Source organism: Hymenobacter terrigena, from assembly GCF_054776515.1.
Genome location: NZ_BAAHBU010000001.1, coordinates 918,835 through 1,378,114, shown reverse-complemented (window position 1 = coordinate 1,378,114; position 459,280 = coordinate 918,835). Strand labels below are relative to the sequence as shown.

The following is a 459,280-nucleotide window of genomic DNA, read 5'->3' as shown; positions in this document are numbered from 1 at the left end:
AACTGTGGTACCGGCCGGGCCGGGGCGTCACGGCGCAGGAACTGGAAGAAGATATCATGGCCATTCTACTGAACGGCTTGGCAAAGGATTAGTAATGAGTCGTTTTCATAAAGTTAAAATCAAGCGCATTCAACGGGAAACCCCGGACAGTGTCGTGGTGTCGCTGGACGTGCCAGCGGAATTGCGCGAGACATTCCAGTTCACCCAGGGCCAGTACCTGACGTTTCGGCGCGAGCACAACGGCGAGGAGTTGCGGCGGTCCTATTCCATTTGCAGCAGCCCGCTGGAAGGCGAATGGCAGGTGGCCATTAAGAAGGTGCCACAGGGTCGGTTTTCGTCGCTGGCCGTGGATGCTTTGCGGGTGGGCGAGGAACTGGACGTGATGCCGCCGGCGGGGCACTTTCATACGCCACTGCATTCGGCGCAGGCCAAAAACTACTTGTTTTTTGCGGCCGGCAGCGGCATCACACCGGTGTTCAGCATCATCAAAACGGTGCTGCTGACCGAGCCCGGCAGCCAGGTTACGCTGGTGTATGGCAATCGGGGGCGCAATTCCATCATTTTTAAGGAAGGCATCGAGGCGCTGAAAAACCGGTACCTGAATCGCATCAGCGTGTACCATGTGTTGAGCCGCGAGCAGGGCGAATCGGACCTGCTGTTTGGTCGCATCGACCAGGCAAAGGCCGCCCAGTTTCTGGAAAAGATTGTGCCAGCCAGCCAGGTGGATGAATGCTTCATCTGCGGGCCCGAGGACATGATAAATGGCGTACGCACGGCGCTGGCTGATGCCGGCGTAGCGGCGGATAAGATTCATTTCGAGATGTTTGGCTCGGCTAATGCCGGTGCAGGCGGCGCGGCCAAGCTGAAGCTGCCACCCGTAGGCGAGGACGACAAGCACAGCCGCGTAACGGTGCACCTCGACGGCAATACCCGCGTGCTGGAGATGTCGTACTACGGCAACACCATTCTGGATGCACTGCTGGAAACGGGCGTGGATGCGCCGTATTCCTGCAAAAATGGCATGTGCAGCACCTGCCGCGCGCGCGTGACGGCCGGCCAGGTGGAAATGGACGTAAACTATTCGTTGTCCGACAAGGAAGTGGCAAAGGGCTACGTGCTGACCTGCCAGGCCCGGCCTATCACCGAAACGGTGGCAGTTGATTTCGACCAATAGCAGCCGATAATATTTCTTACTTTTAACTAACGATTGTTAGTTGAGCTTTGTTGAAAGCGTATGGAAACGTTGGAAATGACCCAGGAAGAGCAGTTTCAGGCCCGTATTGATGCCGATGTGCGCATTGAACCGAAGGACTGGATGCCCGATGCCTACCGCAAGACGCTGATTCGGCAGATTTCGCAACATGCTCATTCGGAGTTGGTTGGAATGCTGCCGGAGGGCAACTGGATTACGCGCGCGCCTTCGCTCAAGCGGAAGTCCATTCTGCTGTCCAAGGTGCAGGACGAGGCGGGCCACGGCCTCTACCTCTACAGCGCCGCCGAAACGCTGGGCACCACCCGCGACCAGATGCTGGCCGACCTACACTCGGGCAAAGCCAAGTATTCAAGCATTTTCAACTACCCAACGTTGAGTTGGGCCGACATGGGCTGCGTGGGCTGGCTGGTGGATGGCGCGGCCATTCTGAACCAGGTGCCGTTGTGCCGCACGTCTTATGGCCCGTATGCGCGCGCCATGGTGCGGGTGTGCAAGGAGGAGAGCTTCCACCAGCGCCAGGGATTCGAGATTATGCAGACGTTGTGCGAAGGTGCGCCTGAGCAAAAAGCCATGGCCCAGGAAGCCCTGAACCGCTGGTGGTGGCCCACACTGATGATGTTCGGCCCCAAAGACGAGGACTCGCCAAACACCGCGCAGAGCATGAACTGGCGTATCAAGCGCTTCACCAACGACGAGCTACGGCAGAAATTCGTGGATATGATGGTGCCCCAGGCCGAATTCCTGGGCCTGACCGTACCGGATGAAAAAGTGAAATGGAACGAAGCCCGCCAGGCCTACGACTTTGGCGAGGTGAACTGGGACGAGTTCTGGGCCGTGGTGAAAGGCAATGGCCTGTGCAACCGCGACCGCCTCGGGGCGCGCGTGAAGGCGCACGAGGAAGGCGCCTGGGTACGCGAGGCCGCGATGGCGCACGCGGCCAAGCGCGCTGAGCGTGAGGCGGTAGTGGCGTGAGCGAAGATATTACCGTCTGTCATCCACCAACTCAGGATGACAAGTACTTTTGAATTCAACTAAGATGAATCAATCCGAATGGCCTCTGTGGGAGGTCTTTATTCGTAGCAAGCAGGGGCTCGACCACAAGCATGTGGGCAGCCTGCACGCGGCTGATGCTGCAATGGCTATCCAGAATGCCCGCGACGTGTACACGCGCCGGCAGGAGGGCATCAGCATTTGGGTGGTGGAGTCGAAGCACGTGCACGCTTCCAACCCCGATGATGCGGAGGCTTTCTTCGACCCGGCCAACGACAAAGTGTACCGGCATCCCACCTTTTATCAGGTGCCGGATTCTATTAAACACATGTAATGCAGGGTACTATGCAGTTTGCTTCTTCGGAAAACCCAGCTCTGGCCACATATGCGCCGGCGGTGCGGCAGCAGTTGTTTCAGTTCGTGCTGCAGTTGGCCGATACCAGCCTGATTCTGGGCCACCGGCTCAGCGAGTGGTGCGGGCACGGGCCGATTCTGGAGCAGGATTTGGCCATGGCCAACATCGCGTTGGACTTGCTGGGCGAAACCCGCAGCCTCTACCAATACGCTGCTGAGCTGGAAGGGCAGGGGCGCACCGAAGATGACTTGGCCTACCTGCGCAGTGCCACCGAATACCGCAACCCGCTGCTGGTGGAGCAGCCCAACGGCGACTTCGCCGATACCGTGGTGCGGCAGTTTCTGTTTGATAACTTCCACTACCACTTCCTCAAGCAGTTGCTGACCAATGCCGATGAGCGGCTGGCGGCCATTGCGGAGAAATCTCTAAAGGAAGCCACTTACCATTTGAAGTGGAGTTCGGAGTGGATTATACGGCTGGGCGACGGCACGGAGGAAAGCCGCCGCCGAGTGGAAAAAGCTATTGCAGAGCTGTGGCGCTTCTCGGGCGAGCTGACCACGCCCACGGCACTGGAAAAGGAGCTGCAAACGGCTGGCCTCATTCCGGATTATGCTGATATTCAGGTAAAGATGGCTGACCACGCCGAGCGCGTGCTGACAGAAGCTACGCTTTCTATTCCCCAACAGGTATTTATGCTGACGGGCGGCAAAGAAGGCCGCCACACCGAGCACCTAGGTTACATCCTGACCGAGCTGCAGTACATGCAGCGCACCTTTCCCGGCCTGACATGGTAGCGCCCGCGCCTCCCACCGAAGCCCACATCTGGCAGCTGCTGGAAGAAGTGACCGACCCCGAAGTGCCGGTGCTCAGCATCCTGGACTTGGGCATTGTGCGGGCTGTGCGCGTGGAGGGCGACCATATTACCGTGACCATTACGCCCACGTATTCGGGCTGCCCGGCCATGAATGCCATTGCTACCGATATCCGGTTGCGACTATTGGCCGCAGGCTATACCAAGCTGACCATCAATAATCAACTTAGTCCGGCCTGGACTACTGATTGGATGACGAAAGCCGGCCGCGAGAAGCTGGAAGCCTACGGCATTGCCCCGCCGATTGACGGCACGGCCAGCGGCCATGTTCTGAATCTGTTCGGGAAAGAAACCGCTGTGCGCTGCCCGCTCTGCAAGTCGGAGCACACGCACCTGGTCAGCCAATTTGGGTCGACGGCGTGCAAGGCGCTGTATCAATGCGACGACTGTCGTGAGCCGTTCGATTATTTCAAATGCCACAGTTGATTGAATGCACGCTGCCAACCGGAGCATTCTCCAATTCTTTTCATCCTATGCCCGAAAACAACCCCCTAATTTTCTCGCTGGAAGACGGCGTCGCCACCATCCGCCTCAACCGGCCCGAGGTGTTTAATAGCGTGAACAAGCCGCTGGCGCTGACGTTTCAGCAGCATTTGCGTGATTGCCAGGCCAATGCCGAGGTGCGAGCGGTACTCATCACTGGGACCGGCCGGGCGTTTTGCGCGGGGCAGGATTTGGCTGAAATCACCGGGCCTGATAGTCCGGAGGTGGCGGAAATTGTGGAGAAGCATTACAACCCCATTATTCTGCTCATTCGGGAGCTGGATAAGCCGGTGGTGGCGGCCGTGAACGGCGTGGCGGCCGGTGCAGGCGCTAATATTGCCCTGGCCTGCGACATTGTAGTGGCCAAAGAATCAGCGTCTTTTATTCAGGCATTCAGCAAGATTGGGCTGATTCCGGACAGCGGGGGGACGTATTTCCTGCCTCGCCTCATCGGAATGCAGCGGGCCAGTGCACTGATGATGACCGGCGACAAAGTAAGTGCCGCCGAAGCCGTGCAGATGGGCATGATTTATAAAGCCTTCGCCGACGAGACGTTTGACCAGGACGTGGCCGCGCTGGTGCGCAAGCTGGCCGCCATGCCCACCAAAGGCCTGGCTTATACCAAGCAATTGCTGAACAGCACGTTTGCCAACGATGTGGCCCAGCAGCTGCGCGCCGAGGGCGACTACCAGCTCCGCGCCGGCAACACGACCGATTACCGCGAAGGCGTCGCCGCTTTCCTCGAAAAACGTCAACCCAGCTTCACTGGCCAATGAAAACCATCGGCATCATCGGTTGCGGGGCCATGGGCGCCGGTATTGCGCAGGTGGTGGCCACGGCCGGCCACCCGGTGCGCCTGCTCGACCAGCACGCCGGCGCGCTGGAGCGCGCCGTTTCCGGCATTCAGGATAGTCTGAATAAGCTGGCCGCGAAGGGCAAGCTGACCAGCGAAGCGGCCGAGGCCGCCGGCAGTCGCCTGCACGCCACTTCCGACGTGCAGGATTTCGCAGATTGTGACCTTGTTATCGAGGCCATTGTGGAGGATTTGGGGGTGAAGCAGCAACTTTTCCGCAAGCTCGAAGGCGTGGTTTCAGCCGGTTGTGTGCTGGCCAGCAACACCTCGTCGCTGTCGCTGACATCGATTGCGGCGGCCTGCCAGCGGCCGGAGCGGTTTGTGGGCATTCACTTTTTCAACCCGGCTCCCATTATGCAGCTGGTGGAGGTGATTCCCGCTGTCCAAACGCGGGAGGGATTGGCAGAAGAAATCAAAGCCCTGGTTGCCAGCTGGAACAAGCTGCCCGTGCTGACTCAGGACACGCCGGGCTTCATTGTGAACCGCGTGGCGCGGCCGTTCTATGGCGAGGCCATCCGAATAATGGAAGAAGGCATTGCTGACATGGCGACCATCGACTGGGCCATGACGGAGCTGGGCGGCTTCCGCATGGGCCCGTTCGCGCTGATGGACTTTATCGGCCACGACGTGAACTACCGCGTGACGGAATCTGTCTTCACCGCCTTTTTCTACGACCCGCGCTTTAAGCCGTCGTTCTCCCAAAAGCGGCTTTTTGAGGCTGGCTATTACGGTCGCAAGTCGGGGCGCGGTTTCTATAACTACGCCGCTGATGCCGCGCAGCCTGAGCCCATCCGCGACAAAACCCTCGGGCGCCTGATAGTAAACCGCATCGTGGCCATGCTTATCAACGAAGCCGTGGATGCATTGGCCTTGAACGTAGCCACGGCTACCGACCTGGAACTGGCCATGACCAAGGGCGTGAACTACCCCAAAGGCCTGCTGGCCTGGGCCGACGAGCTGGGCCCCACTACCGTGCTGGGCACCCTCGACAGCCTCTACGCCGAATACCACGAAGACCGGTACCGCGCCAGCCCGCTGCTGCGCCGCAAAGCCCGCACCCATCAGCTATTCCTAGCTCCGGAGCACGCACTCTAGCGCAAGGTGTAGCTTGCTCATAACGAAATGATTATCCTGCGCGAGCTAAAGCTTGTGCTACACTGATTTCTCATGACTCCCATCCTCGAAAACTACACCCTCGGCCGCTGGACGACCGGCGGGAATTCGCCCCAGGAACTACTCGATGCCAGCACCGGCGAAGTCATTGCCCTGGCCAATACGGAAGGCTTCGACTTCGAGAAAATTCTTGATTATGGCCGCCGCGTGGGCAACCCCAAGCTGCGCAAAATGACCTTCCACGAGCGGGGACGGATGTTGAAGGCTTTGGCCTTTCACTTGCAGGAAAAGAAGGAGATTTTTTATGAGCTGAGCTACCGCTCCGGTGCCACCCGGGCCGATTCCTGGATTGACATCGAGGGCGGCATCGGCAACCTGTTTGCCAATGCTTCGCTACGGCGCAAGTTTCCCGACAAGCCGTTTTACGTAGAGGGCGAGCCGGTGGGCCTGAGCAAGGGCGGTACTTTCATGGCCCACCACCTGCTGGTGCCGCGCGAGGGCGTGGCCGTGCACATCAACGCCTACAACTTTCCCATTTGGGGGATGCTGGAAAAAATCGCGGTGAACCTGCTGGCCGGCATGCCCGCCGTGGTGAAGCCGGCCGTGCCCTCGGCCTACCTCACCGAGGCGGTGGTACGCGAAATCATCGCCTCCGGCATTTTGCCCGAAGGCGCGTTGCAGCTGGTGGTAGGCTCGGGTCACGGCCTGCTCGACCACGTTACGTACCAGGACGTGGTCACCTTTACCGGCTCGGCCGCGACAGGGCGCAAGCTGCGCGCTCATCCGCGCATCATTGAGGAGGCCGTGCCGTTTACCATGGAGGCCGACTCCCTCAACGCCGCTGTGCTGGGGCCCGACGCGAAACCCGGTACGCCGGAATTCGACTTGTTCGTGAAGGAAATCCGCAAGGAGATGACGGCTAAGTGCGGGCAAAAGTGCACCGCCATTCGCCGCGCCATTGTGCCCGAAAATCTGCTGGAGGATGTGCAAATTGCTCTAGGCAAGCTGCTGGCGCAGACGACGGTGGGCCACCCCCAGGCCGAGGGCGTGCGCATGGGCGCACTGGCCGGCCGGGCGCAGGCCGAGATTTTCCGCGAGCGGGTGCGGCACCTGGCCCAGAACACGCCCATTGTGTACGGCGACCTGGAAAACGTGGAGCTGCTGGGCAAGGAACGCGGCGCTGACTATGCCAAGGGTGCCTTCACTTCGCCCATCGTACTGCTAAACAAAGAGCCTTTCAAGCACCTCGACAGCCACGAAATCGAAGCCTTTGGCCCGGTGGTGACCCTGATGCCTTACCACGATATCGACGAAGCCGTGACGCTGGCCAACATGGGCAAGGGCTCACTGGTGTGCTCGCTGGCCACCAACGACCCGCGCACGGCGCAGGAGTTCGTGCTGGGCGCGGCTACGCACCACGGCCGCATCCTGGTGCTGAACAACGAGATGGCGAAGGAAAGCACCGGGCACGGCTCGCCGCTGCCACAGCTTATTCACGGCGGCCCCGGCCGGGCCGGCGGCGGGCAGGAGATGGGCGGCATCCGGGGCGTGGAGCACTTTATGCAGCGCGTGGCTTTGCAAGGCTCGCCGAGCATGATTACGGCCATCACCGAGGTGTACCAGACCGGCGCGAAGCAGGTGGAATATGACAAGCACCCCTTCCAGAAATACTTCGAGGAACTGGAAATCGGCGAAACCTACACCACCCACAAGCACACCGTGACCGAGGCCGATATTGCCAACTTTGCGGGAATTTCGGGCGATAATTTCTACGCCCACGTCGATGCTACTTCCCTGGAAGGCACGCTCTTTACCGGCCGCGTAGCCCACGGCTACTACGTGTTGAGCAAGGCAGCCGGCATGTTCGTGGACCCGCGCAAAGGCCCGGTGCTGCTCAACTACGGCCTCGACGAATGCCGCTTCACAAAGCCCGTGTACCCGGGTACCACCATCGGCGTGAAGCTGACGGTGAAGGAAAAGGTGGGCCAGGAAAAGCGTGATGAAAACGACATCGCCAAAGGCATTGTGCGTTGGCTGGTGACGATAACCGACGAAACCAGCGAAACCGTGGCGGTGGCGACGATTTTGACGATGGTAAAAAAGAAGAATCAGGAATAATATGAGCACCCTCACTGCCGGCCATGTCCTGGCCGAAACCGATGCCGCGGGCATCACCACCATCACCTTTTTTCACCCTTCGCACAACTCACTGCCCAGCCGCGTGCTGAACGATTTGGCCCGGGCCATCACCCGAGCCGGGCAGGACGAGGCCACGAAAGTCATTGTGCTGAAAAGCGAAGGCGACCACACATTCTGCGCCGGAGCCAGCTTCGATGAGCTGCTGACCATTGAAACCAAAGAGCAGGGGCTGGAATTCTTCTCCGGCTTTGCGCGGGTGATTAATGCTTGCCGCACGGCCCCGAAAATCATCATCGGGCGGGTGCAGGGCAAGGCCGTGGGTGGCGGCGTGGGCGTGGCCGCCGCTACGGATTACTGCTTCGCCACCCAGCACGCGGCCGTGAAGCTGAGCGAGCTGGCCGTAGGAATTGGACCGTTCGTGGTAGGACCAGCCGTGGAGCGCAAGATTGGCACATCGGCCTTCCAGCAGCTGGCGCTGGATGCGGGCGAATTCCGTTCGGCTGCCTGGGCGAAGCAGAAGGGCTTGTATGCCGAAGTAGTGGAAGATGTGGCCGCTCTGGATGCCGCAGTTGCCACTTTTGCCGCTAAAATGGCGACTTACGCGCCGGATGCTGCTCGGGCAATGAAGCAGGTGTTCTGGCAGGGCACCGAGCATTGGGATACGCTGCTGACCGAGCGCGCCGGCATAAGCGGCACGCTGGTGCTGTCGGATTTCACCCGGCGCGTGCTGCGGAAGTAGCGCGGTAGAAGGGAAGCCGAACAAAACGGAGAACGGTCATGCTGAGCGCCGCCGAAGCATGACCGTTCTCCGTTTTGCTTTTTAGGAGGCCTTACAGCTCCATAATATCCTCGTTCCAGAGCGTGGGTTCGGCTTCGATGAACTCATTCATCATGTCCACGCACTCCTGGAGGTCCAAATCCACCACTTCTACGCCGTGGCTTTCGAGGAAAGCGCGGGACTCGCCGAAGGTGCGCGACTCGCCCACCATCACCTTGGGGATTTTGAACTGCACGATGGTGCCGGCGCACATGTAGCAGGGCATCAGCGTGGTGTAGATGACAGTGTCGCGGTAGCTGCGTTGGCGGCCGGCGTTCGTCAAACAATCCATTTCGCCGTGTTTGATGGCGGAGTCTTCCTGCACGCGCTTGTTGTGGCCCTGGCCGATGATTTTGCCGTCGCGCACGAGCACGGAGCCGATGGGAATACCGCCCTGCGAGCGGCCCAGGCGGGCTTCGTCGATGGCGGCTTGCATGAATTCGTCTTTGGTGTTTTGGTCTTGCATGGGTGGGAAATTAGCGTGCGCAGATGCCCTTGTAGGGGCAATACTCGCACTTGGTGAAGTCGTCGGTTTTGCGGATGGGCTCGGTGGGGTCGAGGATGCGCAGGGCAATTTTACGCACTAAGTCTTCGGAAACGGTTACGAAGTCTCCGCCGCCGTCGGTGAGGAAGCTGAGGTCGGCGGAGAGCAGGCCTTCGTCGATGTTGCGGAGGGAGAGGATGGATGTATCGGCCGTTTCGCGCTGCACCGTGTGGGCCAGCATGAGACGGTAGAGCCAGAGCTGGCGCACCTTGTCGGCGCTGCTGCTGGGCTCGTGGAGGAGGCGGTCCACGGCTTCGGCGGGGCTGAGCTTGTCGCGGTAGCCGCGCAGTTGGAGGTCGCTCTTTTTCACGAGGCCGGATTTGTAGTCGACCACGCGCAGGCGGCCGTCGGGCAGTTCGTCTACGCGGTCGGCAAAGCCGAACAGGCGCACGGCCAGCGGCTCGGGCTGGCCCGGCACATCCACGAAAACAGTGGCGGCCAACTCCTTTTCCAAGCCAAAGAGGCGGATGGGCAGCAGGCCGGGCTGCTCGGTCAGGCTTTCCAGTAAGCGCACCACGAGGCGCGTGGCGACTTGGCCGTACACGTGGTTCAGGCCTTCGTCGGCGCGGGCATGCTTTTCGGTGGCTTCCTGGCGCAGGGCGCGCTGCACCTCGGCCGGGGCCTGGCGGATGAGCTCGGGGATGTCCTCGGCCGTAATCTGACGGGCATCCTGATGGAAGGGCAACATCAGGTTTTCCAGCGCCTCGTGCACCATCGTGCCGAAGCTGCTGGCCTCCAGGGTTTCTTCCACGGCGTCGTTTTCGTGGAAGCGGGCCACTTTCGAGAAGTAAAACCGCAGCGAACAGGCCAGGAAATCGTTGAGGCGCGAGGGCGAGATGTTGCGCTCCAGCACGCCGCGCAGGGCGGCCAGCATTTCGGGGTCTTTTTCGAGAATGAGGTCGCCCTCGTAAGGATTCACGCCGACCTCCACTTCCGGGCCCGCAACCGAAACGGTCAAATCTTCGAGCGTGAGCTGCGGGTTCTGGGGCAATAAATCGTTTTGCAATTGCAGCAGAAAGCGGCTGCGCTCGCCGCTCTTCATGCCCTCGGCGCCGGGCAGCACGTGCACCAAATCAACCCGCTGCGCTCGTTGCAATAAGCGCCAGAAGTTGTAGGCCGTGATGGCCTCGGCATCGGCATAAGTGGGGAGGTTGGCCGCCGTTAGGACGTCGTAGGGGAACAGCGACTGCTGGCGCTTAGGGGCCGGCAGCACGCCCTCGTTGCAGCTGAGGATGATGAGGTGGTCGAAATCCAGGGCCCGGGTTTCGAGCAAACCCATTACCTGCACGTCGGCCAGGGGCTCGCCGGAGAAGGGCAGGCGGGTGCGGCCCATTTGCTCATACAGGAAGCGGCGGAAGGAGCGCACCGACAGGCGCTGCTCGCGGCAGTCGAAGGCCGAATCGAGCTGCTTGACGAGGGTGTAAAACAGGTACAGATACTCGGAGCCGAGGCTGGCTTCGCGGTCGGTGTCGGCTACTTCGGCGGCGTACACCTGGCGCAGCAGGTCGATGACGGTGTAGCAGGCGGCGATGATATCGTCGCAGTTGTCCCAGGTTTTGAACAGGGCCTCGATGAGCGGGTGGTGCGCGCCGAGCTTCAGCAGCTCTTCGGCAGGCAGCAGCACGGCGTTGAGGCGCACGATTTCGCGGCAAACCTGGTCGAGGATGCCGTGGTACTGGGGCTGGTCGACCTGCTGGTCCTGCCAGTGCTGGTAGCGGCGCAGGAAGGGGTGCGAGAGCAGCTTGGTTACGGCCAGGTGGTGGTAGCGCGGCACGCCGTAGCCGGTTTCCTGGCTGCCCTCGCGGATACCGGTGAGGTGCACTTCGAACAGCAAATCGACCAGGTTGAACAGGGGCGTGGCCTGGAAGCTCAGGCCCATAGTCACGTTGTAGTCGGGCACTTCGTCGGGCGGCAGGCCGTGGAGCACGGGCAGGAGCAGGGTTTCGTCGGGCAATACCACGGCCACAGTGGCATCGGGGTAGCGCTGACGGGCTTCGGCCAGGAGCTGGCCGGCCAGCTTGCCTTGCATGCTGGGGTTGGCCACGCCCAGGTAGCGGATGTGGTGGGGCTGGCCGCGCAGCCATTCCACGCCCGCACCGAAGTTATCCAGCGGCAGTTTCCACTGCTCGAAATAGCGGCGCAGGTGCTGGCCGGCGCGGTTGGGCGAGCCAGCTTCGAGGTAAAACGGGTCGGCATCGAAGCGGATTTCGGCCCGGCCGGCGTTCATCAGCAGGCGAACCAGCTTTTCCTCCGACTTCGACAAATTGCCCAGGCCCACGAAAACGTGGCGGGCGGGTTCGGGCTTGGCCGGGTCTTTCAGGTCCTTCTCCAGCTTCTGTACGGCCAGGCGGTAGGCCAGGCCGGGGTAGGCGAGGTGGTTGGCCTTCATGCGGCGCTGTAGCTCGTGGTACACCCGCTCCAGCTGGTTCCAGAAGCTGAAGGAGTGCGCGGCGGCCTGGCTTTTGGGCGGCAGCTCGGCCAGGTCCCAGCGCTCCAGGGCCTTGGCTTCGCTCAGGTATTCAAAGACTTTGTGGGTATCGGCCAGGTTCTGGTCGAGGTTGGAGAAGTCGCTCAGCAGCAGGCCCGCCCAGCCCACGAATCTATCGAAATCGAGCCCGGTGTCGATGCCTTTCAGGATGTCATAAAGCAGCAGTTGCAGGGCAATGGGCTCCTCCACCTGCACGCCGGCCAGCTCCACCATGTAGTCTTCCATGGCGGCTACGCGGGGTGCCCACAGCGGCGCGCCGCCGGGCAGGGCCAGCGCCAGCTCATTCTTCAGATACACCACGGCGCGGCGCGTGGGCACGATAACCACGATGTCGGACAGCTCATCGGTGGGGCCGGAACCGTAGCGGTCCAGCAGCTCGCGGGCGGTGGCGGCCAGGAAGGAAATGGGGGCCGCGCCCGGCGTGACCGGAGCAGCAAAGGGGTAGGGGGCAGGCGGAGCAGGCATTGGGGTAAAGATACCAACCCGGCGAGTCGCTTGAAGGCCGGGCCGCCCGCCGCACTAAATGAGCGGGTGTTCCAGCCAGGGTTCCACCTGGCACTGGGCCACGAAATCGCGCAGCAGCGCCAGCAGCTCGGGGCGGGTGTGGGGGCGCGGCACCAGCAGGCCCGGCGAATCGGGGGGCACGTAGCCCAGCAGGGTGCGCAGGTGCTGGGGCTGCGCCACGCGAAAACCCATGCTCCACTCGGCAAAGGCGCGGTACTTACAGGGACCTTCGCTGAGCACCCGGCAGCTGAAATGGCGCGGGTCGACGGCGATGTGTTGGTAGTAGAGCCGCCGCACGGCCTCGGGCGAGCCTTCCAGCACTTGTAGAAAGCGCCCGTCGGGGGTGTAGAGCAGCAGGCCGGTGATGCCGTCGCGCAGGTTGTTGGTGCGGCATTGCGTGAGCAGCGCGACTAGTTCCGGAGTATCGAAGGGCACCAGCGACTGGCTCTGATAAATGAGTTGATACAATCGCATACGCTTCAGTAAAGGGTGAAACAATGACTCCTTAGTTGTCACGAAACAATGGCTGCCCGCTCCTGGTGCAGAAATATATATAGAATAACTTATGTAATCATGGGCTTGGGTGCTGAATAGATTAGCACGACGCAACGCCGTTATTTACTTCCGTAACCAATCTTTCCCTGCCATGAAACAACTCTTCCCCCTCGCCCTGTCTGCCCTGGCCGTCCTTGCCCTTGCCACCCCCGCCGCCGTGGCCCAGACCACGCCCGCGGTTATTCCGGCCCCCGCCCCGCCGGCCGAGCCCGACCCGCTCTGGCACAAATCCCTCAAAACCGGCCTCGGCCTCAACGAAGCCCTGCTCAGCACCAACTGGCGCGGCGGCGGCGTCAACACCATCGGTTTCAATGCCCTGTTCAACGCCAAGGCCAACCGCAAAAGCGGCGTGCACAGCTTCGACAACGAAGCCGATTTCCTCTTTGCCTTCTCCCAAACCAAGGGCTTGGGCTACCGCAAGGGCCAGGATCGCCTCTTCCTCGATACCAAATACGGCCGCGCCCTCACCGAGCGCTGGGACATGTTCCTGTCGCTGAACCTGCTCTCGCAGTTTGCCCCCGGCTACAAGTACGACACCGATGCCGCCGGCAACGACCGCACCCAACTCACCTCCGATTCTTTCGCGCCGGCCTTCATCACGGCCGCTTATGGCTTCGAATACCATCCCACCACCTATTTCCACGTGCGCCTTTCGCCCTTTGCCCCGCGCCTCACGGTGGTCAACCGCGTCGACCGTTTCGTGGCCGCCCTCGGCGACCGGCCCTACGGCGTGAACCCCGGCCACAGCACCCGCTTCGAGGTGCTGGCCGCGCAGGTGCTGGCCGAATACGACCGCAACATCAGCCCCAACGTCAACCTCAAGGCCCGCTACGTGCTATTCGCCAACTACGAACACCTCAATTTCAAGGAAATTGACCACCGCCTCGACGTGGCTCTCACCGCCAAAGTGGGCAAGTACGTCAACGTGGCCCTCAACGGCATCGCCCTCTACGACTACGACCAGGACCACAGCATTCAATACTCGCAGGGCCTCACCATCGGCGTGGCCTACGCCTTCCAGAACTTCGTGGATGCGAAGAAGTAAGCCCCTGTATTCAGGCGGCTAAGTGCAGGAGGAAAATTTGTCAGACGAAAATTCCTTCGGTCCGAATTCGGTGTATATTTCGGTGCCTTTTTACTGCGATTACGGGCTGAAAAAGAAAAATTTAGCCTGTACTCCGCGTTATTTTTTCTGCATGATAGATTCTACCCGTCGCTGGAAGCGACGGCCCGCCGCGTGGCTGGCCGCCGGCTTCCTAAGCTTTGTGTTTGCGCTGTGCGCTTACCCCGGGCAGGCTGCTCCTGGCCCCACGCCGCGCATTCTAAAGCTCTACAATACCGCCGACCCCAAGCAGGACTCCGTGTTTGCCCTGGAAGCCTACATCACCCTGGAGGTGGCCGGCCTGGCGCGCTACATGCGTGATGAGGAGGCGCGCCTGATGCGGGGCCAAATGGACCCCGGCAAAGCCCGGGCGCAGGCACGACGGCTGGTGCTTTACATCGACGATGCCCCGCTGATTGGGATGCCGCCCGAGTCGATGCACACGCTGCCCCCAGTCAATAACGCGCGGCCCGCCGCCCCGCTCGATTCCGGCCGGGTGGCCGTGCCGGCGGCGGATACGCTCACCAAAGTCATCTTCCACCTCACCCGGCACCAAAGCACCAACCCTTACTGGAACGTGGTGTACAGCTCGCCGTGGGAGTTTGCCCACCCCGCCAAGATTGGGCTGGGCTACGATGACCGGGTGATTACCAACTTATACCCGCAGGAATCCATCCGGCTGAAGCTGGTGCGGCCGGTGGCGCTGGCCGTAGCCCTGGCGGTGGTGGCGCTGCTGGCGCTGGCCATCGTGTTGCTGGCGCACAAGTCGTGGCTGCTACGCAACGCGGTGCCCAACTGGACTTCGCCGGCGGGCAAGGAGCCCATGTTCAGCCTGGCCAAAAGCCAGCTGGCGTGGTGGACCTTCCTAGTGTTGGCCTCCTACCTGCTCATCTACTGCGTGACGGGCGAAATGACGAATATTTCCACTACCACGCTGGAACTGCTCGGCATCAGCGCGGGCACGGCCGGGCTGGGCAGCCTACTGGGCCAGCCCGCGGCGAATGCCTTGGCTCCACCACCACCGCCCAGCCGGGGCTGGTGGCTCGATATGCTGACCGACGACCAAGGCGTGAGCATCCACCGCTTGCAGCAGGTGGCCTTCACGTTGCTGCTGGGCTACCTGTTCGTTCGCACCGTGTACAAAACCGTGGCCCTGCCTGAGTGGAACGAGAACGAAATTCTGCTGCTGGGCATCAGCAGTGCCACGTACCTGGGCCTGAAATCGCAGGAAAACAAAACGCCGGAAAACCAGCTAGTGACGGCCGATGCTACTAGCTTCGGCCCCCTGGCCAAAGATGCCGGACTGACGGTCTCCACCGTGGCGGCCGAAGCGCCCGCCGTGGTGGGGACGGTGAACAGGAACGGCGCAACCGCCGCTCCATCCGCCGAAGCGGCCAGCGACATCCCCGCCGAATCATCGGCCGACCCGGTGACCGGGGCCGTGCAGTTCCGCGCCGAGGAAGACATGGGACCCGATGCCCCCGCCAACGACCTTGACAACCTGGACCCGACCGAAAGTCCGAACCAGATTCCGGGCTGATTTCCTTTTTGCTTTTCTCGCCATGCGTTTGTTTCCCGACCTCGAATACCCCATCCTGGCCCGCTACCTCACCACGCCCAGCAAGCGCCGGGCGGGCCTGCTCATGCGCCAGAAAGTACGGTTTCTGGTGGTGCACGACACCGGCAACAGCGGCTCGACGGCGGCCGGCAACGTTAGCTATTACGAGAGTTCGCGCAATGCCCTCAGCGCTTCGGCCCACCTGTTTGTGGATGACCGCCAGATTCTGGAGTGCGTGCCCGCCCTCACCGGCCCGCCCGAAAAGGCCTGGCACGTGCTTTACAGCATCAGCGAAGACAACCGCCGCTACGGCTGCAATGCCAACGACGCAGCCATTGGCGTAGAATATTGCTTCGGGCCGAACATCAATGCCGACGAGGCCTACCGGCGTTTCGTGTGGGTGCTGGCCTATGCCTGCTGGAAATTCAAACTCGACCCGGCCCGCGACATTGTGGGCCACCACATCCTCGACCCCGCCCGCAAAACCGACCCCAAATCGGGCCTCGCCCGCAGCCACCGCTCCTACGCCCAATTGCTGCTGGACGTGCCCGCCGCCTACGCCCGCTACACCGGGCAAGCTGCCGCCCTGCCCGCCCCGCTGGCCGAAGTAACCGGTACCGTCACGGCGCGCACGGCCATCAACGTGCGGCGGGGCGAGCCGTTCCGGCGGGCCCCCGCCCGGCTGGTGGCGGCCGGTACCAAGCTGCCCTTCCTGCGCACGGTGCAGGGCGAGCGCGTGAACGAAAACGCCGTGTGGTACGCCCTGCCCAACAACGAGTTTTGTTGGAGCGGAGCCGTGGTTTGAGGTCGCCGTGCCGTCAGCCTTGCTGTTCTTTGTTAATGAACGTTAACGTCAAAGCTGTCCAGGTAGGGTTTGCGTACGCTCAGCGAATCAACCTGGTACCAGTCGGCCACGGCGCGGTTGAGGTGGGAAGCCGGATTGGCTCCCAGCGGCTCTCCCAGCACCAGGATGTGATGCGGCAGCAGGTTCTGGAATCCTTCGACCACCACCGTGCGCTGCCCCCGGGCCCGGGCCGTCTGAATGGTGGCGGCTCGGGCCTCGCTCTGGGCTTTCCAGGATGCCGCGTTTTCCAGCCACTCCCGCCACGCGTTGCGCTCGGTGCCGCCACCCGCCAGTAGCGCCACGTACAGCAACGCGGGTAGCCGCAGCGAAGCCAGCCAGCGCCGCCGCCGGGCCTGAGCAGGACTGAGCTGGTCGGGCAGCGCGGCCCACAAAGCCAGCAGCCAGCCGCTCAGCAGCCAGAACCACAGAAAATTGAGCGAGCGCACGGCTGGGTAGCCCTGCCAGGTTCGGCTCAGCAGCAGAAAGGCGGCAAGCAAGCCCGCCAGTACCACCCCCAGGCTCCGGGCCAGCGGCAGGCGCAACGCGGCGGGCCGCCAGTGCCGCGTGCGGTAGCCCAGCCGGGCCAGCAGCACGGGGGCCACCACCAGCGCCGTGAGCTGCCGGGGCTCGGTCAGGAACATGGCCATGACCGCAACGGCCCGCCCAACGACACGCACCATGCCCGGCGCCGCCTTGCTCTCGTAGGCCATGCGGGCGAAGTTGCCGGGGGCCAGCACGGCCACCGCCCCGGCCGCAGCCGTCAGGAGCAGCAGGGCCAGCCAGGCCCGCCGGCTGCCATCCGCGCCGCGCCGCCACGCCAGCACCGTGAGCACGGCCAGCAACCACAGCAGCAGCACCAGCGCCAGTTCATTGGAGCCCGCTACGCCCACCGCCGCCCCGGCCGCCACGCCATACCACGCCGCCCGGGCCAGGGCCGTAGTGGCCAGCCCCGCTCGCAGCACCGCCACCGGCACCAGCACCAATAGCAGCGCAGCCACTTGGTATGTGACGGTACTGGCAAACCAATAAAACCCGGAATTCACGCTGGGCATGGTGTAAAGCTGCCCCAGCAGCCACGCGCCCGACCACGCCAGCGCCGCGCCCCAGCCCAGGCGCGCGGCCGTGATGGTGCGCAATGCCAGCGCTTGCACCCCCGCCGTGGCCCCAAACAAGGCCAGCGCAAACCAGCGCACGCCCGCGTCCCAGCCATAGGTGAGCGGGTTGAGGGCCGTGAGCCACAGCCCGGCGGTGTAACGGCCGGTCCAGGTGGTGTAAAGGTGGCGTAGGGCGGGCAGCGCGCCCCGGTCGCGGGCCAGGGCCGCGTTGCCGTAGTCGTCCCAAAACGGCTGGTTGTAGCCGCACAGCGCCAGATACGGCAACAGGAGGACTGCCAGCGTCAGAAAAATGCCTGTCCGCTTATGGGCCAGCACCCAGCGCAAACCCGCTCGCAACCTCGGGCTCTTGGTATAATCGGAGTGGCGAGCAGGGAGCATAAGCGCTTAGTGCGAGCGGGAAGTATTGCCGGGGGCGGCTGGCCGCAGCGCATAAATCCGTTCAATTATTTCCACCACCTTCAGGCCTTCCAGCGCATTCGTTGTAGCAAAACTGCGGCGCTGCACGGTGTCCACCACGTTTTCGATGACTTGGACATGGTTGGCGGCCGAGCCTTGGAAGGGGCCGTAGTCGTTGGCGGGGCTGGTGGGGGGCAGCGCGGGCAACTGGTAGTCTTCGAGGTGGCAATACTCCACTTTGTCCATGTACTGGCCGGCAATGCGCAAGCTGCCGCGCTCGGCCACCACGGTGAGGGAGCTTTCGAGGTTGCGGTCCCACACGGCAGTGCTGTAGCTGAGGGTGCCGCTGCCGCCGCGCAGCAGGTCGAAGGTGACGAGGCCGCTGTCCTCAAATTCTGTCAGGCCTTCGTGCGTGAAGTCGCGGAACCGGGCCGAGATGTTGGCAATATCACCGAATACCCAGTACAGCAAATCGACGAAATGGCTGAACTGAGTGAACAGGGTGCCGCCGTCCAGCGCCTGCGTGCCTTTCCAGCCGCCGGGCTTGTAATAGCGCGCATCGCGGTTCCAGAAGCAGTTTAGCTGCACCAGAAACACCTGGCCCAGGCGGCCTTCGTCGTAAATCTGCTTCAGCCAGGCCGCCGGCGGCGAATAGCGGTTTTGCATCACCCCAAACACCAGTTTGCCCGTTTGCAGGGCCGTGTGCACGATGGTTTCGGCATCGGCTTTATGCAGGGCAATGGGCTTTTCAATGACAACGTGCAAGCCGTGTCGCAGCCCGGCCACCGCCTGCGGGGCGTGCAGGCCGTTGGGCGTGGCCACGGTGAGCACATCGGCGGGCGGGCCGGTTTGCAGGTATTCGTCCAGCGAAGCGAAGAAGGGCACCCCCGGAAACTCCCCCGCGAGGCCGGGCTGAAGGTCGGCGCGCACGTCAATCAGGGCCGCCAGCGCGGCACCCTCGTGGCGCGAAACCAGCGCCGCGTGGCGGCGGCCAATGTGGCCCACGCCGCAAATGGCAAAACGAACTGCAGGGGTAGAGTTGCTCACGAAACCGAATTATTTTCCAAAGAAAGCCCCCACGCACCCGATGATATACTCCTGCTGCTCCGCCGTCAGCAGCGGATGAATGGGCAGCGACAGCACCGCCCCGCACAGCCGCTCCGCCACCGGAAACTGCCCCGCCCGGTAGCCCAGATAGGCATAAGCCGGCTGCGCGTGCACCGGCAGCGGGTAGTAAATCATGGTCGGTACCCCGCAGCTTTTGAGAAAATGCTGAAGTTCATCGCGCCGGCCAAGATGCTCTATCTGAATGGTGTACTGATGAAAAACGTGGCTGCTGCGCGCCTCCCGCACCGGGATGGTAATGCCGGCCACACCCGCCAACGCAGCATCGTAGCGGGCGGCCACGGCCTGGCGGGCGGCTGTGTTGGCGGGCAGCCGCTGCAGCTTCACCCGCAGCAGGGCGGCTTGCAGGGTGTCGAGGCGGGAGTTGAGGCCGATGCGCTGGTGGTGGTATTTGCGACTCTGGCCGTGGTTGGCGAGCTGGTGGAGCAGGGCCGCGCGGGTTGCGTCGCGGGTGAGGAGCGCGCCGCCGTCGCCCAGGCCGCCGAGGTTTTTGGAGGGGAAAAAGGACGTGGTACCGATTTCGCCCACCGCGCCAGCAAAGGCAATTTCCCCGCTCTGAAATTGAAACGTTGCCCCGATGGCCTGGGCATTGTCCTCAATCAGGGCCACGCCGTGGCGTTGAGAAATCATACGCAAGGCTTCCAAATCGGCGCATTGCCCAAACAGATGCACGGCCACAATTGCGCCCGTGCGCGGGGTAATAGCCGCCGCTACGGCGGCCGGGTCGATATTAAACGTGTCGGGCCGCACATCAACCAGCACCGGTTTCAGGCCCAGCAGGGCGGCGGCTTCCAGCGTGGCCACGTAGGTAAAAGCGGGGATGATAATTTCGGCCCCGTCCGGCAACTCCAGGCTCATCAGGGCCAGGGTGAGGGCGTCGGTGCCGTTGGCGCAGGGGATAATGTGCGCGCCACCCAGATAGTTGCCCAACTCGGCCGCAAACTCCCCCACGGCCGGCCCCTGAATAAACGTGGCCGTATTCATCACTTGCTGCATGGCCTCGTTCAACGCCGGTTGCAGGGCCGCGTGTTCGGACGCCAAATCGAGCAAATGAATGGGGGAGGGCGGGGCGGGAAGAATCAAAACGGAGATGGAAAAAGAGGGCTGCCAAAGATACCGAGCAAACTCAGGCCAGTTCCCGCAGCAGCCAGAAGAGTTTCAGCAAATCGAGCAGCCGCAGCCGCGGCGCGGCCGAAAGCAGCTGCTGGCGCAAGGCCGGCACCGCTGCCCCCAGCGTGGCACGGGCCGCCGGGGCCAGCCCCAGCCGACGCAGGCGCAAAGCCATTTGCAGCAGGCGCGAATCGGTACCCAAACCATCCTGGCGGTATACCTGAGCCAGGTTGCGCACGGCCTGCTCGCTTTTCTGCAGGAACAAGGCGGCTGGTTCCAGGCCATCGTGCCGCACCGGGTTATCAATGTGCAGGATGGCGACCCGCGCCGCCGCCAGCTCTACGCCAAATTTGGTGTCCTCGTGGCCGTAGCCGGTCAGGCGCTCATCAAGCGGGAACTGCCGGAAAATATCGGCCCGAATCAGCGCATTATTAATGGTGAGCTGGCCGTAAGGCGCGGCCTGGCGCACGGCAGCGGGGCGGGCTTCGCGGACCTCGCCGTAATGCCAGCGCAGGAACAAGGCCGGGTCGGCGGGCGGTGCGGCTTCGTAGCAGGTGCCGCCGATGAAGACGGCTGCGGTGCCTAGCAAGGCGGCGTAGCGGGCCAGAAATTGATTGTCGGGCAGCAGACTGTCGTTGTCCAGCAGCAGGAGCCACTCGTGTTGCGCACTGGCGGCCAGTTGGTTGCGGATGGCGGCGCGGCCCACATTCCGAGGCAATTCCCGGTAGTGCACACCGGGCAGGTGGGCCAGTGGGCGGTTCAACCCACGAAATTCCTCACTGGAAAAATCGTCCAGTAGTAAAATTTCTACCGGGCCGGGCCAGTCGGTAATTTGGGCGAGCAGCGAATTAATTAATTCCCCAACGGCGCGATTATAAACCGGAATTAAAACGGATAAACCGGCGGCTGCCATCGGTGAAATAATAAGGCCTAACGACGGAAATTTAGGCGCTAAAACGGCGGGCCGAATCCAGCAATTCGCCGTCTTTGCAGGTCAGCACGCGGTGCGGGTACTGCTCAATTAATTGAAAATTGTGCGTCGCCATCAGAATAGCCGTGCCCGCGTTATTAATCTCGCCAAACAGCTGCATGATGCTGGCCGAAACGTCCGGGTCGAGGTTGCCGGTGGGCTCATCCGCCAGCAGCAAAACCGGTTCATTCAACATGGCGCGGGCGATTACCACGCGCTGTTGCTCGCCGCCCGAAAGGCGGTGCGGCATGCGGTTGGCGGCCCCGCTCAGGCCCACGCGCACCAGCACGTCCGAAATGCGTTGCTGCTTTTGCGACTTGCCCTTCCAGCCCGTGGCGTTGAGTACGAACATCAGGTTTTCGGCCACTGTGCGGTCGCTCAGCAGCTGGAAATCCTGAAACACAATGCCCAGCTTTCGCCGCAGATATGGCACTTTGCTGGCCGGTAGTTTCGGCAGCGCGAACCCGGCCACGGTGCCCATGCCGCTTTGCAGCGGCAAGTCGGCGTACAGCGTTTTCAGCAATGACGACTTGCCCGAGCCGGTTCGGCCCACTAGGTAGCAAAACTCGCCTTTTTCGAGCGTAAAGCTTACGCCCTGCAACACCGCCTGCTGCTCCTGCATTATCGTGGCATCGTGCAGCTCAATAACGTTCTCGGTCATACGGTTACAAACTCAACGGCCGCAATTTGCCAAACTCCAGCTCCGAAATCACGGCGGCCAGCTCCGTTTCCTTGCCTTCGAGGCCGTAGCGGTGCAAGTCCTTCAGCGGCCGGTCGGCCCGGAAATAGGCAATAAGTACGAAAGCTTCGTCCCGCAGCTGGATGTAGTCCGGAATTTTGGCCTTGCCTTTTACTTTGATGATGTACATTTTTCGAGTTATGAGTTAAAAGTCAGGAGTTAGGAGTTGAAATCATAAACGCATTAGCAAGCTGATAATGAGCTCATAATTTCTAACTTTTAACTCATAACTCAATTACGAATTCACCTTCTTATGGTCGGCCAGGAACGTGGCCAAACCCTTGTCCGTGAGCGGATGGTTCAGCAGCCCCATGATGACGTTGAGCGGGCAGGTCACCACATCGGCCCCGATTTCGGCGCACTGGATGAGGTGCGGCACGTGGCGCACCGAAGCGGCCAGCACTTCCGTAGGGTAGCCGTAGTTGCTGAAAATCTGCACAATCTGCTCCACCAGCTGCAGGCCGTCGTGGCCGATATCGTCCAAACGACCCACGAAAGGGGAGACGTAGGTCGCACCCGCTTTGGCAGCAAGCAGGGCTTGGCCGGCGGTGAAAATCAGGGTGCAGTTGGTCTTGATGCCCTTATCAGAGAAGTACTTGATGGCTTTCACGCCGTCCTTAATCATGGGCACTTTCACCACGATGTTGGGGTGCAGCTCGGCCAGCGCTTCGCCTTCGCGGATGATGCCGTCAAAATCGGTGGCAATGACTTCGGCCGACACGTCGCCGTCCACCAGCTCACAGATTTGGCGGTAGTGGGCCATCACGTTGTCGATGCCGCGAATGCCTTCCTTGGCCATCAGCGAAGGATTGGTGGTCACGCCGTCGAGGACGCCCAGCTCCACGGCTTCGCGGATTTCGGCCAGATTGGCGGTGTCGAGGAAGAATTTCATGCGGTTGGGGAGTAAAAAAGTCGGCCCCAAAGCTACTCATTCGCCCGCCAAAATTGCGGAACAGAGCAGCGCCGGGGCCGACCAGAAAGGGCAAAAAAAAGCAAGCCAAAATCGCACCGCTACAACCGCCTACCCTTGCTACCTTCCGGTCCTGGGGGAGTTCAGCGGGAGCTGGTCGTTCTGACTTGCCGATGCAAAGGTAATCACGGATTCGTCGGATTCGATACGGATTCGTCGGATTTTGTAGGTGGCGCACGCTGGCAAGCCAGCGCCGGGGCTGGTAAGCGGCTGATTGCATTGGAAATGCCCATCGGCGTGGCTTGGTGAAAAATGTTTTGCGGGTTTACTAATCGTCCACAAAATCCGGGAATTCCGGATAATCCACTTTAATCCGTTAGTAGCTTTGCACCATGGAACGACTTATCATCCTTGATTTCGGCTCGCAGTACACGCAATTGATAGCCCGGCGCATCCGCGAATTGCATGTGTTCTGCGAAATTCACCCCTACACCCACGCCCCGAACCTCGTCCTCAGTGATGATATTCGGGGCGTTATTCTTTCCGGCTCGCCGTGCTCGGTGCGCGATGCGGACGCCCCGAACCCCGACCTGAGCCACCTGCTGGGCCGCGTGCCGGTGCTGGGTGTGTGCTACGGCGCGCAGCTGCTGGCCCAGCAGGGCGGGGGCGATGTGACGCCCGCTACCATCCGCGAGTATGGCCGGGCGCGACTGTCGTCGCTCGACGCGGCCTCGCCGCTGCTGGCCGATATGCATCTGGAATCGCAGGTCTGGATGTCGCACGGCGATACCATTCAGCGCCTGCCGGCCGGCTATGATATCATTGCCAGCACGCCGGAAGTGGCGGTAGCGGCCTTCAAAATAGAGGGTCAGGATACGTACGGCATTCAGTTTCACCCCGAGGTGACGCACTCGACGGAGGGCAAGCAACTGCTGTACAACTTCGTGGTGAACATCTGCCAGTGCGCCCAGACCTGGACGCCCGACCACTTTGTGGATTCGGCCGTGACGGCCCTGCAAAACACCATCGGGCCTGATGACCAAGTGATTTTGGGCCTTTCGGGCGGAGTTGATAGTAGCGTCGCGGCCCTGCTGCTGCACCGCGCCATCGGTTCGCGTTTGCACGGCATTTTTGTTGATAATGGCCTGCTGCGAAAGGACGAATTTGCCACCGTGCTCAAAGCCTACGAAGGCATGGGTCTGAACGTGACTGGCGTGAACGCCGCGCCCGAATTCTACGCCGCCCTGGCGGGCATCAGCGACCCGGAAGCCAAGCGCAAAGCCATTGGCCGCACGTTTATTGAAGTGTTTGACCGGGAGGCGCACAAAGTGAAAGGGGCCGCGTGGCTGGCCCAGGGCACTATTTACCCCGATGTAATTGAGTCGGTTTCGGTGCACGGCTCGTCGGTCACCATCAAAAGCCACCACAACGTGGGCGGCCTGCCCGATGACATGAACCTCAAAGTGGTAGAGCCGCTGCGGATGCTCTTCAAGGATGAGGTGCGCGAAGTGGGGGCGGCGCTGGAACTGCCGGCCGAAATCCTCAACCGCCACCCCTTCCCCGGCCCCGGCCTGGGCATCCGCATTCTCGGCGACATCACGCCCGAGAAAGTGGACCTGCTGCAACGCGCCGATGGCGTGTTTATCAGCCTGCTGAAAGAACACGGCCTCTACCAACACGTGTGGCAGGCCGGCGCTATGCTGCTGCCCATCCAGAGCGTAGGCGTGATGGGCGACGAACGGACCTACGAACGGGTGGTGGCCCTGCGCGCTGTGACCAGTGTGGACGGCATGACGGCCGACTGGGCGCATCTGCCCTACGATTTTCTGGCCGAGGTGAGCAATAAAATTATCAACCAGGTGCGGGGCATCAACCGCGTGGTGTATGACATTTCGAGCAAGCCGCCAGCGACGATTGAGTGGGAGTAAACCTGGCTTTTGAGTTCCAGTGAAACGTCATGCTGAGCGCAGCCAAAGCAGCTCTATCGCGCAACTAAATAAGTTTAGTATTGCGGTAGAGCTGCTTTGGCTGCGCTCAGCATGACGTTCTTGTTTTGCCTTTAACGAATCAAAAATGCGCTTCCACTGCCTGCAACACATGCCCCACGAAGGTCCCGGCCACGCCGCCGACTGGCTGGCCGCGCACGGCCATGCACTCACGGTCACGAAGCTGTTCGAGCCCAATCCGGTGTTTCCGGCGCTGGCTTATTTTGATGGCCTGCTGATTTTGGGTGGGGCCATGAGCGTGCACGATGAGGATAACCTGCCGTGGCTGCGGGCGGAGAAGGCGTTTATTCGCGAAGCGTTGCGGGTGGGCAAGATTACGCTGGCCATTTGCCTGGGCGCGCAGCTGGTGGCCGAGGCGCTGGGCGGCGAGGTGCGGCCCAACCACGCACCGGAAATTGGCTTCTGGACGGTGCGGTTTTCGACGAAGTCGCTGGAGCACCCGTTGCTGCGTGGGTGGCCCGAGAAGGCGGCCGTGCTACACTGGCACCTGGATACGTTTACGGTGCCACCGGGGGCTATGCGGGTGGGCATGTCGGCGGCTACGGCCACCCAGGGGTTTGTGTGGGGCGATGGCGTGATTGGCCTCCAGTTTCACCCCGAAATGACCGTGCCGATGGTGGAGCAGCTTATAGTCGATGAAGGGCATGAGCAGGCCGAAGAGCAGGAATTCGTGCAGACGGCGGAGCAGATTCGCGCCAAGCTGAAGTCAGTCTGGAAGGGGCGCAAGCTGCTGGAGGCGCTGCTGGAGAATCTGGTGGCGGTGCATGAATCAGAAATACGCACGACTAGCTCCGATAGCATCAAATAATCATCAGCATGAAATCCTCGCTTTTGATACTCGCTGGGTTAGTTGGGTCTATCGGTTTCTATTCGTGGTTGGCGTGGCCCGGACTAGTGGCAAAGCAGGCGAATTCGAAGCGAGTCTTAAAGTGGCTTTTATTTCTGCTTACCTGCGGTGCCATCTGTTTATTGGCCCTGTTGCTCTTTTTCCAATGGGCCCAATATCCCTATGACAGTACCAAAGGAACGGAGTCTAGAACCCCTTTGGCAACTCAATCCCCTTAATTGTTTTGTACAAACTCAGGGCGTTCTGGTCGGTCATGCCGGCTACGAAATCGGTGAGCAGCAAGATTTTTTCATAAGCCGACACTTCTGCCTGGTGGCCTTCAGCGCGGAACTGCTCGGGGAGCAGCAGGAGCAGCTTGCGGCTGCGGTGGCCCTGGCTTTGGTCGAACACGGCGCAGAGGAAAGCATCGAGCAAGCCGCCGAGGACTTCGAAACCGGCGGCTTCGATTTCGAGCACCGGGCGGCTGCGGTAGAGCTGATTGATGCTCAGGCGCTGCACTTCTTGCAAATCGGCCCAGCAGCTGAGCTCTTTGATGAGGGACTGGTCGTACTCGCCGCGCAGAATGGCGGGGGCGTGGTGGGCAAAGAGGGCGGCCAATTCATTTACCAGCTTTCCGATGAGGCGCGCACGCACGTAGCCTAGCTCCTCGCGCCAGTCGTGCCACTGCACGCTGCCAATGCGTCCGGCCGGGTCGTTGAGCATCTTTTTGAGCAGCGGCAGACCAGTTTCGGGGGCGATGAGGCCGAGCTTGAGGCCATCCTCGAAGTCGATGATGCGGTAGCAAAGGTCGTCGGCGGCTTCGACGAGAAAGGCCAGCGGGTGGCGGTGGTAGAAGCCGGCTTCGGCATCTTTGGCCAGCAGGCCCAGCTCAGCCGCCACGTGCCGGAAGCGGGCGGCTTCGGTCTGGAAATGCCCGTATTTCTTTTCGGAAGCGCCGCCGACTTTCGCGGCCTCGCCCACCAAGCTGGGGCGCGGATACTTGGTGAACGCGCCCAGCGTGGCGTAGGTAAGGCCCAGACCGGCACTGCCGCTGCTGTGCGCGGCGTAGGTGTGCGTGAGGATGCGAAAACCGGCCGCGTTGCCCTCGAAATGCTGCAAATCGGCCACTTCGGCGGCGGTGAGCGGTGCCAGGTACGGCGCGGCGGCGGGGCTGAGGAAGTAGCTGCTGATGGCGTCCTCGCCGGAGTGGCCGAAGGGCGGGTTGCCGATGTCGTGGGCCAGGCAGGCGGCGGCCACGATATCGCCGCAGTCCTGGTCGAGGTTGGGCAATTGAGCGGTTAATTCGCCATCGGCTTCCATGAGGTGGCGGGCGGCGAGGCGGCCCAGCGAGCGGCCCACCACGGCCGTTTCGAGCGAGTGGGTGAGGCGGGTGTGCACGAAATCCGTCTCGGGCAGGGGCATCACCTGGGTTTTGCGCTGCAAGCGCCGGAAGGCGGAGCTGAACACCACGCGGTCGTAGTCCTGCACGAAGGCCCCGCGCACGGGCGCGGCGCTGGCGGGCGGCAATTGCTGGTCGGGGAAGCGGCGCTGCGAGAGCAGGCGGGGCCAAAGCATGGGGGTAAGCAACGGGAGCGGAATTAAGTTTTTCCGGGAAAAAGCCTCGTGAAAGACGCAGCGAAGGCAGGTGGAAGGTGTCCGAGAGGTATACGCAAAGTGGCCGGAGGGCGGCGGGACGGGTTTTTGAACTTTAGCGGGGGCGTTACCGCGCCAGCTGCTCATCGAGCTGCCGGAAGGGGTTCAGCGTGTTTAGGTTCAGTACGAAGCGGATGCGGTCCGTAAAATCCTGACGGCTGCTGGGGAAGCCGTTGGCGTACTGCGAGCCGGCCATAGGCAGGTAGAAACTGAAAATATCGCGCACCACGGGTACCACCAGGCCAGCATCGTAATAGAGGCGTTGGGCGGCGCGAGAGGTCGACTCACTGGTGCGGAAGTAGTCGTGGGTGGCCCCGAAATCCGCGAACACGGCGAGTTGCGTCACCGGCAAGTCGGCTTCCAGGTTGAGGGTGCTGAGCCATTTGGTGTCAGCCACCGGCAGGAAGCCTTTAAACGCCCCGTCGCGGTCGTCGGTCTGGTGGAGCTGGGCCGTGAGGCTATGCGATATCTGCTGGCGGTCAAGGAAAGCGGTTTGGCGGCGGTAGTCGGGGCTGCCGCTCAGGCCCAGTACGAAATCTGAATTGGTGGGCTGCTGCAAAAACCGGCCGCCAAACAGGCGCACCTGCACCCGCTTGTTCTGCGAGTAGAAGCGGAAATAGCTGGCGCTGGCCCGCAGCAGCAGGGCCTGGCGGTTGTTGGCATCGTCGGCACTGCTGGCAATCATGCGGTTCAAATCCACGCCGGCGCTCCAGCCCTGCAGGCCGTTGACGTTGCTCACGACGTAAGTTACGGCCTGGAACACGCCCGTGCGGCTGCGGTCTTCATCGGTCACGATGGTATTGGCCAGCGTGAGGCGCTGCAGCGGGGCCACGCCCGGCGCGTGGGGCCAGGCAAAGCTCAGGCTGGGCTCGTATTTAATATACCGCTCGAAACGCTGCACGTCGAAGGCAAGGGTGGCCTGCCGCGACAGGCGCTGCGGCAGCACATTCAGCTGGATGCGCCCGATGCCGTTCAGCTCGTTGCGGCTGAAGCTGTACATGGGCATGGCCAGGTATTGCAGGCGCTTGGGAGCCAGCGGGCTGTTGTAGAACGCCGCGCCGAGCATGAACTTATCCGAAGTATTGGCCCCCAGCACCGGCAGCCAGCTAATGGTGGCCTTGTCCCAGCGCTCCACGCTGGCCAGCGGGCGCAGGCGAATGGGGGTGGAACGCGAAGGATGGTCGGCCACGGTGAGGCGGTCGTTGCGGCGGTTGAGCTCGGGCGTGACGTAGTTGGCATCCACCACGAGGGCCGCCACGTTGGCCCGCTTGAAGTTGAGTTGGCTGGTGGCTTCCTCCTCGGCGTTGGGGTCGGTGTTGCCGAAGGGAGTGGTCCAGAGTGTTTCGAGCACCCGGCCGTTGGCATCGACGGACGACACCGGCACGGCCCAGGGCGTGGGCGAGTCGGTGCGAACCAGCACCTTCACCACGTCGTTGAAGCTGGCCAGGGTCTGCAAATCGGCGTCGTAGTGCTGCGTGTTGGTCAGCATGCCCTGGAAAAACCAGCCCAGCTTCTGGCCCGTGCTTTCCTCAAACACGGCCTGCATGTCCTCGGGGTAGGGGTGCTTGAACTGCCACCGCTCGTAGTACAGGTGCATGGCCGCGTCGAACTTGGCCTGGCCCAGGTAGCCGGCCAGGTATTTCAGCAGCGAGCCCGTTTTCTGGTACACCACGATGCCATAGTTCAGCATTGTATAATCCGCCGATGAGGGACCCTGCACCGGCTGGTCGAGTCCCCGGCTGGCCAGGGCCTGGTAGGGCACCTGGTCGAAAGCGGCCCGAGGGAGCTTTTCGAGGCCGAAGGTGCGGGCAATGCCCGGGTTGTGGGCAAAAGCCATGATACCGCCGGGCTTTACGGTGTCCAGCTCGCTCACGCGGCCTTCCATGTAGGTGTTCACGCCCTCGTCCATCCACGGAAAGTCCCGCTCATTCGAGCCCAGGATGCCGTAAAACCAGTTGTGGCCTACCTCGTGCACAATGGCGCTGGGCATGGTCACGGTCACCATCGGGTACTCCATGCCGGACCCCGCGCTCAGCGCGCCGTCCACGGCCGTAGCGGCCGAATACGGGTACTCGCCCACCCAGCGCGAGTAGTAGGTGAGGGCATCGTTGACATCCTGGAGGCCCTTTATCCACTTCGTCGCCTCTTTATTGGTGAAGAGCACCCAGGAGGTGACGGTGCGGCCCGAGGGCAGCGTCACGCCGCTTTTCAGCACGTTGAAGCGCTTGTCGGCAAACCAGGCGAAGTCGTGCACCCGGTCCTGCTTGTAGCGCAGGGTTTTGGTGGTGGCATCAGAAGGCGGGAATTTCAGGTCGGTGCCGAAGTCCTGGGCGGTTTTCTTGCCGGCGGCGGTAGCGGCCAGAGCGTCCATGCGGGCGCGCTCGTCGGGGTTTTGCAGCTCGCCGGTGGCGCCCACGGTGTAGTTGGTGGGCAGGGTAATGGTGACGTCGAACGAGTCAAACTCAGAATAAAACTCGCCCTGGTCGAGGTAGGGGATGGGGTGCCAGCCGCGCCGGTCCAGCACCGCCGGCTTGGGGTACCACTGCGTAATCTGGTAGCTCTGGCCCACGTGCCCAAACCGCGAAAACGACGCCGGAATCTTCACCCGAAACGGCGTGCTGATGCTGGCCGTGGCCCCTGCCGCCAGCGGCTGCGGCAGCACCAGCTTGGCTATATCGGCGTTTTTGGGGTCGAATTCCAGCTTGGCCGCCTGGCCATTTACTTTGAAATCGAGCCCGTCGATAAAGCCCCGGTCCTCTGCTTTGGCGAACTCAAACCGCCGCTTGCCGTCGCGCAACTGCTGCTTGGCAAAGGCCGTCGAATTGTCCTTGTAAGCATTCGGCCACAGGTGAAACCAAATGAAGGTGAGGGCCTCCGGTGAGTGGTTGGTGTAAGCCAATTCCTCGTGCCCGGTGAGGAAGTTGGTCTTGTCATCAAGCGCCACGTCGATGGAGTAGTTGACTTCCTGCTGGAAATACGGGCCGGCGGTTTTGGGCGGCGTGGGCTTGGGCGTGTGGCGCTGGGCCAGGGCGAGGCCGGGTAGCAGGGCCAGGAGGCCGACGAGGAAACGTGCTTTCATGAGGAGTTACGTGGGACGGTAGTAGCGTTGCGCCCTCGGGACGAAGCTACGGCGTGGCTTGAGACTGCGGGAGGGCCGCCGGTTGAGGATTGGCTGCAATCGGCCGGAAATCGTAATTGAGCTATTCGTTTTCTTAAAACGGAATTCAGTAATTTTTGTCAAGATGGCGACCAAAACCAACCTCCAACGATTCATCGACGCCCAGGCATCGTCCTACCAAACCGCATTAGCCGAAATCAAAAATGGCCGCAAGCGCAGCCATTGGATGTGGTTCATCTTCCCCCAAATTCAGGGCCTGGGCCTGAGCGAAACCGCCCGATTTTACGCTGTAGCCGATGCGCAGGAAGCGAAAGATTACCTGAATCACCCCGTTTTGGGTGCCCGGCTGCGGGAAATTTGCCAAGCCCTGCTGGGGTTGGCTGTTAATAATGCCCACGATATTTTCGGCAGCCCCGATGACCTGAAGCTGAAGTCTTCGATGACGCTGTTTGCATCAGTGAGCAGCACCCCGGTTTTCCAGCAGGTGCTGGATAAGTTTTATGACGGTGCGCGGGACGATAAAACGCTGCGCATTCTGGCCGCGCCGGCAAATTCCTGAACAGCTTTGGTAATGAAAGTGGACTGCTGCGATAAATGCTTCAGAAAATAACGCAGGCCAGTTTCTAATCGAAGAATGGAAGCAAGACCAAAAATTGAAGTGCCCCCAACCCCGGCAGATAAGGCCGCAGAACTATTCGCCGGGAGCGCCCTGGCCCTGCTTTGGGGCCTCACTATCTGGAGCCTTTTCACTCTGCCCGCCACGATTCCGGTGCACTTCAACGGTGCCGGCTTGCCCGACCACTACGGCGAAAAGAGCAGCCTCCTGATGCTGCCGCTGGTAGCCACCGTGCTGTTTGCCGCCCTCACGACTGCCGGCAAATTCCCGCACGTATTAAACTATCCTACCGAAATCACGCCGGCCAATGCGCCGGGCCAGTACCGGGGAGCCATCCGTCTGACTCGGGGCCTGAAAATCGGGATGGTGCTTATTTTCCTCCTGCTGGTGTTTCAAACCGGGCAAATGGCCACCGGAAAGACGGCCGGCTTGGGCGCGTGGTTTATGCCTGTCACTTTAGGGCTGTTTTTTTTGCTACCGGGCTTTTGGTACTGGATTACTGTATCCCGAGCACGAGCTTAAGAAAAGGCCGGTCGGAAAACACGGGTTATAAGGCTCAGGCTAGTGCTCATGCGTGCGCCCCAGCAGCCGTACGGTCCCGTAGCCCACCAATAGAAACAGCCCAAAAACCAGCGTCACGCCCCATGTGCCGGGAAAGGAAAACGGATGCAGAATCCGGTTCACAATGTCGAAAAACAGCGTGAGCGGGTTGGTGAGCACGTTCCAGGAATTGAAGCGCAGGTAGCGGCCCAGGTAAATGCCGAAGCTGCTGAGCAGCAGCGCCACCGTAGCAAAGCCCCAGCCGGCGCCGAAGCCCAGGCGCTGCTGCACCAGCCGCTGCATGTCGGAAAGGGAGGCGTAAGCCAGCATCAGGCCGTTCCAGGCGCAGCTTAGTATCAGGGCCAAATCGTACCAGAGCGGCACGCCGGGGCGGGTATCGAGGTGAAATAAATCGGTAAGAATGTAGGGTGCGTTGGGAAAAAACAGCAGCCACGCCGCACCCACCGGCACCAGCATACGCGCCCGCAACGGCCCCTTGGCCGTGCCCAGCATGGTGCTGAGGGCAAATGGGACGACGGCCAGAAACAGGTTCCAGAGCAGGAACAGGAACGTGAGGCGGCCCGTTATCAGCGCACGGCCCGCCACCAGCAGGATGCTCAGGGCTACCGAAGCGGCCAGAGTGAACACCAGCGTGAGCCGGGCGCGGGTGAAAGGCTGGATGGAGAGGGTGGTTGCTTGCATAAGGTTAAAGTTAATGCCGAAGCGCCAGCACTGTGATTATGCTGGTTACGGGCAAACGACAACGCGCGGACAGGCAGGCTGCGTGCCCGCCCCCGGCATTTATGGCTAATTTTGCGCTGCTTACCACAGGGGCAAGCGTGTTTTCTGGTTCAATGACGTTCACTCCTTCGCTGCGGCGGCCGCTCCGGTGGCTGGCGGCCGGCCTGCTGCTCACCAGCCCCACGCTGGCCCAAACGCCGGCCAAGTCCCAGCCAGCCAGTCCTTCGCCCGCTGCCAAGCCGCCAGTTGCTAAGCCGGCTACCGCGCCGCCGACCAATCCGAAGCCGGCCACCGCTCAGCCAGTCAAGCCGCCGGTTGTCAAGCCCCAACCGGCCAAACCCAAGCCCACCGCCGTGCCGCCTGCCGAGGCCAGCGTGCGCTATCGCAGCGGCAAAACTCAGCTCGACCAGGGCAACTACGCCGCCGCCCTCGCGCAGCTGGAGCCTCTCGCCCAGCCCACCGCCCGCTTCGCCCGCGCCGCTGATGCGGCCTACCTGGCCGCCGTGGCCCACGCCCGCCTCAAGCAGTGGCCCGAGGCCGAGCAACTCCTCAACCTGCTCCGCACCGAGTATCCGACTTACCCGAACATGCCCGATGCGCTGTTTCTGCAAGCGCAGGTTTCCTTCGAGCAGGAGGATTTTGATACTGCTCTAAAAACCCTCACCCAACTGCCGCCCGATAAGCTGGTGGCCGAGCGCGAGGCCATGAAGGCCACCTACCTGCCGCGCATTAAAGAGCGCAACACCTGGCAGCGCAACCTGCGTCGCTACCCCGACGATGTTACCCTGGCCCGCGCCTACGCCGACCACCTCATCGCCGGCGGGGCCTTCACCGATGCCGACCGCCCGCAGCTTGATGAGTTGATTGCGAAGTTCAGCTTCGACGCCGCCCGCTACACGCCGCGGCCCCGGCCTGTTTCCGTCAAGAAAACCAGCTACAACGTGGCTGTGCTGTTGCCCTTCGAGCTGAGCGACCCCAGCTGGCAGACCCAGCGTAAAAACCAGTTCGTAACGGACCTCTACGCCGGCCTGCGCCTGGCTCAGGACAGCCTCCAGCGCGCCGGCCGGCCCATCCAGCTTTTCGCCTACGATACCGGGGCCGACACCCTCACCCTGAAGCAAACCCTGGCCCTACCCGAGCTGGCCGGCATGGATATGCTCATTGGTCCGGTCTATAAATCAGGGGCCAAGCTGCTGGGCCGCTACGCCCGCGAACACCAGATTATCTGCGTCAATCCATTGTCGCAGGATGGCGATTTGGTGCTTGATAACCCCTGGCACTACCTGTTTGCGCCGAGCTCGGCTACGCAGGGGCGCGTGGCGGCGCAGTTCGCCCTCAGTGCCTTCGGAGCCGGCCGGCCGGGCCTTGTATTGTATGAGGACAGCAAGGACGACGCCGATTTCGCCACTGCTTACAAGACCACCTTCGAGGAGCAGGGCGGCAAAATCAGCGTCCTGCGCCGCTTCAACCCCGACGTGGACGAGAGCCTCGCCGCTGCCTTCGCCGGGCCGGAACTCGCCGCCGCCAGCCACGTTGTGGTCGTGTCCGATAACCGCCGCGTGGGCCCCTACGCGCTCCGGCTGGTGCAGCAACAGCCCGCCGCCACGCGCCCCGGCGTGCTGGCTCCCGGCTCCTGGCTCGACAACCCGCGCCTCGACGTGAGCCAACTCAACGGTCCCGCCACCTACTTCATTCAGCCCAAGTACTACGACGAGCAGGGGCTGGGTTTCCGCCGGTTCCGGCAGCTGTACTTGCAGCGCCAGCACCTGCCGCCGTCGCTGTTTGCCAGCCAGGGCTTTGAAATGATGCTATTTTTTGGCAACGTGCTGTTTCAGTACGGCCCGGCATTTCAGGCCAACCTTTCCACCGCGCCGCAGGCCACGGGTGCCATCTTTGAAGGGGAAAGCTACCCCGGCGGCGCGCACGACAACCAGGTGGTGCCCATCGTCAAGCTCAACGGCCTGGAGTATCAAGTAATGCGGTGATTGAAGGGTTGAGTTTTGACTGTTGAGGGTTGAGCTGTGCAGTCGAACATGGCTGTTCCAGGCTTCAGCTCTGCTTCAAAATTCATCCTTCAAAACTCAACCCTCAACAGTCAAAACTCAACATTTATTTATATGCCCAACCTCACTACTTCCGCTGCCCTTTTCGAACGTGCCAAAACCCTCATTCCCGGCGGCGTAAACTCGCCGGTGCGCGCCTTCCGTTCGGTGGGTGGCTCGCCGGTATTCATGCAGAGCGCCCACGGGGCCTGGCTCATCGATGTGGACGGCAACCGCTACGTCGACTTCATCAACTCCTGGGGCCCGATGATTCTCGGCCACGCGCCGGAAGTGGTGCTCGACGCCGTGCGCCAGGCGCTGCCCAATTCGCTCAGCTTCGGCGCGCCCACCCACCGCGAAGTGGAGATGGCCGAGTTGATTCGGGAAATGGTGCCCAGCATCGAAAAAGTCCGTCTCGTAAACTCCGGTACCGAGGCTTGCATGTCGGCCATTCGGGCCGCGCGGGGCTACACCGGCCGCGCCAAAATCATCAAGTTTGAAGGGTGCTACCACGGCCACGGCGACGCCTTCCTGATTGCCGCCGGCAGCGGCGCCCTCACCGCCGGCGAGCCCGACTCGGCTGGCGTGACCCAAGGCGTGGCGCAGGATACCCTCACCGCGCCCTACAACGACTTGCCCGCCGTTGAAGCCCTCATTGCGGCCAATCCCGGCCAGGTCGCGGCCCTTATCCTTGAGCCCGTGGTAGGCAACATGGGCCTTGTAGCGCCCGCCGAAGGCTTCCTGCCAGCTCTGCGCGCCCTGTGTACCCAGCACGGCATCGTGCTTATTTTTGATGAAGTAATGACCGGATTCCGGCTCGCGCCGGGCGGTGCGCAGCAACTCTACGGCATCACGGCCGACATGACCACGCTGGGCAAAATCATTGGCGGCGGCCTGCCCGTGGGCGCATACGGCGGCCGCGAAGACATCATGAACTGCGTGGCCCCGGCCGGCAAAGTGTACCAAGCCGGCACGCTCTCCGGCAACCCCATGGCCACCGCTGCCGGCATGGCCCAGCTGCGCTATTTGCACGAGCATCCCGAGCTCTACACCGCCCTCGAAGCCAGCAGCGCCCGCCTCGCCGACGGCACCCGCCAGATTGCGGTCGAGCTGGGCCTGAACTACACCGTGAACCGGGTGGGCTCCATGTTCAGCCTGTTTTTCACCAGCGAGCCGGTCACCAACCTCGACGATGCCAAGAAGTGCGATACCGCTGCCTTCGGCCGCTATTTCCACGCCATGCTGAATCGTGGCATCTACCTCGCGCCCTCGCAGTTCGAGGCCTTGTTCGTGTCCACGGCCATCACCGACGAACTAGTGGAAAAATACCTGACGGCCTGCCGCGAATCGTTGAAAGAAGCCCACGGCTTGTAACGAACGTTAAACCTGCGACCTTTGCCCGATGCTAAAATTCCGTCTGCTAAGCCTGCTTTTGTTATTTGCGGCGTTTGCCCACGCCGAAACGCCCGCCCAGGCCAACAAGCGCCTCTTCGATAAAACCATCGACGAGCTGAATTTCCGCACCATGGAAACGGTGTACGACAAGTCGTTCACCCGGGGCAAGTTTCCGCTCACGCTACGCACCGCCGCCGCCCGCCGGGCCTTCGATGGCTTTGGCGATAACAAGGCGCTCAAGCAGCTCTTCCTGAATTACAACGGTATTGCCGAGCGGTATAAAAACCGTTTCGGCAACGGCCCGCTCACGCTGGCAGAATTTGATAAGCAGTTGAAATCGGTGCTGCTGGACAAGAACTTCGAGTTCTTTATTCACAACCTGCCGCGCGATGAGCGGGTGTCGCTTATCCGGGCCGAGCAGCGCCTCATTCAGCAAGCCAGCGCCCAGTTCAACGACTCCGGTGCGGCGGCCGGCCCCACCATGCCCGTTGCCGATAACGGCGCCCAGCCCGAAGCCCCCGTCACGGCTCCGCTCACCACCAACGACACCGACGGTCCGCAACCGGAAACCACCCCCGCCGCTGTGGCCGACGAGGCGCCGCTTACCAGCGCGCCCGTGGTGCCGGCCGGCCCCGCCCCGCACCACGACTGGCTCGACTACCTCACCCTGCTGCTGAGCCTGGCCAGCGCCGGTATGCTCTTCCACCTCATTACCAACGTATTGCCGGCTCTGAATCGGCGCATCAGCCACCTGGGTGCTGAGCCGGAGCCCGAACCAGAGCCCCGCAGCTTCGCCAGCCGCTTGCGGCCCAACCGCAACCCCGGCGGCCTGCGCGAAGACCGGTACGAGGACGACGAAGACGAGGAAACCGAAGAAGGCGAGGCCGCCGGCCCGTACCGCCACGACGACGACTGATTTAAACGTCATGCAGAGCGCAGCGAAGCATCTTGCCCGCCACCAGTAATCATCTACTACTGCGGTAAAGATGCTTCGCTGCGCTCTGCATGACAGCGTTTTGCATTCCAAATAATATCCAATTCAATGATTCTTACCGACCAGCAAATTCTCGCGGAAATCGAAAAAGGCACCATCGTCATCGAGCCCTACGACCGCAGCTGCCTGGGCACCAACTCCTACGACGTGCACCTCGGCAAGTACCTCGCCACCTACCGGGATGGGGTGCTTGACGCCCGCAAACACAACGAAATCGACACCTTTGAAATCCCCGAGGACGAAGGCTACGTGCTCCAGCCCGGCCGCCTCTATCTCGGGGTGACCCAGGAATACACCGAAACCCACGCCACCGTGCCCTTCCTCGAAGGCAAGAGTAGCGTAGGCCGCCTCGGCATCGACATCCACGCCACGGCCGGCAAGGGCGATGTAGGTTTTTGCAACCATTGGACCTTGGAAATCAGCGTGTCGATGCCCGTGCGCGTGTACCGCAATATGCCTATTGGCCAGCTCATTTATTTCACTGTGCAGGGCGACGTGAACACCTTCTATAACCGCAAGGAAAACGCCAAATACAACGACAAGACCGATAAGCCGGTGGAGTCGATGATGTGGAAAAATAAGTGGTAGAATATAGCGTTGGGGTAATTCGGGGACAATAAATCCGAACCGTGCCGCGCTTTTTTGCGTTGAAAACGGTGACTGCGCCCCTCAGGGCTGGCCCGGTCCTTGCGTAAGTGTGCAACTGAAACCCCTACGACGATGACGACGAAAACTGCTTTTGCTTCTCTTTTCCTGGCGCTTCTGGCCGGTTCTGCTGCCGCCCAGCAGGGGCCCAATAGCACTGCGGCCGTGCAGGACAAAACCCAGTCCAGCCCCCGCCTCAACCCCGTCCAAGCCCGTGCCGACCGCCTCAGCGAGCAGATGGTGCGCGACCTGCACTTGAATAACTACCAGGCCACCAAGCTCCGCGCTGTCAACGCTGATAAAATTGCCAAGATGGCGGCCATCGAGCGCAAAAATGCCGGCAACCAAAGGCTGATTGATGAGCAGTGCAACGGCGTCTGCAAAGAGCGGGACCAGGAATTCCAGGCCTTCCTTAGCAACGACCAATACACCAGCTACTTTGGCTCCCGCAGCGTCTATAATAAAACGGACCGCGACTTTGCCAGCCAGTCGGCCAGCATCCTGCTCACCAATTCGGTGCAGAATCCTGCGCCAGCCCGCGCTAATGATGCGTCCATTACCCCGACCAGCACCCGGCCCACCAATCGCCCCGCTGGCAACCTGGGCCGCAACGCCCGATAAATTGTAACGCACGCTTCAGCTAGCGCCTAAATATGAAAAGCCCCGCCGGAGATTTCCGGCGGGCTTTTTTGTGGTGCTCAATTCAGGCAATGCACAAGCAAACCAAGTACTACAGGCGTTCCTGGGTTTGTTCCTGTTTGTCGAGGTACTCCGACAGCTCTTTGCAAAGCGCGCGCATCTTGCTGGCCATTTCCTTGTCGTCGGTAGCCGTCACGATGTTTTCGGCCATCGAACCGATGTTATCGACCACGAAGCGCTTCATTTCGTCCACGGGCATATCCTTGGTCCAGAGGTCGATTTTCATGGTGCCGACCTGCTCCCGGTCCCACAGCGCAATGTTGATGGCTTTGGCGAAGTGGATATCCGGCCCTGCATCGGTGGCCGACCAGCTGATGGCCTCGGGTACTTTATTGTCGTCGAGGGCGATGCTGAAACGTATTTCTGATTTCTTCATAATGGGTAAAAATGTGTCATCCTGAGTGTAGCGAAAGACCTTATCAAGTTGGAACGGCTGGCGTTCGGCGGTGATAAGGTCCTTCGCTACGCTCAGGATGACAGTTTTGGAGGCAAAAAGTTAGACGTAATTGTTCAGCATCACCGGCATCACCAGCATCAGGATGCTTTCGTTGTCGTCGGGCGTCGTGGGCATGAGCAGGCCGGCGCGGTTGGGCGTGCTCAGTTCCAGCGTAATTTCTTCGGAGTCGATGTTCGAAAGCATTTCGAGCAGGAAGCGGGCGTTGAAGCCGATTTCCATGTCCTCGCCGTCGTACTGGCAGGTGAGGGTTTCCTTGGCTTCGTTGCTGAAATCCAGGTCTTCAGCCGATACCACCAATTCCGAGCCGGCCAGGCGCAGGCGTACCTGGTGGGTGGTTTTGTTGGAGTAGATGCTGATGCGGCGTACCGAATTCAGCAGCTCGGCGCGGTTGATGATGAGCTTGTTGGGGTTGCTCACCGGAATCACGTTTTCGTAGTCGGGGTACCGCTCGTCAATCAGCCGGCACACCAGGCGCATCTGGTTGAAGGAAAAGAAGGCGTTGCTCTGGTTAAACTCCATCTTCACCGGCGTGGCCTCCGAGGGCAGCGTACCTTTCAGCAGGTTAAAAGCTTTGCGCGGGATGATGAGGTTGGCAGTTTGGCCGGCGCCCACGTCCTGGCGGCGGTAGCGCAGCAGGCGGTGCCCGTCGGTGGCCACAAAGGTTACCTGCGAGTCGGCCAGCTGCACCAGGATGCCGGTCATGGCTGGGCGCAGCTCGTCGGTGCTCACCGCGAAGATAGTTTTGTTGATGGCGCGGGCCAGCGACGACGAGGGCATCTCAATCGGTGCCGAGCCCTTCACCACCGGTACGCGGGGGAAGTCGGCGGCATTCTCGCCGGCCAGTTTGTAGCGCCCGTTGGCCGAACTGATTTCGATGGTGTAGGTTTCCTCGTCCAGCGTGAAGGTCACGGGCTGGTCGGGCAGGTTCTTGAGGGTATCGAGCAGGATGCGGGCGGGCGCGGCAATGCGGCCGGTGTCGCGGGCCTCTACGGGCAGCTCGGTTATCATGCTCGTCTCCAGGTCGGAGGCAGTGATAGTGAGTTTACCGGCCTCAATCTCAAAGAGAAAGTTCTCCAGAATGGGCACCACGGGGTTGTTCGTAACCACGCCGTTGATGCTTTGCAGCTGCTTGAGCAGCGCGGAGGAAGAGACGATGAATTTCATGAGAAGGGCCTTGGTTGGGGTTGAGGGAGGGCAAAGATACGCGGCGGGGTTGGGGTTTGGAAGGGACGAAAGAAGACGGTAAAGCTTCTTTTAAACGTCCGCCTTACATTCGGCTTGACAAAAATTCAGTAGCCATACCAAAAGTGACCTGATATGATTTCGGAACAGGAAATACTTGATTCACTCGACCATTCAAATGATGGTGTTTACTACGATTTCATTCCTTTGAATCATCCGTATTCCTATCTGATTGATACGCGTCTAAACCTGTTTCGCAGCGAAAATGAATGGGCAATAGCAGCCGAGATACTTGGCTACTATCCAAGAGGCGGGCGCATCGAACTAAATATCTACTACTATGGTAACTGTCTAATTAATCTGGAGCGGTACAACAATAGAAACACCAATTACTACGATGCCGCACCAATCGACGAGGATTCTTTCAGAGCAGCCACTGACGATGGTTTGTTGAATACCAAAGCAACTAGTTTATTAGTGCGCAATGCCATTTTACCATTGAGCCATAATAAGTTAGATTTTGAGCGCGCCGGGATTAACTTGGTAGAGTTTGAACCGGGTAGCATTGACATGGAAGAAGTTGGCCGGCTTCTGATTACCCAAAATCAAGAAGTATTTCGAGCTACTGATGCAGAATTATACAAATCGATTCCTAGGAATCTAAAGAAGGTTCTGGTGCTGGACCAATGGTACCACAAAGACTTTGTGGTTGGCCTACCCAAGATTATGTCTGAGGAAGATATCCTTAGAACATACGAGTTGAACCAAGGTATTAGAGGGTTGCACGGGATGAGTTTGGAGACCTTAACTGCTACAATCCGAACTCAAGAGAAACGGACAGGAGAGTTCGAACGGGAGCAATGGGAAAACGCCCGTCCTAGTAGCTACGAAACCTGGCAGCAGATTGCGAAAGTCTTAGCGACAGGAGACCCCCGTTACTACCGGCCTACGCTGGAGCCCAATACCCATTGGTCGAACTGGCCGGAGTCGGGTAGCCTTTAAATTTCTATACCCCAAACGCCGCATACCGCCGCTTGCGCCGCCACGCCCGCACGGCCCCAAACACGCCCAGCAGCGCCAGCGGCGCGCCGAGGTTCAGCAGTTGCCAGCGGCGGCGCTGCTCGGCCAGCTTCACTTTATCGAGGGGGCGCAGGGTGATTTGCTTGCCGCGTACGGCGATGAGGCCGGTTTCGTCGAGCAGGTAGTCGGTGGCGTTGAGGACTAGCTCGCGGTTGGCAAATTCGGTGTTGGCGAGGCGGTCGAAGCCCAGGCGGTAGGGGTTGCCGGTTTTGGGGTCGATATCGGAGCGGATGAAGTCGCCATCGGAAATGACCAGAATTTTGCTGGGCTTGGCGTTAGCTGGCTTTTCGGGCTGGAATTGCAGGGTGCCGGGCCGGGCGCGGTTGGCGAAGAGTGAGGTAAACTGTCCTTCGAGCAGGTAGCCCACCGACTGAAAACCCTTCTGGTAGAGCTTGGGATTGGGTTCGAGGCGCGCGTCGTTGAAATTGATGGGCACCGGGGCGGGCAGCACGCGGGTGTAGCGCGAGGTGGTCATCAGCGGGGTTTTGCGGATGCCGGTGGCCTTCACCGTGTCGAGGTTGCCCACGAATTTCAGATATACCGCGTCGAGGTTGCGGGTGATGGGGTGGGGGCTGAACCGGTTGATGAGCGGGTAGAGCTGCCAGGGCATGGGCTCGATTTTGGGCTTGTTGCCCTCCATGCCCGTCACGAGCGGAATCTGGCCGCTGTTGAGGTCGAGCAGCAGGTTGGGGTTCAGGCGCAGGCCGTATTTGAAGAACAGGTCGTCGAGGTTGAGGTTGTAGGGCGTGGCCAGTGCGGCCCCGTTGCGGCCCACGCTGTCGAGGTCGACGCGCAGCGCATCGACGAAAAACAGCGCCCGGCCGCCCTGCGTGATGAACTGGTCGAGCTTGAACTTGTCGTCTTCGGAGTAAGGCGTTTTGGGCTGGGCCACCACGATGGCATCGAGCGCGCTCAGGTCCTTCACCTTGCTCAGCGTCACGCGGAATACATCGTACTGCTGTTGCCAGCTGCCGAGCATGTCACCGGCCTGCACGTTGGTCAGTTCGCCGTGGCCTTCCACCACGCCAATGCGCTTGCGCAGGGCTGGCACCAGCGAGCGGATGGTGCTGGCCAACTCGTATTCCAGCCCTTCGATGCTCTGGTTGAGGCGCACTTCGGCCGGGGCAGCTTGGTTGCCGCGCAGCAGCAGGACCGATTTATCGTGCCCGCCCACGCTCACCACGGCGTAGGGAAAAATGATTTTCTCGACGCGCTTGCCGTTTTCGGTGGCACCGAGGTTGGTGGGTTTCAGGCCTTTTTTGAAGAGGGTTTGGTAGAAAGCATTGCGGGCAGCTTCGGTGCTGCCGGCGCTCGGGTCGATGAAAATGTAGTTCAGGTTGGCCCCGCCGTAGACCTGGAATTCGGTGAGGGTTTCGCGCACGCCCTGCTCCAGGCGGCGGAAGGCGGGCGGGAAGTCGCCGGTGAGGTACACCGTGACGGTGACCGGCTGCTTGAGGTCGCGCAGCAGGGCCTTGGTGGCTGGCGACATGGTGTAGCGCTTTTCTTCGGTCAAATCGAGGCGGAAGAAGAAGCGTTGGGCAATAAAATTGAACAGCAGCAACCCGCCGATGATGGCAGCAAACGTGAGCAGGTCGCGCTGCTTGCGCGAGGTCGGGGCAGGAACCGCAGCCGGAGAAGTAGTCAACGTATTTTCCATTACCAGTTACGACTCCGTAAAGCCAGGCGCGTGGCCTGCAACGCCACGGCCACCACGCTGAAGAAATAAACCAAATCACGCGAGTCGACCAAGCCCTTGCTAAGGTCGCGGTAGTGCGCCGCAATGCCCAACTGGCTCACGTAGTATGCCGAACTGCCTTGCAGCACCGAGGCCAGCGAATCGAAGCCCGAATACACCAGAAAACAACCCACCACCGCCACCAGAAAGGCAATAATCTGGTCGCGCGTGAGGGCCGAAGCCAGGACGCCAATGGCTGCAAACACCGCTGCCAGCAGCGCCAGCCCCAGATAAGAGCCCACCGTGGCAGCCGAGTCAATATTACCCTCCGGACTGCCCAGCTTATACACCGAATAATAGTAGAGCAGCGTGGGGACCAGCGCCAGCAGCGCCAGCAGCAGGCAGGCCAGGTACTTGCCGCCGATAATCTGCCCATCGGTGAGCGGGCGGGTCAGCAAAAGCTCAATGGTGCCGGCCTTTTTCTCCTCGGCAAACGTGCGCATGGTGAGGGCCGGAATCAGGAACAGGAAAATCCACGGGGCCAAGTTGAAGAGCGTTTGCAGGTCGGCGTAGCCGTAGTCGAGCACGCTGCTATCGGGGAAAACCCAGACAAACAGGCCCGTCGCCACCAGAAATACCCCCAGCACCACGTAGGCCACGGGGGAGTTCAGGAAAGCGTTGAATTCTTTTCTTAGAATGGTAAGCATTTATTCTCGTTTGTCATCCTGAGCGCAGCGAAGGACCTTATCACATCTGCTTCATCAGAACTAGCCAAATCAATTTGATTACTGCAAGCTGTTTGCCCGTCATAGGGTCCTTCGCTGCGCTCAGGATGACAGGCGACTAAAATAGTTACTTCGTTAATTCCCCAAAGACCTCCTCCAGACTCTGCTGCTCCTGCCGCAGCCCCAATAAAATCCAGCCTTCCTGCCCGGCCAGGCGCGACACGGCGGCGCGCACGTCGGTGCCCGGCGCGGTACGCAACAGCACCGCACCGTCAGTTGCCAGCTCCACGTGGCGCACGTTGGGCAGCTTGGCCAGCTTGGCGGAATCCACCGCGCCTTCGAACTCGGCGCGCACCACGGTTTCGCCGGCAGCGCGGGCGGCCAGCTCGGCCACCGGGCTGTCGGCCACCAGCTTGCCGCGGCTGATGATGAGCACGCGCGAGCACAGCGCCGTGACTTCGGGTAGAATGTGGGTGCTGAAAATGACGGTCTTATCCTCGCCCACCTCGCGGATAAGCTGGCGGATTTCCAGAATCTGGTTGGGGTCGAGGCCGGTGGTGGGCTCGTCGAGGATGAGCACGTCGGGGTCGTGGATGAGGGCCTGGGCCAGGCCTACGCGCTGCCGGTAGCCTTTGCTGAGCGCGCCAATCTGCTTGTTCTGTTCGCGGCTCAGACCCACGCGGCGCACCAACTCACTCACGCGGTTGCGCAGACCGGAGCCGTTCAGCCCGTGCACTGCCCCAATGAATTCGAGGTACTCGTGCACGTACATGTCGAGGTAGAGCGGGTTGTGCTCGGGCAGGTAGCCCACGTGCCGGCGCACGGCCAAACTGTCCGTGAGCACGTCGTAGCCGGCCACGCGCACGGTGCCGGCGGTGGGAGGGAGGTAGCCGGTGGCAATTTTCATCGTGGTGCTTTTGCCCGCGCCGTTCGGCCCGAGGAAGCCCACGATTTCACCCTTGCCCGCCGTGAAACTGATGTTATCCACGGCATTCTGGGTGCCGTAGGTTTTGGTCAGGTGCTCGATTTCTACCATATTATTTGACCTGCGCCGGGCGCAGCTGAATTTCGGAAATCATCGTCGTGTCCGGCGCTTCGATGGCGTGTACAATGGCGTCGGCAATGTCTCCGGGCTGCATCTTGTAGGGGTCGGGCGTGGTGCCCGGTTCTTTGCCGTTGAAATTGGTTTCAACCGAGCCAGGCATGACGCACGTCACGCGAATACCAGCCGGTCGTACTTCCTTAAATAACGCATCCGAAAAGCCGCGCACCGCAAACTTGGTGGCGCAGTAGCCCGACATGCCGGCCGTCCCCGCCGTGCCGGCCAGCGACGCCACGTTCACGATATGGCCCGCGTGCTGGCTCTTCATCTGCGGCAGCACGGCGCGGGTGCAGAGGAAAGTGCCCAGTACGTTGGTATCGAACATCGTTTTCCAATCTCCGGTCTTGAAGCCGTCGACCTCGCCCATAATGCCCAGACCGGCGTTGTTTACCAGCACATGAATCTCGGGTCCTAACTCGCGCTGCGTGTTAGTAAAAGCTTCGGCGATGGAATGCTCGTCCCGCACATCGCACTCGAAAAACTGGAAACGGTCGTGCGTCAGGCCTTCGGGCGCAGTGCGCGCCCAGCCGGCCACAGCCGCGCCGCGCGCCAGCAGGGCTTCGACGGTGGCGCGGCCAATTCCTTTGCTTGCGCCCGTGACGATGGCAACTTTACCGGTGAGGTCCATTTATCTTTGGGAAAAGTAAGGCTGAATATGTGCGATACGAGTTTGCGGCCGCAAGTTAGCGGCCTGGGTGGGTTTGGGGTACTGCGTGGGCTGGGCCGCATCGGATTCGGCCTCACGCTGATGCTTGGTTTGAGCACCTGTGGTCCTGGCCACGGCACCGATTGCCTGAAAAGCACCGGCACCATCGTCACCCAGCGCCGCGACGTAGATGCCGGCCTGGTCACCGTCACGGCCTTCGACAACGTGGACCTGCGCCTGGTGCAGGATACCCAGACCTACGCCGAAGTGCGGGCCGGCGAAAACCTTATCAGCGACATCGTGCTCACCCGCAAAGGCAATGCGTTGGAAATTAACAACACCAGCACCTGCAACTGGGCCCGCAGCTACGACACGCCCCGCGAAGTGACGTTGCACGTGCCACGCATCACCAACGTGTTTTTGCGCGGCCAGGGCAATACCAGCACCGTGGGCCAATTTGCGCAGGACACCATCTTCTTTCACCTCATCGGAGCCGGCGACATGGACCTGACGGTGCAGTCGAAATACCTGTTCCTCGACCAATACGAGTTGGGTGATATCACCGTTCGCGGCACAACCGAGTTTATGAATTTCACGCTGGGTGGTTCCGGCCGCTTGTTTGCCCAGGGCATAACGCCGCAAAATTGCTATTTCAAAACCACCCGCGACAGCGACGGCGATGCCCATGTCCGGGCCTCTGCTAACCTGGGCGGCACGGTGGCTGGCAATGGCACGCTGTTTTACGGTGGCGCGCCTACGTTCACCGATATCAAAGTAACCGGCAACGGCCGCACCAAGGCTGAGTAACCCGGCGGCTCATCCTACAAATCCCCCAGCTGCGGCCGAATCAGCAACTCCTCCACCACGGCGTGCGGCGACAGGGAAAAGGCCGAAAACACTGCCTCCGCCACGTCTTCGGCTTGCACAAACCGCTCCTTGGGCAGTTCCACGCCCGCCCAGCTGGCTGTGAGCGTGGGGCCGGGCAATACGGCCGTGACGCGCACGCCGCTAGCTTTCAGTTCCTCACGCAGGTTTTTGGTGAAGCCCAGCAGCGCGTGCTTGGCAATGCCGTAGGAGCCGCCGTTGGGGTAAGCCGTGATGCTGGCCGTGGAGCAAACCGTGAAAATGTGCCCGTGGCCCTGTGCAATCAGGCCCGGCAGCAGCGGCAGCGTCACATCATAAGCACTCAATAAATTCACGGCCAGCATCTGGCGCAGCTGGGAGCCATCGGTGGGCTCGTCCTGCAAGCGGCCGGGAATGAAGGCCCCCGCGTTGTTCACCAGCACTTCCACCGGCAGGCCCAGGCCCAGCACGAAGGCCACGAAACGGGCGCAGTCGGCCTGCTGGCTGAGGTCGGCGGGCAGGGTGTGGAGCACGGCCCCGGGAACATCGGCCTGCAATTCGGTTGTAAGCGCGGCCAGGTCGGCGGCCGAGCGGGCGCAGGTGGCCACCGGGTAGCCGGCCCGCAGAAAGCGCGCCACCACGGCGCGACCAATACCTTTGCTGCCGCCGGTGACGACAATTAATTTTTCGCTCGTTTGGGCTCTGTTCATCTGATTTACGTAAGGTGGCGAAGCCTCTGAAGTTTCGCCTGCGGCAACCGCCGCGCCCAAACTTCGGTTTTTATTCCTCAACAAATTCTCATGCTTAAAACTTTCGGCTCGTTTGTCCTTTTCCTGCGGGGCATGGTCACGCGCACGGAGCGATTCAGCGTCCTCTGGAACCGCACCATCGACGAAGCCATCCTCATCGGGGTCGATTCCATTGTCATCGTGTCCATCGTGTCGGCCTTCATCGGGGCCGTTACCTGCGTCCAGATTGCCTATAACCTTACCAACCCGCTCATTCCGCAGTCCACCATCGGCTACATGGTGCGCGAGATGACCATTCTGGAGCTGGCCCCCACCATCACCAGCATCGTGCTGGCAGGCAAGGTGGGCAGCAGCATCGCCGGTGGTCTGGGCACCATGCGCATCACCGAGCAGGTGTCGGCGCTGGAGGTAATGGGCATCAATTCCACGTCTTATCTGGTGTTGCCGCGAATTCTGGCGGCGCTGCTCATGTTTCCGCTGCTGGTTATTCTGGCCATGTTGCTGTCTATTCTGGGCGGCTACTTGGCCGGCACCCTCACCGGCGTCATGACGGCCCAGGACTATATCGAAGGCATCCGTACCGATTTTATTCCTTACAACATCGTTTTTGCCCTCATCAAGGCCGTGGTATTTGCCTTCTTGGTATCGGGTATTTCGTCCTTCAAAGGCTACTACACCACCGGCGGTGCCCTCGAAGTAGGCGCAGCCAGCACCGGTGCCGTAACCAATTCCATTATTGCCATCCTCATCGCCGACTTCGCCCTGGCGGCGCTGCTGCTCTGATTAAATGGGTGGATGGTCGAATGGCTAAACGGTTGAATTGATTGGTTGCTTTCATTAGTAAAGACACAAATAATCAATTCAGCTATCCAACAATCTCAACAATTCATCAATCAAATAATGATTGAAGTATCCAACATCGAAAAATCCTTCGACGGCACGCCCGTGCTGAAAGGCATTTCGTGCGTGTTCGAATCCGGCAAGTGCAACCTGCTGCTCGGCGGCTCGGGCACCGGCAAAAGCGTGCTGCTGCAATGTATTGTGGGTCTGATGAAGCCCGATATCGGCTCCATCACCTTCGATGGCACGGTGTACACCAACAGCAAGATTGATATCCGCCAGGAAATCCGCCGCAAAATTGGGATGCTGTTCCAGGGCTCGGCCCTGTTCGACTCCATGACGGTGGCCCAGAACGTGGAATTCCCGCTGCAGATGCTGACGCCCGAAATGTCGCCCGAAGAGCGGCGCGACCGGGTCGAATTCTGCTTGAAGCGCGTGGGCCTTGAAAATGCCGGCAACAAGATGCCCGCCGAAATCTCGGGCGGCATGAAGAAGCGCGTGGGCATTGCCCGCGCCATCGCCCCGCAGTGTACTTACTTGTTCTGCGACGAGCCCAACTCCGGTCTCGACCCGGCCACCAGCATCAAAATCGACAACCTGATTCACGAAATCACCCACGAGTACAACATCACCACCGTCATCGTGACCCACGACATGAACTCGGTGATTGAGATTGGCGAGCACATCATCTTCCTGCACCAGGGCAAAAAACTCTGGGACGGCACCAATGAAGAAATCCTGAACGCCAAAGTCCCCGAGTTGCGCGACTTCATCTTCAGCAGCAGCCTCGTGCGCGCCGCCAAAAGAGTCGATGAAGAAACCGAAGGCGGCATGGCCGCTTTTGCCGAAGAAAGCGAATCCGGCGGCGGTATCTAACTCGGAATTTCCGCTACAGAAAAGCCCCGTTTCTCCGTAGAGACGGGGCTTTTCTGTAGCGGAAAAGGGCGGTGTTACTCTTTTGGCAACAGTAATTCCAGGTGCGCCAAATGGTGCCGGCCATGCCAGGCATAGAGCGCCAGCGCTTGGTCGAGCGTTGACTTACGCTGGTTGCCGGGGTGGTAGAACGTGCGCTGCCATTGCTCCTCCGTGAGGTGGTGCAGCAGCGTGACCCAGCGCGAATGCAGGGCCTCCAGCAGCGTGAGCGACACGGTGATGGGCGTGGCGGCTGAATCGGGTAGCTCGGCCCAGGCCTGCTCGTCGTAAGGGCTGATGGTGGGATTGTCCTCCGTCAGGGCCAGGCGGAAGCGCACGTAGCTGTTGATGTGCGAATCCGCGACGTGGTGGATTACCTGGCGGCCAGTCCAGCCACCGGGGCGGTAGGGGCGTTGCAGGCCCTCGCCACCCACTTTGCGCGCCATGGCCGTGAGCTGGGCCGGCAGCTCCGCCAGCTGTTGAATCAGCGCCGTGCGCTCGGACGGGGCGAGGGGGCCGGTGGGCAGCTGCGGCCGGCCAATGGGGTATTTCAGTGAGTCGTTCGATTCATTCATAGCTGCAAAGAAAACAAAAGCGCTGCCCCGAACAGAGGCAGCGCTTTCAAAAGCATCAGTAACAGAAACGGGAAAACGGAACCACAAAAAGTCTGTTTGAGTCCGTTAAAACCGCTTAATCTGTAGTTAGCCGTTGCGCTTGTTGAGCTCGTCGCGGATTTTGGCGGCTTTTTCGTAGTCCTCTTTTTCGAGGGCCTGGGCCAGCATTTTGGTCAGCTCATCCAGCGAAACCTGGCCGCTTGGCTCGCGGGGCTCGGGCTGGGAGCGGCTGGCGCGGGGCGAGTCCGTATCGTTGTCGTCGTCCTCGTCTTCATCGTCCTCTTCGGCTTCGCTTTCGGCCTCATCGAGGTCAGAAAGGATGATGCCAGCTTCGCTCAGCACGCTTTCCACCGTGTAGATGGGCACGCCGAAGCGCAGGCCAATGGCAATGGCATCGGAAGGACGAGCGTCGATATCGAACGTAGTAGCCCCGTCGGAACACACGATGCGCGAATAGAACACGCCTTCTTTGAGGTCAGAAATCACCACCTCCAGAATTACAACGTGCACGTGCTCGGCAAACGACTTGAACAAGTCGTGGGTGAGCGGCCGATTGGGACTAATTTTTTCTATCTGAATGGCAATGCTTTGTGCTTCAAACATGCCGATAATAATGGGCAAGCGGCGGTTGCCGCCCTTCTCGCCCAGAATCAGCGCGAAGGAGCCAGATTGCGACTGGCTGGACGAAAGCCCCAGGATTTCAAGCTGGATTTTTTTCAAGGGAATAAGGAACTAGGAACTGGGTGTCTTGGAAGCGGAAAGGTGGGAGGGGCCGGGCCAAAGCCGGTAGACAGGATGTACGTGCAAATAAAGAAAAGTCCAGGCATCTGCGGCCAAAACCTGCCGTAGAAACCGGAAATGCCGAAAAAAGATTGAGGACCCGGCCCGGGGCTTCTTGCGAAAACCACCGGACCGAGTCCCCAATGCCTGCACATAACCCTAGTTAAGGGCCTTTACAGCGGCGGTTAGCTTGGGCAATACGTCAAAAACGTCGCCCACGATGCCGTAATCGGCCGCTTTGAAGAAAGGCGCTTCCGGGTCTTTGTTGATGACCACAATCACCTTCGAGCTGTTCACGCCGGCCAGGTGCTGGATGGCGCCCGAAATGCCGCAGGCAATGTACAGATTCGGCGAGATGGTGATGCCGGTCTGGCCCACGTGTTCGTGGTGAGGGCGCCAGTCCACGTCCGACACGGGCTTGGAGCAGGCCGTGGCTGCGCCCAAGGCTTTGGCGAGGTCCTCAATCAGGTGCCAGTTCTCGGGGCCCTTCATGCCGCGGCCACCCGATACCACGAGCTCGGCTTCGGGCAGGAGCACGCCACCGGCCTGGTCCTGCATGATTACTTGGGTAGGCGCATCGGCAAAATCAGCGTCCGATAGTTGGGCCGAGAAGCTGGTTACTTCGGCCATTTTGCCGGCATCGTGCTTGGCTTCGGTCGAGTTTTTCTTCACGGCGATGATTTTGCGGTCGCCGCTCAGCACCACGTCCGAAAACGCCTTGCCCGAGAACGCGCCACGCTTCACCGTGAACTGGCCGCCGTCGGTTTTGGGCAGTTCCACCACGTTGGTGGCCAAGCTGGCCTTCAGCCGCACCGACAGCCGCGAGCCTACCGCCGCGCCAATGTTGCTGTTGGCCAGTACGATGATTTTGGCCTGCTCCTGCTCGGCCGCCGTGGCGATGAGCTTGGTGTAGGCATTGTTCACGAAGTCTTTAAGGCGGGGCTCGGCATCGTACAGCACTTTCGTGATGCCCTGTTCGCCGAGCTTGGCCAGGCTGGCCTCTTTGGCTTCACCTACGGCAATGGCCGTGGCGGTGGTGCCCAGCTGGGCCGCCACCTGCGCCCCGTAAGAGGCAACTTCGAGCGACGACTTTTTTACTTCGCCGTCGGCGCATTCAACTACAACTAATACAGACATGGGTTTTGCTTTTTTGTCATCCTGAGCGCAGCGAAGGACCTTATCACGCTTGCGCCATTAGAATTGGGGATTGCGACGAAAGCAGCCGTGATAAGATGCTTCCTTCGTCAGCATGACAGACGGATTAAATAACCTTCGCTTCGTTGCGGAGCAATTTGATGAGCTCGCCGGCATTCTCGGCGTCGATGAGCTTCACGCCCTGCTTTTTGGGCGGCAGCGCGTACTCGGCCACGGTGGTGCGGGCAGGCTCGCCTACGGCGGGCACCACTTTCAGGGGCTTGGTGCGGGCCGTCATGATGCCGCGCATGTTGGGGATGCGGGGCTCGCACATGGGCTGCTGGCACGAGGCCACGAAGGGCGTGTTCACGGTCACGATTTCCTTGCCGCCTTCGATTTCGCGCTCCAGCGTGGCGGTGTTGCCGTTCATATCCAGTTTCATGGCCGGAGCCACCGTGGGGATGCCGAGCATTTCGCCCACCATGCCGTGTACCTGGAAGCCATTGTAGTCGATGCTTTCCTTGCCCATTAAAATCACGTCGTAGGCACCTTCTTTGGCAACGGCGGCAATCTGCTCGGCCACGAAATAGGCGTCCTGCGGCGCAGCATTCACCCGGATGGCGTCATCGGCCCCGATGGCCAGCGCCTTGCGGATGTTGGGCTCGGTGTCGGCTTCGCCTACATTCAGCACCGTTACGGTGCCGCTGCCGGCGGCTTCTTTCAGTTCGATGGCGCGGGTGAGGGCGTACTCATCCCAAGGGTTAATCACGAACTGCACACCGGCCTTATTGAACTCCTTGTTATCGGGGGTGAAAGCAATTTTGGTGGTCGTGTCGGGCACGTTGGAAATACAAACCAGAAACTTCATCTAAGCGGGATTAGGGTGGCGAAATCGAATGAAAAAGGCTGCATGCATAACAACCTGTAGTAGCTTGCCGATTGCCGGCAGCCAATCTTTACCAAGGGATATGCGAGGGAAAAGCCGCAATTTTGCCCCAAAGGTAAACAAAACTCCTGCCCTGATGAACACTCCGTCCACTCGTTTGCAACAGTTATTGGCTTTCTACGCCGATGACCCCACCGATGCTTTCACCATATATGCCCTGGCAACCGAATACCGCGCCCAGGAACCGGAGCGAGCCTGGGAATTTTATCATAAACTATTAACCGAACACCCCGATTATGTGGGGACTTACTACCACGCCGGCAAGCTATTGGAGCAGTTTGGCAAGAAGGAAGAAGCGGAGAAAGTGTACCGCAACGGGCTGAAAGTGGCCCGCGCCGCTGGCCAGCAACACGCCGCCAGCGAGCTGCTTCAGGCGCTGAACAGCTGCCTCGGACTCGATTATGAGGATGACTAAGTGACGAGTAATCGATAGTAAAACGCCCGGCAGACCGTCGGGCTTTTTTTGTTAGTTGAATTTGAGTGGGCAGGATAATCTATGATGATGCGTAGGATAAGGAAAGGAGTCGATTTCGTTCAGCAGGCAATTATTAAGCTTGGTCGGGCGAATTTTGAGTTTTACCGTGTACATAATGCTTATGCTATTACTATTTAGCTACTTTGCAACGATACCAAGCGAGAGATTCTACCACATCTTCCTGTTCTGCTATGCCTGCACTATTCGCTGCCATCACCAAGGCCTTTCCCCGGGAACTGATTAGCCACCTGGCTGCCCGCCTGGGCGAGGGCGAAAACGGAATCAAGCGTGCCGTGGATGGCGTGCTGCCCGTGATGATGGCCGGCATGGCCCGGCAAGCCGAAACCTCAGATGCCCAATTACTTTTTGAATGGAGCAGCCGAGCCTATCAAACGACGCAGTATGGGCTGGGCAGCGTGACCGGAATGCTGGGCATACTGGGCGGTGGCCGGGAAGCCGGCAGCGCCATGATGCAGGGCGAAACGCTGTTGCTGGTATTATTCGGCAATTCCTGGCAAACCATCGCGGCTTCGGTAAGCCGCTACGCGCAGGTGAAACGCACCACGGCCAGCACCTTGCTCACGCTGGTGGGGGCGGTGCTGCCGGGCCTGCTGGGCCAGTATGCCGAGCATAATCGGCTGTCGGCAGCCGCAGTGTCGGCGAGTTTAATCAGCTTTAAAAACCAGCTGAATAACCTGCTTCCCTTCGACTTGCGGGCTGTAGCCGATACCCTGGGCCTGACGGCCGACACCCAGCCAACGAAAGGCCGGAACCGGGAAGGGCGGGTTATTTCCTGGGCACTGATGCTTGCGGCAATGCTGGGCCTGTCCAGCACGCGTACGAGCCCGTTGGCCCATGTGCTGCCGGCTGGTTCCTCGCAGCTGGTGCAGGGCTATTTAATGGCCGCGCAGGTGGCTGGCGGGGTGGTCAGGCTGCCGCAAGCCATGTGGTAGCCCAGCGCATCCAGAAAGATGGCCCCGCTAAAAGTGGGTGTTCACCGAGGTTTATGGGGCGTTCAAGGGGTAAATGGAACATTCATTTTATCCTCATACACCTACCGGCACCTTTGTCAGGAAATCAACGCCAATTATGTCCCGCTTTCCTTTTCTGGTTCTTTTTGGGGCGTGGTGCCTGGCTGCTCAGCCGGCAGCTGCCCAAAGCACTACGGCTACCCCGGTTACCCCAACTGATACCGTACGCCTGACGCTGCCCGATGCCGAGCAGCGCTTTTTCCAAAACAACCTGGCCGTGCTGGCCCAGCAATACAACGTGACGGTGGCCCAGGCGCAGGCTGTGCAGGCCCGGATTATCGACAACCCGACTATTTACGTGGAACAGGATGTGCTGCGCCGCAAAATTGCCCGCCCCACCGTGCCCGAGGGCACCGTGGGCAGCGAAGCCATTGTGACGGTGCAGCAATTGTTTTCGCTGGCCGGGCGGCGCAAAGCGGCCGGCCAGGTAGCCCAGCAAAACGCTGTGGTGGAGCAGTACAACCTGCAGGACCTGCTGCGCAACCTGCGCTACCAGCTGCGCACCACGTTCTACGACATCTACTTCAAACAGCAGACACTGAAGGCTTACGCCACCGAAATTGCGTCGCTGACGCGCACCGTGGGCCTGTACCAGACGCAGTTTGAGAAGGGCAACATTGCGCTGAAGGAGGTGATTCGCCTGCGGGCTTTCCTGTTCACGCTGCAAAGCGAGCGGCAGAGCTTGCTCAATGACGTGGCCACGGACCAAACCGACCTGCACGTGCTGGTGCGCGATGCGACGGGCACCCAATTCGTGCCCTTGGTGGACGTGAACAAGACCCGCGACCTAAGCCTGAAAAACTACTCGGAGCAGCAGCTGGCCGACACGGCCCTGGTGCTGCGCACCGACCTGAACGCCCGCCGTGCCAGCGTGGAGCAGCAAAACCTGAACCTGCGCCTCCAGCAAAAGCTGGCTACGCCCGACCTGGCCGTGGGCTACACCTATGACAAGGCGGGTTCCTACATCAACAACTACAATGCGCTGACGCTGGGCATTGCGGTACCGATTTTCAACCGCAACCAAGGCAATATTCAGGCGGCCAAGGCCCAGATTGCCGGCAGCAAGCTGCTGGTGGACCAGCAGCAGCTGGTGGTGCAGAACGAGGTGCACCAAGCCTACCAGCTGGCCGCCCGCAACGACGACCTGTTTCAGAACACCGACCGCGACACCGCGCCCTTTGCGCGGCTGATGGTGGGCATCGAGCAGAGCTATGCCAAGCGAATTCTGAGCGTGGTGGAATACCTGGACTTTTTCGAGTCCTACAAGAATAACCTGGTGCAGCTAAATACCTTGCGGGCCAACCGCGTGCGGGCCTTCGAGCAACTGAATTTTGCTGTCGGCAAGCCTATTTTCCGCGCCGAATAGATTCGGCCCAGCCGCCACAACCGTCTTAATCCTGAAATATCATAAGCTGCTGGCCCAAGGCCACTGGCTAACACTTACCTCCTAATGAACCGCTCCTTTCTAGCACTGCTGACCGCCGTAACCTTGGTTGGCTGCTCCAAACCCGAAGTTAAAGAAGAGAAGAAGGAGGGATTCCGCCTCTCCGACACCATGATGCATCAAATCGTGCTCGACACGGTACGGCTGCGCCCGGTGCAGGACGAGCTGGTGCTGACTGGCGAGATTGCCACCGACGGCGACAAAACCGTGAAAGTGTACCCGCTGGTGGGCGGTGTGGTGGAGCAGCTGAAAGTGCAGCTCGGCGACAAGGTGACCAAAGGCCAGGTGCTGGCCGTCATCAAATCGGGTGAGATTGCCGACGTGCAGAACCAGACCACCGCCGCTAGTTCCGACCTTGACATTGCTCGCAAGAACCTGGCCGTGGCCGAAGACATGTTTAAGGCTGGCCTGAACTCGGAACGCGATGTGGTACTGGCCCGCGCCGAGGTGACCAAAGCCCGCGGCACGGTGGGCAAAAACGTGAAGCAGCTCAGCGTGTACGGCATCGGCAAGGATGGCATGTACGAGTTGCGGGCCCCGATTTCGGGCTTTATCACCGAGAAGAATGCGACGGACCACGAGCAGTTTAACAACGACAACGTGGGCAACCTCTTCACGGTGAGCAACCTCGACGACGTGTGGATTATGGCCAACGTGTTCGAGTCGGACATCTCGAAGGTGAAAGAAGGCTACGCGGCCGACGTGACCACGCTGAGCTATCCGGACAAGCATTTCCGGGGCAAAATCGACAAGGTGTTCAACGTGCTCGACCCCGAAAGCAAGGTGATGAAGGTGCGCGTGCGCCTCGAAAATCCCGGCTACCTGCTCAAGCCGGAGATGTACGCGCAGGTGCGCGTCGAGAACACGGAAGGAGCGAAGGCTCTGGCCGTGCCCGCCAAATCGGTGGTTTTTGACAAGGACCGCAACTTTGTGATGGTGTTCAAGGACCGCACCCACGTGGAAACCCGGCCCGTAACCATCAGCAAAACAGTGGGCGACTACAGCTACGTGAGCTCCGGCCTCAAGCCCGGCGAGGTGGTAATTGCCAAGGACCAGCTGCTGGTGTACGACGAGCTGAACGACTAATTCGATAGGGTTGAGATTGATTTCGGGCAAGGGCATTTTCGCCTTGCTCTGGGTCAAGACTGCCTTTTAAATCTGCCCAAAATTCACTGTTTCTTCACTGTTAGAAACTGAAAATGAACAAGTTTATTCAAGGCATAATTGCCTTCTCGCTTAAGAATAAAGGCTTCATCTTCCTCATGACCCTGGTGGTAGTGGTGATGGGCGTGGTGAGCTACCGGAACACGCCCATTGAGGCCTTCCCGGACGTCACCAACACAGAAATTACCATCATCACGCAGTGGCCTGGCCGCTCGGCCGAAGAGATGGAGAAGTTCGTGACCGTGCCGATTGAAATTGCGCTGAACCCGGTGCAGAGGAAGGCTTCGGTGCGCAGCACGACGCTCTTTGGGCTGTCGGTGGTGAAGGTGATTTTTGACGATGGCGTGGACGATGCCTTTGCCCGCCCGCAGGTGAACAACCTGCTGCGCGAAGTGGACCTGCCTGACGGCATCACGCCCGACGTGCAGCCGCCCTATGGCCCCACCGGCGAAATCTACCGCTACACGCTGGAAAGCAAGACTAAATCGGTGCGCGAGCTCAAAACCCTGCAGGATTGGGTGATTGAGCGCAACCTGAAAGCGGTGCCCGGTGTGGCCGACGTGAACAGCTTCGGCGGCGAGGTGAAGGACTACGAAATCAGCGTCAACCCCGGTAAGCTGCAGGCACATGGCCTCACCCCCCTCGACCTCTACAACGCCGTGCAGCGTTCCAACATCAACGTGGGCGGCGACGTGATAAATGAGGGCCAGCAGAACTACGTAGTGCGCGGCATCGGCCTGCTGAACAACATCTCCGATATCACCAATACGGTGATTAAGAACGTGAACGGGGTGCCGATTCTGGTGCGCGACGTGGCCAAAGTGACCGAAAGTGCCCTGCCGCGCCTGGGCCAGGTGGGTCGCGGCTTCGAGGACGACAAGCTGGAAGGCATCGTGGTGATGCGCAAGGGCGAAAACCCTTCGGAAGTCATATCCCGCCTCCATGATAAGGTGAACGAGTTGAACTCGAAAATCCTGCCGCCCGACGTGAAGATGAAAACCTTCTACGACCGGCAGCAGCTCATCGACTTCTCAACGGAAACGGTGATTCACAACCTGTTGGAGGGCATCGTGCTAGTTACCCTCATCGTGTTCCTGTTCATGGCCGACTGGCGCACTACGGTCATCGTGTCGGTGATTATCCCACTGGCACTGCTGTTTGCCTTCATCTGCCTGCGGCTGCGCGGCATGAGCGCCAACCTGCTGAGCATGGGCGCCATTGACTTCGGCATCATCATCGACGGCGCCGTGGTAATGGTGGAAGGCCTGTTCGTGGCCCTCGACCACAAGGCGCACGAAATGGGCATGGAGAAATTCAACAAGCTCTCCAAAATGGGCCTGATTAAGAAATCGGGGCGCGACATGGGTAAGTCGATTTTCTTCGCCAAAGCCATTATTATCACGGCCCTGCTACCGATTTTCTCCTTCGAGAAAGTGGAGGGCAAGGTGTTCAGCCCGCTGGCCTGGACGCTGGGCTTCGCTCTGCTGGGTGCTCTGATTTTCACCCTCACGCTGGTACCGGTGCTGGTGAGCATCCTGCTGAAAAAGAACGTGAAGGAGAAGGAAAACTTCTTCGTGCGTGCCGTGAACAACGGCGCCAACCGCTTCTTCCGCTTCACCTACGCCCGTAAAACGGCCACGCTCATCATTGCCTTCGCGGTGACGGCCGTGGGCCTGTATTCCTTCTCGTTTCTGGGCTCGGAATTCCTGCCAGAGTTGAACGAGGGCTCCATTTACGTGCGCGCCCAGCTGCCACTCAGCATTAGCCTGGAATCATCGAACGACTTGTGTAACCAGATGCGGCGCGTGTTCCTGAGCTTCCCGGAAGTGAGTGACGTGGTGAGCCAGACCGGCCGCCCGAACGACGGTACCGACCCCACGGGCTTCTACAACAACGAGTTTTTGGTGCAGCTCAAGCACACACCGGAGGTGGAGAAGGAGATGAAATCGAAGGCCAACCGCGAGGCGCTCGTGGAGCACATGAAGGAAAAGCTCGACCGCTTTACGGGCGTTGATTTTAACTTCTCGCAGCCGATTACCGACAACGTGGAGGAAGCCGCATCGGGCGTGAAAGGCTCGATTGCGGTGAAGATTTATGGCACCGACCTGCCAACGCTGGAAGCCAAGGCCCGCGAGGTGTACGAAGTTTTGAAAACCGTGCGCGGCATCGACGACCTCGGCGTGCTGCGCAACATCGGCCAGCCCGAGTTCCACGTCGACCTTGACGAGCGGCGCATGGCCAGCTACGGTGTGAACAAGTCGGACGCCAACTCTGTGCTCGAAATGGCAGTGGGTGGCAAGCAGGCCACCCAACTCTACGAGGGCGAGCGCAAGTTTCCCATTCGGGTGCGCTACGAGCCCCAGTTCCGCCAGACGCCGGCCCAAATCTCGGCCCTGATGGTGCCCACGCAAAACGGCAAAACCATTCCACTCTCCGAAATCGCAAATATCGGCTCCGTGACCGGCCCGAGCCTGATTTACCGCGACGACAACCGCCGCTTCGCCGCCGTGAAGTTCAGCATCCGCGGCCGCGATATGGGCTCGACCATTAAGGAAGCACAGGAGAAAGTGAACCGCCACGTAGTCCTGCCCAAAGGCTACGAGCAGAAATGGACCGGCGACTTCGAGAACCAGCGCCGCGCCCAGCAGCGCCTCTCGCAGGTGGTACCCATTTCCCTGGGCCTCATTTTCTTCATTCTGTTCATTCTGTTTGGCAACCTGAAGGATGCCGGGCTGGTGCTGCTCAACGTGCCGTTTGCCATCATCGGCGGCATCGCGGCGCTGCTCATCACGCACACCAACTTCTCCATTTCGGCCGGCATCGGCTTCATTGCCTTGTTCGGCATTTGTATACAGAACGGCGTGATTCTGATATCCGTCTTCAAGCAGAACCTGGTGAAAAAGCACTCGCTCGACCATTCCATCAACGAAGGCGTGATTTCGCGGGTGCGCCCCGTGGTCATGACGGCCCTTATGGCCACCATCGGTCTGATGCCGGCTGCGATTTCGACCGGCATCGGCTCCGAGACTTCCAAGCCGCTGGCCATCGTGGTAATCGGCGGCCTGATAACGGGTACCATCCTCACGCTCTTCGTGTTTCCGCTGGTGTTTGAGCGCTTCTACCGCTCGGAGCACACGCACTACGGCGACGACTTAGCCGCTGAGCGAGCAACCCGCGAACAATCGGTTGGCGCGCATTAACCGGCCGAACTCAACCGCCAGACATAAAGAAGCCCGCTGCCTAACAAGGCGGCGGGCTTCTTTATGTTTTTTAGCTTCATATACTCTTCACGACTTCATAAAACCCTCATTGTTTTCTCATCAACTTTTCATCAAATTCTCATTTTTCGACTGATTTCCATTTAATCAGGCTGTCGTTGCATCCTCCCGCTCCGCCGCTTCCCACTCCGCATTGGCATGAATAAGTTTATTTCCGGCATTGTTGCCTTTTCGCTGAAGAACCGCTTCTTCATCTTTTTCATGACGGCGCTGTTGGTGGCTGGCGGCACTTACAGCTACGTGCACACGCCCATCGAGGCGTTTCCGGACGTCACCAATACCCAGATGATTATCGTGAGCCTCTGGCCCGGCCGCTCGGCCGAGGAAGTGGAGCGGTTTGTGAGTACACCCATTGAGGTGGCCATGAACTCGGTGCAGATGAAGAGCAACATGCGCTCTATCAGCATGTTCGGCTTGTCGGTGCTGAAGATAAACTTTGAGGACAACGTGGAGGATTTCTTTGCGAGGCAGCAGGTAAACAACCTGCTGGCCGGCGTGAACCTACCCGTGGGCTGCGACTCGCACGTGCAGCCACCTTACGGCCCCACGGGAGAGATTTTTCGCTACACGGTGCAGAGCCGCACCGGCCGCAGCACCAACGAACTGCTGGCCATTCAGGACTGGACGGTGGAGCGGCAGCTGAAATCGGTGCCCGGCGTGGCCGATATCGCGGCCTTCGGCGGCACGCGTAAGGTGTACGAAATCAGCGTGAACCCCGCCATGCTGGCGAAGTACGACATGACGCCGCTGGAGGTGTTTGAGGCCGTGCAGAAGTCGAACATGAACGTGGGCGGCGACGTGATTGAGAAAAACTCGCAGAGCTATGTGGTGCGTGGCATCGGCCTGCTCACCAAGCCCGAAGACATCGGCAATATCATCGTCAAGGACATCAACAACGTGCCCATTCTGGTGCGCAACGTGGCCCAGGTAACGGAAAGCAATGCCCCCCGCGTGGGCCAGGCCGGCCTCGACGACCAATCGGACGTGGTGGAGGGCATCGTCATCATGCGCAAGGGCGAAAACCCCGCCGAGGTACTGGGCCGCGTGAAAGCCAAAATTGCCGAGCTCAACGAGAAGGTGCTGCCTAATGATGTGTACCTCAAAACGTTCTACGACCGCGACGTGCTGATGGACCACTGCACGCACACCGTCATCCACAACCTGATTGAGGGCATTGTGCTGGTCACGCTCATCGTGCTCATCTTCATGGCGGACTGGCGCACCACGCTCACGGTGGGCATTGTGGTGCCGCTGGCGCTGCTGTTTGCCTTTGTCTGCCTGCGGCTGAAGGGCATGAGCGCCAACTTGCTGAGTATGGGCGCTATCGATTTTGGCATCATCATCGACGGGGCCGTGGTGATGGTGGAGGGCATTTTTGTGGTACTCGACCACAAGGCTCATAAAGTGGGCATGGAGAAGTTCAACAAGCTCGCCAAGCTGGGCATGATTAAGAAAACCGGCGGCGAGCTGGGCAAGGCCATTTTCTTCTCGAAGCTCATCATTCTGACTTGCCTGCTGCCCATTTTCGCGTTCGAAAAAGTGGAAGGCAAGATGTTCAGCCCGTTGGCTTACACGTTGGGCTTCGCGTTGGTGGGAGCCCTGATTTTGACCCTGACCCTGGTGCCGGTGCTGTGCTCGCTGCTGCTCAACAAGAACGTGAAGGAGAAGCACAACCCCCTCGTGACCTTCTTCGATACGATTGTGACCAAGGCCTTTGGCTTCACCTACCGCCACAAGCTGCTGAGCTTTGGCGTGACCATGGCCATTGTGGTGGCAGGGCTGTATTCTTTCAAATTCCTGGGCTCGGAGTTTCTGCCCGAGTTGAATGAGGGCGCGCTGTGGGTGGAAACCAAGCTGCCGATGTCGTCCTCACTCACCGAGACAAACAAGATGGCGGCCAACTACCGCCGCATCCTCCGCTCGTTCCCGGAAGTGACGTCGGTGCTGTCGCAGACAGGCCGCTCCAACGACGGCACCGACCCCTCGGGCATCTACTACGTGCAGGCGCAGGTCAACCTCAAGCCCAAGGATGAGTGGAAGCGCAACATCACCAAGGAGCAGCTGATTGACGAGATGGACAAGAAGCTGAAGGAGTACCCCGGCATCATTTTCAACTACTCGCAGCCCATTATCGACAACGTGGAGGAGGCGGTGGCCGGCATCAACGCGGCGCTGGCCGTGAAGATTTTCGGCAACGACCTGAAAGAACTCGACGGCAAGGCTAACGAAGTGATGAAGGTGCTCGGTGGCGTGCGCGGCGTGAAGGACCTGGGCATTCTGCGCAACCTGGGTCAGCCCGAAATGAGTGTACGCCTCGACCAGACCCGCATGGCGGCCTACGGCGTGCAAACGGCTGATGCCCAGACGGTAGTGGAAATGGCCGTGGGCGGCAAAGCCGCGACGCAGATTTACGAAGGCGAGCGCAAGTTCGACGTGACGGTGCGCTACCCCAAGCAGGACCGCGACACCGAAGCCAAAATCGGCGAGCTGCGCGTGCCCACCATTCGGGGCGGCAAAGTGGCGCTCAAGGAAATTGCCACCATCAAAACCGAGAACGGCCCGGCCTTCGTGTACCACGATAACGGCCAGCGCTTTATCGCGGTGAAATTCTCCATCCGCGACCGCGACATGGGCTCCACCATTGCCGAGGCGCAGAAGAAAATGGACCAGACCATCAAGCTTGGCAAGGGTTACCGCATCGAGTGGGCCGGCGAGTTTGAGAACCAGGTGCGGGCCACCAAGCGCCTGAGTCAGGTGGTGCCGGTGTCGCTGGTCATCATCTTTATCCTGCTGTTCATCACCTTCGGCAACGGCAAGGATGCGGCGCTGGTGCTGGCCAACGTGCCGTTTGCCCTCATCGGCGGCATTGCGGCGCTCCACATCACGGGCGTCAACTTCTCGATTTCGGCGGGCATCGGTTTTATCGCCTTGCTCGGGATATGTATTCAGAACGGTATTGTGCTGATTACGGTGTTCAAGGAAAATCTGCGGAAGAAGTTGAGCCTGACCCACAGCCTGATGGTGGGGGTGGCCTCGCGCGTGCGCCCGGTGGTGATGACGGCCCTCATGGCCATGATTGGCCTGTTTCCGGCGGCGCTCAGCACCGGCATCGGCTCCGAAACGCAGAAGCCGCTGGCCATCGTGGTAATCGGCGGGCTGGTGACGGCCACGGTGCTCACGCTGCTGATTTTCCCGCTCATCTTTGCCTTCTTCTACCGCGAGATGCATCAGGATGGCCCGGCCCCCAAGCGCGTGGAGGAAGAGCGGCCGGTATTGGTGGGAGCGTAGGCCTATAGCGTGGACTCTGCGAGTCCGCGCTGCCTTGGGAATAACTTCGGGCCGACAAACCAGTTGTTCCCGTCATAACGTATTTTCCACCTTAGCTATCGATTTCTTCCTCTAGATATGGCCAGCCCCAACACCCATGCCCAGGTCCAGGACTACTACGGCACCCAACTCCAAACCAGTCAGGACCTGCTCACCAACGCCTGCTGCACCGACGACATCCCGCTGGCCCATCGCCGCATTTTGTCGCAACTCGAGCCGGAGGTACTGGAGAAATACTACGGCTGCGGCGTGTGCATTCCGGATGCCATTGAAGGGATTACGGTGCTTGATTTGGGCTCCGGTTCGGGCCGCGACGCTTACCTGCTTTCCAAGCTGGTGGGTGAAAACGGTCGCGTTATCGGGGTGGATATGACGGAGGAGCAGCTTGATGTAGCCCGTCGCCACATCGACGCCCATACCGTCACCTTCGGCTATGCCAGGCCCAACGTGGAGTTTCGCCACGGTTACATTGAGGATTTGAAGTCAGCCAACATCCCCGACAACAGCGTGGATTTGGTGGTGAGCAACTGCGTACTCAACCTGAGCACGGACAAGGAAGCCACGTACCGCGAAATCTTCCGCGTGCTGAAGCCCGGCGGCGAGCTATTTATCGCCGATGTATTTGCCGACCGCCGCGTGCCGGAAGTCCTGCGGCAGGACCCGATTTTGTATGGCGAATGCCTGAGCGGGGCCATGTATACCGAGGATTTTCGCCGCCTGCTGCTGCGTCTGGGCATCAACGACTACCGCCTGATGAGCAGCCGTCGCCTCACCATCAACAACCCCGAGATTGAGGCCAAAGTCGGCAATATCGGCTTCTACTCGCTCACGGTGCGCGCCTTCAAGCTGGATATTGAGGACAAATGCGAAGACCACGGCCAGGTGGCTACTTACTTGGGCACGGTGCCCGGCCAGCCCCATCAGTTCGTGCTCGACGACCACCACACTTTCGAAACCGGCCGCCCCATGCTGGTGTGCGGCAATACCGCCGCCATGGTGGGTGAGACGCGCTACGCACCGCACTTCAAAGTGCAAGGCGATACCAGCCAGCATTTCGGCTTGTTTGATTGCGGGCCGTCGCCGGTAGCGGTGGCCGCGGGCGAGGCAGTGAGCGGCAGTTGCTGCTAGATAGCCTCGTTTATCCCCCTTAAATAGTGGAGGGTGGGCCGTATGGCTCACCCTCTTTTTATGGTCCTTAGCGCGTCAGACGGGCTCGTAGGGTAGCCAGCAGGGCTGCCGCCTCCGGGGCGGTACCCGTCAGCAGTACCCCTGTGCCATACAGCACCGTGAGCACCCCGCCGCGCATGAGCAGTGTGAGCCAGGCATTGCCGGTAGCGGGCAGAATCCAGGCTACAAATCCGGCCCCGGCTGCTACCGCTAGAATGCGCACGGTACTGCCATCGAAAGGCTGCATGCCATAGTTGCGCCATACAAACCACGTCCGGACGGTATTGATGCTGACCAGCGCGATGCAGTAAGCCAAAGCTGCGCCGGCCAGCTTCATGTGCGGAATCAGGAGCCAGTTGAGCACGACCACAGCGGCGGCGAGCGAGATATTGAACACCAAATCGAAGCGGTAGCGCGGCGAAGTGGCCACGATGATGCCATTGACGCCGGTAATGCCATCGAACAGCCGGCCCGCCAGCAGCAGCAGTACCGCCGAGGTGCCCGCGGCGTATTCGGGGCGATGGATGAGACTGTAGATAAAGTCAAGATTCAGCCCGATGCCTAGCGCCAGGTAGCAGCCCAACAGTGTGTTGATGCGGGTGCTGCGGCGGTAGAAATCAGCCATTTTGGCCATGTTGTTCTCCTTCCAGTATTCGGCAATGAGCGAAAAGGCCGTCTTGTAGAGTGCCCGAAAGGGCAGGACGAGGGCCGTGCTTACATTGGTGGCAATGAGGTAGATACCGGCCGCGGCTAGGCTTACCTTGGTGCCCACCATCAGGCTGTCGATGTTGAGCAATACCGTGCCCGAGATATTGCTCAGCAGCACAAACGCCCCAAAACCCAGCATCTCACGTATGGGCTTGATGCGCAGGGCCGCCCGCGTGGGCCGCAGGTGCAATTCGCCAATGGCCGCCAGGTAAATGGTCAGCAGCACCGCCACCACCGCATACGCCCCCACGTAGGCCAGCACGAAGCCGTGGAAGCTGATAACTCCTTGGCTGTAAGCCACGGCCGCGCCCACCAGCATCAGCCGAAGCAGGATTTCCTGGCAAAACGAGGAAAAAGACGTGTGATAGAGCGACCGCAGATAAGCATCCTGCAACGAGCCCAGCATAATGCAGCCCGCAAGCGCAATAGCCGCCAGGTAGTGCGGCGAGAGCAAGGCTGCATCACCTTTGGCGTACCATTGCAGGAGCAGCGGCTTGCCCACCAGCATGGCCAGTGCCACCACCACAAACCCCAGCAGCGGCGGCCCCAGCAGCAGCGGGAAGAAGCCCGCGTGGTTGCGCCCCTGGTTCCTGAAAAAGGGGAAATACCGGATGCCCATATTGGCAAAGCCGAACGACGCCACCTGCGCGCCAATGGTAGCCAATGGCAGCAAAACGCTGGCCGTCAGGCCAATCTGCGCCGGCGAAAGTAAGCGCGGCAGCACCAGAATGGTGTTGGCGAAGCCGATAGCCAGGCCGACGTAGGAAATCAGGGTATTGCGGATGCCCTGGCGCTGAACAATGCCCAATTAGAAGAAGGGTGAAGGAGTGAAGAACCGGTTGATTAGGCTAGGAATTGTTGCCAAATTTCGCGGCCAGTGAGAAATGCTACCCCGCGCTGCTGTAAATAGCCCATGATTTGGGCAAATTGGCGCGGACCGGTGACGGTATTGGCCGGGTCGAAATGGTCGTTGTGCCAAAGCAGCGTCAAGACTCCGCCAAACTGTTCAATTTCGACCAGCATGGGTCGCAATGCCGGCAATATGTCCTCCGCTTGCAGCTGCAAATAATTGGGATGGTGCAGCGTGGCATCCATCACGTTGAGCGGGATTTCCAAAAAGTTGTGAGCAGTGCCAGTAGCAAAATCGAACGGGTAGAACGGATGACAGTAGGAATTGCGAAAGCCAAAATGCTCGGCAAAGCCCAGGGTAGAATCGTAGGGAAACCCCTTGGCCGCCTCTACAATAGATGGAGTTTGGCGCGGCTCCCAACGCAGGTAGTGAAAGCGTAGCCCCGTGGTGCCGTGCTGCAGGCGCTCCACCTCATGCGCCAGGGGCGCCGCCGTAGTGGCCGTGCCGATACTGCCGTGTAGACTGATTTCGCAGCCCCGCTGCTTCAGTGCCTCGAGCCGCCGAAGCAGCGCCGTCGAAACCGCGTAGTCGGCATTAGGCGTGCCATCGGCTCCGGGCCGGGACTCGGGCAGGATAAAAAAGGTGGACCTGGCCCCATACTCTGCGGTTGCGGCGGCCACGCCTTCCAGGTTGTCCCAGACATCGGGCCGGGTAATGTGCCGCCACAACTGCTGCCCGACCTTTAGGAACTGTCCCTGCCGGAGCATGGCTTTGGCCGGGGCCTTCCAACCGCTGCGCAGGCTGTCGATGTCGTGGCTGATAAAAGCGGCGAAGAACGCGCCACCGGCCCACCGGCGGGGCTGCAATGGCTGGCCAATGACGTGCTCCACCGCCGTTTTCAGCACGTCGAAATAGTAGTTCACCACCGGCAGCGCCACGAAATCGTACCGCTTTTGGACGCTGGCCGCGTAGGGAAAACGTCCGTGCCGGTCGCGTGCATCCGAGAAATATTCCTGCCAGCCGCTGAGCAGGTAGAAAGCCGCTGAGATGACATCGGCGTTGACAACCGCCCTGCCTGTGGGCATGTCAAGCAGCGGCGCTTCTGGCTGGCTATCGAAGAAGAAAGGCACCCGCTGCCCAGCCCAGTCGCGGTAATTCGGGGCAGACGGATAGGGGGGGCTTTGGGCCTGAAAAAAGTCGCCCGCCAGGTCAGTCACTTCAATAGGCCGCTGGCTCCCGACGTAGCCAATCAGTGCCGCAGGCACGTTCACATAGGCCAGCCGAAAATGTCGCAACACATAGTCCAGCCGCATTTCGGCAGAAACCGGAACGGCACTTATCGGAGGCAATGCAGTAGCCGATGACATATATGGGGATTTCGTGAAAACAACCGAATATCAGATGGTTGTATCGGTCTGGTTCAGCCAGCTGTTTAATATTTCGGCGGTGCGCAATTGGCTGCGGCCTTCATCGGGAGTACCCAGCGTGGCATTGTAGTATGCAGCCCGCAGATAGAGGTCGGCGGGTTTGGATTGAGCGTATCGGCGCAACGCCGCCGCCAGCTCGACGGGGGTATCGGCGCGTTCCACCAGGCCCCGGGCGGCATAGCCATAGTAGTCGTTGGTGAGGGCAAAGGTGCCGAAGCGGAAGTAGATGCTGGCCACGTTCAGCAACGTGGCTTCGAGATGGGTGGAAGTGTCGGCAGCTACCAATGCATCCTGCCGCAGCAGGAAATCGAACACGTTTTCCTGGCGGGCGCTCGACCATTGCAGGGTGGGCAGCAGCTTCCGAAGCGGCTCGAAGTCGCGGCCGTCGCTGGGGTGCGGGCGTAGCGTGAAGGTCAGTTCCGGCAGCTCGCGCAGCAGGTAGACCAGCGTATCGACCAGGGCCGGCATGGGGTCGTGGATGTTGCAGGCAACACCCACCCGGCGCACGGCCGGCGCGGTGTTCTTTTGGCTGAGGTAGGCGTCGGCCTTGGGCATTCCCACCAGCTCCACACGGCCCTGCACGGGACCGCAGAGGCGGTATTTATCCAGCGCATCCTGGCCTTCCAGCAAGCTCAGGTCGAAGCCCAGAGGCGGGAAGTTGGCACTCACGCTGGCGTGCTGCACGTAGGCGGTGGGCACGCCCTCGGCGCGGCAGGCCAGCAGCAGGGAGCGGGTGTCGTCGTTGTGGTCGTTGGAAAACACTACCGCCCGAGGCCGGTTGCGCCGCAGCGCCCGCCGGTATACCTCATAATAGCCGATGGCGTAGAAAATGAAGTCGAAAAACCGCCACGCCCGGCCGCCATCCGTTTTCAGCAAGCCGAAAAAAGCCAGCGGAAATTGCCAGTAATACAGCAGCTTGCTTCGCAGGGAGAGCCGGTTCACCGCCGCGTTATACCGTCCAATGTTCTTGCCCTGACCCGCTACCAGCACGGCATCCGTCCGGGCCTTTTGGATGAACTCCAGGGCGTCGTAGTTGTTGGCACTCACCACGTAGAGCCACACTTTGCCGTGCAGGTCGTCGCGGTTTTTGATGGGCTTAAAAATGTTGCCCACCAGCCGCAATCCTGCGTAGCCCAGTACCCGTGCCAAACGCTTCATCGGGTTGGCCGGCGAAATATCGGCCAGCGCCGCCGCTGGCAAAGCCGCGAATATGGCCGTAAAGCGCAGCTGCAAAATGTCGCGCAGGCGCGGAATGAGCGGCAGGGTTCGGGCCGGCATTACAGTGCCTCCCAGGTCAGCGGCGTGCCGGGTTTCAGGTCTTTGGCGGCCTTGCGGCCCAGCACCACGCCCCAGTGGCGCGGCCACAGCCCATCGCCGGGGCGAATGATTTTTAGATTGTCCGTCGTGAATTCCTCTCCGGCCGCAATGGGCTTGGCCACGTAAATGCTGCGCTTGTAGAGGCGGCTTTTCTCTTCGCCAGTCTGGATGCAGAGCTGCACCGTGCCCAGCGCCTGGTGGGCGCGTTCGGTTTCTTCCACCAGACTTTTCAACTCGTGGGGTTCCAGCGAAAACGCGGAGTCTACACCACCTTCGGCGCGGCTCAGGGTGAAGTGCTTTTCGATGACGCACGCCCCTAGCGCCACAGCGGCCACGCTCGCGCCCACGCCCATGGTGTGGTCGCTCAGGCCGATGGGACAGCCGAAGGTTTCGGCCAGCACCGGGATGGTGCGCAGGTTGGTGTTGGCCGGCGAGGCGGGGTAGGTGCTGGTGCATTTCAGCAGCACCAGCTCGCGGCAGCCGGCTTCGCGCAGCACCCGTACGGCGTCGTCAATCTCGGCCAGGGTGGCGGCACCGGTGCTCACAATCACCGGTTTGCCGGTGGCGGCTACCTTGCGCAGCAGCGGCCAGTGGGCATTTTCAAAAGAGGCAATCTTGTAGGCCGGTACGTCCAGCGACTCCAGAAAATCCACGGCCGTTTCATCAAACGGCGAGCTGAAAGCCAGCATCCCATGCTGCCGGGCGCGGGCAAACAACTCGGCGTGCCACTCCCAGGGCGTGTGCGCCTCCTCGTACAGCTTGTAGAGGTTTTTGCCCTCCCATAGCGACTGACCCTCTTCGTCGATGGCAAAGCCGGTGTCCATCGTGATGGTGTCGGCGGTATAGGTCTGAAGCTTAAGGGCATCGACGCCGGCAGCGGCGGCGGCGTCTACCAGGGCCAGCGCACGGTCGAGGCTCTGGTTGTGGTTGCCGGACATTTCGGCGATAATAAACGGCTTGTGCGCGGGGCCAACCGGACGGCCGCCGATGGTAATTTCGGTCATGATTATTGGGATGCGAATCGGATGCGCAAAGGTACGTGCGACAATAGCGCGAAGTAGCCCGGACTTTTAGTCCGCGAGCAGGTGAGCGGCGAACGAGCAACTCGCGGACTAAAAGTCCGCGCTACAGCTCGTCCAGCGAATGGATGCTTCGGTCAGCTTCGTGCGCCGCATCGGCTTCGTAGTGAGCGTAGTTGCCCCGCAGAATACGCACTGTTTTGAACCCCAACGGCTTAATGCCCACGAAGTCTTTGCGCACGTTGTCGCCCACGTAAGTCACTTCTTCCGGCGTCACCCCTTCACGCCGGCAAATCAGCTGGAAAACGTGCGGGTCGGGCTTGGCACGGTGGCGGCCGTAGCGGTTGGTGAGGTAGGCGTGGCGCACCCGGCCGGCCAGGTGCAGCGCCGCCACTTTGCGGGCCTGCACCTCCTTGTGGCCATCCGTCACAATGTAAAGCGGCCAGTCGGCGAAGCGGGTGAGGCAGCGTTCGGCATCCGGAAATAAGCTCAGCGTGGGCTTGTGTTGGCGGTAGATGCGCAGGCTGGCCATTACCAAAGCTTTGCTCCACTTGCCGTATTGGCGCAACACGTTATCAAACACCTGGCCCCGGCCATGCACGGCTTCCTCGGCAATCATGCCGGCTGCCAGCGTTTCAGCGGGCACGCCCAGCAGCGGACTCAGAAACTCGGCCACGGCCCGAAAACCGCTGTGCACATAGCTCAATTCCGGGTACAGCGTGTCGTCAAGGTCGAAAACGAGAACGGGCATAATGGCTATTGCTGAGGGGAAGCCGGCATCACCACATCCGTTGCCATCCGCACCTGACGCAAGGGCTCCGCCACTGGTCGGAAGGGAAACTGCTGCAAATCAGTCCCAACAGCTTCCTGCAAAAACCAGAAAAATGAATCAACTCCCGCCGCGATGCCCAGCGTGGAGGCCCCGCCGAAGCGGCTGTTGCACTCAATGATGTGCAAACCGCCATCCGGCGTGAGTAGCGCCTGTAGCACAAACGGCCCGTAGAGCCCGAGTTTTTCAACAATGGGAGTAAGGCGGGCCAGTAGCTGCGGGTCGTGGAAAGTGGTGGTAATCTGCGACTCACCGCGCACCACCACGTCGCGGGTGCGCGCTACCATTCCATGTACCCGGCCGGCGCGGCTTACGTAGCCATCCACGCTGATTTCGCGGCCCTGGACAAAGGGCTGAAAGATGGGTTCACTCAGCGTTTGGGCGTGGGCCACGGCGGCGGCGTAGGGCAGGTTGAGGCCCAGGCTAAGCGAGCCGGCGCCGTGCCGCTCCTTCACCACAAAGGCGGCGTTGGGAGTGGGCTGGTCGCCGGCCAGCGTGTCGATGCTGAGGCTGGTGGGGATGATGGGCAGGCCGTTTTCCTGCCCGAAGGTGCTGAATTCGAGCTTGTCGAGGCAGCGCTGCACGGCTTCGGGCGGGCTCACCAGTACGGCAATGCCGACGTCGGCCAGGGCGGCGCGGTGCCGGCTCCAGAAGGCCAGCTCGCCGTCGCGGGTGGGGATAATGCGGGTGATGCCCTGGGCCTGGCACAGGCTGATGATGGCGGGCAGATGCTCGTCGGTCGTCATCGGCATCACCCAGCTTTCATCGGTGAAGTGAAAGCCAAGGGCCTGCGGGTTGAGGTCGCCGCCCACTATTTTGATGCCGGGGTTCAGGCGCTTGGCCGCATTTTTTACCGCATGGGCCAGCGGCACCTTGGCCGAAATACTGCTGATTAGAATGTGGCCCGGTCCTTTGGCAGCCGATGCTTCCGTGGCGGTAAGGGTATCCTGACGGGCGCGCTCGAAGGCAATGATTTCGGGAATGGCTACTTCAAGCGTGGTTGGAGGCAACCAGTCTATCTGGCTCGACCACAAGGTCATATCGGCCTGCGAAGCTTCAAACGGAATGTCGGAAGCTACGTACTTGGCCCGCATGCCGGGGAAGTTTTGCTTCAGCACTTCCACCACGTCGGCCACGCGGCGGGCGCGGCCGGTGCCCAGGTTCACCAGCCCGGTCACGGTTTCGGTGGCCGCTAGGCGAAGCAGGCCCTCGGCCGTATCGGCAGCGTAGAGGTAGTCGAAGAAGGACTCGGCCCCATACACTGTGATTTCCTCGCCGGCCAGCAGCATCCGCACCCAGCGCGAGGTGATGTCGCGCCCATTGCGCCCGTAGCCCCGGTATATGCGCGGGGCCACCGTGCTGAACTGCTGCGCCCGAAACGTATCCAGAAAGCGCAGCTCGATTTCGTGGGCCAGCTTGGCCATGCCCGTCAGGTTGCGGGGCAGGATGGGGTCGGTTTCGCGCAGGCTGCGGGGGGCGGTCGGCACTTCGATGAAGTTATAAAGCGCCGGGTCGTAGATGAGGTAACTGGACGCGAACACCACGCGACGCAGCGAAGGCAGGTCCTTCTGCACCGTCATCAGGTGGTGGCTGAGCTGCACGTTGTGCCGGAAATTCTCCTCCCAAAAGCCGTAGGTTTCGGTGGAGCGCTCGAAGGTGGCCGCGAGGTGAATGAATAAATCGGGCGCGAAATCTGCGATTTCGGCTTCGGTGAGGAAATTCAAATCGCCTTGCCGGTACTGGAACTGGGCCGGAAAGTCGGCCGGGCGCGGCTTGATGTCGCCTACCAGTACTTGAATATCAGTATTTAGCGTGGCCAGTCGGCGCGTCATTTCCTGGCCAATTACGCCGGCCCCGCCGCTGATAAAAATTCGTTTAAAGGGCAGTTCCAAAGGCTGTGGCATAGTCGGCGGCCAGCTGGCCGTGCATCAGTGAGTCGGTAAAAGTACCTGGCGCGAGCTGGATGTGCTGCCGCAAACGGCCTTCCAGCTGGAAACCAGCTTCTTCCAGAATGGCAATGTGGGCGGGCCGGATGTCGTAGGTTTCGGTGAAGAGGCGGTTGAATTTCAAGCCTTCAAATGCCACCTGGCCCAGCAGGCGCAGGTGCGCTAGAAAATCCTGGCGGTACGTAGCGGCATCAGCGGCCCGAGCGGGCTCAACCAGAAATGATACCTCGGCGCGCAGGTCCGGCCAAGAGAGGTGGACGAGGCCACCGTAGGCAACCAGCTTATCCTCATGCAGGAGCGAGAAAAGCAGCTGGCCGGGCTTTTCCTGCTCAAAAAGCGGCAATACTACACGCTGAAAATAAGTGTCTTGCTGCTCCGCAGTGAGCGGTGCGGCCTGGCGTAATACTTCGAGTTGGGCGTTGCGCCAGGCCCGGATGGGCTCCCGGTCGTCGTAGCGAATGGGGATGAGGCGGTAGGCTCCGTAGCGGTATTCGGCTTGCGGGAGAGGGCGGTAGGTGGTCACGGTCAATGGTAAAAGACGGTCATGCTGAGCGCAGTCGTAGCATCTCTACCGCAATAGTAAATAAATTACTTACGCGGTAGAGATGCTTCGACTGCGCTCAGCATGACCGTTTCAAGGAAAATTACACCACCAAATACGAAATCAGCGGGTTGAGCGGGCTGCGGCGCAATGCATAGTTGGCCACCCCAAAAACTTCGTCAAATGCCAGCGTTTCGCCCGGGAATTCCGGGCAGTTTAGCTCATCAAAAGCGACGATGGCCCCTTTGGTCAGGCGCGGGCGTATGGCTTCGAGGCAGGCCTTGGTGGGGGCGTAGATGTCGAAGTCGAAGTAGGCAAAGGCAATGACGGTTTCGGGGTGGTCGCGCAGGTAGCGGGGCACGGTTTCGGAAGCGTCGCCGGCCACCAGCTCAAACTTGCGCTTGTGCGGAATGGGGCTGTCGGCCTCGTGCAGGGCCAGAATTTGGGTGAGGTATTCCTGGTAGTTCTCGGTCACGCCGTAGTCGCCTTCTTTCACTAGTGCCCCATCCTTGGCATCTACCGAAGGGAAGCCGCCGAAAGTGTCGAAGCCAATGATTTTGCGGTTGTAGTTGAACGGCTCGTAGATGCCGCGCAGGGCATGCATCAGCGCCAGGTTCTGGCCCCAGCGCACGCCGAATTCCATGGCCACGCCGTGCACCGGGATGATTTGCTGGTAGAGCTCGGTGAAGAACAGCAGGCGCGAAAACGTCTGCCGGTTTAGGTACAGGCCCAGGTTGTTGAGCAGCTCGGTGTTCGGAATCGGCGACTCGCGCAGGGTTTGGGCGAAGCCTTCGCGGCGCAACTGCTCGGGCGCGGAGGCCCCGCTGAGCACGGATATTGGGGAGGACATGGACATGATTTGGGCGTTGGCCGACGCTTAGGCCGGCTGCAAAAATGCAACAATACTGCGGCCCAGCCCCACGCCGGCCAAGGCTTCATAATAGGCCGCTACGGCTGGCAGGGGAGCCGTGCGCAATAGGAAATTGTCCTGGGCCAGGCGGGCGCGGTGAGCGCCTTTACCCGCGGTGCGGTCCATAACGTAGTTAGTGGCGGGGTTTAGTAAGTTAAGGTCAATGGGCTGGTCACCAATAACTTTTGCAATGTGCCAGTTGGTTGCTTCGGCCAGATTACGCAGGCCGGACTGGGTGAAATACGAGAGGTGGTCGGGTAGCACGACCCAGAAGGGCCGGTCGATTTGGCCGGTGTCCAGCAGGTGCTGTTGCAGGGCCGAAAAATCGTTGGGCACGTCTACCATCAGCACACCTCCGGGCTTAATCAGCCGCCGGCAGAGGTGCAGCAAATCGGCGGGTTCGAGCACGTGTTCCAGCACGTTATCGAGCCAGAGCACATCGAATTGCTGGCCAGAAGCCACCAGCTTTTGCACCTCCTCATACAAGTCGCCGGTGCGCAGCTTCTCCCGCAGCGCCGGATGAAATTTTTCCAGACTGAAGCTGCTGAAATCCAGCCCCAGCACGTCCCAGCCCTGTCGCTGGAAGTAGTCCAGCGCCCAGCCCTCGCCGCTGCCAATGTCGAGGAAGGAGCCCGTGCCCTTTGCCTCGCGCAACTGCTCCAGCACCCAATGGCGCAGGCGCAGCTTGCCTTCAATGTGTTCCAACTCCTCGGCCGGGTACTCGGGCTGATAAGTAGTCAGGTTTTCCTGATAGTAACGTTTGGCGTAGTAGTCGCGCAGTTCGGCCGGGGTTGGCTTGTCCTTGATTTCGTAGAAGCCGAACTCGTTCTGGCGAATGGTATCGGGCAGGGTCATGTGGTTTTTTGCTCGATGTGCGCGTTCAGGGCCATGATTTCGGGGTGCGCTTCGAGCAGGGCCAGCAGGTCAGCCGCGTTCAATTGGTCGGCGTGGTGCTGCTCAATTAGCGCCTTCAGCACGGCATAATCCTCGGCCGTGTCCAGCGTGATGCGGAAGCGGCTGAAGTCGCCGCCGGGCCACACCTCGTCGCGGTAGATGACGCGGCCCACCGTGGCCGGGTTGGCCTTGAGGTAGGGCGTGACGTGCTCGCGCTCATAGGGAAGCGTGGCGTTGGCATAAGCCTCGGCCAGCATTTCCATCGAGAAAATCTCAAAATCCAATCCACGCGGGAAAGTGCGCACGATGGAATTGGAGCGGTACACCAGTGGGTTGCCTTCTGCCAGATAGCGTTCTACGGCCGCGCCAATCAGCGGGCCGTCCACCAGCGGGCAGTCAGACGTGACGCGCACGATGACCTCGAGCCCAAACTTCTGCGCCGTTTCGTAATAGCGGGCCAGCACATCCGCTTCGCTGCCCCGGTGGTAGGGAATCTGGTGGCTTTCGGCATAGGCGGCCAGCACGTCGTCGGCCGGCTCAGTGGTGGTGGCCAGGTAGATGGGCAGGCCGCTTTGCCCGGCGCGGGCTACGTGGTAGTCCAGCAGCGGGCGGCCGGCGGCGGGCAGTAGCACCTTGCTCGGCAGCCGGGTGCTGCCCATCCGCACCTGCGAAATGATACCGGCGCGCTGCATTATTCGGAGACTTTTTCGAGCAGGTACACCACGTCCTGGTTGCCGCGCTCGGCATCGTTGATGTAGGGGTAAAGCTTCTGCTTCACCAGGCGCAGGTTCGGGAAGTTGTTCAGGAACACCTGCGCAAAGTCGGTTTTCCAGAGGAAGCCCTCATTGCCGCGGTACTTGATGGGCGTGGTTTCGGGGGCGTAATACTCGTAGCCCATGATGTAGCGGCGCGAGGTGCGCACCATTTCGCCCATGATGCGCGGCAGGTCCTCCGGCGCAATGTGGATGAGTACGCCGTTGGTGCAGGTCACGTCGAAGTAGTTATCCTTGAAGGGCAAATCGAAGCCGCTGCCTTGCAGGATGTTCACGCCGCGCACATAATCGCGGGCCTTTTCCACGGCATATTGCTGCAGTTCAATGCCATACAGGTTGGTGAAGCCGGCGGCTTGCAGGCCCACCAGCTGCATGCCGGTGTTGCAGCCCACTTCCAGGATGCGGGCCTCCCGGGGAAGGTCGCCAAGGAATTCGGCGTTCATTTCCAGCTTGGTGTGGCCGTAGAGGTCGCGGTAAAACGCGTTCCACTCATCGAGCGGGCGCGAGTTGCGGTCGGTGTATTCGCGGCCGAAATCGCCGGCCCAGAAATCTTCTTGTTGGGTATGCTGCAAGGCTTGGAAGTGTTGAATGTTAAGGGTTGAGTGTTGAATTGAAGTTTCAGTAGGGAGTTCTCGAATTGAGCACCCGCCAACTCAAGATTCAACCTTCAACACTCAAAAATTCGCTGATACACGCCACCACGTAGGCTTGTTCCTCGTCGGTGAGCGTGGGGAAGAGCGGGATGCTGAGGCAGTGGGCATAGTAGGTTTCGGCCAGCGGGAAGTCGCCCGCTTTCCAGCCCAGGTCTTCGTAGTAGGGCATGCGGTGTACCGGGATGTAGTGCACCTGCGTGAAAATCTGCTTGGTTTTCAGGAAATCGTACAGGCCTTTGCGGTTGGCTACTTCGATGACGTAAAGGTGGTAGGCATGGCCGGGGCGGCCGGGGGCCAGCACCGTCACGCCGGGCACCTGGGCAAAGGCGGCATCGTACTGCGCGGCTAGCTGGCGGCGGCGGGCCAGGCCCTCATCGGCGCGGGCAAGCTGGCTGAGGCCGAGAGCGCAGTTGAAATCGGGCAGGCGGTAGTTATAACCAAGTTCCTGCATTTCCATGTACCAGCCGCCGTCTGGCTCGCGCCGCAGGTCGGCCGGGTCGCGGGTGATGCCGTGGGTGCGCAGGCGCAGCAGGTGGTGAAACAGCGCTTCAGAATTGGTGGTAATCATGCCGCCCTCGCCGGTGGCAATGTGCTTCACGGGATGGAAGCTGAAAATGGCGAGGTCGGCAAACTGGCCGTTGCCGCAACGCTGCTCCTGGCCTTTCGAGTCGATGAAAAAGCCGCCGGGCGCGTGGCAGGAATCTTCGATAATCCATAGGCCAAACTCGTCGGCCAGCTGGCGGGCTTCCTCCAGATTCACGGCTAAGCCAGCAAAATCAACCGGAATCAGGCCGGTGAAATAGCCTTTGGGATGCGCTTCGAGCAACGCTCGCACTTTTACCAAATCAATCAAACCCGTAGCCGGGTCGATGTCAGCAAAGTGGACTTCGCCGCCGCAGTAGCGCACGCAGTTGGCCGAAGCCGAGAAGGTGAGCGGCGTGGTGATGACGCGCTGCCCGGGCTGCACGTTCAGGGCCAGGGCGCAGAGGTGCAGGGCGGCGGTGCCGTTGCTCACGGCCACGGCGTAGCGGGCCCCCACGTAGGCGGCAAACTGCTTTTCAAACTCGGCCACGGTGGGGCCTTGCGTGAGGTAGTCGGCGTGCAGGGCCGCCACCACGACGGCCACATCGGCTTCAGTAATGTTCTGGCGGCCATAGGGCAGGGGCCGGGTGGGGTGGAAGCGGGCTTCTGACATTAGGCCGGCAAGTTACTTAAACTGCAAATTCGGGGTCAACGTGCAGGCGGATTTCGTCGCGAATCTGCTCCGCCGTTAGCCATTCCTCGTTGTTGAACGAGTCGTACTGGAAGCCCAGCGGCACGCGCTTGCCGTCGAATTCTGCGATAAACTTGTCCACGTCCCAGGTCGGCATCGAGGGCAGAATGACGTAGTAGCGAGCTAGCTCGACGGTGCTCAGAGCATCGGTTTCGGTAATCATGGCTTCGTGCAGCTTCTCGCCGGGGCGGATGCCCACAATTTTCTGCTCGCACTCCGGGCCGATGGCGCGGGCCACTTCCGTGATTTTGTAGGAAGGAATTTTCGGCACGAAAATCTCGCCGCCCCAGGCGTGCTCCAGTGCATAGAGCACGAGGTCGACACCTTCTTCAAGCGAGATGTTGAAGCGCGTCATGTCGGGGTGGGTGATGGGCAGCACGCCGGTGTGGCGCTGCTGCAAAAAGAACGGCACCACCGAGCCGCGCGAGCCAATTACGTTGCCGTAGCGCACCACCGAAAAGCGCAAATCGCGCTTGCCTTTCATGTTATTGGCCGCCACGAAGAGCTTATCGGAGCACAGTTTGGTGGCGCCGTAGAGGTTGATAGGAGCAGCGGCTTTGTCGGTGCTCAGGGCCACTACGTCCTTCACGCCGCAGTCGAGGGCGGCGTTAATCACGTTTTCGGCCCCGAAAATATTGGTCTTGATGCACTCCATCGGGTTGTACTCGGCGGCGGGCACCTGCTTGAGGGCGGCGGCGTGAATCACAATGTCGATGCCTTCGCAGGCGCGGTGCAGCCGCTCGCCATCGCGCACATCGCCAATGAAATAGCGAATGGCCGGGTACTTGGCCGGGCTAAATTCCTGGCTCATCTCATACTGCTTCAACTCGTCGCGCGAGAACACCACGAGGCGCTTCACCAGCGGAAATTGTTCGAAAACGGTGCGGACGAATTGCTTGCCGAAAGAGCCGGTGCCACCCGTAACAAGGATGGATTTGTGGTTGAGGTCGAGAGCCATGAAAATTGATAAGCCAAAACAGGACTGCAAAAGTAGTCGGCAGGAATGTAGCGTGGACTCTGCGAGTCCGCGCCCGGGCGAACCGGAACGGCTATACGCGGACTCGCAGAGTCCACGCTACATTCCCGACCTTTGGCCCGCGGAGCTGCTTCCGCCTTGCGAATGCTATTCAATTCCCTCCATTTTCTCGTCTTTTTTCCGGTAGTCGTTGGGCTGTATTATGGCTTGCCGCCGCGCTGGCGCAATACCTTGGTGCTGCTGGCCAGCTACTACTTCTACATGAGTTGGCGGGCCGTGTATGCGCTGCTGCTGCTGGCCACCACGCTGCTCGACTACTACAGCGGCTACCGCATGAGCCAACTGCCCACCAAGGCACAGCGGCGGCCGTGGCTCTACCTCAGCCTGGCCAGCAACCTGGGCACGTTGTTCATCTTCAAGTATTTCAATTTTTTTCGGGACGGTATTGTGCAATTGGCTACGGCGCTGCACCTACCTGTTGGCACGGGGCCGGCACTGGGGCTACTGTTACCGGTGGGGGTGTCGTTCTACACGTTCCAGTCCGTCGGCTACATCATTGATGTGTACCAGGGCCGGCTGGAAGCGGAGCGGAATTTCGGGCGGTTTGCGCTGTTCGTGGCGTTTTTCCCTCAGCTGGTGGCCGGGCCCATTGAGCGCGGCGGGCACATGCTGCCGCAGTTCCGGCGCGAACATCAGTTTGACTATGCCCGCATTGTGAGCGGGCTGCGGCTCATGGCCTGGGGCCTGTTCAAAAAAGCAGTGGTGGCCGACCGGCTGGCCCTGCTCGTCAACCCCGTGTTCAACAACCCCCGCCAGCACCCCGAAGGCCCGCTGCTGGTGCTGGCCACGCTGGCCTTCACCTTCCAGATTTACGGCGACTTTTCGGGCTATACTGATATGGCCCGAGGCGCCGCGCGGGTGCTGGGCTTCGATTTCAACCTGAATTTCCGGCAGCCCTACCAGTCGGCTTCGGTGCCCGAGTTCTGGCGGCGCTGGCATATCTCGCTGTCGAGCTGGTTTCGGGATTACCTGTATATCCCGCTGGGCGGCAGCCGAGTATCGCCAAGCCGTGCCTATTTTAACCTGTTGGTGATATTCTTGGTAAGTGGCCTCTGGCACGGAGCCAACTGGACGTTTCTGGTTTGGGGCGGCCTGCACGGCATCTATCTAGTGCTTAGTACTTGGGCGCGGCCCTGGCGCGAGCAGCTGGCGCAGCTCACGGGGCTGGCGGCGCGTCCGGGCCTGCGGCGTGGGCTGGGCGTGCTCATCACGTTCGTGCTGGTGGCCTACGCCTGGATATTCTTCCGCGCCAACACGCTGAGTGACGCCGTGTTCATCAGCCGCCATCTATTCAGCGGCTGGCAGAATCTGCACGCCCGGCAGCTAGCCACGCTGCTGCTCGATTTTTCCCAGCACTACCGCCCTGAACTGGCCGTGGCCGCCCTCGGCGTGGGCCTGATGCTGCTGGTCGAATACTTCGCCAGCCGGTGCAGCCCGCAGGTATGGCTGGCCGCGCAACCCTTCGCTACGCGCTGGGTGGGCTACGTGGGACTGGCCCTACTTATCCTGTACCTGGGCATTTTCAACAGCACTTCGTTCATCTACTTTCAGTTTTGAAAATGCCTGCACGGGTTGCCGTTACCAAGTTGCTGCTACGCCTGGGGCTGCTGGGCGGAGCGGGCCTGTTGGGGGCCACACTGCTGGCCCCCGTGGTGCTGCGAGGCGGGGTGGATGCGTTTTACGGGCGTTTCACGAGCCCGCCGGCAGGCTCGCTTATTCTGGGTACGTCGCGGGCGGCGCAGGGCATCCGGCCGGCGGTGCTGGCGGCGCGGCTGGGCAGGCAGTTTGAGGGGCCGCTGCTGAACTATGCATTCACGCTCACGCACTCGCCCTACGGCCCGGCCTATCTGGCCAGTATCCGTCGTAAGCTGCGGCCCGAGGTGCGCAACGGCTTGTTTATCCTGGCCGTCGACCCGTGGTCGCTGTCGCTCACCGGCCCGGAAGGGACGTTCCCGGAGGACCAGTCCTTCATCGGCCAGCTCCATCAGGTCAGTCAGAATCCCAACCTGCCCTATCTTACCCGCTACCAAACCAAGCCGCTCTACCGCCTGCCCCTCGACTTCGCCACCGCCACCGAGCGCCTGCACCCCGATGGCTGGCTCGAAGTCAACATCGGTACTGACAGCGCCCAAGTTCGCGCCCGCACTGCCCGCAAGTTGCAGGACTACCGCCTGCTGGCTGCCAGCCAGCATTTGTCCGAAGGCCGTTTGCAGGCCCTGCGCCAAACCATTCAATTCCTGAAGCCGCATGGCCGTGTGGTGCTGGTGCGCCTGCCGGTGGGTGCGTCGCTGTTGCAATTGGAACAGGTTTATCAGCCGGGGTTCGACCAATTGATGCGTCAGATGGCGGCATCCTTCGCTGTGCCTTACTTGGATTACAGTACCCAGTCCTATGCCACCACCGACGGCAACCACCTGCAACGGGCGGTTAGCGCGACATTCAGCCAGCAGCTAGCGGCAGATTTGCAGATTGTTAGATAAATACTGCTAGAGTAGAATAACTATCTGACTCAATAAAAAGCACCGTCAACTTCTCCGAGGAAAGGCTGGCGGTGCTTCTTCTTTTTAGCAGTTCGATTTGCTAATACGTTCATTTAGCGCGGCTATTAAAGAAATAATGCCTACGCGTCTGCTCGTATATAAATTATTCTATTGTCAAGCTACGAGTTTGATTTCCTGAGCGAACTATATAAAGCCCAGAGGGCAAACTTTCAGGCAATGGCAACTGCATGAGGCCTTGGGTAGGCATTGTAGCGTGAGCAACCTCACGTCCTAAAGCGTCAAAAATTGATACTTTGTCCCCAGGTGAAAGACCTTTGATATTAATATTCCGATGTGCAGGATTTGGAAAAATTGTAAAATCTGAGGGTTTCGAAGAACTGGCATTTGCTAATATGCCTGAACCATTATTTATCCGTTCGCTCACGCTATTACCCATAAGATTAGTGACAAGTATGTCCAAGTCGCCATCACCATCAATGTCAGCCGCGGTAACACTACTAGGGAAATTTCCTGCTAGAAAATCCGCCCCGTTGCTAAAAAAACCGTTCCCATTATTGAGCCGTAAACTAACAGAATTGCTACCCGCATTTGCTGCAAGTAAGTCAAGGTCACCATCTCCATCCACGTCAGCAGTAGTTATTCCTCGGGGTTGGCTACCTACCTGTATGTCGTATCCCGTAGCGAAAGTCCCGTTGCCATTATTAGGACGTACGCTTACAGTTGTAGATTGATAGTTAGCCGTTAAAATATCTGAATCACCATCGTTATCAACATCAGCCAGCGAAATTGCAAAAGGAAACGTTCCAACAGCTAAGTCAGAGCCCCCACTAAAAAGGCCACTGTTGAAGCTGTTTAATCGGATACTGACAGTATTACTAGCACCATTGGCCGCTACGAAATCCAAATCACCATCATTATCCAGGTCGGAAAGGGCTATATTTTGGGGTTGACTTCCAATCGAAAACTCTGCCCCCCCACTAAAAAAACCGTTGCCATCGTTTAGCCGCAAGCTGACGGAGTTGCCACCGTAGTTCGCTGTGACTGCATCTAAGTCGCCATCCCCGTCTACATCCCCAAGAGCAAGACTGCGGGGCTGCGTACCTACCGAGAAATCTATACCGTTGCTGAAGATGCCCGAACCATTATTAATACGGACACTAACAGTATTGCTTAAGTAATTGGGCGTAAGAAAATCTAAGTCGCCGTCTCCATCAACATCACTTGTGACCACGATGTAGGGGTTAGTTCCTACTGGAATTTCAATACCGCTTCCAAACAAGCCACGGCCATTATTCAAGCGCACACTAACGGTGTTGCTAGCAAAATTGGCTACTACAATATCCAAGTCGCCATCTCCGTCCAAATCTGCTGGCGTTACTCTGTACGGTTGGCTGCCTACAGCAAAGTCCGCCCCCCCGCTAAAAAAGCCTGTTCCTCCACTAGCCGCAGTAGTGAACTGATAAACATATGGCATAGCCAGAGTACCTCCTGAAGTGCCTTGAGAAGATGTAGTAATTGTAGCTTGAACAACTTCGCCAGGACGGAAGTCATAGGTAGGCCCAAATTGAATAGTATTGCTGTTCACAGAGTTGTTTCCACTGTGGCCAGTTCGCAAGCCCCCACGCTGGGAGCTAAATACTTTCAGGGCTGTGGCTGAGTTGGCGTTCAATGCAGCGTTGAATCTGGCAGAAACTAGACTTCCACGAGCAACATTGCCAGCGTTTTGTGAAGGCGAGACCCCAGTAATTGCCGGTTGCGCGAAAACTGATATTGGCAGCAAAATGCCAAGTGGTAGTGCTAGTCTTTTAGAGGCACACAGTAAAGGAAATTTCATTGAATCAGAAAAGAAGGTTGGGTGATTGACTGCAATTCGAGCTTAGACCTGATGTAGAAGGGCATTTTTTTACCCCTCTACTAGATAGGTTCTTGGCGCTTCTGGTTGAATTTTATAAAGAAACGTTCAAAATACTGGTAAGACAAATAACTGACCAATAAAGAAATGATTATTGATGTATATAATAAATTAATATTAGATATATGAAATATTTTTACAAATTTAGAGAAAAAAGCCTTCGTGAAGGCATACACTAATGGATGGAGCAAATAAAGAGAATAACTGGCTTGGCCAAGCATCAAGAGCGGCTTATCAACGGGACTCGATGTATGTACAAGACTGAAAAAGCTGTAACAAATCAGGAAACAACTAGAAGTAAAAAATAATCTATTCGAGCCGGTTACAAGTGCAATAGCATTGCCCTGTATGGGGATAAGTACAAAAGCAGTGAACCCAATTAATCCAAGAATTAAGCTTAACCAACCTTTCATCCTGGGAGGACTAATGAAATTGCCAATGGCAACGCCTCCTAGAAAAAAAAGAAATTGATTTAGTGGATTAGTGTATGTATGCCATTGGGCAGATAATGGAAGGTTTGAATAAAGCCTATTGAAAGCAAAGTAACCGCTGATTCCAAATGCTGACACCAAGACCAAGAAAAATCCCCTTTTGAATTTTTTTATGAGATAAACCAGCAATGGGAAAGCGATATAAAAGCATAACTCATTTCCTATTGACCAAGCACCTGTCGCGAAATAAGTATCCCATTTAAACAATCCGAAAAGCCCGGTAAGATTTAGCAATAAGTCAATTCCATTTGGAATGTGCTTCGAGATTGCGATGGAGAATAACGTTGCTAACCACAGTAAAGGGAATATTCGGAAGAACCTTTTATTATAAAACTCCCGCAATTCAGTGGTCGTTAACTGGAGTTTGGAGCTGTATATATAACTGAGGGTCTGGCCGCTTAAAATATAAAAAATCGCAACACCATAAATTCCAACCCTTCCTAAAAATGAGCTTGCGGCTTGTTCTCCAAAACTCCAAGAGGAATAATGATAGACCATTATTCCAAATGCTGCCAACCCGCGTAAGTAGTCTAATCCGGGTAATCGTGCTTTTGCTTGGGGCATTGAATTGTTTGTTGGCATAACGAATTGACGACGGAAAGATTCGGTAGTAGAAAGATTAATTCCGGGCTTTCCAAAGGGCTTGGAAATAGCCGCCGGTTTGCGATACTCGCCGGTGAGCATCATAGGCATCATCTTCTTCAACTAAAGTATAGCCGCTACCGAGCATTTGATTGTAATCAACAAAAAGAATTGGCTTGACAACGCCCGATTCCTGAGAGCTTTCTTTACCGTTTCGGGCCTGCATTAAATACACCCAAGTACTGTTACCTTTCACATAGTCCAGATAATTGGCTACGATATTTGGCTCCATTTCCCCGAAGCTGGCAGCATTCCAGAAAATATCAAACTTGAAGTTTTTCAGCAGAGGAAACTGCCAGTTGCCAAACATATGTATTTTGGCTTTTTCTAGCTTAGAAAGGTCTGTGAGGTCCAAATTCTTTTCTGAGCTAACAATTTCATCCTGGCCAAATACATTCTCTAGGTATTTTTCGCATAGATACAACTGTGCGGGAAGGTCGAAGCAAAGTATAGTTAGCTTCGGATACATTTTTTTAAGAATTTCTACCTGAAAGCCTGAGCCTGAACCAAGCTCAACGATGGTTTCATCGCCTCGTAGTTTAATGTGCTTCTGTGCAAAGCAGTATCGTACATAAAAGCTCAGGAACTTCATCGTGTATTTCTTACCCTTGATTACAAACAAATCAAGGGGCTTGCCAAAGTCGCTGGCTTCTAAATCGCTGATAGGATAAGCTTCAGACAAATGACCTTGAAGACTGCTGTGCTTATAAGCCATTTCCTGGATATCAGATAGCCTCAAAGAATAAGGAAGTGAGGCTCGGTTGTCAATGAATAGCTTGCGAACTAATTGACGGCCAAATTTTACATAAAATGGCATCCGTGGGTGGTAATAATATACCAAGTCGTTGAAGCCAAAAGTGGTAAAAATCGGATACTTCCCGCTTCGCAATTCGCTCAAATCAGCCTGTTTGACTTCTTCCGTGATTTGGTCTTCATACGCCCGCCAGTACCGACCGGCCTGAAATATTTCAGGAGCATTCCGATAGGCTGCATTGAGTTTGTCTAAGTGGTTCATGTTGCTTGAGTCAGGATGTTCTATTTTATTAATGTAGAGATGTTTATGGCTGTACGATTTCAGTACAGTTACATGATTATACCAGCCAACCGCCCCGCCAGCGCCTGGCGCGAGTAGCGCGAATGGCTCACTGCCGGCAAATTGAGATTGGGATTACTGCGCCATTGCGCTACTAGTGCTTCCAGCGTTTCGTGCATTAGGGCAACGTCTTCGTAGGGGAGGGCCTGGCCCGCGCCGCATTCTTGGAGCAGGTTATCGGCATCAGAGCCAGCCGGGCCCACGCAGAGAATGGGCTTATTGGCAGCTAGGTACTCGAACACCTTGCCGGGCAGGATGCCGAAATTGCGTGGCACGTCCGGAATGGCCATGAGCAGGGCAGAGGCGCTCAGCAGGTATTCTACCGACTTGTCGTGCGGCACAAAAGGAATATACTCCGTAACTGGCAGGAGGCCGGCTTGCTCAATCTGCTGGCGCAGCTGGGCCGAAACCTGGCCCACGAAGCGCAGCCGCAACGGCACGTCGGGGTTGGTGGCGGCGCAGGCGGCCACAGCTTCCAGCAAACGGTTGATGTGGTAGAGCTCGGTGATGGTGCCGGTGTGCGTAATGCGCAGGCAATCGGTGGGCGGCGGCGAGGGCTGGCGAAAATCCGACTCGTCGTAGCCATTGGGCAATACGTGGAATTTAGCGGCTGGCAATTCCGGAAGTTTGGCTGAAAACAGCCGTTTAGTTTCGGGCGAAGTCACCAGCACGGCGTCGGCTTCAGTCAGCACTTGGCGCTCGTAGCGCGCATCGAGCCAGGAGGCCAGGGGCGTGTGATGCAGGTCTTTGTAGTAGTAAATGTCCGTCCAGGGGTCGCGCATGTCGGCCAGCCAGCGCAAGCCGTGGCGGCGCTTCAACTCCAAGCCAATGAGCTGGGTGGAGTGCGGGGGCGACGAGGTGAGCACGGCATCAAACTGCTCGCCGGTGGCCAGCAGTTGCTCCACGGCCGCCAGCGCGTGGCGGTTCCAGCCCCGGCGCGGGTCCGGGATGAACAGGTTACCGCGCACGAAGCGTAGGGCCTTCTGCATCAGGCCCGGCTTGCCTTCGTTGGCGAAGCCGCCGTAGGGCACGGCGCGGCCCGTCAGCTTCTTGTAGCTCTCAAACGGCTCCGAGGTTTTGGTGCGGATGACGCGCACGCTGGGCGGTACTTCGGCCAGCAGGCTTTCATCCAGCACGGGGTAGGTAGCCTGGTCCACGGCCACGGTTATCACGGTGGGCTCCACGTTGAAATGGCCCAGGTGCTTCACAAACTTGAGGCAGCGCTGCACGCCGGCCCCGCCCGAAGGCGGCCAGTAGTAGGTGATAACGAGCAGGCGCAGAGGGCGGGATGATGACACAGCAACCGGAAACAGAAAGCGGGCCGCGAAGGTACGTCCGCTGCCGGTTTTTGGCCTTTTATGGTTACTTTTGGGGTTCAGTTTCAGCCTGATTCCGAGGGGCCGCCCCGCACCAAATCAGCATAACCAGTTCAATCAGCGCTAAATCAGCGATTCAATGTTCGATAATCTCTCCACCAAGCTCGACCGGGCCATTAAAACCCTTAAGGGCCAGGGCAGCATCTCCGAAATCAACGTCGCGGCCACCATCAAGGAAATCCGCCGTGCGCTGGTTGATGCCGACGTTAACTACAAGGTTGCCAAGGATGTAACCGATAAAATTAAAGAGGCCGCCATGGGCCGCGACGTGCTCACGGCCGTGTCGCCGGGCCAGCTCATGGTCAAAATAGTCTACGATGAGCTCACCGAGCTCATGGGCGGCGAGAAGAAGGACATCACCATCAAGGGCGACCCGGCCGTAATTCTGCTCTCGGGACTGCAGGGCTCGGGCAAAACCACCTTCGCCGGCAAGCTGGCCAGCTATGTTAAGAAGCAGGGCCGCAACGTGTTGCTGGTGGCCTGCGACGTATACCGCCCGGCTGCTATCGACCAGCTCAAGGTGCTTGGTGAGCAGATTGGCGTGGAAGTGTACTCGGAAGTCGAGAACAAGAACCCCGTTGAAATCTCGCGCAATGCCATCGACTACGCCAAGAAAAACGGCAAAAAAGTCGTCATCATCGACACCGCCGGCCGCCTGGCCGTGGATGAGCAGATGATGCGCGAGATTGAGGCTGTGAAGTCGGCCATCAACCCCAGCGAAACGCTGTTTGTGGTGGACTCGATGACCGGCCAGGACGCCGTAAATACCGCCAAAACTTTCAACGACCGCCTGAATTTCGACGGCGTGGTGCTCACTAAGCTCGACGGCGACTCGCGCGGTGGCGCGGCCCTCAGTATCCGGGCCGTGGTGACCAAACCCATCAAGTTCATCTCGACGGGCGAGAAGATGGACGCGCTGGACCTGTTCTACCCCGACCGTATGGCCCAGCGCATTCTGGGCATGGGCGACGTGATTTCGCTGGTGGAACGGGCTCAGCAGCAGTTTGATGAAGACGAAGCCAAGCGCATCAACGCCAAGATTCGCAAGAACCAGTTCAACTTCGATGACTTCCTCTCGCAGTTGGAGCAAATCAAGAAGATGGGCAACATCAAGGACCTGATGGGCATGATTCCGGGCATGAGCAAGGCCATGAAGGACGTGGAAATCGACGACGACGCCTTCAAGCCGGTTGAGGCCATCATCAAGAGCATGACCAAGCAGGAGCGGGCCAACCCCGACCTCATCAATGGCTCGCGCAAAAAGCGCCTGGCCAAAGGCTCCGGAACTGATATTCAGCAGGTAAACGCGCTGATGAAGCAGTTTGAGGACATGCGCAAAATGATGCGTACCATGAACAAACTGAGCCAGACCAAGGGCGGCATGGCCCAAATGGCCAAAATGATGGGCGGCATGGGCAAAGGCGGCCCCGGCGGCATGATGCGCTAACGAGTTAGCCTTGGCAAGTGCGCCCGCACGCAGCAAAAGAGCCCGGACGGATTGTCCGGGCTCTTTCTGTTTCACAACGGGTGTCTGGAAAATAGTCGAAAAACAAAATATTTACCAGGCAACGCAACAGCCTCGGCCTGCGAGTGTTATGAAAGAAGCCGGCGCGCCGGCTGAGACAAGCTGTGTCACCAAACAATTCTTTCACCTCATTCTTACTCCGATGCGACCAATGCTACTTCGCCTGCTAGCCGCAACCTGCCTGCTGGCCGCCCCGCTACTCGCCACTGCCCAGCAAACCCGGGCGCACTTGCTGCTCACGGCCCGCATGAGCGGCGACCAGGAAACGCCCGCCGTGACCACCAACGCGCAGGGCGTGGCCAGCTTTATGCTCAACGAAACCCGGGATACGCTCTTCGTGCAGGCCGCCTTCAGCGGGCTGAGCGGAACCGTAACGGGGGCGCACGTGCACGAAGGCGCGGTGGGGGTGGCCGGCCCCATCATCATCAATCTGGTTCCAATGGTGCGCGGCAACCGGCTGTCGGGTTTTCTTACCGGGGCCGACATTGCCCAGCCTAAACTGGCCAGGTTTCTGAAAAGCCAGTACTACATCAACGTGCACACGGCGGCTAACCCCAACGGTGAAATCCGGGGGCAGATTCGGTTGGAGTCGGAAACGGGCATCATCGCCAACCTGACGGGCGCGCAGGAGACTCCGGCCGTAGCTACCAGCGCCACCGGGCTGGGCATTTTTACGCTGAGCCAGAACTTGGAGAAAATGAAATTCCGGGTGGCGTTTGCCGGGCTGAGCAGCGCCGTCACGGGGGCGCACTTTCATACGGGAGCCTTCGGCGTGGCCGGGCCGGTGGTGGTGAACCTGCTGCCCAACCTCACGGGCAATGTGATTGAGGGCGAAATTGTGCCCACAGTGGCCTTTCTGACGGCCCTGAGCCAGGGCCAGGTTTACATCAATGTGCACACCACCAACAACCCCAACGGCGAAATTCGGGGCCAGCTCATTGGCGAAGGCCGATTTGTGGCCCACGATGCCCGCCTCGACGGCAGCCAGATGGTACCCGCCGTTGCTTCTACAGGCAAAGCGCTGGCGGTAGGCCGTCTCACGGCTACCCTCGATACCCTGTTTCTATTTGTGGCGCACGCCGGGCTGAGCGGGACACCCACCGGCTTATCGGTGTATGCGTCGCCCGCCGGGCAGGCCAACACGGCCGCTACCTTGCTCGGTACCTTGCCAATATCGGGTACCACCAGCAACATTGTGGGCGTGCAGATTCCGGGTCTGACGGCCCCATTTGTCAATGCCATTCTGCGCGGCGACATCAACGTGGTGCTCAATACGGCCGCCAACCCGAACGGTGAAGTGCGCGGCCAAGTGCGTAGCCTCGCCCGCGACGGCTACACTATCGTGCTGAACGGGGCCCAGGAGCGGCCCACGCCTACTACCAGCGCCGGCTATGGCGTGGGCATCGTGAGCCTCGACCGCGACCAGACCAACGCCCACTTCATGAGCGTGTGGGGCGGGCTGACCGGCCCGGCCGCGGCGGGCCACTTCCATACCGGCCTTTCCACCCAGGCCGGCCCCATTGTCTTCAACCTCGTGCCGTATTTCGACAATGCGGCCACCCCGGCCGCCGTTTACGGTTATTGGAAGGATGACAATGCCGGGCAGCCCTTCACCCTGCGCCGCTCCCTGCAATTCCGGCGCGACAGCATGTACATGAATCTGCACACGGCTGCCTTCCCGGGAGGCGAAATCCGGGGCCAGGTGTACCGGGGTGCCCGCAACCTGCAGCGCGTGCTGGCCACGCAGCCCGCAGCCGTGCTGGCCGAGTCTTTTGGCACCGCGCCCAATCCGTTCACTGCGGTACTCACGCTGTCGTTTGAGGCCCGCGCCACCGGGCCCGGCCAACTCCACATCACCGACCTGTTGGGCCGCACTGTAGCCGCGCAGCCTGTGGCCGTGCGGCCGGGCGCTAATTCCTTACCCATTGGCCTGCCCACAATTGCTCCCGGCATGTACCTTCTAACGCTGGAAGTTGGCGAAACCCGCCTGACGACTCGGATTGCCAAGGAGTAGCAGGTGCTCCTTGTGCTATTTCAAGAACAATGATGAATCAATCCGCTTGCTATTAAGTAGTTTGAAAAAGATTATCAGACGCGGAATTTTTTGGTGCAATTCTTGTTAGCATCCTCGTGAAAGAATAGTTTTTTTAAGGTGTTTTGGTATGGAAAGAGGCATCCCTTTGGGTTGCCTCTTTTTTTTTTTCGTCTGCGGCGTAAGGAAATCTGGCAGCCCACGTCAGCCAGAGCGAGGCCCGTGTTGGGCACGGAGTACCTTGCAGGGGTTTCTGTTACGAATCGTGGTTTTATGAAACAGCTTGTTGAAAAGCACCCGCTGGCCATTCGGTGGTTTCACTGGGTCAATTTCCCCGTTCTCAGCCTCATGATTTGGAGCGGGATGTGGATATACTGGGCCAACGACGTGTACCGCCTGGGCTGGGGCAACACCACGCTGGTCAAGTTCTTCCCGCAGTCGTTCTACGAGGCCTTTCACATCGACCATAAGCTGGCGCAGGGCATGAGCTGGCATTTTGTGCTGATGTGGGTTTTTTTCCTGAACGGCCTGCTGTACGTGGGCTACACCATTTTCTCGGGCGAGTGGCGCTACCTGCTGCCCACCCGGCACTCGTTTAAGGAAGCCGTATTGGTGACGTTGCACGACCTCGGGCTGTACAAAAAGCCGCTGCCGGTGCGCAAATTCAACGGCGCGCAGCAGATTGCCTACACTTCGGTCATTATCATGGGATTGGGGTCGGTGCTCACGGGGCTGGCCATCTACAAGCCTACGCAGTTTGCCTGGCTCACGCAGCTGCTGGGTGGGTATGAATTTGCGCGCATCATTCACTTCGCACTTACCATCGGCTACGTGCTGTTTTTCATGGTGCACATCGCGCAGGTGGTGCGGGCGGGCTGGAATAATTTCCGTGCCATGGTGGCCGGCTTCGAGATGGTGGAAGTCGACCCCGCCACGCATCAGGTGGTGGCCGGGCCTACTTCGCTGCCCGCCGCTGATGCTTCACTTTCGTCTAAATAATTGCTGCTTTTCGGTATGACTGACCATTCTTCCGCATCCGCGCCGGTCGACCAACCGGGCGCTCCGCTGCAATCCGAAGCGGCTGTGCTGGCCGAGGCCCGCCGCCGCTCGCGCCGCTCATTTATTGGGCTGGGGCTGGCCGGCCTGGCCGGTATCGGGGGCTGGCGCTGGCTGATTTCGCAGCCTGACGATGAGGGTATTCCACGGCCGCTGCGCAAGGTGCTCGATTTTAACAGTCGCCTCAGCCAAGCGTATTTTAAGGAAACACGCTTGGCGCCCGAGTTTGCCCGCAGCCGTGCCAAAACGCCCCGCGAAAACGGCGACGTAGGCCTCGACGGCGAAGTAGACCCCGTCACCTGGCGCATGCGCGTGCAGGGCTATGGCCCCGGCAAAACCCAGGAATTCACCCTGGCCGACATCAAGGCCCTGCCCAAAGTGGAAATGACCACCGAACTCAAGTGCATCGAAGGCTGGAGCGTGGTGGTGCATTGGGCCGGAGCGCGCCTGTCCGATTTTCTGGCCCGGTACCCGCTGGCCACCCGTAGCGGCCGCCCGGCCGACCCCTTGAATCCGCCCGCCGACCTCGCGCCCTACGTGGGGATGCTCACGCCCGACGAGAAATACTATGTGGGCCTCGACATCGCCAGCGCGCTGCATCCGCAAACGCTGCTGTGCTACGAAATGAACGGCGAGCCGCTCACCGCCGCTCACGGTGCGCCGCTCCGCCTCGTCACCCCCCTCAAATACGGCATCAAGCACCTCAAGCGCATCGGCACCATCGCCTTTGCCGATACCCGCCCTAAGGACTATTGGGCCGAGCTAGGCTACGACTGGGATTCGGGCCACTAAGTAGACAGGCCGAAAATTGTCATTCCGACGAAGGAGGAATCTGGATAAGACCGTCCAAACGGCACCACTCAGATTCCTCCTTCGTCGGAATAATAATTTTCTTTAATGAATAACGCGCAACTCATAGCGCTCGGGCTGGCTGCCGAGGGCGGGCACAAGCCAGGCGCCCACGCGGCTGGGGCCGTAGCCAAGGTTCACTTTCACCCATTCGTCGCGGGTGGGGAGCAGGGCAATGATTTCCTGTTCCAGGCGCGCCAAATCAGCGGGCGAATGTTGGGATGGCCGGGCACCGCTGTTGGGGTCGTGGGCGGCGCGGCGCAGCTCCTTTTCCATTTCGAGGTAAGCGTTTACCTTTTCTTCCAGCGGAATGAAGTTAGGGTTGAGGTAGTCGAGGTTGGAGGCCATAGAAAAGCGGCTGGAAAATCAGCGCATTGGTAAAAGTTGAGGAGCTTTTGAACGCAGCCCGGGGCCCAAAAGATACGGTCGCCCCGGGCAGCTACGCCGCCGCTACGCCGGTGGCTCCGGCCGCGGGGCGGTTGCGCTGGCACTTTTCGCCGCAGTATTTCACGTCGTCCCAGTTGGCGCGCCATTTTTTGCGGTACTCGAAGGGCCGGCCGCAGGTGATGCAGATTTTGGTGGGCAGCTGGCCTTTACGGAGTTTGGCGGGAAGCATAACGTGGGGTTGAGTAGGGGAGTGGTACCCAAACGGCCGGCCTCGGCGCGAAGTTTTGGGTAATTTTAGCCCTTGGCTGGTTATGAAGCGTAATTGCCTCGCGCCTCTGCCGTTGCGCGGCCCAATTGCCCAACCTGCGCTTTTAATATCTCTATGACCACAACCACTGCCCCCGACATCCTGGGCCAGGCCCTGCTCGACTACCACCACGGCACCACCACCGCCACCGTCACCGTGCATTGCAGCGCCGCTGATGACGAGCCGTTGCCCGCCGCCTACTTTTTCCGCACCGTGCTGCAAATGCCGGAACTGGAGCGCCTGGCCCTCGACGAAAGCCGGGGCCGCGTGCTCGACCTCGGGGCCGGGGCCGGCTGCCACACCCTGGAGCTGCAAAACCGGGGCTTTCAGCACGTGAAGGCCGTCGACGTATCGGCCGGTGCCGTGCAGGTGATGGCCGAGCGGGGCGTGCGCACCGTGGCCCGCCACGATTTATTTGCCCCGCTGCCGCCCACCGAGTTGCCCTACGACACCATCCTGCTGCTCATGAACGGCCTCGGCCTGACCGGCACCCTCGATGGCCTCGATAAATTCCTGGCCCACGCCCGCACCCTGCTGGCCCCCGACGGCCAGATTCTGGCCACGTCGTCCGACGTGCGCTACCTCTACGAGGACGAGGACGGCGCGCTGCTCATCAACCTCAACGGTCCGTACTACGGCGAAGTCGAATACACGCTCAGCTACGATGGCCGCACCGGCGAGCCGTTTCACTGGCTGTTTGTGGATGCTGCGCTGCTCAACGACGCAGCCGAAACCGCCGGCTACACTGCCGAATTTCTCAGCGAAGACGAAAACGACCAATACCTGGTGCGCCTGATGCCAATCGGTGCTTAGTCGTCGGTTGTTAGTTATCGGCTGTTCGTGAAAAACTGCTGCTAATCGACTGCTAACAACTGACAACCAATTACTAATACTTAAAGAATGACCAACGCCATCACCTACCGCACCCGCTGGGCCGACATGGACCCGAATGGCCACATGCGCCACTCCGCCTACGCCGACTACGCCGCCGACCAGCGCCTGGTTTTATTGTCCGAATGGGGTTACGACATCAAGGAATTTGCGCGCCTGCGCCTGGGGCCCATCCTGTTTCGTGAAGAGACCACCTTCCTCAAGGAAATCCACATCGGCGAAGAAATCCGGGTGGATAGCCGCCTGCGCAGCGTAAACGACGACGGTACGCGCTGGAGCATCACCCACACCATTTACAAAGCCGATGGCCGCGTGGCCGCTACCGTGGCCGTGGATGGGGCCTGGCTCGACCTTGACCGCCGTAAACTCACCACGCCGCCCGCCGGGCTGACCACGGCCTTCCGCGAGCTGCCACTGTACGAAGCACCGGTGAAGTAGTAAGCAACGCAAAACGAGCGGCCCCCGAATTTAAGATTCGGGGACCGCTCGTTTTGCGTTTGGTTTTTAAGCGTGAGCGTCAGCCCGCACCTTTCCTTCGGGCCGCAGGGCCTTGGTAATACGGTTCAGCTGCTGCTGGTGGTGGAGCAAGTGGTCCACCAGATGCTCCATTACCTGATAAATGGTGATGCGCCCGGAGCGCGGATGAGGAAACACGGCCCGATTCTGCTGCCGGCTCGGAAACTCGTTGAGCAGGCGTTCCAGCTGCCGGCGGGAAGCCTCCCAGGACTTGCGCATTTCGGGGAGGGTGGGCACCGCGCCCGCATCGGTGAGGGTGGCCACCCCCGGCGGCGCTTTAAACTTGAGGCCGGGCAGGCGCAGCAGCAGGCGCACGAATTGCACCCGCAGCCGGGTGAAGAGGCTCACCTTGGGCAAAAGCTCCTCGGCCTGTAGTTTCTTCTGGATGTATTTTAGGATGTTATTCTCAACAAAGAACAGGTGGTGTACCACCTGCACCGCCGACCACTTGCCCGGCGCGGGGGCGGTGTTCTGGTCCGGCCCCAAGGCTTCGGCCGAAGCCAGCAGGCGCTCAGTAGCCCGTTCGAGCTGTTCAAATTTGAGGTGAAGGCGGTGATTCATGCGGGTGGGGAGGATGAAAAAGAGCCTTACGGCAGTGCAGACACAAAAGGTACGGCGACAATTTGATTGGTTTCGCGGCCGGATTTGGCCGGTGGATTTGGCCTGATAAACTGGGGCAATGCGTATGCTCCGGCCGGGGCCTAGTTTTGCGGCACTCATGCCCACTCGTTTCTCGTTTCTCTCGGCCCCGTGGCCTGCCCGCTGGCGGGTATTGGCCGTGCTGGCGCTCTACGCCGCCTACCTGCCCCTAAGCGGTTATACCGTGGCCCAATTCCGTTTCGACGCGGCCGAATACTGGGAGCTTTCGCTGAAATTCACGCAAAACGGGCATTTTTCGCTGCTGGCTTTCGATGCACCCCTGCGGGGCTACCTGGGGCCGTTGCTGGTGCTGCCGGCGCGGCTGCTGTGTCATTTTACGGGCTGGTCGATGCTCACTGGGGCGCGGGTGCTGGGAGCCGCCTGGGCGGCGGTGCTGCTTGGGGTGGCCGTGCCGCAGCTGTGGGCGCAAGCCACGGGCCGGGCGATGAGTGGCGGCCGCTGGCTGGTGTTGCTGGGTCTCACGTTTATTTTTTGGCGCGACTATTTCAATTTCACCCTTAGCGACATGCCAGCCCTGGCACTGCTGCTGCTGGGCCTGGCGGCCCTGGCGCGACGCGGTTGGGGCTGGGCTGCGGTGGCGGGGTTGCTGCTGGCGGCGGCCATTAATATCCGGCCTATTTATCTAGCTAGCATTCCGGGCGTGCTGTGGTTTTTGCTGAGGAGCTATCCGTCGGCCTCTGGTGTCTTGGTCTGGCGGCGAGTCGCGGCGCTGGCGGCTGGACTGGCGCTGGTGTGGCTGCCGCAGCTGCTCATCAATATGCGGCATTTTCAAACGCCGACTCCGCTGGTACTGGCCCGGTTGCCCGGCACCGCGCCGCTCTATCTGAAGCAACTGACCTGGGGCACCGCTTTTCAGCGCTACGAATCGAGTCTGATTCCGGAAAGCTTCCGTTCGCTGGTTTACGCGGACTCGGCCGGGCAGCGGGCGTTGGCTGGCGAGCCCGGCCAACGGTTCAACAGCTACGGCCAGTATGCGCAGTTTGCGCTGCATCAGCCAGTTGCCACTAGTGGGCGCTACCTGCGCCATCTGTTCAACGGCCTGGATGTCCAGTTTCCAACGCCTTATCCCCGGCAGTTGCACCCGCCGGGCCAGGCGGCGCTGCGGCTGCTGAACTATGCGCTGCTAGGTTTGGGCGTATGGCTGGCCTTAGCCGCATGGCTAAAAAATCGTCGGCCAGCATGGGCACCCTTGGCAGTGGGTACTCTTTTGGCGCTGTTACTGCCGTGCCTGCTGGTGCTGCCCACGCTCATGGAATGCCGGTTTCTGCTGCCGCTGCACCTGCTGGTGCTCGCGGTAGTGGCGGGTACGTGGCAGCCGGGGGCGTGGTGGCGTGGGCTTGGTTCGCCCACGCGCCGGGTCGCCTTCCTGGCGGTAGCGGCCGGCTGGCTGTGGGGCTGTCGGCAATTATCCGAAGCCACGGCCGGGCAGCTGCGCCCGCCGAGTGAGGCCCCGCAGGAGTAGTACAGCCTCACACATCAGCATAAAAAAGCCCCGTTAGCTTTCGCTAACGGGGCTTTTCGATTATCAATAAGTCAACCTTACACTTTGGCGTAGGTCACTTCCTTTACCGCTTTCACCACACGGGCCACGTTGGGCAGCGAGGCTTCGATGAGGGTGGGCGCGTAGGGCAGGGGGACGTCGGCGCAGGTGATACGGATGACGGGCGCGTCGAGGAAATCGAAGGCGCGGCGCTGTACGATGTAGGCCAGCTCGCCCGAGATGCTGGCCAGCGGCCAGGCTTCTTCGATAACCACCATGCGGTTGGTTTTCTTCACCGAGGCGATGAGCGTGTCGTAGTCAATCGGGCGCACCGAGCGCAGGTCGATTACTTCGGCTTCGATGCCTTCCTTGAGCAAGTCATCGGCGGCAGCGTAAGCCACTTTCATCATTTTGCCGAAGCTTACCAACGTCACGTGCTTGCCCTGGCGCACGATGTTGGCTTTGCCGATTTCGAGCAGGTACTCTTCTTCGGGCACTTCGCCTTTGTCGCCGTACATCAGCTCCGACTCCATAAAAATAACCGGGTCGGGGTCGCGGATGGCCGATTTCAGCAGGCCCTTGGCGTCGTAGGGGTTCGAGGGAACCACTACTTTCAGGCCGGGCGTGTTGGCGTACCAGTTCTCGAAGTTCTGCGAGTGCTGGCTGCTGAGCATGCCGGCGTTGCCCGTGGGGCCGCGGAATACGATGGGGCAGGAGTACTGGCCGCCCGACATCGAGTAGAGCTTGGCAGCCGAGTTAATCACCTGGTCGATAGCCACCAACGAGAAGTTGAAGGTCATGAACTCGATGACGGGAATCAGGCCATTGGCCGCCGCGCCCACGCCGATGCCGGCAAAACCCAGCTCGGCAATCGGGGTGTCAATCACGCGCTCGGGGCCGAACTCGTCGAGCATGCCCTGGCTTACTTTGTAGGCGCCGTTGTACTCGGCCACTTCTTCGCCCATCAGGAACACCCGCGGGTCGCGGCGCATTTCCTCGGACAGGGCCTCGCGCAAGGCCTCACGGAATTGAATTTGACGCATGGTTTTCTTTAGGGTAAAGCCGGTTTTCAGCCGTTCGGCAAAGCTACAACAGGCACGGGCGTTGGGCCAAAGCTAATTGCAGCTTACTTAAGCGCGTCGCGAAATACCTTGCCCTGCGCGTAATCCTGAAATTCGAGGTCTTCCACGGCGCGCTGGGCGTAGCTGCGGTCGAGGGCCACGGCCTGCTTGAGGAAGGTGCCCACGGCAGCCTCGTTTTTCTGGCGGGCGGCTACCACGGCTAGGCCGTAGATGGGCGCGGCGGCCGTGGGGCGCAGGGTTTGGGCCAGCTGGTATTGCTCCTGGGCCAGCTCGTAGTGCTCGCGGCCCACTTCAATGAGGGCGCGGTTGAGGGCGTTCTGGTAGCTGGGGCCGGCGTATTGCAGGCTGCGTAGCGCCTCGTCGGGTTGGCCAACTTCGATTTCCAGGGCAGCGCGGTCGGAGAAGATTTTGCGCAGCAGCGGGCGCGGGCCGCCCAGCTTGATGGCGTAGTCGTAGTTCTGGAGGGCTTCGAGGCGGTCGCCGGCGCGGTGGTAGGCGGTGGCGGCGTGGTAGAAGAACTCGGCCGTGGGGTTGCGGTGGGCGGCCAGCGTGAAGTTGACGGCGGCGCGGCGGTAATAGGCCTTCTGGATTTTATCGGTGGGCTCTTTTTCGGCGCGCATCAGCAGCACTACGCCCAGGTTGTGGAAGGCTTCCCAGCTGTTGGTATTGGCGGCCGCAACCTCGTAGATGCGCTGCTTTTCGGCCAGCAGCGGCGTGAGCGTGGCCGAATACCGCAGCTCCTCGGGCGTGAGGGCATCGGTTTCAATTTGCTTCTCCACAATCTTTTTCGAGAGCAAATAGACTTCCGAATCGTAGCGCTTGGGGGCGGTATAAGTCACGGCTACCGTGCCGAAGCGCAGCACCGGGTAGATGTACTGCTCGATGTAATCGAAAGAAGAAAGCCGGTGCAGGGCCTTTTCCTTCTGCTCAAAGGTGCCCTTGGTGTCATTGATGATGGTGACGACGGAGTCAATCTGGTCGGCTTTCAAGGCCGAGGTCGTGACTTTTTGCAGGAAGGTGTCCCACTTACGTACATAGGCCAGCGTATCATAATGAATATCTTCGTTCTTGTTGAGATACGAGAAGTTTTTCACCCGCTGCTTGTAGTAGTAGAGCAGCATCCGCACGCGCTTGCTGGCCAGCAAGCGGTTGTGGGCATCGGTGGAATCGGGCGAGTGGCCCGCGATGATGAGCACCTGTTTGGTGTGCTGGTTGGCGTCAATAAGGTCTTCGAGCGCCGCCACGTTGGTGCCCAGGTAACCCCGGATAAACCACTTGTCCTCGTCGAAAAAGAAGGGCAGCACGCGGGTGCCGCTCATGTTATTGTTGGCGCGCTCGGGCAGCAGGGTCAGGGCGGTGTCTTCGCGCACCACGAGGCGGGCGGGGTCGGCAATGCCGCGGGCCACGCGCACATCGGCGGGGGCGCGGAGGATTTTGCCGTTCTTTTTCAACTCGCGCACCTGGGCGTGGGCCAGCAGCTCGCCGGGGTTGCGGCCGGGCGTGTTGGGCAGGGTGAATTTTTGAGTAGCGAGGAGCTGGCCTTTATGCTCGTCGTCGTACACGAAGTTGCCCGACGTGAAAGTGATGCGGCCAAGAGTGTCTTCGCGCAGGCCGTGTTCGTAGCGGTAGCGCAGCAGCAGCTCGTAAGCCACGCCTTTGTGCAGGTGTTTAGCGGGCACGCTGGCTTCTACGGCGAAGGGCACGGCATCGCCCGAGGCCGTAAGCACGGCGGGGCGGGCCACTACTGTGCGCCCGGCTTCGGCCTGCTTGAGCACCCGGGGCAGGGTGCAGGCCGAGAAGAATACGGTGGCTGCCAGCAGCCCGTGGGCCACTGGCCGCAAAAAATTACGCATTAAAACACCTGACGTGGGAAAACAAAAACCGCCCTTTCTAACGTAGAAGCCCCGAAATTAGTCGGCTTCAGGCGGGCAAAATTACACCGGGTCGGTTGCCCTTGCCTGGCAAATGCCTTATCTTAGCCCAGAGAAACCGATTTTCGCCAGCTGCTACCGCCCATGAAACGTTTCACCGACTACCTCGAAACGCAGTCCTTCGGTCTGTGCTCGGCCCTGGCGCAGAAGTGGGGCTTCAGTACCCGCAGCGTCCGGCTGTCGTTCGTGTACGCTTCGTTTTTTACGTTTGGCTCGCCCATCGTGCTGTATTTCGCCGGGGCGTTTTGGATGAACGTGCGGCGCGCCATGCGCCAGCAGCGAAGCACCGTTTGGGATTTGTAAATAACGTTTGTCATTGCGAGGCCGCAGGCCGTGGCAAACTGTCATGTTCTCAGCGACAAACTTTGAGTGAAAAGCCCCGGCTCTGGATTAGAGTCGGGGCTTTCTACTTTTAAAAGGGTTTGTCACATCTCAGGGCTGGCCGCATCGGGAGGACGGATTGCCGCGTTCCGCTGCGCTCCACTCGCAATGACAGACGACTTTATTTCAGCCCTAACTCGTTGAATTTGCGCTTGCCTTTACCAAAGTAGGCCCACACCAAGCTGCCGTTATAAACCCCGGCGCGGTCCCGTACTCGCAGGTGGGGCCGGGCCGCCCGACGCTTCTTCCGCCAGTACCCAAAGCTGCTGTAGAAGCTGAAATGCGCCCGCAGCACTGCCCAAAAATTACTTGCTTCTCCACCCAGCAAAAAACGTAGGCCCGCAACCCCATCCAGCACGAGGCGCTGGAACATGGACCCGTACAGCTCGCCGGGGGCGGCGTTTTTGTATAGCAGGGCCAAGCCATTGCGGAAATTCAGGTAGGTTTTGCGGGGGTTGGATTTATGCAACGTGCCGCCGCCGACGTGCTGCACGGCGCTGCCACCGTGGTACCAGACTTCGTGGCCGGCATTCTGGAGACGCCAGCAGAAGTCGATTTCTTCCATGTGGGCAAAAAACGCTGGTTCCAGGCCGCCGAGGGCTTGCCAGGCCGAGCGCCGCACCATGAGGCAAGCGCCAGTGGCCCAGGCTACCGGGCGCGGGTCGTCATACTGGCCCAGGTCTTTTTCGAGGGTGTCGAAAAGCCGGCCACGGCAGAAGGGGTAGGCCAAGCGGTCGAGGTAGCCGCCGCCGGCTCCGGCGTACTCGAATAGCGTGGGGTCGATTTGGGACAGGATTTTTGGCTGCACGGCGGCGATGCGCGGGTTGGCTTCAAGTAAGCCGCGCAGGGGGCGCAGCCAACCGAGCGTGACTTCCACGTCGGAATTTAGCAGCACGAAAAACGGACTATCAACTTGCGCCAACGCTTGGTTGTAGCCCTCGCAAAAACCCCAGTTGCGGTCGAGCAGCAGCAGCTCCACGGTTGGGAAGTCGCGGGCCAGCAGCTCCACCGAGTCGTCAGTAGAAGCGTTGTCGGCCACGATGACGCGCGCGCCGTCGGCATGCGCGACCACGCCGGGTAGGAAGCGGCGCAGGAATTTGGCGCCGTTCCAGTTCAGGATGACAATGGCCACGTCGGCGCACACGCCGGCCGGGGCTGTAGCGTTAGGCCCCAAAACCGCTCAAATCGAGGCCGGGCACGTTGGGCATCAGGCCGCTGGTTTTGCGCTGGAGCTCCTGGCGGGCTAGCTCGGCGGCTTCGTCGAGGGCTTTGTTCACGGCGGCTACCACGAGGTCGGCCAGCATGTCGCGGTCCTGCGGGGTGAGGAGGGTTTCGTCGATTTCGAGCTTGAGGATTTTGCGGTGGCCGTTGGCCGTGGCGCGCACGAGGCCGCCGCCGGCTTCGCCCGTGGCCGTGATGTGCTGGATTTCCTGCTGGGCCTGCTGCATCTTGTCCTGCAACTCTTTCACTTTGCCCATCATGCCGGTGATGTCGAATGCCATTTTCTTAGTCAGTTAATCAATTATCGGTTAGCAGTGAACAGCAGGCGGGGCGAAAAGGATGCCTTGTGCCGTCAGTATCGGCTAAAATTCCCCGTAAAGTTGGCAGTTGACTGCGGTTTTATTTCAAAATCGTGACCGCGCCCGTGGCCGAGAAAGGCTTGCCGTCCTCGTTATTCTGCTGGAAGCGCCACACATACGCCCCCAGCACCGGGGCGTGGCCTTTGATGGTGCCGTCCCAGGTTTCGCTACGCTGGGTGCCCCGGAAAACCTCCTGGCCGTTGCGGTCTACCACTACAAAAGTGTAGTTGTTCAAGTACTTGCCTTTTACTTCGAGCACGTCGTTCAGGCCGTCGCCATTGGGGGTAAAGGCGGTGGGAATGGTGAGCGTGAGCTGCCGCGTGACACTGGCCAGGTTGGAATAGCTGAACGTGCCGGCCGGCAAACCTGCGCCGCTGATTTGCAGGCGGTAGCGCAGCACCTGGCGGTCGGTGGGCGGGGTAAGGTCGGTGTAAGTATTGCCCGTTACGGCCACGGTGCTCAGCACAGAACCGTCGGCGGCGAGGCGCTGGAGGGTGTAGACGGCCGGAATGGTGGGGTCGGGGCCGGTGAAGGCGGTCCAGGTGAGGGCGGCGGTGCTGCCGTCGGCATCGGCGGCGCTGGCCGAGAGGATGGCCGGGCAGGTGGCGGGGCTGGCGGGCGAGACGTTGCTGCAGGCATCCACGAGGCGCACCGAGTAGCAGGGTGGGTCGGTTTTGAGGGTAGCCAGGTCGGTGGAGTCGCGGCGCGCGCGCAGTGAGGTAGTGGTGCCAAAATCGGCCGGTGCGCTGCTGCCGGCCGTGCGGCTGTAGCGTAGCAAGCTGCCAACGGGCAGGGTCGGCGTGGCCGGCGTTGGCGTCAGCACCACCACGTTATTGAGATTGAAGCTGGCCACCAGGCGAGGCTGCGGTGGTAACAGGTTCGATACCGTGGTGATGGCAACCGAATTGGAAACCGCAACCCCGCCGCCCGGCTGCGTGGCCGTTACTACATAAGTGTAGGTGCTGCCGCAGAGCACGTCGGCATCTTCCAGCCCGCCTCTGATGGGCACCAGAGAGGTGACGGCCGTGCCGTTGCGGGTGACGGTGTAGGTGGTGCCGGGGCTGCCTTTGTCGTCCAGCAGCAGCTGGTTGCGGTTGCGGGCCGATGCGCCGGTCAGGCTCAGCGTGCCGATGGCGGCCGATATGTCCAGGCTGCCGCCGCAGTAGTCGGCGCGGGCAATGCGGTAGCGGCCGGCCGCTGCGCTGGGCACGCTGAGGCCGGTGCTGCCCGGTGCCACGGTCACGCCGGGCACATTCTGGAAGCCAGTGCCGGTATCAACCTGCAAGGAGTAGAGGTAGCCGGCCGGCAGGTTGCCCAAGGCCAGCGTGGCCGTGCCGTTGGGCACCGGCCCGCTGAGCGTGAGACTGGTGAGGGCGGGCTGCACCGGGGCAGCCAGCGTGAGGGACTGTACGGCTGGCCGGCTCTCACACAAGCCGTTGGTGTTGTAGTGGCCGGTGAGGGTGATGGCAGTGGCCCCGGCCGGCACGGAAATGAGGCCCGGCCCACGGCTAATCTGGGCCGATGCAGTAGTTCCAGCGGGTGTCTGGAAAGTGTAGGTATAGGTGTCGTAAGTCGCGTCGGTTACCGTGACAAGCGCCTGGCTGGTGGGGCAGGGCGCCACCGTGAAGGCGGGCGGCGGGGTGTCGTAGACGCGGAAAACGCGGGTGTAGTAACGTTCACCGCCTTTGACATTGTTTAGCTCGGAGACAGTAACCATCCCCACATCGGTTACCTGAGGCGTGTAAGTGTAGGGGGCGTAATTGGGGGGGAAGCAACGGGGAGTGGAATTGATATAGGTTGTTCCCACTCCCGGCAGCACCCCGTAGCTGAGAACCAAAGGGTCGGCATTGGGGTCGCGATGAATGAAACGCACCGGCTGGCCCACGCAAAACGCATCTACTGCCACACCGCTCCCGTCGAGGGCACTAAAGGCCGTCGGGTCATTGGGGGTGGTTTCGCAGCTCGTTTGGCTCCAGGCCAGCTGGCCGGGCAGCCACAGCAGGAACAATAAGAAATAGCGGTTCAGCAGCTTCATGGGTTATCGACTTCATTCGCCTTCATCGGGCAGCACTCGTAACGCAGGATAAAGCACTATCGCGCCCGAAAATGGCTGTCAGCCAAACACGGTTTGTCAGCAAGGACTTAACCAACGACCCGGCCCACGCTTCGTGAGCGGCTGCTACTGCCAGTCAAACTTACGGACGAAGGCGGCGGCTTTGTGCAGGTCCGGGTACAGCACTCGGTCGCGCACCACGAATTTCACTTCCTGCCCGAAGGCTTCCACCACGCGCTCCAGCGCCTCGGAGGTGCGGCCGGGGCGGCGGAAGGCCAGCGCCTGCACAGCCGTGAGCAACTCGATGCCCAGCACCTGCTCCACGTTTTCGATGACGCGGCGGGCCTTGGTAGCGGCGTTGGCGCCCATGCTCACGTGGTCTTCCTGGCCGTTGCTGCTCACGATGCTGTCCACCGAAGCGGGCGTGCAAAGCTGCTTGTTCTGGCTCACAATTCCGGCGGCGGTGTACTGCGGAATCATCAGGCCGGAGTTCAGGCCGGGCTCGGCCACGAGGTAGGTGGGCAGGCCGCGCTGACCGGAAATGAGCTGGTAGGTGCGGCGCTCCGAAATACTGCCCAGCTCGGCCATGGCAATGGCTAGGTGGTCGAGGGCCAGGGCCAGGGGCTGGCCGTGGAAGTTGCCGCCGCTCAATATCAGGTCTTCGTCGGGGAAGATGTTGGGGTTGTCGGTGACGGAGTTGCACTCGGTTTCCACTACCTGGGCCACGTAGGCCAGCGCGTCGCGCGAGGCGCCGTGCACCTGCGGCTGGCAGCGGAAGGAGTAGGGGTCCTGCACGGCCAGGCGGGGCTGGGTTTGCAGCTCGGAGCCGGCCAGCAGCTCGCGCAGGCGCTTCGCCACCAGCACCTGCCCGGCATGGGGCCGAACGCGGTGCAGGTTTTCATTAAAAGGAGCGGTGCAGCCGCCGAAGGCTTCGGTGGAAAGCGCCCCGATGACGTCGGCCGCGGCGGCTAGGCGCTGGGCACGCAGCACGCCGTCCACGGCGTAGGCCAGCATGAACTGGGTGCCATTGAGCAGGGCCAGGCCTTCCTTGGCCTGCAACGTCAGCGGCTCCCAGCTGAAGAGGCTCATGGCGTCTTCGGCGCTGAGGCGGTAACCCTGGTAGTTCACTTCGCCCAGGCCCAGCAGGGGCAGGCAGAGGTGGGCCAGTGGGGCCAAATCGCCGGAGGCCCCGAGGCTGCCCTGCTCGTACACCACGGGCAGCATTTCGCGGTTGTACATGGCCACGAGGCGCTCGGCGGTGGCCACTTGCACGCCGCTGTGGCCGTAGCTCAGGCTCTGGGCCTTGAGCAAAAGCATGAGCCGCACGAGGTGTTGCGGCACTTCGGCTCCGGTGCCGCAGGCGTGCGACATCATCAGGTTTACCTGGAGCTGGGTACGCTCCTGGGGGGCAATGCCCACATTATACAAGGAGCCGAAGCCGGTGTTGATGCCGTAAATCGGCTGGTCGTCGTGCGCTAGGCGCTCGTGCAGGTAGGTGTGGCAGGCGGCAATCTGGGCCTTCGCATCGTTGCCAAGCTCTACCGGGATGCTGTCAGTCAGCAGAGCGGCCAGCGTGGCCAGGGTGAGGGGCTGCGCGGGCGAAATGGTGTGGGTGGGCATTAAATAGGGGTGGGTGGTGAGGTTGGGAAGGACAAAGAACGAAAAAAAACTCCCCTCCTTGGTTAAGGAGGGGAGCTGGTCGTTCAACCACCCATCCCGTCTACTCCACCGTGAGGGCCGCCACCACTTCTCCCAGCGGCAGCACACGCTCTACGCCGGTTTGCATGATTTTGACTTTGGCCACGCCGGCCGCGATTTCCTCCGGCCCAAGCACGATGACCAACGGAATGCCCTTGGCATCGGCGTATTTGAACTGCTTTTGCAGCTTGCTCACGTCGGGGTACAGCTCGCTGGGGATGCCGGCGGCGCGCAACTGCGCCAGCAGCGGCAGGGCGGCCCGGCCGCTGGCCACGTCGAAATGCGTGATGAGGCAGCGGGTGGGCGTTTCGGCCGTGCTGGTAAACAAATCCAGTGATTCCAGGCAATCATACAGCCGGTCCACGCCAAACGAGAAGCCCACGCCCGACACGCCCGGCAGTCCAAAGGAGCCGGTGAGGTTGTCGTAGCGCCCGCCGCCGCTCACGCTGCCCATTTGTACGTTGTTGATTTTGACTTCGAAAATGCAGCCCGTGTAGTAGGAGAGGCCCCGCGCCAGGGTGGGGTCGAATTCCAGCCGGTCGAACTGCCGGAAGCCGGAGGCTACCAGCAAGTCGCGCACTTCGGCCAGCTCGGTGAGGCCGCGGTAGCTGGCGGTTATTTCATCCGTCGCGGCCGAATCGTCGGCGGCCGTGGGGCGCGTGCCGTCCGGCTCCACGCCGGCCGTCACGAAGCCGGCCAGCAGGCGCTGGAGCTTCTCCTCGTAGCTGCCGTCCACCGTCAGCAGGGCAAACAGCGTGTCGATGGTGGGTTCCGAAAAGCCGCGCTCCAGCAACTCCCTGGTCACGCCGTCGCGCCCGATTTTATCGAGCTTGTCAATCGCCACGAACAAATCGGTTTCGCGGCCCTCGCCGCCCAGCGCCTGGTAAATGTTGCGGAGCACGCCGCGGTGGTTGATTTTGATGGTGAAATCGTGCAGGCCGAGGCCCCCCATTACCTGGGCAATCATGAGCACGATTTCGGCTTCGCAGAGCAGCGAGTCGGTGCCCACCACGTCGGCGTCGCACTGGTAAAACTCGCGGTAGCGGCCGCGCTGGGGGCGGTCGGCGCGCCACACGGGCTGCATCTGGTAGCGCTTGAAGGGGAAGGTGAGGGTGCCGCGGTTCATGGCTACGTAGCGGGCGAAGGGCACGGTAAGGTCGTAGCGCAGGCCCTTTTCGGCCACTTTGGGCAGCAGGGCTTTCGAGCCGGTGGCCAGGTCCTCGGCCGTCACGTCCTTGGCAAAATCGCCGGAGTTCAGCACCTTGAACAGGAGCTGGTCGCCCTCGTCGCCGTACTTGCCGGTGAGGACGGACAGGTTTTCCAGCGTCGGCGTTTCGAGCGGCGCAAAGCCAAACGACTCAAACGTGCGGCGGATAACGTTGAAAATGTGCTGGCGGCGCGCCACCTGCGCGGGGCCAAAGTCGCGGGTGCCCTTGGGAATACTCGGTTTTTGCATAACAGGGCAAAGGTAGGGGCAGACGGAAAGACAAACTGCCAGCGGGTACGCCGCCGTGTTCAGCCCTCCCAGATTGCCCCCGGTCCATCCAAACCATTTCCTGGCCGCCCCGAAACACTTCCCGGCACCCCCGAGACAGTCCCCGCCCTCCCCGAAGTCCTTCCCCGCCCGGCCGAAGCATTCCCAGGCCTCACCGAAGCATTTCCCGGCGGGTTCGAAGCTCTTCCCGGCGCGACCGAAGCATTTACCGGAGCTATTTGCGGCATTTCGGGCCAGCCGGGGGCCGGTTTGAGTCATCCCAAAACCAACAAAACCCCGCCGCCGGATGAACCGACGACGGGGTTTTTCGCAGAAAGAAGAAGGTGAGAAAAGCGGGGGTGGCAATGGGTGGTAAAAGATGTTAGACTCAGCCGCCGAAGCCGCCACCGCCCTGGGGCGCGGCCTCGATGCGGCCCGGCTTGGCCTTGCTGGCGCCGATGTACCAGGTGAAGCCCAGCCAGCCCACGCGGCTTTCGTCCTTGGAGTAGCGGGTGCTGCTCAGCACGTCGGTGGCGATTTCGTTGCGGTACTGCTGGGTGTTGAGCAGGTCGGCGATGCGCAGGGTGAGGGCGGCGCGGTCGGAGAACAGGCGCTGGCGCAGGGCGATATCAACCTGCCCCGAGGCCAGCTGCCGGCCCTGGGCCGTGAGCTGGGCCGAGCGCACGTTGCCGCTCAGCTGTAGGTCGAGGGTGGGGCGGATGGTGAAGTTGTTGGTGAGGCGGGCCGTGGCGATGAAGGCCGTGCGGTTGTTGCCGACGCCGTTGCCGGCAATCTGGGCGCGGTAGAGGCTGGTGCTGGCATTCAGGCGCCACCACTTGGCCAGGGGCTGGTTGAGGCTGAACTCGGCCCCAAGGTTGGTGGTGGTGCCCAGGTTGTCGTAGGTTTCGGCCGTCACGAGGCCCGCGCCGGGGCCGGCCAGACGGGTGGCCAGGGTATCCACGAAGCGCAGGCGCTGGATGGAATTGGTGGTGATGCGGGCAAATACGGTGCTGGTGATGGTGGCCTGCCCCACGGTGAGCTGGTGGCCCAGCTCGATGTTGTTGCTGAATTCGGCCTGCAGGCGCGGGTTGCCGAGGCGGTAGCTGCGCGGGTCCTGGTAGATGGCCAGCGGCAGTTGCTGCATAAAGTTGGGGCGGTTGAGGCGGCGGGCGTAGCTCAGCTGCAGGCGGTTCTGGCCGGCTTCCTTGCCAAAGTCCCGGCTGATGAGGGCCGAAGGAAAGAAGCTCAGGTAGTTCTGGCTCAGGGCGCCGCGCTGGGCAATGCCCTCGCCGCCCTGGATGCTGCCATCCAGGTGCGTGTATTCGGAGCGCAGGCCGGCCTGGGCGTTCCACTGCTTGCCGAAACTGTGCTGCGCGGTCACGTAAGCCGCCGGCACAATCTGCTGCGAGGTGTAAGTAAGCGAGCGGGTGGGGTCGTCATGGAAGTCGTCGGGGCGGGCTTCGCTGGTGGCGTAGCCGAAGCTGTTGCTGCCCTTGTTAGCCTGGCGCTCTACTTTGGCCCCCATTTCGAGGCGGCCCTTGCCATCGGCCAGCGGGTGCACGTAGTCTACCTGCCCGTACTCAATGTTGGCCAGCAGGTCGAGCAGCTGCCGGGTGCCGGGCTGCGGCACGCTCCCCGAGCCGGCTTCGGCGTACTGCCGCTGCACCACCGGCACGTTGGCATCAATAATCACGGTGCCGAAGTTGGCCGTCAGCTCGCGGCCTTTGTGGGCCTCCCAGGTGCGGCGGTAGTTGCCGTCGGCTTCCAGAAGTTTCACTTTCACGTCGAGGTCCTGGCGGCCAATGTTCTTCTGCACCGGCCCGCTGTTGGTTTGCTGGGTCAGGTCTTGGCTTTCGCCTTCGATGTTGCGTTCCATTTTAGGGCTCACGTTCAGGCTCAGGGTTTGGTTTTTGGGCAATTCCAATTCCACGCCCGCCTCCAGCGAGTGGTTGCGGTGAATTTCGTTGCCCACGCCCACCTGGGTGGTCCGGATGGCTTCGGCGGGGCCGAGCAGGGCCGTTTGCTCGCTGTGGCCATGGTTGAGGTAGGTCACGTCGCGGCCGTTGTAGCCGGCCCTCCAGGTGGCTTTGCCCACCTTGCGGCTCAGGTTCAGGTTGCCGCTGTATTTGTCGGCGGTGCCCAGGTTGAAGGCGGCCGTGCCGTTGGTGCCGGCCTTGGTTTCTTTCTTGGTGATGAGGTTGATAACCCCGCCGCCGCCGGCCGCGTCGTACTTGGCCGAGGGGTTGGTAATCACCTCAATCTGGGCAATGCGCGAGGCCGGAATCTGGTCGAGGCGCTGGCCGCCGCCCCCGCCGCCGTTGCTCACGCCCGCCGGCTTGCCGTCGATGAGGATGGTGATGTTGGAAGTGCCGCGCATCGAAACCGTGCCGTTCACGTCCACGCTCACCGAGGGCACGTTCTGGAGCACGTTGGCCGCCGTGCCGCCCACGCTGCCCAGGTCTTTTTCCACGTTAATCACGCGCTTGCCCAGTTCCTCCACCACGGCCGCTTTCTGGCCCGTCACCACCACTTCGCTCAGCTTGGTAGCCTTGGCCGCGCTTAGTTGAAGGCCCGATAATTCCAGCGAAGGCGCGGCGGCCGTGAGCGTGAAGCGGCGGCGCAACACGCCGTAGTTCAGGTCCTGCACCCGCAGCAAGTAGGTGCCCAGCGGCAGCGCAGCCGCCTTAAAAGTGCCCTGCTCCGTAGTCTGCGCCACGGCCACGAAGGTGGAATCAGCCGAGCGCAGCAACAGCACATCGGAGAAAGGCACGGCCTGACCGGTGCCGGCTTCCACCAGGCTGCCACTCACGCGGCCGGGACCGGCAGATTGGGCCATGGCTGCCCCGATGGGCAGAAACATCATCGTAGCCGAAGCGAGCAACAGGCGGCCAAAGCAGAAACCAGTGAGCGGAGTGAAAAAAGTTTTCATGGTGCAGCGAAAAAGATGAGGTCGGGCGAGGGGCGGCTCAGGTTCGGCAGCGGCCGCGGTTCCGCTGGGGAGGTGAGAGGTCCGGGGCCCGAATCCCCGGTGAGTGAGAAGCCGCGCCGGGTAGCGGGCCGTCTTTGGTACACGCTGACGACAGCTACTGGGCGTTGTATGGAACAAATGTAAAGCAGGTACTTTGTAACGCAAGGTACTGGTTGTAAAAATTTCTGTTAAGCAAAGCTTTTGAAATTGTTACCAGTTGAAATTCAGTTTGTAAGCGCCGGAAAAATAATTTTGGCGTACGGGCCTCGAAGCCGCGGCAGAGGAATGGGGTTCGGAATGTTAGATGCTGGGTTGCTTCCGGCGGTTGCCTGAGTTGTTTGAAACCGACCAAAAAGGAATAAAAAAAGCCTCGACCTAATAGTCGGGGCTTTCATCGCAGTTGTAAAAAGGCCGTCATGCAGAGCGCAGCGAAGCATCTTTACCGCAGCAGTAAATCGATTTACTATTGAGGTAAAGATGCTTCGCTGCGCTCTGCATGACGGCCTTTCGGGCCAGGCCGCTATTTCCGCTTCAGCGGGGGCCGGGGCTTGGCTTTGGGTTGTTTGATGGGGTCAGTGACCTGCTGGCCGTTGCGGTAGGTCACGGTGCGGTCCACGGTGGTGCCGTCCTCCTTATAATAAGTCCACACGCCGCTTTGGCGGCTGTTGCGGTACTGGCCGCTCACGGCCACGGTGCCATCCTCGCGGTATTCTTTAAACGACCCCTGAATCTGGCTGCGCACGTAGGTCGTTTCCTTGCGCAGCTTGCCCGAGGCGAAGTATTCCTGCCCCACGCCGCCCAGAAAACCATTCAGATACGGCTGCCGGGTCTGCACCTGGCCGTTCTCAAAGTAGGTAAGCCGGTCGCCCACCAGTCGGCCGCTGGGGCCGTATGTTTCCTGCTTGCGCACAGCCTTGCCGTCGGGGTAAAACTCGCGCCAGGTACCGGCAGGGCGGTTGTTTTTGTACTGCTCTTCGGCCTGCACCACCTTGCCGGCCACGTCCTGGTAGCGCACAATCTTACGGTCTTTGCCGGAGTTGCTGTAGTCGGTTTCCTCGTGCGGGTTGCCGGTCACAAAGTACTCAATGCCCTTGCCCGTGGGGATGCCGTTGCGGTAGGTGAGCTTGCTCTTGATTTGGCCGCTCTCGTAGTAGCTGGTGGCGGGGCCATCGAGGTTGCTGGTGCCGGTGGGCGGGGCCACGCGCTTGGTCAGGTCGTCGCCGAGCTGGTTTTTTACGGGGCGCTGCACCAGTGGGGCGGGCGCGTAGGTGCTCTCCGTCTGGAGCTTGCCGCTCTGGTAGTAGCTGCGGTAGCGGCCCCGGCCGTTCTTGTCGGCCAGCACTTCCACCTCAATCTGCCCGTTCGGGTAATACGTTTTGTAGGGCCCCGACAGCAGCCCGCGCGTGAAGCTGCCCTCGCTCTGCACCGCGCCGTTGGGGTAGTAGAACTTCACCGCGCCGTTGGGCTGGCCGTTCTCGTAGTTTATTTCGGCCTGGGTCTTGCCATCAGGGTACACGGCTTTCAACGGGCCGTTGGGCTGGCCTTTCACCAGCGTGGTTTTCAGCCGAATGGAGCCGTCGGGGTGGTAGTAAGTCAGGTCGCCGTTGGGCTCGTCGTCCACGAAAGAGCCGGCCTGCGCCACCTTGCCATCGTCGTAGTAAGTCTTGAAAGGCCCCTGCCGGATGCCGTCCTGATAAGTAGCCTCCAGCCGCCGCGTGCCGCTGGGGTGAAATTCCACGTAGGCTGAGTCGCGCTTACCCTGCCGGAAGCTGGTTTGCTGCTCCAGCTTGCCGTTGCGGTAAAACCGCTTGTAGCTGCCCTGCGGCACGGTATCGGCCGCCACCAGGGCCGTGTAAACCTCGCGTTTGGTGGTTTTCAGCGAGTCGTAATAGGTGATAAATCGTTTCAGCCGCTGCCCGTGCGAGGGAAGGGCCAGCAGCAACAGCAAAAAAGGCAACAGGTATTTCATAGGCGAAAGAACGCAGGAATTGCTATTTCCGTGCAGACAGGGCTTCTTGCTAAAATTCGGGCCAAAAAAAGCCCCGCCGGTTTCAACCGGCAGGGCTTTCTACATTCAATAGAAGCAAAAGGCTACAGTGCCTCTACCACAATGGCGCTGGCCCCGCCGCCGCCGTTGCAGATGCCCGTCACACCGATTTTGCCCCCCTCGTTCTTGAGCACGTTCATCAGCGTGGTCACGATGCGCGCGCCCGAAGCGCCCAGGGGGTGGCCCAGGCTCACGGCTCCGCCGTATTTGTTCACCTTGCCGCCGTCCAGGTTCAGCAGCTTGTTATTCGCTAAGCTCACCACCGAGAAAGCCTCGTTGATTTCGTAGAAATCCACATCAGCGGCCGTCTTGCCGGCGTTTTTCAGCGCCTTCGGGATTGCCAGCGAGGGCGAAGTCGTGAACCACTCCGGTGCCTGCTCGGCATCGGCAAAGCCCAGGATGCGGCCGATGGGCGTGAGGCCCAGGGCTTCGGCTTTCTCGCGGCTCATCAGCAGCACGGCGGCGGCGCCGTCGTTCAGGGTTGAGGCGTTGGCGGCCGTCACGGTGCCGCCTTCTTTGATGAAGGCCGGTTTCAGGCTGGGGAATTTGGCGAAATCTGCTTTCAGGTACTCCTCGTCGTCCTCAATCACCGTGGTTTTGCCACGGCTCTCAATGCTCACGGGCACAATTTCGTCCTTCTTCTTGCCGGCCTTGGCGGCGGCGGCACTGCGGGTATAGCTTTCGATGGCGAAGGCATCCTGCTGCTCGCGGGTGATGCCCATCTCCTTGGCCGTGTTTTCGGCCGCGTTGCCCATGGCGTAGTCGTGGTACGGGTCCCAGAGGCCGTCGCGCACGAGGCCGTCAATCATCTGGCCGTGGCCGTATTTCGCGCCGAAACGGGCTTTGTCGAGGTAGTAGGGCACGTTGCTCATGCTCTCCATGCCACCGGCCAGCACCACATCCGACTGCCCCAGCATGATGCTCTGGGCGGCCATCATAATGGCTTTCGAGCCCGAAGCGCACACCTTGTTCACGGTCGTGCACTCTACTGAGTCGGGCAGGCCGGCTTTCTTGGCGGCCTGGCGGGCCGGAGCCTGGCCCAAGTTGGCCGAAATCACGTTGCCCATAATCACCTGATTTACTTCCGAGCCAGCCACGCCGGCCTTGTCGAGCGCGCCTTTCAAGGCAATTGCGCCCAGCTCAGTAGCCGACAGCGAAGCGAGGGCTCCGCCAAACGAGCCAATCGGCGTGCGAACGGCCGAGATGATGACAACTTCTTTAATCTGCATAGTCAGGAAAATGAAAAGGGTTGGGGTGGGATGGTGAATCAGGCCGCAAAAGTACGGATTTCAAACGCCCCAACCGGCAACTTGCCTAACAGTTGTTAGCCGAAGCGAGTTGCGAGGACGAATGACTTCCGGAATTACAGTGAAAGGCCTACCACGTCGGCTTGCTGGGGTCCGGCTGCTGAGCAGCCGGCCGCGTGAGCTGCTGCAAATACTGCTGCTCCTGCGCTCGCAGTGTTTCAAGCAGCTGCCGGGCCTGAGCCGGGCTCAGGTTCATGGCTTGCAGGCGTTCGCGCTGGGTTTGCAGGCTGAGGTCGGCGGCCGTAGCGGCATCAGTGCCCGGCCGGTTGCTACGCCCGCCCGCCGCTGAGCCGGCCGTGGCGCTGGTACGGTCTAGGCCCTGCTGGGTGCCGGGCGCGGTGCCGCTGGCCACGGGCTGCGCCGGGCCAGTGCCGGGAGCACGGCCGCCATTGGCGGCATTACCAGGGTTTTCGGCGGGCCGCTGGTTATCCGGCTGGCCTGCTACATCGGGTCGGCTGGCCTGGGGGGCGGCGGGAGAGGGCGGGGCTGGCTGGTTGTCATCGACTTCGCCCTTGCGGTCAGTGCCCGCTTTTTCCCCGGGCTTGTTTTTCTCCGCTGAATTTTTCTCGTTCGAGTCCTTTGGTTTAGCGGGAGCCGGCGTTTTGGGCGGGGCCGAAATCTGTGGGGTATTGGGCCGGCGAGCCAGGTAGTCGCTCACAGCTTCATAGTCGAACCGCGCCCCGGCGTTGGTGGGGTCGAGCAGCAGCGCCTGCCGCAACAGGCCCAACGCCTGCGCCAGCTCGCCCCGTTGCGCGGCGAGCACGGCCAGCTGCTGCCGGGCAATGCTGCCCAGCCGCGCTGGCGTGCCGGTCAATAAGCGTGCATAAGTAGCCTGCGCGGCTTCCGGCCGGTTGGCCCGCGCCTGGGCATGGGCTAGGTTGAGCACCAGGCGCGGGTCTGGACTTTTCTGGTGTTGGGCCGCCAGCGCCGCCGCAAACGCCTGGGCCGCGTGTACAGCATTGCCCTGGGTATATGCTGCCGTTGCGTCGGCCACGGCCACGTTGCGGTCGCGCACGCTTGTCAGTAGGTGCCACGCCGGACCTCCCAGCACCAATAGAATCAGCGCGAGTTGCTTCATGGCCGAATCACGGTGATGGTGAGCACTACATCCAGCGCGAGCAGCAGCAGCGCCGCCGCCAGCGGGTAGCGGTAGCGGTTGTCGGCCACGGCCACGGTGCGCACCTGCTCGGCGGTGCCCTGCATGGCCCGCAATGCGCGCAGCAGCGGCCCAAACCCGTTCTGTTGGTTGGTCAGCTCTACGTACTGCCCACCGGTCTGGGCCGCTAGCTGCAGCAGGGGCCCTTCACGCAGGCGGGTTTGTACGGCCCGGCCCCTGCCATCTACCACGAAGCTGCCGTTGGCTTTCGGGATTTTCGCCCCCGCCGCCGTGCCCACGCCCACCGTATAAATCCGGGCACCGGTGCGGCCCAAGGCGCGCAGCGTGGGCTCCAGGTTTTCGCCAAAGTCCTCGCCGTCGCTCACCACTACCAGGGCCGTGGCGCGGGGTGGGGCAGGGCTCCCGGTGCTGGGCGCCACCGTCAGGCGACTCAATAGCAGTTCCAGCGGGGCTTGCAGTGTAGTGGGGCCGGCGGGCAGCAGGCTCGTGCGCAGCGTAGCAATAAAGGTTTGCACGGCCGCCTGGTCATACGTGAGCGGGCACTGCACCACCGCCTCCGCCCCAAACACCACCAAGCCCAACCGGTCGGCCGGAAACTGAGCTACTAAATCTTGCAACTCGGCCTGAGCGCGCAGCAGGCGGGTAGGGGCCACATCGGTGGCATCCATCGAGCGCGATACGTCCACCAGCAACCATACGTCTTTACCGGCCGTGCGCACAGGGCGCTGGCTCACGCCCAGCGACGGCCCCAGCACGGCCGCCAGCAGCAGGCCCCCGGCCACAATGCGCAGCACGGCCTTCCAGCCACGGTGGCGCGGCCGACTGCCCAGCAGGTGCGCCAGCCGGCCGGCCCGCCGCCAGTGCCACACCAATACGCCCAGCACCAAGACCAGCGCCAGCAACGCCGCTATAAAATCAGGATAAGCCCAGGTCAGCACGTTTGGTCAGAATGAGCACCAATATTACTACGCCCGACCGGGCTGCTCGTTTTTTTGCACGGAGCAGCCGGCGCAAATAAGCACTCCAAAGGCCTGAGTCAGTTGGTAAATAGACCTGCAAAGCGTGCCCGGCTTTTCAGTGGCTGAGAGATTTTTTTTCGCAGAAGCATGGCTCTTTCAGTTCTGCCCGTATATTTGCACCCGCTTCGGACGGAAGCGAACAACAGCCGGAGAAGTGGGTGAGTGGCTGAAACCAGTAGTTTGCTAAACTGCCGTAGCTCTAAAGGTTACCGGGGGTTCGAATCCCCCCTTCTCCACTATAATGTTGGGTTGCGAAAGCAGCTCGTTGGGGCTCCACCCAATAAGTCGTTTTCTAAACTCAACATTATTTTTTTTCGGGGTGTAGCGTAGCCCGGTATCGCGCCTGGTTTGGGACCAGGAGGTCGTAGGTTCGAATCCTGCCACCCCGACATTTTTTTGCCCCGTTTCGACCCCGTAGCTCAGCTGGATAGAGCAACTACCTTCTAAGTAGTCGGTCTTTGGTTCGAATCCAAACGGGGCCACTGTACAAGGCCCTCCCTACCACGGGGAGGGCCTTTTGCATTTTGGAGTCGTTCGTTTCAAAACGAGAGTCGGCAATGGCGGCAAGGCCTCGGAAATACGTTTGGCAGAACCTTACCAAGGCTAATTTCCCCGAAGCTCATCCGCTATTTTGAGGTAAAATCGGCAACTGTCCTTATCTTGGACCCCGAATAGTAACCTTGCCACCTAAATGCCGAAGGTCACTGTTCATTGCATTATCCACCCCATTTGATTTTCATTTTCTCTCTTCACCCCTTTTAACATCTTAGTTGTCATGAAGAAACAGTTACTTTTCCTGGGCTTGCTGGGCTTGGCCACCCAAGTTCGTGCTCAAGGTCCCTGGACCCTGGTTAACTATCCCAATAGCAATATCCTGACCCAGTACAACATAAATGACATTCACACCCTGTCGCCAACGGTGGCTTGGGGCGTGACGTCAGATAAAGTGGCCACTGGGGCTCCGGCTGCTATTCCCAACACCTTTATTCGCACAAACAACGCGGCGGGCGATGAATTTGATTTCAACTCCGTGACCCTAACTACTGACGGGGCAGTTCCAACGGCTCACTCCGCAACTCTGGGCAATATTTCCGGGGTCAATGACCTCATCGCCGTGGCGGCTGCTTACCCGGGTAGCACCTTTGTGCAGCCCACCAATGGTTCGCCGGCTTACGGCGGCGAAATCCGCAAGACAATTAACGGCGGCACTACCTGGGTCAACAAAACAGTTGGTAAGTTCGTTGGTGATGGTTCGTTCTGCAACTGGGTGCATATGTTCAATGCCACAACCGGCGTAGCACTAGGCGACCCTACCGGCAAGACGGCCACTAACCCGGGCGCTTTTGAGATATTGCGCACCGTCGACGGTGGCGAAACCTGGAACCGCCTGACGGCGGGTGTTCCGACGCCCCTTCTCGCCGAATACGGCAATGCTGGTGCCTTCTATGCCTCTACTTCCACGCCAGGTACGCTGTGGACGGGCCTGGCTTCGGCCAATAGCACCGACCAGGTGCGGGTATTCAAAACGACCGACTTTGGCCTGACTTGGACGGCTTCGGCAGTCATTCCGAACATTATCGGAGCCGTATCGCAATTGACTTTCAAGAGCAATAACCTCGATGGCATTGCTTACGGCTATGTAATCACGGGCTCGGGCTCTAGCGCCACGGTTACCGGTATTAACTATGCCCGCACCAGCGATGGCGGCCAGACTTGGTCGCCCTTTACGCCCGTAAATACGGCTACCGGTAGCTTCTTTCGCAACGCTATTGATGCCGTTGGCAACACCTACTATAGCACTGGCCCGCGCTATCCCGTGCCCACCACCGGCCAAGTCCCCGAAGATTTCGGTTTCTCCTCCAGCGCCGATGGCATCAACTGGACCAACATCACGGTTTCCGGCACTACCCTGAACAACCCGGGCTATTTCTTCTGCATGGACCTGATTGCTGGCCCTACGCCTAACAGTGTAGTCGGATACGGCGGCCTTTACACCGATGTTAACGGTCTAGGTGGCGTTTACAAATATTCGCGTACGGTGACGGCTACCCGCAATGCGGCTCTGCAAAGCGCCCTGAACGTGTATCCCAACCCCAGTGCTTCCGGCCTGTTCAGCGTGGACCTGGGTTCGGAGTTGAAAACGGGTGCGCAACTCATCGTTTCGGACGCTCTGGGCCGTCAGGTGAAGTCGCAGACCCTGAACGCCGCCGCCATCGGCTCGCGTAAAATCAGCCTCGACCTGAGCGGCGAGAAAACCGGCGTGTACACCCTGCAAATCCGCACGGACGCCGGCCTGGCCACCCAGAAGCTGGTGATTGAATAAGTAGCTCGTCTGCTTTTGGAAAAGGGCCTTTCTCCGCAGAGAAAGGCCCTTTTTTTTGTTGTTTTATGGGCCTTGACGGTACCCGCCGCATACCCATTTTCGATGTGTGGGGAAATGAAAAAATCCGAGGATAAATACCGCGAAAAATACTCAAAATGGGATTAAATATGTACTTTTGAGTGTTCAGTACCTAGCCGCCCGTGGGGCGGTTTTATGACCTGATTTAATCCCGCCCTCATGAGCGAAACAACAGCAAAGATTCCCCAGTCGGACTATTCGGCCGACAGCATTCAAGTACTCGAAGGATTGGAGGCCGTGCGCAAGCGGCCCAGCATGTACATCGGCGACACCGGCCTCAAAGGCCTGCACCACTTGGTGTGGGAAGTGGTCGATAACTCAATTGACGAAGCCCTCGCTGGGCATTGCGACCTGATTAACGTGACTATCAACGAGGACAACTCGGTGACCGTGCGCGACAACGGCCGCGGCATTCCCGTGGATTGGCACGCCAAGGAAGGCAAGTCGGCCTTGGAAGTGGTGCTGACCGTGCTGCACGCCGGCGGCAAGTTCGACAAAGGCTCCTACAAAGTGTCCGGCGGCCTGCATGGCGTGGGCGTGAGCTGCGTGAACGCGCTCAGCACCGACCTGAAAGTGACCGTGCGCCGCAACGGCCACAAGTACGAGCAGGAGTATAAAATTGGCTTCCCACAGTACCCGGTGAAGGAAGTGGGCGATACCGACGAGCACGGTACCGAGGTGCAGTTTTTGCCGGATGCCACCATTTTCTCTGAAACCGAGTACCGCTACGATACGGTGGCTTCGCGCCTGCGCGACCTGTCTTACCTCAACAAAGGCATTCGCATCACGCTCACCGACCGCCGCGAGAAACTGGAAGGTGGCGAGTTCCGCGGTGAGGAATTCTTCTCGACCGGCGGCCTGCGCGACTTTGTGCAGTACCTCGACGGCGAACAGCGGCCTTCGCTGCTCTCGGAGCCCATTTACGTGGAGAGCGAGAAGGGTGGCACGCCGGTAGAAGTGGCCCTGCAGTACAATACCTCGTACCAGGAGAACGTCTATTCCTACGTTAACAATATCAACACCATTGAAGGCGGCACGCACGTGGGCGGCTTCCGCTCGGCGGTGACGCGGGTGTTGAAAAACTACGGCGACAAGAACAAGCTGTTCGAGAAAGCCAAGGTGGAAATCACCGGCGATGACTTCCGCGAGGGCCTCACGGCCGTTATCTCGGTGAAAGTGGCTGAACCGCAGTTTGAAGGGCAGACCAAAACCAAGCTCGGCAATTCCGAAGTGAGCGGCGCGGTGAACTCGGTGGTAGGCGAAATCCTGACGCAGTACCTGGACGAAAACCCCAACCAGGCCAACAAAATCATGGAGAAGGTGATTCTGGCCGCCAAGGCCCGCATCGCCGCCCGCAAGGCCAAGGACATGGTGCAGCGTAAGGGCGTGCTCTCCTCGAACAGCCTGCCGGGCAAGCTGGCCGACTGCTCGGAATCGGACCCCGAAACCTGCGAATTGTATCTGGTAGAAGGCGACTCGGCCGGTGGCACGGCCAAGCAGGGCCGCAACCGGGCGTTCCAGGCCATTCTGCCGCTGCGTGGCAAAATCCTGAACGTGGAGAAAGCCCAGGAGCACCGCATTCTGGAAAACGAGGAAATCAAGAACATGATTACCGCGTTGGGCGTTAGCTTCAACGAGCGCAAGTCGCTGGCTTTCACCACCGATGAGGAAGGTGCCGAAACCGGCCCGCTGAACTTTGACAAGCTGCGCTACCACAAGGTCATCATCATGACCGACGCCGATATCGACGGCTCGCACATTCGGACGTTGATTCTGACCTTCTTCTTCCGCTACATGCGCGAGCTGGTGGACCGGGGCTTCATTTACATTGCCCTGCCGCCACTCTACCTCGTGAAACGGGGCAAAGAGGAGCGCTACTGCTGGACCGAAGAAGAGCGCGCCCAGGCCCAGGAGGACCTCGGCCGCGGCAAGCCCGAAACCGTGAACGTGCAGCGCTACAAAGGCTTGGGCGAAATGAACGCTGAGCAGCTCTGGACGACCACCATGCAGCCCACCACCCGCACCCTGAAGCAGGTCACGGTAGAGTCGGCCGCTGAAGCTGACCACCTGTTCTCCATGCTGATGGGCGACGAAGTGGCGCCGCGACGGGACTTTATCGAGCGCAATGCCAAATACGCGAAGCTGGATGTGTAATCCGGACCGCAAATTCTGCGGATTGAACAGATTTAACTGAGTAAGGAAGGGCAGCCGGTTGCGGTTGCCCTTCTTTTTTGGGCTTGCTTTGTATTGTCGGGCTTCGGGTGAGGCTTGAAAAACTCTTGGAACTGATGCGACAATTAATTTCTTCCGGCGCGCCCTGGGAAGGCGTGGTGGGCTATTCCCGCGCCGTGCGCGTGGGCAACGTGGTGGAAGTGGCCGGCACCACCGCGCAGGACGGCGACACTGTGACGGGTACCGATGCCTACACCCAGACCAGGCGCGTGCTGGAAAAAATAGGCGCGGCACTTAATGCGGCCGGTGCATCGTTTCAGGATGTGGTGCGCACGCGCATGTTCGTGACCGATATTTCGCAGTGGGAGGAAGTGGGGCGGGCGCACGGCGAAGTTTTTGCGGCAATCCGGCCGGCGGCGTCCATGCTGGAAGTTAAGGCGCTGATTGACCCGCGATTGTTGGTCGAAATTGAGGCCACCGCTATTATTTCCGCGTAGATTGTTATTACCGGGGCATCTTTCACGTATTTTGTCCTGTCATCCTTATCCATTATGAAGCTCTTCAAGTCCGCCGACCTAATCCGCAAAAGCAAGTACATCAGCCGCGATTTGAGCTGGCTGCGGTTCAACTACCGGGTGCTCGACCAGGTGCAGGACGCCAGCCGGGGCCTGTTTGATAAGCTTAAGTTTCTGGCCATCACCAGTTCGAACCTGGACGAATTTTTCATGATTCGGGTGGGGTCGCTGTATAACTATCTGGATTACGGCAAGGAGCGGATTGACTACTCCGGACTGCGCGAACTGCCGTTCCGGCGCAAGCTGCTCGATTTCGCGCACCGCTTCGTGAATGACCAGAGCCTGACGTATCTGAATGAGTTGAAGCCGAACTTTGAGAAAAACGGATTCAACATTCTTAAAATGAGCGACCTGACGGAGCTCGAAGTGAAGAAGGCGGACGGCTACTTCAAGAACACCGTGTTTCCGCTGCTCACGCCGATGGTGTACGACTCGTACCACGGCTTCCCGCTGATGATGAACCAGATGCTCATCTTTGGGGTGGTCACGCGCATTGGCAACGGCATTGCGGTGGGGCTGGATGGCGAGGCCGAAAAAGGCCAGGAGCGCCTCACCTTCGTGCAGATTCCGCAGAACCTGACCCGGTTTTTTGAGCTCACGCGCAAGGATAAAGTCATTTTCGTGCCGATTGAGGAAGTGGTGCGCGAGTTTCTGCCGCGCCTGTTCCGCAACGTGGAGATTGTATCAGCCGATTTGTTCCGCATCACCCGCAACGGGGATTTCACGCTGGAAGAATCGGATGATATTGATAACGACTTCATCAAGGAAATTCAGGTGGGCCTGAAAACCCGCAAGCGCGGCCGTGTGGTGCGCGTGGAAGTGGAGCCCAATGCCTCGCCGGTGCTGATGAACGTGCTGCGCGAGCGGTGGAATATTGACAACGGCAACGTATTTGTTATCAATTCGCTGATTGATTTGAAAGGATTGTGGCAGATTGTGCGTCACCCGAATTTCCGGGGCCGCGCCGCCAAAATGCCCGCTTCGGTACAGCCGCTCAGCCTGCCCGAAGGAGCCGACGAAAACCTGTTTGAATACCTCAAGCACCACGACGTGCTGCTGCACCATCCCTACAACAGCATCGAGCCCATGGTGCGGCTGCTGGAGCAGGCTGCTGTGGACCCGCACGTGCTGGGCATCAAGCAAACCATCTACCGGCTGGCCGACGATTCCCGCGTATCGGCCGCGCTGCTGAAGGCGGCCGAGAACGGCAAGCACGTGTCGGTGCTGTTTGAGGTGAAAGCACGCTTTGATGAGGAGAAGAATATTCGGGAGGGGGCACGGCTGGAAAAGGCAGGCTGCTTCGTGATTTACGGGGTGAGCAAGTACAAGACGCACACCAAGCTGCTCATGATTATCCGCAAGGAAGGGGAGAAGGTGACGCGCTACGTGCACATCGGCTCGGGCAACTACAACGAGCAGACCTCACGCCTCTATACGGATGTTAGCTTGCTGACAACCAATGACGTGTACGGCCACGATGTGTCGGAATTCTTTAACGTAATTACCGGGCACTCGCAGCCTGATGATTATGAGTACCTCATCACGGCCCCGAAGGACATGCGGCAGCAACTCATCCACCTGATTCGGGAGGAAGTGAAGCACGCCAAAAAAGGCCTGCCCAGCGGCATTGTGATGAAGATGAACTCGTTGGAAGACAAGGAAATCATCGACGAATTTTACCGGGCGGCGAAGGTGGGAGTGCCGATTCGCTTCATTGTGCGGGGTATTTGCTGCCTGCGGCCGGGGCGGCCGGGCCTGAGCGAGAATATTGAGGTGCGCAGCATTGTGGGCGAATATTTGGAGCACACGCGGCTGTTTTACTTCCACAACGGCGGCGATGCCAAGGTGTATGCCGGCTCGGCCGACGTTATGGTGCGTTCGTTCGACCGCCGCATTGAGGCACTATTCCTGATTGTGAACCCACAGCTCAAGCGGGAAGCTATCAACATTCTGATGATGAATATGATGGATAATCAGAATAGCTATGTGATGCGGGAGGACGGGGCCTACATTCGGCAGCACCCGGCCCCTGGCGAGCCGGTGGTGAATGTGCACAAGGACTTTTTCAAGCGCGACGAAGCCCAACTAGCCACTGCCACGCCCGAAGGCCTGCTGGCCCTGCTGGGCGTGCAGGAACAGCGCCGTGCCGATGCGGCAGCCGCGCTGGAAGCCTCGGAAGCAGCGGCCGTGCAGGAGGCCGTGGAAGCCAACGCACAAGACGATTCCTTCGGCGAAGGCGTAGAGGCAGACGAGGTGTGCGAAGACGATGCCACGCCCGTAGGCCATATTGATGAGGCGGCCGTGGGAGCAGCGTAGGTGTAATAACGCCTGTCGTTGCGAGCGAAGCGCGACACCCGAAGGACAGCGAATCCGTCCTGTCAATGTGACCAAACCTGAGATGTGACAAAGCCATTTTGTAAATAGAAAGCCCCGATACTGTGAAGTGTCGGGGCTTTTTGGTAAAGAGCGTGCCTGGTGTTGACAGGACGGACTGACGCCGCTTAATTCGCGGAATGTCGTGCCTCCTCGCAATGACAGGCTTACTCCATTTCGGCGGGCTGGTTCTGCACGTCGGGGACGGGCAGAATGGCGGGGTGGCCGCCTTCGGGGCTTAGCTCGTCGAAAAAATCCTCGAACAGGGCTTGGAGCATGCCGTCTTTCAGGCCGATGTCGGGCACGACCATGGTGGTGACGTTGGCCCACTGCATGGCGGCCAGGTAGATGTGACCGGCGGGGATGATGACGTCGGCGCGGTCAGGGTTGAGCATGGCTACGTTCACGCGCTCGGTCATGCTCAAGCCGGCGAGGCGCTTGAGGGTGGTTTCGATGGCGCGGCGGGTAATGTGCTTGTCGGGGTCGGACGACGTGAGGCTGAATATTTTGTTGATGTTGCCGCCCGTGCCGATGGCGCGGGTGACGTGGTATTTGCGGGCGTTGGTGCGCACCCAGGCCTCCATGCGGGTCCAGAGCTCGGCTTGTGCTTCCGTGCCGATTTCGCCGCTTTCTTCCTGCTGCATGCGGCGGATGGAACCGATTTCAAACGACTGCGCGGCTACTTTGCGGCGGTCGTGGTAGATGTTGAACTCGGTGCTGCCGCCCCCCACGTCGATGTGCAGGTAATGGCGCTTGTCTTCCAGCACATGCTCAATGACGCGGTTGATGTAGAAAGCTTCGTCCTGGCCGTCGATTACTTTGATTTCCATGCCCAGTTCCCGGTGCACGCGGGCGGCGATGGCTGCGCCATTGGCCGCCGAGCGCATGGCCGAGGTGGCGCACACGAGGTAGTGGGCCACGTCGTGCACTTCCATCAGCAGGCGCAGGGAATGCAGGAACTTGACGAATTTCTCCTCCTTGGCGGGCGAAATCTCGCCGCTGGCAAACACGTCCTCGCCCAGGCGCATGGGGAAGCGCACGTATTCGACGCGCTTGAGGCGGTAGCGGCCTTCGTAATACAGCACGGCCGATATCTGACAACGAACGGCGTTGGACCCAATATCAATGGCGGCGAGCTTGCGAAGGGGGAAATTCATGCAGGAGCGGGGAATAAGTAAAGCCCAAAGGTAAGCCGCCGGACGGGGCTTTGGGCATCGATTCTGGCTGCACGGCGGGCAGCCTTATTAAATTCCCTGCTTACTCAAAAAACCTCGCCCAGGTTCAGCGAAAGGCCATTGGAGCCGTCGGCCCCGAAGCCGTAGTCGATGGCCAGGTTGGTGTTGGCGACCTTGTTGAGGCGCACGCGCAGGCCAGCCCCGACGGCGGGCACCACTTTCTCGAAGCGCCGGCTTTCCTGTTCGGTCACGCTTTGGGCGTTGGCGAATACCACGCCACCCAGCAGGTGGTTGCGGGTGATGCCGTAGCGGTATTCGACCTCGCCGTAGAGCAGGTCATCGCCCCGAAACCGGCCCTGGATGAAGCCCCGGCCGGTGTTGCTGTACGTGTCCCAGCCGGTGCTGGGCAGGTCGAGGAAGGGCGGGTTGCCGGCGATGGTGATGGCGTTATAAGACCAGAAGGCCAGAATATTGGTCGAGCGCGGCGATGGGTGCAGGTAGGTGCGGGCGTCGATGAGCAGCATTTCGGAGGCGGTGGTGCTGCCAAATTTTTTTAGGTTGGTGCGCAGCTGGGTACTGAGATACTCGCCGCCCTGCGGATTGATGGCATTGGCCCGGCTGTCATGCAACAGCGCCAAAACCGGCCCTGACGATACCGACGCGCCCTCAACTCCGAAACGGTAGCGCGAAATCCGACTCACCTCGCGGAAGCTGTTGCGGCTCACAATGTCCCAGTGGTAGTCGAGCTGGTAGCCCAGGCCTGCGTACCAGGCCGGGGCCACGCGCCGCAGGGCGCTTTCGTAGACGCGCAGGTAGTTGTAGTTCATGCTCACCACGCGGTCGGTGGTGCTGGTGTACATGCCGAGGCCGTAAGTGCTTTGGGGGTAGCGCATCAGCCGCCAGTCGCCCACGAAATACCAGCGGTTGTCGGGCAGCCAGATGGAGGACGTGGCCGTGATGATGAGCTGGTCGTTGGCAGTGTAAGCGGCCCCGGCCAGCACGGTTGAAACGTTGGCCGCCGGGCGGGCGAAGGCCAGGCTAAAGGCCAGCTGTGCGATGCCACCGGTTTGCTGGGTGTAGCCGAGCACGGGCACCACCAGCAGCGCTTTCTGGCCGTGCTGCATCGAGAGCGAATCGTGCGCGGGCAGGCGGGGAAAAGCCAGCCGGGCCACGTCCACAATATCGGCGGAGGCTGGCAGGGGCGGAGCATCCTGAGCTTGCGCAGTTAGCGCACTGCTTAGGGCGAGGGCCAGCCCGATTGCCAAAGGCTGCTGGCGTTGTAGAAAAAAGGCCCGTAGCCAAGGTAGCATAGCGGTGAAACCAAATAAAACCGGACTGGTTTCGGCCGGCTGTTTTGGCATAGACCCCGAAATTATCCGAAGGTTACATCGAACGCTTGGGTACTCGCCCAATGGCCGGTATGGGTCGACGTTTGGGCGGATGCGCTGATTTACACAGTAGGGCGTGGGCAAGCCCCGCACCCTACTGTGTAATCCTAATTACTTATCCAACCGGAAGCCCAGCCCAAACTGAATGAGCGAGCTTTCCACCGACTTCTGGTAAGACACGGCGAAGGCTAGCGTTTCGACCACCGGGGCAATGTAGAAGCCCGCGCCGTAGCCCGAGTGCCAGCCGCCAGGCGAGGCATCCTGGTAGTACACCCGGCCCTGGTCGTAGAAGCCAAATACGCCGTAATAGAAGGGCAGAAAGCCGTTTTTGACCTGGCCGAGGGCAAGGCGTAGCTCGGTGTTGTAGTATAGGCTGGCGTCGCCGCTAAAGCGGTTGCGGTAGTAGCCGCGCAGGCCTTCGTTCTGGCCCAGGCTGGCAAATTTGTAGAAGGGAATGTCGTTGTCGGGGCCGTAGTTTTTGGCCCCGCCGCCTTTCAGCACGAGGGTGACGGGGATGCCAACTTTGGCAGTGCCGTAGTATTCGGCGAAGCCTTGCGTAAGGCCGAAGTTGCTTTTGGTGCTGGTGAGCTGGCGGTAGCTGTCGTGCTGCACGCGGATGCGAACGCCGCGCTGGGCGAAGCTGGGACGATTGCGCAGGTCGAGGTCGAACACGCCGTTCAGGCCCACCAAGCTCTGCTGGCTGGTGTTGGGCCGTACGTCGGCCGGGCGGGTGTTGATGGTGCCGAGGTAGGTATTGTCGCCGAAGCTGCTGGTATAGTTCTCGTACGTGGGGCCAACGCGGATGACACTGCGCTGCAAGAAAGTACGTTCCAGAAAGGCATTCACGGTGTAGCCCTGATAACGGGCGTTGTAGAACTTGTTGTCGTACAGCGTCTGGTCGAAGCCGGTGTTGTTGCCCAGCCCGAAGAAGCGGTAGAAGGGGAAGTAGCTGCCGTAGCTGGCCGAAGCGCCTACATCAACTTTGCCAATGGCGTAGCGGTGCCGCGTGCTGGCCGTGAGCTGAAACAAGCCGTTCACACTGCCCTGCACATCGAACGAATACATGTTTTTATAGCCCGGCTTGCGGAAACCCTGGCGCAGGAACGTGATGCCCGCGCTGGCCCCGAAGCCGTCGTTAGCGTTGTAGAACAGGCCAATGCTGGGGCGGTAGGAGTTGAATTCGAACTGCTCGCGGTCGTACTCGTTCACGCCCGGGCGGGTGCTGGTGCGGTTGTCCGACTCGGGGCCCAACTGCATTTCGGTATCGGGCAGGTCGTAGATTTTGGTGCGGGCGCGCAGGCCGCTGGCCGTGGAGTTGTCGGTGATTTTGTCCTTGCCGTCGCCGCCAATCACCCGCACCAGAACGCTGTGCTTGCCACCGTCGCCGGTGACGGTGAACACGTCCTTGCCGCCGAGGCCGTAAAGGCAGACCTCTTCGGTTTCATTGGGGTTGAAGGTCCTGTCGAACAGGGCCGCGCCCTTGGGGTTTTCGGTATCGCCGGCGCGGTCAAACATCTGCACACGCACCTGGCCGCCGGGCAGCCGGTTCACCTGGAAAACTTCGCCTTTGTTTGAGCCAACCACATCGACGCGGCGGGCCAGCAGCAGGTAATATTCGTCAATGGCTTTGGGCAGTTCCTGAATACGGGCCTTCAGTTTGCGGTTGATGTCCTGGGCCGATAAGGACTGGATTTCGGCCGGCAGCTGGGCCGTAGCGCCGTCGATAACGGCTGGGGTGATTTTGGCTTGCAGGTACTTGGCGGTTTCCTGCCACTGCTCGCGGGTGAGGTCCTGGAGCAGGAAGCGGTCGAGGTGGCGGGCGGGCCAGTTCAGGCTTTTCATATCCTGAAACTCAGTTTCGAAGCCTTCAATGCTGGGCACGGCCCATTCGCGGTTGGCGAGGTAGGTGAGGAGGCCGTTCCAGAGGGTGAAGCTCTGGTCGCGGTCGCGCGGGATGGGGCGGTAGAGCGTGCCGCCGCCCGGCTGCTTGTAGCCGGCCCATTTCCAGTTGTCTTCGTGCTTGCCAAAGTCGGCCACCAGCATGTCGAAGGCGCGGGCGCGGGCCAGGGCGGGCGCGTCCACCTTGTTGTCGTGGTCCTTGTAGAGCTTGCGAAACAGGCCGAAACTGCGCGTCACCTCATCGGAGCCGCCGAAGCCGGGCAGGTTGGGCTTGGGGTCTTTGGGCGAGTCTTCGAGGGTGCCGAGCAGGTTGGCATAGTCGGCGCGGTAGGGGCCAAGTTGCTGGTTGTCGGGCAGGCGGAACAGGCGCGGGCGGGCGTGCAATATGTCCGTCTGGTCCAGCATGTAGCTGATGGGCAGGTTGCTATACGGGTTAGCCGTGGCCGTCACGTCGCGCAGCACATCGGAGGCGATGGAGTTGCGCAGTTCGGGCGGCAGAATCTTGGTCACGTCCTTATCCACGGAGCGGAAAACGTACTCCGAGCTGTCGGCCGCAATGAGCTTGAGCGAAGTCGTCTGGCGTCCGCCGCCCTTGCCAGTAGGGCGCAGGCCACCTTTTTCGGTGGTCAAATCCAGCGTTTTCACCGTCACGGGCTGTAGCCACGACGAGCGGTATATTTTGCCGATGAAGAAATTGCGGCTGCCGGTGGGCTTGTACTCCGGGCCGGGTACTACGGTGGTGGTGGCCTGGAAGGGCGCATCGGGTTTGGCTTCGGCTACGGTCTTGGTCGCGCCGGGGCAATTGGTGATGAATGGGTTGGCGGGGGCTTTCTGGTCGCCCCCCTCGGCGCAGGCCGAACGAAAAAGGGTAGCAGTATAAGCGTCTTTGGCCGCCTGGACTTTATCATCAAAGGTGAAAACGTGCGTTTTCACCGTGCCATCGGCGAAGTATTCGAGGGTCGTGTAGCCTTCTTCGCTTTTGCTGTAGAGCGACTGGCCTTTGGCCCCGACGTGCTGATTTTCGACAAAGCTGCCACTCACGATGTGGTAGTTGCCCTGGAAGGGCGTGATTTGCAGGCTGAAATCGTGCGCGGCGGCGTAAATCACGCCGGGGTTGCTTTGCAGCGTATTCAGCAGCTCCTTTTTCAGCTCCTGGTAGCGCGGGTTGGCTAGGTCGCGCGGGGTGCCCACATTCTGGCGGTAGGCCGCGTAGATAGTGCCGAACACCGGCGGGCTGAGGTGGCGCGAAAGAGGCTCGTGGCCGCCGTACACGCCGTTGCTTACTACCGGGTGGTGGCCCAGCAGCAGCACGTTTTTGTTTTTGGTTTCGTCAATCAGGTCCTGCAGCTGCTCGCGGAATTCCTCTTTGGTGAGGGTCTTGCAGTCGGTGTCGGGCGCTTCGGGGCGGTCGAAGGGGTGTGTGAACCACGGCGTGTTTATGGCCACGAGGCGCACCAGCGGGGCCACGTCCACCACTTCGGGGCCGGGGCAGCCGTTGGTGGGGATGAAGGCATTCTGGCCGGGCAGCTGCTTCTCGATGTATTTTTCGAGGCGGCGCACGGCTTTCAGGCCGGCAGGGCCGGAATTGGCCCAGTCCTTATCGCCGGGCAGGAAGTAGATTTTGCCCTGCGGCAGGCCCTTTACCAAGGCAATGAGTTGGTCGGCGCGGTTGCGCTCAGCTTGCGCCAGGGCGGTGTCGCTTTTGGCCGCCAGGCCGGTGTTGCCCACAATATCACCGAGATGTACCACGGTGAAAGGACCGGTTTGCTGCTCCAGCGTGGTGCGCAGAAGCTTGAGGCGGGTGGCGGGCAGCTCGGCCTGGGCGGTGTTGCCCAACAGGAAAACAGTGTGGGCCGGAGCCTGGGCAAAACCGGGAGCCGAAGCAGTAAGAAATAGCCCGGCAAGCAGGGCACGAACGTAGCGAAAAGGCATAAGCAAAGTAGATATAATCCTCTTCTACGGCAGAGGAGCCGGGTGCGGTTGTTTCTGACAGCCTGAAAGGCTTGTTCGGCTATATTTACCTGCCAACTTGCCGACTTGCCGATGAACCCAACTGCTGCTAACGTGCTGATTGCCGGAGCGGGCCCGTCGGGGCTGATGCTGGCGCTGGAACTGTGCCGCCACGGCGTGCGCCCGCGCATTATCGACCCATTGCCTGGCCCGTCGCCCCTGAGCAGGGCCCTGGTCATGCACGCCCGCACCCTGGAGCTGCTCGACCGCCACGGGCTGGCCGGTACGTTCGTAGCGCAGGGCGAAATCCTGCGTGGCGTGGCCCTACGGCGGAAAGGGCGCGTTGCCGCTTCGTTGCCGATAGGTCGCATCGGCGAGGGGTTGAGCCCGTTTCCCTTCGCCCTGACAATCTCGCAGGACCAGACCGAGCGGCGGCTGCGCGAGGCGCTGGCCACCCACGGCGTGGCCGTGGAATGGAACACCGCCCTCACGGGCCTTGCGCAGGACGCGGCCGGGGCCACCGCCACGCTGCAACTCCCCGGGCAGCCGCCCGAAATGATGTCCGTGGCCTATGTGGCGGGGTGCGATGGAGCCCATTCGGCCGTGCGGCACGCGCTGGGCATCGGCTTTCCGGGCGGGACGTATGAGCAGGTGTTCTTCGTGGCCGATACCGTGACCGAGGGCCTGGACGAGGATGCCCGACTGGGGCGACTGCTGGAAGTGTCGCTGGCCCCGCGCACCTTCAACGCCTTTTTCCCGATGCCGGAGGGGCGGATGCGCGTCATCGGCCTGCTGCCCGGCGGGCTGGCCCCGGAGGCGGCCACTTTTGCCGCCGTGCAGCCGGGCCTGGAGGCAGCTGAGCACATCCGGGTGCAGTCGGTGAGCTGGTTTGCGACCTACCGGGTGCACCACCGGGTGGCCGACCATTTCCGGCAGGGCAGGGCGTTTCTGGTGGGCGATGCGGGCCACATCCACAGCCCGGCCGGCGGGCAGGGCATGAATACCGGCCTCGGCGATGCCGTGAACCTGGGCTGGAAGCTGGCCGCCGTGCTGCAACGCACGGGCCCCGATGCCCTGCTCGATGCCTACGAAGCCGAGCGCATCCCCTTTGCCCGGCAGCTGGTGGCTACCACCGACCGCGCGTTCACCGGAGCTACGCGGGCCACGGCCTGGGCCAGCTTTGTGCGTAGCTGGGTGGCCCCGCTGCTGCTGCCGCTGGCCATGCGCGTGCCCGCCGTCCGGCGGCTGATGTTTCGCACCATCTCCCAGATAGGCATTAAGTACCCGCATTCTCCTTTGAGCAGGGGGCGAGCTGGCGGCGTGGCGGGCGGCCAGCGGCTGCCCTGGGCAGCTGGGCGCTACGAGGCGTTGCGGCCCGTGGGCTGGCACCTGTTGCACGTGGGGCCGGTGCCAGCGGTACGGGCCTGGGCGGCGGCGCATTCAGTGGCAGCTACAGAAATCACTCCCGCCGCTGCCGAAAAGCCGGGCACCGTGTACCTCGTGCGGCCCGATGGCTACGTGGGGCTGGCAGCGGCCGCATTTGATGAAGCAGAATTTACCCGCTATGCCCGACAGTGGCTGGGGCAGGAGTGAGCGTTAATCCGACTACTGCAACAGTGCGCTGGAATATCACCGCCGCGCTGAGCGAACATTGGCAGTTGGGGTTCGCAACGACTGCCAGCCCAGCAGCAGCAGGCACGGCAGGCCCACCCAGAGGGCTTCACTGGCCAGCACCCGTAGCCCCTTGGCCCCAAAGAACCCCCGAATGCTCAGGGGAGATACTTTGATGGGCCGGAAGGGGAAAAAGTAGCGCTCCGGGTGCCAGGGGCTGAAAAAAGCCACGCCCAGGCCGCCCGTCGTCATTGCATCGAGCAGGCCGTGCGAGGCGGTGGCCAGAAATAGCAGCAGCGCCAGCCGCCCGGCAGCGGGCCGCTGGCCGGGGCGCGCCAGTCGGCCCAGCAGCGTGCCCACAGCGGCAACTATCGCGGCGGCCAGCAGCGAGTGCGTCAGCCCTCGGTGGCCCCAGAGGCTGTCATACGGCACGCCCAGGCGAAAGCCCACCGAATCCACATCGGGCAAAGCAGCGCAGAGGGCGGCGGCCACCCAGTAGGGCCAGTGCCGGCGGTCGGGGAGCAGGAGCTTGCCCAGGGTGGCCCCCAGGGCGGCGTGGCCGAATGCGGAAGCCATGAAAAGCAGGAGGGAAAAACGCGACTGGTCCGCCTACCAGGGGCAGGCGGACCAGTGCAAAAGGAGTTTACCAGCGGCGGATGAAGCCGTAGTGTTCGAGCAGCCAAAGGGCGGCGATGATGGCAACGATGATGAGGGCTTTGGGCCAGAATTCGCCCCAGAAGCCGCCCTTAGAGGGGGGCATCCTCGGGCTGCCAGGTCATGACCATGTGGTGCACGGGCAGCACCACAAATTCGGGGTGGTGGCGCAGGTCTTCGTGGTTGCTCAGGGCCCAGTCGAAGGCGGCCTGCTCCGTTTCGAAGGCTTCGGGCACTCCCGCAACAGGCCTAAGCATCATGTGGTTGTGTTGATGAGCGGCGTCGTGCTCGTTGCGCAGGCCGAAAAGCTGGTATTTGGTGACGAGTCTGTACATGGCGCTAAGGTAGAAAAGAGAAGGTATTTGGTGGAGGAAATTTTGTGCAAATGGTCAGGGCTGGGCAATGACCAACGATTACCCGGCCAATTCTTTCAAAATCTTCGGGACGCCGGTGCTGGCGGCCTCGGCCACGTAGCGCACGCCGCGCCGGCCGGCTTCGGGCTGGTGCGGGTCGATGACGAAGACGGGGCAGGTGGCGGGGGCGTAGTGCAGCAGGCCGGCGGCCGGGTACACTTGCAGGGAGGTGCCCACGATGAGCAGGGCATCGGCGGTGCTTACGGTTTCGGCGGCTTCTTCGATGGCGGGCACCATCTCGCCAAACCACACAATGTGGGGGCGGAGCTGGTGGCCGTCGGGGGCGAGGTCGCCCAGCTTGATGTCGCCGGGGCAGTCGTAGACAGTGGTTTCGTCGGCCACGGAGCGCATCTGGTTCAGCATGCCGTGCAGGTGCAGCACGTCGGAAGAGCCGGCGCGCTCGTGCAGGTCGTCCACGTTTTGGGTGATGATGCTGACGCGCCAGTTGGGCTCTTCCTCGAAGCCAGCCAGGGCCAGGTGGGCGGCATTGGGCTGCACGGTGCGGGCCTGAGCGCGGCGCTGGTTGTAAAAATCGAGCACCAAGGCCGGGTTGCGGGCAAAGCCCTCGGGCGAGGCCACGTCTTCGACGCGGTGCTCTTCCCACAGGCCATTGGTGTCGCGGAAGGTGCGGATGCCGGACTCGGCCGAGACGCCGGCGCCGGTGAGGACGACGAGGTGTTTCATTTCTGGGGTCTTGAGGGCTTGGATGAATGCCATGCCGCACGAACGTCATGCCGCGCGTAGCCGAAGCATCTAGCGTGCAATACTAAACCAATTGCTAGAAAAGGCTTATTGGTAGCAAGCGAGATGCCCCGGCTACGCGCGGCATGACATTCTTGTTTTGACCCTGATTAATTTTCTCGTTTTGCGCTTGGTTGACTTTGCTGTTTTGTCGCTGATTAAAGTTTCGACGGCGCTGCGCCATACATTTTCTTAAAGGCGAACGAGAAGTGCGACAAATCTTCGAATCCCACTTCGAGGTAGGCTTCCGAGGGCGCTTTGCCTTTTTCCTTTATCAGGAAATGGGCTTCCTGCAAGCGGCGCTGCTGCAGCCAGCGGCTGGGCGAACGATGGAATATTTTCTCAAAATCGCGCTTGAAGGTGGCCAGGCTGCGGCCCGTGAGGTAGGCAAAGCGCCGGAGCTGCACGTTGAAATGAAAGTTGCGGCTCATGAAGGCTTCCAGGTCGATTTTGCCGGGCTCCGTAAAATCAAACAAGACATCTTTCAGCGCCGGGTTTGACTTGAGCAGGAGCATAATGGCTTCGCGCGCTTTCAGCGAAAGCAAGGCTTCGTTGCCGGGCTCGGCGAGCTGCTCGTAGGGTTGCAGCGAGTCGAAGTAGCTTTTGAAAAGCGGGGTCATGGCCAGGGCGGCCACCGCCTCCGGGCTGGCGGAATGCGGGGCGGCGTGGTAGCCGTGCTCCAGGCTGAAGTTGCGCAGCGTGTGCTGGTCGAGCGTGATGGAAAGGGATTTGAACTCGCCGCTTTCGGGCAGCTGCTTGCTGAACTTGACGAGGTGGTTGCGCTTGCTGAGGCGCAGGTCGCCCTCGCGGAAGATGTGCTCCGTGGCACCGTCGTAGGTGATGAGCGAGCCGGCCAGCTGGTAGCTCAGGATGTGCTCGGGCACAAACTGCTCGCCATCCCGGCTGGCGTTGTGGTAGCAGGAGTACAGGATTTGGGGCCGGGCTTCTGAGAGGGCGGGCATGGGCAGGTGGATTGGTGAGCGACAGAAGGCGGGTATTGGGCGGAAGTGAAGCCCGGTAGCAAACCGTCTTGCTTCGCGGCGCGCTGCATGACGGTCTGCTACCGGGCTAAACCCATTGGGTGCCGCTAGTTACTCCGCCGCGCGCTCATTTTCTTTCTGCACGCCGTACATCTTCCCCATTTCGGTGTGGAGGAAGTTCTCGGCTTCGTCGTGGTCGGTGGAAAGCGTGACGGGCAGCCACTGCTCGAACTCGGCTTTGCGGTCGGCATCGGCCTGGCGGAGGAAGGCGGCGGCTTCGCTGCCCAGTACCAGGTGCACGGGCGGGTGGGGGTGCTGCACGAGGTTTATCATGGCATGGGCGGCTTTGTCGGGGTCGCCCATGGGCACAAAATTGCCGCTGGCAAAGAATTCGGCGCGCTGCTTCACCAGGTCGTAGCCTTCGATGGTGGGGGCGTAGGTCATGGAGGCGCCGGCCCAGTCGGTGCGGAAGCCGCCGGGCTCGACCGACGTGACGCGGATGCCCAGCGGGGCCACTTCCTTGGCCAGGGCTTCGGTGAAGCCGCCCAGGCCAAACTTGGCGGCCTGGTAGATGGTGACGCCGGCATTGCCCACGCGCCCGCCAATGGAGCTGATTTGGAGGATGTGGCCGCTGCGCTGCTGCCGTAAGTAGGGCAGCACGGCCCGCGTGACGGCAATGGGGGCGTACAAATTGGTTTCGAGCTGGCTGCGTACCTGCTCTTCGGTGTAGGCTTCGGCGGCGCCGGTGATGCCGAAGCCGGCGTTGTTCACCACCACATCGAGGCGGCCGAAGTGGGCCACGGCGGCGGCCACGGCTTCGGTGATTTGGGCGTGGTTGGTGACGTCGAGGGCCAGGGGTAGCACCTGGGCACCGTATTGGGCCACAAGGTCGGCCAGCTGTTCGGGCTGGCGGGCGGTGGCGGCCACGCGGCCGCCCTGGGCCAAAACGGCTTTGGTGAGGCTGCGGCCCAAGCCGCGCGCGCTGCCGGTGATAAACCAAACGTTATTCATGATTTCTGGGGTTAAAGTTCATGACAAAGGTCCGGCCGGTGGACAGCGGCAGCTTTGTTGAAAAGCTCAATCTTGGTTTGTTGAAAAGCTCATGAGAAGTGGGCAAATGGAAAGGCCCGCTGCGGGGCAGCGGGCCTTTGAGGCTGATTTAGCGTAGTGTGCGCTGTAGCGTGGACGCTGTGAGCCCGCGTTTCCGTGGGCCATTCTATACAGGCGCGGACTCGCAGCGTCCACGCTACAGCGTTACTTCCCCATCTTCTTCGCCGTGCCAGAACTTGATGCGCTTGGCCTGCACGCGGATGAGCACAATGCCGGGCGTATCAATGCCGTCTTTGAACCAGCGCTTGAGCTCGGGCAGCCAGTGCTTTGCGAGGGTGGCGCGCTGGCGGATGAGGGTGGCGGTGCCCACCACGGACACATACAGGTAGTCGGGGCCGGAGAAGCCGAGGCTGACGTGCGGGTTCTCGGTGATGTCGCTCACGGTGCGGGAGCCTTCGTAGGTGAAGTAGTAGGAGTTGCCGTCGTATTCCACGTCGCCGTTGTTGCTCATGGGGCGGGTGCTGAGGTGGCCGCGGCTGGTGTGGGTGGTGAGCAGGGTGATGTCGAGCTTCGCCATTTTGGCGGCGACGGCTTTGAGGGTGGTTTCGGCCATGAGAGCTGGGGGTGAAAGGATGAGCTGCGCGTACGTGGGGACGGGGGCGGTTGTTCATGAAAAAAGCCCGCTGCGGGGCAGCGGGCTTCAAAACAGGCGGGTGAGGCAGCCAGCTTAGGCTTTGGGCGGGGCCACAGCGGCGCCGTCGGCCGAGCCGGGGCGGTCGACCACGGCGCGGGCCGCCATGATGCGGTTGTAGAACTCGGCGTCGCGGCGCTTGTACTTGCGCATGAGGCGCTGGAACCGGTCTTTGAGCAGGGTGCCGAGCTCGGCAAACTCGGCGCGGAGGCTGACGCGGGCAGCCTTGCCGTCGACCTGGGCCTGCCGGGGGGCGGTTTTCAGGTCGTTGAAGGCACTGATGGCTTCCTGCAACTCCTTGATACGGTCTTTGTCGATGCCGTATTCGTCTTCGAGCACGGCTTTGTGGTTGGGCAGCTCGGCGAGCAGGGCGGTGGCGACGTCGGAGAGGCGGGAACCGCGCAGATTTTGTAGGTCGCCTTCGCTATAGTCGGCCAGGGCTTGCAGGGTGGGCTGCTTCTTCTGGGGGTCGGAGGCGTAGGCGAATACGTCGCCGGCGATTTCAGCAGTGACAATGATGAGGGTTTCGCGGGCCGTTTCTTTGTCGGACTTGCCGCCGGCGGGGGCTCCGGCCCGGGCCGTGCGCTGGGTGGCGGTGCGCAGGGGCTGCATGTCGGCAATGATTTCGTCGAGGCGCTGGGCTACGATTTGCAGGGCCCGGTCTTTGGCGTAGGGGGTGGGGTCGGTTTTGAGGGTGGCAGAAAGGTTTTCGGCGGCGCTGAGGCGGTTGTCCTGCTTGGCGGTGAGCATGTGTTTGGAGTAGGAAACAATGAAAAAAATGGGAGACGCAGCAGGGGCCGGGGTTTGGAGAGGCGGGACTAGGATTTTTCTATGCGAGACTTGGATTTGGAAACCCGTAGCGGGCGTTTGGAAGGTCGTGGCCGGGGTTTGGAGAGTCGTGGCGTAGGGTTGGAAAGGTGGGGCGAGGGTTTGGAAGGACGGGGCGGAGGTTTGGAGAGGTGGGGCGGGGGTTTGGGTGAGCGTGGCGCTAGTTAGGGAGAATTGTTGAGGTTTATGATAATTTCTCTCAATACTTTACATCGAACCGGCCTTCTGAAACCGTTACTGATTGATTGAAATTAGTGTGGTTCTGCAAATAGCCGTCGAAGGTGCCGGAAATGATGTGCGCGACGGTATCGAAACGGGTAATTTGTATTTGGGTGCGACTGGCGTCGAAGGTGCCATAATGGGAATCGCCGGGCAATCTGTTAACGTAGCCAATATGGCCGTTACGCGTGTTAAAGCTGCGAGTGGAGGGTGGTAATATCTTCACTACCCCAGCCTCAACCAGGCTATCACAGACGATGGAAAAATCTTCTGACCTGTTGCCGGTTGTCAGGTATGCCGATAGTATCAGTTCATTGCCCTTTGTATTATAATACACATTCAATGGTTCGGTGATGCACGCACCTCCAGCGAAGCCAAAACAACGTGTTCCGTAAGGTTTCCATACTTTGCCCTCAAGCCGAAAGCTCAAGGTGTTGGTGCCCGTTTGAGTAATGGGAGTGAGCTCAAATGCTGGCTCGGGAGAACCGGATTTGCAGCCTGCCAGCAGTAGAGTAGTCGACAATAACCAGACGGCGTTTTTCATGATTGGAGAGCAGGAAGCCAGTGGAGTAGAATTGGTTGTAAACCTAACGGCTGCTATATGTGCCCGCAACATGGCTTTTAGGTAAAGTAGACTTGAGGCATGCTGTGTTGAGCTAAATAGTGTGCTTAGGATAAGGCTGTTGGCTCATGATAAAAGGACTTCATGGATTTACTATTTCATAGCTGACCATTCAGAATATGCTACGGCTGAACCCTCGCTAACAAAAACGCGCCGCCGCTCCCGTAACCGGAGGGGCGGCGCGTTTTTGGTGTTGCGGGCGTGGGCTGCGCCGGCCGGCAGGGGCGGGGAGCCGGCTCCCATCGGCGGTGGCTATTGCGGAAATAGATAATATTTAGGAAACATTATATTCTGCCGTCTGGCCGTTATTTTTATAAGGCAGGGCCACCGACGGCATACCGACGCCGGGACCCTGACACCTTTCCTCACTTTATTTCCTGCAACGCACTATGGCAACTATCACGGTAAAAGACGGGACTGAAATCTATTACAAGGACTGGGGCAGCGGCCAGCCGCTGGTGTTTCACCACGGGTGGCCGCTGTCGAGCGACGACTGGGACGGCCAGCTGATGTTTTTCCTCAACAAGGGCTACCGGGTTATTGCGGCCGACCGCCGCGGGCACGGCCGCTCGGGGCAGGCCGCGAACGGCCACGACATGGACACCTACGTGGCCGATATCATCGAACTGGCCGACCATCTCGACCTGAAGGATGCCGTCCACATCGGCCATTCTACGGGCGGGGGCGTGGCCATTCGCTACGCGGCCCGCGCCGCCCAGGGCCGCGTGGCCAAGGTGGTACTCATCAGCGCCGTGCCGCCCCTGATGGCGCAGTCCGCCAACAACCCCGACGGCGTGCCCATGTCGGTATTTGATGAAATCCGGGAGAGCACGGCCACCAACCGGGCGCAGTACTTCCAGGATTTCACCCTCCCGTTCTATGGCTACAACCGCGAAGGGGCCCAGGTGAAGCAGGGCATCCGCGACAACTGGTGGCGGCAGGGCATGAACGGCGGGGCCAACGCCCATTACCTCGGCATCAAGGCCTTCTCGGAAACCGATTTCACCGACGACCTGAAAAGCGTGGCCCTGCCCGTACTGTTGCTGCACGGCGAGGATGACCAAATCGTACCGTTTGCCATCAGCAGTGCCAAGTCCATCAAGCTGCTGCAACAGGGCAAGCTGATTTCGTACCCCGGCTTTCCGCACGGCATGCCTGCCACGGAGGCCGCCACCATCAACGCCGATTTGCTGGCTTTTATCGAGGGGTAGCGCGTTAAAACGTGTTCGCAAAGCAATAAAAAAGCTGCCCTGGTATGGGGCAGCTTTTTTATTGCTTTGCGTAGCGCGGACTTTTAGTCCGCGTCCCGAAACGATGCGGTAGGCGCGGACTATAAGTCCGCCCTACGGTGCTACTATTAATGGTTAATTGGGCACTCAATCAGCAGAAACCGGGTATCGGCGGCGGTTTCGATGCTCACACTGTCCGTTTCCCAAATGCCGAGGCTGTCGCGGGTGCCTACTTGCTGGCCGGCCACCGTCACGCTGCCGCTGATGACGAACAGAAACAGCAGCTTATTCAGCGGCTTAAAGCTGTAGTCCACCGTCTGGGCCTCGGTGTAATAGCCGAGGGAGAGCTTGGCGTTCTGGTTTATCCAGCAGTGGGCCTGGCCTTCCTCATTGCTCACGATGGTGGTGAGCTGGTTCACCCGCTTGTCCTCCGGAAACTGGCGGCGCTGGTAGCGCGGGCCGATGTTCTGGAGCTTGGGCTCAATCCAGATTTGCAGGAAGTTCACATCGGTGTCGCCCACGTTGTGCTCCTCGTGGCGCAGGCCGCTGCCGGCGCTCATGATTTGCACCCAGTCCTGGTGCACCACTTCGGTGTAGCCGAGGGTGTCCTTGTGGTTCATGCTGCCGGCCAGCATCACCGAGATGATTTCCATGTTGGCGTGGCCGTGGATGCCGAAGCCGCCGCCGGGCTGCACCACGTCGTCGTTGAACGTGCGGAGCAGGCCAAAGCCGCTGCGTTCGGGGTCGGGGTAGGGGCCGAAGCTGAGCGAGAGGTGGCTTTTCAGCCAGCCGATGTCTTTGAGGCCACGCTCAGCGGCGCGGGTGAGGCGGGTTTTCATACGGCAGCGGGGAGTTCGTTCCGGAATACAAACTCCGGGAGGGGCTTGCGGTTTCGGGCAGCCTTCTCGCGGCTCAAAAACGGCTCTTCCAACTGCTCGGCCTCGCCGAGGTAGCCGAGGGCCATGACCACGGCGGGCGTCAGGTTGTCGGGCAGGTTGAAGTCGCGGCGGAGCTTCTCGCGGTCGAAGCCGCCCATCACGTGGCCGTGCAGGCCCAGCGCGGTGGCTTCGAGGAACAGGGTGGCGTTAGCCGCGCCCAGGTCGTGCAGGGCCGCGCCGTTGGGCTGGCCGTTGTCGTGCGTGGTTTTGGCCAGGGCAATGATGAGCACCGGGGCGTTTTTGGCCCAGGGCTGGTTGCCGGGCATCAGCGTATCGAAGATTTTCTGGAAAGCCGCGGTGTCGGCTTTGTGGGCGTAGATGTACTGCCAGGGCTGCGCGTTCATGGCGCTGAAGGCCCAGGAAGCCGCTTCGAATACCTGGTTAAGTTTCTCCTGCTCCACCGGCTGGGCCGAGTAGGCGCGGGGGCTCCAGCGGCTGCGGATGAGGTCGTGGACGGGGTAGGTGGTGGGGGCGTGGTTCATAAGCTTATTTGAACTGTTAGGTCAATGTGGAACGGTCATGCTTCGCTGCGCTCTGCATGACGAGCGAATTAAAACTCCATCGGCACTTCCATCAGCAGCAGCTCGGCGTTGCTGTCGGCGCTGATTTCGAGCTTATCGGTGTCCCAGATGCCGAAGCCGTCGCGGCGGTGCAGGGCCTGACCGTTGATGGTCACGTCGCCTTCCAGCACGAAGGCGTAGACGCCGTTGCCGGCTTTTTTTATGGCGTAATCCGTCGTGAAGCCTTTATCGAGGTTGCCAATGTGGAACCAAGCGTCCTGATTGATGTGTGGGTTGGTACCATCGCCGGCGGGCGACACTACTTGCAGGAGCTGGTTGTGGCGGGCCTCCGGGGCGAAAGTTTCCTGGCCGTAATTGGGCTTGATGCCGCGCTGCTTAGGGAATACCCAGATTTGCAGGAATTTCACTTCCTGATGCTGGTTGTGGTTTTTCTCGGAGTGGGCCACGCCGGTGCCGGCGCTCATCACCTGCACATCGTTCTGGCGGATGACGGTTTTGTTGCCCATTGAATCCTGGTGCTCCAAATCGCCGGAGAGGGGGATGGAGATAATCTCCATGTTGTCGTGCGGGTGCTTGCTGAAGCCCATGCCACCCGATACGGTGTCGTCGTTCAGCACGCGCAGCGCGCCAAAATGCACGCGCTCGGGATTATTATAGCCGGCGAAGCTGAAGGTGTGAAAGGAATTGAGCCAGCCATGATTGGCGTGGCCACGGGTATTGGCGAGGTGCAGAACGGTGTTAGCCATGATTGAGGCGTTGGTTAGGTGCGTTTGTAGTACAAATGTATGTACATTTGATGTATATACATCATTTGTGGTAAAAAAGTTTTCCAACTTCTAATATTTCTGCCGGGAGCAGGGGCTGGGCAGCCAGCCGGTACCTTTGCCCGACAGTATTTCCCTGCTTCCGCTTTCATGATTCGTACGGTAATCTTTGATATGGACGGCGTCATCATCGACACCGAGCCCATTCACCGCCACGCTTTTTTCACGCAGTTTGCCGAGCTGGGCATTCCCGTTTCGGCCGCCGAGTACGCCACTTTTCTGGGCAAGTCCACGCGCAACGTGTTTCAGCTGCTCAAGCAGAAATATGGCCTCACACAGGATGTGGAAGCTATGGTGATGCGCAAGCGCGAACTGTTCAACAAGTCCTTCGATGAGGATACTCAGCTGGACCTGCTGCCCGGCGTGCGCCCGCTCATCGAAGACCTGCGCCGCCACGATATCCAGCTAGTAGTCGCTTCCTCGGCCTCCAAAGCCACCATTTCGCGGGTATTCGACCGTTTCGGCCTGGACGAGTATTTCACCTACCGCGTCAGCGGCGAGGATTTTACCGAGTCCAAGCCCAACCCGGCCATTTTCCTGCGCGCTGCCGAGCTGGCCGAAACGCCCGTCACCGCCTGCATCGTTATCGAAGACGCGGCCAACGGCGTAGCGGCGGCCAAAGCAGCGGGTATCTACTGCATCGCCTACGTAAGCCCACATTCCGAAGGCCAGAACCTGCACCAGGCCGACCGCATCATCCGAAGTTTCGATGAGCTCAGCGCGGTCAGCATCGAGGCCATTGTGCCAGCTGTTCAGGCCTAGCGGCTACTCAAACCGCTTCAATTCCTCGCGGGCAAACGTCCACTCCGGCGTATCAAATTCGGCCTCGGCTGGCCCGGGCACCGCAAACCACGCCCCGAGCGTGGGGACGTCAATATTGCGGAGCACATGAATGTTCTGCGCCGGCATGTAGCTCTGGGCCAGCAGCACGTATTTCTGATGTGTTGCCGGGTTTTCGGCCGCATCCACCACCAGCACGGCGTGCCCCGGCGCGCCGCCGTGAATGAGCACATCGCCGGGCTGCACCTGCGGCAGTGGCACCGGCCGCAACTCGCGGCTCAACGACTTCGTGCCCGCATAGCCGAACGTGGGTACCAGGTAGCGGGCCAGCGCCGCGTGGGTAGGAGCCTCGGCGGGCCGGGTGGCGGGCAGCACTTCCTCATTCGCCACTCGGAACGTGCGGCCGGCCACAAAATCCGAAAACCAGAAATCGTAGCCCGTGGTGAGGTGAAAATGCACCTTGTTCGGGTCGTGGCTGAAAACATACTCGGCCCGCAGCCGAATCACGGCATCGGCGCACTGCTGCAAATCCTGGGGCGGCACATCGATGTCGACCACGGCCGCGACCACGTCCTGCCGGTCTTTGAGCTGGCCGTTGAATAGTCGCGCTTTGGTACCGGCCGGCTTCAACGGTAGCCCGCGTAGCCATTCGCTCCAGCTGCCCGCCGTCACCGCTACGCGCTGGCAGCCCTTCGGAGCAGGAAAGCGCGCTGCCAAAGTCTGCGCTGCATCATTTGCGTGGCTGAACCACGGATAGGCCGGCCCGGCTACCGGTCCAGCCGGGATGCCCGCCAGCAGGCTAAGCGCCGCTGCCGAAAAAAACAGATTGATAATCATCATGCCCGCTTAAGCAAAAAGCCCGCATCGTGCGGGCTTTTTGTGGAACTCAAACGGCGGGGAACCGCAATTATTTTGCTTTTGCGGTAGCTGTTTTGGCCGGAGCTTTTTTAGCGGCGGGCTTCTTGGCGGCGGGTTTCTTGGCTGCCGGCTTTTTAGCTGCTGGCGCTTTGGCGGCCTTTTTCGCTGGGACGTCCGTATCCTTTTCCTCCTTCGCCGGGGCGGCTTTCTTGCCGAAACGGCCGCCTTTGGGTTTGTCGGGCGTGGCGTCGGCCAGCTCGATGCAGCGCTCCAGCGTCAACTCTGTGGGCTCTTCGCCTTTGGGAATCTTCACATTCTTCTTGCCCGCCACGATGTAAGGGCCGAAACGGCCGTTCAGTACTTGGATATCGGGGTTTTCGGGGAAGCTCTTGATGAGGCGCTCAGCGTCGGTTTTGCGCTTGTTTTCAATCAAAGCCACGGCTTCTTCGGCCGTGATGGTGTGGGGGTCCTGCTCCTTGGTGAGAGAGAAAAACTTGCCATCGTGCCGGATGTAGGGCCCGAAACGACCCAGCGCGGCCGTCATGGCCTTGTCCTCGAACTCACCTACCACGCGCGGCAGCTTGAACAGCTCCAGCGCGTCTTCCAGCGTGATGCTTTCGATGAACTGGCCCTTGCGCAGGTTGGCGTAGGCGGGCTTGGTTTCGCCCTCGGTGTCGCCCAGGGCCACGTAGGGGCCGTATTTGCCCAGGCGGGCCGAGATGCGCTCGCCCGTTTCGGGGTGCACGCCCAGCTCGCGGGTGGCGCCCACGGTGCTGCGGTCGATGTCCTGTCCGGCCTCAATGGTCGCGTGGAACTTGCCATAAAAGCCGGTCAGCATCTGCGTCCAGTTTTCGTGGCCGTTGGCAATCTGGTCAAACTCGTCCTCCACCTTGGCCGTGAACTGATAGTCCACAATCACTGGGAAGTGCGCCACCAGAAAGTCATTCACAATCATGGCCGTATCCGTCGGAAACAGCTTGGCTTTTTCGGCGCCGTAATTCTCGGTTTTAACTTCCGTCTTGACGGTATTCTCATCCAGCGTCAGCACGTGGAACTTGCGCTCCTTGCCCTCGCGGGTGTCTTTTTCCACATAGCCGCGCTTCTGCACCGTGCTGATGGTGGGCGCGTAAGTCGAAGGCCGGCCAATGCCCATTTCCTCCAGCTTCTTCACCAGCGAAGCCTCGGTGTAGCGCGCCGGGGGCGACGAAAACCGCTCCGTGGCGCTCAGGCGCTGCAGGGGCAGGTTCTGGCCGACGCTGAGCGGTGGCAGGCCGCGCGAGAAGCTCGACTCACCGTCTTTGGCGTCGTCCTCGTCCTCGTCGTCCTTGCTCTCTGCATACACTTTCAGGAAGCCCTCGAACGTAATCACCTCGCCAGTAGCCGAGAGCGTCACGCCCGGCTGCGTGCTAATGCCAATCACCGCCGTAGTGCGCTCAATCACTGCCTCCGCCATTTGCGAAGCCATGGCCCGCTTGCGAATAAGGTCGTACAGGCGCTGCTCCGACGCATCCGAGCCGGCTTTCACCGCGCTGAAATCCGTGGGGCGAATGGCTTCGTGCGCCTCCTGGGCCGAGGCCGATTTGGTTTTGAACGTGCGGGTGTGGTGGTATTCCGCGCCGTAGGAGGCCGTGATGGCCGCCTGCGCGCCCGCCAGCGCCTCCTGGCTCAGGTTCACCGAGTCCGTCCGCATATAGCTGATTTTACCAGCTTCGTACAGCTTCTGGGCCACGCTCATCGTTTGGGCCACTGAGAAGCCAAGCTTGCGCGAAGCCTCCTGCTGCAGCGTGGAAGTGGTAAACGGCGCGGCGGGACTACGCTTGCCGGGCTTCTTATCGAGGCTTTCGATTTGATACGAAGCACCCACGCAGCGTTCCAGGAAAGCCTCGGCCTCCGCGCGCGTCTTATAACGAGTTGGCAGTTCAGCTTCCAGCACCGCGCCGCGGCCGGCATCGAAGCGGGCCACCACGCGGTAGGCACTGGCGCTCAGAAACTGATTGATTTCCCGCTCGCGCTCCACTACCAGCCGCACGGCTACCGACTGCACGCGGCCGGCGCTCAGGCCGGGCTTTACCTTTTTCCAGAGCACCGGGCTCAGCTCGAAGCCCACGAGGCGGTCGAGCACGCGGCGGGCCTGCTGGGCATTCACCAAATCCTGGTTCACCATGCGCGGGTCGGCAATGGCGGCCAGGATGGCGTTTTTGGTGATTTCGCGAAATACGATGCGCTTGGTTTTGGTCTCGGGCAGGTTCAGCGTTTCGGCCAAGTGCCACGAAATGGCTTCGCCCTCGCGGTCATCGTCACTCGCCAACCAGACAGTTTCGGCTTCCTTCGAAAGTTTTTTTAGCTGCGCAATAAGCTCGCGCTTGTCGGCCGAAACCACGTAAGTAGGCTTAAAACCATTGGCAATATCGATGGCATTATTGTCCTTCGGCAAGTCGCGAACGTGGCCGTAGCTGGAACGCACCACGAAATCCTGGCCGAGGTAGCCTTCAATGGTTTTCGCCTTGGCCGGCGACTCGACGATAACTAAATTCTTGACCATGTGGGCGGGTAAGGGGTGCGGCAGTAGGAAAGGGGGCTGTGGGGGTGAAACGACCAGCTGCGACGAAAAGTTAAAATTGGCCGCAAAGATGCCGCTTAATTCTTAGCAGTCGCATCCGTTAGCAATAATCCGGCCGGAGCCGTGCTCCGGGAACAAGTCTGCAGCCCGGCGGGTTCAGCGCCATACCGGACGGGATTACCTTTGCTTATTCGCAGCTAACCCCCGTACTTCGCGCTCCAATTAGCTTTCCCCTCCCCGATTCGATACCCGTAACTATATATGGCTTCCCCCCAGAACCCGCGTCCCAAGTCGAGTCGTGCCGCTGCACTTACTACAGATGTCACCAATGACGCAACGCCGGACGCCGGCGCGGTTTCGTCGCTCGACGTAGTGCGCACCAATAACGACCTGACCCGCAAGAAGGGCGGCTCACGCGGCTCCGTCGACACCCAGGACCCGGGCTACGTCAACGACCAGCTCAACCGGGTGCTTTACGCCCTCGATGCCTTTAAGAAGGGCGACGTGTCGGTAAGGCTTACCAAGCAGAACGACGACATCTTCGCCGAAATCGCGGAAGCCTACAACTCGATGGTGGACATGATTGCCGGGGTAGGGGGCGAGGTGTCGCGCATCTCGAAAGTAGCCGGCGTAGAAGGTAACCTTAAGGCGCGGGCTTCGGCCGATAGCGCCGCCGGCTTCTGGCGCGACATGGTAAACAACATCAACGGCCTGGTGGACAGCATCGCTGTGCCGGTGTTGGAAGTGGGCAAGGTACTGAAGAACATCAGCCGCGGCAATCTGGACGAAAGCTTCCAGATTCCGGTGTCGGGTGACTTTAAGTTGATGGCCGAAACCATCAACAAAACGATTGACAACCTGAACATTTTCGCCGGCGAGGTAACCCGTGTGGCGCAGGAAGTAGGTACCGAGGGTAAACTCGGCGGCCAGGCCAGCGTGCCAAACGTGGGCGGCATCTGGAAAGACCTGACGGACAACGTAAACAACATGGCTTCGAACCTCACCGTGCAGGTGCGGGACATTGCCAACGTGGCCACGGCCGTAGCCAAAGGCGACTTGTCGCAGAAAATTACCGTTGACGTAAAAGGGGAGTTCCTGCAGCTGAAGCAGAACCTGAACCAGATGGTGGACTCGCTGAACCTGTTTGCCGGCGAGGTAACCCGCGTGGCCCAGGAAGTAGGCACCGAGGGTAAACTCGGCGGCCAAGCCAGCGTGCCAAACGTGGCTGGTGTGTGGAAAGACCTGACGGACAACGTAAACAACATGGCCAGCAACCTGACTTCTCAGGTGCGGGACATTGCCAACGTAGCAACGGCCGTAGCCAAAGGCGACCTGAGCCAGAAAGTAACCGTCGATGTAAAAGGCGAGCTGCTCCAGCTGAAGCAGAACCTGAACCAGATGGTGGACTCGCTGAACCTGTTTGCCGGCGAGGTAACCCGCGTGGCCCAGGAAGTGGGCACCGAAGGTCGCCTCGGCGGCCAGGCCTCGGTACCCAGCGTAGCCGGTGTGTGGAAAGACCTGACAGACAACGTAAACTACATGGCCTCGAACTTGACGAGCCAGGTACGAGACATTGCCAACGTAGCCACGGCCGTAGCTAAAGGTGACCTGACGCAGACGGTAACGGTCGATGTAAAAGGCGAATTCCTGCAGCTGAAGCAGAACTTGAACCAGATGGTGGCGTCCCTGAACCTGTTTGCCGGCGAGGTAACCCGCGTGGCCCAGGAAGTGGGCACCGAAGGTAAACTCGGCGGCCAGGCCAGCGTGCCCAACGTGGCCGGTGTGTGGAAAGCCCTCACCGACAACGTAAACGACATGGCTGCGGCTCTTACCTCGCAGGTACGGGACATTGCCAACGTAGCAACGGCCGTAGCCCGCGGCGACTTGAGCCAAAAGATGACGGTGAACGTGAAGGGCGAAATTCTGGAGCTGAAGAACATCCTCAACCAGATGGTGGACTCGCTCAACATCTTTGGTGACGAAGTAACCCGCGTGGCCCGCGAAGTAGGTACCGAAGGCAAACTCGGCGGCCAAGCCGTGGTGCCCCGCGTAGGTGGCACCTGGAAAGAGCTGACCGACAACGTAAACACGATGGCCAGCAACCTGACTTCTCAGGTGCGGGACATTGCCAACGTAGCTACCGCCGTATCGAAAGGTGACCTTTCGCAGAAGATTACAGTAGATGTGAAAGGCGAGCTGTTGGACCTGAAGGACAACCTGAACCAGATGGTGGACTCGCTCAACATCTTCGCCGGCGAAGTAACCCGCGTGGCCCGCGAAGTGGGCACGGAGGGTATCCTGGGCGGTCAAGCCAATGTGCCGAAGGTTTCGGGTACCTGGAAGGATTTGACGGACAACGTAAACACGATGGCCTCGAACCTTACCTCCCAGATGCGGGACATTGCCAACGTAGCAACAGCCGTAGCCAAAGGCGACTTGTCGCAGAAAATCACGGTTAACGTGCGCGGTGAGCTACTCCAGTTGAAGGAAAACCTCAACGAAATGGTGGACTCGCTTAATATCTTCGGCGACGAAGTAACCCGCGTGGCCCGCGAAGTAGGTACCGAAGGCAAGCTCGGCGGCCAGGCCAAAGTGCCCAACGTGCGCGGTACCTGGAAGGATTTGACGGACAACGTGAATACGATGGCCAGCAACCTGACTTCTCAGGTGCGGGACATTGCCAACGTGGCAACCGCCGTATCGCGCGGCGACTTGAGCCAGAAGGTGTCGGTAAACGTCAACGGCGAGCTGTTGGACCTGAAGGACAACCTGAACCAGATGGTGGACTCGCTCAATATCTTCGCCGGCGAGGTAACTCGTGTGGCGCAGGAAGTGGGCACCGAAGGCAAGCTCGGCGGCCAGGCCAGCGTACCAAACGTGGCCGGCGTTTGGAAGGAACTGACCGACAACGTAAACTACATGGCCTCCAACCTCACCACGCAGGTGCGGGGCATTGTTAAAGTAGTAACCGCGGTATCGAAAGGTGACTTGACGCAGAAGCTAACGCTGCAGGCCAAAGGCGAAGTGGCCGACCTGGCCGACACCATCAACAGCATGGTGGACGACCTTAACCGCCTCGCCGTCGAAGTTAGCCGCGTGGCGAAAGTAGCCGGTGTGGAAGGCAAGCTTACGGAGCGCGCCACGGTAGGCGGTGTATCGGGCAGCTGGAAAGAATTGGTGGATACGCTCAACGCCCTGCTCGAATCCATCGCCTCGCCGGTGCTGGAAGTGGCCCGCGTGGTGCGCGCCATCTCGGAAGGCGACCTGACCCAGCGCGTAGACGTACCGACCACGGGCGACATTCTGGCCATGGCCGACGCCCTGAACCTTGCCGTCGAAAACCTGAACGAGCTGCTCGGCGAAATCAACGACTCGTCGCAGATTGTGGGTACTTCTTCGGAAGAGATGGCCGGCAAAGGCCAGGAAATGAGCCGCGTAACCGTCGATGTGGCCCTGGCCATGCAGCAGATGGCCGAAGGTGCTCAGAACCAGGCATTGAAAACCGACCAGGCCTTCAAGCTGATTGAAGAAATCATGCAGGCCACCAAGGAAACGGCCAACAAGGCCGACGTCGTGAACAAATCGGCAATCCTGGGTGAGCAGACCTCGCAGCTCGGTCTGAAAACGGTGGCCGAAGTGGTAAAAAACATGGAAGAAATATCCAGCGCCGCTTCGCAAACCTCGCGCACCATCGAAGTATTGAGCACCCGTTCGGGGGAAATCAGCAAGTCGCTGGGCGTAATTACCGACATCGCCTCGCAAACCAACCTGCTTGCTCTGAACGCCGCCATCGAAGCAGCCCGCGCCGGCGAAGCTGGCCGTGGTTTCGCCGTAGTAGCCGAGGAAATCCGGAAGCTGGCTGAAAGCTCCCGCCGTTCGGCCAACGAAATTGCGACGCTGGTTGACGACGTGAAGAAGGATACGACCACGGCGGCCACGGCTATTTCGACCATGGAAAACCGAGTATTAAAAGGCAAGAACGCTACGTTCGAAGCCAGCTCGGCCTTTAAAAACATTGCTACCAGTAGCGGCGAAACGCTCCGCACCTCGCGCGACATTCTCACGGCTACCGAGGTACAGAAAACCTCGATTGGCGACGTGGTGAAGTACGTGGAAGAAGTGGTAGCCATTGCTGAACAGACGGCAACCGGTACGCAGCAGGTAGCCGGCACGGCCAAGCAGCTATCGACGGCCATGCAGGAACTGACCACCAGCTCGCAGCGCCTCACCGACATTGCCGACGACCTGCAGGCCGGCCTCGAAACCTTCCAGCTCAGTTCCTACGAGCCGGAGCCCGCACCGGAGCCCGTGCGTCGGGGTGCCCGCGATACATACCGCGCCCGCGAATTGTATACCGCTGCGCCGCAGCCGCAGAATGGCATGGCCACCCGCCGCTCCCAGAGCCGTGTTGAGGCTGCGTCAGTTACTCCTGAAACCAGCCGTCAGTCTGGCGCCGCCCGTCGGAATCGTGCTGATGTGGCCGCTCCTGTAGCGGCTGCGGCCCCGGCCCACCGGGAGCGTCCGGCCCGGGCGCAAGCCGCCGCTGCCCAGCCTCAGGAGGCTCGCTCAGAGACTGCTGTGAATGGCAAAGCTGCGAAGAATGACCAAGTCGCAAAAAACGGTAAGGTCAGCAAAGCTGCGGCTAAATCGAAAGCCAAAACCAAATAGTTCTCAACCCATTCGTTTAGCCCTATTCCGACTAATTCTGCATGGCTGAGACTGAAATAACCGCTCCCATTGCCAAGGCCGAACGCGCCAAGCCTGCCGAACTGGTGCAGCTTATCGTGTTCCGCCTGGGCGATGAGGATTATGGCATTCGCATCGAACAGGTGAAGGAAGTGACCGTCACCCCCGATGTGGCCCGCATGCCCAAAACTCCGCCTTTCATCAAAGGCATTGCCAACCTGCGCGGCGACATTATTGCGATTCTGGACCTGGAGGAACGGTTTCGACTGCGGCCCGCGGGCCGACCAATTCCGGAGCGCAGCTACACCATTGCCGTCGAAGCCGCCGACTACGTGCTGGGCCTGATGGTACGTGAAGTTCCGCGTCCGTTCACCATGCCGCTGAGCCAGATTGAGCCGGCCCCGGAATTCGTGCAGGATTCCAGCACCCGCGACAAATATCTTGAAGGCATCGCCAAGTTGCCGGAAGGCGGCATCATCATCGTGCTGGATATGCGCAAGCTCCTGACCCCAAGCGAAGTGATGCGCCTGCCGGGCAAAACGGCATCTTCGTAGCCCCGGCCCCGTACAAGAGTGGCCCGCAACTACGCTTGGCTACCCCTTAAATCTCACGTTCCCCAATTCCATGAATAAGCGCATCCTCATCGTCGACGACTCCTTTTATATGCGTACGATGCTCAAAAACATGCTCACCGATGCCGGCTACGAAGTAGTGGGCGAGGCAGCAAACGGCGCACAGGCGGTGGAAATGGCCGCTTCGACTTCCCCCGACCTTATTACCCTCGACGTAATCCTGCCAGATAACACCGGCCTGGACGTACTGAAAAGCCTCCGCCAAATTCAGCCTTCTGCCAAAGTGGTAATGTGCAGCGCTGTTGGCCAGGAGGTTATTGTGTCCGAAGCCATTGAAAATGGTGCTCTGGCTTACATCGTGAAGCCCTTCTCGGAAGAGAAAGTACTGGAAATTGTGGGTGCGGCGCTGCAAAACGACGCTTCTGAACAGGCTGCGTAAGGTGCGGCTACAGCATTCCGTCTCCCTGCCCCTTCCCTTCGGAAACGATGGGACGTGCCTGTGTGCGCCGGAAAGTTGGATTATTTATTCAATTTACAAGGCCTAATGAAAACGCGCGACCAGGAATACCGGGAGCTTTTCATGGCCGAAGCGCTGGAGTATTACGACTCCATGAGCCGCCATTTGAGCGAGCTTGAGCGCAACCCCGATGCCGGCCCGGCCCTGAATGAGCTATTCCGGCTCATGCACAACCTCAAGGCCAATGCCCGCGCCATGGGTTTTGCCGATTTGGGTGACGTGGCGCACCATCTCGAAACCCTGTTTGGGCTGATTCGGGACCAAGAGCGCACCTTCAGCGGTTCGCTTATCAAGGTGGTTTTTGCCGGTGTTGATGCATTGGGCAATATGATTCGGGCCGTAGGAGCCAGCCAGCCGCTGCCGGATGCAAAAGCGTTGCTCGACAACCTTGACCGTCTGGTGCGGGGCGAAGAACCGATTCTGGACGATGCCGAAGAGGTTGAATCGGAAGAAGAGTCGGGCAAAAAGATGGAGCTTTCGGACCTGGTGTATATACAGGTTAAAAAGCTTGATAATCTGCTGAATCTGGTCGGGGAGTTGGTTATCGACCGTGACCGGATTATGACCCTGGCGCAGGAAATAGGCAATCCCGCGCTTTTAGCTACTGCCCAGCATCTGTTCCGCATTTCCGACGATTTGCAGTACAGCGTGATGGATGCCCGCCTCGTGGGCGTAGGCGTACTGCTAAACAAGTTTCCTCGCGTGGTGCGCGACGTGGCCACCACCGAAAACAAAGAAGTTGAGCTCACGCTCAGCGGGCAGGATGTACAGATTGACCGCAACATCCTGCAAATCATTACGGATGCGCTGCTGCATCTAGTGCGCAACGCCGTTAGCCACGGCCTCGAAACCACTGCCCAGCGGGCGGCGGCTGGCAAATCAGCCGTTGGCCACCTCACCCTTTCGGCTCTGACTGAGCGCGACGACGTGCTTATTCAGGTGCGCGATGACGGTCGGGGCATCGATACTGAAGCCGTGCGCCGCAAAGCCGTGGAGCGCGGCCTGACAACGGCCAGCGTAGCTGCCACCCTCGATGAGCAGGCCGTGTGGGCATTCCTGTTTGAGCCCGGCTTTTCGATGGCCAGCAAGGTTACGGATATATCGGGTCGCGGCGTGGGCCTCGATGTGGTGAAACTGGCGCTTGACTCGTTGGGAGGGCAATTGCGGGTAGAATCGCAGTTGGGCGTGGGCACTACGTTTACGCTGGTGCTGCCCACGTCCATTGCCGTGAAGGGCGCGCTGCTGATTGAAGTTGATGACCGTCCTTACGCCATTCCATTGATGCACACCGATACGGTGTTGGCGCTGCAACCCGGGCTAATTTCGGTGGTGGGCGGCGTGCTGGTAACCCACGTGCAGGGCCAGGCCGTGCCGCTGATACCGTTGCGAACACTGTTGCACGACGAAGGCGACGAATTGCTGCCATTCGCTGATAAAGCTGACATAACCGGTGCCCAGCAGGTTCTGGTCGTGAATTATAATAACCGCCGACTGGGCTTGTTGGTTGACCGGTTTATCCGGCAGCAAAATATTGTCATCAAGCCCCTTAGTAAGCCCCTTGATACCATCGACCTGTTTGGTGGAGTTACCCTGCTTGGTAGCGGGCAAGTGTGCCTGGTGCTCGATGTACCGGCCCTGACGCGCCTGTTTCTGACCAAACGTCCTTAATTTTCCTTCTTTCACCCCAGTCCTCGCCGCTGCACTTTCCCCTATCTTTGACGTTATGGATTTATCGATGACTGAGTTAGAGCGTGATATAATCCGCGAGATTCTTAACATCGGCCTAGCTCGCGCTGCCGATTCGTTCGCCGTTATCGCCCAGGAACGGGTGCTACTCGAGGTGCCCAATATCGACCTGCTGATGAGCGACGATATTTTGCACCGCGTGCGCGATTATCAGACCCGTCACGTGCCCATTCAGTCCGATATCCGGGGTGATTTCAATGGTACGACGCTCATGTTCTTCTCAGGGCAGCACGTCCAGCGCCTTTCGCGGGTGTGCCTGCGCATGCAAACCCCCGAAACGCTGGAGCTGAACGAGTTGCAGGAGTCCCTGCTGCTTGAAATCAGCAATATCATTACCGGCGCTTTAGTCACGCAGTTAGCCAACATCCTGAAGGCCAACATCTACGGTGCGCCGCCTGTGGCGCCCAAAGGTGATATTGCGGAGAACCTGCAAAGTCTGTTGCCGACGCAGCAGCTGCAACCGCTCATTTTCTCGGTTATCACGCAGTTCTCGGACCGCGACAATACGGTGGAGCTGCCGTTGATGCTGTTTTTTGACCGGGTGACGTTCGGAAAGATTTTGGAAATTATTCGCAGCTACGACTTCCTGGGCAGCCAGATGTCGGCCTAATAGCTGTTTTAGGAATGCTTAACCGCATTCCGGCCCGTCATGCCGCGCCGGCCGTTGCAACTCTCCTGCGAGCCCGTTCGCTGAACTGGGCTGGCCGTGCTGAGAGCTGCAGCGGCCGGTGTGGCATGACGTTCTTTTTGCCTTCAATTTTACTCTTTACCTACGCATAACATAATATAATGCCTAAAGCAGACGCATTAGCCCAGAAAATAGCTTCTTTCGACCCCAATGCGCCCGGTGATGCGGACAGCGGCCTCTTTGGCCTGCCCTTCACGCCCGAGGAGGCGCAGGTGGTGGTAGTGCCCGTGCCATGGGAAGTGACCGTGAGCTACCGCGCCGGCACGGCCGATGGCCCGGCTGCCATCCGCGAGGCCTCGCTGCAAGTAGACCTGTACGATTCTGACGTGCCCAACGCGTGGAAACTCGGACTGGCTATGGAGGAAGAGGACGAAACCATTGCCGAAGCCAGTCGCAAGCTGCGCCCCCTGGCCGCCGATTACATCGGCTGGCTGGAGGAAGGCCAACCCGAAGCCGACCGTAAAAAGCACGAAACCGTGCCTGCCCAGGCCACGGCCGAAGGCGACAAGATGCTCCAGTGGCTGAAAGATAAAACCGGTGCCTTACTCGACGCCGGTAAAGGCGTGGTGGTACTGGGCGGCGACCATAGCACGCCGCTGGGCTACCTGCACGCGCTGGCCGAGCGCCACGAAGAATTCGCCATCCTCCAGTTCGACGCGCACTGCGACCTGCGCCCGGCCTACGAAGGCTTCAAGTATTCGCACGCCAGCATCATGCACAACGCCTTGGAATTGCCGCAGGTGAAAAAGCTGGTGCAGGTGGGCATCCGGGACTTTTGCCAGCAGGAGGCCGACGTTATTGACCAGTCCAATGGCCGGGTGGCGCTGTTCAGCCAGCGGTTTTTGAGCGACGAGAAGTTTGCCAAGAAGTCGTGGAAGAAAGTGTGTGGCAAAATCATCGCGCAGCTGCCCAAAAAGGTTTACATCAGCTTCGATATCGACGGCCTCGACCCCAAGCTGTGCCCCGGCACCGGCACGCCCGTACCCGGGGGCCTGGAGTTTGAGGAAGCCACTTATCTGCTGCGCGCCATTGTGCGCGAAGGCATCCAAATCATCGGCTGCGACCTGAACGAAGTAGCACCCGGCGACACGGAGTGGAACGCCATCGTGGGCGCGCGCCTGCTCTACCAACTTTGCAACTGGATGGCCGTATCGCAAGGGCGGCTGTCGGCCAAAGGCATGCATGCCGAGTAGGCTTCTTTCACCTTAACCCTTTTGCCATGTTAGGATTCATTCTCAAATTCATTCTCACCGCCGTGCTTGTGTATGGCCTCAGCCTGGTGCTGCCGGGCGTGGTGCTGGGCGGGGTGGGCAGCGCGGCCATCCTGGTCATCGTGCTGGGCATTCTGAATGCCATTGTGAAACCCATTCTGCAAATTCTGGGCTTTCCTATCACGGTGCTCACGCTGGGCCTGTTTCTGCTGGTTATCAACGTCATCATCGTGAAGCTGGCGGACTTTCTGATGAGCAGCTTCGACGTGCACGGCTTTTTCAACACGCTGTTGTTCAGCCTGGCGCTGTCGGTGGTGAATGCCGTGGTGGATTTGGTGATGGATTAGGTCTCGCGACCAATACCCAAAAAAGGCTTCCCGTATGTGCGGGAAGCCTTTTTTATTGCATGCCTATTTTGTGTGAACTGCTGCCTGCCGCTGGTGCCACCTGTTCAGGCTCCATCCACCCGCAGCCAGCAGCAGCAGTAAAGGCCAGATGTTGGTGAGGGCCACAATAAGCTCCAGGACCACCGACCAACCCCGGTAGAAGGCCGTGAGAAACTGCGGCGAGAAATCGTGCATGGGAGTCTGGGGTATGGGGGTGGGCAATACCTGGAAATAGCGTAGCGTCAGGGTAGCCCAGTCGGCGCGGGCACCGAACTGTTGCAACTGTGCCTCAGTAGTGCCGGCATCTGCACTTTGCCGCCGGATTTCGCCTTCCAGGCGGGCGCGCTCGTCGGCAGAGGTGGCGCTGGCCAGCCGCTGACGCAGCTGGGCTTCGGAAGCCTGTTGTTCGTTGAGGTGGGCGGCCGTAGCTAAAACGTCGGCCGTGATATCGGCAGAGGAAATGTCTTTGTTTTCGATGTGGCCCAATTTACCCAGCGCAGAAACCAGCGCCACAAAATGAACCGGCGGCACTTTAACCGTCATTTCCTGGCGGCGTTGGCCATCGGCGCGGGTTTCATGGGCTGTGCCGAGGTATGCACTATGCTGCTCCAGCAGCGCATTGATGCGGTCGGTGGCTTTATCAAAGTCGTCCACAGCCATGTTCAATTCGGCCTGATAGGCAACGGAGTGACCCGGCTGGACCTTGGGTGTTGCAACTGTCTCGGGCGTTACCGCTTGCTCGTCAGGTATCGCTGCTGTCGTGGGCTGCGAGGCAGTGGGCGAGGCAAGCGCCTGCGTGTTTGCGGTGGCCGTTTGGGTGGCGGGAGCAGTGATTTCGTCGGATTTGGATTGGCTGCACCCGGCCAGGCCCAGTCCGAGCAGGACGGGAATTATCAGGGATTTCATCGGAAATGGAATGGGAAAGCTGAATGGAAAAGGACTCAGCGGCGCAGCTGGAGCTTTATCCAATTTCCGCATTTGGGTAACCCGGTCGGGCAAAAAAACAGCCCGACCGGTGAGGGGCGGGCTGTTAAAAAAACTGCGTTCTGATGATTCAGAGGGCCGTTTATACTATGCGCAATAGTTCTACAATCGCCGAATATCAGCCCCCAGCGCCTGAAGGCGCAGGTCGATGTTCTGGTAGCCGCGGTCAATCTGCTCCACGTTTTCGATGGTGCTTTTGCCTTCGGCCGACAGCGCCGCGATGAGCAGGGCGACGCCGGCGCGGATGTCGGGCGAGGTCATGGTGATGCCGCGCAGGCGCGTGCGCTGGTCGAGGCCGATGACGGTGGCGCGGTGCGGGTCGCAGAGAATGACCTGTGCGCCCATGTCGATGAGCTTGTCGACGAAGAACAGGCGCGACTCAAACATTTTCTGATGAATGAGGACCGTGCCCTTGGCCTGGCAGGCCACCACCAGCACAATGCTGAGCAAATCGGGGGTGAAGCCCGGCCAGGTGTGGTCGCTCACCGTCAGGATGGAACCATCAAGGTAAGTGGCAATTTCGTAGTGCTCCTGGGCCGGAATGAAGATATCATCGCCCCGGAATTCCAGCTGAATGCCCAGCTTGCGGAAGGTGTCGGGGATGAGGCCGAGCTCAGGAATCTGGCAGTCTTTGATGGTGATTTCGGAGCCCGTCATGGCCGCGAGGCCAATGAAGGAGCCAATTTCAATCATGTCCGGCAGCATGCGGTGGTCGGTACCACCCAACTTCTCAACACCCACAATGGTGAGCAGGTTAGAGCCAATGCCCTGGATATTAGCGCCCATGCGCACCAGCATGCGGCACAGCTGCTGCAAGTAAGGCTCGCAGGCGGCGTTGTAAATAGTGGTGGTGCCTTCAGCGAGCACGGCGGCCATCAGGATGTTGGCGGTGCCGGTTACCGAGGCTTCGTCGAGCAGCATGTGGGTGCCCGTCAGCTTGCCGTCGACCTTGATGCGGTAAAAATCGGTGCCTTCCAGCGTGAGCTTACCGCCCAGCTTTTCGAGGCCCAGGAAGTGCGTATCCATCGGCCGGCGGCCGATTTTGTCGCCGCCCGGCTTGGGCAGCTGGCAGCGGCCGTAACGCCCCAGCATGGGGCCGAGAATCATCACTGAGCCGCGCAGCGCACCGGCCTGGGCCACAAACTCGGGCGTATCCATGTAGTCGAGGTTGACGTCCTCGGCCTGAAAAATGTACGTGTCGCTGGCTAGTTTGCCCACTTTCACCCCCATGTCGCGCAACAGCTCGATGAGCTTGTTGACGTCGCGGATGTCGGGAATATTGCTGATGGTGACGGGTTCCGCCGTGAGCAATACCGCGCAGAGAATCTGGAGGGCTTCGTTTTTGGCGCCCTGGGGCGTGATTTCGCCGCGCAGTGGTTTGCCGCCGCGTACTTCAAATGCAGCCATGTGTTTGGATGACAGTAAAAAACAAAATTATTGGGGAGGCTGCTGCGGTTCCTGGCTACGACCTTTCTTGCGCTTCTTGCCGTTTTTATTGCCGAAGCCATTGCCCCGGTTGTCGCGGTCGCGGCCTTCGCGCCGGTCGCGGTTCTGGCCGTCGCGCTGTTGGGGTTGGGGCACGATGAACGGTTTGGTGCCCGCCGGAGCCGCCGGCATTTCAAACAGGCCTTCGCTGTCCACCACGGCCGCATCGAGCTTGAGCTGGCCGCCCGACAGCTCGCTTAAATGCCGCAGAATGGTCACGTCCTTGGCGTTTTCCTTGTTGTGCTGGCGGTAGAGGAACTTCATCGTCCGCCCAATCTGGATGGTGGCCTGCTCACGCTCGGCGGCATCTTCCAGGGTGAGGGCCTTCGCAATCAGGGCTTCGATGGCCGCGCCGTAAGCGCGCAGCTTGGGCGCCGTGCGCGGGTAGGGCACGCGGCCGGGTTTCTCGGTGCGCACCGTGAGGCTGCGCAGGGCCACGGGTGCTTCCAGGGCCACATCTTCGCCGGCCATGGCGTGCAGGTGGTTCCAGAGGCGGGTCTGGATTTCGGGCAGGTCGCGCAGGGCCGGCTGCAGGCGCAGCATGAGCTGCACAATGGCAGTGGCGCGCTTGGTGCGCTCGGCCACATCCTCAATGTCTTTGAGGCCCTGGATGAGCTGGTAAGTGCTGTGCCCGTATTCGCGCACCAGCAACTGCAGGTGGAAGGGCAGGGAATTAATATCGGTCATAAAAAGCAGGAGGGAGGCCGCCGGGGGCAGGGCTCAGGCCAAAGATACGGCGTTGGGGCCGTCGCGTGGTGCAGAAAAGCACGACGGGCCAGGGGTAGTTATATGCAGCGTTTGTTAATGCACCCGTAGCTTCGCGAAGCTCAGCAGCAGCACTTTTTCCCCCACTTCCTCAAACTGAATGGTGGCTTTGGTGGTGCCCTGCTGAGTTTCGAGCGCGCTCACCGTGCCGAAACCGAACTTGGCGTGCTCCACGCGCTGGCCGGTTTGCAGCTTGGAAGTATCGGACGGGGCAAAGTCGGCCGGGGCTACGTATTTGGTGGCCTGCACCTTGCGCGGCGGCGTTGGAATAAGGTTTGAGCGCCGCTCAAATACGTGCTGAAACGGGGAGCCTTCGCCCGGGCCCGGCCCGGCCGCAAACTTAAAGTTGACGTACTGCGGGTCAATCTCGTCCAGAAAGCGGCTTTTCTCGCAGCTGCGCAGGTTGCCCCACTGGTAGCGCGAGGTGGCGTAGCTCAGCGTCAGCTTCTTCTCGGCCCGCGTGATGGCCACGTAGAACAGGCGGCGCTCCTCCTCCAAATCGGCCCGCGAGGTAATCATCATCTGGCTCGGGAAGAGGTTTTCCTCCATGCCCACGATGTACACGTTGCGGAATTCCAAGCCTTTCGCCGAGTGAATGGTCATCAGCGTTACGGCTTCACCTTCCTGAGCCGCGTCTTTCAGGTCCGAATCCGTCACGAGGGCAATATCCTGGAGGAATGCGCCGAGGCTCTTGTCTTCGCGCTCGGGGTCGTCCACGTATTCCTTGATGCCGTTCAGTAGCTCCTGAATGTTTTCGTAGCGCGAAAGGCCTTCGATGCTTTTATCGGCATAAAGCTCTTCCAGCATCCCGGAGTTTTTGGCGATGAATTTGGCCGCTTCAAAAGCGTCCTCCTTCTCGGCAATCACAATGTAGCTCTTGATTTTTTCGGCGAAGCCCACCACCGGATTCGATACCCGCGCCGGCATGAACTGGTCGGCGTTGGCCACCACTTCCCAGAGCGTGTGGTTGGCTTCGTCGGCCGTCGTAATGAGTTTGCTGATGGTGGTATCGCCAATTCCGCGCTTCGGATAATTAATTACCCGGCGAATGGCCTGCTCGTCGTTTTGGTTGACCGTGAGGCGCAGATAGGCCACCAAATCCTTGATTTCCTTGCGCTGATAAAACGACAGGCCGCCAACGATTTTATATTTGATATTTAATTTCCGCAACGATTCTTCCATCGCGCGGCTTTGCGCGTTGGTGCGGTAGAGGATGGCAAAATTGTCGTACGACAGATGCCCGTTCATCTTGTCCTCGAAGATGGAATTGGCCACCAGTTTGCCTTCCTCGTTATCCGAAGCGGCTTTTATTACTTCAATCAGCGTGCCTTCCTCGTTCTCCGAAAATACGTCCTTGCGCAATTGCGCCTGGTTGTTTTTAATTACGGAATTAGCCGCCCATACGATATTTTTTGTGGAGCGGTAATTCTGTTCCAGTTTAAATACCTGTAATTCCGGATAATCCTTTTCGAAATTCAGAATATTGGAGATATCGGCACCACGGAAGGCGTAAATACTTTGCGCATCGTCGCCCACCACGCAGATATTCCGCTCTTTGGCCGCGAGTTTGCGCGTAATTAGGTACTGCGAATAGTTGGTGTCCTGATACTCGTCCACCATCACGTACTTGAACATGTTCTGGTATTTGTTCAGAACATCGGCGTGGTCGCGGAACAGGACGTTGGTGTTAAACAGCAGGTCATCAAAATCCATTGCGCCGGCCTTGAGGCAGCGCTGGAAGTACTGCTGGTAAATGACACCGATTTTGGGCCGTAGCGCTGCCTCATCATCGGCTTTGATGGCGGCATCGTTCAGGTACTGGTTGTGCGAAATCAGCTTGTTCTTCGCGGCTGAGATGCGGCCCAGTACCAGGCTGGGCTTATACATCTTGTCATCGAGCTCCAGTTCCTTCACAATCTGGCCAATCAGGGTTTTTGAGTCCTGCGTGTCGTAGATGGTGAAGCTGCGGGGGAAGCCGATTTTATCGGCTTCGGAGCGCAGAATTTTGGCGAAAACCGAGTGAAACGTGCCCATCCACAGGTTGCGGGCGGCGGGGCCGACCACCTTTTCCACGCGGGCGCGCATTTCTTTGGCAGCCTTGTTGGTGAAGGTGAGGGCGAGTATATTGAACGGGTCGACGCCTTTTTCGAGCAGGTTGGCGATGCGGTAGGTGAGCACCCGGGTTTTGCCCGAGCCGGCGCCGGCGATAATCATGCAGGGACCTTCGGTTTGCATCACCGCGGCGCCTTGCGACGGATTCAGGAGGGAAAGATAATCTAGTGCCATGTGCGAAATAAGCCGCCTTTTGGGCGGGTTTACAAAGGTACGGAGCCCCGGTGCAAAGCCTGTCGCCCCTTATCAAGGCTTATCTTTGTACCGGTTAATCGTAGGGTGCGGGGTCCAACCCGGCAGGGCTTGCCCCACCCGTCGCATACGCCACTCTTACATGTCGTTCAACGACGGGCGGGGGCAAGCCCTGCCGGGTTGGACCCCGCACCCTACCTACAATGATTATTATCCAGGAAACGGTCATTTCCGATGACATCGCCGACAATTTTTTCGTCTGCAACCTCGATGCCTGCAAAGGAGCCTGCTGCGTGGAGGGCGACCTCGGCGCGCCACTCGAAGAGCCCGAGCTGAAGATTCTGGAGCAGGAATACGCCAACATCAAGCCCTTTCTCACCGAAGCCGGCCAAGCTGCTATCGAAGCCCAGGGCCTCTACATTAAGGACTGGGAGGGCGACTTCAGCACAACAACGATTGACGACAAGGAGTGCGCCTACGCGCTCTGGGATGAGCGCGGCATCCTGAAATGCGGCATCGAACAGGCCTACCTGGCGGGCGCCACCACGTTTAAAAAGCCCATCAGCTGCCACCTGTACCCGATTCGCATCACGAAGTACGAAGGCTTCGACGCGCTGAATTACGACCGGTGGAACATCTGCAACCCGGCCTGTGACTTCGGCGGCAAGCTGGGCGTGAAAGTGTACCAGTTTCTGAAAGAGCCGCTGATTCGCAAGTACGGCGAGGGCTGGTACGGGCAGCTGGTGCAGGAAATTGAGAACCCGACGCCGGAAGAGAAGAAATAAAGCCCGTCATCCTGAACGCAGCGAAGGACCTCAGCCCGCCCGAACAGTCTGTTCGGGCGGGCTGAGGTCCTTCGCTGCGTTCAGGACGGCGGATATTAAGCTTACGCCTCTTCCGTCACCACAATTTTCTCAATTTCGTCGTTGGGCTGAATCTTGTCGATAACGTCCACACCATCTACCACTTTGCCGAATACGGTGTGCACGCGGTCGAGGTGGGCAGTGTTCTGGCGGTCGTGCACGATAAAAAACTGCGAACCGCCCGTGTTTTTACCGGCGTGGGCCATGCTCAGCGCGCCGCGTTCGTGGTACTGGTGGCCGCCGCTGGTTTCGCAGTCGATTTTGTAGCCGGGGCCGCCGGTGCCGGGCTGGCCCTTCGCGCCTTCGCGGGTGTTGGGGCAGCCGCCCTGAATCACAAAATTCGGGATGACGCGGTGGAATTTCAGGCCATCGTAATAGCCTTTTTTGGCGAGGTCGGTGAAGTTTTTAACAGTGTTCGGAGCGTCCTGCTCGTAAAACTCAACTTTCATGACACCTTTTTTGGTGTGGATTTCGGCAGTTTTCATGAATCGCGGATTTTTAGCGGATTAAACAAATTTCCCGGCAGTAGCTACTGCGTTCGGCCGGCGAAGGTAATAATTTGACGGGCTTACGAAACATCCGGGGTAAGCTGTTACTTCGTAAGCTCACAGCCGTAAGGACCTTTACGCCGTTAATTGTTTTTTGCTTACCTCTTTTTCTTCTTTCACATTCATCCGTTTCATGAAAAAATCTTTTGCTCCCCTGTTAGTTGCCCTTGCTACCTCCCTCATGCTGGCTGGCTGCGGCAACGACAAGCCCGCTACCACCGAAACCGAAACCGTTAACACCGTAAACCCGGCCGATTCTATCGCTGCCGTCGCCGGCGACTCGGCCCGCATGGCCAAGCCCGAGGGCGTGATGGTGGACGGTGTGGCCATGACGGCCGATAAAAACATTGTCGCCAATGCTTCCGGTGCCAAGAGCGTGAGCACCCTCGTGGCCGCCGTGAAGCAGGCCGGCCTGACTGAAACTCTGAGCGGTGCGGGGCCTTTCACCGTGTTTGCACCCACCAACGCGGCCTTCGATAAGCTGCCCAAAGGTGCCGTAGCCGGCCTGATGGACCCCGCCAGCAAAGAGAAGCTGAAAGGCGTGCTCACCTATCACGTCATCCCCGGCCGCCTAGTGGCCGCCGACCTGAAAGACGGCCAGGAACTGACCACCGTGAACGGCGAAAAGCTGCACATCTCGGTCAAAAACGGTCAGATTATGGTTGGCAACGGCAAGGATGCTCCCGCCACCGTGCAAATAGCCGACGTGATTTCGAGCAACGGCGTAACCCACGTAATTGACGGCGTGGTGCTGCCCACGGCAAAGTAATTAGACTTGCTGACAAGAGAAAGGCGGCCATTCCTCTGGGAGTGGCCGCCTTTCCTTGTTTACGCAATTCTAATTAATGCTTAATGCCGGTTGTCCTCCCCGGCCAGCATGCTGAGGTAGCTGTCGTAGCGGGGGAGGGCGATGCGGCCCTGGTCCACGGCTTCGCGCACGGCGCAACCGGGCTCGTGGGTGTGCTGGCAGTTGTGGTAACGGCACTGCCCCAGCAGGGCGCGGAATTCGGGGAAGTAGCCGGCCAGTTCGGCCGGTGGCAAATCTACCAAGCCCAATTCTTTGATGCCGGGCGTGTCGATGATAAAGGTGCCGGGTCGCACTTCCAGCATTTCGGCGAAGGTGGTGGTGTGCACGCCTTTGTCGGAAAATTCGCTGATTTCGGCGGTTTTCAGGTCGAGGTCGGGCACCAAGGCATTGATAAGCGTGCTTTTGCCCACGCCGGAGTGGCCGGCGAGCAGGCTCACTTTCCCATCCAGCAACTGGTCGATTTCGGCCACGCCCTCGCCGGTAGTGGCGGCGCAGGTGCGGCTGGGGTAGCCCAGGCTGGCGTACATGCCCGCGATTTGGGCTTGGTATTCGAAGCCGTCCTCGTCGTACAAATCGGTTTTATTGAACAGCAGCGTGACGGGAATGTGGTAGGCCTCGGCCGTGACCAGAAACCGGTCGATAAACCCAAACGAAGTGGCCGGCGACACCAGCGTGACCACCAGCAGCGCCTGGTCAATATTCGCTGCCACGATGTGGACGTGGCCGGTTTTGTGCACCGATTTGCGCACGATGTAGTTACGGCGCTTAGCGATGTGCGAGATAACGCCCGCTCCCTCAGTCTGGGCTTCGATGCTGAAATCAACCACGTCGCCCACGGCCAGCGGGTTGCTGGCTTTCAGTCCTTTTATTTTGAATTTGCCGCGCAGGCGGCAGCGGTACAGCTGCCCGGTTTCGAGGCCGCGCACAATGTACCAGGAGCCCGTGGATTTCACCACGATGCCGTGCAGCAGGCCGGTGGGGCCCTCGGGAAGGTAAGAGTCAGCGGTTTTCATCGGGTGGCAGGGGTGAGGCTGCGCAGGGCGGCCATGATGGTGCGCGTGGCTCCGGCCTGGTCGTGCACGTAGTCGAGAATCGTGTCCTGGAGGCGCAGGCGGGCCGCGTCGTCGTTCCACAGGAAGGCGAAGGCGGCGAGCAGTTCGGCTCCATTCCGCACCGGGAAGGCAGCTTTCAGCTCCACCAATTCCACTGCTTCCTGAAATTTACCATAAGTAGGTCCGAAAAACAACGGCAGGCCGAAAGCAGCGGCTTCCAATGTGTTGTGCAGGCCCTTTCCGAACGCGCCGCCCACGTAGGCATACTCCCCGAAGCGGTAGAGCTGGCTCAGCAGTCCCACGTTATCAAACAGCAGCACACGGGCCTGAGCCACGGTAGCTGCATCAGCCAGCGAATAGCGTTGCACCGGTCCCGGCAGCGTGGTTTCGACCAGGCGCAGGTTGGTTTCCGTCACTTCGTGCGGGGCGATGAGCACGCGCAGCTCGGCGCCGTAGCGCTCCAGCAGCGGGCGCAGCACGGGCAGGTCTTCGGCCCAGCTGCTGCCCACTACCAGCACGGGCGCGCCGTCGGCCACGAAGGCATCGACCAGGGGCAACGAGCGGGCCGGGGCCAGCGCAGTAGCCACCACGGTATCGAAGCGGGTGTCGCCGGCCACGCTCACCTTGTCAATTCCTATACTACGCAGTAACTGAGCCGAGGCGCTATTCTGCGTGAAAATGTGCGCGAAGCGCGTCAGGATTTTTCGAAAAAAGCCACCCCAGGGCTTGAAAAATACCTGTTCGGGCCGGAAGATAGCCGACACCACAATGGCCGGGATGCGTCGCTTAAACGCTTCATCCAGAAAATGATACCAGAACTCGTACTTCACAAATACCACCAGCCGGGGCTGCACGGCATCCAGAAAAGCCCGCGCGTTGGCGCGGGTATCCAGCGGCAAGTAGAAGATATAATCGGCTCCCGGCCAGTTTTTGCGGATTTCGTAGCCTGAGGGCGAGAAAAACGTGAGCACCACCTTGGTGCCGGGGTGTGCCTGCCGGTAGGCATCAATCAGCGGGCGGCCCTGCTCAAATTCGCCCAGCGAGGCGCAGTGGAACCATACGCGCGGAGCCGCATCGGCTCCAATGGTCTGGCGGATGTGGGCCAACAGCCCGCGCCGGCCCGCCACCCAAGCGGCGGCCTTGGGCACAAACGGCGCTAACAGCCGCAGCAGCAGGCCATACAGGCCCAGGGCGATATCGTAGAGGAAAAGCAAGCCCCAAAATTACGCACTGCGCGCCCAGTCGATGTTTCGGCTCACGATTAAACCCCCTTATCGGCCTCCCAATCCACGGGGCAGGCCTCGCCGTTGTTCTCGTAGTATTGCAGCGCGTCAATCATGCGCAGGGCCTCGTTGAGGCTGCGGCCCAGCGGCCGGTCGTTCACTAATTGGTGCCGCACGATGCCGTCCTTGTCAATCAAAAACAGGCCTCGGTAGGCCATTGGTGAGCCCACGAAGGTCATTTCGGCCTGCTCGGTGTAGTCGTAGTGGCCGCCTAGCACGTCGTAGTTGGCCGAAATGGTTTTGGTGGCGTCGGCCACCAGCGGGTAGGTCACGCCGGCGATGCCGCCCTGCGCGCGGGGCAGCTCCTGCCAGGCCAGGTGGGCATAGTGCGAATCGGTGGAGCAGCCCACCACGGCCACGCTGCGCTGCTCAAACTCCGCCAGCCGGTCCTGAAACGCCAGGATTTCGGTGGGGCACACCCGGCTGAAATCGGCGGGGTAGAAGTAAAATAGGACGTGCTTCTTGCCCAGATAGCGGTCGAGCGAAAACTCTTCTTCGGTCTTGCCGTCAATCACGGCCGTGGCCTTAAAGGAAGGGGCGCGCTTGCCCACGAGAACTGCCATGCGGAGAGGGAATAGGGATTGGTTATTCGAAAAATGTGTCATCCTGAGCGCAGCGAAGGACCTTATCACGATAGTGCCGGTTGAAATAACCGCAAGCACTTCTGCCGTGATAAGGTCCTTCGCTGCGCTCAGGATGACAAACGCTTTTATTGTTGCCTGGGTTGGCTCTGCCGCCCGCTTCAGCCCTGGCACACGAACTGAAACGTGTGCCGCGTGCGCTGCTCCAGCAGCAGGCGCTTGCCGGCCGTGAGGCGCGCAATGCTGGCCGCATCGTAGTTCTTGATGGTAAACAGCGTGAGGCCCGTGTTGTAGTGCAGCGTGAACTGCTCGCGCAGCAAATCGAGCAGCTGGTGTACCCGCCGCTCCGAATAGTCGACGCACACTGAAAAGCTGATGGCCGAGTTCTGCATCACATTAATCTTGAGCTTGGCCTGCGCCAGCGCCGCAAAAATCACTGCCATGTTCTCTTCCGAGATAAACGAAAAATCCTTGCTGGCGAAGGACAGCAGCACCTGGTCCGTCTTCCGAATGAAGGCTGGGGCCAGCGCCGGGTGCTGACAGTCGTGAATAAGCGTCCCTTCTGCTTCAGGGTCCAGAAACGACTTCACGCGCAGCGGAATGTTGCGGTCGGCCAGCGGTTTCAGCGTTTTGGGGTGGATGACCGACGCGCCGTAATACGCCATCTCAATGGTTTCGCGGTAGCTGATTTCGGGGTAGCGCACCGTGTCGGGGAAGATTTTGGGGTCGGCGTTGAGCAGCCCCGCCACGTCTTTCCAGATGGTCACCGACTCAGCCCGCAGGCAGTAGGCCAGGATGGCGGCCGTGTAATCGGAACCCTCGCGGCCCAGGGTGGTGGTGCGCCCGTCGGCCGTGCCGCCGACGAAGCCTTCAGTAACGATGACTTTAGCACCAGTTAATGCCTTGCTCACAAATTCTCTCGTTTGTGCTTCCGTTGCAGACCAGTTCACTTTGCCTTCGCGCCAAGCTTCATCTGTTCGAAGCAGCAATTGCGCCGGGACATGGCGCGCCGTTACAGATAAAAATTGCGTAAGGGCAGTGCTAGTCAGAAGGGTTGAAAACCGTTCCCCGTAAGATACTATTTGGTCGTAGCCCCGGTCGTAAGTTTCAGGCATGTGCACCAGTTGCATAAACTGTAGTTCTTCGGAAAGAGAGACAGTAAGATGCTGCAATTGAAGCTGTAGCTGCGGAAGGCTTATCTCTGGAATTAAGTCGGCTAACCCTACACAAGCATGCTCATGGTAGCCTTCCACTGCTGCCAACTGCGCCGAATAATCCCCGCCGCGATACGCCAGTTCATAAATCTCCTCCAGCGCATTGGTCGTCTTGCCCATCGCCGACACCACAATCACCAGCGGCCCCTGCGGGCCAAAATCTCGCACGATGCGGCAGAGGTTGAGAATAGCCGCCGCATCTTTCACCGACGCGCCGCCGAATTTATAAACCTGAAGGCCCTGTACTTTCTCCATAGGCCCCAAAAGTAGCGCCGCCGGCCGCAAATGCGGGTTTTTAAGCAGTACACTACGTTTTTTAAGCAGTGTGCCACCACCCGTAAGTTAAACGCAACCGATTGCACTTTGCCCCCGCTAGAGTAGCTTTGTTGGGCATTCCCGCTACTTCAATTTGATTCCCAATCCGCTATATGGACCACAATAAACTGGCCCTGCCCGTCGGCACTACTCTCGACCGCTTCATCATGCGCAAGCAGGAAGATTTCCCCTACGCCACGGGGGAATTATCCCAGCTGCTGCGCGATATTGCCTTGGCGGCCAAGATAGTTAACCGCGAAATCAACCGCTCCGGCCTCATCGACATCGCCGGCGCCTACGGCAGCCAGAACGTGCAAGGCGAGGACCAGCAGAAGCTCGACGTCATCGCCAACATCCGCTTCATCCGCGCCCTGCGCAACGGCGGCGAGGTGTGCACCATCATCTCCGAAGAAGACGACGAGATGATTCAGACTGGCAACAACCAGGGCAAGTACGTGGTGGCCATCGACCCGCTCGACGGGTCGAGCAACATCGACGTAAACGTGAGCATCGGCACCATTTTCAGCATCTACCGCCGCGTGTCGCCCACCGGCCGCGAGGGCACCGCCGCCGACTGCCAGCAGCCCGGCACCCATCAAGTGGCCGCCGGCTACGTCATCTACGGCTCCAGCACCATGCTGGTCTACACCACCGGCAACGGCGTCAACGGCTTCACCTACGAGCACTCACTGGGCGAATTCTTCCTCTCGCACCCCGACATCCTCACGCCCAAAACCGGCACCATCTACTCCATCAACGAGGGTAGCTCCGATTCCTTCTCGCCCGGCGTGGCTGCCTTCGTGCAGCATTGTAAGGACCAGAATTTCTCGGCCCGCTACATCGGCTCGCTCGTGGCCGATTTCCACCGCAACCTGCTCAAGGGCGGCATCTACATCTACCCCGCCACCGCCAAAAGCCCCAACGGCAAGCTCCGTCTCATGTACGAGTGCAACCCCCTGGCCTTCATTGTGGAGCAAGCCGGCGGCAAAAGCAGCAACGGCCACCGCCGCACCATGGAAATCGAGCCCCAGGCCCCGCACGAGCGCTGCCCCATTTTCATCGGCAGCAAAGAGCTGGTGGAGCAAGCCGAAGCCTTCATTGCCCAGGAGCAGCAAACCGCCAAAGTGCAGCCCTCCAAAGAGCCCAAAACCAAAGCCGACACCGCGCAATAGCAGTAAGTGCAATAACAGTAGCCTGTCCTGCTGATTTATTGCCACAACAAAAAAGCCGCTCCTGATTTCAGGAGCGGCTTTTTTGTTAACAAACAGGTCGAAACTACTCGGCCTTCTTGCGGCTTTTCTTGGCCGGAGCGGCAGCTTCCGGGTTGCCTTCGGCGGCCGGAGCAGCATCCGCCGCGCCAATCACGCCGCCGGTGCTCAGGGGCTCGTCGGCGCTGGGCTCGGTGGCCGCAGCTTTAGCGGCTTTGGTCGATTTGGCTTTGGCCTTCGGAGCCTCTTCCGCAGCAGGAGCGGCCGGAGTTTCCTCAGTGGCGGTTTCAGCAGCGGCAGCTTCCTGGTAGGGGCGGTGCTTGCTCACGATGCCGTACCAGCTGGCTAGCTTCTTGATGTCGGACAGGTACACGCGGTCACGGTCATAATCAGGAATCACGCCGGCCAGGAAATCGGTCAGCTCGCCTTCGCTCGATTTGGCCGTCACGGGCGACGCCGCGCCGTGTTTCTGGTAAATGCGCTCGAATACTTCCGTCAGCGGCACCGTCTCTTCGGGGTCCTGGGTATAGATGGAAATCTCCGACAGCAGCGACACTTTGTTGCGGGCCGGGGCCAGCGTGCGGGTTGCTTTTTCGTCGAGGCTTTCGACCAGCACGCCGTGGCGGGCGGCGCGCACCAGGCGGTACAGGCCGGGCATGCCGCTGATAGCGGCCAACTCTTGCAATTCGTAGGGCATTTTTGGGAATATTGAAAATGAAGAATGAAGAACAAAGAATGAGGAATGAAGCAAGAAACGCCGTGGGGCCATTTCACCAGCTTCATTCCTCATTCGTCCTTCTTCAGGGCAAAACTACAGATTATTGCGCATCCAGCGCGTTCGAACCCGTCACGCCGAGCTTGAACACGATGGGCAGGCTGGCCCGTATGGGCAGCTCCGGCTTTTTAAATTTCAGCAGGCGCACCACGCGCAGGGCTTCTTCGCCGGTGCCGCCGCCCAGCTGCTTCACAATGCGCAGGTCCTGCATCGTGCCATCGGCATTGAGCTGGAAGCTGATGATGCACTGGCCCTGAATGCGGTTGCGCTTGGCCAGTGGCGGGTACTTCAGCTCCTTGGCAATAAACTCGTACATGGCCGTCTGGCCGCCTTCGTAGTATTCGGCTACCGGAATGGACTTGCCCACCGAGCCGATGCCGGTGCCTTGCTCCGTTTGGGATTTGGGCGGCGCGGTGTTAGGAGTGGTTTGGGCGGCGGCCGGCGCGGCAGCCACCAGCAGCAGGCCCAGGGCCAACTGCGGAATGGAAATGTTTTTGGTCATGATGTTAATAAAGGGGGCGGGGAAACAGGGGTTAAAAGCAGCCATGCGGGCCAGTGGGCAGTTGGCAATTTAAGGGCCAATCTACGCATTGGCGGCGGCATCGGCCGTCCAGCTTTGGTTCACCTCCGAAATAAAGTCCAGCACCTCGTCGCGCCCCAGCCCGGTTTCGGCCGACGTCAGGAAATAGCGCGGCAACTCGTCCCAGATTTCGCTCATCTTGCGCAGATACTCCGTCACCAGCGCCTTGGTCTGGGCTGTGGATTGCTTGTCGGCCTTCGTAAACACCATCACGAACGGAATGCCTTCCTCGCCCAATTTCTCCATGAATTCCAAATCGACTGCCTGCGGCGCGTGGCGCGAGTCAATCAGCACGCACACGCACATCAGGTTGGCCCGGTTGCGCAGGTAATAATTAATCATCTTGGCCCATTCGGCGCGCGCGGATTTGCTCACCTTGGCGTAACCATAGCCCGGCAAGTCGACCAGAAACCAATTGTCATTAATGATGAAATGATTAATTAATTGCGTCTTGCCCGGCGAGGACGATGTTTTGGCTAGCGCCTTGCGCTCCGTCAGCATATTAATAAGCGACGACTTGCCCACGTTGGAACGGCCGATAAATGCGTATTCGGGCAGCGTAGGGGCGGGGCACAAATCGGCCCGCGAATTACTCGTCAGAAAGCGCGCGTCGTGAATAATCATGGATAAGGCGGGTAATAAACGGGAAATTAACGAGCCGCAAAATTACGCTGGAATGCAACCCGATGATGAATAAATAAAAATGCAGCAATGAATGGCTATTTCATTGGTGCTTCTATATTTGCGCGGCATGCCAGCCAAACCAGCGGGCCGCTGCCCCCGCACTCGACCACTGCCGAATGGCCGAAATTTTGCCAAAAACCGCTTTTCGTAAGCAAACGACCTATCTTTGCCCGTCATTGGCATTGCCATGACGTGGCTCCGTGTGGGGTTTTACGCCCGAAAGTCGGTTACCTTCTGCGCAAATGCGCATTAAAGCCTAACCCTATCGTGGTTTTTCAGTATAAAGCCCAAAATATAGTTGCCTGCTGCTGCCTTCGGCGTTGCATTTCCACTTACAACCCCTTCAGAAATTTCTTTTTTTCAAATCTCTCCTCCAATGGACAACTTATCCAGAAGGTTACTGCAAGCGTCGTGCGCCGTTGCCCTCACCGCCACAATTGCCTCCCCGGCTCAGGCGCAAAGCACGCGTAAGGACCTGAAAACCGGCAACAAGTTCTTCGAGCAGGAAAACTACCGCGCGGCCCTGCCTTACTACGAGAAGGTATTGGCCAAAGACCCGAACAACGCCAAAGCGCTGTTCAACGCCGGCATTTCCTACATGTCGTTCGACAAGGAGAAGGCCAGCGACTACATCTACAAAGCGCAGAAACTGAAGCCGAAGGTTTCGAAGGACGTAGAATACTGGCTTGGCCGGGTTGACCACCTCAACTACAACTTCGACGAGGCCGTGGCCCACTTTCAGGCCTACAACGCAACGTTGAAGAAGAACGACCAGCGCAAAGAGGAGCTGGCGCAATGGATTCAGCACAGCAAAAACGCGAAAATCCAGTTCAACTCGCCCAAGGACATCTTCGTGAAGAACCTGGGCCCCACCATCAACACGCAATTCTCGGAGCACAGCCCCGTGATTTCGTCGGATGATAAAATCCTCATCTTCACCTCGCGTGGTGAGAGCGTAACCGGTGCCAGCGGTAGCGTGAGCGACAAGAAAAACAAGAGCGTTGCCGCCGACGGCGAGTACTACGAAGACATCTTCGAAGCCACCCGCGTGGACGATGAGAACTGGCAGAAGCCTCGCTCGCTGAGCGGCGTGCTCAACGGCAAAGGCCACGACGCCTCGATTCAGTTGTTCGACAATGACACGAAGATGTTGATGTACCGCAACGACAACAACGGTGACATCTTCGTAACCGACAAGAGCGGCGGCGACTGGACGGCTCCCAAGCCCCTGGATGGCAACATCAACTCGAAAGCGTTCGAATCGGATGCCTTCATCACCCCGGACGGTCTGACCATCTACTTCTCGACCGGTAAATACTCGGAAGACGGTACGCTGGACCTGTACACCTCCACCCGCACCTCGACTAGTTCGGAGTGGGGCACGGCCCGTTCGCTGGGTGCCAACATCAACACCAAGTACGACGATGACAGCCCCTACCTGAGCAAGGATGGCAAGACGCTGTACTTCTCGTCGCGCGGCCATAACACCATGGGCGGCTACGACATCTTCAAGTCGGAGTACGACGAGGCTGGCCGCAAGTGGGGCCCAGCTCAGAACATGGGCTACCCTGTGAACACGCCGGACGATGACTCCTATTACCGTCTGAGCCCCGATGGTTCGTACGCTTACCTGAGCTCGTACCGCATTGGTGGCTACGGTGAGAAGGACATTTATACCATCAACTACATCAAAAACGCCAACATCGTTGGTAAGGTGTTCTCGTCGAAAGACAGCACCACGGTAATCCCGGGTGTGGAGCTGGTATTCAGCGGTTCGCAGGCTGATAAAACGGCCCTGAGCTTCCGTGACATAACCAAGCCCGATGGCGCTTACCAGGTAGCCGTACTTTCGGGCCGTACCTATCAGGTGGCCGTTAGCAAGGATGGCAAGCCGATTGAGACGCAGGAATTTGCCGTGCCGGTATCGACGAACGACTCGACGACCATCACGAAGAATTTCTACATCAACTATGTTGATACGTCGGCGGTGAACATGTTCGCTACCAAGAACATTTACTTCGACACCGACAAGTACAAGCTGCGTCCGGAGTCGATTACGACCCTGAACGAAATCAGCCAGGTGCTGACGGCTAACCCCGGCATCAACATCTCGGTAGAAGGCCATTGCGACTCGCGCAACACCGACGAGTACAACATGGTACTTGGCCAGAACCGCGCCAACGCGGCCTTCAACTACCTGAAAAAGCAGGGCATTGCTGAGGCTCGTATGACGACCGTGAGCTACGGCGAGCGTCGTCCGGCTGCGCCGAATGATTCGCCTGAAAACATGCAGCTTAACCGCCGCGACGAGTTCAAGGTGGTGCTGAAGGAAGGCGAAACCATGCCGACCATGAACGCTCCGACCAGCACGACTCGCAGTGGTACGAGCGGTTCGTCGACCACTACTACGACCACCACGTCGGCTCCGCTGAACCCCGGCAAGAGCAAAGTAAAAATGGCCGACGGCACCAAGGTGAAAACCAAGGTGGACGAGGATTCGGACAAAGTGAAGGTTAAAACCAAAGGCTCCGCTGGCGACAAGTCGAAGACCATCACCAAAGACGGTGAGCTTGACGCGAAAGCCAAAGACGCCAGCGGCGAAAAAACCAAAGTGAAAGCCAAGAACTAATTATTGTTCAGGCTACTAAGTTGGGAAGCGGGCCGGGCAGTTTGCCCGGCCCGCTTTTATTATCACGAGTTTCGGCGGGTTGCTTTTCTTTTATGACAAGGCCCGCTAACAAACCAGCCCAATTGGGCGTTGGGGGAGAACAATTTTCCCGCTTCATTAACGTTCTTTGCGCCCGCACATGGCCGTCGTACCCTACAAAGACAATTCCGCCGATAAGAAATCGCAGGTTGCCCAGATGTTTAACTCCATCGCGGGCAAGTACGATTTTCTCAATCATTTTCTCAGCGTCGGCACCGACATTTACTGGCGGCGCAAGGCGGTGGACGAGCTGAAAACCCTGCGCCCGGCCCGCATTCTGGACATTGCGACCGGCACCGCCGATTTTGCCATTGAAACCCTGCGGGCCGCCGCACCCGATGCCCAGGTGACGGGCGTCGACATCTCGGAAGGAATGCTGGAGGTGGGGCGGCGCAAGCTGGCCGCCAAGGGCTTGGGCCACCGCATTCAGCTGGAGCTTGGTGATTCGGAAAATCTGCCGTTTAATGACGGCGAGTTTGATGCGGTGACAGCCTCGTTTGGGGTGCGCAACTTTGCGCATCTTGAAGTTGGCCTAGCCGAGATGCACCGCGTGCTGCGGCCGGGTGGCAAACTCGTTATTCTGGAATTCAGCAAGCCCAGTGCCTTTCCATTAAAGCAAGCGTATAATTTTTATTTTCGTCGGGTACTGCCGGTCTTTGGCAAGCTGATTTCTAAAGACCAGTCGGCATACACTTATTTGCCAGCCTCGGTGCAGGCTTTCCCCGACGGCCCCGATTTCCTGGCTATTTTAACCAAAGTCGGCTTTAGAGAACCTGCATGGCAACCACTGACCTTCGGAATAAGCTCCATCTACACCGCGCAGAAGTAAAGCGCTTTCTGCTGCTGGGTGTGCTGGTGCTGGTGCTGCCCACGGCAGCCATGGCGCAGCGCAAAGCCCAGTCGCGGGCCAATCGGGGCAAAAACGGCACGCTCAAATCCATCACGGTGAACAACCTGCCGGGCTACGATGACCGGTGGTTTCACCCGGGCATGTACATCAGCGGCTCGGCTTCGCGGTTTGTGATTGAGCAATCGAGCGCCTATATCGCCAACCAGTATGTGACGGCCAATTCTATCTACAGCCCGAGTCTGGGCGTGGGTTTTATTGGCGATGCGCGGATTGGCGGGCGCCGCTCGCCATTTATTTTCCGCTTTGCACCGGGGGTTAATTTCCTGACGCGGAAAGTGGAATTTACGCCCCGTAACTACCCGGTGCCGGATTCGGTGGTGACGCAGGAGGTGACATCAACGGTGGTGCAGTTTCCGCTGCTGATTAAGTATCAGTCGGACCGGCGGCGCAATTCACGGATGTACATAATTGCCGGCATCAACCCCAGTGTCACGGCCAGCAACCGCCGCAGCGACCCGTTGCGAAACCAGCTTCGAGCGCTCAATAGCGACCTGACGCTGGAATATGGGGTGGGGTTGGACTTGTTTTACCCGTTGTTTAAGCTGGCGCCGGAAATACGGTTTTCGCACGGACTGAAAAACCTGCTGGTGGGGCACAACGACGTGTTCAGCAACAGTCTGCAAAGCATCAGCACCAACTCGGTGACGCTGTACATTAACATTCAAAACTAATTTTTCAATAGTCGGTATTGGGTAGCCAGCAGTTGGACAAAGATGTTCCGGCTGCTGGCTATTTAGTACCGGCTTTTTATTTCGACCTCATGAAAATTGCTTTTGTAACCGGCGCATCGTCGGGCATTGGCCGGGCTACGGCGGTGGCGCTGGCCAAGGCTGGCTACCAGTTGGTGGTGACCGGGCGGCGGCGCGAGCGGCTGGACGAACTAGCGGCGGAGCTGGCACCGGTGCCGGTGCATGTCCTCACGTTCGATGTGCGCGACCGGGCGGCGGTGGACGCGGCCGTGGCGACTTTGCCCGAAGCCCTGCGTGCGCCCGATGTGCTGGTGAACAACGCCGGGGGCGCGCATGGGCTGAATCCCATTCAGGCCGGCGACCCGGCCGACTGGGACCAGATGCTGGATGCTAACGTGCGCGGCCTGCTGAACGTGACCCACGCGCTGCTGCCGGGCATGACGGCCCGGCAAACGGGTTTTATCCTGAATATCGGCTCCATTGCCGGGCAGGAGGCTTATGCCAACGGCAACGTGTATTGCGCCAGCAAAGCGGCAGTGCAGATGCTCACCAAAACCATGCGCCTCGACCTGCTGCCCACCGGCGTGCGGGTGGCGGAGGTGAACCCCGGGGCGGTGGAAACCGAATTTTCGCAGGTGCGCTTCAAAGGCGATGAGGCACGGGCGGCGAAGGTATACGAGGGTTTCGAACCGCTGAAGCCGGAGGATATCGCCGAGGTGATTGTATTCATGGTGACCCGGCCACCGCACGTGACCATTGCCGAGGTGCTGGTGCTGGCGGGCGCGCAGGGCGCGGCTACTACGATTAACCGAAAATAATTTGCTTCAAATAGAAAAGCCCCGCCGGCTGCGATACTATGCAGCCGGCGGGGCTTTTCTATTGCTTTGAAACGGCCAGGTGTTCCAGAATAGCGCGGTTCAATTCGTGCTTTCCGGCGAAGGTGAGTAGTCGTGCATCGGCTCCGAGCTGCTGTAAATGCTGGAACTGCTGCTCGGCCTGGGCTGTGGAAATGTACTCATCAGCGGAGCCCATAACGACGGACAGCGGCAAACCTTGGAGGAGCTGTTGCGCGGCACCGGGGGCAAGGTCATCGGGGAAGCCGCCGGCCCAAAGAATAAGGTGGGCGGGACGAAAAGCCGCCCGTGCCAGCCAGCGGCCCACCGTGGCGGTACCCTGTGAGAAACCCAGTACGGTAACGTGCACCTCCGGTGGGCATTGGCCGAGTACCGTTGCGGCCAGCTGATTGAGGAAATTGACGTGGTCGTCGATTTCGTGCAGGCGGTCGTCGCGGGTCATCCAACTGGCGCCTACGCGGCCGCCGTTGCCGCTGAGGTAAAAACGCGAGAGGCCTTCGGGCGCAATGACAACGGTGGTTGGGTCGGTTTCGGTGAGAAAGGCGAAGTGCCGGACGAAATACGCCGCCAACTGCCCGTAACCATGGCACACAAACCAAACACGCCTGGTGTGGGCTGATAACTCGCCCAATTGCTGGTAACGGGCCGTGCGGGCGACAGTGAGGTGGCGCTCCATAAAACCGTGGGGGCCGCTCCGGCTACCCGAGGAGCGGCAAGTCGTCGGCAGAGAAGCAGAAGGGCATGAGGGCGCTGAGGGCGCTGAAGCGCAGGATGGTGCCATCGCGGCCGGGCAGCAGCAGCGGAATGGGCTGGCCCTGGCGCGATTCGTATTCGAGCATTACCTGGCGGCAGGCGCCGCAGGGGAGAGCGGGGCCAAATTCGCCGTGGCGGGGGCGAGCGGCCACGGCCATGCCCACAATGGGCGCGTGGCCAGGCTGCGCAGCGGCAAGCCCAAACAGGGCTGTGCGCTCGGCACAGAGGCCGCTGGGGTAGGCGGCGTTTTCCTGGTTGGTGCCCTTGAAAATGGTGCCATCGGCCAGGAGCAGCGCCGCGCCGACGTGAAAGCCGGAATAGGGGGCGTAGGCGTGCGCAGTGGCATCGCGGGCGGCCTGCCAGGTAGTTTGCTCGGCGGGAGTGAGGTCGGTAGCGGCGTCCAGCTCTTCGAAGTCAATAAGCTGCTGGCGGGAATTGCGGGCCATGCGGATGGGATTAGGGGGCGGCGAAGGTAATACGCTGCGGGCAATCAGGAAGGGGCTAGTAAAGCAAACGGGTTATTTTTGCCAATAACCGTTTGTGATGCAGTTGGTTAATCGTTACTACAAGTGCGCCAAAATTTCGGAAGCCAAATTCCGGCAGGTGTTGCGCCTGTTTGCCTTGGATTTGACGGCCAGTGATGCGGCTCGTCTCAGCGGCTTGAGTCGGGTGAGCACCACGGCCCTCTACCAGCGCCTGCGCCGCTACCTGGTGGGCTTGCGCCACGTGCCGGTCGAGTTGCGCGGCACGGTGGAAGTCGATGAATCGTACTTCGGCCCGCGCCGGGTGCGCGGCAAACGGGGCCGTGGAGCAGGCGGCAAGACCATCGTCTTTGGCCTGTTCAAACGCGGCGGCCAGGTGTACGTGGAAATCGTGCCGAATTGCGCCAAAACTACCTTGCAGGCCATTATCCGGGGCCACATCGCGCCCGACGCCATCGTGCAAACCGACGGCTGGCGCGGCTACGACGGGTTGGTGGACGTGGGCTACGACAAGCATTTTCGCGTGCAACACGGGCAGAATGAGTTTGCGCGGGGAAGTCAGCACATCAACGGCATCGAATCGTTCTGGAGCTTTGCCAAGCGACGACTCGCGCAGTTCAACGGCATCCGCGCCGCCGACTTTGAGCTCTTCTTGTTTGAGTCCGAAATGCGCTTTAACCACCGGCGCCAAGACCTCTACAAATTTCTTTTAGCTTCGCTGCGATGCTACCCACTTTAGCCCCTTTGCTTTACTAGCCCCTCAGGAATTAAGAATTTATAATTAAGCATGCAGCAATGAAAATTAGTGCTGGGGCAGCATCCCCGGGCGGGCTTCTTCATTAAGCCCAGCGTTCTACTTTTGCCGCATGACTTCCCGCCTTTTGCTCCTCGGGGCTGGCCGCTCGGCCTCGTCCCTTATTCAATACCTGCTGCGCCAAGCGCCCACCGAAAACTGGTTTCTGACCGTGGCCGACGTTAACCCGGCGCACCTGGCGCCGGTACTGGCCGCCCATTCTGAGTACGCCCGCGCCGTGCCGTTCTCGACGGATAACGAGGCCCAGCTGGAGGAGCTGGTGAGCCAGGCCGATGCCGTGATTTCGATGCTGCCCGCCGCCCTGCACCCGGTAGTGGCGCGGGCCTGCGTGCGCCACGGCCGCCATTTGGCCACGGCCAGCTACGTGAGCCCCGAGATTCGGGCGCTGCACGAGGAGGCAGTGGCCGCCGGCGTGACGCTGCTCATGGAATGCGGGCTGGACCCGGGCCTCGACCACATGTCGGCCATGAGGGCCATTGCGCACATCCGGGCGCGGGGCGGAGTTATTACTTCTTTCAAAAGCTACTGCGGCGGCCTGCTGGCCTCGGCAGCGGAGGGCGACAATCCGTGGAAATACAAGTTTACCTGGAACCCGCGCAACGTGGTGCTGGCGGGCCAGAGCACGGCCAAGTTTCTGGAAAACGGCTTGCCGCGGTTCATTCCGTACCAGCAATTATTTGCCCGTACCGAAACGCTGACGGTGCCTGAGTACGGCGAGTTTGAAGGCTACGCTAACCGCGACTCGCTGAGCTACCGCGCGCCGTATGGGCTGGAGGACATTCCAACCATTCTGCGCGGCACCCTGCGGCGGCCGGGCTATTGCGCCGCCTGGCACGCGTTGGTGCGCCTGGGCCTAACCGATGATTCGGTGAACCTGGATAACCCCGAAACCATGACCTGGGCGGAATTGGTGGCCGCCTACCTGCCGGTATGCCACATCCCGCACCTCGACCTGGCTCAGCGCGTGGCTACTTATCTGGGCTTGAACCCAGCCGGCGAAGAAATGGGACGCCTGAACTGGCTGGGCCTGTTTTTGGACCGGCCCGTGGGCCACGCACACGCTACGCCCGCCCAACTGCTGGAGCGCCTGCTGGCCGAAAAGTGGCAGCTGCAGCCCCATGACCACGACCTGATTGTGATGCAGCACCTCTTCGAGTTTGAACTGGCTGGCACCCCGCACCGCCTCACGTCGTCGCTGGCCGTGGAGGGCGACGACGCCACCCACACCGGCATGGCCAAAACCGTAGGCCTGCCCCTGGGCATGGCTGTGCGCCGCCTGCTGCGCGGCGAAGTGCCCCAGCGCGGCGTGCTGATTCCAGTGCAGGCGGATTTGTACGAACCCATTCTGGATGAGCTGGCCGCCGATTACGGCATCCGATTTAGCGAAGAAGAAGTGTAGTGCATGGTGCCGGGCAATACGCAGCTGATGGCGGGCGTTGGAAATGGGCATGATGGCGATGTCACTCCGGGTTTATTTGGTAATGCGGGCGAAGTTGCTGGGCCGGTTGCTGCGCGAAATCGGCTGGCTGCGGCTGGCGCTGCTGGCCCCGGTGTTGGTGGCGGCTCTGGGCCAGGGATTGGTGCTGGCGGCCCCGCACCCAACGGGGCAGTGGGCAGTACCATTGTTGACTGCTTTAACCTTGGCTTCAGCCCACCGGCAGCGGGCCGATTTGCGATTTCTATTTATCAACGCGCCGCACTTTCGGCACTGGTTGGCCGTGGAGTATGGGCTGGTGGCATTGCCCGTAGCACTGGTGCTGTCTTTTTTCCACGACTGGAGTGCCGCCCTGCTGGCGCTGGGCTTGTCCGCCACGGCGGCCCTGCTGCCCCCCGCCCGTGATGACCGCAGCACGCAACACCGCGCCCGCAGCCCGTTTCGGAGTGAGGCGTTTGAATGGGTGGGCGGGCTGCGGGCTGGTGGGCTCTGGGCGTGGCCGGTGCTGGTGGCCGGGGCAATGTGGCAGCGCGCCTCGCCGCTGGGGCCGGGCGTGGCATTGGTGGCGTGGCTGCTGGTGCTGCTGGCCTGCTACGGCACCCCCGAGCCGGTGATTATGCTGGTGACGGCAGCGCGCACGCCAGGGCAATTTCTGCGGCGGCGGCTGGGGCTGGGCGTGGGCTACGCGGCCCTCACGGCCGCGCCATTTCTCTGGCTGCTGGCGGTGGGGCCGGCGGGCGTGGGCGGGGCGGTGGCGGTGGCCGCATTCTGGCTGGGGCTGGTGGCGCTGCTGATTCTCACCAAGTATGCGTTTTACCCCAATGCCACGCACATTCGCACCACGCAGGCACTGGTGATAGGGGTGGCGCTCACCTTATTTGCCCATCCGGTGTACCCGGTGCTGCTGTTGGTGGCAGTAGGGGGATTGATTTGGCAAAGCCAGCGGCGTTTGCGGGCGGTGCTGGGAAGTTGAGTTAAGGGTTAGGAGTGAAGTGTTGTCCGCTGGCTTAAGTTGAGGACTGAATTTGATTGAACGGTATGCTGGAAATTCTCAATCTGCGCAAAGCCTATGGCTCGCATATCGTGTTGCACGAGGTCAGCCTGAGCCTGCTTCCCGGCACTATTCACGGGCTGGTGGGGGCCAATGGCGCGGGCAAAACCACGCTCATTAATTGTCTCTACGGCCTGGAAAACGACTTTGCCGGCACCATCCGTGACACGGCTGGCTCGCCGGTGCGCGAGCATTGCGGCCTGCTGCCCTACGAGCCGTATTTTTACCCGCGCCTCACCGGGCGCGAGTACCTGGAATTCTGCCTGCAGGCGCGGGGCCGGCCAGTGGTTGACTTCGCTGGCTGGAACCAACTGCTGGAGCTGCCCCTCGACCAATACGCCGATGAATACTCGGCCGGCATGCGCAAAAAGCTGGCCCTGCTCGCGCTGCTGGTGCAGCAGTTCACCTACCTTATTCTCGACGAGCCCTTCAACGGCCTCGACCTCGAAGCCAATCTGTTGCTAAAAGAAATACTGAAGCGCCTGCGTGACCGCGGCACGGGCATTCTGCTCACTTCGCACATCCTGGGCGCGCTCACCGAAACCTGTGATGAAATCTCGGTGCTGGTGGGCGGGCGGGTACAGCGGCACTACGCTGCCAGTGAGTTCGGCACGCTGGAGCATGACTTGCTCGACAGCCTGCACCGCGAAAAGCTGGGCCTGCTGGCCGGGCTGGTGTAGCGCGGGCAGTAGCGCGGACTTTTAGTCCGCGAGTTATTTTGTTGGATTCGCGGACTAAAAGTCCGCGCTACAGCGCCAGATAAAACCCCGCCAGCAGCGCCCGAAACTCCGCTGAATATTCCGCGTCATTTTCCGCCGTGCGGATAATCAGCTCCGTTTCCTGCACTTCTACCGCCTCCCGCCGAAAGCCTGTGATGTGCCGCAGCGGCCGGCTGCCGGGCCGGTGCCGCACCACCAGCCGCGTGGCCGCGTGCAGCCCGGCCGCCGCCGCTACCTGCTCAAACGCCGACATTTCCGGCGGGGGCAGCAGCACCGTAAGCAGGCCCACCGGCAACAGAAACTCCGCGGCAAAAGCCGCTAGTGCTTCAAAAGAAAGCGTATCGGCGGCCTCGTGGCGGGCCGTGGTGCGGGCCGCATCGGGCGAGCGCAGCGACTGGCGAAAAAACGGTGGGTTACAAATAATGTGGCTGAACCGCAGGTCGGCGTTAGCCACAGGTGCCGGCCGCGTGGCCGCGTATTCGGCCAAGCCCATGGCCCGCACACCAATGCGCTTGCTCCACGGGCTGGCCGCCACGTTGGCCGCCGCTTGGGCCGCTGCAGCCGCGTCAATTTCCACTGCTTCGATTTCGACGGTGGCGTGGCGCTGGGCGGCCATGAGGGCCAGCAAGCCGGTGCCGGTGCCGATATCGAGCAGGCGGGTAGCGCCGGTAAGGTCGGCCGCCGCGCCCAGTAGGCAGGCATCGGTGCTCACCTTCATGGCGCAATTAGCCTGCCCGATGCGGAACTGCTGAAACTGGAAGTAGTCGTTGGGCACGAAGCAGCTACAATAAGGACTTGGTGGCTTCGATGGCCTCGTAGCCCTCATCTACCAGCAGGCCTTTGCCCAAGGCGCTTTGAACGGCCAGCACGTCGCAGCGCTCGTTTTCGGCGTGGCCGGCGTGGCCTTTTATCCAGTGAAAAGTGACTTTGCGTTGCTTGTAGATGCGCAGAAAGCGCCGCCACAGGTCCTCGTTGGCCTTTTTGCCGAAATCGGGCTTCTTTTCCCAACCGAACACCCACTTTTTCTCCACGGCATCGACCACGTACTTGGAGTCGGACACGACGCGGATGGGCAGGTCGGGGCGGGTCACGGCTTCGAGGCCGACGATGACGGCCAGCAGCTCCATGCGGTTGTTGGTGGTGCGGCGGAAGCCCTGGGTGAGCTCCTTCTCGTGGGGGCCGTAGCGCAGAATGGCGCCGTAGCCGCCCGGGCCGGGGTTGCCGCGGGCCGAGCCGTCGGTGAACAGGTGAATCATTGAATAGATGGGCGGATTGCCGAATGGGTGCATTGTTGAATTGTTGCATCGTGTGAATCAATTCAACAATGCACCCATTCGGCAATCCGGCAATTAATTAGAAATTAGCCTTGAATAACTTGATGGCGATGGCCAGCAGAATCACGCCGAACACGCGGCGCAGCACGTCCTCCCCGGCTTTGCCGAGCTGGCGCTCAATCCAGGGGCTGGTTTTGAGCACGGCGTAGACGAACACGAGGTTGAGCAGGATGCCGACCAGGATGTTGGGCAGCGTGTAGGCGGCGCGCAGCGAGAGCAGCGTGGTCATGGTGCCGGCCCCGGTGATGAGCGGAAAAGCCAGCGGCACAATGGAGCCGGTGCTGGCCGTGAGGTCGGAATGAAACAGCTGGATGCCGAGTATCATTTCCAGTCCAATGAGGAAGATGATGACCGCGCCCGCCAGGGCAAAACTCTCGTTATCGACCCCAAACAACCGCAAAATGCTCTGGCCCAGAAACAGGAAAGCCACCATGAGGCAGCCCGCCACGAAGGTGGCCAGCTCGGCCTTAATCTGACCTTCGCGCTGCCGAATCTGGATGATAATCGGGATGGAGCCCACGATGTCAATCACCGCGAAGAGCGTGAGCGTGACGGAGAAAATTTGCTGGAGATTGAGCATGATTGAGGACTTTGAGGTGGGGGCGGGGGCGCACCCTACAACCTATTACCCCGGGTATTCCTTGGCGAAAAACTGCACCAGGGCCTCCATAGCGGCATCGGGCACGGCGGGGAAGTTGGCAATGCGGATGGTGGTGTTTTTCAGCGGGCCGTAGCCGCTGCCCAGCTGCAGGCCGGCTTCCTTGGCTTTGGCTTTGATTTCTTCGATGAGGGCGGGCTCGCCGCGCAGGCCGATGACGGTGGTGGAACGGGTTTCGTAGTTGTGGACGAGGGGCGTGAGCGGCGTGGCCTGCTCGAAAAAGGCGTAGAGCTTCTCGGCGCGGTCGGCGAGGTGCTGGTGCACGGTTTTGATGGGCTCGCGGTCGGCCAGCACGCGGCTCATGAGGTAAATGCCCAGCACGTTGGGCGTGTAGTTGGTTTGGTGGTTCAGCATCTGGCTCAGCATGGCGGGCAGCGCGTTGTAGTGGGCGCGGTCGTTCACGAGCTTGGCCTGGGCCACGGCGCGGGGCGAGAGAATCATCACGCCCAGGCCGGCGGGCAGCCCGAAGCACTTCTGCACCGAGCCGTACCAGATGTCGGCCTTGATGTATTTCAGGTTCAGGCCGGCCAGCGAGCTGGTGGCATCCACCGCCAGCAGGGCCCCGCCGAGGCGGTTGTAGAGGTTCAGAATGAAGCCCTCGCGCAGCTGGGTGGCGGTGCTGGTTTCGTTTTGGGTGATGCAGACGAGGTCGGTATCGTCGGGGGCGAAGGGCAGGCTGGCCACGTCGGGCAGCTCATCGAGCCCGAAGCTCAGGCCCGTGCTGGCCGGCCGCAGGGCCTTGGCGTACTTGTACCACTTCTCGCCGAAGTCGCCGTTGTAGAGGTGAAACGAGCGGCGGGGCGTCAGGCTTTGGGCCAGGATTTCCCAGCACTCGGTGGCCGAGCCGGTGAACAGAACGGTGTAATCCTGCGGTACGTTGAGCTTAGCTTTGAGGTCGGCCACGGTCTGGCGCACCAGGCTAATGACTTTGTCGGAGCGGTGCCCGGCCGAGAGCCAGTCCTCGTCAAAAGCATCGGTGAGGTACTGCCGAACGGCGGGATATACGGCCGAAGGCCCGGGATTGAAAGTATACATGGAGGAGAAAGGCTAGAGGAGAGAGACGCCGCCACCGCAAAGGTAGCGGCTGCGCCAACCGCCGAAAGAACGATTTTGGGGCCGGCGAACGCGCTGCTCAACGTGAAGCAGCCCCTTCTGTTACCTTAGAAGCCGTTGCGCAGCAGCAAGGAGCCTGTTCTCGTCGGCAAGTAGCCCCTCCGCACCGCCCAGCAGGTTCTTTGCACCCCCAAGAAGCCGGTTCGCACCCCTAAGGAGCCTCTTCGCACCCCCAAGAAGCCGGTTCGCACCGCCAAGGAGCCCCTCCACACCGATGGGAAGAGGCTCCTTAGCGGTGCGAACCGGCTTCTTGGGGGTCGGGAAGGGCTTCAGACCCGAAAGCCCACCCGTTTGGGCGTCTGGTTCACAAACCATTGCACGGCGAGGCGGTAGCTCTCTAGTCCGAAGCCGCTGATGCTGCCGGCGCAGTGCCGTCCAAAGAGGCTTTTCTGGCGGAAGTCCTCGCGGGCGTGCAGGTTGCTCAGGTGCACCTCCACCACGGGCGTGCTGATGGCGGCCACGGCATCGGCCAGGGCCACGCTGGTGTGGGTGAGCCCGCCGGCATTGAGCACGATGCCGTGGTGAATGAAGCCGACTTCGTGCAGCTTGTCGAGAATCGCACCTTCGTGGTTGGATTGAAATTGCGTGAGCTTGACTTGCGGAAAGGCTGCTTCGAGCTCGGGAAAAAAGTCCTCGAAGGAGCGGTTGCCGTAGATGCCGGGCTCGCGGCGGCCGAGCAGGTTGAGGTTGGGGCCGTTGAGAATTAAGATGTCCATGTTGGAGGTTTTGAAGGCCAAAGAACGTCATGCAGCGCGCAGCGGAGCATCTTGGTCGGGGTCGTAATTCAATCGGCAGAAAAAGTATCAGTGGTAGCAGGCAAGATGCTTCGCTGCGCGCTGCATGACGTTCTTTGGTTGCCCAAAGCCCCATTACCCATGACCTGGCCCATTGCCCTGAAACAGTTCGACGGCTACCTGCGCCTCGAAAAATCCCTCTCGCCCAACTCCGTGGAGGCTTATGTGCGCGACATCACCAAGCTCCAGCAGTTTCTCATTATCCAAAAGCTGCACATCGGCCCCACGCAGGTGAGCACCGAAGTACTGCGCGAATTCCTCAACACGCTGCAAGGCCTGGGCCTGAGTGCCACCTCGCAGGCCCGCACCCTGTCGGGCCTGAAGGCGTTTTTCAGCTTCCTCATCATGGAGGACCTGCTGAAACTGGACCCCACCGACACCCTCGAAGCCCCCAAAACCGGCCGCCACCTGCCCGATACCCTCAGCTACCCCGAAGTAGAGCAGCTGCTAGCCGTCATCGACCTGAGCACCGACGAAGGCCTGCGCTCCCGCGCCCTGCTCGAAGTGCTGTACTCGTCCGGCCTGCGCGTGAGCGAGCTCTGCGACTTGCGCCTGAGCAACATTTACACCGACGAAGGCTTCATGAAAGTGGTGGGCAAGGGCAACAAGGAGCGCCTCGTGCCCGTGGGCCGCGAAGCCCTCAAGCACCTCAACTTCTACCTCAGCGGCGTGCGCGGCCACCTGGATATCAAGCCCGGCAGCGAAGATTTCGCCTTCCTGAGCAAGAACGGCCGGCCGCTGTCGCGCATCACGGTATTCACCACACTCAAGAAACTGGCCGAGCAGGCAGGCCTGCGCAAAACCATCAGCCCGCACACGCTGCGGCATTCCTTTGCCACGCACCTGATAGAAGGTGGGGCCGACCTGCGCGCCGTGCAGGAGATGCTGGGCCACGCCAGCATTACCACCACCGAAATTTACACGCACCTGGACAGAGACTTTCTGCGGCAGGTGATTACCGAGTTTCACCCGCGCAGCTAGGGTGGGGGAGGCGGTGGAGAAAATCAAATAAGCACGTCATGCAGAGCGCAGCGAAGCATCTTTACCGCACAACGCAATTCAATCGACTGAATTACTGCCTGCGGTAAAGATGCTTCGCTGCGCTCTGCATGACGTTCGATAATCGTCTGCCACATCCCGCCTGCATTGTGTAAATTTGACCTTTCTGCACCCGACGAATGGCCGATAATCGTTATAAAAATCCTCCCGCCGGCCCCTCGGCTAACCGCCCGAACGAGCCCAAGGCCAACCGGCGCAACGAGCCGCGCTCCAACGCGCCGGCTCTTGAGCCTGTCCCCGCCGCCCGCCCGGAGCCCCGCCCCGCCGCCAACGTGCCCAAAGCCGCCCGCGCCGCCCAGCAAGCCCCAACAGCCAAGCCCGCCAAGCCGCCCCGCGCCCCGCGCGGCCCCCTGCCCGGCGTGGGCAACCTGCTGAGCCTGCTGCGCGACCGCCGCTTTCATCTTTTCGTGGGCTTCGGGCTGCTGCTGGGCAGCCTCTACCTCACCATTGCCTTCACCTCCTTCCTCTTCACCGGCCACGCCGACCAGAGCGTGGTGGGCGCCATGAGCACCATCCCGGTGAAGGAGGCCGGTGCGGAATCACACAACTGGCTGGGCCTGCTCGGAGCCTGGGCCGCCGAGCTGTTCATTTATAAGCTGTTTGGGGTGGCGGCGTTTGCGCTCATTCCCATCGTGTTTTTTCTGGGGTACAAGATTGTGTTCCGGGCCGCGCCGGTTTCGGTGAGCTACGTGCTGGCGCTGGGCCTGTTCAGCATAGCTTGGCTGAGCGTGCTGCTGGGCTATGTGGTGGTGTCGTTGGCCGCGCCGGGGGCCGACCCTGTACTGGCCCACCGCTTGGATTTTCTGTGCGGCGGCGTTGGTTTCGAAGCTGCTTCCTGGCTCGATAGCCTCATTGGCTGGGGCACGGTGCTGCTGCTGGCCTTCGCCCTGATATCGTTCGTGGTGTTCTTCTTCAACGTCACCAGCCTCAACCTGGGCCGGTTCCGCAGCCTCAGCACCGAGGACGATGCCGACGAAGACGCCGAGTTGGAAGCCGAAATCGCCGCCGAGCAGGCCGCCGCTGCCCAGCCGGTAGCGCCCGCCGCGCCCGCCGCCCCGGCCATGACGCTCAAAACCCGCCCGGCCGCGCCGGAAGCCACGGCTACCTCCGCCGCCACGGTTGCGGCCGGAGGAATGCAGTCTGCCGGCCCGTCGCTGGAACTTGATAAGGATGATGAGACGGACGAAGCCCCGGCATCTGTAAAAGAATACGAGCCCGCTCCCCGGCCCGGTGCTGGGTTGCCGCTGAGCGTGGCCGGTGCCGTAGGCGCCGGCGCGCTGGGAACGGCTGCCGCAGCATCTTCGCTCGGTACGTCGGTAGCTGGTGGCGCATTGGCTGCTGCCGTGGTCCCGCTGGCGGCGAGCGGCCCGGCTTTCTCCATTGAAATGCCCACCGCCGATGAGCCCGTTGCAGCTCCAGCCATGCCGGTTGCCACCATTCCCACGCCGTTGTCAATGGCCGATTTGGCCGATGATGACGCGCCGCTACCAGCGTCGCGCCCGGTGCTGCCCATGCCCGCCGCCCGTCCGCTAGAAATCACCGTGCCCGGCCGCGACGACCTCGACCCCAACGCCGGGGCCGACATCGCCGCCGTAGCCGATGAGGACGAGGACGCCGACCAGATGCCTCCCGGCAACTACGACCCCACGCTGGAGCTTTCGCGCTTCCAGTTCCCTACGCTGGAGCTGCTCAACGACTACGGCATCGCCAAAGCCCAGGTAACCAAGGAAGAGCTCGAAGCCAACAAAGACCGCATCGTGGAGACGCTGGGCCATTACGGCATCAGCATCGCCAGCATCAAGGCCACCATTGGTCCCACGGTTACGCTCTATGAAATCGTGCCCGAAGCCGGGGTTCGCATCTCCAAAATCAAGGCCCTGGAAGATGACATTGCGCTGAGCCTGGCCGCGCTCGGCATCCGCATCATTGCCCCCATTCCGGGCAAGGGCACTATCGGCATCGAAGTGCCGAATACCAAGAAGGAAATGGTCAGCATCCGCTCGGTGCTGGGCTCGGAGAAGTTCGCGCGTAGCGAAATGGACCTGCCTATTGCCTTCGGCCGCACCATTACCAACGAGGTATTCGTGGCCGATTTGGCCAAAATGCCCCACTTGCTCATGGCCGGTGCCACGGGCCAGGGCAAGTCGGTAGGACTGAACGTGATTCTGGCCTCGCTGCTCTACAAGCGCCACCCCGCGCAGTTGAAGTTTGTGCTGGTCGACCCTAAAAAGGTGGAATTAAGCATCTTCAACAAGATTGAGCGCCACTACCTGGCCAAGCTGCCCGATACCGACGAGGCCATCATCACCGACACCAAAAAGGTGGTGAACACGCTCAATTCGCTCTGCATGGAGATGGACCGGCGCTACGACCTCCTCAAGGAAGCCGGCTGCCGCAACCTCAAAGAATACAACGCCAAGTTCATCGAGCGCCGCCTCAACCCCAAGAAAGGCCACCGTTTCCTGCCCTTTATCGTGCTGGTAATCGACGAACTGGCCGACCTGATGATGACGGCCGGCAAGGAAGTGGAAACGCCCATTGCCCGCCTCGCCCAGCTGGCCCGCGCCATCGGCATTCACCTCATCGTGGCCACCCAGCGCCCTTCGGTGAACGTGATTACCGGTATCATCAAGGCCAACTTCCCGTGCCGTATTTCCTTCAAGGTGACCAGCAAAATCGATTCGCGTACCATCCTCGACACCGGCGGGGCCGACCAGCTCATCGGTCAGGGCGACATGTTGTTCTCGGCCGGCTCGGATTTGATTCGCGTACAGTGCGCTTTCATCGACACGCCGGAAGTGGACCGCGTCTGCGACTTCATCGGCGAGCAGCAGGGCTATAACGATGCCTACCTGCTGCCCGAAGTGGCCGGGGCCGACGGCGACGCTGGCAGTGGCAACGAGGAAATGGACCCTTCGGAGCGCGATTCGATGTTTGAGGATGCCGCCCGTTGCATCGTGCTGCACCAGCAAGGCAGCACCTCGCTTTTGCAACGCAAGCTCAAACTGGGCTACAACCGTGCTGGCCGTCTGATTGACCAATTGCAGCACGCCGGTATTGTAGGACCATTCGAGGGCAGCAAGGCCCGCGATGTGCTCATTCCGGATGAGTATCAGTTGGAGCAGCTGCTGAACTCGATGAAGTAAGCCCAACTATTTTTATCTTCATCGACACCTCATTGGCACTTTGGCCGGACGTTTGTTAAACAAAATCCGTATCAGGCTTTCCAAGCCCTGAACAAGCGCCTTTTGAACTCACTTTTTCTAATGAAAAAATCAATTTCCTTCCTGCTGCTCGCAGTTTCGCTGGCCTTGCCCGCCGCCGCCCAGCAGGACCCTAAAGCTGGTAAAATCCTCGACCAGATGAGCGCCAAGTACCAAGCGCTGAAAGCCTTCCAGGCTACTTTTACCCAAACGCTGGAAAACCCCAGCGCCAAGGTGAAGCAGAACATCAACGGCGACATTGTGGTGAGCGGCCAGAAGTTTCGTCTCAAAATCAGCGGTCAGGAAGTCATCAACGATGGCAAAACCACTTGGACATACCTGAAGAACGAAAACGAGGTGAACATCTCGGATTCGGACCCGGATTCGCAGGAAATGTCGCCCTCCCAGATTTATACCATGTATAAAAAGGGCTACAAATACACCTACGTGCAGCAGGTAACCGAGAGTGGCGAGCCGCTCGATGTAATCGAGCTGGCCCCCGAAAACCGCCAGAATGACGTGTTTAAGGTGCGGCTGAAGGTGCGTAAGAAGGATGCCTCGGTGAAAAGCTGGCAGATGTTTAAGAAAAACGGCAACCAGTATACTTTCCTCATCAAGAACTTCAAGCCCAACCCGCCTACCGATGCCAGTACGTTTGCCTTCGACAAGGCCAAGTATAAAGGCGTGAAGGTGGTGGACCTGCGCTAGGTTTCATAAATAACGTGATTTGAGAAACGGCCCGCTTCGAAAGAGGCGGGCCGTTTTACATTTGCCCCATGCGCGAAGATTTCTACCATTACGTCTGGCAGCACCAGTATTTTGATAAAACCGACCTGCGCACGGCCGAGGGCGAGGAAATCCAGGTACTAAAGCCCGGCCACCGCAACGCCGACGCTGGTCCCGATTTCCTGAACGCCCGCCTGCGCGTGGGCGAAGTAGAGTGGAACGGGGCCGTGGAAATCCACCTTCGCGCCTCTGACTGGACCCGCCACCAGCACCAAACCGACCCCAAGTACGACCAGGTGATTCTACACGTCGTGGGGCAGCACGATGCCGACGTGGCCCGCACCAACGGCAGCCTGATTCCCGCGCTGGCCCTGCAAACCCGCCTTGCCCCCGAACTGCTGGCCCGCTACCAAGCCTTGGTAGAAGCACCGACCGCCGCGCCCTTGCCCTGCGCGCCGCTCCTGGACTTGGTGCCCGAAATCACCCGCACGATGATGGCCGAGCGGGCGCTGCTGGAGCGCGTGGAGCGCAAGGCCGACGACGTGATGGCCCTGCATCAGCACCTCGGCCAGGACTGGGAAGCCACCGCCTACCACGCGCTCATGGCCGCTTTCGGCTTCCAGAAAAACAGCGAGCCGCTGGCGCGCCTGGCCAAAGCCCTGCCGCTGACCGTGCTGCGTCGCCACCGCCACGACCAGCGCCAACTCGAAGCTTTGCTGTTTGGACATGCCGGATTTCTGGCTGAAAATGAGGAAACTGTCGCCGATGAATACATCCGGGATTTGAGGCAGGAATACGAGTTTCTGCGGCACAAATACAACCTGGCGGATACCGCGCTGGCCGTGCACGAGTGGAACTACCTGCGCCTACGGCCGGCCAATTTTCCGCCGGTGCGGCTGGGCCAGCTGACGGGCCTGCTACACGCCCGGCCGGCGTTGTTCGATGCCTTGCTCACGGCCCAAAGCGTGGCCGTACTGACGGAGTTTTTCCAGGCCCCCGCGCCGGCGTATTGGCGGGCGCACTTCCGTCCCGGGCGGCCGGGCAAGGTGCCAAGCCTCGGCAAAAGCAGCATCGACCTGCTCATCACCAACGTGGTGGTGCCGTTGCGCGTGGCCTACGCCCGGCACGTGGGCCAGCCCGCACTAGTGGAAAGCAGCGTGGCCCTACTGAGCGAACTGCCTGCCGAGCACAACCAGTACACCGACGTGTACGAGGCCCTGAGTTTCACGCACCGCACGGCGGCCGACTCGCAGGGGCTGCTAGCGCTGTACAAGAATTATTGCGCCCCGCGCCGCTGCCTGCACTGCGCCATCGGCAGCCGGCTGGTGCAACAACCCCGCGTAGCCCGGTGAAAATAGCACTGGCCATTTTTCTTAATTCGGCCCTGCTGGCCGGGCTGGTGCCGTGGCTGCGGCGGCAGTGGCGCGAAGCACCGGCGGGCTGGTGGCGGGCCACTTTGGTGACTAGCCTGAGCGTGCGCGTAGCCGTGGGCCTGTTCCGAAACTGGCATTTGCAGCTCGATGCCAAGTTCATGAGTGACCTGAGCCAGCCCATTACGGAGCAGCTATGGAAGCACCCGACCCAGGCTTGGCAGACGCTTACCCAAGCCGTCACGCTCATTCATTTTAAGTATTATACAGCCGTTTTTCAGGGGCTCTCCAATACTTGGTTTTTTATCAAAGTATTGGCTTTTCTGAATCTGGCCTCGGGCGGAATCGGTTGGTTGAATGGCTTGTACCTGAGTCTTTTCGCCTTTGTAGGATGCTGGCAACTCGTCTGCGTGCTAGCCCGCGTTTTTCCGGCCACACCGGCCGGAGCGGGGGCGGTAGGGTTTCTGCTTTGGCCGTCGGTGTGGTTCTGGGCCACGGGGCTGAGCAAAGAATCCTTGCTGGTCGGCAGCGGAGCCTGGCTGACGGCCCTGGTGCTGGAACGGCTATACGCAGAGCCCAGGAACCAGTGGTCCCACGTTTGGTGGCATCGGGCCGGTTGGTGGCTGACGGTGTTGGTATTGGCCTATGTCCACTTCAAAATGCGCTACTTTTTTGCCGCGCCTTTATTGGCCATACTAGTGGGCATCGCGCTGGTGCGCGGGCTGCAATTACGCGGACTAGCGCGGTCCCGCTGGGCGCAGGCCCTGGCGCTGCTGGCGGTGATGGGCTCCGGCTTGTGGCTGGCCCAGCAGGTGAGCGTAGCATTCAGCGTGAATAAATTCACCAACCAGGTGGTGCGCGTGTACACTTCCGACCTGCCCAACCTGGCAGGCCGGCCGCATTTCGAGTACCCCGATTTGCGCCCCACGCTGGAAAGTGTACTGAGCTACGCCCCATTGGCGGTGGCCAATACCCTTACACGCCCTTTCCTGGGCGAGGCTCGCGAGTTAAGGTTGGCTGCCGCGGGGGCTGAAAACCTGCTCTTGCTGGTTCTGCTAATAGTAGCCGTGGTGGGCGCGGTGCGAGGCCGGGCGGGCCACCTGCAATTCATACTGGGGCTCGGGCTGGTGATTTTCTGTTTGGTACTAGCTGCTTTGATGGGGCTGACCACGCCCAACCTGGGCTCGCTGCACCGCTACCGGAGCGACCTGATGCCATATCTGGTGCTGCTGCTGCTGCAAAACGACTACGCGGCGGCGGCGTTGAGACGGCTCGGCTTTCGGGATAAATAACCTCTATCCCGCCCTCACGCCATTCCAAAACGGCTCCTGCGGCGCGTGCCGTACCTTTGCACCGCCTGGCCGGGCCGCGGCGCGATTTGCGGCCGACTGCCCGGGCCTCTCTCATTCGAATTCCCTCCATGGAAAACCCCGTTATCATTCTTGGTGCCCAAACCGTGGGCACCGCCGCCCTCGACGCATTTCTTTCCAACGACGTGGTGGTGTACTGCCTGCTCGACGACGACAAGAAGCTGCAAGGCACCGAGCTACTCGATGTGCCCGTGATGGGCAACACCGACGACGGCGAACTGCTGAAACTCCTCGGCAAGAAGTGCGAAGTATTCGTGGCCACCGAAGACACCGCCAGCCGCCGCAGCCTCACCCAGATGCTGCGCACCGAGTACGAAGTCGTGCCCGTAAACGCCATCCACGAGCGGGCCAGCGTTTCGAACCACGCAACCCTGGGCCACGGCAACTACATCGGTCCCAATGCCGTGGTAGCCGCCACCGCCACCCTCGGCGATGGTTGTTTGGTGGGCGCCAACGCCGTAGTCGAAGCCCGTGCCACCGTGGGCAATTACGCCCAATTGGGCAGTGGTGCTCTGCTCGGAGCCGATACCCAAGTAGGGGAGCAAGCCTTCATCGGGGCCGGCGCAGTGGTGGTTGCCGGCGTGAAAATCGGTGACAAAGCCCGCATCGGGGCCGGCTCGGTGGTAGTGGCCGACGTGCCGAACGGCCAGACGGTATTCGGCAACCCGGCGGTAAAAGTTTAGAAAGGGTTGAATGTTGAATGTTGAATTTTGAGTTGATGCAGTGTTCCGAACCAAATAAATTGTGGACAGCACTCAACATTCAAAACTCAGAACTCAAAACTTTTAGAATGTATCAGGTTCTTCTTTATTACTGCTATACACCGCTCGAAAACCCTGAGCAGTTCCGCGACGAGCACCACCGCCTGTGTCTGGCGCTGGATTTGCGCGGCCGTATTATCGTGGCGGCCGAGGGGCTGAACGGCACGGTATCGGGCACGCGCGAAAGCTGCGCCGCCTACATGGCCGCCGTGAAAGCCGACCCGCGCTTCGCCGCGCTGGAGTTCAAAGTGGACGAGGTGGAGGCCCACACCTTCCAGAAGCTGCACGTGCGGGTGAAGTCCGAAATCGTGCACAGCAGCCTGCACCACGTGCGGCCCCACGAGAAAACCGGCCAGCACCTCTCGCCCGCCGAGTTCAAAGCATTGAAAGACCGCGACGATGTGGTGGTGGTCGACGTGCGCTCGGACTACGAGTACAACCTCGGCCGCTTCAAAAACGCCGTGACGCTGGATATTGAGAACTTCCGCGACTTCCCCGACCGTGTGGAGCGCCTCAAGGAATTCAAGGACAAGAAAATCCTGACCTACTGCACCGGTGGCGTGAAGTGCGAAAAAGCCAGCGCTTACCTCCTGGAGCAGGGGTTCGAAAACGTATACCAGCTGCACGGCGGCATCATCAAGTACGGCATCGAGGCCGGGGGCGAAGATTTTGACGGCCAGTGCTACGTGTTCGACAACCGCGTGGCCGTGGACGTGAACCGCGTGAATCCTACTGTGATATCGCGCTGCCACCACTGCCAGCAGCCCAGCGCCCGCCTCATCAACTGCGCCAACCCGCACTGCAACGCCCACCTGCCCCTCTGCGAAAGCTGCGGCGAAGCCCTACAAGGAGCTTGCTCCGAGGCCTGCGCCGCCCACCCCGACAAGCGCGCCTACGACGGCACCGGCACCTACCCCAAGCTCAGCAACCACTACAACCCGGCCCAGGGCCTGGCGTCCTACAAAGCCTAAATCTTAGTAGTCGGATTAAGTAGCCAGTAGGCGGTATTTACGGTCAGTTGTCCTTTATTGCCGATTATTTCGCTGTCTGATTTCTGACTACTCAATACCGACTACGATGTCAATTCCCAACTCCGAACTCATCCTCAACCCCGACGGCAGCATTTACCACCTCAACCTGCTGCCCGACCACATTTCCGACACCATCCTCACCGTGGGCGACCCGGCGCGGGTGGCCCAGGTCAGCCGGCATTTCGATTCCGTTGAGTTTGAAACCACCCACCGCGAATTCGTGACGCACGTGGGCTATTACCGCGGCAAGCGCCTCACCGTGCTCAGCACCGGCATGGGCACCGATAACATCGACATCGTGATGAACGAGCTCGACGCGCTGGTCAACATTGATTTTATGGCTCGTGAAGTGCGCCCCGAGGAGGAGCGCATGAGCCTGCGCATCATCCGACTGGGTACCAGCGGCAGCCTGCAGGCCGACGTGCCCATCGGCGCGATGCTGGCCACTGAGCACGCCGTGGGCCTCGACAGCCTCATGCAGTTCTACCCGCTGATGGAAACCGGCCTCGAAACCGAAGTGGCTACCGAGCTGCAACGCTCGCTGGGGCTGTCCTTTACGCCCTACGTGGTGCGCGGCTCCGACCTGCTGCGCGAGCAGTTGGGCGCTGGTATGACCATGGGCAACACCCTCACCTGTCCCGGTTTCTACGGGCCGCAGGGCCGCAGCCTGCGCCTGCCGCTACGCCAAGTGGACTACATTTCCCGCCTCCAGAATTTCCGCCACCAGAGCGGCGAAGGCGAGTTCCGCCTCAGCAATTTTGAGATGGAGACGGCCGGCTATTACTCCCTGGGCCGCCTGCTGGGCCACGAAGTATTGTCGCTGAACGCCATCGTGGCCAACCGCGCCACCGGCGAATTTGCCGAGAATGCCGGGGCCGTAGTCGATGCCATGATTGAGCGCACGCTCCAGCATTTGGTCGCTAAATAGGGGCGCGAACTAGCCTTGCCAAAGCAAAAACGGTCATGCTGTGCACAGCATGACCGTTTTTGCTTTGGTAAAGTACGAAGGCTAATAAAAATCGAACCCGAGCACGGCGCGTAGCGGCAGCGATGCGCCCGATTTAAGCGTGAGATGCTCCGCATCGGCAGCCCAGATGGTGGTAGCCACGCGTTTGGTAGCGCCGTCGGCCGTCTGGAAATAGATGTCGAGTTTGCCATGGTAAGCATTGCCCAGGGTCACGGCGCGGTCGGCATCGGCGCGGCGGCGTTGGCGGTCGGCTTCGTTGGTGAGCACATCGGACTGGCCGAATTGCATGTTGGCTATTTCTTCCTTCTCAACAATTTCTACAGTATCAGCGGAATAGGTAAAAGACATGGCGGTAATTAAAAATCGGGTGGGTGGAGGAGCCGGAAACAAAGCGCTTCCGTTGGTCTATCCAAACGATAATTTACCCGTCGACGTCTGATTTTTAGATGAAATTTTCTAGGGCAGCTGCGCCAGAAACTCCATCGTGTCCACGCGGTCGGCGTACTCATCCACGCCCGGGGCCTGGGCTTTGCCAAATGGCACACTGCCGGCAAACCGCCCGCTGGCTGATACCACGCACTGCGTCTGGGCCGCCACGTCGGTGAGCTGGTCCACCAGGTCAACCTCGCTGGCGTACTCGGTATAATGCACCACCGAAATGGGCGACACCAGCGCCGCGCCGCGCGTGAGCAGCAGGAAGCCGGTGTCGTAGTGCGGCACGGCATTCACCAGCAGAATGCTCTTGTTGTAGTCGTAGTTGTTGTTGTATTTGTGGTGGTTAAGCACCCCCTCGAAGCCTTGCAGGGCGTTAAGCAGGGGCACAAAGTCGTAGCCTTCGGGCACGAATAGCTTGCTTATGTTGCGGCACCCCAGGCCGTAGTATTGGAAAATGTCAGGCCCCAGCAGGGCCAGCTCCGCGGCGGTTTCCTGGCCCGTGAGCACGGCCACGCTGGTGCGGTTGCGGCGGATGAGGTGGGGCCGCTGGCCAAAGTAAAATTCGAAATAGCGGGCCGTGTTATCCGAGCCGGTGGCGATGAAGGCATCGGCCGCGTTCAGGCGCGGCAGCACCTTGATAAAGTCGGCAAAGCGCGGCTCGATGCTTGTCAGCTGTTCCATTAGCCAGAGCATCAGCACGGTGTCGTCGGCGCTGGGCTTGGTCAGCAGCACGTGGCCGCTGAGCAGCACGCACAGCAGGTCGTGGAAACCGACCATGGGAATGTTGCCGGCCATCACCACGCCCACCTGGCGCACGGTGGTAGGCTCGGCGGGGTAGCGGGCGGCCCAGTGGCGCAGCGGCTCTTCGGCCAGCAGGTGCGCGATGCCGGCCACGGCGGCTGTCACGTTGGGCAGGTCGAACCAGGCGTTTTGGTTGCGGGCGCGGGCTGCCAGGGCGGTCAGTTCATCAGTGGTGAGGGTGGTGAGGCGCTGGCCGAGGGCCACAAAAGCAGCTAAGCGTTCGGAATGATTCATGAGAAAAGGGGAGGGCGCGGGCAACCAAAAGGAGCCGCACGGAAGATTACCCGGCAAAATTGGCTTAAACTGTGCAAACCCAACCGTTGTTGGTTAATTTTGCAGGCCCAAAGAACGGCGCGGGGCGGACGTTTTACGTAAAGCTCCCTCGTTCTGCTTTGGTTTCCTCACTTCACCCTCCGAACCCCGACGCCCCATGGCCATCATGATAACCGACGAGTGCATCAACTGTGGTGCCTGCGAGCCGGAATGCCCCAACAACGCTATTTACGAAGGCGGTGCGCAGTGGCGCTGGGCCGATGGCACCTCCCTAAAGGAAGTAGCCGCCGCCGATGGCACCGTGGTATCCGGCACGGCCCCCCAAACGCCGGTTTCGGACGAGTACTACTACATCGTATCGGATAAATGCACCGAGTGCGTGGGCTTCCACGAGGAGCCGCAGTGCGCCGCCGTGTGCCCCGTCGATTGCTGCGTAGACGACCCCGACTACCGCGAAACCCGCGAGCGCCTCCTCGAAAAGAAAGACTGGCTGCACATTGCCGCCTAACGCAACTGTCAGCATTTTTGCTCAAAAAGAGAGGCCGCTTCCGATGCAGGAAGCGGCCTCTCTTTTTGAACTCACGGCTTAGGTACCGCAGTTAAAGTATTTATCGTAAGCCGATTCGGGAATCAGATTCAAGCGACTCATGAGCTTGATGGGGCCGCGCAGCAGCTGGAGCAGCGCGTAGTTGTTGGGGTAGTCGTGGAAGGTTTTGGGCGGAGCGGCCACAATGGCATCGAACTCAGCCCGCGTCAGCCCCAGGCGCTTGATGCAGAGCTGAATAACGGTTTCGTCCTCAATAGAGTTGATGTGGGAAATGCGTTCGAGGGCATATTCGCGGCTCATCTGGCCCGAGCGCACCAGCGCCGAATAGTTGAACAGCCGCCGGTCGATGTTGAACTTGACGCGGTTGAGGTAGTAAATCAAACTCTGATACAGGTCGTCGGAATAATGCGCGCCGGGGCTCTTCCAACCCAGTTCGCGTACCAGCAGCTCATCAACCTCTGTCCGCACGTAATCGAGGTGATAGAGCAACGTCACGGTTTTGATGCGCCGCACAAAGGCGTAGTAAAACATCTCTTTGATGCCCAGATTGAAACCCGGGTCGGCGGGCTGCCAGCGCCGCAGCGGCACCGTGCCAAACTGCTTGTGCACGGCCCGCAGGTAGCGGCCATCCAGAAAATTCCAGCTGAGCGGGGCAATGCCTTCGGTACGAAACGACTGGCCGATAATCACGTGCCGGATGCCCTCCTTGGCCGCCACGCCGTACAGGGCCGTGGCAATGCCTAGGTCGGTGCCTTCTTCCATATCGGGCACAGATGCTTTCAAAAAGGCAATTTTCAGGTCTTTCGACTCGCGCCAGTCCGACGTGATGGTGCGTAGCTCCACGCCCAGGCGCTGGCAGGTGCGCACCATGTTCTCACCGGCCACGGGATTGCCGAAGCCGTCGTTGAAGTGCACCGCCAGCGGGCGCAGCTTGAGCTGGGTGACGCAGTACCAGAGCGTGTAGGTGCTGTCGCGGCCGCCGCTCACGCCCACCACGCAATCGTAGCGGCGGTTGCGGCCGGCTTGGCGCATCTCCTCGGCCAGCCGACGCACGGTTTCGCGGCCGGCTTCGCCGAGGGGGAAGGCCTTCTCCATGCGGTCATGGACTTCACAAAAGGAGCAGGTGCCCTCCGAATCGAAGGTAATGCCCGGCGCGGTGGTATCCATTACACACCGGACGCAGCGCTGATAATCAGTCGCTGAATCGGTTGTGGTCAGGTGATTGTGAGGAAGTAGTTGAGTTAGCAAGGGCGGTGAAAATGAAGGGGCTGCATAAAAAAACCTGGGTGGGCAGCAGAGGTAGGGCGGTGGGCAACAAAGGGGTAGGAAGTAAAGTGGAAGCGCAGGGATGGAAAAGTAGAGAATTTGTTAAGGCAGTTGGTCGAAGCGGTAGCCTTTGCGCTGGAGCATGACGCCAATGTCGGTGCCGCGCTCGGGGCGATGTGGCCGGGCCAGGTCGGCCACTACCAACTGCCCGGCAAACTCATTGAACGCCCCCTGCGCGCGCACGCCGTGGGCATCAACGGCAAGAGAGCAGCCCACGCTTTTTTTGCCCTCATACGGTCCGCCCACTATGTAGCCGACGGATGTTACGCTGACCACCACTACGTTATAAAGCTTGGCAAGGATGGAAAAGGGCTTTACCCATTTTTCCTGGTAGGGGTCGTGCTCCTCGGTGATGGAGTAGTCTACGGTCCACGAGGCCGGCGCGATGATGAATTCGGCCCCCATGCGTGCCAGGGTGTGGCCAATGGGCAGGCCGTCAAGGTAATTATCGGCGCAGATATTCACCCCGATTTTGCCCAGTGGCGTGTCCACCACATTCAGCGTCTGCCCCACAGCGTAGTAAGGCTGCTCCACATCCAATAGATTGATCTTGTGGTATTTAACAATGATGTCGCCCTGGGGGTCGATGAGAATGGCGGCGTTAAAGTTGCGTCCATCGGTCGCCCGCTCGGTGAGGCCGGCGCACACGTAAACCTGGTGGCGGGCCGCCGCCTCGCACAGCATATTGCTATATAAGCCCGGAATGGGCTGAGCCTCGTAGAGGGCGCTGGGGTGCGTCCAGGCAAAATCCAACGTTTCTGGCAGCAGAACCAATTCGCAATTTTGGGCGGCGGCCTCCGCAATCTGCTCTACGGCCCGGGCGAGATTGCGGGCAGGTTCGCCTCCTTCTACCAAAAGCTGTCCGAGGCCAATGCGCAACGTGCCAATCGGGGCCGGCACCTCGGGCAATGCCGTGACCGGCGGCGCAGCTTTGCGAAAAGAAAAGAGTAAAGCCATTAATCGTTAAGATGAAGCAGCGGGAATCTTTCGGAAGGTACAAAGAGTGGATTAAACTTTAAGTGCCGAATTCAGTCGGCATCTTTCAAAAAGACGGGCATTTATTGGGCTTAATTAGTGGTCTTTTAAAACTATTTTAATATTAATTATTTAAGATGTTATTGAAATTCAGTATTGCTCTACCGTAGATGAATGGCCTTTGGCAAGGTTAGAACGTAGCTGGCAGAAGCAGCGCTAATGGGCTATCATTCGTGAATTTTCTATGAAATGTGGCGGGGCCCCTGGATGGTGGGCCGCAGTTGGGCCGAACGCTGCATTATGCCGCAGTTCTAATGCCTATTTTTGTCGCTTCTGCTACTTGCACAATTCCCCATGTCGCTCGCCACCACCTATTCGCCCACCGACGTTGAAGCCAAATGGTACCAACGCTGGCAGGAGCAGGGCTTTTTTAAAGCCAAACCCAACCCTAAAAAGAAGCCCTACACCGTCGTCATCCCGCCGCCGAACGTGACGGGCGTGCTCCACATGGGGCACATGCTCAACAATACGATTCAGGACGTGCTGGTGCGCCGCGCCCGCATGCAGGGCAAGGAAGCCTGCTGGGTGCCCGGCACCGACCATGCCAGCATCGCCACCGAGGCTAAAGTGGTGGCCCAACTCAAGGAGCAGGGCATCAGCAAAACGGACCTCACCCGCGAGCAATTCCTCCGCCATGCCTTCGAGTGGAAGGACAAATACGGTGGCATCATTCTGGAGCAGCTCAAGCAGCTCGGCGCTTCCTGCGACTGGGACCGCACGCGCTTCACCATGGAACCTGACCTGACCAATGCCGTGCTCCGCGTATTCGTGGACCTGTATAATAAAGGCCTGATTTACCGCGGCGTGCGCATGGTGAACTGGGACCCCGAAGGCCGCACCGCCATCTCCGACGAGGAGGTGATTGCCAAGGACGTGCAGGCCAAAATGTACTACCTGAAATACACCGTGGTGGGGCAGGAAGGCCAGTTTTTGACCGTCGCCACGTCGCGCCCCGAAACCATCATGGCCGACGTGGCCGTGGCCGTGAACCCCAACGACCCGCGCTACGCTCACTTGGCTGGTCAGAAAGTGCGCGTCCCGCTGCTGGGCCGCGAAATCCCGGTTATTTTTGACGAGTACGTATCGATGGATTTCGGCACGGGCGCGCTAAAAGTGACACCCGCCCACGACCTGAACGACTACGAGCTGGGCGTGAAGCATAACCTGCCCGTTATTGACATTCTGGCCGACAACGGCACGCTGAACGAGAAGGCGGTGCTCTACGTGGGGCAGGACCGGTTTGCCGTGCGCAAGCAGATTGCCAAGGATTTGCAGGAAGCCGGGTTGCTAGAGAAGATTGACGAGTACGCCAGCATCGTGCAGACCTCGGAGCGCACCAAGGCCGTGATTGAGCCCAAGCTCAGCCTGCAATGGTTCATGAAGATGGAGCAGATGGCCAAGCCGGCCCTCGATGTGGTCGAAAACGACACCGTGAAGCTGCACCCGCCCAAGTTCAAGAACATGTACCGGGCCTGGATGGAAAACGTGCGCGACTGGTGCATCTCGCGCCAACTCTGGTGGGGCCAGCAGATTCCGGCTTACTACCTGCCCGATGGCACGTTCGTGGTAGCCCTCACGGCCGAGGATGCCTTGCAGCAAGCCATTGCCCAATCCGGCAAAGCCGATTTGCAGCTGTCCGACCTGCGTCAGGACGAGGACGTGCTTGACACTTGGTTCTCATCGTGGCTGTGGCCGATTTCCGTGTTCGACGGCTTCAAAGACCCCGACAACGCCGACATCAACTATTTCTACCCGACCAACGACCTGGTAACTGGGCCGGACATTCTGTTCTTCTGGGTGGCCCGCATGATTATGGCCGGTTTGGAATACCGCCAGGAAGTGCCCTTCAAAAACGTGTACCTCACCGGCATTGTGCGCGACGCGCAGGGCCGCAAAATGAGCAAGCAGCTCGGCAACTCGCCCGACCCGCTCGACCTCATTGCCCAGTACGGGGCCGACGGCGTGCGGACCGGCATGCTGTTCTCGGCCCCGGCCGGCAACGACCTGTTGTTCGATATCAAGCTGGTGGAGCAGGGCCGCAACTTCTCCAACAAGCTCTGGAACGCCTTCCGCCTCGTAAAAGGCTGGGAGGCCGATGCCGCGCTGCCTTTCGTGAATGAGAAGGCCGTGACCTGGTTCAACGCCCGGCTGCAGGCTGCCATCGTGGAGATGGACGACCATTTCGAGAAATTCCGCATGTCGGATGCGCTGATGACCATCTACAAGCTGGTGTGGGACGATTTCTGCGCCCAGTACCTGGAGATGGTAAAGCCGGCCTACCAGCACCCCATCGACGCCGAAAGCCTGCGCCACACCACCGCCTACCTCGAAACGCTGCTCAAGCTCCTGCACCCGTTCATGCCCTTCATCACCGAAGAGCTGTGGCACGAGCTGGCCGAGCGCGGCCCCCGCGACTACGTGACCGTGGCGTCCTGGCCCCGCGCCACCGCCCCCGCCAACAGCGCCGAAACCCTGGCCAACATGGACAAGGCGCTGGCCATCGTGGCGGGCATCCGCACCGTGCGCAACCAGAAAAACCTCGGCCCCAACAAGCCGCTGACGCTCGTGGCCAAAACCGACGAGCCGCAACTCGTAACTGACTACGAAGGCATTATCCGCAAGCTGGGCAGCATTTCGGAAGTGAGCTTTGCTGATGCCGGACCCGCTGCGTCGGTGAGCTTTGTGCTGGGCGGCAGCGAGTTTTTCATCCCCCTCGAAGGCCACATTGATATGGCTGCTGAGCGCGCCCGCCTCGAAAAAGAACTGGAATACGCCCAGGGTTTCCGCGAATCGGTGCAGAAGAAGCTCGGCAACGAGAAATTCGCGCAGAATGCCAAGCCCGAAGTGCTGGAAAAGGAGCGCCAGAAGTTGGCCGACGCGGAGGCGAAAATCGCCGCGCTGGCGCAAAGCCTGGCTGCTTTATAAGGATTGACTGACGCGTACTTGCTAAAAGGCGTTACGCATCAGGCGCAGGAGCCGCTTCCGGAAGGAGGCGGCTTTTTTGTTTCAGCGCAGCGGCGGTCGACTCCTATTGCAGTTCATCTACTTTTTAAGGGGGTTGCCTGATTGGGCTTGCCGCGCTCCACCACCCGGATTACTTTGCGGAGCAATCCATAAAATCATTCTAATAATCTTTTTTGCTATGAAAAAACAGCTATTCAGTCTGTTTAAGCGGTTATGCTGCGGTATTGCATTGGGCGGCGCGATGGGAGTGGGGGCCGCCAATGCCCAAAGCGCGGCTTTCACCCAGGTTGCGGCCGGCGAGCGACACGCGTTGGCCTTGCAGGCCAATGGCACCCTTTGGAGCTGGGGCAACAACAGCAACGGCAAGCTGGGCGACGGCACCACCACCGACCGCGGCCTGCCAGTGCAGGTGACGCCCCCCGCCGGGACCGCCCCCGGTTCTACCTGGACTCAGGTGGCGGCCGGCGCCACATTCTCCCTGGGCCTGCGCTCCGACGGCACACTTTGGGGCTGGGGCAATGCCTATGGCGGGGTGCTGGGCAACGGCAGCGGCACCACTGCCGACCAGCCGGTGCCGGTGGCGGTGCAAACCCCAGCCACGGCCACTGCTGGCTCGCGCTGGACCCGGGTTTTGGCCTGCAATTTCTCTGCCGTGGCGCAGCGCTCCGACGGAAGCTGGTGGATTTGGGGCGAAAATTCTGAAGGAGAAGTAGGCGACGGCACCCGCACGGCTCGCTTGGTGCCCATGCGGGTGCCCGAGCCTACTGGTGCCGCTGCCGGCACCACCTGGACCAGCGTAGTGCCGTGCTCTTACTTCACGTTTGGGCTGCGCTCGGATGGCTCGCTCTGGGCCTGGGGAAACAACGACGGTGCCCGGCTTGGTGATGGCACAAACAGCAGCCAACGTGTGCCTGTGCCGGTGCTTACGCCTCCGGGCGCCGCAGCTGGCACCACTTGGACTCAGGTTGCTGGCTTCGGGTTTCACTCCTTGGGCCTTCGCTCCGACGGTACGCTCTGGGCCTGGGGCCGCAACCTGCATGGCGAGTTTGGCAACGGCACCTTCACTTCCAACCTGCAATACACGCCTACCGCTGTGAATGCGCCTGCGGCCGCGGCCGCCGGTTCGCGTTGGACCCAGCTGAGCACCAGCTACGAAAGCTGCTCCGCGCTCCGCTCCGATGGCACGCTCTGGGTGTGGGGCCGTGGCTATATGGGCCTCAACCTCAGCAGAACAACCGATGTGCTGGTGCCCACCCGCGAAGCCACTAACCACAGCAACTGGACGCAGGTAGCCACGTCAGGGTTTGATTTTGGGGTAGCGGTGGGTGGTAGCGCGGTCTACACCACGGGAGCTAACGACGAGTTGGCGCAGGGTGATGGCACCGCCACCAGCAACACCGCCTTGGTCTACCATCGGATACTGGGCCCGGCCCTGGCCGTAACACCGGGAACCGCTTTGCACGTTGGGCGGGCTTATCCCAACCCCGCCAGCGGCGTAGTGCACCTGACTGGCCTGCCGGCCCAGGCCACCGTCAGCGTGCAAGACGTGCAAGGACGACAGCTGCTTTCCTGCCCCGTCGGCGCTTTGCAAGTTGACGTGAGTACGCTGCCCGCCGGCTATTACCTGCTCCGCATCCAGACTTCGGCGGCCGCAAGCCAAACCATCCCGCTGCTGAAAGAATAGCCCGGCGCCTCTGCCCCTCGCAACGTTGAAAAGCTGCTTTCCCAATCGGAAGCAGCTTTTTGCTTACTTCGCCTGCCACTCAGCAAGCAGCGTGCTGTCGTGCCCGGTGAATTTACGAAGGTTGCTTGTGGCCGAATAGCCCATGCGCCATTTGTCTGCGGCAACCATTACCGTCCCGGTATGTAATGACGGAATGCTTTTGGCCACGCCTGACCGGATGCGCGTGCCGGAACTGGGTTACCGCACCTGGCGACATTCCACGGCAGCGCCCGTCCGCTACTGCGGGATGCCGCCCGGCTGCTTTTTCTGCAACGGCGCCAGCTGGTTCTGAAGCTGAAAAGTCACTTTCTGACAATCCGCAAAGCGCTGCTCCGATAGTTTTAGGGCCTTTTCGGTCGCATCGAGCTGCTGGTATAAGTAGCCGATAAGGCCCAGCGCCAGCACCAGCGCCCCAAGGAAAATAATGTTTTTCATGCGTTAAATAGAGAAAAGAAGAACGTCATGCTGAGCGCAGTCGACGCATTTCTTCCGCAGTAGTAATCCTTTAAATTGGATTCAGTATTGCGGAAGAAATGCGTCGACTGCGCTCAGCATGACGTTCTACTCATTGTCAGCTAAAAGCGAAATTAAATCGCCGTGTTCGGGTCGAACTGCTCCAGGTAGTCAGCCACTTTGCGCACGAACATGCCGCCAAGCGAGCCGTCTACCACGCGGTGGTCGTAGCTGTGGCTCAGGAACATGAACTGGCGAATGCCGATGAGGTCGCCCTGCGGCGTTTCAATCACAGCCGGCTTTTTCTTAATCGCGCCCACGGCCATGATGGCCACTTGCGGCTGCATGATGATGGGCGTACCCATCACGTTGCCAAACGAGCCCACGTTGCTCAGCGTGTAGGTGCCGCCTTCGAGGTCTTCGGGCTTCAGCTTGTTGATGCGGGCGCGGTTGGCCAGGTCGTTCACCTTTTTGGTCAGGCCGTTGAGGTTGAGCTGGTCGGCGTTGTGGATGACCGGCACAATTAGGTTGCCGCTGGGCAGTGCCACGGCCACGCCGATGTTGATGTCGCGCTTCTTGATGATATAGTCGCCATCAATCGACACGTTAATCAGCGGAAAATCCTGGATGGCGCGGGCCACCGCCTGAATGAAGATGGGCGTAAAGGTGAGGTTTTCGCCCTCGCGCTTCTTATAGGCATCCTTGTGCTTGTTGCGCCAGTTCACGATGTTGGTCACGTCGGCTTCCACGAAGCTGGTGACGTGGGGCGAAATGCGTTTCGAGTCCACCATGCGCTGCGCAATCATCTTGCGCATGCGGTCCATCTCAATCAGCTCCTGGCCGCCGCTCACGCTGGGCACGGGCTTGACGCTGGCCGAGGGAGCAGGAGCGGGCGCAGCAGGAGCCGCCGGCGCGGGAGCTGCCGGGGCAGCTTGCGGCTGCGGCGTAGCTTCCGGAGCCTGCACCGAAGCCGTAGCCGCGGCCACCGCCGTCAGCGAAGGCTTGCCAGCGGCCACGTAATCGAGAATATCCTTCTTGGTGACGCGGCCTTCTTTGCCGGTGCCGGGCAGGTACTCCAGGTCTGTCATGCTCACGCCTTCTTCGCGGGCAATGCTGAGTACCAGCGGCGAAAGGAAGCGGCCGGGCTGATGCTCGGCCCCGGCTACCGCGTGAACGAGCTGCGGCGCCTGCGGCTCGGGCAGGTAAGGCACGGCGCTGCCGTTGCTGGAAGGCGCAGGGGCGGCCTGCGGGGCGGCCGGGGCGCTGGCCGGAGCCGCAGCGCCAGCGGCGGCCGCATCGGTTTCCATGATGGCGATGGGCGCGCCTACAGCCACAACCTGGCCTTCCTGCACCAGAATTTCCGTCAGCACGCCGGCGTAGATGGCCGGTACTTCGGTATCAACTTTATCGGTGGCTACTTCCAGCACTGATTCATCCTGCTCAATTGTGTCGCCAACTTGCTTGAGCCATTTCAGGACGGTGCCTTCCATGATGCTTTCGCCCATCTTGGGCATCGTCATTTCCACTCGTGCCATAGGTAAGGAGGGGTATTTTGGGGTAAGTGAGGGTGGGGTGGGAGTTTGGTGCCGCAAAGGTAGCCAGAAAGCCGAACGCCCCCGGCGCAATGTGCGGCGGGGGCGTTTTAATAATTTTGGCCCAATCATTACAGGATGGCTCTGAAATATTTAGGCTTTAATTGCCGCCGCACATCCGCTGGCAGTGGCCAGCCCAGCTCGTATTGGCGCACTACCAACCCTTCCCGGCTTTCGCTGTAGCGGTTCAGTTGCCGAATGTCAAGCGTGGTGAAGAAGGCCATAACTAGCGTGATACCCAGCGCAGTTTTGGGCTGATGATTTACCACTTCGAACACCGCCCCCGACAGCCCCGCCAAACCCAACGACGCTGCTTTCATCGACTCATGCCGGTGTTGTCGAAATAAATTATGCACAGCATAAGACGAATCCCGAATTGATACGGCAGCCGCCGGTTGGGCCAGAGGTTGCCCCGCCTGACCAGCGCAATAGAGCGGTAAAAAGTAAACCAAGAGTAGCCAAAAACGCATAAGCCAACAAAAAAGGCCGGAACTCTAAGCAAGAGTCCCGGCCCGGAGTTGGGGTTGCAAATTTTGCCCGCCTGCTACTGCGCCACCGTAATTTCCGGCAGGCCTTCCTCCGTCAAATCCCCGCCCGTTTCGGCCGCGTTTTTCTCGAACTTCGAGAAGCAGATGGTGCGGTTCGACGCAAAGCGGCTGGTAGGGTCGTTGATGATGACGACGTGATTGAACGTGCCGAATTCCTTGCCCTCGTAAAGCAGCGTTTTTTTGATGCCCAGGTCGGGTTTGTTCACCACATCGACGTAGATGTTGCGGCCCACACCCTTTGGCCCCGGCTTGGCAAACAGCACCGTGGTTTCGATGCTGCCATTGCAGGCATCGGCACAGGAAGTGAGGCCAATACAACTAGCCGTTACCGATATTGCAATAAACGATTTGAAAAGGAATTGCATGGTATCCAAATATAAAAAGCGAAGCCCCAGCGGAGTGGCACTCATTGGAGCGAGTGTCGCCCCGCTGGGGCTTTAAATAACAAAGAAACGGCATTTGCAATCGAAGTGCCGGCCCACTCAGACTGCAAATTGAGTACCTAAATCGTCGAGAAATCGAATGACTGCTCCAGGAAAGCCGTCGTGAAATTCCCTTCGCGGAACTGCTCGTTATCCATCAGCGCGAGGTGGAAGGGGATGGTCGTTTTCACGCCTTCCACCACAAACTCGCTCAGGGCGCGCTTCATTTTTACGATGCACTCCTCCCGGGTTTGGGCCACGGTGATGAGCTTGGCAATCATCGAATCGTAGTTCGGCGGAATCTGGTAGCCGGCATACACGTGCGTATCGACGCGCACGCCGTGGCCGCCGGGGATGTGCAGCGTGGTGATGCGGCCGGGCGCGGGCCGGAAGCCGTTGCGCGGGTCCTCGGCGTTGATGCGGCACTCCATGGCGTGCATCTTCGGGAAGTAGTTTTTGCCCGAAATCGGGATGCCCGCCGCCACCTTGATTTGCTCCTTGATGAGGTCGTAGTTGATGATTTCCTCCGTCACCGGGTGCTCCACCTGGATGCGGGTGTTCATCTCCATGAAGTAGAAATCCCGGTTGGCATCCACCAGAAACTCAATCGTGCCCACGCCCTCGTAACCAATGGCTGCCGCGCCCGCAATAGCCGCTTTGCCCATTTTCTCACGCAGCGCGTCGGTCATAAACGGCGACGGTGCCTCTTCCACCAGCTTCTGGTGGCGGCGCTGGATGCTGCAGTCGCGCTCCGACAAGTGGCAGACGTGCCCGAACTGGTCGCCCACAATCTGCACCTCAATGTGGCGCGGCTCCACCACGTACTTCTCCAGGTACATGCCGTCGTTGCCGAAAGCCGCCTTCGATTCCGTGCGCGCGTCGTCCCAGGCTTTCTGGAACTCGTCGTCGGAATGAATGATGCGCATGCCGCGCCCGCCGCCACCAGCCGTGGCCTTGATGATGACCGGATATTTGATTTTGTTGGCAATCTTCTTGCCCTGCTCCACCGATTCGAGCAAACCGTTCGAGCCCGGCACCACCGGCACGCCGGCCTTAATCATGGTTGCCTTGGCCGTGGCCTTGTCGCCCATCTGGTTAATCATCTCGGGCGAAGCGCCGATGAACTTGATGCCATTCTCAGCGCAAATGCGCGAGAATTCCGCGTTTTCCGAGAGAAAGCCGTAGCCGGGGTGAATGGCGTCGGCGTTGGTGATTTCGCAGGCCGCAATCAGGTTGGGCATGCTCAGATAGCTGTCCCTAGATGCGGGCGGTCCGATGCATACGGCCTCATCGGCAAACTTCACGTGCAGGCTTTCCCGGTCGGCAGTTGAGTACACGGCCACCGTTTTGATGCCCATTTCCTTGCAGGTACGGATAATGCGCAGGGCAATTTCGCCCCGGTTGGCGATGAGTATTTTCTTGAACATTGGGGGTGGGATGAGGTAAAAGTTCAGTAGGGGCGGGGTCGTACCCGGAGGGCTTGCCCCCGCCCGCCGTTGCACAACCGTTGGTACGGCGCGAACGGCGGGCGGGGCAAGCCCTCCGGGTACGACCCCGCCCCTACGAAAATGTCAATTAACTACTCAATCAAAAACAGCGGCTGGTCGTATTCCACCGGCGTGGCATTGTCTACCAGGGCCTTCACGATGCGGCCGCTTTCTTCGGCTTCAATCTCGTTGAACAGCTTCATCGCCTCGATGATGCAGATAACCTGCCCTTTCTCCACCATATCACCCACCTGCACGAAAGCCGGCGCATCGGGGCCGCTGCTGCGGTAGAAGGTGCCAATCATGGGGGCCTTCAGCGGCTTGTAGTTGCCAGCAGGGGCTTCGGTTGCGGCGGCAGCTGCCGGGGCGGTGGGAGCGGCTACTGGTGCAGGGGCTGCGGCTACGGGAGCGGGCGCATGGGCCACCGGGGCTGCCATCGTCGTTACGTGCTTGGTATTGGGGTCGCGCTGCACCGAGATTTTAAATTCCTCGGTTTCAATGTTGACCTTGTTCAAGCCCGATTTGGCGATAAAATCGAGCAGTTCCTGGAGTTCTTTGGCTTTCATTGCAGCGTCCTTTTTGGGCGGGTTTGACATGTTCAATAAGCGGCTGGTTGCACGCTATCAGCTATTAACGAATGGCTTAAGCCTTACTTTACGCGCTCGACGTAGCTGTAGTCGCTGGTTTTGATACGGATTTTGGTGTCTACATCAATGAACAGCGGCACCTGGATGCGGGCCCCGGTTTCCACGGTGGCGGGCTTCAGGGTGTTGGTGGCGGTGTCGCCGCGCAGGCCGGGCTCGGTGTAGGTCACCACCAGGTCCACGGTGGTGGGCAGCTCGGCGGTGAGGGGCATTTCGGTTTCGGCGTGCATGAGGATGGTCACGTCCTGGCCTTCCTTCATCAGGTCGGCAAAGGGTACCATTTCCTCGGGCAGCACCACCTGCTCAAAATCGTCCTTGTTCATGAACGTGTAGCCGTAGTCGTCCTTGTACAGGAACTGGTGCGGGCGCTGCTCTACGCGGGCGGTTTCCACTTTCACACCCGCGTTGAAGGTGTTGTCGATGGTGCGGCCGGTTTTGATGTTGCGCATCTTGGTGCGCACGAAGGCGGGGCCTTTGCCGGGCTTCACGTGCTGAAACTCGGTGATGACGTGTAGCTCGTTGTTGTAATTGAGAACGAGCCCGTTGCGGAAGTCGGCGGTTGATGCCATGATTTCTAAGCTTTTAGCCGATAGCCGGAAGCTATTGGCCTGTTTTGTGGGTGTTTTTTTGAGCGGTTATTAATAAGCTGTTAGCCATTTAACAACCGAAAATCCAAAGGAGTGACAAAGCTAACAGCTAATGGCCATTAGCTAACCGCAACGCGGTCGCCGTCATACGCCCATTTGAGGTAGATGGAGCCCCAGGTGAAGCCGCCGCCGAAGGCCGCCAGCACAAGGTTGTCGCCGCGGCGCAGCTGGCTTTCGTAGTCGGCCAGGCACAGCGGAATGGTGGCGTTGGTGGTGTTGCCGTAGCGGTCGATGTTGAGCATCACCTTCTCCGGGCCCACGCCCATGCGGTTGGCGGTGGCGTCGATAATGCGCTTGTTGGCCTGGTGGGGCACCAGAAAGGCCACGTCGTCTTTGCTGAGCTGGTTGCGCTCCATTACCTGGGCGGCCACGTCGGCCATGCTTTTCACGGCAAATTTGAAAACCGTGGCGCCTTCCTGGTAGATGTAATGCTCCTTGGCATCCACGGTGGCGTGCGTTGGGGGGCGGCGGCTGCCGCCGGCTTTCTGGTGCAGGTAGGCTTCGCCCGAGCCGTCGGTGCGTAGCACTTGGTCGAGAATACCAAAGCCGTCAGTGCTGGGTTCGAGCAGCACGGCCGCCGCGCCATCGCCAAACAGAATGCAGTTAGCGCGGTCGGTGTAGTCCACGATGGCCGACATCTTATCGGCGCCCACCACAATTACTTTTTTGTGCGTGCCGGCCTGAATATATTGCGCGCCCGTGGCCAGCGCAAACAGGAAGGTCGAACAGGCCGCATTCATGTCGAAGCTGAAGGCCTTGGTAATCCCTACCCCGTTGGAAATGATGTTGGCCGTGGCCGGAAACAGCATGTCAGGCGTGGTAGTGGCGCAAATCAGCAGCTCCACGTCCTCTGGATTGGTACCGGTTTTCGCCAGCAACTGCTGCACCGCCTTGATGCCCATTACCGAAGTACCCTGGTTCTCGCCCTTCAGAATGCGTCGCTCTCGAATGCCGGTGCGCGACATAATCCATTCATCGTTGGTATCCACCAGCTTTTCAAGCTCGGCATTGGTAAGCACATAGTCGGGCACATAAGAGCCCACACCAGTGATGGCGGCAGTAATCTTCATACGGGCAAAAGTAGGCGGGGCAAGCGTAAAATGGGAATTCGGACGGTGGCGCGGCCGGGTTTGGCTACCCAACGCTCCGGCAATGAGCACCCAAGCGTCTAAAAAAAATCCGGCCGAAGCCGGAGGTTTTTCACCGCCGGGAACCGGGGCTAGGACTTAAATGTAGCCTTAATTTGGTCAACAATCCCGGAGTCGGCCATATTGAAGCCCTGCACCAGCATGTTGCCGATGGCCAAAGGCGTGCTGCGCCCGTGCCCGATGATGGCGTTGTCGTTGATGCCCAGGATAGGGGAGCCGCCCACGGCCTCGTAGTTGAACTTGTCGAAGAACGGGTCGTGGATGTGCTTTTGCTCCATCATTTCGTAGATGGATTCGGCCATTTTCAGCAGGATGTTGCCCGTGAAGCCGTCGCACACGATGACGTCGGCCTTCTCGTTGAACATGTCGCGGCCTTCCACATTGCCCACGAAATTGATGTGCGGGTTCACTTTCAGCAACTGGTGCGCGGCCTGGGTGATGGGCGTGCCCTTGCCCTCTTCTTCGCCCAGGTTCACGAGGCCCACTTTGGGCTGCTCGATGCCCAGCACGTAGCGGGCGTACAGGAAGCCGAGCTCGCCGAACTGCTCCAGCATTTCGGGCTTGCATTCGGCGTTGGCGCCCACATCCAGCAGGATGCCGAATTCGCCCGTCATTTTGGGGACGAAGTTGGCAATGGCCGGACGAATCACGCCGGGCACGGCCTTCACCGTAAGCATGGCGCCCACGAGCATGGCGCCCGTGTTGCCAGCCGAGCAAAATGCATCGACTTCGCCCGCAAGAAGCATTTTGTAGCCCACGGCAATGCTCGAGTCCTGCTTCTGCTGGAAGGCTTTGGCGGGGTGTTCGCCCATGTCGATAACCTGCGACGCGGGAACGAACTCGAGCGCGGCACCGGCGGGGCCGGCAGCCTGGAGCAGGGGACGCACGGCGTCTTCCTGGCCGATGAGGACAATGGTGGCCCGGCCGGCGAGCTGTTCGGCGGCCAGCAGGGCACCTGCCACGGCGGCTTGGGGGGCGAAATCGCCGCCCATTGCGTCGAGGGCTATTTTCATGAAAGAGGTGTTTGGAGGGAGGTCAGCGGAAAATCAAAAGTACCAAAAATCCGGCCCCGCTGGCTTAAAAAAGGAGCGAAGCCGGACCATGTGGTGCCGCGAAGTAACAACCAAACGCGCTATTCGTCGTCTTCGGCAACGTCGGCTGCCGGGGCAGCGTTGGTTTTAGCGTAGTTTTTGATGGCCAGCTGGCCGTTGTGGTACAGGTCGCCGTCGACTACGTAGGCCTTGTGGCGCAGGTGCAGCTCGCCCGTGTTAGGGCACAAGGTCACGGCCTTAGGGGTTAGCTTGTAGTGGGTACGACGCTTGTCGCGAACGGCGGAAGAAGTGCGGCGCTTAGGATGTGCCATGGTTAAGTTGAAATTAGGGGAGTTAAAGTTGCGGTTGTCGAGTGGGGAGCGACTCGGGGCACTGACGGATTAATTCAGGTTGCGCAGCGCGGCCCAACGCGGGTCGGCCGGCTCGTCGTCGTCGGGCGCATCATCGGCAGGACGGGTGCTGAAGATGAGCTTGGTCGGCGCGTCGGGGTTGTCGTCGGCCTCGCCCTGGAAGCGCGGATGCAGCTTCTTCATGGGCAGGGCCAGACCAATGTAGTCGTAGAGGTGCTGGGCGAGGGGCAGGGTCTGGGTTTCGGGAGTGATTTGCAGCACGTTGTCGTCCAGCTCCTTGGCCTCGTCGCCGAAGCGCACCAGCAGTTGTTCGTGAATATCCAGCGGCTGGTCGAACTCATCGAGGCTCCGGTCGCAGGTGAGCTGCACGGTGCCGGTGATGTGGAAGTTCAGGGTCATCAGCCGCTCGGTTTTGATGAGCTCCACGTCGGCGTGCAGGTGGCCTTGCTCCACCAAAGGCTGGTCGAATAAGGCGAAGAATTCGGGACCCAATTCGAACTCAAAGTGGTGCGTTTTCAGCGCCAGCTTGGCAAGATTGAGGTCGTATTTGCTTTCTTTTTTCACGGTCGCTTGGATAGCAGGGGGCAAAAGTAGTGAAAATCCGGCTTTTTGCCAAAAAAACAGCTAAGTTTCTCGGCGGCAAGGTGCCGGGAAAGCCCTTGTACGGCTACCGCGCCGAGCGCGGCTGAGCATCTTCCCAACGCTGTTTCCAGATGTCGCAGGCCAGGTACACGGCCGCCCGGAACGAAGATTCGTCGGCCTTGTACTGGCCGGCGAGCCCGTAGGCAGTGCCGTGGTCAGGCGAGGTACGGACTACAGGCAGGCCGGCGGTGAAGTTCACGCCGCGCTCAAAGGCCATGAGCTTGAAGGGAATCAGGCCCTGGTCGTGGTAGAGGGCGAGCGTGGCATCGAACTGCCGGAACTGCTGGGTGCCGAAGTAGCCATCGGCCGGGAAGGGGCCGACGACGAGGTGGCCATCGTGCGCGAATTGCTGGATAACGGGCGTCACGATATCGCCTTCTTCCTGGCCCAGTAAGCCATTTTCGCCGGCGTGGGGGTTGAGGCCGAGCACGGCAATGCGGGGCTTGAGGATGCCGAAATCCTGCTTCAGCGACTTAAGCAGCAGCGTGATTTTGGTGCGCAGCAGCTCTGGGGTGAGGCGGGCAGGCACGTCCTTGAGCGGCACGTGGCCGGTGACGGTAGCAATGCGCAAACCCGCATCCTCGTCTACCAGAAACATCAGGCTCTCGGGGGCTTCGAAGTAGCTGGTGAGAAACTCGGTGTGGCCGGGGTAGCGGAAATCGTCGGCCTGGGTATTGTCTTTGCTGATGGGGGCCGTCACGATGCCGTCGAGCTTGCCGGCTTTGAGGTCGCGGGCGGCCCAAAGCAGGCTCTCGCGGGCAGCCGCGCCGGTGGCGGGGGAGGGCTGGCCAGGTGCGAGGGTGAAATCCTCGTCCCAGCAGGTCACGGCGTTGAGACGGCCGGGGGCGATGTCGGCGGCGTCGCGCAGCTGGCGAAACTGGAGGTGCTCGGTGTCAGCCGGGGTGGGGAAATCATCGAACAGCGCCGTCGCCGTGCCGTAGATGACCGGCGTGCAGATTCTCAGCAGGCGCTCATCGAGCAGGGTTTTATAAATGACTTCGGGGCCGATGCCGGCGAGGTCGCCTACGGAAAAGCCGAGGCGGGGGAGGTTGTGGGGCATGTTTTTAATCCTGGGGCGTCATGCTCAGCATAACGTTATTAATTGCTAATGCTAAGCAATCTGCTTGGTTAGGAACTCGTAAAGCAGGCGCACACCCACGCCGGTGCCGCCCTTGCCGCGGTAGCTCTCGGCAGCAGTGAGGTAGGCCGGGCCGGCGATGTCGAGGTGAATCCAGGGGTAGCCTTCGGCGAAGCGTTCCAGGAATTTGGCGGCGGAAATGTGGCCGGCTTCGCCTTTGCCCAGGTTGCTGAGGTCGGCGATGTCGGACTTGATGTGGTCGGCGTACTCATCCCAGAGCGGAAATTCCACGAGGCGCTCGTGGACGGTGTAGCCGGCTTCGCTGAGTTCCTGCATGGTAGCAGGTGCGGCGGTGCCCATTGATGCCGAGGCTTCGGTGGCAAGGGCGCGTACGGCCGCGCCGGTGAGCGTGGCCAGGTCAATAACCAGCTCGGGCTCGTAGCGCTTGGCGAAGCTGAGGGCATCGGCGAGGAGCAGGCGGCCTTCGGCGTCGGTGTTTTTTACTTCGACCGTGAGGCCGGAGTGCATGGTGATAACGTCGCCGGGGGCGTAGGCAAGGCCGCCGGGGCGGTTGTCGGTGGCGGGCACCAGACCGATAACGTGTAGTGGCACCTGGTTTTTAGCCAGGGCGAATAGCGTGCCGGCCACGGCCGCGCCGCCGGCCATGTCGCACTTCATCATGTCCATGCTGTTGGGCGTGGGCTTGAGGCTGAGGCCGCCGGTATCGAACACCACGCCTTTGCCCACGAGAACGTAGGGCTTCTCGTTTTTGGCGTTGGCGGGCTTGTATTCGAGGATGCTGAAGGTGGGCGGCTCGGGCGAGCCGAGGTTGACGGCGAGTAGGCCGCCCATGCGCAGGGCTTCGATTTTGGCCAGGTCGAGGATGTCGGTGGTGTAACCGGCTTCGTCGCCGGCCTGGGCCATGCGCTCGGCAAACTGCACGGCGTTCAGCTTATTGAGCGGGGCGTTGACGAGGTCGCGGGCCAGCATAACACCCTGGAGCAGGCCTTCCAATTCGTGGATTTGGGCAGCAGCGGCGGCGTTGCCGACCAAGTAAACTGCTTTCAGCGCCGGGGCTTTGCGCGACTTCTCGTCGGTTTTGTAGCCTTCGAACTGGTAGGCGGTCAGGGCTACTCCTTCGGCCAGCAGTAGGGCGGCGTTGGGCGTAGCGCTGTGGTTTTCGATGAAAACCTCGGCGGTTTTTTCGGCTTTTAGTAAGCCGTGGAGGGTGTGGCCGGCGCGGCGCAGCTGCTCGGCTACCTGGGCGGTGTTGGGCTTGTCGGCGAGCACCACGAAGTAGTGTTGGTGGCTGAAATGATTGAGGTGAACGAGCTTTTGGTCGTTGGCGAGGGCGGCGTCTACATACTGGCGGGCCACGGCCGATAAGTCGCCGGCGGCGGCATCGGGCAGGGTGGTGGTGCCAGCGGGCAGGATGAAAATCTGCGTGGACTGGGCCGGCGCGGCGGCCGCGTGAGCGAGGGCTAAGGACATAAGCGGGAATGAAGGCCGTAGATTTGAGGCCGCAAGGTACTGTTACGGTAGCGAGGTTTTTCTGACGGATTGACAAGAACGTTAGGTGAAGCCGGTCGAAGCGTCGCTACTGCGCAAATAATTCATGCTGATATGCCGAAGTGGTAGCAGTGCTTCGACAAGCTCAGCCTGACGTTCTGTTATCTCCTTACGCCCCAATTCCGTGAATACCGTTCGCCCCAAAAAGCACCTGGGCCAGCACTTTCTGGCCGACCCCAACATTGCCCGCAACATTGTGGGCGCTTTGCAGCTGCCCGATGGCGTGAAGGAAGTGCTCGAAATCGGGCCGGGTATGGGCGTGCTCACCCAGTACCTGCTCCAAAACCCGGCCTACCAGACCAGCGTGGTGGAAATTGATACCGAGTCAGTGGCCTACCTGAAAGTGCATTACCCGGCGCTGGCCGACCGCATTTACGCCACCGATTTCCTGAAGCAGAGCCTGGCCACGATGTTCCCGGACCAGCCGTTGGCCATCATCGGCAACTTTCCCTACAACATCAGCAGCCAGATTTTTTTCGCCGTGCTCAACAACCGCCAGCAGGTGCGCGAGGTGGTGGGCATGATTCAGAAGGAAGTGGCCCAGCGCCTGGCCGAGCCGCCCGGCTCGAAAACCTACGGCATTCTGAGCGTGCTGCTACAAGCGTTCTATAAGATTGAGTATCTGTTTACGGTGCCGCCGCACGTGTTTGTGCCGCCGCCCAAGGTGGAGTCGGCCGTGGTGCGCCTCACGCGCAACGACGTGCAGCAACTGGACTGCGATGAAAAGCTCTTTTTCCGGGTGGTGAAGCAGGCATTCCAAACGCGCCGCAAGACGCTGCGCAATGCGCTGAAACCGTTCGGGATGCCGGCGGAAGCTACTACCGACCCCATTTTTGAACGCCGCGCCGAAACGTTGAGCGTGGCCGATTTTGTGGGGTTGACGCAGCGGGTTTCGCAGCATCAGGCGGCGGGCGCTGCGCTGCCGGATTTAGATATTAGCGATGTAGCCGAATAGTCAAACAAGATTGAATAAATGGTCAAGGCCAGTAAATTTTTGTTGTACAATACATTGTTGTTGTCGAGCTGTTCCTTAGATAGTCAGCCCAAGACTGAGCATTTAACAGAGCACTATTACACTGGACTGTCGGTGGATGGCGAACCAGGTCTCTATTTTGATGACCCAAAACTTGGGATGGTTTATTTAAGATTTGCAACATATGCCGGAATAAACAAAGGATATGTAGCAGCATGCGGTGATAGCTGCTACATACTTCCAGTAGCAGCTTCAACTGTCGAAGCTGCACGCCACGGCCAAGTTGTTTTCTTGACTCAAGCTGCTTGGAAGCAGGAGATTTTTCGATTAACCGGTGATTCAGTTAAAGTTGAATCACTCCTGTGAGTAATTCCATGTCCATCTGCCTCGTCGTCGACGAAATGCACCCGTCGCTGCAACCGTTGCTGCAAGGCATCGGCGTTGAGATTGATTATCAGCCTACCCTCACGGCTGCCGAAGTACACGCCGCGCTGGCTGCTAAGCCCTACGAAGGCTTGGTAGTTCGCAGCAAGCTGCGCGTGACCGCCGACCTGCTGGCCCACGGCCCACACCTCCGCTACGTGGCCCGCGCCGGGGCCGGCACCGACAACATCGACGAAGCCGCGATGGCGGCGGCCGGCGTGACGCTGCTGAACGCACCCGAAGGCAACCGCGACGCCGTGGGCGAATTTGCCGTGGGGCTGCTGCTGGCACTGCTGCGCAACATTGCCCGCGCCGACCACGAGGTGCGCCAGGGCCAGTGGCGGCGCGAGGCCAGCCGCGGCACCGAAATCGGCGGCAAAACCATTGGCTTGCTCGGCTACGGGCACATGGGCCGGGCGTTTGCGCGGCGGCTGGGGGCGTTTGGGTGTACGGTGCTGGCGCACGATATTGACCCGGCCGTGACCACCGACGGCCACGCCACGCTGGTGCCGCTGGCCGACCTGCAGGCGCGGGTCGACGTGCTCAGCCTGCACATTCCCTATTCAGCGGCCAACCACCATTTCGTGAATGAAGCATTCCTGGCCGATTTCGCCAAACCGATTTGGGTGATGAACACGGCCCGCGGCGAAGTGGTGGACCAGGCTGCGCTAGTGCGTGCCCTGCAGGCCGACACGGTGCGTGGTGCGGCGCTTGACGTGCTCGATAATGAGAAACTCAATAGCCTCAGCCCGGCGCAGCAGGCCACGTTCGATTTCCTGAAAACGGCTCCGAATGTTGTGCTCACGCCGCACGTAGGCGGTTGGAGCTTTGAGAGCTACGCACGGATTAACGAAGTGCTGGTGGAGAAAATTCGGGCTTTTCGGGCCGGGGCGTTGGGGGCAAATGCGGGGAGCTAATTCGTTTTGCGTATCTTTGTAAGGAACCTAAGAAGGGAGAACGGTTGGCAGTGCCAGCCGTTCTCCTTGCTTTTTAGCCAAACCGTCAAGCATCTACTCCCATGGCCAGCACCATCAATTATTACACCCCCGAAGGCCTGCAAAAACTGAAGGACGAGCTCCAGGACCTCAAAATCCGGGGCCGGGCCAAGGCCGCTGAAGACCTGCGCGAAGCCCGCGACAAAGGCGACCTGAGCGAAAACGCCGAATACGACGCCGCCAAGGACGCCCAGGGCCTGTTAGAACTGAAAATCTCGAAGCTCGAAGAAGTGCTGGGCAACGCCCGCCTCATCGACGAAACCAACATGGATTTCAGCAAGGTGCTCATCATGAGCAAGGTGAAGCTGAAAAACCTGAAGAACAACATGGTGCTTGACTACACCCTGGTGGCCGAGGAAGAAGCCAACCTGGCCGCTGGCAAAATCTCGGTGAAGTCGCCGATTGGCAAAGGCCTGCTGGGCAAATCGGCCGGCGACACGGCCGAAATCGTGGTGCCCGCTGGCAAGCTGCAGTTTCAGATTCTGGAAATTTCGCGGTAACTTTTTTAAGCTGCCAACCTCAGGCTATAAGCCGCAAGCATCTTTTGGTGCTTGCGGCTTTTTTATTCCGGAAGTTCTTGCTTGCGGGAATATTTGCAAAAAAGCTTGCAGCTTGCAGCCCAAAGCTTGTAGCCCCAATCCCTATGCCTTCGATTTTCTCCCGCATCGTTTCCGGCGAGCTGCCGGCTTATAAAGTGGCCGAGGACGGCCGCCACCTCGCGTTTCTCGACATCACGCCGCTGGTGGAAGGCCACGCGCTGGTGATTCCGAAAAAGGAAGTCGACTACATTTTCGACATGCCGGCCGATGAGCTGGCGGCCCTGCACGTGTTTGCGCAGCGTGTGGCCAAGGCCGTGCAGGCTGCTGTGCCGTGCAAGCGCATCGGCGTGGCTGTAATTGGGCTAGAAGTGCCGCACGCGCACATTCACCTCATTCCGATGAACAAAGTATCGGACATGAACTTCGCCAACCCGAAAATCAAGGTTCCCGAGGAGCGCATGAAGGAGCTGGCTGCCGCCATTGCGGCTAAAGTGGAAGGTGGCAGCGGGCTAGCCGAGGCTAACCAGGCCGGGGCTACTTCGAATGCCGCCGTGCCCGCCGAGCTGCAGAAGCAGGTGGCTGGCCTGCACTTTATGAGCGAATCGGATGCGCCGCTGGAAGCCGTGGCCTACGCTGCGCCGGGCGGCGACCTCAGCAACGCTGCGCTGCTGAAGCTGCTGGGCGAGCCCGCCAATGCCAAAGTGGAAACCGTAGAGCTGACTCAGTTCCTGCGCAACCACACAGCCGATGACGGCGTGCTGGGCGATGTGGCGCTGTCCAACCGCTACAAGGCCCTGCAAATGTTTATGAAGCAGGACATGGACGGCGTGCAGGTGTACCGCGTGGGCGCAGGGCCGCAGATTCATGCCTACGCTTTGGGACGGATGATGGACGGCACGCTGGCCGGCTTCAAAACGGTGCTGACGGAAACCTGAAAATAACGAATTGGGTCGGAGACTTTTAGGTTGATTGCAACGGTGGGAATGAAAGGCTGTCAGTAGCGACAGTCTTTCATCCCCATTCTCGTTTCCCGCCTATGTGCCGCGTTCTACTGATAAACTGTTTCTTTTTGATGAGTACGTGGGCCTGGGCCCTCAATCCCACCCGCGAGTGGATAGGCACACCCGATTCGCTGGGCCTGCGCTACCAAACTACGGCCCTCATCACGCCCGACCACGCCCAACTGGCCGGCTGGATAGTGGAGCCCGCCTCCAACGTGTCCGACCAGCGCACCACCATGGTAATGGCCTATGGCGACGCGAACAACATGTCTTATTTCCTTAACCAAGCGCGGGCGCTGAGCCAGGGCGGCTACCGCGTGTACCTATTTGACTACCGCGGCTTCGGGCACAGTAGCGACTTTGCCATCGACCGGCAGCGACTGTATTACCCCGAGTTCAGCACCGACCTGCGCACCGTGCTGGCCGACGCCCAGCACCGCTACCCGCGCAGCCGCACCGGCATTATTGGCTTCTCGATGGGCACTATCATGGGCTCGGAAGCGGCGGCCACCAGCAAGTGCGACTTTCTCGTTGCCGAAGGCTACGTAGCCAGCCCACAGCAGTTGGTGGCCGGCATTTTCCAGCGCAGCCAGAAAGTGGTGACCTTGCCCGCCGAAGCAGCCAACTACGCCCTGGTGGCGCGCCGCGTGAACTGCCCGTGGTTACTGATTGGCGGCACCGCCGATAAAAGCATGCCCCTGGCCGACTCGGTAGCGGTGGTGCGCCAGGCCCGGTACCGACAGCGGCGGCAGGTACTTTGCTTCGAGGGCGGGCATCTGGAGGGGTTTTACAAGCTGACCGAAGCCGGATACGGCGACAAATACGTGCGGGAGGTGACGCGCTTTCTGGTCGGAAAACGGAGTTAAAAAAGTTACTCCGCCCGGCCGCTATCCACGATTTTTTGCAGGCGGGCCTGAGCATCGCGGGGCAGGGCGCTGAGCAAATCCAGACCGGTGGCGGCTTCGATTTTATCCACTGAAGTCAGGTATTGCCGCCAGTCGGGGCTCACGGTGTTGTTGTCGTTGGGCGTGTCGACGGCCAGCACGCGCACGGCCGGGTCGGTGGCGATGCGCTGAAGGTCGTTGGTGCCGTCGGGCAAAATCACCATCACTTTCCAGATGCGGGCGGGGACAGTGACGCGGCCCTGGTCGAGGGTTTGGGCGAAGCCGTTGGCGCCGGTGCCGCCGCGCCCGTAGCTGCCCATGATGACGTAGATTTCCTGGCCGCGCTGCACTTGCGAGCGGCCGTATTCTTCGAGGTGGGCCCAGGTTTGCTGGTTGTTGTGCGGGGCCTGGGGCACCATGTTGGTCATCAGGAAGGTATTGGCGTTGGCGTCGAGGTCGGCGGTGCGGTCGCCGCTGGGGCAGTTGTGGCCTTTGTCGAAGCCGGAGCGGGCGTAGCTGGCGGGCGTCACCTGGTAGAACTGCCGGGGCAGGGCGGCATCGGGCCGGAAGTTGTTTTGGCGCGGCGCCTGGCCGAGGTCGGCTTTGTCGATGTGCCAGCTCACCCAGTTCGGGATGCCGCGCGCGGCATTGTAGCCAATGGTGAATTCGGGATGGACGAGCAGGTAATTGCTCGCGTTGTTGGGGTCGGAAGTGGCGCCGCTGGGGTTGCCCAGCGCCATATTGGCGTCGTTGGGGTCCTGGGCGGTGCCCGTGCCGGTACCGGCCGGGTACTGCGCGGCGGTGGGTTGCTGGGCAGCAGGGGCCTGCGGCTTGTCGCGATTCTCGAAATAGCCGCCCGTGGCTCCAGCGCCGGCCGCCACGGCAGGGCCGGCGGCGGTTTCGAGCACAATGTCATCGATGTCGAGCCGGTTTTTTTGGCCGCTGGTTTTACGGATTTCCAGGCGAATGGGCTCGTTGGCCAAGCCGGCAAATACGTGGGGCACCAGTGCCGGGCCGCTCGTGGTGACTGGGGCGCCGGTGCGCGCATAGGTGCGGCCGCCGTCGCGGCTCAGCCATAGCTCCCAGGTGCTCGGCCCGTCGGTGCCATAAGCCGCGGCCGAGATGGTGATGCGCCGCACGCCGGCTTTGGCATCGAAGCGCATGGAAATGCGGCCCAAATTGCGCAGGCGGGCGGCCCGCTCGCCGTGGGCGTGGTCCTGCGGGCTGCTGCCGATGAGGGCATCCTGAAAGTGCCAGGTCCCGGTGGCCAACGGCTCGTCGGCCTCTTCGTAGGCCCCCTTGCTGCCGGCTTCGAAGGTTTCGGGGAAGGGGGCTGGGGCGGGCTGCTGGGTGGTGCGGGCCGCGGGCGGTCGAGTGGCAGTGGCCGTTTCGGCGGGCTGCTGGGAGCAGGCCAAGAGGCCAAAAGCAGCGAGGGTGAGATAGGCGGAAGCGTGCATAGGGCGAAGATATGCGCTTGCCCGGCCCCGGCTGGCTAAGTGAAAAACCATTGCGTAGCTTCGCCTCACTTATTCATCTTTCTTTCCACCCTTTCACCGCCTTCATGTTATGGAAGACAATCAATTCACGCCGCAACCCCGGCAGATACAAATCTCGGCCGAGGAAGCCGCCGAAATCCAAGCCCGCTTCTTTGCGCAGGTGTACGGCTGGATGGCCGCCGGCCTGGGCCTGACGGGCGGCATTGCCCTGTTCGCCTCCACCTCGCCGGAGCTAATAAACTTCGTTTTTGGCACCCGTTTCGTGTTTTTGGGGCTGATTATTCTGGAGTTGGTCATTGTCGGCTTTCTCTCGGCCCGCATTTTCGATTGGAGCCTGGGCAAGGTGCAGGCCGCCTTCGTGGGCTACGCCGTCCTGAATGGCGTGACCTTGAGCTGCGTGTTTCTGGCCTATACCTCCGCGTCCATCGCCTCCACGTTCTTTGTCACGGCGGGCACGTTTGGCGTGATGAGCCTCTTCGGTTACTTCACCAAAGCCGATTTGTCGGGCTGGGGCAAGCTGCTGAGTATGGCTGTTATCGGCCTGGTCATTGCCATGGTGGTCAATATTTTCCTCAATAACTCAATCCTGGAAATCGTCACGTCCTTCGTCGGGGTACTGATTTTTACGGCCCTCACGGCCTACGACACCCAGAAGCTGAAGCAGCTGGCGCTGCTCGGCGTGACGGAAGGCGAGGAAATGAGCCACAAGGCGTCCATCCTGGGCGCGCTCACGCTCTACCTGGATTTCGTAAATCTGTTCTTGTTCCTGCTGCGCATCTTCGGCCGTCGGCGCTAAGCGCAAGGGTTGCGATTTATAAAAAAGCCCGCTGATGCATTCATCAGCGGGCTTTTTTGTTGACTCACGAAGCGACAAATGCTAGCTAGGCCTGTCGGTCGCCCCTGGTGAAGTCCAGCATCCAGCCGGGATATTCGGGGCTGAGCTTGCTCACATCGTCCAGCTGCTGAAGCTCCTCGGGCGTGAATTTGACATCCACGGCTTTCAGGTTATCGTCAAGCTGCTCCATTTTCTTGGCCCCGATAATGACGCTGCTCACCACTTGCTGATGCAGTAGCCACGCGAGGGCCAGCGAGGCCACGGTTGCGCCTTTCGCTTCGGCCAGGGGGCGCAGCTTGTCAATGATGTTGAAGGCCAGTTCTTTGTTGACGGGTGGGAAGTCGAATCCGGTGCGGCGGTCGTCGGCCGAGCCCTGGTTTTCGCGGGTAAACTTGCCCGAGAGGAAGCCGCCGGCCAGCGGGCTCCACACCATGAGGCCCACGCGCTGGTCCTGAAGCAGCGGCACAAGCTCGCGCTCCAGCTCGCGGCCCGCAACGGTGTAATAAGCCTGCAGCGACTGGAACCGGGCCAAGCGCTCGTAGTGCGAAATATCCAGCGCCTTCATCAACTGCCAGGCGGCCAGGTTGCTGGCTCCGATGTAGCGGACTTTGCCGCTTTTCACCAGGTCGTCGAGGGCGCGCAGCGTTTCATCGAGGGGCGTGAGCGGGTCGTAGCTGTGGATTTGGTAGAGGTCGATGTAATCCGTGTTCAGGCGCTTGAGGCTGGCTTCGGCCTGTTGCAGGATGTGCTTGCGGGTGAGGCCGGCATCGTTGGGGCCGTCGCCCATCTTGCCGCGTACCTTGGTAGCCAGCACCAGGTCGTCGCGCCGCAGGCCCAGATTGCGGATGGACTGGCCGGTGAGCTCTTCCGACAGGCCCTCAGAGTACACGTTGGCCGTGTCGATGAAGTTGATACCAGCCTCCACGGCCCGTTTCACAATGTCGTCCACGGCTTGCTGGCCGAGATTGCCGATGGCCGCCGCCCAGCCCTTGCCGCCAAAGGTCATGGTGCCAAGGCAGAGTTCGGAAACTTTGAGGCCGGTGCGGCCAAGCAGGTTGTATTTCATAAGCCAAAGCGTTTTGAATAGGATGCCGGGTAGAACCGGTCCGGCGAACGATTGTTGGCATAACTCCGGCAGGACAGGCTAAATGAGAACAGCCCCGTCGGCAGTGCCGACGGGGCTGATAGTACCTTAAATCCTGTTGAATAGGTCGCTTACAGGGGCACCGTCGTGCCATTTTCCTTCAGCACCTTGTTCAGAAACAGCACCTGGTAGGGCAGGGCCGTTTGCCAATACTCCCAGGTGTGCGCGCCGGGGCGCTCGGTGTAGTCGTGCGGGGTATGGTTGTACACGAGCCGGCGGTGCAGCTCGCGGTTTATGTCGATGAGGCCATCGTCCACGCCGCAATCTATGATGAGGGGCAGGCCGTTGCGCTGCATCTGGGGCAGCAGGTTAATGACGGAGTTGGCTGCGAACCGCTCGGCGTTATCCGTTTCGGACCCCAGAATTGGAGCCCAGAGCTGGGCCCGCTGGGCCGCATCGGCAGGGGAGAGCTTGCGGTTGAGGCTGGTTAAATCGAGGGCACCGCTCATGCTGCCAGCGGCGCAATATAGCTCGGGGTGGCGGGCCGAGAGGTAGAGCGCACCGTGCCCGCCCATGCTCAGGCCCGCAATGACACGGCCCTTGCGGTCGCGCACGGTGCGGTAGGCCTGGTCGATGGCCGGAATGACTTCTTTGGTAAGGTAGGTTTCGAACTGGCTGTCGGCCTTCACCGGGCTGTCGAGGTAGAAGCTGAAGGTTTCGCCCTCGGGGTTCACGATTATCAGGTTGTACTGGTCGGCCAGGCGATGCAACAGTTGTTTGTCAGGCGTCTTGTTCAACCAGTCGGAAAAGTGGCCCCAGGCTCCGTGCAGTAGGTACAGCACCGGGTAGTTGGCCTTCTTGTTCTTGGCGTAGGAAGCCGGGAGCACCACGGCGGCGCGGTAGGTTTTGTGCATGGCCGCACTCGGAATGGCCAGGGTGTCGACCCGGGCGGCGCGAGCCGCAGTGGCGGTAAGCAGCAGGCAGGCGAGGAGCAGGAGGGAACGCATGGGTGGGTGGTTGATTGGTTGAGGGAATGAGTGAAAAAACTGTCGTGCCGAGCGCAGCCGGGGCATCTCGCGTGCAATAGTAATTCAATCAATGATTTTGATTCCTCTTTCACACAAGATGCTTCAGGTGCGCTCAGCAAGACGTTCAAATTGGCATGACGCCCAAGCAGCCGCGAACGTACCTTTGTTATTCCCTCTAGAGCTACTATAAATCCATGAAATTCCGTTTACTACTTATTTCGCTGCTGGCCGGTTTGGGCAGCGCACAGGCAAATCAGCTCACCTTTCGGGTCGATATGGGCACCACGGCCGTGCCCGCCGGGGGCGTGCACGTCGCCGGCAATTTCCAGGCCGCCGCCGGCTTTCCGGCCGACTGGAACCCCGCCACCACGGCGCTGACCGACCCCGACGGCGACCACGTGTGGGAAGCCACCGTGAACGTACCGGCCGGGACCTACCTCTACAAATTCGTGAACGGCAACGCATGGGGCGTTTCTGAAATCGTGCCCGCCACCTGCGGCATCACCGACGCCAGCGGCAACGTGAACCGGCAGGTGGTGGTGGGCGGCTCGGCTGTGCGCCTGCCCATTGTGGCCTTCGCCGACTGCGCCCCGCAGCTGCGCTTCGCCGTGGACATGACCGGCCAAACCGTGGCCCGAACCGGCGTGCACGTGGTGGGCAATTTCCAGGCCCTGGCCGGCTACGGCGCGAATAATGACGCCACCGCGTTGCCCCTAACCGACGACAACAACGACGGCATCTACGAAGTGACCATTGCGCTGCCGGCTCCCGGCATGTTCCAGTACCGCTTTGTGAACGGCAACACCCTGGCCGGGGCCGAAACCGTGCCCGCCGCCTGCGGCACTGCCGATGCCAGCGGCACCCTCACCCGCGTGGTGAACGCCACGGCCGCCGTGAACACCACGCCGAGCTATTGCTTCGGCACCTGCACGGCCTGTAATGGAGCCACGCTCACCAGCTACTCAACTTACTGGTGGAATGATGCGGTGTTCTACGAGGTATTCGTGCGCAGCTTTTACGACAGCAACGGCGACGGCAAGGGCGACTTCGCCGGCCTAACCCAGAAGCTGGACTACCTCAACGACGGCAACCCCGCCACCACCACCGACCTGGGCGTGACCGGCCTCTGGCTGATGCCCATCATGGACTCGCCCAGCTACCACGGCTACGACATAACCGACTACAAGGCCGTGGAGCCGGATTATGGCACGATGGCCCAGTTTGATGCCTTCCTGGCCGCCGCCCACCAGCGCGGCATCAGGGTGATTCTGGACTTGGTGCTGAACCATTCCTCCAGCCAGCATCCGTGGTTCACGCAGTCGGCGGCCAGCACCACCAGCCCGTACCGCAACTGGTATTTGTGGTCGCCCACCGATTTGGGCTACGGGCCTTTTGGGGGCAGCGGCTGGCATCCGCGCAACGGCCAGTATTTCTACGGCGCGTTCTGGGACGGCATGCCCGATTTGAACTGGCGCAACCCCCAGCTCAAAGCCGCCATGTGGGACGTAGACCGGTTCTGGCTGCGCAGGGGCGTGGACGGTTTCCGCCTCGATGCCGTGCGCTACCTGGTAGAAACCGGCACCACGAGTGCCGACACCCCCGAAACCCTCGGCATTCTGGAAGAATTTCACGACTCGCTGAAGGCCGTGAACCCGGCTGCATTGTCGGTGGGTGAGGTGTGGATTAACACCAGCACCGCCGTGCCCTACGTGCGTAACCGCCGCCTCGACCTCTGCTTCGAGTTTGACCTGGCCAGCAGCATTATCAGCGCCGTGACGGCGGGCAGCCCCACTGCGCTGCGCACCCAGCTCGACCTCGTGACGAGCCTCTACCCGCGCCTGCAGTACGCCACCTTCCTCACCAACCACGACCAGAACCGCGTATTCGACGGCCTGGGCAGCAACGTGGCCCGCATGAAGCAGGCGGCCGCGCTCTACCTCACCATGCCCGGCGTGCCCTTCATTTACTACGGCGAGGAAGTGGGCATGGCCGGTACCGGCCCCGACGAAGATAAGCGCAAGCCTATGCAGTGGACTTCCGGCACGCAGGCGGGTTTCACCAGCGGCACGCCCTGGCGCACCATCAACTCCAACTTCGGCACCTACAACGTAGCCACCGAGCAGGCCGACCAAAACTCCCTGCTCAGCCACTACAAGAAGCTCATCGGCCTGCGCACCGCCAACGAAACCCTGCGCAAGGGCTACTATTTGCCCGCCACCTCATCGGCCGCTTCGGTGCTGGCCTATGCCCGCGTTTTCGGCCAGGAAGCCACGCTGATTGCCGCCAACCTGGGTAGCACCGCCATTAGCAGCTCCACGCTTTCGCTCAATATGTCGACGCTGGCCCCCGGCACCTACCAGGTCACCGAATTGTACACCGGTCAGGCTGCGGGTACCGTCACGGTGAACGCGCAGGGCGGCTTCAGCAGCTTCGCCACGACCCTGCCGGCCCTGGCTGCCAACCAGACCTGGGTGCTGCGCCTGCGCTCCACCACGGCTACCAGCACGGCCAGCGCCCAGCCCACTTTCGCCGTGGCCCTCTACCCGAACCCCACGGCCAGCACGGTGCGCCTGGCCCTGGCGGCCGCCCCGGCCACCCAAAGCCAGCTGCAGGTATTCGACCTCACCGGCCGCCTGCTGCAAACCCGCAGCTTCAACGGCAACAGCTACGCGCTGGAAACCAACGGCTGGGCCGCAGGTACTTATTTCGTGCGGGTGCAATCGGGCACTGCAGTTGCTATGCAGCGGTTGGTAGTGGAGCGGTAATTCACTTGGAGTAACCCTCTAAAAGAGATAAAAAAGGAACGTCATGCTGCACTCAGCATGACGTTCCTTTTTTATCAGTCCTTGTATTGGACTTTACTTCATAAACACCGGCCGAATCAGGTTCTCAAACGTGAAAATCTCGTCCCATTTCTCTTGGGTCAGCAATCCGCGCTCGGTCACGGCGATGTCGTGGACCGACTTGCCGGTTTTCAGCGCTTCCTTGGCAATCTCGGCCGAAGCCTCGTAACCGATAACCGGGTTGAGCTGCGTAACGATGCCGATGCTGTTGCGCACGAGGCTTTCGGCGTGGGCCTTGTTGGCCGTAATGCCGATGACGCACTTCTCGCGCAGGGTGCGGCAGGCGTTGGTCATGTAGGAAATCGACGTGAACAGCGCGAAGCTGATAACCGGCTCCATCACGTTTAATTGCAGCTGGCCGGCTTCGGCCGCCATGGTCACCGTGAGGTCGGCCCCGATGACGTAGAAGGCCGTCTGGTTCACCACTTCGGGCACCACGGGGTTCACCTTGCCGGGCATGATGCTGGAGCCCGGCTGCAAGGGCGGCAGGTTGATTTCGTTGATGCCGGTGCGCGGGCCGGAGGAGAGCAGGCGCAAATCGTTGCAAATTTTGGAGAGCTTCACGGCCGTGCGCTTCAGCACACCGGAAAGCTGCACGTAAGCGCCCGTGTCGTAGGTGGCTTCGAATAAGTCGCCGGCCAGGCTCAGATTGAGGCCGGTGATGGTGCGCAGGTGCTCAGTAACGAGCTCGGGGTAGCCGGTGGGGGCGTTGATGCGCGAGCCGATGGCCGTGGCACCCATGTTGATTTCGTCAATCAGCCGGCGCGAGTCGTCGATGCGCAGCAGCTCCTCGCGCAGGTTGGTAGCGAAGGCGCGGAACTCGTCGCCCATGCTCATCGGCACGGCATCCTGGAGCTGGGTGCGGCCCATTTTGAGGATGTCACGGAATTCCTCGGCTTTCTGGGCGAAGGCATCGGCCAACTCCACGAGGGTTTCGCGGTAGCCCACCAGCTTGTTGTTGAGGGCGATGCGGAAGGCGGTAGGGTAGGCGTCGTTGGTGCTTTGCGAGCAGTTGACGTGGTTGTTGGGGTGGCAGTACTGATAGTCACCTTTCTGGTGGCCCATTATTTCGAGCGCCACGTTGGCAATGACTTCGTTGGCGTTCATGTTCACCGACGTACCGGCGCCGCCCTGAATCATGTCGGACAGAAACTGGTTGTCGAACTCGCCGGCGGCCACGCGGTCGCAGGCGGCCGCAATGGCATCGGCGATGTTGGCGGGCAGCACGCCAAGCTCTTTATTGGCCAGAGCAGCCCCTTTTTTCACGTAGGCCAGGGCCTGCACGAACAGCGGCTCGTTCTTGATGGGGATGCCGGTGATGTCAAAGTTTTCGAGCGCGCGCAGCGTCTGAATGCCGTAGTAGGCGGTGTCGGGCAGGATGCGTTCGCCGAGGAAATCGTGTTCGATGCGGGAGGTTGACATGAAGATTTTTTGGGTGGGAAAGTGAGGCTTGTACGGAATGCCCGAATGGCGGCACAAACCTACGGCGGCGCTTTGCAACGTGGCGGGTTTGGGGCGTTCCTTTGAGCCGAGTCAATCATTCCAATCCATGAAATTCCGCTATCTGCCCTTGCTGGCCCTGGCCCTCGCCAGCTGCTCCCAAGGCAATAAAACCGCCACTGTCAGCGGCCCCGACGCTCGTTTCGATGCCTTCAAAAACCAGTTCATTGAAGCCCTGTGGAAGCAAAACCCGGACTACGCCTCCGGCATGGGCTACCACAAATACGACTCGCTGCTGCTGATTCCCAGCGCCGCCCAGCGCCAAAGTGACGACGCTTTCGCCCGGAATAACCTGGCCGTGCTTAGCAAATTCACCCTCGATAGCCTCTCGCCCAACAACCAGATTGACCTGCGCCTGCTGCGCAACGAGCTACGGGCCGAGCGTTGGTATGCCGATACGCTCAAAAGCTGGCAGTGGAATCCGGCCAGCTACAACCTCGGCGCCTCGGTGGGCGACCTGCTCAACGGGCGCCACTTCCGGCTGGACCGCCGCCTGCGCAACATCTCCGACAAAATCAGCCACGCGGCTGAATTTTACGCCGCTGCCCGGTCCAACATCAGCAACCCGACCAGAGAACACACTGAGCTGGGCATTAAGCAAAACGCGGGTGGTCTGGAAGTTTTCGGCTCCGCCCTAGCCGATTCAGTACGGAAATCGGGCCTAACCGAGGCGGAGAAAAAGACCCTGACCGACCGCGTGGCCGCCGCCCGCACCGCCGTGCAAGGCTACATGGACTTCCTGAAAAACGACGTGCTGACCAAGGGGCAGTTCCGCTCGTTCCGCATCGGCAAGGAGTTGTTCGACCAGAAGTTTACCTATGATATTCAGTCGCGCTTCACGGCCGCCGAAATTTATCAGCAGGCCCTCAAGCACAAAGCCGAGCTGTTGCACGACATGGGTCACCGCGCTGCGCGCCTCTATCCCAAATATTTCCCGGGCCAGAAAGCGCCGGCCGATACCCTGGCCCTCATCACGGCCGTCATCAACCAGCTCACGCTAAAACACGCCCCGCGTGATGGTTTTGTGGACGCTGTCAAGCGCCAGATTCCGACACTGGTGGCCTACGTCAACGAGCACAAGCTCCTGACCCAGGACCCCAGCAAGCCGCTGGTAGTGCGCGAAACGCCGCTCTACATGCGCGGCAGTGGGGCCGGAGCCAGCGTATCGGCCCCCGGCCCCTACGACAAGGGCGCGAACACCTACTACAACGTGGAGCCGCTGCCCGCCGAGTGGACGCCCGCCCAGGCCGAAAGCTACCTGCGCGAATACAACGACTATACCCTCCAGATTCTCAACATTCACGAGGCCATTCCCGGCCACTACACCCAGCTCGTGTACGCCAACCGCTCGCCCTCGATGGTGAAAAGCATTTTTGGCAACGGGGCCATGGTGGAGGGCTGGGCCGTGTATGCAGAGCGCATGATGCTGGAAAGTGGCTACGGCAACAACTCCGACGAAATGTGGCTGATGTGGGATAAATGGAACATGCGCTCGACGCTGAATGCGGTTATCGACCACGCCATTCAGGCCGAAAACATGAGCGAGGCCGATGTGGTGGCCATGCTGCGCCGCGAAGGATTTCAGGAAGAAGCTGAGGCCCGGGGCAAATGGCTGCGCGCCACCCTGAGCCAGGTGCAGCTCAGCAGCTACTTCACGGGCTATACCGAAATTTATGCCCTGCGCGAGGAGTTGAAGCGGAAGGAAGGTAAGGCGTTCGACCTGAAAGCCTTCCACGAAAATTTCCTCAGCTACGGCAGCGCCCCGGTGAAATACATCCGGGAGCTGATGCTGCGGAAGTAAGCTGAATCCGAAAGCCGAAGTGCGCACAGATTTCCCACTTGCGCGCCCTTCCACGCGGAGGCAGCGCTACCTTTGGGCGTGTTTTTTCTGCTCTCGAAGGTTCTCGACTTTGTGCTGCTGCCGACCGTGTGGCTGGTGGTTTTTCTGATTGCGGCGCTCGTGGCCCGGCCACCGCGCCAACATCGCTGGCTGGTGGCCGCTTTGGTGCTCACGCTCTTATCCACCAATCCATTCCTGGTAAATGAGCTGTTGCTGGCCTGGGAGCAGCCACCCGTAGCCCTCGCTGCATTGCCCCGCCACGCCGATGCCGCCGTGCTGCTCACCGGCATCACCAACGTCAATAAGTCGCCGCACGACCGGGTGTACCTGGGGCCCGGGGCCGACCGCGTCACAAGTGTGCTTTGGCTATACCGGGCCGGTCGGGTGCGCCGCATTATTGTATCGGGGGGTTCGGGTGCGGTGCAGGCCGTAGCCCACACCGAAGCCGACGACCTCACCACGCTGCTGCGCCTGGCAGGAGTGCCCAACTCGGCCATCATCCGCGAAGAAAAAAGCCGCAACACCCGCGAAAACGCGTTGTTTACCAAGCAGCTCCTCACGCCCGGGCAGGACACGCTCATCCTCGTCACGTCGGCATTTCACCAGCGGCGGGCTATGGGCTGCTTCGCCAAAGTCGGGCTGCACCCCATCAGCTTTCCCGCCGGCTACCGCAGCGCCGACCGTCGCCTCGCACCCGATGCCTGGCTGGTGCCCAGCGCGGAGGCAATGGTCAATTTCAGCCTGTTGGTGCACGAAGTGACGGGCTGGCTGACGTATAAGGCGTTGGGGTATTTGTAGGGTGCGGGGAAGAGCAATATAGAACGGTCATGCAGAGCGCAGCGAAGCATCTTTACCGCACAACGCAATCAAAACGACTTGGATTACTACTGCGGTAAAGATGCTTCGCTGCGCTCTGCATGACCGTTCTTCTTATACCTTCAATTACATAGAGTTACTCCGTCTTCGCCGTCGGCGCTACTTCCTTGCCAATCCAAACCGACTTCTGATTGACAAACTCGCGGATGCCCAGATAAGAAAGCTCGCGCCCATAGCCTGACTTTTTCACCCCGCCGAAGGGCATTTCGGACATCGATTTCACCAACCCATTCACGAAAACGGCCCCGCTCTCAATCTGGCGGGCCATTTCCTCACCCTTCTTCGGGTCCGAGGTCCACACAGCCGCACCCAGGCCGAAGCGCGAATCGTTGGCGAGGCGCACGGCATCGGCGGCGTTTTTAGCTTCGAGCACCAGCGCTACGGGACCGAATAACTCCTCGGCGTAAGCGCGCTGGCCGGGCTTGATATTCGACAGAATCATGGGGCGGAAGAGGGCAGTGCCGGGCTTGGCCTGGCCGCCGAATAGCTCCACTTTCGCGCCCTGGGCTACCGAGTCATTCACTTGTTGGCTGAGCTCGTCGGCCAGGTCGGGGCGGGCCAGGGGGCCGTATTGGGTGGCCGGGTCGAGCGGGTCGCCGGGGCGCAGGGCCAGCAGGTGGGTTTTGAGGTGGCCAATGAATTCCTTTAGCACCGACTTTTCTACGATGAAGCGCTTGGCGGCAATGCAGCTCTGGCCGCTGTTTATCATGCGGCTTTGGGCGGCGGTTTTGGCGGCCAGGGCCAGGTCGGCATCGGCCAGCACAATGAACGGGTCGGACCCGCCCAACTCCAGCACGGTTTTCTTGATGTGCTGCCCGGCGGCGGCAGCAACGGCCGCGCCCGCGCCCTCGCTTCCCGTGAGCGTCACGGCCCGCAGGCGGTCATCGGCAATGAGCTTTTCCACCAAATCGGACCCGATGAGCAGCGTGCGGAAGCAGGCCGGCGGCAGGCCCGCGTCGTGGAAAATCTTTTCCAGCGCCAGGGCGCACTGCGGCACGTTGGAGGCGTGTTTGAGCAGGCCCACATTGCCGGCCATGAGGGCCGGCGCGGCAAACCGCACCACCTGCCAGAAGGGAAAATTCCACGGCATCACGGCCAGCACCACGCCCAGCGGCTGGTAGCTGATGAAACTGCGGCCGGCATCGGTTTTGATGAGTTCGTCGCTAAGAAATTCTTCGGCGTGGTCGGCGTAATAGTCGCAGCAGGTGGCGCATTTCACGGCCTCGGCGCGGCCGTCGGTGATGGGCTTGCCCATTTCCAGGGCCATGAGGCGGGCCAGCTCGTCCTGGCGCTCGCGCAGCAGGGCGGCGGCCCGGCGCAGCACCCCGGCGCGGTGGGCAAACGTGGTAGCGGGCCAGGTGGCCGCAGCCCGGTGCGCCTGGCCCAGAATCCGCTCAGTCTTGGCCCAGCTGAAAGGGGAGAAGCGGCGCAGCACGCGGCCGGTGTAGGGGTTGTAGGACTCGATGGGCATTGCGAAAAAAGTAAATCGAGAGAAAGAAAAGTTTAAGGAAAGTGCCGGGTTGCCGCCAATGGCAAAAATCAACTGCCTGGTACTGTAGGTAAGTAGCTGGTCAACATCATAGCCCCGCCGTGGGTTGTGGCAGTAGCTAGGCCGCAGGCGGCAGTTGCCGACTTCGGTTGTAGCCCGCAAAATGCCGTATACGGGCAATTGCGTGGCACACCGTACTTTCGTGCGTTTCTCATGGCCTCGTCTTTCTGCTTTATCTCTCACTTTCAGTCACTACCGTGTCCGATAATCCGTTAATTTCCTTACCACCCGCCGCCGAGGAGGAACTGGTCCGGCGCCTACAGGCCCGCGACGAATCGGCCATGACGCTGTTTTATGACCGGTATTCGGCCGCGCTCTACGGCGTTATCTTTCGCATTGTGAAGGCCGAGGACGAGGCCGAGGACGTGCTGCAGGAAGCCCTGGTGAAAATATGGAATGCCTTCGCCAGCTACGACCCCAGCAAGGGCCGGCTATTCACCTGGGTGCTGAACATTTGCCGGAATCTGAGCATCGACAAAATCCGCTCACGACAGCACCGCGTAGGTAGCAAAACAACGGGGCTGGACGACAGTCTGACGGCGCAGCGCCAAGCCGCGCCCACAAGCTTTCGCCCCGAGCACATTGGCCTGCAAGAAATTACCCAGAAACTTATTCCCGAGCAGCGCCAGATTATCGACATGCTCTACTTCGAGGGCTTCACCCAAAGTGAGGTAGCCGAGGAGCTCAACATCCCTTTGGGGACGGTGAAAACCCGCGCCCGCACCGCTATCAAAGTCCTAAGCAAACTCATTCGTTGAATCAACCGTGGAAAACATCCAAGACTATATAGAATCGGGTATTCTGGAGCAGTACGCGCTGGGCGAGCTTTCGGCCGCTGAGCAGGCGGCCGTGGAAGCCCAAGCCGCCAGCCACCCCGAAATCCGGGCCGAGCTGGAGCAGGTTCAGGCAGCGTTGGGTTTCTACGCCGAAGCCCACGCCATCACGCCCCCCGCTGCCATGCGCGAGCGGGTACTGAATAACGTACTGGCCCAAATCGCGGGCCCCGCCGCCAATTCCAGCCTCCGCGCCGACGTGGACACCGTGGCCCAGACCACCAGCCGCCCCGTGGCCAGCGCCCCGCAGCCTTCTGCTGCTCCCGAAGCCGTGGTACGGCCCATATCCTCCGCGCCCGTGGAAGTGCCCGCCAGCCGCTCGGGCTGGGCCATTGCTGCCTCGGTAGCCCTGCTGCTGAGCCTGGGCGGAAATATGCTGCTGTATTCGAACTGGAAAAGCGCCAGCTCGGAGCTGGTGGCTTTGCAAAACGAGCAGGCCCGCTTCGCCACCACCTCGCAGGTAGTGGAGAAAAAATTGGGCGCGCTGCAACAGGAAAACCAGGTACTGCGCAACGACGAATTCCGCGCCGTGGCCCTGGCCGGCACGAAAACCGCGCCCACGGCCCACGCGCGCGTGCTGTTCAACCCCGCCACCCACAAAGTGTATGTAGATGTGCGCAGCCTGCCGCCCCTGCCCGCCGACAAGCAATATCAGCTCTGGGCCCTCGACAAAGGCAAGCCGATTGATGCCGGCGTGCTCACCGTGGCCACGGCCACCGGCGAGGGCCTCCAGCACATGAAGGACATTGCCAGCGCCCAAACCTTTGCCATGACCGTGGAACCCGCTGGCGGCAGCGCCGGCCCCACGCTGAGCACGATGACAGTGGTGGGCAACATTTAGCCCGTGAAAATCAGTTGCATTTGGTTTGACCGAAAATAAACATTGCCGCCTGTTAGCCGTTTGGGCTGGCAGGCGGTATTGTTTATTAAACGAAAAATCTTCATTAAATCCATGCACGGCACCATTCTGACTCTGCTAAAACGCTACGTGCAAACGCAGTACGACCACAGCACCTGGGTGAAGCTGGTGGAGCTGTCGGGCCTCGACAAAGTGGAATTCGACCACAAAACCGTGTACCCCGACGAACATGTTTACGCCCTCGTGGGCCACGCGGCCGAGATGACCGGTCTGTCGGCCGGCGAGCTGCACGAAAAGTTTGGCGAGTACCTCGTGCCCGACCTCATGTACATGTACCAGCGCCTGCTCAAGCCCGAGTGGAAAACGCTGGACATGCTGGAACACACCGAATTAACCATGCACAAACAGGTGCGGCAGGAACACGCCGAAAACGCGCCGCCCGTGCTAGATATCAGCCGTCTCGGCCCTGATGAGCTGATTATTGACTACGTGTCGCCGCGCCGCATGGGTGGGCTGGCGGTGGGCATTGTGCGCGGCCTGGCCGTGTATTACGACGAAGCCGACCGCATCGACGTGATGCCCACCACCAGCGAAGACGGGGAGCGGGTCCGGATTCACGTACGTCGGCGCTAGCTTAACTTTCCTTGATTTATCTGTCTCAATTCATTTTTTCAACCATGAGCGACGCTTCGTATTACAACCCTGCCGACCTGGCCAAATTTGGGAAAATCTCGGAATGGCAGCCCGAAATAGGCCGCAAGTTTTTCGATTATTACGGCGAGGTATTCAAAGAGGGCGCGTTGAGTGAGCGCGAGAAATCGTTGATTGCCCTGGCCGTGGCCCACGTAGTACAGTGCCCGTACTGCATCGACGCCTACACTGCTGACTCGCTGCAGAAAGGAGCCGACGAGGCCCAGATGATGGAAGCCGTGCACGTGGGCGCGGCCATCAAAGGCGGGGCCGTGCTGGTACACGCCACCATGATGATGAACAAGGCCAAAGAATTGTCGATGTAGGAAGCGTTGTTCATCTGTAAATCAACTTCATGAAATCTCTCCACGCCCAGCACCACGTGCTGGCTGATTCGACTTATCAGCTCGATGTCCTGAACCCGGCGCAGACGGTAGGGGGGCGCTTTCCCGCCTTCGGGGCCAAGCTGCGCGAAACCGGCCTGCTGCCGTTGCGCCCCACCGAAATGAAGGTGCTGCAGGTGAACGTGGGCAAGATGTGCAACCAAGTGTGCAAGCATTGCCACGTGGATGCCGGCCCCGACCGTACCGAAATCATGACCCGCGAAACCATGCAGCAGTGCCTGGACGCCTTGGCTAAGACCGATATTCCGGTGGTGGACCTTACGGGGGGGGCGCCCGAGATGAACCCCGATTTCCGCTGGTTTGTGGAAGGCATTGCGGCGCTGGGCCGGCAGATTATTGTGCGCTGCAACCTCACCATCATCGTAGCGAACAAGAAGTATAACGACCTACCCGAGTTCTTTGCCCGGCACGGCGTGCAGGTGGTGTCGTCGCTGCCCCACTTTGCGGCCGGCCGCACCGATGCCCAGCGCGGCGAAGGCGTATTTGAGCGCTCGATGCGCGCCCTGCACATGCTGAATGCGGTGGGCTACGGCGTGGAAGGTTCGGGCCTGAACCTGGATTTGGTGTACAATCCATCGGGTGCGTTCCTGCCCGGCAACCAGGCCAGCCTGGAGCGCGAGTTCAAGCAGCGCCTGACCCGCGACCACGGCGTGAGTTTTAATAATCTACTGGCCATTACCAATTTGCCCGTCAGTCGCTTCCTCGATTATTTATTAGAAAGCGGCAACTACGACGGCTACATGGACAAGCTGGTGCAGGCCTACAACCCCATGGCCGCCGCCAATGTAATGTGCCGCAGCACCATCTCGGTGGGCTGGGACGGTTTGCTCTACGACTGTGACTTCAACCAAATGCTGGACCTGCCAGTAGCCGCTGCCACCACCCGCCACATCCGCGATTTCAACCCCGATGCCCTGCAAAACCGCAGCATCGTGGTAAACCAGCACTGCTACGGCTGTACTGCCGGCGCAGGCTCGAGCTGCGGCGGCGCCACGGCCTAGCAGGGAGCTGCTTGTTCGCATTAATTCCTAATGAATTGTTCCCGTCTCGTTCGCATTAGCTTGAGTATCGGCTTACTGGCGCTTGGTGCGTGCGGAAGCGGAACGGGTAATGAAACGGCCGCTCCTGGCATGGCTTACAAGCAATTGCTGCGCACCCTGTACCGCAACACCGTGCCCACGGTGCCCGCCGCCGCCCTGGCGCAGGAGCTGACTGCGCGCACCCCGCCGTTGCTGCTCGACGTGCGTACGCCTGCCGAATATCGCGTAAGCCACCTGCACGGGGCCCGGTTTGTGGCTTTCGATTCTATCGCCACCGCGCAGTTTGCGGGCCTTGACCGCAGCCAGCCCGTGGTGGTGTACTGCTCGGTGGGCGTGCGCAGCGAGCGGCTGGGCGAGCGTCTGCACGCGTTGGGCTTTCGCAACGTGCGCAACCTGTACGGTGGTTTGTTTGAGTGGGTAAATGAGGGGCATCCCGTCGTTGATTCCGCCGGCCCTACCACCAACGTGCACCCATATTCCCCGCTCTGGAGCCCTTGGCTGAGGCGGGGTCGAAAAGTTTATGAGTGAAGAACTTGCAGCCCGAGCTGCCCAATCGGATAGCGACTCCCACTTGCTGATATTTGCCCGCGTGCCGGCCTTGGGCCGGGTAAAAAGCCGCCTGGCAGCCGGGGTAGGCGAGCCGGCCGCCCTGGCCATTTACCACGAATTATTGGCCATTACCAACGCCGCCGTGGTGGCAGCCCGCGTGCCGGCCACCGTTTGGCTGGCCGATACCGCCGGCACGGAGCCCACTGCCGCCGAAACCCGCGAATGGGCCGCTCACCATACTAAATGCCAGCCCGAAGGCGACCTCGGCGCGCGCATGGCGGCGGCCTTTGCGGCGGCCTTCGAAGCGGGAGCGGGCCGTGTGGCCATCATCGGCACCGACTGCCCGGGCTTGCGCGATACCCACCTTAATCAGGCTTTCGTGCTGCTCGAAACCAACGACTTGGTGCTTGGTCCGGCCACCGATGGCGGCTATTACCTGCTGGGCCTGCGCCAGCCCCAGCCCGAACTGTTCCGGAATAAAAACTGGAGCACCGAATCGGTTCTGGCTGATACCCTGGCTGATGCCGGACGGTTGGGGCTGCGGGTAGCCTTCCTGCCCACGTTGCGCGACGTGGACAACGCCGCCGACTTAGCCGCGTGGCGCACCGAAAGTGTAAGTTAGACCGGTTTGGCTTGGCTTACTTTGCGCGCGTTGCGCGTTGCTTTTAGGCTTATCAGGAGCAAGGGGCTCCTATATTCGCGCTTCCAAATACCGCTCACTGTTATGAATTGCTTGCTGCCTCGCCGCTTGCTGCCCTTGCTGCTGATGGGCCTGCTCATTAGCAGCTGCAATCCCGCCGACGACAAGCCAGTGAAGGGCCGTTCGCCGGTTTCGGCCCAGGCCTTACAGGCCGTGATGCCTTACTTTGACCAGGAATGGGCCATGCGCAAGCTGTGGGAAGATGGGCTGGCCGAAGTGGCGACTTACGATGCCGAGCGGGTGATTTACAAGAAGAAGCGCACGTTTGAATACACTCAGATTACGGTGAAGGAGGAGTTCAACCAGCAGTTCAACGTGAAAACGGACGACTACCAGCGGGATGACCTGTTTCCGGTGATGAAAATCAACCAGTTCTGTAGCATTCCGACCGACCAGTACCCGTACCACTACATGACTTCGCTGTTTTTTCGGCGCGACCAGCCGGTGTCGTTGTTCAAAATGTCGTCGTCGTCCCAGGAATGGTGCGGCAATACGTTCAAGTCCATCATCGACGATGGGGTGAACTTCGAAATGTGGTTTCATTCCTACTGGGACGGCCAGGGCGATAATAGCCGCGACCTGCGCCGCGACATCTTCCTGGAAGACGCGCTGCCCTACACGCTTCGCACCCTGAAATTCGACCAGCGGCCCAGCTTCAACCTGGTAGTGCTGGATTTGCAGCAAACCAACAAAGCCACGCCGCCAGTCTACTACCAGGCCCACCTCACCGCTGCCGAAGCCCCGCCCGCCGATGCCCCCGAGCCCGCTTGGCGCGTGGCCGTGACGCTGGCGCCCGGTAAGGAAAACGTGTATTGGTTCGCCAAAAACTACCCCAACATCCTGCTCCGCCAAACCACCTGGGATGGCCGCACCCTGCGCCTGAAATCGACGCGCCGCTACGCGTATTGGCCTAAGTAAGGCAATGTAGAACCGGTCATGCTTCGGCAGCGCTCAGCATGACCGTGCTCTATTAGCCGGTTACTTCTGTGTTGTTGCTTGATTGCCGCCTCAATTCCCAAGCCAAAAGGCCGAAGACAACCACGTATTCCAGCGCCACCAGCCATAGGTTTTCGGCATAGGCGCTGGTCTGGTAAGTAGCGTAGGAAAGCACCGCCAGCCCGCCCCACACCAGCGGAAAGCGGAAGCGCGACAGCGCCCCCAGCCCGATGAGCAGCGTGAGATACCACGGATGCACGGTGGTGGCCAGGGCATAATACGCGGTGAGCATCAGCAGCAGCGTCTGGGCCAGCGAGGCCGTGGTGAGGTGCCGCTCGCGCCAGGCCAGCCCCAGCCCGAGCAGGCCACTGGTGAGCGCCAGCGCAGGCCCGATGCGGGCAATTTCGTTGTAGGTAGTAAGCCAGATGCCAATTGGCCGCAGCAGGTAATAGATGCTGGCATTGAACTCAAAACTGCGGAAATACAGGTTCAGGCTGCGGCTGATGTTGACCACCAGCGCTACCGACAGAAACGGGCTGAACAGCACCAGCAACGTGCCCGCTACCACACCCGCGTAGGCCAGAAACCGCCGCCAGCCCAGCCGTCGCACCAGCAGCGGCAGCACCAGCAGCGGAAGCATCTTGGCCGCTACGCCCAGCGCCAGCGCCCCGGCTGATTTGGCCCATTGCTGCCGGCTCAGCAGCCAAATGGATAGGAGCAGGAAGCTCAGCGCCAAGGCTTCAAAATGCAGGTTGCCGGTGAGCTCCACGATGACCAGCGGGTGCAACAGGTAACGCAACGCCCGCACCCGGGGCCAGCCCATTTCGGCCAGCAAAGCCAGTAGGACCCAAGCGGTGCCGGCTTCGGCGGCCAGAATTACCAGCCGTAGGCAAGTGATGAAGCCGCGCTCAGAAGTAGGAAACAGGCGGGCCGCGCCGCCGAATACCGCCTGGCACACCGGCGGATACACCGAGTAATAATGCGGCGAATTGAGCTGCCGGTACAATTGCTGAAACTCGGGCAGCACGGTGTTGCGCACAGCGGCATCGGGCAGGGCGGTGCGGGCGCCGTCGGCAATGAGTTCATCGGGCCGAAACCGGAACGGATTGACGCCGTGCGAAACCAGCAGCCCGTCCCAGCGGAAACGGAAAACATCGTCGGAAAAAGCCGGGGTGGCCGGCAGCCACAGCAACCGGAATATTAGCGCTGCACCCAGGCCCCAGCGCAACGGCAGCCGGCTGTGCAGCAGCCAGGCATACGCGCCCAGTGCCACCGCAAACAAGCCGGTCAATTGGCCAAAACTTGCTCTCGGCGTGGCGAAAGCCAGGCCCGCATACGCCGCGCCGGACAGCAGCAGCGTCACAACCTGAGAAACGGAAGGCAGCTTGAGAGGCAAGGGATTCAGGGCTATTATTTGTCGTCGCGGATGGAGAAGTAGCAAATGGCCGCGAAGCCGATAGTGAGCAGCGAGTGAAACGGCAGCAGCCCGAAGTCATCGAAGTAAATGCCGGACACGAGGCCAAATGCGAAGTAAACCGCGAGCAAACCTTCCAGCATAACCAGGCCGCCCACGCCGCCGGTGCGGTAGCGCCGCTTTCGGGCAGGGGTGCCGGTGCCGGCCTTGGGGGTGCGCACAAACGGTGTGCGCCGCCCCAGCCAGCCCAGAATCACGGCCCGGGTATTATGCAAAGCCAGGCCCATCGAAACCGACAGAAACAACAGAAAAAAGCCCGGGTAGCGCCACAGCGGCTTATCCGGGTGGGCCAGCCGCCAGGCGGTGTAGTAGTAGTAAATGAGCGGCGTGAATCCAATCAAAAACACCGACGCCAGCTGAAAAACGGCCTTGTATTCGTGGTAATGCGCCCGCACAAACACCAGCGGCACGCTTAGCAAGGCCATGAGCATGATAACGACATACACGCTGCTATTCAGCAAATGGAAGGTGGCCTGGAGCTTCACGGGCAGCGGTTGCCCGGAGCGCCACATGTTGCCGAGGTGCTTTTGGGCGGTTTCGGCCGCGCCCTTGGTCCAGCGGAATTGCTGCGATTTGAGGGCGTCCATCACGGCGGGCAGCTCGGCGGGGGCCACTATTTCGGGGCGGTACACGAAGCGCCAGCCGCGCAGCTGGGCGCGGTAGCTCAGGTCGAGGTCTTCGGTGAGGGTATCGGTGTGCCAGCCGCCGGCATCGTCGATGCAGGCGCGCCGCCATACGCCGCCCGTGCCGTTGAAATTGATGAAAAAGCCCGCCGATGTGCGGCCCACCTGCTCGATGAGGAAGTGTGCGTTCAGCCCAAAGGCCTGCAGGCGCGTGAGCAGCGACTCATCTTCATTCAAGTGGCCCCAGCGGGTTTGCACCACGCCCACTTTTTTGTCCTGCAAAAAGTAGGGAATGGTACGCCGCAGAAAGTCCGGGTCGGGCACGAAATCGGCATCGAAAATAGCTACGAATTCATCGGCGTTTTCTTCCAGACCGTAGCGCAGCGCGCCAGCTTTGTAGCCCTCCCGGTTGGGCCGGCAGACGTGGCTGATGCGCAAGCCTTGGGCGGCGTAGTACGCCACGCGGGCCTCCGCCAGCGCCACGGTGGCATCGGTCGAGTCGTCGAGGACCTGGATGTGCAGGCGGTCGGCGGGGTAGTCGAGGGCGGCGGCGGCGTCGATGATGCGCTCCACCACGTTTTGCTCGTTAAAAAGCGGCAGCTGCACCAGCACGCGGGGCCATTTGGTGGGCGCCGGCGGAGGGGCAGGCAAGTCTTTGGCGTAGGCCCGCAGCGCCAGCCGCGTGAGCTGCCACTGCCCCGCGCTGAACCCCAGGATGAACAGCAGGCACAGGCCGTACAGCACTACCAGCAAAATGGGCAGCACCGCCATCAGAAACAAAGAATAGAAACTCGCAACACAGCAAAAAAACTCACCGACCAGGCCGGGCTGACGCGGGCCGGCCCGCCGAACAAACTAACCGGCTGGGAAATATTACCAGTACTTAAAAATCGTCCACAGAATCTTGTAGCCCGCCCCGAGGGTGCCGCGCACCGTGCCCGACACCTTGCTTGTGCCGATGCGCTTGCGGTAGCGCACGGGCACTTCCACGGTGCGCAGGCCCAGGCGGGCGGCTTTCACCTGCATTTCCACGGTCCAGCCGTAGGTTTTGTCTTCCATGCCGATGCGCAGCAGGGCCGGGGCCGTGACGGCCCGGAACGGCCCTAAATCGGTGACGGTGCCGCCGTAGCGAATATTCAACAGGCGGGCGGCCAGCCAGTTGCCAAACCGCTGCTGGGGCAGGAGGGAGCCTTTTTCGCGCACGCCCAAGGCGCGGGAGCCGATGACCAGGTCGGCGTCCCCGCGCAGAAGCGGGGCCAGTAGTTCGGGCATTTGTTCGGGGAAATCGGAATGGTCGCCGTCGAGAAATACGACGAGGTCGGGCTGTTCGGATTGCGGCCGGCCGAAGGCATGGGCCATGCCCGCCAAGCAGGCGTAGCCGTAGCCGGGGCGCGGCTCGCGCAGCACAGTGGCCCCGCTGGCCCGGGCGATTTCGGCGGTGTTGTCGGTCGAGTTATTGTCGACCACGATGACTTCCTGGGCCAGTCCGGCCGGAATTTCAGCCAGCACCAGGGCAATGGCCCCGGCCTCGTTGTGGGCGGGAATGATGACGCTGACGCGGGGCTGGGGCATGAAGCAAAATGAGTAACGAGCCACAAAGATGCCGCCGCCGCCGTAAAGCCGCACCGTGCCGCTACCTTGCGGCTCTATTTCAATCCCCGTCGTATGCTCCAGGTAGGCCAGCCCGCTCCCGATTTCACCCTCACCACCACTTCCGGCGAAACGTTCCGCCTAGCCGACCAGCGCGGCCGGCACCTGGTGCTGTACTTCTACCCCAAGGATGATACTCCCGGCTGCACCGCCGAAGCCTGCTCGTTTCGGGACCAGTACGAGGATTTCAAAGACCTTGGGGCCGAAGTCATCGGCATTAGCTCCGACAGCGAAGCCTCGCACCAGAAGTTCACCCAGAAGCACCGCCTGCCCTTCGAGCTGCTGGCCGATACCGATGGCAAAGTGCGTAAGCTCTACGAAGTGCCCCGCGCTCTGCTGGGCCTGCTGCCCGGCCGCGTCACGTTCGTAATTGATAAAAACGGCGTTATTCAGTACATCTTCAATTCGTTGAGCGGCGCGACAGACCACGTGAGCAACGCCAGGAAAGTGTTGGAAGGGTTGCCCGCGTAAGCAACCAAATGGCGCGCATTGAACTGGAAATGATGGTGCAAGCTTCTGCCGAGGCTTGCTATGCGCTGGCCCTGAATGTGGAGGCGCATCTCGCATCTACCCACCAAACAGCGGAGCGGGTGGCAGCCGGCCCCACCAGCGGCCAGCTGAAACTCGGCGACGTAGTGACCTGGGAGGCGCGGCATCTGGGCTTTCGCCAGCGCCTGACGGTGCGGATTTCGGCCGCCACGCCGCCGCATCATTTTCAGGATGAGCTGGTGCGAGGAGCATTCCGAACCTTGCGGCACGACCATTATTTCGAGGCCGTGCCCGGCGGTACCCGCGTGCGGGATGTTTTTGAATTCAGTAGCCCGTTAGGATTTGTTGGTCAGTGGTTTGACTGGCTTTTTCTAAAACGTTATCTGACGAGGTTTTTGCAGGCCCGTAACGCAATGCTAAAGCAGCAGCTTGAGCAAAGGCCTTAAGTTCTGCGTAGAAGCAAACTCACCAATTGCTTCCCTGATGCCCCGTTTCCTGTTACTTCTGCTGCTGCCCCTGCTGCTGGCCGCTACCGCCGCCCCGGCCCAACCCGCGCCGCTCAACGCCACGCTTGATGGCTACAAATACCCGTTTCCAGTGCATTACCTGCCGCTGAAACTGGAAGGGCAGGCCCTGCGCATGGCCTACATGGACGTGCCGCCCACCGCCCGGGCCAATGGCCGCACAGTGGTGCTGCTGCACGGCAAAAACTTCTTCGGCGCCTACTGGCGCGAGACGATTAAGACGCTGGCCGGCGCAGGGTTCCGGGTGATAGTGCCCGACCAGCTGGGTTTTGGCAAATCGGACAAGGCCGATATTCATTACTCGTTTCATCAGCTGGCCCGCAATACGAAGCAGTTGCTCGATACGCTGGGCATTAAGCGGGCCGTCATCGTGGGGCACAGCATGGGTGGGATGCTGGCCACTCGCTTTGCCCTGCTTTACCCCGAAACCACCGAAAAGCTGGTGCTCGAAAACCCCATCGGCCTGGAGGACTACCGCGTGGGCGTGCCCTTCCAGACCGTGGACCAGGCCGAAGCCACCGAACTGAAAAGCACCGAAGCCAGCATCCGCAAGTACCACGCGACTTATTACCCCAACGGCTACCCGGCGGCCCACGACCAATGGCTGCTGCCCCTGGCCGCTCAATCCCGCAGCCCCGATTTCCCCAAAGTAGCCCGCGCCAACGCCCTCACCTTCGACATGATTTACCAGCAGCCGGTGAGCTATGAATTCAGCCGCATCACCGTGCCCACGCTGCTCATCATCGGCCAGGCCGACCGCACGGTGGTCGGCAAAGGCCTGATAAAGGACCCCAAAACCCTGGCCCAAATGGGCCAATACCCCGCGCTGGGCCGCCGCACCGCCGCCCAGATTAAGGGTGCCAAGCTGGTGGAGATTCCGAACGTGGGCCACATCCCGCACTTGGAAGCGCCGGTGCAGTTTTATAAGGCGCTGCTCGGGTTTCTGGGGTGAGATTAAGTGCTGTGAAACGCCTTTATCAGTGCGTGAATAATCTTTCCGTTTTACGTGAACTACCCTTTCGCTGAACGGGATTCGCTCTGGCTTTTGCCTTCCTGCCTTATGCTTTCGGAAATGCTTTTGGAACACTACGGGCCATATTAACAAGAGCGGCTCCTAGGGGCAGATAAGAAAAAAACGGTACCAGCCAAGCATACTCCATATATGCAAAATCGTCGTTTAGTCCGCTGCCGAGCCAAATCGGTACTAAGGCTAGACCCAAACCCACTAGCTTGGCTGTACCGGATGCTTTTGGCCGAGACAGGAAAAAGATGGGAACAAGGAGGACCAACACGAATGGTACCAGCAGGAACGACAAGCCTAAGCTAATCGCCGTATTTTCAGACAGTAAAATTGTCAACATAGTTGTTGTAGGCTAGGCGTTAATAGTAAGCCTACCCTCGGCCAAAGACTGTGATTTTACGAAACTCGTTCACCTTGTAAAGTTCAGGAAATCGTATGGGGCGATGAGTTTCGTAAACACCACACCCTCAAGCCTGTAAAACGCTGTTAGCTTCCGAATCAGCTAACTCAACAGCCGCAGCGAATCCGCATGAATCAGCGTCGAGGCCTGATACCGGCCTTCGCGCGGGCCGTTCTCCAGGTTGAGCACGCCGCGTGGGCAGGCGGTGCTGCACATGCCGCAGCCCACGCACGAGGCCCGGATGATGGGCGCGCCGCGCTGAGCGTATTGCTGCACGTCGATGCCCATTTCGCACACGTTGGAGCAGTTGCCGCACGAGATGCACTGCGCCCCGTTGGTACTGATGCGGAAACGGGAGAAGTGCTTTTGCAGCAGGCCCAGGTAGGCCGCCATGGGGCAGCCGAAGCGGCACCATACGCGGTTGCCCAGGATGGGGTAGAAGCCCACTCCAATCACCCCCGAAAACACCGAGCCGATAGCGAAGCCGTACCACTTGGCGGCTACATTGCCAGCCTCGCCCAGCAGCGTGCCGCCGGTGGCAAAGTGCGCCCACAGCAGCGCCGTGATGACGACGATAATGGCCAGAATGGGATAAATCAGGCGCACTTCCCAGCGCCAGGCGGCGCGGCTTTTGTCGGAGAGGTGGCGGTAGGGGTCGCCGGCGGTTTCGGCCAGGCCACCGCAGCCGCACACCCACGAGCAGTACCAGCGCTTGCCGTAGAAATACGTGAGCACCGGCGTCGCTATCAGCGACATCACCGCGCCCCAAAATACCATGAATACGCCTAGGCCGCCCTTTTGGAGCAGCGAGGTAACTGTGCCGGGAAACAGGTAGTCGTATTTCAGCGGCCAGAAGTAACTGAAATAAAACTCCGGCTGCTGGAAAAACTGGAGCACCCCCGGAATCAAAAACGAGAAGCCCAGCTGGAAAAACATCACCGAAACGGTGCGGATAACCTGGTAGCGCGAGTGCCGGTACTTCCACAACGCCCGGCCGCCCATCAGCAGCACGGCCAGCGTGTAGAAGGTGCCGTAGAGAAGCCATTGGTCGGCCGGGCGGGCGCGCAGTGCCTGGCTAAGGCCGTCGAGTGGATGAATCAGGTTGTTGAGCAGGCCGAAATTGCCCTTGCTATCGCCGTTGCTGAACCAATACAGCACTACGTAGAAACCCGTGAGCACCAGGCTCGTGACCCAGGCCACAGCTCCGCGCCCGGTGCTGGCCCGCAGCCAGAGGTTGTCCTGCCGAACGCCGGCCGGTTGCCGGCCGAATTTCAGCCAGCTCCAGGCCAGCGTGCCGGCGCTCACCAGGCCCACGGCCAGCCAGAACCAGGTGTTGCGGCGGTTGGGGTCCGCATCGGCCAGGGCAAGCAGGAGTGCCAGCAGGCCGCCGGCCACCACGGCCAGCGTGAGCTTTTCGGCAGGCGACGACGCGGGCAGGGGCGGAGTGAGCGTTGGCGACATTATGAAAGGTAGAATTTACGATATAAGAACGTCATGCTGAGCGCAGTCGCACATCTATACCACCCAACTATATAGTATTGCAGTAGAGATGCTGCGACTGCGCTCAGCATGACGACGGGCTTAAAAAGCCGAATGTTTAACAAGACTAATGGTGGTGATGGTGGTGCGGCTCATCGGGCTTGCCGAAGAGATTTATGAGCGTGCCCACAATGTAAAAGCCTGACCAGCACACGTAGAGCCAATTGAAGCCCGCCGGCAGGCGGCCCACGAAGAAGTGCAGAATCAGGTGCGCACCGGCGCTCATCAGCAGGCCCGTGAGCGCAATAAACTGGAAGCTGTTGAGGGCCGAAGGACGGTATAGCTTGGAGAAATCCACAGAAAAAAAGTTAAGTGACGAAGGCTACAGACGCGCGAAAAGTCCCTTGCGCTGCTTCAGCGCCACGGGCTGCGCGGGGAACTGCCGATTGAAGTCGGCCACGATGGCCTTTTCGTGCTGCGGAAAAAACTCGGGGTCGAAATTAGCCGCCCCGAAATGGCTCATGACCGTGGCCACGGGCGTGCGCTGCGCAATCCACTGCTCGCAGACGGCGTGGCGCAGGCGCAGGCCCAGCGCGTTGAACCCCACCACGGCGTGCGGGGCCTCGCTCCGGAAATACACCCGCACCGCCGTCCGGCTGTTCGGGTGTTCCCAATAGAAGCTGGTGAGGCCGGGCGTGGGGCCGGCCGGGGCCTGGCCATAAGTTTGGTATTCGAGGTTGAAGAACTTGGCCGAATTGAACCAGATGCCGCGCCGGTAGGGCGTGGGCTGCCCGCAGATGGTGTGGGCCACCGTTTCGCCCTGCATCCGGCCGGTATACCAGAGTTGCTCGATGGGCACCGCGCCCGCGCCGGGTCGGCGGTGCTGGGCGCAGTCGCCGGCCGCGAAGACGTTGGGCACGCTGGTGCGCAGGAACTCATCAACGAGAATGCCCTGGTCGGTTTCCACGTTTGACGTTTTGGCCAGCGTGAGGTTGGGCGTGACGCCGGTGGCCAGGCCCACCCACTGGCAGGAAATTTCCTCGCCAGCCGTGGTCACCACGGCGCGCACACGGCCCCGCGCGTCCCCCAGAATCTCGCGCAACTCGTTGCCGTAGCGCACCGAAATGCGGTTCTCCTGAAACTGAAGGTCCACCAAATGGGCCTCTTCGGGCGGCAGCACCGAGGCCCAGTAGCGGCCCTCGCGCACCAATACCACGGGCTCGATGCCGCGGGTGTGCAGCATCTCGGCCAACTCCACGCCGATGAGGCCGCCGCCCACCACCACGCCCCGGCTGATGCCGTGGGTGTCGCGGGTCATGGCTTCCAAATCGGGCAGGCCGTACAGGCCCTGCACGCCGGCTAGGTGCTGGCCGGGCCAGCCAAATAGCTTGCTTTCGGAGCCGGTGGCCAGTAGCAATTGGTCGTAGGTAAGGGTGGTGCCGTTATCGAGAATTAGCAGGTTTTCGGCGGTGTTGAGGGCTGTAGCGGTGGCGTGCACCAGGGCTAGGCGGTTTTCCTGCCAGAACCAATCTTCATACGGCTTGATGTCCTGCGCCCGCAAATGTCCCATGTACACGTACATCAGCGCGGTGCGGGAGTAGTGGTGGGTGCTTTCGGCCGATACCAGCGTGATGCGGGCCTCGGGCCGCAGCCGGCGCACGGTCAGGGCGCACGTCACGCCGGTAATGCCGTTGCCAAGGATGACGAGGTGCATGGGCAGTAGGAAAATCAGGCCTCAAATGTAGCGCAAAGGCAGCCCAGGCAATGGCCCGTTTCCAGCCGGACAGGTTGCCAGGTCGTAACCGTAACGGAAAGTAACGGCCTTCGTAAGCATACGCAATGCGTTTGTTTACGCTTCACCTCTCGACTTCAGCTTATGATTCCCGATAACATCTCCGGCGACGGTACCGACCCGAACGAAGGCGAGCACGCCGACATCACCGAAAACAAAAAGTTTACGAAAAACGAAAAGCTGGAAAAGGAAAAGGAGTACCAGCAGGACCAGAGCAACAACAAGGCCAGCGGCGACCCCACGGCCATGCGCTACGTGGGCGCCAACGGCTACACCCAGCGCAGCAATCAGAAAGACCAGCTCGAAAACCTGCACATCGGCGGTTCGGAAACCAGCCCCCAGGGCGGCAACGACCACTCCAATGCCGGCGAGCAGGCCCAGGGCCCGGGCTTTGAGGCCGAAGGCAGCATTGAGCTCGACCACAACCTGCGCACCCGCGACCAGGAATTTGGTGAAAAAGGGGGCAGCGGCCCCGCCAAGCCCGCCAACGATGGCGAAACGTCCGGCAGCGAATAAGCAGCCAAAAGTGTTTTCAGACAATAATTAACCGGCCGGGCCGGAGCCTGCTGCGACTACGGTCCGGCGGCTCCGGCCCGGCCTGCTATGGCCTTAGGCGTCAATGCGCTAGGAGCCAGCTGAGCGGTAGGTAGTGGGCACTGGAGCAACGGTTTCGATTTGTCGAATCAAAAAAGATGTTAGCCGCGGCAGATAACGCCGCAAAGGCTTAACTTGCGCAGCGTATTTGGCAAAGTGGCTTTGGCCAATAAATAAATTCTGCACAAGCATTAACCCACTGTTTACTTTTTAACATATGAATTCAGAAAATCTACCCAAGGTTGAAAACGAGCCTTACAATCCCAACCTGGACGCTCAGGATGAGGACGTTGTATCGGGTGGCAACAACAAGCTGACCTACATTCTGGTGGGCGTGATTCTGGCACTGGTGCTGGTCTACGTGGCCCTGCCCAAAGGCGGTGGTACCGGCCTGGCTTCGGTGACGCCCACCTTTATGCTTGATGATGCAGCCGTGACGGCCACCGCTCCTACGTCGGCCGACAGCATTGCCGCCGGCCTCAAAGCCGCCCCGGCTCCGGTTGGAGAAACCGCAACCACCAAAACCACTACCAAAACGGTAGCGAAAACTACGGCTGCTGCCCCGACTGCCGCTGCCCCGGCTGCTGCCTCTGCCGCGCCCGCCGCCGCGCCCGCCCCCGCAGAAGCTGCTCCGGCGCCCGCGCCCGTAGCTGCTCCCGAGCCTGCTGCTCCCTCCACCGTCACCATGTCGGGCAAGATTGAGGACGAGAATGGCCGGCCCCTGGTAGGCGCCACCGTGCTGCTGAAAGGCAGCAGCAAAGGCACCAGCACGGACGCCAATGGCAACTACACCCTGGAAGTACCCAGCGGCGACAACACCCTCATCTACGGCTACGGCGGCTACGACGACGAGGAAGTGCGCAACTCCGGCAGCAAGCCTGTGAACGTGACCCTCACGCCCCGCGCCAAAGCCAGCCGTAAGCGCCGCTAGGTTTTCACAAGCCGCATACGGCCAGCGTCAATAAAAAAGGCCTCCCAGTACGGGAGGCCTTTTTTTGTGCCAATGAAATAGTGTTTTGTCATTCCTCCTGCATCGGAACGACCAATACTACGCCTCGGCCTTTCCTCCGAAGCGGCGACCGAACAGAAAGTACACCGGCAGGCCCAGCGCCACCAGGCCGAGGCCCCGGCGCGAGAATTCGGCCGTGTCAGGCGCGATGAGCAGGATGATGCAAAAGGCCGATGCCAGCACCACGTAGAGGCCCGGCACCAGCGGGTAGCCCCAGGCGCGGTAGGGGCGCGGAGCCTCGGGCCGGGTGCGGCGCAGCACGAAAATGCCGATGATGGTGACGACATAGAACAGAATCACGGCGAACATCACGTAGTTGAGCAGTTGGCCGTAGGAGCCGCTGACGCAGAGCAGGCTGGCCCACAGGCACTGCGCCCACAGAGCACGGCCGGGCACGCCGGCCCCGTTCAGCCGGGCCAGGCCGGGGAAGAACAGACCATCTTTCGCCATGGCAAAATACGCGCGCGAGCCGCTGAGGATGATGCCGTTATTGGCTCCGAAGGTGCTGAGCATGATGAGCACGGCCATGACGTAGGCGCCGGCCTTGCCGAGCACCGATTCGGCTACGGCCGTGGCCACGCGGTCGTCGGTGGCGTACTGGATGCCGCGGCCGGCCAGGGTGGCGGCCTCGGGTGCGCCGTGCAGAGGCAGCACCAGCAGGTACACGATGTTGATGAGGATGTAGAGGGCCGTGACGATAGCCGTGCCGATGGCCATGCTGCGCACCAGCGTCCGCTCGGGGTTCTGGATTTCCTCGCCCGCGAAGCCGATGTTGTTCCACGAATCGGAGGAGAAGAGCGAGCCCGTCATGGCCATGCCGATGGCAATGACCAGCGAATAGCCGCTGATGGGCAGCGGCGCGGCGCTCACGCCGGGGGCCGGGTAGCGGGTGGCCGTCCAGAGGTCGGCGAAGTTGGCGGCGATGGCCTCGTGGTTCATCCCCAGCGCCACGCCGAAGATGATGAGCAGCGCCAGTGCCACCAGCTTGGTGCTGCCCAGCACGTTCTGGATGAGCTTGCCGGTGCGCACGCCCTGCGCATTGAGGGCCGTGATGCCGACGATGAGCGCAATGGCCAGCAATTGCACGCTGCTGAATTCAAAGCTGCCAGCCTGAAACAGCACGTTCTTCACGCTGAACCAGGGCAGGAGCACGCCCGTGAATTTGGCGAAGGCCACGGCCACGGCCGCGATTACGCCGGTTTGAATTACCAGAAACAGCGTCCAGCCATAGAGGAAGGCCGTGAGGCGGCCAAAGGCTTCGCGCAGGTACACGTACTGGCCGCCTACTTTGGGGAACATGCTGGCCAGCTCGCCGTAGCTGATGGCCCCGGCCATGGTGATGAAACCGGTGAGCAGCCACACCACCAGCAGCCAGCCGGCGCTGCCTACCTGCCGCGCAATGTCGGCCGAAACGATGAAGATGCCCGAGCCTATCATGCTGCCGGTGACCAGCATAATGGCGTCGAAAAGATTAATGGCCCGCTTGAAATGCGGCTGGTCGGGTTGAGGTTCGGTCATAAAAGAGCTAAGATTTTTGTCAAAGAAAACGAAAAGGCCCGCCGTGGACGGCGGGCCTCGCAATTAAAAGCCAAAGAAGCGCTAAAATTCGCTGCGGTCGTACCAGCTGCGCATGCGCCACGGGTCGTTGCGGTTCTTGCGCACCAGCACCAGCCGGGCCGTGCCCGTGCCAGAGAATCGCTCGTCGTCGCGCTGCTCGATGGTGAGCAGGAAGGAGCGTTCCACGCTGGCCAGCGTGTCGGAAGCCAGCGTGTCGGAGCTGGGTAGGTACTGCGTCCACTGCAAATTGATGGAGCGGGCGGCCCGGAACAGGCGGTAGGTGGTGTTGGCGTCCACGTCGCGGGTCCAGGAGCGGTCCAGGTTGGCGGCAAAATCGCGGTAGGTGAACTTGAACCTGGGCGAGAGCAGCTGGCCGTAGAGCGTCGAATCGCGCAATTGGTAAGCCGAGCGGAATCGGTCGAAGAAGCCGCGCACGTACACGGGGTTGCCCAGCAGCTCGTTCTGGTCGGTGGGCACCTCGTCCAGGGCCGGGGCGAAGGGATTGCACGCGGGCACCGTCAGCATCAGCACAATGCCCGAAAGCAGGACAGTGGGACGGGACGGTAATTTCATGAGGCGAAATATACGAATATGGCGGAAAGGTTGAGCTTTGCGCCGCGAAAAGGTTAATGCGAGCTGAAGTATTTCTTCAAATCCGTCCAGCACAGGCCGGGGGTGGTGCGCTGGTCGCGCCAGGCCACGATGCGCCACTCGTTGTTGCGGCGGCGCAGGAGCAGGCGCATGTTGCCCTGCAATATACCGGCGTGGAAGGCCGTGTCCTGCTGCGTTATTTTGAGCTGGTAGAGGGCCGACACTTCGGCTGAATCCGTGGTGTAGAGCTGGTCGCGCCGGCCGCTCAGGGTGAGGGTGTTGGTGGTGCCGGTGGCGGTGCGGCGGCGCAGGCTGCTGAAGTAGGTGGTTTCTTCGGGCACGCTCCAGTTGGCAAACAGGGCGGGCGAGGAGCCGGCGCTGGTAGGGTCGGGCACGAAGCGGTAGTTGGGGCCGCTGAAGGTGCGCTCGTAGTTGCCCACGTTCACGTTTTGCACGGCGGTGGTGAAGTTGGCCAGCAGAATGTCAATCTGGGTGGGCTGAATCCACTCGCTGGCCGAGGCCGCAGGCTCGGGTTCGCGCAGCTGAAAGCAGGCCGGCAACGCCAGCAGCGCCAGCCCTCCCAGAAACCGGGCGGCTTTGCCTGCGAATGCGGCGGGCCAATTTTTCATGACGAAGCAGGGGAGTGGTAATCAGCAGAAAGATACGCGGCGCGCGGCGTTTCAAAAACCAGCCGCTACCGGGCAGCTTATCCGCTAAGCCGCTTCCCGCCGTACTTTCGTCGCCCGTCATCCGCTTCCCCTGCATGTCCCGAAAGCTTCTGGCGTTATTTACCGCGCTGCTGTTGCTGCTCACGCTGGCCACGTACGTCTACTACCGGCGCACGCTGGCGGCCGTGCCCGTCGACCCCTACGCCCTGGTACCCGACGACGCGGTGCTGGTTCTCAGCACCCACGACCATCCCGCGCTGGTGCGCCACCTGCAGGAAACGGAGCTGTGGGACAACCTCACGGCCGTGCGCTACTTCCAGCAGGCGGCGGGCCACCTGGCCCTGGCCGACAGCCTGGCCGGCGGCAACGCCCGCCGCCGCAACGCTATGCTCAACCTGCTGGGCCGCAAGCTGGTCATCACCTCCGTGCACGTGACTGGGCCGGGCGAGTTCGATGTGCTTTACCAGATTCCGCTGAGCCGCGTGAGCGAATACCGGCAGGTGCGCAGCCTGCTCGAAACCCTGGGCCGCGACGCCCGCTACCGCCTCGCCACCCGCGACTACGAAGGCCAGGAGCTGACGGTGCTCACCGAGCAGCGCACCGAGTTAGGCATCACCGTTTTCAATTACCGTAACCACCTCCTCATCAGCACCAACGCCGGGCTGGTGGAAGCCGCCGTGCGCCGCCTGGCTCACCCCGATGCGCCCACCGTGCTGGCTGGTTTCGGCTCCACCGATTTGCTGAAGCTGCGCGGTGTCGATGGCTCGCTGCTGATTAATTACCGCCGCCTGCCGCAGTTTCTCGACGTGCTGTTTCGGCGCGATGCCCACGGGCAGGTCGACCAGCTCACGGGGCTGGTTTCGCAGGGCTTGCTGGGGGTGAAGCTGGACGGCAGCCGGGTTCAGGTCCAGGGGTTTTCGAACCCCGAAACGGCCCGGGGTACGCTCCAGCAGCGCTTGAGCGGCCAGCCCGCGCAGCCATTGGGCCTCAGTGAGTTGATGAGCACGCGCACGGCCATGCTGCTGCACCTGGCCGCGCAGCCGGCGCGCACCTGGCCCCGGCCCGGTACGCCCCTGGTCGACTCGCTGGGACGCAATGCCGCGCTGGACAGCTTGCGGGCTACGTTTGGGGGCGAAATGGCCATTGGCTACCTGGCGGCGGTGGCGGCGGGCAGCCGCCCGGGGCGGCTGGCGTTTGTGCGCTGCCCGGTGCCGGCGCGTACGGCTCAGTGGCTGGCCCGCTTGCGCCGCATCGAGGGCAACTCGCCAGCCTTCACCAAGGTAGGGCCATACGAAATTCACCCCGTTGGCTTTTCGGAGGCGGCGGTGCTGGGGCCGCTGCTGGCTCCCGCGCGGCCCGGCGTGGTGGAGGTGACGGCCAGCGCGGGCGTGCTGGTAGGCAACTACCTGGTGCTTTCGGATGAGCTGACCCTCAACGGCTACCTCGCCGACGTGGTAGCTGGCCGCACCTGGGCCCAGACCCCGAGCCAGGTTTCCTTCCTCCAGGAAACGCTGCCCCGCGCCCGCCTCAGCATCTTCGTGGACACGCGCAACAGCTGGAACGCCCTGCTGGGTGTGCTCACCGAAGACCGCCGGGCCGGCCTGTTGCGCAACGAGGCGCTGTTCAAGCGCTTCCCGCAGTTCGCTTTCCAACTGGTGCCGCCCGAGAACGAAGCGGCGCCCGATGCCCAATACTACACCCAACTGCTCCTACGCCATCCTGACCTGGGCCCGGCCACGGCGCAGGCCGGCGGCGCGGCAGCCAACGGCCGGGTACTGAATTTTAAGCATCAATTGGTGGGAATGCCCACGGTTCTGCCCGCGCTGGGTACCCGCATTCCGGCCGTGGTGGTGCAGGATTCGGCCCAGACGCTGCATTTCGTGAGTGCCGATAACACGGTGCTGTGGTCCGATACATTGGCCGGGCCGGCCGTGGGCCAGATGCTGCTGCCCAGCGGCGGCGGGGTGCCGGGCGGCCTGCTGCTGGGGGCCGGCCACCGCCTGCACCTGCTGGCCAACGACGGCAGCGCCGTGCTGCCGTTCCCCCTCAACCTGCCCGATACCGTGCGCGTGGCCGCGCTGCTGGCCACCCCCGCCGGCCCCGATGCGCCGGCCCGCCTGCTGGCCCGCACCGCCGGCAACGACCTGATTCTCCTCGATGCCAAAGGTCACCTGTTCCCGGGCTGGCAGCCCAAGCGCCTCGATTTTCCGCTGGCCGGCGAGCCCGCGCTGCTTAGCGTGAGCGGGCGCGACGTGGTGGTGGCCCCGCTCCAGAACGGCTACGTGTACGCCTTCGACGGCCAGGGCAACCTGTTCCCCGGCTTCCCGCTGAGCCTGGGGGCACGGCTGGCCGGCAACCTGCTGGTACAGCCCGGCAGCACCCTGGGCCGTACCCACCTCATGGCCGTAAACCAGCACGGCGAGCTGCTGACCTTCACGCTGAGCGGCGACATCCTGACGCGCCGCCGGGTGGCTACCTGGAGCCGCACCGCCCGCTTTCATCTGGTGCCGGATGCGCGGGGCCGCAGCTTCGTCATCACCAGGGAAGATGGGAATCAGCTCGATGTGTACCTGCCCACGCAGGCGGCCCCGCTGCTCACCCAGCGCTTCGTGACCTCGGGCGAGAAGCCGGTGCAGCTATTCGATTTCGGCAATGGCCGGCGCATTGTGGGCATCACGGAGCCCGGCCCGGGGCAGGTATCGCTCTACAACAGCAAGGGTAAGCTGCTGGGCGATGCGCCGCTGCCCAGCACCGGCACCGGCGTGGGCCTGAGCTACGATGCCACAACGGATGCTTACCAATTGGTGCGAATAGTGGGCCGCGAGCTGCGCCGCACGGAGCTGAAGCTAACGCAGTAGGGGCGGGTTGGTGGGTTAATTATATGAACGTCATGCCGAGCGCAGCGAAGCATCTTTACCGCAGTAGTAATTAATTGCGTTGCGCGGTAAAGATGCTTCGCTGCGCTCGGCATGACGACCTTTTTAACTCCAACATCCCAGGATTCTCAACCCATGCCCCCACCACTCCATACCGGCCTCGTGGTCGGCAAGTTCTGGCCGCCGCACCGGGGCCATCAGCTCCTACTCGAAACGGCTGCCAAGCAGGTTACGGAACTGCTGGTGCTGGTGTACGCTAATCCGGATTCGGAAACCATGCCCGCGCCCGTGCGCGCCCAGTGGCTACGCGAGCTATACCGGGGCGATAATATGACCGACGGGCTGCGCATCGGCAGCACGCCGCTACGCATCTTCGCCCTCACGGCAGAGGCCGACGGCATTCCGCCCGATGCCGACGACGACTACACGCAGCGGGAATTCGTGCGCCAGTGGCTGGCCCGGCAGGGGCTGCAGGTCGATGTAGTATTCAGCAGCGAGGACTACGGGCCGGGCTTCGCCAAGCACTTGGGCGTGGAGCATGTGAGTGTAGATGCCGCCCGGGCGCAGGTGCCCGTATCGGGTACGCTGGTACGCAATAATCCAGCAGTTTATGCCCGCTTCCTGCATCCGCTGGTGGCGGCACAGCTGGGTGTGATGCCGCCGGCCGAGGTGCCGCGCGTGGTGTTTCTGGGAGCCGAGAGCAGCGGCAAATCGACCTTGTGTGCGGCGCTGGCCGAGGCCTGCGGCACGGTGTGGGTGCCCGAATACGGCCGCACCCTGCACGAGCAGAAAAACGGCAACCTCGACTACGAAGACCTGCTCTACATTGCCCGCCGCCACGTTGAGCTGGAGGACGAAGCTGCCGTCCAGGCCCGCGGCGTGCTGTTTTGCGATACTAATGCGGCCACCACGGCGCTGTATTCCTACTACTATTTCCACCGCTGCGACCCGGCCCTGCAGGCCCTGGCAGCGGTGTGCGGGCAGCGCTACGCCCACACCTTCGTGTGCGCGCCCACCGTGCCCTTCGAGCAGGACGGCTGGCGTGGCCCCGAAGCGTTGCGCAGCTTCCAGCACGGCATGATACTGATGCAACTGGACTACTTCAACATCCCCTACACATTGGTGGAGGGTACGGTGGAAGAGCGGGTGGCGCAGGTGCGAAGTGTGATAGGGGCAGGGCTTACTCGGTAGGGCCACCGCGCCGGTTGAATGTCGCTAATGGTGCGGGAGTTGCGAACTCCATTTCGCATTACCGAGCACGATTTTCCAATCGTTTGTGGTATCGGAATATTGCGTTACCTTGCCCACGGTCCGACTTGACGGCCGGGCGATTATCTACCCTAACCCCCATTTCAAGAAAATGGCAAACGTCAAAAATAACATTGTAACCGAGGGGCTGAGCGGCATGCTCGGCGGCCAGCTCGTATTCCGGCAGACCAGCCGGGGCACGGTGGTGAGCGTGGCCCCGCAGGCGCCCACCGGGCCACCTACGGCCGCCCAAACAGCCCAGCGCACGCGGTTCCAGCAGGCGGTTATCTACGCCAAGGGCCAGAGCCAGGACCCGGCCGTGCAGGCCGAGTAGGCCGACGAGGCCAGGGCGCAGGACATCAGCGTGTATAACGTGCTGCTGCGCGACTTCATGCAGGCCCCCAGCATCGGCGAGGTGGACCTGAGCCAGTATACGGGCAAGGTGGGCGACCTCATTGCCATCACCGCCACCGACGACCACGCGGTGCAGAGCGTGCACGTCAAGATTGAAAACAGCGACGGCAGCCTGGTGGAAGAAGGCGACGCCCAGCAGCAGGCCGACCCCAACCAGTGGCTGTACACGGCCACGGCCCGCAACGCCTCGCTGGCCGGCGACAAAATCACCGTCTCGGCCACCGACAACCCCGGCCACAGTATGAGCAAAACCCGCACCCTGTAAATAGTGCAACTTCGGTTCTGGCTGGCGCTGATGCGGTCCGAACGAAGGATGAACGAAGGCAGAACGAACAAAGAGCCTGCTCACGCCCTGGCTTCGGCGAGGGCAGGAGCTCGGAAAAGCCCTATTTCGGGCTGAATGCAAACGCCCCCGTGCCAGACCGGCACGGGGGCGTTTGCCTTAAATGGCAGCGGAGCGCCTGGGGGCGGGCACTGCGCGTGGCAAGGGCTACGCCTTGCGCCGACGAAGCCGCTTGAGGGCATAGGCAACGCCGCCCGCCAGTAGCAGCGATGCGCCGCCATCGAGGGGAGTATTTATAGGAGCGGGCGGGTCTTCCGGAGTGGGGCCGCCCGTAGCAGGCGTTTGGGCCAGGGCGGCGGTGGCGGGCAGCAGCAGGACGAAGCCGGCGGCCAGCAGAAATTTCGAGGAGAAAAAGCGGGACATAGGGAAGGGTTTTGAGAGGGAAGGGGCATGCCGCCGGGCGGGGCCGGCGGCATGCCAGGGTTGGTTACTCAATGATGAGGCGCTTGCTGACCACAACCGCGCCGGCCTGCACGCGCACGGTGTAGATGCCGGGGGCCAGGCCGGTCAGGGGCAGCTCCACGGCTTCGGGGGTGCCGAGGGCCGCGGCGAGGTGCCGCACCACCTGGCCCAGGGCGTTGAGCACTGCGACCTGACTTGCGGCCGCGCCGCGCAGGCCCTGGGGCAGCAGCAGCGTGGTGCGGCCGGGGGCCGGGTTGGGGTAGAGGGCCACCAGGGCAGCCTGGGCGGCGGGGGCGGCGGCCAGCACGGCGCTGGTGCCGAACACCACGGCGAAGCGGCCGGTGGCGGCATCGGCCGGGGCCAGGGTGAGGCTGAAGGTGGGGGTGGTGGCTAGGTCGGTGTAGGTACTGGTGCGGCCGTCGCGCAGGTAGGCGTGGTAGCCGGCGGGCAGGTTGGCCAGCTCATCCACGGTGAGGGTGTAGGTGCCGGTGGTGGCAGCGTGCAGGCGCAGGGGCACGGTGGTGGTGCCGGTGGGCAAGGGCAGGCCGTTGATGGCGAAGGGCTCGGGGGCGAGGTCGCTGGCCAGGTCGAGGCCGTGGGTAGGAGCCAGGTAGGCGGCGTCGAGGCCGTTGTCGAAGCCGGCCGTGGCGTTGGCGTCGAAGTAGATGCGGGTCTGATTGGCCACGCCGGGGCCGCTCAGCGTGAGGGCCAGCGCGGGGGCGGTGCCGGCGGGGCGCTGGAACGGGGCCGTTTCGGGTGCGTTGGTGCGGGCCGCGTTGGTGAAGCTGACCTGGCCGCCGCCAACCTGCGCCCGCACGAAGAAGCCCTGGGCCAGCGGGATGTTGTCGGTGCCGCCGTTCACGCTTTGGCCGTTGGAGAGGTAGGTAGAGTAGCTGCCCGTGTAGGGGCCGTTGCTGCGGTACACGTACAGCCCGTCCTGAATGCCGAACGAAGCCCCGTACACGGTGGTGTAGCTGATGGCCCCGGGGTAGGGGTTGCCCAGCAGGTGGTAGCCGGCGGTGGTTTGCGCGCCCCGCTGCAGAAACCCGCTGGAGTAATTGCCGCTGCGGGGCTTGCCCCGAAATTCGACCAGTTCCGTGCCCGGCAGGTTCACCACGTAGCCACGGCCGGGCGAGAGGGTATCGGTAAGGGCGGCGGGCGAGAGAAAGCCGTTGTCGAAATCGCCCACGGCGTAGGAGGCGTTGGTGGTGGCCAGGCGCTGCTGGTTGTAGAAGAAAACCGTGGGATAGGGCCGCACTTGGCGCGGGAGGGAGGCCGAATTGTAGGCCGCATTCACCACCGGCGTGTAGGTGGCCGTGCCCAAATCCGCCACCGTGTTGCTGGTGGGGTCGAAGCTGGCCTTCGAGACCGGCGAGCTGTAGTGGCGGTAGCCCGCGCCCGGGTTGCTGGGCGTGATGTAGCGCTGCACCGTGACAATGCCTTTGACGTCGCCCCCGGCATTGTTGACGATGTAGGCCGTGCCCGCGGGGGTCGAGAGCAGCGTGACGGGCACGTTCGCCGCGAAGGACAGCACCCCGCTCACCGTCAGGCTGCGCTGGATGTTGAGGGCCGCGAAAGCCCGGGCACCGGCCGCGCCGACGCGCAGGTTGGGGAAGGTGGTGGCCACGGTGCCGTTGAGCTGCTGTTCGGCGGCACCAGCCAGCACCAGGACGCCGGTGCCGCCGGTGGTGGCCATCGCACCGCCGTTGTTGGTGAAGTTGCCGTAGTCGTTGAGCGTACTGCCATTGGCCAGCGTGAGCACGGCGTTATTGCCCAGCGTGAGGGAGGCCGCACTCTGCGCCCCGCTGGCGGCCGTGACGGTGGGCTGCTGCGCCACCGTGGCGTTGGCGGCAGCCACGAAGGTGCCGTTGCCGGGAATGGTTACGTCGTCGGTGGGGGTGGGCGTGCCGGCGGGCGACCAGTTGCCGGCCGTGCTGTAATCGGTGCTCACCTGGCCGGTCCAGGTTTTGGGCACGGCATAGGCCGCGAAGGCCGGGGCCAGGGCCAGCAACAGGCCGGCGGCGGCGCTGCGGCCGGCCCGGTGCCACGGTGTGCGGCAAGAAATAGATAAACGGTGTTTCATGGAAAGCAATTGATTAATGAAGGGATGATAAACAAGGGAAAGCTGGCCGGTCGCTGGCTGGTCGCGCCCGGCTTACGGCAGTCCGCGCCGGGATGTTGGAAACCTATTCAGTATATGGTATGCTCAATGCCTTATAAAATATTGCTTTTTCTTGAAGGTTGGGTGGTCGCCGGTGCCTGGCACCGGGGGGCGTAGCGCATCGCTAGGCCTACCGGCAGGTGGCCGGGGTGTACCAGTGCCTTGCGCACAAGGCGTTGAGTGGCGAGGCCACTAAGGGTAGAGTTCCGGTGTTCTCATTACCTTACGGCATCGAAAAGGCGGCGCGGCACCGGCTTAGGCTAGCCACCGGCAATACCAATACCCTTTCGCCAGGCTACTTCTAGCCGACTCTAACCAACCATCTTATGTCAGAAACACCCGAAAAAGACGCCGAGCAAACCTCGCCGCCCGCACCAAAGCCGTTGCTAACCGACCCACCCTATGCCGGCGGAAGCGATATTCACATCGGAGAAGGTCAGGAGCAGCATTTGCCGCACGAAGGCACGCATCAGGTCCCCAAAACCAACAAGCCCGGAAACCCGGTGCAGGAATAGAAAAGCATGGTGATAAACAAGCCGAATCGGGCTGTTGGCTGAAAACCCGGCAGCCCGATTCCTGCTTGCTACCGATTGGAGAGCCAGCCCTTGCGGTAAAAGTAAAAGAGCTGCGTGACCACCACCAGGCACATCACAATGAGCACCACGGGGTAGCCGTAGGGGCTGTAGAGTTCAGGCATGTTGTGGGCCAGGAAATGGCCCTGGTCGTCGTGGCGCTGAAAGTTCATGCCATAAAGTCCCACCACGAAGCTGAGGGGGATGAAGATGGTGCTGATGATGGTGAGCACCTTCATCACCTCGTTCATGCGGTTGCCCTGGTCGGAAAGGTAGAGGTCGGTGAGGGAGGAGATGTTGTCGCGGTAGCTCTCGGCCAGGTCCAGGGCCTGAATGGCGTGGTCGTAGGCATCACGGTAGAAGATTTTGAGGGTTTCGGGCATGATTTCCTCGGGCAGGCGCAGAATTTCCGCGATTTTATCGCGCTCCGGGTACACCAGCCGACGAAAGCGCACCACGTCCTTCTTGATGCGCAGGATGCGATTGAGCAGGCGGCGCGGGCGCTTATCGGCAAAAATGGCCTCTTCCAAATCCTCAATGTAGTCGCCGATGGCGGCCATGGTGGGGTAATAGTGGTCGAGCACCACGTCGGTGAGGGCGTAGGCCAGGTAGAGCACCGGGTGGCGGCGCAGGGTGCTGAAATTGGCCCGGATGCGGGTGCGCAGCGAATCAAGGCAGTCGTCGTAGTCGTCCTGAAACGTCAGCACGTAGTTCGGGCCGGTGAAGATGGAGAGCTGGTCGTCGTCGATTTCCAGGTCGCGGGTAAAGTCCGTCATGCGCGACACCATGAAGAGGCGGTTCTCATCGAAAACGTCGATTTTGGCCCGCTGGTAGTCGTTGAGCACGTCTTCCATTTGCAGCGGGTGCAGGCCGAACTCCTGCATCATGCGCTCAATCAGGGGCAGGTCGCCGTAGCCACGCACGTCAATCCAGTGCTTGAGCTCGGGGTGCTGGCGCAGTGCTTCAATCAGGTCGTCGTAGCGGTCGGTGTATTCCTCTTCGGTAAAGACGTCGTCGTCGTACGACATAAGAAACAGGCGCGGCTTGAGGGCACCGGGGCGGATGTTGAGCGTGCCGGGCCGCTGGCCCACCTGCTGCTCACGGGCCAAGCGCGTGGCCTCCCGGTCGGTGATGGTGTAGGGGGCCGCTCCGGCGGGCTCGGTGAGCGCCGGCGAGCGGTTGGGCGCGGCCTGGGGGGAAGTGCTGAGGGGATTCATGCAGCGGGGAAGTGGCGAAAGCAAGGCGCAATCTTGGCCCTTACGGGTGGCGATGAGATGAAGATGCCTTCATCGGGCCGCTTGGGCGGGCCACGCCGCCGCCGGCCCTAGCGGCGGGCACTCAATCTGTGCCGTACTTTGCCGGGAAAGCCACACCATTAAGCGTTGAAAAGTACGGATTCTCTGGTTGCAAAAACGGCGGGCGCATGGAGCCACGCGGCGGCGCTGGCGCTGGCCGTGGCCGAAAGCGGCTCCCTCGGCCCGGCCGAACCGCACCTGCCGCTGGCCTTCGAATCGTTCCTGTACCTGCGGCCTGCGCACCAGGCTTTGCAGGAAGCCGCCGGCCCGGTGCTCAGCTTTTACCTCGAAGACCCCGCTGCCGGCTGCACCGTGGCGCAGCTGCACGTAGCCCTGGGGGCAGCGGCCGACGAGGCGCGCAGCCCCGCCCAGGCCCCTTTTGGCGGGGTGCAGCTGGCCCCGGGCTTGCCACTGTCCGCCATACATTATTTCCTTGACGCCGCCGAAGCCGAGCTGCGCCAGCGCGGTGTGCGCCGGCTGGCCCTGCGCGGTTACCCCTTCGCCTACAACCCAAGCGGGGCCGCGCTGCTGGCCGAAGCCCTGCGCCAACGCCACTACCGCGTGGCCCTGGCCGAGCAGAACTACCACCTCGACCCCGCCCGCGACTACGAAACCCACCTGCACCCCTCGGAGCGCCGCCGGCTGCACAAGTGCCGGCGCGCCGGACTGCACTTCGAGCAGGAGCCGCCGTTTCTGCTGCCGGCAGCCTACGAGTTTATTCAGGCCTGCCGGCAGGAGCGGGGGCAGGCGCTGTCGCTGCCGTTGGCGCGGGTGCAGGAATTGTTCCGGCGTTTCCCAAGGGAGCATTTCCTGTTCTCGGTGCGCCAGGCCGATGGCGAATGGGCGGCCCTCACGGTGGCCATTCAGGTTGATAATCAGGTGCTGTATAATTTCTATCCGGCCAGCCCGCTGCGCTGCAATTCGTTTAGCCCGGTGGTAATGCTAAACGAGGGCCTGCACGCTTTCGCCCAAGCCAGCAATATGGCCGTGCTCGACCTCGGTACTTCTACGCTTGACAGTGGGCCGAATGCCTCGCTGCTGCGCTTTAAGCGGCATCTGGGCGGCGTGGCGGGCCTGCGGCTGAGCTGGGAGCGGGAGCTGTAGGGGAGTTTCCGTTCTTTGCGCTTCTATGCCCACCACTGTTTCCCCTGCCAAATCTCCCATCCGGCACTTTGTGCGGGGCTCGTTGGGCACGGGCGTGGCGGTAGTGGCGCGGGCGGCGGGCTCGCTCATCGTCAATAAGCTGTTTGCCACGTATGCGCCGGCCGGCGGCCTTACCCTGCTGGCCCAGTTCCAGAACTTGATGGCCATGCTCACCACCCTGCCCTACGATGGCGTGCAGGTGGGCCTGGTGAAGTACCTCGCGCCGTTGCGGCCGGGCAGCCCGCGCTACCGCGCCTGGCTGGGCGCGGCCATAGTACTCAACGCGGCGGCGCTGCTGGCCGCGGCCGGGGGGCTGGCTGCGCGCGGCCTGCTGGGCTGGGGGTGGGGCAGTCTGGTAATGTTCATGCTGGGCATCGGGCTGATTACCGGGCAGGCCATGCTGGGCAGCGCGTTGCTGGCGGCCGGCCGGCTGCGGGCATACCTTGGGCTCACGGTGACTTTGGCGCTGTTGGGCACTGCGGCTACGGCAGCCACGCTGCTGGGCGGCTGGCCGCTGCGGGTGGTGCTGTTGGCGTACCTGATGGCCCAGGGGCTTACGCTGTTGCCGGCGCTGGCACTGGCAGCCGGGGCCGGGTTGCTGAAGGGCTTGCGGCCGGCTGCGCCCATCAGCCGGCTGGCGCTGCGGCGGCTCAGCCAGTTTTTGCTGATGGCGGTGAGCACGCTGCTTTTTGGCAAGGCCGTGGATTATGTGCTACGCGACTACTTACTAGCCAGCTTCGGCCCGGCCCGCACCGATTTGTGGCAGGCCGTGGCCAAGCTCTCGGATAACTACACCATGGTATTTGGGGCGGTGATGAGCAGCGTGTTTTACCCGCGGCTGGCGGCGCTGGCGGGCCAGCCGCTGGCCGCGCGGCGCTACCTGCGCGGCGTGCTGGCGCTGCTGGCCCCGGTGCTGGCCGTGGGCCTGGGCTTGATTTTCGTGTGCCGCGACTGGCTGCTGCCGCTGCTGTTTGCGCCCCGGCTGCTGGGGGCGCGGGAGTTTCTGGCCCCGCAGCTGCTGGGAGATTGGGCCAAGCTGCTGAGCTGGCTGTTTATCTTCCAACTCACGGCCCGGGCGCGCACGGGGCCGTACGTGGCGGTGCAGGCAGGCTCGGCGGCGGTGTTTGCGGCGCTGCTCACGGTGCTACTGCCGCGCCTGGGCCTGGCCGGCGCAGTGTGGGCGCACGCGGTGCGGTATGGGCTGTTACTGATAGTATGCTGGGGTTGGCACGTGAAATCGAGTAAGGAGGGATAAAGAATTAATCTTGTTATTCCGTTTGCCAGCCCATGCCTGATTCATCGTTGCCCATTTTCTATTTTTCACCAAGCGAAGCGCCAATTGTCACCATCGTGGCGCTGTGCCACAACCACGCGCCATTCCTGCGCGAAGCGTTGGATTCCATTGTGGCCCAAACCTACCCGCACCTGGAAGTATGGCTGGTGGACGATGCCAGCACCGACAACAGCCCGGACATTCTGCGCGAATACGCCGCCCAAAACCCCACCTGGCACCTGCTGCTGCTGCCCGAAAACGTGGGCAACTGTCGCGCCTTCAATACCGCTTTCTTTCAAAGCAAAGGCGAATTTGTGATTGATTTCGCCACCGATGACGTGCTGCTGCCGGCGCGGGTGGCGCAGCAGGTAGCCCAGTTCCAGGCCGCCGCGCCGGAGGTGGGCGTGGTGTACTCCAACTGCGAATTGATTGACGAAGCCGGCCATTCGCTGGGCCTGCACCACCGGCCCGACGGACCCGGCCAGTTGAAACCCGCGCCCGCCAATGGCTGGGTATTTGCCGACGTGCTGCGACGCTACTTCATCAGCACACCCACCATGATGATGCGCCGCGCCTGCCTGGAAAGCCTGGGCGGCTACGACGAAACCCTGGCCTACGAGGACTTCGATTTCTGGGTGCGGGCCAGCCGCGACTGGCAGTTTCTCTACCTCGACGAAGTGACGACCCGCAAGCGCAAGCACCCGCGTAGCATGAGCGCCAAAGCCTACCAGCGCCACGACCCTTACCTGGCTTCCACCATCCGCGTCTGCGACAAGGCCCTCGACCTGGCCAGCACTTATGCCGAGCGTGCCGCCCTGGCCACGCGCCTGCGTTGGGAGCTGCGCCAGGCTCTGCGCCACCGCCACGCCACCCAGGGCCGCGCCCTCTACGCGCTGATACGTCAGACCGGCCACGCTACCACCCTCGACCACCTGCTGGGCCAGCTGGCCCGTCTGCCGCTGGGCTAAAAGCCGCCCGCAGTCCCGTTCTTGCGCCCATGAACTGGTTTTCGGCTTCCCGTGTGCGTACCGTGCTGCTGCCCCTGGCCTTGAGCGCGGCCACGGTGCTCGGCCTCGGCAGCTACTACGAAACCAACGACGATGCCACGCTGGCCTGGCTTTTCGGCGGTATTCTGGCGCTGAAACCGGTGGTTTCGGTGCCACTGTTTTTGCACGGCTACGGGCACCTGCTGGCCGCCGCCTACACCGCCGCGCCCGGCGTGCCGTGGCTGGGACTGCTGCTGGGCGCACTGCTAGCGGCATCCACGTTGCTCACCTTCGCGGTGCTGGATAAGATGATGCGGCCACACCTGCGGCCGGGGCCGCGGGCGTTGGTGCTGACTTTGTTTTTCGGGCTGGCGTGGCTTGAGCACTGGCTGTGGTTCAGCCACGGGCGGGTGGCACTGCTGCTGGCGGGCGCGGGCGTGCTGTTTGCGGCCCAGCGGCCCGGCCGGCGCGGGGCGCTGTTGCTGGGATTGATGGCGTTGGGCGCGGCGTGGCTGATTCGCCCTAGTTTGGCCGTGCTAGGAGCTGCTGCCGTGATGCCGGCGGCCGTTTGGCTGGCGGGGAGCTGGCGGCGAGCGGCTCCTGTTCTGGGCAGCGCCGGGCTGGGCCTGCTATTGGCCACCAGCGCACTTCTCTGGCTCCAAACCCCGGCCGAAACCCGTGCCCAACGCCGCGACGCCGCATTCAGCCGCATTCTGGATTTCGACCAGCTTCAGCCTCAGCCGCGCACCCCGGCCGATAGCCTCGGTACCGCCGCCATCGGCCTGTGGTTGCTGGGCGACTCCACGGTGGTAAACGAAGCCCTGACCCAGCGCGCCTACCGCTTCGATGCGGAAGCTTTTTTGACCCATGAGGTGCCCGCCAAGCTGCGCCAACGATTCATTCTGCTGGTGCACGACTACTTCCCGCTGCTGCTGGCGCTGGCAGCCACGGCCGTGGCCGTAGCCCGCCGCCGGGGCCGCCACGGTTGGTTCTGGCTGGTACAGCTCGGGTTTGTTGGCGCACTGAGTGTGCTGGCCGGCTTATTCAAGCTGCCTCCCCGGCTGGCGCTGCCGCTGCTAGATTTCTGGCTGCTAACCAGCCTGATATTCTGGCTGAAAGCTGTTGGGCAAGCGAGACTCGATGAATCTATTGAAGCAGCTAATGAAGCTCATGCATCTATCGCGACATCAGTAACAGCTGGCTATAACCGTCAGGCTTCCCTCTCTTTTGGCGAGGGGCCGGTAGGGGTGAGGTCCCGCCGCCTGGCCACGGTTGTCATGCTGCTAATTATTATCCTGTATGCTGCCAAAACCTGGCACCGCCACCAAGTGCTGAGCCAGGAGCAGCGCCGGAATGAAAATGCCCTGCGCTACATTCAGAACCAGTCGGCCGGTCGCGTCCGCATCCTGGCCGGCACCAACGACTTCCTGAAAAGCCTCTCGCCCTTCCGCACCTATTCCCTCGGCCCCGGCCCGGTGCTGATGCTCAGCGGCTGGCCCTCGCACGATGCCTCACAGGCCCGCCTGCGTTACGCCCTCGCCGGCACCACCGACCAAACCGAATGCCTCCGCCGCCTGGCCCAGCCGCTGGCCGCCGGCCAGCCGCCCCAGGCCCTGTGGGTGCTCACGCCCGAAACGGCGGACTGGCTCAACCGCCGCTTTCGCTTTGATGGGCCGCGCCTGTTGCTCTCGCTCGAAAAGGTGACGCCAGCTGATGGCTCCGTTTCGACGGTATGGCTGTACCACGTTCAACCCTAGCCGGAATGCTGATTTTGTGACCCTCGGGGCTTATTTCTGCCCCGTCGGCCCGCCTAATGCCATAATCTTATACCCGAGCCCCTACGGTTGGGGCAGACCTTTGTTGCGCGAAAAGCGTTTCTTCATTAACCCCTCACGCTTTTTTCGCCTTATTTCTATGCAAACCTCCATATCGATAACCCGCGGCGAAGTTCTGCAGCAGATGGAAAGCTTCGTGAAGTCGAACATGAACACCTTCCTCAAAAGCGTGGAAGACAGCTGGCAACCCGCCGACTTCCTGCCCGATTCGCGCCGCGACACGTTTTTTGACGAAGTAAAAGAGCTGCGCGAAAAAGCCGGCAGCCTGAGCTACGACCTGCTGGCCGTGCTCATCGGCGACACCATCACCGAGGAAGCCCTGCCCAACTACGAAGCTTGGTTCCACGAGCTCGACAACATCAACCGCGACCGCAACAACGGCTGGGCCGAGTGGATTCGGGGCTGGACGGCCGAAGAAAACCGCCACGGCGACCTGCTCAACCGCTACCTCTACCTCTCGGGCCGCGTGAACATGCGCGAGTTTGAAGTTTCGACGCAATACCTCATCAACGACGCCTTCGACCTCGGCACGGCCAACGACCCGTACCGCGCCTTCGTCTACACCAGCTACCAGGAGCAGGCCACCAACATTTCGCACCGCCGCGTGGGCCAGCTGGCTCGCACCGCCGGCGACGACCAGCTTTCCAAAATCTGCGGCATGATTGCGGGCGATGAAAACCGCCACGCCCGCGTGTACAAGGCCTTCGTGACCGAGATTTTCAAGTACGACCCATCGGAAATGATGCTGGCCTTTGCCGACATGATGCGCAAGAAGATTGTGATGCCGGCTCACTATATGCGCGAAATGGGCGTGGAAATGGGCAAAACCTTCGGCCACTTCACCGATGCCGCCCAGCGCCTGGGCGTGTACACGAGCAACGACTACACCGACATCCTGGACTCGCTCATCGCCGATTGGGACATCGAGCACCTCAAGGACCTGACCGGCGAAGCCGAGAAGGCCCGCGACTACGTGATGGCCCTGCCCAACCGCCTGCGCCGCGTGGCCGACCGCATGCCCGTGCCCAAGCTGGAATACAAGTTCAAGTGGATTTCGTAGCGTAGCAGTCACCGCCTTTCCTCGGGAAGCACCCCTGCCGGCCACGTGGCCGGCAGGGATGCTTTTTTTGTGGTCGCTGGTGGAGCTTGCCTACTACATTTGTCGGGTTCGCAAATTCCTGATATGACGCACCTTTCCTCATTAGCTACCTCTTTCATCGTTGGCACCTGCGTTTTGCTAACGGGCTTCGGAGCCCGGGCGCAGGGACCTGTGGTCGTGAGTGCAAACCTCAGCCCGGCCCGCCACGCGCCCGCCGCTGCCCGCAACAGCGCGGTGTCGGTGCCTTTCTCCCAAAATATTAATCCGGCCACGGCGGGGGCTATCAGGGTGTTTTCATCGCAGGGCGGGGGACGGCGCACGGCCACCATTGGTGCCAGCGCCGGCACCGTTACGCTGGCCCCCACGGCCCCGAACGGGCAATTGCCCGATTTCAAACCGGGCGAAACGGTGCAGGTGAGCGTGCCCGGCAGCGTGCAAAACGCTGGCGGCACCGGGGCCAGCCCTTTCGTGTACCAGTTCACGGCGGCGACAATGGGCGGCACGGGGGCCTTTACGGGGGGCACGGAGGTGCCGAGTGGCAGCCAGCCCTGGGGCGTGGCGGTGGCCGATGTGGACGGCGACGGCGACCTCGACCTGCTAACGGCCAACTACGGGGCCGCCACCGTGAGCCTGCGCCTCAACAATGGCCTGGGCACGTACACCGGCGGCACCGAGCTGAGCACCGGCGGACCGCCCATTACGGTGGTAACCGCCGATATTGATGCCGACGGCGACCTGGACATTCTCACGGCCAACTACTACGGCTCGGTGGGGGTGCTGCGCAACAACGGCGGCGGCAGCTTTGCCAGCGTTGTGCAGGTGTCGGTGGGTTTGCAGGCCAAGAGTCTGGCAATGGGCGACTTCGACGGTGATGGCGACCTCGACCTGGCCACGGGCAACACCTCGATGGGCTCGGTGAGCGTGCGCTTCAACAACGGGCAAGGAGTGTTTTCGGGCACTACCGAGCTGGTAGTGGGGCAAGTGCTGGCCTGGATGACCTTGGGCGACGTGGATAATGACGGCGACCTCGACGTGCTGGCCGCCGTGAACGAAACCTCGCGCTCGGTCCTGCGCATTATGCGCAACAACGGGCTCGGTCAGTTCAGCGGCAGCGCCGATGCGGTGCTCAACTTCTACACCGATTGCCTGGCGGCCGGCGACCTCGACGCGGACGGCGACCTGGACCTGGTGACGGCTAATTTGCTGGATGCATCGGCCTGTGCTTACCTCAACGATGGCACCGGGCACTTCACTTTTTTTGAGTACCGGCCGGTGGGCTTGCGCCCCAGCAACGTGGCCCTGGGCGACGTGGATGGCGACGGCGACCTCGACGTGCTGGCCAGCAGCACCACCGCTAATACGGTAACGCTTTTGCTCAATAGTGGTGGGGCCAATTTCATTGTGGGTGGCACTGTGGCGGTCGGCAGCACCCCCCAGGGCATGGCCCTGGGCGACCTCGACGGCGATGGTGACCTCGACCTGCTCGCGGCCAACTCGGGCGGGGCGGCCATTAGCGTCCGCTTCAATCCGGCCCGGCTGGTGCCGCTGGTGCCGCTGGCCCTGGTGCGCACCGAGCCAACCGCCAATGCCCGCGCCGTAGCCCGCCGCTCCACGGTTGAAATGGTTTTCTCGCAGCCCGTGAATTTTTCCTCTATAGGTGGTGCGCGCGTCTTTTCGGCTCAGTACGGCGGCCGGCGCACGGTTAGCTACAACACTTCTTCCTTCAGCCCCAACAACTATGGCGTGACGATGGAGCCCCAGGCAAAGTCCGGGTTTTTGTACCAGGCGCGAGGCTTTCAGCCTGGCGAAGTGGTGGCGGTGACGGTGTCCCGCACGGTGCAGAGCAACAGCACCGGGGGCAGCATGACCCAGCCGTACGTGTACCAGTTCACGGTGGCCGCCGATAGCGCGGCGGGCAGCTTCGGGCCGGCCCCCGAGGTGCCGGTGGGCCGGCAGCCCTTTGGGGTGGCCCCCGCCGATGTGGACGGCGACGGCGACGTGGACCTGCTGGTGGCCAACGCGGGCGACAACACCGTGAGCGTGCGCCTGAACGATGGCCGGGGCCTATTCATCGCCAAAGCCGAAGTGGCCGTGGGCCAGCGCCCTTACCAGGTGGTGCCGGCCGATGTGGACGGCGACGGCGACCTGGATTTTATCAGCGTGGGCCGGGGCATCAGCAGCATGGTGAGCATCCGGCTGAATGATGGCAGCGGCAACTTTTCGCCGGGCTCAGACCCGGCCGTGTCGACTTCGGCGCTGGGGGTGGCGGTGGGCGATGTGGACGGCGACGGCGACCTGGATTTTGTGGTGTCCACCAACATTGGCAGCGCGGTGAGCGTGTACGTCAACAACGGCGCGGGCATCTTTCAGTGGGTGCCGCAATCCTCCGTGCTCAATGGCATGCAGAGCGTTGTGCTGGCCGACATCGATGCCGATGGCGACCTGGATTTGCTCGGAACCGATGTGGCCAATAACCGCGTCATCATCGCCCCCAACAACGGCAAGGGTACTTTTGGAGGCGCTGGTTTTTCGAATACCCTGGCCGTGGGGCGCAGCCCCTGGCGCCTGGCCGTGGCCGATGTGGACGGCGACAACGACCTTGACATCCTAACGGCCAACTACGACGGGCAAAGCGTGAGCGTGCGCCTCAACAACGGCCGCGGCAGTTTCGGGGGCACTACCGACGTGCCCGTAGGCAATGGGCCCAAATGGGTGACGACCGGGGACGTAAATGGCGACGGCACCCTCGACCTGCTGGTAACCAACGGCACCGACGGCACGCTCACGGTGGGCCTGAACGACGGCCAGGGCAATTTCTCCGCCACTGCCCCCGTTCCCGCCGGCCTGAACCCGGTGAGCACGGCCGTAGCCGATGTGGACGGCGATGGCGACCTGGATTTGCTCACGACCGGGCTGGGGTTGCCCGGTGCTCCGGCGGCCGTAGCCGTGAGCCTGAATGCGCCCGCCCGCCACAGTAGCCTTCCCGGCATTGAGGTATACCCCAACCCGGCCACCACCCCGGCGGCCCTATGGGTAGACCTGCCCCCCGCCGCCTGGAAGGGCGAAGTGCGGGTAGCGGTTTTTTCGAGCATGGGCCGCCATCTGCTCGACGTTGTTCTGCCGGGCGTGCCCGGGCAAGGCGGGCGGGCGTTGCCGGCACTGGCTTTGCTGCCCGGGGTGTACGTGCTCCGGGCCAGCACCACCATCGGCACTTTCAGCCAGCGCCTGACCGTGCAGTAGCCATCAATGCAAACCTGCAGGCACGCCACTGGCAAGGGCTTGGTGGGCCGATTCCCAGCCCAGCAGCGCGGCCTTGCGGGTGCTGCCCCAGCGGTACTGCCCCAGCTCGCCGGTGCCGCGAATGACGCGGTGGCAGGGGATGAGGTAGGCCACCGGATTGGCCCCGATGGCCGTGCCCGCCGCCCGCACGGCCGCGCCGCGTTCGGCGGCCTCGGCTAGCTGCGAGTAAGTGCGCAACTCGCCCTCCGGCACTCGCAGCAATGATTCCCAGATTTTCAGTTGAAACGGTGTGCCTTTCAGGTGCAGGTGCAGCCGGCCGGTGGGCGGGAAGTCGCGGGTGAAAAACTGCGCTACTTCACCGTGCAAGGCTGTTCTCTCCTCGGTTAAAGCTGCGTTGGGCCACTCCCGCCGCAGCTCGGCTACGGCCGTTTCCTGGTCGTCAACGAACACCAGCTTACAGATGCCCTTGGCGGTAGAAGCCACCAAGTAAGCCCCAAACGGACTCTCGCCGAAACTGTAGCTGATGGCCAGCGCGGCCCCGCCGTGGCGGTATTCGCCGGGCGTCATGGCTTCCAGCGTCACGAATAAATCGTGCAGGCGGCCAGTGCCGGAGAGGCCGGTTTCGTGCGCCGCCTCAGCCACCGAGGCTTGCCGGCGTAGCATCCGCTTGGCGTGGTCGAGGCTGAGGTATTGCAGGAATTTCTTGGGCGACACGCCGGCCCACTCCTGAAACTTGCGCTGGAAATGAAACGGGCTCCAGTGGGCCTGCCGGGCCAGCTCGTCGAGGTCGGGCTGAGCCTGAAAATGGGCCTGGGCGTAGGTGAGGGCGGCGGCGATGCGCTGGTAGTCAGTCATGAGATTGATTCGCTGATTGACTACAAAAATCGCACTTGATAGGAAGGGTGGAAACCCGATTCTTGCGCAGTTTGGGGCGGGCTAACCGTAAATCTAAAAGACCGTCATGCTGAGCGAAGTCAAAGCATAACGGTCTTTCAATAAATTCATAGTAGCCCTTTTACTTCTCCACTTTTACGCCTTTCCAGAACGCCACACGGCCTTTTATTTCCTTGGCAGCGTCCTTAGGCTCAGGGTAATACCAAGCGGCATCTTTGTTTTTCTCGCCGTTCACGTTCAGCGAGTAATAGCTGGCGCGGCCTTTCCAGGGGCAGCTGGTTTGGGCAATGCTGTCCTCAAAAAACTCCTTTTTGATGGAATCAGCGGGGAAATAGTGGTTGTTCTCGATAACGACGGTATAGTCGCTCTCGGCCACAACGGTGTTGTTCCAGATGGCTTTCATTGGGTGGGAGGTAGCGCGAAGCTCCAGCTTCGCGTATGGTTAAAGAAGGGAGTGCCTGCGCAAATTGGGCGACCGAAACGCGCAGCTGGAGCTTCGCGCTACTCCCAATTGAACATTGCCCGCACCGTGCTTGTTTTCTAAGCCTATCCTGAAAGAAGAATTATATGGCCGTTGGCTTCCGCTTCCGCGATTTTGTGCCCGAAGACCAGCCCGAGAAGGGCTTTGAGTCGTTGTTTAAGCTGTTCATGCAGCTCGTTACCATCACCTCCGGCGACGTGGGCGAGGCGCTGCAATGGCTCAATGAGCTTGACAAGCAATACGGCCTCACCGACGACAACTACGGCATGGGTAATTTCATCGATGACCTGAAAAAGAAAGGTTACATCGATGAAAACGAGCAGGAAAAGGGCGCGTTTAAAATTACGCCCAAAACCGAGCAGGGCATCCGTAAGAGTGCGTTGGAGGAGGTTTTCGGCAAGCTGAAAAAGAGCAGCACCGGCAACCACCGCACGCCCCACACCGGCCAAGGCGACGAGCAAAGCACTGACCTGCGCGAGTTCCGCTTCGGCGATTCGCTGGAGCAGATTCAGATGACCGAATCCATCCGCAACGCCCAGCTCAACCACGGCATGGACAGCGGCGAGTTCATGCTGACCGAGGGCGACTTGGAAGTGCGCGAAAACGAGCATAAGTCGCAGACCAGCACCGTGCTGATGATTGACATCTCGCACTCGATGATTCTCTACGGAGAGGACCGCATCACCCCGGCCAAGAAGGTAGCCATGGCCCTGGCCGAGCTCGTGAAGCAGAAGTATCCCAAGGATTTCCTCGACGTAATCGTGTTCGGCAACGACGCCTGGCAGATTGAGATAAAGGATTTGCCCTACTTGCAGGTCGGGCCCTACCACACCAACACCGTGGCCGGCCTAGAGCTGGCCATGGACCTGCTGCGCAAGCGCAAAACGCCCAACAAGCAGATTTTCATGATTACCGATGGCAAGCCTACCTGCCTGAAAGAGTCCGGTGGCTACTATAAAAACTCGTTCGGCCTCGACCGCAAGGTGGTGAACAAGACCCTAAACCTGGCCGCCGCTGCCCGCCGCGTCAAAATTCCCATCACCACCTTCATGATTACCTCCGACCCGTATCTGCAGAAGTTTGTGGAGGAATTCACGGAGGTGAACCAGGGCAAGGCCTACTATTCGGGCCTGAAAGGGCTGGGGCACCTGGTGTTCGAGGACTACAAGAAGAACCGGCGTAAAACCTTGTAGGGGCGGGGCTTAGGTCGCTAGCGGCCGGTAGCGGTTTTCACCAGCTGTTTCACGTCGTCGTCTTCCAGGTGACCGATGTCCTCGGAGTGCGAGGCGTGAAACTTCGACCAGCCCAACACCTTGCCGTTGCTGGCATCGACGAGTTGGTAGTATTGTTCCTTTCGGAGCGTGACGTAGCGAACGTAAACGTAGCGGGCATCGGCGGCGGCTACCGCGGCATCGAAGCCGGCTTGGTCGACCACCTGTACCGGATGCGGGTACACCTTAGCCAGAGTGGCTTCGGTCAGGCTCTTCGATAGCTGATTGCGGCTAAGCAGCAGGGTGCGGCTGGGCAGCAGTTCGGCGCTGTGGCCCAGGCCAGCCTCTGCGGCCCGTTCAATTTCGCGCGGCGATTGGCCGGTGGCTCGCTGCTGCGCGTAGGCCTGCAACTGCTGCACAGCCGGTACCATCTCGCTGCTGGGATACGATTCCTGCCAATAGTGCATGTCGTAGGGCCAGTAGAGCTGCCCGAACAGCTGTGTTATGTTTGGGAATGCGGCACCGATGGGATTTTTGCCGCCCATCTCGTTAATCAGCAGGGCCGGAATTCCATACGTTAGACCGCTGTACTGGCCATTGCCGTTGACCGAGCCCTGGGCAACCATCCCAAATGTGAGTACCAAGCGTCTGGTTTGCTTATCGAGAGCAAACTGCTGAGCCTGCGCGTTGGAGATAGCCGACACCGGCGACAGATGCCACTGCTTAGTGGCCAACTCCAAGGCGGTGCGCTGGGCCGCTATTTCGGCCAGATAGGCAGTCAGAAGCGCGGGTTTTCGGTTCTTGAAGGATTTGCTGAGCTGCGGCTCGGGCATGGGTTCGGGCAACACCACGTACAGTGGTTCGGTGGCCGTGAATGGGTATTTGCCGCCCTGGTAGTTGAAAATGGACTGGTAGCCCGATTGCGCGTGGGCTTGGCCCAGACCAAGCATGGCGGCTACGCTCAGCCCTAGAATAATGCGATGCATGTAATACAGGAAAGAAAGGTGAGAATGCGGGTAAAGCTACTGCCTCATCCCCAGACTGCCAACGCTACGCCAGAGCCAACCAGCCCAATGCCTTTCGCACCAGCTGGCCTGAACCTCAGCCCCCCTTTCGCGGTTAAAGACCTTGGGAAGCCAGTTTCCCGCCAACACCCTTTATGAAGCACGAAACTATCCGTACCCTGGGCCAGCTCCGCGCCAGTGGTTATAAATCCCGCACCGTGAAAGCCGAATTGCGGGAGAACCTGATTCAGAAGCTAAAGAATAAAGAAGACGTGTTTCCCGGTATCTTCGGTTACGAGGAAACAGTCATTCCGGAGTTGCAGCGCGCTATTCTGGCCGGGCACCACATTAACCTGCTGGGCTTGCGTGGGCAGGCCAAAACCCGCATTGCGCGCCTGCTCATCAACTTGCTTGACGAGTACATGCCCGTGGTGGCCGGCTCCGAACTGAACGACGACCCGCTGCAGCCGCTGTCGGTGTTTGCCAAAAGCCTCATTGCCGAGAAGGGCGACGACACGCCGGTGGCCTGGGTGTACCGCGACGAGCGTTACACTGAGAAGCTGGCCACGCCCGATGTGTCGGTGGCCGACCTCATCGGCGACGCCGACCCCATCAAAGCGGCCACGCTGAAACTGCCGTATTCTGATGAGCGGGTGATTCACTTCGGGCTGATTCCGCGGGCGCACCGGGGCATTTTCGTGATTAACGAGTTGCCCGATTTGCAGGCGCGCATTCAGGTGTCGCTGTTCAATATTTTGCAGGAGGGCGACATTCAGATTCGCGGTTTCAAGGTGCGGCTGCCGCTCGATATTCAGTTTGTGTTCACGGCCAACCCGGAGGATTACACCAACCGCGGCAGCATCGTCACGCCGCTTAAGGACCGGATTGACGCGCAGATTATCACGCACTACCCCAAGTCCATCGAAATCGGCAAGCGCATCACCAAGCAGGAAGCCCGCATCAAAGACGAGCAAAAGGGCATGGTGACCAGCAACGAAGTCATCCACGACCTCGTGGAGCAGGTGGCCGTGGAGGCGCGCGGCTCCGAGTTCGTGGATGCCAAGTCGGGCGTGTCGGCCCGCCTCACCATCTCGGCTTACGAGCAGGTGATTGCCGGAGCCGAGCGCCGGGCGCTGGTGAACGGCGAAAACAACACCTATGTGCGCCTGGGCGACTTCATTTCGGCGGTGCCCGCCGTGACGGGCAAAGTGGAGTTGGTGTACGAAGGCGAGCAGGAGGGGGCCGGTATCGTGGCCGAGAAGCTGATGGGCAAGGCCATTCGCACGCTGTTCCTGAACTATTTCCCCGACCCCGACAAGGCCAAAAAGCTCAAAAACCGCCCCTCGCCCTACAAAACGGTGCAGGAGTGGTTCGGCAACGGCCACACGCTGGACCTGCTGCACGACGCCAGCACGGCCGACTACCGCAAGACCCTAGACCAAGTGCCCGGCCTGCGCGACATCGTGACCGAGCTGCACCCCAACGAGACCCCCGAGCACACCTATTTCCTCATGGAATTCCTGCTCCACGGCCTGAGCGAGCACAGCCTGATTTCGCGCAACCGCCTCACGGCCGGCGCGCAGTTTAAGGATTTGCTCTCGTCGATGTTCACCATGCCGAGCTTCGGCGAAGATGACGACGAGGACGAAGATGAGAAGCCGCGCCGCCGCCGGTAGGCTAGTAGCACGGACTTTAGCTTCGCTGACCTGCAGTTGTAGTCCGCGTATCGCTAAAAAAGCCCCGCGTACCGATTGGTGCGCGGGGCTTTTTCGTGTCCCGGCGCCCGGCTTTGCGGCGAATCGGGCTGCTCAAACGCCGGTTTTAGCGGCATGGCTTGCAATCAGAGCCGCTGAAATTGGGCGGCATCGTAGTTTTGCCCCTTCGCCGTTTTCTGCGCTATGAATTCTCCGCTCTCCCTTCAGCTCGCCTACCGTCCCGATTTGGACCTGTTCACGGCGCGCTGGCTCACCTTTCATACCTCCAGCACGGAGCGCGCCGAGTACGAGGCCGTGCTGCAGGCCCCGGAGGCCCTGGGCACACCGCACTGGCTGCTTGATGTGCGCCGCCGCCCCACCAATGCCGAGGCCGCCCGTTGGGTCACCACCGACTGGCTGCCCCGGGCCGCCGCCCTGGTGCGGCCCGCTCACCTGCGTCTGGCCTTCCTGGTAGCCCCCGTCAGGGCCGAAAACCTGCGCGCCGACGATGAGCTGCGCGCCATCATGGAAGCGGCCTACGCCGCCGGCGATGCTTTCGCCCTGCGCACGTTCACCGACGAGGGCGCGGCCGTGGCCTGGGTGCTGGGCCGACTGGCCTAGCCGCTTACCGGCCCGGTAGCCCCGCCGCCGCGGTTTTGTGCCGTGGGAGCCATCGTTCGGCCGGCGGTGTACGTACTGCTCCCAAAGCTCATCTCATGCTCCTTCGCCCGCAACCGCCGCTCCCTTCCTCCTTTGATGCCGATGAGCGCCTGCGCTGGGTCGAGCGCGTGGCCCGGCTCATGGACAGCCAGTTTCAGCTGCCCGGCACCCGCTTTCGCTTCGGCCTCGACCCGCTGCTGGGGCTGGTGCCCGTGGTCGGCGACCTGTCCACCACGGTGGTTTCGGTGGCGTTGCTGATGACCATGTTCCGGCACGGGGCCAGCGGGGCCGTGGTGGTGCGCATGGCCCTCAATATTCTCATCGATACCGTGGTGGGCGGCATTCCCATCCTCGGCAACGTGTTCGATTTCGCCTACAAAAGCAACGAGCGCAACGTGGCCCTGCTGCGCCGCCACTACGCCGAAGGCCGCCACAGCGGCAGCGGCCGGGGCCTGATACTAGTGCTACTGGTTTTATTAGCGGTTATTGTGGGGCTGGTGGGCTGGGGCAGCGTGGCGCTATTGCGCTGGGGCTGGCACTACTTCAATTAAGCCGACCACTCGCTGCGCCAGCCCCGCCGCTGGGGGCCTGGGCATTGACAAGCCCAACCGGCCCCAGCATCCTAAAACACGAAAACGCCCCGCGTACCCATTGGTGCGCGGGGTGTTCCGGCATTTTCAGGCGACTGAATAATACACTATTCGAGCACAAGCGGCTGGCAATTGGTAAGCGCGCCGGCCGTGAGGCGCAGGGTGTAGAGGCCCGCCGGCAGGTTGCCTACCAGGAGGGTAGCCGTGGCCCCGGGCTGCTGCGCGGCCTCCTGCTGCCGGTACACGCGCTGGCCCAGCAGGTTGAATACCTCGGAGGTGAGGCCGGATGGGGTACCGCTTGGCAGCAGCACTTGCACCCGCCCGTGGGCGGGGTTAGGGTAGCAGGTGGCGGGCAGCGTAGCGGCGGCCGGGCGTGTGGCCAGTACCGGCTGGTTGAGGCGCAGCTTTATGTTGGGGCTGGCCCCGTTCACGCCGTTGTCCACGATTGCCAGGCCGGGCCAGCCCCCCATCGGCCCCGCCACCAGTTGGGAGCCAGCGCAGTTGGCCAGCAGCCGGGCACTGCCAAAGGTGCCGCCGCTGAAAGAGTTGGTCCAAAGCGCCGTGCCCGCGGCTCCGATGCTGGGGTTGTTGTAGGTCGCCAGCACGTCGAGGCTGCCGTCGCTGTTCACGTTGGTCAGGTGCACGGCCAGCGGCCCGGTCACGGCCAGCACCGTGGCGGGGCCGAAGCCGCCCGTGCCGGTGCCAGGGTATATGCGCACCGCGTTACCGGCATTGTCGGCCATGGCCACGTCCAGTAGGCCGTCGCCGGTGAGGTCGCCCACGTCGGTGCGGCCAGTGCGGGGCACGGGCGCGCTGGCGGCCAGCGCAAAGCCGCCCTGGCCGTTGCCGAGGTAAGTTTTGAGCAGGCCCGAGCCGGAACTGCCCACCAGGCAGTCGAGCCGCCCGTCGTTGTTGAAATCGGCGAGGTGCAGGTTGCTGGCATCGAGGTCCACCAGCACATCGGGCGCGGCCACGAAGCCGCCCTGCCCGTTGCCCAGGCGCACGGCCAGCACCGCCGCAGGCAGCCCATTCGCGGGCAGAGCCGCCACTGCCGTCACCACAAAATCGAGGTTGCCGTCGGCATTCACGTCGCCCACCCGCAGCTGGCCGGGTGCGGCACCCAGGGCCACCGGCACCGCCGCGCCAAAGGTGCCCTGGCCGGTGCCCAAGGCCAGGGTCACGCCCGGGTTCACGGTGCCGTTGGCGCTGGTGAGCAGGTCGAGGTTGCCGTCGCCGTTCATATCGCCCACGGCAATGCTGGCGGGCCGCTGGCCGGTGCTGAGCAGGGTGGCCGGCCCCAGGACGCTCGTGGTAAAGCTCTTGTACAGGCGCACCTGGTCGTTCTGTGTATCGGCCAGCAGCAGGTCGAATCGGCCGTCGTTGTCCGTATCGGCCAGGGTCGGCTCCGTTAGGGTCGTGCTGGTTTCGGGCTCGCTGGTGTTGCCAATGAACAGGCCCGTGTAGAGGCCGCCCGTCCGGGTGCGGAACTGTAGTACGCTGCCGCTCGTGGCCGCCCCGCCCGTGCCCGCACCGCGCACCGTGGCCGGCACGCTCACACTCACCAGCTCGTCCAAGCCGAAGTAGGGCCCCGTGGGCTGAAAGCGGAGCTGCGCGGTGCCATCGCCGCTGACGGTGCCCGGCAGCAGTCCCCGGCTCCGGCTGCCAAACACCCGGATGCCCGCCGCTCCTGTCACGGGCTGCGAAAAATTCAGACTCACCAGTTGCGGCGATATCTCAGTTGAATTAGCGGCGGGAATCATCCCCGTTAGGATGGGAGCCTGCGCCAGGGCTAGGCTGGGCAGCAGCGTGGCGCACACCGCGCCGGCCAGAAAATCAGGGTAACTTCTTTTCATGTGGAAAGGGGTTGGAAAAGGGATTGGATTACGTGCTTAAATGTAAGGATTTTACCCAATTCCCCTGCTGCGAAATCAGTGCCCGACCTCACAAAACAGAAGCCCGGCGTACCCATTGGATACGCCGGGCTTCGGCCGGAACAATACGCGTCGACAGGTTCGGTACCGGTAGTGCGGGTACCCGGGCGCTATTCGCCCAAGCGGCCCGGGCCCAGCCAGCGCGCCACCGGGTAGCGGTTGTGGCCGGGCTCGTGGTAGGCCGAGTTCAGATATACCCACTCCAGTTGGGCGGGGCCGTTGGCGGCGAAGGCGGCGTTGTCCTTCTTGAGCTTCTCCAGCCGTTCGCGCAGGCTGGGGTCGCGGCGCAGCAGGTCGGCGGCCAGGTCTTCAAACACGTAGTCAGAGTAGTGCTCCTTTTGCTGAAGCACGCTATCGAAAAAGCCCCAGGCGAAGAAGGAATCGGTGGCCTGCGGCTCCAGCGTCTCCACGAGATAGCGGATGGGCGCGGCTTCGTTCAGGTACACCACCAGGTCGCCGGGGTGGAAGGTGACGGTTTCCGGCCGGGGTTGCAGCCGTACCTGGCTGTGCACGTAGTGCCCCTCAAAGGGTTTGGGCGTGGTTTTGAAATCCTCAAAATAATAGATTTCCACCGGCGCGGTCACTTCGCGGGGTAGCGGTTCCAGCGTGGCCCCGTTGCGGCGCAGGCGGTCGGCCACCTCGGTCCAGGCCTTGGGAATGATGTAAGCCGTGGGCCGCGTAGCGGTAGCGGTGGGCTTGAAGGTGTTGAAGTACTGCACCGGCCGGGTGAAGGGCCGGGCGCGGTCGTAGAACAGGCGGGGCTGGCCGCTCACTTCGCTGGGCTTGTGGCCCGCCTCGTAGCCCCGGAATTGCACGGTTTCGGGCTGGCTGTCGTCCAGGGCCCAGGCGAGTGGAAAACGGGTTTGTCCAACCATGACGGCCGTCGCGATGGCGCGCGCCTGGGCCAGGGCGGCCGACTGCTGGCCCACGGTTTCGAGCATAGTCAGCAGGAAATCGTAGGTTGAATGCACGCGGGGCGCGTAGGCCTTGAGCATGTGCGTTTCGGGCATGAAGCCGATGGTGTTGAACAGGGCCGCGTAGCCGGTGGAGTAGCGCGGCGTTTCGAGGAAGGCACGCAGGCCGCTTTCCGGCGTTTCGCCCTCAAAGTCCACATAGGGCGTCATGGGCCACTTTTTCTGCTCCATGCGCTTATACAAAGCCGGCAGCAGCTGGCCTTGCAGGTAGGTGCCCAGGGCCGGCGCCAGCTTGCTGTGCTGGGTGGCAATGAGCGTCATGGTGTACTGATAATCGGCCCCGTTCGACGTGTGGGTTTCCACGAACACATCGGGCTGCCACTTCTGAAACAGCGCCGCGAACGACTGCGCGTTGCGCGATTCCTGCTTGATGTAGTCGCGGTTCAAATCCAGGTGCCGCGCATTGCCCCGGAAGCCGTACTGGGCCGGCCCGTTCTGGTTCACGCGAGTGGTCGAGTTGCGGTTCAGCATGCCGTCGATGTTGTACACCGGCACTATCACGACCGTGACCTGTTCCAGCAGCTTCGCCAGCGACTTCTGCTGCATCAGGTCCCGCGTCAGCATCATGCTTGCGTCGATGCCCTCCGGCTCGCCGGGGTGAATGCCGTTCTGGATGAACAGGATGCGGCGGTTTTTGCGGCGGGTGCTGGCCGGGTCGGCGTCGCCGTCGGCGCTGAGCACCACTTCGTGCAGTGGCTGGCCCGCATCCGTCGGCCCGGCTTCGGCCAGGTGCAGGTGCGCGGGGTAAGCAGCGGCCAGCTTCTGGTAGTAGGCCACGCACTCCGCGTAGGTGGCCGTGGTATTGCCGGCGGGGTCGTTTTCGAACGGCGTGCGCCAGGCCGGGGCCGGCGCGGGCAGGGTGGGAGCGAGGGTCATGAGTGAAGCCAGGAGCAGAGTGAACATAGGTGCAAAGGAACGGTTGGAAAGGGAACGTGAGAACGAAACTCTCTCCTTGCCAACCGCAGGTCAGCGAAGCGAAGGGGGAGTTTGCTTGCCCGCCTACCTTTGCCATTCCCCAAACACCCGTTGCCTATGTCCACCGCCCTCCCGCGTCCCCTCATCCTCGTCTCCAACGACGACGGCATCACCGCCCCCGGCATCCGCCACCTCGTGCAGGCCATGGTCGCCCTGGGGGCCGAAGTCGTCGTCGTTGCCCCTGATTCGCCGCAGTCCGGCATGGGCCACGCCATCACCATCGGCCACGCCCTGCGCCTCACCCGAAACCCCGTTTTCGGCCCCGACGTGGATGCCTACGAATGCTCCGGCACTCCGGCCGACTGTGTGAAAATCGCCAAGCATTACGTGCTCAAAGACCGCACGCCCGACCTCGTGGTGTCCGGCATCAACCACGGCTCCAACGCCTCGGTTAACGTGCTGTACTCGGGTACCATGTCGGCCGCCATTGAAGCGGCGATTGAAGGCCTGCCCGCCGTGGGTTTTTCCCTCTGCGAGTACGGCCCGAACGCCGACTTTTCGCACGTGGACGAGTGGGTGACGCAGGTGTGCCGCCACGCCCTCGACCACGGCATCCCCGCCGGTACGGCCCTCAACGTGAACATTCCCAAAAACTCTGATACGCCCATTGCCGGCCTGCGCCTGGCCCGCCAGGCCCGCGCCAAGTGGCAGGAGGAGTTTGACCGCCGCCTCGACCCTTACCAGCGGCCATATTACTGGCTGGTGGGCCAGTTCGTGAACCTCGACCCCGGCACCGATACCGACGAATGGGCCCTGGCCAACAACTACGTTTCCATCGTGCCCTGCAAGTTCGACCTCACCGCGGACCACGGCCTGGACCACCTCAGCGAGCAGTGGCAGTTGCCGCTGCCCGAAACGCAGGTGGTGGCCATGCCGCCCCAGCCCGTGCCCTCGGAAGACTACGGCGTGGCTAATCAGGAATAGCCAGGACCGGTTGAAACGAAAAGCCCCGGCTACTTAGCCGGGGCTTTGTTGTGAGGGAGCAGCGCAGCTTTGCGCAGTTTGGTTGGTGGGGGCCGACGGATTGCGACCGGCCGCACCGTTTTGGGCGGCATGGGCGCCGTGGTCGATTTACGCACTACGACCGGAGGGGTGGTTTGGCCGGGCAGGGCAATGCGGTGCAGCGCCACTACCTCGGTACCCAAGGCCACCAGCAGCACCAGCAGCAGGCTACTAAGCAGGATTTTCAGCAAAGTATGCACGGAAAGTTGAATGACTGCCCGAAGCTACTCTCACCCCTATGAAGCCGGCATGAACCCCGCCAATAAGTTGGCGGCGGGCTGAAAATCGAGGATAAACGCCGTGCCCCGGCCCACTTCCGACTCGGCTCGCAGCGTGGCCCCGTGGAAGCCCGCAATGGTCTGGGCGATGGGCAACCCCAGCCCGTAGCCCTCCGGCGAGCCGGGCGCATTGGAGTTGAAGCGCCGAAACCGGTCGAACAGGTACGGCAGGTTTTCCGGCGCAATGCCGGGGCCGGAATCTTCCACCCGCAGCGTGTAGCCCCCGGAGGGCAGCGGGCGCCCCAGCACCCGAATGGAGCCGCCCTCGTGGTTGTACTTGATGGCGTTGGAGAGCAGGTTGCGCAGCAGCGTGTGCAGCAGGCTGGCGTTGGCGTGGGGACGGGTGTCGTCGCCGGTGATGTCCATTTCCAGGGTGATGTCGCGCTGCTGGCGGCGGTCGTCCAGCTCTTCGGCCACCTCGGCCACAACGGTGCTCAGGCGCACCGATTCGTTGCGCAGGTACTGCTCGTTTTCGATGTTGGCAATGAGCAGCAGGGTGCGCACGGTGTTGCGCAGGCGGTAGAGCGTGCGCTGCGATTCCACGATTTGCTGGGCGTGCTGCTCAGGCAGGGTGGGGTCCTGCAGCATATTCTCGAAGCGCGATTGCAGGATGCTGGCCGGCGTGAGCAGCTCGTGGCTGACGTTGCTCATAAACTCGCGTTCCTTGGCAAATGCCGACTGCACCTGCCGCATCAGGGAGTTCAACCGGTCGTCGAGCCGGCGAAAGTCAGTAGTATCGGTATCAATGGGTTCAAACTGAAAATCCGACGGCTGCTTGATGCCCCGCAGCTTGCGCACAATCAGCTCGCGCAGCGGGGCCAGCAGGTAGTGCGCGAAGGCCGCATCGGATAGCACGGTGAGCAGCGAGGCCGCCACCAGCACCCACAGCGCCAGGTTGCGCAGGGTGCCCGTGAGCAATTCCACCGTTTCCAAAGATGAGCCAATCTCAACCCGAAACGCGGGCTGGCCGGCAGCCTGGGCCGGCCGGGCAAAGCTCAGAATCCGGAAGTCCTCCACCTGCTGGTCGACCTGCCGGGGCTCTTCAAAAATGTGCTCGGGCGGCAGCGCCGTGCCGGCGGGCAGCGGCGTCAGGGTGATGTATTCCTGCTTGAAGATGTTGTAGTCGGCGTAGGTTTCGGCCCGCTCGCCGCGCTCGAAAGCCTGCAGGCCGTCGCGGGCGATGAGGGCCAGCACCTGCTGCTTTTTGGCGCGCAGGTGCAGGTCGGTGTGGGCCACGGCCACGCGCTGCACAATGGGCGGAATCACCATGGCCCCCAGCAACACCAGCAGCAGCTTGGACAGGGCATTGAACAGGGCAAGCTTGGCTTCGAGACGCATGCGGATGCGAGTGGCTGAGTGAGGGAGCGACTGAGTGGTTAATAATTGCGCGAAGGAGTGACCAAGTGATTGTTCAGAACGTCACTCAGTCACTCCCTTACTCAGTCGCTCAACGAAGTTACTCCGCCGCCCGGTAGCCGATGCCGCGCACCGTCTCCAGAAAGTCGGCCGAGGCGAACTGGGCCAGCTTCTTGCGCACGTTTTTGATGTGCACGTCGATGTAGTTCGAGTCGGAATCGTCTTCCAGCACGTTGCCCCACAGGTGCTCGCCCAGCTGCAGACGTGTGAGCACGCGGCCCCGGTGCAGCAGCAGGTAGTGCAGCAGGTCGAATTCTTTTTTGGTGAGGGGCACTTCCTGGCCGCCGTGCCGCACAATGCGGGCGTTAGGGTCCATGCTAAAGCCCTGGCCGAAAGTGATTTCTGGCCGTTTGAGGTTGAACTTGCGGCGGGTGATGGCCTGCATGCGGCTGGTGAGCTCCAGCAGCGAGAAGGGTTTGGGCAGGTAGTCGTCGGCGCCAAGGTCGAGGCCGCGGATGCGGTCATCGAGCGCGCCGCGGGCGGTGAGGATGATGAACGAAGCCTCCTGGTTTTCATTCAGACGGGCTTCGCGGAGCAGGTCGAGGCCGTCGCCGCCGGGCAGGCCCAGGTCGAGCAGCACGAAGTCGTAGCTGCTCACGTACAGTTTTTCCGACGCCTCGGCGTAGGTATAGGCCGAGTCGACCAGGTACTGGGCTTGCAGCAGAAACTGCCGCATTTCCTGGTGCAGGCTTTTTTCGTCTTCGATGAGCAGAACGTGCATGGGCAAAAAAGAGGATGACGGGTGATGCTTTCGGGTACAACATACGACATGCGCATCTGAACGGTACATGAAGGCCATTGGTCAATCCAAAGCATGCCATTCCGAACCCCTCAAACTTTGTGGCGTATCTTGTCCCAACAACATCTTACCACGTTTTCTTCCTGCTTTCCTGATGAAATACCACTTCCCATTCTGGCCGCTGCTGCTGGCCGCCCTGGTCGCGCTGGCTAATAGTGCCGCGGCTCAGGCCCCGGCCGCTGCCAAATCCAAAACCAAAATCAAGCCCGTGGTGACCACCATCTACATTGTGCGGCACGCCGAAAAAGATTCGACCTCCGACCGCGCCGACCCCACGCTCTCGCCCCTGGGCCAGACCCGCGCCCTGGCCCTGCGCCAAACACTGGTGCGCCATCATCCCGCGGCCCTGTTCACCACCGATACCAAGCGCACCCGCGCCACCCTTGCCCCCCTGGCCGAGGCCCTGAAACTAGAGCCCCAGACCTACGACCCGAAACGAGGCCGCGACCTGGCCGACCGCATTCTGAAAGAATACGCCGGCAAATCGGTGGTCATCGTGGGCCATTCCAACACGGTGCTGTCGCTGATTGACGATTTTGGAGCGACCCCGCCGGTGGAGGAAATCGGCGAGAATGACTACGAATACCTCTTCACGGTGCATGTGACGGAAGGCCAGATGCCCACCGTAGACATGCGCGGCTACGGCCCCGAGCGCCGGCCGGGCATCAAACTCGGCAAAGGCACACCCATGACGCAGGCAGCGCCCGTTAAATAGCCATTGCGGCCAACCAAATCTGTAAAATGGCCAGAGCCGTAATCCCGCATGGGGCTACGGCTTTGTCCGTCATGCGGCTGCGGGGCAACCGGCCAGGCTGCCGCGGGTTTTTCCTGCTCGATGAAGGGCCAATGCCGTACCTCGCAATGGCCCGCTGCCGTACTTTCGCCCACGCCCAGCCACCCCGGCCGGGAATTCAGGCCGTAGCTCTATGCATCGTCACGCTAAAAAAATGCTGGTTTTGGCCGGCGCCCTATTGGTATTCAACGCGCACAGCGAGGCGCAGTCGCGCAAAAAGACCAAGGCGACCCCCGCACCCGCTGCCGCGGCCAAAACCGACCAAACCGACTCGCTGGCCCTGCGCAAAATCTTCGACGAAGCCCTGCTGCGCGGCGAGAGCTACGACAATTTACGCTACCTCACCGGTAACATTGGCCCGCGGTTGTCGGGCTCGCCGCAGGCCCAGATGGCCGTGGAGTGGGGCAAAGCCACCATGGAAAAAGCCGGTTTCGACCGCGTGTATTTGCAGGAGGTGATGGTGCCGCACTGGGTGCGCGGCAGCAAGGAGCGCGGCGAAATCATTGGAAATAAGGACAAGGGCGTTAAAGTGGCCGTGTGTGCCCTGGGCGGTTCCGTGAGCACCGGCGGCAAGCTGAAGGCCGGCGTGGTGGAAGTACACAGCCTGGAAGAAGTGAAAAACCTGCCCGAAGCGGCGGTGAAAGGCAAGTTCGTGTTCTACAACCGGCCTTTCAACGATGCCCTCATCGAGCCCGGCGCAGCCTACGGCGGGGCGGTAGACCAGCGCGCCAACGGGGCCATCGAAGCCGCCAAGCGCGGCGCCGTGGGCGCCCTGGTGCGCTCCATGACCTCAGCCCGTGACGACAACCCGCATACCGGCACCATGCGCTACGCCGAGGGCGTGACCAAAGTGCCCGGCGCGGCCCTAAGCACCAACGCCGCCGACAAGCTCAGCCAGCTCCTCAAGGCCAACCCCGACCTGCAATTCGAGCTGGAAATGGAGTGCATTACCTTGCCCGAAGAAAAAAGCTACAACGTGGTGGGCGAAATCAAGGGCAGCAAATTCCCGCAGGAAATCATCACCGTGGGCGGCCACCTCGACTCGTGGGACCTCGCCCAGGGTGCGCACGACGACGGCACTGGCTGCGTGCAAAGCATTGAAGCCCTGCGCCTGCTGCGTGCCGCCGGCTTCAAGCCCGAGCGCACATTGCGCGCCGTGCTCTTCATGAACGAAGAAAATGGCACCCGCGGCGGCAACGAATACGCCCGCCTGGCTGCCCAGAACAAGGAAACGCATCTCGCCGCCATCGAGTCGGATGGGGGCGGATTCACGCCGCGCGGCTTTACCGTGGAGGGCGACCCTGCCACGGTGGCCAAGCTGGCCCGGCTGGCTCCATTATTTGTGCCTTACCACGCCTCCGAAGTAACGGCCGGCCACTCCGGCACCGACATCGAGCCTCTGCAAGCCGCCGTGCACCCCAAGGCCCTCATCGGCTACAAGTGCGATTCGCAGCGCTACTTCGACATCCACCACACGGCCGCCGACACCTTTGATAAAGTGAATCGCCGCGAATTGGAACTGGGCGGCGCCAGCATGGCTTCCTTAATTTATCTATTGAGCAAGTACGGGCTGTAAATTCCTGGTGGCATAGGCATTAGCTGACTGTCAATAACGGCCTGTTTTCCATCACCTACCCGAAAAAGCAGTTTGCAAAAGTTCTGGATTAGCTTTTTTGTGGGAAGCATGTTGTGGATGGCTCCCACGGCCAGTCGCAGCCAGGCGCGGAGCGTCCCGCCCGCTACTCGCTACTGGGTGACGCTGTGCGACAAAAGGGGCGTACCCTTCGACCCGGCGCGGTATTTCGCGCCTGCCGCCCAGGCCCGCCGGGCCCGCCAGCACCTGCCCGCTTTCGATGTTACCGACCTGCCCGTGCGGCCCGATTACGTGGCCGCCATCGCGGCGCGGGTCGATACCATAACGGTGGTCAGCCGCTGGTTCAATGCCGTGGCCTGCCGGGCTACGCCGGCGCAAGCCGCCGCGCTGCGGGCGCTGCCCGGCGTGGACAAAGTGGCGGAGTGGCCGCTGCGCAACGCCGAAATAGCCGCTCACCAACCCGCCAGCTCTCCAGCACACCACCCCGCCAGTTCGCCCAAGCCCATCACGGCCAATGACTACCTGCTGGCCCGCCGCCAAACGGCCCACCTCGATGGGGCCGCGCTGCGGGCCGCCGGCCTGTCCGGGCAGGGCATGCGGATTGCCGTATTTGACGTGGGTTTTCGGGGGCTGCCGGAACACCCGGCGTTTCGGGAGCTGGTGGCCGGCAAGCGCATCGTGGCGACCCATGACTTTCTTAAAAACCGCGACGAGGTTTTCGTTGGTGGGAGCCACGGCACCGAGGTGATGGGCTGCCTGGCCGGCCGCTTGCCCAGCGGCTTCAGTGGTTCCTCAGGGCTCGCTCTGGGGCTTGCGCCGGATGCGGAGTACCTGCTGGCCCGCACCGAGCAGCTGCACCGCGAGAGCTACGCCGAGGAGGAAGCCTGGCTGGCCGCCGTGGAATGGGCCGACCGCCTCGGGGCCGACATCATCAATTCCTCGTTGGCCTACACCGAGCAGCGCTATTTCCCCGAGCAGATGGACGGCCACCGCAGCCTCATTGCCCGTGCTGCTAACATGGCGGCCCGCAAAGGCGTGCTGGTGGTGAGCGCCGCGGGCAATGATGGCGACGACGACTGGGTCCGCATCGGCACGCCCGCCGATGCCGATTCGGTACTGGCCATCGGTGGCCTCGACCCCGAAACCGGCCTGCACGTCGATTTCAGCTCCTACGGCCCCACCGCCGACCGCCGGCCCAAGCCCAACCTGGCGGCGTTCGGCATTGTGCTCACCACTACGCCGGGCGGCGGCTACGAGCGGCTGGAAGGCACCTCGTTTGCCTCACCGCTGGTGGCGGGCTTCGCGGCCTGCCTGTGGCAGCAGCACCGGCAGCTCACGGCCATGCAGGTGTTTCGGGGGCTGGAAAAATCGGCCGAGCTGTACCCGTATTTCGATTATGCCCACGGTTATGGGCGGCCCCGCTTCGCGCACTTTGCGCCAGAAACACCGGCGGTTGCGGCCGTGCCCACCTTCGATTTTGTGCCCCACGATAGCCTGATTGCCGTCATCATTCGTCCCGAAGCCGCGTTGCGGCCCGCCGAAGCGCTGCCCCTCATGGCCGACCAGAGCGAACCCGTGCTGCCCGCCACCGTGCCCGCCCCGGAAGCCAAAAGCCCTGCCGACAACGTACCGCGCGTGGGCCGCGAGCAGCCCGTGGCCCCCAGCCCCGCGCCGCTGCCCGAACCCAACTACCCCGCCTACTTCTACTGGAACCTGGCCGACCGGCGCGGCGTGTTGCGGCGCTACGAAACCCGGGCCGTCACGCAGCGGCTGGTGGTGCAGGTGCCGCGCCGTTTCCTGAGTGGCGGCAATGTGCTGCGCGTTCATTTCAAAGGCTACACGGCCACGTATTCAGAATGATGCAGCCCGCGAAACCGAACAGGCGATTGAAACCGGCAGGAGCGAGGTGCCGCGGATTGCTGGCGTTGGGCCTGCTGGCCGGGACGCTGCCCGCTGCCCGCGCCCAGCAGGTACTGGTGCAGGCCAACGTGGCCGATGACACCATAAAAACAACTTTCGGGCCCAACCGCCGCTATTTTGGGCACGTCTACCTGGGCTATGGCCTGCTGGCTGGCCCGGCCGAAGCCGGCGCAGGCGTGCGCTACGGGCTGCGTTCGGCCGAGTTGCGCGGCGGTGGGCGGCTCAAGGTTCGGTTTAATCAGGCGCTGGCCCTCAATGCGGACCTGGGCTATGCTTACCAACGCTATGGCCTGGCGCAAAACGGCCAGAAAACAGTGCCGACGTCCAACCTGCACCGCAGCGAAAGCCTGGGCCTGCACCAGTTGTATTCCGAACTCAGCCTGCGCCTGAACTACGGCCGCCGGGGCAACGCCGTGGGCCGATACGTCGACCTGCTGGCCGGTGGCGGCTGGGTGGCCGCCACCTCCCACAGCACCGAAGACGACCCTGCCCCCGGCATCAGCTCCGTCGAAACCACCGAGCGCGGCCTGCCTTACCTGCGGCGCTGGTGGGGCGGGGTAGGCGGGCGCGTGGGCGTCGACCGCTACGCCCTCACGGTGCGCTACCGGCTGTCGTCGGTGTTTGCGCCCGACAACGCGTGGCCCGAATTGCCCCGTTGGACGCTGGGGGTCGAAGTAGGCTTGTTCTGAGGGGGTAATAAAGCTGGCCTTAAACCTAATGCCGCGCTTTTGCCGTAAAATCCCCCACACTGGCCGCTTGAGTAGGTTATCTATATAGCATCGGCTTCATTTTCCCTCTTACCTTCGTGCTCGGGCCTTGTTTAGGCTGCGCTCCATTTTATGAAAATCAAACCCTTTCAACTTTCTGCGCTGGCACTGCTGGCCGCTGGGCTCACGCTCCAACTAACCTCCTGCGTGAGCACCGAGCGCGAGGTAAGCAACTCTTCTACCGACCCGCGCACTACCTACACTCCGCCGCCAGCCGGCAGCCGTGTGCGCGTGAGCGGTAAAACGGTGCTCAACACCGTGAGCGCCACCCATTCGTTTTCGGACCCGGCCACCAAGGATAATTTTATTCTGCAGCTGCGCGGTCCCCGCGTACTCACGGCCCAGGCCCACCTTATTGTGACCAGCAGCACCGGCGATACCCTGCGCCACGAGGTGCTGCCCGCCCGTGCTCTGCTCAGCCACACCGATATTGCCGACCCGCAATCGGCCAGTGTGCGCGACCAGGAAATTGCCATTTTACAGGGCATGAATGGCTTCTTTGCCGATGCCCATTTCCTACAGCCGGCCATCCCGGCCGGCGCCGAACAGCCCGCTGAAGTAGATGCCAAAACCTGGTCGGCCCTGCGCGAAGACCCGGCCACCGTGGGCTTCGATTACACCGGCGCGGGCGGGTCCGAGCGCCGCCTGGCCTACGTCCGCAAGCTGCGCAAGGCCGTGGTTATTAGCCAGTAATAACCATTTTCTAACGCTGTTCTTCGACTGGCGGCTAGCCTCCCATTTGCTTCAATTTCCCATTACCTGAATCATGAAATTCATTCTCTCTTTCGCCGGCGTATTGGTCGCCATTCTGCTGTTGCTGAAATTCTTTCCTTCGGCCCCCATCAACCCCGTGCTGCCGGTGCCCCAGGGCCAGCAGGAAGTAAATGGCCACGATTCCGATGTGCCCAAAGGCGCGGGCACCGATGCGGAGGGTGAAGAGGAGGAAGGCGAAAAGCCCGGCCAGACCAGCATTGCCCCGGCCACTCCCGGCCAGACCTACGGCGCAGTCATCACGCCAGCCGGCGCGCTGCCGATGAGTGCCCTGGCCACCGCGCTGGGCAGCCGCGATTCGGCTCAGGTGAAGCTGGTGGGCAAGGCCAGCGCTGTGTGCCAGGCCAAAGGCTGCTGGATGACCCTGCCCACCGCCGACGGCCAGCAGATGCGCGTCCGCTTCCGCGATTATGCCTTTTTTGTGCCCAAAGACCTCAGCGGCCACGAAGTAGTGGTGAGCGGCTGGGCTTACCGCAGCACCGTGCCCAAAAGCGAGTTGCAGCACTACGCCAAAGACGCTGGCAAAACCGACCAGGAAGTAGCCGCCATCACGCAGGACGAGCAACAGCTCACCTTTCTGGCTGACGGTGTTCGGGTGGTGAACTAGCCTTTATCCGCTGAGCCTGAAACAGCTGAAAAAGCCACCCTCGAGGTGGCTTTTTTTTGTACTGGTGCTTGTTTTGCCGCTCCGCCGTAGCTTGCGCCCCTTGTTATAATTGACTTCGATTTGCCGCGTCCGGCACTCCCATCATGCCCGATACTCCCGCCATTCAGCACCGCATTCAGGCCCTCACCGAGCAGCTGCACCACCTCAACCACCAGTATTACCAGCTCGATATTTCGGAAATTCCGGACCAGGAATTCGACCAATTATTAGCCGAATTGCAGCGGCTTGAAGCCGAGCACCCCGACCTGGCCCTGCCCAACTCGCCCACCCGGCGCGTGGGCGGCACCATCACCAAGCAGTTTCCCACGGCGGTGCACCGCTTCCCCATGCTCAGCCTGGGCAATACCTACTCCGAGGACGACCTGCGCGAGTTCGATGAGCGGGTGCAAAGAGGCTTGGAAGGCGCACCCTACGCCTATGTCTGCGAGCTGAAAATTGACGGCGTAGCCATGAGCCTGCACTACGAGCACGGCCAGCTTGCCCAGGGCGTGACGCGCGGCGACGGCACCCGCGGCGACGTAGTGACCGCCAACGTGCGCACCATCAAAACCCTGCCGCTGGCCCTGCGCCCCGACCCCGACCAGCCCCAGGATTTCGAGGTGCGCGGCGAGGTATTCATGCCGTTGCCGGTGTTCGAAGAGTTGAACGCGGAGCGCGAGCAAAACGGTGAGGCCTTGCTGGCCAACCCCCGCAACGCGGCCAGTGGCACCCTCAAGCTCCAGAACTCGGCCCAGGTGGCGGCTCGCAAGCTGCGCTTCTACGCTTACTCGCTGCTCACGCCGGGCCGGCACTTCGCCAGCCACAGCGCCGCTCTGGAGGCACTGACGGCTTATGGCCTGCCCGTGTCGGATACCTGGCGACGGGCTTCCAACATCAACGAAGTGCTTGATTTTGTGCACTACTGGGCAAAAAAGCGTTTCGATTTGCCCATGGCTACCGATGGCATCGTCATCAAGGTCGACAACCTGCGGCAGCAGGACCAGCTGGGCTATACCGCCAAAAGCCCCCGGTGGGCCATTGCCTACAAGTACCCCGCCGAGGCCGCCCGCACCCGCCTCAACGACGTGCTCTACAACGTGGGCCGCACCGGGGCTGTGACGCCCGTGGCCGTGCTCACGCCCGTACCGCTGGCCGGCACCGTGGTGAAGCGCGCTACCCTGCACAACGCCAATCAGATTGAATTGCTCGACCTGCGCCTCGGCGACATGGTGTACGTAGAGAAGGGCGGCGAAATCATCCCCAAAATCACCGGCGTAGACCTGGCCGCCCGCCCCGCCGATGCCGTGCCCATCCAGTACCCCACGGCTTGCCCGGCCTGCGGTACGCCATTGGTGCGGCCCGAGGGCGAGGCGCACTTCCGCTGCCCCAATGAGCGCGGCTGCCCGCCCCAGCTCAAGGCCCGGCTGGAGCATTATGTGAGCCGCAAAGCCTTGAATATCGATGGCCTCGGGGCCGAAACCGTGGGCCGCTTCTTCGAGCTAGGCATCGTGCGTACGCCGGCTGATATCTACGACCTGCCCGCCCGCCGGCCCGAGCTGGTGACGCTGGAGCGCCTCGGCGAGAAGAGCATCGATAACCTCATTGCCGGCATCGAGGCCAGCAAGCAGGTGCCATTTCCGCGCGTGCTGTTTGGCCTGGGCATCCGTTACGTGGGCGAGACGGTGGCTCAGAAGCTCGCCGCTCACTACCGAAGCATCGACGCGCTGATGGCCGCTACGGCTGAGGAAATGGCCGCCGTGCCCGAAGTGGGCGGTGTGATTGCCGTAGCCGCTGCGCATTGGTTTCAGCAGCCCGAAAACCGGGAGCTGGTGGAGCGCCTGCGTCAGGCTGGCGTGCAACTGGCCGTAACCGGCGAAGCGCCCGTGCCGGCATCCGACCGACTGGCCGGGCTCACCTTCGTCATCTCGGGCGTGTTCGAGCAGCACAGCCGCGAGGAGCTGCAGCACCTCATCACCTCCAACGGCGGCAAAATCACGGGTTCCATCAGCAAGAAGCTGAGCTACCTGGTGGCCGGCGACAACATGGGACCTGCCAAGCGCGAAAAAGCCCTGGGCTTCAAAGTCCCCATCATCTCCGAAACCGACCTGATGGGCATGCTGCCTGCTGATGCGGGAACACCCGAAGATGCTGCCGATACCCAAGCGTTGGCGCCGCCCGCCACCACGACAGGGCCGGGCCAGCAGGGCTCCCTTTTCTAGAACAAGCGGCTGGGAAAATTAGGAAAAGGCGGCAGGGAGGTCGACACCCCAATATTCAGCTTGGTTCGATGCAAATAGTTCGGCTAAGTTTTTGTCTATCGGCTGAATTACCGACCTTTGACCTCCATTTTCCCATCCATGCGCGCACTTCTTCTTTTTGCATTCCTTTTGGCCCAGGCCTTGTGCGCCCCGGCCCTGCGGGCGCAGTGTGTCGGGTTGGCCGACCTGCAGGCCATCGGAGCCGAGCCCACGGCCCTCACGTCCCCGAAAGTGGTAACCGACCACCTCACTTTTGAGTGGACGTACGTCGGTCCCTCCGCCACGGTGCGCGAAGCAGCCTGGACGTTTGTGCCGTCTGGTAGCACCGCGCCCTCGGCCCGCCTGCAAATGCGCGCCCAGCGCCCCGGGCAGGATGTGGTGCTGAAAACGACCCAGGCCAGCTGCGTGCGCGAGCTAAACCGGGAGCTCAAAAGCCGCAAGCTCACCGCCCAGCCCGTGACCTGCCCCAACTGCGAAGCCGTGCGTTACCAAGGCCCCGACTTTGAAGCCACCATCTACAGCCAGATGAAGGGCGAGTTCCCCTTCGTGGTAGTGGTGCACCAGGTACCACCCGGCATGCCGCCCGCCGCCAGCGGCACCGGCGGCGTAAAAGCGCCTTGATTATTCACGCATAAAAAAGCCCCCGCCAGCAACTGGCGGGGGCTTTTTTATGAAACGGAGCGTCGGTTAGAACGACTGCACGATGTTGTTGCGCAGCGTCTTTGGGCTCCAGTAGCCGCTGGCGATGATACGGCGGATGGTGAAGAGCGGGTCCTGCTGGTCGCGCTTTTCGGCCAGCGAGAAGGCGGCCACGAAGCCGCGCTTCTTGAGCTCGGGGAAGGCCTGGGTGTTCCAGAGGCCGAAGGGGTAGGCGAAGTAGTTGATTTTCTTGCCCGTGATTTCCTCCAGCGTTTTGGTGGGCTTGTCGATTTGGGTTTCCCAGTCCTTGCCCTGGTATTTCTTCACGTTGTGGTGGTCCCAGGTGTGCGAGCCGATAACATTGCCCTCGTCGGAAAGCTGCTTCACCATGGCCTTGGTCATGTAGTGGGGGCGGCCCAGGCTCACGGTCATCACGAAGTACATGGCCTTGTAGCCGTACTGCTCCAGCGTGGGCCGGGCAATGGTGAACTGGTCAAGGTCGGTGTCATCAAAGGTCAGCATGATGGGCTTGCTCGGCAGCTTGGCGCCGGTGGTCATGTAGGCGTAGAGCTGGTCGGGCGAAATGGTGTGGTAGCCCGAGTCGGCCAGCATCTTAATTTGGGCTTTGAACGCTGCGATGGGCACGATGTAGTCCTTGGCGCCTTTCGAGTCGCGGGCCGTCCAGTCCCGAATCTGGTGGTAGCAGAGGATGGGCACCTGCGGCCGGGCCAGGATGGCGGCTGCATCGCCGGCCTTGCTGGCCGGGATGGAGCTGGGAGCCGGGGCGGGCGTGGCGTTGGCCTCGTCGGTGGCCGTGGCTTTGGTGCCCGAAGTTTCAGCGGCAGCGGGGTCGGCGGCCGAGTCGGCGGGGGCGGCCGAAACCGTGGCGTTGCTCTTGGCAGCTTCGCCGGTGGTGGCGGTTTTAGAATCGCAGGCAGCCACGGCGAGGGCCGCCAGCAGGAGGGAAGCAGAAGAAAATTTCATGGAAACACGCACGAAGCCGGGCTTCGCAACTAGGGAATAAGGGGATGATTTCAAGTGGTAAGCCCGCTATGCTTCGCGATGCTCTGCATGACGCATGTAAAACAGCGCTGCTGAATAGCGGGCCGGTCTGCTACTTTTGCAGCCCACAAAACTAACTCCCAAACTCCCGGCATGAACAAATCTGGTTCCCGTCTTCCCGCGTTTCATGGCACGGGCGTGGCCCTGGTCACCCCCTTCACCCCCGAACATGCCGTGGACTACGCCGGCTGGCGCCGCCTGCTCGATTTCTGCATCGAGGGTGGGGTTGAATACCTGGTGGTGAATGGCACCACCGGCGAGTCGCCCACCACCACGGCCGCCGAGAAAACCGAACTGCTGCGCGTGGCCAAAGAGCACGTAGCGGGCCGCGTGCCGCTGGTCTACGGCATTGGCAGCAACGATACGGCCGCTGCCGAAGAAGCCCTGCGCACCACCGACCTCAGCGGTGTGGCCGCCATCCTCTCGGCCAGCCCGGCCTACAACAAGCCCAGCCAGGCCGGCATCATTGCCCACTACACCCGCCTGGCCGACGCCAGCCCGCTGCCCATCATCCTCTACAACGTGCCCGGCCGCACGGCCTCCAACATCACCGCCGAAACCACCCTGCGCCTGGCCCAGCACCCCAACATCATCGGCATCAAGGAGGCCAGCGGCTTGATGGAGCAGTGCCTGGCCATCGCGGCCCGCAAGCCCAAGAACTTCCTGCTGCTCTCCGGCGACGACATGCTCACGCCCGCCCTCATTGCCTGTGGCGGCGAAGGCATCATTTCGGTGCTGGCCAACGCCTTCCCCAAGCGTTTCGCCGACCTTACTCGTGCCGCCCTGGCCGGCAATTTCGCCGCCGCCCGCGAGGGCCTGTTCCACCTGCTGCCCCTCAACCCACTTATGTACGAGGAAAGCAACCCCGTGGGCGTAAAAGCTGTGCTCGAAGCCCTGGGCGTGTGCGGTGCCGCCGTGCGCCTGCCCCTGCTGGAAGCCACCGAGGGCCTGAAAGACCGCATCCGCAAGGCACTATAGGGCACCGGCCCCGACGGTTTTTCGGCGCTCGCCGGCATCAATGGCGGCGAGCGCCTCGGTGGCGCGGCGCTCGCCGGCCACTATCAGAAAGCCATAGCCGAACACAAACAGGTTCAGGCCCAGCTGCAGGTCCAGGGGGGCATCAACCAGCATGCTGGTGGCCTGCATCAATATAAACAGCCCGATGGCTGGCTGCCGCCGCGCCCAGGGCCGGGTGAACGGCCAGAACATCACGGCTAGCAGCAGAGCCAGGCCCAGCACGCCGCCGCCCACCATGGCCTGCAGGAACTGGTTGTGAACTTCGATGCGGTTTTCGGGCCGCAGGCCGAAACCCTGCCAGTCGTACTGGTTCATCATGGCTGCGCGGGCATCGGCCGGGGCCACGCCCAACAGCCAGTGCTTTCGAATGACCTGATGGGCCGTCTCGATGGCCACCAGCCGCCGCGACAGGGACGTTTCGTTGATATCGTTCCCATCCGTGAACTGGCCCACGTCCCAAAACGTGGAGTCCACGCGCAGGTGAACCGATTCGAGCCCCCGGTAGGCGGCCCACGGCCCCACTACCAGCAGCACCAGCAGGCCCAGGCCCAGCGCCAGGTTGCGGCGTAGTAGCAAGCGTACTACCACCGCCAGCAGGCCCGTATAAAACACGAGCAGGCCAGTGCGGTAGGCTAGAATGTGCAAGGTAAGAACTGCCAAGGCCGCTGCCGCTAGCAGGGTCGCCCGTAGCAGCAGGTGGGCTAGCGCTTGCCGCCGCAGTATCAGGCCCCAAAAAGCGGCCAAGGCCAGCATCACCCCGAAGGTAATGTGAAAAATGTGGGTGAATACCGGCATATTCCGCCCAAAAAAGATGTCCTCATTGGCCGAGGTGGGGTTTTGCCAATATTGCACCAGCGTGGCCAGTCCTACAGCCGCTACCCCCAGCACAAACGTGCTGCCCACCGCCAGGCGCTGCCTCCGCGTGAGGGGCACGGCCAGCGTGAAGGCCAGTGGCACGGCCAGCCAGGTGAGGTCGCGGAATAGTTCGTGTCGCCACACCAGCAGTTCGGTGGTATAAAGGCCGCTTATCAATAGAAAGACGACTACGGCCGCCGCCCGCATGGCCGCCCCATTGCGGAAATAGCCCGGAATGGCCTGCCGTAGCTGCGGATTGGCCAGGGCCGCTACCACCCCCACGATGGGCGCAATGGCAATCAGCGCCCGGGAGGCCAGCAGGCCTGCAATGCCCGCCAGACAGGCCAGCAGCAGCAAATACTGCGAGAGCCGGCCGGATAAATAATGCTGCACGAAAAGAATAAAGAAGAGAAAACAGGAATAAGGACGGGCACCGATTACCAGCCGCTGGCCAGCACATCGGCCACGTGCAGGCACTTCAACGGCAGCTTCTCCTTTTTAATATAGGATTCGAGGTGCATGAGGCAGCTCACGTCGGTGCTCACGATGAAGTCGGCCCCGGTGTCGAGGGCGTGCTCTACTTTTTGCTGGGCCATGGCTACGGAAATAGCCTCAAACTTGACCGCAAACGTGCCGCCGAAGCCGCAGCAGGTGGTGGTTTCGGCCATTTCGAGGCGCTCCAGGCCGGCCACGGCGTCCAGCAGCTGGCGCGGCTGCGCCCGCAGGCCGCACTCGCGCAGGCCCGAGCAGGAGTCGTGGTAGGTGTACTTGCCGGCCAGCCGCGCCCCCGGCACGGCCGTAATGCCCAGCACATCGACCAGAAATTCGGTCAGCTCATACACGCGGCCCTGCACGGCTTGGCAGGCGGCCTGTTCGGGCCGGCCGGCGTACAAATCGGAATAGCTGTTGCGCACCATGCCCACGCACGAGGCCGACGGACTCACGATGTAGCGCTGGGCATCGGCGGCGGGGGCGGCAAAATCGGTGAGGAATTTGTCGGCCACGGCACGGCTCTGGTCCACGTAGCCAGCGTTGTAGGCCGGCTGGCCGCAGCAAGTTTGGTTGGGGTTGTAATTGACTTTTACGCCCACCCGCTCCAGCACGCGCACCATGTGCATGGCCGTGGCCGGGTAGAGCTGGTCGACGAAGCAGGGAATGAAAATATCGACGGTGGTCGGCATCAGCACGAAGTTTTAATGAAACCCAAAGACCCGGCCCGCCGCCGCCTGGGCCTGCCCGAACGCCGCCGGGTCCAGTCCCGAATCTACTCCCTTTTCGGCCAGAAAAGCCAATAAATTCTCCGTAGCCATGTTGCCCGTCAGCTCATCGGCCGCCATGGGGCAGCCCCCAATGCCGCCAATGGCCCCATCGAAACGGCGGCAGCCGGCCGCGTAGGCCGCAGCCACCTTCTCTTGCCAAGAGGTAGGCGTGGTGTGCAGGTGCGCCCCAAACTCAATGCCCGGGAAGGCCGGAATCAAGGCGGAAAATAGCGGCTCAATGGTGGTCGCTGTGCTGGCCCCGATGGTATCGGACAGTGCTACGATGCGGATGCCCAGCGCCGCCAGCTTAGCGGTGAAATCGGTCACGATTTCCGGATTCCAGGCATCGCCGTAGGGGTTGCCGAAGCCCATGGAGAGGTAGGTGACCAGCGTTTTGCCGTGCTGCTCGCAGCGCTCGTGCATGGCGGCTACCTCGGCCAGCGCTTCGGCCGGGCTTTGGTTGGTGTTGCGCCGCTGGAAGGTTTCGGAAACGGAAAGCGGAAAGCCCAGGTAGCTGATTTCGGGATGTTGCAGGGCAGTGTCGGCCCCGCGCAGGTTGGCCACGATGGCCAGGAGCTTGGTGCGGGTGGTGCTCAGGTCGAGGCCGGCCAGCACTTCGGCGGTGTCGCGCAGTTGCGGAATGGCTTTGGGCGACACAAAAGAGCCAAAGTCCAGCGTATCAAACCCCACTTGCAGCAGCGTGTTGAGGTAGGCGGTTTTGGTGGCGGTGGGAATGAAGTCGGGCAGGCCCTGCATGGCGTCGCGCGGGCATTCGATAAGCTTCATGGGCAGCAGGAGTGAGGAGGCGGGTTTGGAGGCCCCAAAGGTAGCAGCCTGCGCCGTGGGCCGTGCGCTACCGCAGCTTGCTCAGCACCCGGCTTTGCAGCAATTGGCCGTTGCTATCGTAGTAATCGGTTTTGATGAGGCCGACGGCGGGGGCGTAATAATCGACCTGCTTGCCGCCGCTCTTCATGTTCAGGCCGGGCAGTGGCGCGTTGGTCAGGTCATATGGGCTTGCAACCGGGTAGCAGCTGAAAGTGCCGGCTGGTACCGACACCAGCGTTGGGGCCATGCTCCTCCGGCACTGCATCAGCGTGGCCTCCAGTTTCGCCTTCGCAGAATTACTCATTGGGGCCCCTGCCCCGGCCGGGGCTACGATGGCCTTGCCCTCAGCATCAAGCAGCTCGTATTGAAGGTTCTGGCCTTCGCCCAGGCCCGCGGAAGCGGCATCGTCGGCAAATGGGCCGCTGGGCTCAAAAGTCAGGTCGGAAATGTCGGCGATGCGGGGAAAGCGAGCGGCTTCTTTGGAAAGCTGGGCCTGGGCCGGAGCCGAAATCAATAGTAAAAAGACCGCCGCGTAAGGGGAGCGGATATTGGGAAAACTCATTGGACGAAAAATAATGATAGCAGTCGGAGGGGCTTTACGCAGGATTCCGGCGTGGCGGATGAAGCAGCAACTCTGGCTTGCGCATTGCGTTAGCAGGGGCAAAGGTCGTACTTTGCGGCCGGCGGGCCTGTTGTGGCCATTGGTTTTTCATCCTCTTTCTGCTGTTTTATGCCTGATTCCTCCTCTTCCAACTGGGCCGATATGGCCGCCTCGCTGCTCAGTAAACTCTCGGGCGGCGTCGAGCTAAGCTGCGCCTTCGACCAAATGGAGGTGCAAGTGCCCAACCCGCAAAACCCCAACGCCCCCGCCGCTACCTGGAAGCTAAACGGCTCCCTGCGCATCCGCACGCGGGGCGAGCAGCCGGCCGCGCCCCAATTGCCCACCAGCAGCACCTCTACCCCCGGTGCCTAGCGCGCTCGAAATCGAAGCCCAGCTGGTCATCAACTGGAATGGCCATGCGTTGCAGCTGGCCGCCGCCGGTACCTACCTCATCCTGAACATCCCCAGCCAGCAGGTGCTCGACGAGCTCACGGCCAGCCCGCCCAAGCCGCCGGGCGCTCCCAAAACCCCCAAGGCCAGCGGCCCCGACCCGCTCCAGCAAATCAATGACCTGGCCCGGCAGCTGGGCTGGGTGCTCGACCTGCGCGTAGGCGGCAAGACCTACGTGACCTTCGGCGTGCAGCGCACCCCCAAAATCACGCTCAATGCCGTGCTGGGCAAGATTGGGTCGTTCTTTAAATAGCGCAACTTTCGGGCAAATCCGGGTGACTGTGCAACTAATTATCACCTGGTTAGTTTTGGTAGTAGGCCTCCTTGGCACTACCTCATGAACTCCGAATTCGAACATAATAAGCAGGTTGGAGCGCGGCACAACTCGTCGTCGTTTGGCCGTATCGAACGCCTGCCGCCGTTGCTGGTGGCAGGCTATCTGGCCATGGTCGCCATCACCATTATGTTCGTGATGCTCGTGGCGGCCTACGTGACCACCCGCCTGCGCAGCGGGGTGCCCACCGGGCTGCACGCGCTGCCCCGCTACTTTTCGCTCAGCACGATTGTGCTGCTGGTGAGCAGCTACACCATGGGCCAGGCCCGTCGCCTTTACGCGCAGGACGACCTGGGCAGCCTAACCCGTTGCCTGGGGGCCACGCTGCTGCTAGGCTGCATATTCGCTGGCCTGCAAGTGCTGGGCTGGCGCGAGCTGATGACGCAGGGCGTGCTCTTTCAGGGCCGCACCAGCACCAGCAGCGGCCAGTTCATCTACCTGATTTCGGCCCTGCACGTGGCCCATTTGCTGGGCGGCATGCTGTTTTTGCTGGCGCTGCTGCTGCGCGTGACCCACGCCGGCCGTGACGCCGTGCGCTCGCTCGTGTTCATTCGCAACCCGTATTACCGGCGGCAATTGCAGCTCATGAGCACGTACTGGCATTTCATCGATGTGCTGTGGGTTGCCCTGTTTGCTGTCTTTCTTTTTATGTATTAAAATTGAAAAGTCCTGCCATTGATTATTGATTTTCAATGCAAAGGGCCGCTTCAGCTGGAGCGGCCCTTTGCATTGAAAATAGGGGGAAGGTTCGTTCAAGGCTTCACCTCCAGCCAGCCTTTGAAAGAGCGGCCATCGGTGTAGGTTACCAGATAGTAGTAGATACCGCCGCTGCCTTCGCCGGGCCAGTGAAATTCCCGGTCGTGCGACTCGAATAGCTGCTGCCCCCAACGCGAGAAAATCCGGACGTTGGCGAACTGCTCGTCGCAGAAGTTGAGCGGAAGTTCCGGCAGGCGGAATTCGTCGTTCACCCGGTCGCCGTTGGGGGTGATGATGTTGTAGAGCTTCAGCTCCGGCGAATCGGGCCGGATAATTTCGAAGCGGACGGTTTGCTTCTGGGGGGCGGGCCGGCAGGTGGCATCCACCAGCTGGAAGGTCACCTCCAGCGGGCGGTGCAGCACCACGGCATCGCAGCTCACATCCCAGCGGAACGTACCGGCGGCCACGCCCACGCCATTCTGGGCCGTGAAGTGCATGCCGGCTTCAGCCAGCGAGAAGTTCTCGCTGGTGGCCGTTAGGGTCAGGCCGTCGCGGTCGGCATCGACCCCGGCCAGCGTAGTGGCGAACGTAGCCCCCAGCGGCAGGCGCACCACAGGCGGCAGCCCTGTGCCCGTGGGCAGCGGGAAAGCCGGGCTGGCCGTGAGCACCGGTGGGGTATTGGCATAGCGGACGATAATTGGCACCGAAACCGTAGTCGCCTGTCGCGCTTCACAGGGCGAAGTGGCTGCCGCAAACTGGAATACCAGCAGCGAATCAGTCCCCACGGCCCGGCAGTCCACGCGCCAGCTAAAGCGGCCCAGCTGCTGGTTGCCGGCCGTGGCCTGGGTGAGAGAAGCCCCCAGACTGCCAGGAGAAAATCCCCGCCCGGTCATTTCCAGTTGAATGGGGTCGTTGTCGGGGTCGGCGCCGGTCAGATTGAAGGTTACCAGGTCGCCCACCCGCACGTGCAAGGGCAGTGCTGGCCCGGCCGTGGTGGTGAGTGTCGGTGGCGAATTGGGCGGCGGCACCGACGTGAAGGCCACGCGCACGGTATCGCGCTTGGGCAGGCTGCAACCATCGTCGCCCACCACCACATCCAGCAGAAAAACCTTGCCGTGGGTGTTGATGCAGTCGGGAAAGCAGAGGGTGGCCGTCAGCGTGTCGGGCTGACCCGGGCTGCGCACCGCGCCGCTGGTGGCTGTGGTGAAAGCCGGCAGCAGGCCCGAAAAATTGACCGGGCTGAGCGACAGCGCGAGGCGTGAGTTCGGGTCGGGGTCGGTGAAGCGCAGGCGCACGCAGTGGTTGCCGCCGGGTACCAGGTGCAGGGTATCGCGGCCCGGTCGGTAAGGCGCGTTGCTGGCGGTGGCCGGCAGCAGTACCATGCTGGGCTTGGTGTTGGTGGGGCAGTTGAGGACCATGAGCTGGAAGTCGCGGCGCGACTCGCCAATTTTTTCGCCTTTGCGATATTCCGAGCAGCTCACGCCGAACACGAATAGGCCCAGGTTGCTGGGCCGCACCGTGAGCCGCCCCGTAAAGCGGTTAATTTGCAGCGTAGGCGTGCCCGGAATCTGATTCAGAGTGCCTAGGGGCGGCAGCGCCGGCTGGCCGGGCAGGGCCGGGGCCGGCGGCTGCCAGGTAATGGTGGAGTAAGGGCCCGGCGAGGCCGAAGCCGGCTTCGGCTGACCGGCACTGGAATGCCCGTTGAGCGGGGTCACCAACTCATACACCAAGGAGTCCTGGTCGGCATCCTGGCCCCCGAAGTCGTAGTAGAACAACTCGTTGCGGCAGGCATAGTCGGCCAGGGGCGGGAAGATGCGCGGCGTAGAATCGTAGAAGGGTTGGCCGCGCCGCACCACCGACGGAAACTCAAGGTAGAAGGTTTGGGCTGCCGCGCCAGGGTCCACAATGTTGCTGATGGAGTTATTCCGGCAGCAGCGCTCCACGGCCGCGTAATAACCCTGTGGACCGTTGTAAGTACCAGCCGGCAGCGTAATCATCTTGCTGTATACCAGCTTGCGGGTGCTGAGCGTGGGCTTGGCGCAGGCGGGGTTGGTGTAGCTAACGAAGGTGTTGCTGGTGAGGGGCAGCAGCACGTTCATCATCCGGTTGTTGGTGGCCTTGTCGAAAATGCTGGCCGTCAGGTCGGCATCGAGGGCACTGGGACTGCCGTTGTAGGCATCAAAATATAAGTTGAGCAGCAGGGTGTAGGATTCTCCGGTATTGTGCACCAGCTCCATTTCGCCCCCCACGATGTGCGTAGCCCGCGCCGGCCCTGCCAGTCCCAGCCAGCCGAGTATAAATACCAGCAAGCCAGCTAAAAATGGGTGAGGCAGGTGGGGGCGGTAGAGCATGCCAAAAGGAAAAAAGCAAATTAAATCCTGATAAAGCCGAAATATACGCCCGCCCGGGTCAATAGTAAGCAGGACACTACCCCTTGTTGGCCAAGCCATTTATACCTCAGCTAACGTACCTTCGAATACTTGATTTCCCACCGGCACAAGTCGGATTCAATTTCATCAATTCTCCACCTTTCCCTTATGCATCGTCACATTTACGCGCTATTTGCCAGTGCCTTGCTTAGTGCACCCCTGCCGCTGCTGGCGCAATCTACGGTCTCTGCACCTCGTCAGATTGAGGCTGGTCCGGATGCCGGCTTGGTGTGCGCGGCGGGCCGCATCGCCAACGCCCAGCGCACGGCGACCTCCTCGGTGGCGCACCGCGCCAAGATGAACCGCTACGACGTTAAGTATTACAAGCTCGACCTGAACCTGGAAAATACTTCGCTGAACGTGGCCGGCTCGGTCCTGATGCGGGTGCGCGTGGGCAATCAGGCGCTTGATTCGCTGGCGTTTGAGCTGTATCAGGCTCCGGCGGGCTCGCCCGCCGGCACGGCCACGCTGCTCATCGACTCGGTGGTGGTGAACGGGAAACGCTCGCCCGGCATCCGGCGGGTGGGACAGGACGTGAACGCGAAGCTGGCCCAGGTGGTCCCCGCCAATGCCCTGGCCGATGCCCGCATCTACTACCACGGCACGGCCCCGAGCGGCAACTCGGCCGCCATCGGCAATGGCCTGAGCAACCGCACCCAGGGCCAGATTGGCAGCACGTACATTCCCTACAACATCACCTACAGCCTGTCGGAGCCGTTTTCGGCTCATGAGTGGTTCCCGTGCAAGCAGGTGCTCACCGATAAGGCCGATTCCAGCGACGTGTGGGTGACCACTACGCTGCCCAACAAAGTGGGCTCCAACGGCGTGCTGGCGCGCACCGTAACCCTGCCCAACAACAAGGTGCGCTACGAGTGGAAGTCGCGCCATCCAATTGATTATTACCTGATTTCGGTGTCGGTGGCGCCCTATGTGGAGTACGTTAACTACGCCCACCCCACGGGTGGCCCCACGGTGCCCATCGTCAACTACCTATACAACCAGGCGGCGCTAACCTACTACCAGAGCGAGATTGACCGCACGCCCGGCTTCATCGAAAACTACTCCAATCTGGTCGGCCTCTACCCGTTTGCCGATGAGAAATATGGCCACAGCATGGCTCCGCTGGGCCTCGGCGGCGGCATGGAGCACCAGACCATGACCACGCAGGACGGGTTTTTCTTCAACCTCACCGCGCACGAGCTGTTCCACCAGTGGTTTGGCGACAACGTGACCTGTGCTTCCTGGGAAGACATCTGGCTGAATGAAGGTTTCGCTTCCTACGGCGAATACATCTCGTATCAGACCTTTACCACACCCGCCAGTGCCCGCACCTGGATGGACAACGCCCACGCCACGGCGCAGCAGAATTCCGGCAGCGTGTACGTAGCCGATACTACCAACGTCAACCGTATTTTCAGCACGGCCCTGACCTACAAGAAGGGCGCGGCCGTCATCCACATGCTGCGCTACTTGCTGAACGATGATGTGAAGTTTTTCCGCGCCCTGCGCACGTACCAGACCACTTACCGCGCCTCCACGGCGCACACGGCCGATTTGCAGCGCATCTTCGAGGCTGAGGCTGGCCGCTCGCTTACCTACTTCTTCCAGCAGTGGTTCCGGGGCAATGGCTACCCTACTTTCAATGGGCGGTGGAATCAGGTGGGCAGTACCTGCGTGCTGCGCGTGACCGAAACGGCTTCGGTGCCTGCCGTCACGCCTTTCTTCGATACCGAAGTCGATTACCGCCTCACCTTCACCAACGGCACCACGCAAACCGTGCGCCTGCGCCAGGCGCAAGCCACCCAAACGTTCCAGTTTGCCGTGAGTGGCACCGTGTCCAGCATCGCCGTCGACCCCGACCAGTGGATTCTGGACCTGCCCGCCCCCGCCCCCGTGCGCGACAACAGCCTCGCCCTGGCTACCCGCGCCACCGCCGGCCTGGCCCCGCTCACCCTATTTCCTGTGCCTTGCCACGACCAGCTGCAACTCGCTGCCGTGCCCGCCACCACCGCCCGGGCCGAAGTAATTGATGCCACCGGCCGCGTGGTGCTGCGCCAGGCCCTGCGCACGGCACAACCCCAACTCGACACCCACGCCCTGGCGCCGGGCCTGTACTACCTACGCCTGCTCGGCTCCGCTGGCGATATGCTGGGCCGGGCCCAATTCGTGCGAGAATAGCTTAGCCCTTTCGCATAATTCGCATACCAAACACAAAAAGGCCGCCCCATTTCGGGAGCGGCCTTTTTGTGTTTGGTACAACAGTGCTGAGCCGTTAGAACTGGCTGTGGTAGTCGGCTATCAATGCCTGGGTGGCCGGGGTGGGCGGCGGGGCATCGAGCAGCTGCTGGAGCAATTCATCGAACGAGCTAGCGGCGGTGAAACCGGGTTGCAGTACCGCATTGCTGGCCAGCCGAATGAACATCGGCTGCCCGTTCACCGCTACCAAATCAATGGTAACCAGGCCGAAGCGCTGGTTGCAGTTGCCGGTTTTGGGGCAGTCGGTAGGATTAGGTTTGAAAAGCTGCTTGAGCACCGTTTCGCGCAGGTGCTGCTTGCGCTGGGTGCATTGGTCGGCGCAAGCGCGGTGATAGCCCAGGCCCAGCAGGCGCTCGCCCAGGTACTCGTAGAAATGCCGGAAATTTCCCGGCCCAATGGTCGGGTCGAAGAAAAACATGGCCCCCTGGCGGCCCGGCTCGTGCATGATTTGCACCTGCAGGCCCCGGCTGCCGCCGGCCCCGCCTTTGCGCAGGTGGTAGGCCTTGTAGTAGGGTTCCAGCCAGTTCAGGAACACGCGCTGCTCTACCCAGCGGGCGTGGCGCCGGGCTTGCGCCGGCGTGAGGGCCACGGCGTGCCAGGCCGCCGGGGCGGCCGCTTTGGGGCGGAACAACTGCTGAATGAAATCGAACAAAATAGGGGAGGTCAGTGAAGTCGAAACACCGTCTCGGGCAAATAGTTTGGGAGCGGCGGGCGGGATTAACCTTCAAATATGGCCAAATAAGCCCAATTCATCGCCGCATTGCCGATACCGTGCCACAAAAAAACGGCCGGCTTTCTGGGAAGAAAGCCGGCCGTAGCACTGGCCAGGCAGGAGGCCGGACGCCGGGATTATTTCACCCGCGTCCAAGTCTGCGATTTGCCGATGAGCGAGAAGCCGATGTAGCCTTTCACTTCCATCGTGTTCTGGCTTTCCATTTTCATGTAGCAGGAGTACGTTTTGCCGGTTTCGGGGTCGTAGATTTTGCCGTCGTCCCACTTGTTGTCGCTATCGTATTTGAAGCCCTGCATGAACACCAGGCCCAGGCGGGGGCGGCTGCGCAGCTTGGGGTCGGGGTTTTGCGAATCGGTTTTGGGCTTGCCCGTGGCGGGGTCGTTGGGGATGGTCAGGCTTACGATTTTGCCGCACAGCTTGTCGCCGCACTTGTAGATTTCAAAGGTGGCTTTCTTCTCCGAGTTGGTCCAGATGCCCAGCGGCGACATGGTTTGGGCGGAAGCCATGCCAGCGAGGCCCAGCACGAGAGCAACCAGTAAGAGCAAGGTTTTTTTCATTTCTGAAGGTTGGATGAGATGGGTTTGAGAGGAAAAGGTAAGCAAAAAAATCACAGACCAAGCCAGTTGATAGTCTATCAGCGACGTGGCAAGTTTACGGCCAAGTTTATGCGCCTGATTGATTAGGAGAAATTCCGCAGTTTGCCAGAAAAATAATAGGGCTGTGAATCAGTCCTAAAGCCATTTTTTGGGCCGTATCGCCCCAAAAAAGGCGGGTAGATTTTGAACCTTAGCCCCCGCTATTAACTTTACCGCTCAGTAGTGAGTGCTACGACCCCATTTGAGCGGCCCTAAGGTGCTGGGCTGCGAAATTGAGGCAATGTCGAACGTAAAGAAAGGAGGTACAAAATGTCTAGTAGTCCCAAACAAATCCTGCCAAGCCTGTCGAATGTCGTACGCTTCACCGCAGTACGCGCCTAACAACAGCTTCGTGGGGTAGCTCCTAAGGCTGCCCACATTCGGCCAGGTCTTATCTGAAGACGCCGGAACTGCACCCCAGTTTCGCCGCTTGGTAAGATTTGAAGGATTAGATGCCCGGTTTGCCCAGCCGCCCTTTTGTGGGACGGCAAAGGCAGGCCGGGCATCGCTGCGTCTAAGCGGTTTTGGCTTGCTTACTTTTTGGCCTTGGTAGCCGGTCGCTTCCTGGTAGTTGGATGAGCAGGCTTGGCCGGTAGCTTACGCTTGATGGTGGGCGTTGGCTTCTTCTTAGCCGCAACAGAAGCTTTGGCTGGCGCTTTTCTGATTGCCGTTTTGACTGGCACTTTCTTAACCGATGCTTTCTTTTTTGCGGTGGTCGCTGCTATTGAGTATTTCTTCGTAGCCAGCCGCTTTGGGATTTCGGGTACAGGCGCGGCCACTTCTTCCACGGCCACCCGGCGGGCGGGCAGCGCGGCTACGGGCGGCGTGCTGGCCGGGACCGATAATGGCTTCGGCCGCGCAGTGGCTACGATGCCAGTGCCCGGCCCCAGTACCCGCCGCACCTGCATAAAGCGCCGCTCGTAATCAGAATTCTCTACCTGGCTCACCTTCACAAACGGCTCGCGGCGCGACGAGGAGGCGTGCACGAAACGCAGCGGCACCTCGCCCCGACCCGATATCACGATGCCGGCGTGGCCCGGGGTGGTGCTGGTGGTGGCCGTGCCGGTGAACACGACGATATCGCCGGGCTGCGCTTCGGCGCGAGCTACGGGCCGGCCCACATCAATGAGCAGGGCCGTGGAATGCGGCACCGGCACCCCAAAATGGGCGAAGGTATACATGATGAACCCCGAGCAGTCGAACCCGGTGAGCGGTGAGGTGCCGGCGTACACGTAGGGCGTGCCGCGCTGGGCCAGCCCGAAGGCTACAATGCTATCGGCGCGGGCCGCGAGGGAGCCGCTGGGGGCCGTGCGCAGGGACGCCGGCCGGGCGTGCAGCGCGGAGTCGGTCAGCGAGGTATCCGTCGCGGGTTGGGCGGGCTGGTGCTTGCCCAGGCGCGGCAGGATGGCCACCATCGCCACCAGTAGTCCCACAAAAATCATCCAGATATATCGCATACAAAAGTCCGGCAAAAGGGCGGGGCCGCCGGAAAAGCGCCACGCTAGCTCCTAACGGCTGGGCTGCCCGCTAGGTTGGAGGCAACCCGTGGGGCTTACTTTGTGCCCTTGCTTCCCATTTAGACATTTTTCGAATGCTTATAAATTCAAACGGACTACTTCGCGCCGCTGCATTTGCGGGGCTACTGCTGGCAACTGAAGGCGTGAGTGCCCGGCCGGCCGCCGTGGTGCCCACGTTGCGCTACACTTTGGCCATGCCCCAGCCGCAGTCTCACTACTTCGAGGTGAAGATGGAGCTGGGCGGCTTTTCCGCCGATTATACCGATGTGAAAATGCCCGTGTGGGCACCCGGCTCGTACCTGGTGCGCGAATACGCCAAGAACGTGGAGGGCTTCGAGGCCCAAACCAGCGGCGGGCAGGCCCTGGCGGTGGAGAAAATCAACAAGAATACCTGGCGGGTGCGCCACCCCAAGCAGGCCAGCTTCCGGGTGAGCTACCGGGTGTATGCGTTCGAACTGAGCGTGCGCACCTCGTTTATCGATGCCGACCACGGCTACCTTAACGGCAGCAGCGTGTTCATGTACCCGGCCGATAACAAGATGCTGGGCAGCACGCTGACCGTGCAGCCCGCCGCCGGCTGGGAGAAAGTAAGCACGGCCCTGCGCCCTGGCCCGGCCAAGTTCACCTACAAGGCCGCGAGCTACGACGAGCTGGCTGATTCACCGATTGAAATCGGCAACCAGAAAGTGCTGGAATTCACCGCCAACGGTACCCCGCATCAAGTGGCCATGTACGGCACCTACACCGCCGACGATACCAAGCTGGTGGCCGACATGAAGCGTGTGTGCGAGGAAGCGCACCGCGTGGTGGGCCAGAATCCGCTCGACCACTATGTGTTCATCGTGCATAACCTGGAGCGCGGCGGCGGCGGCCTGGAGCACCTGTATTCGACCACTTTGGAAGTGAGCCGCACCACCTACGGCACCGATGCCGGTATGAAATCCTTCCTGGGCCTGGTGGCGCACGAGTATTTCCATCTCTGGAACGTGAAGCGCATCCGCCCGGTGGCGCTGGGGCCGTTCAACTACGACCAGGAAAACTACACCCACATGCTGTGGGTGAGCGAGGGCATGACCGAATACTACTCCAAGCAGATTCTGGAGCGGGCCGGGGTGCTGACCCGCGACGAGTACCTGGGCAAGCTGGGCAATGCCATTACGGAAGTGGAAAACACGCCCGGCAACCGCATTCAGTCGGCCGCCGAATCCAGCTTCGATGCCTGGATTAAGTATTACCGGCCCAATGAAAACGCCAATAACACCCAAATCAGCTACTACTCCAAAGGTGACCTGATTGGTACCTGGCTTGACCTGAACATTGCCCAGGCCACCAACGGCGCGAAGCACCTCGACGACGTAATGCGCCTGCTCTACGACACGTATTACGTGAAAGCCAAGCGCGGTTTCACCGACCAGGAATACCAGGATGCCGTGGCCACCGTGGCCGGCCGCCGCTTCGATGACTTCTTCCAGAACAGCGTTTATAACACCAAGCCCATCGATTTCGGCACTGCCCTTGGCTACGCCGGCCTCTTGCTGACCAGCGCGCCGCTGAGCACCGATGGCACGCTCGGAGCCAACTTCTCGAACCGCACCGGTAAGCTACTCGTGACCAGCGTGGTGCGCGACGGCGCGGCCTGGAACACCGGCCTCAGCGCCACCGACGAAGTGCTGCTCATCAACGGAGCCGCGCCCAGCGACGAAACGGTGAAAACACTCATCAGCAGCCCCGTGGGCACCGAAGTGAAGCTGCAGGTGCGCCGCGACGGCCTCACGCGCGACATCACGTTGAAGGCCCTGCCCAACCCGGACCGCAAGTTCACGGTGCAGCCCGTGGCCAACCCCACTGCCGCCCAGCAGAAAGTGCTGGCCAAGTGGCTGGGAAAGTAAGTGACAGCCGGCGTTAGTTGTTGATTGTTAGCTTGCTGGAAATTACCGAACATTAAAAAAGCCCTGTGCATGCACAGGGCTTTTTTAATGAATCCAAGGATTAATTACTTAATCCGCTTCAGCGCCACTTCGCGCACCGGCGCAATCACGAGCGGTACTTTTTCCACTTTCACCGAAGACGTATCCAGTCCAAAATATTGGTCCTCAGAAGCAATGAACTGGCGGATGTAGAAGTAGGCCTGCATCACCAGCTTCTCAACGGTCGGGAAGTCGTTCTCAATGCTCAGGAATTTCTCCAGCACCACGAAGCGGAAATCGCCAGTGACGTGCTGCTTGCTCAGCGACTCGTAGCGCGAGGTGATGTCCACTTCCTTGTTGCGCACCAGGTCCTCAATCACCTTGCGGAAGTACAGGTTGATGCGCTGCTGCACCCGGAAGCCCAGCCGGAAATTGATGCGAAACACGTCGTCCTTAGCTACTTCGGTCACCTTATACTCCATCGTGTATGGCTCGTCGGTGGTATCGACGTGGATAAACCAGTAGATATCCGCGCGTTTGGGCCGCTTCTGGAAGATGGAGTAGATGATTTTCTGTTCGATTTCGGTGCTGCGCTCAGCCGACGTGAGGAACACGAGGTGGGTCGAGTATTTCGGGATGGAATCGTCGTCGCTGAGCTGCTTGAGGGCGTCCACGTAAGGCTCCAGCCGCACAAATTCCGTGAGGCGGCGCTTGATGTAGAAAGCCTTGAGCCACACGTACATTACGGACATAAGCGTGCCGCCAATGGCCAGCGACACCCAGCCACCGTGCGGAAACTTACGCATGTTGGCAATCAGAAACGCACCCTCGATAACCCCGTAGAGCGAGGCGAAGACGATGACCAACGGCAGGGCCACCCTCTTCATCTTCAACCACATGGTGAGCAGAATGGTAGTCATCAACATGGTCAGGGTGATGGCCAGGCCGTAGGCGGCTTCCATATTTTCCGACTTTTTGAAGTACCACACCACCCCGATGCAGCCCAGCAGCAGCAGCCGGTTCATGCTGGGCACGAAGAGTTGGCCCTTCACGTCGGTAGGGTAGTTAAGCTTCACTTTGGGCCACATATTCAGGCGGATAGCCTCGGCCACCAGCGTGAACGAGCCCGTGATGAGGGCCTGCGAGGCAATGATGGCCGCGATGGTGGCAATGCCAATACCGATAAGCAGGAACCACGACGGCATTAGCTCATAGAAGGGATTGCGGCCGTCGAGCTTCTCGCCTAGGTGGCCCAGCAGCCACGCGCCCTGGCCCAAGTAATTGAGCAGCAGCGTAGTTTTTACAAACGTCCAGCTGATGCGGATGTTGCCCTTGCCGCAGTGGCCCAGGTCCGAATACAGGGCCTCGGCCCCGGTGGTACACAGGAACACCGAACCCAGCAGCCAGAACCCGCTGGGGTAGTGCACCAGCAAATCATAGGCGTAGTAGGGGTTGAAGGCCTTCAGGATAACGGAATTCTGAATTACCCAGCTCGTGCCCAGCACGCCCAGCATCGTAAACCAGAGGAACATTATCGGCCCAAAGGCTTTGCCCACAATCTGAGTACCAAAACTTTGTAGTAGGAAAAGGCCCGCGATAATGCCGATGACGATGAACACAATAATGTCCTGCGTCAGGGCCGGGTACACGGCTTTCAGTCCTTCAATGGCTGATGATACCGAGATGGGCGGCGTAATCACACCATCGGCTAGGAGCGAGGCCCCGCCGATGATGGCCACCGCCGAAAGCCAGGCCCCGCGCCGCCGCACCAAGGCATAAAGCGAGAAAATGCCGCCTTCGCCATTGTTGTCCGCGTTCAGCGTGAGCAGCACGTACTTGACGGTGGTTTGCAGGGTGAGGGTCCAAATCACGCAGGAGATGCCACCGAGGACCAAGTGGGCATCAATCATGTCCGGCACCGTGGCCCCCTTAAGGATGGACGACATCACGTAGAGCGGCGAGGTGCCGATGTCGCCATAAATAATGCCGAGGGCAATGAGCAGTCCCGCTCCGGATATAGCGGTATGCGAATGTTTAGAGTCCATACGGTAAGTTGAAAGCGATAATCGGCAGGTTTTGGGTGCTACGGGTGAATTACGGGGCGCGAAGGTAGCAGCCCGGCTGCTGGAATGTCCTTACGGTTTCCTGCCGGAAAAGTCGTATTAGCTGATATCTAAGGGATTATTATTTGCAGCCGCCTCATTATCAGCGGCGGCCTGGGCCTCGGCAGCGGCTTGCGCGGCCTGGCGCGTGGCTTCGTCGGCAGCGGCAAGGAGGGCGGCGGCCTGGCGGGCATCGTAGTCGTGCACGCGGAAAATTCGGCGGTTCAGCTCGGCGGTGAGGCGCTGCCAGGGCGCGGTGTCGCCGGGCAGGGCGAAGTTGACGACCTCGCGGCCCAGGCGGTGCAGGCGCAGGCGGTTGGTGCCGCGGTGCCCGTAGGCCAGCAGCAAGGCCGTGGCCACCATGCCCAGCATGGCCGGGCCGGTGCGCAGCTGGTTCTGCAGGAAGGCAATCATTACAAAAGCCAGGCCTAGGCCGCCCAGCAAATACCACAGTAGCCACTTCACGGGAGTAATGTCGGCTCGCTCCAACTCGCGCAGCGAGAATTGCCGGCCCCGCACCGTCACGCTGCTATCCGTGAGAATTACGCGACCGTCGGCGGACCGTTCCTCGGGCAGGGGTGGCAGCTCCGACAGCGGCTCGCGGGGCGGGGCGGGCTGGTAGTGGGGGGCAGTTGGTGCGGGAGTCGCTTCCGCTCCGGGCGTAGTCAGCAAAGAGGCCCCGGAAGGTTGTTCCGGGGCCACGTTGGGCTGGTCAGCGGGAGGCTGAGCTTCGAAGGGATTCATGGTCTTGGAAACAGCCGGAATGGTGCTGGTGGGGCGGCTCCAGGTAGGGGCCGCCGTGCGGGTAGCGGCGGGAACAGGCCCCGCCGCTACGCTCGCTCAGTTGTTCACTTTCAGCAGCTCTACGTCGAAAATCAACGCGGTGTCGCCGGGGATGTCGCGGCCGGCGCCACGCTTGCCGTAGGCCAGGTCGGAGGGGATGTAGAGGCGGTACTTCGAGCCTTCGTTCATCAGCTGCAGGGCTTCGGTCCAGCCGGCAATCACGCCATTCACGGGGAAGGTGGCGGGCTGGCCGCGCTGGTAGCTGCTGTCGAACACAGTGCCGTTAATCAGGGTGCCGTGGTAGTGCGTGGTTACCGACGATTTCAGGGTGGGCTTGGGGCCCGTGCCCTGCGTGATTACCTCGTACTGGAGGCCGCTGGGCAGGGTGGTGACGCCGGGCTTCTTGGCGTTTTCGGCGAGGAAGGCTTCGCCTTCGGCTTTGTTGTTCTTCATGGATTCGGGGTCTTGGTTATCGTCTTCGTCGGCACCGCCCATTTGCTCCTGCAATTGCTGCATGGCGGCCTGCATCTGCTCCTGGGTGAGGCGGCTGGGGAGGCCCTGCAGGCCTTCTTTCAGGGCGCCGGCCAGGGTATCAACGTCCAGTTCGAGGCCCTGCTGGGCGAAATTGCGGGCCAGGTCGCGGCCAATGATGTAGCTCACCTGAGCTTGGTGGGAATCGAGGTTCATAAAACCAGGAGGGGGAATGGTGAAGCTGCCGCGGCCGCAGCCGCAAGGGCCACCACCGGCAGCCGGTGAAAAAAGTGTTGAACGGGTTACGCCGTTGCCGAAGCAAGGTTCCAAAAGCCGCGCCGAACCGCCCGGCCCCGCCGCATTGGCCGATGTGCTAACAAAAAAGCCCGGCAAATGGGCCGGGCTTTTTCAGTAATAACGCGGTTAGAATGCTGCGTAACGATATAATAAGGCTTAGCAGTAGTAGTGCTGGTCGTCGTCGCCGTGGAAGAAGAACGTCAGGTCCAGGTCGGCCAGTTTGGCAGCCAGGTAGGTCACGCCGCCCAGGAGCAGCAGCGAGGAAAACGAGAAAGCAGTGGTTTTTTTCATATCAACAAGGCATAAGGCTAGTGTCAAATGCTGGGGCAAAGATACGACAAGCGGAGGTAAATGTTATGCATGCAGCATAAAATAATGATTTAATAATGGACTAATCCACGCTGGGGAATTTTACAAACCGAATTCCGGCACTTCCACTACCGCGCCCGGAGCCAGGTCACCAAGCCAGATATCGCCCACCCGCACCCGAAACAGCCGCAGCGTGGGGAAGCCCACGGCGGCCGTCATCTTGCGAATCTGGCGGAATTTGCCTTCGGTAAGGGTGATGCTGACCCAGGAGGTGGGGCCGTGTCGGTCGTCGCGGATTTTGCGGGTGCGCGGGGCGAAGGCCGGGGCGGGGTCGAGGCGGCGGGCGACGCAGGGACTGGTCAGGAATTTCTCGCCGTGGATGCCGATTTCAACCCCGGTTTGCATTTGGGCCAGGGCCGCGTCGGTCATCCGGCCATCGACCTGGGCGTAGTATTCCTTTTCGACCTTTTTGCTGCGCACGTACTCGCTCATCTGGCCGTCGGTGGTGAGCAGGAGCAGGCCTTCGCTGTCCTCATCGAGCCGGCCGATGGCCATGATGCCTTCCGGAAAATCGTGGAATTCGCCCAGCTTTTTCTTCTTGGCTTCGCCCACAAACTGGCTGAGGTAGCCGTAGGGCTTATGAATGAGAAAGTGGCGATGGGACATGGTTGAGGAAGTGGCGTTGACTCTGCGAGTCCGCGCCTGGGTGGCGGATTATGTTATCAGGCGCGGACTCGCAGAGTCCACGCTACGGAGGAAGTTATTTTATTTCCTCCACTTCCACGCGCCGGTTGCGGGCATCGGGCGAGGGATGGAGCGGGCGTGAGTCGCCGTAGCCGATGGTGCTGAGGCGCTCGGGCGCGATGCCGGCTTTTACCAGATAATTCTTCACAGCATCGGCGCGCTGCTCAGAGAGGAGCTGATTTTTGTCGGGTTCGCCGATTTTATCAGTGTAGCCGGCAATGCGCAGGCGCATGGTCGGGCGGGCTTTGAGCTCGGTGGCCAGCTGGTCGAGGGCGGGAGCAGCGGTGGGCATCAGCTCGGGGGTGCCCAACTGGAAGAGCACCGTGGGGAGCACCACCGGGGCCGGCGCGGCGGGCAAAATGGGCGCTGGTGCGGCCGTGGCCGGGGCTTTAGCTATGGAGTCGGTCGGGGGCGCGGGTGGTGGCGGGGGCGTGGGGGCCGGGGCCGGTTTGGCCCCGCTCACCTGAATGGTGATGGGCACCACCGGGCTTTGGTCGGTGGGGTAATAAGCCTGCTTGAGGTAGAAGGTGGTGGTTTTGCTGAGCTTGGTGCGGTAGGTGTTGCCGGCGGCCAGGGGCTGCTGCAATTCGGCATCGGCGTACCAGAGCACGTTGCGGCCCGACACGCGGATGGTGCTTTCGGTGCCGGCCGGCACGGTGGCCGGCGATTTCAGCTTGACGCGGTAGAAGGTGAACGTGCCCACGCTGCAGTCGCCCACGGGGCGGTAAGTAGCGTGGCCGGTGAGTTTTTCCAGGGCGGGGTCGTAGGTGAAGGTGATGGAGCCGTCGCACCAGTAGCTGTTGGGGGTGCGGCCGGTTTCGTTCAGCTTGCTCATGTGTTCGAGGCGCAGGCCGGTGCCGGAGCGGCCGCCCTGCATCTGGAAGGTGACCGAAATGCCGGGGTTGCCGCCCACTTCCTGGTACAGCACGCCGAACACGTCGGTGCCCTTGCTTTTCTGGAGGCGCAGCACGGCCGGCCAGTAGGCATTGGGCTTCGAGGTTTCAGATTCGACTCCCTGCCATATACCGGTCAGGGATTGGGCGGGCGCCGGGGCGGCCAGCAGCAGCGCCCCAAGGCCATACCAAAAGCGGCGTTTCATGTCGTCAAAAATAAATAGACCAGGAATTTTGTCGGACGAGTGATGGACACCGGCAATACAAAAAGGCTGCCGGAATACATTCTGGCAGCCTTTTAATAGAGATGATGACAATGTTACTTACTGCCGGAGGGGGCTTGCTGCTCGGTCTTTATTTTCTGGGCTACTTCCACCATTGGCGCTATCCAGATGTCATTTTCATTCGCCTTGAGGTAGCGCAGCAACTGGCGGTGCGCGGCCAGGCCCACGTTTAGCGGGTGCCCGCCGCCCACGCCGTGAAATAGAAACACCAGCAGCGTGTGCGACTGCCGGGCCTGCTTCACCAAATCAATCATGTACTGGCCCGACTGCCCGTTGATGGAGTAGCAGTTCACGTTGTCGAGGTTCACCTGCGCGGCGGTTTGCAGGCCGGGGGCTACGCCCCGCGCCGCGCCGAAATCGGTGCGGAGCTGGTCGTAGAACGCGACGCCCCCAATCAGCCGGTCGCCGCAGGGGTAAGCGAAAGTGCGGATGGCTTTGCCATCGATGGCCGCCAGCAGGGTGTTGTTGGCCCGGATTTCATCCACGGCGCGGGCCACGGTGTAGGTGTGCAGGTCGTGGTCGGGCTTCACGAAGCCGCGGCCCGGCAGGCTGCCATCGCAGGGGTGAAACAGGGCGTGGTTGCCCAACTCGTGCCCGCGCTGGGCGGCCTGGCGCCACTCCCCAAGCCGCCGCATGACCACCGGCGAGGAGCCGATGAGGTAAAACGTACCTCGAAATTTGGCCGAGTCCAGCGCCGGTACCACGTTGTCGAGGTCCACGTCGATGGCATCATCATAGGTCAGCACCACGGCGCAGGCCTTGTTATTCCACGAGTTGGCGCCCTGGGCCGCTGCCGAAAAACGGCCCGCCGCTAATAACGCCGGCACCAGCAGGAGAAAATTAGTAACCCTCATAGGCTGCAAATTAGCCCAGATAGGCCATGTCCTCCGCACTCAGCTTGATATCGGCCGCCTTGAGGTTTTCCTCGAAATGCGCCAGCGACGACGTGCCGGGAATGGGCAGAATCCAGGGCGACTTGTGCAGCAGCCAGGCAATGTTGAGCTGGGCTTCCGTGGCGTTGTGCTTGCGGGCAATTTCAGCCAGCTTGTTGCCGGCGTTGGGCAAGCCGTGCACCAGCGAGAAAAAGGGAATGAGCGGGATGCCGTGCTGCTCGCACACAGGCAGCACTTCCTCGCCGCCCCGGGTTTCGCCGTAGGGGGCGCTCAGGGAAGTGCGCTGGGCATAGCCGTACATGTTTTCGACGGTGGCAATTTCGCCCAGTTTCAGGCCGGCTTCCAGCTCCGCGCGGTTCACGTTGCTCAGGCCCACGTGCAGGATTTTACCTTCCTTCTGCATCTCGAACATGGCCCCGAGCTGTTCATCGAGCGGCACCGCGCCGTGGCCCATCAGCCGCAGGTGCACCAGCTGAATCTGCTCCCGTTTCAGGGTGCGCAGGTTGTTGTCGATGGCGGTGCGCAGGTTTTCGGGCGTGTTAAAAGCCACCCAGCTTTTATCGGGCTTGCGGGTGGCGCCCACTTTGGTGCAGATAATCAGGTCGGCCGGGTAGGGGTGCAGGGCCTCGGCGATGAGGCGGTTGGTGATGTCCTCGCCGTAGTAGTCGGCCGTGTCGAGGAAATTCACGCCTGAGTCAATGGCTTTTTTCAGGATGGCCAGCGCCTGAGGCCGGTCGGCGGGCTCGCCCCAGATGTCGGGGCCGGTGAGGCGCATGGTGCCGTAGCCGAGGCGGTTGACGGTGAGCGGTTGGGCGGAGTTTGGGGCAATGGTGATGGTGGGCATGAGCAGGATTAAGGGGGTTAGATAATGAGAAGACGGCTGGCGGGCCGGGATGTTTGAAAAAGTCTCCCCACGGTGTTCTCCTCACCCCCGGCTTCTCGCCGCGGGAGTGGGGCCGGGGGTGAGGTTTTCCGGCTGCACGTTGCTGCCCGTACCAATTCTACTGCTCATCCTGCGTAATTCGCGCTCTATGAATTCCAGTTCTTCCCCCTGGCGACGGCCCCTGCAACGGTTCTACTGGCATTCGGTGCTGGCGCTCACGCTGTTTTTTGTGCTGGGTACGCTGCTGCTGGTGCTGCTGGTGCGCGGCACACTTTCTGCCCTCGATGTGCGGCTGGCGCTGGAAGTGGGCGGCCCGGTGGGCCTGCTGGTGGCCGGGTTGGAAGTGTACGTGTACCCGCAGCTCTTCGCGCGGGTGCGGCTGGTGGCGCGCCTGGGCCTGGGCATGCTGCTTTACCTGGCTGGCTTCTGGCTGATGCTCTTCCTCATCCGCCGCATCTTCGGCAACGCCGCCAATAGCAGCTTGCTGGCCGCGCTCGATACCGAAGGCTTCCAAAGCTGGCACAGCCTGGCCATTCGGCCCGAGGGCACGGCTTTCGTGCGGCTGCTTACGGGCTACGGCATTCTGAGCTTGTTCACGTCCCTGTTCTATCAGCTCAGCAATAAAATAGGCCGGCCCGCGCTGCTGCGCCTGTTTCTGGGCCGCTACCACCACCCGGTGGCCGAGCAGCGCATCTTCCTGTTTGTCGATGTGAAAGGCTCTACCTCGCTGGCCGAGGAGTTGGGCAATGAGCGCTACAGCCACCTCATCCGCGACTTCTTCTTCGACATGGGCGCGCCCATCGTGGCCCACCGGGGCGAAATTTATCAATATGTGGGCGATGAAATCGTCGTGACCTGGGAATGGCAGCCGGGCCTGCAGAATGCCCGCTGCGTGCGCTGCTTCTTTGCCATGCAGGACGCCATCGACCGCCGCCGCGACTACTACCTGCACACCTATGGGGCCGTTCCCGCTTTCAAAGCCGGCCTGCACGGCGGCCCGGTGATGGCCACCCAGGTTGGGGCCGTGAAAACCGAGCTGGTATTCCACGGCGATGTGCTCAACACCACCGCCCGCATCGAGGCCCAGTGCAACGCCCTGCACAGCCGCCTGCTGCTCTCGGCCTCGCTCTACGAGGCCCTGCCGCACCCGCCCGAATTTCGTTTTCAGGCGCTGGGCGCGTTTCCGCTGCGGGGCAAAGCGGGCACGGTAGCGCTGTATTCGGTCGAAATTGCCTGAATAGATTGTGGCTGATTACCTGTTATTTTCGTCTTCGCGCCAACCGATGCCGATTACTTGAAAGGTTTCTATGTCTACTTATTTCGATGATTTTGCTGAGCCAGACACTACTTCGTTGGTCCCGGGTAATATGCCGGAAGCCGCCGAGAAGATTCGTCGCCCCAGCCTTACCGGTGCAGTAGCCACCACCGCTACCAAGCTGCTGCCGCTGGTGGCCCTGCTCGATTCCATCCAGCCCTCCGTCAGCAAAGAGTCCGTTTTTCGCATCCGGCGCAAGAAAATCAAGCAGCACTTCACCGAAGTATATGCCGAGCTGCACGCCGAGCGCCCCCGCCGCGAGGCCTTGGTTCACGCCTTTCAGGCGCTGGCCGAGCTGGTGCAGGAAGAAACCCGCGACATCAGCAAAGACGAGCTCAAGCAGGCAGCCAAGGAAGTGGTGCTGGCTACGCTGCAGAATGCGCCGGCGCTCATCAACATCGCGCACCAGGCCCGGCTGCTGGCGTGAAGGGACGATAAAAATCAGCCCGTCATGAATCAGCCCGTCATGCAGAGCGGCAGCGAAGCATCTTTACCGTTCAACGCAATCCAATCGATTGGTTTACTACTGCGGTAAAGATGCTTCGCTGCGCTCTGCATGACGGCTTTTTGCCCATGACGTTCTACCCAATCCGCTGCACGTCATACGGCACCGCCATCCCCAGCAGGGCCTGCGCAATAGCTTCATCCGAAGCCGCGCCGCTCACCGCAATTTCCGCCACCAGCCCGCGCTGCTTGTCGTCGCGCACGGTAATAGAACCCACGGTCAGCTCCGGCACCACGGCCAGGTGGCGGTGATACACCCGGCTGATTTCCTGCTTGGCCAGCGCCGGCTTGAAGATTTTGCCGATGGCCGTGAGCGGCAATTCCGCCGCTGTGTAGACTTGCTTGGGCCAGGCGGCACGCTCGGGAATGTTGGCCTCGGCGAAGGCGCGTAGCTCGCCCTCGGTAGCCTCCTGGCCGGGCGTGAGGGTTACGTAGGCCACGGGCAGCTCGCCGGCGTGGGCATCGGGGCTGCCGATGGCCGCCGCCAGGGCCACGGCCGGGTGGGCCATCAGGGCATCTTCGATGACCTTGGGGTCGATGTTGTGGCCGCCGCGGATGATGAGCTCCTTCTTGCGGCCCGTGATGTAGAAGCCGCCCTGCGCGTCCATCCGGCCCAGGTCGCCGGTGTTGTAGTAGGGGCCTTGGCCGTCGCCGGTGTCCACCCAAATGCCTTTGTTGTGCTCGGGCTGCAGGTAGCCGTGGAAGATATTGCTGCCCCGCACCACCAGCACGCCGCTTTCCTCGGCTTCAGCGAAGCGCTGGAACTCGCCGGTCAGCTCGTTGAGAATCACAATCCGCACGTCCTGATACGGCAAGCGCAACCCGATGCTGCCCGGCATGGGTGCGCCCGCCAGCGGCCCCACCACACTAATGCAGCTGCCTTCGGTGAAGCCGTAGCCTTCTACCAGCCGCAGCTTGGTGCGCTGCTCGAAGGCCCGCAGCAGCTCCACCGGCAGCGGGGCCGCCCCGCAGATGGCGTAGCGCAGCGAGCTCAAGTCGTGCCCTTCGACCGGCAGCGTGAGCAGGCGGCTGAAAATGGTGGGCACGCCGCTGAACAGCGAAATGCGGTAGTGCGCCACCAGCTGCCAGAAATTATCGAGAATGCCCGGCCCGCGGTAGCCGGCCGGGCTGCCCAGCACCACCGTGTGGCCCAGCAGCCACGGCACGCTGCCCGTCACCACCACGCCGTTGACGTGGAACAGCGGCAGCCCGCAGAAGAACACCAGCCGCTCGGGCGCGGCCTCGCCGCCCAGCAATTGCGAAGCAGCAAACGTGGTGCTCGTAATGTTATAATGGGTGAGGGGCGCGATTTTGGGCGTGCCCGTGGTGCCGCCGGTGTGGAAGTAGCAGGCCACATCCGTGGGCGCGAGCTGCCGGCCCGACACCAGCCGGTTGCCGCGCTGGCGTCGGCTGGCCTGGGCGAAATCCACCACCTGAATGCCCGGCAGGCTGGGTTTGGGCTGAGTTAGCCGCAGGGCACCTACCAGCAGGCGTTGCATCCGGGGCAGGTAATCGAGCAAATCCACCGTTACCACCGTGCGCAGCGTGGGCACCAGCGGGGCCACGGCCGCTACCTTCTGCCAGATGTCGGTTTTCGGAAAAGCCCGCAGCGTGACCAGCACCTTGGTGCCGGCCGCGTTCAGGATTTCGGCAATCTGGGCCGGTTCCAGCAGTGGGTTCAGCGGGTTGACGATGCCGGCGGCCTGCCCGCCCCAGAGCGTGAAGTGCGTTTCGGGCAGGTTGGGCAGCAGGTACGACACCACATCGGTGGGGCCCACGCCCAGTTCGTGCAGCATGTTGGCCGTTTGGTAGCAGCGTTGCACCAGCTGCGCGTAGGTGAAATCGACCGACTCGGTGGGCCGCTCCCCGCTGAAGACGAAGCGCAGCGCCAGCGCCTCGGAGTTGCGGTCGCGGCCGCGCTCCAGCAGGGCCAGGGTATTGGCGGGCACGGGCTGGGCGGCCAGCGGCGTTTGCTCGATGGTTAAAATGTCGTCGAGGTTGCGGTAGCCGAGCATAGAATAGGGAAGGAAAAGCGTGGGCTGAGGCCGGGAACGAATGATTTTCCTTCAAAAGTAGGCGTTCAACCCGGCGCGGGCAGGCCTGCGTGCGCGGTACCCCTTTATTATACCAAAGCCCTGCCCTCCCGAAGTTGGGAAGGCAGGGCTTTGGGGGTAAACATGGCCGCCCGCTCAGCGCCAGATAGACGCTTGCGCCGCCCGGGCCTGTTCCTTCCAGCGTTGTTCATCCACCCCAACGACCAGCAGCCACCCGATGTTGGCCAGGGACCCTATCAGCCCCAGGATGGCAATGATTGGAAACAGCTGATACCCCAGCGGAGGCCACAGAAACAGCAGCCACCCAGCCCCGCCCAGCACCGACACCGTGCCCAGCCAGGAAGGGAGAAACCAGGACTTTATGATGAGGTAGCCCTTGAGCAAGGCGTGAATGCCGAAGAAAATCAGCGCGATAGCGGCCCCATAGTCGTTTAGCTTCAGCAGGAGCAGCGACAGCGCCGGCAACTGCTGCGGGCCGAAGCCCTGCAGGGCGTGCTGACTACTCAGCAGCAGGAGCGGGGCGAAATAAAAGAGCCGGGCCAGCGTCTTAATGGTGCAGCCCACTAGGCTGAATACCGCCGCCAGCAGCGACAGGCTGCGGTTCACGGGCTTCAGCAAGTCGTAAAAGATAACCGTCATCGTAATCTGGCAGGCCATCTCAACCAGGTAAACCGCGAAACCAGCGCGGTACAGCGTCTCGTGGGCCAGAATATTATGGACGGTCACCGCCGCATCGTCCGCAACCACCAGCCGGCCGCTGATAAACCCTTGGGCCACGATGCCCGTCAGGATGGTGAGCAGATAAAATACCCCCCCAGTCTTCGCTTTGCGCCGGGGCGACATCTCTGCCACCGGCGCTTGTGTAATTGTTGTGCTCATAGCAGGTTGGGGAGAAGGGGGGAGTGAAGCCGCTATTCAGGTAGAATCAAATATAGAGAATTCGAGGCGAGTCATGGTCGCCGGCGAGGTCCGCGTGATTCAAGCCGATGCCTGTGCGATAAGGAGCACCGGGCTCACGGGGGCACTCCGGATGCCGCCCGAAACGAACGAAGCCCGTGGGGCTGCCACGGGCTTCGGAAAAGTGGAAAGTACTGCCCCCGCTTCCCCGCAGCCTCTTGAGTGGCTGAAGAGGCGGGAGAAGCTGCTATCGAAACGGGCCGTGTCACGCCGCTCTTAATTGGCCGGAGTAGGCGGAACCCCATTACGCACGACACCCTGCCTTCCCGAGGTTGGGAAGGCAGGGTGTCGTGCGTAATGGGGAATGTTTGGAACGTTTAAAACTACTTCAGTTGGGTCTGTAACCTTGCAATATCAGGCTGCATCTTAGTTTTAATCTGTTCCAAACACTGCCGCACAGCCTGCACGTATAAAACTCGGCCAGGGTCAGCATAGCTGGTCGAACTGTAGAGACCGGTTCTGCCTTTAGCTTCGCCATCCGCTCGATATGTTGATAAGAGGCGATGTTGATTATCCAAAACATCAAGTTGTGTAGTCACCGCAATTTGAGGTGTGGATATAGGCATGCCGAATAGATTTGGTACACAAATCAGAAAACCTGATGCCATAGCCCAGCCAAGGCCCATTTTCGTTTTTGTAGTTGTAACCTTAAGTTCTAAAAATCCGCGTTTCTCTCCGTATGGGTCCGTCATTACCTCTCTGACTTCTCGTTCAAATAGAGTCGCTAAATCTCTAGAACCTCCTGCGACTGCACTTCCTCCAGGAGCAACTACCACGGTGACTTCGCTTTGGACCCTATTCTCCATTGCAGGGAGCTTTGGGGTTATGGTAACGGAGGTAGGATTTAGGAGCTTGGGGTCGAAGGCCTTGCAACTTGAAAGAACAATTAGTGCAACAAGTTGAATACCGCGGAAAGATGAAAACATTAACTTTTGATTTAGTAAAAAGGAATGCAATTACAAAACGAATGTAAGTAGAAGCACCCTTTCAACAACCCCCTACATATCCCGCCGGTACTGGCCACCGACCTCAAACAGCGCGTTCGTAATCTGGCCGAGAGAGCAGAATTTCACTGTTCCCATCAGTTCGGCGAAGAGGTTGCCGTTGGCCACGGCCACTTGCTACAGGTGCTTGAACCGCGCCCCTTGATACGATTATACCCGATACTGATACAATTGCCATATGCACGCCCCTAGCGCCCCCGCCGCCTCTTGCGTGGCTGAAGGGGCTGGGGAAGCTGTTGCAGAAACTCTAGGCGTGCCCGCCCCCCCTGCGTCGATTAAAACTACTAATGAATCTGAGGTTGTGTGAGTAACGGTGCAGTACGGGTAACGCCTGGTTTGAAATAATTCTTATAATGCTTTCAAAGTATCCAAAGCGTGCACCTTAATTAATTCTTCCGGCCCCAAATTAAGAGTGTCTTCAACGGCTCCAGGAGTTTTAAAACTCAAAAAGCTATAAGGTCCTAAGCTTTTTCCATGAATATCTGCAGAACTCATGGACCCAGTTGCGAAGTCAGTTATTTTGTTAGTAATGTCCATGCCATTTTGCAGTACATGTGGTTTGAACCCTTTATAATAAAGCTCACTCTTTATATATCCTATTCCAAAATTATTGACATTAAGCTCATTCACATCTGCTTTTGATAGAAACAGATGCACAGTTCCATTAAAGCCTGTAGGGACGGTTATCGTATATGAAGGCTTGTACTGACTGATGAAAAACCACAGAGATAGTATTGATATGAACGAAGCTGTATAAGTTACAGTGTCAAGTTTGCCCTTGGTTGCCCACTTGAAAACCTTGGCTAATAAAAAGGATATTAATAATAGAATAGGAAAGTAAAGTAGTACCAAAAACCACGTTGGTATTATTAAAGTGGCTATGTTTAGCATAGTACTAATTGCTGCTGCAATTGAGGTAACAGCAACAACAATAGAAATTACTTTCAAGCGGTTATTCAATTGGGCATTCATTACGAATGAAGTCTATTTGTTGCTAAAAAATGATTTAACAAAAATGGGCGCTACCTCAGCAAGGTAGCGCCCGTTTTTATCAGCACAAAGCTAAAGAATTACATATTCCGCCGGTACTGGCCGCCGACCTCAAACAGCGCGTTCGTAATCTGGCCGAGCGAGCAGAACTTCACCGTTTCCATGAGTTCGGCGAAGAGGTTGCCGTTGGCCACGGCCACTTGCTGCAGGCGCTTGAGGCGGGCCTCGGTCTGGTCGGCGTTGCGGGTGTGCAGGATGTTGAGCATCTCGATTTGGTACTGCTTTTCCTCCTCCGTGGCGCGGATGACCTCGGCCGGCACCACCGTGGGCGAGCCCTTCGACGAGAGGAAGGTGTTCACGCCGATGATGGGGTACTCGCCGGTGTGCTTCAGCATCTCGTAGTGCATGCTTTCCTCCTGGATTTTGCCGCGCTGGTACATGGTTTCCATGGCCCCGAGCACGCCGCCGCGCTCCGTGATGCGGTCAAATTCGGCCAGCACGGCCTCTTCCACCAGGTCGGTGAGCTCCTCGATGATGAAGGAGCCTTGCAGCGGGTTTTCGTTCTTGGCCAGGCCCAGCTCCCGGTTGATGATGAGCTGAATGGCCATGGCCCGGCGCACCGATTCCTCGGTGGGCGTGGTGATGGCCTCGTCGTAGGCGTTGGTGTGCAAGCTGTTGCAGTTGTCGTAGATGGCGTACAGCGCCTGCAGCGTGGTGCGGATGTCGTTGAAGTCGATTTCCTGGGCGTGCAGGCTGCGGCCCGAGGTCTGGATGTGGTACTTCAGCATCTGGCTGCGGGCGTCGGCGCCGTACTTCAGCTTCATGGCCTTGGCCCAGATGCGGCGCGCCACCCGCCCAATCACGGCGTACTCGGGGTCGATGCCGTTGGAGAAGAAGAAGCTCAGGTTCGGCGCGAAGTCGTTCACGCTCATGCCGCGGCTCACGTAGTACTCCACAAACGTGAAGCCGTTGGAGAGCGTGAGGGCCAGCTGGGTGATGGGGTTGGCGCCGGCCTCGGCAATGTGGTAGCCGGAAATGGACACGGAATAGAAATTCCGCACCTTCTGCTGGATGAAGTATTCCTGCACGTCGCCCATCAGGCGCAGCGCAAACTCGGTGCTGAAAATGCAGGTGTTCTGGGCCTGGTCTTCCTTCAGGATGTCGGCCTGCACGGTGCCGCGCACCTGCGTCAGGGTGCGCGCCTTGATGTCGGCGTACACGTCGGCGGGCAGCACCTGGTCGCCGGTCACGCCGAGCAGCATTAGGCCGAGGCCGTCATTGCCGGCCGGCAGCTCGCCCTGGTAGCGGGGGCGGGAGAGGTTTTTCTCCGCGTAAATGTGGTCGATTTTGGCGTCGACCTCCGCTTCCAGGCCCTGCTCCTTGATGTAGAGCTCGCACTGCTGGTCGATGGCCGCGTTCATGAAAAACGCCGCCAGCTGCGCCGCCGGGCCGTTGATGGTCATCGACACCGAGGTGCTGGGGTTGGCCAGGTTGAAGCCCGAATACAGCTTCTTCGCATCATCAAGGCAGCAGATGCTCACGCCCGCGTTGCCGATTTTGCCATAGATGTCGGGCCGGTGGTCGGGGTCCTCGCCGTACAGCGTCACCGAGTCAAACGCCGTGCTCAACCGCTTGGCGGGCAGGCCCATGCTCACGTAGTGGAAGCGGCGGTTGGTGCGCTCCGGCCCGCCCTCGCCGGCAAACATGCGGGTGGGGTCTTCGCCCTCGCGCTTGAACGGGAACACGCCGGCCGTGTAAGGAAATTCGCCGGGGAAGTTCTCCTGCATGGCCCAGCGCAGGCGGTCGCCCCAGCCGGAGTAGCGCGGCGTGGCCACCTTCGGAATGTCGTTGCCCGAAAGCGACTTGGTGTGCGTCTTCACCCGAATTTCCTTGCCGCGCACCGAGTACACGTACTCCGGGTTGCGGTAGTTTTGCAGGGTGCTTTCCCAGTTTTCCAGGATGGCCTGGCTGTCGGCGTCGAGGCGGCGGAGCTGGGTTTGCTTGTTTTTGGCAAACTCCTCCACCATGCTGTCGGAGCTCTTTTTCTCGTCGCGGTAGTGCTCTTCGAGCTTGGCAAAGGCGCCGGCCACTTCCGCAATCTGGGCCTGCTCGCGCACGCGCTGGTCGTAGGCGCGGTTGGTTTCGGCAATCTCGGAGAGGTAGCGGGTGCGGTGCGGCGGGATGATGTAAATCTTCTCCGAATCCTCGGCGCTGGTTTCGAGGTGCGAGGCGAAGGTGGCGCCGGTTTTGGTTTCCAGCATCTTCAGCACCGCCCGGTACAGCCGGTTCATGCCCGGGTCGTTGAACTGCGAGGCAATGGTGCCGAAAACCGGCATCTGGTCGGTGGGCGTGTCCCAGAGGCCGTGGTTGCGCTGGTACTGCTTGCGCACGTCGCGCAGCGCATCCTGCGCCCCGCGCTTGTCGAACTTATTCAGGGCAATGACGTCGGCGAAATCGAGCATGTCGATTTTCTCCAGCTGCGTGGCCGCCCCGTACTCGGGCGTCATCACGTATAGGCTGGCGTCAGAGTGCTCAATGATTTCAGTGTCCGACTGGCCGATGCCCGAAGTCTCCAGAATAATCAGGTCGTAGTTGGCGGCACGCACCACGTCCACGGCGTCCTGCACGTAGCGGCTCAGGGCCAGGTTGCTCTGCCGGGTGGCCAGGCTGCGCATGTACACCCGCGGCGAGTTGATGGAGTTCATCCGAATCCGGTCACCGAGCAGCGCGCCGCCCGTCTTGCGCTTGCTGGGGTCGACGGAGATAATGGCAATGGTCTTCTCCGGGAAGTCGAACAGGAAGCGCCGCACCAGCTCATCCACCAGCGACGACTTGCCCGCGCCGCCCGTGCCCGTGATGCCCAGAATAGGAGCGGGGCGGCGGTTGCTCAAACGCTGATTCTGTTCGTTCTCGCTGGTTTGAAACGCCACCAACAGGTCACCTTTCACCCGTTCAAATTCTTCAGGGAAGTTCTCAGCGGCCGAAATCAGGCGGCCAATGCTGCGGGCATCTTTCTCCTTGACGTGGCCCGCCTCGCCGTTCAGGTTCTGGCCCGTCGGGAAGTCAGCCTGCTCCAGCAGGTTATTAATCATGCCCTGCAAGCCCATGGCGCGGCCATCGTCGGGCGAGTAGATGCGGGTGATGCCGTAGCCCATCAGCTCCTCAATCTCGCTAGGCAGAATCACGCCGCCGCCGCCGCCGAAGATTTTGATGTGGCCTGCGCCGCGCTCTTTCAGCAGGTCGTGCATGTACTTAAAGTACTCGTTGTGCCCGCCCTGGTAGCTGGTGATGGCAATGGCCTGGGCATCTTCCTGAATAGCACAGTCCACGATTTCCTGCACCGAGCGGTTGTGCCCGAGGTGAATCACCTCCGCGCCGCTGCTCTGAATAATGCGGCGCATGATATTAATAGCTGCATCGTGACCGTCGAACAAGGCGGCGGCGGTGACAATGCGAACGTGGTTCTTCGGTTTGTAGGGCGCGGTGGGAGCAGGGTGCATATTTAAGGAGTAGCGCGGACTTTTAGTCCGCGACCGTAAGGGTGGAAACCGTGGGCGAAGGTACGAAAAAGCCCCGGCGGGGTGGCCGGGGCGTTTTGGTTTCGCATATCCTGGGAGGTACTCGCTGCCCAACAGGCTTAGCCAAAGGTTAGCGGCGGGCTTAGGGCCAGTCGCCAGACCAGAGCCGCCACAATGGCCAGGCCCACCAAGCCCCAGGCCACACGCGTCGCCTGGGGGCGTTTCACGGTATCGGAGAATACTTCGTTGAGGCAGCCCAGGGCCAGTGGGGTCACCAGCAGGCCCATCATGGCCAGGTGCAGGGTTTCCTGCACGGTGAGGTAAGGCATTTTGGTGAGGGCAATGAATATGCCGCCAGCCACCCAGGGCACAATGAGCGTGCTCACCACCATGAGCTGGCGGTTGTCGTAGCGCATCACCGTGTGCGAGTCGTGGGCCTGCAGAAAGGCGATGGCCCCGAAATAGCCCAGGCCCAGCTGCGTCAGGCCGGCCAGCAAGGCCAGTATCACGTTCATTACATTGCCGAGGCCAAGGAGCCAGTCGGGCACGTACCAGAACCCGGAGCGGGTGAACGTATCGGCCAGCAGCGCCCCGAATACGGCGTTGCAGGCGTGGAAAGCCACCCACAGCAGCAACAGCTTAAAGTGCCCCCGGCGAGCGCGCTCGCCCCGCCAGAACCAGCGAAACGCCACCAGCCCCAGCACCAGGCACACCGCCGGCCCGCTGCCATACACCGCGATGATGGCCGTGCGCCACCACTCGTTGTCGGCCAGGGTGTAGCGAATGCCGCTGGGGTCCCAAATCCCGCGCAGCTGGAAGTGGTGCGACACTGCCACCTTGGCCATCTGGTGCAGGCCCCATACCAAATAATAAGCCAGTACATACAGGGCCGTGCCGTTGGCAGCCACGATGTAGAACTTGCGGCGGCCGGTTTTAAGAAAAGAAAGAGTAGCAGTTTCTGGTTGCATAGGCAGCATTACTGAAGCGGGCAAAATTGGGGAATCAGCAAAACTAAGCAGCCGGGCTGCAATTGCGTGGCCGAAGTGGCCTGACGGTTGGTGCGAACAACCAATTAGGGTAATTAAAATCATAGTAATATATGATTATTGTCAGGTGTTGAAGGCCGTTATTGGCTGCATCTTGCAGTACACGGAAACCCTCCGGTTAATGCTGTTTCATTGGTCTTTAAATAGCGCTGTTATGGTTACGCCCTCGCTGTTGTTCTCTCTGCTGCTGGTGCTTGGTCTGCTGGCAATTAGCCTGCGCCACGGTGCCACGGCCCCACCCCAGGCCCGGGCTTACTAAGCCGTTTGGCCCGGCGCAGTTTGCCTTCGCCTGGAGCTGCGGAGCGGGAGCTCGCGTCCCGCCTCTCATCATCGTTTCCGTCACTTCGCCATGAAAAGCCAACCCGCCACCCTCCATACGGATGAGCATTTGGCCGATGCCGACATCACCGCGGCCATCGAGCTGCTGTTTATGCTCAAGAAAGGCGTCACTTCGCACCTGGTGGACGTGGCCACGCACGAAGGCATTGTGGTCCTGAGCGGCTTCACCGACAACCTGCTGGCGCGGGAGCGGGCCGCCGAAGTGGCCAAGGCCGTGCGCGGCGTGCGCGGCGTGGTAAACGAGCTGGTTATCCGGACCCCTGATGTGCCCAATGCCGAGCTTCAGCGCCGGGTGACGCGGGCCCTGCAAAACGACCCGGCCGTGCGCCGCTACCACGTGCGCAGCTACGCCAACGATGGCGAGATTATTCTGGAAGGCAGCGTGCAAACCTGGGCCGAGGAGCTGCTGGTGCTGCGGGCCCTGCGCGGCGTGCCCGGCGTGCGCCACATTCACAACCGCATGGTGGTGCACGGCAGCCCGGCGGCAGCCACAGATGAAGACATTGCCGCCCACATTCGGGAGTGCCTGGCCTGGGACCTGCGCGTGAAAAGCCCGCTCGTGAGCGTGGATGCCGACCACGGCGCGGTGCGCCTGACCGGCACCGTGGGCACGGCTGCCGAGCTCGACCACGTGCTGGCCACCGCCCACCGGGCCGGGGCTACCAGCATCGATGCCACGCAGCTGCAAGTGGCCCCGTGGGCCCTGGACAAAGTATTGCGCCACCAGCGCTATGCCCCGAAAGCGGACGAAGACGTGGCCCAGGCCGTGCGCGACGCCCTGCGCTACGACCCACGCTGCCATCCCGATACGCCCACCGTGCAGGTCGAACATGGCACCGTGACCCTGACCGGCGCGGTGAGCAACCTGCGCGCTCGCCGCGCCGCCGGCCAGGATGCCCGCAACGTGCTGGGGGTAAAAGAGATGCACAACCTGCTTGAGGTGCACCCCGCTACGCCCGTGGCCGATGACGTGGTTCAGCATCAGGTGAAAGATGCCTTGGCTGCCGATGCTTACCTGGCCGGGTGCAACCTGCTGGTGAGCGCGGAGCACGGCCGGGTGCAGATTGGCGGCACCGTCAATTCGCATTTTGACCAGCAGCGCGCGGCGGAGGTAGCCAGCGGCATCAATGGGGTGGTGGAACTGGAAAACCACGTGCGGGTGGCCCCGCCGCAAGCGCAGCCCGGCGATGACGACGACACGGCCAAACTCGAAGGCCCCGCCGCCGACCTGGCCCTGGAGCAGCGCATCCGGCTGCATTTCTACTGGTCGGCGCTGCTGCACGACCAGGAAATTGAAGTACACGTGGCCAACGGCCGTGCCACGCTCACCGGCACCGTGGATACGTGGCTGGAGCGCCAGCGCGCCGCCGCCGATGCCCGCGAATGCGGTGCCCGCGATGTCAACAACCATTTACGGCCGCTGCACTGAGGACGGCGGATAATTCGGATTGACTATAAATTATTGATAACGCACATGATGATATAGGTACAAAACAATTTTTAAAACCCTAATAATTTAATTTAAGATTATGACCCAGCCAACCCCCAAAGCTGCTTTCTCACCCATTGCTCAGTCTCCACTCATTGCTGACTCACCCACTTCCGGCCGCACCGCCTTTCCGTATCATCCAGCGCCGGAGCGTTACTGGGAACCCCGCCTCCTGACCGAATTTGACTACCGCCTCGATGATTCGCTGACCGAGGGGGCCGGCATGGCCCGCAACCCGGGCGCGCTGGGCGCTTACGCGGGCTCGTTTTGATGGGGAATAGCTGGTGATGAGGAAGCTGTTTCGGCATTCGAAAAAAACTGCCATCTGAAGCATGCTGCGATGAAGGTAGATTGCTCCGGATGACAGACACGCAAAAAATCAGCTTTCCATCCAGCTTCACTAGTTCATCTCACAATGAAAACGGCTCAGCAACTCTCTTTCATTGTCCTGACCAGCTTTTACCCGGAGGCGCAACGGGCCGTGCTCTACGCCGATGAACTGGCCGGTGGCGTGGGCGGCCGCCTGCTGCTGCTGCACGCCAACCGCATTTCCTTTTTCGACCCCTACATTTTCACGGGGGAAAGCTGGCGGCGGCAGGAACTGGCCGATGAGCCCGGCATCCGGGCCATGCTGGCCCACCTGGCCGCGCAGCTCCACACCCCGGCTACGGTGGAGCTTATGACCGACCTGCTGCCGACCGCGGCCCAGGCCCTCACCCGGCGGCACAACCCGGCACTGTTCGTGGTGGGCCGGCCCGCCGCTGAAGTCGCCACCCCCGACCAGGTGAGCGTGATGCTGCTGGAGTTGCTGCGCGCCGTGCAGCTGCCCCTGCTGCTGGTGCCCCAGCGCACGGCCGCCACCACGCCGCCCCGGCGCGTGCTCATCGCCGCCGACAGCGAGCCGTTTGCCCTGCCTGCGGCCCTCGAGGGCGTGAAGCAGCTGCTGCACCAGCTGGCACCGCACGTCACTATCGTGCACGTGTCGGGTATCGAAGACGACGAGAACTGCGCCCGGGCCAAGCACGCCGTGGAGCTGAGCGGCCTGACCACGGGCCTGCCCGACGTGGAGCCGCGCGGCTACCAGTACGACCGCCCCGCCGATGGCATTCTGGCCGCCATCAAGGACGTGGGGGCTGATTTGGTGGTGCTGCTCACGCGCCAGCGCAGCTACCTCGGCGAGCTGTTTCATCACAGCGTGACGGCCGAAGTGCTGCGCCGCAGCCCCGTACCCGTGCTGGCCGTGCCCGTCGCCGAACCTACGGCAGCCCAGCGCCGGCAGGCCCATCACGCGGCCGATAATATGCTGGCCTAACGAGTTAAGGAAGATGGGTAATGGCGTGTAACTGTAATTATTATGAGTGGTGTCGTGCTGTAGCTGGTATCAGCTGATTTCTTCCTCATCGCCGTCGTTATGCCCGAGCTCATCGAACTGTCGCCGGCCAGTGCTGCCCGTGTGGTTGGCCTCACCGAAGCGGAGGCCCGGGCCCGGCTCCAGCAATACGGCCCCAACGCCGTGGAGCCCGTGGTGCCCGACAGCTGGTGGCAGGTGCTGCTGCGCCAGTTTCGCAGCCTGATTGTGCTGGTGCTGGGCGGGGCGGCGGCGTTTTCGTTTGCCTTCCAGGACCACGCCGAGGGTTTGGCCATTCTGGCCGTCATTGCCCTTAATGCCGGCATCGGCTTCTGGCTGGAATGGAATGCCCAGGCCTCGATGGCCGCGCTGCGCCGCCTGGGGCAGACCACGGCCCGCGTGCTGCGCGACGGCCAGGTGTGCGCCGTGCCCACCCACCACGTCACCATCGGCGATGTGCTGCTGGTGGAAGCCGGCGAAGTGGTGGCGGCCGATGCCTCTCTGTTTGAAGCCCAGCAACTCCAGGTGAACGAGTCGGCGCTGACCGGCGAGTCGATGCCCGCCGGGAAGGCGGCTGACCCGGCCATTGGCGACGGGCGTGGCATCAAACCCACGGACAAACCCACGGACTCGGCTGGCCAATTGTTTAAGGGCACGGCGGTGGTCAACGGCACGGGGCGGGCGTACGTCACGGGCGTGGGCCGCAACACGCAGCTGGGCGAAATCACCGAGCTGGTGCAGCACGCTACCCGCTCGGCCACGCCGCTCGAAGCTAAGCTCGACCGGCTGGCCCGGCAGCTGGTGTACGTCACGGTGGGGCTGGCGGCGGCCTACGTAGCCATTGGGCTGCTGAAGAGCCAGCCGATGTTTGGCCTGTTGAAAATAGCCATTGTGCTGGCCGTCGCAGCCATTCCGGAGGGCATGTCCATCGTGGCCACGCTGGCCCTGGCCTACGGCATGATGCGCCTGGCCCGCCACAACGTGCTGGTGAAGCGCCTGGCCGCCGTAGAAACCCTGGGGGGCACCGACGTCATTTTTACCGACAAAACCGGCACCCTCACCCAGAACCAGATGGCCGTGCAAACCGTGTGGCTGCCCGAGTACCAGCTCCGGTTTCCGCCGGCTGATGCGGCTGGCCAGCCGGCCGCGCTTACCGGCGAGGCCTACCAATTGCTGCTGCGCGTGGCCGTGCTGTGCAACAACGCTACGTACTCGCCGGCTGCGGCCGATGCCGCCCTGGGCGACCCGCTCGAAGTGGCGCTGCTGGCCCTGGCCCACGGCGGGCCGTTTGATGTGCCGGCGGCCCGGGCCGGTCAGCGCCTGGCCGAGCAGCCCTTCAACTCCGATACCCGCCTGATGGCCACCCTGCACCAGCTGCCCCGGGGCCGGGCCTGGGTAGCCGTGAAGGGTGCCGCCGAGGAAGTGCTTCGGCATTGCACCGCGCAGCAGCTGGCGAGCAGTGCCCAACCCTTGGGCACGGCCGAGCGGGCCGAATGGCTGAAACGAGCCAACGAGTTGGCCGAAACCGGCCTGCGCGTGCTGGCCCTGGCCTACCGCGAGCTGCCCGATGCGCGCCAGCCCGACTGGGCCGACGAGCTGACCTGGCTGGGCCTGGTGGCCTTCCTCGACCCGCCCCGCCCCGAAGTGGTGCCCGCCCTGGAGGCCTGCCAGCGCGCCGGCATCCGGGTGCTGATGGTGACCGGTGACCACCCCGCCACGGCCCGCACCGTGGCCCACCAGGTGCACCTGACCGCCGAATCGGACACGACCGTGGTGACGGGCGATGAACTGGAGAGCCTCCTCACGCACCCCAACGGCGAGGGCCGCCGGCGCCTGTGGCAGGCCCGCGTGTTTGCCCGCGTGAGCCCGGCCCAGAAGCTGGACCTCATTAGCTTATATCAGGAACGCGGCCACGTGGTGGCCATGACCGGCGATGGCGTGAATGACGCGCCCGCCCTCAAAAAAGCCGACATCGGGGTGGCCATGGGTCAGCGCGGCACGCAGGTGGCCAGCGAGGCCGCTGCTTTGGTACTACGCGACGACTCGCTGGCCTCCATTGTGGTGGCGGTGGAGCAGGGCCGCATCATCTTCACCAACATTCGGCGCTTCGTGCTCTATCTGGTGTCGTGCAACCTGAGCGAAATCCTGGTGGTGACGGCTACCGGCCTGCTGGGCCACGGCGCGGGCCTGCTGCCCTTGCAAATCCTGTTTCTGAACCTGCTCACCGACGTGTTTCCGGCCCTGGCGCTGGGCGTGGGCAAGGGCAGCCCCCACGTGATGCAGCACCCCCCGCAGGACCCGCAGGGCCCCATCATGCGCCCCGGCGACTGGCATTTGGCGGTGGCATATGCCGCGCTCATGACCGTGGCGCTGCTCGGGGCCGACTACCTGGCCCGGCACCAGCTGGGCCTGGCCCCGGCCGCCGCCAACGCCGTGCTGTTTTTCGGGCTGGCCGCCGCCCAGCTGGTGCACGTTTTCAACATGGCGGGCGGGCGCACGTCGCTGCGGAACAACGACGTGTTGCGCAACCGCTACGTGTGGCTGGCGCTGGCCCTGTGCTCCGGGCTGATGATATTGGCCTACGTGCAGCCGCTGCTGCACCGCTTGTTGGGGCTGCAGCCGCTCACGCCGGTGGCCGTGCTGCTCATTGCGGGGCCGGCCGTGGCCACGCTGGTATTTGGCCAACTGCTGGGCCGATTGATGACCAGCAGGCGACCTGTCGAAAAAAAACTGGCCTTTAACTAGTTGTAGTTGGGTAGGGGATAGGGCCGCGGCTTTGGGCGGCGATGCTGCCAGAATTGCTATCGGCAATGATATTATTCATGCGCCGGGTTGATAATGCTTAGAGCGCCGAGCGCAGGAGCTGCCGAAATTGAAGGCAGCTTTCAAAAGTCGTCGAAGCCAGGTAAGGCTCTTTAAAACAACACCGTTCGTGGCAAATCTAACTCCCCCGCGGGGGCAAGCCTGCCCCCGCCGTATTCGGTTACGCTCCCCACCTGGCTCAGCGCCGGAACCAGCGGGATGGCGCTCATTATTTCCTTCCGGCTCCCCGCTATGCAACCAACTTTTGTCGTTCTCTCCGACCTGAACAGCGCCACCGATGCGGCGCTCCGCTACACCAGCCAACTGGCCACGCAGCTGCCGGAAGGCCACCTTGTGCTCATGCACGTGTTTCAGGACCCGCTGCTGTTTCCTGAATCGGCCCTGATGACGCCCGCCGTCACGCCCAGCCGCCACGCCGTGATGGCCGACCTGGCCCAGCGCGCCGGGCAGCTGCCCGTGCCCGCCGAGCCGGAGGTGACCGTCGATACCCTGGGCCTGGCCCTGGCCGATGCCGTGCAGCGCCACCACCCGCTGCTGCTGGCCGCCGGCCGCGAACACCCCGACAACCTGATTGAGCGCGTGCTCAGCAACATGGCGCTGCCCGTGCTGCAGGGCGCGCACTACCCGTTGCTATTGGTGCCCGAAGAATGCCACTACCCCGAGCTGCCCCACCGCGTGGTGGTGGCCGCCGATGACCAGCCCTTCTGGCTCACCACGCCCTCGCTGGCCCTGGCCGACTTGTTTGAGGCCCTGCAACCCGCCACCACGGTGGTACACGTAGCCGCCGGCAATGGCCCTTCCCAAGCCGCCATCGGCCTCGATGCGGTGCGCCGCACGGGCCTGTTTGGGCCTATCGACAACAACAGTCTGTATGAAGTGCGGGAAGAAGCCCCCGCCGACGGCATCCTGCACGCCGCCGCCGAGGTCAACGCCCAGCTGATTGTGGTGATGGCCCGGCCGCACACGTTGCTCGGGGGGCTGTTCCATCGCAGCGTGACGGCCCAGCTGCTGCACCGCAGCCCGGTGCCGGTGCTGGTGCTGCCCACCACCGAGTGAGCCGGCTGCCTGGCCCCGCTCGCTAATCTCCTTGCAAGCCCCTATGACTCCTGCACTCACGACTACTGCCGTACCCCAGGCCACGCGTCTGGCCCAGCTGCACCGCTACTGGCTGGCTGCCAACTACCTCGGGGCTGCTCAATTATATTTGCGCGACAACTTTCTGCTGGAAAGGCCCTTGCAGGCCGCCGACATCAAGCCGCGCCTGCTGGGGCACTGGGGCACGCAGCCAGGCCTGAACCTGGTGTACGCCCATCTCAACCGCTTGGTGCAGGACACGGAGGCCAGCGTGCTGCTGGTGACGGGGCCGGGTCACGGAGCGCCCGCCATCCTGGCCAACCTGTTTCTGGACGGCTCGCTGGGCGAGGTAGACCCGCAGTACCCCCTCAGCCGCACCGGTCTGGAGCAGCTCATTCGGCAGTTTTCGTGGCCCTACGGCCTGCCGGGCCGCCTGGGTCCCGGCACGCCCGGCCAGATTCAGGAGGGCGGCGAGCTGGGCTACTGCCTGGCCCACGCCTACGGCGCGGCCCTCGACAACCCCGACCTGCTCGTGGCCTGCGTGGTGGGCGACGGAGAAGCCGAAACCGGGCCGCTGGCCGCCGCCTGGCATTCCAATAAGTACCTGAACCCGGCCACCTCGGGCGCGGTGCTGCCCATTCTGCACGTGAACGGCTACAAGCTGTCGGGGCCCACCATTTTTGGCCGGATGAGCGACGAGGAATTGCGCCACCTTTTCACCGGCTATGGCTACCAGGTGCGCTTTGTGAGCGGCAGCGAGCCCCACCAGGTGCACGCCGCTATGTGGCAGGCCCTGGACTGGGCGCACGCCGAAATCCGGCGCATTCAGGAGCACGCCCGGCTGGGGTTGCTCGATGGGGTGCCGGCCTGGCCCATGCTCATCCTGCAAACGCCCAAGGGCTGGACGTGCCCGCTCGCGGTGGCCGGCCGGCCCGTCGAAAATACTTCCCAAGCCCACCAGCTGCCCGTGGCCGACCCCGCCGGCCAGCTTCCCGTTCTCGAAACCTGGCTCCGCAGCTATCGCCCGCAGGACCTGTGCCGCCCCCTCACCGGTGCGCTGTGCGTAGAGCTGCTAAGCGCCTGCCCGACCGGCGAGCACCGCATTGGCCTGAACCCACACGCCAACGGCGGCCAGCTCTTGGTGCCCCTCAAGCTGCCCAATCTCTGCGATTATGGCGTGATGGTGCCCGCGCCGGGCAGCGTAGCGGCAACGGCCACCCACAAGCTGGCCACCTTCCTGCGCGACGTGCTCCGCCGCAACGAGGACGCCCGCAACTTCCGCGTGGTCTGCCCCGACGAAACCGCCGCCAACCGCATGACGCCCTTGTTCGAGGCCACCCAGCGCGCCTGGCTGGGGCCCCTGCACGAAACCGACGACTCGCTGGCCGCCGAGGGCCGCGTGATGGAAATCCTGAGCGAGCACACCTGCCAGGGCTGGCTCGAAGGCTACCTGCTCACGGGGCGGCACGGGGTATTCTGCTGCTCCGAGGCCGCTATTCCCTTGGTCGATTCCATGCTAAACCAATATGCCAAGTGGCTGAAAGTGAGTAGGGAGGTGCCGTGGCGCCAGCCGCTGGCTTCGCTCACCTACCTGCTTACCTCGCACATCTGGCGGCCCGACCACAATGGCTACACCCATCAGGCCCCCAGCTTTATCAACGCGGTGGCGGCCAAGAAAGGCTCGGTGGCGCGGGTGTACCTGCCGCCCGATGCCAACTCCCTGCTCGCCGTAATGGACCACTGCCTCCGCAACCGCGACGCCATCAACCTGGTGGTGAGCTCCCAGGCTCCGCAGCCCCAATGGCTGGGCATCGAGACGGCCCGCGACCATTGCAAGCGGGGCATTTCGACCTGGCACTGGGCCGGCAATGAGAACAGCACCGACACCCACCCGCACCCCGACGTGGTGCTGGCCTGCGCCGGCGACGTGCCCACCACCGAAACCATCGCCGCCGCCGCCCTCCTCAGGCAGCACCTGCCCACGCTCCGCCTGCGCGTGGTGAACGTGGTGGATTTGCTGGCCCTCATGGCCCCCAATGCCCACCCGCACGGCCTGCCGGAAGCCGCGTTCCTGGGCCTGTTCTCGGCCGATGCCCCGGTGATTTTCGCCTTTCACGGCTATCCCACGCTTATCCATGAGCTGCTGCACCACCGGCCCGACCCGACCCGCTTCCATGTGCGCGGCTACGTGGAAGAAGACCGCACCACCACGCCCTTCGATATGCTCGTCATCAATAACACGAGCCGCTACCAGCTGGTGATGGCCGCTCTCGACCGCATCACGCCCCAACCCAACGGCCCGGCCCTGGCCCAATTCTGCCAGCTCAAGCTCACCGAGCACGCCGCATACATCCGCGAGCACGGAATTGACATGCCGGATGTGCGGTGCGAATAGAGTTTGGACCCTATAAATAGCCCGTCATGCAGAGCCCAGCGAAGCATGACGGGCTATATCAAATGCCGCCATTACGGCGCGGCCGTGCGGGCTTTATCCTTCTTGGCCTGTTTGCGGAAATACCCGCGCAGCAGGAAATTGTGCTTTAGCGCATCCATGTTCTGAGTGAAGCTGGCCGTGCCCAGCTCCACATTGCGCAGGCTCTGGCGCAGGTTGCGGGTCATGGCTGTGTCGGCCAGCAGGGTGTTAAGCGGCCCATTGGGGGTTTGAATCTGGCGTTTGAGGCCGGCCAGGGTATGGGCCAGGGTATCGGAAGTGCTGGCCAGCTGGCGCGTGGCGTGGCGCATGCGGCCGGCAAAAATGGTGTCGGTGAGCAGGTAGCCCGCTGGCCCTTTGCCCTGGCGCAGGCCGCGCGTGAGCTGCTGCATATCGGCGGCCGAGCCTTGCAGCAGGGCCGTGGCTGCCGCTGCATTGCGCAGGCTGCGGTGCAGCTCAACTGCCAGCTGCTGGTCGCTCAGCAGGCTCCAGAGCGCGTCGCTGCTGTTGAGCTTGTGCGTGATTTCGCGCAGGTCTTTGGTGATGCCTACCAGGTTTTTGTTCGATATGTTGAGCGTGCCCAGCATGGCATCCAGGGCCAGCGGGGTGGTGGTGCGCAGCACGTCGCCGTTTTCGATGGCCGGGGCCGGCGTGGGCGCGGCTTTCAGGTTAATGATGGTGTTGCCCACCAACCCGTCGGTGCCGATGGAAGCCACGGCGTTTTTCTTCACGTAGGGCTGAACGTCGCGGTTCAGGCTCAGGGCCACGCGCACGGTGCTGTCGTTCAGAATGCGGATGTCCTTCACCGTGCCCACGCTGATGCCGCCCAGGCGCACGTTGTTGCCCGGGAGCAGGCCCGACACGTTCCGAAAATCGGCCCGCACTTCCAGCGACGAGCCAAACAAATTCTGCTTGCGCCCCAGCATAAACAGCACGGCTACCAGGCAGCCCAGCCCGACCAGCACAAACAAGCCCAGGCGGAAATAAGTACTGGCGGGGCGCTGGGGCATGGCGGGGAGAGGTTAAAGGATGACTATTCGCAGACTCGCGAGCCATTCATTCGGAGAAAAACTCGTGGATGGCCGGGTCGGTACTGGCTTTCAGTTCGGCGTAGGTGCCCAGGGCGTAGCAGCGTCCTTCTACCAGCAGGGCCACGCGGTTGGCGGTGAGGCGCACGCAGTTCATGTCGTGCGAGATGATGAGCGAGGACGTGCCGTATTTCTGCTGCACTTCCCGGATGAGCTGGTCGATTTCGCGGGCCGTCACGGGGTCGAGGCCGGTGGTGGGCTCGTCGTAGAGAATGATGTCGGGCTGCAGGATGAGGGTGCGGGCTAGCGCAATGCGCTTGCGCATGCCGCCCGACAGCTCGGCCGGCATCATGTCGATGGTGTGGCCCAGGCCCACGTCGTCGAGGGCCTGGCGCACCAGCTTGTCCTCCTCGCCGGGGCCGTGCGTCAGCCAGTGCCGCCGCAGCGGGAACAGCAGGTTTTCGCGCACCGTCATCGAGTCATACAGCGCGTTGCTCTGAAACAGGAAGCCCACCTTGGCCCGCAGTTGGTCGAGGGCGGCGTGGTCCAGCGCGGCCACGTCCCGGCCCAGTACCGTGATTTGGCCCGCATCCACGGGCAGCAGCCCGATAATGCACTTAATCAGCACCGACTTGCCCGCGCCCGACTTGCCCAGTACCACCACGTTTTCGCCCCGGTGCACCTCCAGCGAAAAGTTGCGCAGCACCTGGTTGGTGCCGAACGCCTTGCTGACGTTGGCCACCGTGAGCACGACTTCGGCAGCGGCGGGGGCCGGCGCGGGCGCGGCCACGGGAGCAGGGGCGGGCAGCATTGGCAGCGGTTTAGTTGAGGCCCAGCAGGCCGGTGGTCTGCACGGCCAGCAAATCGAGAATGAAGATGACCAGCGACGAGGCCACCACCGCCGAGTTGGCGGCCTGGCCCACGCCCTCGGTGCCTTTGTCGGCATAATAGCCTTTGTAGCAGCCAATAATGCCCACGGCAAAGCCAAAAAAGAAGGTTTTGATAACCGCCGGTACCACGTCGCCAAATGTCAGCGACGACACAATGTTGTTCGTGAACAGCACGAGCGAGGTCACGCCCTTCAGGTTGATGCCGAGGAATGAGGCAAACAGCGCAATGGCATCGGCCAGAACGGTGAGCACCGGCAGCATGAGCGTGGTGGCCACCACCCGCGTGGCCACCAGGTACTTAAACGGGTTGGTGCCCGAAACTTCCATGGCGTCAATCTGCTCGGTCACGCGCATCGAGCCCAGCTCGGCCCCGATGCTGGACCCGATTTTGCCCGCGAAAATCAGCGCCGTAATAATCGGCCCCATCTCGCGGATGATGGTCAGGCCCACCATGGTCGGAATCCACGACTCGGCCCCGAACTGGGCCATGGTGGGCCGGCTTTGCAGCGTGAGCACCATGCCCATAATGAACCCCGTGATGCCCACCAGCGGCAGCGACTGGTAGCCCACCACAAAGCACTGGTGCAGCAGCTCCTGCACCTCGTAGCGCGGCCGGAAACCCTCCTGAAAAAACCGCCCCGCAAACTGGGTAATGGCGCCGGTTTCGGCAACGGTGGTACTGGTGGCCATGGCGGTGGGGAGGAGTAAGGAAATGCGCCGTTGCAGCGGCGAAAAATCCCTGCAATGTGCCAGCCGAACAGTGTCGGAATCCATGCGCAAAGTCATGGTATCGACTGATTTATGTCATGGATTGCGCCTGCGCCAACTGGCAATTTTGGGTATCGGTTGGCGGTGCTGGTGGCCGGCCTCCTGGCCCGCCGCAACTGCCGGCTGAGACGCTTTTTTGTTACGGGTTTTTGAATTCTAACCTGCTCGATTAGAGTTCGATGCAGGGCATAAGTCGGACACGCTTTCCCAACTTCGGCGGGCCACCCGCGGGCCCGCTGTTCCACGCAGCAATTCCCATTTTATTCACCCCAAACCCTTAAGTCGCCATGAGCAACATTCAAAAATATCAGGATTCGTTTTTTGACGTAATGCCTGCCCGCTTCAGCACGCTGCTCGACCGGTTCTTTGACGATAACATGCCCATGCGGGGCCAGGGCCAGATGAGCCGCTTCTTCCCCAAAGTCGATACCTACGAAACCGATACGAGCTACGACATCGACGCCGCCTTGCCCGGCATGAAGGAAGAAGACATCAACGTGAGCCTCGACCAGGGCCGCCTCACCATTTCGGGCGAGCGCAAGTTTGAGAACGAGCGCAACGACCGCCGCTACCACGTCATCGAAAGCTCCTACGGCTCCTTCATGCGCACCTTCCAGCTGCCCGATGCCGCCGAAGCCAGTAAGATTGACGCCAGCTTCCACAACGGCGTGCTGCACGTGCACGTGCCCAAAGGCGCACCCAAAACCACCCAGCAGCGCATCCCCGTGCACAACGGCCAGGGTAAAAACGCTGACCAAGGCCAGGACGCTAAAAAGTAAGGCCTGACCTATTGCCAACTGCGTCCAGTCGTCAGCCGCCATGAAAAACGTGCTTTCATGGCGGCTGACGACTGGACGCAGTTGGCAATAGGGGGTGGGCATCCCCAAACGCCTCCACCCAAGGAGGCGGGAATGATTTATATCAAGCAATTGGATGATTGTTGGCATAGTAATCGACGCTCAAACAGGCAAAATTGCAAGCTTACCACTCGATTATCCAATCATGGCAACGCACCTCCCTTCTGATTTGGCTACTCCTTCGCAACGGCACCGCTTCGTCGAGCTCTTTGCAGCCCGCATTGCCGAAGACGAGCTGCTGGGGCCGGTTTTTGGGGGCGCGGGGCACCTCACCCGACGCGAGTACGCGTGGTGGGAGCAGGCCCTGACCGGCATGCGCTACTACGGCCGCCTCCTGGCCGACACCGCCGGCCAGCTGCCGTGCAGCACTTATTTCGAGCGCTGGTGCAAGGTGCTGGAAACCACTTTCCGGCAATATTTTCATGGCCCCGATGCAGCCGAGGCCCAGGGCCATGTCCTCAACGTGGCCACCATGCTGGGACACTGGCAGCTGGCCCGGCAGCGGCCTCCGGCCCTGGCTGGTCATTAGCCCATCGGCTCAAGCTCAGTCGTACAGCGTCGAAATCTCAATTAGTCGCTTGATATCCAAGATGGTGATGCTGCTGGCCTTGGTGCTGAGCACACCTTCCGCCTTCAATTCGGCAATAAACCGGCTCACGGTTTCGCGCACGGTGCCCACCAGCGCGGCCAAATCATCGCGTGAAATCGTGAAGCTGGGCGGGCCATCGGCCGGCTGCTGGTAGATGCGCAGCAGCAGCAGCAGGGCCTCGGCCAGCCGCTCGCGCACGGGCTTGTAGGCCAGGTGTAGCATCCGTTCCTCGGTTTCGGCCAGTTCATGGGCCATCAGCTTCATCAGCGAAGTAGCAAAGGCTGGGTTGTACTCGATGAGCTGGAAAAACACCGATTTGGGAATAAGGCTTACCTCTGTTTCGTCGAGGGCCAGGGCATTGGCAATGTGGCCGTTGCCGGCCAGCATCCCCCGGTAGCCCAGGATGTCGCCGGCCCGGGCCAGGCGGATGATTTGCTCCTTGCCGTCGCCGCCCACTTTGGTCACCTTCACGTGGCCCGAGGTGATGCTGTACAGCCCCGCTGCATGGTCGCCTTCCCGAAACAAAACCTGCCCCCGCTGGTAGTGCTGAGTGGTTTTCGTCGCGTCAATTAGCGCTATATGCTGGTTGCTGGCCAGTAAGATATCGGCCCAGCTGCGGCATTCCGGGGTGTAGGGTTGGATAAGTGACTTCACGACCAGGATTCTATAATTATAAATGCAATATATAATATTATTAATATAATTATAAAAAAACTTTGCGCCCGCTTGCCTGAAAACCAGCCAAGGGAGCTCAACTTTCCCAGTCGCTAACGCGCAATTCAACCCTTCATTAGGGCTGGAAAGCGACAGTAAAATAATTGGCCGAAAAAACCCGCAGCAGCCACCGCCCGCTGCCTTTTATTTCCGTTTCCCGGCGAAGGCGGTATCACCAGCTCCATTGGCCACCGGACTCTGGCGTTGGCTCGGGCTGGGCTGGGCGCTGCGTTGGGCCGCGGCCTGCGTATTGAGCAGCTGCCGGCGCAGGGTGGCATCCTGCCCATACACATCGGGGTAGAAGCGCAGCCGGCCTGCCACCACCGCGCAGGTGGCGTAGCGCACGTGCAGCGGCAACGGGCGCTTCAGGAAGATAGTGCGCGGCTGCGGGTTGGCTTCGCACTGGGCCTCGGTGGGCAGGGCGGCATTGGTGCTGTCGGGGCCCAGCAGGTAGGCTGCCAGGTGCACAGGGCGCTCCAGGTGCACGCTGCCTTCTTCCAGCGCCCGGTAAGTGTGCGTAAACCGTTTCGGCTCGGGGGCATCGCTCAGGTACAGGCCGTAAGGATTGGGAAACCGGAAGATGATGTTACCCAGTAGGTTGCCGCAGCCCGGGCTCTGGCGAATGGTGTACGGAAAGTTCTGGGCCGTCACGGTCTGCCAGTTCACGGTGGCCGGGTTCACGGGCTGGCCCTGGGCATCGAACAAGCGGTAGTTATTGTTGGCCAGGAAATCCTGCTCCGGCGAATACCGGGCGTTGGCCTTCAGGTAAGGCAGAATATGGCGCACCGCTACGCCACGGGGCACGTTCCATTCGGGCGCAATCGTGAAGGACGTAATCCGGCTATTCAAGGTGGGCGTGGGCTGGCCCGGCCGCCCAATGATAATTCGCTGGCTGAGCCGCACCCGGCCGCGGCGCACCACCTCCAGCCGATACGCCGGCAGGTTTACCAGCACGTATTCGCTTTCGGGGATGGCCGTCCAGCGCCACCGCTCCAGCGTGAGGGCCATTTGACGGGCGCGGCGGTTACGACTCAGGGCGTTGCGCCCGGCGGGCTGCCGCCGCCAGCGCGCCAGCGCCTGCTGCAGCTCTTGGTACTCACGCTGCGGCGGCTGGCAGCGCAGCAAGGCCTTGGCAAAGCCCGGCGCGGCCTGCGCCCGGGCCACCCAGGCCGCCGGGTCAAACGGGCCCCCGGCTTTTTCCAGGGGCGAAGGCACGAATGCGTGCAACTGGCCCCGCCGCAAATGGCGCGCAAACTGCACCAGGCCGTCGGTCAGCAGCACGTCGAAACGGGCCATGCGGGCCACTTGGCTGCCCGCTCCGGCCGGCCGGGCCAGCGAGTCGGCCAGCGCCTTTAGTTGGGGCACATGGTACAGCGCCGGCGTCAGGCCGTAGTCACCGGCCTGGGTCAGCAACGCCAGTGCCGCCCGGCCTTTGGCTCCGGCACCGGCTCCTTCGCACCAGGCGGCGGAGTAGCTTCGCTTCGTATAAAATGCTTGCACCGTTGGCCCATCGGCCATTAGTAGCGGCGGTGTCCGGCCAGCCAATAAAACCTTAATGCGGCTGGCCAGCGAGTCGGTGGGGTAGTTATTTGGGTTCGCCGGAATGCCGGACGCGGCTGGCCGGTCGGTACTGGTCAGGCCGAAAAGAATGGCCGTCAGCGAAGCCGCCAGCAGCATGGACTTTAACGGACGCATATTCCGGACTTAGGGTGAGGGTAACCACCGGCAAAAGTGGCGGCCTCATTTTCGCAGTCCTGTGATAAAGGTCATGGCAACTGATGAGATTTCTCAGCTTACTGCATGAGTAGGGTCGCACAAAATTCCTGTTTCAAACCAAACACCGCCCCGAAATTCACCCTTAGCCCCGCCAAATCGCGCAGACTAGATATTCTGGTCGTAATTTGCAGGCTCAAGTTGGTAAAACGGGCACCAGGGTAGCGAAATGCCGGGCACCAGCTGGTTCATCTCCCCTCAAATTTCAACCGCCCCGCCAGCAGCTCAGAAGAAGAAATATCTGTGAAGAACATCCGCAACTTTTGCATCATTGCCCACATCGACCACGGCAAAAGCACCCTGGCCGACCGCCTGCTGGAGTTTACCAGCACCGTGGCCAAGCGCGACATGCAGGCCCAGCTGCTCGACAACATGGACCTGGAGCGCGAGCGCGGCATCACCATCAAGAGCCACGCCATCCAGATGCAGTACCCCTACAAAGGGGAAACCTACACGCTGAACCTGATTGACACGCCCGGCCACGTCGACTTTAGCTACGAAGTAAGCCGCAGCATCGCCGCCTGCGAAGGCGCGCTGTTGATTGTGGATGCGTCCCAGGGCATCGAAGCCCAGACCATTTCCAACCTGTACCTAGCCATCGGGGCCGACCTGGAAATCATCCCCGTGCTCAACAAAATCGACCTTCCGCACGCCATGCCGGAGGAAGTGACCGATGAAATCGTGGACCTGATTGGTTGTAAACCGGAGGACATCATCCACGCATCGGGCAAGGCCGGCATCGGCATCGAGGAAATCCTCAACGCCATCTGCGAGCGGGTGCCCGCGCCTTCCGGCGACCCCGAAGCGCCGCTGCAAGCGCTGATTTTCGACTCGGTATTCAATTCCTACCGCGGCATCGAAGTCCTGTTCCGCATCAAGAATGGGGTGATGAAGAAGGGCGACAAGCTCCGCTTCATGGCCACCGGCAAGGAATACGGCGCCGACGAAATTGGCATTCTGGGCCTGAACCAGGAGCCGCGCCAAATAATGGAAGCCGGCAACGTGGGCTACCTCATCTCGGGCATCAAAGAGGCCCGCGAAGTGAAAGTGGGCGACACCATTACCCACGTTAACCGCCCCACGCCGGAAGCCATTCAGGGCTTCGCCGACGTGAAGCCGATGGTATTCGCCGGCATTTACCCCGTCGACACCACCGAGTACGAAGAGCTGCGTTCCAGCATGGAAAAGCTCCAGCTCAACGATGCCTCGCTGGTGTGGGAGCCCGAAACGTCGGTGGCCCTGGGCTTCGGTTTCCGCTGCGGCTTCCTGGGCATGCTGCACATGGAAATCGTGCAGGAGCGCCTCGAGCGCGAGTTCAACATGACGGTCATCACCACGGTGCCGAGCGTGCAGTTCCACGCCACCGGCACTAAAGACCAGCTGCTGACCATCAACGCGCCGAGCGAAATGCCCGAGCCGAACCTGATTAAGCACATCGAAGAGCCCTACATCAAAGCCCAGATTATCACGGCTTCGGAGTACGTGGGCGCCATCATCACGCTGTGCATGGACAAGCGCGGCATCATCAAAGGCCAGAGCTACCTGACTTCCGAGCGGGTGGAAATGAGCTTCGAGCTGCCGTTGTCCGAAATCGTATTCGACTTCTTCGACAAGCTCAAGTCCATCAGCCGCGGCTATGCTTCGCTTGATTATGAGCTCATTGGCTTCCGCGAGTCCGACATGGTGAAGCTCGACGTGATGCTGAACGGTGAAAAAGTCGATGCCCTCTCGGCCATCGTGCACCGCTCCAAGAGCTACGAGTGGGGCAAGCGCCTCTGCGAGAAACTGCGTGAGTTGCTGCCCCGCCAGATGTTCGACATCGCCATTCAGGCCTCTATCGGCCAGAAAATCATTGCCCGCGAAACCGTTAAGGCCCTGCGCAAAAACGTAATTGCCAAGTGCTACGGCGGCGATATCAGCCGCAAGCGCAAACTGCTCGAAAAGCAGAAGGAAGGCAAGAAACGGATGCGTTCCGTGGGCTCCGTCGAAATCCCGCAAGAAGCCTTTCTGGCAGTGCTTAAAATTGATTAATTTGAAAAAGACGGCTTTCGGGCCGTCTTTTTTTATGCGCCATTCTAACCGCCCTATGAACCCAACCACCACCTCCAATCTCATCGACGGCAAGCAGACCGCCGAGGACATCAAAGCCGAAATCGCCATCGAAGTAGCGGCCCGCAAAGCCGCCGGCCAGAAGGTGCCGCACCTCGCCGCCATCCTCGTAGGCCACGACGGTGGCTCCGAAACGTACGTGCGCAACAAGGTGCTGGCCTGCGAGCGGGTTGGTTTCGCCTCCACGCTGCTGCGCTACGAGGACGACATCACCGAAGCCGACTTGCTGGCCAAAGTCGACGAGCTGAACCGCGACCCGGAGATTGACGGCTTCATCGTGCAACTGCCCTTGCCCAAGCACATCGACCCCGAGAAGGTCATTGAGGCCATCCGGCCTGAAAAGGATGTGGACGGCTTTCACCCCATGAACATTGGCCGGATGGTGGCCGGTTTGCCGGCTCTGCTGCCCGCCACCCCGTCGGGAATCGTGGAGTTGCTGAGCCGTCAGGGCATCAAAACCAGCGGCAAACACGCGGTAGTAATTGGTCGTTCTAACATTGTTGGTACGCCAGTTAGCATACTGTTGGCCAAGAACTTGGATACGGCCAATTGCACGGTTACTTTATGCCATTCGCGCACCGAAAACCTGGCCGAAATCTGCCGCACGGCCGACATTGTGGTGGCTGCCATCGGCCGCCCCGAGTTCGTGACTGCCGACATGGTGCGCCCCGGCGCGGTGGTCATTGACGTGGGCACAACCCGCGTGCCCGACGCCAGCAAGAAGAGTGGCTACACCCTGAAAGGCGACGTGAATTTTGCCGAGGTGGCACCCTTGGCTTCGGCTATCACCCCAGTACCTGGGGGCGTGGGCCCCATGACCATCGCCATGCTATTGCTGAACACCCTACGGGCGGCGAAGGGCGAAATCTACCCGCATTCAGCGGGCTGATTTTTAGGAATATTTGGTTATCCTGGGCTCAGACCGTACTTTTAAAGTCCGGCCTTGGGAACGGTGTGTCCTCTGGTTGGTGTTCAGGTTGCTTCGCTTCCTGAGGCTTTTTTGTGATGATACCAGTGACGTTACTTACCCCCGAAATAATTGCATCTTCCAGTGATGTGACGGCTGCCCCCGCCGGTACCTTTTTGCCCGTAATGGAGCAGTTCTATACCATTCAGGGCGAAGGGTATAACACCGGCCGGGCGGCCTATTTCATTCGGTTGGGCGGCTGCGACGTGGGCTGCGTGTGGTGCGACGTGAAAGAGTCGTGGGATGCCGACGCGCACCCCCGCCAGTCCGTAGCCCAATTGGTAGAAGCCGTGCTGGCTTATCCCGGCCGCGACGTGGTTATCACCGGCGGCGAGCCGCTGATGCACAATCTGGGCCCGCTCACAGCGGCATTGCAGGCGGCCGGTTGCCGCACCTGGCTCGAAACCTCGGGTGCGCACCCGCTCTCCGGCACCTGGGATTGGGTGTGCCTCTCGCCCAAGAAATTCAAGGCCCCGCTGCCCGAAGTGCTGGCCGCGGCCCACGAACTGAAGGTGGTGGTATTTAATAGGCACGATTTTGACTGGGCCGAAGAGCACGCGGCATTGGTTCCGGCCACTACGCGCTTATACTTGCAGCCCGAGTGGAGCCGTGCCGCGCGCATGATACCCGAGCTGGTCGACTACGTGAAGCAGCACCCGCGCTGGCAGGTGTCGCTTCAAACCCACAAATACCTTGACATTCCCTAGCTTACCGTATGCGTCGCATTTCAGTGTTGGGGGCCCTGCGCCTCGGAACAATGTGTCTGCTGGGGCTGGTCTCTGCCGAAACGGCTTGGGCCCAGCTACCGCCCAAAGTGCAGACGCCCACCAACACCAAGGCCCGCAGCCTGCTCGAGAAAGCGCAGCAGCAAACCAAGGAACGGGATTTTATCAAGGCCGTTGAGACGCTCAACCAGCTCAACCAGAAGTTTCCCTCCTTCGGCGAAGCCTTTCTGCTGAAGGGCTCGCTGCTCAAAGCCATGGGCGACAACCGCGGCGCGCTAGCTGCCTACCGCGACGGCTTGGCGAAGGTCCCCGTCGAAGCCGTTCACGCCTCCGAATACCAGCTGCTGGGCGACCTCGCTCTGAGCTACGGCGAATACCAGACCGCCCTCGATGCCTACCGGCAGCTGATGAAGGTGGCCCCAAAAACCCAGAAAAACCTGGCCAAATCGCAGCGGCAGCTCCTTACCTGTGAGTTTGCCCTCGATGCCATCAAGCACCCCGTGGGCGAAGCGCCGGTGCCGCTGCCCGCACCGCTGAACAGCTTCAAGTTCCAATACTTTCCCACCCTCACCGCTGACAATCGGTTTCTGCTCTTCACGGGCCGGCCAGCGGCCAGCAGCGGCGAAGACTTATACATAAGCCGCCAGAACAAAGACGGCTCCATGGGCGAACCGGTGCCGATTTCGCCGGCCATCAATTCCAGCTACAACGAAGGTGCGGGCTCGATTTCGGGTGACGGCAAAACGCTGGTTTTTGCGTCCTGCGACCGGCCCAAGGCCATTGGCAACTGCGACTTGTACATCTCGCGCCGCACCGGCAACAACTGGAGCCCGCCCGTAAACCTGGGCCTCAACGTCAACTCCACGGAGTGGGATTCGCAGCCCTCGCTCTCGGCCGACGGCCGCACCCTGTACTTCACCTCGACCCGGCGCGGTGGTCAGGGCCAGGAAGACATCTACGTAACCACTTTGCAGCCGGACGGCAACTGGAGCCCCGCCCAAAACGTGGGCAAGCCCGTGAACACGGCTGGCAAGGACATGGCTCCGTTCATCCACGCCAGCGGCACCACGCTTTACTACGTCACCGATGGCTTGGTGGGCATGGGCGGGCTTGATGTGTTCCGGTGCGAAAGGCAAGGAGCCGGTAACTGGAGCGAGCCTCGCAACTTAGGCTACCCCCTCAATACCTTCGAAAACGAAGCTTCTCTATTTATCTCTTCGGACAACCAGAAGGGTTTCTGCTCGCGTAGTCGGGCATCAGAGGAACCGCCCGGAGGCTACCGTTTATCCAGAGAGCGGCCGGTTGAATTGTTCGGGTTCGCCGTGCCGCCGCCCGTGAAGGCGCGCGAAACCAGCACCTACACCCAAGGCCGCGTATTCGATGCCAATACCAAAAAGCCGCTCAAGGCCGAGGTAAAGCTTTATGACCTTGATACTGATGTGCTCACTCAGTTTGTCACTTCCGACCCTGAGTACGGCGACTACACGGTGGTGCTCAACGAAGGCCACCACTACGCCATGTACGCGGCCGCTGACAAATACCTGCTCAAAAGCCTCAGTTTCGACTATTCCAGCCAGCACAACTTCAACCCTACAACGCTGGATATTTACCTAGAGCCCGTGCGCTCAGGCCGCAGCGTGGTGCTGAATAACCTGTTTTTCGACACTAATAAGTACGACCTCAAACCACAGTCACGCACTGAGCTTAACCGCCTGATTGAGTTCCTGCGGCAGTACCGCGACGTACAGATTGAAGTGTCCGGCTACACCGACAACGTAGGGGCGCCCGATGCCAATTTGCAGCTCTCGCAACGCCGCGCCCAATCGGTGGTTGAATACCTGTCGGGCCACGGCATTTCCACCACCCGGCTACGCTCCAAAGGCTACGGCGAAGGCCACCCTTTGGCAGCTAATGATACCGAAGGGCACCGTCAGCTCAACCGCCGTATAGAGCTGCACATTCTTTAGGCAGCTGTTTGGGTTAGCTCAAAATAAGATAGAGACGCATCCGTGCGTCTCGTCGTTAGCTCCGCTGGCCCTCAGTTAAACGGGAACCGACCTGACGTACCCTTACGACCAGACGCCAGGATGCGTCTCCACATCGAGCTGCTTACTGATACCGCTTCCGAAGTGAGACTACTTCGTTCAGGTAGTGTTTAGCACATGAAAGTGGCCATAAACACATTGACGGGCTCGTCAACAGCCGCCCTAATACAGCGAAATCAATGGCTTCGGGATTATTAGGCAGCATTTCAGGTACCTAAACCAGCAATTGAGGAAACGGCTCTGAAAGGGCTTTTTACTTAAAGCAAGGCTTTAGGTGAGCCAAAATATAATTGGATTCGGCAGGAAAAATATATGGTTCGCCCACTGGCGGACTTTTTTTTTGCCTCAGCATCTGATTTTTTTAAAGAAATCAAAATGTTAATAATCAGATAGTTATTCAACTACGTAAAAACCTTGAAATTAAAAAAGTGCCAGAAAAAATATTTTTCGTTCAAATTAATTATTTGTCTATGTTTGATGAGCCCAATTGCACTCCAGCAGGGCACTTGACTTATCTCATCACCATAACCCCACATCCCATGAAAAATTTGTTCCTGGCTACTTGCTTTGCTGCGGGTGTTACTGTTGCCCCGGTGGCCGTGGCCGGCCCCGGCGACGGCGCTTACTCGCACGCCATGATGGCGCGGGCCACCACGCTCACCCGGGCGCTGGCGCAACACGTGCATTTCAACGAGGCGCAGTACCTCGCCGTGAAGCAGCTGCACCTGAATATGCTCACCGAGCGGCGCGACCTGGAAATCATCCTCAACGGTGCCAGCGCCGAAGAGCGTGATACCCAGCTCGCCCAGGCGCAGCAGCGCTACGAAACCGAGCTGGCCAGCATCCTGCAACCCCAGCAGCTGATTGCGTATCAGAACCTCCGCACCAACTTTACCGCGCACCGCCTGAAATAGGGGAGGGCAATCTCCCCGGCCGGACACGAAAAAGCCCGCTCCATAGAGCGGGCTTTTTGTTTTTACGCCGATTGAGACTGAAACTAGCGGGCGTTGATTTCCGTGTAATCGCGCTCCAGCTCGCCGGTGTAAATCTGGCGGGGACGGCCGATGGGCTCTTTGTTCTCGCGCATCTCTTTCCACTGGGCAATCCAGCCGGGAAGGCGGCCCAGGGCGAACATTACCGTGAACATCTCGGTGGGGATGCCCAGTGCTTTGTAGATGATGCCCGAGTAGAAGTCCACGTTCGGGTACAGCTTGCGCTCGATGAAGTACTGGTCGGTGAGGGCGGCCTGCTCCAGCTCCTGTGCGATTTTCAGCAACGGGCTGTCCTGCATGCCGAGGGCTTGCAGCACCTCGTCGGCAGCTACTTTGATGATTTTGGCGCGCGGGTCAAAGTTCTTGTACACGCGGTGGCCGAAGCCCATGAGGCGGAACGGGTCGTTCTTGTCCTTGGCCTTGTTGATGAACTTGCTGGTATCGCCGCCGTCAGCTTCGATAGCCTCCAGCATTTCGATAACTTCCTGGTTGGCACCGCCGTGCAGCGGGCCCCACAGGGCGTTGATGCCGGCAGATACCGAGCCGTAGAGGCTGGCGTTGGCCGAACCTACGAGGCGTACCGTGCTGGTGGAGCAGTTCTGCTCGTGGTCGGCGTGCAGGATGAGGAGCTTGTTGAGGGCGCTAACCACTACCGGATTCATTTCATACTTCTCGGTGGGGAAGCTGAACATCATGTAGAGGAAGTTCGCGCAATAGTCCATGTCGTTGCGCGGGTAGTTCAACGGATGGCCCATGTTGTTCTTATAGGTCCAGGCCGCGATGGTCGGCATCTTCGCCAGCAGGCGAATGATGTTCAGTTCCATCTCCTCGGGGCTGAGGTCGGGCGACACGCTCTGCGGATAGAAGCCGGTGAGGGCGCAGATGAGCGACGACAGGATGGCCATGGGGTGCGTAGCCGACGGGAAGCCGTCGAAAATCTTCCGCATGTCCTCATGCACCAGCGTGTGCTTGGTGATTTGGCCGCTGAAGTTGTCGAGCTCAGCCTGAGTAGGCAACGCGCCGTAAATCAACAGGTAGGCTACTTCCAGGAAGCTCGACTTTTCGGCCAGCTGCTCAATGGGATAGCCGCGGTAGCGCAGGATGCCTTCCTCACCGTCGAGGAACGTGATGGCGCTTTTGGTGGCGCCGGTGTTTTTATAACCCGAGTCGAGGGTGACGTAGCCGGTCTGGTCGCGCAGCTTACCGATGTCAAACGCCTTTTCGTGTTCGGTGCCTTCGATTACGGGCAAGGTGATGGACTTGCCGTCGAGGATGAGTTCAGCTGTTTCTGCCATGGGCGGGAGGGGTGTGAGGGAAATAGAGTGCGAAACTAAGCCATACGGGTTAAGCCGGGAAATTTTCCCGGCTCCGCGCACGCATTCACTACAATTGAACGGGCCGGGAGGTTTCGTAAATATGCCCTAAAAAGTGCGCAGAAGCCATTTGGCAACGTTTGCGTCGATTTACCCCGGAAGTTGAGAATGCAGTTTTAAGGAAGGGTTATTTGCCGATGCAGAACTGGGTGAAAATGCTCGTGAGCAAATCTTCGGAGGAAATTTCGCCGGTGATTTCGCCTAGCGCCGCCAAAGCATGGCGCAGGTCGGCGGCCAGTAGCTCGGTGCCGCGGCCGGTATCGAGGCCGGTTTGCACGGCGGCTAGGTGAGCGGCGGCGGTTTCGAGGGCGCGGGCGTGGCGCACGTTGGTTACGATGGTAGCAGAGGCGTTGTTTTCGAGCGCTGAGCCGCGCACCTGCTTTACCAAGGTAGCTTGCAGGGTTTCGATGCCTTGGTTTTGCCCGGCGGCCAGCAGTACCAACGGTATGTCGGCATTGTGACCGGGCTGGCTCAGGCTAAAATCAGTTTCAAAAGCTTCCAAATCTTTAGCAGAAGTTAAGTCGGTCTTATTGCCCACGGCCAGCACTGGCAAATTCAGCCCAGTGGTCAGCGCCTGGATTTCGGCGCGTACTTCCGCTGGCGTCAATTCAGCCAAATCAAACAGATAGAGCAACAACGAAGCCTTGCGCACGCGCTCCCGGGTTCGGGCCACGCCAATGGCTTCCACCTCATCGGCGGTATCGTCGCGCAGCCCGGCCGTGTCCACGAAGCGGAAGCGCAGGCCGTCGATGCTCACTTCGTCTTCGATGAAGTCGCGGGTAGTGCCGGGAATGGCCGATACAATGGCGCGCTCCTCGCGCAGCAATGCGTTGAGCAGCGTGGACTTACCGGCATTGGGGCGACCGGCAATGACGGTGGTAATGCCGTTTTTGATGACGTTGCCCAGCTCGAAGGAGCGGAGCAGGCCCAGCACCACGCCGCGCACTTCGGCCAGCAGCGCGGCCAGGCCGGTGCGGTCGGCAAACTCCACGTCTTCTTCGCCGAAATCCAGTTCCAGTTCCAGCAGGGCAGCAAACTTGATGAGGCGGGCCCGCAACTCGCGCAACTCTTGGGAGAAGCCGCCGCGCAACTGGTTCAGGGCCACGCGGTGGCTTAAAGCGGAGTCGGCGGCGATGAGGTCAGCCACTGCTTCGGCCTGGGCCAGGTCCATTGCACCGCTCAGGAAGGCGCGCTTGGTGAACTCGCCGGCCTCGGCCAGGCGCGCGCCGTGGCGCAGGAGCAGGGCCAGCACCTGGCGCACCACGTAGTCGGAGCCGTGACAGCTGATTTCAACCACTTCTTCGCGGGTGAACGACTTCGGGGCGCGGAAGAGGCCGACCACTACTTCATCGAGGATTTCGCCGCCGTTGGGGTCGCGCAGGGTGCCGTAGTGCAGGGTATTGCCGGCCGCTTCGGCGAAGCTCTTTTTGGAGAATACGGACGCGGTGATGGCCACAGCAGCGGGACCGGAAAGCCGGATAACGGCCAGCGCGCCCGCGCCCGGCGGCGTCGATAAGGCGACAATGGTATCGGAGAAAATTGTCTGAACCACGGATTTTTCGGATTAATCGGATGCCCCGATTTGGTGGACGGTTGTCCCAAAACTGGCTTACTCGGTTACAAACAAGTTGCGGCTTACTTCGGCTGAGATGAGAGCGGTGCGCTCACGGTTTATTCTGAGCTCGAAGGAATTATCAAATGCTACCTTATCCAGCACTTCAATCATGGCTCCGAGCTGCAGGCCCACTTTGTCGAGGTATTGCAGGAAGGGCGCCGAGGTATTTTTGACGGCTGCCAGCGTGCCGAATTCGCCGGTGCATAGGTCGGCCAGCAGGCGGTGGGCGGGACGGCGGATGGCGCCATCCTCGGCGGGAATGGGGTCGCCGTGCGGGTCGAGGGCGGGGTGGCCCAGGAAGGCATCGAGCCGGCGCATGAGCAACGGCGACTGTACGTGTTCCAGCTCTTCGGCTACTTCGTGCACCTCGTCCCAGTTGAAGCCGAGCTGCTGCACCAGGAAAACCTCCCACAGCCGGTGCTTGCGGATGGTGAGCAGCGCCAGCCGCTGGCCTTCGGCAGTGAGCTGCACGCCGCGGTATTTCTCGTAGTTCAGCAGGCCCTTTTCGGCCAGGCGGCGCAGCATGTCCGTCACGGACGCCGCGCGGGTATCCAGCGCGGCCGCGATGCGGTTGGTGCTTACGCCGGCGGTATCCGGCTCCGCCTCGGCGAGCTTGAAAATGGCTTTGAGGTAATTCTCCTCGGTGTGGCTGGGCAGTTTGGCGGGGGGAATGCTGGAGGGAAATTCGCTCATGCTAGCGGGGGCGGAACAGGAAGGCCAGTGCAAAGCTGCATGTAAAAATGCACGCTTCGCACCGGCCCAATCTGCTCAGCCTAAAAATTAGCTACTTAAAATTTCAACAGCGCCGAGGCCCAGGTGAAGCCCGAGCCGAAGGCAGCCAGGCACACAAGGTCGCCGCGCTTGATTTTGCCTTCCTGCACGGCCTCGCTGAAGGCTAGTGGGACGGAGGCGGCGGTGGTGTTGCCGTAGCGCTGGATGTTGCTGAACACTTTGTCATCGCCGAGGCCCATTTTCTGCTGCACATATTGGGTGATGCGCAGGTTGGCCTGGTGCGGGATGAGCATGTCGATGTCCGAGGCCTGCAGCCCGTTCTGGTCGAGCGCCTCTTTGATGACCTGCGGGAAGCGCACCACGGCGTGCTTGAACACGTTCTGGCCGTTCATGTAGGGATAAAGCTCAGCCTGGTTATTCACGATGTACTCCACGCGGTTGTTGCGGTTTGAGCTGGGTTCTTTCACGATGAGCTCCTCGGCGTGCTCGCCCTGCGCGTGCAGGTGCGTGCTGAGAATGGCGTGCTCATCGGAAGTGCTGGGGCGGAGCACCATGGCACCCGCGCCATCGCCGAAGATGACGGCCACGCCGCGGCCTTCGGGCGTTTTATCGAGGCCGGAGGAGTGGATTTCGGAGCCCACCACGAGCACCGTGTCGTACATGCCGGTGCGGATGAACTGGTCGGCCACCGAGAGGGCGTAGATGAAGCCCGAGCACTGGTTGCGCACGTCGAGGGCGGGGCAGTTATTGGTCATGCCCAGTTCGCGCTGCATGAGCACGCCCGACCCGGGAAAGAAGTAGTCGGGCGAGAGCGTGGCGAAGACAATCATTTGCACGTCGTTGGCTTCCACGCCGGCCATTTCAAGGGCTTTGCGGGCGGCATTGGCCCCCATGTTGGCGGTGGTGTCGGTGCCTTCCTCGAACCAGCGGCGCTCCTGGATGCCGGTGCGCTCCTGAATCCAGGCATCGGAGGTGTTCATCATCGGCTCCAGCTCGGCGTTTTTAACCACGCGGCTCGGAACGTAGTGGCCGACCCCGGCGATGAATGAGTGACGTAAAGTTGCCATGGATGGTGGGAGGAAAAAAGTGGGCTAGGGGAGTGAGAGCCGCCGCGAGGGCAGGATTAAAATCAGTGTTGTAGCTACGGGCTACTGGCAAATTGGGGCGCAAAGGTGGCAGGTTAAATCACAGTATCCAGCAAATGCCACAATTTTTTGCCTTCGCCGGCCCACAGCACATCGGTCGGGACGCCGTTGGGATAGAACCGGTGGCTTTGCAGCCGGGCGGCCAAAGCGGGTGCATCAACCGGTTGTCCAAAGTCGACGGGCAGGCCTGCGCCGTGAGCGTCCAGCAGTTCCTGCCACAGCGGATTAGGCGAGGCCAGCACCGGCAGGCCGTGCGCCAGGTACTCAAACAGCTTGGTGGGCCGGCAGCGTTCCGTACTGGGATGCGGCCGGTAGGCCAGCAGGCCCAGGTGGCTTTGGCCGATTTCGGCCACAATGCGGGCGTGTGGCACCGGCTCGGCACCGCCGATGAGCGAGAGCCAATCGGGATTCTGAGTGGTCTGTTCCTGCAGTTGCCGCAGCAGCTCGGGCTGCTGGCAGAAGCCGATGATGGTGAGCCGCGCCCCGCCGGGCCACGCGGCGCGCAGTTGCCCGGCCAGGGCAATGGCCTCCCATACGCCATTCAATTCCGAGATAGTGCCGGAATAAAGCAGGCGCAGCGGCTCCGTAGGGGGGGGCAGTTTTATCGGTTGCTGGCGTAGTATTTCGCTCGGCTGGGGCTGGCACTTGTTTTCGAGCACCACTATGCGGCTTGACGGCAACTCCTTCAGAAACGGCAGCTCGGCGGCGTAGCTGACTTCGGCCAGAATAACCGCCGCCGCCCGCCGCGCCGCCCGCGCCTCCACCCAGCGCAGCCCGGCCGCCAGCCCGCGCCGCACAAGCCCCTGGTACACGCGCTGCGTCGAAACATTGAGCGCGTAGTTTTCACGGATGTCGTAAATGAGTTTTCGGCCCCGGCCCAGCGCCTGCCACAGCAGCGTGAGCGGCAGCAGCTCCGGCGCGTGCACAATAACCAGCTGCGGCCGCAACTCGCGCAGCAAGCGCCAGTAGCGCCATTGCGCGCCCAGCCGCGCCCAGCTTATCCGGGAGCCATTGAAAATAGCGTGTTGGAAAATGCCGGGCACGGCCGCAGCAACTGCCTGCCGCGCCACGCTCCGGCCCGCTATGTGCACCTGCACCTGCGGGCGGCACGCGAGGGTTTCGGCAAACTTGCCCCGCATGCGGGTATCGTCCACCGGTTTCAGTACCGAGGCCAGCAAAACCACAAATCGAGAAGAACCGGAGCCAAGCACGACCCAAAGATGGTAGTTTTGCTGCTTCTAAGCCGCTTCCACTGCAGGCGGCTTTCCTATTCATCCTCTTCGCCTCCTCAAATGGCTGACCTGCAAAACCAAATTGAAGCCGCCTGGGCCGACCGCGCCCTGCTCCAGACCCCCGAAACCAAAGCCGCCATCGAGCACGTCATCGAAGAGCTCGACAAAGGCCGCCTGCGCGTGGCCACTCCGCCCACCGAAGACGGCGGCGAGTGGACCATCAACGAATGGGTAAAAAAGGCCGTGATTCTCTACTTCCCCATCCGCCAGATGACCACTCAGGAAGTAGGCCCCTTCGAGTACCACGACAAAATGCTGCTCAAAACCGACTACGCCGGCCAGCAGGTGCGCGTGGTGCCGCCCGCCGTGGCTCGTTACGGCGCATTCCTGGCCCCCGGCGTCATCCTCATGCCTAGCTACACCAACATCGGCGCCTACGTGGGCGAGGGCACGATGGTGGACACCTGGGCCACCGTGGGCAGCTGCGCCCAGGTGGGCAAAGGCGTGCACCTGAGCGGAGGCGTGGGCCTTGGCGGCGTGCTGGAGCCCGTGCAGGCGGCCCCCGTCATCATCGAGGATGGTGCCTTCATCGGCTCGCGCAGCATCCTCGTGGAAGGCTGCCGCATCGGCAAGGAAGCAGTGATTGGCGCGGGCGTCACCATCACCGGCAGCACCAAAATCATCGACGTGACGGGCCCCGAGCCCAAGGAATACCGCGGTTATGTGCCGCCGCGCTCGGTGGTCATTCCCGGCTCCATTCCGAAGCAGTTCCCGGCCGGTGAATACCAGGTGCCGTGTGCCCTCATCATCGGCCAGCGCAAGCCCAGCACCGACTTGAAAACGAGTCTGAATGATGCGCTGCGCGACTTTGGGGTGAGCGTGTAATGTAGGTGCGGGGCCCTACCGGGTACGACCCCGCCCCTACAAAAAAGGCCGCTTCGTAAGAAGCGGCCTTTTTTATTCCTCATATTCCTCGCTATGCTCGGAATGACAGTTACACTCCGGCCTTCAATTTCTCGCCAAATAGCGCCTTCACCTTGTCCACTTTGGGGCGGGCCACAAACTGGCAGTAGGGCTCATGGCCATGCAGGTTGAAGTAGTTCTGGTGGTAGTCCTCGGCGGGGTAGAAGGTGGGGGCGGGCAAAATCTCCGTCACCACGGGGTTGGGGAAGGCGTGGTTGTCGTTGAGCTTCTTTTTATACTCCTCGGCCAGCTGCTTCTGCTCCTCGTTGTGGTAGTAGATGCCCGAGCGGTACTGAGTGCCCACGTCGTTGCCCTGGCGGTTGAGAGTAGTCGGGTCATGGGTTTTCCAGAAGATTTCGAGCAGCTCCTTGTAGCTGATAACGGCCGGGTCGAAAGTGATGTCGATAACCTCGTTGTGGCCCGTGAGGCCGCTGCACACTTCTTTATAAGTCGGGTTGGCAATGCGGCCCCCGGCGTAGCCGGAAACGACCTTCTCCACGCCCTTCAGGTTCTGAAATACGGCCTCGACGCACCAGAAGCAGCCGGCGCCAAATGTTGCTTTTTGCATGGGTAGGAAATAGATTCGTTGTGTTTGATAACAACGCGGTAGACGCGGTGCAGGTTTATTCCTTACAGCGCCTCGCCTCCCAAATGTCCCTGTACTCCACAAACGGGGTTTTCCACGACAAAAGATATGTGCGGAACTCCACAAATGGGTTTTAGCACGCAAAAAGGCATTTGTGGAATTCCACACATGGCTTCCGACGCACCAGCGGACGTTTGTGGCGCTCCACAAATGGGTTTCAGCGCGTAGGAAGGCATTTGTGGAGTTCCAAATGCCTTCCTACGTGCCAAAACGGGGCTGTGTAGTGGCATAGCTGGGAAAGGCCACCCTACTTCCGGAACCGTTCAGCCACCACCAGCTCCTTCGAGCCGGCGGTGTGCTGGTAGAAGCCCTCGCCCGACTTCACGCCCAGGCGGCCGGCCATCACCATGTTCACCAGCAGCGCGCAGGGAGCGTATTTGGGGTTGCCCAGGCCCTCGTGCAGCACCCGCAGAATGGCCAAGCACACATCCAGACCAATAAAATCGGCCAATTGGAGTGGGCCCATCGGGTGAGCCATGCCCAGCTTCATTACCGTGTCAATCTCCTCCACGCCGGCCACGCCCTCAAACAGCGTGATGATGGCCTCGTTTATCATCGGCATCAGAATGCGGTTGGCCACGAAGCCGGGGTAGTCGTTCACCTCCGTCGGCGTTTTGCCCAGTTGGCGCGACAGGTCCATCACCTGCTGCGTCACCGCATCGGACGTGGCGTAGCCCCGAATCACCTCCACCAGCTTCATCACCGGCACAGGATTCATAAAGTGCATGCCAATCACCTGCTGGGGCCGCTTGGTCACGGCCGCGATTTTGGTGATGGAAATCGACGACGTGTTCGAGGCCAGAATGGCATCGGCCGGTGCGTACTGGTCCAGGTCGCGAAAGATTTGCAGCTTGAGGTCTACGCTTTCGGTGGCCGCTTCCACCACCAGGCCCACACCGGCCACGCCGTCGGCAATGGAGGTAAAGGTTTTCAGGCGGCCCAGGGTGGCCGTTTTATCGTCTTCGCTCAGGGTAGCTTTGGCCACCTGGCGGTCCAGGTTTTTGGTGATGGTGCCCAGGGCACGGTCCAGCGAGGACTGATTAATGTCAATCAGCGAAACCAAAAAACCGTGCTGCGCAAATACGTGGGCAATGCCATTGCCCATGGTGCCGGAGCCAATAACGGCGACGTTCATAAGTAGCGGGAAAAGAGTGGGTGGGATGAGAACAGCGGCCTATCAGGCAGCCGGCACAAAGCTACGGTAGCATTGGTAAGCGGCGTTTTTGTTTGCGGGGAATGAAATATTTTTTCATTTGGGATATCTTTTTAATAAAGGGGCCCGTACAAAGCCACAGAGACACTTCTCTAACATTTTTTCACCTCCCCTTCATTCTTCTTAACACCTCCAAGTCATGGGCAACCTCCTGTATATCATCGCCGTCATTCTGGTCATCATTTGGGCCGTTAGCTTCTTCGGCGGCTACTTCACCGGCGGCATTATTCACGTCCTGCTGGTAATTGCCATCATCGCCATCCTGCTGCGCGTCATCAGTGGCCGAAGCGCTGTCTAGCGCACTCCGCAAGGGTTAATTTAAAAACACAAAAAAGCCGCGCTGGTACATCCAGCGCGGCTTTTTTGTGTTCATTCAACTCCGCTATTTGCCGATATTGAATAAAAAGCTAAAACGAATAACCAACCCTGGATATAACGAGAAAACAGAATTGTCGAAATTATACAGCGCCACGATATCGGCGGCGGCGTTCTGGCCCAAGTAGGAACGGTAACCAATGCCAGCCAGCGGAGTGGTCACCGTACGGTTAATTTTTGCCAGATAACCATTGCCGTCATAGCCCGCCAATTGTGCGTTGGTTACCTCGTATTCGCCGTGGATAAAGAATTCTTTGTACACGATGTACTGAGCAAAAACTTTAAATCCCAGGCTGCTGCTCGAAAGGCTATTGGCACCAGAGGCCGTCAGGGTGCCACTCGGAGTCGGGTAAGGGACGCCGTAGGTGCGATAAAAGTTGTCGGGCGAAAGCGAGTAGTTGTTGTAGGCGTATGAGATGCCCGGGCCCACGGCAAGCTTATCCGTAAGCCGGTAGCCAAGCGCGGGCGCCAGGCTGACGTTGAAATTGCTGATGCCATCCACCGACGTAAAGCCCAGGCCCAGGTTGGTGTACAGAAATTTCTTCGTCGGCGGCTTGTCTTCCGCTCCGCCGGCCTTGGTGTTTTTCCGGTTCGGGAAGCTCAGGCCCGATGGCGCGTCGGGCGTCGATTGCACCGGGGCATTATAGGTCGGCTCGGGAGTGGGCGCAGGCTCCGGGGTAGTGGCGGGCACCGGCGTGGGTTCCACCGGCCGGGGCTGAGCCGGCTGCGGCGCGGGCGGGGCCGTGTTCAGCACGGGCTTGTCTTGGGCCTGCGCCCGGAAAGTGGGCAGCCCAGCCGCCGCAACCAACAGCAGTACCGGAAGCAAATGACGTTTCATGCGAAGAGTGTAGAAGGAAAATAAGTGGGGTAACTGTCCGTGACCGGGTAACGAAAGCGGCCGGAAAATTATTCATTTTCCGGCCGCTTTCGTCGATTGCTTAAGCCATTTGGTACATTTTCTGGCGCTGGGCCTTCAGCGTTTCATCGGCCAGGTATTCCTCGTAGTTCATGCGCCGGTCGATGATGCCATCGGGCGTGAGCTCGATGATGCGGTTGGCCACGGTTTCGATGAACTGCAAGTCGTGCGAAGCAAAGATGAGCGAGCCGGTGAATTCCTTCAGCCCGTTGTTCAGGGCCTGAATGCTTTCCAGGTCCAGGTGGTTCGTCGGGTCGTCCAGCACCAGCACGTTGCCGCTTTCCAGCATCATCTTTGAGAGCATGCAGCGCACCTTCTCGCCGCCGCTCAGCACGTTGGGCTTCTTCTGCGATTCCTCGCCCGAAAACAGCATCCGGCCCAGCCAGCCGCGCACGAAGCTCTCGTCCTTCTCCACCGAGTACTGGCGCAGCCAGTCCACCAGGTTCATGTTATCGGCCTGGAAGAAGGAGCTGTTTTCCTTCGGGAAATAGCTGGGCGTGATGGTGGTGCCCCACTTGTACTCGCCTTTGTCGGCCTTAGCCTCGCCAAAAATAATATCGAACAGGAGGGAAGCCGCCCGGTCGTCGCGGCCCACGATGGCCACCTTATCGCCCTTATCGAGCGTGAAGGTCACGTTCTTGAGCACCGGCTGACCATCCACTGATTTGGCTACGCCTTCCACCGTCAGCAGCTGGTTGCCAGCTTCGCGCTCGGGCTTGAAGGCGATGTAGGGGTAGCGGCGCGACGAGGGCTTGATTTCCTCCAGCGTCAACTTTTGCAGCAGCTTCTGGCGGCTGGTGGCCTGCTTCGATTTCGAGGCGTTGGCCGAGAAGCGACGCACAAACTCTTCGAGCTCCTTGCGCTTGTCCTCGGTTTTCTTGTTCACGTCCTGGCGCTGGCGCAGGGCCAGCTGGCTGCTCTCGTACCAGAACGAGTAGTTGCCGGGGTACATCGTGATTTTCGAGAAGTCCAAATCGGCCATGTAGTTACACACGGCATCAAGGAAGTGGCGGTCGTGGCTCACCACAATCACCGTGTTCTCAAAGTTGTCGAGGAAGTTCTCCAGCCACAACACGCTCTCCGCGTCCAGGTTATTGGTCGGTTCGTCGAGCAGCAGCACGTCGGGGTTGCCAAACAGGGCCTGTGCCAGCAGCACGCGCACCTTCTCGCTGGCGCCGAGGTCGGCCATGAGCGAGTAGTGCTTGTCTTCGGTAATGCCGAGGCCGGAGAGCAGCTCGGCGGCTTTGTACTCGGCGTCCCAGCCTTCCATATCGGCAAAGTCGCTTTCGAGCACGCCCAGGCGCTCGCCGTCGGCATCGGTGGCCGTGCCGGCGTCGTACTTGGCGTAGAGGGCGTCTTTCTCCGTCATCACCTCGGCCAGGCGCTGGTGGCCCTGAATCACGGTTTGCAGCACGGGCTGGTCGTCGTAGGCAAACTGGTTTTGCTTGAGCACGGCTAGGCGCTGGCCGGCGGGCATTTCAACCGAGCCGGTGTTGGGCTCGATTTCTCCCGAGAGAATTTTTAGGAAAGTGGATTTGCCGGCCCCGTTGGCCCCAATCAGGCCGTACACGTTGCCCGGCAGAAACTTAACGGTAACGTCTTCAAACAGCACGCGCTTCCCGTAGCGCAGGCTCACATTGGTGGTCGAAATCATTCAGTCAGAAAATAGTAGCTCACAAAATCCGCGCATTTGGCGCGCAGCAGCCCGGCAAAATTACGCAACAGGACCCCCGCTGGAATCGTTGCGAAAAAAGTTGTTGACAAGCCTCCCGAAAATAACTATCTAGCAGGGCAATTAGTGCCCGGGGCCACCCACAGCGTCGCCTCCCGCACCCAGACCTTTGGATACAACCCTCCAACACTGGGGCAAGTATAAAAGCATCGCAGTAGCTGCCGGCGGGCCGGCCTATCCTTTTTATTTTTTTACTACTTACGGGCATGGCAGACAATCAGTTGACTTCCGAAAGCAATGGCTTCCGCATGGGCGCGTTCACGGCCGCCGTGCTGATAGCCTACACCGGCATTGCGGCAGCGGCCGGGTTCCTGGGTAAAATCGAGGCCGGCACGCTTGATATCTTCATTCTGGCGGCGGGCGTGGTGCTGGCCATTCGCCGCCTCCGGCTGGCCAAAGGACGGCACATGTCCTATTTTCAAGGGTTTAGCACCGGCATCATTGCGGCCCTGGTGGCCTCGTTGCTGCTGGGCGCTTTCTTCTGGCTGTTGGGTGGCGTTAGCCAAGCTGCCGTGCGGCAAATTCAGGCCCGGGACTTGTTCGGAGCCGACCTCGGCGTGCTCATTGGCGGCCTAGGCATCATTCTGCTGGGTACCATGACCGGCGTGGTAACGTCGCTTATTGCTATGCAATACTTTAAAGTGCCTGAACATCAGCCAATAGTTGGCATCGAATAACCGGGTTTCAAGGAGCTTTTAAACGTAAAAAGGCCCTTCCGAGGGCCCTTTTCTTTGAGCCAGGAAGTATTGTATTTTTGTTGTTTTATAAGAAAAATTAGACAAAACAGAAACTAAATAATAACTTGCAGCTGTTTGAGAAAAACCAGCTCCCGATAGCTGACAAAAAGATGTTTTTTATGTCCAAGTATTCTCTCATAATCGTTTTTGCATTGGCCTGCTTTTCAGCCCGTGCACAGATGTCGGACCGGCTCTCCGAACACCCAAGTGCAAAAATCACCGTAGTCCGGAAGTCCGCCGCCGAACAAGCCGCTATAGCTGAAACCCGAGAGATGACCAATCGGCTGCATCTCAACGAAGGCCAGTTTCTGAAGCTGTTGCCACTGAATCGTACCAAGCTGGCCGGCTTGCACAGCATCGACCAGCAATACAAAACCGACGAGGCCACCCGGGCCGCCAAAGCCGCCGAGTTGGAAGCGCAGTTTGAACAGGAATGCAGCCGCATCCTGACGCCTTCGCAGCTCAGCCAGCTTCAGCAGCAAAACGGCCAGCCCAACAACACACCGGCCAATACCGGCAACGGACTCGGCTAATAATCATTTCATCGAAACGAAAAGGCCCGCCATTCATTTGGCGGGCCTTTTTTATTTTGATGTGAGCGGGTCGGTCAGCACTTCCGTGACGGTGCCCAGCGGGCCGAAGCGCAGGCTGATGCAGGGCGCTCCCGAACGGGCGTGGCCCGCGTTGCACTGCGAGCCGGGCTCGAGGTAGTAATAGTAGACTTTTTCGGTGCCGGCCCGCAATTCCTCTTCATCGGGCGGGCCGAGTAGGGCGTTCACATCGTCGGCCCGGGCTTCGTAGAGCTGCTCTTTGGCGCGGGTGAGGGCCGGCACGGCCGCGCGCCGCTGGTTTTTGCAGGCGTAGGGGTCGGCGCGCCAGGCGGCGGCATCAAAACCGGGCACCTGGGGCAGGGCGTGCCCGCAGCCAAACAAGAGGGCGCTGCCCAGGGCCGCGCTGGCCAGCTGCTTGAAAAAGGAGGAAAAAAAAGCGGCTGACATCAGAAAAAAGCGAAATAAACGTTTGTGGAGGGTCGCAACTTAGCGAAACTAAGCACTATTTTTGGCTCACCAGCGTATAGGGGCTTGCATTAAAATTATTCAAATCTCATATAGTTTTAATTATTTGATGACCAGAAAGTTTTTTTCCACTATTGCGGTATTGAGCCTGTTGGCTGCTGCCAAGCCGGTGGCGGCCCAAAGCCAAAAGGCGGCCGTAGGGGCCCTGCCGGTGCCTGCCCGGCGGGCTTATTACCAGGTTGCCTTTATGCAGCAAGCCGTGGCAATGTACGCTAAAATGCACCTGGGAGCCTCCGGACTGTCGCTGCCGGTGTTTCAGGAGGGCTTGGTGGGCTATTACAATCTGCGCTCGACGGGGCACTACGCGGCCGCCCCGCCGGTGCTCACCCTAATTGACTTTAGCCAACCCAGCCAGCAAAAGCGACTGTGGGTTATCAACGTAGAAAAATGCAAAGTCCTGTTTCATACGCTGGTGGCCCACGGCAAAGCCAGCGGGGAAGACCGGCCGCTGGCATTTTCGAATAAGGACGGCTCGGAGATGAGTAGCCTGGGGTTTTATCGCACGGCTCCAACAACTTACGTAGGCAAGCACGGGCTGTCGCTGAAAATTGCGGGCATGGACCCGGGCTTCAATTCCAACGCTGAAAGCCGGGCAGTGGTGGTGCACGGCGCCGAGTACGTGTGCGAGGATTTCGTGAAAGCCCACGGCCGCCTGGGGCGCAGCCAGGGCTGCCCCGCGTTGCCAGTCGCTGAAACGGAAGCCATTGTGAAAACCATTCGGGGGGGGAGCGTGATATACCTGCACGGGCCGGCGGGCGCGGGGTACCGCTCGCAGTGGCTGAACGTGGACACGGCGGCCTCGGCGTTTGCCAGCCAGCGCGGCGGTGCCGGGCGAATGCAGTAAAAGCAGACGCTGGAAATAACCAGAACGAAAAGGGTGCGTTTAAAGCGCATCGGGCGCAGCCCGTAGCAGTGAGCTATGGCTGCGCCCGCTTCTTTTTCACCCTTTTTCGTTCCCTGTCATGCGCTTAAATCTCCGCTTCATCATTGCCATCATCGTGGCGGCGGTGTCCCTGTTCGGTTACTTTTTTCATACTTCCACCAATGAAGTGACGGGCGAAACCCAGCACGTCAACATGAGTGCCGACCAGGAAATTGCTCTTGGGGTGCAGGCCGCTCCCGAAATGGAAGCCCAATACGGCGGCGAAAGCCCCGACGCCCGCGCCACGGCCGCCGTGCAGGCGGTGGGTCAGAAAATCATCAGCAGCACGAAAGCTGGCCAGACGCCCTACCGCTTTCAGTTTCACTTGCTGGCCGATGACCAGACTATCAATGCATTCGCGCTGCCCGGCGGGCAGGTATTCATTACGCAAGGTTTGCTGAAAAACCTGACGTCGGAAGGGCAGCTGGCGGGCGTGCTGGCGCACGAAGTTGGCCACGTAGTTGCCCGGCACTCGGCCGAGCAGGTAGCCAAATCAAACCTGACCCAGGGCCTGGCCGGCGCGGCCAGCATAGCTTCGTACGACCCCAACAGCCCCGGCAGCTCGGTAGCGAAGGCGGCCATTGCGGCGGCCATTGCCAAGGTGGTGTCGCTGCGCTTTAGCCGCAACGACGAGCTGGAGGCCGATAAGCTGGCCGTGGATTTCACGCCCAAAGCTGGCTACGACCCGCGCTCGATGATAAAAGTGATGGAAATGCTGCAAAGCCAGCAGGGGCGTAGCTCGACTCCCGAATTTATGAGCACCCACCCCGACCCCGGCAACCGCATTGGCGAACTGCAAAAGGAAATCGCGGCCGAGTATCCGCAAGGCGTGCCGGCCGGGCTGAAGCCATAAGGACCACGGATTCGCTCGGATTTTTCGGATTGCCCGGATTTTGTGGACGAATTTAAACTGCAAAAAAGGCCACCTCGCAGGTGGCCTTTTTTATTACATCTTGCTATGGAATTGAAGTTTTAGCCGTCTATAAAAATCCGGGTAATCCGAAAAATCCGAGCGAATCCGTGGTCAGAAGTTAGGCGGCGTGAGGTTTTTGAAATGGCCATTTAGCCGCACCCGGTCCTTGAGGCGCTCGGTTTCGAGCACGACGGGCAGGATGGTGTCGAGGTGTTCGCGGACCATTTCCTGGCGTTCCTGCTCGCTGGTGGTGGCCAGGAGCTGGTATTCCTGCTCGGTGCTGAAGCCGATGTGGTGGGCTACGTCGAAAATGCAGTAGTCGGGGGCCAGCTCCAGCAGGAGCTTGCGCAGGCCGAGGGCTTCGTAGAGCTGGCGAACCTGCTTGGTGATGATTTCGCGCAGTACCGGGTCGGGCACGTTGTCCTGCACCACGTCTTCGACGAGGCCGCCGGCGTAGAGCTTGCCGGGGGCCTGGCGGTAGAATTTATTGATACGGAACACGCCCACGGCCTTGGTGCGGATGTCGAGCTCGCCGCTGGCGTAGGTTTGCTCCACGCTCACGAGGCGCATTTCGGTGCCCAATTCACTGAGCGAATTGTCGAGATACGGCGGGATGCCGAAGGTGGTGTTCTGCTCAATGCACTCGCGTACCAGCTGGCGGTAGCGGGGCTCAAAGATGTGCAGGTTCAGTTTTTCGCCCGGAAAAACGACCAGATTTAACGGAAACAGCGGAATCAGGCGGGCCATGGGCAGCGAAACGGAAAAGAGACATAACTACCGGACTCAACAACAGGAGCGGGTGGTTGGGTTTAGGGCGACCGACTGGAACGCGCGATAAGTGAAGCGGATGGCAAGGTAGGCGCGAAAGCCGAAACCCCGCCAGCCGCGCTATTTTTGCACTCCATGCCTTCTGCCAAGCTGATTCCCGACGTTTCCGTACTGCTCAAAAGAACCGGCCGCCTGCTGCTGCAAGTGGGGGCCGCGCTGTTTCTGACTTCCATTGCCTGGGTGCTGATTTACCGGTGGGTGGCTCCGCCCGCGACCTGGCTGATGCTGGACCGCCGCGCCCACGCGCCGGTGGGGCTGGGCTATTACGGCATTCAGGAAGAGCCCCGGCACATTCGCTACCGGTTCCGCAGCCTCGACGAAGTAGCGCCCAGCGTGCCCCTGGCCCTGGTGGCGGCCGAAGACCAGCGCTTCCTCATTCACCACGGCTTCGACCTAGATGCGCTAACCAAGGCCGCCAAACGCAACTGGAACGGCGACGGCAAGCACATTGTGGGCGGCAGCACGATTTCGCAGCAGGTGGCCAAAAACGTGTTTCTGTGGCAGGGCCGCAGCTACGTGCGCAAAGCCGCCGAGGCGTATTTTACGGTGCTGATTGAGACGCTCTGGAGCAAGCGCCGCATCATGGAAATGTATCTGAGCGTGGCTGAAATGGGGGATTGCACCTTCGGGGTGGAGGCTGCCAGCCAGCGCTACTTCGGCAAGCCCGCCAGCCAGGTGAGCCCGGCCGAGGCGGCGCTGCTGGCCGGCGTGCTGCCCAATCCGCTCCGCTTCCGGGCCTCGAACCCCGGGCCGGTGGCGCGGGCCAAGCAGCTGCGGGTGCTGCGGCTGATGCGCAACTTGGGCGGGACGCGGTATGTGGCGGAGATGCTGAAATGAGAAGTCAAATTAACCCCGAACGTCATGCAGAGCGCAGCGAAGCATCTTGCCCGAGATAGTAAATCAATCATGTGGACGAAGCGGGCAAGATGCTTCGCTACGCTCTGCATGACCGTTGGGCTGAGCCTCGCCGGCTGCACTACGGCGCGCTCACCTGTTTCCACAGCTGTCAATGCGGCTGCGGCGCGCCGGGCCATTGTGCAGGTGCTCACGACCCAGACGGCGGCCTGGAATCGGGGCGACATCCCCGGCTTTATGGATGGGTACTGGAAGTCCGATTCACTGGTGTTTATCGGGCGGAAAGGGCCAACGTATGGCTGGCAACCCACGCTGGCCAACTACCAGAAAAACTACCCCGATGCGACTGCCATGGGCCAGCTGGATTTCTCAGGGCTGCGGGTGACACTGGTGGCGCCCACGGCGGCGCAGGTGGTGGGGCATTGGCACTTGGCGCGGCCGGCCGCACTCGGCGACTTGCAGGGGTATTTTCTGCTGGTGCTGCGCCAAATTGACGGCCGCTGGCTGGTGGTGGCTGACCACACCAACTAGCGCTGGGACTGAGCATAAACCAAGCTGAAACTATTTAATTGAATAAAGTCTGAATTTTATGTGATTATTCTTTCCTTTGAGGCAGTGGTGCTTATTGCCCAAGGCTTTTTTTGTAGAGAATAATGGTTAGTAAACAGTGTTGCCAAAGCCTTTGCCCGGCAAATAGACAGTTGAAATGGGTGAGTGGGGGGAGGTGGCGGTTGCTGGCGGGCTTGCTGGGCATGAGCCTGGGGGCCAGCGCTCAGCAAACCCGCCAGCAGCAAACGCCGCTGACGGCCCAGCCGCTCGATTCGCTGGCGCAGTTGCGGGGCGTGGTGATGGATTCGGTAAACGGGCACCCGATAGCGGGAGCCGTTGTAGTAATAAAAGGGAAAAACGTGGGCGTGGCAACCGACTCGAGCGGGAAATTCAGCCTGCTGCTGCCACTGGGCGAGTGCCAACTGGCCATCAGCTCCCTGGGCTTCGCCACGCGGACGTATAGCATCGGTAAAAGCGACTTTGGCTACAAGAAGCGGTACTTCGAGCCGCCCACGTTTTACCTGCTTTCGGGGGGCAAGGAATTACAGATGCTGGTGGGAAGCGTAAGGGGGGCAGGACCGGTAGCAAAGTCCGATACCTGTACGAAGGTGCAGGTGTATTTTGCCACCGACCGCCAGGCCAACAAGCCGGTGGGGGCGATAACGGACTTTGGCAACGGCCGGGGCCGGGGTGTGAGCTACGGAACGGCCGAGGTGACCATCCCGAGCATTCACAAGAAGGGGGGGATGGAGCGCCCGGGCTTCTTCGGGCGGGAGGACCCCAAGGTGGACGTGGTGCTGCGCAGCAACCAGTTGCTGGCCAACGCGGCGTTTTTTGCGCGGCTGCGCGAGCAGGTGGCTGGCAGTGCCCAGTCGGCGGCGTTTGTGTTCGTACACGGCTACAACGTCTCTTTTGCTGAAGCAGCGCGGCGCACCGCCCAGATGCACTTTGACCTAAAATTTCCGGGGGTGCCGCTATTTTTCAGCTGGCCTTCCCAAGCCGCGGTGGAGTCTTACGTGGTGGATGAGCAGAACGCCGAATGGGCGCAGGACGACTTTAAGACGTTTCTGCTAGATTTTCTGACGCGCACGAACGCGCAGCAGGTCTACATCATCGCGCACAGCATGGGCAACCGGCTGGTGGCGCGGGCGATGCGCGACGTGCTGGTGGAGCGCCCGGAGCTGGCGACCAAAGTGCAGGAGCTGATACTTGCCGCGCCCGACATTGACGCCGCGGTGTTCAACCGGAACATTGCCCCGGTGTTGGAGCGCAGCCGCATCCATACCACGCTGTATGCCTCGAACGGAGACAAGGCCCTGAAGGCTTCGCGGCTGGCCCACGGCCGGTATGCCCGGCTGGGGCTGGTGGAAGGGCAGGTGCCTTACACCATGCGCGGAATGGAAACCATTGTGGCCTCGGAGGCCGACCCGGAGGCATTAGGGCTGAATTTTGGCCTGGGGCATTCGTACATCGCCGAGGTGCCGCTGGTGCTCACAGACCTGGGCGGGCTGATTGTAGGCGGGAAACGGCCGGAGCAACGCCCGTCGCTAACCAAAATGTCGGCGGGGGGACAGAGCTACTGGAACCTGAAACCAGGCAGGTAAAGGTTCTGTAGCGGTAGGCGCTGAGCAGCTTGTGAGTGGATTCCCCACTGATAAAGCGGATGCATTAGGGGGCGTTACCGGGCTTTTAAACAGCCCTTAAGCGCCGGCTTCAACAACAAATAAAAAGCCCGCTTCAGACCGAAGCGGGCTTTTAGCATGCAAAAAAGAAGACTACAACGCGGCGCGGCGAGTGGTGACGGCCGTCACAAACGTGTCGAGGGTGGCGATGTCGCTGGTGAGGGTGTCGCGGTCCAGCTCTTTTTCGAGCTTGGCGGTGGGGCCGTAGTTCTCCATTTTGCTGGTGAGGTTGTTGACGCGGGTTTCGTAGCGGTTGAGTTGGTTCTGGTTGCGGCGCTTGTCGTCGCCATCGGGCAGGGCAGCCACCACGGGCGTGAGGCCGGCAATCAGGGCCTGGGTGGCGGTGAGCTCCGTGCCGGCGCTGGTGGAATCGTTCCAGTTGTCGAGCTGAAACTGGAGGTTGTTGAGCCGGTTGGTGAGGCCGGTGCGCTCGCGCTGCTTGGTGGCGAGCAGCGCGTCGCACTCGGCCTGGGTGGTGAGGAGGTTGGTGGAAAACGCCATTTTGGTAAACAGTAAAAGGGTAGTTAAAACAGCCGGCTCGCTCCCGCGCTCCGCTGCCCCCTAAACAGCTGGTTGCTAATAGATATTGTGCAGTAGCCCGGCACAATCTTTTCAGGCGTTTTCCGTTGCGGCCAGCTCCTGCGCCACGGCCGCGGCTTCGGCACGCAGCCCGGCAATGCGAATGCGCAGCCGGGCCTGGGCCGTACTGCCGCTGCGAGCCAGCTCCGCGTGGGCCTTCGCCTCGAACGTGGCCAGCCAGGCCGGGGCCGCGCCGCCCGCTGGCGTCAGAGCGGCCATGAGCACCGGCAGGGCGGCCAACCGACGCCGCGCCCAGGTGGCCCGCGCCGGCAGCTGGTCCAATTCGTGATTGAGCTGGTCGGCCCGCAGCTGACAGGCGCGCAGGTGCTTGTGCAAAACGTCCGCGTCAGGGGCTTCCGGTTCGGGCTCGGCCAGGGTGTTGTGGTAGGCCAGGGTGAGGGCCGCGTGCGGCAGGGCGGCGGGGAGCGGCAGGGGGCGAATGCCACGCTCTACTTGATACATCATGTCCTTATTGAGGCCTAGGCAACGCCCAATGGCGGCGTTGCTCAGGCCAAAAAAGGTGCGCAAACGTGTTAATAAGACAAGGTGTTCCATATGCGCGTTTTGCTCTACTTTTCAGAACAACGCGCAAAATGTAGAGCAAATTATATGCGTGTTTTGCTCTGCATTTTCTGATTAGAGTCAAAAGGTGGAGCAAATTAATAACTGTCGTTTAATGACTTATTCGATTTGTTTTATTCGGATTTGAGTTTGTAAGTAATAACATTTTCACGAATCAGATAAGCGATAGAAACGCCCGCGTCAACCATTTTATCTAGTAGCCAAATAAAATCTTGATGTAGCTGGCGATTGGCCTTAATTCGTATAATGTGCTGCTGATATAAACGCTCGATTAGCTGAGTAGCCATAGGCTGTAGTAAGGGAGTGTGCATATCGGGTTCAGTTTGAAGGATTCTCACAACCCATCCTAAGGCTCTAGGCAACAACGTTTGGTCGCCGATGGTAGCTAATGCATTGATAACCGACTTCAAATTCACGCGGCCAAATTGGTTGACAGCACGCTCATAAAAATCGCCTGCGGAATTCAAGGGTAACCAAGAGGTGGCTTCAAAATTCCAATGTGTATCTAGCAATACAAACTTGGAAAAGCGTGCTGTTCCTAAATCAGTGAGACGTTTCAGTAGGAAATTCCATAATTGCCAAAACGTATCAGTAGCGGACGTCTTAAGCCCAGTGTCTGAGGAGTTATAGACAAGCTTGTCAAGATTTAGGATTGTGTATTCCAATACATTCCCAACAATTTCGCTGGGGCTCTGCCCGCTATTATACCGAGTGGGAGCGTAACCGACAGCGTTAGTTACCAGAATATCAAGTATGCTTGAGCTAACGCTAAACCTGTTCAATATCAATGAATGGGAGAAGTACTGCCAAACCCACATAGTATTCTCATAATTCATGGTTGGGTCGCCCCGCATGGACCGCCGATAGCGCGGGACATCATCGTCCTCCTCCTCCTTCTGAACACCCAGCATCATAAGACTACATAGCACTTGCATAAATCTTATTTGCTCATCGTCGGCTGTATCGTACGGAATAATAGCCAGCGCTTTGGGTAATATCCATGTACTGTTGTTAGTAAAATCAAGGCCTGCTAAGTCGATAGCAACACCATCGGGATTAGTGAGTAAGGTATTTAAAAACTCGCGCTCAACCGTTTGGAACTGAGCAAAGCTTTCTGGGTCTGATGCATCGTAGGTGTACTCTTTTTCTTTAGCAAAGCGAGCGTATGCTACAACTCCCTTCCAGATGGTTTTGTATTGCGTGGGGTGCTCTAGTGCTACCCCCTCCCGGAGGTGCTTAAAGACATGCTCTAGTTCATGGTTAGAGATATGCGAGACAATAGTTCGTATCGTGAAGAGTATAAGTTCTTGTGTATCCGCCTCTTCAGTCAAATGCTTGAATAGCAGACTAAATGATTGAAGGTAAAGGCCAGTATCAAGAACGGAAGACTTACCCGGGAAATCTGTTGTTTCGTAGTAGCTCCGTGCTGATATAATCTTGTATTCAATGTTGATAGCCAGCACCGTTATTGCCCATTCGCGCTGTGCATCGGTAAGCTGCTCGGCGAAATGACGCAGGCCAATTATCGCCAAGCCAGCCGGGCGTTGCAAATAGTGATTGGTGTATCCGGGTTGGTTGAATTCCTCATAGGCAGTAACCCACTGTTCATACTCATCTGATGGGATTGATTTGTCTTCAAAAATCTTGCGAACCCACTCGGAGTGTGCAAGAACTTTGCGTTCTGGCGCTGCTTCAATATTATAAGCTTCCAGACCTGCTTTAACTTTCTCGTCATAAGTAGGCTGTACTAAAAACTTGTTTGGTTCGTCTGGCACTGGCTCCATCTCCCATTTTGAGATGTCGAGCTCATTCAGCATTTTGTGCCACACATAATCATTCTCATCCAGTTCGGCATAATGCGTAGCAATGATGCCTCTGATTTGCTCCCGATATTCACCTCCTGTCATCTGATATGAGATAACAAAATCGACTAAGCCACGTGAATGGGCATTTCGATGAGGTAGGTGATTGAACTTGTAAGTTACCTCTTGTGCAAAGGGGAGGTGCATATCGGCTGGGCTGAGAACAGAATGTTCACCTAGGCGACGGTGAAGGTCCCATTTAAAGCATTGTTTTGCTGTAAGTAGCGGCAACCATTCAGCACCCAACTCATCTGGATAGGCTTGGGCTATGCCTGCTAACATTCCTGTGAGGAGCGCAGAACTGGAATTCTCAATTAGAAACCTGAAGTACTGCTGCACAAGGGTGCGGCTTGTGTCGGTTTGCATTTGGCAGCGTTCCAACAGGAACTGCTCCGTGCTCATCAGCACCGTATGCAATATGTTTGACGTTACAATGGTGCCTCTGTGGGCAGCCCATAAAGTATCATTACCAAACTGATGAATCTTACTGCTATCATTGGCAGTAAGGGCGAATTTCTCAAGGGATTCGTCACTGTCACGTTGTGCTTTTTGATAACAAGCAGCACAATAATTAGCAAGTTCTACCACAAACTGAAGCCCCTTAACGGTGCTGAAGCGCAGTAGAGACAAAATTGGCGACTTAAATACACCCGCCGGAAAGGTATGCCTTAAGTGAGCTTCAAGGCCAAATTCTTCTTCTCGGCTGAGCCGTGAGCTAAGGCTGTGCCCATAGAGCTCCTTCTTTCCCTTGGGTTTGAGCTTCCAGGTATTATTAGCTACCTGAATAACAGCATTTGGTAAGTGCTTGCAAAGCGGGGCAGAATAAAGCCCGGATAAGCACACCTCTACTACTCGGTCATAGAAGCCGCTAACGCGGTAGTCGCGGTCACGGGTTTTGGGAGAGCTAGCCCTTTGTAACAACTCACTGACTTCGGTAGGAGCTAGCTGAACAACTTTAAACAATACTATCAGCAACTGCTGCACTACTGACTCCTCCGACCGGGAATCCCAAGAATTATCCGCCTTCTCCATCTCGGCTACCCAGACAAGTAGCATATCCTTCACCGGCTCTGCCTCGGCTGGCAAGTCTCTCCAGATTCCGTTTATGTTACTCGCCCACTCAATTATTAAATTGGCAATGAGTATTCGTGCCTGTTGTAAGACAGTAAAATACTCGCTGATGAATTGCAGAGCATAGCGCCAGCCTGACCCAATTGGATTTGGATTAATACTACGGCCGCCAGTCGACCAACTGGAGCTTTGGCGGCAGGCAGTGCGAATAAGGTGAATACAACGACATAGGAAAGTAGCGTCGTTCTGGAGTAAAAGGTCTTGAAAAGCTTTGAAGAAGATTTCGCTATCAGGTGAGCGGAACACTGCAATGAGCATCTCGTCAAGCCAGTAATTTGCGATGGTTTGGCTGGCCTGTGCTTGCGTAATGAGTTGGAAAACATCTTGAGCTTCTTCAGCTAACTGGTCTTCAACCCATAAACGAAACGCTCGACGCATAGCTGGCTCACTACCGACCGCAGTAAAGAATTGCTCTGCATTACGGTGCGTTTTCCAATGGTCGTGAATGAATTTTACCAAGGCCAAGTCTTCCAGCACGTCGTGTGTTGGTGCGTAACCATCGTTTCCTTCCTCGCTGAATATTATACCGTCATTTTCAAGTGCGAAAACGGCGTCTTCGCTAACGCCAATTGGCTCTATGAATAGACTCATGTGTTGCGCCCGCTGGATGGCTACCCCAAGAAATGCGCGCTTTCGCTTTAGAGGCATACCTTGGTCCCGAACAGTAACATTTTCAACCAGGTGCTGCCATAACTTTTCTTTAAAGCCCGACAGCGTCACACCAGACAAATCCTCAGTAGTCCTATCCGTTAACGAGACCGATAGGTCTAGGTATTTTAAGCTTTTTAAAAGTGACTTAAGGTTAGGATTTGCGAGCAAGCTCCGCAAGCTGGGTGCAACTGCTGCAAATTGACCTAGCTCTTCATCAGTGAGAAGCGGAACATCTATGATGTTTGTCTTGCTAATGCCGAACTTGTGAACAATCAAGTCAATGGCATAGCGCCGGCATGTTAGTACTATCCTCACGTTGGTACCTGCCGCAGATTCCAAGTAAGCTAGTAACTGCCGAAAAGCATTGCCAGGGTCACCTTCTAATAGCTTTTCGGCACTGTCGACAACAATGGTCTTTTCAGGTAATAGGGCTAGGTAGGCAAATAACTCGGATAACTCTATACTAACTCCTTGCTTGGCAAATACGTGGCTTAAGTGTGGCTCATTGAATTGGTCGGCTCGGAAAACGAAGGTGGCATCCCCTGAGCGCTGTTCGGTTATCCAGTCCCGTACGACAGCCGATTTACCTACACCCGCGGCACCAGCTACAATAGTAAGTTGGTCCTCGTTACAGGATTCCGTAATGCGGTTTTTGAGGTCCTCGCGTGGAAGCTGGTAGCCCGCCACGGTGTTCTTCATAGGCAGCAGGATAGCATGCCCGTTTGAATAGAGCTTGCGTAAGGCCTGATGTGCAGGCTCCAATTTTTGCAGGCTGAATTGCTGATAAACGGGCAGCAGCTTGACACTCGCACTGGTAATGCTTCCCCCATCGGGGTTGTAGCTGCTCGCTATGTCCAATAACTCACGCCAGATACCTAAGGCATCGGAGGTTGCTGTTTCACTTTTAGCCAAGCCAAGCAAACTGATTACGTTCGCTTTATCCACGCTTCCGGTGTTCAGGAAGTCATAATCCAGCAACTCAACACACCGCAGAAACCGCCATATTTCATCGTCGCTTAGAGCTTTGCCACCGTTGATTTTCGCTAAAACATCGGCAAACACTTTCAGCCGTTCTTTCTTGGCGCCAATGCGGTTAACTTCAAGATAAAAATCCTGACTTGTTGCTTTGTGCTTGGCCCAATTGAGCAACACTTTCACGTGGTTGCGCTCTGTGTCATTAAGGCCGCTTTTTACAATGACAAGCTTATCAAGCGATTGGTCGAATAATGTGGAATTATTATAATCGCGCCAGAAAGCATCCATCACCTCTTGAAAAGTGCTGTCGTTGGCGGAAATAGTGATGTTATATTTCGCCTGAATTAATAGGCGATGAGTAACGCCTCTGGGAGTTTGCGTCTGGACCACTAAATCGTCGGTAGCATATCCCAGACGAGTGGCTTGCAATGCCAACTCTGTGATTTCGGCTTCAGGTATACAAGGGACACTGCCCTTCGTAATAAGCGTGGCCAAAAAAGCCGCTTGTACGTGATGCTCGAAAGAGGAGCCGCCGCTGCCTTTAGAAAAGACACTGCTAGTATCCGCCATTGGTGCTTGATTTTTTTGCACTAAGGTAGAACTGTAGAACAACTACCCCACCAGTCCCAGCCCCGCCGCGTGCGCCGCCGCCGAAGCATAGTCTTTCACCAGCAGCATGGGCACCTGCTCGGCGCTGAGCTCCTCGATGATGGGCCCGACCAATAAGGCGCGTTCGGGCACCTGCACGTCGCGGATGTAAATGGCCTTAATCCGGCCGGGGTGGCGGCGCACCACTTCGCGGTAGATGCGGGCGTCTTCCTGGCCGCTGTCGCCAAGCAAGACAAAGGGCAGCGCGGGGTAGGTGGTGAGGAGGTCGTCGATTTCGTGCAGCTTGTGGGCGAAGTGGATGGCGGCCGAGCCGGTGACGCCGGGCGGGGGCGTGGTTTTGGGACGGGCAATGCTAAGGTCGCGCAGCAGGAGCGGCCCGGTGGGGATGTCGTGCAGCGTCAGAAACTCGGCCAGTAGGTCGTAGAGGTTCCAGGGGCTGCTGCTCACGTAGAAAAACGGGTTGTCGGGCTGGCCGGTGCGGCCCCGCTGGAGCTGGCGGTAGAACTCGGCCACGCCCTCAAACGGCTGTTTCGACTGGGCATTGCTGAACAGCACGCGGCCCAGCATTTTGACAATGTTGGTGGCGCTGGTTTCGAACACCGTGTCGTCGAGGTCGGAAATCACGCCGAACTCAGCGCTGGCGGGCGGCACCAGCACCTGGGCCTGGGTGGCAATGGCCTTGGCCGGCAGCTTCAGGAACTGGGGCAGCCGGGCCACGCGCACCGGCACCGGGTACCAAAGGTAGGCCACGGGCGCGGGCAGCTCGTGCGGCTCAATAACCAAGGTAAAATAGCCTTCGTCGTCGGTGGTGACGAGGTGCTGGCTGCCGTCGGGCAACTCGGCCACGAGGTCGGCCCCGGCTACTTCGCGGCTGTTGAAGCGGCGCACCATGCTGCGGAAGTTGCGCCAGCCGGAGTCGGTGGCGGTGGGGGCGGTCAGGCCGGGGTCGGCCAGCAGGCGGCCTTTGATGTAGAACTTAGTGGCCGTGCCGTAGCTGCGGTAAGCGTCAATCTGGAGGGGCCGCAGCCAGCCGCGGCGGGCCGAGAAACGGGTGTACAGATGGTCGGTCCACTCAGAGAGATTGGAAAGGGCAGCAGGCAGCTTCATGGGGCAAACCTACGGCCAGCGGCCGGCAATGGCTGCTGTAGCGCGGGTTTTGTAGCGTGGACTCTGCGAGTCCGCGCCGGTGCGTACCGTTCAACGACATCAGGAAAGCGCGGACTCGCAGAGTCCACGCTACGGCTCAGCCGCCAATTAAGCTTTTTCCGTAGAACCCCGACGCCCGCTTTTACGGCTGTATCCGTTCTATTCATGCCCAACGCCACCGTCGCCCACCCGAAAACCCGCAAAAAGTCGCTTCAGCCCCAGGATGAGGCGCATATTGTGTACAAAGACCCCGCGCGGCAGGCCGAAATGGCCGGCCTGCGCTACGCCAGCGACCAAGGTCCTGGCATCACCCGCAAGCCCACCCGTGCCGGTCACTTCGTTTACCACGACGCGAAAGGCCAGAAAATAACCGACCCGAAAACGCTGGACCGCATTGCCAGCTTCGTGATTCCGCCGGCCTGGACGGAGGTCTGGATTTCGCCCTCGGCCAACACCCATTTGCAGGTAACGGGCCACGACAACCTCGGCCGCAAGCAGTACCGCTACCACCCGGCCTGGGACCAAATGCGCAGCCTTACCAAGTTTTCGCGCCTGCGCACTTTCGGCGAAAAACTGGGACCGTTGCGCCAGCAACTCAGCAAAGACCTGCGCCGCGCTGCCCTCGACCGCGAAAAAGTAGTGGCCCTCGTGCTCACGCTCATGGACCAGTCGTTTATCCGCGTCGGCAACAAGGAATACGCGAAGAAAAACGGCAAATCAAAACCCAGCTACGGCCTCAGCACCTTGCAGGATAAGCACGTTGCCATCGAAGGCGCCAAGGTTAATTTCAGCTTTGTGGGCAAAAAAGGCGTGCCGCACGACGTGACCCTGCACGATGCCAAGCTGGCCCGACTGGTGCGCAAGTGCAAGGAAATTCCGGGCCAGCACCTGTTCCAATTTTACTCGGCCGATGGGCAGCGCCACGCCCTGGAATCGGGCGATGTGAACGACTACCTGCACCGCCACACCGGCTTGCAGCTCTCGGCTAAGGACTTTCGCACCTGGGGCGGCACAGTGAAAATGGTGAGCTGTCTGGAAGCCGTGCTGAACGAGGAACCGGATTTAGCTCCCGAAAAAGTCATCAAGAAAGCCGTGAAGGAAGTGGCCACCGGCCTGGGCAACACGCCCACGGTGTGCTCGAAATACTACATCCACCCGCAGGTGGTGGAACTGTTTAAATCGGGCCAGCTGATTGAGTTTCTGCGCAAGCACGACGCCGAAGCCCAGCCTGATGACCCGCTGTCGCCGGTAGAACGGCTGGTGATGAAGATGCTGGAGCAGGCGTGAAGTAGGGTGCGGGGTGGTACCCTACGTCATTCAGCATTCTACTCCTCCGGCAGCTTGTCATAAGCCCGTTTAGCGGGCGCGCTTTCCTGCATGAAATGAATGCCCTTGCTACCGCTGGCAGCGTGAAACTCATCCTTTCCCGCGCCGCCGTAGATGCGGATAGCGGGTTTGCGGGCAGCACTCGCGCCGCGTTCTTCAACGGTAAAAACGTCATCGCCCGCCAACCCTTCCAGTTGGATAAGCCGCGTCTCCGCCGGCAAAAAGGCGCGGTGCAATAGCGGGGCCGCCGAAGCACCGGCTGCGATTGATTCGACTATTACCACCGTCGAATCGGCGTAGCGCCGAATGGTGAATCGTTCGGCCTGGGCCGTGCCACCGATGCGCGGGCGCTTGGCTAATCCGAGGTAAAAGCCGTCGGCCAGGGCGGGTAGCGCGGCGCGGCGGGCTTGCAGGGCCGCGATGGTGCGCGGCCCTTCCAGGGCGAAGGCCGCCGGGGGCAGGCGGTGGATGGCGCGGGCAATGAGGCTATCGGGCAGGCGCTGCTGCATGGCCACGGCCGCGGCCCGGAATTGGGCGCGGCTTAGGCCATTCAGAATGCGCTGGTCGAGGTAATGCCCCGAGCCCAGCAGCCCCGCTGGGTTCTTATACTTCGGCCCGAACGTGGCCCAGTGGCGCAGAAATACGTGGCCGATGAGCCAGCCCAAGGCGCCATCATCGAGGCGGTAAAGCACCATGTCGCGGTCTTTGGGCAGCGGCACCAGCGCCGCAGCCGCGGGGGTAGACTCGGTGGGGCGCATCACGGCCCAGCTCCACTGGCCGGGGTGGCGGTCCCAGTCGCCGAGCCAGCCGTCGAGCAGGCGGGCCCGGAGCAGGTCGGCCGGAACGAAGCGCTGCTCGGGACTGGCAAAAGCCGCGGCAAAGGCCTTGGTGCTGTTGACGACGGCGGCGGGCGGCGGGGTGGTGGGGGCTGCCTTTTCCTCCAGATAAGCCAGCTGGCCCCGGAAGTGCCGCAGCGAATCGGTTTGAAAAGCCGGGTCGTCGGCCCGCACGTAGAACAGGCGCGGCGAGGCGTGCGGCACCCCGGCACCGGCGGCCAGCGGCGGCACCACCAGCGCGGCATAGGGGTTGGTCGAAGAAATATTATCGCGCAGCACATTCACCAGGAAAGTGCCGCGCACCAGCTTCGGCGTGGCCCGGATGGGGTCTTTATCCACGGTGCGGACCACGTAGGCGCGGCCGTCGGCCCCGTTCAGGCCCAGGCTGGTGCTATTGAAGCCGCCGCCCACTTTGCCGGGCGTGAGGCCACCGTGCACATCGGCCAGGTGCAACACCGGCGCTGCTACCGGGGCCGCCCAGGTGGGGCGATGGTGCCGGCCTACCAGCGCGTTGTACAGGCCGCCGTGCCGGGCATATTGCCGGCCGGCAGTGGCGCTGTGCACGCTATCGGCGGCGGCGGGCAGGGGCGTGGAGGCATCAAGCCGGGCATCGGGTTGAAAAAACTGCTTGCGAACGCAGCCGGTGCCAAGCAGCCCAACCAGTGCGCCTCCCATCAATGTATAAAAGCGCAAACGGACGGACATCAAGAGCAAGCAGCGGAGTAAGGTTGGGCTTTGAACGGCCAGGGACCGAAAAAGGCTGTCCGGTTTGGGTCGCAGAACCAATTAATCATCGTTGAGCCGGTTGTAGGCGCGGTGTTTCTTCCTGGGCAGGCTCGGGCGGAGGCTGCCGGCGGCCGTCACATCGGAGGCTTCGTCGAAGAGCTTCAGCCGCCGGTTGCTGCCTTGCAGGGCCAAGTGGTCGTGACCCTCGCCGCCGTAGAGCAGCACGCGCATGGGCCGGTGGGTGGTGGTGGTTACTTCAAACACGTCGTCGCCGCCGAGGCCGTCGAGGCTCAGTTCCTGGGTTTCTTTGGTGAAATACGTGCGCCGGAATCGGAGCGAGTCGCCGGCCGAAAACTGGCTAAGGGCTTTGGAAAAAACGCGCACCGTGGTCGAATCGGCGTAGCGGTGCACCACAAACCGCTCGGCCTCGGCCGTGCCGCCCAATGTGGGCTCGTGGGCCAGGGTGAGGTAATATGCCTCGGCGGCCTGCGGCAGTCTTTCGCGCCGGGCCTTGAGGGCGTTGCCCAAGCGGGTGCCCTCCAGCGCAAACACGGCGGGCGGCAGGCGGCGCAGGGCCCGGTCGATGACGGAATCGGGCAGGCGGCGCTGCAAGTCGCGGGCGGTGCGCTGGAAATCGGCCCGCGTCATGGCCGATAGGCCGCGCTCGTCAATAAACTTCGCCTGGAATACCAGCCCGGCCATGTTGTTGTACTTGTTGCGGAACGTCTGGAACTGCGGCGCAATGAACGGCCGGGCCGCCAGCCAGGGAATCACCCCGTCATCGAACCGAAAATACACCTGGTCGCGGTCCTTCGGAATGCCGACATAGCGCACGCGGCCCCCGGCTTCCGGAAACTGGGCCCAGGTCCACTGCGCCTCGTGCCGGTCCCAGTCGCCGAGCCATACATCGAGCAGGCGGGCGCGCAGAAAAGCCGGCTGGTCGATGAAATAGGAGGGGTGATGGTACACTTTTTTCAGCATGGCCTCGCCGCCGTCAAAATCGACGGCAGCGGCCAGGTCGGGCGTGCGCGCGGCCGGGTTGTTGTATTTCTCTTCGAGCAGGGCCAGCTTGCCCTGAAACCGGGCCGAGGACTCGCCCAGGCCGGTTTCATCGGGCCGCACGTACACCAGGCGCGGGCGTGTGTGGGGCACGCCGGCCGCCTGCGCCAGCGGCGGCACGGTGAGCGCCCCATAGGGAATGGCCGCCGAGGTGGCATCGCGCACTACGTTGAGCACGAAGGTGTGGCGCAGCACCAGCGGCAGCGTTTTGTAAGGCTCTTTGTCGAGGGCGCGCAGGGCGTATTCGCGCTGCTGGCGGCCTTCCAGCGTCATGCTAATGCTTTGGTAGCCACCGCCGGCCTTGCCGGCCGTGAGCCCGCCCGGCGCGGCCGTGGCCAGGTTCAGCACGGCTGCTTTGACGGGGGCCGCCCACACGCGGCGGTAGTGGCGGCCCATAAAAAAACGGTAGAGCCCCGAGTGGCGGTTGTATTGGCGGCCCGCCGTGGCCAGCACCGAATCGGCCGTGGCCGGTAGGGCGGCGGTACTGCCCGGCCCCACGCGGGCATCGGGCTGGAAATAGTTGTGGCGGGCGCAGCCCCCAACGGCCAGCCCCAGGCCCAGCAGCACCAGCAGGCGCGGGCAAAAGCCGGGGCAGCGAACAAAAGAATAAGGCATTCGAAAAAGGCGGCAAGCGCGAATGAGCCTTTAACGCAGCTTCCCCGTAAAGGTGGGCAGCGCGTGGCCATAACCGTGCGTTTGGCAGCTTTTACTGCCGCGAAATATTTGCTTTTTGCCCCGATGGGCGCTCCGCTGTTTTGGAAAATTGCTGCTTATGCCGGGTCTGATTGCTGCATGGAAGCCGTGGGTGCGGGGCTGGTGCACCGGCGTGGTAGCCTGTTTATTGGGGGGCTGCGCCGAGCCGCCGGCCCCCGCGATGGCGGCTCCGCACTGGAGCGCCGATTCGACTACGGTGCGGCTGGCAGCCGGGCCGCAGTATGCCCGTAGTGCGGTTTGGAAGTTCTTTTTTGGCAAGCACTACCGCAGTGTGTGGGCCACGCCGGTCACGGTGCCGGTGCTGCGGCTGGCCACCGCCGTGCCCGGCGGCCTGGTGCCCATGCAGGCGGGCGGCAGCTACCAGAGCCATACCCTGCGCCTGCACGCGCCCGATGGCCGCGAGTACGTGCTGCGTTCCGTGGACAAAGACATGAGCGCCGCGCTGCGCCCCGGCTGGAAACGGAACCTGTTGCGCGGCCTGCTCAAAGACCAGACCAGCGCCACGCAGCCGTTTGGGGCGTATCCGGCCGCCTACCTGGCCGAAGTGGCCGGCGTGCTGCACGCCAACCCCCGGCTGGTGTTTGTGGGGCCGGACTGCGGCCTGGGCAAGTTCAAAGCCAGTTATGCCAATGCGCTGTACCTGTTTGAGGAGCGGCCCGATGGCGACCAGCGCCTGGTGGCCAGCTTCGGCCGCTCGCCCCGCGTGGTGAACTCGGCGCATATGCTGGCCGCGTTGCGCCGCCGGCCCGCTGCACACGTGCCCGCCCGGGCCTTCCTGCGCGCCCGCCTGCTCGACGTGCTGCTGGGCGACTGGAGCCGCCGCGAAGACCAGTGGCGCTGGGCCGCATTTTCGCAGGCCGGTCGGCTGGCGTTCCGGCCCGTGCCGCGCGACCGCGACCAGGCTTTTTTTCTGTTTGATGACGGCGTGGTGACGCGGCTGGTGTCGTGGTTTGCGCCCAAGTACCAGACGTTTCGGGCCAGCATTCGGCTGGAAAACGTAGATGCCCTCACCACCACGGCCCGTGCCCTCGACCGCACGTTGCTCACCAGTCTCAGTGCCAATGATTTTCGGGAAGTGGCCGATTCCGTCCGGGCCAGCCTGAGCGATGCCGTGCTGGCGCAGGCCTTCAACTCCGGCCCGCCGGAAATGCGGGCCAGCCTGGCGTCGAAATTCGTGCCCATGCTGCGCGCCCGGCGCGAGCAGCTGCCCGCCGTGGCCCAGCAGTACTACGCGCTGCTGAACAAGGAGGCCTGGCTGATTGGCACCGACCAGGCCGAGCGCTTTATCCTGAGCGAAGTGGGCGGCAGCCTGCGCGTGCAGCTGCTGGCCCGGCGCCCCGGCCGCCCCGACAGCCTCGTGACCGACCGCACCTTCAACCGGAAAATCACCCCCCAGCTCGACCTCTATGGCCTGGGCGGCGACGACGTGTTTGAGCTGCGCGGGGCGTTGCCGGATGGCATTGCCGTGCACCTCTACGCTGGCGACGGCCGTGACCAGGTAATTACTGCAAGGGGGGCCACGCCGGGCAACGTTACCTGGTATACGGGCCCCGGCAAGCGGCTCACTGCGCATCCGGCCGGCGTGCCGGTAGAAGCCGACCCGCAGCCCGAGCTCACGGCCAACGGCCGCGCCTGGCTGCAGCGCTACAATCTGCGCGATTAGGCCGGGCCGGTGAGCAGCCCCGCCAGTGGCTCCTGGCCATCAATAGTGCCCTCGCTGCTCAGCACCTGGAAACGGGCGAAAAGCTCCTCGGCGTACCAGTTTTCGCGCCGCGTGAGCTTGATTACCTCGCGGTGCCTGGCGTCTTTGTAGGCGTATTCCTGCATGGCTTGGGCCGATTCCCACACACTGAACGTGGCCTGCCGCACCAGGGGCAGCTCGCCCAGCCCGATGGCGGCCCGCACGCCCGCCGCGTGGGCCAGCGCCGCGCTGGTGGGCTCCACAAATTTCCAGAAGCGCGGGACTTTGCGCCAACGAATGCTGGCACGGGTGAGCACGGCCACGGGCGTTTTGGCGGGGCTTGGAATGGCGCTGACGCTGTAATCGAAGGGGTTTTTGCCGTCCCACAGGCCCTGGGCTTTGATGGGGGCGAGGCGCACGGTCCACTGCTCGGTGCTGCGCTGCTGGTAAGCGGCCCACACTGGGTTTCGGCTGAAGAATGCCTCGGCAAAGGCCACGTCTTCCCACACGGCCATGAAGCCGTAACGGTCGAAATTGGGCCACGCGCCGAAGCCGTTGGCCGCGCCGCTGCCCAGCAGTTTGAAAAACCGTAAGCCGGGCACCCGCTGCAGTTGCGGGGGCGCAGCGCCCATCTGGGCCAGCGCCCAGCGCCGGTGGCCAGGTTTCAGGGTGAGAACGGTGAGGGTGGTAAGGTGCATTCGAGCAAAGGGCGGGTAAGCCGCTGGCCAACGGGTTTCAGGCAACAAAAAAAGGCCGGAATTGCTTCCGGCCTTTCAGAATCATTGGTTCAAAAGCTACTTCACCTGCACCTGGGCGTGCTGGTTCACGTCGTCGTCCTTGCTGCGCTCGCCCGTCACCACGGCGCGCACGTAGGCGTAGGCTTGCACCAGCAGGCTGCTGGGTGAATCCCAGTATTCGGCTTTTTCGATGTCGACTTTCAGAATGTTGATGTGCGGGTCATCCTTGCCTTTGGGAAACCAGCCGCGCATGGGCTCGCTCCACAGTTCGGCAATTTTGGCTTCGTCGCGGTAGGCATTGGCCCGGCCCGATACGGAGGCGTACACGTTGCTGCTCGGGTCAGAATAGCTCAGGTTGACCTGGCTGTCCTTTTTGATTTCGTAGACTTTGGCCGACTCGGAGTCGGTGAGGAAGTAGAGGGCACCGTCTTTGCCAGGCTTGATGGTGGCCATGGGGCGGCTGTGCAGGCTGCCGTGCTCATCGGTGGTGGTGAGCATGGCCATGCGCACGTCCTTGATTTTTTCGAATAGCTGGGTCAGGTCGTGGGTTACGGGCGACTTATCGGACATGGGAAGAGAATTGGGGAGGTGAAAGAATAGGCTGCGTCCAAAACAGGTGGGCGGCGTATTGGCTTACGGCAGCCAGCCGGCCGGGGTTGAATAATCTCTATTGGGAAGTGGAGTAGTGGATGTTAGCGGAACGTCATGCAGAGCGCAGCGAAGCATCTTTACCGTAGAAGTAACCCAATCGATGGGGATTACTGTTGCGATAAAGATGCTTCGCTGCGCTCTGCATGACGAACATTAACTTTCCCTCCAATGAATTTTCTGGCCCATCTTTTCCTCTCCGGCTCGCCTGCCTCGGCCACCTATTCCGATATCCTGCTGGGCAATTTCATCGCCGACTCGGTGCCCGGCCGCCAGCTCGAAAACTACCCGCCCGATGTGCAAGCCGGCATCCGCCTGCACCGCGCCATCGATACCTTCACCGACCAGCACCCCGTGGTGCGCCGCAGCACCCAGCGCCTGCGCGCCGCCGGCTACGGCAAATACGCCGGCGTGATATCGGACATGTTCCTTGACCACTTCCTGGCCCATAATTTCGCCGAATATTCACCCGAAAGCCTGCCCGGTTTTACCCGCCGCGTGTATGCCCTGCTGACTGCCCGCGAAGCCGAGATGCCGCCCCGCGTGCAGCAAATGCTGGTTTATATGGTGCAGCACAACTGGCTGCTGGGCTATGCCGAGATTGAAGGCATGCGCCGCGCCCTCAGCGGGCTCAGCCGCCGGGCCCTGGCCGGCTCCGGCATGGAAACGGCCGCGACCGAACTGGTGGCTAATTATGCGGAGTATGAAGCGGATTTTCGGGCGTTTTTTCCGGAGTTGCAGGAGTACGTGGCGTTGTCATTGCGAGCGTAGCGAAGCAATCCGTCCTGTTCTCAGCGACCAGCTTATAGCTGTGATAAAGCTTTTTCTCCTACACATCTTCTTAACGTAAACTAAAAGCCCCGGTACTGTGCAGTGCCGGGGCTTGTCGCTAAAGAAAATGTCTGGTTTTGACAGGACGGATTGCTTCGCTACGCTCGCAATGACAGTCCTGCCTCGCAATGACTGGCGAACCTTAGTGGTGGTGGCCGCCTTCGCCGTGCACGTGGCCGTGGGCCAGCTCTTCGGCGGTGGCTTCGCGCACGTCCTGCACCTTGCCGTGGAAGTGCATCACCATGCCGGCCAGCGGGTGGTTGAAGTCCATCTTTACGGCCGTATCGCCGATGCTTACCACCTTGGCTTGCATGTGGTTGCCTTCGTTGTCGGCCATGGGCAGGAAGTTGCCGGGCTGGAGCATTTCATCATCCAGCTTGCCGTCGATGAGGAAAACATCTTTCGGGATTTCAACCAGCGCCTGCTCGTCGTAGTCGCCGTAGGCCTGCTCCGGGGTGAGGCTGAACTGGAACTCGTCGCCGGGGTTCTTGCCATTGAGCTGGGCTTCAAAGTCTTCGGGCAGGCCGCTGTGGCCGAACAGGAAGACCATGGGCGCATCAGCTTCGGCCGATTCGACCAATACTTTTTCCTGGTTTTCGTCGGTCACGCTGAGGTCGTAGGTGATGGTGACGACTTTTTTATCGCTGATTGCAGCCATGAGAGTAAAGGGGGATTGGGGAGGAGAAAGTGCCAGCCCGGGCGGCTGATGCACAAAGAAAAGAAGTTCTGGCGGGAACGGCGGGCATATCAGGAAATTAAAGCCCGCCATGCCGAGCGCAACGCGGCATGACGGGCTTTTCCCTCCGTTCAGTCCAGAACCTACGCCGGCATCGCTTTCAGCTCACGGCTCCAGAAGCGGTGTTTGGCAATGGCCGCGATGAACTGCGTAGCCAGGCCGCTCACCTGCGCATCCGAACTGGTAACCACGCCGTCGGCTTTCAGAATGTCTTCGGCGCCGGGATAAGCCGCCGCTTTCAGCAGGTCGATGCCCGCGCCCGAAGCCGCGATGGGCTTGCAGTGGCGGAAGGCCTCGTTCACGAAGCGCACGGCGTCGGCATTCTGCTTGAGGACGGCTACGCTGGCATCGCCGCCGGCCACGTACACGGCATCATACAGCACCGAAGCGGTGGAGAGGAAGGTGCCGTTCACCAGCAGCTCCTCGCCGCCCGCACCCGTGATGGTGCCCAGGTGCGTGGCCACAATGGCGGTCTGTGCGCCCTGGTCCATCAGCGTTTTCATCAGGTCGCCAATGGCGGCCACGTCAGCCCCGTCGGTGGCCAGGATAGCAATGTGGCGGGTTTTGATGCTGGCTTTGCCCTGGTTGATTTTGGCATCCGGGGCAATGCTCAGGGCCGAGTCCTGGCCAATGTTACTGGCGGCGGGTTTCGACTGCAGCGAGGCAGCATCGGCATCGGCACCTACTTGCAGGTTGAGCTGCACGCCATCGGCCGAGGGGACTGTCACGCCCAGGCCTTCGGCCACGCGGCGCACCAGGTCCCTGTCAATCTGGGCCAGCTGTATCAGCGTGCGGGTGCGCACAAACTCCTTCTGCACGTGGCTGAGCTCGAAACGCAGGGCCTTCACAATGTGCATCTTCTCGGCATCGGACTGGCTGTTCCAGAACAGCTTGGCCTGGCTGTAGTGGTCCACAAAGCTCTTGCTGCGGAGGCGGATTTTATGGCCTTCCACGCGCTCGTGCACCGTGTTGAAGCCGCCTTCGCTCAGCTTGGCCTGCTGGGGAAAGTTGTCGTTCAGCAGGTTGGGGCCGTAGCTGGTCTGGCCCTTGTTGATGGTCTGGCGCATGTGGCCGTCGCGCTGGCCGTTGTGGATGGGCGCGATGGAACGGTTAATCGGAATCTCGTGGAAATTCGGTCCGCCCAGGCGCGTGAGCTGGGTGTCGGTGTAGGAAAACAGGCGGCCCTGCAGCAGCGGGTCGTTCGAGAAATCGATGCCCGGCACCACGTGGCCGATGTGGAAAGCGGCCTGCTCGGTTTCGGCAAAAAAGTTGTCGACGTTGCGGTTGAGCACCATTTTGCCCAGCAGCTGCACCGGTACCAGGTCTTCGGGGATGAGTTTGGTAGAGTCCAGAAGGTCGAAATCGAACTTGCGCTCGTCTTCTTCCTCCACTACCTGCACGCCCAGCTCCCATTCGGGGTAGGCGCCCATTTCGATGCAGTTCCAGAGGTCGCGGCGGTGGAAATCGGGGTCTTTGCCCGAAATCTGCTGCGCTTCTTCCCAGGCCACCGAGTGCGCGCCCTGCTTGGGCTTCCAGTGGAATTTTACGAAGCGCGACTTGCCCGCTTCGTTGATGAGGCGGAAGGTGTGCACCCCGAAGCCTTCCATCATGCGCAGGCTGCGCGGCAGGGCGCGGTCGCTCATGGCCCAGAGCAGCATGTGCATGCTCTCGGGGTTGGTCGAGATGAAGTCGTAAAACGTGTCGTGGGCCGAGGCGGCCTGCGGAATCTCGTTGTGCGGCTCCGGCTTCACGGCATGCACAAAGTCCGGAAATTTGATGGCGTCCTGGATGAAGAACACCGGAATATTGTTGCCCACGAGGTCAAAAACGCCTTCCTGGGTGTAGAATTTTACGGCAAAGCCGCGCACGTCCCGCGCCAAATCCGACGAGCCCCGCGAGCCGGCTACCGTGGAAAAGCGCGTGAATACCGGCGTTTGCACGCCGGCTTGCAGGAAGTCGGCGCGGGTCAGGTTGGCGTTGTTGCCGTAGGCTTCGAAATAGCCGTGGGCGGCCACGCCCCGGGCGTGCACCACGCGCTCGGGAATGCGCTCGTGGTCGAAATGCGTGATTTTTTCGCGCAGAATAAAGTCTTCGAGCAGCGAGGGGCCGCGCTCGCCGGCCTTCAGCGAGTTCTGGTCGTCGTTGACGCGCAAGCCCTGGTTGGTGGTCAGGAACTGACCGTAGCCGTCTTCGCGGTTCTGGGCCAGCTCGTCGGTTTTGGCAGTGCTCACGGCGTCTTCGTGGGTTTTCTTAGCTAGTGGTTTCTTGCTCATGGAAAGTAACAGGCTTGGTTTTATGGTATAGGCTGAACGTGGCCTGGCGCTGCCGGTTGGGAATATCCCGGATAAATAATTCGGGCATTTTCAGGGGGCGTCGCCTAGTGGTTGAGGGTCAATAAGCACGGCGGGCCTAGTGAGGAGCCTGGATAAATGCCTTTTTAGTGAGCTACGAGGGCTTCACTAGGCTTTCCGCTTTGTGCGGCCGTTCAGAGCCGGCCTGTCAATGGTGGGCCAGATAACCTGGCATTGGCGCGGTGCGTACCCGAAGGCGGCCATTTCCAACCCCGGCTTTCTTTCCAACTCTAATCCAAAATGCGCAAAAATCTGCATCAAATTCTGGGCGCTGCACTGCTGAGCACCAGCCTATTGGCCGCCTGTCAATCAAACCCGCCCACCACGCAGGAGGAGGCTGTGAATAAGGAAGCCGTAGTAAAAACCGACTCCTCGGCCACCACCGTGGCCAAAACCGATTCGGTGCCCACCATTGGCAACCCGCAGCTGCTGTTCACCCTCGACGACGCCCACAACACCCCCGACGGCCTGGCGCTGGCGCCCAATGGCCACCTCATCCTGTCGGTGCCCAACCTGGCCGACAACAGCCAGCCGGCCTCGCTGATGGAGATTGATGGCACGACCATCAAGCCCTTCGCTACCAACCTGCCCGTGGAGCCCACTACCAAAAAGGCGGCCCCGATGGACCTGGCTTTCGGCCCCGATGGCAACCTGTACTACGCCGAAAACCAGTACGAAAACAGCAAGGATTTCAAATCGCGCCTGATGAAGGTGGCGATGAAAAACGGCAAGCCCGGCGCCATTACCACGGTGGTCGACAACTTCGCGCTGGCCAATGCCGTGGTTTGGAAAGGCAACACGATTTACGTGACCGACAGCCAGTGGGACCTGCCCGATAACGACAAAGGCAGCGCCATTCTAAAGTTCTCCCTGGCAGAACTAAATAAGGGCATCGTCCACCTCAAGCCCAAAACCATGGACCCGCACGTGCTGGCCACGTTCACGACGACGGTAAATGAAACCGGCGTGGACAACGGAGCCGACGGCATGGACTACGACAGCAAAGGCAACTTTTACACGGGTTCCTTCGGCGATGGCAAGCTCTACAAAGTGTCGCTAAAGCCCGACGGCACCTTGGCCAAACAGGAAACTCTACAGCTCAAAGGCAAGGCCATTCCCTGCGTCGACGGCCTGATAATTGACCGCGCCACAGATAAGATGTACCTCTGCAACTCGCGCGAAAACGCCATTGAAATTGTGGACCTGCGCAACGGCAATACGGTGACCACCCTGGCCCAAAATGGCGACACCGACGGCAGCGGTGGCAAGCTCGACCAGCCGGCCGAAGTGTTGCTGAAAGGCAAGCGGCTGTACATCTCCGACTTTGACAAGCCCGAAAAACACTTCGTGAATTCGAAGTCGGACGCGCCGCACACCATGTCGGTAATTGACCTGCCGTAATCAGTTCAGCCGTCATTTTAAACTGGAATCCCCGTTGGTACCCGCCGGCGGGGATTTTTGCTTGAAACTGGGGGTAAATTTGGTGCTGCAACTTTTCGCAATTGTTCTCATCTGTTCCAGCATGATTCAACTTTTTGCCCGTGGTGCCACTCTGGCCGGGGCCTTTTCGCTGCTAACCACAGCCGCTGCCTGGGCCCAGAGCCCCAGCACCCAATGGACCAAAGACGGCTACGGCTACCTGCAGGTGCGCCCCGATTCGGTGGTGCAGCTCGATATTCGCCATCCCGGCCAGGTACGCACGCTGCTCAGCAAGCGCCAGCTGACGCCAGCCGGCCAAACGGCCCCCCTCGGGGTGCGCCGCGTGGCGCTGTCCGATGATGGCCGCCTTATCCTGCTCAATACCAATACCAAGAAGGTGTGGCGCTACGATACGCGCGGCGACTATTGGGTGTTCGACACCGGCACGAAGCAGCTCACGCAGTTGGGCAAAGGCCGGCCCGAGTCGTCGCTGATGTTTGCCAAGTTCTCGCCCGATGGGAGCAAGGTCGCCTACGTGAGCGGCCACAACCTCTACGTGGAAAACCTGGCCGACCACGCCATCACCCAGCTCACCACCGATGGCACCGACAAGCTCATCAACGGCACGTTCGACTGGGTGTACGAGGAGGAGCTGGACTGCCGCGACGGTTTCCGCTGGAGCCCCGACGGCCAGCACCTGGCCTACTGGCAGCTTGATGCCAACAAGACGCGCAATTACCTGATGCTGAACACCACGGACGCGCTGTATCCGTTCACGGTGCCGGTGGAGTACCCCGTGGTGGGCGAAGACCCCAGCCGCTGCCGGGTGGGCGTGGTGGCCGCGAGCGGCGGCGCTACCCGGTGGATGGACGTGCCCGGCGATGCCGTGCAGCACTATATTCCGCGCATGGAATGGGCCGGCGCCAACGAACTGATTATCCAGCAGCTAAACCGCCGCCAGAACGAAAGCAAGCTCATGCTCTGCACCGCTGCCACCGGCGCGGTGAAACCCATCTACACTGAAACCGACAAGGCTTGGATTATGGCCAAGGACGAGCCCGTGGGCTGGGACTGGTTGAAGGACGGCAAAAGCTTTGTGTGGGCCAGCGAAAAAGACGGCTGGCGCCATCTCTACCAGATTGACCGCACCGGCAAGGAGAAGCTGCTCACGCCCGGCAACTACGACGTTATCAGCCTCGAACGCATTGACGAGGCTGGCAAAGCCCTCTATTTCCTGGCTTCGCCCGCCAACGCCACCCAGCGCTACCTCTACAAAGTGCCGCTGAAAGGTGGCAAGGCCGAGCGCGTGACGCCCGCTGCCCTCAGCGGTACCAACACCTACGAGGTGTCGCCCAACGGCAAGGTGGCGCTGCACCGCTTCGCCAGTGCCAGCAGCTACCCGGTTTCCGACGTGGTGGCGCTGCCCGCCCACCAGCGCCTCAGCGGTGGCGAGTTGCCGGAGCAGGCCAAGAAGATGAAGCTGCCCAAACCAGAGTTTTTCCAGGTGAAAACTGCCGACGGCGTGACGCTCGATGGCTGGCTGGTGAAGCCTACCAACTTCGACCCCGCCAAAAAGTACCCCATCGTGTTTTATGTGTACGGCGAGCCGGCCAGCCAGACGGTGACTGACAACTTCGGCACGGGCTTCAACCGCCTCTACCAAGGCAGCATGGCCGATGACGGCTACATCTACGCCTCCATCGAGAACCGGGGCACGCCGGCCCCGCGCGGTCGGGAATTCCGCAAATGCATCTACCACAATCTGGGCAGCCTCAACATCCGCGACCAGGCCATGGGCGCTAAGGAAGTATTTAAAAACAGTTGGGTCGACACCAGCCGCGTGGCGGTGTGGGGCTGGAGTGGCGGCGGCGGTTCCACGCTGAACCTGCTGTTCCAGTACCCGCAGATTTACAAAACCGGTATTTCCGTTGCTGCCGTCGACAACCAGCTCAACTACGACAACATTTACCAGGAGCGCTACATGGGCCTGCTGCCCGAAGACAAACATTATTTCGTGGACAACTCGCCGCTCGCCCACGCCAAAAACCTGCGCGGCAACCTGCTGCTCATCCACGGGACCGGCGACGACAACGTGCACTACAACAACGCCGAGCAGATGATAAACGAGCTGGTGAAAAACGGCAAAACCTTCCAGCTGATGGCCTACCCCAACCGGACGCATGGCATCTCGGAAGGCGAAGGCACGAGCAAGCACCTGGCGGCTACTTATACCAAGTTTTTGAAGGAAAACTGCCCGCCCGGCGGGCGGTAGCAGAACAATGCAGGAGCGGGGCCCGCTCCTGCATCATCAAATAAAAGAGGCATGGGATTGTCCCCATGCCTCTTTTTTTATTAACACTGGCATTACAATGACGATGCAGAGGCGCGAAGTGTCGCGTCTCTACACCGTTCTGGAAATTTAATCCTGCAATTCCCAAGCCGTGCGGTAGCCGCCAATCTGCTCCACGTACTCAATCATCGCCTTGAAAAACGGGTGCGCGCTCAGCGTTGAAGAGTCGCCGACGAGCAGCAGCTTTTTGCGGGCCCGCGTCATGCCCACGTTCATGCGGCGGATGTCGCTCAGGAAGCCGATTTCGCCGTGATTGTTGCTGCGGGTGAGGGTGATGGCGATGATGTCGCGCTCCTGGCCCTGGAAGGAGTCTACCGTGCCCACGCTGAGCTGGCGGTGCAGCATGAAGCCGCTAAGCTCGTCGTTTTCCTCGATGGCGTCCTTGAGATAATTGATTTGGGCGCGGTAGGGGGCGATGACGCCGATGCTGAGCGGGTCTTCCTCGTGGTCGGCGGGGTCGTAAGGTTCGAGCAGCTGGGCGAGGCGCTTGAGCAGCAAATCCGCTTCTTCGGGGTTGGCGGTGGAGCGGCTTTCGGGGATGGTGATTTCCTGGAAGCCGAAGCCGGCCGTGTCGAGGAATTCCACGGGCAGGTCGGGGGCGAAGCGCAGGTCGTAGGCGTCGAGGCCGGCGTGGGCCACGGTTTCATAGGCTTCGAGGCGGCCATCGTAGAACTGGTCGGAGCTGAACTGCATGATTTGCTCGTGCATGCGGTACTGCACCGTGAGCATGCGCGCCGTGGTGGGCTGGCGCTTGATGGCTTTCTCGAACAGCGTTTCGCGCAACGCGCCGGCTTTGTCGCTCTTCACGGTGGGCGGTAGCTGGTGGTGGTCGCCGGCCAGAATCACGCGGTTGCCCTTGGCAATCGGAATCCAGCAGCCCGGCTCCAGGGCCTGGGCCGCTTCGTCGATAAACACCGTTTCGTAGGTGAGGTGGCGGATGTTGCGGTTGCTGGCGCCCACCAGCGTGCACGTTATCACCTGCACCGACTCCAATAAATCTTCGGTGATGTAGCGCTCCAGGTCATCGGCCTGCTGAAACAGCATGCGCGCTTCTTCCTTCAGCTGCCGGCGGTGCTGCTGCTCCTCGTAGCCGAAGTTGCGCACGTATTTGCTGGCGGTTTCGCGGTACTGGTCGGCCGTCTGACGCATCGAGCGCATCTCGTTGTAACTTTTGTGGGCCATCACCTGGGCATCCAATGTATGCTCCAGCAGCAAATCCGAAACCCGCGAGGGGTTGCCCATTCGAATAACATTCACGCCGCGCTCGGCCAGCTTTTCGGTGAGCAAATCGACGGCCGTGTTACTGGGCGCGCACACCAGCACGCGCCGCTCGCGCCGGATGGTTTCCAGAATGGCCTGCACCAGCGTAGTGGTTTTGCCGGTGCCGGGCGGGCCGTGGATGATGGCCACGTCCTTGGCGGCCATGACGTGGCGCACGGCGGCCAGCTGCGAGTCATTCAGCGGGCTGGGGTAGAAGAGGTCGGTGGCCTTTTCTTCGCGGAACCGGGCTTCTTTGGCGCCCAGCAGGATGTCGCGCAGCTCGGCCAGGCGGTCGCCGTAGGCGCCCATCACCTTGCCCAGGGCGTAGTCCATCTCGCGGTAGCTCACTTCGTCAAAAGTGAGGTCGATGCCCATTTTGTGGCCCTCGGTCACCCAGTCGGGCAGGTCTTCCTTGGTGGTGGCGAACAGCAGCTTGTTGCGCCGCACGCTGGTGATGACGCCGCTGAGCGTGGGCCGGTCGGTGGCCGAGCGGCCGGGCACGTTGCCAAACAGTGAGGCGTTTTTGCCCACCTGAAACAGGTGCAGGCCCTGCTGGCCGGCGGGCCGCTCCAGCTCCAGCACCACCTTGCCGCCAAAGCCAATGTCTTCCTGCGTGATGCTGACGGGGTACCAGGTGAGGCCGCGCTGCTGCCGCTCCTGGATGCTGGCTTTGGCGTTTTTAAGCTTGAATTGCTCCAGGTCTTCCAGCTGCTCCAGCTTCATCAGGGACTGGACGTGGCGCAGCTCCTTTTCAATGGCGTAGGGGTCGACGGGGGCGAAAGTGGGGGTGGTATCGGACAAGAGAATGCGGGTTGGGTTCGTTGTGATTGGTAACAACGAAATGGGGCAATGAGTAGGTTTCTTTAAACTAGCGTTAATATTTCTTGGGATATACCATTTCTAAGTATTCATGGAATTCGTCATAAACGATGAATTCCAGCTGTCCGAATAGGCTGGTCGTTCTATTAGCATAACTTCTTATCTCATCAAGCGAATCAAAATTCAAGTAGGGCAAATCACTGCCCGACTGACGTGATTCTGCATCCGCCTTTAAAATGATTCCGGTAGATGCTTCTGCTATCAATACACTGTACTTCATAGTTTCTTAAGCCGCAGCAAGCAGCATTTCGGCCGATAATCCCAGGTTGTCGTGCAGCGCTTTCATCATCTTGGCGGTGAGCTTGCGCTTGCGGTTCAGGATTTCGCTCACCCGGCTTTCGCCGCCCAGCCAAGCGGCGAGGTCGCGCTGGCGCAGGCCGCGCTCGGCCATCTTCAACTTGATGTATTCGATGGGGTCGGGCTCGGGAATGGGGTAGTGCTGGTCTTCGTAAGCGCAAACCAGCGTGCCGAGAATGTCCAGCTCATCAAACTCGGGCGTGCTGGGGGGGGCTTCAAAAATGGCTTCGACGCGCGCCAATGCTTGGCGGTAGTCGGCTTCGGTGCGAATGGGCTTGATGGTATTCATATCGTGGTGGCGTCGATGCGGTCGTATTCTTTGTGGGTGCCGATGAAGCGGATGTACACAATGCCCGTGGCGTAGTTGATAGCTGCAATCAGCCGAAAATCGTTGCCCTTGATGTTAAAAACAATGCGGTTGCTGCCCACGATGCTGGCGTTGCCGTACTGGGCTTTTACGTCGTTCGGGGCTTTCCAGTCAGCTTCTTTTGCTTCCTTATACCAAACCTGCAAGGGCAGAGCAGCCGTGGGGTGTTTCTCCCAAAAATCCCGCAGAGTGCCCTTGGTGATAATACGCATTACTTCAAATGTAAGTAAAACTTACCAATTAGGGAAGTGGTTGGCCTGAGGATGGTAGCGCTATGCTTCCTTGATAATGTAGTACATCTGACAACGATGCCTGCCGTCGTCGCGAACGATGCAGCGGCGCTGGTTAGCATGCCAGCCGGGCTGGCTACGATAGCAGCGGAGGCGTCAAGCATCGCTGCCGTGACGTCATGTCATACTGCCGGGCTGGCGAGCATATCGGCCGGGGTGGTTAGCACCACTGCCGGGGTGACAAGCCTTGCGGCGGAGCTGGTAAGCCTCATTGCCACGGGTGGAAGCACAGCGGCCGGCCCGCCAAGCCCGGCGGTATCACTAAAGAGCCCCGCGGCCCGTATGACAAGCACCTTCGCAACTGCTCATACCTCCCGAAACGATATGGCTGCTCCCACCACTCCGCCCCTCACCGGCCCCGATTTTGTGACCGATGGCCTGGCCCTCGCCGACCTGGCCGATGGCGCCATGACCACCGGCCACGCCCACGGCGAGCCCGTGCTGCTGGCCCGGCGCGGAGCCGAAATCTTCGCCATTACGGCCAAATGCAGCCACCTGGGGGCGCCGCTCGGCAAGGGCCTGCTCGATGGGGAAACCGTGCGCTGCCCCTGGCACCACGCCTGTTTCAGCCTGCGCACCGGTGCGGCCCTGCGCGCCCCGGCCCTCGACCCGCTGCCGTGCTGGACGGTGGAACAGCGCGATGGCCGCGCCTACATCACCAGTAAGCTGGAGCGCGACCCGCTGGCTCCCGTATCGGCAGCCGAAATTCCGGCGCACCCGGCTGCTGTGTTAATTGTGGGCGCGGGCGCGGCGGGCAGCGCGGCGGCCGAAATGCTGCGCCGCGAGGGCTACAAGGGCCGTATTACAATGCTCGACGGCGAGGCCGAAGCGCCCTATGACCGCACAATGCTCTCCAAAAGCTTCCCGGCCGATGAGAAAAAGCCGGTGGCGCTACGGCCCGCTGGCTTTTACGCCGGGCATAAAATTGAGGTAGTCCACGGCGAGGTAGCAGCACTGGACGTGCCCGGCCGGCGCGTGCTGCTGGCCGATGGTTCGGCGCACGCCTACGAGGCGCTGCTGCTGGCCCCGGGAGCCGCGCCGGTGCCGCTCGATATTCCGGGCCACGACCTGCCGCAGGTGCATACGCTGCGCTCGCTGGCCGACCACCGCGCCATTGTGGCCGGGGCCCGGGGGGCGCAGCGGGCGGTGGTGCTGGGGGCCAGCTTTATTGGGCTGGAAGTGGCTGCCGCCCTGCGCGGCCTGGGCCTGGAAGTGCACGTAGTTGCTCCCGATAAAGCCCCTTTGGCGAAGGTGCTGGGGCCGGAGCTGGGCGAGATGGTGCGGAAGCTGCACGAGGAAAAAGGCGTGGTTTTCCACCTCGAACAAAAAGCCGAGCGCATCGAAGCAGGGGTGGTGGTGCTGGCGAATGGTGCGCGCCTGCCTGCCGATTTGGTGGTGGCGGGCATCGGCGTGCGGCCCCGGCTGGCGCTGGCGGAGGCCGCCGGCCTGGCTATCGACCGGGGCGTGACGGTGAACGAATACCTCGAAACCAGCGCCCCCGGCATCTTCGCAGCCGGCGACATTGCCCGCTGGCCCGACCCGCACTCCGGCCAAAACATTCGCGTGGAGCACTGGGTGGTGGCCCAGCGCCAGGGCCAGACGGCCGCCCGCAACATGCTGGGGCAGCGCGAAAAATTCGACGCCGCGCCCTTCTTCTGGAGCAAGCACTACAACCTCTCCGTTCGCTACGTGGGCCACGCCGAGCAGTGGGACGATGCGGCGGTGAGCGGTGATTTAGGGCAGCAGAAATGCTCGGTTGCCTACCGGGCCGGGGGCAAAACCCTGGCCGTGGCCAGCGTGCAGCGCGACCTCGAAAACCTCCAGGCCGAAGTAGCGCTGGAACGCGACGATGAAGCGGCCCTGGGCCAGCTGCTGCGCGGTGGCAATGCCGCGGCGGCGGCGGAGCATTAAAGGGGCACTGCCCGTATTTTTAGCGCGGTTTCGGTTTCGGGCACTAAGCCGGAATTGATGTATAGGATGACACCCCCGGAAGTTGCCCGCCTGCGCCTGCTCAACCAACGCATCAGCGGTAGCAAGTGCCCTGACCCGGTTGCCGTAGTGCGGTGGATGGGCGCGCTGCAAGCCCAGGATTACGGGCAGGCCGTTTGGGCGGTGGGCCTGCGCACGCAGGTGCCCGCGCTGGCCGCCGTCGAGCAGGCCATTACCGATGGGCAACTGGTGCTCACCTGGCCCATGCGGGGCACCCTGCACCTGGTGCCAGCCGAAGACGCCGCCTGGATGGTGCAGCTGATGGCCCCCCGGGTGCTACAGGGCCTCACCGCCCGTCTGCGCCAGCTGGAGCTGGACGCGGCCACCATCGAACGCAGCAAAACCGTATTTTACGAAGCCCTGAGCGGCGGTCGGCGGCTCACGCGGGCCAGCATGATGCAGGCGCTGGAACAAGCCGGCATCAGCACGCAGGGGCAGCGCGGCTACCATTTGCTGGGCCACACGGCGCAGCTGGGGCACATCTGTTTCGGGCCGCTGCTGGAGCGGCAGCAAACTTTTGTGCTGCTGAACGAATGGGTGCCGAATGCGCGAAAATTAGACCGCCACGACGGTTTGGCCGAGCTGGCCCGGCGCTATTTCCGCAGCCACGGCCCGGCCACCGTGCACGACTTCGCCAACTGGGCCGGCCTTACCCTGGCCGATGCCCGGCAGGGGCTCGAAGCCGCACAGCCGGCCCTGGCTTGGGAAAAAGTGGCAGATAAAACCTACTGGTTGGCTGCTGGTGAAAGCGTCGCTGCTCCGGCGGCTGGGGCTGTGCAGCTGCTGCCGGGCTTCGATGAGTACCTGCTGGGCTACAAGGACCGGCAAGCGGTACTGGCGGCCGAACACGCGTCGAAAGTGGTGCCCGGCGGCAATGGTGTGTTCAAGCCCATGGTGGTAGTGGATGGGCAAATAGCGGGCACCTGGAAACGCACGCTCAAAAAGGGCGCGGTGGATGTTGCTGTGAGCTTCTTTGGTGGGGAAGCGGTGCCCCAAAAGGCATTGGCCGCGGCGGCCCGGCAGTACGCCGACTTTCATGCCCTGCCGCTGGGTGTGCTCCAAGTGGAGCAAGGCGTTTGATTTTGCCTGAAGCAAGCCTGGACGACAAGCTCCGAAAGAACCCCGTGCATCGTTCGGTCAGCAAGCGGACTCGCAGCGTCCACGCTACAGTACTTCCAGCTTTTGCCCCTGCATGGCCTTCGCCATCAGCTCCGGAAACTTTGCCGGGGTGCAGGCAAAGCTGGGAATGTCCAGCGCCGCCAGCTGCTCGGCCACGCGGCGGTCGAAGCTGGGCGCGCCGTCGTCGCTCAGGGCCAGCAGCACCAGGAGGTTGACACCGGCCGCTTTAAGGGAAGCGGCACGTTTTATCATTTCTTTTTCGTTGCCGCCTTCGTAGAGGTCGGTGATGAGGACGAGAATGGTATCCGTGGGGCGGGTGATGAGCTGCTGGCAGTAGGTGAGGGCCAGGTTAATATCGGTGCCGCCACCGAGCTGCACGCCGAATAGTAAATCCACCGGGTCGTGCAGGTTTTCGCTCAGGTTCACTACGGCCGTATCGAAAACGACCATGTGCGTTTTCACGGCTTTCAGCGAAGCCAGCACCGCCCCGAATACGCCCGCATAAACCACCGAAGAGGCCATGGAGCCGCTTTGGTCCACGCAGAGCACGATTTCCTTCAGCGCCTGCCCGCGCCGCCCAAAGCCCACCAGCCGCTCGGGAATCACGGTTTTGTGGGCTACCTGGTAGTGCTTGAGGTTGGCTTTGATGGTCGCGCCCCAATCGATTTCGTGGTAGCGGGGGCGCGGGTTGCGCACGGCCCGGCTCAATGCGCCCTGGACGGCCTGACGCAGTGGGTTGCTGAGCTTCTTTTCCAATTCGCGCACCACTTTGGCGATGACCTCGCGGGCGGTGGCTTTGGCCTTTTGCGGCATCACCCGGCTCAGCGACATCAGCGTGCCCACGAGGTGCACGTCGGCCTGCACCGTGCGCAGGATTTCGGGCTCCAGCAGCAGCTGGTTCAGGCCCAGGCGCGTCATGGCATCCTGCTGCATGATGGCCACCACTTCGGTGGGAAAATATTCGCGAATGTCGCCCAGCCAGCGGCTCACACGCGGCGCCGAGCCGCCGAGGCCCGCCTTACGCTCGGCCTTATCGCCGTCGTAGAGGGCGGTGAGCACGTCGTCCATGCGCCCGTAGTCAGGCGGCATCGGCACGGCGTTTTGCGCATCAGCAGCGCTGCCGAGCACGAGTTTCCAGCGGGAAGGAGTGGCGGACATAATGAAGCGTTAGGCAGAGGGGGAGAAGGAGTGGGGATGAGCTGGCGCCCCGAGTGGAAATTTTTCCAGCAACACCGTATTACGGGCGCGCTGGTACCAGTCGTTGTAAACCAATTCCACCGTATCAATCTCAAATGAGCCGATAAAATGCGTCTGGTATTTCGCCAGCTTTTCCAGCAGCCGCGCCGGATTTTGCAGTGGGCTACGAAAGCGCATGACCGTGGAATGGGCTGTTTGAATGCTGTAGCGCTGGTCGATGGACTGCTGAAGCCCGGAGCCGCGGAAGAAGCGGCGGGTTGCGTCGCGCAGTTTTTCCAGCTCATCGCCTTCCGGGAAACCTTGCACGATGATGCTGCCCGGCGAGGCGGTCAGGCCCGCATAGCTTATGGTGAACGGGGCGCTCGATTGCAGGATGCTGCGCACGGCGTCTTGATAGTCGGCCGGGGCAATCAAATCCAGCGTGAAGCCCTCGTAGCAGGAGATTATCGATAGAATGGTGACGTGAATGTCAGCAGCCGGATAGTAATACTGGTCGGGTTCGGCGCGCCGAAAATCCAGCAGCATCTCCTCGATGCGGGCCGCGATGGAAGCCGGCGGGCGGGCCAGGAGCGTGACGCCCCGCCGGTGGTCGTTTGGCGAATCAATCAGCCCATCCAGCTCCGCTTCGCCTCCGGCTAGCTGGCGCACTGCCGCTTGGCGCATGGCATCGTAGTAGGTGGTCAGGTTCATGCTGAAAAATAAAGCAGCGCTACTAAACGCCCAGCAGCTCCCGCAGCCCCGGCAGCATCCGCGCCCCGCGCTCCCAGTCAAAATCGGCTTCCGTAGCCGCTGCCGGTGCGGCCGCATCCGTGCCCGCAATTTCCAGAATCTGCCGCCGCTCGGGCAGCGAGAAGTCGGTGAAGGTCCGGCGGAGCAGCGGCACGATTTCGCGGAAAGTTTCTTCGTTGAGCTCGCCCAGCCAGGTATCGAGCAGGTCGAACAGTTCGCGGTGGTGGATGAGCAGCAGGCCCGAGCCGCGCAGGAAACCCTCAATCCAGGCCGTGGCGTAGTCGGTGGGCTGGGCGGGAGCCAGGGCCAGGCCGAGGGCGACGGCCGTGGCGGCGGCATCGGCCTGCTGCGCGTCGAAGAGCAGGCGGGCGGCAGCTCCGGCCAGCAGGCCGTTGGTGGCAATGTGGCGCTGCACGGCGGCCAGGGCGGCGTACCAGTCGGCTTCGTGGCTTTCGTTTTGCAGCAGCCGGATGGCCTGGTGGGTGGCTTCGATGCGCTCCAGAAGCGGCTTGGCGGCATCGTAATCCAGGCCGGCGCAGGCGGCGGGCAGGCCGATGCACAGGCGCGGCACCAGCTGGTGCACCACCTGGGCCACTTGCTGCGTGTCGGTGCGGCGCACGTTGCCGTAGCGCAGCACCTGGGCCAGCGGGGGCAGGGCGGCCAGCAGGTGCGTTACGTCGCGGGTGCCGGCTCCGATGGTTTCGAGCCGGGCCACCAGCGCCGGAATGGCCGGGCCGAGGTCGGCGCGTAAAGCCTCTTCCAGTAGCTTGCTCACGGCTTCGAGGGTGGTGGCTTCGGCGGCACGGGCGGTGGCGCGGGCGGCAGCGGCGGCGAGCACGGTATTGCCCCAGCGGCCGGCCTCAATCACGGCCAGGGCCATTTCGGGTTCCCATTCCAGCGTCCATATTTCGTGGAAGGTGCCGCTTTTGCCCGCTACTTCCTCGGGCTCGCCCCAGTTGATGTCGAGCAGGCGCAGGCGGTGCAGCAGGTGGCTGCGGTCGAGCTGGGCGGGTTGGCGCAGGTCCAAATCCAGTGGTTTCGAAATGGCTTCGGGCTTGAGGCGCAGGGTTTTTTGTTGCTGGGCCAAATCTTGCTGCAAGGGCGTAGCGGGCAGGCCGGCGGGCACCTCGCCCAGCTTCACGCCAATCACCAGCTCCTTGTGCACCAGCGCCAGCGGCTCGGCGTAGCCCCCGCCCAGGATGGCCACGGCAGCTTCCTGCAATTCATCGATGCCCGGCAGCGCCAGACCGCGCACGGCGGCCAGGGCGGCGGCCAGCCGCACGCCCTCAATGGCGTGGGCCGAGGAGGCGCCCACGTCCTGCCCGCGCAGCAGGCGGGTGGCCAGCACCATCCAGTGCGTCAGGACTTCGGCCCTGGGCCCTGGCCGGTAGGATTGGGCAAATAGCAGCTCGTACCAGGCCGGCGAGAGTACGCCCGCGCCGTAGCCGGAGCTGAAGGACAGCCGCTCGTAGGTCCACGGAATCCAGGTGGTTTCGGTGGGGACTTTCTTCAGGCCTTTCAGGCGTGCTTTGTCTTCTTTTTTGAATAGCTCGGCCTGCAAAACCGGGGCGTGCCAGGCCCCGCACACCACCGCCACGCGCGGGTAGCCCTGGGCCAGTGTGGCGCGCAGGGTTTCGCGCATAAAGGCTTCGCGGAGCAGCGTTTCCTCGGTTTCGGGGCGGCGCAGCTCCTCGCGCAGGGCCGTCATCATGTCCAGCACCACGGCGAAGGTGTCGGCGTGGCCGGGCGCGTGTTCGAGGTGGGTTTCCCACCACTGCTCGGAGTCGGTGTAGCCGGCCAGGCGGGCAATGTAGGCGACGGGGTCGGACGCTACGCTGGGCGCTTCGATTAATGAGGAATCAGGAAGGAAGAATGAGGAATTAGGGTCCTCTGTTTCTGCCGCTGGCTCAGTTTCTGGAATAAAAGCAGTAGGAGCGGACGGAGCCAATACCTCATTCTTCCTTCCTAATTCTTCACTGCCAAAGGCGAACCGCAGGCTCATTGGCAAATCCATGCACCGCACGTGCGCGCCGTTCTTCGCGCACCACTGCACCGCCTGCCACTCCGGCGAAAACTCCGCAAACGGCAGAAACGAGGCCTGCCCTTGCTGCTTCGGGTTGTACACCAGCAGGGCCACCGGCGGCACCAGCTCCGGGTGCGTAGCCGTGGCCAGAGCGGCTTCGGCATCGGCGGGGCACTCCAGCAGCACGATGTCGGGCCGGAAGGCTTCGAGGGCGGCGACGAGGCTGGCGGCGCTGCCGGGGCCGTGGTGGCGAATGCCGAACAGGCGGAGGTCGGTGGGCATAGCGAGGTGAATTAGGAAGGCCAGATAACCCGGTGCCAAACGCCGTTCGCGCGACGGTGGGGGCCGAAACCGCGCTGAACAGCGCCGACACGGAGCTGTATCGGGCAGATATCCTACTGAATGACGTTAAAAGATATCCTGCTTAATATAAGCGGGAGGCAGTCAAGGTAGTAGTTTGAATGAAGTGCCATTCCATATTCCGACCCCGTCGTCTTGGGTCAACAATGCTAACTTGCCATCACCCAACGACAGCATTTTAAGCACATTCATCGGAGAGCCAACGGCATCCGGCTGCCCACTACGCCAATGCAGGTTTGGCGTAAATACTAATTGCCAATTACCTAATTTGGAAAGGTTACTTCCCGCTTTCCCTTTGAATACGCCCTTGTTGGCGTAAAAATAAATTTCTTCAGAGCCAGCTTCGTACATGGCCGGCCCGATATAGGGTAATTGGTTAAAGTTTATTCCACGGCTTTCTTGCGTACCTGCATCAATTTCCCTTCGGCTATTATAAATAGGCTGAGCACTAAAATTGTGAAAGATGGTTATGGCCCCAGAATTCATCATGTGCTGTAGCCCGGAAGAAACACCAACGTCATTTTTAAGCTGGAAAAAAGACTTAATAGGGCTGAGATTAATTTGAAAATCATTGAATTTTAAATTAACAAACTTATGTGACTTGGTGCTGTAGGTGAATATATTACCTCCCCACTCACCATAGCCATACCCGAGCCATAAATTGTCCTGATTATCCATAAAATAAGTGGCAGGTGTTGATAACTCCTGTAACTGTCGTATTTGGTCATTGGGCGATGAGACGGGCAGATGAAAGGTGTTTTTGTTAGTATCCAATACGCCTTTGGGGGTAATGGCATACACTTGATTGTTACTATTGACTGCCAGGGCAAACACGGGAATTTCCAGATTTCCAATTTCCCGCCACGTTTTATCGCTGCTGCTCCAGCGCTGAAGCTTATTGCTGATTTGGGCAACGACGTCTTTCCCAGCGTTTGCGATATGTTTGGCGGTTACCGTCTGGACCGACGGGATGGTCTGTTTAACTCCCTGGGTATTGTAAATGGTAATTTTGCCGTTGGCAGCTAAATACCATATCTGTTGATTGACTATAATGAGCTCATGTGGTGCTGTTGCGGCTTTTATGCCAACGGCTACTTTGGTAGCTGCTGGGGGCTTGGGGACGCTGCCAGCGAATAGGGCGGTAAGGAGGAGAAAGGCGAATTCCATAACGGACTACATAATAACGGATTGTTTGAAAAGTGACTTCGCAGACTTGGATGTCACTGCCAAGAGAATTACACACGCCAAGCGGTTGCTCTACTCCACCACCTCCCTGCACGCCCGATACAAATCCTTCCAGCCATCCCGCTCCTTGGCCACGGTTTCGAGGTATTCGAGCCAGACCACGCGGTCGGGAGCGGGGTCTTTGATGACGGCGCCGGTGAGGCCGGCGGCCAGGTCGTGGGCGCGCAGGGTGCCGTCGCCGAAGTAGGCGGCCAGGGCCAGGCCGGAGTTCATTACCGAAATGGCCTCGCCGGTGCTCAGCGTGCCGCTGGGCGACTTAAGCTTGGTTTTGCCGTTGTCCGTCACGCCCTGGCGCAGCTCGCGGAAGATGGTGACGAGGCGGCTGATTTGCTCCAGCGCAGGAGCTTCAACGGGCAGCTGCAGGGCCTGGCCCTGCTTGGCCACGCGGGTTTGCACGATGTGGACTTCCTCTGCCAGGGTAGCGGGCAAGGGCAGCACCACGGCGTTGAAGCGGCGGCGTAGGGCGCTGCTGAGCTCGTTCACGCCGCGGTCGCGGTCGTTGGCCGTAGCAATGACGTTGAAGCCCTGCCGGGCCTGAATTTCGGTGCTTAGCTCGGGGATGGGCAGCACCTTTTCGGAGAGCATGGTGAGCAGGGTGTCCTGCACGTCGGAGGGGATGCGGGTCAGCTCTTCGATGCGGACGAGCTGGCCGGTTTCCATGCCCTTGTAGAGCGGGCTGGGCACCAGGGCGGCCAGGGAGGGGCCTTCGGCGAGCAGGCGGGCGTAGTTCCAGGAATAGCGCAGGCTGTCTTCGGCGGTGCCGGCGGTGCCCTGCACCAGCAGGTTGGTGTGCCCGCTGATGGCGGCGGTGAGGTGTTCGCTCACCCAGCTTTTGGCCGTGCCGGGCACGCCGAGCAGCAGCAGGGCGCGGTCGGTGGCCAGGGTGGCGACGGCAATTTCCATCAGCCGCCGCTGGCCGATGTATTTGGGCTCGATTTCGAAGCCGTTATCGAGCTTGCCACCCAGCAGGTACGTCACCACGGCCCAGGGCGAGAGGTGCCAGCCGGGCGGCTTGGGGCGGCTCTGGTCGGTGGCTTTGAGGGCGGCGAGCTCTTCGGCGTAGAGGTCTTCGGCGTGGGGGCGGAGGAGGGTCATGTTTAATAGGGTATGGGGGTAGGAGGGTGTGGAGGTAGGAGTTGGAATTTTAAAGCGTCATGCTGAGCGAAGTCGAAGCATCTCTACCGCAATGCTAATCCAATCGTCTGTCATCCTGAGCGCAGCGAAGGATGACAGGAGGCGCGTTGCATGACGTTCTTTCACTCATTCAGCGACTTCTCTAAATCGGCCTGGAAGCGCAGGGTATCGACAAACGTATGGAGCTGAGGCTGGAACGCCGAGTGGACCTGCTCGATGCCTTCGACCTGCTGAATGGCCCAGACCGCATCGGCGGGGGCGAGGTTGGGGGCCACGGTTTGGGGCAGCAGCCAGGCTAGCTGCCGGAGGTTGTAGGGCGGGGCGTTGAATTCGTACAGCACGGCCGTTTTGGTTAGCTGGCCGGCAATGGTTTCCAGTACGGCGCTGCTAAGGGTCCGAGGCCAGGGTGCGGGCACAAAATCCAGGCCCAGGGTCCAGTCGGCCTGCTGGCGGCGCACGCGTTCAATAGTGGGTGCGAGCAAGAGGGTGCGCTGGTCGGACGCTGGCAGCAAGGCGGCCAGCAAGCCCCATTCGATGCCGCGGACACAATTGGCTTTGTCGAGGGCGGGCAATTCTTCCTGCCACAGCTTCAGGAAAGCACCGGCAAATGCCGCGTCGCGGTGCAGCAAGGTGCTGTGCGCCCAGCTGGGCAGCAGCGGCAGCGCCCATTCGGAGGCCAGCGCCGCCGCGAGCAGCTCGCCGGGCGTGAGGCCGAGATGCGCGGTCCAGCGCTGGGGCGGCAGCAACCCTACCAGGTTGCCGAGGCGGCCGGCAGCTGGGCCCAGCGAGGTTTGGAGGCCAATGCTGGTACTGATGCGGTACTCGAAGCGTCCGGTTATTTCTTCGATGCCGTCGAGCAGCCAGGATTTGTCCCAGGCCGTGGGCAGGGTGATTTCCAGCGCGGGTTTGCCCAGGCCCAACAGCTTGCGCTTGGCGGATATGAGCGGCGCGGCGCGGGCCCAGAGCCGCTCGGTGAGGGCCGCGCCGGGAATTTGCACCAGCAGCTCGGACGCCCGGCGGCGCACCTCCTGGCCCCGCGCTTTGAGTAGGGCTTCGAGGCTCGGCTCGGCGTCGGGGTGCAAGTGCTGGCTCAGCATATCAAGCAGCGCTTCCTGCCTTTTGGCCGGCTCGGAGGGAAGTGCGGCCAGCAGCAAGGCACGGGCCGCATTCGGGGTTTCAGCAAAATGCTGCTGGAGCCAAGCGAGGCGGGCGGCGGGTGAGCCGGTTTCCCAGGTAGCCAGGTTGGTGGTGTCGGCAGTCGGGGCGGACAAGCTTTCCGTCAGCTTAGCCCATGCAGGATTAATGCTCGCCAGCCAGTTGCCCCGGGCCCCGAGCACCGGCCCCAGCGCGGCCCGGGTTTCGGCGGAGCGCGTGGCGTGGTGCAGTAGTGGCACCAGCAGAGCTGGCGGAACGCGCAAGTCGCGGCCAGCGAGGCGGGTGAGGTAGTCGGGCAATAGTTCGAGATGCAGCGAGTTGACGAGCATCTGGTGAAGGTGGTCGGTGCCTTTGGGCCCCACGGCGGGCAGCAACTCGGGCGGGGCGGGTGCCAGGAGCGGCCCTGCGGGGGGGGCGGGCCGGTGGCCGGCCTTCCGCATCAGGGCCAGTGTGCCGGCCGCCAGCAACAGCTGCTGCTCGGTCGAATCGACCGTGGCGGGAAAGGCCGGGATGGGTTCGCCGCTTTGGCGGGTGCCAAGCAGGGCAATGCGCAGCAGTTGCGGCCAGGCCGGCGCGCCAACCACGTTCGGCGAAACATCTGCCCCCGGTGCTGGTGCCAAAAGGGCGGTGCCGCTGGGCATGGTGCCCGCGTCATCTTTAGGTTTGGCAGCGAGGGCGTCGGCGGGTGGGTTTGCACCCAAACTCCAGTTGCTGAGCGGCCGGAACGCTTGCCCGTCCCATTCGCCGAAAAGCGCGATGGGCTGGCCACCGCTTTCGGCTAGCAGCTGCCAGGGCGTGTTTTCGTCGGCGAAGCGCAGGGGAAGCGTGAGCGGCTCGGAGGCGTGATGCAGTAGCCAGCCGCCGTCGGGCAAAGGGGCAGGCAGCACCTGCGTCAGGGTGACGGGCCATTCGCGCAGCCAGGGTTGGCGGGCGAGGGCGGTAGCGTACTCATCCAGCAATTGGCTAATGGATTTGCCCGCCGGCACGGCGCTGGCGGGTACTGTGCCATCGAATTTTACATTGACCGGGGCGGCCCGCAATGGCAGCAAGCCCGGATAAAAGGCTAACTCGCCCACATAAGCTCCGTGCGGAATGAACGGCGTGTTGAATGGCTGGCTACCGAAGGAAAACTCCAGCACCAGCGCCGTGCGGCCGGTGTTGCGGCCGTGCAGCCAGGTGCGGCGGGCCGTCAGGCGGTCCTCCTCCCAGCGGAACTGGCCCAGCACGCGCCAGGCATCGGCTACGGGCGCGGCGGTGGCGAGCAGGTCCTCTTTTTTCAGGTTGATGCCAACTTGCTGCAACACGTCGGCCCGGGCATCGGGGGCGAGATTGGGCAGATTCAGGAAGGCCCGGGCCAGCAAATACAGCTCGCCGAGGCGGCCCAGCAGGCGCGGGGGCCAGTCGGCGTGGGCGTGGCGCGCGGTAGCCAGGTCGCGCAGCGCGGCGGCCAGGCCGGGCAGCTGGTTATCGACCAGGCGGGCGGCCTGGCTTTCCCAGAAATTGGCCGGCTGCTTGTCGAGCGTGGCCAGGCCGGCACGCATCAGGTCTTCGAGCCAGGCCATGAAGTCTTCCGCGCCGGCAGTCATGCGGGCCAGGCGTTTGGGGTCGACAGCTGGAATTAACGGGGGAGTTTCGCTCTCTTTTCCTCCCTGCGACGCTTCCAAATCAGGTATTGATTTCGGGCTTGCTTCGTCGGCCAGCAATTCAGCCGCGGCTGCCGTTTTGGAGACCTTAGCAGCCGGTTTTTCGGCCTTTTTCTCCTGGGTTTGCTGGCGCTTTTCCAGCCATTCGGCCAGCCAGGCGGGCGGCGTATGGCCACCGAAAAGCTCCGGCTGGCGGGCCATGAGCAGCAACAGGCCTGCGCCGTGCTTGCAGGGAAAAACCCGGCTGGGGCAGCTGCACTTGAAAGCCGGCTCCGTCAGGTCGATGCCCGTGAGGTAGGGCTTGCTGCCGCTGCCGGCGCAGTCGCCCCAGGCGGCGGTTTCGGTGCGGCCCAGGTTGGTCCATTTGGCGGGCTTCAGCAGCTCCTGGCCCCGTTTGAGGGTGCCGGGGTCGGTGATGAGGGCGAGGGCCTGGGCTTCGGAATAGGAAATCATGTGGGGCGGGGCAGGCTCCAAAAATAGCAGGGATTTTGGGGCATAGCTGCCTTAAATCCGTCTGTCATTCTGAGCGGAGCGAAGGGCCTTATCACACTGGAATCCTCTGGCGTGATAAGGTCCTTCGCTCCGCTCAGGATGACAGATGTAGGGTTACGCGAAAAAGTCGGCCGGGTCGGCCTGGCTCAGGTACTTGCGCAGCAGCGTGAGCGAGCCAAAATACGGCCGGACACAGGCCAAAAACTGCTCGGCAATGGCCGGGCTGGCGGCGTAGGCCACGAAGGTCGTGCCGCTTTCAGTGAATTCCAGCTCGTTGAGTAAGGCCGGGCAGTGCTCCTCCACAATGGTTTCGAGGTGCTCGGCCCACGAAGCCGCCGTGCCGCCAAAACCGAAGTGCTGAAACAAGGCGTAATAGTCTTCAAGCCCGCCCACGTCGGCAAAAATTACCAATTGGTACTCAGGCGAAATGGGGGGCGGGGCGGGAGCGAGCTGAAACGGAAACGTGGTCGACATGCCCCGAAAGTACGCCTACCGGCGTCGGCGCAGCGCCACCACCAGCCCCACGCACAGCACGGCGAGGCCCGCAATCAGGGCGTCGCGCACGAAGTGGCCCTGCTTGGCTTCGGCCACTTCGGCTTCGAGGTCTCGTTGTTTGGCAACGTGTTGCTTTTCGCGCTGGCGCAGGTTTTCGGTTTCGTTGGTAAGCTCTGAGAGGCGCTGGGCGGTGAGGTTGCGGTCGTCGCGCGAGCTGGTTTCGAGGTGGGTAGTAGTCGCGGCCAGCCGGGCCGAGGTGGTGGTGGCCTGCTGAGCGGCTTGGTTGAGTACGTCCACGATTTGCTGGTCCTTGTCCACGATGCCCTGCAGGGCGTCCACCACTTCCTGCAGGTCTTTTTTGGAGGGCTTGTTGCCGAACAGGCTGTGGCGCTGGGCGCTGGCTTCGCGGTAGCGGTCCGTCAGGGATTTACGCTCCGCCAGCAGGCCGGGCAGGCGCGAATCGGGGGTGACGGCCGGCGTTTGGGCGGCCGTGGCCACGCTCCAAAAAAGCCCGCTGCCGAGGGCCAGGGCGCGAAACAATGGGCGGCGGCGAGTTATTTGCAAATTGTCAACCCAGGAAAACAAAGACGTACGCATGAAGAAAATTCAACTAATGAAACAAAGCAGCTTCTTATTGCTCGGGGCGCTGAGCCTGTGGAGCTGCGAAACGGCCCGCCCGAAAACCCCGCCCACCTACGGCGGAGCGGTATCGGAAGGCCTCCACGAAAAAGGCGGCAGCGGCGTGTTGCCCTTCCTGATTCAGGCCGCCAGCCCGGACGACACGTACGGCTTTACGGCAAACAACCCGGTGCGGGTCGGCGGCGGGCGCGAGGCCGGCGTGCGCAACCAGCAGCGCTACCTCAATGCCCTGCTCGGCCCCAAAGGCGAACCCCTTAAGTACGAGCACGAAGGCAGCTGCTGCGCGTTTAAAATTGTCGGCGCCGGCATCGACAACGAAGGCCAGCTCGACGTGTATTCCATCACCTGGAAGGGACAGAAGCAGCCCCTCAAGCTCTACCTGAACATGTACGAGGAAGGCCCGCTGGCCGCCCCCGCGGGCCTGAGCGCCGCCCGCTAGCCCGGCCGGCAGCGGGCCGGTTGGAAGCAGAAAACCGTTACTTTTATAAGTCCGGCCGCTATTTCTCTACCTGTTCGATGCCCACTCGCTACTACTCCCACCTCGCCGCGCTGGCCGCCGACCCCGCCGCCGCGCCCGCCGACCAGCTCCCCAAGCTGCGCAAGCTGCTCGAAACCGTGCTGCGCGACGACTGCAAGGCCCGCGAAGCCCCCTTCATCGACCTCAACCAGGCCATCGGGCAGGCCGCTTACGTGCACGAGCTGCCCGCCGCCCTGCGTCAGCAGCTGCAGGCCCTGCGCCTGGCCGCCAACCTGGTGGTGCACGAAAGCTACGCCGGTACCCGCGCCGAAGCCGCCCACGGCTTTGCGGCCGTGGCGGCGCTGGTGCTGCACCTGACCGGCGCGGCCTACGCCGGCCCCGCGCTGCCCCAGCCAAGCGCCGAAGCCACCCTCGCGCCCGCCGAAACGGCTGAAACAGCCACCACCCACATTCCCGAAGCCGCCGCCCACACCACCTGGCGCGTGCGGGTGCTGCACGCCGACCTGGCCACCGGTGCGCTCACCGTGGAGATGGCCGCGCCCGCCGATGGCCGCCCCGCCGGTCCTTTTGGCTTGGTGCTGCCCGCGGCGTATGAAAACGTGCTGCCACTGGCCGCCGCGCTGCACCCCACGCTGCACCTCATCGGGCCGGTGCTATTGGCCGATGGTAGCGTGCGCGCCCGCCGCGTGGTGCTGGAACCCGACTACCTCATCAGCGTCACCACCATTGCCGAGTGCGCCCAGCGCGACGGCACCATCCCCGAGTGGGCGCTGCTGAATGCCTTTTTGCCCGATGATATTTCGCGCCCACTGGTGCTCGGAAACCTGGTGAACCTGCTGCTGGACGAGGAAGTAAGCCACGCCGGGCGGCAGGAAGAGTTGAAAGCCAAACTGGAAGCCACGGCAAAAAAGCAGCAGCGGGAGCGGCTGGCGAAACTGGCCGGCCACATCATCGCGACCGAACCGGAAGCAGCTTCTGCACCTCCTGATTCAGCAGCCGTAGCTACTTCACAATTTGCACTTACTGCTGACGAGGAGCAGCTAACAGCCAAGGACTTCGACCTGGAAACGTTCTTCCGGGGCCGGCTTTTCCGCTCCGCTCCGCTTTCGCTCAGCACCCTGCCCGAATTCCAGACCCGCACCGGCGTGCCCGAGCTGCTGAACGACCTGCGCCGCCACCACCGTACCCTGCGCGAAACCCGCGCCCTGGGCTTCGTGGCGGCCAGCCGCACCGGCTACCAGCAGGAGCCCCTGCGCCTGGCCGACTGCTTCCTCGAACCCACCTTCCTCTCGGCCACCTATGGCTTGCAGGGGCGGCTCGATTTACTGCACGAAAGCAGCACCGGCTACGACCTCATCGAACTCAAAAGCTCGACCAAAGTGCCCCACGCCGAGCCCTGGACCAACCACGCCGCCCAGGCCCAGCTCTACCGTTTGCTGTTGGAATCAGTGTTCGGGGCCGATGGCGAAACCGCCGGCCGGGGCCGCACCAGCATCCTGTATTCCAACGCGGCCAGCGGCCAGCCCGCCGTGCGCCGCGTCGACCAGGACCAGGAGTTGATTGACCGGCTGCTCTCGGCCCGCAACCAGCTCGTGGGCACCGAATTGCAGCTGGCCCGTGCCACCGGGCCGCGCCAGACGGCCCACCTGCTGGCGCCCGTGCTGCACCCTAACCTGACGGCCCTGCCACCCTTTGGCAAAGCTAAGGCCGAAAAAGTAGCCAACGCCTGGGCCGCCGCCGACCCCGTGGAGCGCGCTTACTGTCTGGAACTGGCCCGCTTTTCGGCCCGCGAAATGCGCCTCACCCTGCTTGGCGACGAGGCCCGCCCCGGCGATGCCGGCGGCCAGGCCGGCCTCTGGCTGCTGCCCCAGGCCCGCAAATACCAGAACTTCAGCCTGCTCGATGACCTGGAGCTAATCGAAGACCACAGCGGTGCGCCCGACGACGCCCGCGATGGCCTCGGCCCGCACCTCATTTTTCAGCGCCCGGCCGGTGGCCGTGAGGTCAACTTCCGCGCCGGCGACACGCTCATTCTCTACCCGCGCCGCCGCAACGCCCGCGAAACTGCTGCGGCTTCAGCCCCTGGAGCAGCGGCTGAAAACTCACCCAGTCACTCCGCCACTCAGTCGCTCAGTGTGCTGGATGCCCAGGTGGTGAAAGTGGTGCTGGCCGAAGACCTTGGGGCCGACGGCCGCGTGGTGCTTAGCGTGCGCAACCGCCGCATGGCCCCGCGCTACCTGCTGGGGCACTCGCACTGGGCTTTGGAGCCCGATACCTACGATACCTTCCGGCGCGAGTGGGCCGGCCTCTCGTCCTTCCTCGGCCTGAGCCCGGAGCGCCGCAAGCGCCTGCTGGCCCGCACCGGTCCGCGCGAGCCCGAGGGCTGGAGCCCCGCCGCCCCGCCCGCCACCACGGCCACCGAAGTGGTGGCCCGCGCCTTGGCCGCGCCCGATTGGTTTGTGCTCTGCGGCCCGCCCGGCACCGGCAAGACCCGCAGCGTACTACGTGAGCTGGCCGTTAACCTCTACAAACAAGACAAGCAGGTGCTGCTGGCCGCCTACACCAACCGCGCCGTGGACGAAATCTGCGAGCAACTGGTGGAAGCGAAATTGCCCTTCATTCGGGTGGGCTCGCGGCTGGGAACGTCGGCGCAGTACCGGCCGTACCTGCTCGATGCCATGATTGCCGACTGCGGCAGCCGCCAGACCGTGCGCGCGCGCCTCACCGGCACGCCGTTTTACGTGGGCACGGTGGCCAGTCTGCTGGGCAAGCCCGAGCTGTTCATGCTCAAGCAGTTCGATGTGGCGGTGGTGGACGAGGCCAGCCAGGTGCTGGAATCGCCGATGCTGGCACTGCTGGCCAAGGTGAAGAAGTTCATCCTCATCGGCGACCACCGCCAGCTGCCCGCCGTGGTGGCCCAGGAGCCCGAAACCAGCGCCATCGCCCCCGAAGTGGCCGACTTGCTGCGCGAAAACCTCGGCCTCACCAACCTGCGCAATTCCTATTTCGAGCGCCTGTTCCGGCGGGCCGAAGCGCAGTGGCCCCACGCCCACGGCACCCTCGCCGACCAGTACCGCATGCACCAGGAACTGGCCGTGCTCGTCAATCAGGCCTTTTACGAAGGCCAGCTGCGCTGCCCGCTGCCCTGGCAGGCCGCCCCGCTCGACCGCGCCGCCTGGCCCGCTGCTTCCGATGATTTCACGGCCGCGCTGCGCCGCCAGCGGGTGGTTTTCGTGTCCACCCAGCGCCAGCCCGAGGATTTATCCATGAAAGAATCGGCCCAGGAAGCCGAGCTGGCCGCCCGTGCTGCCGCCTACGTGGCCCAGGGCTACGCCGCTACCTTCAACCCCGAAACCACGCTCGGCATTATCGCCAGCTACCGCAACCAGGCGGCGCGCATCCGCGCCCGGCTGGCGCAGCTGGCCCGCGAGTTGGCCCTGCCGGCCCTCGCGCAAATCAGCGTCGACACCGTGGAGCGCTACCAGGGCAGCCAGCGCGAGGTCATCATCGTGAGCTTCTGCTGCCACCACGAGCACCAACTCGAACTAATGGTGTCACCCGACGAAACCGGGCAGGTCGACCGCAAGCTGAACGTGGCCCTCACCCGGGCCCGTCAGCAGCTCGTGCTGCTCGGCAATGCGGAAATGCTGAGCCGCGCCCCCCACCACGCGGCCCTGCTGGCCCGGGTGCGGTAGCGCGGCTCCGCGTTTTCGTTTGTCATTCGCTTTACTGAATGTCCGTCACCTCCACTTCAAAGCGTATGGCTGTATTGGGACCGATGCTGCCGGAAGTCCCCTGCACCCCATAGGCCAGCGCCGACGGCAGCAGCAGTTCCGCCTTATCGCCTTTGTGCATCAGGGCAATACCTTCTTCAAAGCCCGGAACCAGACGGTTAGTCCCGTATTTGAAGACTAGTGGCGAGTTAATGGGGGAGGCATCGAATACCGTGCCGGTCGCATCAAAAAAATGCCCGATGTATTTCACCGTTACCGTGTTCCCAATGACCGGCCGCGCCGCGCCGGGGTTGGTGGTGATGGGCAGAAAGTAGAGCCCGGAAGCCTGTTTCTGGGCGGTCGTGATATTTTTAGTGGTCAGGTAGCTGGTAATCAGATTGTCATCGTACACCGGAACATCGATTACTTCTACCTCAAAGCGGACTACCGAGTTTGCCGGAAGGTTCTGGCCTGATGACGAGCCGAAGGCCAGCGCAGAGGGTATCAGCAGCTCCGCCTTATCCCCAACGTGCATCAGCGAAATCCCCTCTTCAAAGCCCCGAGGTGTCTGGCCCGCGCCCAGCACGAAGGTTAAAAGAGGGTTAGTATGCCTGGAAGATGCATCGAACACAGTGCCAGCAACATCCAGTAAGTGGCCGGTATACAGCACCGCCACCGAGGAGCCGACAGTCACTTTAGTACCTGTCGGATTTGTTCTGACCGGCAGGAAATAAAGGCCGGAGAGCTGCTTCTGGGCCGTGGTAATGTTATTAGCCGTCAGGTAATTCGTAATGGTTTCCTGGTCAACCGCGCTGTAATCTGGGATTTCGGGGTCGTCCTTCTTGCAGGCGGTGGTGAACAGGCCAGCGGAGGCCAGTATCGTTAATAAAAAAAGGCGCGTGAATACGGCGGAAAAATAGGGTTTCATAGGCTGATTTTTGGAGTAAAAATAGGGCATTATGGGCCGCAGAACATGAATTTGCTGCTCCGCGTTCGGGGTTTTTATAGTGGAATGCTGTTTTGCTGCCGCAGCCTGTGCAAGCCGATTGAGCTAAAAAGTCCCTCAATACCTAGCACCAGCCCAATTCCCAGCGTGTAAGCCAGCAGGTCGACCCACTCAAAATGGGTGCCCAATACAATGCGCGCCACCCGTGAATGCTGCCAGCCCAGCCAGCTCAGCAGGCTTACATACTGCAAAGCCTCAATGATATAAGCAGTGAGAAGTGCGCCCAAAGCCACTTTTCCAGGTGCGGCCTTCAGCAAGCCCCGGGCGAGGCTATAGAGGAAAATAGTGGCCAGAAAATCGCCGGCGTAGGGCCGAATGATGCTATCGTGTACATACAAGGCGATGAAAACTTCCAGCAGGAGTAATAAGCCGGCCGCCAGTAGGTAGTGCTTCTGAATGCGAATCATGCGACGATTAAAACCTGACGTGTGTAATCAACCGTGATGCATGGGGCACCGGCGGGCGGGCTGCATCGCCATAGCCGTTTCGGCCAGGGCCACGGGCGCAGCATCCAGCGCCTGAATCCGAGCCCGATATTCCGTCGGCAGCATGGCATTCTTTGCCGACTGGCTTACCCCCCAGCGCCGTGTGTGACGGTAGAAAACCACGGCCGGGCTAATGATAAAGCCGGCGGGTAGCTGCAACAGCTGCCGTACCCGGGCCGGCACCACCAGCCCCTGCACCAGCCGCAGCAGCCGGTAGCGCGGCCCGCCCAAATGCCGCCGGTATTGCACGTACAAATCGGCGGTGTAAGTGCTGGCGGCCGTGTCTTGGGTCAGATGCTGCTCGCGGGCAGTCTGCCATTCGGAGTAGGAGGTGGGCAAATTGGGTATGCCCATGCGCCGCCCCACGCGGTAAAATACGGTCACGATTTCCTCGCGCTCGGCGTCGGTAAGGGGCCGTTCCAACACCTCAAACGCCCGCATGGAGTAGCTGATGAGCATGAACAACACGTCGCGGTAGGCCCATGCCGGAATGGCCTGCCCGCGCTTGGCCTCCACGGCCGCGTGAATGGCCGCAATGCTATCAATGGCCCGCTCGGCCCCGGCGCGGTCGGCAAACAAGATGCGGCGGGCGTAGTCAACCGTAGAAAATAGCCGCGCCAGTGGGTCGGCCGGCAGCCGGCCGGTGAAATAGAGCCAATCCACCGCTTTGTTGAGGGCAAACTCGGCCGCCGCCCCGGCAAAGATGAACAACACCGTATCGGAGGTGCCCCAGATGCGGCGCACGATGGAATTGGGGGCCACGAAGTAATCCATAACGTATTGCGAGCAGAAGTAAAATCAGAACAATCGGCCACCGGTCGATAATTCGTTCGCAAAGTTATAAAGAACTTTGTAGTTCAAAGTAAATTTGACATTTAGTTCGGCATGAGTAGGGTGCGGGGTCGTATCCTACTTTTATTATTGCTGCAGCTAGGCTACTTGGGTAGCAAATCCGGCACTGCTGTCCCCACCGCCACCTTCGGCCGCTTGTAGAAATACAGTATCAGCAGGGGTAGCAGCGTCAGCTCGGCCACCACGCCGAACAGCAGCGTGAGGCCGATGAGCAGGCCAACGTAGAACGTGCCGTCGAACTTCGAGAACAGCAGCGTGGAGAACCCGCCCACCAGAATAAGCGAGGTGGTGATGACGGCCTTGCCGGCTAGCAGATACGTGTAGCGCACGGCCTTGAAAATATCCGGCTCCTTGCCCAGCGTGAGCCGTAGCTTGCTGATGAAGTGGATGGTATCATCAACCGCGATACCGAAGGCGATGGTGAAAATGATGCTGGTGCTCACCTTCATGTTCACGCCGGCCAGGCCCATCACGCCGGCCACGATGATGATGGGTAGCAGGTTGGGAATAAGCACCACCAGGGTCATGCGCAGGGATTTGAACAGCGCCAGCACAATGAGCGTGACCATCGCCACGTCGATGGCCATGCCCTGAATCATGTTCAGGGTCAGGTTTTCATTGTTTTTGTCGATGAGGTTGGACGAGCCCGTGAGGCGGGTGCGCAGCACCGTGGTATCGGTGCTGGTGCGCAGGTAGCGGTGTAGGGCGGCGTTCAACTTATCGGCCCGGATGCTGCCCACATCGGCCATGCGGCCGGTGAGGCGGCCAGCCGAGCCATCGGGCAAGGCCAGAGCGCTGAATTCGGGCTTCTTGCGGAACTGGCGGAGCTTGCTGCGCAGGCGGCGCAGCTCTAGGGTGTCGGTGGGCAGGCGGTAGTCGGCCAGGGCGCCTCCGTGCAGGGCCTTGCGCACCGATTTCACCAGCGTGACGGGCGAGGCGGCGAAGCGCAGGCCGTAGGTAGTGGCCAAATAGCCTTCGATGCGCTCGGTCTGGCGCAGCACGGCCAGGTCGTAGATGTCGCGCCCGCCCGCCGGTTTCAATTCCAGCTCGAAGGGCCGCACGCCGGCAAACTGCCGGTCGAAAAAGGCGAAATCCTGCCGCACGGGGTCGCTTTTGGAAAGGTCATCGAGCAGCGAGGAATTGATGTGCACCCGCGTGGCCAGCCCGATGGATGCCGCCAGCACCAGCCCGCTCACGGTGAAAATCAGCCGCCGCCGCACCAGCACCTGCCGAAACAGCCGCCCCAGCACACCGTCCCAGCTGTGGCCCTGGCGGCGTGGCTCGCGCAGCTGGGGCTTGCCCAGCAGCACCAGCATGGCCGGCAGCAGCGTGAAGCTGAGTACAAACGCCAGGATTACGGCAATGCCGGTGAACAGCCCGAAATTGTGAATGGGCCGAATCGTGCTCGTCATCAGCGTGAAAAAGCCCAGGCTGGTGGTGAGCGCCGACAGCCCCGACCCAAACCCCGATTCCTTGATGGTCACGCGCAACGCGTCCTTCTTGCTGGCCCCGTAGCCCAGCTCACTGACGTAGCGGCTGATAATGTGAATGGTGTCACTCATGCCCACCACAAACAGCATGAGCGGGAGCAGGGCCGTCATCAAATCGATGCTGACCCCGAACGCGGCCATGATGCCCAGGCCCCACAAAATGGCCCCCAGCACCACCACCAGCGGCAGCACCACGCCCCACCACGTCCGAAACGTGAGCCACAGCAGCCCCGTCACCAGCAGCACCGACAGCGACATGAACACCACCAATTCCCACTTCAACCGGTCCACAAACACGGACTGCGCCACAATGCGGCCCGCGAAATGCACCCTTTCATCCGGGATGTGCAGGCGGGCCAGGCCGCCGCGCAGGGCCGCAAACAGGGAGTCGCCGGGCGGCTTTTCGAGGTCAGGCGTAAGCTGGAGCACCAGGGCCAGGGCGCGGGCGTCGGGGCTGAACACGTTGCCCGTTAGGCCGGGCGTGCGGTATATCAGCGTGGAGTCGGCGGCGCGGCGGGCGGGGTCGGCGCGGTAGGTGTCCGGGTGCAGGTAGGGGAGGCTGAATACGCCGAGGCCCTCCACCACGGTGTTGGCCAGCGTGGTAGGCGAGGTGACGTGCCGCACGTCCTTTTGCCGCGCCGCCAGGCGGGTCAGCGAGTCGATTTGGGTCAGGAACGCGGGGTCGAACACGGTGCGGCCGGCGGGGGCTTCCACGCCCAGCAACAGGTAGTCGTTGTCGTTGCCGAAGCGTTGGGTGTAGCCCTGGTAGTAGTCCAGGTCGGGGTCGCCGGCGGGGTAGAAGTCGTTGAAATTGTAGTTGAACCGCAGCCGGGCGACGAAAAACGCACTCAAAGCCGTGAGCAGGCCCAGCACGAGCAGGGTAGTATGGGCGTAGCGACGAAGGGTCATAAAGGGAGTTAGCGCGACCGCCGGGGCCGCATCATCTTTCGGGCGACGTAGCCGGGGCGTGCGAACCGCCCCCGACTGCACAAGCATCGCAGCTACCAGCAACGCCCCCATTTCCGCAATTGTTTCGGATGCCCGTCTTTAAAAATCCAGCGGTGATTCGTGTCTCGCTGGCCCGGCGGGGGCGCCCGTATTACTTTTCACACAACCACTTTGACTTATTGGAGCAGGGGCATTTTTGAGGCGGATACCGTGTCCCGCAAGCCCATCTTTGTGGTTTCGTTGCCCCCAAATCTTTGCCATTATCTCCTCAATGAGAAGAATATTACTCCTGGCCGTTGCCCTCTTTAGTTTCGTACTGACCACCCACGCCCAAACCCCGGCCCAGACGCAGGGCATGGCCAAGGCCATTCTGAAAAACGATGCCGCCGCCGCCGAGGCGCTGCTGGCCGCCGGCGCCAACCCCAACGCCGTGGTCGAAGTGGTGCCGGGCTTCGCCACCACCTACCTCATCACCGCCGCCTCCAACAACAGCCTCCCGCTGGTGCAGCTGCTGCTCAGGCACAAAGCCCAGGTCAATCAGGCCGATGCCTTCAAGGCCACCGCCCTGATGGCGGCCGTCGGCAAGGGCAATAAGGCTATGGTGGAGCTGCTGCTCAGCGCCGGGGCCGATGCCCGCGCAAAAGATGACGAGGGCAAAGATGCCCTGGCCCTGGCCAAGGAAGGGGGCAATAAGGAAATCATCGTACTCCTGGAACAGAAGCTGAAATAAGGGGTCGGCGCACTAACAAAAGCCGCCGTAGTGTATCTTAGGGCCTGCTAACCGCTGCGTTAATTTTACCCCCTCACCCTATTCCGTTTCCCATGAAAAAGACCCTACTTGCCCTCGCCCTGTTTGCCTTCGCCGGCACCACCGCTTTCGCCCACGACGGCCACGACAAAGATGGCAAAAAAGGCAAGAAAGAAACCTGCACCAAAGACATGAAGGCTTCGTGCTCGAAAGACATGAAAGGCGGCACGGCCGGCCACTCGTGCTGCATGAAAGGCGGCAAAACCGCCAGCGTGAAGCCCGCCGCCAAGCTCTAATCACGGCTGGCTTCGGCTGCCGCTGAGATTCAAAAAGCCGCTTCGGAAACGAGGCGGCTTTTTTATTATTCAGAAATTCATAAGTTTACCCCGATTTATACCAACCCCAAAACTTATGGAGCTTATTGACCAACTTACCAATCTGGCATCGCGTGCACAGAAGCAGATTGCACACATTCAAACGGAGGAAGCCACGAAAACTGCGCTGGTAATGCCGTTTATCAACGCGCTTGGCTACAACGTATTTGACCCTACGGAAGTAGTGCCAGAATTTATTTGTGATATCGGCACGAAGAAGGGCGAAAAGATTGATTATGCCATCATGCGCGATGGCAAGCCAATTATTCTGATTGAGTGCAAACACGTGGGTAGCGACCTCAATATCAACCATGCCAGCCAGCTATTTCGGTACTTCCACGTAACCGAAGCGCGAATTGCCGTTCTCACCAATGGCCTTGTGTACCGGCTGTTCACCGATTTGGAACAGCCAAACAAGATGGATGAACGGCCTTTCCTGGAATTTGACCTCGCCAGTTTTAATGAAAATGACGTTGCTGAAATCAAGAAACTCAGCAAAGTCAATTTCAATATTGAGGACATGCTTTTTGCCGCATACAACCTCAAATACATGCGGGCCTTCAAAAAATACTTTGACGAGCAATTCACTCAGCCATCGGCCGATTTTATAAATTTTGTTTCGAAGCAGGTCTACGAAGGCGTATTAACTCCTAAGCTCAAGGAGCAATTCAGCATCTTGGTGCACCGCTCGTTTCATCAGTTTCTGAATGACAAAATATCCATGCGGTTGCGGTCAGCAATGATTGATACCAGTGGCCAGAGTTTGTTAGTGAACGATGTGCCGGCTGCCCCGATGCCAGAACTGACTACTGGAACAGATACAGATGGCAAGGAAAAAGACATTGAAACGACCGTTGAGGAAACGGAAGGCTTCATGATTGTGCGGGCCATTCTGCGTAAAACTGTTCCGGTGAACCGGGTAGTGATGCGGGACGTGCAATCGTACTGCGGCATTTTGTTGGATGATAATAACCGCAAGCCTATCTGCCGGCTTCATTTCAATAGCAGTAAGAAATATGTGACGCTATTTGACGTGGAAGGTGGCGAACGAGTAGATATTACCTCGTTAGACGACTTATACGGCATGGCTTCCCGTATTCGGGCTGCCGTGCAGAAACATGAAACGAAAGTGGCTGTTTAGCAAACCAGAGCCTACTAGCTAAATAAAGAAGGCTGCTCAAACGAGCAGCCTTCTTTATTTTTGAGGGTTCCGATACGCCCCACCCCATGCGCCAATACCAAGCCCTGCTCCGCCAAATCCTCGACACCGGCACCGTAAAAACCGACCGCACGGGTACCGGCACCGTCTCCATTTTCGGTCCGCAGATGCGGTTCAATCTGGCCGAGGGCTTCCCGCTGGTGACCACCAAAAAGGTGCATTTGAAGAGCATCATCCACGAATTGCTGTGGTTTCTCAAGGGCGATACCAACATTGCCTACCTCAAGGAGCACGGCGTGAAAATCTGGGACGAGTGGGCCGATGCCAACGGCGACCTCGGCCCCGTGTACGGCCACCAGTGGCGCTCCTGGCCCGACGGCCACGGCGGTCACATCGACCAGATTGCGCAGATTATCCAGCAGCTCAAAACGCAGCCCGACTCGCGCCGCATCCTCGTCTCGGCCTGGAACGTGGCCGAACTGCCCGAGATGAAATTACAGCCCTGCCACGCCCTGTTCCAGTTCTACGTGGCCGATGGCAAGCTCTCGTGCCAGCTCTACCAGCGCTCGGCCGACGTGTTTCTGGGCGTGCCGTTCAACATTGCCAGCTACGCGCTGCTCACCCTGATGGTGGCCCAGGTGGTCGGGCTGCAACCCGGTGAGTTCATCTGGACCGGCGGCGACACGCATTTGTATTCCAATCATTTGGAACAAGCCCGTTTGCAGCTTGAGCGGGAGCCGAAAGCGCTGCCGCAGATGCGCATCAACCCGGCGGTGACAGATATTTTCGGGTTTCAGTTTGAAGATTTCAAGCTGGAAAATTATGAGCCCTGGCCGGCCATCAAAGCGCCGGTAGCGGTTTAGGCCAGTGTGGCTATGGGCGATTTTCTGGCCGAGGTACTTGCGGAATGTATTGTTGGTCCCATCCTAAACCTGCTGTTCGGGGCGGTTTGGTGGCTGTTGCGCACGGGCACGTTGGTTTTGCTGTACCCGCTCATGCTGCTTACCGGCTGGGTCCGGCTCTGGATTCGGAAGCGAGGCCAAAGCAGTTTCCTCAACCTCTGGCAGCAGCATGGCCGGGCCGGCTTGCATCGTTTCGGTTGGGCCGAAGCCGCGCTGGATGTGGAGTACGCCATTGCCAGCGGGCTGATTGTGCTGGCCGGCTCGGGCGTGGGCGTCGTGCTCTATTCGCTCGGAAAACTATGGTTGCTATAGGCTGCTCAGTACCGCCTGCACGTTATCGGGCAGTATCCGAAGCGTGTTGTGCTGAATGCTGCGCAGGACGCTGATGGATGCCACATTCGCCGTGAAAGCCGCATCGGCCGCCAGCAACTCCCGTTTCAGAAACAGCCCTTCGCGGCACTCCACGCCCGCCGCCCGCGCCGCCCGCAGCACCTGCGCCCGGCGCACCCCGGCCACGCAGCCCGTTTCGAGTGCGGGTGTGAAAAGCACTCCGTCCTTCACCCAAAAAATGGCTGCCGCGCCCGCTTCGGCAATGTGCCCGCGGGCATTGCATAGGATGATTTCATCGAGCCCGCGCTGTTGCCGCTCGTAGGCGGCCCGCACGTAGAGCCAGGCCTGCGGCCCCTTGCAAAAGCTGAGCGGGGAATGGATAGAATGCGTTTCCAGCGCAAAATCAACATTGCTAATGGGCGCATCGGCGGGCACGAAGGCTTCGGCGGTGGCCAGCCATTCGGTGGCGTCGGTAGTGGGGGTGTAGCGGCCGCCGCCGCCGCGCCAGAGCTGCAGGCGCAGGCGGGCACCGGGCAACGCATTGGCCTGTGCGAGCCGGGCCAGGGTGGCTTCCAGCGCTTCGGGCGTGGCCAGCTCGGGCGGCAGCGCGAGGTAGAGCGCGGCAGCGGCTTGCTGCATGCGTTGGCAATGGTCGGCGGCGAGGCGCAGGCGGCCATTGACGAAAATTAGGGTTTCAAAAAAGCCGTCGCCAAAGGCCAGGCCCCGGTTGGGCAGGGACAGGGCGGCGATGGGCAGCAGGTGGTTGTTGAGCAGCAGCATGAGGCGCAAGGTAGGGCCGGCCACCGGCCCAGGCCCACAAAAAAACGGACGAACCCATGGGCCCGTCCGTTTTTGATTGAAAGTAACAGGATTGAATTATTGCACCTGCACGCGGCGCGTCACGGCCCCTTCGGCGTAGGTCACGCGCAGCAGGTAGGTGCCGGCGCGGAGCGTTTCGAGGGACATGGCCACGGACGCGGCTCCGCTCAGTTCCTGTTGGCGCACGGTGCGGCCCAGGGCATCAACCAGCGAAATACTTTTGGGGTGGGCGCTGGCGTCGAACGCCACATTGAGGATGCCCGTGGCGGGCACCGGCCAAGCCAGCGTCTGCTCGGCCACGGCTTGCGGCGCAGCCATGTGCAGCACATTGGCAGCAGTGATGCGAGCCAGTCCCACGCTGGTCTGGCCGCTCAGGGCCGAGAATGCGCCGCCCACCACGAGCTTGCCGTCGGACTGCACCAGCAGGGCGCGCACAGTGCTGTTGGGCACGGCCGTGCTGCCAAACGTGGCATCGGCCTGGCCGTTGGCCAGCACCCGGGCCAGGCTGGTGGGCAGGGCCGGGCTGGTGAAGGTGCCGCCCAGCAGGATGCGGTTGTTGGGCTGCACCAGCAGCGAATAGACGTAGCCCGTGATGGTCGGTGGCGTAAATCCGGTGTCGAGGGTGCCGTCCGCGTTCAGGCGCGACAGGCTCCGGCGGCTGGTGCTCCAGTTCGTGTCGAAGTTCCCCCCAACCAGAATTTTGCCGTCGGGCTGCACCGCCAGGGCGTATATCACGCTGGGCTGCTGCGCCAGGGTGAATTCGCTGCGGTTAAAAGTGGCATCAATGGCTCCGTTGCTATCCAGGCGCATAATGGCGGCTTTGAAGTTGCCAGTGGTGCCGTAAAACCCGTCCCCAAGTAGAATTTTGCCGTTGGGCTGCAGGCCCATGGCGTAGATGGTATGCAGGGAGTTGGTGTTGCTATTGGTGCCCGGAGCCACTATCGCAAACGTGGCGTCCTGGGTGCCATTGGCTTGCAGCCGCACTACCAAGCTGTTGGTCGTGCTGCCATTCAGCCGGATGGCGCTTGTCGCGGCCACCAGGACTTTGCCATCCGGCTGCAGCAGTATGCGCGTAAGCTGGCTGCCTGTGAAGTCGGCAGCGAAGCCGTTATCTATGACCCCCGTGGGCAGGAAGCGCTGCACTTTATCGAGCGACGAAGCTAATATCTTGCCGTCGGGCTGCAGGGCCAGACTCGATGCTCCCTCGAAGGCTGAATTAACAACAAACGTGAGGTCTAGCGTGCCATCGGTGTTCACGCGAGCCAAGCGGTGCAGCAGTTGGCCATTGAACTCAGTGAAAGAACCCCCGACAACCATTTTGCCATCGGGTTGCAGCGCCACTGATGAAATGACCCCAAAAGATTGAATCACCGGCTGAAAGCTGGCATCAATAGTGCCCGTCGAATTGAGCTGAACCAAGTTGCGGTCGAGGGTGCCATTGAAATTGGTGAACCCGCCTGACACCAGGATTTTGCCACTCGCCAGCAGCGTGACGGCGCGGGGCATGGAATTGGGCCCAGTGCCGGTCAGGAATCCGGTATCCGGCGTCCCATCCGAATTCAGGCGGGAAACGCGTGATGTGGTGCCACCGCCCGAACTCACGCCATTTGCACTGATAACGACGATTTTGCCATCGGGCTGCAACTCAAAAGCATTGCCGTAGTAGGAATAGGTCGAATAGCTGGTGAAAGCGGCCGGCGCGGCGAAGGTGTTATCTAGGCTGCCGTTGGCTTGAAGCCGGACCAAGCCTTTATTGCCGCTCGTACTCAGATACCCTGAAACCAAAATGCGCCCGTCGGGCTGCACGACCAGGTTGCTGGCCTCGTCGTACTGCCCCAGGGGCGTCGTGAACGACGCATCTCGGGTTCCGTCGGCATTCAGGCGAGCCAGGCCATAGGCCGGGCTGCCGTTGTAGTCGGTAAAATAGCCCCCAATCAGCATCTGGCCGCTGGGCAGCAGGACCAGCGACTCAATTTCTGCGTCGCTGCCCGTGCCCGCGTTGAAGGTAGCATCCAGCGAGCCGTCGCTGTTGAGTCGGGCAATGTTGTTGGCCGCCACGCCGTTGATGTGGTCGAACGCGCCCGTGATGATGATTTTGCCCGAGGGCAGCTGCAGCAGGTTGTCGATGTAAGTGAAGCCCGCCGTGCTGCTGATGCCCGTGCCGAGGCTGAAGCTGGCATCGCCGGTGCCGTCGGCATTCAGGCGAATGGCACTGTTGCGGGTGATGCCGCCCGCCGTAATGGGCGAGGTTGAGAGCGTCGTTACCAGCAATTGGCCGTTGGCCTGCAAGGCCACTTTGTAGGTTCCTGCCAAGGAGCCCAGGTTCTGCTGGAAGGCCTGGTCGAGGGCTCCCGTGGCGGTCAGGCGCACCAGCGAAGCCGTGCCGGTGCCGTTCACGCGCCGGAAATCGCCCACCACCAGCCGTTTGCCGTCGGGCTGTTCAATGGCGTTGTATACCGTGCCCACCCCATATAGAGTAGGCGGGCTGAACTGCGGGTCGAGGCTTTGGGCCGCCAAGCGCTGGCTGCCACTTCCGCCCACGAGCAGAATGAACGCCACAAGTAGATTTTTTTTCATCGGGGTAAATAAGAGAATGTGAAAAATAAGGGTAAACAAGCAGCAATAGTGCTTTTTTCTATAGCTGGAAAGGTTTGAGAAAAAATGAAAAATAAACGGGGCTAAATTAGGTCAGGCAAGGTAGGATTGTAGTACCTGGGATGAGATTAATCCAGTCGAAACTTCTTGCCCGGCAGTGCCCGCACCACGCCCCGGAATTCCAGTGCCAGCAGCAGCGAAGCCACCGCATGAATGGCCAGTTGCGCTTTCCAAGCCAGCTCGTCCATCTGCAGTTCGCGGCCCGGCGCAGCAGCCAGCACCGTTATCAGCCCGTATTCATCGGCCGTAAAGTCGGCGGCAGAGTAGGAGGGAACGGGCTTGAACTTGCCCGACTGGTGCAGGGCCGCGTCCCAGTTCAGGAGTTGCTCCAGGTCGCGTGGTTCGGAGTATAGGGCGGCTTTATTATCCCGAATGAGCGCATTGCAGCCGGCCGAAGCGGCCGAGCTCAGGTTGCCGGGCACGGCCAGCACGTCGCGGTCGTAGCTCAGGGCCAGCTCGGCAGTTATCAGCGCCCCGCCTTTGATGGCGGCTTCCACCACCACGGTGCCATCGCTCAGGCCGGCAATGATGCGGTTGCGGGCCGGAAAATTGTAGCGGTCGGGCGGCGTGCCGAAGGGAAATTCGGTGAGCAGGCCGCCCTGCTCACGCATCTTTTCGGCCGTTTTCTGGTGCGTGTGCGGGTAAATTCGGTCCAGCCCGGTGGCCATCACGCCCACGGTTTCGAGGCCTTCCTGCAAGGCGGCGCGGTGGGCCATGATGTCGATGCCGTAGGCCAGGCCGCTCACTACCAGCGGCCGGTGCGGCAGCAGGCCTTTGATGATGCGCTCGGTTTGCTCGCGGCCGTAGTCGGTGGCCTGGCGGGTGCCCACGAGGGCCACGGTTTTGGGCGCATTCAAGTCGGCCGTGCCCTGGTAGTAAAGGATGGCCGGCGCGTCGGGAATCAGCTTGAGGCGGCTGGGGAAGCGCTTGCTGGTATAAAACAGGATTTCGACGCCGTCCTTCTCGGCCTTCTTCAAATCGGCTTCCGCCTTGCGAAACGCCTTCTCGCGCTCAGGCCCGGTCAGGATTTTGATGGTGGCATCGCCCACGCCGGGAATGCGGCGGAGCTTGCCGGGAGGCATCATCAGTACGTTTTTGGCCGCGCCGCCGTAGCTCATCAGCTGCCGCGTGAGCTGCGGGCCGATGCCGGGTAGCAGGGTGAGGGCGAGCTCGTGGAAAAGGGTGTCGTTGGTAGAATTGGACATGGAAGGCTATTCGGCAATGTCCGGGTCGGCCTTGCCGGCTGCTTCCACTTCCTTCTTCAGGCTCATCAAAAACGCCCGCACCTTCTCCAGACTCTGCACCACGTCAATCTTATCCTTGAGTTGCGGGCCTTTCTGCTTGAGCATGTCGCGCGCGCCGGGAATGGTGTAGCCGCGCTCCTTCACCAAGTGATAGATGGTGCGGAAAACCTCGATGTCCTGCGGCGTGTAGAGGCGGTTGCCCTTCTTGCTGCGGCGGGGGCGCAGTTCCTCAAACTCGGTTTCCCAGAAGCGCACCAGCGACTCGGCCACCTTGAACTGGGCGGCCACTTCGCCGATGGTGAAGTATTGTTTTTCGATGCTGCGCTCTTTGTAGGGCATGGTATGGGAAGCCGATTTCGGGTTACTCAACCCGATATTTCCGGCTGATTTCGTCGTAAATTAACAACAAGTCGTTGGCCTTTCCCTGTTTGTCGAAAATGGATTCCCAGGTGTTGAGCGGCTCCCAGATGAAGCTGCCCCGGCCTTTGCCGTCCGGCAGGTTGAAGGCGATGTCGTTGACCTCGCGCTTGCGCTCCGAGTATTCGACCACCACAATGTCCTGCGGGTATTTTTTGGCCAGCGCCGTCAGGTTGTTTTTGAGGTCTGGTATGGTGCCGTGCCACTTGGGGTAGTACGACTCGCCGATGACATCGAACTCGACTTTGTGCGCCAGCATGTGGTCGAGCCACAGGGTGGACTTCAGGTTCTGGCCGCCCAGGGCAATGTGCATCATCACCAGCGCGTTGGGCGTGGTCTCGCGCACGGCGCGGGCGCCGGCTTTGGTCAGCCCGGCCAGCACCTCGAACCGCGCCAGGCTGTCAGCTTTGTCCACGTCGCCATCGGGCCAAATCATGCCGTGGTTGATTTCGTTGCCCACCTGCACCATGTCGGGCGGCGTGCCCTGGGCATTCAGCGCCTGCAATACTTCGGTGGTATAATCGTGCACGGCGGTTTCCAGCGCCGCACCGGTCAAGTTTTTCCAGGCCAACGGCTTGAACTGCTTCTGCGGGTCGGCCCAAGTGTCGGAGTAGTGGAAGTCGAGTAGCAGTTTCAGGCCCGCCTGTTTCACGCGTTTGGCCATGGCCAGGGTGTGCGGCAGGTCGCAGAATCCCTTGCCGGGCGAGTAGCCGCTGTCGGCCGCCGGGTTATTGAAAATCCGCAGGCGGATGTAGTTGAAGTGGTGGTCTTTCAGAATCTGGATGGCGTCCTTTTCCACGCCTTTGTCCGAGAACTTTACGCCCCGGGCTTCCAGCTGCGGCAAAAAGGAAATGTCGGCCCCGAGCACTTTGCCCAGCCGGGCCTTGCGCGGGGCGGGCGGGGTAGCGGCTACGCTGCTCAAGCCGGCCAACACCAGCAGCCCGATGCCGGCCGAACGGCGCAGAATATTCAAACGAAACGACATAGTAGTGCAAGCAAAATGCGCGGCCGGAACACGCCGTTGGAAGGACCCGCAAGATACGGGCAGCGGGGCAACCGCGTCAGGGAGGCGTTTTGTTACCTTTGTGGCACGGGCCCCGTGGCAAAACCAACTCTTTGCCGGGTGCGGCCCTTTTTCTTCTGCTTCCTATGTCACTCCCCACCGCTTCCACTGTTCGCCAGCAGTTCCTTGATTTCTTTGCCTCGAAAGGCCATCACATCGTGCCCTCGGCTCCGATTGTGGTGAAGGACGACCCCACGCTGCTGTTCATCAACTCGGGCATGGCCCCGTTCAAGGACTACTTCCTGGGCAACAAGCCAGCGCCCTACAAGCGCATTGCCGATACGCAGAAGTGCTTGCGCGTGAGCGGCAAGCACAACGATTTGGAGGAGGTTGGCTACGACACCTACCACCACACCATGTTCGAGATGCTGGGCAACTGGTCGTTTGGCGACTACTTCAAAACCGACGCCATTGCCTGGGCCTGGGAATTACTGACGGAGGTATTCAAGCTGGAAAAAGACCGGCTCTACGTCACCTATTTCGAGGGCGACCAGAAGGACGGCACCGCCGCCGACACCGAAACCCAGAACCTGTGGCGCAAATACACTTCCGATGACCGCATTCTGCCCGGCAATAAGAAGGACAACTTCTGGGAGATGGGCGACACCGGTCCCTGCGGCCCGTGCACCGAAATCCACATCGACCTGCGCTCCGACGAGGAGCGCGCCGCCAAGCCCGGCCGCGAGCTGGTGAACGCCGACCACCCGCAGGTGGTGGAAATCTGGAACAACGTGTTCATGGAATTCCAGCGCCTGGCCGATAAGTCCCTCATCAAGCTGCCCGAGCAAAGCGTGGACACCGGCATGGGCTTCGAGCGCCTGATGATGGCCGTGTCCGGCGTGAAATCGAACTACGACACCGACGTGTTTCAGCCGCTCATCCAGTTCATTGCCAAGGAAGTAGGCGTGGAGTACCATGGCACCGCGCCCGCCAAGGTGACGGACCAGCCGACCACCGAAAACGAGAAAACAGACATCGCCATCCGCGTCATCGCCGACCACATCCGCACCATCGCCTTCACTATTGCCGACGGCCAGCTGCCCAGCAACGTGAAAGCCGGCTACGTGATTCGCCGCATCCTGCGTCGGGCCGTGCGCTACGCTTTCTCGTCGCTGAATCAGAAGCAGCCTTTCCTCTATAAGCTAGTGCCCGTGCTGGCCGAGCAAATGCACGGCATCTTCCCCGAGCTGAAGGCCCAGACGGCTTTCGTGCAGCGCGTGATTGAGGAAGAGGAAATTGCCTTCCTGAAAACGCTGGAAACCGGCCTGCGCCGCCTTGATGCGCTGGAAGAAACCGCCCGCGCCAACGGCGGCGTCATCGACGGTAAAACGGCGTTTGAGCTGTCGGACACTTTCGGCTTCCCGCTCGACCTCACGGCCCTCATTGCCCGCGAAAAAGGCCTGACCGTGGACGAGGAAGGTTTCCAGAAGGAGCTGGCGCAACAGAAAAACCGCAGCCGCAACGCCCAGGAAACCGAGCAGAGCGACTGGGTGACGGTGGCTGATTCGGACGAGCAGCCCGCTTTTGTGGGCTACGATTTGGACGAGGCCCCCGCGCACATTCTGCGCTACCGCAAGACTACGGCCAAAGGCAAAACCGAGTACCAGCTGGTGCTCGACCAAACCGCCTTCTACGCCGAAAGCGGCGGCCAGGTGGGCGATACCGGCTACCTAGAATCGCCGCTCTCCAAAGTGCGCGTGATTGACACGAAGAAGGAAAACGACCTCATCGTGCACACCGTGCTGGAGCTGCCCGAGGACCTGACGGCCGATTTTCTGACCATTCCGGACGCCGCGCGCCGCACCCAGATTCGGCAGAACCACTCGGCCACGCACTTGCTGCAGGCCGCCCTGCGCGAGGTGCTGGGCAGCCACGTGCAGCAGAAAGGCTCGCTGGTGAACGAGAAGCTGCTGCGCTTCGACTTCTCGCACTTCACCAAAGTGACCGATGCCCAGCTGCGCGAGATTGAGCAGCTGGTGAATGCCCGCATCCGCCAGCAGATTCCGCTCGACGAGCGCCGCAACGTGCCCATCGCCGAAGCCAAAAGCCTGGGTGCCATGGCTTTGTTTGGTGAGAAATATGGCGAGTTTGTGCGCGTCATCACCTTCGACCGCAACTACTCGGTGGAGCTGTGCGGCGGCCTGCACGTGCCGAATACGGGCACAATTGGCTACCTCAAAATCACGGGGGAAAGTGCTGTGGGCGCCGGTGTACGCCGGATTGAAGCCGTGACGGGCGTCGGCGCTGAAGCCTACGTCGACCAGCAACTCGACCTGCTGAACCAGGTGCGCGAAACCCTGGGCAACCCCCAGCACCTGCTCAACAGCATTGAGAAGCAGAACGAGGAAATTGTCAATTTGCGCAAGCAAATCGAACAGTTTGAACAACAAAACATCAACCAGCAGAAAGAGCAGTTGTTGGGCAAAGTGAAGGAACTGAACGGCGTGAATTTCGTGGCGGCGCAAGTGCAGGCCGGCAGCGCCGACGCTCTCAAAACCCTGGCCTTCAACCTGCGCCAGGCCGTGCCTAACCTCGTGGCCGTTCTCGGCGCCGATGTGGACGGTAAGCCGCAACTGGCCGTGATGCTGGCCGATGAAATCGCGCAAGCCGGCAAGCTCAACGCTACCACGCTGGTGCGCGAACTGGCCAAGGAAATTCAGGGCGGCGGCGGCGGGCAGCCCTTCTTCGCCACGGCCGGCGGCAAGAACGTGGCCGGGCTGGGCGCGGCCATTGCCAAGGCCGAGGAGGCTGTGAGCAAGACGCTGTAATAACTTCTTATGTGATTGAAACGCCGGAAGCGGCGGCTCCCAAGCACGGGAGCCGCCGCTTTTTTGTGGCGATACTTCGGCCGGCGTTGCGGTAGGGTTTTTTTCAACATCTTTGATGCGGTGTCCCCAGCCTCTGCCGTTTTTATTAGCGGCATGGCCCTCCACGCACCCAACCACAATTCTACCCGATGAACAGATTTTGGAGCGCCTGCCTGGCGTTGCCCGGCTTATTTGTGGCGGCCATGCCGGCCGCCGCGCAATCTGAGCCAGTGGCTGCCGTGGCACCCCGGCCCAAAACGATAGAATACTTCAGTGCCGAGCACCGGCTGTTGCCAACGTCGGAGGGTGCCAACTACCGGCTGGAAACCACTTACCGCGACAGCGTGGCGGGAACCGTGCGCAAATACGACGCGGCGGGCAAGCTAAAATGGATAATCCCTTACGGGCACTTGCGGCTGAAAATCAGGCACGGCGTGAGTACAACCTGGTACGAAAACGGGCAGATGCATACCAAAGAAGACTACGTGGCCGGCCGGCAAAGTGGCGAGATGCTGGTGTACTACTCCGATGGGACGCTGCGCCGCCGCGACCAGTTTGTTCAAGGCAAGCGCACGGCGGGCGAATGCTTCGACCCCGACGGTCAGCCCACTGCCTACTTCGAATACCGTATCAAACCGGTGTACAGCGAGGGCGATGGCAGCAATGCTGCCGTGGTTCATGCCATTCAGCGGCAGGTGCAATACCCCATAGAGGCGCTGCGACTGGCCCTGAATGCCCGCGTCATCATCGGCTTTACCGTCGACCGGCAGGGCCGTGTGCAGGAGGTTCACGTTGAAAAAGAGCCCCCAGTAGACCAAATTGCGCCTCAACTGCGAGAAGCCTTCGTGCTGGTGAAAAAATCAGCCCTCGATGCTGCCCGGAAGTTGAAGTCCTTTCAGCCGGGCCAGATTGATGGAGAAGTTGCGCCGGTAGGTTACACGGTTCCCATTACGTTTCGCATGGAGTAGCAACAACGCCAGCCATAACCGTACTGACGCTGCTTTTGGATATGCGAACCGATGAAGCATGACCAAACCCGCACGTCCGGTGTAATGCCCGATGCGGGCCGGCGATATATAATCCAACCCCGCCGAGCCACTGGCTTACGGTTACGGTTTTTTGTCCGACATTTCCGCTCACTTTCACCTTTTTCCTGCTTATCCGTCATGTCCACCTTTGCCCTCGCGTTGCTCATCCTCGTCGGCCTCACCCTGTTTCTGTGCTATGTCATTGTGCCACAGGGCACGGTGGCGGTGGTCACGGTGTTCGGCAAATACCGGCGCATCATGCTGCCGGGGCTGAATTTCAAGCTGCCGTTTATTGAAACGGTATACAAGCGGATTTCCATTCAGAACCGCTCATTGGAGCTGAATTTCCAGGCCATCACCGTCGACCAGGCCAATGTGAATTTCAAGGCCATGCTGGTGTACGCGGCCTTCGACCAGAGCGAGGAAGCCATCAAGAACGTGGCCTTCAAGTTTGTGGACGAGCAAAGCCTGATGCAGGCGCTGGTGCGCACCGTGGAGGGCAGCATCCGGGCCTTCGTGGCCACGCAGCGGCAGGCGGCCGTCTTGAGCTTGCGCGGCGAAATCGTGCTCCACGTGAAGGACCAGCTCGACGCCACGCTCGAAAGCTGGGGCTACCATCTGATTGACTTGCAGCTCAACGACATTGCCTTCGACGAGGAAATTATGCGCTCGATGGCCAAAGTAGTGGCCTCGAACAACCTGAAAGCTGCCGCCGAAAACGAAGGCCAGGCCCTGCTCATCACCAAAACCAAAGCCGCCGAAGCCGAAGGCAACGCCATTAAAATTGCGGCGGAGGCCGAGAAAATCGCGGCCCAGCTGCGAGGCCAGGGCGTGGCCTTGTTTCGCGAGGAAGTGACCAAGGGCCTGGCCCACGCCGTAGAAGAAGTCACCAAAAGCAACCTTGACCCCTCGCTGGTCTATTTTTCGATGTGGACCGAAGCCATCAAGCACTTCGCCGAGCAGGGCAAGGGCAACGTCATTTTCCTCGATGGCTCAAACGAAGGCATGAGCAAAAACCTGGAGCAGATGATGGCCATGCAACAACTTCAGCGCCCACTGGCGTAGGCGGAAGTAGCCATTTCGCCAGCTGGTGCGTAATTTCGGGGAGCTGAGAGCGAGGGACTGTTTCCCGGGCTTTCAGCTCCTTTTTCCTTTCCGGTGAAAACACAGTTACTGTATTTGGGGCTATTGCTGGCGGTGCCGCTGGCCGGCCGGGCGCAAGCGTCCCGCGCCGCTACGCCCAACCCCATCAGCAGCTTTTTTACCCCCGATTTTCAGCCCGCCAGCCCGGAGGATACCACGGCCCTGTGCGCCGAAACCACGTTTCGCGATAGCCTGAGCGGCATCACGCGGGTGTATTATCCATCGGGAAAGCTCAAGCAGTACATTCCGTACATCAACGTGGCGCGGGGCGTGCGCTACGGCTGCGTCACCACCTGGTACGAGAATGGCCAGATGTGCACCAAAGAAGACTACGTGCGCGGCGTGCGCCACGGCGACCTGCTCACCTATTACCCCGACGGCACCCTCAAGCGGCGCGAGCATTGCCAGGATGGCCGCTGCGGCGTGGGCACCTGCTACGATGCCAACGGCTACCCTGTGCCCTACTTTGCCTACGAGCAGCTGCCGCTGTACCCTGGCGGCGAGGAGCGCCTGCTGAAGGAGCTCAACAAAGCCGTGCGCCTCAACAGGCAGGAACTGGCCGCTGCGCGCCGCGCCACCCGCCACATGACGGACATGGTACAGTATGGCTGGCGGCGCGAAGTGGATGTGGAACTGGCCGTGGCTCCCGACGGCCGCATCACCAATGCCCGGGTGGTGCAGTCCACGGCCGGCTTTCTCAACAACGCCGTGCTGCGGGCGGTGACCAAGCTCCAGCGGCAGTTTGTGCCCGGCCGGCGCGATGGGCAGGTGATGACCAGCTTTCTTACGGTACCGCTGTTCTACACCCTCGATGTGCCCAGTCGCCAGCCGTATTACGGCGGCTCTCGCATGCCACGGCGCTTTTAGTCAACGACGGTCGCTCGGGCGCAGCGGGTTGTTTGGGCGCTAAAGGATGCCAGTGTAGCAATCAGGGCGGCGTAACAAAATTATAAGGCCGGTGATGGCGTACTTTGGTCGTTGTGATGTACCGCGGCGCTTTGTGTTATTTAAATCTACCTGCTTTCCTAATGCGTTTTCTCTTTACCAGCAGTTTGGTGCTGTCCTTGTCCGGCGCTGCCCTGGCCCAGTCGCGGCCGACATACCCCTACAAAACCGTTACTTACATTGGCAGTGATAATCACGTGCTGCCTGGCCCGGAGGGAGCACACCATTGGCTCGAATATGTATACCGCGACAGCTTGTCCGGCACCATTCGGCAATATAGTGCGGCGGGCAAGCTGCAGGAAAGCACGCCGTATGCCGACATGGCGCATCTAATCAAGCTGGGGCCTAAAACGACGTTTTACGACAACGGCAATGTGCGCTCGAAAGAGGATTTTGTGGCGGCAAAGCGCAACGGAGAATTTGTTGTGTACTACCCCGAAGGCCAGGTGAAGCGCCGCGAAACCTACGTGGCGGACGTGCGCCAAACCGGCGAATGCTTTGCCGAGGATGGCAGCACCGTGCCGTTTTACGAATACACCCGGATGCCTTCCTACAAGGGCGGCGGCACCGATAAGATGACCCGGGCCATTGCGGCCAACGTGCGCTATCCGGACGAAGCCCTCCGCAACCAAATCCAGGGCCGGGTATTTGTTGCGTTTGAAGTGGGCTTGAACGGCGAAGTCGCCAATGCCAAGGTGGTAAAAGGACTGGGCTATGGGCTGGACGAAGCCGCACTTAATGCCGTGAAAAAGCTAACCGGCTTTGTGCCGGGCCAACTGGACGGGGTACCGGTGGCGGTTTCATTTACCCTGCCGGTCATTTTTTCCATCTCGCAAGCCCCCGCAAGCCGGCAGTCGGTTGCCCCAAGCCGTGGGTTTCCTGCTTCTTCTGGTCCTTACTGAGCCGGGCTGCAGCCCCCCGACGATGCAATTCTATTGCCCGCCGGCGAATGACGGCTTGCCCGTACCCGTTACCTTTAGGGGCAGAAAGCCTCTATGGACCCCGCGTTTTTACAGAATATGGACGAAGCCACCCTTGCCAAATACCAGCCCGTTATCGGCCTGGAAGTTCACGCCCAGTTGCTCACGCACAGCAAGATGTACTCTTCCGACGAGAACGAGTACGGCGTTGCCCCCAACACTAATCTGTCGGTAATTACCCTCGGCCACCCCGGTACCTTGCCCAGGGTGAACCGCACGGCCGTGGAATTTGCCATGAAAATGGGCCTGGCCACCAACTGCCAGATTCGGCGCGACAACCTGTTTGCGCGCAAAAACTACTTTTACCCCGACCTGCCTAAGGGCTACCAGATTACCCAGGACAAAACCCCGATTTGCTACGACGGCCACCTCGAAGTGCGCGTGGGCGAGGAGCTGAAGCGCATCGGCATCACCCGCATTCACATGGAGGAAGATGCCGGGAAATCGATGCACCTGGCCGGCGAAACCGAGACCCTCGTGGACCTGAACCGCGCCGGCGTGCCGCTCATCGAAATTGTGAGCGAGCCCGACATCCGCACCGGCGACGAAGCCTACGCCTACCTCACCGAAATCAAGAAGCTGGTGGAGTACCTCGGCATCTGCGATGGCAACATGGAGGAAGGCTCGCTGCGCTGCGACGCCAACATTTCGGTGATGCTGAAAGGGGCCGACAAGTTCGGCATGAAGGTGGAAGTGAAGAACATGAACTCCTTCCGCAACGTGCAGCGCGCCATTGCCTACGAAATCGAGCGCCAAATCAGCATCATCGAAGCCGGCGAGGAAGTGGACAGCGAAACCCGCGGCTTCGACGCCGCCAGCGGCACCACCAACGGCCAGCGCAGCAAGGAAACCCTCAACGACTACCGCTACTTCCCCGAGCCGGACCTGCCGCCGCTGGTGATTTCCGACGAGTGGCTGCACCGCGTGGCCGCCGAATTGCCGGCCCTGCCGCAGCAGCTGTACTCGCGTTTCACGGGCGAGCTGGGCCTGAGCTCCTACGATGCCTCGGTGCTCATCGACCAGAAGGAAGTGGCGCTGTTTTTCGACGGCCTCTCGCGCCTCACGCCCAACGCCAAAGCGGCGGCCAACTGGGTGATGGGCCCTGTGAAATCGTACCTGAACGAGCGCGCCCTCACCATGGCCGATTTCCCGCTCGACGCCGCCCAGCTGGCCGGCATCATCGAATTGATTGACGCCGGTAAAATCAACTACTCCGTGGCCAGCAAGCAGCTGTTTCCCCACCTGCTGGAGCACCCCACCGCCAACGCCACCGGCGCGGCCGAAAGCCTGGGCCTGCTCACGCAAGCCGACAACGGCGAGCTGGCGGGCCTCGTGCAGCAGGTACTCGATGCCAACCCCGCCAAAGTTGCCGAGTACCGTGCCGGCAAAAAATCCCTTACCGGCATGTTCATGGGCGAGCTTATGAAGCTCACCGGCGGCAAGGCCGACCCCAAGTTGGCCAATCAGCTGCTCCGCGCCGGGCTGGACGGGTAAGGAAGTTGCCACCTGAGCGTCTACCTGCCAGCCTCAGTTTAGCTGCCGGAACAAACCTTTAACGGCCTCGCGTTGGCCATTTCGATTCATAAGTTCACGCACATGCCTCACCCCATGATAAAATCTGTTTTTCTGGCCGCCACCGTGCTGGGCATGGCCAACGCCTGCCAGAATGCCGCCGCCGCCGACGGCTACGAGATTTCGGGCCAATTGAAAAATGCCCCTATCGGTACGGTGCTGCACCTTTCCGAACTCAACTCCAACCAGTTTGTGGAGAAGGCCACCGCCAAAACTGATGCCGCCGGCAAGTTCTCCTTGAAAGGGGCTGCCGTAAGCCCTGGCATTTACCAGCTCAAACTGGACGAGGCCAACCAGGTACTACTGCTGCTCGACAACAAAACCCACTTGGAACTGAGTGGCGACGCCCAAAAACTGCCTGCTACCTACAGTGTGAAAGGCAGCAAAGACGCGGAAATCCTGCGCCAGCTTGCCCAGGTGATGGAAGGCAGCAAGGGCCAGCTCGAAGACATTGGCAAGCGCTATAATGCGGCCGGCCAGGCGGGCAAAACCGAGGAAATGAAGGCCATCGAGAAAGAGTATTATGCTATACAGGGGCGCAACACGGCCAAGATGAAGGCGCTCATTCGGCGCAATGCCACGTCCGTAGTGGGCGGATTTGCGGCCGGCGCTTTCATCAATCCCGACGAGGAATTCCAGTTTGCCGACTCCGTGGCCGCCATTCAGCGCAAGGCCAATCCCAATTCGCCCTTCACCAAGGAGCTGACGGCCCGCCTGGAGCCCATGCGGGCCACGGTGCAGGGCGCCATGGCTCCCGAAATCAACCTGCCCCAGCCCGACGGCTCCAAGCTGGCCCTGAGCAGCCTGCGCGGCAAATACGTGCTGATTGACTTCTGGGCGAGCTGGTGCGGCCCCTGCCGCCAGGAAAACCCCAACGTAGTGCAGGCCTACAACAAGTTCAAGGACAAGGGCAAAGGCTTTACCATCTACTCCGTGTCGCTGGACCAGGAGAAGGGCAAATGGGAAAAAGCCATTGCCGCCGATGGCCTCACCTGGCACCACGTGTCGGACCTGGCCGGCTGGCAAAGCGTGGCCGGTGCCGCCTACGGCGTGAAAGCCATTCCGCAGTCGTTCTTGGTGGACCCGCAAGGGAAAATCATCGCCAAAAACCTGCGCGGCGAGGCGCTATCGGCCAAGTTGGCCGAAGTGCTGAAATAGCCTCCTCCAACATCAATAAAAAAGCCCCGTCTGAAATCAGACGGGGCTTTTTTGTAGCTGGATAGGTAGGGAATAAAATTCGCACCTTACCCCAGAAACATGCGCTGCAAGCCGGGCCAGAGGCGCTTTTTCAGGCTGACATCGTACTCCACCAAATCGACGGTGGCGGAAGCAAGGTAGGCGAGGTTGAGGTTGGGAAACAGCACCGGCTCGTAAATCTGGGTGTTGCGGATGGTGGTGTCGAGCAGGTTTTTGCCGAAGGCCACGATGCGCGTGGCGGCCAGCTCCCGGCGCAGGTTGGCCAGCGCCACGGGCAGCTCCGACTCCACGTTGACCAGCAGCACGTCGGCCATCACCAGGTTCAGGGCCTGGAGCATTTTGTTCAGAAACACGTTGCGGTGCATCTTGAGAAACTGTTCGGAAGGCAGGCGGAACAGTAAGATGACGCCCTGCGCATTGTCGCCCATCACTGTGAACGGCGTGAGCATTACCGTCGGCGCCGGGCGGGCGGCCTCCGGCGCGGGCGGCCCCGCTGCTGCCACCGGATGCAGCGCACTCGACGTAAGCCGCTCCAGCCCTGCCGAGGGCTTGCTGTACGCCATCGGCGGCATGCTGGAGACGCGGGGCGGGGCGGGGGGCTCTGGTTTCAGAACCGGCTGTGGCTCGGGCTGGGCCGCTACGGGGGACGGCGGGGCGGCGGGCTCTTCCGCGGCCAATTCAGCGGGCACGTAGAGCGTTACGTCGGTGTAGAAGTTTTGCAGAAAGGCCAGCTTTTCGGTAGACATGGCGCGGTGGTTGAAGTGAGAAAAGTCGGACAGGCTCAGGCCGATTGAGCAATTATACCGATTATTTCAAATCGAACAATGCCTTCAGTTCCTGGGCTTCGGCGGGCTGCATGCGGCCCGCCAGCACCAGGCGCAACTGTCGGCGGCGCAGGGCGCCTTCGTAAAGGCTGATTTCGGCATCGGTTTCGGGCACGGCCTCGGGCACGTCGATGGGCCGGCCACTCTGGTCCACGGCCACGAAGGTGAAGAAAGCCTCGTTGGTTTTCAATTTCGTGCCGCTGGGGATGTCTTCGGCCCAAACATCAATGTGCACTTCCATGCTGGAGCTGAACGCGCGCGTGACCTGCGCCTGGAGCGTGACGACGTTGCCAAGCCGGATGCTGTCGCGGAACGACACGTTATCGACCGAGGCCGTGACCACGATGCGGTTGGAGTGCTTTTGGGCCGCGATGGCGGCGGCAATGTCCATGAGGTGCATCATGCGGCCCCCCATGAGGTTGTTGAGGGTGTTGGTATCGTTGGGCAGGACCAGCTCGGTCATGATGACGAACGAGTCGGCTACGGGTTTTTGCTTGCGCATGGCGAAAAAGTAAAGCAGCCGGCATCGGCCAGGAAAACTGCCGCAAAGGTACAGCCTCGGCGCAGCGGCAGCCCATGGCATAAAAAAAGCCCCGTCCGAAATCGGACGGGGCTTTTCTAAGTCAGCAATGAAATGCCGGACGCGGGACTATTCCACGTTGAGCTTGCTGGTGAAGGTTTCGCCATCGAGCGAAATGTGCACCACGTACATGCCGGCTTTAAGTGCGTGGCCAGCGTTTTGCAGCGACACGCTTTGCTGGCCGGCACCGTACATTTTGGCGGGCAGCGAAACCACGTTGCGGCCCACCACGTCGGTGAGGCTCACCTGCACGTTGGTGGCAGCCGTCAGGTTGAGGTGTACGGCCGTTTCGTTGGTCATCGGGTTGGGGTACACGCTGATGCCGCGGCTGGCTAGTGCGTCGGCCTTGGTTGCCAGCGGGCCGGCAATGCGCAGGTTATCAAAGTAGAAGTTGTTGCCTTGCGAAGTGCCGTTTACCATCTGGAAGCGCACTTTGAACAAGCCGCTGCCTTGGAACTGGGCCGGAATTGCTACCGTGGTGGTTTGCCAATCGGTGCTGCTGCTGGGGGCGAAGCCGTCGTTGGGGATGAGGCCCTGGGTGGTGAGGTCCGTCACGTTGAGCACGGCGGGCGTTGACCAGTTCACGCCGCAGTCGTTGCTAAACGAAATGCGCAGTTGCTCATTGCTGGAAACCGTGCGCAACGCGAAGGACCGCGAGAAGCTCAGTGTGGCCGGGTTGGGCACCGAGGCCAGGCTGATGTTGGGCGTGATGAGCTGGGCGGTGGCGCCCGCGGGAATCACCCGGTCCTGCACAATCAGGTAGCCGGTGCCGGTGGCGGCGGTTGCGGTTGCCTGCCGGGCCCAGCGGTAGCCGGTATTCGCAACGCCGGCGCTGTTGAAGCCCGAAGTGGTGTAGTTGCGCAACGTGGGGTCAGGGAACAGGTTAGGGAAGGCGGTATTTTCAAACGACTCTGTGTACGGGGCCGTTTCGCCGCCCGTCGGGCCTTCTACCCGAATGTAGTTGGTCACGGTGCTGGTGCTGGTGCCCGCGCTGTTGCTCACGGTTTCGGTCACGGGGTAGAAGCCCGCTGCTGCGTACGATACTGAGACGCTAGCACCCGTAGCCGTAGCGGGCGTGCCGCCGGGGAACGACCAGGAATAGGTGAGTGCGCCGCCGCCTGAGGAGAAGTTATAGGAATAGTCGTTCAGCGTTACGGGCGTGTTAATGCACACGCTGGTGCTTGAACCCGTGGCGACCGCGAAGGCGGCAACCGGGGCACAGCTAGCCGGAGCCACGTAGCCGTCGTTGGTGCCGGTGGCAATCAGGTTGGCCTGGGTGGTGAGGCCGGTGCGCTCGGGGCGGGTAGCTAGCACGTTGCGCATGAGCGTCTTCTGGCCTTGCGTGAACATGGTGGGGCACGAGGCGTAGTCCATGATGTTCTGTACGTTGGCGAGGATGCGCTGGCCGGTAGCAGGGTCGGTGCAGGGCGAGTACGTCAGGTCACAGTTGAAGGTGCCGTCGGTGGTGGGGGTGTCGGCTACGCCGTCGTCGCCGCTGCAGTTGCCGGTGCCGGGGTTGTTGGTCTGGCCCCAGGGGTGGCTCAGGCCGAAGTAGTGGCCGATTTCGTGGGTAGCGGTGCGGCTCTGAGCGCGGGCTGGCGAACTAGTGCCCTGGTTACCGAACCAGTCGCCGCGGGCCACAAAGCCATCGCGCTGGGCGGTGGAGTTCTGGGGCAGGTTGGAATAGCCCAGCACAATGCCACCACCGGCCGTGGGCGTACCAATGCTGCTCACAATCCAGATGTTAAGGTAGCGCTGACGGTCCCAGATAACCAGGGACTGCACGGCTCCGCTCTGGTCGTCGTTTATAAGGCTGGGGGCGTAGTGGCGGGTAATGCCCGTGGTGCAGTTGCCGTTAGGGTCCTTCTTGGCCAGGCGGAAACGGAAGCCGAGGGCCGCCGCCCGCGCCCGGAAAGCCGGCACCGTGTTGGCCGTGTCCGCGTTCAGCTTCTGGTAGTCGATGTTAAGCTGGTCGATGGCGCTGTTAACCTGCCGGTCGCTGATGTTCTCCGGGCCGCCAGCGTGAATGATGTGCACAACCACCGGAATGGTCACATCGGTCACATACGATACCTTATTTTGCTGCTTGGCGGCCATTGCCTCCAGCTGCTTGTACATGGCACGCTGGGCTTCGCGGGCACCGGGGTGCTCGGCGAAGTAGCGCTCCTGCTCGGCCACGGCACCGCACCAGTTGGGGCTGCGCTCGTCGGTTTTGTCAGGGTTATAATTCTTGTTTTGGGCGCTGGCACTCAGGCCGGTCAGGGCCAATGCCAGGGTCAGCGCCGTGGGTATTAGTTTTTTCAACATGAGAAAAATTAGGAGAAAAATTGGGTTAATTAGAAGAGGGGGAAGAAAAAAGCGGCTGGGGCCGCAAAAACATTTGCTCCAATGGCAGGGCTTTCAAATTTACCAAAAAACCCTGAATAAAACCCATCCCAATAGGGAAAGAAGTAAGCCATTATCAGGGAATCACCACTTTACTGGTCGAACGCCCATTTATGGTCCGTAGTTCAATCAGATAGATACCGGCAGCCGGGCGGGCCGCGCCGCCGGCCAGCAGGGGCAGGCTTTGCAGACCGGCGCGGCCAATAGCCCGCGTGGCCGTGCCCACCGGGCGGCCCAGCAGGTCGGTCAGGCGCAGCTCGACCGGGCCGGGGGCGGCCAGCGCGAATTCCACCACCGACTCGGCTGTGAGCGGGTTGGGGTACACCCGGGCCGGCGTGCTGCCGGCTCCCGGGCGCGTGGCCAGCAGCGGAGCAGCCCCCACGGCCAGGTGGTCGAGGTAGAAGTAGTTGCCGCCGTTGCTCTGCATCATCAGGCGCACCTGAAAGTGGTTGGTGAGGTAATTGGCCGGGATGTCTACCCGCAGGCTTTTCCACTCCGAGGCGGCCAGCGGGGTATAGCCGTAGGTACGCAGCGTGTCGCGGGTATTGAGCACGAGCGAGAAGAAGCTACGCTGCGTGTCCCAGGTCTGGCCGCAGTCGTTGCTGAATTGCACGGCCAGCGACTCGTTGCCCTGGCCCGGCCGCAGGGCGTAGGCCCGGTCGAAGGTCACGGCCGGCTGGTTGGCCACCGTGAGGCCGCTCAAGTTGATGTTGGGCGAGGTGAGCATGGTTTGGGTGTTGGCGGGCAGCAGCGTACTGGCCACCAGCACGCAGGCCGTGCCGTCGCTCACGGTCAGGCCGCCGGGCACGCCGGCCCGCCGAATCCACCGGACCCCAGCAGAGGCCGTGTTGGAGGAATTGGTCCAGTTGCGCAGGTCGGGAGCCGTGAAGTTGGCCGGGAAGCCGGGGGCTTCAAACGACTCGGCCACCGCGCCCACCAGCCCGGAATTGCCCCCAACTACCTGCACGAGGCCGGTGCGCGTACTGGTGCCCGTGGCCCCGCCAGCCGTTACGGTCAGCGTAACATTGTAAAGGCCGGCCGCGGGGTACGTCACCGTGGGGTTGCGCAGGGCGGAGGTGGCGGGCACGCCGCCCGGAAATTGCCACGCGTAGGTGGCCGCCGTCAGGTTGGCGTTGTAGGAATAATCGGCAAACGTCACCGTTGAGCCATCGCAAACGGTGGTAGCCGAGGCCTGAAACGTTACTACCGGGGCGCAGTTGGGAGCCACGTAGCCGTCGTTGGTGCCGGTGGCCAGCAGGTTGGCGGCGCTGGTGAGTACCTGACGGCAGCTGAGCTGCAGCGAAGCCCGCATCACAGCGCGCTGGCCTAGGGTGAACATCCGCGTGCAGCCCGAGTAGTCCATGTAGTTCTGCACGTTGGCCAAGGGGCCGCAGGCGTTGAAGTTGTAGAGCACCGTGCCGCCGCCGTAGGCCGCGCCGCAGCTCAACTGGCAGCCAATGGTGTTGGGCGTGTCGGCAATGCCGTCGTCTATGCTGCAATTGCTGGCCAGGCCCGGCGTGTTGCTGCCGCCCCAGGTGTGGGGCAGGCCAAAGTAGTGGCCGATTTCGTGGGTGAGGGAGCGCACCGCCAGGTTGCTGCCGCCCGAGGTACCAATACTGCCAAACTGCGCGTTCCGAATCACGATGCCATCGGCCGCGCCGCCCGTGCAGGGCAGGTAGGCGTAGCCGCCGGCTCCGTTGGCGCTGGTGCACACCCAGATGTTGAGGTATTTATCCTGCGGCCAAACAATTAGGCTTTTCACCCGGTCATCGCCGATATTGGTATCGGTCGAATACGTGCGGGTGATGCCCGTGGTGCAGTTGCCGTTGGGGTCGCGGCGGGCCAGCTTCATCCGAAAGCCAATGTTGGCATATAGCGCCTGGAAGGCCGGAATCACATCGGCCGTGTCGCGGTTGGTTTTACTGTAGTCTTCGTTGATAACCCGCAGTGCGTCATTCACCTGCGCATCCGAAATGTTGCTGTTGCCGCCGGTGTGAATGATGTGAATCACGACGGGCACGGTCACGTCCGGGGCGGCCAGCAAGCGCGCCTGGGCGGTGGCGGGCATGCTGGCAACATTTTGGAGGAAGGCGCGGTAGGCGGCCGCCGCGCCCGGCTGCCGGGCAAAAGCGGCCTGCTGGGCGCTGTCGAATGCACAGCGGTAGCCAGTTTGGTGCTCAGGGTATTTCCGCACCACGCCTTGCGGTGTTTGGGCCGAGACTACCAAACCACTGAGCGCAAAGGCCAAACCAAGCAGCCCGACCTTAAAAGGACGTAACATTTTCATCATAAGCAGGAAAGCGGGTGAAGTAGGTAGGAAGAAAAAGGGGGAAGCATCCGGCCTTGCATCTGGGGGAACAAGACCGGCCGGTAATAATTGCAGGCAAATTACACCTGAGAAAATGGGAAAAGAATGAAGCGTAACCCTCTACGAGCGCCAGCCCCCGGCCCCGAGCAGCGGCACAAACCGAAAGCCTTCAAACTCTTCGCGTACAAAGGTCTCGGCACCTTCGCGGGTCACGCGCACCATTCGCTGGGTCTGGCTGCTGCCCACGGGTATCACCAGGCGGCCGCCTACCCGGAGCTGGCGCAGCAGGGCCGGGGGCAGCCCCGGTGCGCCGGCCGTGACGAGGATGGCATCGAACGGGGCGCGGTCGGGCAGGCCCAGCGAGCCGTCGCCGCAATAAAGCCCGGCCCCGACGGCTCCCAACGAGGCCAGCAGCTGCCGTGTGCGGGCAAACAGCACCTCGTTGAACTCAATGCTGTCGACATGGGGCGTGAGCTGGAGCAGCACGGCGCATTGGTAGCCCGAGCCGGTGCCCACCTCCAGCACCCGGTCAGTGGGCTTCAGGTTGAGCAATTGCGTTTGATAGGCTACGGTGTAGGGCTGCGAAATCGTCTGGCCTTCGCCGATGGGAAACGCCTTGTCCTGGTAAGCGTGGGCTTCGAAAGCGGGCGCAAAAAAGAGGTGGCGCGGCACGGTAGCGATGGCCTGCAGCACCCGCTCGTCGTGAATGCCGCGTTGCCGCAGCTCGCGGGCCAGCGCCCGCCGCTGCCCCTGGTGGCGATATGAATCCTGAAGCGGTGAGATGATAAAACGCGGAAATAAGTGAATAAAAGCGGGTGCAGTCCGATGAAGGCCCATTGGCCGGCTCAAAAAGAAGCCGCCAGACAACTACCGGCTGTCCCTACCTTTGCCGGGAGCGGTACGTCTCCACAGGCCGCGAAAATACTACCCCGCCCACCGTTTTGCAGTTAATTCGTCGCTTTCAATATATCAAGCTGGTGGCCGCCGATTTCGGCGCGGCGCTGGTTGCCTGGATGTGTTTTTACCTCGTGCGCAAATATTTGCTCAACGAGCTGACCGGCTATCACTTCACCGAAGGCGTGCTGTTCGACCTCACCGGGTCGGCCGTGTTCATTGCCATATTCTGGACCGTGCTCTACACATTGGTAGGCGAGTACCGCGACATCTACCGCAAGTCGCGCCTTGGCGAAATCCTGCGGCTGGCGCGCGTGGCTATGCTGGGTGCGGTGGTCATCTTCTTTACCCTGCTGCTCGATGACCAGGGCGTGGTGAACTATCGGGCTTATTACAAGACGTTTACGGCATACTATCTGTTGCATTTCTTTATCACGGCCATTTTGCGCACCGTGGCCGTGAGCAGTGTGCAGCGCCAGATTCGCCAGCAGCGGATTTTCTTCCCCACGCTGCTGGTTGGTTCCAATGCGCTGGCCTTGAATACATTTCATGAGCTCTCGCGTACCAGCCGGCACCTGGGGCTGCGTCTGGTGGGCTTTGCGCCCGTGGGCGATACCATTGACCCTGACCTGGCCACCGAGCTGCCCGCGCGGGGCTCCTACCAGCGCCTGCCGGCCCTGGTGCGCGCCCTCAAAATTGAGCAGGTCGTCATCGCCATCGAACCTAGCGAACACCTCCTCATCCAGGACATTCTGGCCCTGCTGGAAGGCACGCCGGCCCGCGTCAGCATCCTGCCCGACCTCTACCAAATGCTGCTGGGCTCGGTGAAAGTCAACCACTTATTCGGTACCCCGCTCATCGAAATCAAGCAGGACCTGATGCCCGTGTGGCAGGTGATGCTCAAGCGGATTATCGACGTGGTGGGCTCGGCGCTGTTCCTGCTGCTGGCCAGTTGGGTTTACGCCTTCACGGCCGTGATGGTGAAATTGTCGTCGCCCGGCCCGGTGTTTTACCGGCAGGAGCGCATCGGGCGCGACGGCCACCCGTTCCGCATCATCAAGTTCCGGTCGATGTTCATCGACGCCGAGAAAATGGGCCCGGCCCTGAGCTCCGACCACGACCCGCGCATCACCAAGTGGGGCCGCTTCATGCGCAAGGTGCGCCTCGACGAGCTGCCCCAGTTCTGGAACGTGCTCAAGGGCGAGATGAGCATCGTGGGGCCGCGCCCGGAGCGCCAGTTTTTCATCGACCAGATTGTAAGAATCGCGCCCCACTACCGCCACCTGCACCGCGTGCGGCCGGGCCTCACCTCGCTGGGCCAGGTGAAATATGGCTACGCCGAAACCGTGGCCCAGATGGTAGAACGGCTCAAATTCGACATTCTCTACATCGAGAACATGAGCCTGGCGATGGATTTTCGGGTGCTGCTCTACACGCTGAAAATCATTGTGGAAGGCCGGGGGAAGTAGGTAGCGCCTGTCATCTGTCAAAACCAGACCCTTTCTTTCACCAGAAAGCCCCGGTACTGCGCAGTGCCAGGGCTTTTCGCATCGTTGGACTGGTTGTTGAGAACGGACGGATTGCTGGGACGTGCCTCCTCGCAATGACAGGCGCTACCTTTGTGGTTGCCGGCCGGAACCATTCAAGCTCCGGGTGAATTGCAACCCACTATGAATACCGAAGTAAAAGGAAGAGTCCTCGTCGCCATGAGCGGCGGAATTGATAGCAGTGTAGCCGCCGTGCTCCTGCACGAACAAGGCTACGAAGTGGTCGGGATGACCATGAAAACCTGGGACTACGCCAGCGCCGGCGGCTCCAAAAAGGAAACCGGCTGCTGCTCGCTCGACAGCATCAACGACGCCCGCGACATTGCCGTGCAGCTCGGCTTCCCGCACTACATCATTGATATCCGCGACGAGTTTGGCGACTTCGTGATTGATAATTTCACCGACGAATACCTCGCCGGCCGCACGCCCAACCCCTGCGTGCTCTGCAATACGCACATCAAGTGGGATGCCCTGCTGCGCCGCGCCGACCAACTGGGCTGCCAGTACATTGCCACGGGCCACTACGCCAACATCCGCAAGGACGAAGAAACCGGCCGCTTCGTGGTGAGCAAGGGCCTCGACGAAAACAAAGACCAAAGCTATGCTCTCTGGGGCGTGAGCCAGGAGAGCCTGAGCCGCACGCTGTTCCCGCTGGGCGGCATGCGCAAAACCGAGATTTATGACGAAGCCCGCCGGCGCGGTTTCACCGAGTTGGTGAACAAGCCCGAGAGCTACGAAATCTGCTTTATCCCCGACAACGATTACCGGGGCTTCCTGCGCCGCCGCGTGCCGGGCCTGGAAGCGCGCGTGGCCGGCGGCAACTTCGTGACCAAAAACGGCCGCGTCATCGGCAAGCACGAGGGCTACCCGTTCTACACCATCGGGCAGCGCAAAGGGCTGGGCGTGGCGCTGGGCTACCCGGCGTTCGTCCTCGAAATCCGCCCCGATACCAACGAAGTAGTGCTGGGTAACTACGATGAGCTGGCCAGCACGGCCACCGTGGTGGGCAAACTCAACATGGGCAAAGAAGCCAGCCTGGCCGGCCGCGGCCTGGTGCCGGCCGTGGTGAAGGTGCGCTACAACCACGACGGTTCGCCCGCGTTTCTGGAAGAAGTGGACGGCAAAATCCGCGTGTATTTCGAGGAGCCCGTGCACGCCATTACGCCCGGCCAGGCAGCCGTGTTCTACGACGGCCCGGACGTGCTGGGCGGCGGCTGGATTGAGCGCCACGTAATCGGCGAATTTCCCTTACCTTTTGCTGCTACAGCCACGGCTGAGCAATAATTCCTTTCCAAATAACCCGCTGCGCACTACTCATGCAACGAATTCAGCTTTCCTGTAATTTACCGGTGACTACCCGCCGGATAGGCCTGGCCCTGGCAGCGGGTGCGCTGGCAATCGGCTTTGCCGGCTGCAAAGAAAACACGGTAGAAGTCCTGCCCGATGCCGGCCTGAGCTACTACCCGGTGGCCGTGGGCAATTACTGGATTTATGCCGTGTCCGACACTACCTGGAGTACGGCCAGCGGCCAAGGTAGCCAGGTAACGCCCAGCGTACCCACGGCCAGCGCCTTTCAGTTCCGGGAAACCATCGCGAGCACCTTCACCGACGCGGCCGGCAAAACCGCCTACCGGCTGGTGCGCTCAAAGCGCCTGACGGCCAACGACCCCTGGGTCGACGACAGCGTATTTACCCTGAGCCCCACGGCGCAGTCGGTGATTCTCAACCGCAACAACCTGCGCACGCTGGAGCTGATTTTTCCGGTGCGCGAAGGTCGCCTGTGGAATTTCAACGCTTACAATAACAACTCCGCCGACACTGTAACGGCCGAAACCCGCCGCTACCGCCGCGTGGGGGAGCCATTCAGCACCACCGTCGGTGGCACCACCAAAGCCTACCCGGCCACCGTGAGCACCACCAACGAAGGCACGGCGCAGGAAGACGATGCCTACTACGTGAAAACCTATCAACAGGTATTTGCGAAGGGGGTGGGGCCGGTGTTCCGGCGCAAGCGCCGCTTCTCCAACTTCTACTACATTAACAACTCCACTGGAGGCAGTGTCGTTTTCGTCCCCAAGTCGTACACTTTCGGCTATTCACGCCGCGAAACCCTGATTGACTACAAAGTGAATTAGGCAAACTGCCGCTGATTTTATTCCCTTAGCTGTTCCCGCAACCTATGGTGCCTTCTTCGTTCAAATGGGTGAGCCTGGCCCTGGTGGCCGGCGCGCTGAATGCCCTGTCGGCCGCTCCGGCCGCGGCGCAGGGCACCGTGCGCCGGCATCTGGTGTATTTTCGGGATAAAGCCGGCACGCCGTTTTCGGTGGCGCAGCCGCAGGCATTTCTGTCGGCCAGGGCGCTGGCGCGGCGCAGCCGGCAGGGCATCGCCGTGCTCCCGCGCGACCTGCCCGTGAATCCTGCCTACGTGGCCCAGATTCGGGCCGTGAGCGGTGGGCCGCAGGTGCTGTACACATCGCGCTGGTTCAATGCCGCCGTCGTCTCCTGCGATTCCCTCACGCTGGGCCGCATTATGGCCTTGCCCAAGGTGAGCCGCGCCAGCACCCTCAACCGGAGCGCCCGCGTGCCGGGCCCTTTTACGCCTCCCACTCAACTGCCCGAGCCCGCCGCCCGAACTACGACGGCCACGCGTGCCCAGTATGGCCCGGCCTACCGCCAGAACCAACAGATTGGCGCCTTGGCCATGCACGACGCCGGCTTCCGGGGCGATGGCATGCAGATAGCCGTGTTCGACGCGGGCTTTCCCGGTGCCGACCAGATTTCGGCCCTGCAGCCCTTGTTTCTGGAGCAGCGCCTGGCCAGCACCCGCAACTTCGTGGATGGCGGGACCAGCGTGTACGGCCGCAGCGACCACGGCACCAATTGCCTGTCGACGATGGCGGCCAACCAGCCAGGATTCTTTATTGGCACCGCACCCAAAGCCACGTTCCACCTGTGCATCACGGAAGACGTGTATTCGGAGCATCCCATCGAAGAAGCCAACTGGCTGGCCGCGGCCGAATACGCCGATTCGGTGGGGGTAGATGTTATCAGCTCCTCGCTGGGCTACACGGATTTCGATGTGCCGTCCATTTCCTACACGTATGCGGACATGACCGGCCGTAACGCCATCAGCTCGCGCGCCGCCACCATGGCCGCCCGCGTGGGGATGCTGGTGGTCAGTGCCGCCGGCAACGAGGGCAACCACGCTTGGCATTACATCTCGGCCCCCGCCGATGCTGATTCCATCATGACCGTTGGGGCGGTGGACTCGCTGGGGAACCACGCCTTTTTCAGCTCCTACGGCCCCGCCGCTGATGGTCGCATCAAGCCCACGTTGTCGGCCATGGGGCTGGCTACAGCGGTACTCTCGCCCAATGGCGGTGCTTTCCGGGGCAACGGTACCTCATTTGCCTGCCCCGTGCTGGCGGGCATGGCGGCCGGTTTCTGGCAGGCCAATCCCACGCTCACGGCCCAGCAGGTGATTTTGGCCCTGCGCAGCACCGCTACCCAGGCCACTGCTCCCGACAATACGCTCGGCTATGGCATTCCGAACTTCGTGACGGCTTACAATGCGCTGCATCCCAGTGCCCCGCTGGCCACCGCTTCCTCAGCGGCCAGTGTCGATGATGCCCTGAGCCTTTACCCGAACCCCACCGGCAGCGGCCCGCTCACGCTAGTGCTGCCGGCCGTGCTGCGCGGCCAGCCCCTGCGCGTGCGCGTGCTGGATGTTCGTGGTGCGGTGGTGGCGCAGCGGCAGCTTCCTGCCGCCGCTGGCGAAGAAGCGCCGCTCCATCTCGGACTGCTGGCCAAGGGTACCTACACCTGCGAAGTAAGTGCCGGCAAGACCCGCCGTACGGTGAAATTTGTGCAGCAATAAGCAGGTTTTCAGCCACTAAAAAAAGGTGCTTAACGGCACCTTTTTTATGTGATTATTTTGGGATATCAGCTTGTTTTTGAGTGCGATAATTCGTAATTTTAAAGCATCAATTAATCTCTTTTATTGCAGTAGAATGTTGCAAATGATGACGACCAAGCGCATCGGGCGCCGCCAGTTTCACTTTACCGTGCAAGGCAATAACTTTCACGAAACCGTGTCCGAATACGAGCGTTTGAGCTTCGCCGATGTAACGGCCTGTGGCATCTGTGGGTCCGATAATCTGGACCTGACCAGCCGCGTGGCCCAGGGCAAGTTCAAGTACACCTCGGTGCGCTGCCTGGAGTGCCGGGCCGACGTGACCTTCGGCAAGCGGGAGGACGACGACCAGACCGTGTTCCTGCGCAAGAAAGCCGGTGGGCTGCCCGGCGAGCTCGACTGGCGCCCCTTCGAGAAGGGCGACAAATAACGGTTGCCTATAACCCCGGCCCGTGCCAGCTGGTTATTACCGGAACGGCTCTACCACGCGGTAGAGCCGTTCTTTGCATTTATGGCGTAGCACCACGCCTGTGCAAAATTCAAATAATCTGCTAATCCGCAATTCATGTTTACTGGAATCATTGAAGCCCTGGGTACCATCATCGCCGTTGAAGACCAGGGCAGTAACCGTCACTTTACCGTGGCTTCGCCCTTCGCGGCCGAGCTGAAAATCGACCAGAGCGTGGCCCACGACGGCGTGTGCCTGACCGTGGTGGCCGTGGATGCGGCGGCCGGCACGCACGTGGTAACGGCAATTGATGAAACCATGCGCGTGACCAACCTGAGCCAGTGGCAGCCCGGCCGCCTCGTGAATCTGGAGCGCTGCCTGGCCGCCAACGGCCGCTTCGACGGCCACATCGTGCAGGGCCATGTTGACGCCACGGCTACCTGCCTGAGCGTGACTGACCAGGACGGCTCCTGGTTATTCCGGTTCGGGCACGAAGCTGGTCCCGGCCGCCTGACCGTGGAGAAAGGCTCTATTTGCGTGAATGGCACCAGCCTGACCTGCTTCGAGAGCACCGATTCGGGCTTCACGGTGGCCATTATCCCTTATACCTATGAGCACACCAGCTTCCAGCAATTGAAGGCCGGTGAAACGGTGAATCTGGAGTTTGACATCGTGGGAAAATACGTCGCGAAGCTGCTCGGTAAATAATCCGACAACCTGGCCATACTGTGTGCGTAGGATGCAGATACCTCCACGTAACTCCTTTGTCACCATGTCGAAACGTGAATTAAATGAGCCGAACCCGGGCGATAAGCGCTACATCCGCCGGAATGAAAAGGGTGAGATAGAGCACTCTGTTGAACTGCACCGCTCGCTCTCGCAAGATGACCAGCACAATTCCAAGAAGACCAGCAAGCCCGGCCAAGGCGACAAAGGCGATGGCCATACCGGCAACCGCAAACCGGCCAAATAATCAGTCGAAAAAGCCCCGCTGTTTATATAGTGGGGCTTTTTTGTGCCTCAACCGTTGGTAGGGCAGCTGTTCGCTATTGCCGAGGCACCGATTCAACTGGCTCATAGCAGAAAAAACTACGCCTGCACGGGCCACCAGCGCGGTGCCCAGCGCCGAAAAGCCACTGCTGCCAGCCAGCCCATGAGCGCACCTACCGCGGCCCCGCCGAGTACGTCGGTGGGGTAGTGCGCGCCGAGATAGACGCGGCTGTAGGATAGCAACAGAAACCAGGCGAATACCCCGATTTTGAGCCCGCGAAAACGACCCGGCGGCAGCACCAGGGCTAAAAAAACGGCCAGTGCCATGGAATTGGCGGCGTGTGAGGACAGGAAGCCGAACTGCCCGCCGCAGCCATCCGGCAGGTACAGCAAATGGTCCAGCGAGACATCGTGGCAGGGTCGGGGCCGCCCGAAAAACGGCTTGAATAGCCGGCTGGTGATGCTGTCGGCCAGGCCCACGGCGGCAATTACGAGTGGCAGCAGCAGGGCTGCGCGCCAGCGAAAATGATATATCAGCCAGCCGATGAGCACGGCGTAGACCGGAAACCAAACCAGGCGATTGGAGGCAAAAATCATTACCGCATCCAGCAGCGGGCTGTGGGCGTGGTTGACGGCCAGCAGCAACTGCCGGTCAAGCTGTTGGATGGACTCAAGCATCGGCCAGCCAATCTACGCCTTTGCGGAGCCAGGCCAGGGTGCTGGCCTCCGGCGTGCCGGGAGCGGGCGGGGCGGGGTTGTAGGCCCAGCCGGTGCGTGGGGGCAGGCTCATGAGGATGGACTCGGTGCGGCCGCCGGTTTCGAGGCCGAAGCGGGTGCCGCGGTCGAAAGCCAGGTTGAACTCGGCGTAGCGGGCGCGGCGCTGGCTTTGCCAGGCTTCTTCGCGCTCGGTGAAGGGCAGGGCGTGGTTTTCGGCCATGAGCTGGGTGTAGAACGGGCCGAATAGCTCGGCTACGTCGCGCATGAAGGCGAATAATTCCTCGGCGTTGCCGTCCTTCCCTACGGTCAGTCTATCGTAGAAAATACCGCCCACGCCCCGCGTCTCCAGTCGGTGCGGGAGGTAAAAGTAATCATCGGCCCAGCGTGTAAACTTGGGGTAGTAGGCCGGGTTGTGGCGGTCGCACACGGCTTTGAGCTGCGCGTGAAAGCGGCGGGCCTGGGGTTCATCCACGTAAATGGGGGTCAAATCAATACCGCCACCAAACCAGGCTTCGCCGTTGCCGGCCTCGAAATAGCGCACGTTCATGTGGATAATGGGCAAGCGCGGGCTGCGCGGGTGCAGCACCACGCTCACGCCGGTGGCGTAGAAATGCGGGTCGGGCATGTGCAGCTGCCGGGCGGCGGCCTCGCTCATCGAGCCCCACACGGCCGAAAAACCAACCCCCCCTTTTTCGAGAATAGCGCCCTGCTCCAGCACTTTGGAACGGCCACCGCCGCCGCCTTCGCGCTGCCAGGCATCGGTGAGGAAGGTGGCCGGGCCGCCATCGGCGGTTTCAAGCTGTTGGCAGAGACGAAGCTGAAAATCAGCCAGCCAGGTTTCAATTTCGGGGCGAATGGTGGGGGAGGACATGCGGGGAGTGGGCAATTGACAGTGAGCAGTTAATCGTGACCAGACAGCAGTTTTACTTCCAAAAGTGCCTTGGTCACGGCCAACTGTTACCGGCGCAAAGATACGGACGAGGGCGCGGGGCGTACTTTTGCAGTCTCACCCCGCCCAGCCCCCGATGTCCGATTTTGCTGCTCCCGCCGCCTCCGATACCACTGACTTCGCCAACCCCCGCGTAGCCGCCGCTGCGGCCGCCGCCGCCGAGGCCTTCACCACGCCCGCCACCGCCGCGCCCGCGCCCGATGCCAACCTGCTGCGCCGCACTTACCGCCTGATGCACACGGCCGCCGAAATGGCCACCCTTTACGAAGAAGAAAAGGCCACTGCCTCGCGCTACGTGCATGCCACCGCCCGCGGCCATGAGGCCGTGCAGCTGGCCGCTGCCTTCCTGCTCAATGGCAACGACTACGCCGCGCCTTACTACCGCGACGACGCCATGCTGCTGGGTCTGGACCTGCGCCCGTATGAACTCATGCTCCAGTTGCTGGCCAAGGCCGACGACCCGTTCAGCGGCGGACGCACCTATTATTCGCACCCCTCGCTGCGGCGGGCGGGCATCCCGGTTATTCCGCACCAAAGCTCGGCCACGGGCATGCAGGCCATTCCGGCCACGGGCATGGCCCACGCCATCAGCTACTTCGAAAAACAGGGGCTGACGATTGAATCACTGAATAAATCGGCGGGCTGGCTCGCCGAGAAGCCGTTGGTGTTGTGCTCCATCGGCGATGGGGCCATGACGGAGGGTGAGGTGGCGGAAGCCCTGCAAATGGCCATTCTGCACCAGCTGCCCATCGTGTACCTGGTGCAGGACAACGACTGGGGCATCTCGGCCACCGGCCGCGAGATGCGCGCCATGAATGCTTACGAATTCGCGGCCGGCTTTCCCGGCCTGCGCCGGATGCAGGTGGACGGGGCCGATTTTGAGTCATCGCACACCGGGTTGGACGAGGCGTTTGCCCACGTGCGCGCCCGGCGCGGGCCGGTATTGGTACATGCCAAATGCCCGCTGCTGGGCCACCACACCAGCGGCGTGCGCCGCGAGTGGTACCGCTCCGATTTGGCCGCGCATCAGGCGCAGGACCCGCTGCCGCGCCTGCACCAGCGCCTGCTGGCCCTGGGCGTGGACGAAGCCGCCCTGGCCGCCCTGCAAGCCGAAGCCCGCGCCACCGTGCGCGCCGACTGGGCCGAAGCCCTGGCCGCGCCCAATCCCGACCCGGCCACCTTCGCTGACCATGAATTTGCCCCACCCGCCATCACCGAGGAAGCCGGCGAGCGCAGCCCCGCCGGCGCCGAAAAAGCCCTGATGGTGGACGCCGCCCTGCACGCGGTAGACGATATTTTGCAGGAATTCCCGGAGGCGCTGTTCTATGGACAGGACGTGGGCGGCGAACTGGGCGGCGTGTTCCGCGAGGCGGCGCTGCTGGCCAAGAAGTACGGCGATGCGCGGGTGTTCAACACACCCATTCAGGAGGCCTACATTGTGGGCAGTACGGCGGGCATGGCGGCCGTGGGCGCGCGGCCCATCGTCGAAATTCAGTTTGCCGACTACATCTGGCCGGCGCTGAACCAGTTGGTGGAAGAGCTCAGCAAATCCTGCTACCTCACGATGGGCAAGTTCCCGATTCCAGCCCTCATCCGCGTGCCGATTGGGGCGTATGGTGGGGGCGGCCCCTACCATTCGGGCTCCATTGAAAGCACGCTGCTCACCATTCGGGGCATTAAAGTGGTGTACCCGAGCAATGCGGCCGATATGAAAGGCCTCATGCGCGCTGCCTTTCTCGACCCCAACCCGGTGGTGATGCTGGAGCACAAAGGCTTGTACTGGAGCAAGGTGGCCGGTACCGAAGACGCCAAAACCGTGGAGCCGGCGGCGGGCTACGTCATTCCGCTGGGCGTGGCTGCCATTGCGCAGGCCGCTGACGAGGAGCAGCTGCGCCGGGGCAATACCGCGCTGGTCGTGACCTACGGCATGGGCGTGCACTGGGCCAAAGCCGCCAGCCGCGACTTCCCCGGCCAAATCGAAATCCTCGACTTGCGCACCCTCAACCCGATTGATTTTGATGCGGTGACGGCCGCCACCCGCCGCCACGGCAAGGTGCTCGTCCTCACCGAAGAGCCGCTGATGAACAGCTTCGCCGAAAGCCTCGCTGGGCGCATACAGCGCCACTGCTTCACGGCACTGGATGCGCCGGTATTCACCCTCGGCGCGGCCAACCTGCCTGCCATTGCCCTGAATGTAGAACTGGAAAAGCAGATGCTCCCGAGCGCGGCCAAAGTGGCCACTGCACTGGGCGAGCTGCTGGGATATTAGCCAAGTCAGCTAAAAAAAAGCCCCTCATGCTGCGACTAAGCATGAGGGGCTTTTTTGTTCTGTCAAACCGCAAGTTTAGAACGGATACCCGATGCCCAGGTTGAAAGAAATGGGGTTGGCGCTGGTGTCGAAGTTGCGCAGGGCCCATTTATCAGCAGAAGTAGGCGCGGTGGGGTCGTAGATTTTGGTGGCGATGTCGAGGCGCAGAATCAGGAACGTGAAATCGAAGCGCAGGCCGAAACCCGAGCCCACGGCAATCTGCTGGTAGAATGAATTCAGCTTAAACTGCGCGCCCGGGCGGAGGTATTCGCCGGTCACCGGGTCCTTCTTCTCCTGCAGCCCCCACACGTTGCCGAAATCGGTGAACAGCGCCCCCTTGAAGAAG

At 61.0% G+C, this 459,280-nt stretch carries 397 protein-coding genes, 3 tRNA genes, 1 other RNA gene and 1 pseudogene (2 of these 402 running past the window's edge); 188 read left to right on the top strand and 214 right to left on the bottom strand.

Translation table 11 applies throughout. The annotated features are described in order from the left end of the window. The 10 genes from ACYU7Q_RS05665 to ACYU7Q_RS05620 form a co-directional block, all read left to right on the top strand. Positions 1-92, top strand: partial view of a TetR/AcrR family transcriptional regulator gene (locus ACYU7Q_RS05665; RefSeq protein WP_460608455.1) — the end only. Its footprint begins 487 nt before the window's first position; the window shows 92 of its 579 coding nt (coding positions 488-579); its start codon lies off the left edge, out of view; the stop codon is at positions 90-92. A 2-nt stretch (positions 93-94) separates the two neighbouring features. Then, complete coding sequence (gene paaE, locus ACYU7Q_RS05660) at positions 95-1,174, top strand: 1,2-phenylacetyl-CoA epoxidase subunit PaaE (RefSeq protein WP_460608454.1); 1,080 nt, start codon at positions 95-97, stop codon at positions 1,172-1,174. Between the two features lie 60 nt (positions 1,175-1,234). Further along, complete coding sequence (gene paaA, locus ACYU7Q_RS05655) at positions 1,235-2,185, top strand: 1,2-phenylacetyl-CoA epoxidase subunit PaaA (protein WP_460608453.1); 951 nt, start codon at positions 1,235-1,237, stop codon at positions 2,183-2,185. Between the two features lie 64 nt (positions 2,186-2,249). Further along, positions 2,250-2,537: a 1,2-phenylacetyl-CoA epoxidase subunit PaaB gene (paaB, locus tag ACYU7Q_RS05650; protein WP_168675518.1), complete on the top strand. Its 288-nt coding sequence runs from the start codon at positions 2,250-2,252 to the stop codon at positions 2,535-2,537. Positions 2,538-2,548: 11 nt separating this feature from the next. Then, positions 2,549-3,352: a 1,2-phenylacetyl-CoA epoxidase subunit PaaC gene (gene paaC / locus ACYU7Q_RS05645; RefSeq protein ID WP_460608452.1), complete on the top strand. Its 804-nt coding sequence runs from the start codon at positions 2,549-2,551 to the stop codon at positions 3,350-3,352. Beyond that, positions 3,346-3,855, top strand: a complete 510-nt coding sequence (paaD, locus tag ACYU7Q_RS05640) for a PaaD family protein (protein WP_460608451.1) — start codon at positions 3,346-3,348, stop codon at positions 3,853-3,855. Before paaC ends, paaD begins: the two co-directional genes overlap by 7 nt. Positions 3,856-3,902: 47 nt before the next feature. Next, positions 3,903-4,688, top strand: a complete 786-nt coding sequence (locus ACYU7Q_RS05635; RefSeq protein ID WP_460608450.1) for a Clp protease/crotonase-like domain-containing protein — start codon at positions 3,903-3,905, stop codon at positions 4,686-4,688. Further along, a complete protein-coding gene (locus ACYU7Q_RS05630; RefSeq protein ID WP_460608449.1) occupies positions 4,685-5,860 on the top strand; it encodes a 3-hydroxyacyl-CoA dehydrogenase NAD-binding domain-containing protein in 1,176 nt (391 codons plus the stop codon). The genes ACYU7Q_RS05635 and ACYU7Q_RS05630 overlap by 4 nt, the downstream gene beginning before the upstream one ends. Before the next feature lie 72 nt (positions 5,861-5,932). Beyond that, the gene (gene paaZ / locus ACYU7Q_RS05625; RefSeq protein ID WP_460608448.1) at positions 5,933-7,996 is read left to right on the top strand and encodes a phenylacetic acid degradation bifunctional protein PaaZ; all 2,064 of its coding nucleotides are present in this window, start codon (positions 5,933-5,935) and stop codon (positions 7,994-7,996) included. A gap of 1 nt (position 7,997) precedes the next feature. After that, the gene (locus tag ACYU7Q_RS05620; RefSeq protein ID WP_460608447.1) at positions 7,998-8,756 is read left to right on the top strand and encodes an enoyl-CoA hydratase/isomerase family protein; all 759 of its coding nucleotides are present in this window, start codon (positions 7,998-8,000) and stop codon (positions 8,754-8,756) included. Between the two features lie 91 nt (positions 8,757-8,847). Here ACYU7Q_RS05620 and ACYU7Q_RS05615 read toward each other — a convergent pair whose 3' ends face one another. The 3 genes from ACYU7Q_RS05615 to ACYU7Q_RS05605 are packed head-to-tail and all read right to left on the bottom strand — an operon-like array spanning position 8,848 to position 12,844. After that, positions 8,848-9,300 (bottom strand): nucleoside deaminase, encoded by a 453-nt coding sequence (locus ACYU7Q_RS05615; RefSeq protein ID WP_460549944.1) that lies wholly within the window; start codon positions 9,298-9,300, stop codon positions 8,848-8,850. Between the two features lie 10 nt (positions 9,301-9,310). Continuing rightward, positions 9,311-12,331, bottom strand: a complete 3,021-nt coding sequence (locus ACYU7Q_RS05610; RefSeq protein ID WP_460608446.1) for a PD-(D/E)XK nuclease family protein — start codon at positions 12,329-12,331, stop codon at positions 9,311-9,313. A gap of 54 nt (positions 12,332-12,385) precedes the next feature. After that, entirely contained in the window at positions 12,386-12,844 is a 459-nt protein-coding gene (locus ACYU7Q_RS05605; protein ID WP_460608445.1) for a BLUF domain-containing protein, read from the bottom strand. 172 nt (positions 12,845-13,016) lie between these two features. Here ACYU7Q_RS05605 and ACYU7Q_RS05600 point away from each other — a divergent pair, with 172 nt between their 5' ends. The 3 genes from ACYU7Q_RS05600 to ACYU7Q_RS05590 all read left to right on the top strand — a co-directional run bounded on the left by ACYU7Q_RS05600 (position 13,017) and on the right by ACYU7Q_RS05590 (position 16,390). Then, entirely contained in the window at positions 13,017-13,970 is a 954-nt protein-coding gene (locus ACYU7Q_RS05600) for a DUF3078 domain-containing protein (RefSeq protein WP_460608444.1), read from the top strand. 151 nt (positions 13,971-14,121) lie between these two features. Further along, entirely contained in the window at positions 14,122-15,567 is a 1,446-nt protein-coding gene (locus ACYU7Q_RS05595; RefSeq protein ID WP_460608443.1) for a hypothetical protein, read from the top strand. Between the two features lie 22 nt (positions 15,568-15,589). Then, entirely contained in the window at positions 15,590-16,390 is an 801-nt protein-coding gene (locus ACYU7Q_RS05590) for a peptidoglycan recognition protein family protein (protein ID WP_460608442.1), read from the top strand. Positions 16,391-16,422: 32 nt separating this feature from the next. Here the strand turns inward: ACYU7Q_RS05590 and ACYU7Q_RS05585 are convergent, their stop codons facing one another. The 8 genes from ACYU7Q_RS05585 to ffs all read right to left on the bottom strand — a co-directional run bounded on the left by ACYU7Q_RS05585 (position 16,423) and on the right by ffs (position 22,968). Beyond that, a complete protein-coding gene (locus ACYU7Q_RS05585) occupies positions 16,423-17,922 on the bottom strand; it encodes a DUF6056 family protein (RefSeq protein WP_460608441.1) in 1,500 nt (499 codons plus the stop codon). A gap of 6 nt (positions 17,923-17,928) precedes the next feature. Then, positions 17,929-18,987, bottom strand: coding sequence for a Gfo/Idh/MocA family protein (locus tag ACYU7Q_RS05580; protein ID WP_460608440.1), 1,059 nt, complete (start codon positions 18,985-18,987; stop codon positions 17,929-17,931). Positions 18,988-18,996: 9 nt separating this feature from the next. Then, positions 18,997-20,148, bottom strand: coding sequence for a DegT/DnrJ/EryC1/StrS family aminotransferase (locus ACYU7Q_RS05575; RefSeq protein WP_460608439.1), 1,152 nt, complete (start codon positions 20,146-20,148; stop codon positions 18,997-18,999). 43 nt (positions 20,149-20,191) lie between these two features. Further along, positions 20,192-21,088, bottom strand: a complete 897-nt coding sequence (locus ACYU7Q_RS05570) for a glycosyltransferase family protein (RefSeq protein ID WP_460608438.1) — start codon at positions 21,086-21,088, stop codon at positions 20,192-20,194. A 31-nt stretch (positions 21,089-21,119) separates the two neighbouring features. Beyond that, positions 21,120-21,806 carry a cell division ATP-binding protein FtsE gene (locus tag ACYU7Q_RS05565; RefSeq protein ID WP_460608437.1) on the bottom strand — a complete coding sequence of 229 codons (687 nt, stop codon included), beginning with the start codon at positions 21,804-21,806 and terminating at the stop codon, positions 21,120-21,122. Positions 21,807-21,810: 4 nt separating this feature from the next. Beyond that, positions 21,811-22,014, bottom strand: coding sequence for a fructose-6-phosphate aldolase (locus tag ACYU7Q_RS05560; RefSeq protein ID WP_460608436.1), 204 nt, complete (start codon positions 22,012-22,014; stop codon positions 21,811-21,813). A gap of 105 nt (positions 22,015-22,119) precedes the next feature. Beyond that, on the bottom strand, positions 22,120-22,776 hold the full coding sequence (fsa, locus tag ACYU7Q_RS05555) for a transaldolase family protein (RefSeq protein ID WP_460608435.1): 657 nt from the start codon (positions 22,774-22,776) through the stop codon (positions 22,120-22,122). 94 nt (positions 22,777-22,870) lie between these two features. Beyond that, positions 22,871-22,968, bottom strand: an RNA gene (ffs, locus tag ACYU7Q_RS05550) — signal recognition particle sRNA small type. 218 nt (positions 22,969-23,186) lie between these two features. On the opposite strand from ffs, the gene guaA reads away from it, so the two are divergent. Both guaA and ACYU7Q_RS05540 read left to right on the top strand, forming a co-directional pair. Then, complete coding sequence (guaA, locus tag ACYU7Q_RS05545) at positions 23,187-24,722, top strand: glutamine-hydrolyzing GMP synthase (protein WP_460608434.1); 1,536 nt, start codon at positions 23,187-23,189, stop codon at positions 24,720-24,722. Positions 24,723-24,891: 169 nt separating this feature from the next. After that, a complete protein-coding gene (locus tag ACYU7Q_RS05540) occupies positions 24,892-25,608 on the top strand; it encodes a type 1 glutamine amidotransferase (RefSeq protein ID WP_460608433.1) in 717 nt (238 codons plus the stop codon). Between the two features lie 225 nt (positions 25,609-25,833). Here ACYU7Q_RS05540 and dgt read toward each other — a convergent pair whose 3' ends face one another. Both dgt and ACYU7Q_RS05530 read right to left on the bottom strand, forming a co-directional pair. Continuing rightward, positions 25,834-27,201, bottom strand: a complete 1,368-nt coding sequence (gene dgt / locus ACYU7Q_RS05535; protein ID WP_460608432.1) for a dGTP triphosphohydrolase — start codon at positions 27,199-27,201, stop codon at positions 25,834-25,836. 145 nt (positions 27,202-27,346) lie between these two features. After that, the gene (locus ACYU7Q_RS05530) at positions 27,347-30,358 is read right to left on the bottom strand and encodes a M1 family metallopeptidase (RefSeq protein WP_460608431.1); all 3,012 of its coding nucleotides are present in this window, start codon (positions 30,356-30,358) and stop codon (positions 27,347-27,349) included. A 163-nt stretch (positions 30,359-30,521) separates the two neighbouring features. Between ACYU7Q_RS05530 and ACYU7Q_RS05525 the strand changes: the two genes are divergently transcribed. Together ACYU7Q_RS05525 and ACYU7Q_RS05520 are read left to right on the top strand one after the other, a co-directional pair. Next, on the top strand, positions 30,522-30,956 hold the full coding sequence (locus ACYU7Q_RS05525; protein ID WP_460608430.1) for a DUF1810 domain-containing protein: 435 nt from the start codon (positions 30,522-30,524) through the stop codon (positions 30,954-30,956). 75 nt (positions 30,957-31,031) lie between these two features. Then, positions 31,032-31,535: an SdpI family protein gene (locus tag ACYU7Q_RS05520; protein WP_460608429.1), complete on the top strand. Its 504-nt coding sequence runs from the start codon at positions 31,032-31,034 to the stop codon at positions 31,533-31,535. Between the two features lie 39 nt (positions 31,536-31,574). On the opposite strand, the gene ACYU7Q_RS05515 is transcribed toward ACYU7Q_RS05520, so the two are convergent. Beyond that, complete coding sequence (locus ACYU7Q_RS05515) at positions 31,575-32,255, bottom strand: DUF1361 domain-containing protein (protein ID WP_460608428.1); 681 nt, start codon at positions 32,253-32,255, stop codon at positions 31,575-31,577. A gap of 152 nt (positions 32,256-32,407) precedes the next feature. Between ACYU7Q_RS05515 and ACYU7Q_RS05510 the strand changes: the two genes are divergently transcribed. The 5 genes from ACYU7Q_RS05510 (at position 32,408) to ACYU7Q_RS05490 (ending at position 37,991) form a co-directional block, all read left to right on the top strand. Then, entirely contained in the window at positions 32,408-34,279 is a 1,872-nt protein-coding gene (locus ACYU7Q_RS05510; protein WP_460608427.1) for an ABC transporter substrate-binding protein, read from the top strand. A 132-nt stretch (positions 34,280-34,411) separates the two neighbouring features. Beyond that, positions 34,412-35,710, top strand: a complete 1,299-nt coding sequence (gene hemL / locus ACYU7Q_RS05505) for a glutamate-1-semialdehyde 2,1-aminomutase (RefSeq protein WP_460608426.1) — start codon at positions 34,412-34,414, stop codon at positions 35,708-35,710. Positions 35,711-35,738: 28 nt separating this feature from the next. Continuing rightward, positions 35,739-36,647 (top strand): hypothetical protein, encoded by a 909-nt coding sequence (locus ACYU7Q_RS05500; protein WP_460608425.1) that lies wholly within the window; start codon positions 35,739-35,741, stop codon positions 36,645-36,647. A gap of 126 nt (positions 36,648-36,773) precedes the next feature. Next, positions 36,774-37,313, top strand: a complete 540-nt coding sequence (gene dcd, locus ACYU7Q_RS05495) for a dCTP deaminase (protein WP_460608424.1) — start codon at positions 36,774-36,776, stop codon at positions 37,311-37,313. A 132-nt stretch (positions 37,314-37,445) separates the two neighbouring features. Beyond that, the gene (locus tag ACYU7Q_RS05490; RefSeq protein WP_460608423.1) at positions 37,446-37,991 is read left to right on the top strand and encodes a hypothetical protein; all 546 of its coding nucleotides are present in this window, start codon (positions 37,446-37,448) and stop codon (positions 37,989-37,991) included. Positions 37,992-38,100: 109 nt separating this feature from the next. Here ACYU7Q_RS05490 and gldC read toward each other — a convergent pair whose 3' ends face one another. Next, the gene (gene gldC / locus ACYU7Q_RS05485; protein WP_460608422.1) at positions 38,101-38,445 is read right to left on the bottom strand and encodes a gliding motility protein GldC; all 345 of its coding nucleotides are present in this window, start codon (positions 38,443-38,445) and stop codon (positions 38,101-38,103) included. 120 nt (positions 38,446-38,565) lie between these two features. Further along, entirely contained in the window at positions 38,566-39,690 is a 1,125-nt protein-coding gene (gene dnaN, locus ACYU7Q_RS05480; protein ID WP_035567181.1) for a DNA polymerase III subunit beta, read from the bottom strand. A gap of 153 nt (positions 39,691-39,843) precedes the next feature. Between dnaN and ACYU7Q_RS05475 the strand changes: the two genes are divergently transcribed. Next, positions 39,844-40,710, top strand: coding sequence for a DUF7003 family protein (locus ACYU7Q_RS05475; RefSeq protein ID WP_460608421.1), 867 nt, complete (start codon positions 39,844-39,846; stop codon positions 40,708-40,710). 4 nt (positions 40,711-40,714) lie between these two features. Here ACYU7Q_RS05475 and gldG read toward each other — a convergent pair whose 3' ends face one another. From gldG to ACYU7Q_RS05455, 4 genes are all read right to left on the bottom strand, one after another. Beyond that, on the bottom strand, positions 40,715-42,445 hold the full coding sequence (gldG, locus tag ACYU7Q_RS05470; protein WP_460608420.1) for a motility-associated ABC transporter substrate-binding family protein: 1,731 nt from the start codon (positions 42,443-42,445) through the stop codon (positions 40,715-40,717). Then, entirely contained in the window at positions 42,445-43,170 is a 726-nt protein-coding gene (gldF, locus tag ACYU7Q_RS05465; RefSeq protein WP_196288277.1) for a gliding motility-associated ABC transporter permease subunit GldF, read from the bottom strand. Before gldF ends, gldG begins: the two co-directional genes overlap by 1 nt. A 145-nt stretch (positions 43,171-43,315) precedes the next feature. Next, complete coding sequence (gene gldA / locus ACYU7Q_RS05460; protein ID WP_460608419.1) at positions 43,316-44,224, bottom strand: gliding motility-associated ABC transporter ATP-binding protein; 909 nt, start codon at positions 44,222-44,224, stop codon at positions 43,316-43,318. A 1-nt stretch (position 44,225) separates the two neighbouring features. Continuing rightward, positions 44,226-44,918, bottom strand: coding sequence for an SDR family oxidoreductase (locus ACYU7Q_RS05455; protein WP_460608418.1), 693 nt, complete (start codon positions 44,916-44,918; stop codon positions 44,226-44,228). A gap of 27 nt (positions 44,919-44,945) precedes the next feature. On the opposite strand from ACYU7Q_RS05455, the gene ACYU7Q_RS05450 reads away from it, so the two are divergent. Next, positions 44,946-45,743, top strand: a complete 798-nt coding sequence (locus ACYU7Q_RS05450) for a head GIN domain-containing protein (RefSeq protein ID WP_460608417.1) — start codon at positions 44,946-44,948, stop codon at positions 45,741-45,743. A 14-nt stretch (positions 45,744-45,757) separates the two neighbouring features. Here ACYU7Q_RS05450 and ACYU7Q_RS05445 read toward each other — a convergent pair whose 3' ends face one another. Further along, a complete protein-coding gene (locus ACYU7Q_RS05445; protein ID WP_460608416.1) occupies positions 45,758-46,489 on the bottom strand; it encodes an SDR family oxidoreductase in 732 nt (243 codons plus the stop codon). A gap of 90 nt (positions 46,490-46,579) precedes the next feature. Between ACYU7Q_RS05445 and ACYU7Q_RS05440 the strand changes: the two genes are divergently transcribed. Next, the gene (locus ACYU7Q_RS05440) at positions 46,580-47,311 is read left to right on the top strand and encodes an MlaE family ABC transporter permease (RefSeq protein ID WP_460608415.1); all 732 of its coding nucleotides are present in this window, start codon (positions 46,580-46,582) and stop codon (positions 47,309-47,311) included. A gap of 117 nt (positions 47,312-47,428) precedes the next feature. Beyond that, positions 47,429-48,244, top strand: a complete 816-nt coding sequence (locus tag ACYU7Q_RS05435) for an ABC transporter ATP-binding protein (protein WP_460608414.1) — start codon at positions 47,429-47,431, stop codon at positions 48,242-48,244. Between the two features lie 74 nt (positions 48,245-48,318). On the opposite strand, the gene ACYU7Q_RS05430 is transcribed toward ACYU7Q_RS05435, so the two are convergent. The 4 genes from ACYU7Q_RS05430 to ACYU7Q_RS05415 all read right to left on the bottom strand — a co-directional run bounded on the left by ACYU7Q_RS05430 (position 48,319) and on the right by ACYU7Q_RS05415 (position 51,676). Then, positions 48,319-48,855, bottom strand: a complete 537-nt coding sequence (locus tag ACYU7Q_RS05430; RefSeq protein ID WP_460608413.1) for a metal-dependent hydrolase — start codon at positions 48,853-48,855, stop codon at positions 48,319-48,321. Between the two features lie 126 nt (positions 48,856-48,981). Then, on the bottom strand, positions 48,982-49,614 hold the full coding sequence (locus tag ACYU7Q_RS05425) for a bifunctional nuclease family protein (protein WP_460608412.1): 633 nt from the start codon (positions 49,612-49,614) through the stop codon (positions 48,982-48,984). A 219-nt stretch (positions 49,615-49,833) separates the two neighbouring features. Next, complete coding sequence (locus ACYU7Q_RS05420) at positions 49,834-50,811, bottom strand: electron transfer flavoprotein subunit alpha/FixB family protein (RefSeq protein WP_460608411.1); 978 nt, start codon at positions 50,809-50,811, stop codon at positions 49,834-49,836. A gap of 124 nt (positions 50,812-50,935) precedes the next feature. Next, a complete protein-coding gene (locus ACYU7Q_RS05415; protein WP_460608410.1) occupies positions 50,936-51,676 on the bottom strand; it encodes an electron transfer flavoprotein subunit beta/FixA family protein in 741 nt (246 codons plus the stop codon). A gap of 154 nt (positions 51,677-51,830) precedes the next feature. Between ACYU7Q_RS05415 and ACYU7Q_RS05410 the strand changes: the two genes are divergently transcribed. The 7 genes from ACYU7Q_RS05410 (at position 51,831) to ACYU7Q_RS05380 (ending at position 63,601) form a co-directional block, all read left to right on the top strand. Continuing rightward, positions 51,831-52,169 (top strand): tetratricopeptide repeat protein, encoded by a 339-nt coding sequence (locus ACYU7Q_RS05410; protein WP_460608409.1) that lies wholly within the window; start codon positions 51,831-51,833, stop codon positions 52,167-52,169. Positions 52,170-52,420: 251 nt separating this feature from the next. After that, complete coding sequence (locus tag ACYU7Q_RS05405) at positions 52,421-53,182, top strand: DUF937 domain-containing protein (protein WP_460608408.1); 762 nt, start codon at positions 52,421-52,423, stop codon at positions 53,180-53,182. Between the two features lie 136 nt (positions 53,183-53,318). Beyond that, on the top strand, positions 53,319-54,626 hold the full coding sequence (locus ACYU7Q_RS05400; RefSeq protein ID WP_460608407.1) for a TolC family protein: 1,308 nt from the start codon (positions 53,319-53,321) through the stop codon (positions 54,624-54,626). A gap of 84 nt (positions 54,627-54,710) precedes the next feature. Then, entirely contained in the window at positions 54,711-55,790 is a 1,080-nt protein-coding gene (locus tag ACYU7Q_RS05395) for an efflux RND transporter periplasmic adaptor subunit (RefSeq protein WP_460608406.1), read from the top strand. Positions 55,791-55,903: 113 nt separating this feature from the next. Further along, positions 55,904-59,068, top strand: a complete 3,165-nt coding sequence (locus tag ACYU7Q_RS05390) for an efflux RND transporter permease subunit (protein ID WP_460608405.1) — start codon at positions 55,904-55,906, stop codon at positions 59,066-59,068. Between the two features lie 216 nt (positions 59,069-59,284). Further along, positions 59,285-62,434 carry an efflux RND transporter permease subunit gene (locus tag ACYU7Q_RS05385; RefSeq protein WP_460608404.1) on the top strand — a complete coding sequence of 1,050 codons (3,150 nt, stop codon included), beginning with the start codon at positions 59,285-59,287 and terminating at the stop codon, positions 62,432-62,434. Positions 62,435-62,551: 117 nt separating this feature from the next. Next, positions 62,552-63,601 (top strand): class I SAM-dependent methyltransferase, encoded by a 1,050-nt coding sequence (locus ACYU7Q_RS05380; protein ID WP_460608403.1) that lies wholly within the window; start codon positions 62,552-62,554, stop codon positions 63,599-63,601. Between the two features lie 67 nt (positions 63,602-63,668). On the opposite strand, the gene ACYU7Q_RS05375 is transcribed toward ACYU7Q_RS05380, so the two are convergent. The 13 genes from ACYU7Q_RS05375 to pseB all read right to left on the bottom strand — a co-directional run bounded on the left by ACYU7Q_RS05375 (position 63,669) and on the right by pseB (position 77,738). Beyond that, positions 63,669-65,156 (bottom strand): lipopolysaccharide biosynthesis protein, encoded by a 1,488-nt coding sequence (locus ACYU7Q_RS05375; protein ID WP_460608402.1) that lies wholly within the window; start codon positions 65,154-65,156, stop codon positions 63,669-63,671. Between the two features lie 35 nt (positions 65,157-65,191). Next, complete coding sequence (locus ACYU7Q_RS05370; RefSeq protein ID WP_460608401.1) at positions 65,192-66,511, bottom strand: polysaccharide deacetylase family protein; 1,320 nt, start codon at positions 66,509-66,511, stop codon at positions 65,192-65,194. Positions 66,512-66,595: 84 nt separating this feature from the next. Next, positions 66,596-67,903: a glycosyltransferase family protein gene (locus tag ACYU7Q_RS05365; protein WP_460608400.1), complete on the bottom strand. Its 1,308-nt coding sequence runs from the start codon at positions 67,901-67,903 to the stop codon at positions 66,596-66,598. Beyond that, a complete protein-coding gene (gene pseI, locus ACYU7Q_RS05360; RefSeq protein ID WP_460608399.1) occupies positions 67,903-68,946 on the bottom strand; it encodes an N-acetylneuraminate synthase family protein in 1,044 nt (347 codons plus the stop codon). Before pseI ends, ACYU7Q_RS05365 begins: the two co-directional genes overlap by 1 nt. 121 nt (positions 68,947-69,067) lie before the next feature. After that, positions 69,068-69,712 (bottom strand): HAD family hydrolase, encoded by a 645-nt coding sequence (locus tag ACYU7Q_RS05355; protein WP_460608398.1) that lies wholly within the window; start codon positions 69,710-69,712, stop codon positions 69,068-69,070. A gap of 5 nt (positions 69,713-69,717) precedes the next feature. After that, a complete protein-coding gene (locus tag ACYU7Q_RS05350) occupies positions 69,718-71,694 on the bottom strand; it encodes an NAD-dependent epimerase/dehydratase family protein (protein WP_460608397.1) in 1,977 nt (658 codons plus the stop codon). Beyond that, the gene (locus tag ACYU7Q_RS05345) at positions 71,666-72,259 is read right to left on the bottom strand and encodes a GNAT family N-acetyltransferase (RefSeq protein ID WP_460608396.1); all 594 of its coding nucleotides are present in this window, start codon (positions 72,257-72,259) and stop codon (positions 71,666-71,668) included. Before ACYU7Q_RS05345 ends, ACYU7Q_RS05350 begins: the two co-directional genes overlap by 29 nt. A 121-nt stretch (positions 72,260-72,380) precedes the next feature. Further along, positions 72,381-73,127 (bottom strand): class I SAM-dependent methyltransferase, encoded by a 747-nt coding sequence (locus tag ACYU7Q_RS05340; protein WP_460608395.1) that lies wholly within the window; start codon positions 73,125-73,127, stop codon positions 72,381-72,383. A 27-nt stretch (positions 73,128-73,154) separates the two neighbouring features. Further along, a complete protein-coding gene (locus ACYU7Q_RS05335) occupies positions 73,155-74,042 on the bottom strand; it encodes a class I SAM-dependent methyltransferase (RefSeq protein WP_460608394.1) in 888 nt (295 codons plus the stop codon). Then, complete coding sequence (locus ACYU7Q_RS05330) at positions 74,039-74,773, bottom strand: cytidylyltransferase domain-containing protein (protein WP_460608393.1); 735 nt, start codon at positions 74,771-74,773, stop codon at positions 74,039-74,041. Before ACYU7Q_RS05330 ends, ACYU7Q_RS05335 begins: the two co-directional genes overlap by 4 nt. Further along, entirely contained in the window at positions 74,773-75,426 is a 654-nt protein-coding gene (locus ACYU7Q_RS05325; RefSeq protein ID WP_460608392.1) for a class I SAM-dependent methyltransferase, read from the bottom strand. Before ACYU7Q_RS05325 ends, ACYU7Q_RS05330 begins: the two co-directional genes overlap by 1 nt. Positions 75,427-75,514: 88 nt before the next feature. Then, positions 75,515-76,702 carry a PLP-dependent aminotransferase family protein gene (pseC, locus tag ACYU7Q_RS05320; RefSeq protein ID WP_460608391.1) on the bottom strand — a complete coding sequence of 396 codons (1,188 nt, stop codon included), beginning with the start codon at positions 76,700-76,702 and terminating at the stop codon, positions 75,515-75,517. 16 nt (positions 76,703-76,718) lie between these two features. After that, positions 76,719-77,738 (bottom strand): UDP-N-acetylglucosamine 4,6-dehydratase (inverting), encoded by a 1,020-nt coding sequence (pseB, locus tag ACYU7Q_RS05315; protein ID WP_460608390.1) that lies wholly within the window; start codon positions 77,736-77,738, stop codon positions 76,719-76,721. Between the two features lie 162 nt (positions 77,739-77,900). Between pseB and ACYU7Q_RS05310 the strand changes: the two genes are divergently transcribed. After that, positions 77,901-79,373: an MBOAT family O-acyltransferase gene (locus tag ACYU7Q_RS05310; RefSeq protein WP_460608389.1), complete on the top strand. Its 1,473-nt coding sequence runs from the start codon at positions 77,901-77,903 to the stop codon at positions 79,371-79,373. Between the two features lie 2 nt (positions 79,374-79,375). Further along, positions 79,376-80,296, top strand: a complete 921-nt coding sequence (locus ACYU7Q_RS05305; RefSeq protein ID WP_460608388.1) for a hypothetical protein — start codon at positions 79,376-79,378, stop codon at positions 80,294-80,296. A gap of 163 nt (positions 80,297-80,459) precedes the next feature. Here ACYU7Q_RS05305 and ACYU7Q_RS05300 read toward each other — a convergent pair whose 3' ends face one another. The 4 genes from ACYU7Q_RS05300 to ACYU7Q_RS05285 all read right to left on the bottom strand — a co-directional run bounded on the left by ACYU7Q_RS05300 (position 80,460) and on the right by ACYU7Q_RS05285 (position 85,753). Further along, on the bottom strand, positions 80,460-82,151 hold the full coding sequence (locus ACYU7Q_RS05300) for an FG-GAP-like repeat-containing protein (RefSeq protein WP_460608387.1): 1,692 nt from the start codon (positions 82,149-82,151) through the stop codon (positions 80,460-80,462). Positions 82,152-82,231: 80 nt separating this feature from the next. Continuing rightward, positions 82,232-83,407, bottom strand: a complete 1,176-nt coding sequence (locus tag ACYU7Q_RS05295; protein ID WP_460608386.1) for an acyltransferase family protein — start codon at positions 83,405-83,407, stop codon at positions 82,232-82,234. Continuing rightward, the gene (locus ACYU7Q_RS05290) at positions 83,340-84,377 is read right to left on the bottom strand and encodes a class I SAM-dependent methyltransferase (protein WP_460608385.1); all 1,038 of its coding nucleotides are present in this window, start codon (positions 84,375-84,377) and stop codon (positions 83,340-83,342) included. The genes ACYU7Q_RS05295 and ACYU7Q_RS05290 overlap by 68 nt, the downstream gene beginning before the upstream one ends. A 68-nt stretch (positions 84,378-84,445) precedes the next feature. Continuing rightward, positions 84,446-85,753, bottom strand: a complete 1,308-nt coding sequence (locus tag ACYU7Q_RS05285; RefSeq protein ID WP_460608384.1) for a glycosyltransferase family 4 protein — start codon at positions 85,751-85,753, stop codon at positions 84,446-84,448. A 157-nt stretch (positions 85,754-85,910) separates the two neighbouring features. On the opposite strand from ACYU7Q_RS05285, the gene ffh reads away from it, so the two are divergent. The 4 genes from ffh (at position 85,911) to ACYU7Q_RS05265 (ending at position 91,236) form a co-directional block, all read left to right on the top strand. Continuing rightward, the gene (gene ffh / locus ACYU7Q_RS05280) at positions 85,911-87,278 is read left to right on the top strand and encodes a signal recognition particle protein (protein WP_460608383.1); all 1,368 of its coding nucleotides are present in this window, start codon (positions 85,911-85,913) and stop codon (positions 87,276-87,278) included. A gap of 220 nt (positions 87,279-87,498) precedes the next feature. After that, positions 87,499-89,370 carry a CHRD domain-containing protein gene (locus tag ACYU7Q_RS05275; RefSeq protein ID WP_460608382.1) on the top strand — a complete coding sequence of 624 codons (1,872 nt, stop codon included), beginning with the start codon at positions 87,499-87,501 and terminating at the stop codon, positions 89,368-89,370. 291 nt (positions 89,371-89,661) lie between these two features. Next, complete coding sequence (locus ACYU7Q_RS05270; RefSeq protein WP_460608381.1) at positions 89,662-90,387, top strand: cytochrome b/b6 domain-containing protein; 726 nt, start codon at positions 89,662-89,664, stop codon at positions 90,385-90,387. Between the two features lie 15 nt (positions 90,388-90,402). Further along, entirely contained in the window at positions 90,403-91,236 is an 834-nt protein-coding gene (locus tag ACYU7Q_RS05265; protein ID WP_460608380.1) for a molybdopterin-dependent oxidoreductase, read from the top strand. A gap of 102 nt (positions 91,237-91,338) precedes the next feature. Here ACYU7Q_RS05265 and ACYU7Q_RS05260 read toward each other — a convergent pair whose 3' ends face one another. Next, the gene (locus ACYU7Q_RS05260; RefSeq protein WP_460608379.1) at positions 91,339-91,641 is read right to left on the bottom strand and encodes a hypothetical protein; all 303 of its coding nucleotides are present in this window, start codon (positions 91,639-91,641) and stop codon (positions 91,339-91,341) included. A gap of 91 nt (positions 91,642-91,732) precedes the next feature. Then, the gene (locus tag ACYU7Q_RS05255) at positions 91,733-91,909 is read right to left on the bottom strand and encodes a DUF2256 domain-containing protein (RefSeq protein WP_460608378.1); all 177 of its coding nucleotides are present in this window, start codon (positions 91,907-91,909) and stop codon (positions 91,733-91,735) included. Between the two features lie 153 nt (positions 91,910-92,062). Here ACYU7Q_RS05255 and ACYU7Q_RS05250 point away from each other — a divergent pair, with 153 nt between their 5' ends. Together ACYU7Q_RS05250 and ACYU7Q_RS05245 are read left to right on the top strand one after the other, a co-directional pair. Further along, positions 92,063-92,800, top strand: a complete 738-nt coding sequence (locus ACYU7Q_RS05250; RefSeq protein ID WP_460608377.1) for a class I SAM-dependent methyltransferase — start codon at positions 92,063-92,065, stop codon at positions 92,798-92,800. 87 nt (positions 92,801-92,887) lie between these two features. Then, positions 92,888-93,316, top strand: a complete 429-nt coding sequence (locus ACYU7Q_RS05245; RefSeq protein ID WP_460608376.1) for an acyl-CoA thioesterase — start codon at positions 92,888-92,890, stop codon at positions 93,314-93,316. Positions 93,317-93,382: 66 nt separating this feature from the next. Here the strand turns inward: ACYU7Q_RS05245 and ACYU7Q_RS05240 are convergent, their stop codons facing one another. After that, positions 93,383-93,955, bottom strand: coding sequence for a DinB family protein (locus ACYU7Q_RS05240; RefSeq protein ID WP_460608375.1), 573 nt, complete (start codon positions 93,953-93,955; stop codon positions 93,383-93,385). A gap of 157 nt (positions 93,956-94,112) precedes the next feature. Between ACYU7Q_RS05240 and ACYU7Q_RS05235 the strand changes: the two genes are divergently transcribed. Next, the gene (locus ACYU7Q_RS05235; protein ID WP_460608374.1) at positions 94,113-95,516 is read left to right on the top strand and encodes a hypothetical protein; all 1,404 of its coding nucleotides are present in this window, start codon (positions 94,113-94,115) and stop codon (positions 95,514-95,516) included. A 77-nt stretch (positions 95,517-95,593) separates the two neighbouring features. Here ACYU7Q_RS05235 and ACYU7Q_RS05230 read toward each other — a convergent pair whose 3' ends face one another. Together ACYU7Q_RS05230 and ACYU7Q_RS05225 are read right to left on the bottom strand one after the other, a co-directional pair. Then, complete coding sequence (locus ACYU7Q_RS05230) at positions 95,594-96,577, bottom strand: alpha-ketoacid dehydrogenase subunit beta (RefSeq protein WP_460608373.1); 984 nt, start codon at positions 96,575-96,577, stop codon at positions 95,594-95,596. A gap of 83 nt (positions 96,578-96,660) precedes the next feature. Further along, positions 96,661-98,469 carry a tetratricopeptide repeat protein gene (locus ACYU7Q_RS05225; RefSeq protein WP_460608372.1) on the bottom strand — a complete coding sequence of 603 codons (1,809 nt, stop codon included), beginning with the start codon at positions 98,467-98,469 and terminating at the stop codon, positions 96,661-96,663. Positions 98,470-98,631: 162 nt separating this feature from the next. Here ACYU7Q_RS05225 and ACYU7Q_RS05220 point away from each other — a divergent pair, with 162 nt between their 5' ends. Continuing rightward, a complete protein-coding gene (locus ACYU7Q_RS05220; RefSeq protein ID WP_046242767.1) occupies positions 98,632-98,850 on the top strand; it encodes a PspC domain-containing protein in 219 nt (72 codons plus the stop codon). Between the two features lie 199 nt (positions 98,851-99,049). Here the strand turns inward: ACYU7Q_RS05220 and ACYU7Q_RS05215 are convergent, their stop codons facing one another. The 10 genes from ACYU7Q_RS05215 to ACYU7Q_RS05170 form a co-directional block, all read right to left on the bottom strand. Then, positions 99,050-100,102: a glycosyltransferase family 2 protein gene (locus ACYU7Q_RS05215; protein WP_460608371.1), complete on the bottom strand. Its 1,053-nt coding sequence runs from the start codon at positions 100,100-100,102 to the stop codon at positions 99,050-99,052. Next, on the bottom strand, positions 100,092-100,430 hold the full coding sequence (locus ACYU7Q_RS05210) for a YbaB/EbfC family nucleoid-associated protein (RefSeq protein WP_460608370.1): 339 nt from the start codon (positions 100,428-100,430) through the stop codon (positions 100,092-100,094). The genes ACYU7Q_RS05215 and ACYU7Q_RS05210 overlap by 11 nt, the downstream gene beginning before the upstream one ends. 118 nt (positions 100,431-100,548) lie before the next feature. Next, positions 100,549-102,543, bottom strand: a complete 1,995-nt coding sequence (locus tag ACYU7Q_RS05205; protein ID WP_460608369.1) for a T9SS type B sorting domain-containing protein — start codon at positions 102,541-102,543, stop codon at positions 100,549-100,551. A 144-nt stretch (positions 102,544-102,687) separates the two neighbouring features. Then, a complete protein-coding gene (gene hutH, locus ACYU7Q_RS05200; RefSeq protein WP_460608368.1) occupies positions 102,688-104,181 on the bottom strand; it encodes a histidine ammonia-lyase in 1,494 nt (497 codons plus the stop codon). A 100-nt stretch (positions 104,182-104,281) separates the two neighbouring features. Then, a complete protein-coding gene (gene hisS / locus ACYU7Q_RS05195; protein ID WP_460608367.1) occupies positions 104,282-105,715 on the bottom strand; it encodes a histidine--tRNA ligase in 1,434 nt (477 codons plus the stop codon). A 406-nt stretch (positions 105,716-106,121) separates the two neighbouring features. After that, positions 106,122-108,662, bottom strand: a complete 2,541-nt coding sequence (locus ACYU7Q_RS05190; RefSeq protein ID WP_460608366.1) for a TonB-dependent receptor domain-containing protein — start codon at positions 108,660-108,662, stop codon at positions 106,122-106,124. A gap of 559 nt (positions 108,663-109,221) precedes the next feature. After that, positions 109,222-110,670: a toxin-antitoxin system YwqK family antitoxin gene (locus ACYU7Q_RS05185; protein ID WP_460608365.1), complete on the bottom strand. Its 1,449-nt coding sequence runs from the start codon at positions 110,668-110,670 to the stop codon at positions 109,222-109,224. A 122-nt stretch (positions 110,671-110,792) separates the two neighbouring features. After that, entirely contained in the window at positions 110,793-111,977 is a 1,185-nt protein-coding gene (locus ACYU7Q_RS05180) for an acetyl-CoA C-acyltransferase (protein WP_460608364.1), read from the bottom strand. A 148-nt stretch (positions 111,978-112,125) separates the two neighbouring features. After that, positions 112,126-113,133, bottom strand: a complete 1,008-nt coding sequence (locus ACYU7Q_RS05175) for a hypothetical protein (protein ID WP_460608363.1) — start codon at positions 113,131-113,133, stop codon at positions 112,126-112,128. Beyond that, a complete protein-coding gene (locus tag ACYU7Q_RS05170; RefSeq protein ID WP_460608362.1) occupies positions 113,130-114,110 on the bottom strand; it encodes a vWA domain-containing protein in 981 nt (326 codons plus the stop codon). Before ACYU7Q_RS05170 ends, ACYU7Q_RS05175 begins: the two co-directional genes overlap by 4 nt. A 229-nt stretch (positions 114,111-114,339) precedes the next feature. On the opposite strand from ACYU7Q_RS05170, the gene ACYU7Q_RS05165 reads away from it, so the two are divergent. From ACYU7Q_RS05165 to ppk1, 7 genes are all read left to right on the top strand, one after another. Beyond that, positions 114,340-114,427, top strand: a tRNA-Ser gene (locus tag ACYU7Q_RS05165). 79 nt (positions 114,428-114,506) lie between these two features. Next, positions 114,507-114,580: transfer RNA gene (locus tag ACYU7Q_RS05160), tRNA-Pro, on the top strand. A gap of 19 nt (positions 114,581-114,599) precedes the next feature. Continuing rightward, positions 114,600-114,673: transfer RNA gene (locus ACYU7Q_RS05155), tRNA-Arg, on the top strand. A gap of 293 nt (positions 114,674-114,966) precedes the next feature. Beyond that, positions 114,967-116,514 carry a T9SS type A sorting domain-containing protein gene (locus tag ACYU7Q_RS05150; RefSeq protein ID WP_460608361.1) on the top strand — a complete coding sequence of 516 codons (1,548 nt, stop codon included), beginning with the start codon at positions 114,967-114,969 and terminating at the stop codon, positions 116,512-116,514. A gap of 237 nt (positions 116,515-116,751) precedes the next feature. Then, positions 116,752-118,746, top strand: coding sequence for a DNA topoisomerase subunit B (gene gyrB, locus ACYU7Q_RS05145; protein WP_460608360.1), 1,995 nt, complete (start codon positions 116,752-116,754; stop codon positions 118,744-118,746). Positions 118,747-118,880: 134 nt separating this feature from the next. After that, the gene (locus ACYU7Q_RS05140) at positions 118,881-119,261 is read left to right on the top strand and encodes a RidA family protein (RefSeq protein WP_460608359.1); all 381 of its coding nucleotides are present in this window, start codon (positions 118,881-118,883) and stop codon (positions 119,259-119,261) included. A 54-nt stretch (positions 119,262-119,315) separates the two neighbouring features. After that, the gene (gene ppk1, locus ACYU7Q_RS05135; protein WP_460608358.1) at positions 119,316-121,655 is read left to right on the top strand and encodes a polyphosphate kinase; all 2,340 of its coding nucleotides are present in this window, start codon (positions 119,316-119,318) and stop codon (positions 121,653-121,655) included. Between the two features lie 224 nt (positions 121,656-121,879). On the opposite strand, the gene ACYU7Q_RS05130 is transcribed toward ppk1, so the two are convergent. From ACYU7Q_RS05130 to ACYU7Q_RS05120, 3 genes are all read right to left on the bottom strand, one after another. Further along, positions 121,880-122,869: a Ppx/GppA phosphatase family protein gene (locus ACYU7Q_RS05130; protein ID WP_460608357.1), complete on the bottom strand. Its 990-nt coding sequence runs from the start codon at positions 122,867-122,869 to the stop codon at positions 121,880-121,882. 104 nt (positions 122,870-122,973) lie between these two features. Then, positions 122,974-124,197: a BamA/TamA family outer membrane protein gene (locus tag ACYU7Q_RS05125; RefSeq protein ID WP_460608356.1), complete on the bottom strand. Its 1,224-nt coding sequence runs from the start codon at positions 124,195-124,197 to the stop codon at positions 122,974-122,976. A 189-nt stretch (positions 124,198-124,386) separates the two neighbouring features. Beyond that, entirely contained in the window at positions 124,387-128,106 is a 3,720-nt protein-coding gene (locus ACYU7Q_RS05120) for a BamA/TamA family outer membrane protein (protein ID WP_460608355.1), read from the bottom strand. A gap of 111 nt (positions 128,107-128,217) precedes the next feature. Here ACYU7Q_RS05120 and ACYU7Q_RS05115 point away from each other — a divergent pair, with 111 nt between their 5' ends. Continuing rightward, positions 128,218-129,717 (top strand): FAD-dependent monooxygenase, encoded by a 1,500-nt coding sequence (locus ACYU7Q_RS05115; protein WP_460608354.1) that lies wholly within the window; start codon positions 128,218-128,220, stop codon positions 129,715-129,717. A 36-nt stretch (positions 129,718-129,753) separates the two neighbouring features. Here the strand turns inward: ACYU7Q_RS05115 and ACYU7Q_RS05110 are convergent, their stop codons facing one another. The 8 genes from ACYU7Q_RS05110 to ACYU7Q_RS05075 form a co-directional block, all read right to left on the bottom strand. Continuing rightward, positions 129,754-130,311 carry a metal-dependent hydrolase gene (locus tag ACYU7Q_RS05110; RefSeq protein WP_460608353.1) on the bottom strand — a complete coding sequence of 186 codons (558 nt, stop codon included), beginning with the start codon at positions 130,309-130,311 and terminating at the stop codon, positions 129,754-129,756. 170 nt (positions 130,312-130,481) lie between these two features. Then, a complete protein-coding gene (locus ACYU7Q_RS05105; protein ID WP_460608352.1) occupies positions 130,482-130,724 on the bottom strand; it encodes a hypothetical protein in 243 nt (80 codons plus the stop codon). A gap of 78 nt (positions 130,725-130,802) precedes the next feature. Beyond that, positions 130,803-131,486, bottom strand: a complete 684-nt coding sequence (locus tag ACYU7Q_RS05100) for an SIR2 family NAD-dependent protein deacylase (protein ID WP_460608351.1) — start codon at positions 131,484-131,486, stop codon at positions 130,803-130,805. Positions 131,487-131,701: 215 nt separating this feature from the next. Further along, positions 131,702-132,505 (bottom strand): AraC family transcriptional regulator, encoded by an 804-nt coding sequence (locus tag ACYU7Q_RS05095; protein ID WP_460608350.1) that lies wholly within the window; start codon positions 132,503-132,505, stop codon positions 131,702-131,704. Positions 132,506-132,634: 129 nt separating this feature from the next. Continuing rightward, positions 132,635-133,534 carry an oxidoreductase gene (locus tag ACYU7Q_RS05090; protein WP_460608349.1) on the bottom strand — a complete coding sequence of 300 codons (900 nt, stop codon included), beginning with the start codon at positions 133,532-133,534 and terminating at the stop codon, positions 132,635-132,637. A 235-nt stretch (positions 133,535-133,769) separates the two neighbouring features. After that, positions 133,770-134,186 (bottom strand): pyridoxamine 5'-phosphate oxidase family protein, encoded by a 417-nt coding sequence (locus tag ACYU7Q_RS05085; protein ID WP_460608348.1) that lies wholly within the window; start codon positions 134,184-134,186, stop codon positions 133,770-133,772. A 114-nt stretch (positions 134,187-134,300) separates the two neighbouring features. Continuing rightward, positions 134,301-135,014: a hypothetical protein gene (locus ACYU7Q_RS05080; protein WP_460608347.1), complete on the bottom strand. Its 714-nt coding sequence runs from the start codon at positions 135,012-135,014 to the stop codon at positions 134,301-134,303. A gap of 277 nt (positions 135,015-135,291) precedes the next feature. Further along, positions 135,292-135,855, bottom strand: a complete 564-nt coding sequence (locus ACYU7Q_RS05075; protein WP_460608346.1) for a Riean_0653 family protein — start codon at positions 135,853-135,855, stop codon at positions 135,292-135,294. A 467-nt stretch (positions 135,856-136,322) separates the two neighbouring features. On the opposite strand from ACYU7Q_RS05075, the gene ACYU7Q_RS05070 reads away from it, so the two are divergent. Beyond that, positions 136,323-137,144 carry an alpha/beta fold hydrolase gene (locus tag ACYU7Q_RS05070; RefSeq protein ID WP_460608345.1) on the top strand — a complete coding sequence of 274 codons (822 nt, stop codon included), beginning with the start codon at positions 136,323-136,325 and terminating at the stop codon, positions 137,142-137,144. Between the two features lie 146 nt (positions 137,145-137,290). Here ACYU7Q_RS05070 and ACYU7Q_RS05065 read toward each other — a convergent pair whose 3' ends face one another. The 3 genes from ACYU7Q_RS05065 to ACYU7Q_RS05055 all read right to left on the bottom strand — a co-directional run bounded on the left by ACYU7Q_RS05065 (position 137,291) and on the right by ACYU7Q_RS05055 (position 139,367). After that, positions 137,291-138,001: a pirin family protein gene (locus ACYU7Q_RS05065; protein WP_460608344.1), complete on the bottom strand. Its 711-nt coding sequence runs from the start codon at positions 137,999-138,001 to the stop codon at positions 137,291-137,293. Continuing rightward, positions 137,998-138,582: a nitroreductase family protein gene (locus ACYU7Q_RS05060; RefSeq protein WP_460608343.1), complete on the bottom strand. Its 585-nt coding sequence runs from the start codon at positions 138,580-138,582 to the stop codon at positions 137,998-138,000. The genes ACYU7Q_RS05065 and ACYU7Q_RS05060 overlap by 4 nt, the downstream gene beginning before the upstream one ends. A gap of 68 nt (positions 138,583-138,650) precedes the next feature. Further along, the gene (locus ACYU7Q_RS05055; protein ID WP_460608342.1) at positions 138,651-139,367 is read right to left on the bottom strand and encodes a pirin family protein; all 717 of its coding nucleotides are present in this window, start codon (positions 139,365-139,367) and stop codon (positions 138,651-138,653) included. 168 nt (positions 139,368-139,535) lie between these two features. Between ACYU7Q_RS05055 and ACYU7Q_RS05050 the strand changes: the two genes are divergently transcribed. After that, positions 139,536-140,207 carry an HAD family hydrolase gene (locus ACYU7Q_RS05050; protein WP_460608341.1) on the top strand — a complete coding sequence of 224 codons (672 nt, stop codon included), beginning with the start codon at positions 139,536-139,538 and terminating at the stop codon, positions 140,205-140,207. A gap of 3 nt (positions 140,208-140,210) precedes the next feature. Here the strand turns inward: ACYU7Q_RS05050 and ACYU7Q_RS05045 are convergent, their stop codons facing one another. Continuing rightward, positions 140,211-141,065, bottom strand: a complete 855-nt coding sequence (locus ACYU7Q_RS05045) for a DUF4846 domain-containing protein (RefSeq protein WP_460608340.1) — start codon at positions 141,063-141,065, stop codon at positions 140,211-140,213. A 67-nt stretch (positions 141,066-141,132) separates the two neighbouring features. Continuing rightward, entirely contained in the window at positions 141,133-143,625 is a 2,493-nt protein-coding gene (gene topA / locus ACYU7Q_RS05040; protein WP_460608339.1) for a type I DNA topoisomerase, read from the bottom strand. A gap of 279 nt (positions 143,626-143,904) precedes the next feature. Between topA and ACYU7Q_RS05035 the strand changes: the two genes are divergently transcribed. From ACYU7Q_RS05035 to ACYU7Q_RS05005, 7 genes are all read left to right on the top strand, one after another. Beyond that, positions 143,905-148,311, top strand: coding sequence for a methyl-accepting chemotaxis protein (locus ACYU7Q_RS05035; protein ID WP_460608338.1), 4,407 nt, complete (start codon positions 143,905-143,907; stop codon positions 148,309-148,311). Positions 148,312-148,352: 41 nt separating this feature from the next. Next, a complete protein-coding gene (locus ACYU7Q_RS05030) occupies positions 148,353-148,883 on the top strand; it encodes a chemotaxis protein CheW (protein ID WP_460608337.1) in 531 nt (176 codons plus the stop codon). Between the two features lie 70 nt (positions 148,884-148,953). Then, positions 148,954-149,340 carry a response regulator gene (locus tag ACYU7Q_RS05025; protein ID WP_460608336.1) on the top strand — a complete coding sequence of 129 codons (387 nt, stop codon included), beginning with the start codon at positions 148,954-148,956 and terminating at the stop codon, positions 149,338-149,340. A gap of 105 nt (positions 149,341-149,445) precedes the next feature. After that, positions 149,446-151,086 (top strand): chemotaxis protein CheA, encoded by a 1,641-nt coding sequence (locus ACYU7Q_RS05020; RefSeq protein ID WP_460608335.1) that lies wholly within the window; start codon positions 149,446-149,448, stop codon positions 151,084-151,086. Positions 151,087-151,141: 55 nt separating this feature from the next. Beyond that, positions 151,142-151,774, top strand: coding sequence for a chemotaxis protein CheC (locus tag ACYU7Q_RS05015; protein ID WP_460608334.1), 633 nt, complete (start codon positions 151,142-151,144; stop codon positions 151,772-151,774). A 179-nt stretch (positions 151,775-151,953) separates the two neighbouring features. After that, complete coding sequence (locus ACYU7Q_RS05010) at positions 151,954-153,045, top strand: agmatinase family protein (protein WP_460608333.1); 1,092 nt, start codon at positions 151,954-151,956, stop codon at positions 153,043-153,045. A gap of 26 nt (positions 153,046-153,071) precedes the next feature. Continuing rightward, positions 153,072-153,410 (top strand): phage holin family protein, encoded by a 339-nt coding sequence (locus ACYU7Q_RS05005; protein ID WP_460608332.1) that lies wholly within the window; start codon positions 153,072-153,074, stop codon positions 153,408-153,410. A 63-nt stretch (positions 153,411-153,473) separates the two neighbouring features. Here the strand turns inward: ACYU7Q_RS05005 and ACYU7Q_RS05000 are convergent, their stop codons facing one another. The 4 genes from ACYU7Q_RS05000 to ACYU7Q_RS04985 all read right to left on the bottom strand — a co-directional run bounded on the left by ACYU7Q_RS05000 (position 153,474) and on the right by ACYU7Q_RS04985 (position 158,969). Beyond that, positions 153,474-154,355, bottom strand: a complete 882-nt coding sequence (locus ACYU7Q_RS05000; protein WP_460608331.1) for a DUF4349 domain-containing protein — start codon at positions 154,353-154,355, stop codon at positions 153,474-153,476. Between the two features lie 180 nt (positions 154,356-154,535). Further along, positions 154,536-155,840 (bottom strand): UDP-N-acetylglucosamine 1-carboxyvinyltransferase, encoded by a 1,305-nt coding sequence (murA, locus tag ACYU7Q_RS04995; protein ID WP_460608330.1) that lies wholly within the window; start codon positions 155,838-155,840, stop codon positions 154,536-154,538. A gap of 27 nt (positions 155,841-155,867) precedes the next feature. Beyond that, positions 155,868-156,605: a DUF4290 domain-containing protein gene (locus tag ACYU7Q_RS04990; RefSeq protein ID WP_460608329.1), complete on the bottom strand. Its 738-nt coding sequence runs from the start codon at positions 156,603-156,605 to the stop codon at positions 155,868-155,870. A 114-nt stretch (positions 156,606-156,719) separates the two neighbouring features. Then, positions 156,720-158,969, bottom strand: coding sequence for an ATP-dependent helicase (locus tag ACYU7Q_RS04985; RefSeq protein ID WP_460608328.1), 2,250 nt, complete (start codon positions 158,967-158,969; stop codon positions 156,720-156,722). Between the two features lie 221 nt (positions 158,970-159,190). On the opposite strand from ACYU7Q_RS04985, the gene ACYU7Q_RS04980 reads away from it, so the two are divergent. Continuing rightward, positions 159,191-159,772, top strand: coding sequence for a DUF3109 family protein (locus ACYU7Q_RS04980; protein WP_460608327.1), 582 nt, complete (start codon positions 159,191-159,193; stop codon positions 159,770-159,772). Positions 159,773-159,873: 101 nt separating this feature from the next. Here ACYU7Q_RS04980 and ACYU7Q_RS04975 read toward each other — a convergent pair whose 3' ends face one another. Beyond that, positions 159,874-160,335: a peptidylprolyl isomerase gene (locus ACYU7Q_RS04975; protein ID WP_460608326.1), complete on the bottom strand. Its 462-nt coding sequence runs from the start codon at positions 160,333-160,335 to the stop codon at positions 159,874-159,876. 196 nt (positions 160,336-160,531) lie between these two features. Here ACYU7Q_RS04975 and ACYU7Q_RS04970 point away from each other — a divergent pair, with 196 nt between their 5' ends. Further along, positions 160,532-161,167: a fasciclin domain-containing protein gene (locus tag ACYU7Q_RS04970; RefSeq protein WP_460608325.1), complete on the top strand. Its 636-nt coding sequence runs from the start codon at positions 160,532-160,534 to the stop codon at positions 161,165-161,167. An 80-nt stretch (positions 161,168-161,247) separates the two neighbouring features. Here the strand turns inward: ACYU7Q_RS04970 and rsgA are convergent, their stop codons facing one another. The 4 genes from rsgA to ACYU7Q_RS04950 all read right to left on the bottom strand — a co-directional run bounded on the left by rsgA (position 161,248) and on the right by ACYU7Q_RS04950 (position 165,591). Further along, the gene (gene rsgA, locus ACYU7Q_RS04965) at positions 161,248-162,219 is read right to left on the bottom strand and encodes a ribosome small subunit-dependent GTPase A (protein WP_460608324.1); all 972 of its coding nucleotides are present in this window, start codon (positions 162,217-162,219) and stop codon (positions 161,248-161,250) included. Further along, positions 162,216-163,472 carry a 3-deoxy-D-manno-octulosonic acid transferase gene (locus tag ACYU7Q_RS04960; RefSeq protein WP_460608323.1) on the bottom strand — a complete coding sequence of 419 codons (1,257 nt, stop codon included), beginning with the start codon at positions 163,470-163,472 and terminating at the stop codon, positions 162,216-162,218. The genes rsgA and ACYU7Q_RS04960 overlap by 4 nt, the downstream gene beginning before the upstream one ends. A 47-nt stretch (positions 163,473-163,519) precedes the next feature. Further along, positions 163,520-164,104 (bottom strand): peroxiredoxin, encoded by a 585-nt coding sequence (locus ACYU7Q_RS04955; RefSeq protein ID WP_460608322.1) that lies wholly within the window; start codon positions 164,102-164,104, stop codon positions 163,520-163,522. Positions 164,105-164,283: 179 nt separating this feature from the next. Continuing rightward, on the bottom strand, positions 164,284-165,591 hold the full coding sequence (locus tag ACYU7Q_RS04950) for an amino acid kinase family protein (protein ID WP_460608321.1): 1,308 nt from the start codon (positions 165,589-165,591) through the stop codon (positions 164,284-164,286). 173 nt (positions 165,592-165,764) lie between these two features. On the opposite strand from ACYU7Q_RS04950, the gene fbp reads away from it, so the two are divergent. Then, the gene (fbp, locus tag ACYU7Q_RS04945) at positions 165,765-166,823 is read left to right on the top strand and encodes a class 1 fructose-bisphosphatase (RefSeq protein WP_460608320.1); all 1,059 of its coding nucleotides are present in this window, start codon (positions 165,765-165,767) and stop codon (positions 166,821-166,823) included. Positions 166,824-166,926: 103 nt separating this feature from the next. Here fbp and ACYU7Q_RS04940 read toward each other — a convergent pair whose 3' ends face one another. From ACYU7Q_RS04940 to yihA, 3 genes are all read right to left on the bottom strand, one after another. Beyond that, positions 166,927-167,556 (bottom strand): DUF5606 family protein, encoded by a 630-nt coding sequence (locus tag ACYU7Q_RS04940; protein ID WP_460608319.1) that lies wholly within the window; start codon positions 167,554-167,556, stop codon positions 166,927-166,929. A 121-nt stretch (positions 167,557-167,677) separates the two neighbouring features. After that, positions 167,678-168,136 carry an energy transducer TonB gene (locus ACYU7Q_RS04935; RefSeq protein WP_198068094.1) on the bottom strand — a complete coding sequence of 153 codons (459 nt, stop codon included), beginning with the start codon at positions 168,134-168,136 and terminating at the stop codon, positions 167,678-167,680. Positions 168,137-168,217: 81 nt separating this feature from the next. Next, the gene (gene yihA, locus ACYU7Q_RS04930) at positions 168,218-168,838 is read right to left on the bottom strand and encodes a GTP-binding protein (protein ID WP_460608318.1); all 621 of its coding nucleotides are present in this window, start codon (positions 168,836-168,838) and stop codon (positions 168,218-168,220) included. A 436-nt stretch (positions 168,839-169,274) separates the two neighbouring features. Here yihA and ACYU7Q_RS04925 point away from each other — a divergent pair, with 436 nt between their 5' ends. The 4 genes from ACYU7Q_RS04925 to ACYU7Q_RS04910 all read left to right on the top strand — a co-directional run bounded on the left by ACYU7Q_RS04925 (position 169,275) and on the right by ACYU7Q_RS04910 (position 174,022). Further along, positions 169,275-171,527: an OmpA family protein gene (locus ACYU7Q_RS04925; protein ID WP_460608317.1), complete on the top strand. Its 2,253-nt coding sequence runs from the start codon at positions 169,275-169,277 to the stop codon at positions 171,525-171,527. 178 nt (positions 171,528-171,705) lie between these two features. Next, positions 171,706-172,434, top strand: a complete 729-nt coding sequence (gene ubiE / locus ACYU7Q_RS04920) for a bifunctional demethylmenaquinone methyltransferase/2-methoxy-6-polyprenyl-1,4-benzoquinol methylase UbiE (RefSeq protein ID WP_460608316.1) — start codon at positions 171,706-171,708, stop codon at positions 172,432-172,434. Beyond that, positions 172,383-173,186 carry a type IX secretion/gliding motility protein PorT/SprT gene (porT, locus tag ACYU7Q_RS04915; RefSeq protein WP_460608315.1) on the top strand — a complete coding sequence of 268 codons (804 nt, stop codon included), beginning with the start codon at positions 172,383-172,385 and terminating at the stop codon, positions 173,184-173,186. The genes ubiE and porT overlap by 52 nt, the downstream gene beginning before the upstream one ends. A gap of 89 nt (positions 173,187-173,275) precedes the next feature. Then, the gene (locus tag ACYU7Q_RS04910) at positions 173,276-174,022 is read left to right on the top strand and encodes an SDR family NAD(P)-dependent oxidoreductase (RefSeq protein WP_460608314.1); all 747 of its coding nucleotides are present in this window, start codon (positions 173,276-173,278) and stop codon (positions 174,020-174,022) included. Between the two features lie 58 nt (positions 174,023-174,080). On the opposite strand, the gene ACYU7Q_RS04905 is transcribed toward ACYU7Q_RS04910, so the two are convergent. Beyond that, positions 174,081-174,734, bottom strand: coding sequence for an alpha/beta hydrolase (locus ACYU7Q_RS04905; RefSeq protein ID WP_460608313.1), 654 nt, complete (start codon positions 174,732-174,734; stop codon positions 174,081-174,083). A 22-nt stretch (positions 174,735-174,756) separates the two neighbouring features. Then, entirely contained in the window at positions 174,757-175,257 is a 501-nt protein-coding gene (locus ACYU7Q_RS04900; protein WP_460608312.1) for a cytidine deaminase family protein, read from the bottom strand. Positions 175,258-175,354: 97 nt separating this feature from the next. Here ACYU7Q_RS04900 and ACYU7Q_RS04895 point away from each other — a divergent pair, with 97 nt between their 5' ends. The 4 genes from ACYU7Q_RS04895 to ACYU7Q_RS04880 all read left to right on the top strand — a co-directional run bounded on the left by ACYU7Q_RS04895 (position 175,355) and on the right by ACYU7Q_RS04880 (position 179,273). Then, complete coding sequence (locus ACYU7Q_RS04895; protein WP_460608728.1) at positions 175,355-176,032, top strand: IS1595 family transposase; 678 nt, start codon at positions 175,355-175,357, stop codon at positions 176,030-176,032. A 127-nt stretch (positions 176,033-176,159) separates the two neighbouring features. Continuing rightward, the gene (locus tag ACYU7Q_RS04890; RefSeq protein WP_460608311.1) at positions 176,160-177,506 is read left to right on the top strand and encodes a saccharopine dehydrogenase family protein; all 1,347 of its coding nucleotides are present in this window, start codon (positions 176,160-176,162) and stop codon (positions 177,504-177,506) included. An 82-nt stretch (positions 177,507-177,588) separates the two neighbouring features. Beyond that, the gene (locus tag ACYU7Q_RS04885; RefSeq protein WP_460608310.1) at positions 177,589-178,515 is read left to right on the top strand and encodes a hypothetical protein; all 927 of its coding nucleotides are present in this window, start codon (positions 177,589-177,591) and stop codon (positions 178,513-178,515) included. Between the two features lie 65 nt (positions 178,516-178,580). Then, complete coding sequence (locus tag ACYU7Q_RS04880) at positions 178,581-179,273, top strand: ATP-binding cassette domain-containing protein (RefSeq protein ID WP_460608309.1); 693 nt, start codon at positions 178,581-178,583, stop codon at positions 179,271-179,273. A gap of 67 nt (positions 179,274-179,340) precedes the next feature. Here ACYU7Q_RS04880 and ACYU7Q_RS04875 read toward each other — a convergent pair whose 3' ends face one another. The 5 genes from ACYU7Q_RS04875 to aroQ all read right to left on the bottom strand — a co-directional run bounded on the left by ACYU7Q_RS04875 (position 179,341) and on the right by aroQ (position 183,133). Next, a complete protein-coding gene (locus tag ACYU7Q_RS04875) occupies positions 179,341-180,087 on the bottom strand; it encodes a tRNA1(Val) (adenine(37)-N6)-methyltransferase (protein WP_460608308.1) in 747 nt (248 codons plus the stop codon). A 7-nt stretch (positions 180,088-180,094) separates the two neighbouring features. Beyond that, positions 180,095-180,568 carry a ribonuclease H family protein gene (rnhA, locus tag ACYU7Q_RS04870; RefSeq protein WP_460608307.1) on the bottom strand — a complete coding sequence of 158 codons (474 nt, stop codon included), beginning with the start codon at positions 180,566-180,568 and terminating at the stop codon, positions 180,095-180,097. A gap of 97 nt (positions 180,569-180,665) precedes the next feature. Next, positions 180,666-181,226: a MarC family protein gene (locus ACYU7Q_RS04865; RefSeq protein ID WP_241934125.1), complete on the bottom strand. Its 561-nt coding sequence runs from the start codon at positions 181,224-181,226 to the stop codon at positions 180,666-180,668. Positions 181,227-181,271: 45 nt separating this feature from the next. Next, complete coding sequence (locus ACYU7Q_RS04860) at positions 181,272-182,339, bottom strand: aminotransferase class V-fold PLP-dependent enzyme (RefSeq protein ID WP_460608306.1); 1,068 nt, start codon at positions 182,337-182,339, stop codon at positions 181,272-181,274. Between the two features lie 347 nt (positions 182,340-182,686). Further along, the gene (gene aroQ, locus ACYU7Q_RS04855; RefSeq protein WP_460608305.1) at positions 182,687-183,133 is read right to left on the bottom strand and encodes a type II 3-dehydroquinate dehydratase; all 447 of its coding nucleotides are present in this window, start codon (positions 183,131-183,133) and stop codon (positions 182,687-182,689) included. 159 nt (positions 183,134-183,292) lie between these two features. Between aroQ and xerD the strand changes: the two genes are divergently transcribed. The 8 genes from xerD to ACYU7Q_RS04815 all read left to right on the top strand — a co-directional run bounded on the left by xerD (position 183,293) and on the right by ACYU7Q_RS04815 (position 193,659). After that, the gene (gene xerD / locus ACYU7Q_RS04850; protein ID WP_460608304.1) at positions 183,293-184,192 is read left to right on the top strand and encodes a site-specific tyrosine recombinase; all 900 of its coding nucleotides are present in this window, start codon (positions 183,293-183,295) and stop codon (positions 184,190-184,192) included. 197 nt (positions 184,193-184,389) lie between these two features. Further along, complete coding sequence (locus ACYU7Q_RS04845; protein WP_460608303.1) at positions 184,390-187,416, top strand: FtsK/SpoIIIE family DNA translocase; 3,027 nt, start codon at positions 184,390-184,392, stop codon at positions 187,414-187,416. Positions 187,417-187,536: 120 nt separating this feature from the next. Beyond that, a complete protein-coding gene (locus ACYU7Q_RS04840) occupies positions 187,537-188,181 on the top strand; it encodes a LolA family protein (RefSeq protein ID WP_460608302.1) in 645 nt (214 codons plus the stop codon). Positions 188,182-188,249: 68 nt separating this feature from the next. Further along, entirely contained in the window at positions 188,250-189,551 is a 1,302-nt protein-coding gene (locus ACYU7Q_RS04835) for a DUF2851 family protein (RefSeq protein WP_460608301.1), read from the top strand. Then, complete coding sequence (locus ACYU7Q_RS04830; RefSeq protein WP_460608300.1) at positions 189,548-190,861, top strand: hypothetical protein; 1,314 nt, start codon at positions 189,548-189,550, stop codon at positions 190,859-190,861. Before ACYU7Q_RS04835 ends, ACYU7Q_RS04830 begins: the two co-directional genes overlap by 4 nt. A 128-nt stretch (positions 190,862-190,989) precedes the next feature. After that, the gene (locus tag ACYU7Q_RS04825) at positions 190,990-191,622 is read left to right on the top strand and encodes a NeuD/PglB/VioB family sugar acetyltransferase (protein ID WP_460608299.1); all 633 of its coding nucleotides are present in this window, start codon (positions 190,990-190,992) and stop codon (positions 191,620-191,622) included. Between the two features lie 107 nt (positions 191,623-191,729). Then, a complete protein-coding gene (trhO, locus tag ACYU7Q_RS04820; protein ID WP_460608298.1) occupies positions 191,730-192,671 on the top strand; it encodes a rhodanese-related sulfurtransferase in 942 nt (313 codons plus the stop codon). Between the two features lie 106 nt (positions 192,672-192,777). Continuing rightward, entirely contained in the window at positions 192,778-193,659 is an 882-nt protein-coding gene (locus tag ACYU7Q_RS04815; protein ID WP_460608297.1) for a nucleoside phosphorylase, read from the top strand. A gap of 81 nt (positions 193,660-193,740) precedes the next feature. On the opposite strand, the gene ACYU7Q_RS04810 is transcribed toward ACYU7Q_RS04815, so the two are convergent. Both ACYU7Q_RS04810 and ACYU7Q_RS04805 read right to left on the bottom strand, forming a co-directional pair. Beyond that, a complete protein-coding gene (locus tag ACYU7Q_RS04810; RefSeq protein WP_460608296.1) occupies positions 193,741-194,046 on the bottom strand; it encodes a hypothetical protein in 306 nt (101 codons plus the stop codon). Between the two features lie 108 nt (positions 194,047-194,154). Continuing rightward, positions 194,155-195,168, bottom strand: coding sequence for an acyl-CoA reductase (locus tag ACYU7Q_RS04805; protein ID WP_460608295.1), 1,014 nt, complete (start codon positions 195,166-195,168; stop codon positions 194,155-194,157). Between the two features lie 196 nt (positions 195,169-195,364). Here ACYU7Q_RS04805 and ACYU7Q_RS04800 point away from each other — a divergent pair, with 196 nt between their 5' ends. Then, a complete protein-coding gene (locus ACYU7Q_RS04800) occupies positions 195,365-195,715 on the top strand; it encodes a 4Fe-4S dicluster domain-containing protein (protein WP_460608294.1) in 351 nt (116 codons plus the stop codon). A gap of 78 nt (positions 195,716-195,793) precedes the next feature. Here the strand turns inward: ACYU7Q_RS04800 and ACYU7Q_RS04795 are convergent, their stop codons facing one another. Further along, positions 195,794-197,002 (bottom strand): N-acetyl sugar amidotransferase, encoded by a 1,209-nt coding sequence (locus ACYU7Q_RS04795; protein WP_460608293.1) that lies wholly within the window; start codon positions 197,000-197,002, stop codon positions 195,794-195,796. A gap of 120 nt (positions 197,003-197,122) precedes the next feature. Further along, a complete protein-coding gene (locus ACYU7Q_RS04790) occupies positions 197,123-198,037 on the bottom strand; it encodes a carbon-nitrogen hydrolase family protein (RefSeq protein ID WP_460608292.1) in 915 nt (304 codons plus the stop codon). A 372-nt stretch (positions 198,038-198,409) separates the two neighbouring features. Between ACYU7Q_RS04790 and ACYU7Q_RS04785 the strand changes: the two genes are divergently transcribed. Continuing rightward, positions 198,410-201,040 carry a valine--tRNA ligase gene (locus ACYU7Q_RS04785; RefSeq protein ID WP_460608291.1) on the top strand — a complete coding sequence of 877 codons (2,631 nt, stop codon included), beginning with the start codon at positions 198,410-198,412 and terminating at the stop codon, positions 201,038-201,040. Between the two features lie 217 nt (positions 201,041-201,257). Then, positions 201,258-202,763: an RCC1 domain-containing protein gene (locus ACYU7Q_RS04780; RefSeq protein WP_460608290.1), complete on the top strand. Its 1,506-nt coding sequence runs from the start codon at positions 201,258-201,260 to the stop codon at positions 202,761-202,763. Between the two features lie 276 nt (positions 202,764-203,039). Here ACYU7Q_RS04780 and ACYU7Q_RS04775 read toward each other — a convergent pair whose 3' ends face one another. The 13 genes from ACYU7Q_RS04775 to ACYU7Q_RS04715 all read right to left on the bottom strand — a co-directional run bounded on the left by ACYU7Q_RS04775 (position 203,040) and on the right by ACYU7Q_RS04715 (position 214,356). Further along, a complete protein-coding gene (locus ACYU7Q_RS04775) occupies positions 203,040-203,237 on the bottom strand; it encodes a hypothetical protein (protein ID WP_460608289.1) in 198 nt (65 codons plus the stop codon). A gap of 152 nt (positions 203,238-203,389) precedes the next feature. Further along, complete coding sequence (locus tag ACYU7Q_RS04770; RefSeq protein ID WP_460608288.1) at positions 203,390-204,790, bottom strand: dihydrolipoamide acetyltransferase family protein; 1,401 nt, start codon at positions 204,788-204,790, stop codon at positions 203,390-203,392. 128 nt (positions 204,791-204,918) lie between these two features. After that, entirely contained in the window at positions 204,919-205,317 is a 399-nt protein-coding gene (locus ACYU7Q_RS04765; RefSeq protein ID WP_460608287.1) for a hypothetical protein, read from the bottom strand. 74 nt (positions 205,318-205,391) lie between these two features. After that, positions 205,392-205,760 carry a hypothetical protein gene (locus ACYU7Q_RS04760; protein WP_460608286.1) on the bottom strand — a complete coding sequence of 123 codons (369 nt, stop codon included), beginning with the start codon at positions 205,758-205,760 and terminating at the stop codon, positions 205,392-205,394. A 137-nt stretch (positions 205,761-205,897) separates the two neighbouring features. Continuing rightward, entirely contained in the window at positions 205,898-207,244 is a 1,347-nt protein-coding gene (gene accC, locus ACYU7Q_RS04755) for an acetyl-CoA carboxylase biotin carboxylase subunit (RefSeq protein WP_460608285.1), read from the bottom strand. A 152-nt stretch (positions 207,245-207,396) separates the two neighbouring features. After that, complete coding sequence (gene accB, locus ACYU7Q_RS04750) at positions 207,397-207,870, bottom strand: acetyl-CoA carboxylase biotin carboxyl carrier protein (protein ID WP_460608284.1); 474 nt, start codon at positions 207,868-207,870, stop codon at positions 207,397-207,399. An 83-nt stretch (positions 207,871-207,953) separates the two neighbouring features. Continuing rightward, complete coding sequence (gene efp / locus ACYU7Q_RS04745; RefSeq protein ID WP_243512832.1) at positions 207,954-208,517, bottom strand: elongation factor P; 564 nt, start codon at positions 208,515-208,517, stop codon at positions 207,954-207,956. 137 nt (positions 208,518-208,654) lie between these two features. After that, entirely contained in the window at positions 208,655-209,665 is a 1,011-nt protein-coding gene (locus ACYU7Q_RS04740) for a beta-ketoacyl-ACP synthase III (RefSeq protein ID WP_460608283.1), read from the bottom strand. 149 nt (positions 209,666-209,814) lie between these two features. Beyond that, positions 209,815-210,756 carry a phosphate acyltransferase gene (plsX, locus tag ACYU7Q_RS04735; RefSeq protein WP_460608282.1) on the bottom strand — a complete coding sequence of 314 codons (942 nt, stop codon included), beginning with the start codon at positions 210,754-210,756 and terminating at the stop codon, positions 209,815-209,817. Between the two features lie 119 nt (positions 210,757-210,875). Beyond that, entirely contained in the window at positions 210,876-211,106 is a 231-nt protein-coding gene (rpmF, locus tag ACYU7Q_RS04730) for a 50S ribosomal protein L32 (protein WP_241934098.1), read from the bottom strand. 69 nt (positions 211,107-211,175) lie between these two features. After that, positions 211,176-211,709: a YceD family protein gene (locus ACYU7Q_RS04725; protein WP_460608281.1), complete on the bottom strand. Its 534-nt coding sequence runs from the start codon at positions 211,707-211,709 to the stop codon at positions 211,176-211,178. 103 nt (positions 211,710-211,812) lie between these two features. After that, the gene (gene pdxA / locus ACYU7Q_RS04720) at positions 211,813-212,847 is read right to left on the bottom strand and encodes a PdxA family dehydrogenase (protein WP_460608280.1); all 1,035 of its coding nucleotides are present in this window, start codon (positions 212,845-212,847) and stop codon (positions 211,813-211,815) included. A gap of 51 nt (positions 212,848-212,898) precedes the next feature. Then, complete coding sequence (locus tag ACYU7Q_RS04715; protein WP_460608279.1) at positions 212,899-214,356, bottom strand: leucyl aminopeptidase family protein; 1,458 nt, start codon at positions 214,354-214,356, stop codon at positions 212,899-212,901. Positions 214,357-214,558: 202 nt separating this feature from the next. Here ACYU7Q_RS04715 and rsmA point away from each other — a divergent pair, with 202 nt between their 5' ends. The 6 genes from rsmA (at position 214,559) to ACYU7Q_RS04685 (ending at position 219,231) form a co-directional block, all read left to right on the top strand. Beyond that, the gene (rsmA, locus tag ACYU7Q_RS04710) at positions 214,559-215,389 is read left to right on the top strand and encodes a ribosomal RNA small subunit methyltransferase A (RefSeq protein WP_460608278.1); all 831 of its coding nucleotides are present in this window, start codon (positions 214,559-214,561) and stop codon (positions 215,387-215,389) included. An 18-nt stretch (positions 215,390-215,407) separates the two neighbouring features. Next, on the top strand, positions 215,408-215,773 hold the full coding sequence (locus ACYU7Q_RS04705; protein ID WP_460608277.1) for a hypothetical protein: 366 nt from the start codon (positions 215,408-215,410) through the stop codon (positions 215,771-215,773). Positions 215,774-215,781: 8 nt separating this feature from the next. After that, positions 215,782-216,747, top strand: coding sequence for a Rossmann-fold NAD(P)-binding domain-containing protein (locus tag ACYU7Q_RS04700; RefSeq protein WP_460608276.1), 966 nt, complete (start codon positions 215,782-215,784; stop codon positions 216,745-216,747). A 101-nt stretch (positions 216,748-216,848) separates the two neighbouring features. After that, on the top strand, positions 216,849-217,325 hold the full coding sequence (greA, locus tag ACYU7Q_RS04695; protein WP_460608275.1) for a transcription elongation factor GreA: 477 nt from the start codon (positions 216,849-216,851) through the stop codon (positions 217,323-217,325). A gap of 143 nt (positions 217,326-217,468) precedes the next feature. Then, entirely contained in the window at positions 217,469-218,299 is an 831-nt protein-coding gene (locus ACYU7Q_RS04690) for a nuclease A inhibitor family protein (RefSeq protein ID WP_460608274.1), read from the top strand. 137 nt (positions 218,300-218,436) lie between these two features. Continuing rightward, the gene (locus tag ACYU7Q_RS04685; protein WP_460608273.1) at positions 218,437-219,231 is read left to right on the top strand and encodes an alpha/beta hydrolase family protein; all 795 of its coding nucleotides are present in this window, start codon (positions 218,437-218,439) and stop codon (positions 219,229-219,231) included. 5 nt (positions 219,232-219,236) lie between these two features. On the opposite strand, the gene ACYU7Q_RS04680 is transcribed toward ACYU7Q_RS04685, so the two are convergent. Next, a complete protein-coding gene (locus tag ACYU7Q_RS04680; RefSeq protein ID WP_460608272.1) occupies positions 219,237-220,706 on the bottom strand; it encodes a DNA/RNA non-specific endonuclease in 1,470 nt (489 codons plus the stop codon). Between the two features lie 109 nt (positions 220,707-220,815). On the opposite strand from ACYU7Q_RS04680, the gene ACYU7Q_RS04675 reads away from it, so the two are divergent. Further along, on the top strand, positions 220,816-221,541 hold the full coding sequence (locus tag ACYU7Q_RS04675) for a Bax inhibitor-1/YccA family protein (protein WP_460608271.1): 726 nt from the start codon (positions 220,816-220,818) through the stop codon (positions 221,539-221,541). A gap of 85 nt (positions 221,542-221,626) precedes the next feature. Here ACYU7Q_RS04675 and ACYU7Q_RS04670 read toward each other — a convergent pair whose 3' ends face one another. Both ACYU7Q_RS04670 and ACYU7Q_RS04665 read right to left on the bottom strand, forming a co-directional pair. Next, on the bottom strand, positions 221,627-222,646 hold the full coding sequence (locus ACYU7Q_RS04670) for an aldo/keto reductase (RefSeq protein ID WP_460608270.1): 1,020 nt from the start codon (positions 222,644-222,646) through the stop codon (positions 221,627-221,629). Between the two features lie 149 nt (positions 222,647-222,795). Next, positions 222,796-223,671 (bottom strand): alpha/beta hydrolase, encoded by an 876-nt coding sequence (locus ACYU7Q_RS04665; protein ID WP_460608269.1) that lies wholly within the window; start codon positions 223,669-223,671, stop codon positions 222,796-222,798. Between the two features lie 215 nt (positions 223,672-223,886). Between ACYU7Q_RS04665 and ACYU7Q_RS04660 the strand changes: the two genes are divergently transcribed. After that, positions 223,887-226,457, top strand: a complete 2,571-nt coding sequence (locus ACYU7Q_RS04660; RefSeq protein WP_460608268.1) for an alpha-amylase family glycosyl hydrolase — start codon at positions 223,887-223,889, stop codon at positions 226,455-226,457. 93 nt (positions 226,458-226,550) lie between these two features. On the opposite strand, the gene aspA is transcribed toward ACYU7Q_RS04660, so the two are convergent. Further along, a complete protein-coding gene (gene aspA / locus ACYU7Q_RS04655) occupies positions 226,551-227,957 on the bottom strand; it encodes an aspartate ammonia-lyase (RefSeq protein WP_460608267.1) in 1,407 nt (468 codons plus the stop codon). Between the two features lie 127 nt (positions 227,958-228,084). Here aspA and ACYU7Q_RS04650 point away from each other — a divergent pair, with 127 nt between their 5' ends. Both ACYU7Q_RS04650 and ACYU7Q_RS04645 read left to right on the top strand, forming a co-directional pair. Then, positions 228,085-229,836, top strand: a complete 1,752-nt coding sequence (locus tag ACYU7Q_RS04650) for a DUF885 domain-containing protein (RefSeq protein WP_460608266.1) — start codon at positions 228,085-228,087, stop codon at positions 229,834-229,836. A gap of 78 nt (positions 229,837-229,914) precedes the next feature. Further along, positions 229,915-230,673 carry a YdcF family protein gene (locus ACYU7Q_RS04645; RefSeq protein WP_460608265.1) on the top strand — a complete coding sequence of 253 codons (759 nt, stop codon included), beginning with the start codon at positions 229,915-229,917 and terminating at the stop codon, positions 230,671-230,673. A 154-nt stretch (positions 230,674-230,827) separates the two neighbouring features. Here ACYU7Q_RS04645 and ACYU7Q_RS04640 read toward each other — a convergent pair whose 3' ends face one another. Next, complete coding sequence (locus ACYU7Q_RS04640) at positions 230,828-232,222, bottom strand: NAD-dependent succinate-semialdehyde dehydrogenase (RefSeq protein WP_460608264.1); 1,395 nt, start codon at positions 232,220-232,222, stop codon at positions 230,828-230,830. A 275-nt stretch (positions 232,223-232,497) separates the two neighbouring features. On the opposite strand from ACYU7Q_RS04640, the gene ACYU7Q_RS04635 reads away from it, so the two are divergent. The 8 genes from ACYU7Q_RS04635 to ACYU7Q_RS04600 all read left to right on the top strand — a co-directional run bounded on the left by ACYU7Q_RS04635 (position 232,498) and on the right by ACYU7Q_RS04600 (position 238,293). Next, positions 232,498-233,058, top strand: a complete 561-nt coding sequence (locus tag ACYU7Q_RS04635; protein WP_460608263.1) for an RNA polymerase sigma factor — start codon at positions 232,498-232,500, stop codon at positions 233,056-233,058. Between the two features lie 7 nt (positions 233,059-233,065). Further along, a complete protein-coding gene (locus ACYU7Q_RS04630) occupies positions 233,066-233,974 on the top strand; it encodes an anti-sigma factor (protein ID WP_460608262.1) in 909 nt (302 codons plus the stop codon). A 111-nt stretch (positions 233,975-234,085) separates the two neighbouring features. After that, positions 234,086-234,625, top strand: a complete 540-nt coding sequence (locus ACYU7Q_RS04625; RefSeq protein WP_460608261.1) for a heme NO-binding domain-containing protein — start codon at positions 234,086-234,088, stop codon at positions 234,623-234,625. A gap of 44 nt (positions 234,626-234,669) precedes the next feature. After that, on the top strand, positions 234,670-235,008 hold the full coding sequence (locus tag ACYU7Q_RS04620) for a carboxymuconolactone decarboxylase family protein (protein WP_460608260.1): 339 nt from the start codon (positions 234,670-234,672) through the stop codon (positions 235,006-235,008). Positions 235,009-235,037: 29 nt separating this feature from the next. Continuing rightward, positions 235,038-236,087, top strand: a complete 1,050-nt coding sequence (arsS, locus tag ACYU7Q_RS04615; protein ID WP_460608259.1) for a radical SAM/Cys-rich domain protein — start codon at positions 235,038-235,040, stop codon at positions 236,085-236,087. A 129-nt stretch (positions 236,088-236,216) separates the two neighbouring features. Continuing rightward, positions 236,217-236,654 carry a rhodanese-like domain-containing protein gene (locus tag ACYU7Q_RS04610; protein ID WP_460608258.1) on the top strand — a complete coding sequence of 146 codons (438 nt, stop codon included), beginning with the start codon at positions 236,217-236,219 and terminating at the stop codon, positions 236,652-236,654. A gap of 43 nt (positions 236,655-236,697) precedes the next feature. Further along, entirely contained in the window at positions 236,698-237,297 is a 600-nt protein-coding gene (locus ACYU7Q_RS04605; protein WP_460608257.1) for a TIGR04282 family arsenosugar biosynthesis glycosyltransferase, read from the top strand. Positions 237,298-237,399: 102 nt separating this feature from the next. After that, positions 237,400-238,293, top strand: coding sequence for a hypothetical protein (locus ACYU7Q_RS04600; protein ID WP_460608256.1), 894 nt, complete (start codon positions 237,400-237,402; stop codon positions 238,291-238,293). A 52-nt stretch (positions 238,294-238,345) separates the two neighbouring features. Here the strand turns inward: ACYU7Q_RS04600 and ACYU7Q_RS04595 are convergent, their stop codons facing one another. From ACYU7Q_RS04595 to ACYU7Q_RS04585, 3 genes are all read right to left on the bottom strand, one after another. Next, entirely contained in the window at positions 238,346-239,674 is a 1,329-nt protein-coding gene (locus ACYU7Q_RS04595) for a hypothetical protein (protein ID WP_460608255.1), read from the bottom strand. Between the two features lie 47 nt (positions 239,675-239,721). Beyond that, positions 239,722-241,179, bottom strand: coding sequence for a cellulose synthase family protein (locus ACYU7Q_RS04590; protein WP_460608254.1), 1,458 nt, complete (start codon positions 241,177-241,179; stop codon positions 239,722-239,724). A 102-nt stretch (positions 241,180-241,281) separates the two neighbouring features. Further along, positions 241,282-241,980 (bottom strand): glycosyltransferase family 2 protein, encoded by a 699-nt coding sequence (locus ACYU7Q_RS04585; protein WP_460608253.1) that lies wholly within the window; start codon positions 241,978-241,980, stop codon positions 241,282-241,284. A 93-nt stretch (positions 241,981-242,073) separates the two neighbouring features. Here ACYU7Q_RS04585 and ACYU7Q_RS04580 point away from each other — a divergent pair, with 93 nt between their 5' ends. From ACYU7Q_RS04580 to ACYU7Q_RS04570, 3 genes are read left to right on the top strand one after another with little or no spacing between them, the layout of a single operon-like run. After that, positions 242,074-242,529: a peroxiredoxin gene (locus ACYU7Q_RS04580; protein WP_460608252.1), complete on the top strand. Its 456-nt coding sequence runs from the start codon at positions 242,074-242,076 to the stop codon at positions 242,527-242,529. An 8-nt stretch (positions 242,530-242,537) separates the two neighbouring features. Then, entirely contained in the window at positions 242,538-242,993 is a 456-nt protein-coding gene (locus ACYU7Q_RS04575) for an SRPBCC family protein (protein ID WP_460608251.1), read from the top strand. Positions 242,994-243,030: 37 nt separating this feature from the next. Next, positions 243,031-244,023 (top strand): alpha/beta fold hydrolase, encoded by a 993-nt coding sequence (locus ACYU7Q_RS04570; protein ID WP_460608250.1) that lies wholly within the window; start codon positions 243,031-243,033, stop codon positions 244,021-244,023. A 106-nt stretch (positions 244,024-244,129) separates the two neighbouring features. On the opposite strand, the gene ACYU7Q_RS04565 is transcribed toward ACYU7Q_RS04570, so the two are convergent. The 4 genes from ACYU7Q_RS04565 to ACYU7Q_RS04550 form a co-directional block, all read right to left on the bottom strand. Then, positions 244,130-244,432 carry a hypothetical protein gene (locus ACYU7Q_RS04565; RefSeq protein WP_460608249.1) on the bottom strand — a complete coding sequence of 101 codons (303 nt, stop codon included), beginning with the start codon at positions 244,430-244,432 and terminating at the stop codon, positions 244,130-244,132. Positions 244,433-244,594: 162 nt separating this feature from the next. Beyond that, positions 244,595-245,953, bottom strand: coding sequence for a 4Fe-4S binding protein (locus ACYU7Q_RS04560; protein WP_460608248.1), 1,359 nt, complete (start codon positions 245,951-245,953; stop codon positions 244,595-244,597). A gap of 145 nt (positions 245,954-246,098) precedes the next feature. Beyond that, the gene (locus ACYU7Q_RS04555) at positions 246,099-246,329 is read right to left on the bottom strand and encodes a hypothetical protein (RefSeq protein ID WP_342299691.1); all 231 of its coding nucleotides are present in this window, start codon (positions 246,327-246,329) and stop codon (positions 246,099-246,101) included. A gap of 24 nt (positions 246,330-246,353) precedes the next feature. Beyond that, the gene (locus ACYU7Q_RS04550; RefSeq protein ID WP_460608247.1) at positions 246,354-247,685 is read right to left on the bottom strand and encodes an NAD(P)/FAD-dependent oxidoreductase; all 1,332 of its coding nucleotides are present in this window, start codon (positions 247,683-247,685) and stop codon (positions 246,354-246,356) included. A gap of 162 nt (positions 247,686-247,847) precedes the next feature. Here ACYU7Q_RS04550 and ACYU7Q_RS04545 point away from each other — a divergent pair, with 162 nt between their 5' ends. After that, positions 247,848-248,279: a hypothetical protein gene (locus ACYU7Q_RS04545; RefSeq protein WP_460608246.1), complete on the top strand. Its 432-nt coding sequence runs from the start codon at positions 247,848-247,850 to the stop codon at positions 248,277-248,279. A gap of 295 nt (positions 248,280-248,574) precedes the next feature. Beyond that, entirely contained in the window at positions 248,575-249,288 is a 714-nt protein-coding gene (locus ACYU7Q_RS04540; protein WP_460608245.1) for a peptidase associated/transthyretin-like domain-containing protein, read from the top strand. A 117-nt stretch (positions 249,289-249,405) separates the two neighbouring features. On the opposite strand, the gene ACYU7Q_RS04535 is transcribed toward ACYU7Q_RS04540, so the two are convergent. The 3 genes from ACYU7Q_RS04535 to ACYU7Q_RS04525 all read right to left on the bottom strand — a co-directional run bounded on the left by ACYU7Q_RS04535 (position 249,406) and on the right by ACYU7Q_RS04525 (position 252,143). Next, positions 249,406-250,884: an APC family permease gene (locus ACYU7Q_RS04535; protein WP_460608244.1), complete on the bottom strand. Its 1,479-nt coding sequence runs from the start codon at positions 250,882-250,884 to the stop codon at positions 249,406-249,408. Between the two features lie 81 nt (positions 250,885-250,965). After that, positions 250,966-251,496, bottom strand: coding sequence for a hypothetical protein (locus ACYU7Q_RS04530; RefSeq protein ID WP_460608243.1), 531 nt, complete (start codon positions 251,494-251,496; stop codon positions 250,966-250,968). Between the two features lie 53 nt (positions 251,497-251,549). Then, positions 251,550-252,143 (bottom strand): hypothetical protein, encoded by a 594-nt coding sequence (locus ACYU7Q_RS04525; RefSeq protein ID WP_460608242.1) that lies wholly within the window; start codon positions 252,141-252,143, stop codon positions 251,550-251,552. 134 nt (positions 252,144-252,277) lie between these two features. On the opposite strand from ACYU7Q_RS04525, the gene ACYU7Q_RS04520 reads away from it, so the two are divergent. From ACYU7Q_RS04520 to ACYU7Q_RS04505, 4 genes are all read left to right on the top strand, one after another. Continuing rightward, positions 252,278-255,040, top strand: a complete 2,763-nt coding sequence (locus ACYU7Q_RS04520) for a hypothetical protein (protein WP_460608241.1) — start codon at positions 252,278-252,280, stop codon at positions 255,038-255,040. A gap of 153 nt (positions 255,041-255,193) precedes the next feature. Then, positions 255,194-256,249, top strand: coding sequence for an AAA family ATPase (locus ACYU7Q_RS04515; protein WP_460608240.1), 1,056 nt, complete (start codon positions 255,194-255,196; stop codon positions 256,247-256,249). Between the two features lie 169 nt (positions 256,250-256,418). After that, positions 256,419-256,640 (top strand): hypothetical protein, encoded by a 222-nt coding sequence (locus ACYU7Q_RS04510; protein WP_460608239.1) that lies wholly within the window; start codon positions 256,419-256,421, stop codon positions 256,638-256,640. A 30-nt stretch (positions 256,641-256,670) separates the two neighbouring features. After that, on the top strand, positions 256,671-256,985 hold the full coding sequence (locus ACYU7Q_RS04505; RefSeq protein WP_460608238.1) for a hypothetical protein: 315 nt from the start codon (positions 256,671-256,673) through the stop codon (positions 256,983-256,985). A 225-nt stretch (positions 256,986-257,210) separates the two neighbouring features. On the opposite strand, the gene ACYU7Q_RS04500 is transcribed toward ACYU7Q_RS04505, so the two are convergent. After that, positions 257,211-257,426 carry a PID-CTERM protein-sorting domain-containing protein gene (locus ACYU7Q_RS04500; protein WP_460608237.1) on the bottom strand — a complete coding sequence of 72 codons (216 nt, stop codon included), beginning with the start codon at positions 257,424-257,426 and terminating at the stop codon, positions 257,211-257,213. Between the two features lie 64 nt (positions 257,427-257,490). Next, positions 257,491-259,548: a T9SS type A sorting domain-containing protein gene (locus ACYU7Q_RS04495; RefSeq protein ID WP_460608236.1), complete on the bottom strand. Its 2,058-nt coding sequence runs from the start codon at positions 259,546-259,548 to the stop codon at positions 257,491-257,493. A gap of 404 nt (positions 259,549-259,952) precedes the next feature. On the opposite strand from ACYU7Q_RS04495, the gene ACYU7Q_RS04490 reads away from it, so the two are divergent. Beyond that, positions 259,953-260,141 carry a hypothetical protein gene (locus tag ACYU7Q_RS04490; protein WP_460608235.1) on the top strand — a complete coding sequence of 63 codons (189 nt, stop codon included), beginning with the start codon at positions 259,953-259,955 and terminating at the stop codon, positions 260,139-260,141. Between the two features lie 68 nt (positions 260,142-260,209). Here the strand turns inward: ACYU7Q_RS04490 and corA are convergent, their stop codons facing one another. Further along, on the bottom strand, positions 260,210-261,415 hold the full coding sequence (corA, locus tag ACYU7Q_RS04485; protein WP_460608234.1) for a magnesium and cobalt transport protein CorA: 1,206 nt from the start codon (positions 261,413-261,415) through the stop codon (positions 260,210-260,212). A 165-nt stretch (positions 261,416-261,580) separates the two neighbouring features. Here corA and ACYU7Q_RS04480 point away from each other — a divergent pair, with 165 nt between their 5' ends. From ACYU7Q_RS04480 to ACYU7Q_RS04455, 6 genes are all read left to right on the top strand, one after another. After that, a complete protein-coding gene (locus tag ACYU7Q_RS04480; RefSeq protein ID WP_460608233.1) occupies positions 261,581-262,597 on the top strand; it encodes a hypothetical protein in 1,017 nt (338 codons plus the stop codon). 25 nt (positions 262,598-262,622) lie between these two features. Then, the gene (locus ACYU7Q_RS04475) at positions 262,623-263,891 is read left to right on the top strand and encodes an MATE family efflux transporter (protein ID WP_460608232.1); all 1,269 of its coding nucleotides are present in this window, start codon (positions 262,623-262,625) and stop codon (positions 263,889-263,891) included. 32 nt (positions 263,892-263,923) lie between these two features. Next, positions 263,924-264,877 (top strand): glycosyltransferase family protein, encoded by a 954-nt coding sequence (locus tag ACYU7Q_RS04470; RefSeq protein ID WP_460608231.1) that lies wholly within the window; start codon positions 263,924-263,926, stop codon positions 264,875-264,877. Between the two features lie 29 nt (positions 264,878-264,906). Further along, on the top strand, positions 264,907-266,652 hold the full coding sequence (locus tag ACYU7Q_RS04465) for a hypothetical protein (RefSeq protein ID WP_460608230.1): 1,746 nt from the start codon (positions 264,907-264,909) through the stop codon (positions 266,650-266,652). A 157-nt stretch (positions 266,653-266,809) separates the two neighbouring features. Further along, positions 266,810-267,790: an acyl-ACP desaturase gene (locus tag ACYU7Q_RS04460; RefSeq protein WP_460608229.1), complete on the top strand. Its 981-nt coding sequence runs from the start codon at positions 266,810-266,812 to the stop codon at positions 267,788-267,790. 123 nt (positions 267,791-267,913) lie between these two features. Further along, positions 267,914-271,069 carry an FG-GAP-like repeat-containing protein gene (locus tag ACYU7Q_RS04455; RefSeq protein WP_460608228.1) on the top strand — a complete coding sequence of 1,052 codons (3,156 nt, stop codon included), beginning with the start codon at positions 267,914-267,916 and terminating at the stop codon, positions 271,067-271,069. A gap of 3 nt (positions 271,070-271,072) precedes the next feature. Here ACYU7Q_RS04455 and ACYU7Q_RS04450 read toward each other — a convergent pair whose 3' ends face one another. Beyond that, entirely contained in the window at positions 271,073-271,924 is an 852-nt protein-coding gene (locus ACYU7Q_RS04450) for a bifunctional transcriptional activator/DNA repair enzyme AdaA (protein ID WP_460608227.1), read from the bottom strand. Between the two features lie 160 nt (positions 271,925-272,084). Continuing rightward, on the bottom strand, positions 272,085-272,366 hold the full coding sequence (locus ACYU7Q_RS04445) for a DUF427 domain-containing protein (RefSeq protein ID WP_460608226.1): 282 nt from the start codon (positions 272,364-272,366) through the stop codon (positions 272,085-272,087). A gap of 164 nt (positions 272,367-272,530) precedes the next feature. On the opposite strand from ACYU7Q_RS04445, the gene ACYU7Q_RS04440 reads away from it, so the two are divergent. After that, positions 272,531-273,637 (top strand): vWA domain-containing protein, encoded by a 1,107-nt coding sequence (locus ACYU7Q_RS04440; protein WP_460608225.1) that lies wholly within the window; start codon positions 272,531-272,533, stop codon positions 273,635-273,637. A 17-nt stretch (positions 273,638-273,654) separates the two neighbouring features. On the opposite strand, the gene ACYU7Q_RS04435 is transcribed toward ACYU7Q_RS04440, so the two are convergent. After that, entirely contained in the window at positions 273,655-274,641 is a 987-nt protein-coding gene (locus ACYU7Q_RS04435; protein WP_460608224.1) for a hypothetical protein, read from the bottom strand. A gap of 173 nt (positions 274,642-274,814) precedes the next feature. On the opposite strand from ACYU7Q_RS04435, the gene ACYU7Q_RS04430 reads away from it, so the two are divergent. The 3 genes from ACYU7Q_RS04430 to ACYU7Q_RS04420 all read left to right on the top strand — a co-directional run bounded on the left by ACYU7Q_RS04430 (position 274,815) and on the right by ACYU7Q_RS04420 (position 277,564). Then, positions 274,815-276,335 (top strand): P-loop NTPase family protein, encoded by a 1,521-nt coding sequence (locus tag ACYU7Q_RS04430; RefSeq protein WP_460608223.1) that lies wholly within the window; start codon positions 274,815-274,817, stop codon positions 276,333-276,335. A 222-nt stretch (positions 276,336-276,557) separates the two neighbouring features. After that, on the top strand, positions 276,558-276,974 hold the full coding sequence (locus ACYU7Q_RS04425) for a hypothetical protein (RefSeq protein WP_460608222.1): 417 nt from the start codon (positions 276,558-276,560) through the stop codon (positions 276,972-276,974). A 95-nt stretch (positions 276,975-277,069) separates the two neighbouring features. Continuing rightward, a complete protein-coding gene (locus ACYU7Q_RS04420) occupies positions 277,070-277,564 on the top strand; it encodes a DUF4112 domain-containing protein (protein WP_460608221.1) in 495 nt (164 codons plus the stop codon). Positions 277,565-277,710: 146 nt separating this feature from the next. Here the strand turns inward: ACYU7Q_RS04420 and ACYU7Q_RS04415 are convergent, their stop codons facing one another. Both ACYU7Q_RS04415 and ACYU7Q_RS04410 read right to left on the bottom strand, forming a co-directional pair. Next, positions 277,711-279,456: an FG-GAP-like repeat-containing protein gene (locus ACYU7Q_RS04415; protein WP_460608220.1), complete on the bottom strand. Its 1,746-nt coding sequence runs from the start codon at positions 279,454-279,456 to the stop codon at positions 277,711-277,713. A 188-nt stretch (positions 279,457-279,644) separates the two neighbouring features. Continuing rightward, on the bottom strand, positions 279,645-281,411 hold the full coding sequence (locus tag ACYU7Q_RS04410; RefSeq protein ID WP_460608219.1) for a M14 family metallopeptidase: 1,767 nt from the start codon (positions 281,409-281,411) through the stop codon (positions 279,645-279,647). 129 nt (positions 281,412-281,540) lie between these two features. Here ACYU7Q_RS04410 and surE point away from each other — a divergent pair, with 129 nt between their 5' ends. Continuing rightward, positions 281,541-282,407 carry a 5'/3'-nucleotidase SurE gene (gene surE, locus ACYU7Q_RS04405; protein ID WP_460608218.1) on the top strand — a complete coding sequence of 289 codons (867 nt, stop codon included), beginning with the start codon at positions 281,541-281,543 and terminating at the stop codon, positions 282,405-282,407. A gap of 29 nt (positions 282,408-282,436) precedes the next feature. Here surE and ACYU7Q_RS04400 read toward each other — a convergent pair whose 3' ends face one another. From ACYU7Q_RS04400 to ACYU7Q_RS04390, 3 genes are all read right to left on the bottom strand, one after another. Further along, the gene (locus ACYU7Q_RS04400; protein ID WP_460608217.1) at positions 282,437-282,685 is read right to left on the bottom strand and encodes a hypothetical protein; all 249 of its coding nucleotides are present in this window, start codon (positions 282,683-282,685) and stop codon (positions 282,437-282,439) included. 36 nt (positions 282,686-282,721) lie between these two features. Continuing rightward, complete coding sequence (locus ACYU7Q_RS04395; RefSeq protein WP_460608216.1) at positions 282,722-284,101, bottom strand: sensor histidine kinase; 1,380 nt, start codon at positions 284,099-284,101, stop codon at positions 282,722-282,724. 118 nt (positions 284,102-284,219) lie between these two features. After that, positions 284,220-284,900, bottom strand: a complete 681-nt coding sequence (locus ACYU7Q_RS04390; RefSeq protein WP_198068200.1) for a response regulator transcription factor — start codon at positions 284,898-284,900, stop codon at positions 284,220-284,222. A gap of 172 nt (positions 284,901-285,072) precedes the next feature. On the opposite strand from ACYU7Q_RS04390, the gene ACYU7Q_RS04385 reads away from it, so the two are divergent. From ACYU7Q_RS04385 to ACYU7Q_RS04350, 8 genes are all read left to right on the top strand, one after another. Next, entirely contained in the window at positions 285,073-285,693 is a 621-nt protein-coding gene (locus ACYU7Q_RS04385) for a phosphoglycerate mutase family protein (protein ID WP_460608215.1), read from the top strand. A 232-nt stretch (positions 285,694-285,925) separates the two neighbouring features. Continuing rightward, positions 285,926-287,347 (top strand): zinc-binding metallopeptidase family protein, encoded by a 1,422-nt coding sequence (locus ACYU7Q_RS04380; protein WP_460608214.1) that lies wholly within the window; start codon positions 285,926-285,928, stop codon positions 287,345-287,347. 108 nt (positions 287,348-287,455) lie between these two features. Then, positions 287,456-289,225 carry a S8 family serine peptidase gene (locus tag ACYU7Q_RS04375; protein ID WP_460608213.1) on the top strand — a complete coding sequence of 590 codons (1,770 nt, stop codon included), beginning with the start codon at positions 287,456-287,458 and terminating at the stop codon, positions 289,223-289,225. 56 nt (positions 289,226-289,281) lie between these two features. Continuing rightward, a complete protein-coding gene (locus ACYU7Q_RS04370) occupies positions 289,282-289,974 on the top strand; it encodes a hypothetical protein (protein ID WP_460608212.1) in 693 nt (230 codons plus the stop codon). Positions 289,975-290,124: 150 nt separating this feature from the next. Next, entirely contained in the window at positions 290,125-290,745 is a 621-nt protein-coding gene (locus ACYU7Q_RS04365) for a hypothetical protein (RefSeq protein WP_460608211.1), read from the top strand. A 73-nt stretch (positions 290,746-290,818) separates the two neighbouring features. Beyond that, the gene (locus ACYU7Q_RS04360; protein ID WP_460608210.1) at positions 290,819-291,430 is read left to right on the top strand and encodes a DUF4920 domain-containing protein; all 612 of its coding nucleotides are present in this window, start codon (positions 290,819-290,821) and stop codon (positions 291,428-291,430) included. Between the two features lie 143 nt (positions 291,431-291,573). Further along, positions 291,574-293,688 carry an NAD-dependent DNA ligase LigA gene (ligA, locus tag ACYU7Q_RS04355; protein WP_460608209.1) on the top strand — a complete coding sequence of 705 codons (2,115 nt, stop codon included), beginning with the start codon at positions 291,574-291,576 and terminating at the stop codon, positions 293,686-293,688. Between the two features lie 138 nt (positions 293,689-293,826). Then, the gene (locus tag ACYU7Q_RS04350) at positions 293,827-294,348 is read left to right on the top strand and encodes a hypothetical protein (protein WP_460608208.1); all 522 of its coding nucleotides are present in this window, start codon (positions 293,827-293,829) and stop codon (positions 294,346-294,348) included. 66 nt (positions 294,349-294,414) lie between these two features. On the opposite strand, the gene ACYU7Q_RS04345 is transcribed toward ACYU7Q_RS04350, so the two are convergent. After that, positions 294,415-295,350, bottom strand: a complete 936-nt coding sequence (locus ACYU7Q_RS04345; RefSeq protein ID WP_460608207.1) for a polysaccharide deacetylase family protein — start codon at positions 295,348-295,350, stop codon at positions 294,415-294,417. A 171-nt stretch (positions 295,351-295,521) separates the two neighbouring features. Between ACYU7Q_RS04345 and dapA the strand changes: the two genes are divergently transcribed. Further along, positions 295,522-296,406 (top strand): 4-hydroxy-tetrahydrodipicolinate synthase family protein, encoded by an 885-nt coding sequence (dapA, locus tag ACYU7Q_RS04340; RefSeq protein ID WP_460608206.1) that lies wholly within the window; start codon positions 295,522-295,524, stop codon positions 296,404-296,406. Here the strand turns inward: dapA and ACYU7Q_RS04335 are convergent. From ACYU7Q_RS04335 to ACYU7Q_RS04320, 4 genes are all read right to left on the bottom strand, one after another. Next, complete coding sequence (locus tag ACYU7Q_RS04335; protein ID WP_460608205.1) at positions 296,401-297,693, bottom strand: O-antigen ligase family protein; 1,293 nt, start codon at positions 297,691-297,693, stop codon at positions 296,401-296,403. The genes dapA and ACYU7Q_RS04335 overlap by 6 nt on opposite strands. 44 nt (positions 297,694-297,737) lie before the next feature. Continuing rightward, a complete protein-coding gene (locus ACYU7Q_RS04330; protein WP_460608204.1) occupies positions 297,738-298,481 on the bottom strand; it encodes a (Fe-S)-binding protein in 744 nt (247 codons plus the stop codon). Between the two features lie 12 nt (positions 298,482-298,493). After that, positions 298,494-299,345 (bottom strand): hydroxymethylglutaryl-CoA lyase, encoded by an 852-nt coding sequence (locus ACYU7Q_RS04325; protein WP_460608203.1) that lies wholly within the window; start codon positions 299,343-299,345, stop codon positions 298,494-298,496. A 67-nt stretch (positions 299,346-299,412) separates the two neighbouring features. Then, positions 299,413-299,946, bottom strand: coding sequence for a TapB family protein (locus ACYU7Q_RS04320; RefSeq protein ID WP_460608202.1), 534 nt, complete (start codon positions 299,944-299,946; stop codon positions 299,413-299,415). Between the two features lie 168 nt (positions 299,947-300,114). Here ACYU7Q_RS04320 and ACYU7Q_RS04315 point away from each other — a divergent pair, with 168 nt between their 5' ends. The 3 genes from ACYU7Q_RS04315 (at position 300,115) to ACYU7Q_RS04305 (ending at position 301,426) form a co-directional block, all read left to right on the top strand. Beyond that, complete coding sequence (locus tag ACYU7Q_RS04315) at positions 300,115-300,357, top strand: hypothetical protein (protein WP_460608201.1); 243 nt, start codon at positions 300,115-300,117, stop codon at positions 300,355-300,357. Next, complete coding sequence (locus ACYU7Q_RS04310) at positions 300,350-300,688, top strand: hypothetical protein (protein ID WP_460608200.1); 339 nt, start codon at positions 300,350-300,352, stop codon at positions 300,686-300,688. The genes ACYU7Q_RS04315 and ACYU7Q_RS04310 overlap by 8 nt, the downstream gene beginning before the upstream one ends. 84 nt (positions 300,689-300,772) lie before the next feature. Then, positions 300,773-301,426, top strand: a complete 654-nt coding sequence (locus ACYU7Q_RS04305) for a cytochrome c oxidase subunit 3 (RefSeq protein WP_460608199.1) — start codon at positions 300,773-300,775, stop codon at positions 301,424-301,426. A 95-nt stretch (positions 301,427-301,521) separates the two neighbouring features. On the opposite strand, the gene ACYU7Q_RS04300 is transcribed toward ACYU7Q_RS04305, so the two are convergent. Further along, entirely contained in the window at positions 301,522-303,816 is a 2,295-nt protein-coding gene (locus tag ACYU7Q_RS04300) for a T9SS type B sorting domain-containing protein (protein ID WP_460608198.1), read from the bottom strand. A 186-nt stretch (positions 303,817-304,002) separates the two neighbouring features. On the opposite strand from ACYU7Q_RS04300, the gene ACYU7Q_RS04295 reads away from it, so the two are divergent. After that, complete coding sequence (locus ACYU7Q_RS04295; protein WP_460608197.1) at positions 304,003-306,072, top strand: M1 family aminopeptidase; 2,070 nt, start codon at positions 304,003-304,005, stop codon at positions 306,070-306,072. Between the two features lie 94 nt (positions 306,073-306,166). Here the strand turns inward: ACYU7Q_RS04295 and ACYU7Q_RS04290 are convergent, their stop codons facing one another. The 3 genes from ACYU7Q_RS04290 to ACYU7Q_RS04280 all read right to left on the bottom strand — a co-directional run bounded on the left by ACYU7Q_RS04290 (position 306,167) and on the right by ACYU7Q_RS04280 (position 308,975). Beyond that, positions 306,167-306,802, bottom strand: coding sequence for a hypothetical protein (locus tag ACYU7Q_RS04290; protein ID WP_460608196.1), 636 nt, complete (start codon positions 306,800-306,802; stop codon positions 306,167-306,169). 197 nt (positions 306,803-306,999) lie between these two features. Then, a complete protein-coding gene (locus ACYU7Q_RS04285; protein WP_342298251.1) occupies positions 307,000-307,440 on the bottom strand; it encodes a DUF2147 domain-containing protein in 441 nt (146 codons plus the stop codon). Positions 307,441-308,051: 611 nt separating this feature from the next. Continuing rightward, entirely contained in the window at positions 308,052-308,975 is a 924-nt protein-coding gene (locus ACYU7Q_RS04280) for a C40 family peptidase (protein ID WP_460608195.1), read from the bottom strand. A gap of 134 nt (positions 308,976-309,109) precedes the next feature. Here ACYU7Q_RS04280 and ACYU7Q_RS04275 point away from each other — a divergent pair, with 134 nt between their 5' ends. Next, the gene (locus ACYU7Q_RS04275; RefSeq protein WP_460608194.1) at positions 309,110-310,924 is read left to right on the top strand and encodes a M61 family metallopeptidase; all 1,815 of its coding nucleotides are present in this window, start codon (positions 309,110-309,112) and stop codon (positions 310,922-310,924) included. A gap of 104 nt (positions 310,925-311,028) precedes the next feature. Here ACYU7Q_RS04275 and ACYU7Q_RS04270 read toward each other — a convergent pair whose 3' ends face one another. The 8 genes from ACYU7Q_RS04270 to ACYU7Q_RS04235 form a co-directional block, all read right to left on the bottom strand. Next, positions 311,029-312,987, bottom strand: a complete 1,959-nt coding sequence (locus tag ACYU7Q_RS04270; RefSeq protein ID WP_460608193.1) for a KUP/HAK/KT family potassium transporter — start codon at positions 312,985-312,987, stop codon at positions 311,029-311,031. Positions 312,988-313,104: 117 nt separating this feature from the next. Further along, on the bottom strand, positions 313,105-313,788 hold the full coding sequence (locus tag ACYU7Q_RS04265) for a hypothetical protein (RefSeq protein WP_460608192.1): 684 nt from the start codon (positions 313,786-313,788) through the stop codon (positions 313,105-313,107). 96 nt (positions 313,789-313,884) lie between these two features. After that, positions 313,885-314,514, bottom strand: a complete 630-nt coding sequence (locus ACYU7Q_RS04260) for a peptidylprolyl isomerase (protein ID WP_460608191.1) — start codon at positions 314,512-314,514, stop codon at positions 313,885-313,887. A gap of 237 nt (positions 314,515-314,751) precedes the next feature. Further along, entirely contained in the window at positions 314,752-314,886 is a 135-nt protein-coding gene (locus ACYU7Q_RS04255) for a hypothetical protein (RefSeq protein WP_460608190.1), read from the bottom strand. A 120-nt stretch (positions 314,887-315,006) separates the two neighbouring features. After that, the gene (locus ACYU7Q_RS04250; protein ID WP_460608189.1) at positions 315,007-315,570 is read right to left on the bottom strand and encodes a pseudouridine synthase family protein; all 564 of its coding nucleotides are present in this window, start codon (positions 315,568-315,570) and stop codon (positions 315,007-315,009) included. A 94-nt stretch (positions 315,571-315,664) separates the two neighbouring features. Beyond that, positions 315,665-316,747 carry an OmpA family protein gene (locus tag ACYU7Q_RS04245; RefSeq protein WP_460608188.1) on the bottom strand — a complete coding sequence of 361 codons (1,083 nt, stop codon included), beginning with the start codon at positions 316,745-316,747 and terminating at the stop codon, positions 315,665-315,667. Between the two features lie 113 nt (positions 316,748-316,860). Then, the gene (locus ACYU7Q_RS04240) at positions 316,861-317,679 is read right to left on the bottom strand and encodes a polysaccharide deacetylase family protein (RefSeq protein WP_460608187.1); all 819 of its coding nucleotides are present in this window, start codon (positions 317,677-317,679) and stop codon (positions 316,861-316,863) included. Positions 317,680-317,689: 10 nt separating this feature from the next. After that, positions 317,690-318,562, bottom strand: a complete 873-nt coding sequence (locus ACYU7Q_RS04235) for an aldo/keto reductase (protein ID WP_460608186.1) — start codon at positions 318,560-318,562, stop codon at positions 317,690-317,692. Positions 318,563-318,749: 187 nt separating this feature from the next. Here ACYU7Q_RS04235 and ACYU7Q_RS04230 point away from each other — a divergent pair, with 187 nt between their 5' ends. Further along, positions 318,750-319,838, top strand: coding sequence for an adenylate/guanylate cyclase domain-containing protein (locus ACYU7Q_RS04230; RefSeq protein ID WP_460608185.1), 1,089 nt, complete (start codon positions 318,750-318,752; stop codon positions 319,836-319,838). Positions 319,839-319,908: 70 nt separating this feature from the next. After that, positions 319,909-320,343 carry a hypothetical protein gene (locus ACYU7Q_RS04225; protein ID WP_460608184.1) on the top strand — a complete coding sequence of 145 codons (435 nt, stop codon included), beginning with the start codon at positions 319,909-319,911 and terminating at the stop codon, positions 320,341-320,343. Positions 320,344-320,497: 154 nt separating this feature from the next. Here ACYU7Q_RS04225 and ACYU7Q_RS04220 read toward each other — a convergent pair whose 3' ends face one another. From ACYU7Q_RS04220 to ACYU7Q_RS04190, 7 genes and pseudogenes are all read right to left on the bottom strand, one after another. After that, positions 320,498-322,435, bottom strand: a complete 1,938-nt coding sequence (locus ACYU7Q_RS04220) for an acyl-CoA synthetase (RefSeq protein WP_460608183.1) — start codon at positions 322,433-322,435, stop codon at positions 320,498-320,500. A 174-nt stretch (positions 322,436-322,609) separates the two neighbouring features. Beyond that, on the bottom strand, positions 322,610-323,353 hold the full coding sequence (locus ACYU7Q_RS04215; protein WP_460608182.1) for a DUF4386 domain-containing protein: 744 nt from the start codon (positions 323,351-323,353) through the stop codon (positions 322,610-322,612). A 401-nt stretch (positions 323,354-323,754) separates the two neighbouring features. Further along, a complete protein-coding gene (locus ACYU7Q_RS04210; RefSeq protein WP_460608181.1) occupies positions 323,755-324,357 on the bottom strand; it encodes a hypothetical protein in 603 nt (200 codons plus the stop codon). A 72-nt stretch (positions 324,358-324,429) separates the two neighbouring features. Beyond that, a pseudogene (locus ACYU7Q_RS04205) lies at positions 324,430-324,552 on the bottom strand (methylmalonyl-CoA mutase family protein); the annotation flags it as partial. A 231-nt stretch (positions 324,553-324,783) separates the two neighbouring features. Then, positions 324,784-325,407 (bottom strand): hypothetical protein, encoded by a 624-nt coding sequence (locus tag ACYU7Q_RS04200; protein ID WP_460608180.1) that lies wholly within the window; start codon positions 325,405-325,407, stop codon positions 324,784-324,786. Positions 325,408-325,505: 98 nt separating this feature from the next. Continuing rightward, positions 325,506-328,925 carry a methylmalonyl-CoA mutase family protein gene (locus ACYU7Q_RS04195; RefSeq protein WP_460608179.1) on the bottom strand — a complete coding sequence of 1,140 codons (3,420 nt, stop codon included), beginning with the start codon at positions 328,923-328,925 and terminating at the stop codon, positions 325,506-325,508. Positions 328,926-329,062: 137 nt separating this feature from the next. Next, the gene (locus ACYU7Q_RS04190) at positions 329,063-329,911 is read right to left on the bottom strand and encodes a hypothetical protein (protein ID WP_460608178.1); all 849 of its coding nucleotides are present in this window, start codon (positions 329,909-329,911) and stop codon (positions 329,063-329,065) included. Positions 329,912-330,338: 427 nt separating this feature from the next. Between ACYU7Q_RS04190 and ACYU7Q_RS04185 the strand changes: the two genes are divergently transcribed. The 6 genes from ACYU7Q_RS04185 to ACYU7Q_RS04160 all read left to right on the top strand — a co-directional run bounded on the left by ACYU7Q_RS04185 (position 330,339) and on the right by ACYU7Q_RS04160 (position 339,457). Next, positions 330,339-331,757 (top strand): BON domain-containing protein, encoded by a 1,419-nt coding sequence (locus ACYU7Q_RS04185; protein ID WP_460608177.1) that lies wholly within the window; start codon positions 330,339-330,341, stop codon positions 331,755-331,757. A gap of 100 nt (positions 331,758-331,857) precedes the next feature. Next, positions 331,858-332,088, top strand: coding sequence for a hypothetical protein (locus ACYU7Q_RS04180; RefSeq protein WP_460608176.1), 231 nt, complete (start codon positions 331,858-331,860; stop codon positions 332,086-332,088). Between the two features lie 144 nt (positions 332,089-332,232). Next, positions 332,233-333,129: a universal stress protein gene (locus ACYU7Q_RS04175; RefSeq protein ID WP_460608175.1), complete on the top strand. Its 897-nt coding sequence runs from the start codon at positions 332,233-332,235 to the stop codon at positions 333,127-333,129. A 99-nt stretch (positions 333,130-333,228) separates the two neighbouring features. Continuing rightward, a complete protein-coding gene (locus ACYU7Q_RS04170; protein ID WP_460608174.1) occupies positions 333,229-335,910 on the top strand; it encodes a cation-translocating P-type ATPase in 2,682 nt (893 codons plus the stop codon). 309 nt (positions 335,911-336,219) lie between these two features. Next, on the top strand, positions 336,220-337,044 hold the full coding sequence (locus ACYU7Q_RS04165) for a universal stress protein (RefSeq protein ID WP_460608173.1): 825 nt from the start codon (positions 336,220-336,222) through the stop codon (positions 337,042-337,044). A 43-nt stretch (positions 337,045-337,087) separates the two neighbouring features. Then, positions 337,088-339,457, top strand: a complete 2,370-nt coding sequence (locus ACYU7Q_RS04160; protein WP_460608172.1) for a phosphoketolase family protein — start codon at positions 337,088-337,090, stop codon at positions 339,455-339,457. A 71-nt stretch (positions 339,458-339,528) separates the two neighbouring features. On the opposite strand, the gene ACYU7Q_RS04155 is transcribed toward ACYU7Q_RS04160, so the two are convergent. Genes ACYU7Q_RS04155 through ACYU7Q_RS04145 form a run of 3 tightly spaced genes read right to left on the bottom strand, consistent with a single transcriptional unit; the run spans position 339,529 to position 342,101 of the window. Further along, entirely contained in the window at positions 339,529-340,503 is a 975-nt protein-coding gene (locus tag ACYU7Q_RS04155) for an MlaD family protein (protein ID WP_460608171.1), read from the bottom strand. 46 nt (positions 340,504-340,549) lie between these two features. Continuing rightward, positions 340,550-341,332, bottom strand: coding sequence for an ABC transporter ATP-binding protein (locus ACYU7Q_RS04150; RefSeq protein ID WP_460608170.1), 783 nt, complete (start codon positions 341,330-341,332; stop codon positions 340,550-340,552). Between the two features lie 10 nt (positions 341,333-341,342). Continuing rightward, positions 341,343-342,101: an MlaE family ABC transporter permease gene (locus ACYU7Q_RS04145; RefSeq protein WP_460608169.1), complete on the bottom strand. Its 759-nt coding sequence runs from the start codon at positions 342,099-342,101 to the stop codon at positions 341,343-341,345. A 365-nt stretch (positions 342,102-342,466) separates the two neighbouring features. On the opposite strand from ACYU7Q_RS04145, the gene ACYU7Q_RS04140 reads away from it, so the two are divergent. Together ACYU7Q_RS04140 and ACYU7Q_RS04135 are read left to right on the top strand one after the other, a co-directional pair. Further along, a complete protein-coding gene (locus ACYU7Q_RS04140; RefSeq protein WP_460608168.1) occupies positions 342,467-342,958 on the top strand; it encodes an Hsp20/alpha crystallin family protein in 492 nt (163 codons plus the stop codon). A gap of 223 nt (positions 342,959-343,181) precedes the next feature. Beyond that, positions 343,182-343,565 carry a globin family protein gene (locus tag ACYU7Q_RS04135; protein WP_460608167.1) on the top strand — a complete coding sequence of 128 codons (384 nt, stop codon included), beginning with the start codon at positions 343,182-343,184 and terminating at the stop codon, positions 343,563-343,565. 15 nt (positions 343,566-343,580) lie between these two features. On the opposite strand, the gene ACYU7Q_RS04130 is transcribed toward ACYU7Q_RS04135, so the two are convergent. Both ACYU7Q_RS04130 and ACYU7Q_RS04125 read right to left on the bottom strand, forming a co-directional pair. Beyond that, positions 343,581-344,279 carry a Crp/Fnr family transcriptional regulator gene (locus ACYU7Q_RS04130; protein ID WP_460608166.1) on the bottom strand — a complete coding sequence of 233 codons (699 nt, stop codon included), beginning with the start codon at positions 344,277-344,279 and terminating at the stop codon, positions 343,581-343,583. Positions 344,280-344,483: 204 nt separating this feature from the next. Next, a complete protein-coding gene (locus ACYU7Q_RS04125; protein ID WP_460608165.1) occupies positions 344,484-346,034 on the bottom strand; it encodes a L,D-transpeptidase scaffold domain-containing protein in 1,551 nt (516 codons plus the stop codon). 321 nt (positions 346,035-346,355) lie between these two features. Here ACYU7Q_RS04125 and lepA point away from each other — a divergent pair, with 321 nt between their 5' ends. The 5 genes from lepA to ACYU7Q_RS04100 all read left to right on the top strand — a co-directional run bounded on the left by lepA (position 346,356) and on the right by ACYU7Q_RS04100 (position 352,872). Continuing rightward, positions 346,356-348,143, top strand: coding sequence for an elongation factor 4 (gene lepA, locus ACYU7Q_RS04120; RefSeq protein ID WP_460608164.1), 1,788 nt, complete (start codon positions 346,356-346,358; stop codon positions 348,141-348,143). A gap of 55 nt (positions 348,144-348,198) precedes the next feature. Further along, on the top strand, positions 348,199-349,110 hold the full coding sequence (locus ACYU7Q_RS04115; protein WP_460608163.1) for a bifunctional 5,10-methylenetetrahydrofolate dehydrogenase/5,10-methenyltetrahydrofolate cyclohydrolase: 912 nt from the start codon (positions 348,199-348,201) through the stop codon (positions 349,108-349,110). 203 nt (positions 349,111-349,313) lie between these two features. Next, complete coding sequence (locus tag ACYU7Q_RS04110; RefSeq protein WP_460608734.1) at positions 349,314-349,895, top strand: 7-carboxy-7-deazaguanine synthase QueE; 582 nt, start codon at positions 349,314-349,316, stop codon at positions 349,893-349,895. A gap of 8 nt (positions 349,896-349,903) precedes the next feature. Then, positions 349,904-351,880 (top strand): OmpA family protein, encoded by a 1,977-nt coding sequence (locus ACYU7Q_RS04105; RefSeq protein WP_460608162.1) that lies wholly within the window; start codon positions 349,904-349,906, stop codon positions 351,878-351,880. A gap of 617 nt (positions 351,881-352,497) precedes the next feature. Next, the gene (locus tag ACYU7Q_RS04100) at positions 352,498-352,872 is read left to right on the top strand and encodes a hypothetical protein (protein WP_460608161.1); all 375 of its coding nucleotides are present in this window, start codon (positions 352,498-352,500) and stop codon (positions 352,870-352,872) included. Positions 352,873-352,955: 83 nt separating this feature from the next. On the opposite strand, the gene ACYU7Q_RS04095 is transcribed toward ACYU7Q_RS04100, so the two are convergent. From ACYU7Q_RS04095 to ACYU7Q_RS04075, 5 genes are all read right to left on the bottom strand, one after another. Then, a complete protein-coding gene (locus ACYU7Q_RS04095; RefSeq protein ID WP_460608160.1) occupies positions 352,956-354,245 on the bottom strand; it encodes a type II citrate synthase in 1,290 nt (429 codons plus the stop codon). A gap of 205 nt (positions 354,246-354,450) precedes the next feature. Next, entirely contained in the window at positions 354,451-355,875 is a 1,425-nt protein-coding gene (gene mnmE / locus ACYU7Q_RS04090; RefSeq protein WP_460608159.1) for a tRNA modification GTPase, read from the bottom strand. 57 nt (positions 355,876-355,932) lie between these two features. After that, positions 355,933-356,595 (bottom strand): metal-dependent transcriptional regulator, encoded by a 663-nt coding sequence (locus ACYU7Q_RS04085; protein WP_460608732.1) that lies wholly within the window; start codon positions 356,593-356,595, stop codon positions 355,933-355,935. 131 nt (positions 356,596-356,726) lie between these two features. After that, a complete protein-coding gene (locus ACYU7Q_RS04080; RefSeq protein ID WP_460608158.1) occupies positions 356,727-357,737 on the bottom strand; it encodes a 3-oxoacyl-ACP synthase III family protein in 1,011 nt (336 codons plus the stop codon). A gap of 113 nt (positions 357,738-357,850) precedes the next feature. Then, the gene (locus tag ACYU7Q_RS04075) at positions 357,851-358,999 is read right to left on the bottom strand and encodes a glycosyltransferase family protein (RefSeq protein WP_460608157.1); all 1,149 of its coding nucleotides are present in this window, start codon (positions 358,997-358,999) and stop codon (positions 357,851-357,853) included. 108 nt (positions 359,000-359,107) lie between these two features. On the opposite strand from ACYU7Q_RS04075, the gene ACYU7Q_RS04070 reads away from it, so the two are divergent. Further along, positions 359,108-359,932, top strand: a complete 825-nt coding sequence (locus tag ACYU7Q_RS04070; protein ID WP_460608156.1) for a 2,3,4,5-tetrahydropyridine-2,6-dicarboxylate N-succinyltransferase — start codon at positions 359,108-359,110, stop codon at positions 359,930-359,932. Between the two features lie 109 nt (positions 359,933-360,041). Here ACYU7Q_RS04070 and msrA read toward each other — a convergent pair whose 3' ends face one another. Further along, positions 360,042-360,578 (bottom strand): peptide-methionine (S)-S-oxide reductase MsrA, encoded by a 537-nt coding sequence (msrA, locus tag ACYU7Q_RS04065; RefSeq protein WP_305031167.1) that lies wholly within the window; start codon positions 360,576-360,578, stop codon positions 360,042-360,044. 325 nt (positions 360,579-360,903) lie between these two features. Further along, entirely contained in the window at positions 360,904-361,791 is an 888-nt protein-coding gene (locus tag ACYU7Q_RS04060) for a 3-hydroxybutyryl-CoA dehydrogenase (RefSeq protein WP_460608155.1), read from the bottom strand. 217 nt (positions 361,792-362,008) lie between these two features. On the opposite strand from ACYU7Q_RS04060, the gene ACYU7Q_RS04055 reads away from it, so the two are divergent. Next, entirely contained in the window at positions 362,009-362,167 is a 159-nt protein-coding gene (locus ACYU7Q_RS04055; RefSeq protein ID WP_198068261.1) for a lmo0937 family membrane protein, read from the top strand. A gap of 84 nt (positions 362,168-362,251) precedes the next feature. On the opposite strand, the gene ACYU7Q_RS04050 is transcribed toward ACYU7Q_RS04055, so the two are convergent. Then, a complete protein-coding gene (locus ACYU7Q_RS04050) occupies positions 362,252-363,082 on the bottom strand; it encodes a hypothetical protein (protein ID WP_460608154.1) in 831 nt (276 codons plus the stop codon). A gap of 100 nt (positions 363,083-363,182) precedes the next feature. Further along, positions 363,183-364,814: an ABC-F family ATP-binding cassette domain-containing protein gene (locus ACYU7Q_RS04045; RefSeq protein ID WP_460608153.1), complete on the bottom strand. Its 1,632-nt coding sequence runs from the start codon at positions 364,812-364,814 to the stop codon at positions 363,183-363,185. Between the two features lie 284 nt (positions 364,815-365,098). On the opposite strand from ACYU7Q_RS04045, the gene ACYU7Q_RS04040 reads away from it, so the two are divergent. Beyond that, positions 365,099-365,569, top strand: coding sequence for a hypothetical protein (locus tag ACYU7Q_RS04040; RefSeq protein WP_460608152.1), 471 nt, complete (start codon positions 365,099-365,101; stop codon positions 365,567-365,569). 332 nt (positions 365,570-365,901) lie between these two features. After that, entirely contained in the window at positions 365,902-366,162 is a 261-nt protein-coding gene (locus tag ACYU7Q_RS04035) for a hypothetical protein (protein ID WP_460608151.1), read from the top strand. Positions 366,163-366,213: 51 nt separating this feature from the next. Here the strand turns inward: ACYU7Q_RS04035 and ACYU7Q_RS04030 are convergent, their stop codons facing one another. Then, positions 366,214-366,627, bottom strand: coding sequence for a hypothetical protein (locus ACYU7Q_RS04030; RefSeq protein ID WP_460608150.1), 414 nt, complete (start codon positions 366,625-366,627; stop codon positions 366,214-366,216). Positions 366,628-366,754: 127 nt separating this feature from the next. Here ACYU7Q_RS04030 and ACYU7Q_RS04025 point away from each other — a divergent pair, with 127 nt between their 5' ends. After that, positions 366,755-367,549 carry a murein L,D-transpeptidase catalytic domain family protein gene (locus ACYU7Q_RS04025; protein WP_460608149.1) on the top strand — a complete coding sequence of 265 codons (795 nt, stop codon included), beginning with the start codon at positions 366,755-366,757 and terminating at the stop codon, positions 367,547-367,549. Positions 367,550-367,667: 118 nt separating this feature from the next. Beyond that, complete coding sequence (locus ACYU7Q_RS04020; protein ID WP_460608148.1) at positions 367,668-368,480, top strand: M48 family metalloprotease; 813 nt, start codon at positions 367,668-367,670, stop codon at positions 368,478-368,480. A 171-nt stretch (positions 368,481-368,651) separates the two neighbouring features. Here the strand turns inward: ACYU7Q_RS04020 and ACYU7Q_RS04015 are convergent, their stop codons facing one another. Further along, positions 368,652-369,287, bottom strand: coding sequence for an LON peptidase substrate-binding domain-containing protein (locus ACYU7Q_RS04015; RefSeq protein ID WP_460608147.1), 636 nt, complete (start codon positions 369,285-369,287; stop codon positions 368,652-368,654). 156 nt (positions 369,288-369,443) lie between these two features. Here ACYU7Q_RS04015 and mtgA point away from each other — a divergent pair, with 156 nt between their 5' ends. From mtgA to ACYU7Q_RS04000, 3 genes are all read left to right on the top strand, one after another. Next, complete coding sequence (gene mtgA, locus ACYU7Q_RS04010; protein ID WP_460608146.1) at positions 369,444-370,205, top strand: biosynthetic peptidoglycan transglycosylase; 762 nt, start codon at positions 369,444-369,446, stop codon at positions 370,203-370,205. Positions 370,206-370,313: 108 nt separating this feature from the next. After that, positions 370,314-370,754, top strand: coding sequence for a YybH family protein (locus ACYU7Q_RS04005; RefSeq protein WP_460608145.1), 441 nt, complete (start codon positions 370,314-370,316; stop codon positions 370,752-370,754). Between the two features lie 221 nt (positions 370,755-370,975). Beyond that, positions 370,976-372,376 carry an alpha/beta hydrolase gene (locus ACYU7Q_RS04000; RefSeq protein ID WP_460608144.1) on the top strand — a complete coding sequence of 467 codons (1,401 nt, stop codon included), beginning with the start codon at positions 370,976-370,978 and terminating at the stop codon, positions 372,374-372,376. 171 nt (positions 372,377-372,547) lie between these two features. On the opposite strand, the gene ACYU7Q_RS03995 is transcribed toward ACYU7Q_RS04000, so the two are convergent. The 4 genes from ACYU7Q_RS03995 to ACYU7Q_RS03980 form a co-directional block, all read right to left on the bottom strand. Continuing rightward, positions 372,548-372,955, bottom strand: a complete 408-nt coding sequence (locus ACYU7Q_RS03995; RefSeq protein ID WP_460608143.1) for a hypothetical protein — start codon at positions 372,953-372,955, stop codon at positions 372,548-372,550. A gap of 111 nt (positions 372,956-373,066) precedes the next feature. Next, positions 373,067-373,561: a hypothetical protein gene (locus ACYU7Q_RS03990; protein ID WP_460608142.1), complete on the bottom strand. Its 495-nt coding sequence runs from the start codon at positions 373,559-373,561 to the stop codon at positions 373,067-373,069. 167 nt (positions 373,562-373,728) lie between these two features. Then, entirely contained in the window at positions 373,729-378,825 is a 5,097-nt protein-coding gene (locus ACYU7Q_RS03985) for a hypothetical protein (RefSeq protein ID WP_460608141.1), read from the bottom strand. Between the two features lie 21 nt (positions 378,826-378,846). Continuing rightward, a complete protein-coding gene (locus ACYU7Q_RS03980) occupies positions 378,847-379,950 on the bottom strand; it encodes an App1 family protein (RefSeq protein WP_460608140.1) in 1,104 nt (367 codons plus the stop codon). A 204-nt stretch (positions 379,951-380,154) separates the two neighbouring features. Between ACYU7Q_RS03980 and ACYU7Q_RS03975 the strand changes: the two genes are divergently transcribed. Beyond that, positions 380,155-381,276, top strand: a complete 1,122-nt coding sequence (locus ACYU7Q_RS03975; RefSeq protein WP_460608139.1) for a DNA topoisomerase IB — start codon at positions 380,155-380,157, stop codon at positions 381,274-381,276. 38 nt (positions 381,277-381,314) lie between these two features. Here the strand turns inward: ACYU7Q_RS03975 and ACYU7Q_RS03970 are convergent, their stop codons facing one another. Beyond that, positions 381,315-382,856, bottom strand: coding sequence for a hypothetical protein (locus ACYU7Q_RS03970; protein WP_460608138.1), 1,542 nt, complete (start codon positions 382,854-382,856; stop codon positions 381,315-381,317). Between the two features lie 81 nt (positions 382,857-382,937). Beyond that, complete coding sequence (locus ACYU7Q_RS03965; RefSeq protein ID WP_460608137.1) at positions 382,938-384,551, bottom strand: hypothetical protein; 1,614 nt, start codon at positions 384,549-384,551, stop codon at positions 382,938-382,940. A 157-nt stretch (positions 384,552-384,708) separates the two neighbouring features. Between ACYU7Q_RS03965 and ACYU7Q_RS03960 the strand changes: the two genes are divergently transcribed. Continuing rightward, the gene (locus ACYU7Q_RS03960; RefSeq protein WP_460608136.1) at positions 384,709-386,313 is read left to right on the top strand and encodes a hypothetical protein; all 1,605 of its coding nucleotides are present in this window, start codon (positions 384,709-384,711) and stop codon (positions 386,311-386,313) included. On the opposite strand, the gene ACYU7Q_RS03955 is transcribed toward ACYU7Q_RS03960, so the two are convergent. Together ACYU7Q_RS03955 and ACYU7Q_RS03950 are read right to left on the bottom strand one after the other, a co-directional pair. Then, positions 386,310-387,029: a spheroidene monooxygenase gene (locus tag ACYU7Q_RS03955; protein ID WP_460608135.1), complete on the bottom strand. Its 720-nt coding sequence runs from the start codon at positions 387,027-387,029 to the stop codon at positions 386,310-386,312. The two genes, ACYU7Q_RS03960 and ACYU7Q_RS03955, sit on opposite strands and share 4 nt — an antisense overlap. Before the next feature lie 96 nt (positions 387,030-387,125). Further along, entirely contained in the window at positions 387,126-387,638 is a 513-nt protein-coding gene (locus ACYU7Q_RS03950) for a pyridoxamine 5'-phosphate oxidase family protein (protein WP_460608134.1), read from the bottom strand. A gap of 249 nt (positions 387,639-387,887) precedes the next feature. On the opposite strand from ACYU7Q_RS03950, the gene ACYU7Q_RS03945 reads away from it, so the two are divergent. Further along, positions 387,888-388,487 (top strand): acyl carrier protein phosphodiesterase, encoded by a 600-nt coding sequence (locus tag ACYU7Q_RS03945; protein WP_460608133.1) that lies wholly within the window; start codon positions 387,888-387,890, stop codon positions 388,485-388,487. Positions 388,488-388,689: 202 nt separating this feature from the next. Here ACYU7Q_RS03945 and ACYU7Q_RS03940 read toward each other — a convergent pair whose 3' ends face one another. Together ACYU7Q_RS03940 and ACYU7Q_RS03935 are read right to left on the bottom strand one after the other, a co-directional pair. After that, complete coding sequence (locus ACYU7Q_RS03940; protein WP_460608132.1) at positions 388,690-389,205, bottom strand: FKBP-type peptidyl-prolyl cis-trans isomerase; 516 nt, start codon at positions 389,203-389,205, stop codon at positions 388,690-388,692. A 161-nt stretch (positions 389,206-389,366) separates the two neighbouring features. Continuing rightward, positions 389,367-391,556, bottom strand: a complete 2,190-nt coding sequence (locus tag ACYU7Q_RS03935; RefSeq protein WP_460608131.1) for a catalase — start codon at positions 391,554-391,556, stop codon at positions 389,367-389,369. Positions 391,557-391,874: 318 nt separating this feature from the next. On the opposite strand from ACYU7Q_RS03935, the gene ACYU7Q_RS03930 reads away from it, so the two are divergent. Further along, a complete protein-coding gene (locus ACYU7Q_RS03930; protein ID WP_460608130.1) occupies positions 391,875-393,035 on the top strand; it encodes an SMP-30/gluconolactonase/LRE family protein in 1,161 nt (386 codons plus the stop codon). 121 nt (positions 393,036-393,156) lie between these two features. After that, positions 393,157-395,325 (top strand): S9 family peptidase, encoded by a 2,169-nt coding sequence (locus ACYU7Q_RS03925; protein ID WP_460608129.1) that lies wholly within the window; start codon positions 393,157-393,159, stop codon positions 395,323-395,325. 147 nt (positions 395,326-395,472) lie between these two features. Here the strand turns inward: ACYU7Q_RS03925 and ACYU7Q_RS03920 are convergent, their stop codons facing one another. The 4 genes from ACYU7Q_RS03920 to ACYU7Q_RS03905 form a co-directional block, all read right to left on the bottom strand. Further along, complete coding sequence (locus ACYU7Q_RS03920; RefSeq protein WP_460608128.1) at positions 395,473-397,464, bottom strand: DEAD/DEAH box helicase; 1,992 nt, start codon at positions 397,462-397,464, stop codon at positions 395,473-395,475. Positions 397,465-397,537: 73 nt separating this feature from the next. After that, a complete protein-coding gene (locus ACYU7Q_RS03915; protein ID WP_460608127.1) occupies positions 397,538-397,762 on the bottom strand; it encodes a hypothetical protein in 225 nt (74 codons plus the stop codon). A gap of 6 nt (positions 397,763-397,768) precedes the next feature. Continuing rightward, positions 397,769-398,128 carry a helix-turn-helix domain-containing protein gene (locus ACYU7Q_RS03910; RefSeq protein WP_460608126.1) on the bottom strand — a complete coding sequence of 120 codons (360 nt, stop codon included), beginning with the start codon at positions 398,126-398,128 and terminating at the stop codon, positions 397,769-397,771. After that, positions 398,125-398,418 carry a type II toxin-antitoxin system HigB family toxin gene (locus ACYU7Q_RS03905; RefSeq protein ID WP_460608125.1) on the bottom strand — a complete coding sequence of 98 codons (294 nt, stop codon included), beginning with the start codon at positions 398,416-398,418 and terminating at the stop codon, positions 398,125-398,127. Before ACYU7Q_RS03905 ends, ACYU7Q_RS03910 begins: the two co-directional genes overlap by 4 nt. Before the next feature lie 402 nt (positions 398,419-398,820). Between ACYU7Q_RS03905 and ACYU7Q_RS03900 the strand changes: the two genes are divergently transcribed. Together ACYU7Q_RS03900 and ACYU7Q_RS03895 are read left to right on the top strand one after the other, a co-directional pair. Continuing rightward, positions 398,821-400,407 (top strand): FAD-dependent oxidoreductase, encoded by a 1,587-nt coding sequence (locus tag ACYU7Q_RS03900; protein WP_460608124.1) that lies wholly within the window; start codon positions 398,821-398,823, stop codon positions 400,405-400,407. 66 nt (positions 400,408-400,473) lie between these two features. Further along, positions 400,474-401,565 (top strand): winged helix DNA-binding domain-containing protein, encoded by a 1,092-nt coding sequence (locus ACYU7Q_RS03895; RefSeq protein ID WP_460608123.1) that lies wholly within the window; start codon positions 400,474-400,476, stop codon positions 401,563-401,565. 84 nt (positions 401,566-401,649) lie between these two features. Here ACYU7Q_RS03895 and ACYU7Q_RS03890 read toward each other — a convergent pair whose 3' ends face one another. The 8 genes from ACYU7Q_RS03890 to ACYU7Q_RS03855 form a co-directional block, all read right to left on the bottom strand. Next, positions 401,650-402,762 carry a vWA domain-containing protein gene (locus tag ACYU7Q_RS03890; RefSeq protein WP_460608122.1) on the bottom strand — a complete coding sequence of 371 codons (1,113 nt, stop codon included), beginning with the start codon at positions 402,760-402,762 and terminating at the stop codon, positions 401,650-401,652. Between the two features lie 9 nt (positions 402,763-402,771). Continuing rightward, positions 402,772-403,491: a 2'-5' RNA ligase family protein gene (locus ACYU7Q_RS03885; protein WP_460608121.1), complete on the bottom strand. Its 720-nt coding sequence runs from the start codon at positions 403,489-403,491 to the stop codon at positions 402,772-402,774. 22 nt (positions 403,492-403,513) lie between these two features. After that, a complete protein-coding gene (locus tag ACYU7Q_RS03880) occupies positions 403,514-405,835 on the bottom strand; it encodes a DUF5682 family protein (RefSeq protein WP_460608120.1) in 2,322 nt (773 codons plus the stop codon). 162 nt (positions 405,836-405,997) lie between these two features. Continuing rightward, a complete protein-coding gene (locus tag ACYU7Q_RS03875) occupies positions 405,998-407,080 on the bottom strand; it encodes a hypothetical protein (protein WP_460608119.1) in 1,083 nt (360 codons plus the stop codon). A gap of 90 nt (positions 407,081-407,170) precedes the next feature. Next, positions 407,171-408,253, bottom strand: coding sequence for an ATP-binding protein (locus ACYU7Q_RS03870; protein WP_460608118.1), 1,083 nt, complete (start codon positions 408,251-408,253; stop codon positions 407,171-407,173). 161 nt (positions 408,254-408,414) lie between these two features. Then, complete coding sequence (locus ACYU7Q_RS03865) at positions 408,415-411,543, bottom strand: DUF5691 domain-containing protein (protein ID WP_460608117.1); 3,129 nt, start codon at positions 411,541-411,543, stop codon at positions 408,415-408,417. A 153-nt stretch (positions 411,544-411,696) separates the two neighbouring features. Then, on the bottom strand, positions 411,697-412,056 hold the full coding sequence (locus ACYU7Q_RS03860; RefSeq protein WP_460608116.1) for a hypothetical protein: 360 nt from the start codon (positions 412,054-412,056) through the stop codon (positions 411,697-411,699). Between the two features lie 15 nt (positions 412,057-412,071). Continuing rightward, positions 412,072-412,641: a hypothetical protein gene (locus ACYU7Q_RS03855; RefSeq protein WP_460608115.1), complete on the bottom strand. Its 570-nt coding sequence runs from the start codon at positions 412,639-412,641 to the stop codon at positions 412,072-412,074. Between the two features lie 31 nt (positions 412,642-412,672). On the opposite strand from ACYU7Q_RS03855, the gene ACYU7Q_RS03850 reads away from it, so the two are divergent. After that, positions 412,673-413,155, top strand: a complete 483-nt coding sequence (locus ACYU7Q_RS03850) for a hypothetical protein (protein ID WP_460608114.1) — start codon at positions 412,673-412,675, stop codon at positions 413,153-413,155. 77 nt (positions 413,156-413,232) lie between these two features. Further along, positions 413,233-416,889: a DEAD/DEAH box helicase gene (locus ACYU7Q_RS03845; RefSeq protein WP_460608113.1), complete on the top strand. Its 3,657-nt coding sequence runs from the start codon at positions 413,233-413,235 to the stop codon at positions 416,887-416,889. A gap of 31 nt (positions 416,890-416,920) precedes the next feature. Here the strand turns inward: ACYU7Q_RS03845 and ACYU7Q_RS03840 are convergent, their stop codons facing one another. From ACYU7Q_RS03840 to ACYU7Q_RS03825, 4 genes are all read right to left on the bottom strand, one after another. Continuing rightward, entirely contained in the window at positions 416,921-417,835 is a 915-nt protein-coding gene (locus tag ACYU7Q_RS03840; protein WP_460608112.1) for an FKBP-type peptidyl-prolyl cis-trans isomerase, read from the bottom strand. Positions 417,836-417,909: 74 nt separating this feature from the next. Then, positions 417,910-418,320, bottom strand: a complete 411-nt coding sequence (locus ACYU7Q_RS03835) for a ribosomal maturation YjgA family protein (protein ID WP_460608111.1) — start codon at positions 418,318-418,320, stop codon at positions 417,910-417,912. Positions 418,321-418,347: 27 nt separating this feature from the next. Continuing rightward, positions 418,348-419,172 (bottom strand): oxygenase MpaB family protein, encoded by an 825-nt coding sequence (locus ACYU7Q_RS03830; RefSeq protein WP_460608110.1) that lies wholly within the window; start codon positions 419,170-419,172, stop codon positions 418,348-418,350. 161 nt (positions 419,173-419,333) lie between these two features. Then, positions 419,334-421,649, bottom strand: coding sequence for an efflux RND transporter permease subunit (locus ACYU7Q_RS03825; protein WP_460608109.1), 2,316 nt, complete (start codon positions 421,647-421,649; stop codon positions 419,334-419,336). Between the two features lie 310 nt (positions 421,650-421,959). Between ACYU7Q_RS03825 and ACYU7Q_RS03820 the strand changes: the two genes are divergently transcribed. From ACYU7Q_RS03820 to ACYU7Q_RS03800, 5 genes are all read left to right on the top strand, one after another. Then, the gene (locus ACYU7Q_RS03820; protein WP_460608108.1) at positions 421,960-422,418 is read left to right on the top strand and encodes an ankyrin repeat domain-containing protein; all 459 of its coding nucleotides are present in this window, start codon (positions 421,960-421,962) and stop codon (positions 422,416-422,418) included. A 92-nt stretch (positions 422,419-422,510) separates the two neighbouring features. Further along, complete coding sequence (locus ACYU7Q_RS03815; RefSeq protein ID WP_460608107.1) at positions 422,511-422,732, top strand: hypothetical protein; 222 nt, start codon at positions 422,511-422,513, stop codon at positions 422,730-422,732. A gap of 115 nt (positions 422,733-422,847) precedes the next feature. Beyond that, the gene (locus tag ACYU7Q_RS03810) at positions 422,848-423,951 is read left to right on the top strand and encodes a type I restriction endonuclease (RefSeq protein WP_460608106.1); all 1,104 of its coding nucleotides are present in this window, start codon (positions 422,848-422,850) and stop codon (positions 423,949-423,951) included. An 86-nt stretch (positions 423,952-424,037) separates the two neighbouring features. Further along, positions 424,038-424,832 (top strand): thymidylate synthase, encoded by a 795-nt coding sequence (locus ACYU7Q_RS03805; protein WP_460608105.1) that lies wholly within the window; start codon positions 424,038-424,040, stop codon positions 424,830-424,832. Between the two features lie 12 nt (positions 424,833-424,844). Continuing rightward, positions 424,845-425,183: a hypothetical protein gene (locus ACYU7Q_RS03800; RefSeq protein ID WP_460608104.1), complete on the top strand. Its 339-nt coding sequence runs from the start codon at positions 424,845-424,847 to the stop codon at positions 425,181-425,183. Here ACYU7Q_RS03800 and ACYU7Q_RS03795 read toward each other — a convergent pair. From ACYU7Q_RS03795 to ACYU7Q_RS03775, 5 genes are all read right to left on the bottom strand, one after another. Then, positions 425,178-425,981 (bottom strand): aminotransferase class IV, encoded by an 804-nt coding sequence (locus ACYU7Q_RS03795; RefSeq protein ID WP_460608103.1) that lies wholly within the window; start codon positions 425,979-425,981, stop codon positions 425,178-425,180. The genes ACYU7Q_RS03800 and ACYU7Q_RS03795 overlap by 6 nt on opposite strands. Before the next feature lie 96 nt (positions 425,982-426,077). Further along, the gene (locus ACYU7Q_RS03790; RefSeq protein ID WP_460608102.1) at positions 426,078-428,597 is read right to left on the bottom strand and encodes a T9SS type A sorting domain-containing protein; all 2,520 of its coding nucleotides are present in this window, start codon (positions 428,595-428,597) and stop codon (positions 426,078-426,080) included. Positions 428,598-428,743: 146 nt separating this feature from the next. Further along, positions 428,744-429,880 carry a DNA-processing protein DprA gene (dprA, locus tag ACYU7Q_RS03785; protein ID WP_460608101.1) on the bottom strand — a complete coding sequence of 379 codons (1,137 nt, stop codon included), beginning with the start codon at positions 429,878-429,880 and terminating at the stop codon, positions 428,744-428,746. Between the two features lie 6 nt (positions 429,881-429,886). Next, positions 429,887-430,258: a MerR family transcriptional regulator gene (locus ACYU7Q_RS03780; RefSeq protein WP_460608100.1), complete on the bottom strand. Its 372-nt coding sequence runs from the start codon at positions 430,256-430,258 to the stop codon at positions 429,887-429,889. A 22-nt stretch (positions 430,259-430,280) separates the two neighbouring features. Next, entirely contained in the window at positions 430,281-431,321 is a 1,041-nt protein-coding gene (locus ACYU7Q_RS03775; protein WP_460608099.1) for a glycoside hydrolase family 53 protein, read from the bottom strand. 164 nt (positions 431,322-431,485) lie between these two features. Here ACYU7Q_RS03775 and alaS point away from each other — a divergent pair, with 164 nt between their 5' ends. The 7 genes from alaS to ACYU7Q_RS03740 all read left to right on the top strand — a co-directional run bounded on the left by alaS (position 431,486) and on the right by ACYU7Q_RS03740 (position 441,032). Then, on the top strand, positions 431,486-434,167 hold the full coding sequence (gene alaS / locus ACYU7Q_RS03770; RefSeq protein ID WP_460608098.1) for an alanine--tRNA ligase: 2,682 nt from the start codon (positions 431,486-431,488) through the stop codon (positions 434,165-434,167). A 188-nt stretch (positions 434,168-434,355) separates the two neighbouring features. Then, positions 434,356-435,174, top strand: coding sequence for an energy transducer TonB (locus ACYU7Q_RS03765; RefSeq protein ID WP_460608097.1), 819 nt, complete (start codon positions 434,356-434,358; stop codon positions 435,172-435,174). Positions 435,175-435,372: 198 nt separating this feature from the next. Then, positions 435,373-436,299, top strand: a complete 927-nt coding sequence (locus ACYU7Q_RS03760; RefSeq protein WP_460608096.1) for an SPFH domain-containing protein — start codon at positions 435,373-435,375, stop codon at positions 436,297-436,299. Between the two features lie 93 nt (positions 436,300-436,392). Beyond that, positions 436,393-437,244, top strand: a complete 852-nt coding sequence (locus ACYU7Q_RS03755; protein WP_460608095.1) for an energy transducer TonB — start codon at positions 436,393-436,395, stop codon at positions 437,242-437,244. 161 nt (positions 437,245-437,405) lie between these two features. Next, positions 437,406-438,224, top strand: coding sequence for a TonB family protein (locus ACYU7Q_RS03750; protein WP_460608094.1), 819 nt, complete (start codon positions 437,406-437,408; stop codon positions 438,222-438,224). 117 nt (positions 438,225-438,341) lie between these two features. Beyond that, positions 438,342-439,796: an Asp-tRNA(Asn)/Glu-tRNA(Gln) amidotransferase subunit GatB gene (gene gatB / locus ACYU7Q_RS03745; protein ID WP_460608093.1), complete on the top strand. Its 1,455-nt coding sequence runs from the start codon at positions 438,342-438,344 to the stop codon at positions 439,794-439,796. 114 nt (positions 439,797-439,910) lie between these two features. Beyond that, entirely contained in the window at positions 439,911-441,032 is a 1,122-nt protein-coding gene (locus tag ACYU7Q_RS03740; RefSeq protein ID WP_460608092.1) for a redoxin domain-containing protein, read from the top strand. 86 nt (positions 441,033-441,118) lie between these two features. Here the strand turns inward: ACYU7Q_RS03740 and ACYU7Q_RS03735 are convergent, their stop codons facing one another. From ACYU7Q_RS03735 to ACYU7Q_RS03715, 5 genes are all read right to left on the bottom strand, one after another. Next, positions 441,119-441,817 (bottom strand): hypothetical protein, encoded by a 699-nt coding sequence (locus ACYU7Q_RS03735; RefSeq protein ID WP_460608091.1) that lies wholly within the window; start codon positions 441,815-441,817, stop codon positions 441,119-441,121. Positions 441,818-441,878: 61 nt separating this feature from the next. Beyond that, positions 441,879-442,397: an acyl-CoA thioesterase gene (locus ACYU7Q_RS03730; RefSeq protein ID WP_460608090.1), complete on the bottom strand. Its 519-nt coding sequence runs from the start codon at positions 442,395-442,397 to the stop codon at positions 441,879-441,881. Positions 442,398-442,544: 147 nt separating this feature from the next. Then, entirely contained in the window at positions 442,545-444,782 is a 2,238-nt protein-coding gene (locus tag ACYU7Q_RS03725; protein ID WP_460608089.1) for a zinc-dependent metalloprotease, read from the bottom strand. Between the two features lie 154 nt (positions 444,783-444,936). Next, the gene (locus ACYU7Q_RS03720; protein WP_460608088.1) at positions 444,937-447,150 is read right to left on the bottom strand and encodes a M43 family zinc metalloprotease; all 2,214 of its coding nucleotides are present in this window, start codon (positions 447,148-447,150) and stop codon (positions 444,937-444,939) included. 138 nt (positions 447,151-447,288) lie between these two features. Next, on the bottom strand, positions 447,289-447,951 hold the full coding sequence (locus ACYU7Q_RS03715; protein WP_460608731.1) for a protein-L-isoaspartate(D-aspartate) O-methyltransferase: 663 nt from the start codon (positions 447,949-447,951) through the stop codon (positions 447,289-447,291). A gap of 158 nt (positions 447,952-448,109) precedes the next feature. Between ACYU7Q_RS03715 and ACYU7Q_RS03710 the strand changes: the two genes are divergently transcribed. The 7 genes from ACYU7Q_RS03710 (at position 448,110) to ACYU7Q_RS03680 (ending at position 454,943) form a co-directional block, all read left to right on the top strand. Then, a complete protein-coding gene (locus ACYU7Q_RS03710) occupies positions 448,110-449,531 on the top strand; it encodes a sugar transferase (RefSeq protein WP_460608087.1) in 1,422 nt (473 codons plus the stop codon). Positions 449,532-449,732: 201 nt separating this feature from the next. Continuing rightward, a complete protein-coding gene (gene mnmA / locus ACYU7Q_RS03705; protein ID WP_460608086.1) occupies positions 449,733-450,893 on the top strand; it encodes an MnmA/TRMU family protein in 1,161 nt (386 codons plus the stop codon). Positions 450,894-450,925: 32 nt separating this feature from the next. Next, positions 450,926-451,744 (top strand): hypothetical protein, encoded by an 819-nt coding sequence (locus ACYU7Q_RS03700; protein ID WP_460608085.1) that lies wholly within the window; start codon positions 450,926-450,928, stop codon positions 451,742-451,744. Between the two features lie 44 nt (positions 451,745-451,788). Then, on the top strand, positions 451,789-453,486 hold the full coding sequence (locus ACYU7Q_RS03695) for a S8 family serine peptidase (RefSeq protein WP_460608084.1): 1,698 nt from the start codon (positions 451,789-451,791) through the stop codon (positions 453,484-453,486). Positions 453,487-453,628: 142 nt separating this feature from the next. After that, positions 453,629-453,952 (top strand): hypothetical protein, encoded by a 324-nt coding sequence (locus tag ACYU7Q_RS03690; RefSeq protein WP_460608083.1) that lies wholly within the window; start codon positions 453,629-453,631, stop codon positions 453,950-453,952. 135 nt (positions 453,953-454,087) lie between these two features. After that, positions 454,088-454,678 carry a riboflavin synthase gene (locus tag ACYU7Q_RS03685; RefSeq protein ID WP_460608082.1) on the top strand — a complete coding sequence of 197 codons (591 nt, stop codon included), beginning with the start codon at positions 454,088-454,090 and terminating at the stop codon, positions 454,676-454,678. 64 nt (positions 454,679-454,742) lie between these two features. Then, entirely contained in the window at positions 454,743-454,943 is a 201-nt protein-coding gene (locus ACYU7Q_RS03680) for a hypothetical protein (protein ID WP_460608081.1), read from the top strand. Positions 454,944-455,059: 116 nt separating this feature from the next. On the opposite strand, the gene ACYU7Q_RS03675 is transcribed toward ACYU7Q_RS03680, so the two are convergent. Together ACYU7Q_RS03675 and hemF are read right to left on the bottom strand one after the other, a co-directional pair. Then, positions 455,060-455,638 carry a phosphatase PAP2 family protein gene (locus ACYU7Q_RS03675; protein WP_460608080.1) on the bottom strand — a complete coding sequence of 193 codons (579 nt, stop codon included), beginning with the start codon at positions 455,636-455,638 and terminating at the stop codon, positions 455,060-455,062. After that, positions 455,631-456,548: an oxygen-dependent coproporphyrinogen-III oxidase gene (hemF, locus tag ACYU7Q_RS03670; protein WP_460608079.1), complete on the bottom strand. Its 918-nt coding sequence runs from the start codon at positions 456,546-456,548 to the stop codon at positions 455,631-455,633. Before hemF ends, ACYU7Q_RS03675 begins: the two co-directional genes overlap by 8 nt. Positions 456,549-456,702: 154 nt before the next feature. On the opposite strand from hemF, the gene ACYU7Q_RS03665 reads away from it, so the two are divergent. Continuing rightward, entirely contained in the window at positions 456,703-458,895 is a 2,193-nt protein-coding gene (locus ACYU7Q_RS03665; RefSeq protein ID WP_460608078.1) for an alpha-ketoacid dehydrogenase subunit alpha/beta, read from the top strand. Positions 458,896-458,970: 75 nt separating this feature from the next. Here the strand turns inward: ACYU7Q_RS03665 and tamL are convergent, their stop codons facing one another. Further along, positions 458,971-459,280 carry the final stretch of a translocation and assembly module lipoprotein TamL gene (tamL, locus tag ACYU7Q_RS03660; RefSeq protein WP_460608077.1) on the bottom strand. Its footprint extends 2,366 nt past the window's final position, so only the last 310 of its 2,676 coding nucleotides appear in the window; its start codon lies beyond the right edge, outside the window; the stop codon is at positions 458,971-458,973.

Coding starts and splice junctions, on each gene's coding strand:
- ACYU7Q_RS03890 (WP_460608122.1), bottom strand. CDS start 402,762: ATGTCCGCCACTCCTTCCCGCTGGAAACTCGTGCTCGGCAGCGCTGCT.
- ACYU7Q_RS04375 (WP_460608213.1), top strand. CDS start 287,456: ATGTTGTGGATGGCTCCCACGGCCAGTCGCAGCCAGGCGCGGAGCGTC.
- ACYU7Q_RS05440 (WP_460608415.1), top strand. CDS start 46,580: ATGCTTAAAACTTTCGGCTCGTTTGTCCTTTTCCTGCGGGGCATGGTC.
- ACYU7Q_RS04235 (WP_460608186.1), bottom strand. CDS start 318,562: ATGCCCACCATCACCATTGCCCCAAACTCCGCCCAACCGCTCACCGTC.
- ACYU7Q_RS03675 (WP_460608080.1), bottom strand. CDS start 455,638: ATGCTTGAGTCCATCCAACAGCTTGACCGGCAGTTGCTGCTGGCCGTC.
- ACYU7Q_RS04770 (WP_460608288.1), bottom strand. CDS start 204,790: ATGGCACGAGTGGAAATGACGATGCCCAAGATGGGCGAAAGCATCATG.
- ACYU7Q_RS04790 (WP_460608292.1), bottom strand. CDS start 198,037: ATGGCTTTACTCTTTTCTTTTCGCAAAGCTGCGCCGCCGGTCACGGCA.
- hemL (WP_460608426.1), top strand. CDS start 34,412: ATGCCCAACCTCACTACTTCCGCTGCCCTTTTCGAACGTGCCAAAACC.
- rsgA (WP_460608324.1), bottom strand. CDS start 162,219: ATGAAAACCGCTGACTCTTACCTTCCCGAGGGCCCCACCGGCCTGCTG.
- ACYU7Q_RS04825 (WP_460608299.1), top strand. CDS start 190,990: ATGGAAAACCCCGTTATCATTCTTGGTGCCCAAACCGTGGGCACCGCC.
- ACYU7Q_RS04500 (WP_460608237.1), bottom strand. CDS start 257,426: ATGTCCCGCTTTTTCTCCTCGAAATTTCTGCTGGCCGCCGGCTTCGTC.
- trhO (WP_460608298.1), top strand. CDS start 191,730: ATGTATCAGGTTCTTCTTTATTACTGCTATACACCGCTCGAAAACCCT.
- ACYU7Q_RS04680 (WP_460608272.1), bottom strand. CDS start 220,706: ATGCACGCTTCCGCCTATCTCACCCTCGCTGCTTTTGGCCTCTTGGCC.
- ACYU7Q_RS04515 (WP_460608240.1), top strand. CDS start 255,194: ATGCCCCCACCACTCCATACCGGCCTCGTGGTCGGCAAGTTCTGGCCG.
- ACYU7Q_RS03885 (WP_460608121.1), bottom strand. CDS start 403,491: ATGAACCTGACCACCTACTACGATGCCATGCGCCAAGCGGCAGTGCGC.
- ACYU7Q_RS05585 (WP_460608441.1), bottom strand. CDS start 17,922: ATGCTCCCTGCTCGCCACTCCGATTATACCAAGAGCCCGAGGTTGCGA.
- paaA (WP_460608453.1), top strand. CDS start 1,235: ATGGAAACGTTGGAAATGACCCAGGAAGAGCAGTTTCAGGCCCGTATT.
- ACYU7Q_RS03860 (WP_460608116.1), bottom strand. CDS start 412,056: ATGTCGACCACGTTTCCGTTTCAGCTCGCTCCCGCCCCGCCCCCCATT.
- ACYU7Q_RS03730 (WP_460608090.1), bottom strand. CDS start 442,397: ATGCGCAAGCAAAAACCCGTAGCCGACTCGTTCGTCATCATGACCGAG.
- ACYU7Q_RS04350 (WP_460608208.1), top strand. CDS start 293,827: ATGCGCGCACTTCTTCTTTTTGCATTCCTTTTGGCCCAGGCCTTGTGC.
- ACYU7Q_RS03955 (WP_460608135.1), bottom strand. CDS start 387,029: ATGCACCTTACCACCCTCACCGTTCTCACCCTGAAACCTGGCCACCGG.
- ACYU7Q_RS04740 (WP_460608283.1), bottom strand. CDS start 209,665: ATGAAGATTACTGCCGCCATCACTGGTGTGGGCTCTTATGTGCCCGAC.
- ACYU7Q_RS04135 (WP_460608167.1), top strand. CDS start 343,182: ATGGCAACGCACCTCCCTTCTGATTTGGCTACTCCTTCGCAACGGCAC.
- ACYU7Q_RS04800 (WP_460608294.1), top strand. CDS start 195,365: ATGGCCATCATGATAACCGACGAGTGCATCAACTGTGGTGCCTGCGAG.
- ACYU7Q_RS05235 (WP_460608374.1), top strand. CDS start 94,113: ATGCCCACTCGTTTCTCGTTTCTCTCGGCCCCGTGGCCTGCCCGCTGG.
- ACYU7Q_RS03940 (WP_460608132.1), bottom strand. CDS start 389,205: ATGGCTGCAATCAGCGATAAAAAAGTCGTCACCATCACCTACGACCTC.
- murA (WP_460608330.1), bottom strand. CDS start 155,840: ATGGCTGCATTTGAAGTACGCGGCGGCAAACCACTGCGCGGCGAAATC.
- ACYU7Q_RS05525 (WP_460608430.1), top strand. CDS start 30,522: ATGGCGACCAAAACCAACCTCCAACGATTCATCGACGCCCAGGCATCG.
- ACYU7Q_RS04670 (WP_460608270.1), bottom strand. CDS start 222,646: ATGAAATACAACCTGCTTGGCCGCACCGGCCTCAAAGTTTCCGAACTC.
- ACYU7Q_RS03935 (WP_460608131.1), bottom strand. CDS start 391,556: ATGAGCAAGAAACCACTAGCTAAGAAAACCCACGAAGACGCCGTGAGC.
- ACYU7Q_RS05560 (WP_460608436.1), bottom strand. CDS start 22,014: ATGTACATCATCAAAGTAAAAGGCAAGGCCAAAATTCCGGACTACATC.
- ACYU7Q_RS05620 (WP_460608447.1), top strand. CDS start 7,998: ATGAGCACCCTCACTGCCGGCCATGTCCTGGCCGAAACCGATGCCGCG.
- guaA (WP_460608434.1), top strand. CDS start 23,187: ATGGAACGACTTATCATCCTTGATTTCGGCTCGCAGTACACGCAATTG.
- ACYU7Q_RS04385 (WP_460608215.1), top strand. CDS start 285,073: ATGAAATACCACTTCCCATTCTGGCCGCTGCTGCTGGCCGCCCTGGTC.
- ACYU7Q_RS05605 (WP_460608445.1), bottom strand. CDS start 12,844: ATGCGATTGTATCAACTCATTTATCAGAGCCAGTCGCTGGTGCCCTTC.
- ACYU7Q_RS04315 (WP_460608201.1), top strand. CDS start 300,115: ATGCCTGATTCCTCCTCTTCCAACTGGGCCGATATGGCCGCCTCGCTG.
- ACYU7Q_RS04395 (WP_460608216.1), bottom strand. CDS start 284,101: ATGCGTCTCGAAGCCAAGCTTGCCCTGTTCAATGCCCTGTCCAAGCTG.
- ACYU7Q_RS04980 (WP_460608327.1), top strand. CDS start 159,191: ATGATTATTATCCAGGAAACGGTCATTTCCGATGACATCGCCGACAAT.
- gldA (WP_460608419.1), bottom strand. CDS start 44,224: ATGGTAGAAATCGAGCACCTGACCAAAACCTACGGCACCCAGAATGCC.
- ACYU7Q_RS05610 (WP_460608446.1), bottom strand. CDS start 12,331: ATGCCTGCTCCGCCTGCCCCCTACCCCTTTGCTGCTCCGGTCACGCCG.
- ACYU7Q_RS04565 (WP_460608249.1), bottom strand. CDS start 244,432: ATGTTGACAATTTTACTGTCTGAAAATACGGCGATTAGCTTAGGCTTG.
- rpmF (WP_241934098.1), bottom strand. CDS start 211,106: ATGGCACATCCTAAGCGCCGCACTTCTTCCGCCGTTCGCGACAAGCGT.
- ACYU7Q_RS03680 (WP_460608081.1), top strand. CDS start 454,743: ATGTCGAAACGTGAATTAAATGAGCCGAACCCGGGCGATAAGCGCTAC.
- ACYU7Q_RS04180 (WP_460608176.1), top strand. CDS start 331,858: ATGACCCAGCCAACCCCCAAAGCTGCTTTCTCACCCATTGCTCAGTCT.
- ACYU7Q_RS05420 (WP_460608411.1), bottom strand. CDS start 50,811: ATGTCTGTATTAGTTGTAGTTGAATGCGCCGACGGCGAAGTAAAAAAG.
- ACYU7Q_RS05015 (WP_460608334.1), top strand. CDS start 151,142: ATGGATTTATCGATGACTGAGTTAGAGCGTGATATAATCCGCGAGATT.
- ACYU7Q_RS05310 (WP_460608389.1), top strand. CDS start 77,901: ATGCTATTCAATTCCCTCCATTTTCTCGTCTTTTTTCCGGTAGTCGTT.
- ACYU7Q_RS05290 (WP_460608385.1), bottom strand. CDS start 84,377: ATGAACCACTTAGACAAACTCAATGCAGCCTATCGGAATGCTCCTGAA.
- ACYU7Q_RS03800 (WP_460608104.1), top strand. CDS start 424,845: ATGGGCGATTTTCTGGCCGAGGTACTTGCGGAATGTATTGTTGGTCCC.
- ACYU7Q_RS04835 (WP_460608301.1), top strand. CDS start 188,250: ATGCGCGAAGATTTCTACCATTACGTCTGGCAGCACCAGTATTTTGAT.
- ACYU7Q_RS05565 (WP_460608437.1), bottom strand. CDS start 21,806: ATGACCGAGAACGTTATTGAGCTGCACGATGCCACGATAATGCAGGAG.
- ACYU7Q_RS04530 (WP_460608243.1), bottom strand. CDS start 251,496: ATGAAATTACCGTCCCGTCCCACTGTCCTGCTTTCGGGCATTGTGCTG.
- ACYU7Q_RS04045 (WP_460608153.1), bottom strand. CDS start 364,814: ATGATTTCGACCACCAATGTGAGCCTGCGCTACGGGAAGCGCGTGCTG.
- ACYU7Q_RS04990 (WP_460608329.1), bottom strand. CDS start 156,605: ATGACCGATATTAATTCCCTGCCCTTCCACCTGCAGTTGCTGGTGCGC.
- gatB (WP_460608093.1), top strand. CDS start 438,342: ATGGACGAAGCCACCCTTGCCAAATACCAGCCCGTTATCGGCCTGGAA.
- ACYU7Q_RS05405 (WP_460608408.1), top strand. CDS start 52,421: ATGCCTGCACTATTCGCTGCCATCACCAAGGCCTTTCCCCGGGAACTG.
- ACYU7Q_RS05035 (WP_460608338.1), top strand. CDS start 143,905: ATGGCTTCCCCCCAGAACCCGCGTCCCAAGTCGAGTCGTGCCGCTGCA.
- pseI (WP_460608399.1), bottom strand. CDS start 68,946: ATGACCGAAATTACCATCGGCGGCCGTCCGGTTGGCCCCGCGCACAAG.
- ACYU7Q_RS04030 (WP_460608150.1), bottom strand. CDS start 366,627: ATGTCAGCCGCTTTTTTTTCCTCCTTTTTCAAGCAGCTGGCCAGCGCG.
- ACYU7Q_RS05010 (WP_460608333.1), top strand. CDS start 151,954: ATGCCTAAAGCAGACGCATTAGCCCAGAAAATAGCTTCTTTCGACCCC.
- ACYU7Q_RS03970 (WP_460608138.1), bottom strand. CDS start 382,856: ATGTCCGTCCGTTTGCGCTTTTATACATTGATGGGAGGCGCACTGGTT.
- ACYU7Q_RS04100 (WP_460608161.1), top strand. CDS start 352,498: ATGAAAAATTTGTTCCTGGCTACTTGCTTTGCTGCGGGTGTTACTGTT.
- corA (WP_460608234.1), bottom strand. CDS start 261,415: ATGAATCCCCTCAGCACTTCCCCCCAGGCCGCGCCCAACCGCTCGCCG.
- ACYU7Q_RS04765 (WP_460608287.1), bottom strand. CDS start 205,317: ATGCGTTTTTGGCTACTCTTGGTTTACTTTTTACCGCTCTATTGCGCT.
- ffh (WP_460608383.1), top strand. CDS start 85,911: ATGTTCGATAATCTCTCCACCAAGCTCGACCGGGCCATTAAAACCCTT.
- ACYU7Q_RS05190 (WP_460608366.1), bottom strand. CDS start 108,662: ATGAAAACTTTTTTCACTCCGCTCACTGGTTTCTGCTTTGGCCGCCTG.
- ACYU7Q_RS05445 (WP_460608416.1), bottom strand. CDS start 46,489: ATGAACAGAGCCCAAACGAGCGAAAAATTAATTGTCGTCACCGGCGGC.
- ACYU7Q_RS03910 (WP_460608126.1), bottom strand. CDS start 398,128: ATGAATACCATCAAGCCCATTCGCACCGAAGCCGACTACCGCCAAGCA.
- ACYU7Q_RS05395 (WP_460608406.1), top strand. CDS start 54,711: ATGAACCGCTCCTTTCTAGCACTGCTGACCGCCGTAACCTTGGTTGGC.
- ACYU7Q_RS04220 (WP_460608183.1), bottom strand. CDS start 322,435: ATGCTCGGCTACCGCAACCTCGACGACATTTTAACCATCGAGCAAACG.
- gldF (WP_196288277.1), bottom strand. CDS start 43,170: ATGCTTACCATTCTAAGAAAAGAATTCAACGCTTTCCTGAACTCCCCC.
- ACYU7Q_RS04685 (WP_460608273.1), top strand. CDS start 218,437: ATGAGTACGTGGGCCTGGGCCCTCAATCCCACCCGCGAGTGGATAGGC.
- gldC (WP_460608422.1), bottom strand. CDS start 38,445: ATGAAGAAATCAGAAATACGTTTCAGCATCGCCCTCGACGACAATAAA.
- ACYU7Q_RS04600 (WP_460608256.1), top strand. CDS start 237,400: ATGAATTGCTTGCTGCCTCGCCGCTTGCTGCCCTTGCTGCTGATGGGC.
- ACYU7Q_RS03850 (WP_460608114.1), top strand. CDS start 412,673: ATGAAGAAAATTCAACTAATGAAACAAAGCAGCTTCTTATTGCTCGGG.
- ACYU7Q_RS04570 (WP_460608250.1), top strand. CDS start 243,031: ATGCCCCGTTTCCTGTTACTTCTGCTGCTGCCCCTGCTGCTGGCCGCT.
- ACYU7Q_RS04785 (WP_460608291.1), top strand. CDS start 198,410: ATGTCGCTCGCCACCACCTATTCGCCCACCGACGTTGAAGCCAAATGG.
- ACYU7Q_RS04460 (WP_460608229.1), top strand. CDS start 266,810: ATGCAAACCTCCATATCGATAACCCGCGGCGAAGTTCTGCAGCAGATG.
- ACYU7Q_RS04940 (WP_460608319.1), bottom strand. CDS start 167,556: ATGCCCTACGAATTGCAAGAGTTGGCCGCTATCAGCGGCATGCCCGGC.
- ACYU7Q_RS05510 (WP_460608427.1), top strand. CDS start 32,408: ATGACGTTCACTCCTTCGCTGCGGCGGCCGCTCCGGTGGCTGGCGGCC.
- ACYU7Q_RS05060 (WP_460608343.1), bottom strand. CDS start 138,582: ATGAACCACGCCCCCACCACCTACCCCGTCCACGACCTCATCCGCAGC.
- ACYU7Q_RS05415 (WP_460608410.1), bottom strand. CDS start 51,676: ATGAAGTTTCTGGTTTGTATTTCCAACGTGCCCGACACGACCACCAAA.
- ACYU7Q_RS04415 (WP_460608220.1), bottom strand. CDS start 279,456: ATGAAAAGAAGTTACCCTGATTTTCTGGCCGGCGCGGTGTGCGCCACG.
- ACYU7Q_RS05570 (WP_460608438.1), bottom strand. CDS start 21,088: ATGGCAGCCGCCGGTTTATCCGTTTTAATTCCGGTTTATAATCGCGCC.
- ACYU7Q_RS04495 (WP_460608236.1), bottom strand. CDS start 259,548: ATGAAACACCGTTTATCTATTTCTTGCCGCACACCGTGGCACCGGGCC.
- ACYU7Q_RS05185 (WP_460608365.1), bottom strand. CDS start 110,670: ATGAAATACCTGTTGCCTTTTTTGCTGTTGCTGCTGGCCCTTCCCTCG.
- ACYU7Q_RS03925 (WP_460608129.1), top strand. CDS start 393,157: ATGATTCAACTTTTTGCCCGTGGTGCCACTCTGGCCGGGGCCTTTTCG.
- ACYU7Q_RS04610 (WP_460608258.1), top strand. CDS start 236,217: ATGGCTTACAAGCAATTGCTGCGCACCCTGTACCGCAACACCGTGCCC.
- ACYU7Q_RS05255 (WP_460608378.1), bottom strand. CDS start 91,909: ATGCTTCCCGCCAAACTCCGTAAAGGCCAGCTGCCCACCAAAATCTGC.
- ACYU7Q_RS03825 (WP_460608109.1), bottom strand. CDS start 421,649: ATGACCCTTCGTCGCTACGCCCATACTACCCTGCTCGTGCTGGGCCTG.
- pdxA (WP_460608280.1), bottom strand. CDS start 212,847: ATGCCCCACAACCTCCCCCGCCTCGGCTTTTCCGTAGGCGACCTCGCC.
- ACYU7Q_RS05050 (WP_460608341.1), top strand. CDS start 139,536: ATGATTCGTACGGTAATCTTTGATATGGACGGCGTCATCATCGACACC.
- ACYU7Q_RS04295 (WP_460608197.1), top strand. CDS start 304,003: ATGCATCGTCACATTTACGCGCTATTTGCCAGTGCCTTGCTTAGTGCA.
- ACYU7Q_RS04900 (WP_460608312.1), bottom strand. CDS start 175,257: ATGGCCCGCAATTCCCGCCAGCAGCTTATTGACTTCGAAGAGCTGGAC.
- dnaN (WP_035567181.1), bottom strand. CDS start 39,690: ATGAAATTCATCGTCTCTTCCTCCGCGCTGCTCAAGCAGCTGCAAAGC.
- ACYU7Q_RS04270 (WP_460608193.1), bottom strand. CDS start 312,987: ATGGACTCTAAACATTCGCATACCGCTATATCCGGAGCGGGACTGCTC.
- ACYU7Q_RS04895 (WP_460608728.1), top strand. CDS start 175,355: ATGCAGTTGGTTAATCGTTACTACAAGTGCGCCAAAATTTCGGAAGCC.
- ACYU7Q_RS05515 (WP_460608428.1), bottom strand. CDS start 32,255: ATGCAAGCAACCACCCTCTCCATCCAGCCTTTCACCCGCGCCCGGCTC.
- ACYU7Q_RS04140 (WP_460608168.1), top strand. CDS start 342,467: ATGAGCAACATTCAAAAATATCAGGATTCGTTTTTTGACGTAATGCCT.
- ACYU7Q_RS04705 (WP_460608277.1), top strand. CDS start 215,408: ATGGTCAAGGCCAGTAAATTTTTGTTGTACAATACATTGTTGTTGTCG.
- ACYU7Q_RS05180 (WP_460608364.1), bottom strand. CDS start 111,977: ATGCAGATTAAAGAAGTTGTCATCATCTCGGCCGTTCGCACGCCGATT.
- ACYU7Q_RS05065 (WP_460608344.1), bottom strand. CDS start 138,001: ATGAAAACCCGCCTCACCCGCGCCGCTGAGCGTGGCCTCAAAGACATC.
- ACYU7Q_RS05300 (WP_460608387.1), bottom strand. CDS start 82,151: ATGAAATTTCCTTTACTGTGTGCCTCTAAAAGACTAGCACTACCACTT.
- ACYU7Q_RS05635 (WP_460608450.1), top strand. CDS start 3,903: ATGCCCGAAAACAACCCCCTAATTTTCTCGCTGGAAGACGGCGTCGCC.
- arsS (WP_460608259.1), top strand. CDS start 235,038: ATGAAATCTCTCCACGCCCAGCACCACGTGCTGGCTGATTCGACTTAT.
- ACYU7Q_RS05225 (WP_460608372.1), bottom strand. CDS start 98,469: ATGCGTAATTTTTTGCGGCCAGTGGCCCACGGGCTGCTGGCAGCCACC.
- ACYU7Q_RS04160 (WP_460608172.1), top strand. CDS start 337,088: ATGACTCCTGCACTCACGACTACTGCCGTACCCCAGGCCACGCGTCTG.
- ACYU7Q_RS04155 (WP_460608171.1), bottom strand. CDS start 340,503: ATGCCCCAGCGCCCCGCCAGTACTTATTTCCGCCTGGGCTTGTTTGTG.
- gldG (WP_460608420.1), bottom strand. CDS start 42,445: ATGGAAAATACGTTGACTACTTCTCCGGCTGCGGTTCCTGCCCCGACC.
- ACYU7Q_RS04620 (WP_460608260.1), top strand. CDS start 234,670: ATGAGCGACGCTTCGTATTACAACCCTGCCGACCTGGCCAAATTTGGG.
- ACYU7Q_RS05020 (WP_460608335.1), top strand. CDS start 149,446: ATGAAAACGCGCGACCAGGAATACCGGGAGCTTTTCATGGCCGAAGCG.
- ACYU7Q_RS03765 (WP_460608097.1), top strand. CDS start 434,356: ATGAACAGATTTTGGAGCGCCTGCCTGGCGTTGCCCGGCTTATTTGTG.
- ACYU7Q_RS04590 (WP_460608254.1), bottom strand. CDS start 241,179: ATGGCGGTGCTGCCCATTTTGCTGGTAGTGCTGTACGGCCTGTGCCTG.
- ACYU7Q_RS04425 (WP_460608222.1), top strand. CDS start 276,558: ATGAATTCTCCGCTCTCCCTTCAGCTCGCCTACCGTCCCGATTTGGAC.
- ACYU7Q_RS05085 (WP_460608348.1), bottom strand. CDS start 134,186: ATGGCCGAAACCACCCTCAAAGCCGTCGCCGCCAAAATGGCGAAGCTC.
- ACYU7Q_RS03830 (WP_460608110.1), bottom strand. CDS start 419,172: ATGGATTACTTCGTGGCCCCCAATTCCATCGTGCGCCGCATCTGGGGC.
- topA (WP_460608339.1), bottom strand. CDS start 143,625: ATGGTCAAGAATTTAGTTATCGTCGAGTCGCCGGCCAAGGCGAAAACC.
- ACYU7Q_RS05240 (WP_460608375.1), bottom strand. CDS start 93,955: ATGAATCACCGCCTTCACCTCAAATTTGAACAGCTCGAACGGGCTACT.
- ACYU7Q_RS04665 (WP_460608269.1), bottom strand. CDS start 223,671: ATGCGTTCCCTCCTGCTCCTCGCCTGCCTGCTGCTTACCGCCACTGCG.
- ACYU7Q_RS04905 (WP_460608313.1), bottom strand. CDS start 174,734: ATGGAGCGCCACCTCACTGTCGCCCGCACGGCCCGTTACCAGCAATTG.
- ACYU7Q_RS05435 (WP_460608414.1), top strand. CDS start 47,429: ATGATTGAAGTATCCAACATCGAAAAATCCTTCGACGGCACGCCCGTG.
- ACYU7Q_RS04115 (WP_460608163.1), top strand. CDS start 348,199: ATGAACCCAACCACCACCTCCAATCTCATCGACGGCAAGCAGACCGCC.
- ACYU7Q_RS05590 (WP_460608442.1), top strand. CDS start 15,590: ATGCGTTTGTTTCCCGACCTCGAATACCCCATCCTGGCCCGCTACCTC.
- ACYU7Q_RS05500 (WP_460608425.1), top strand. CDS start 35,739: ATGCTAAAATTCCGTCTGCTAAGCCTGCTTTTGTTATTTGCGGCGTTT.
- ACYU7Q_RS04020 (WP_460608148.1), top strand. CDS start 367,668: ATGCGCTTAAATCTCCGCTTCATCATTGCCATCATCGTGGCGGCGGTG.
- ACYU7Q_RS04950 (WP_460608321.1), bottom strand. CDS start 165,591: ATGGAGAAAGTACAGGGCCTTCAGGTTTATAAATTCGGCGGCGCGTCG.
- ACYU7Q_RS04840 (WP_460608302.1), top strand. CDS start 187,537: ATGAAAAAATCAATTTCCTTCCTGCTGCTCGCAGTTTCGCTGGCCTTG.
- ACYU7Q_RS03775 (WP_460608099.1), bottom strand. CDS start 431,321: ATGTCGTTTCGTTTGAATATTCTGCGCCGTTCGGCCGGCATCGGGCTG.
- ACYU7Q_RS04935 (WP_198068094.1), bottom strand. CDS start 168,136: ATGACCAAAAACATTTCCATTCCGCAGTTGGCCCTGGGCCTGCTGCTG.
- ACYU7Q_RS03720 (WP_460608088.1), bottom strand. CDS start 447,150: ATGATGAAAATGTTACGTCCTTTTAAGGTCGGGCTGCTTGGTTTGGCC.
- ACYU7Q_RS04390 (WP_198068200.1), bottom strand. CDS start 284,900: ATGCACGTTCTGCTCATCGAAGACGAAAAAAGCCTGCACCAGGAAATG.
- ACYU7Q_RS04865 (WP_241934125.1), bottom strand. CDS start 181,226: ATGCTCAATCTCCAGCAAATTTTCTCCGTCACGCTCACGCTCTTCGCG.
- gyrB (WP_460608360.1), top strand. CDS start 116,752: ATGAGCGAAACAACAGCAAAGATTCCCCAGTCGGACTATTCGGCCGAC.
- ACYU7Q_RS05370 (WP_460608401.1), bottom strand. CDS start 66,511: ATGCGGCTGGACTATGTGTTGCGACATTTTCGGCTGGCCTATGTGAAC.
- ACYU7Q_RS04715 (WP_460608279.1), bottom strand. CDS start 214,356: ATGTCCTTAGCCCTCGCTCACGCGGCCGCCGCGCCGGCCCAGTCCACG.
- ACYU7Q_RS04560 (WP_460608248.1), bottom strand. CDS start 245,953: ATGTCGCCAACGCTCACTCCGCCCCTGCCCGCGTCGTCGCCTGCCGAA.
- ACYU7Q_RS05120 (WP_460608355.1), bottom strand. CDS start 128,106: ATGCCTTTTCGCTACGTTCGTGCCCTGCTTGCCGGGCTATTTCTTACT.
- ACYU7Q_RS03915 (WP_460608127.1), bottom strand. CDS start 397,762: ATGAAGTACAGTGTATTGATAGCAGAAGCATCTACCGGAATCATTTTA.
- ACYU7Q_RS04095 (WP_460608160.1), bottom strand. CDS start 354,245: ATGGCAGAAACAGCTGAACTCATCCTCGACGGCAAGTCCATCACCTTG.
- ACYU7Q_RS03760 (WP_460608096.1), top strand. CDS start 435,373: ATGTCCACCTTTGCCCTCGCGTTGCTCATCCTCGTCGGCCTCACCCTG.
- porT (WP_460608315.1), top strand. CDS start 172,383: ATGGCAACCACTGACCTTCGGAATAAGCTCCATCTACACCGCGCAGAA.
- ACYU7Q_RS05330 (WP_460608393.1), bottom strand. CDS start 74,773: ATGCAGCGCGCCGGTATCATTTCGCAGGTGCGGATGGGCAGCACCCGG.
- ACYU7Q_RS04815 (WP_460608297.1), top strand. CDS start 192,778: ATGTCAATTCCCAACTCCGAACTCATCCTCAACCCCGACGGCAGCATT.
- msrA (WP_305031167.1), bottom strand. CDS start 360,578: ATGCAAAAAGCAACATTTGGCGCCGGCTGCTTCTGGTGCGTCGAGGCC.
- ACYU7Q_RS04700 (WP_460608276.1), top strand. CDS start 215,782: ATGTCCATCTGCCTCGTCGTCGACGAAATGCACCCGTCGCTGCAACCG.
- ACYU7Q_RS05430 (WP_460608413.1), bottom strand. CDS start 48,855: ATGAATGAATCGAACGACTCACTGAAATACCCCATTGGCCGGCCGCAG.
- ACYU7Q_RS03945 (WP_460608133.1), top strand. CDS start 387,888: ATGAATTTTCTGGCCCATCTTTTCCTCTCCGGCTCGCCTGCCTCGGCC.
- ACYU7Q_RS04025 (WP_460608149.1), top strand. CDS start 366,755: ATGACCAGAAAGTTTTTTTCCACTATTGCGGTATTGAGCCTGTTGGCT.
- ACYU7Q_RS04320 (WP_460608202.1), bottom strand. CDS start 299,946: ATGAGTTTTCCCAATATCCGCTCCCCTTACGCGGCGGTCTTTTTACTA.
- hisS (WP_460608367.1), bottom strand. CDS start 105,715: ATGCAAAAACCGAGTATTCCCAAGGGCACCCGCGACTTTGGCCCCGCG.
- hemF (WP_460608079.1), bottom strand. CDS start 456,548: ATGTCCTCCCCCACCATTCGCCCCGAAATTGAAACCTGGCTGGCTGAT.
- ACYU7Q_RS04580 (WP_460608252.1), top strand. CDS start 242,074: ATGCTCCAGGTAGGCCAGCCCGCTCCCGATTTCACCCTCACCACCACT.
- ACYU7Q_RS03815 (WP_460608107.1), top strand. CDS start 422,511: ATGAAAAAGACCCTACTTGCCCTCGCCCTGTTTGCCTTCGCCGGCACC.
- ACYU7Q_RS04345 (WP_460608207.1), bottom strand. CDS start 295,350: ATGAAATTTTCTTCTGCTTCCCTCCTGCTGGCGGCCCTCGCCGTGGCT.
- mtgA (WP_460608146.1), top strand. CDS start 369,444: ATGCCTTCTGCCAAGCTGATTCCCGACGTTTCCGTACTGCTCAAAAGA.
- ACYU7Q_RS04265 (WP_460608192.1), bottom strand. CDS start 313,788: ATGAATCCCTTCGAAGCTCAGCCTCCCGCTGACCAGCCCAACGTGGCC.
- ACYU7Q_RS04170 (WP_460608174.1), top strand. CDS start 333,229: ATGCCCGAGCTCATCGAACTGTCGCCGGCCAGTGCTGCCCGTGTGGTT.
- ACYU7Q_RS05150 (WP_460608361.1), top strand. CDS start 114,967: ATGAAGAAACAGTTACTTTTCCTGGGCTTGCTGGGCTTGGCCACCCAA.
- ACYU7Q_RS05105 (WP_460608352.1), bottom strand. CDS start 130,724: ATGTACAGACTCGTCACCAAATACCAGCTTTTCGGCCTGCGCAACGAG.
- hutH (WP_460608368.1), bottom strand. CDS start 104,181: ATGCCCACCCACACCATTTCGCCCGCGCAGCCCCTCACCCTGGCCACG.
- ACYU7Q_RS04450 (WP_460608227.1), bottom strand. CDS start 271,924: ATGACTGACTACCAGCGCATCGCCGCCGCCCTCACCTACGCCCAGGCC.
- ACYU7Q_RS05055 (WP_460608342.1), bottom strand. CDS start 139,367: ATGGCTAACACCGTTCTGCACCTCGCCAATACCCGTGGCCACGCCAAT.
- ACYU7Q_RS04535 (WP_460608244.1), bottom strand. CDS start 250,884: ATGACCGAACCTCAACCCGACCAGCCGCATTTCAAGCGGGCCATTAAT.
- efp (WP_243512832.1), bottom strand. CDS start 208,517: ATGGCATCAACCGCCGACTTCCGCAACGGGCTCGTTCTCAATTACAAC.
- plsX (WP_460608282.1), bottom strand. CDS start 210,756: ATGAAAATAGCCCTCGACGCAATGGGCGGCGATTTCGCCCCCCAAGCC.
- ACYU7Q_RS04125 (WP_460608165.1), bottom strand. CDS start 346,034: ATGCGTCCGTTAAAGTCCATGCTGCTGGCGGCTTCGCTGACGGCCATT.
- ACYU7Q_RS03845 (WP_460608113.1), top strand. CDS start 413,233: ATGCCCACTCGCTACTACTCCCACCTCGCCGCGCTGGCCGCCGACCCC.
- ACYU7Q_RS04275 (WP_460608194.1), top strand. CDS start 309,110: ATGCTTATAAATTCAAACGGACTACTTCGCGCCGCTGCATTTGCGGGG.
- ACYU7Q_RS05030 (WP_460608337.1), top strand. CDS start 148,353: ATGGCTGAGACTGAAATAACCGCTCCCATTGCCAAGGCCGAACGCGCC.
- ACYU7Q_RS04430 (WP_460608223.1), top strand. CDS start 274,815: ATGAAGCACGAAACTATCCGTACCCTGGGCCAGCTCCGCGCCAGTGGT.
- mnmA (WP_460608086.1), top strand. CDS start 449,733: ATGAATACCGAAGTAAAAGGAAGAGTCCTCGTCGCCATGAGCGGCGGA.
- ACYU7Q_RS04260 (WP_460608191.1), bottom strand. CDS start 314,514: ATGAACCTCGATTCCCACCAAGCTCAGGTGAGCTACATCATTGGCCGC.
- ACYU7Q_RS04625 (WP_460608261.1), top strand. CDS start 234,086: ATGCACGGCACCATTCTGACTCTGCTAAAACGCTACGTGCAAACGCAG.
- ACYU7Q_RS03870 (WP_460608118.1), bottom strand. CDS start 408,253: ATGACCCTCCTCCGCCCCCACGCCGAAGACCTCTACGCCGAAGAGCTC.
- ACYU7Q_RS04035 (WP_460608151.1), top strand. CDS start 365,902: ATGACCAATCGGCTGCATCTCAACGAAGGCCAGTTTCTGAAGCTGTTG.
- ACYU7Q_RS04640 (WP_460608264.1), bottom strand. CDS start 232,222: ATGCCCATCGAGTCCTACAACCCCTACACCGGCCGCGTGCTGCGCCGC.
- ACYU7Q_RS04985 (WP_460608328.1), bottom strand. CDS start 158,969: ATGGCACTAGATTATCTTTCCCTCCTGAATCCGTCGCAAGGCGCCGCG.
- ACYU7Q_RS05260 (WP_460608379.1), bottom strand. CDS start 91,641: ATGGCCTCCAACCTCGACTACCTCAACCCTAACTTCATTCCGCTGGAA.
- ACYU7Q_RS04490 (WP_460608235.1), top strand. CDS start 259,953: ATGTCAGAAACACCCGAAAAAGACGCCGAGCAAACCTCGCCGCCCGCA.
- ACYU7Q_RS03865 (WP_460608117.1), bottom strand. CDS start 411,543: ATGATTTCCTATTCCGAAGCCCAGGCCCTCGCCCTCATCACCGACCCC.
- ACYU7Q_RS04230 (WP_460608185.1), top strand. CDS start 318,750: ATGAATTCCAGTTCTTCCCCCTGGCGACGGCCCCTGCAACGGTTCTAC.
- ACYU7Q_RS04465 (WP_460608230.1), top strand. CDS start 264,907: ATGAACTGGTTTTCGGCTTCCCGTGTGCGTACCGTGCTGCTGCCCCTG.
- xerD (WP_460608304.1), top strand. CDS start 183,293: ATGACCTGGCCCATTGCCCTGAAACAGTTCGACGGCTACCTGCGCCTC.
- ACYU7Q_RS04210 (WP_460608181.1), bottom strand. CDS start 324,357: ATGTTTTCATCTTTCCGCGGTATTCAACTTGTTGCACTAATTGTTCTT.
- ACYU7Q_RS03840 (WP_460608112.1), bottom strand. CDS start 417,835: ATGAAACCCTATTTTTCCGCCGTATTCACGCGCCTTTTTTTATTAACG.
- ACYU7Q_RS05595 (WP_460608443.1), top strand. CDS start 14,122: ATGATAGATTCTACCCGTCGCTGGAAGCGACGGCCCGCCGCGTGGCTG.
- ACYU7Q_RS04890 (WP_460608311.1), top strand. CDS start 176,160: ATGACTTCCCGCCTTTTGCTCCTCGGGGCTGGCCGCTCGGCCTCGTCC.
- ACYU7Q_RS05385 (WP_460608404.1), top strand. CDS start 59,285: ATGAATAAGTTTATTTCCGGCATTGTTGCCTTTTCGCTGAAGAACCGC.
- ACYU7Q_RS05025 (WP_460608336.1), top strand. CDS start 148,954: ATGAATAAGCGCATCCTCATCGTCGACGACTCCTTTTATATGCGTACG.
- ACYU7Q_RS03665 (WP_460608078.1), top strand. CDS start 456,703: ATGTCCGATTTTGCTGCTCCCGCCGCCTCCGATACCACTGACTTCGCC.
- ACYU7Q_RS04955 (WP_460608322.1), bottom strand. CDS start 164,104: ATGGCAGTTCTCGTGGGCAAGCGCGCCCCTTCCTTTAAGGCCACGGCC.
- paaE (WP_460608454.1), top strand. CDS start 95: ATGAGTCGTTTTCATAAAGTTAAAATCAAGCGCATTCAACGGGAAACC.
- ACYU7Q_RS04475 (WP_460608232.1), top strand. CDS start 262,623: ATGCCCACCACTGTTTCCCCTGCCAAATCTCCCATCCGGCACTTTGTG.
- ACYU7Q_RS04540 (WP_460608245.1), top strand. CDS start 248,575: ATGAATTCAGAAAATCTACCCAAGGTTGAAAACGAGCCTTACAATCCC.
- ACYU7Q_RS04330 (WP_460608204.1), bottom strand. CDS start 298,481: ATGCCGACCACCGTCGATATTTTCATTCCCTGCTTCGTCGACCAGCTC.
- ACYU7Q_RS05175 (WP_460608363.1), bottom strand. CDS start 113,133: ATGAAGCAACTCGCGCTGATTCTATTGGTGCTGGGAGGTCCGGCGTGG.
- ACYU7Q_RS03700 (WP_460608085.1), top strand. CDS start 450,926: ATGCAACGAATTCAGCTTTCCTGTAATTTACCGGTGACTACCCGCCGG.
- ACYU7Q_RS04575 (WP_460608251.1), top strand. CDS start 242,538: ATGGCGCGCATTGAACTGGAAATGATGGTGCAAGCTTCTGCCGAGGCT.
- ACYU7Q_RS03695 (WP_460608084.1), top strand. CDS start 451,789: ATGGTGCCTTCTTCGTTCAAATGGGTGAGCCTGGCCCTGGTGGCCGGC.
- ACYU7Q_RS04040 (WP_460608152.1), top strand. CDS start 365,099: ATGGCAGACAATCAGTTGACTTCCGAAAGCAATGGCTTCCGCATGGGC.
- ACYU7Q_RS03895 (WP_460608123.1), top strand. CDS start 400,474: ATGACACCCCCGGAAGTTGCCCGCCTGCGCCTGCTCAACCAACGCATC.
- ACYU7Q_RS05005 (WP_460608332.1), top strand. CDS start 153,072: ATGTTAGGATTCATTCTCAAATTCATTCTCACCGCCGTGCTTGTGTAT.
- ACYU7Q_RS04545 (WP_460608246.1), top strand. CDS start 247,848: ATGATTCCCGATAACATCTCCGGCGACGGTACCGACCCGAACGAAGGC.
- ACYU7Q_RS04240 (WP_460608187.1), bottom strand. CDS start 317,679: ATGAGGGTTACTAATTTTCTCCTGCTGGTGCCGGCGTTATTAGCGGCG.
- ACYU7Q_RS03690 (WP_460608083.1), top strand. CDS start 453,629: ATGATGACGACCAAGCGCATCGGGCGCCGCCAGTTTCACTTTACCGTG.
- ACYU7Q_RS05210 (WP_460608370.1), bottom strand. CDS start 100,430: ATGGCATTCGACATCACCGGCATGATGGGCAAAGTGAAAGAGTTGCAG.
- paaD (WP_460608451.1), top strand. CDS start 3,346: ATGGTAGCGCCCGCGCCTCCCACCGAAGCCCACATCTGGCAGCTGCTG.
- ACYU7Q_RS05475 (WP_460608421.1), top strand. CDS start 39,844: ATGATTTCGGAACAGGAAATACTTGATTCACTCGACCATTCAAATGAT.
- ACYU7Q_RS05455 (WP_460608418.1), bottom strand. CDS start 44,918: ATGGACCTCACCGGTAAAGTTGCCATCGTCACGGGCGCAAGCAAAGGA.
- ACYU7Q_RS04200 (WP_460608180.1), bottom strand. CDS start 325,407: ATGAATGCCCAATTGAATAACCGCTTGAAAGTAATTTCTATTGTTGTT.
- ACYU7Q_RS04070 (WP_460608156.1), top strand. CDS start 359,108: ATGGCTGACCTGCAAAACCAAATTGAAGCCGCCTGGGCCGACCGCGCC.
- ACYU7Q_RS05275 (WP_460608382.1), top strand. CDS start 87,499: ATGCGACCAATGCTACTTCGCCTGCTAGCCGCAACCTGCCTGCTGGCC.
- ACYU7Q_RS05130 (WP_460608357.1), bottom strand. CDS start 122,869: ATGAATTTCCCCCTTCGCAAGCTCGCCGCCATTGATATTGGGTCCAAC.
- surE (WP_460608218.1), top strand. CDS start 281,541: ATGTCCACCGCCCTCCCGCGTCCCCTCATCCTCGTCTCCAACGACGAC.
- ACYU7Q_RS05410 (WP_460608409.1), top strand. CDS start 51,831: ATGAACACTCCGTCCACTCGTTTGCAACAGTTATTGGCTTTCTACGCC.
- paaC (WP_460608452.1), top strand. CDS start 2,549: ATGCAGTTTGCTTCTTCGGAAAACCCAGCTCTGGCCACATATGCGCCG.
- ACYU7Q_RS05600 (WP_460608444.1), top strand. CDS start 13,017: ATGAAACAACTCTTCCCCCTCGCCCTGTCTGCCCTGGCCGTCCTTGCC.
- ACYU7Q_RS04675 (WP_460608271.1), top strand. CDS start 220,816: ATGGAAGACAATCAATTCACGCCGCAACCCCGGCAGATACAAATCTCG.
- ACYU7Q_RS04360 (WP_460608210.1), top strand. CDS start 290,819: ATGAAATTCATTCTCTCTTTCGCCGGCGTATTGGTCGCCATTCTGCTG.
- dprA (WP_460608101.1), bottom strand. CDS start 429,880: ATGTCCAATTCTACCAACGACACCCTTTTCCACGAGCTCGCCCTCACC.
- ACYU7Q_RS04435 (WP_460608224.1), bottom strand. CDS start 274,641: ATGCATCGCATTATTCTAGGGCTGAGCGTAGCCGCCATGCTTGGTCTG.
- ACYU7Q_RS04060 (WP_460608155.1), bottom strand. CDS start 361,791: ATGAACGTCGCCGTTATTGGCTCCGGCACCATGGGCAATGGCATTGCC.
- ACYU7Q_RS05265 (WP_460608380.1), top strand. CDS start 90,403: ATGACTGACCATTCTTCCGCATCCGCGCCGGTCGACCAACCGGGCGCT.
- ACYU7Q_RS05400 (WP_460608407.1), top strand. CDS start 53,319: ATGTCCCGCTTTCCTTTTCTGGTTCTTTTTGGGGCGTGGTGCCTGGCT.
- alaS (WP_460608098.1), top strand. CDS start 431,486: ATGTCACTCCCCACCGCTTCCACTGTTCGCCAGCAGTTCCTTGATTTC.
- ACYU7Q_RS05090 (WP_460608349.1), bottom strand. CDS start 133,534: ATGAATAACGTTTGGTTTATCACCGGCAGCGCGCGCGGCTTGGGCCGC.
- ACYU7Q_RS05530 (WP_460608431.1), bottom strand. CDS start 30,358: ATGAAAGCACGTTTCCTCGTCGGCCTCCTGGCCCTGCTACCCGGCCTC.
- ACYU7Q_RS03685 (WP_460608082.1), top strand. CDS start 454,088: ATGTTTACTGGAATCATTGAAGCCCTGGGTACCATCATCGCCGTTGAA.
- dapA (WP_460608206.1), top strand. CDS start 295,522: ATGAACAAATCTGGTTCCCGTCTTCCCGCGTTTCATGGCACGGGCGTG.
- ACYU7Q_RS03950 (WP_460608134.1), bottom strand. CDS start 387,638: ATGTCCGATAAGTCGCCCGTAACCCACGACCTGACCCAGCTATTCGAA.
- ACYU7Q_RS03750 (WP_460608094.1), top strand. CDS start 437,406: ATGCGTTTTCTCTTTACCAGCAGTTTGGTGCTGTCCTTGTCCGGCGCT.
- ACYU7Q_RS03790 (WP_460608102.1), bottom strand. CDS start 428,597: ATGAAAAAAAATCTACTTGTGGCGTTCATTCTGCTCGTGGGCGGAAGT.
- ACYU7Q_RS05295 (WP_460608386.1), bottom strand. CDS start 83,407: ATGATGCTCACCGGCGAGTATCGCAAACCGGCGGCTATTTCCAAGCCC.
- ACYU7Q_RS03780 (WP_460608100.1), bottom strand. CDS start 430,258: ATGCCCTACAAAGAGCGCAGCATCGAAAAACAATACTTCACCATCGGC.
- ACYU7Q_RS05250 (WP_460608377.1), top strand. CDS start 92,063: ATGACCACAACCACTGCCCCCGACATCCTGGGCCAGGCCCTGCTCGAC.
- ACYU7Q_RS04225 (WP_460608184.1), top strand. CDS start 319,909: ATGTCTACTTATTTCGATGATTTTGCTGAGCCAGACACTACTTCGTTG.
- ACYU7Q_RS05305 (WP_460608388.1), top strand. CDS start 79,376: ATGCCTGCACGGGTTGCCGTTACCAAGTTGCTGCTACGCCTGGGGCTG.
- ACYU7Q_RS05365 (WP_460608400.1), bottom strand. CDS start 67,903: ATGCCGGCCCGAACCCTGCCGCTCATTCCGCGCCTGCGCGACATTTTG.
- ACYU7Q_RS03810 (WP_460608106.1), top strand. CDS start 422,848: ATGGAGCTTATTGACCAACTTACCAATCTGGCATCGCGTGCACAGAAG.
- ACYU7Q_RS04975 (WP_460608326.1), bottom strand. CDS start 160,335: ATGAAAACTGCCGAAATCCACACCAAAAAAGGTGTCATGAAAGTTGAG.
- ACYU7Q_RS05000 (WP_460608331.1), bottom strand. CDS start 154,355: ATGAAATCCCTGATAATTCCCGTCCTGCTCGGACTGGGCCTGGCCGGG.
- ACYU7Q_RS03795 (WP_460608103.1), bottom strand. CDS start 425,981: ATGCTGCTGCTCAACAACCACCTGCTGCCCATCGCCGCCCTGTCCCTG.
- ACYU7Q_RS04105 (WP_460608162.1), top strand. CDS start 349,904: ATGCGTCGCATTTCAGTGTTGGGGGCCCTGCGCCTCGGAACAATGTGT.
- ACYU7Q_RS04525 (WP_460608242.1), bottom strand. CDS start 252,143: ATGAAAAATTGGCCCGCCGCATTCGCAGGCAAAGCCGCCCGGTTTCTG.
- ACYU7Q_RS04080 (WP_460608158.1), bottom strand. CDS start 357,737: ATGGCAACTTTACGTCACTCATTCATCGCCGGGGTCGGCCACTACGTT.
- ACYU7Q_RS04910 (WP_460608314.1), top strand. CDS start 173,276: ATGAAAATTGCTTTTGTAACCGGCGCATCGTCGGGCATTGGCCGGGCT.
- ACYU7Q_RS05350 (WP_460608397.1), bottom strand. CDS start 71,694: ATGCCACAGCCTTTGGAACTGCCCTTTAAACGAATTTTTATCAGCGGC.
- ACYU7Q_RS05270 (WP_460608381.1), top strand. CDS start 89,662: ATGAAACAGCTTGTTGAAAAGCACCCGCTGGCCATTCGGTGGTTTCAC.
- ACYU7Q_RS04550 (WP_460608247.1), bottom strand. CDS start 247,685: ATGCACCTCGTCATCCTTGGCAACGGCATTACCGGCGTGACGTGCGCC.
- ACYU7Q_RS04805 (WP_460608295.1), bottom strand. CDS start 195,168: ATGAATCATTCCGAACGCTTAGCTGCTTTTGTGGCCCTCGGCCAGCGC.
- pseB (WP_460608390.1), bottom strand. CDS start 77,738: ATGGCTCTCGACCTCAACCACAAATCCATCCTTGTTACGGGTGGCACC.
- ACYU7Q_RS04440 (WP_460608225.1), top strand. CDS start 272,531: ATGGCCGTTGGCTTCCGCTTCCGCGATTTTGTGCCCGAAGACCAGCCC.
- ACYU7Q_RS04165 (WP_460608173.1), top strand. CDS start 336,220: ATGCAACCAACTTTTGTCGTTCTCTCCGACCTGAACAGCGCCACCGAT.
- rnhA (WP_460608307.1), bottom strand. CDS start 180,568: ATGATTCACCTGTTCACCGACGGCTCGGCCCGCGGCAACCCCGGCCCG.
- accC (WP_460608285.1), bottom strand. CDS start 207,244: ATGTTCAAGAAAATACTCATCGCCAACCGGGGCGAAATTGCCCTGCGC.
- pseC (WP_460608391.1), bottom strand. CDS start 76,702: ATGTCAGAAGCCCGCTTCCACCCCACCCGGCCCCTGCCCTATGGCCGC.
- ACYU7Q_RS04005 (WP_460608145.1), top strand. CDS start 370,314: ATGACCGTTGGGCTGAGCCTCGCCGGCTGCACTACGGCGCGCTCACCT.
- ACYU7Q_RS05490 (WP_460608423.1), top strand. CDS start 37,446: ATGACGACGAAAACTGCTTTTGCTTCTCTTTTCCTGGCGCTTCTGGCC.
- ppk1 (WP_460608358.1), top strand. CDS start 119,316: ATGAAGCTCTTCAAGTCCGCCGACCTAATCCGCAAAAGCAAGTACATC.
- ACYU7Q_RS05540 (WP_460608433.1), top strand. CDS start 24,892: ATGCCCCACGAAGGTCCCGGCCACGCCGCCGACTGGCTGGCCGCGCAC.
- ACYU7Q_RS04760 (WP_460608286.1), bottom strand. CDS start 205,760: ATGCAATTCCTTTTCAAATCGTTTATTGCAATATCGGTAACGGCTAGT.
- ACYU7Q_RS04055 (WP_198068261.1), top strand. CDS start 362,009: ATGGGCAACCTCCTGTATATCATCGCCGTCATTCTGGTCATCATTTGG.
- ACYU7Q_RS04660 (WP_460608268.1), top strand. CDS start 223,887: ATGAAATTCCGTTTACTACTTATTTCGCTGCTGGCCGGTTTGGGCAGC.
- ACYU7Q_RS03980 (WP_460608140.1), bottom strand. CDS start 379,950: ATGAAGCTGCCTGCTGCCCTTTCCAATCTCTCTGAGTGGACCGACCAT.
- ligA (WP_460608209.1), top strand. CDS start 291,574: ATGCCCGATACTCCCGCCATTCAGCACCGCATTCAGGCCCTCACCGAG.
- ACYU7Q_RS04420 (WP_460608221.1), top strand. CDS start 277,070: ATGCTCCTTCGCCCGCAACCGCCGCTCCCTTCCTCCTTTGATGCCGAT.
- ACYU7Q_RS05110 (WP_460608353.1), bottom strand. CDS start 130,311: ATGGCTTCCGCATTCGGCCACGCCGCCCTGGGGGCCACCCTGGGCAAG.
- paaZ (WP_460608448.1), top strand. CDS start 5,933: ATGACTCCCATCCTCGAAAACTACACCCTCGGCCGCTGGACGACCGGC.
- ACYU7Q_RS04215 (WP_460608182.1), bottom strand. CDS start 323,353: ATGAGCACAACAATTACACAAGCGCCGGTGGCAGAGATGTCGCCCCGG.
- ACYU7Q_RS04285 (WP_342298251.1), bottom strand. CDS start 307,440: ATGAAAAAAACCTTGCTCTTACTGGTTGCTCTCGTGCTGGGCCTCGCT.
- ACYU7Q_RS04015 (WP_460608147.1), bottom strand. CDS start 369,287: ATGGCCCGCCTGATTCCGCTGTTTCCGTTAAATCTGGTCGTTTTTCCG.
- ACYU7Q_RS05340 (WP_460608395.1), bottom strand. CDS start 73,127: ATGTCCTCCCCAATATCCGTGCTCAGCGGGGCCTCCGCGCCCGAGCAG.
- ACYU7Q_RS03900 (WP_460608124.1), top strand. CDS start 398,821: ATGGCTGCTCCCACCACTCCGCCCCTCACCGGCCCCGATTTTGTGACC.
- ACYU7Q_RS03975 (WP_460608139.1), top strand. CDS start 380,155: ATGCCCAACGCCACCGTCGCCCACCCGAAAACCCGCAAAAAGTCGCTT.
- ACYU7Q_RS04300 (WP_460608198.1), bottom strand. CDS start 303,816: ATGCTCTACCGCCCCCACCTGCCTCACCCATTTTTAGCTGGCTTGCTG.
- ACYU7Q_RS05080 (WP_460608347.1), bottom strand. CDS start 135,014: ATGCTCACCGCCAAGCAGGACAACCGCCTCAGCGCCGCCGAAAACCTT.
- ACYU7Q_RS04190 (WP_460608178.1), bottom strand. CDS start 329,911: ATGCAACCAGAAACTGCTACTCTTTCTTTTCTTAAAACCGGCCGCCGC.
- ACYU7Q_RS04305 (WP_460608199.1), top strand. CDS start 300,773: ATGAACTCCGAATTCGAACATAATAAGCAGGTTGGAGCGCGGCACAAC.
- ACYU7Q_RS05390 (WP_460608405.1), top strand. CDS start 55,904: ATGAACAAGTTTATTCAAGGCATAATTGCCTTCTCGCTTAAGAATAAA.
- ACYU7Q_RS05380 (WP_460608403.1), top strand. CDS start 62,552: ATGGCCAGCCCCAACACCCATGCCCAGGTCCAGGACTACTACGGCACC.
- ACYU7Q_RS04185 (WP_460608177.1), top strand. CDS start 330,339: ATGAAAAGCCAACCCGCCACCCTCCATACGGATGAGCATTTGGCCGAT.
- ACYU7Q_RS05095 (WP_460608350.1), bottom strand. CDS start 132,505: ATGCCCGCCCTCTCAGAAGCCCGGCCCCAAATCCTGTACTCCTGCTAC.
- ACYU7Q_RS05205 (WP_460608369.1), bottom strand. CDS start 102,543: ATGAAGCTGCTGAACCGCTATTTCTTATTGTTCCTGCTGTGGCTGCCC.
- ACYU7Q_RS04325 (WP_460608203.1), bottom strand. CDS start 299,345: ATGAAGCTTATCGAATGCCCGCGCGACGCCATGCAGGGCCTGCCCGAC.
- dgt (WP_460608432.1), bottom strand. CDS start 27,201: ATGCTTTGGCCCCGCCTGCTCTCGCAGCGCCGCTTCCCCGACCAGCAA.
- ACYU7Q_RS05075 (WP_460608346.1), bottom strand. CDS start 135,855: ATGAAAAACGCCGTCTGGTTATTGTCGACTACTCTACTGCTGGCAGGC.
- ACYU7Q_RS04250 (WP_460608189.1), bottom strand. CDS start 315,570: ATGTCCCATCGCCACTTTCTCATTCATAAGCCCTACGGCTACCTCAGC.
- ACYU7Q_RS03875 (WP_460608119.1), bottom strand. CDS start 407,080: ATGGAATTCGCCTTTCTCCTCCTTACCGCCCTATTCGCTGGCAGCGTC.
- ACYU7Q_RS04050 (WP_460608154.1), bottom strand. CDS start 363,082: ATGAAACGTCATTTGCTTCCGGTACTGCTGTTGGTTGCGGCGGCTGGG.
- ACYU7Q_RS03725 (WP_460608089.1), bottom strand. CDS start 444,782: ATGTTGAAAAAACTAATACCCACGGCGCTGACCCTGGCATTGGCCCTG.
- ACYU7Q_RS03965 (WP_460608137.1), bottom strand. CDS start 384,551: ATGCCTTATTCTTTTGTTCGCTGCCCCGGCTTTTGCCCGCGCCTGCTG.
- ACYU7Q_RS05100 (WP_460608351.1), bottom strand. CDS start 131,486: ATGAAACACCTCGTCGTCCTCACCGGCGCCGGCGTCTCGGCCGAGTCC.
- ACYU7Q_RS04650 (WP_460608266.1), top strand. CDS start 228,085: ATGAAATTCCGCTATCTGCCCTTGCTGGCCCTGGCCCTCGCCAGCTGC.
- fbp (WP_460608320.1), top strand. CDS start 165,765: ATGGACCACAATAAACTGGCCCTGCCCGTCGGCACTACTCTCGACCGC.
- dcd (WP_460608424.1), top strand. CDS start 36,774: ATGATTCTTACCGACCAGCAAATTCTCGCGGAAATCGAAAAAGGCACC.
- ACYU7Q_RS04885 (WP_460608310.1), top strand. CDS start 177,589: ATGCGGGCGAAGTTGCTGGGCCGGTTGCTGCGCGAAATCGGCTGGCTG.
- ACYU7Q_RS04150 (WP_460608170.1), bottom strand. CDS start 341,332: ATGCTGCCCGCCCCTGCTCCCGTGGCCGCGCCCGCGCCGGCCCCCGCC.
- ACYU7Q_RS04245 (WP_460608188.1), bottom strand. CDS start 316,747: ATGAAACGCCGCTTTTGGTATGGCCTTGGGGCGCTGCTGCTGGCCGCC.
- ACYU7Q_RS04780 (WP_460608290.1), top strand. CDS start 201,258: ATGAAAAAACAGCTATTCAGTCTGTTTAAGCGGTTATGCTGCGGTATT.
- ACYU7Q_RS04365 (WP_460608211.1), top strand. CDS start 290,125: ATGAAAATCAAACCCTTTCAACTTTCTGCGCTGGCACTGCTGGCCGCT.
- ACYU7Q_RS04925 (WP_460608317.1), top strand. CDS start 169,275: ATGGACAACTTATCCAGAAGGTTACTGCAAGCGTCGTGCGCCGTTGCC.
- ACYU7Q_RS03880 (WP_460608120.1), bottom strand. CDS start 405,835: ATGCCCACCGACCTCCGCCTGTTCGGCATTCGCCACCACGGCCCCGGC.
- ACYU7Q_RS03905 (WP_460608125.1), bottom strand. CDS start 398,418: ATGCGTATTATCACCAAGGGCACTCTGCGGGATTTTTGGGAGAAACAC.
- ACYU7Q_RS05230 (WP_460608373.1), bottom strand. CDS start 96,577: ATGCGTCAAATTCAATTCCGTGAGGCCTTGCGCGAGGCCCTGTCCGAG.
- ACYU7Q_RS04690 (WP_460608274.1), top strand. CDS start 217,469: ATGCCTTCGATTTTCTCCCGCATCGTTTCCGGCGAGCTGCCGGCTTAT.
- ACYU7Q_RS04410 (WP_460608219.1), bottom strand. CDS start 281,411: ATGTTCACTCTGCTCCTGGCTTCACTCATGACCCTCGCTCCCACCCTG.
- ubiE (WP_460608316.1), top strand. CDS start 171,706: ATGGCCGTCGTACCCTACAAAGACAATTCCGCCGATAAGAAATCGCAG.
- ACYU7Q_RS04845 (WP_460608303.1), top strand. CDS start 184,390: ATGGCCGATAATCGTTATAAAAATCCTCCCGCCGGCCCCTCGGCTAAC.
- ACYU7Q_RS05630 (WP_460608449.1), top strand. CDS start 4,685: ATGAAAACCATCGGCATCATCGGTTGCGGGGCCATGGGCGCCGGTATT.
- ACYU7Q_RS04000 (WP_460608144.1), top strand. CDS start 370,976: ATGAGCCTGGGGGCCAGCGCTCAGCAAACCCGCCAGCAGCAAACGCCG.
- ACYU7Q_RS03805 (WP_460608105.1), top strand. CDS start 424,038: ATGCGCCAATACCAAGCCCTGCTCCGCCAAATCCTCGACACCGGCACC.
- ACYU7Q_RS04775 (WP_460608289.1), bottom strand. CDS start 203,237: ATGAAAAACATTATTTTCCTTGGGGCGCTGGTGCTGGCGCTGGGCCTT.
- ACYU7Q_RS04110 (WP_460608734.1), top strand. CDS start 349,314: ATGGAGCAGTTCTATACCATTCAGGGCGAAGGGTATAACACCGGCCGG.
- ACYU7Q_RS05125 (WP_460608356.1), bottom strand. CDS start 124,197: ATGCTACCTTGGCTACGGGCCTTTTTTCTACAACGCCAGCAGCCTTTG.
- ACYU7Q_RS05335 (WP_460608394.1), bottom strand. CDS start 74,042: ATGACCCTGCCCGATACCATTCGCCAGAACGAGTTCGGCTTCTACGAA.
- ACYU7Q_RS04470 (WP_460608231.1), top strand. CDS start 263,924: ATGCCTGATTCATCGTTGCCCATTTTCTATTTTTCACCAAGCGAAGCG.
- ACYU7Q_RS05520 (WP_460608429.1), top strand. CDS start 31,032: ATGGAAGCAAGACCAAAAATTGAAGTGCCCCCAACCCCGGCAGATAAG.
- ACYU7Q_RS03995 (WP_460608143.1), bottom strand. CDS start 372,955: ATGGCGTTTTCCACCAACCTCCTCACCACCCAGGCCGAGTGCGACGCG.
- ACYU7Q_RS05070 (WP_460608345.1), top strand. CDS start 136,323: ATGGCAACTATCACGGTAAAAGACGGGACTGAAATCTATTACAAGGAC.
- ACYU7Q_RS04445 (WP_460608226.1), bottom strand. CDS start 272,366: ATGAAAGCCATCTGGAACAACACCGTTGTGGCCGAGAGCGACTATACC.
- ACYU7Q_RS04510 (WP_460608239.1), top strand. CDS start 256,419: ATGGCAAACGTCAAAAATAACATTGTAACCGAGGGGCTGAGCGGCATG.
- accB (WP_460608284.1), bottom strand. CDS start 207,870: ATGAAAGCCAAAGAACTCCAGGAACTGCTCGATTTTATCGCCAAATCG.
- ACYU7Q_RS05355 (WP_460608398.1), bottom strand. CDS start 69,712: ATGCCCGTTCTCGTTTTCGACCTTGACGACACGCTGTACCCGGAATTG.
- fsa (WP_460608435.1), bottom strand. CDS start 22,776: ATGAAATTCTTCCTCGACACCGCCAATCTGGCCGAAATCCGCGAAGCC.
- ACYU7Q_RS04520 (WP_460608241.1), top strand. CDS start 252,278: ATGTCCCGAAAGCTTCTGGCGTTATTTACCGCGCTGCTGTTGCTGCTC.
- aspA (WP_460608267.1), bottom strand. CDS start 227,957: ATGTCAACCTCCCGCATCGAACACGATTTCCTCGGCGAACGCATCCTG.
- ACYU7Q_RS04455 (WP_460608228.1), top strand. CDS start 267,914: ATGACGCACCTTTCCTCATTAGCTACCTCTTTCATCGTTGGCACCTGC.
- ACYU7Q_RS05140 (WP_460608359.1), top strand. CDS start 118,881: ATGCGACAATTAATTTCTTCCGGCGCGCCCTGGGAAGGCGTGGTGGGC.
- ACYU7Q_RS04585 (WP_460608253.1), bottom strand. CDS start 241,980: ATGCCCCAGCCCCGCGTCAGCGTCATCATTCCCGCCCACAACGAGGCC.
- greA (WP_460608275.1), top strand. CDS start 216,849: ATGGCCAGCACCATCAATTATTACACCCCCGAAGGCCTGCAAAAACTG.
- ACYU7Q_RS03740 (WP_460608092.1), top strand. CDS start 439,911: ATGATAAAATCTGTTTTTCTGGCCGCCACCGTGCTGGGCATGGCCAAC.
- ACYU7Q_RS05115 (WP_460608354.1), top strand. CDS start 128,218: ATGAACCCAACTGCTGCTAACGTGCTGATTGCCGGAGCGGGCCCGTCG.
- ACYU7Q_RS03960 (WP_460608136.1), top strand. CDS start 384,709: ATGCCGGGTCTGATTGCTGCATGGAAGCCGTGGGTGCGGGGCTGGTGC.
- ACYU7Q_RS04880 (WP_460608309.1), top strand. CDS start 178,581: ATGCTGGAAATTCTCAATCTGCGCAAAGCCTATGGCTCGCATATCGTG.
- ACYU7Q_RS04280 (WP_460608195.1), bottom strand. CDS start 308,975: ATGCGATATATCTGGATGATTTTTGTGGGACTACTGGTGGCGATGGTG.
- ACYU7Q_RS03820 (WP_460608108.1), top strand. CDS start 421,960: ATGAGAAGAATATTACTCCTGGCCGTTGCCCTCTTTAGTTTCGTACTG.
- ACYU7Q_RS04145 (WP_460608169.1), bottom strand. CDS start 342,101: ATGGCCACCAGTACCACCGTTGCCGAAACCGGCGCCATTACCCAGTTT.
- ACYU7Q_RS04255 (WP_460608190.1), bottom strand. CDS start 314,886: ATGAAAAAAACCACTGCTTTCTCGTTTTCCTCGCTGCTGCTCCTGGGC.
- paaB (WP_168675518.1), top strand. CDS start 2,250: ATGAATCAATCCGAATGGCCTCTGTGGGAGGTCTTTATTCGTAGCAAG.
- ACYU7Q_RS05220 (WP_046242767.1), top strand. CDS start 98,632: ATGAAACGTTTCACCGACTACCTCGAAACGCAGTCCTTCGGTCTGTGC.
- ACYU7Q_RS04195 (WP_460608179.1), bottom strand. CDS start 328,925: ATGCACCCTGCTCCCACCGCGCCCTACAAACCGAAGAACCACGTTCGC.
- yihA (WP_460608318.1), bottom strand. CDS start 168,838: ATGATTATTCACGACGCGCGCTTTCTGACGAGTAATTCGCGGGCCGAT.
- ACYU7Q_RS04970 (WP_460608325.1), top strand. CDS start 160,532: ATGAAAAAATCTTTTGCTCCCCTGTTAGTTGCCCTTGCTACCTCCCTC.
- ACYU7Q_RS05045 (WP_460608340.1), bottom strand. CDS start 141,065: ATGATGATTATCAATCTGTTTTTTTCGGCAGCGGCGCTTAGCCTGCTG.
- ACYU7Q_RS03930 (WP_460608130.1), top strand. CDS start 391,875: ATGCGCAAAAATCTGCATCAAATTCTGGGCGCTGCACTGCTGAGCACC.
- ACYU7Q_RS05615 (WP_460549944.1), bottom strand. CDS start 9,300: ATGCAAGACCAAAACACCAAAGACGAATTCATGCAAGCCGCCATCGAC.
- ACYU7Q_RS05245 (WP_460608376.1), top strand. CDS start 92,888: ATGACCAACGCCATCACCTACCGCACCCGCTGGGCCGACATGGACCCG.
- aroQ (WP_460608305.1), bottom strand. CDS start 183,133: ATGGACATCTTAATTCTCAACGGCCCCAACCTCAACCTGCTCGGCCGC.
- ACYU7Q_RS03835 (WP_460608111.1), bottom strand. CDS start 418,320: ATGATTCGCATTCAGAAGCACTACCTACTGGCGGCCGGCTTATTACTC.
- ACYU7Q_RS04860 (WP_460608306.1), bottom strand. CDS start 182,339: ATGTATACTTTCAATCCCGGGCCTTCGGCCGTATATCCCGCCGTTCGG.
- ACYU7Q_RS04810 (WP_460608296.1), bottom strand. CDS start 194,046: ATGTCTTTTACCTATTCCGCTGATACTGTAGAAATTGTTGAGAAGGAA.
- ACYU7Q_RS04175 (WP_460608175.1), top strand. CDS start 332,233: ATGAAAACGGCTCAGCAACTCTCTTTCATTGTCCTGACCAGCTTTTAC.
- ACYU7Q_RS04380 (WP_460608214.1), top strand. CDS start 285,926: ATGCTGGTTTTGGCCGGCGCCCTATTGGTATTCAACGCGCACAGCGAG.
- ACYU7Q_RS03735 (WP_460608091.1), bottom strand. CDS start 441,817: ATGTCTACCGAAAAGCTGGCCTTTCTGCAAAACTTCTACACCGACGTA.
- ACYU7Q_RS05450 (WP_460608417.1), top strand. CDS start 44,946: ATGTGCGATACGAGTTTGCGGCCGCAAGTTAGCGGCCTGGGTGGGTTT.